Origin of the sequence: Corynebacterium rouxii, assembly GCF_902702935.1 — a bacterium.
Lineage (GTDB): Bacteria > Actinomycetota > Actinomycetes > Mycobacteriales > Mycobacteriaceae > Corynebacterium > Corynebacterium rouxii.
The window spans coordinates 225,768-687,140 of record NZ_LR738855.1 but is presented as its reverse complement, the minus strand read 5'-3'; the positions used below and the strand labels follow the sequence as shown (position 1 = coordinate 687,140).

The window sequence follows — 461,373 nt, the reverse complement described above, 5'->3', positions numbered from 1 at the left end:
ATGGACAGTTTCTGTATCAAACTCGGATTGAACGCTTGCGGTTTCAGAGTCTGTTGTTGGGCTTTGTTCTTTTGATTCTGCGATTCCTTGTAAAAAGCGAGAAGGCTCGGCAGCAGTATCCGATTCTGGGGATTCCACTGCGGTGATCACTACGCGATGAGTTCCTCGAGTACGAGCTACATGGAAGAGTCGTTTTTCTTCTTTTAGTTTTTCTGCGGAGCGAGAAATGTAGGTATTGGGCTCGATCCCAGAGTCTATTAGGTCGATGAGGTCTTCTTGACCAAATAAGGTGCCAGTTTCCTGCAGCGATGGCCACGTTCCTTCTTGAACACCTGCGACGATGACTGTGTGCCACTGCTGCCCGAGCGATCCGTGTGCGGTGACGATTCGCACCGCTTCGGCAGTAGCAAGGCGTCGATCACGAACACCGGTAGGAAGTTCTTGTTCTGCAATATGACGAACAAAGGAGGTGATAGAGGCGGTTGGTCGACGTTCAACCCAGTCACCAGCTGCATCGAATAACGCCATGACGGCGTCAAGATCGCGATCTGCTTGAGCACCCCGCACGCCACCACGCAGACTGACAGTCTGTAAATGCGAGGACAGTGCAGAAGCATCCCAAATTTCCCAGAGGATTTCTTCCACGCTGCCAGGTTGCGCACCGCGTACTAAAACGGCCCGAATTTTATCCACCACTGCAAGTTCTCGATCAGTGAGAACTGCCTCTACCTGCTCTCGCAGCTGGGTTTGTTCTTCCGACTCTTTGGGATCAATCAGCTTACGCATGATCTCGATTGCACGGCGATTCCCACCGGCATGCATTTCTGCTTTCCTGAGCCCTCGAAACAGACGGCGCAACGTCACTGTGTCTGCACCGCCTATTGGGCCTAACGCCAATTCTTCGAGCTCTTGGGCAGACAACTCTTGATAAATCGCTCGCACGGCAAGCATAAGTGCGGAAACGATACGCTGCTCGCTCAAGATGATGTCAGAGGGATCTTCTTGTACCGGTACACCAGCGGAAAGCAATGCTCGCCGAAGCGATGGAATATCTGCTGTTGAACGAACAATAACGGCCATGTCGTTCCAGCGAATTCCTTCTAGCAAATGTGACCGGCGCAGGAGGTCTGCTACAAATTCCGACTGATCGCCTGCACTTCCGAGGACTTTGGCTTCAACCGTCGGCTGCCGGAAACTGGAATATAAGGTCAGCTCTTGGTCAACGGGGGTTCGCAACAGGAACTCAGGGGTGGCACCACGGAAATGGAACACCGACTGTTGTGGGTCTCCTGCAATAACGGTGAAATCCGCATAACGCATGAGAGCTTGCAGAAATTGTGCCGATTGAGGGTCAAGGTGTTGTGCGTCATCGATGATGATGGTGCGCCATCCCATATCAGGAATATCGAAGCGCATCAGCTTGCTGACCAGCTCGGAAGCGTTCAAACTATGCGTCCCACCCAAACGCATAACCTGCTGGTATTCGCGCATGAAGCTTCCCGCAGAGGTCCACATAGGGCGACCATAGCGAGCACCTAATTCTTCGAGATCTTCCGGTTCTAGTCCACGTTCCCCGCTGCGGAGAAGAAAATCACGGACTTCGCGTGCGAACCCAATAAGTCCGAGGGCTGGGCGTGCTTCTGCCGGCCATATCGCGGCTAATGAGGGGTTATCCACATGACCTTGGAGAAGCTCTCGGATTACTGCGTCTTGCTCGGCACCTGTAATCAGGCGCAGCTGATCGTCGCTAAGCGATCGCAATAATGCAAAAGCTAAGGAGTGCACCGAACGCACTAAAGATGCAGGTGACGTGTAGGAACCATCAGCAATACGGTGTGCGATTCCAGCCCTTAAGCGTGCTGCGGATTCTCTAGATGCTGCCACCACAATGATGGATTCGGGTGATACACCGCGGCGGATGCGCTCTGCAACGGTATCCATAAGCAAGGTACTCACGCCCGCGCCTGCGGCACCAGTCACCCGCCAGGTGCCACGTTGTTCTTGGAATAGCTGATTATTCCATTCTCGGATGGGTTCGGTGTGCTCGTTATAAACGATTTCTACCCGCGGACGCTGCGCGTAGACAAAGCTTTGTTGCAGCGGCGGAATACCTGTGACGAGGTCTTCGCTTACAACGTCTGGTGATTCAGTCAGTGATTCCTGCGGAGTAGAAAACGCATCCATGCTTCATAGTGTGACAGACGCACGTGACATTATGGTCTGAGACACCCACTCTAAATTCGTACCTGTGTTCGAAGTTGATTCTGGATGCAACGCATGAACGGCTATGCGATAAACCAAAGCTCGCAATAATAGCTGGTCACGGTGCTGAATATGCGAAAAGCGATCGATAATGCCCTCGTCTACCGCACCAGCCAAGAGGGCGTCGACAATGCATACTGCCGCTGTGTACCCATAGGGGCGAGCTACCCCCACTAGGTCAGTAACCACCGGCATTTGATTGCCGGAATAAATTGTGGTGGCAAACATATCAGCGTGCGTCACTTGGACCGGGGCGTCAATATCACGAAGCAAAAGAACAATCTTTGGCAATAGTCTCTGGGCTGTCAGCTGAGCAGGGTTAAGAAACACCGCCTCCGCATCCGGTGTAACTCCTAGCGCCACTGTTGGTTCAGGAGCCCACGCACTATGGTCTGCCAACGAAAACAGATCGTGACTATCCGGCTCCGAAAAGGAATCAGGAACATCAATGGCGGCAAGGGCGGTGTCGAGACGCAGGGCAGCAACAACAGTTTCATCTACCCGACGCGCAAGTGTACCTTCCTCGAAGGAATTTGCACGCCAACCTGCGTTGATGTAGCGCCCGTCAGTAGATTTCAGCGGACGTACAACTCGTAGACCTTGGGGCTGGAGTTTGTCGCGCACTCGCGCTGACCAAGCAGAGCGATCGGGATGGATTACTTGGCTAAATGCCACGTTGCCTACGCGCCAGCCGTAGTCCCAGGCGACACCGAGTTGGCGGGGAGTCGTATTGGGGGCATGGAAGGCATCGCGAACATGTTGTGGCAGCTGCTGCAGTTCCATTGGTTGCTCTTTCTAGGAGGGGTTAGGCGAATGGATACGGCCATGGGTTGGCCGAGCACACGGCTCCATCGTCGTTATAGATCTCATTCGCGTCGATGGCAAACAGCTCTGAGTTAGACAATGAGAGGGTTTGTTGCATCATGATGGGCGCGAGCTCACCGTTTTTACCGCATGGTTCATGGTTGGCAAAGCCGATTCCATGCCCTACCTCATGGTTGATCAGGTACTGACGGTAGGCGCCGAGATCACCTTGGAAAGGTTTTGCACCACGCACCCATCGGGATTCGTTAATCACGACGCGGTTGCCTATTCCATAGAAGCAACTCGTTTCCATTGCGATATTATTTCCACAGAGGCCGTGAGTAGTGTCAACGGAGGACAACTGGATACGAAGATCTGGGTCTTTTACTGCCTTAGCATCCACATGTTCGAAGCCAAAGCGCTTATCGTGTGTCCAGCTTTTTGGATTAGTCAAGGTGGCGTCGACCATTGCAGCGAAGGCATCGTCACCGCCATAGGCGGCGGTGTTAATGCCGTTTTCTACCTCGATGACGTAGGTAAATACTTTGTCACGGTCTTTGCCAGCATGGGCTCCCGCGTTTCCTACTGTGCGGTAGGTACCTTCACCCTTTTGGGTAAATTCCGGCCCTGATGGCAATTCTGTAATAGCGATATCGGGACGGTTTTGCTTTGCAGGATCTGGCCCTTTTTCCTGCACTGATGTTGCGGTGGCGGTAGGAGCTCCACCGACAGTTGCTATAGTCGTGGTTTCCGCTGGGGCGCGGAAGACGTCGATGAGCACCCACACGGTGATAACCGCGAGTACGGGAATGGCGTAGGCACGCCAACCGTAGTCTCGGGCAAATCTTACGAAGAAGCTTTCAGCGTGTGGGTCGGTCACAATTATGCTCCCGCGAATCCGACGGTGCGAGGAGCAGTGGAGCCTACCTCAACGTAGGCGATACGAGCATTGCGCACTAGGTAACGGTTGCCATGGTCGTCGACAAGATCAAGGACGCCCTCGGCATCTCGCAGGGCATTGTGGATACGATCGACGATCTCGTTATGGTCTTCGCGGCTGGAAACCACGAGCTCACGAGGCGAGTCTGAAAAACCGATCTTAATGTCCATATATTTTAGTCTCCTCTTGTTTCGGCCTAACGTGAGTTATAGAGCCTCGGTTAAAGTACAGATCTCACAACATCATAGTCTGCTCGTTGATTCCACCCCAGCTCCTCTTCAAAGCTAGACACATCTCCACGGAATTCCCTAGCTACCCACAGCTACCCACCTGTTCATGTTATTGAACTTCCATGACGTTGTGATGCGTGGCTACTCCCCACAGATTCGACCCCCGAGCGAGACGATATCTAGATAAACCCGTTAGTATCAGTGGTGTGTCTGAAGCATCTGTACAACCGACCTTCGTAGAGTTGGGCGTCGCCCGAGAAATTACCGACGCCTTGGCATCCGTAGGCGTGAAGAGAACTTTTGCCATTCAGGAGCTCACGCTACCTATTGCTTTGGATGGCCGTGATCTGATCGGCCAAGCACGAACCGGCATGGGTAAAACCTACGGATTTGGCGTTCCTCTTATCGATCGCGTTTTTGATGCAGCAGACGTTGCAGAACTCGACGGAACCCCACGCGCACTCGTCATTGTTCCTACCCGCGAGCTCGCCCACCAAGTAGGCGACGACCTCAAGCTGCTTTCTCGCAATATCCCTATCACAGTGGCCACAATTTACGGTGGACGGCCCTACGAGGAACAAATTGCGCAGTTAGAGTCCGGTGTCGATGTAGTGGTGGGCACCCCAGGCCGCCTCATCGATCTCTATCAACGTGGCAACCTTGCGCTCGATCACGTGGCCGTCTTGGTCCTTGACGAGGCCGACGAGATGCTCGATCTGGGATTCTTCCCAGATATTGAGAAGTTACTTGCCGCATTGACGCATCCCCATCAAACAATGCTCTTCTCAGCAACGATGCCAGGTGCCGTGGTCACGCTGGCTCGCACCTTTATGCACCAGCCTGTGCATATCCGCGCTGAAGATACTGGGGCAGCACAAACTCACACATCGACCACACAGGTAATTTTCCAAGCCCATCGTATGGATAAGTCAGCGGTCACAGCACGCATTCTACAGGCAGAGGGTCGTGGAAAAACTATTATCTTCGCCCGCACCAAGCGAACAGCCGCTGAACTAGCAGACGACTTAGCGCAACGAGGATTCCGTGTCGCCGGCGTTCACGGCGATCTGAGCCAATCAGCCAGAGAAGCTTCCCTCGACGCTTTCCGCACCGGCAAAGCCCACATTTTGGTAGCAACAGACGTGGCGGCCCGTGGCCTTGACATTGACGACGTCACCCATGTGATCAACTACCAAACCCCCGATGATCCGATGACCTATGTACACCGCATTGGACGCACTGGACGCGCAGGACACACCGGAACAGCCGTCACACTTGTAGGCTACGATGAGCTACCTAAATGGCAGCTCATTAACGACGAACTCCAACTCGGTCAACCTGAACCGCCACAGTGGTTTTCCACCTCGCCCGAGTTATTCCAAGCCCTCAATATTCCCGATACCGCCACCGATTCCGTAGGGCGCTCCCGCACAGCGATCGGATCCCGCAAGTTTGATAAGAGCCGTTCACCACGCTTACAACGCCGCCCCAGCAGCAAATCTGGAAAGCGCTCATGAAACCATCCGACCAGGGAACTCCTCGTCGTAAGCGCCGTAAGCCAGGCGCACTACAAAGAAGTCGGCGCGACTATATTGCCACAGCAATCGTTTCGGTGTTGTGCGCGGGCGCAGTGGCCACCGTATGGGCAACTGCACCTGCGAGGCATTCACATCTCACACCGGCAGCATCGCAATCAGATTCTGCACAGGATTCCTACGTCGCACCCCGAGCACTTACTGCATTACCCGCCGAAGCAACTCCTTTAAAAACGCTTCCAGCCGATCCTTGGTCGCCGCGGCCCATCATTGCCAAAGGCCTAGTCATTTCCTATAAAGACATGACCGTAACCGCAATCGACCCTGATGATGGCAGCACAGTGTGGAGTTATTCCCGCGACGTACCGCTGTGCTCGCTAGCTCAAGCATGGGGTGACGTGGTGATGACGTATAAGACGGGCCGCGGCTGTGGCGATGTGGTCGCAGTATCTGCCAGCTCAGGACAGTATTCGGCGACGAGAAGTGCGTCGGCAAGCGAAAATGTCTCCCCTATTATGTCCAATGATCGTGTCGGTATTGTCTCCGACCAGCGCGTGGAACTGTGGCGCTCTGATTTAGTACGCACCGTGGAATACGGTGACGTCCCCATTAAGCAGGAGGCCCACCAACAACCGCACGAAGACTGCAGCATTACTTCTGCACTGACTCGAAAAGATCTGTTGGCCGTTGTGGATTCCTGCGAAGGGTCATCGTGGTTACGCCTGCAAAAGACAACACCGGAAGATTCTCGACAACCAGAAATTACTCAAGATATTGATCTCGGTGACACCACCGCCCACGTTATTGCGGTGGGACAAACAAACGCTGCGGTAGCCGTAGACTCCCCCACGCCTGCGATTATTAGCTTCGACGCGCATGGGCATGAAGTCGCGCGTCATGAGATCCCCCAAGCCCCAGAGATCACGAATACTGCGCCGCTCGTTGCCGATTTAACACATTACATCACGTGGTATCACAATCACACGCTATATTTAATGCGCCCCGACACCCTCGCTGTAGAGCGTGAGCTTCCCGACGCTATCGGCACCGGAGTTAGCCTCGGAGCTCACGTAGCTTATCCCACAGCCGAAGGATGGACCGAGATCGAACCTATGTCTGGACAGGTAATCCGTACTGTCCCAGTCGATCGCGGCGGCTATGCCGGCTTTGTGTCAATGGGCATTGCGGAACCCCACATCGTGGAAAAACGTGGGGACCAAGTTGTTATTTTCCGCTAGTAGTTGCGCGCTGCCCAATCGAGGGAACGGGGACTGAACAAGTACACAAGGGTTGCGATCGCCGAGGCACAGGTGGCCACAGCGAGAAGCAGAGCGTGCCCGCTGATCATGTAAAAACCGATGGGTAGCAATAAAATTTCAAGCATGATGACGGGACCACGACCCCAGCGCTTTCCACGCATCATCATGATTGCGCCTGCAATGACAGTTCCAAACACGATGATAAAAAATATCGCTGTACCTATTCCCACCGAGGTGACTGCAGTATCGGTTTCGTACACAATAGATTCCTCTGGCGCGCCAGTAATACTTCGTAGCACAAGGAATAGCGCAAATCCGAGGCCGATAACGGACTGCACGATAGCGATGATCCCAGCGTTTCGGATTGTCGTTGGCGGAAGCGCGCCTAGGGGGGCGTAATCATTGGGTTGGTTTTGTTCGCTGCTCACCCTGAAGAGTGTAGTGCAGTGACTATCCAACTGGGGTTCACACAACCCAATTGCACGCAACTTTTTACCACGTTATTGCCATTTTAGTGCCAGCGTAACGGCGTTTCGACGCCCCCTCGTGCCCGCACCCCTAATACACACCTAATCAAATTTATTAATTTTCACTAAGAAATAGCAGCCCCTTACAGGACTGACAAAATTTCCCATTTGGGGGTTACCGAATCTGCGATTTGACCCCACAATCACGACCATCCCACCGATATACCCAAAGATAAAAACTAAAACTACTGGAAGCGGCGTTTTGATTCTTAGACAGCCATAGCAAACCCACCCCAACATACCTTCTGAGGCCGACAGCAATATACTCCCAAAATGTGATACTTAACACTTTTTAAGCGTTAACCCTTCCCAAGCGCGAGCGGACATGCCATTATTTCCAAGTACCTCAGGCAGGAACAAGTGTTACCTGCCCAGCTTTGAGGCACACAAAGAACCCCCACCGCACTCACTCAGCATGCATGACGTGAGTCCTTGCGTGATTCTGCCACCTTCCCCAGCCAACAACTGTCGGAATGTGAGTTTCGTGTGCCCTCGAACTGTTCTGTTAAACGTGTAGTGATTTTAGGAGACCACAATGGATTGGCGCCATGAAGCCGTTTGTCGCGATGAAGATCCCGAGCTCTTCTTCCCTGTCGGCAACTCTGGCCCAGCGTTGGCACAGGTCGCTGCAGCAAAAGTAGTATGCAACCGCTGTCCAGTTACCTCCCAGTGCCTCGCATGGGCATTGGAAACCGGTCAGGATGCCGGCGTGTGGGGCGGCATGAGCGAAGATGAGCGCCGCGCGCTCAAGCGTCGTAAGAACCGCGGCCGTGGTCGCGCACGCGCTACCGCATAGCTGTTACCTCCCCCCTGTGGGGTTTCCCCACCGATTTTCCGAGTCACCTCCTCACCTACTAAGGTGGTGTTTCGATATTGACATTTTCTGCAACCTATAAGGAGCACCACCATGAGCAAGCGTGGACGTAAGCGCAAGGACCGTCGTAAGAACAAGGCTAACCACGGTAAGCGCCCTAACTCTTAAGTCACTAAGAGCGCAACAAAGCTCGCGATTCGAGGTCCTCTTCCCCGATAATGGGAAAAGACGGACTTCACATCGCGAGCTTTTTCATTCTCGTATCTGTTGCCATTGGGGGCGTACGCTAAGCCCCGTACACGTCTTGACGATGATCTGGCGTGTATCTTCTTCGTTCAACAGCTGTTCAGATTAGAACCGTCCACCGACGGATTGTTTTGTCAGGCTGCCACGAATTCATTACTGGTATTTGATCTGAGTAATAGAGATCGAATACGTGATCTTTTCCCGCAGGGTAGCCGGTGCGGTGCCACAGCAGCAGCGTTTCAGCAAACCGCGTAGTTCGGTTTCTGCTTCTACGATCTCAGCGCAGTGCGGACACTGGGCTAAGTGTGCCTGCAGGCGAGCACAATCGACTGGAGAAAGTTCCCTGTCGAGTAAGGCATACATGTACTCGCGTAATTCGGAACAAGAACATCCCTCGTGGCTCATGCTTTGTTCTTCCTTCCTGCAGCATCAGTGGTGTGATCTGCGTGTTTATCCTCAACCGCAATTCCGTGTTCTTGCGCCACGTCTTTCAACGCCTCGCGCAATTGTTTTCTTCCACGATGGAGCCGACTCATCACGGTTCCCAGCGGGGTGCCCATGATCTCTGCGATCTCTTTGTATGCCAAACCCTCAACGTCTGCGTAGTAAACCACCATGCGGTAGTCCTCACTGAGATCGTTCATGGCTTGGGCAATGCGCTGGTTAGGAAGATTTTTCAGGGCTTCCACTTCAGCGGATTCCAATCCGACTGATTCATGGGAGGACGTGGCCAGCAGCTGATGATCGGTCACATCTTCAGCGGATTGCTGCGTAGGCTGGCGCTTCTTTTTCCGATACGAGTTGATATACGTATTGGTCATAATGCGGTACAGCCATGCTTTGAGGTTAGTTCCTTCACTAAAGCTGTTGAAGGCTTGATATGCCTTAACGTAGGTTTCTTGGACTAGGTCCTCAGCGTCTGCTGGGTTACGCGTCATCCGGAGTGCGCCACCATAAAGTTGATCGAGCAACGGTAGTGCGTCACGCTCGAAACGTGCGTCAAGGTCGCTTGTTTTCGTAGCCACTGGTCTCCTTAGATATTGTTAAAACCATTCTAGTAGGAGGCATAAATGAGCAAGAAAAAGCCGTCCGGTGCTACACCTGCACTCGCTGTGTTGGAAGCTGCAGGTATCAAGCATTCGGTGTCTACTTTTGAAGGTGGCACAGACCATTTTGGTGACGCAGCAGCTGCAGCACTCGACGTAGATTCGGATAGGATTTTTAAAACACTGGTCATCGATTTAACCGCGGGTAAAGGTCCCAAGCGTCAACTTGCGGTCGCTTGTATTCCGGTGACCTCGAAGCTGAGTTTGAAAAAGGCGGCGGCTGCGTTGGGCGCGTCGAAAGCCACGATGGCTGATCAGCATGATGCGGCTAAATCGTCGGGCTATATTCCTGGTGGTATTTCTCCCATTGGTCAGAAACACCCGTTGCCCACTGTGGTGGATGAGACGGCCATTTTGTTTGACACGATTTTTGTTTCCGGCGGCAAGCGCGGTCTTGATGTGGAGCTTAGTGGCGAGGACCTTATCGGTGTGGTTAACGGAAGTTTCGCGGATTTACAGGCTGAATAGGTCCGTGGGGGCGTCGATAAGCTCTGGGTAATCGTTGCGGATATTTCCCACGTTGGGGTCAGCTGGGCTCGTGCGAAAGGCGGATGCATTGCCGGGAGCAAGAAGTCCGCTGGCCTCGTCGGTGCTGCCACGCAGCCACACGGCGAGCTCGTCGTTGTTTAAAAACCTCGGCATGCGGTGATGTAGCCAGTCCAAAGGTGCAACGGAATCTGTGGTGACCATCGTCGTTGAAAGCATGCCCGCACCGCTATCCCATAGGCCGGCAACCCACGTGGGTGTGCCGGTCGTAATCCAATATGGTTTCTTGTTGTGCCATTCGTAGTAGCCGTCCATGGGGATCGCGCACCGTTGGGTACGAAATGCCTGACGAAAGCTCGGTTTTGTGGTCACTGTTTCTGCGCGCGCGTTAAACAGTGGTGGTGACGTAACCTCGCGCTTCCATGCAGGAATCAGCCCCCAACGCGCTGGCTCGATCACGGCCTCCGTCGGGGTTGTTCCCACCCGAAGAATCGGAATGATCGTGGTAGGGGCGATGTTATAGCGCGCCGGTGGCATGCCTTTCGGCGCGTGAATGCTGTGAAAAATCCGCAGCGCTGGGTGTCCCAATAGCGACTCGTCGGTGGTAAACAAAACAAAGCGTCCGCACATGCCTTTATTATGGAGGAATGGCACAATTGTGGGAAGCACCAACCCCAACCAATGCGGTACATGCAACCGTACGGGTTCCGGGGTCTAAGTCGATGACCAACCGCGCGCTTATCTTGTCCGCGATCGCTCATCGCCCAGCGCAGATCAACGGGGCGCTACGCTCACGCGACACCGACTTAATGATCCGTGCGCTCACCGCCCTAGGTGCTAGCGTGCGTTTCGACGACCCCAATCACGGCGCGGCATCCACATCACTGTACGTCACCCCCGCGCCTTTCCACAGCGCTACCATCGACTGTGGCCTCGCCGGAACAGTCATGCGTTTTGTTCCGCCCATAGCCGCGCTAGCTCATGGCAGCGTGTTCTTTGACGGCGATGTTCAAGCGCGTACCCGCCCCATGGGAGAAATCCTCGATGCTCTCCGCGCACTGGGCGTAACGGTTACCGGCACCCAGCTCCCCTTCCATGTAGAAGCCTCCGGGCAACCCGCGGGCGGTGTCGTAGACATCGATGCTTCTGGTTCCTCCCAGTTTGTCTCTGGGCTTCTGCTTGCCGGCGCACGCTATCGCACCGGACTGACTGTACGACATGTCGGCGGCAAGTTGCCAAGCCTGCCTCACATCGAAATGACAGTCGACATGCTGCGCCTTGCTGGTGTACAGGTGGATGATTCCGTAGAAAACGAATGGCGAGTAGAACCAGGTGACGTAGAAGCTCGAACCTGGAACATCGAACCGGATCTCTCCAACGCAACGCCATTTCTTGCAGCTGCAGCCGTGACCGGTGGAACCGTCACTATTCCGGATTGGCCGCAGCGCACGACCCAAGCCGGCGATGTAATACGCGATATTTTAAGCCGTATGGGATGCACAGTAGAGATGATCTCACGAGGCTCGAGCTTTGACCTGCGGGTAAGCGGTCCGGCGCGCGGTCAGCTGAAGGGAATTTCTCTCGACATGTCGGACATCGGTGAGCTCACCCCCACTGTTGCAGCTTTGGCTGCTCTTGCCACCACACCATCGAAGCTGGTGGGCATTGCTCATCTGCGTGGGCATGAGACCGATCGTCTTGCAGCGCTGACCCAAGAAATCACAGGTCTTGGTGGCTCATGCACTGAGCTTGCCGACGGCCTCCACATCACGCCCAGCACGCTTCATGGCGGAACATGGCATTCCTATGCGGATCACCGAATGGCAACTGCTGGTGCCATCATCGGCCTTGTTGTTGGTGGTGTCCAGGTTGACAACATTGATACAACCTCGAAGACTCTGCCGGGGTTTGCAGATATGTGGCACACGATGGTGCGAGGTTAGGTCGATGGCACGGAGAAACTCTAGCCGCCATTGGGATGAATCCGACGTACGTGTGCGCCCCGGTAAAGGCTCACGTCCCCGCACGAAAGATCGCCCAAAGCATGACAACGCTGAATTCGGCATGGTTGTAACCAAAGACCGCGGACGCTGGGGAGTTGTCCTTGACGGTCAGGACACCCCCGTGGTGTGTATGCGCGCCCGCGAAATGGGACGCACACCCGTGGAAGTCGGCGACCGAGTAGGAATTGTTGGTGATACCTCAGGACGGCCAGGCACTCTAGCACGCATTGTGAAACTCGCTGAGCGCAGCAGCGTGTTACGGCGTACTGCAGACGACACCGACCCTTACGAGCGCATTGTTGTTGCCAACGCACAGCAACTGCTCATCGTCTGCGCCGTTGCCGATCCCGCACCGCGCGCAGGCTTTGTCGAACGCGCCTTGATAGCGGCATTCGTGGGCAATCTCCAGCCGGTGATCTGTCTGACCAAATCCGATCTGGCTGACCCCACCGAGTTCGCGTCCGAGTTTGCAGCTCTCAATGTTCCCGTTGTGGTGTGCGGTGTAGAAGACCCGCTGGAGCCGCTTCAAAAATTCACCCACGGTGCTATTTCGGCGACCATTGGGCATTCTGGGGTAGGAAAATCGACATTGGTGAACCGCCTGGTGCCGTCGGCGGCACGTGAAACCGGTGAGGTATCCGGCGTGGGCAAAGGTCGCCACACCTCGACGCAGGCGGTCGCATTGCAGTTGCCGGAAGGCGGCTGGATCATCGACACCCCAGGTATCAGGTCCTTTGGCCTCGCCCATGTTGATGCCGACACCGTGATCGGTGTATTTGAAGACCTCCACGAGGCAGTCGAACAATGCCCTCGCGGTTGTACTCACATGGGTCCTCCCGCCGACCCAGAATGTATCTTGGACACTTTCGACGCAGACTCCCCCACTGGTCGCCGCGTTGTCGCGGTGCGCAAGTTGCTCGGTGCATTGCGCACCAACGTGGATTGGGAATAGATCAGCGCTGCTGATTGCCCCGCGGCCTGCGCCCGGTGTAGATCAAGATGGCATCTTTGATACTCGGGCGCAGGCGTTTGAGTAGTTTAAGACCCGTGCGTAGGCCGCTACCGTTGCAGCCTCCTGCCAGCTGGTTTTCAATCTCAGGGTTCTGCGAAAATGCTCGGTTCGAACGCACCTCGGGAGCATTATCTGGGCTCGCCACTAAATACTTATTGGGAAGAGTGAGCTTGAGCAGTGTTTTTTGCACCTTGAACAGCTGCGCTGGGAAAGAATCGACGTTGTACGGCAGATCGTATTCATCGCACAGCGCGCGCACTTTCTCGCCTACTTCTGCCAGACGGTTCGATGGCATATCTGGGAACAGATGATGCTCAATTTGGTAATTCAAATTGCCCGACATGATGGTGAGTAGCTTGCCGCCATAGAAGTTTGCAGACCCCAGCATTTGGCGTAGATACCACTGATTGTGGTCCTCGTTTTTAAACTGTTCTTTGGTAAACGTCTCTGCCTCATCAGGAAAATGTCCGCAGAAGATTACAGAGTACGCCCACACAGAACGCACAAGGTTCGCGACCGCATTTGCCTTCACTGCCTGCGGAAAGGCTTTTCCGGCAAGCGCCGGATAGAAAACGTAGTCGCGAGCGAGCTGACGACCTGCTTTGTTTGTGGTCTCCCAGAATTTGTCTTTTGTGTCATTCCAATCAGCGCGTTTAGTCAGATAGCGCCCAAGTTCCACGTCGTAGTACCCCACCGCCCACTGGAACATGGCTGCCAATACGGTATTCACCACTGGTTGGAAAGCATGTAGTGCTGTCCATTTTCTGTCGCGGGTGACGCGCAAGATTCCGTATCCCACATCGTTATCCATTCCCAGCACATTGGTGTAGGTGTGATGAACAAAGTTATGGGAGTGCATCCATTGTGATGATGGGCAGACAATGTCCCACTCCCATGTGGTGGAGTGAATTTCGGGATCATTCATCCAATCCCATTGTCCATGAAGCACGTTATGCCCGATTTCGAGGTTTTCTAGGATTTTCGCAGTGCTGAGCAACCCTGTTCCGAGCCACCAACACTTTTTATTTCCCGCAAACAACAGCGCGAATCGACCAGCTGCCTCAAGGCTACGTTGAGTACGAATCAAGCGCTTGATGTAGGTCACATCCCGAGCACCTAGTGACTGCGTTACCTCTGCTTTGATCTGATCTAGGCGACGACCGATTTCTTCGATGTCTGCGTCGCTTAAGTGTGCATACGCTTTAATGTTGTCGATTGCCATGAGAGTGTTCCGTCCTATGCTTCGATGGTGATGTCGCCTGCTGCTACGCACACGCAGGTACGAATACGTGACCCCGGTTCATGAGTCTCGCCAGTGACAAGGTTGGTTGCGTGGCCGTTAGTCAGCGGACGCACGCAGGTGTGACACAACCCCATACGGCAACCGAAAGGAAGCTGTACTCCCGCCTGCTCTCCTGCTTCGAGCACCGTGGTGGCGCCGTCGACAAGCACACTGGCACGCTGCCCAAAGCTCACCGTGCCGCCCTGTGCTGTCGTGGCCTTCCGATCGAGCAGAAACCGCTCAGTCGTGAGATCCACGTGATTCGCGCTCGCCCATGACTCGTAAGCATCAAGCATGGCGGAAGGACCGCAGGCGAACACGGTGCGGCTCGTAATATCAGGAACTATCGACGCCACGGTCTCCGGTGTCACCCGCCACTGTGAGGAAGTCTCTTGTACCACCACACGCAGCTGCGGGTGTTGCGTTGCCATCCGCGCTAGCGCCTCAAGAAACAGCCCATGGGCGCGATCGCGTATCGAATACACCAACACCACATCAGTTTCAGCAAACTGCTTGCGCTCAGCCATCGTGCGCAACATGGAGATAATCGGAGTGATGCCCGTTCCAGCGGCAATCAAGGCAAGTTTTGGCGGCAACGGAGTGGGGAGATGAAAATTGCCAGCGGGTGCCGACAACCGCACCGTTGTTCCTGGAGTAGCGTGGCCTACTAAGTGATTTGAGAGTTTGCCGTGTTCTACCGCGCGCACTGTGATCGATAACAATGAGTCAGAGGTTGTCGGTGTGCAGGTCAGTGAATAGCTGCGCCAAATATAACGACCATCTACTTCCACGCCGATTCCGATAAATTGACCAGGCTCAAACTCAGTGGGCACACCCCAGCCTGGCACGATGTCAAGATGGACAACGTCTGCTTCTCGACGAACAGTTGCGATAGTTCCACGAAGTTCGCGGGTTGACCAGCGTGGGTTAATCAGCACCGAGTAATCATCTGGCAGAAGTGGGGTGGTAAATCTGCCGAGGATTTTTCGCACTTTTGAGAGACGATCTTTCGACGTCCGTGCCATGACATTCTTCCCTTCCCAAACGTAACCTACGGTTAAGTAACCGAAGTGAGTATGCATGTTACGTCAGCGTAGGTTTTCCCGTCAAACATTTGGAGAGAAAAGTATCTGTCCTAAGAAAGACCACCCCCTACCCCTCATGCTGAACATGTCCCCCGGAAGTTGGACTGGTTTTATCCTATGTGGTGAAGGATTCAAGGATCTGGTTCCGATAGCACATCGGAGTCAGACCCTTGAGTCGCTTCTGCATGCGTTCATGGTTGTACCAGTAGATATCATCATCGATTGCTTTGTAGAACTCCTACAGGCTGCTAAAAGATTCACCGTGGCACATCTCAATCTTTAAGTACCCGAAGAAGTTTTCCCATCACCGCATTGCCATAGCAGTTGCCTTTCTTTGACATTGACTGCACTCCACCGATGCTTGCGATGAGCCCACATCAGCTGAAATGCTGGTACTGGATCCCTTGACCTGTATGCACAAATAGTCCTTGCCCTGGTGATTGCTGCGCAATGGCGTCACGCAGAGACTGTGACGTCAAGACTGTAGTGGGTAAGGGAGATAACGCTGTACAACAGGATTGACCGGGCAAAGACCTGCCACAACCAACAGATCACCCAATCGATGAGTTGACTTAGCAGATGACAATGACCTCGGCTTTTAACCTCGTCGTTGGTTCCTCAAGTCCCGCATTTTTTTAAAATACGCGTTTTCCGCCCGCAATTTCTCTACCTCGCGGCGCAATGAACTGCGCCCTGTTCCCCGGATAACAATCTCAATTTTAACTACACCGATCGTTGACCTTAGCTATTAATCCGAAAGCAAACTTAGAACCACAATAATCAATAGTTGAAGTCAACGTAATTCTCATCTCTAAACCAATCAGTTCCCCCTGAGGATAAAATGAAGATTAGACGTCTCATTCTAACTACCTGTGCAGCCCCTCTCTTCCCTTTCCCTCGTTGCTACGCCATCTGCTACAGCCGATGAATTTCACGTTCACTGGGTGTCCTGATGAACTCTATGTTGGGGCCAACTGTGAACTAGACACAGTGGGCGGTACAAAAGCTCCAGTCAAAATCGAAGCAATCTCGGCAGATGGTTTCAGCATTCGCTCATTAGAAGGACATCCTGAGGGAGCGGATCACCTGATCAACTTTAAGTTCACGACTTACAGCTACAACGGGGCAACGAATATCCGCCTTCGAGTACAGGCTTCCGGTCCAGTATCCAACGCGTCATATTTGGGTCCATTGAATTCGGAAACTGTTGCTCGATATTCGTGGTCAAAGTTTTCACAAAATCTACAGAAACGAATCAACAATTCGCCGACAACCTACATCACCAGTGACAAATTCACTCCTTTGATTCGGTCTTTCCGCTCCATATCGCCTGAGGATACGATTATCCCTTCGAATGATCCGGGAATGGAAGAAATAGAAGTTGTTAATCCAACAACCGTAGATACTTCCAAGATTACGAACGAGGTTCCTTTGTTCCCAGTCGACACAGAAGACGCCAAACTGGAGCAAACCCTTGGAGAAACGAATCCGGCTACCGCGACAGAAACTTCAGACTTGGCAACAGAAACACCGGCTGGTGATAAGACAAAAAGCGATGTAGCTGTTTCGGAGTCCGCAAAAAGCTCTACCCAAGAGCCAATCAATCCTAGTTAATGGGTTTGCAAGACATATTGAGACTTCTAGAATTTTACTGGTTAGAGTCCAAACTCTCTGTTGAAGAAGGGAAAACATGCTCTATATAGTTCCGGGGGATACTAGCTGGGATAATTTTTTATTTGATTCTTTCAGCAGTGAGCTGGTTCGTTAATAAAGTATGGCCAAAAAATCGACAGCTGCGAGCACATAGTCGTCTTGCCATTCATTGTCTAGCCGCTATCACGTTTACTATTTTCCTTGTTGTTTCCGGTGGCGGTGGAAATTGGGCCACCCACTTACAAATCAGCGGTTTCCTATTGTCCGGATGCATGTTGAGCTTCGGAACATCAACCCGAGACACCCCCTCCTCAACAAGAAGAAAACGGGCAAATGCCCAGCAGATAGATGGGAACAAAGCTCTACTTTCAGCTATAAGCGATAATGCGCTGAAGTTAGGGCTAGCGTAGCTTAAGAGTTAATTCTCTATGCTAGAAGTGAAGTACCCCAGATTTTCCCATCTACTCAAACGGAACAAAACCTGGGGCACTTCAAAACCTGCTGGTCAACCCCTGTGGAGAACTAACCCCGTGAGGGTAAATATGCGCAACCTGAACAGGGAAAACACAAAAACGCACCCCTGCCACAATCGTGACAAGAGTGCGCCTTAAAAAAGATGATCTACAGCAGATCCACCAAAGCCGACAACTCTGATGGGTCGTACCACGCCAAGAAATTATCCAAAGCATCACCTACCGCCAACTCGGCATCCTCATCGCCCAAATCAGCGGCATCGATAACCTCAATAGCCTTAGCCGTGGCAGCTTCCGAGCCTTCTACATCCACGTGAATCGCTGCAACAGAATCGAAGCCCACAACCGCAGGATCCAACACCACAACAGACTCGCCGAGATCCGGCCGAAGAGTAATCACCTCATCAGGAACATCCACCGACACCACCACACGGCGATACGGGAATGCTTCTTGGTCACCAATCGCCAGCAAACGAATCGATGCCAAAGCCGCATCCTCAAACGCAGACTCCGCGATTTCCTCCTCATCACCTGCAGTATAAAAATCCCGCAGCGCAGGCGTTACCGCAAAGCCATACCCCGAACGCGCAACAATACTGCCCTGCGCATCCAGCTCTTGCAGAATGGAAAAAGTAGCCGGAAGATAAACCCGCATGTCGAACTCCTCTAGAACTCGCCGTCAAGGCCGAACAGGCCCGCGATCTCTACAACCGCACGGTCAAACTGCTGATAAAACACACCAACAAGACCGCTTTCCACAGCGCCACGCACATTCAAAATGGAATCATCCACCATCACGCAATCACGCATAGGCAAATCAATCGCATCCGCAGCCGCTTGGAACGCAGCCTCCGAAGGCTTCTCCGCGCCAATCTCACCGCTCAAAATCACCGCATCCACAATGCCCTGTGTTTGCAACACGCGAATAGGATCAGCCGCTGGGCCACCAGGATCGTTCGACAACACCGCAGTGCCAATGCCATGTGCACGAGCAGCAGCCAAGAGGTTACGCCAGCGACGCTGGTCCTCATCCGGTCCATCGAGGACACCTACATAATCGACGATCAAGCCACGCACGGCCTATCCCCACCTCCGTATATAAAAGGTATAGAATTTACGAACATTCTCCGCTATTGTGTCACACAAGTCGGTCCGAACGCGCGCCCACGCGTCACACATGCCCAAATTTGTCTGCCTTGAGTACAAACAATCCCGCTCAAGGAGCCACTACATCATCATGCTAACCCCAATCCCAGGGATGTGCTATCTCAAATCCTTTCGGAAGGAATCGTCGATTCCTTCCGAACCCCCTCGTCGCCTACCCACAAAAATCAAGCGCGACGCATTCACGCTTTCTGCGACAGCACTCAATGCCGCATTTGGGCGTCGTCACGCATCAACGCTTGCCGACGCCCTCTACTCCGAGCAAATCCGGCGCCTAGTATCCGCCAGAAGACGCGGCAAAGCGCCAGTAGCACCCACCCCATTAATCGTCGAAAGCCTGCATTTTCATCAGCGCAACCAGCTCATCGATGCAGTAGGATCAAGTACCTTCCAAGGACGCCACATTGGATTTCTCGCACAATTCGAACCTCGTGATCCTACCAGCGCGCATCCACAGGTGATTCGAATGCGCAGCCTGCGCCTTATCGAGCCACCACCTAATAGACCTTCACCATAAAACCAGCGACGCCGCCTCCCTGAAAGAACAGGAGGCGGCGTTTGTTATGTGCTGAAAGAAATTAGGCTTCTACGATGCCCTCTTCAGTTTCCGCTAGCTGCTCATTTGCAGCTGCAAACTGCTTGCGCAGCAAGAATAGCTGGCGAACGGTTTCTTCCTTTACAGCGTCCTTCATGGCGTTGAACATGTCGCCGCCTTCCTTCTGGTACTCAACCAGTGGGTCGCGCTGAGCCATGGCACGTAGGCCAATACCTTCCTTGAGGTAATCCATCTCATAGAGGTGCTCGCGCCACTTGGTGTCGATAACCGGCAGGATGACCATGCGCTCAATGTTGCGCATCTGTGCCTCGCCACCGATAGCGGTGACGTTTTCCTCCAGCTCCGCGTACTGCTTGTGTGCGTCTTCCAGCACAGCTTTACGCAGATCGGAGGCAGAAAGCTCACCTGGCTCACCGTAAGCATCGCCGTCAATAAGCTCTTGTGCGCTAAAGGATGGACCATAGAGAGACTCGAGAGCGTTCCAGAGGGTTTCTAGGTCCCAGTCCTCAACGTAGCCGGTCGCGGTCGCAGCATCGACATAGGCACCGATAGTGTCATCGATCATCTTTTGGATGTCAGCCGCGATGTCAGCCGATTCAAGAATCTCACGACGCTCGGTGTAAATGACCTTGCGCTGCTCGTTCATCACTTCGTCGTACTTCAAGACGTTCTTACGCATCTCAAAGTTCTGGTTCTCCACAGAAGTCTGAGCGGACTTGATGGAGTTGGTCACCATCTTGGCCTCGATAGGCACATCGTCTGGGACGTTGAGACGGTTCATCATGTTTTCCATGGTCTGGCCAACAAAACGAACCATGAGGTCATCGCGCATGGACAGGTAGAAACGGGTGGTGCCTGGATCGCCCTGACGACCAGCACGACCACGCAACTGGTTATCAATACGACGCGACTCGTGACGCTCGGTACCCAAAACATAAAGGCCGCCTGCTTCACGAACCTTTTCGGCTTTCTTCGCACCATCTTCTTTAACGTGTGCGAGCTCGGCATCCCATGCTGCCTCGTACTCTTCAGGAGTATCAACAGGGTTGAGACCGCGCTCACGCAGGTTGGTATCAGCAATGATGTCGGCGTTACCACCAAGCACGATGTCGGTACCACGACCGGCCATGTTTGTTGCCACGGTAACTGCACCAGGCAGACCCGCCTTGGCCACAATCTGGGCTTCCTGCTCGTGGAACTTAGCGTTGAGCACACTGTGCTTGATTCCACGGCGCTGCAGCAGCTGGGAGAGATACTCGGAGCGCTCAACAGACGTGGTACCAACCAGAACTGGTTGTCCCTTTGCTACGCGTTCAGAGATGTCGTCCACCACGGCAGCGAACTTGGCCTCTTGGGTCTTGTACACCAAGTCAGTCATGTCTTCACGCTGGTTCGGACGGTTGGTAGGAATCGGGATAACGTCAAGTTTGTAGATCTGGTGCAGCTCGGATGCTTCCGTTTCTGCGGTACCCGTCATACCCGACAACTTGTCGTACAAACGGAAGTAGTTCTGCAACGTGATGGTTGCCAGAGTCTGGTTCTCGTTTTTGATCTCGACGTTTTCTTTCGCCTCGATCGCCTGGTGCATGCCCTCGTTGTAGCGGCGGCCATCAAGAACACGACCTGTGAAGTCATCAACGATCAGAACTTCACCGTTGCGCACGATGTAGTCCTTGTCACGGTTGAACAGTTCCTTAGCCTTGATAGCATTGTTAAGGTAGCTCACCAGCTGGGAGTGCTCAGGTGCATAAAGGTTATCAATACCGAGCTGGTCTTCAACGAACGCTACGCCCTCTTCACGCACACCTACGGTGCGCTTGCGGTTATCCACTTCATAATGAATATCGCGGGTCATACGAGGAACGATCTGAGCGAACACACTGTACCACTGCGATGATCCGTCCACTGGGCCGGAGATAATCAGTGGCGTACGCGCCTCGTCGATAAGAATGGAGTCAACCTCATCCACGATCGCATAGTGGTGGCCACGCTGAACGAGCTCATCAAGGGAGCGCACCATGTTGTCACGCAGGTAATCAAAGCCCAACTCGTTGTTGGTGCCATAAGTGATGTCGGCGTTGTAGGCTTCACGACGCTCCGCAGGCTGCATATTAGCCAAGATCACGCCAACCTTCAGGCCTAGCCAGCGGTGCACACGGCCCATCCACTCAGCGTCACGCTTAGCCAAGTAATCGTTCACGGTAACAACATGAACACCCTTGCCCTCGAGAGCATTGAGGTATGCGGGAAGCACACAGGTCAAGGTCTTACCCTCACCAGTACGCATCTCGGCAACGTTGCCAAAGTGCAACGCAGCACCACCCATAATCTGCACTGGGTAGTGCTTCTGACCCAGCACGCGCCACGACGCCTCACGGGCGACCGCAAATGCCTCAAGCAAGAGATCATCTACTGATTCACCTTGCGTAATGCGCTCTTGGAATTCATGGGTCTTAGCCTTGAGCTCCTCGTCAGTAAGATCGGTGTAATCCGCCTCGAGTGCGATCACATCATCAGCGATCTTCTTCAGGCGCTTGACGGCCCGTCCTTCGCCAACGCGAAGCATCTTGGAAAGTCCAAACACGTGTACTGAATCCTTTGAAAATAGTTTCGTCTTAACGTAGACATTCTAGGTCATTGCTACCTTATACCAAGAACCCAGATCACCGAGTGCCGGAGATCTGGGTTCTCAATTTAGCCTAGGCTAACACAATCACGCTATCCACAATAGCGCTATCGTGTGCTGACCTTGGGATAATGCCTATCCTTCTTTAGCTAGAGAAATCAAGCCGTAGTCAAATGCGCGGCGGCGGTAAACCACCGATGGCTGGCCAGTTTCTTCATTAACAAAGAGGTAGAAATCGTGTCCCACGAGTTCCATCTCAGAAAGCGCATCATCCACGCTCATGGGAGTAGATGGGTGCTCCTTGGTACGAACGATCTGGCCTGGAATGACATCTTCCACCTTGTCGGCATAAGGATCGTGATCGTACTTGTTTTCCTCGCGAGCAACTTCAGCTTCCTTAACAAGCTCAGCTGCAGCCTCGCCGGTACCCAGAGGCGCACGGTGGCCGGACAAGGAGATAGAACGACGAGCCTTAACCTTACGCAGCGAACGCTCCATACGAGCCAGCGCAGTCTCAAGAGCAGCGTAGAAGCTGTCTTCCTTAGCCTCGGCGCGGGCGATGTGACCCTTACCTGTAGCGGTGATCTGAATACGATCAGATTGCTCAGAGCGACGAGGGTTTGGCTCATGCTGCAACTCAACATGGAAGAAGTTCAGCGTTGGGTCGAGACGGGAAATCTTTGCAAGCTTGGCGTTCACCCGCTCTGCGAAGTGCTCAGGCACTTCTACGTTACGTCCGGTGATGGTCACCTTGACATCTGGGCTCAAGGTCTCGTTGCTTCCAGCAGGCGTGGTCATGATCACGTACCTTCCTGAGTCGGCCGCCACGGTTCTTAGTAAGTCGGATACTTACCTTCCGCTATCTGGCGGGGTTCAACTTCTACCGCCAACACTACATCTGGTCATAACCTTTTCGCTACCGGTTTCACCAACTTAAGAGCTAGCCCACCCCAAAGCACCCCTTACTTTCACTCCGGCACTGGTCAGCACCGCTACCGACTCTGCTATCGTTGCCCCCGTTGTCACCACATCGTCCACTAAAAGCACCGGGCGAGAGGGACGCAATACAAGTTCCACCTTGCCCATAACGTTGCGACGACGGGCCGCCACGTCCAAACCAACAGAATCACGCATTGATTCTTTCTCCCATAATGCCTGTTCAGAGCGATATCCTGTTTGTTTGCACACTGCATACACTGGATCTCCGCCACGTTTGCGCGCCGATGATCGCTTTGTGGGAGCAGGAACCAAAATCGCATCATGATCTAGATCACCAGCCGCTATGAGATATTCCACAGTCGCTGCCACACTGGCTGAAATGAAGGGAATCAAGTCGCGGCGACCACGCTCTTTAAGATGAATGATCGATCGGCGTCGCGACTGACCGAACGCCCCCATGGACCACACAGGCACATGAGGATCAGTGGTAGTGGAAATACGTTGCGGGGGTGCCAGCCATTGCTGTTGGCACCGTGGGCACCACCGCATACCAGCTCGTCCACATCCCCCACACGAACGTGGTAATAACAATTCCATCATGTTTTCCCCCCCCCCTTGATGTTGTTACCGAGGCACGACCAATACTGAACGACTACCTTCTAGGCCTTGGACTTCACGCCAATACGTAGTCGAGGTGTCAGAGTTGGGCAGTTCCAACGCTGCGCGCGCATCCGAGATATACAACGTGGACTGTGAGGCAGCCACGTTCACCACAGGCGCAACAATGTTACCCGCAGAGAGCTTAGAGCCCAAGGATCCGTCTTGGGCAACGATCCAGACTGGCGCATCGGGCTTAGAGGTTCCGATTATTAAGGACCCATTAGGTTGCCACGCAAGTGACTGGGCCACATTCGCCAACGACGGAATAATTTCTTGCACATTAACGAGTTTTCGCTGCCCAGGGTTGGGTCGCGCCACAGTAGCGGTGTACACGCTTCCGTCGACAATAAATGCGGCCCGGACACCACTTCGAGAAAGCTGCAATGCGGAAATATTTTTACCTAAAGGACCTAGATCCGATGTATCGACAACGGTTTCTACGATGCCCTCGTTTTCCGACGACCGCGATAGGCGCACAACTTGATCAGAGTCCTTGACCACCCACAAAGATGAAGAAGAGGGCTCGAAACTGGGCGCAGTCAGCCTGCGTGCTTTCAGCACATCGACGAATTGTCCGCCGATGGGGCCGAGCATAAGCGTCGATATTTTTGCATCGCCTTCGCCAGCGGTACGCACAGCAGCTGCAGTGCCCGTTTTTGCTGACACCGCCATCGATTCGATGTTGTGGGTGCTGCCCAACGTACCCGTGGTAGGAGTTGCTAGCCCTTGATTAAGTTTTTTCACACCACTGGAGTTAAAGGCGTATAGGCCGCTATCGGCAGACTGCTGAGGCAGCGGATTGTACTCGGCGAAGTCGTCGACAGTAAGCTCTTCGGAGCCATCAATCGGAGACTTCATCGTAGCCCCATCGAACTTGAAACGATATGGACCTGGCACTTCGGCTAGGGCGAGAGTCCACACGCTTTGAGCCGTTAGCCGCTTGAGGCTGTCTTCATCCAACGAAGATAGCCCAGTGAACTGATAGTAGTCATCGTGATAGCCCGCATAGGCAGCACCCGAAGGCACCTCGTTGACAACACCAGGAGCGAGGCTTTTCGCCGGTCCCGCGAGGATGAGGGACAACAACGCACTTTCATGATTATCGTTATGCCCCATCTTTTCTTGAAAGATCCAACGACGATCCGCCACCAAAGTGGTGCCGGAGGTGTCAAAGAAATACACCTGCTTTTCGCGGTAATGGTTCCACAGCTCATTTCGCTGCACCACAATTTGGTCCGGCAAGGTAGAAATTCGCCATTGGCCATCTACCTTTTCCAATCCAATTGTTGTGGAATAACGCTCATTACGTGGGCGATATTCGCCGCCCTCACCGATAGAACCAACAATGAGGCCGCGGACGTCGTAACGCCTATTTTTCGTGCTGCTATCAGCCGCCGAACTAATCTCGATACCATCGAGTACGAGCGTTTCCGGCGCTGGATTCCAGCTTTGTGACGCTCGATTCGTCAAATAGCGACGTGCCAACGAGTAGCGTTGCTGAGGATTGTTATTAGCCTCGTAAAAATCACGAAGCAGCAAATCAGGCTCTTGGTCTGCTACCGGCCCTTGAGGTTCCTCCGACGCAGACGCCTCGAAGCTTCGTAACGCCTGAGGTTCCGAGTTCGACGGCAACGACGTACATGCAGCCGTGGTTGCGGCACAACCAACAGCGATCAGTGCTGTGAGATACCGCGAGACATGATTACGCATCGGTGTCCTCCAACGCGGGCTTTGGAGCAGCTAGCTCGATAGGGGCTTCGGTAAAAGATTGTTTAGGCACACGAGGAACGGTCAACAGGAACATGGTCCCAACCCCTGGGCGGCCCGCAGCGCTGAGCTGGCCACCGTGCAAAATGGCGTCTTCTCGTGAAATCGCAAGGCCCAAACCGGTACCTCCGGAGTGGCGGACACGCGAAGGATCCGCTCGCCAGAAGCGGTTGAACACGAGGTCCTCTTGACCTGGTTTCAGTCCAACTCCGTGGTCAATAACCGCGACAGACACAGCCTCGTCATTTTCACGACACAACATCGTGACTGGTTTGCCCTCAGAATGGTCAATTGCATTGGCCAAAAGGTTACGTAGAATTCGCTCGATGCGACGGGAATCGCCCTTGATTTCTACAGGATTTTCAGGAACATCAATGACGATGTCTACGCCGAGTTCTTGGGCAAGATGGTCTACTTGCTGATGCGCCGAAGAAATACAAATTCGGATATCGAGGGTCGTTTCGGCAAGATCAGCCACGCCAGCATCGTGGCGTGAGATCTCCAGTAGATCCGCCAACAACGCCTCGAAGCGGTCAAGTTCACGCACCATTAACTCCGAGGCTCGTCGAGTACCAGGAGAAAGGTCATCGGCTTCGTCCACAATGAGATCAGCAGCCATGCGCACCGTCGTCAACGGTGTACGCAACTCATGTGAGACATCCGAAGTGAACTGTTTTTGCAGGTTGCCATATTCTTCTAACTGATGAATCTGCCGCGACAAAGACTCAGCCATCGAGTTAAAGCTCATCGCTAGTCGTGCCATCTCATCTTCACCCGTGACCACCATGCGTTCGCGCAGATGACCCGAACTGAAACGCTCAGCAATACGCGAGGCCGAACGTACAGGGGTAATCACCTGCTGTGTTAGCAACCATGTGATTCCCACGAGGAGCACAACAAGAACTACCGCTGCACCGGAAAAGAGGCCACGCAGCAGCGCAAGAGTTGCCTCATCCGATTCCATCGACAACACCAAATACACCTGGGTGTTGGGGATATCAGAAGCCGTAGGACTGCCAATGATGAGGGCTTTGTATGTGCTGCCATCAACACGGTCAATAGTGGCAAATTGATACGAGACTTGCCCTTGGTCAACAAAGCTGCGCAATCGTTCAGGAATGCGGTAGCCATCAGGAGAAGTGACAGTGGAGCCATCTGGGTTAGACACCACAAGAACAGGCTCATAGGCGGCAGTATCGTCCGCGCTTGTTGCTCTATTGGTCAACACAGCACGCGCAGAGTTTAGTCGAACCTGCACGCTGCTCGATGATCCTGTTGATTCAATCTGTTGCTCGACTGAGGCACGGGCTCGATCGATTTCGGAACTGGCAACATCAAGTTTGGTGTTTACCAATCGCTGGGTAACAAAACTGACCAAAACAAATGCCAGCACCATCATCACCACGAGTGAGGCAGCAAAAATGGAGCCTAGAACCTTAAATTGCAACGAGGTACGCCATAGTTCTGCAATACGATGACGTACCCGAGAAACACCTCGATAAATAGCGAGCTACTCCTGCCCTGTCTTATACCCCACTCCGCGCACTGTTAACACGATGTGCGGGTTTTCTGGGTCTTTCTCAATCTTTGAGCGCAGTCGCTGCACATGAACATTCACCAGTCTCGTATCTGACGCATTACGGTAGCCCCAAACTTTTTGCAGGAGTTCCTCACGTGTGAACACCTGTCCTGGTTTGCTAGCAAGCTCCAGCAGCAAATCAAACTCTAAAGGAGTGAGCTGAATTTCCTCATCTCCTCGAGTGACTTCGTGCCCTAGGACGTCGATCGTAAGATCCCCGATCTCAATGGTTTCGGATGGAGAGTCCTCTGTACGACGCAAACGTGCACGCAATCGAGCAATGAGTTCTTTCGGCTTAAACGGCTTGTTGATGTAGTCATCTGCACCCGATTCCAAACCAAGGACTACGTCCACGGTGTCAGTTTTTGCCGTGAGCATAACAATAGGAACTGCAGATTCCTGCCGGATTACTCTACAAATGTCGATGCCATTCATACCCGGCAACATCAAATCGAGTAGGACTAGATCAGGCGATTCTGCCCTAAAAGCATCAACTGCTACTGCCCCATCAGTGACCGCGACCGGCTCAAATCCCTCGGCCTCCAGTACGATGGTCAGCATCTCTGAAATCGCAGGATCATCGTCGACAACCAAAATTTTCGGTGCCATACCGTCCGCGGTCCTTTCCATGTAAGCGGCTCGCATGCGAGCCCAATAGGTGTCTTAGCACCTCATCGTAGTCCCAGTTATGCACTGAGCGCTTGAATAATTCGTTGTGCCACCATTTCTGGTGACTCATCTGGGTGTACTACCAGCCACGGAGACATCCACTTTTGCTGCGCCAACGACTCATACGCTTGGAAGGTTCGTTCCTGCAGACCAGCGTCTTCCTCATAGCGATCTAACTTGCGGGATGAGTCGGCAGCCTCACGGCGTTGCGCCCGCTGCGCGGCTAATTCCGGAGAGGTATGCAGCAAAATATGAATATCGGGTACCGGTAGGCCCAACTCCTCAAATTCGAGTTCTTGAACCCATTGCACCATGGCTTCATTTCGGGTTCGCGCAGCGGAATAAGCAGCGTTAGAAGCCACGTAGCGATCCAACAACACAACTTTCGACGTCCCCACATAGCGCCCCAGCACCGCCTTCGCGTCGTAGCGGTCCAACGCAAATAGCGTAGCCATCGCGTAGGCAGAATCTGTCAGATCCCCCATCGAGCCGTATAAGGCGCGCTGGGCAAGCTTGGCATGAATGGACTGCTCGTAGCGTGGGAAACCGATCACATCGGCATCGAAACGCTCCTTGATGGCGCTAACCAAGGTGTTCTTGCCAGCGCCATCAATACCCTCAATCGCGATGATCATTAGTAGCGGTAATGCTCCGGCTTGTAAGGGCCAGCAACATCAACTCCGATGTATTCGGCTTGTTCCTTTGTCAGCTCCGTAATCGTGCCACCCAATGCCTCGACATGGATACGAGCGACCTTTTCGTCCAAGATCTTTGGCAGGCGGTATACCTCGTTGACGTATCGGCCATCATTTTGGAAAAGCTCAATCTGCGCGATGGTTTGGTCAGCAAAGGAGGTAGACATAACAAAGCTAGGGTGACCAGTTGCATTGCCCAAATTCAGAAGGCGGCCTTCCGACAGCACTACAATGGACTTGCCATTAGGCAACGTGAACTCGTCAACCTGTGGTTTGATGGTCACACGAGAAACATCATCGCGGTGCAGCAACGAAGCCATGTCGATCTCATTGTCAAAGTGACCAATGTTGCCCAACACTGCGTGATCTTTCATGGCAAGCATCTGCTCAAAGGAGATAATGCCCATGTTGCCCGTCGCAGTAATCACAATGTCGGCATCACCGATGGCTTGATCAACATGAACCACGGGGAAACCATCCATCAAAGCCTGCAAAGCATTGATCGGATCAGCTTCGGTGACCTTTACACGTGCACCCTGACCGGCCATGGCTTCTGCACAGCCCTTGCCCACATCACCATAACCGCAGATCAATACGTTCTTTCCGCCCATCAGCATATCGGTGGCGCGGTTGATTCCGTCGATAAGCGAATGGCGAGTGCCGTACTTGTTGTCAAACTTGGACTTGGTCACTGCATCGTTGACGTTCATTGCAGGGAAGGGCAAGACGCCTTCTTCTGCGAAATGGTAGAGGCGGTGAACACCCGTGGTGGTTTCTTCCGTCACGCCCTTGACGGACTCGGCAATGGCGGTCCATTTGCCCGGCTGCTCTGCCAAGGTCTTGCGCAACATGCCAAGGAATGCCTGGTACTCATCCGAGTCGCCTTCTTCGACTGGAGGAACCACACCGGCTTCCTCGAACTGCTTTCCGCGAATCACGGCCATGGTGGCATCGCCGCCATCGTCCAAGATCATGTTAGGAAGCTCATCGCCCCAGCTAAAGATCTTATCCACGCAGTCCCAGTACTCTTCGAGCGTCTCACCTTTCCACGCAAACACCGGAACACCTTGGGGGTCTTCAGGAGTGCCATGCGGACCAACGACGACAGCTGCGGCAGCCTCGTCCTGAGTAGAGAAAATATTGCAGGAAGCCCAACGCACCTGAGCGCCCAAGGCAACAAGAGTCTCGATGAGCACTGCGGTCTGAACCGTCATATGGATCGAACCGGTGATTCGAGCGCCCGCCAATGGCTGCTCTTGCTTGTATTCCTCACGCAACTGCATAAGGCCAGGCATTTCATACTCGGCTAGACGAATCTGGTGGCGGCCGGCCTCAGCCAAGCTGAGGTCTTTCACGTTGTAATCAAAAGCAGCCATCGTGGCTATTCTCTCCTTGGGGAAATTGCGTCAAAAAGGGAGTGCAGAAACAAATCGAACCCAGCTTACAGGTAGCACGTGACACGCAAGCTGGGAAAAGAAAATTAGCTCAGTGCCTCGGTGAATGCCTCGAGATCATGCCCGGTTTCCACCGTGTCGAGCAGTGAAGCTGCAACCTCATAGAGCTCCTCGTCACCCTCGCCGATATTGGCGCGGATGAAGGAGTGCTCGTTGACTGCGTCGGCATCAGTAAATGGTGCACCAGCCCAGATAGCAACAATGGTGGCTGCAGCGAGTCCGTTTTGGCGCTCGTCTTCCGAAACTTTTCCCTCACCAGCGGCAAGAACACATGCGTCACGGATAGCCTCGACGACTTCTTCCGTGTCCAAATCATTGAGTTCGTCGAGAAAATCAGCGTTGACTTCTTCCAACAAAATCTCGGTTTCCCATGCAGACATGGTGTAGATACCTTTCCAATAGTCTCAGACGTATTCGCCGTTCCATGCTCAACGCATAATCTGCGGCTTCAGACCAGACGAACACGATGAAAATTGCAATATTTTCCTATGGGGACAAGTTATACCCATAAAGATTAATGCGCGTTCAACACATACCCAACTGTGCAGTGCTTGCTATTGCCGCTTGCTATTGCCGTCGACGAAAGCATATGCGCTCTTCCTCATGAAAAATTTTTATGATAGCGTGATTTTTGTTATCAAAATGTGACGCAGTAGTCACTGTGACGCATCCGAGTATCCACGACGTCTACCTAGCAGCCATGCGCCCCTGCTGACTCGCGTGAGGAGAACCAGTGACCATGACCGACACCCGACGCTTTGCCATTTTCATCGCCTCGGGAGTCTCCGCCGCAGTTTTTATTGGCGTCGCAGTGTGGAAATTCGGAAGCACCGACAACCTGGCCAGCAAAAATGAATCCACTGCAGGTCCTGCTGTCGTAGCAACCACATCGGCCTCTGGCACTCCAGTTACTCATAACACCAGCACCGACCAACCGATCCCTTCGGCAACAGCCACACCAGACGTCTCCAGCCAAGACTCCCTGTCCCACCGTGCAATGGCGCAACCTGGCTCAGCCACCGGTATGGACTCCCAGTGGTGGGAAGAAGATATTGCAAAGCGGTTGCGCAACAATGAGTTGCCACACACGGCAAAAACGCGACGCCTTCCTACTTACGACGCCGACCAGCCAGCAACAACGACACGCACAACAGCACAAGCCACACCAGAAAACGCTACGCCGACTGCTTCTGCGACACCGTCAATGCCTCGCAGCGAAGAACCAGTGCCTACCCCAGATCACAACGCTGAAACATCGGCACCAAACAGCACCCCACAGGCCCCGCCATCTCAACCCCAACTCTTGGATCAACTTCCCCACATTGAGCTACCAAAGGTGCTTCCTGCGCCTCCCGCAGCCCCTGCCCCACCAGTTACTCCTACACCACAGGCTGATACCCCGACTTCTATCGTGGAAGAATCAACTGTTCCACTAATACCGCAGCTTCATTTGTCCAGCGAAACCTCTCGTGAAAATCGCAGCACAAAAGAAACCCCACAAACCGCAGGTCCGCGCGAGCAGAATGCAGAACCTAGCCCCGCCCCATCTGCGGATGCGCGCCCCGCGGCTCCCACTGTGCAGTAATAGCGCAGATCAGAGTCTGCTAGAGCTATACGGAAGCGACGAAAAGCTCACCTGATCCTGTAACTTCAACTGCTGGGTCGTCAGCAGAAATCCACAGCGCTTGGGTGGGTGTAAGCACGACATCATTAATAGTCAGCTCACCGGAGGTGCACACCGCGATCATCGGGCCATCATGTTCGAGACGGGCATCATGCTCTGTCTCAGAATCGATGCGCAAACGTTGAAGCGCAAACTCATTAATAGGAACCTCGTAACGGCCATCCACAGACCGCACAATGGGATCCTCGAGAGACTCAAAACGAAGCACTCGAACCAACTCGGGAACATCAACATACTTAGGGGTAAGGCCACCACGCAGCACGTTATCCGAGTTGGCCATGATCTCTACGCCCAAACCTTTAACATAAGCATGCAGGTTGCCAGCGCTTAGGTAAATGGCTTCTCCCGGTTGGAGCACCACATAGTTGAGCAATAAAGCCCCTAGAACTCCGATGTCATTGGGGTAGCGATCATTAAGCTGGGCAACATTACGAGCCGCTACTTGGATCCACTCAGGACTCGTGGTGCTCAGCCCGTCGATAGCCGCGATGATGGCGGCAATAAGCTGCTGGCGACTTGCTACGGGGATCGTTATCCATGTGGTAAACAGCGCACGAAGGTTCTCGCCTTCATGTTCTGGGAAAGAATCGAGCATCCCTACGTAGCGATTAAGCTCCTCACACTGCAATGCTTGGAAAAGCTCCCGAGTTTTATCCAATGGCCGGAAACCCGCCAGTGCATGGAACTCAGTAAGTGCTACCAAAAGTTCTGGCTTATGGTTGTCATCCTTGTAGTTTCGGTTGCTAGCACTAAGCGCAATACCGAGATCATTTTCGCGGCTAAATCCTTCTTCTGCCTGCTGCTTTGATGGGTGAGCCTGCAAAGATAGCGGTTGATCAGCGGCGAGAAGTTTAAGAAGGAATGGAAGTCGGTTACCGTGCTCGGTAACCACACGGTGCCCTAGTTGCGCCGGAGGGTCTTGCTCAATGACGTCAGCAAGAGTCCGCTCGCCATCAATCACAGATGGACCACCTGGATGAGCCCCGTACCAGAGTTCTGCGATGGGCCGAGAATCGGCTGCATCTCCCCGAAGCTGTTGAATTAGCGTTCGAGAGCCCCAAGCATAGGCTTGAGTTGCTGGTGCTAGTAGCTGCATCGTAGTTGTTCCTCCACAACAAGTATCCCCCGAGAAGTTTTATGCATCTGTGGCACCAAAAAATGCCGTCGCTGCATAACCTCGAGCCAACATCCTGACGACGGCATCTCGCTCATGCGTGGCGTCCTCCGATACTTGGCTTCGTGCCCACGTCTCCGCGCTTAACCACAACACAGTGTGCAGTGGTAACTCGGTGTTCGATGATGGTGGGGTATCAAACTCGGGATCATAAAAAATATTTTGTTCTTTAGGTTCTAAACGTGGCAGAGCCACTTCTAGTTCCTGTGCTTCCATGCTTGCCGACGCCCTTCCGAACGCCGTCCACAAAGCGGACATGGTATCAGCCAGCGACACAGCGACTAAACCTCGACCGCTATGAATCACACGGCCTGACAAAAGTGCCAGTTGACGGGCAGGATTTACTAATTGATCCCGCTCCGGTGAGCATTCTTGCAGCTCACGGTCTGCATGATCGGCGCTAATGTGCAACTCAGCGCCGACGTCTCCCGCTGCTCGCACAGTGTGATCAAGACAACGTAAAACCGCAGTGACGACCGCAAATACGCGGGCAGGGCTTGGCCCTTGCGCAAGCGGCAATGCCGGTACCACTATCGCAGCTACGTCCTCGGCATCAGCAGCTATGTGCCCATGAGGCGCACAGGCCACCACCACATGGCAGCCACGACGTGCCGCAGTCACAATACTATGCGAAAGACCATCGTGATCTGCACGTTCACTGATTGCCACCACAATGTCTAAGGATCCGGCAAAGCGCGGCAGTTGATCACTAATGTGCACGGGGCACCCCGTAGGTTCTGCAACTGCAAGCGTTAATCGAGCCGCAGCCCTACCCCAGTGCTCAGGACATAAAATAATGACGCTTCGCGGCTGCAACGTACACAGTTGTTGAGTTTGTTCGGATTCGCACCACTGCGCTACAGCTCGTATCTGTGCGCCTTCATGCGCAATGTCATAGAAAGCAACGGCTAGTGGGTCATATGACCCACTAGCCGTTGGTGTAGTCCACGAAGAAGTATGCATCAGTTGCCATTATAGGCTTCGCAACTGAGATGCCTCTTCTTCCAAAAATTATGCGCGAATAATAGCAAGAATCTCATCGACCAGCGCTGCTACTTCTTGGTCGGTTTCAGCCTCAACATTGAGTCGCAGCAACGGTTCGGTGTTCGAAGCACGAACGTTAAACCATGCCTTGGTTCCCTTGAGCTCAACAGTGACACCGTCGAGACGATCAACACTTTCAATGCGATCGGCAAAGGCATCTAGGACTGCTTGGGTACGCTCTGCCTGAGCCTCTGCACTTGCCAAACGAGAATTGATCTCACCTGATGCTTGGTAGCGGTTGTACTGACGCATCAGTTCCGATAGTGGCTTATCTTGGCTACCGAGAGCTGCCAAGACGTGCATAGCAGCAAGGATTCCCGAGTCAGCGTTGAAGAACTCCGAGAAGTAGTAGTGAGCGGAGTGCTCCCCACCAAATACGGCTGAGTGTTCTGCCATTTGGGCCTTGATAAAGGAGTGGCCTACGCGGGTACGTACAGCGGTACCACCGTTTTCTGCGATGATTTCTGGTACAGCCTTCGAGGTAATCAGGTTGTGGATTACTGTTGCGCCTGGGTGCTGCGCCAAATAGCGCTCAGCGACGATTGCGCAGATAGCCGAAGGGCTGACCGGCTGGCCAAGTTCATCAACAACAAAGCAGCGATCGGCATCGCCATCAAAGGCCAATCCGATATCAGCACCTACCTCGGGGGTAAACTTTTGCAGATCGACCAAGTTCTTCGGGTCTAATGGGTTGGCTTCATGGTTAGGGAACGTGCCGTCGAGTTCAAAGTAAAGAGGTTTAATTTCAAGCGGCAAACCAGCGAAAACCTCAGGAACGGTGTGTCCGCCCATACCATTGGCGGCGTCAACAGCAACAACCAGCGGACGAATGTTAGACAGATCGACCAAGTTGCGCAGGAATGCTGCGTAATCAGCCAAGGTGTCGCGGTGCGAGATCTCACCTTGTGGACCATCAAAAGCAGGGATGCCGTCGACAAGCATGTCGATGATCTGGGCCAAACCGGTTTCTTGCCCCACAGGACGCGCACCGCTGCGACACATCTTGATGCCGTTGTACTCGGCAGGGTTGTGGCTCGCCGTGAACATCGCGCCAGGGCAATCAAGTTCGCCCGAGGCGCAATACAACTGGTCGGTAGAAGTAAGTCCCAATTGGATGACATTAACGCCCTGAGACACCACACCGCGCGCGAAGGCGTCGGCAAGCTCTGGTGAAGATGGCCGCATGTCATGACCGATGGCAACCTTGGCTGCACCTTCACCGCGCATCAACGCACCAAACGCTGCGCCAACCTCCGCAATGAAGTTGCTGTCGATGTCTACGCCGACGACACCGCGGACGTCGTATGCCTTAATCACCTTCGTTACCGATTCACGGGTACGCATGAAAGAAAATCCCACCTTTCAGGGATGCACAAAAGTATTCACAGGGATTCTACCCCTAAGACGGATACGAGCCCGCCCACAGTCCGGCTTTATGCCCTAATCGTTATCGTTATCGTCATCGTCTTCAGGTTCGGGCACAACGCTCAGATGCGCACGCCGCCCACGCTGACGCTTGACACGATTAATGGGGTGGTTACCGCCAATGTTCTCTGGAACAGGGGTATCTACGCGAATAGGATCAACCAAACCAGAAGCGTGTGTTCCAGCTTCTCGCACAGCTTCTGCCAAGGCGGTGAGATCCGACTCATCATCAAATGTGAGGTCCTCATGAACCAACTCCCAACCCAGTGGTGCTGTGGTTCGCGCTGCATGCACCTCACACAGATCCCAACTATGAGGATCATCATTAGGCGACAAGGGACCAACCACCGCCGTTGATCGCGCATAGGCGTATGTCAGCGTAGCCACCGCGGGCTTACCGCAACCGGGACGAGAACAACGACGGATATGATTCACGGTGATTAAGTCTAGACTGCAACTTGAGGTTTAGGTAGTAACGGGCACATCGGCGCGCTACCACCATCGTGAACCACCAACCCTTTATCCTGATCACATGACTCAGCGGCTACATAGGGATCGACATGATCGCGGAGTACGCGGCCCGCTTTTCTCCAGCGCACTGCCACGTTACCGCTCCAGACGACAGCGTTTCGACGCCACCGTCCTTGAGGCATACGCACCCCTGCAACAACGCTACGCCGCACAATTAACACGCCTCGATATTGCTGTCGATACCGTGCCACGCATGCGTCTTGGCTTTGATCCTGCGCTTATGCCCGATGAAGTCGTAGCCGATGGCCCCGTCCCCTTAGGGCGCGTTATCCCAGCAGGCGTGGATTCTTCAGGCCACCCCACCCGTGCTCGCCTCGTGCTCTTCCGTATGGCTATCGAGCAGCGGGTGGTCAGTGCACAAGAACGCCGCGAGCTCGTCACCACCGTTTTAACCGCTCTAGTAGCTAATTACCTTAATATCTCGCCAGTAGACATTGACCCGAATTTTCAGTGGTAGACATTAGCAAAACCCCTCTGCCACGCATTTCATAGCAGAGGGGTTTGATGCTGCATGCCCTAAAAGCTAAGCGCTACCCAATCTCACGCTTTAGTCGACGACGCTCACGCTCGGAAAGGCCTCCCCAAATACCGAAGCGTTCATCGTGCTCCAGTGCGTATTCAAGGCATTCATCCCTTACCGCACAGGCTTGGCAGATACGTTTTGCCTCTCGAGTCGATCCGCCCTTTTCAGGAAAGAATGCCTCTGGGTCAGTTTGCGCACAAAGCGCTTGTTCTTGCCATTCCTGCTCAACCGCACCAAAGATTTCATCAATGGATAGGTCAAGCGCTGCGCGAGTCCGAGGCGCGGCGTTACTGGCCATATCTTCCACGCCACACTCCTCTCCTCGTATTGTTCAGTATTGACAGGCTCCCATAACCCCGATGCGTAGGGTGGGAGCAATTCCGCCCACACAAGGCGAATTACATAACTGGAATTCAACACGCCAACACAAGATAACGTCAACCTGAACGTGTAATTCCGATCGGAAAAATCTCATTTCCGCAGGTTGTTAACCCCATTAGTCACACCAGTAACATTGCCACCACCATAGGGGTATACGGTGGGGGTACTACATATAGTGGTGGCCCTAAAAATACTCCGCTAGTCCGATCTTTTTCGGCGTGTCGCATAAATGTGTTTGAAAATAAACGTGCTAGCACTCAGCAATTGCTAAGCAATCACCCCCAGCCAACCTCCATAAAATGCGAAAACTCCCACCACAGCAGGGATATCTTCCCTGCTGTGGTGGGAGCCTATGCGCTAGGTACTACTGCAACTTAGGCATCCGAGCTAAAGCGAATACCAGCAGTTGGAATCACGACTCCTGGCCACACACGCATGCCGTCGCGAAGCTCACAGCGTGCACCGATTTCCGCGCCTTCACCAATCACACAACCCGTAATACGGGCATTGGCACCGATACGAGCACCATGACCAATAATCGAATCTTCAATCACAGCACCGGGCTCGATGGTCACCCCATCAAACACAACAGTGTCATCCAAACGGCAGCCCGCACCAACTTCAGTGCCGCGACCAATCACAGTACCGCCCAAAAGCAACGCACCATCGCTAACACCAGCGGATTCGTCGACAAGGCACTCCCCTGTCTTTCCTTCTAGCAACGGCGACGGCGCAATACCACGAACCAAATCTGACGAACCACGTACGAAATCAGAAGGAGTACCCATGTCACGCCAATATGCATTGTCTACATAGCCAAACACGCGGCGTCCCTCCTCCAACAAACGAGGGAAAGTCTCGCGCTCCACAGACACCACTCGATCTGCGGGGATCTCCCCGATCAGCTCACGACGGAACACATAGCAACCAGCATTAATCTGGTCCGTTGGTGGATCCTCGGTCTTTTCCAAGAAAGCAGAAACTCGTCCCTCAGCATCAGTGGGCACACAACCAAACGCACGAGGATCTGGAACCCGTACCAAATGCATAGTCAGATCAGCATTTTTGGCATGGTGAGCATCAAGGATGGCACCAAGATCAGTGCCGCCAAGAACGTCGCCGTTAAACACCATGACGGTGTCAGCGCGAAGCTTGTCATACACATTCCGAATGCCACCACCGGTGCCCAATGGCTTATCCTCCACCACGTACTCAATCTCCAAGCCGAGATCAGCACCATCACCGAAATAGTCCTCAAACACCTCCGCCTTAAACGACGTACCAAGCACCACATGCGTGATACCGGCAGCCTTGATACGCGCAAGCAAGTGCGAAAGGAACGGCACCCCTGCCGTAGGCAACATGGGCTTTGGGGTCGACACAGTCAGCGGACGCAACCTAGTGCCCTTACCTCCAACGAGGATCACAGCATCTGTGTCACTGCGCAGTGTTGTTTCAGTCATTAGTTTCAAGTGCCTTTACTTATCGGTGTAGAGGGGGTTATCCCACATCGCATAAACACAACAATTGCTTTGCCAAGACATTGTGCTTTAGCCGAGGGCCCTTACTTCAAGGTAAATAGTGTAACAATCCTAGAAAAGTAAGTTAATTATTGAACTCACTTGAACTTCGCAGCCGCCACCACAACTACCGCGCGAAGCTTCAAACCTACTCGCAGCAGCATACGTAACGGCAGGTAGCGAATACCCGGATGGCGATCTGCTTGGAAACGATACGCCGAATCGTGATGCGCAGGAAGCATCTTTTCTGGATGTTTGCCAGCAGCATGCCCAACAGCATGCGTAATCACCGCATCGGGGCAAAAGACGTTATCAAAACCCGCACGACCAAAACGATCGCCAAGATCTACGTCCTCCATGTACATGAAGTAGCGCTCATCAAAGCCACCGATCTGCTCGAAAGCATCCCAGCGCACCAGCAAACACGATCCTGACAACCAGCCGGCTGTGCGCTCGGTAGTCATGTCTCGGTTATCACGATATGCCCGCGACCACGGATTAGAAGGCCACACCGAGCTAAACAACGCATGTCCCACGCCATTTTTGATGGTGGGAACTTGACGTGCTGATGGATACGCCGATCCATCAGATTGACGAATATACGGCCCAATATCCGCTGCTTGCGGGTGACGAGAAGCACACTGCACCATCGCGTCAATAGAACCTGGTTCAAAGACCACATCGGGGTTCGACAACACGAAAAATTCTGCGTTGATCTTTCCCGATTCCCTCAGCGGCGCAAGCTTGCGCACGGCTGCATTAATCGCCGAACCGTATCCAATATTTCCGCCCGTAGGGAAAAATTCCACTGAAGAATCTGCCTGCGCAGCTGCCTCTGGTACGCCATCTACTGAGCCGTTATCTGCTAGCACAACATAAGTGGGCTGTGCAGTCGCCTCTTTCACAGAGGACAAAAACGCGCCCAAGTGTTTGCCAGGCGAATATGTCACAGTAATGATTGCCAAAGCTGGTTCAGTGGAATTACTCACGGCAATCAGCCTAGCGGTGTACACCCACCAGATAGGGAATGCCACGCGGTGTAAACCCATCACGGTGTGGCTGGGAGACGAGGATCAAGAAAAGTTACTGATTTAAAGCTATCTCCCCTAAACTTTGAGCAGATCGTGAACTTGATATTCTTCGGAGCACCCCACAATGTCAGATAATTTTCGCCGTAACCGTGCGATCCAGGCACCACCACCAGCAGGCCCAACCACGGCACAGGCAGGACCAAAGTCTGTCAAAGTGCTGCTGTCCTTATTATCTGCCTTAGTGCTGATTGTCTCGGCAGCTGGTTATTTCACCGTTGGACGAATCGGCAACACGGTCGCTTCTGCCGGCAACCTCGTACTCGGCGGTGATAAAGGTATGAAGGATGCTGCCGACGGTGCCACCGACATCCTGCTCGTTGGTTCCGACTCTCGTACCGACGCCCAGGGCAACCCACTTACTCCCGAAGAAATTCAGCTATTGCACGCCGGTGATGAGGAAAACGACAACACCGACACCCTCATGGTTATTCGCGTGCCTAACGACGGCTCCTCTGCCACCGCAATCTCAATTCCTCGTGATACCTATGTGCATGATGAAAACGAGGGCAACCTCAAGATCAATGGTGTCTACCGCGCCTACAAAAACCGCAAAGCTTCCGAGCTAGTCAATAGTGGGGAAAGCGATCAAAAGCATGTAGAAGAACAAGCAAAGGAAGCTGGACGCAAGGCTCTAATCTCTAGCATCTCCGATCTCACTGGTGTCACCGTTGACCATTACGCAGAAGTAGGCCTCCTCGGATTCGTCCTGCTCACCAACGCCGTTGGTGGCGTTGATGTATGCCTCAACAACGACGTTTACGATGAGTTTTCTGGTGCAGACTTCAAAGCCGGCCAACAAACCCTACGCGACGGTCAAGCTCTCGCATTTGTTCGCCAACGCCACGGTCTACCACGCGGCGACCTTGATCGTATTGTTCGCCAGCAAGCATTTATGGCATCGCTTGTTGCCAAAGTTCTTTCTTCGGGCACACTGACCAACCCATCCAAGCTCTCCGATCTAGGTGAGGCAGTATCTCGCTCCGTGGTGATCGATAAAAACTGGGACGTAATGAGTTTTGCCAACCAACTCCAAAATTTGGCCGGTGGCAACGTCAAATTCAACACCATCCCTGTGACCTCCATTGATGGCGTAGGCGATTACGGCGAATCCGTGGTCACCGTGGATAAAAACCAAGTCCACCAGTTCTTCGACCGCCTCCTCAACGGTAACAACGGCGAAGAGACTCCAACCTCGGATAGCGAAGCACCGGCAGAAAACCCACATACGTCCACCACTATCGACGTGCTCAATGCCACCAGCACCACAGGACTTGCTTCACAAGTTGCAGGCCATCTCTCCGCAAAGCACTACACCATCGGCAACACCGGCAATGCTTTAGAGGGCATGTACCACGAAAGCCAAATCGTCGCCGCCGACCCAGAAAGCGAAGCAGTCAAAGCTATCGCAGCTGAACTTGGCGGACTGCCGATCACAAAGCGCAGCGACCTCGATCCTGATTCCATCGTCGTGGTTATCGCCTCCGATTACTCTGGCCCAACCGGCGATGGTGCAGAATCATCTGAGTCTTCTACCAGCACTACCGTTGGCAAGCCTGGCAGCGACGAAGGCGAAGCAATTGTCTCCCCTGAAATCGACGCCGGTGGGCAAGGACCTCGCTGCGTGAACTAGCATGAGCAGGCATGGAGCTACTCGCAAACATCCTTGCCACTGAACCCGCCGCCCCACGTGTCACCGTGTATAACGAAGACACTGGGGCGCGTCTTGATTTCTCCGGAATCACCCTCGATAATTGGGCAGCAAAAGTAGCCAACATGCTGCGCGAAGAATCCGGACTCGACGCCGGCGCCACCATCTGCATCGACCTGCCACCAAGTTGGCAATCAATCGCCATCGCACTTGGGGCACTTGCCGCAGGGATCACCCCACACTTTGGCGCCGCTAGCGACCATCCAGAATCCGAAGCACTATTTGTCACACCAGATCACGCCGTCAGTGGAGACGTCGATACGTATCTTGTCACCGACGACCCCTTCGGCCGCGGCGTAGAAGAATGCGGCGCAATACTGCCCGACGGAGCCATCGACTTCGCCCCCACCGTGCGTTTCTACGGCGACCAATTCTTCGAACCCACCCCACGCATTGAAGACTTCGCCGCCACCAATCCACTCCAGCCCAACACCCGACTCATCAGCCGCGGCTGGATAGACCTCGACGGTTTCACCCACGCAGTTATCAACCCCCTCGCTGCCAGCGGCTCCGCAGTCATCGTCGCAGGCAGCCCCACCCCCGAGCGTATCGACGCCATCTGCGCCGCCGAAAAAGTCAGCGCACGAAACCTCTAACGTGGCTCCCGTGGGGCAAGCTGAACCTGCTGCACCAACACATACTGCCCCACCTGCACCTCAGGCACATACATTGCCGAACAGGTCCGCTGCTCACCAGCCATATCCACCACCGCCATCGGCAGCGGGCCTTCCAAAACCTCAACCACACGGCAAACACGGATTAGCCGTCCTAATCGAATTCTCCACGCTCAGTTCTATTCCCCTATCTGAATCTTGCCGCAACGGCTACTCCATCGTCGACGTAGTTGGGGCAGCGCAGTACCGTAAGCCCTGCGTTCTCGTTACCCAATCTCTGTGGCATCGACACGTACAGTGAGATAGACACGAATGTCCAAATAATGTACTTGATGACAGCGTGAATCAGGCGAATAATTAGGATTCCCCACCGACACCCTGAGTAAGGCATCATGATCCAGAACTAGCTAGTGTGGTTGGCAAGCCCATAGGAAGTCACCGCAGTAACCATTGTGCAAGTACAGTATGCAAAATGACCGATATAGTACAACTGCTGGAGTGGGTTGTGTGCCCAAAATAGCGAGCCGTGACATTTAATAAACGCGTAGCACTGGGTGATGCCCAGCAGGTTTTAAAGTCCTTCTTGCTATTCAGTGGTTAGCAGACTCGTCAGCACATTTGTCAGTCTTTGGATGTAAATGCCAAAACTATGCGGGATCAACCACATGCAGTCCAAAGAAAAACGACCGTAACATTGCAGCAAATTAAGCATCTAGACGACTTTGACGATGAGCGCAATCGTTTGAGTCATCGGAGATTTGATGAAGCACGTAGATGAGTTCCACGATCCCGAAGCCACCAAAACGCTTCTCAATCGAGGTGAAAGGACACAGCCTAGCTTGGCAAGATTCCGCTTATGGAGATCTGCGGTGGCCACACGCTCGTTTCTCGACGCCGTCAAAGTAGCCAAGAACAACCTCACCAAAATCGATGGCTTTATCGGCCCAGACCACGTGGCAACCATTATCGGAACATGCATGGTCTCTCCGGAAGGCGTCTGCGCAGCTTATTACAACTTCGGACGTATCAACCGCGACGAGGCGGCGACGCTACGCTAGGAGGCGTCGCCACGCAATGCGCAACAGTGAGTGCGGCAAAGCGAAGCACTCGCGAACAAAATTATTGACTCGAAATGGCGGCTTAGTCACCGCCGAGCTCACGCGAATGGGCACCCCAAGATGGCGCGCCCACGCAAGGGTACGCAGCTTATGAAAATCACTGGTAACCACCAACCACTCTTGGGTATCCGGCAACAAGGCGTGAGCATTTTCTATGTTTTCATTGGTGCTTGTCGCCTCCGGTTCCACGATCAGGCGCCGATAATCCACCCCGTGGCGAATCAACCAATCGTCCATCACATAGGCCTCCCCCTTGCCAGAAACAACAATAGGCCCCGTGGTGTGCCGAGATAGCTCAAGCGCATGCTCGAGTCGCCAGCGTAACACGTGACCTGGTTGGGCTCCCCTGACTTTGGAGCCCAAGACAAGAATCGTCGATTCCTTCCGGAACAAAAACTTACTCGCCCATCAATTTCTTCTTGAGGTTGGCATCTTTCTGCTCAACTTCTTGGCGCATGTTTTCTTGGTAATCAGCCATCTTGGTTACCAGTTCTGGGTCGCCGGCACCGAGGATGCGTGCTGCTAGTAGGCCGGCATTTTTAGCGCCTCCGATGGAGACGGTCGCTACAGGAACTCCGCCTGGCATTTGGACGATGGAGAGCAGAGAATCCATGCCGTCAAGTTCTTTGAGGGCGCGTGGGATTCCGATGACGGGTAGTGGCGTGGCTGCTGCCACCATGCCGGGGAGGTGTGCGGCACCGCCAGCGCAGGCAATGATGCATTTCAGGCCACGTTCGTGAGCGGTTTTTGCGTATGCCAGCATTTTCTCTGGAGTGCGGTGTGCAGAAACTACGCCTACTTCGAAGGGGATGCCGAATTCAGCGAGTACCTCGGCGGCTGGTTCGACGGTGGGCCAGTCGGAGTCGGAGCCCATGATAAGGCCTACGAGTGGTGTCATTATTGTTCCTTCCATTCGGCGTGAACGAGGTAGTGGGCGGCGTTTTCAGCAGCAGCTTTGAGGTCTTCTACATCTGCGCCGGCCATGTTGACGTGACCGATTTTGCGACCTGGGCGGTGGTCTTTACCGTACATGTGGATTTTCGCTTCTGGGTAGCGCTTCCACACGTCAATCATGCGCTGTGGCATGGGGGTTTCGGGGTCTTCGGCAGCACCGAGAACGTTTGCCATAACGGTGTAGTTTTGCAGCGGTGCGGTCGATCCTAGCGGTAGGTCGAGCACAGCACGGATGTGCTGTTCGAATTGGTCGGTCACGCAGCCATTTTGAGTCCAGTGCCCTGTGTTGTGGGGGCGCATGGCTAGCTCGTTGACAAAGATGCCGTCGGGGGTTTCAAACAGTTCAACGGCGAGGTTGCCGGTCACGCCGAGTTCAGTGGCAAGGGTGATGGCAACGTTTTCTGCTTGTTCTTTCAGCTCTGGAGAAAGATCAGGAGCAGGTGCGATAGCGAACCAGCAGATGCCATCTTTTTGGATGGATTCTACGACTGGCCAGCCTTTGACTTCACCGGAGGGGGTACGAGCGACCATGGCGGAAAGCTCACGAACAAGGGTCACTTTGTGCTCGCCCATTAGCGGGGTTCCGGCTGCTAGTAGTTCGGAGACAAGCTCGATCAGTTCCTCGAGGGTACCGGGGAACCATACGCCTTTGCCGTCGTAGCCGCCGCGGCGGGCTTTCAAACAGACGGCACCGTCAACGGTGTTCCAGAATGCGGTGGCGTCTTCGACGCTGTCGATGGCTACGAATGCGGGAACCGGTGCACCGAGTTCTGCAAGCCGCTGACGCATCAAAAGTTTGTCTTGTGCATTGACCAATGCAGCTGGCCGCGGTTGGACGTTGATTCCTTCTGCGATCAGTGCTTCTAGGTGCTGGTTGGGCACGTGTTCGTGATCGAAGGTGACTGCGTGTGTACCTTCGGTGACGCGGCGCAGATCGTCGAGGTTGGTGTAGTCCCCCAGCACAACGTCGGCTGCTACCTGCGCTGCGGAGACATTAGGAGTTCCTGCGAGAATACGCACCGATTGCCCTAACTCGATAGCTGCGGTGTGCATCATTCGTGCCAATTGACCGTCGCCGATCACGCACAGAATTGGCATGTCTGTCGCGTGGGCTGCTGGATTACCGTTGCTGTGAGTCACGGGTAACAACTATAGCGTGTACCCCTGTACCACCCCATGCCGGTTATAACCAGATACAGAGGCTACCGCCAGACGATATGTTGCTCTATTTCATTGACTACATATTTAGCCTTAGCAACATTGGGCAGAAGAATGGGGCGGGAATAACCAGCCACGGCCAAGGATATATTTTTCCTTTTGCGCCCGATATGGCGCACGGCGTGAAACGGAATCGATTCTTTCGCCCCCATAAGACCTGGCGCTCGCAGGATGATTCGCTGGTTAGTGACGATTATGCGTTCCTTGCGGGCACGCACGACCGGCAGCGCAAAGCGCCAGCAGCTCAAGGCAGCCCACAGCAACACAACACCATTGCGCATGGTGGGGTCATTGTTGGGGTCTAGTGCCGACTTATCAAGGAAGCCGATCCCCATCCAACACAGTCCAGTAATAAGGAGCAATTCACATACGGGAAGCATCAAACGTGTCAGCGGTGCGGTGATGTCGACTCGGACTTCTTCCCCAGGTTGTAATCGGATTCCCGCCACTTATTTGTCCTGAAGTCGTAGATGGGTCACGTCACCGACCATAAATTCATGTAGTTCACCGCTAGCATCGCGCACGCAGATGAGGCCTTCATCGGTGACAGACTCAGCCACTCCAAGCAGTTCCTTATCTTCCGACAACACGACGCGCACATCCGCGCCTATCGACGTACACACGCGTCGATAGGCCCCCATCAGCGAGGGATCGCCCGCAATCCATTGGTTCAGGCGCTTATACAAGGCGTTGAGCACATCCACGGCCAGCTGGTTGCGTTCATAGGTAATGCCCTCAAGATCAAGGCTGGTGGCGTGGTTGACAGGGAGTTCTTCTTTGGTCAGCGCGGTATTAAGCCCTAAACCGATCACGACGGCAGGGTGATCACCAAGGCTTACAGCTTCTGCCAAAATGCCGCAGAGCTTGCGGCCGTCGCATAGCAGGTCGTTGGGCCATTTGAGGCCGATACGAGGATCAGAGCCGAGGACGTCAACAAGCGCGAGTCCTGTGGCAAGTGGCATGGTTCCTAGCCGCGAAACCGATTCTTTGCGGGGTCGGATAAGAACGGAAAGGGTGAGCTGTGCGCCCGCAGGTGATTCATATTTGCGCCCCATACGCCCGCGGCCTTGTGACTGGTGTTCGGTAAGAAATGCTGTCCATTCCGGTGCCCCAGCATGTGCCGCCGCCACGAGATCCGTGTTTGTCGATCCCGTTGCCATCGTGTGCTCGAGACGGTTGTAGGGTCCGTTTTCAACGAGCTGTTCGCGAAGCCAAGCAATGTCCAAGGGGGCGCGGGAATCAGAAGACACGGGGGAAGTCATTCCTTAGATAATAGTCGTTGCCGCAAAAAGGTGGGCATGCCGGCTACCGGCGATCTTTATGGAGAATTTTTTAGTTTTTCAACACGCCGAACGTTTTTGTATTGAAAACTAACCATCGAGGCGCTATTCTCTCCAAACATGACCATTTCCTCATCTTTTATCGACGTGGACGCTTTACACCGCCCAAGCACCACCGCAGGCAAGATCGCCGACTTCAAGGCACGGCGCGCTGAAGCCAACACACCGATGGGCGAAACGGCACTCAACAAAGTGCACAGACAAGGCCGAATGACAGCACGCGAACGCCTCGACTACCTCCTCGACGAAGGCTCCTTCATCGAAACCGACCAGCTCGCCCGGCACCGCACCCACGACTTCGGCCTCTACGGCAAGCGCCCCGTCACCGACGGCATCGTCACCGGCTGGGGCACCATCGACGGCCGCGAAGTATGCATCTTTTCCCAAGACGGCACCGTATTCGGCGGCGCCCTCGGTGAGGTCTACGGCGAAAAAATGATCAAAATCATGGAACTCGCCGTCACCACCGGCCGCCCCCTCATCGGCCTCTACGAAGGCGCCGGCGCCCGCATCCAAGACGGTGCGGTCTCTCTCGACATGATCGCCCGCACCTTCTACCACAACATCAACGCCTCCGGAGTTGTCCCACAGATCTCTGTCATCATGGGTGCTTGCGCGGGAGGAAACGCCTATTCCCCAGCGCTTACCGACTTCGTAGTCATGGTGGATCAAACCTCCAAAATGTTTGTCACTGGTCCAGACGTGATCAAAACCGTCACCGGCGAAATGATTACCCAAGAAGAACTTGGCGGTGCCTCCACACACATGGTTGCCGCCGGCAATAGCCACTACACCGCATCCAGCGACAAAGACGCACTCGAATTCGTTCAAGAACTCGTAAGCTTCCTACCCTCCAATAACCGCAGTATGCCACCACGCGAGGACTACGACCACGAAGACGGCAGCATCGACGACAACCTCACCCCCGATGATCTACGCCTCGACCACATCATCCCCGACTCCCCCGCGAGCCCCTACGACGTACGCGACATCATCGAATCCCTCACCGACGACGGCGACTACCTAGAGATTCAAGCCGACCGCGCCGAAAACGTCGTCATTGCATTCGGTCGCATTGAGGGCGAATCCACCGGTTTTGTGGCTAACCAGCCCACACAGCTGGCAGGCTGCCTCGACATCGACGCCTCCGAAAAAGCAGCGCGCTTTATCCGCACCTGCGACGCATTTAACATCCCCATTGTCATGCTTGTCGACGTCCCAGGCTTCCTGCCAGGCGCCGGACAAGAACACAACGGTATCCTGCGCCGCGGCGCCAAACTCCTCTATGCCTATGGCGAAGCAACAGTGCCAAAAATTACCGTTACCATGCGCAAAGCCTACGGCGGTGCCTACTGCGTCATGGGTTCCAAGGGACTCGGTGCCGATGTCAACCTCGCGTGGCCAACCGCCCAAATCGCCGTCATGGGCGCCGCCGGTGCCGTAGGATTCCTCCACCGCAAAGAACTGGCCAAGGCAGTAGAAAACGACGAAGACGTTTTCGCACTCACCCAAGCGTTTGAGAAAGAATACGAAAACCACATGCTCAACCCCTACATGGCCGCAGAACGCGGGCTTATCGACGCAGTCATCCTCCCCAGCGAAACCCGCGGACATATCTCCCGCAACCTTCGACTACTGCGTAACAAGCACGTGCAACGCCCCGCCCGCAAGCACGGCAACATCCCACTGTAAGCAGCTTAAATACACTTAAGTCGGAATTGCATTAATGCAATTCCGACTTAAGTGTATTAGTTTGAAACTAGCTTAAAGACTTAACGATTAAAGAACTTCATAATCATTGGAATAAAGCGCGCAGCCAAGCCAGCCAAACCAAGTGCTCCTAGGACTGCCGCGATGATACTGAAAATCTTAGAATCACCGGGGTTTTCATCATTCATCTGCTGATCATTCTGCTCAGAATTCGTCGCTTTGCGCTCTTCGGCTTTACTGGAAAGCTTATCTAGTTTTTCTTGAGCTTCTTGGATCGAAGACTTGGTTTCCTCGATCATCTTTGAATATTCTGCAATCTGGGATTGTTGAGCTTCTAGAGCCTTTTTTCAGCAATAACCGCAGATTTAATCGCATAAGCTTCCGTCAATTTTCCATGCAATTCTTCGAAGCTCTTTTCAGCTTCCAGAACTTTTTCGTTAGCAGCTTTAAGAGATGTTGTGCGGTTCCGAGTAACACGACGAGCCTCTTGTTTAGCTTTCTCAGTATGAACCTGATTCAAAGTGCCCAAGAAAGACTGCATCGAGTTCCGTGCAGCCAAAAAATTAGCCTCTGATTCGCTTAGTTTAGCTTGAACTGCTGCAAGATCTCCCTTACCAGCCTCAGCCGCCGCCAATAACTGTTTAGTCTCTTCCAACTTCCTGTTAAGGTCAGACAGTTTGCTCTGAGCTGCTTTTATTTCAGAGTCTTCTTTTTGCACAACAGCACCAACCATAGGAACAGCTTCTTCAGCAACAGCGACACCTGTAGCAGTCAGTGCTAGAGCAGTGGTTGCAGAAACAACCGCGAGCTTAATGGACTTTATCATCGAATCTCTCTTTCGGCATGAGGGAACAGAGGGAAGGTTCACAAATCTGCATACAAGCTGAAACTTTTCTATGAACATCCCTCAGTTAACTTGCGGAAAATTTAGCATAGTCAGATCCTTATTAGATTCATAACCAAGGCGAGAGATTCAATCCCACCCTTGCAAAAGAAAACCAATCTCACCGGCAATTACTACTTAAACGCTACTTCTAGAAACATTTTTAAAGTGATTGAAATAACACATAATTCACAAAATATCGATCTAATTCGCATCACTTTTGCAGCAAAAACAAAGCGCTCCAGCTTCACTTCGAATAGTCAAGCGCCTAGAGGTTGTGAAGAATCACATCAAATTCGCGCCACCCCCGAATAGAAAGTTTTTCACTGTGACCTAGACAAAATTGTCAAACAGTTCACAAGTTTTTGCCCCAGCCCCTACACTATTGTGTCATGACTGCCGCAACGATTAACAACGCAGGGGCCCAAACCCCCGACCTGACAACGACCGCAGGCAAGCTTGCGGATCTTCGTGCACGTATCGCAGAAACCCAAGCTCCTATGGGTCCTGCATCCATCGAAAAAGTTCACGCAAAGGGTAAAAAGACCGCCCGTGAGCGCATTGAGTACCTTCTTGATGAAGGCTCCTTTGTAGAGGTTGACGCTCTCGCCCGTCATCGCTCTAAGAACTTTGGCCTTGACGCCAAGCGCCCCGTTACCGATGGCGTGGTCACTGGCTACGGAACTATCGACGGTCGCAAGGTCTGCGTTTTCTCCCAAGATGGCGCTGTTTTCGGTGGCGCGCTTGGCGAGGTCTACGGCGAGAAAATCGTTAAGATCATGGATCTTGCCATTAAGACCGGCGTTCCACTGATCGGTATTAATGAGGGTGCAGGCGCGCGTATTCAAGAAGGTGTTGTATCCCTTGGCCTTTACTCCAAGATCTTCTACCGCAACACCCTCGCTTCCGGCGTTATCCCACAGATCTCACTCATCATGGGCGCTTGTGCAGGCGGCCACGTATACTCCCCTGCTCTCACCGACTTCATCATCATGGTGGACAAGACCTCCAAGATGTTCATCACCGGACCAGACGTGATCAAAACGGTCACCGGTGAGGAAGTCACACAAGAGGAGCTCGGTGGCGCACACACCCACATGGCAACCTCTGGTACCTCTCACTACACCGCATCCGACGATGCTGACGCCCTCGACTGGGTACGTGACCTTGTAGGCTTCCTGCCTTCTAACAACCGCGCAGAAGCTCCTCGAGAGCCTGCCGAGATCATGGTGGGCTCCATTAAGGAGAACATCACCGATTCCGATCTCGAGCTGGACACCATCATCCCTGATTCACCTAACCAGCCATACGACATGAAGGACGTGATTACTCGCGTTCTTGATGATGGCGATTTCTTCGAGATCCAGGAAAATTACGCAGGCAATATCATTGTCGGCTTCGGCCGCGTCGAAGGCCGCAGCGTTGGTATTGTTGCTAACCAGCCAACCGAGTTCGCCGGCTGCCTCGACATCAAGGCCGCTGAGAAGGCTGCTCGCTTTATCCGAACCTGCGATGCGTTCAATGTTCCGATCATCGAATTCGTTGACGTACCTGGCTTCCTACCAGGCACCAGCCAAGAATACGACGGAATCATTCGCCGTGGCGCCAAGCTCCTTTACGCATACTCCGAGGCAACCGTCGGCAAGATCACTGTGATTACCCGCAAGTCCTACGGTGGCGCTTACTGCGTGATGGGCTCAAAGGACATGGGTGCCGACCTCGTATTGGCATGGCCAACCGCACAGATCGCTGTCATGGGTGCCGCTGGTGCCGTGGGATTCATCTACCGCAAGGAAATCAAGGCCGCTGCCGCCGAGGGCAAGGACATGCTCGCTGTGGCTAAGGAATACGAGCGCGAGTACGAAGAAACTTTGGTCAACCCTTACATGGCAGCTGAGCGTGGCTATGTCGACGCCGTTATTCCACCAAGTGAAACCCGTGGTCAGATCATTGAAGGCCTACGCCTCTTGGACCGCAAGGTTGTTAACGTTCCTGCAAAGAAGCACGGCAACATTCCGCTGTAAACCACCACAGGTACGTCTCCTACCGCACCCCTCGCAGTCTAGGTGCGGTAGAATGCCTCGCATCCATCTTCCACATAGTCTGAAATAGGTTTGACATGTCTGACTCCGTATCTGACGCACAAGCACAGTCCACGCCAGAGGGCGCACAGCAAAAACCTCTCCTGCGCGTTGTTAAAGGCAATCCTGACCCAACGCAAGTAGCTACGTTGACGGCTCTTTTTGCATCTATGGCAGACAATGCCGCACAGCAAACCAAGCAAGAGCGCGAGCGCAACCTGTGGGGAAATGTGGAGGAGCGCCTTCAGCGCCCCACTACCTACAATCCCACTGCGTTTAGGAACGTGAGTTTCTTCTAAAGCTGTCAAACGGTTTGCGTCGTTAGAAAGCTAAGGGGTCTGGCCCATTCCCTCACCTTGGAGAGGGGCCAGACCCCTTTTGCATTTCATAAATCACAGTTACGAACCATTCTTTATGCAAATTCTTTAGCAAATTACAGTTAGGAACATTAGTTAATTTCCTACTGAACAAAATAAAAATAATACCTTTTAACGTTCGAGAAAATAATCATACCCGCAGGTAGATATACATCCTTAAAGGAAGTACATTTGCTAGTTTTGTCATGATATCTATTTCATTTTGACCACATAATTATGGCGCCCGTCACTTAAGGTTTCTCAATCTTGACTTAAAAACAGCCACCTCAGTAGATTCAAAATTAATAACAAGTACGCAAACGTTTGCAGAAAAGCAGGTACGCATGAGTGGTATCTCTCAACCAACAGTTGAGAACGAGGAGAAAACACCTACATGGCGCAGACGGCGACAGAGCATCACGTTGAAAGACATTGCCGCGGACACCGGCCTGTCGATCAGCACAGTGTCACGCGCACTAGCCCGTAATCCAGTAATCCCCGAATCCACCCGCAGCATCGTCGAGGAAGCAGCCAGCAGGCTCAACTATCGCCCGAATGCTCAAGCAAAGGCACTTCGTAGCCAAAAGTCCAACACCATCGGCATTGTTTTGCCGAATATCCGTAATCCTTACTTCAACCAGTTAGCTTATGCGATTCAAGAAGCCGCAAGCCTTAAAGGCTATTGCTGCATGATGGCTAATTCGGCTGAGTCCCCAGAGCTAATCAATAGTGCACTGGACATCCTCAATAGCCAGCAAGTTGACGGCATCGTGGTAGTCCCCCACATTCAGTCTGCTCATCGCATCACTGCTATCGCTGAACAAGGTACCCCTATTGTCACCGCTGACCGAACCGTTACACACAGCGCGGTTCCATCTGTCACCTCCGATCCGCTACCAGCAATGAAAGAGGCATTGCGAACGCTGAGTCAGAACCCGGGGGCGTCGATAGGCTACCTTGCCGGACCACAGGATACGTCGACAGGCAGGGAACGCCTCGAAGCGATCACGTCGATCAAGAGCGAATTGGGGATTCCTTCCCCCGACGTTTATTTTGGCAGTTATTCTAGCGAGGCCGGTTTTGCTGGCACACATGAGCTCCTCGATCGCGGGGTTAATAGCATTTTGACCGGCGATATGATGATGACGGTCGGCGCGATTCAGGCGATCTACGCCCGTGGACTTCGCATCGGTAAGGATGTGGCGTTGATTGGCTACGACTACACCCCAGCGTTCCTCCTTCAAAAACAACCCATCACCACCATCGATCAACAAGTCAATGACATGGGACAACGCGCATTCGACATGCTTTATTCGCATATGAATAACGGCGAACGAGCAACGTCATGCGTCATTCCGACTACACTTGCGCTGCGGGCGTCCCATTCGTTGGCGGTGTAGCACTTCTCACCCCCACAGCAGAAATCCAGCCACCGACCATATTTTCCTTAATAATGGTGAATAAGTACTTCCCAAGGACTCCCTACGCCCTTGACTTAGACGGTGGCTGCCATGCTGCTGTGGAAAGGAGAGACTGAAAAAGTATGTCCTCATCTATGACTGTTGTTGGTTCGATCAACGCTGACGTCAGCATCCAAGTAGCACGACATCCCAGCCCAGGTGAAACCGTCCTAGGCCACGACTCCAGCATCAGCCCAGGCGGCAAAGGCGCAAACCAAGCCGTTGCCGCTGCGCTCCAAGGCGCATCAGTTTCTTTCGTAGGGGCAGTAGGAAACGACACCTACGCCGACCACGCCCTGAAAATCCTGCGATCTTCCGGCGTGAACTTAGACGCAGTCGAAGCAATCGACGACAACACCGGCGTTGCTTACATTCAGGTCTCCGACGATGGCGAAAACAGTATCATCGTCATTCCCGGCGCGAACGCGCATGTCACTGCTGATTACGTGGAGCACCATCGTAAACCCATTGAAGACGCCGACATCGTGCTCTTGCAGGGTGAGATTCCCGCGGATGGTTTTAGCGCCGCAGTGCAGGCAGCTCGCGGCACTGTGGTAGTCAATCTTGCGCCTGTGATTGATGTTGATCATGACTGTCTCCTGTGTGCGGATCCGTTGATGGCTAATGAGCATGAGGCCGCATTGATTCTTGAGCAGCTCGGCGCTCCTGTAACCAGTGAAGATCCCCGCGTTCTGATCGAGGCACTACGTTCGCAAGGGTTTGCCTCCGTGGTGTTGACCCTTGGCGGACATGGCGCGCTGGTCGCCGATGCTTCTGGTGTTACACCGATTGCCACGCCATATGTCACAGCAGTAGACACCACGGGTGCTGGTGACGCATTCGCAGGGGCTTTCGTGGCACGTCGTTTGCAAGGAGACTCGCTTATCGACGCCGCCACGTTCGCAGCCCGTGTCGGAGCTTTCTCCGTTCAAGGTCGTGGGGCGCAAACCTCTTATCCTTCTGAGTCCGATACGCTGCCCGCGGTGTAGCGCCTACTATAGGTGGGCATGAATATTGTGCTCGCCTCGTCCTCTCCATCTCGGTTATCAATTCTGCGCAGCGCTGGTGTCGAACCACTCGTGCGCCCCGCAGATGTTGATGAAGACGCTCTGTTGGATTCCCTTGTAGGCCGTAGCCCTGCTGATAAAGTTGCCGCCTTGGCGCAGGCCAAGGCCGAGGCTATTGCTGGCGCTTACCCCGATGATGTGGTCATTGGAGGTGATTCCATGCTGCTACTCGATGGGGCGCTTCAAGGAAAACCGCACACCATAGATAAGACTATTGAACGGTGGAAACAACAGCGTGGCAAAACCGCTGAACTCATTACCGGCCACTGCGTGATCACCCCGCGTGGTCGGCATGTAGAAACCTCCACAACGACTGTCACGTTTGCCCATGCCGACGATGCCGATATTGAAGCCTATGCGCGTACCGGCGAGCCCTTGCAGTGTGCGGGTGCTTTTACGCTAGAGGCCATCGGTGGTTGGTTTATCGACTCCATTACCGGCGATCCATCCAGCGTCATCGGGTTGTCGCTGCCGGTGGTACGTCGTGCGTTATATGCGGCAGGTTACAACGTCAGCGAATTCTGGAACAATAACTGATATGACAGCTTTTAACGATATGCTCGCTCCCCCACCCGTTCAGCTTCCGCAAGACCCAGCTCTTGACAGCATGGATCTCGAAGCAGTCACTGCTACGACCGCCCTTGAGCACCCCGAAAGCCCGTCCGTGTGGGCACAACTTGCGCACAAAGCCCTTGCAACAGCGCACAGTGATGAGCAACGTGCCATTGCCTACGCCTATGCACGAACCGCATACCACCGCAGCCTTGATCGCCTCCGTGCCAACGGTTGGAAAGGTTGGGGCCCAGTGCCATTTGCACACGCGCCAAACCAAGGCGTGCTGCGCGCTATTGCCGCGCTTGCCTTAGCCTCACAAAAAATTGGCGACACCACCGAATACGAGCGATGCCGCCAGATGCTTCTCGACGCCGACCAAAGCTGCGTCGATACGCTGCTTCCACCAGCCTAAAGCTGAGAGACTACCGGTTCCATCTTCTCCCACAACAGTGGGACAAGACTCAACGCGTAGGCATCGGAAATGTGGTTGCCATCGCGATAAACATAGACATTGCCGATCACACCGGGGCAAAAACCATTCGGGCAGAACCAGTCGGCGGTGTCAATAGAGATCATTGTCTTGGACTTCAAGAAACGTGCCGCGGGATCCACAGGAGAGTAGATTTCCTCCCGCGGTTTACCGCATTCCGTTATGCTGCCACCGCTCGCAATACACTGCGATAGTGGCCACGCTTGGCCATCTTTGTCCAAGAACCACGGATTATCCCGCAGACCAATAAACGGAATCTTTTCTTTTTCTAGAACCGCCCACAGTGTGCGATAGCTTTCTGGAACCTCGTCCAAACCGCGCAGCTTCTCCAGCAACGGACGCGTGGAATTAGAAATCACCAGATCAGGCTTATCCTTACGGACCTTCTCCAGCATGACCTTGTTAAAAGTCGCACAGTCATCGCTGAATACGCCGTCTTCTTCCGTGGCAAACGCAGGACACCCCTGACGCACAATCGGAATAATTTTCAGACCATGATCACGACCGATCTGATCCAATGCAGCCATCCACTGCTCCGCATGGGAACCACCGATCACATAGGCAACCTTCTTGGCATTCTTGTCGCCATAAACACAATATTCCTCGCCGAAGTTGTCGTTCGCGATCTTCGTGGGGTCGTCGTCAAGCTCCGACATGCAGCCGTCCGTCCACGCTGGCGACAAACTATTGGCCAAAACATAAGGATCCGGCGCAAACTTCACCTGCGGCACACGCCCACCAACCAATGCCATCGCACCCGGATACAGCACCGGATCCAGCTGAGTCTTCGACAGCGCTTGTACTTCCTTTTGCCATACGGAAGGAATCCACAATGCTGTCCCACACAGCGCAAGAACCACTACGCCGGCGAGCGCTCGCGTAGCCCCCGTCGCCTTACGCAACGTCGCTGCCGCACTACGCACTCGACGCGCTTGGCGCTCGGGGCGTTTGGCATGCTGTTTGAAAGGTTCCTCGATGAACTTGTGTGTCAGGTGCGCCAAAACGACCGAAACCGCAATCACCGAAAGACCAAGTCCAGTACCTGGACGATCAAGCCCAAGATAAATCGTGGACATAATCAACAACGGCCAGTGCCACAGGTACAACGGGTACGCGATCGAACCAAGCCACAGCATGAAACGGCTCTTCATCCAGCCAGCGCCGTGGCCTTGCCCAAGGATGACCAAAGCGGCGCCGCCCAGTGGATACAAAGCGCCAGGACCTGGGAATACTTGGGCGCCGTCGAAAAGCAGACCAGTGGTCAAAACCATGGCCAAGCCTAGGTATGTGTACACCACTCCCATCGCTCGACTCACGCGAATTTTGTCGGAGTAGAGCACCAACACAGCACCAAGAGTAAGCTCCCACACACGCGACCACGTGGAATAGTAATTCAGTGGCTGATCCACTGGATGCAGATACACCGCGTAGCTAAACGACGCCACCGTCACCGCAATCAGCGGAATACCGGCTAAATGACGCACCCGCTCAGCTTCATGGCCGCGTCGACGCCGCAGCTTCAACACCACAGATACGAACAGGGCGAACGCAATCGCCGCCAGATAAAACTGTCCCTGTACAGACATCGACCACAGATGCTGTAACGGACTTACCACGCTGGAGGCTGCACCATAGGCAGAGCCCTGCGCACTTAACTCCCAGTTTTGGTAATACCCCACGCTAGCCAGCACCTGATCCGCAACATTTGTGGTGCGAAGCTCGGGGATCGCTGACTCAATAATCAGCACCGTAGACATCAGCACCACCATGAGTGCTGGAAGGAGTCGACGAATCATTCGCCACAACGGCCACCACGGGTTCAAGCTGGCATTCGGTTTAGCGGCATAACGCAGCTGCGAACCAAGGAAAAAATAGCCCGACAGCAAGAGGAAAACATCCACGCCACCCGACACACGGCCCACAAACACGTGGAAGATGACCACGAATGCAATAGCAATACCGCGTAGACCATCAAGGTCATAGCGGTATTTAGTAGTCGAAGGCCTAGAAGATTGTTGAGTTTTAGGTTGCGGCACCGGAAATCTCGCGTCTTAGAATTGATCGTTGTGTAGAAATAACCTCAATATTTTAACCAATGTACATCGTGGGATACGAAAGACACGTTACGCGGGAGGCGTCGAAAAGCACGAAAGCGGCGCACCACCCTTTGTCTCCCCATCGAGAGAATAAGGGCGTACGCCGCATACGCTTTGATGTAAAGAAAACGTCTATGCGTGCTTCTTTTCCACGCGCTCGACAGCTTCCTGAGCAACGAGCTCTTGGATACCCATGTCCAGCTCAGAGGTGAAACCAACGCATGAGCAGTTGATCTCGCCGAGAACGTAGGTGTCCTTGCCGTTCTCGCCATCAGCGAGCATGAAGTCTGCGGTCCAGATCAACGGGATGTTGTCGCCACCAAGCTTTTCAGCGATCACAGGGCGAGCAGCTGCGAACATGTCGACGAGCTCCTGCCATGCCTCTGGCTTGTCGTAGGTGTACTTTGCGCCGGAGAACAAGGTTGCCGAGAAGTTGTCGCCACCAGCGGCTGGCTTCTTGTGCACCACGAAGACGGGGTGTGGGCCAACCATTAAGATGCGGATTTCGCCCTCGACAATGCGAGGCATGAAGCGCATATCAACGAGCATGCCGTTGTCGCCGACGATGTACTGGTCGCAGAAGTCCATGAACTCACCGAGCTCACGGATCTCGGTGTGGTTATCAACTGCCTCGGTGCAGCGCAGCTTGGTATCCAGTGGCAACGCAGTACCTGGTGCTACCGACGCAGCAAGCTCCTTGTCTTCAAGCTGCACACGCCAGATGCCCGAGCCCGTGGAGCCACGGTTTTGCTTAAGAACGCGCTCACCATAAGAAAGCGAGGTTGGGAAGGTGTTGTGGAAGGTCTCCACATCGTAGTAAGCAGCGGTATCGGAAGGAACCAAATCAGTGTCATTGAGCTTAACCAAGGCGTCCTTTGCGCCATAAGCCATCATCTCAACTGGGGTAGACATACCCACAAGGCCAGCCTCAGACAGCTTGGTCAGCAGATCAAAGTAGCCCTTCTCGCCGCCAGGAATGTTGCCTGGGTTAACACGAGAAATGTAGCCGTCGAAGTTCTGAGAAACATACTCGAACAGGCCTTCGCTCCACTCAGGACGGTAGAACACAACCTCAGCATGCCAGCCCTTTTCCTTGATGGCATCAACGATAGGAAGCGTGTCTTTACGGTGACCGTTGAACTGCTTATCGTTTCCGCCTTCGACCTCGAAGACAACAATGCTCTTGTGCAATTTATGAACCTTTCGGGGTGTTATGTGGGAATCTTCTTTCTGCAAAGAACAACCGCCTTCACATATAAGAAATCAGCCACAAAATAGGACGCGAATAAACCGCGATACAACATCCGAGGAGCTTGGCAGTGCGGCCACGATAGACATACCGGCTTTTACTGAGTGAGCGCCTCAAAGTTGATGCTATTAAATATCTCACTCCTAGGGGATAGAACACACTAAGGAGTAATCAACAACACACAAACTACAAGCTCACCCTTATATCTAGGGTATGAGTGCAGACATGGGTAACGTCGATAAGCACTGACCACTTTGCGCCAATATTTCCCTGTTCAGCGATACTTTTACCGAGCCATCTACACAGCTCAGCTCACGTGCGGTAGGCTGTGCGCGGCCGCAATTACATAAAGAAAGAATAATGGCAGCTGTAAGACTGCTCACAATGTGAACTTTGTGCGGAACAATCAACTAAGCCGCCACGTTGTGACAATATTGCTTAAAGGTGGGTCAACCCCGTGGCTTTTCACGCCAGCCCACTGCCATAGTGGAATCTTTCAGCGATTGCGCGTCACCGTTTAGTCATTGAAGAAGGTAAAAATGCCAGCACCATTCGATCCACACCCACAGTTCCAGGAGTACGCACACCCCGAAAAGCTCGTCTCCGCCTCGTGGCTGAGCGCCCGCCTAGGCACTAAAGGCCTTCGCGTTGTGGAATCCGACGAGGACTCACTCCTCTACGACATCGGACACATCCCCGGTGCCGTACGCATCGACTGGGCCAAAGACCTGAACGACGCCACCATCCGTGATTACATCAGCGCCGAGGATTTCGCAGCGCTCATGGATGCTAAAGGCATCGCCCGAGACGACACCGTGGTGATCTACGGCGACAAGTCCAACTGGTGGGCAACCTTTACCCTATGGATCTTCGAGCTCTTCGGCCACGAAGATGTCCGTATCCTCAACGGTGGCCGAGACGCATGGATGGCCGAAGAACGCGACACCTCGTATGCTGTTCCGGAGTATCCCGCAACCGGCTACCCCGTTGTCACCGATACCAGCACACAAGCGCGCATTTTTGTCGACGAGCTCGTGAGCAAACTGGGCACGCAACAACTTATCGACGTCCGCAGTGAATCCGAATATGCGGGCACGACAGACAATAATTACCCCTCATCTGGGGTGTTACGTAGCGGCCATATCCCAACCGCAGTGAACATTCCATGGAATAAATCAGTACACCCGAACAGCCGGTTCCGCTCCTTTGCCGAACTCAGCGAGATCTACGGCGGACTCGACAAAAACGCCGAAACCGTCACCTACTGCCAAGTAGGTGACCGCGCAGCACACACATGGTTCGTCCTAAAATACCTGCTTGGGCACGACATTACCCGCACCTACGACGGATCTTGGGCCGAATGGGGCAACATGATTCGCATGCCTATCGCGAAAGGCGAAGAGCCCGGCGTGGCACCCTAGAAAAATAATAGTTTTGACTATAAAATAAATTCCTCGGGAGCAATTCTTCCGAGGAATTTGCCGTTCAATGGCTACCTAATGTGGAAGAATATGTGATGCCTACCGCATTAAGTGCACTATGTAGACCGTCTTATTTTTAATGTCGGGCACTCAAACGACTGACAATGGTGTAGCAACCTATAGCGAAATGTCATGCCACGCCCCTAGAATTGCTACACCAGCCCAAAAATTTTCATCAGAACCAGGAGAGCTTCAGTGTCTGTGGAACAGAAGAAGATCACTAAGGTGCTCATCGCAAACCGCGGTGAGATCGCCGTCCGCGTTATCCGTGCAGCCCGCGATGCCGGTATCGCCAGCGTCGCCGTGTACGCAGAGCCCGATGCAGACGCTCCTTTCGTCTCCATGGCTGACGAGGCATTTGCACTAGGTGGCCAAACCTCCGCCGAATCCTACCTTGTCTTTGACAAGATCCTCGACGCGGCCAAGAAATCCGGCGCCGACGCCATCCATCCAGGCTATGGCTTCCTCTCCGAAAACGGCGACTTCGCCGAAGCAGTTATCAATGCAGGCCTGATCTGGATCGGCCCATCTCCACAGTCCATCCGCGACCTCGGCGACAAAGTCACGGCACGCCACATCGCGCTTAAAGCCGAAGCCCCCATGGCACCTGGCACCAAAGAGCCAGTCAAAGACGCTTCCGAGGTCGTCGCCTTCGCAGAAGAGCACGGACTTCCCATCGCTATTAAGGCAGCCTTCGGCGGCGGCGGACGCGGCATGAAAGTCGCCTACACCATGGATGAAGTGGCCGACTTATACGAATCCGCAACCCGCGAGGCCGTGGCAGCCTTCGGTCGCGGTGAGTGCTTCGTTGAGCGTTACCTCGACAAAGCACGCCACGTCGAGTGCCAGGTGATCGCAGATATGCACGGCAACGTTGTTGTCGCCGGCACCCGTGACTGCTCACTCCAGCGCCGATTCCAAAAGCTCGTCGAAGAAGCACCAGCACCATTCCTTACCGACGACCAGCGCGCCCGCCTTCACGAGTCCGCTAAAGCCATCTGTAAAGAAGCTGGTTACTACGGTGCCGGCACCGTCGAGTACCTCGTCGGCTCCGACGGACTGATCTCCTTCCTTGAGGTCAACACCCGCCTCCAGGTGGAACACCCCGTCACTGAGGTCACCACCGGCCTCGACTTGGTACGCGAACAATTCCGCATCGCAGAGGGCAAAGAACTCCACATCAAGCAAGACCCAACCCCTCGTGGACACGCCTTCGAATTCCGTATCAACGGCGAAGACGCAGGCTCCAACTTCATGCCAGCACCAGGCAAGGTCACCAAGTACATTGAGCCTTCCGGCCCAGGTGTGCGCATGGACTCCGGTATCGTCGAAGGCTCCGTAATCGGCGGCCAATTCGACTCCATGCTCGCCAAGCTCATCGTCTTCGGAGAAACCCGTGACGAAGCACTCCAGCGCGCATCCCGCGCTCTTAATGAGTACGTCGTCGAAGGCATGCCTACTGTCTTGCCATTCCACCGCCACATCGTGGAAAACCCAGCCTTCATCGGCGACGGCGAAAAATTCGAGGTCTACACCAAGTGGATCGAAGAAGAGTGGGATAACCCGATCGAGCCATACGTCGACCCAACAGATGTGGATGATGAAGAAGCAGCACTGCCATCCCAAAAAGTTGTCGTGGAAATCGACGGCCGCCGCGTAGAAATCGCACTACCAGGCGACCTCGCACTCGGCGGCGGCGCAGGTGCACCAAAGAAGAAAGCCAAGAAGCGCCGCGCAGGTGGCTCCAAGGCTGCCATCTCTGGCGACGCTGTCGCAGCACCAATGCAGGGCACCGTCATCAAGATCAACGCCGAAGAAGGTGCTGAAGTAGCTGAAGGCGACACCGTCGTCGTCCTCGAAGCAATGAAGATGGAAAACCCAGTCAAGGCACACAAGTCCGGCGTTGTCACCGGTTTAGCCATCGCCGCTGGCGAAGGCGTAACCAAGGGCCAAGTTCTCCTCGAGATCAAAGACGCCTAAGCGCCCTTAAGAAGACTCAGGCTCGTCACCTCGCTGACTTACACTGCCTTACTGCGCTGAAATTACGAGCCTGACGTCACCCCACGTGGGCCTTCCCGCAGGTACTCAAGCAGTACCATGGGAAGGCCCACTTTTGTCTTACTTTCACGCTGTCACCCCAAAACTTCTGAACAGTGTTCGAGAAAAGCTTTACACTATGTGACATGGAACCAACCGAAATCAACGGCGGCCGCTTCTACGCACGCCCACTCCACAACGACGAAAGAATTGACGACTCCCCCGCTCTCCAGCTTGTCAACGCCCACCTCACCGTCGACGAAGCTCGCACCGCTTGGGACCACGACACCATCTACACGTGGGCAGTCTGCGAACAAACAAACGTCGATATGATCGCACTCGCCGCACTTCACATCACCGACACAGCCACTGTTCTCGACATCGCCCCCGTCGGTGATCCTAACCGCAAACTCCCCAACGATCCCGTTCTCACCCCCAAAACAGTTGGTGACGCAGTCACTGAAATCCGCGGCCCCATCACCCGCTGGTGCACCGCACACGGAATCAACATCAGTAACTAATACAATAAGGCGCTATGACCAATAGCCCCACCGACGCTCAAGTAACAGCAGCACGGAATTTTCTCCACGCCCTAGAAGCCGACGATCCCCGAAATGCCGTTGTTGTATCGGAAGGAATCGACGATTCTTTCCAACACACACTTTCCAGTATCGATGCGATGGTGAATATGCGTGATCCTCGCGCGGCTTCTCAAGCACTCCAAAAGGCCCAATCAGCTTTCCTCAAAGCCACCACGCCTGCGGCTACAGTCGTAGTAGGAGACATCACAGAGTTACCATTTTCGGCAATGGTGGCGCCGGCTGCTCAAACGTTGATTGGGCCGACGTCGCCGTCGATAAGCGATCTGTCCGCACGGGTGCACCAGCGTGCGGGATTTGAACTACGCCGAGAATGCGCACGCCTTCTCGCCGACGCACATGGCCAAGTAGACATCTCATCTACGCATGTCACTAGCGGGTTTTTACTCCCCGCACACTGGATCATTCATGCCGTGACACCACAGCTCAATTTTGCAGAGCGCGAAGCCAGCATCGAACTACTACGACAATGCTTCCGTAATGTGTTTGCGCTCGTTCGAGAAAAAGGTTGGAAGGAATTGTCGATTCCTTCCAACCTCACAGGGCCGTTAGGGTTCCCTACTGGGATGGAAGCACAGGTCCTTGGAGAAGAACTCGCTACTGCTAAGGCAGCAGGTTTATCGGCACATATCGTCATTGTCTGTGATTCTGAGGATGAAGCGGCAGCGTATCGACGTGTGTTCACACCTGAGGCATAACCTATAGCGACAAATAGCCGGTTCGAGAATGCCCAACTAGGAAAGTATTCCCTGTCAGGAGTCTCGAACCGGCTGTTATGCGTATGCCGATCGGTGGTTACGGTCTACTTGATCACGAGGAGCAAGTCTCCACCTTCGACCTTGGTGGCCTGCGTCAAGACGATACGGTCGACGGTTCCATCTGTGGTGGCAGAGATCGTTGCCTCCATCTTCATTGCCTCAATGACAGCAACTGGGTCACCGGCTTTGACGGTTGCGCCTTCCTCGATAGTCACCGTGACAACGCCTGCGAATGGCGCTGCAACGTGTCCAGCGTTGGAAGGATCAGCCTTTTCCACCGAGGCGGTCACAGACTCTACGTTGCGATCACGCACGAGGATGGGGCGAATCTGGCCGTTGACGTTGCACACAACGTTACGCATGCCCTTTTCGTCGGGCTCGCCGACGGCGTCGAGACGCACCAACATTGGGACGCTGCTGTCTGCGGTACGAATAACCGTTTCTTTGCCTTCTTTGAGGCCATAGAGGAATTCTGCGTCACCAAGTTTGGTGGTATCGCCAAACTGACGACGGTGCTCTGCAAATTCGGCTGCAGGCTTCGGGAAGAGCAAGCGATCCAGCGTTGGGCGAACGGTCGCACGATCTGCGAGCAGAGCTTCATCTTCTGCTGACAGCGGTGCCAATGTGTCCTTTGATTCCTTACGTCCTGCCAATGCCTTAGCACGCAGTTCTTCTGGCCAGCCGCCTGGAGGGGTGCCGAGCTCGCCACGGAGGAAGGCAATGACGGAGTCAGGAATATCGTACTTTTGGGGATCTGCTGCAAAGTCCGCTGGGTTAACTCCTGCGCCAACTAGGTAGAGTGCAAGATCGCCAACGACCTTTGAGGACGGGGTGACCTTGGTGGGGCGTCCCAGCATCTCATTAACGGCTGCGTAGTAGTCCTCGATGAGCTCGAAGCGATCTGCCAAGCCGAGTGCAGTTGCCTGTGCGCGCAGATTGGACAGCTGGCCGCCTGGAATTTCGTGCTGGTAGACGCGGCCGGTTGGCCCTGGAGTTCCGGATTCGAAGGGTGCGTAGAGTTTGCGCACTGCTTCCCAGTACGGTTCCATCGATCCGACTGCGTCCAGAGAGAGACCCGTATCGCGGTAGGTGTTAGCGAATGCTGCCACAATTGCAGACAACGATGGCTGCGACGTTGTGCCCGACAGCGGCGCGGAGGCACCATCGACGGCATCTGCACCAGCGGCTGCTGCCGCCCAATACGTAGCCAGCTGGCCACCAGCAGTGTCGTGGGTGTGAACATGAACCGGCAGGTCGAAGTTGCGTCGTAGTTCGGTGACCAGCTTGGTTGCTGCGGCTGGCTTCATCAGTCCAGCCATGTCTTTAATTGCTAGAACATGTGCACCGGACTTGACGATTTCCTCGGCAAGCTTGAGGTAGTAATCCAGTGTGTAGAGCTTCTCACCTGGGTTGGTCAGATCACCGGAGTAAGCCATTGCGACTTCGGCAATCGTGGAGTTGGTTTCGAGCACTGCGTCGATTGCTGGACGCATCTGGGAGACGTCGTTAAGCGCGTCGAAGATGCGGAAGATATCAACACCAGAGCGTGCGGCTTCGTCGACAAAAGCCTTGCATACGGAATCTGGGTACGGTGTGTAGCCGACTGTGTTGCGGCCTCGTAGCAGCATCTGAATGTTGACGTTTGGCATGGCCTCGCGCAGGTGGTCGAGACGCTCCCATGGGTCCTCATGGAGGAAGCGCATAGCAACGTCGTAGGTAGCGCCACCCCATGCTTCTACGGAGAGCAGCTCTGGGGTGAGCTTTGCGACGTGCCGTGCCGCGTCGATCAGCGTGTTGGAGCGTACGCGGGTTGCGAGAAGCGACTGGTGTGCATCACGGAAGGTGGTATCCGTGACCGCGAGCGCATCCTGCTTACGCAGTGCGCGTGCAAACTCCTCTGGGCCGAGCTGGAGCAGGCGGTCACGGGAACCCCGTGGTAGCTCGCCTTTGACCTCTGCTGGGAGCTTTTCTACTGGGTTAATCACGGCTGGGCGCAGACCATGTGGCTTGTTCACAGTCACATCAGCTAGGTAGTTCAAAATGCGGCCCGGCTCGTCGTCTGCGGGTGGTGCCTGCAGCAGCCATGGGTGATCTGCAATGAAACCAGTGGCGATGCGCTTGTGCTGGAAGTCTTCTTCGCGTAGCAAAGCACGCAGGAATCCGATGTTGGTAGCAACACCTGAGACAACGAATTCTGCGAGTGCACGCTGAGCGCGAGCGACTGCGGTAGCGAAATCGGCACCACGGCAGGTCATCTTGACCAGCATGGAGTCGAAGTTCGGGGTGATCTCACCACCGAGCATGGCAGCACCGTCGAGGCGAACACCTGCGCCACCTGGAGAACGGTAAGCGGTAATCGTTCCGGTGTCAGGACGGAAACCGTTGTTGGGGTCTTCAGTGGTAATACGGCACTGCAGGGCAGCACCTTCGGTGTGGATGTTTTCTTGGCGCAAACCGAGATCTTCGAGTGTCGCACCAGAGGCGATCATGATCTGGGACTTCACCAAGTCCACCTGGGTGACCTCTTCAGTCACAGTGTGCTCGACCTGGATACGAGGGTTCATCTCGATGAAGACGTGGTTGCCTTCCTCATCGACTAGGAACTCCACGGTGCCCGCGCCTTGGTAACCGATGTGGCGTGCAAACGCGACTGCGTCTGCACAAATCTTTTCGCGTAGTCCTGGCGCCAAGTGCTGCGCTGGGGCAATCTCTACAACCTTTTGGTGGCGACGCTGCAGCGAGCAGTCACGCTCGTACAGGTGGATGATGTTGCCAGCGGAGTCACCAAGGATCTGGACCTCAATATGCTGAGGGTTGATCACTGCACGCTCGGCGTAGACTCGGCCGTCTCCGAATGCTGCAGCCGCCTCACGGGAGGCTTCTGCTGCCAGCTTTTCTAGGTTTTCGGGGGCGTCGACAAAACGCATGCCGCGGCCACCACCACCGGCAACAGCTTTGACGAATAGCGGATAGGTCTGCCCCTTGGTCAGCTCTACGAGCTTCTTTGGATCATCTGTTGCTTCCGTTTCAGTCAGCGTGGGCAAACCTGCCTCGCGTGCGGCAGTGACAGCAGCTGCTTTATCACCGGTAAGCTCCAGCACTGCCGGAGGTGGACCGATAAAGGTTAAACCGTTTTCAGCGCACTCACGAGCAAGCTGGGCGTTTTCAGAAAGGAAGCCGTAGCCTGGGTAAATTGCGTCGGCACCTGTTTGCTTAGCAGCACGGATGATTTCGTCGATATCGAGGTACGCTTTGACCGCAGATCCGCCCTCACCAATGAGGACTGCTTCGGAGGCAAACGATCGGTGGAATGAATTACGGTCTTCGTTCGGGTAGACAGCTACCGTGGCAGCACCGGTTTCAAAGGCTGCACGAAAAGCTCGCACGGCGATCTCGCCACGGTTGGCAACGAGGATCTTTGACAATGGATTTACCGTAGAGGTTCCACGTTCAGATGATTGTTGAGACACTGTTAGTTTGTCCTTGTTTTGAAAAAGAAAGTCAGCGCTTTTGTGTAGCAAAGCACTAGACCATGTACCTTGATTCGCACGACGGCGAAATCTGTGATCGCAGTTACTTTTACAGGCTTCGAGCTTACCCGTCGTTTTACCCCTACGAAACCTCCGCTGCCACATTAATTGACAACGGTTGCCTAATTTCGAGGTGAGAATAGAAATATCCATGGTCACGGTGCCCGATCGCACTTGCGAAGCCCCCCCCCCCCCCCCAACCTTGCACGGACTACCCCCCCCCCCCCACAGCATTACATGACAAAGAAAAAAAAACAACCACAGTTCAGCGCATTCCTTGTTGCCATCCCCCCTATGCAGATTCCCCCCGCTACATAAAAAGAGAACAATTACCACTGTGAAAAATGCAACACCCCCGCTATAGCTACCTAAAACATGAGGTCAAGACATTTAAAGTCATAAAATGACTCCGAGGCGTTCTGCAGCAAACAGAAAACGCCTCGGCTACACCCCTATTTGATTACCCCTACAGTTTTATTGCAGGTCATCATGCTGCACTAGTTGACGCGCAGCCTCAGTAATCGAACCCGATAGTGATGGATAAACGGCAAAGCTCTCCGCCAGATCAGACACGGTGAGTTGGTTTGTCACAGCGACAGCAATCGGCAGAATCAGTTCTGAGGCAGTAGGAGCAACAACCACGCCACCAATCACGATGCCGGAGTTCTTACGGCAGAACATCTTGACAAAACCGTGGCGCAACGAACGCATCTTGGCACGCGGGTTGGTCTGCAGCGGCAACATCACTGTACGTGCGATTACCTCACCAGACTCAATTTGCTTCTGGGTAACACCCACAGCGGCAATTTCTGGACGGGTAAATACTGCGGTAGCTACAGTCTTCATGCGAATCGGCTTTACGCCCTCACCAAGAGCGTGATACATAGCAATTCGACCCTGCATAGCTGCCACTGACGCCAGCGGGAACAGATCAGTACAGTCACCACCTGCATACACGCCTGCAACGTTGGTACGCGAGACGCGGTCTACGCAAATGTGGCCTGAACGTGTTGTCTCAATGCCAACTTTTTCTAGACCAAGATCTTTGGTGTTGGGCACAGAACCGACAGTCATCAAGGCGTGAGAACCGAAGATCTCTCGACCATCGGAAGTTTTCACGCATACGCCGCCATCCTCGGTACGGATAACAGAATCAACGCGAGCATGCTTTTCCAAGGCCACGCCACGTTCTGCTAGCACGGTTTCTAGGACGTCGGCAGCATCGGCGTCGTCGTGAGGCAAAATGCGGTCCCGCGAGGCGACCATCGTCACTTTCACACCAAGCTCTGCGAACGCTGAAACAAACTCAGCACCAGTCACACCCGAACCAACCACAATGAGGTGCTCTGGCAATTCGGTGAGCCCGTAGATCTGACGCCACGTGAGGATTCGCTCGCCGTCTGGCTGCGCGTCAGGAAGGATACGTGGGGTTGCACCAGTAGCAATCAAAACGAGGTCGCACTCGATAGTTTCTGTAGTGCCATCAGCACGGTCGACCTTGATGTAGTGCACGGTTTGCTTGGGGTTGTAATCATCAAAGGAACCGCGGCCGTCGATAATACGCACGCCGTGGGCATCCATCGACGCCCGAATATCGGAGGATTGTTCATAAGCAAGTGCCTGAACGCGGTTGTTGAGGGCGTCGATAAGCAGGTGTGCTTCGCCGATCCCCTTGTTCAGTCCCATGTCGTCGGCGCGGCGCAAGTCAGTCTTAATGTTTGCGCCGGCGATGAACGACTTGGATGGCACGCAGTCGTTGATAACTGCTGCGCCGCCTAGACCACGGTCCTCAATAATGGTGATTTCGGCGCCATATTTTGCGCCAGCCAACGCTGCTTCATAGCCTGCGGGGCCGCCGCCGATAATCACGATTCGAGTCACTGTTCCTCCAGTATGGGTGTGCCGGTTAGATGAGTCCAACGCCCAAGTGTATCGGAGACATCCCACAGCGCGAATCGCGCACTTTACCCCCACGGGGATCGCGTGCGATTAATCCTCAATAAACATCGCGTTGTGGGAGTTGTAGCGATCGGCTACCGCACCGAAGAGACGCACTCCTACTTCAAGGCAACGCTCGTCTGCATACATATCGGCTTGGTGCAGGTCACCGGGGGTTCCCTCCCCATTCCAGCAGCCTAGGCGGGCCATTGAACCTGGAACATGCTCGAGATACCACGAGAAGTCTTCACCGCCTGAAGACTGCGGCGCCTCCACTACGGTGCTGGGGTTAATCGTGCGAGCCGCGTCAGCGATGACAGCGGTAGCAACATCGTCATTAAGCACCGGCGGTACCCCTTTATGGTGGATCAGCTCGTAAGTACATCCTGTAGGAGCAAGCACCTGAGGAACGAGTTCTGCAAGCAGACCTTCCATCATTCGCCACACCCCAATGTCCGCGGTCCGGATTGTCCCCTTCACGGATCCTTCTTCCGTGATGGCGTTGGGAGCATAGCCTGCATTGATCATGCCAAAGACCAACACGGTGCCTGTGCGTGGATCTACCCGGCGCGATAACAGTCCTGGCAGGTCAACGACCAGTTTAGAAAGCGCATAGACAACGTCGGCAGTAAGGTGCGGACGAGAGGTATGGCCACCGGGTCCAAATACTTTGATCTCAATGACATCGGAGGCGCTGGTGATTGCGCCGGCGCGAACACCTACTTTGCCGACGGTGAGCTTGGGCTCGGCATGAATGGCGAAGATGTTGGAGACTCCGCGCAGTGCACCGAATTCGATGACCTCTGGGGCGCCGCCTTCCATGACTTCTTCGGCAGGTTGGAAGATCACGCGCACGCCAATGGCGAGATCCGCAGAAGCGAGCGCGCAGGCGGTTGCGAGTGCAACGGTGATATGAACGTCGTGGCCGCAGGCGTGCATAACGCCGTAGTTTTCTGAGATCACATCGTGGTCATCGTTTTCGGTGATGGGCAGGGCATCGATGTCACCGCGGAATGCGATTTTTTGCGGGGTGTCGGGCCCGATGTCCACCATGAGCCCAGTGTTGGGGAACCGTTGCGGGTTAAGCCCGTAGCGACGCAGCGTGGCCTCGATAAAGTCGGTGGTAGCAAATTCCATGTGGGAGAGCTCTGGGTGTCGGTGAAAGTGCCGTCGCCACTCGATCATCTCGTCACGGTGTTGTCCTACCCATTGCGTGACATGCTCTGCAACCGATTGCGCCACGATACTTCCCTGCCTTTCACCTTTTCTGCATGCAATCTTTCATCCTAACCACAGCAAGAAGAAAGGAAAGTATAGCCCCTCATTCACAGGAAAGTATCTAGTTGAGGGGGTCGTCGTCGCGTTTATCGACGTCCCCTCTGTCTTCGGTGTTTTCGGTGTCTTCTGTATCTTCTCCGCCCTTTGTCGTATCAGCGTCGTTGTTATCGGATGCACCGGGCATGACTGCGATACCAAAGTCTGGGTCGTCAGCATGGTCGTCATCCCAGTCTTCGTCATCGAACAGTGGTGACTGCTCATCCCAGTAGCGGTAGCGATACTGAATGGAGAACTTTTGGGTGTCTTGGCTGCTGGTAGGCCATGCAATGTCGATGGGCAGCTCGTGTCCCGTGTCTTGGCAAATGTCAGTGACGTAATCCCCTACTGCCGGCATGAGCGCGGCCGGCGGAACGTGAAGTGCGCGCGCTAGCCGATAGATTGTCGACATCGTGGGATCGGAGCTTTTGGTTGCGCTATTTTCGTTGCGTTCGAGGTTAGAGATTTGGTTGCGACTTAAGTTGGCGATTTCTGCAAGTCCGTCTTGGGTAAGACCACGCAGTCGCCGAAGTTTATGCAGCCGCACCCCAAAGGCGTGGCCATAACTGGGCCACTGCGTCCAACCTTCATTCATGCGCTCAAATGTGCCCAATACAGTGGACAACGTCCGCCCAATATATTGGGCAAAGCACTGTAAATAAATAAAATCTTATGATATTGGACGGTGGTCGCGCATAATAAAAATCCCCCATGCCAGCCGCGGGCCATGCGCAATCACATGGCTACGACAAGCAGGGGAAACGACTATGAGACGCTACGAAGCAGTTTTAGAGGTCGATGTTTCGTGGCCCGTAGAGACGATCACCAGCATCACCTAGGCCAGGCACAATGTAGGCGTCGTCGTTAAGCTCGGGGTCAATGGTGGCCGTGACCAAACGGCAAGGCAGACCCGACTCAGCCAAGGCATCAACACCCTCCTGAGCTGACACCATACAAATAGCGGTGATATCGGTAGCGCCACGATCCGCCAGCAGCTTAATGGCGTGCAGCAAAGAACCACCCGTAGCTAGCATCGGATCCACGCAGAACACGGTGCGACCACTGAGATCGTCAGGCAACGCTTCAAGATAAGGAACAGGCTGATGCGTAGCCTCATCACGCGCCATGCCAATAAAGCCCACCTGGGCATCAGGGATCATCGACAACGCTGGATCTACCATGCCTAAACCGGCACGAATAATCGGCACGATAATGGGAGGATCCTGCAAACGAGTCCCCTGCGTATCAGCAACAGGAGTGCTGACTGGGAACTGCTCAATTGCGAGATCACGAGACGCCTCATACACGAGCATGGCGCCGAGATCTGCAAGCGCAGCACGGAATCCCGCATTGTTAGTGCGCTTATCGCGCATGATGGTAAGGCGTGAAGCTGCCAGGGGGTGGTCGACGATCCGAATTTCCATACCAGCCATCGTAGCGCCGGAATGCGTGGGAACCAGAACCCACACTCATTACGTCTAAACATATATGGACTCTCACATCACCATCGACGTACCTCTCATGCACCAATGGCTGCGCACGCTTATCGACGAAGCCACGCACCCGCCCAGCGAACACCACGACATCGCCTCGGATTGCGCCGGAATTGGCGACTTTCTCAGCGCCTATAACCGCTGCGTTACATCCTTGATCACGCGTGCAACCGAGCACTGCCACCAAGCAGAAGAACTAGCCACCACCGCTCACCATCTGCTCCAGCACGCCGAAGACATCGATGCCGATACTGCCCGACGAGAGGACACCCTGTGATTAACCTCCCCGGTGTGGTTTCCATGTTGGCCACACTCGCACCCCCACAGCTCAACCTTGCTATCCCCGATACCCCATCGTTTCCCACCGTCGACCTCATCACGCACGCCTTTGGCACCACCACACCGCTTACCCACGCAGCACAAACCCTAGCCGCCGACGCACACCGTGCACGCGGCGTCATCCCCCAAGCACTCCACGAAATAGATAACCTCCGCGCAGAACTCGGGCACATGGCCACCGACTTTCTTAACGAGGCAGCACGGATATTCCCTAAACTTTTTAGTCCCATGCCGGGATCCGCCCTCGCAGCCCATGCCGAGCTTGCAGCCCTACCCAGCAAATACATCGATCTAGCATTCGCACGTCTCGACCTAGCCAATAAAAACCTCACCCACGCCACCATGACACTGCTCTCGGTAGCAGATGGGGGCGTCGATACGCGAGGCGAACTCCCGCCACCGCCAGCCCCACCCGCTTCTCACCTCGGACAACGCGCCGTCGACGCCGCCATGAGCGCCCTCGGCACCCCCTACCTTTGGGGCGGAACAACACTCGCCGGATTTGACTGCTCCGGATTTACCCAATGGGCATGGCGACAAGCAGGCGTTGAGCTGCCCCGACTCGCCGAACAACAAAACGTCGGCACGCCTATCGCCCGTGAACAACTCCAACCAGGCGATCTGCTCGTCTGGGACGGCCACGTCGCCATGTACGCCGGCAACGGCAACATCATCGAAGCAGGAGACCCCGTCGCTCTTAACCCCATCAGAACCACCAACATGGGAATGCCGTTTAAAGGTTACTTCCGACCCACCGCGTAGACCCGCTAAGATACATAGCCATGGCTAACAAAGGAATCGTACCCGTCAAAATCTCACTGACCGAGGGCGACTTTTACACTCTCTGGGCACCACAATGGCGCGAACATGGCGCCGAGTGGCAGGCGTTTCTCGGCAGCGGGGACGACCTTTACGTATTCGAATCCCCCGCAGCAGTCCTCGCCTACATCGAATCCGGCGCGCGCCACGACCTCAGCGACCACCCCAAGTGGGGTGCCTTCATGGCCGGCGCCGACGATCGCGTCGTGCCCACCGATCGCCAAGAATACGACCTCATCGGCATCCCTGCGCTACTCGCAGAACGTCCGAGTCACACCAACGTCTCTGCAGTAGCACGCTGCTTCGCCATCGCACGCAGCCTCGGCGATGTGACCGCCACCATCCCAGTACAAAGCTTCTTCTCCTCACACTCCATCCTCATGAACACTGAGCGTGGTGGCGACCACTTCACCGGCGACTCCGGCCTCAGCGAATGGACCGGTATCGGACGCATCGTCTTGACAAGCTGGAATAACGTCATCGACGCTCTCGACAGTGTGATCACCGTCCACACTGACGGAAACGCCGAGGCCATTAGCGCCGCAGCCGCGCGTATCGACGCCGCCACCGCCGAAGCAGAGCAGCGCCGCATCGCCGAAGAAGAAAAGAAAAAAGCCGACGCCGAAAAAGTCGACCCCTACGACGCCACCCCATGGGCAGCTGCCGGCATAGACCCCATCAAGATCTCCATCGACGGCCGCACCCTCTATACCTTGCGCACCTACGTGGAAGCACAACCGGTGTTCCTTGGAAAGTACGGAGAAATCTTCACCTTCAACTCCGGAAAGTCCCTCATGCGCTGGCTCGTCGAACATGACGACCACGACCTCGCACGCGTATCCACATGGGAAGACCTCATGGTCCCCGTCAACGCCGGCGAACTCGATATCACCGTCCACCCCGACAATGTCTACTCATTCAATGGCCTCACCCGAGACATCAACACCAGCATCGAAGCCGTAGACACCGCTCAAATGGCCCGCGCCTACGAACTCCTCGCCGACGCAGCCGACTGGGCAGCCGACGACTCCCTCAACTCCTACTTCCTTACCAACCCCCGCATGCAAGACTATATCTCCTACATGATCGGATCCACCCGAGTCTCCGGCTACACCCCCACCCCACCATTTACCGAGCACTCCGAGAGCTGGGCCGAAATGGAGAAAATGCTGACCAAACGATTCAGCAAATTCTAAGCACTCCGCTGGACTTATAGCCGCGATAACCGCGGCTGGACTAATCCCCATGAGTCGGTGCCTGCTTTTTCTCAGGCCAACTCATGGGGAAATTTCTATGAAAGGAAAGCCCATCCCAGTCGCTTACAGGTCGCTTACAGGTCTAGATCATCGAATTCAATACCCATCGCATCTAGAAACTGCGGATCCACACCTTCTAAACCTGCAACCTCACCATGACGGTGATCGGTATGCACATGATCTGCATGCTCACGCTCAGAGCTTTGCTCAGTCGCGCTTTCTGTAGCATCTCCTGTGAAATCATCAGCAAAATCCTCACCAAGCTGCTCAAAAACAGGGAAAACCAACTCTTCCCACAACTGCACCCGCAGCGGCTGCGGCAACAACGACACTGCCACGGCATCTTGAGTCAACTCGAATAGATCCTCGATCTGTAATTCCAAGTACTCCGTCAATTCCAAAAGACGATCTGTGGAAAGAATCGACGATGCTGTCCGGTACCCCAACTTAGACATCAACGGCAACGGATGATCCGCGAGCTCTGCCACTTCACCATTTTCAAGATCAGCAAATGGCTCCACAAGTACTGGATAATCACGATCGCGAACCCATGACGAAAGCTTTCCTGGGACAATATCGTCATCTTCGAAACGAAAATCCTCAAACAAACCAATGCCGTGAACTATGCGACTAGCACCCACACGAACCTGATCGGCGACGCTGCCATCGAGCTCAAAAGGAACAAGGTTCTCTCTCAAAACAGCGGCTACCTCAGTGGATTGCGTCGAAAAGCCCACGACGACAGGTGTCTGCGAACGGTCTGTGTACTGGGAAGAATCGTCGATTCTTTCCACCACTCCCACGGTAAAAGGAGCTTGTTCGGCGACAGAAATCGCACGATCAATATCCTCATGCGGCACCGTGCACTCAAAATATGCCACGTGGTCATCCGCCAGTTGCTGCACCCGCGACTGCATATAAGCAGCGTCACCAGACTCGCCGAGAATCACTTTCGGTAGTGCGTGAATCAACTCATGCGAAATTACTTTAAATTCTGAACGGAAAATAGGGGTGTCATACATGAACTACACCTTAAGCCACGGCACCATCATAAGTATGAAACGTGTGCCAAAAACCCTCATCACGCTGACCGCCTTCACTGCAACATTCACCCCTACCGTCCTTAGCGTATCCATGGCACCAGCATCAGCTGATCCCGCGCCGCGTTCCTCCGCACCCAACACTGACAAATGCGACAACGCCACTACTCCACCATCGGCTGAAACAACCTCAGAAAAACTCCAACCAGGCCGTACTTCAATCGCACCTCTTCCTACTGTCGACAACGAATTTGGTAGCTGTGGGATCACAAAAGCAACCGGCTTCGAGGTACCCACCAATACCGCATCTGCGTGGATGGTCTTCGATCTCGACACCGGTGATGTCATCGCTACCAAAGATCCCCACGGACGATACCGACCAGCATCCGTCATCAAAGCCCTCATCGCACTCGTCGCAATCGACGAACTCGATCTTTCGAAAAAAGTAACCGTTACCAACGACGACGTTAACCAAGAAGGTTCCGCCGTCGGATTTGTGGAAGGAATCGACTATTCCGTCCAACAACTACTCGACGGACTACTCCTCGGCAGCGGAAACGATGCCGCCAGTGCACTCGCACGCGCCCTCGGCGGCGAAGACACCACCATCAAAAAGATCAATGATCTTGCGCAAGAATTGGGAACCGTCGACACGCACGCCGCCTCGTACACGGGCCTCGATGCCCAAGGCATGTCCACTTCTGTGCGCGACCTTGCTGTGATCTATCAAGCAGCATGGCAAAACCCCGTCTTCGCAGACACCGTGAAAAAGGAATACTCAGAACTTCCCGCCGATAAAACCGGCACAACGTTCCAAGTCTGGAATGACAACGGCATCCTCATGAACACCGAACACGGCATCGGCGGTAAAACCGGTTTTACTGACGACGCCCACCACACCTTCGTCGGCGCGAAAAACATCAACGGTCGCCGCATCGCCGCCGTCATCCTCGACACCACCATCGACCTCGGACGTCCATGGGAACAAGCCAACAAGCTTATCGACGCTGGCTACAAAGTCGCCGAAAACCAAGCAGTAGGGTCGATTCTTCGGAAGGAATCGACGATTCCTTCCGAAGAATCGCAACCAAAAGAACTCTCACGCCCGTCGTTTACTAATCCTTCTGATAACCGCGATACGACCCCTCGCTTTGTGATTCTGGGTGCGTTGGCAGCGCTGGTGGTGCTTGGGGCACTAGCGTGGATGTTCGGTAAACGTGAAGATCGTGTGGAAGGTTAAAACAGAAACCCCCTAGGTACGGAGCCGATGTGCGTCATCGTCTGCGTACCTAGGGGGTTGTTTTTATTTTGGTTGAATCAGGCGAATTCTAGGGGTCGTTGGGAGTTACTTGCGCTTCCAAAGTGACAGCAAGGCAGTCGCAGCTGCAGCACCGGCGAGGCCGATTCCAATGCCTTTGCCTTTATCGCCGCCGGTGCGGATTTCTTCGCGAACGCGGATGACGGCTGGTGCTGGCGGCTCGAGTTTGGCAATGGCGAGGGATTCCGCGGTGGTTGCAGCCCAAGCGCAGCAGTACATAAGGATGCGCCAGATGAAGTAGAGCAAAACCATGAGTCCAATGATGGGGCCGAAGGTAGCTCCTGCGGGGTTGCTTAATGCGTTGGAGAAGAATTGCGATGCGAGCTGCTTGAAGATCTCGAAGAGCACAGCACCGATGCCTGCGGCTTCCAACGCTGATTTGGCGGGGACTTCGCCACGGGGAAGGTATTTGATAAGCCAGAGGAATACGCAGAAGTTGGCGATGAGTCCCACAACCAAGGAGATGACGAATGTGAGAAGGAAGATACCGGGGACGTCGGCAAGCTCGATAGCGTCGATAAGCTGCGTAGTCAGGCCGGAGGAGCCGATAGCAGTGATGCCCAGCGCGATGCCCATGGCCACAAGCAGGCCGAGAAACCCTAGGAAATCTTGGAATTTTGTTTTCGCAAAGTTATCGCCAGTGACTGGGTAGCGCCACATTTTCGACGCCCCGTAGCGCAGGTGCGACATCCAGCTTAGACCGGACCACAAGGCGGTAAGGCCACCGATGCCGAACATGGCACCGCGTTGACTGATGGCGGTATCGAGGATTTCTTTGAGAGTGTCGGCGATGGAAGCGTCGACAGAATCGGTGATTCTTTCCTGTAATTGCTGCAGTGTTTCTGGCTGGCGAGCAAGGATAGTTGCTGCCGCGGCCATCACCAGCATGAGGATTGGGAACATCGACAACACAGAAAAATAAGTAATGCCCGCGGAGTACTGGTTACCGCCTTCTTGGCTGTACCGCTCATTCATACGCATGAGATGGTCAAACCACCCCCACTTAAGACGCAGCTTGTCGACGATCCCGGGGTCGTCGGCGGTTGATCGTTCAATGCCGAACTCGTCTGTCTTGTTGCGATTTTGGCGGGTGGACATGGCGCGAATGCTCTCACGTTGGTGTGCGGCACGCGATGATGCGGGCACAACGGTGTTCGCTGAGATTTTTCCTGAGCCTCGAGACGCCATAAGAATTTCTGCCTTTTTAAATCATTGTGAGCTGGGGACTTCATCCAGACTATAGGCAGAAACAGCAATCCGGCTGCCTCATAGTGGCGAAGCAGCCGGATCGTTGCAAAGTTGTAATTGTCAGCGTTTTAGCGCTTTGGCGGTAAAAAACCGATGTGTTCGTAGGCGTCTGCAAGCGTGCGCGATGCAATCTCGCGAGCTTTTTCGGCGCCAAGAGCCAACACTTTTTCCAGCTCAGCGCGGTCAGACATGTACATGTCGTACTGAGCTTTCAAAGGTGTAACGAAGGCCTCGAGGGCGTCGGCGGTGTCGACCTTCAAGGCGCCGTAACCCTGGCCTTGGTAGGCGTCGACAAGCGAGTCGATGCTCTTGCCCGTCAGTGCTGACTGAATGACCAGCAGGTTGGACACACCAGGCTTGTTTTCCTTATCAAAGCGGATCTCGCCGTCGTTGTCGGTCACAGCAGAGCGAATGCGCTTCGCAGATATCTTGGGGTCGTCGAGAAGATTGATCAAGCCCTTGGGGTTCGAGCCCGACTTGCTCATCTTGGAGGTGGGATCTTGAAGATCATAAATCTTGGCAGCACCCTCAGGAATAATGCCATCTGGCACCACGAAGGTCTTCTTGAAACGAGAGTTAAAACGCTCAGCAAGCGTACGAGTGAGCTCCAAGTGCTGGCGTTGGTCCTCGCCCACCGGCACAAACTGTGGACGGTAAAGCAGAATATCCGCAGCCATCAACATGGGATAGGTGAACAGACCTGCGGAGGTACGATCCGCACCTCGCTTGGCGGACTTGTCCTTGAACTGTGTCATGCGGCTCGCTTCACCGAAACCAGTCAAGCACGTAAGAACCCAACCAAGCTCAGCGTGCTCCGGAACGTGAGACTGCACAAAGAGGGTGCTCTTGTGAGGATCAATACCCAAGGCTAAAAGCTGTGCAGCACCAGCGATGGTACGTTCTCGCAGTTCACGGGGAACTTGATCAACCGTGATGGCGTGCAGATCAGGGATGAAGTAAAACGCCTCGTAGTTGTCCTGAAGGTCGATCCACTGCTTCAGAGCACCCAAATAGTTTCCTAGGTGATACGAGTCGGCTGTTGGTTGAATTCCCGACAGCACACGTTGCTTCTTCTGCGTATTTTCTTGCACGGTTGCAGTCATGAAGAACATCCTACAGCGCAGCCGCAACACACGAGCAATACGACCCCACCTGTTGATGCAATACAAAACCGTCTTTCTGTACAGATCCGCTGTGGGTTTCCACAAATGGATCGTAAGGAAGACGGTCGACAGTGTGCGCTGGACTGATGCCTCTGGCTCACCGTGGAAGAATTCTTTGAGCAGAATTCCTACTGTATACGAGGGCGTGGAGCCACAATAGCGATGAGGCCACCAATGGTCGTTGCACCGCCTATGCCCATAAGGATGCCGCCAAGCATACCTGCAACGTCATTGTTACCGGTTAAGAAATAACCGCCTAGGACGGCAACGATACCGACAACAAGGGCGATGATTCCAGAAATTCGCATGATGTAACTGCTCCTGATTCTATTGTCAACGTCGACGCACTGACAGTACTACCGCAACCAAAATTAATCGAAACGAGGTGTCTGACCTTAGCCCCCATCCGCGTCTACAGCCTGTGAACCAGTCTGTGCGATAAGGCGCCACGCCAGGTCCGAGTTTAGGAATACACCACCGTCAAAGGTGAATGATCCGACCACCTCAAATCATATGCTGCTGCTTTATCGACCCAGCACCGGGTCGCGCGCTTCAGCATCGCAGAAGTTGCTGCTTGATAATCGATACGCCAACCCGCATTCGTATCAAACGCCTGACCACGGTAGGTCCACCAAGTATAGGCAGCATCCTCGGGTGCTAATCGACGCGCCACATCAAACCATTTCGGATCTTCAGCCGGCGTGCGACGCTGCTCCGAGGTGTATTCCACCGCCCCTGCCCATTCGCCAGCATCGGATACCTGGCTTTCAGAATCAGGGAAAACACCAAATACCGAATCCATAAAGGCGCGTTCATCTGGAAGGAAGCCAGACTTCTTTCGGTTCGTTTTCCAATTCTTCAGATCTTGCATGCGGTGACAAATGTTCCAATCACCACCGACTACCATGTGCGGATTATCCTGCGCCGCTTGCTCAAGAAACGGACCGAACACATCAAGGAAACGGTATTTCTCGTCTTGCTTATCAGTATCGGCAGAGCCAGAAGGCAAGTAGAGCGACGCTACCACCACGTCATGAACTGCATCAGGATCAGACAGTGTTGCTTGGATGTACCGGCCAGAATCGACGAATCCTTCCAACCCCACCTGAACATCACGCAGTGGCTGGCGACTTAAAATACCCACCCCGGCGCGGCCTTTGGCAGCAGCAGGAGCGCCAACATAGTGCCATCCGGCATCGAGGGCAGGTGCCAAAGCAGTAAGAGAATCTTTTTCCGAAGCACGAATCTCTTGCAGCAAGACGACATCGGAACCGGACTGTTCTAGCCAAGGAAGCATGCCGCGGTTGGCGTCGCTACGCTGCTTGACGGCAGCACGAATTCCATTGACGTTAACTGTTGTAATTTGCATGCTGGTCATCCTAGCTGTGCTGTTTGCGTTCTTGTTTACTGCGCGTGATATGCGCTGGAATCCAAATGATGATGGCGGCACAACCTAAAGCAGCACCAGCAAGAGCAGGAGCAGAATAGCTATATCCTGCGCTGATAACCACACCGCCAAGCAGTGCGCCACAAGCATTCGCGATGTTAAGCGCCGAGTGGTTGAGTGCGGCAGCTAGGGTCTGCGCACGACCTGCAACATCCATGAGCCTGATCTGAAGAGATGGAATGAGCATCGAGCCGGAAAGACCCACAAGAGCAAAGTTGATGATGGCGATCCACGCATAGGCACTGGTGAAGTAGAAACTCACCAAGGTGAGCACAATGCAGATAAGGGCAGTAAGAATTCCGTATTCCACACTCCAGTCGGAAAGGCGTCCGCCGATAAAATTGCCCGCAATCATGCCAAGTCCGTACGCCATCAGCACGATCCACATGAGCGCCTCAGGCACACCCGCGCGCTGCGTCATTGTCCAAGAAATATAGGTATACACGGCAAACATTCCGCCGAAGCCCACCGAACCGATCAGCAGTGATGCCCAGACTTGGCCATTCTTTAACGCACCGAGTTCTGTGAGTGGGCTCGTGGGTTTCATCTTGGACATGTGCGGCATGAGGGTCCACAACAATGCCAAGGTAATAGCACCGATGATGGTGACCACCACGTACGCGGCTTTCCACGTGGTAGCAAATCCCAAAGCTTGAACAGCGGGTACACCGACCACAGTTGCCACGGGCAATCCCATGCCGACAAAAGCGAGGGCGCGGCCACGTTGTCCTTCAGGGGCCATCGACGCCACTGCAAGGCCCGCTACGGAGAAAAACGCACCGTGCGGCAAGCCAGCTAAAAAGCGTGCAGCCATCAGCACAGGATAAGAAGTGGTAAAGACTGTCAACGCGTTGCCGATTGTAAAGGCAATCATCAACAAAATCAGTAGACGTCGGCGCGGAATCATTCCGGTAAAAGCGGTGATGACGGGCGCACCGACGACCACGCCCATCGCATAGGCGGTAATCACGTGACCGGCAGTAGACTCCGCCACATTGAAGTCTTCGGCAATGAGGCTAAGCAAGCCCATGGAGACGAATTCGGTAACACCGATACCAAATCCGCCGAGCGCCAACGCCAACATGGCGATGAGTCGGTGACGATGAGTGATCTCTGTTTGACGAGGTACAGGTTTTCTTTGATTGAGGTGGTTGACAAGCACGACGAGATACCTTAACAGCGTTTGCATGTTTCCCTGATTAGCGTCCCCCATACCCCACGTTGTAGCGCGCAACAACACCCGTGAAACAGGACGCTTGTACTGTTTTTACCCCCGCTGCCCCATACTCAAAGCCCAGCTAAGGGCGTTTTTTGCAGCTGAAGACTGAAAAAGTGCTGGGTAACAGGTATTCTTGTCGGTTGTACTACGAGCCCAATGAATACCTGATGAACGAGGAGACTCATGGCGAAAATCATTTACACCCGCACCGACGAAGCACCGTTGCTTGCTACGTACTCCCTGAAGCCCGTCGTCGAAGCCTTCGCTTCCACCGCCGGCATCGAGGTTGAAACTCGCGATATTTCCCTCGCGGGCCGTATTCTTGCTCAGTTCCCTGATTACCTCAGCGAGGATCAGAAGGTCGACGACGCACTTGCAGAGCTCGGCGAGCTGGCCAAGACCCCAGAAGCAAACATCATTAAGCTTCCTAATATTTCGGCATCCGTGCCACAGCTCAAAGCAGCCATTGCAGAACTCAAAGCACAGGGCTTCGCACTTCCGGAGTACCCAGACTCCCCAGCCACCGATGAGGAAAAAGACATCCGTGCGCGTTACGATGCCGTCAAGGGCTCTGCCGTCAACCCAGTACTTCGTGAGGGCAACTCCGACCGCCGCGCCCCCATCGCTGTGAAGAACTTTGCCAAGAAGAACCCTCACAAGATGGGTGTTTGGTCCGCTGACTCCAAGACCAACGTAGCCACCATGGACGCAAACGACTTCCGCCACAACGAGAAGTCCGTCATCATGCCTGCTGCAGACACCCTCACCATCAAGCACATCGCCACCGACGGCACCGAAACCATCCTCAAAGATGGCCTTAAGGTTCTCGAAGGCGAAGTCATCGACGGCACCTTCCTGTCCGCCAAGGCTCTCGACGCCTTCCTCGCCGAGCAGGTACAGCGCGCCAAGGATGAGAACGTTTTGTTCTCCGCCCACCTTAAAGCAACCATGATGAAGGTATCCGACCCCATCATCTTCGGACACGTTGTCCGCGCCTACTTTGCCGACGTCTTTGCCGCCTACGGTGACCAACTCAACGCAGCTGGCCTCAACGGCGAAAATGGCCTTGCCGCAATCTACAGCGGACTCGACTCCCTCGACAATGGTGCCGAGATCAAGGCAGCTTTCGACGCCGCCCTCGAAGCAGGTGCCGACGTTGCCATGGTCAACTCCGACAAGGGAATCACCAACCTCCATGTCCCATCCGATGTGATCATCGACGCCTCCATGCCAGCCATGATCCGCACCGCAGGCCACATGTGGAACAAGGACGATCAGGAACAAGATACCCTCGCAGTCATCCCAGACTCCTCCTACGCAGGCGTCTACCAAGTCGTCATCGAAGACTGCAAGAAGAACGGCGCATTCGATCCCACCACCATGGGCACCGTGCCCAACGTCGGACTCATGGCACAAAAAGCCGAAGAGTACGGCTCCCACGATAAGACCTTCAAGATTGCAGCAGACGGTAAGGTAGCCGTCGTCAATGCCACAGGCGAAACCCTTATCGAGCACGACGTAGAAGCAGGCGACATCTGGCGTGCATGCCAGGCCAAGGATGCCCCAATCCAAGACTGGGTCAAGCTCGCCGTCACCCGCTCCCGCCTCTCCGGCATGCCAGCAGTATTCTGGCTCGATCCAGAGCGCGCCCACGACCGCAACCTGATCACCTTGGTAAAGAAGTACCTCGCTGATCACGACACCGAGGGCCTCGACATCCAAATCATGAGCCCTACCGAGGCAACTCAGTTCTCCATCGATCGCATCCGCCGCGGCGAAGACACCATCTCCGTTACCGGCAACGTGTTGCGTGACTACAACACCGACCTGTTCCCAATCCTCGAGCTCGGCACTTCCGCCAAGATGCTCTCCGTCGTGCCACTAATGGCAGGCGGCGGACTCTTCGAAACTGGCGCCGGCGGATCCGCACCAAAGCACGTCCAGCAGCTCGTTGAAGAAAACCACCTGCGCTGGGACTCCCTCGGCGAATTCCTCGCCCTAGCAGAATCCCTGCGTCACTTCGCCAACACCGAAGGCAACACCAAGGCAGGCATCCTTGCCGACGCCCTCGATCGCGCGACCGAAACCCTCCTCAACGAGGGCTACTCGCCATCACGCAAGGTTGGCGAAATCGACAACCGAGGCTCCCACTTCTTCCTCACCCTCAACTGGGCCAAGGAACTAGCAGCCCAAACCGACGACACCGCGCTAGCCGAAACCTTCGCGCCTGTCGCCGCACAGCTCGAGGAAAACAAAGACACCATCGCAGCAGCGCTTATCGACCTCCAAGGCACACCAGTAGACCTCGGCGGCTACTACCAGCCTGACGACGCCAAGACCGCAGCAGTCATGCGCCCCGTCGCAGAATTCAACGACATCATCGATGCACTGAAGTAAACTCGCGCTCTTTTATAGCTAGAAAATGGGAAGGAATCGTCGATTCCTTCCCATTTTCTATGCCCTTCCCCCATGTTTTCTCTGCGATCACCGCAACCAACTACCCCCAAATGCACACCACTTTGTCTACATTTTTATTCACTATCTGAAATGGGCTTTTTAGAATTTTATAGACCGAGCGGTTTCTTTTTCTCTGGCGTCACCCTAGCGTTGCTTGCAACGAAAACATCTTAGGGAAGGAATCGACGATTCATGCCAACAAAATACGATAATTCCAACGCCAGCGAATGGGGTTTCGAGACTCGCTCCATCCACGCAGGGCAGGGCGTCGATAGTGATACTGGTGCCCGCAACTTACCGATTTACCTGACATCATCGTATGTTTTTAACGATGCTGAACACGCAGCGAACCGCTTCAATCTTTCCGACGCAGGTCCGGTCTACTCACGCCTGACCAACCCAACAGTTGCGGCTGTCGAAGAACGCCTAGCTAACCTCGAAGGTGGCGTACACGCCGTACTTTTCGCTTCCGGAATGGCCGCCGAAACCGCCGCCATCCTCAACATCGCACGCGCGGGTTCCCACATCGTGTCCAGCCCCCGCATTTACGGCGGTACCGAAACACTTTTCGCTGTCACCTTGGCACGCTTGGATATTGAAACAACATTCGTAGAAAATCCTGACGATCCAGCCTCATGGGAGGCTGCAATTCAAGACAACACAGTCGCACTCTACGGTGAAACCTTCGCTAATCCACAAGCAGACGTGCTTGATATTCCCGCAGTCGCAGAGGTTGCCCACAAACATCAAGTACCACTGGTCGTCGACAACACCCTCGCTACCGCAGCCCTTGTACGCCCACTCGAACTCGGCGCGGACGTCGTCGTGGCGTCCCTTACCAAGTTCTACACTGGAAATGGTTCCGGACTCGGCGGAGTGCTTGTCGACGGAGGAAACTTCGATTGGACTGTCACACGCAACGGCGAACCTATCTTCCCCGACTTTGTCACCCCAGACCCCGCCTATCACGGTCTCAAGTATTCCGATCTTGGTGCCCCAGCCTTCGGACTTAAGGCGCGCGTCGGACTTCTGCGCGACACCGGCGCAGCCCCGTCACCACTCAATGCATGGATCACCGCCCAGGGACTCGATACACTTTCTTTACGAGTACAGCGCCACAACGAAAACGCATTAGCCGTAGCAAAATTCCTCGCAAACCACGACAAAGTTGCGAAAGTGAACTACGCAGGTCTTCCTGACTCCCCCTGGTATCCAGTCAAAGAAAAACTCGGATTCGACTACACCGGGTCCGTACTTTCCTTTGACGTTAAAGGTGGAAAAGACGAAGCATGGCGCTTTATCGACGCGCTCAAATTACACTCGAACCTCGCCAACGTCGGAGACGTACGTTCCCTCGTAGTCCACCCAGCGACCACCACACACTCGCAATCGGAAGAATCGACACTTCTTGCCGCAGGAATTAATCAAGCAACGATCCGACTATCCGTCGGAATCGAATCCATCGACGACATCATCGCCGATCTCACTGCAGGTCTCGACGCCATTTAAGCCGAGATCTGAGCATACAAAAGGGGGCTGCTGTTACTAATGACAGCAGCCCCCTTTACGTTCTCAAAAGGAGAATTACCGGAAGGAATCGCCGATTCCTTCCTTTAAAAACGAATCCAACCAGCTTTTTGAGTTACTTGGAACAAGATGCCCAACAAAGCTGCAATACCAGAAATACCCAAAATGGTGCTCCAGAGCGTCGTCAAGTTAAAACCGGAAGTAGAACTTGTCGGTGCAGTCGAAGTGGACTCCCCAACCGTGCGGCCCGCTGACTGGCGTTGAGCAGCCTTCTGGTTAGCAAGCTCTACATTCTTCTTGTACTCAGCTTTGAGTTTTTCCGCTTCGTCTTTGCAGACTTTCTTGAGCTTGAGATCAACTTTTACGTCGTCGAGGTCAGAGTTGTAGTCACCGTCATATTGCCCCATAAAGATGACATCGACACCATCAATCACATTACCTTTAGTCTTAGACTGCGGAACATAGCGCATACTGGTTCCACTGAGGGTTGCAGCGTCCCCATTAAGGGACCAACCCGTTGTTATCCCTTGACCAAAAGTGTCACGTCCAGAGCGCTTGTTAGCTTCCGTACGATCAGACTCCTTGTACTCAGTCATATTTTTGCCTGGAACGTAGTATCCGACGTAACTTACGCCTGCTTTCACAGCACCGTCTTTGGTCATCACGTAAGGATTATGCAATTGCGAATAAAGGGAACCGTGATGCCCTTCAAAAACAATACTTGAATCCTTAGTATTAATTTCAGCCTCTACAATTTTATTGCCTTTGATCTCGAGGTTCGATGCCTTCGGATCAACGGGAACCTCAAAGTAGAAGTCTTTCCCCCTCTTTTCTCCGACTTCTTTAACATCTCCGGCGACTTTCCAATTACCGTTAGCCAGCTTGTTATTAAGAATGTAATGACGATAGGACTGTTTCACACCCCACTTCAGCGTGCCACTTTCAATAACCTGCACCATCTCACACTGGGATGTAGCTGCTGGTTCTGCGGCGACAGATTGAGGAACAAGAAAACCTGTCATTGCCACAGCAGTAGCAACGGGGAGGGCGAAACGCTTCAACATAGAGGGATATTCCTTCCTAAAGGTAAATAAAGGCAAGGCGTACCTTACAAAGGTTTGCCTTAACTTTCAATTGCGTTAGGGAAATAACCCCACGTCATACCCCCAAAAATCTTCGACAAAAATAAAAGTGTCGTTTCTGAAAACAGAAACGACACATCACCATGAAATAGAGGAAAACGTCGACAAGCGAAGCACTAGACCAACGACTGCAATGACAGTTCTACAAAATCATCTTGATTTTGAGTAGTTCTACCTCGTAAAGGCTGGACGGAATTGACGATTCCTTCCGAAACATCAACATGAATAGGCCAACCATAAACAGACGAAAGGGTTTCATCAGTGTAAACGTCAGCAACTGAACCATCTGCAACAATGCGCCCGTCAGCAAGACACACAATGTGATCACAATACGCAGCGGCTGCGTTGAGATCATGAAGCACCACAATCACCGCGATACCGGTACGTCGGGCTATCGACTGCATCAAACCGAGAACTTGCTCCTGGTGACTGATATCCAAAGCGGCCGTTGGCTCATCGAGCATAACCACCGGAGTTTGCTGCGCGAGTACCCGAGAAAGCGCAACGCGGGCCCGCTCACCACCAGAAAGCGTAACAATATCGCGACCGGCAAGATGTGCGGCATCCGTGGCAGATAACGCGGCGTCGATAAGCCTGTCATCGAACTCTTGGCGATCCGTACCTTCCCACGGACGACGTCCCATCGCGACAACGTCCCTCACCAAGAACTGAAACGATACGCTCACATCCTGCAACATGACTGAACGTACCCGAGCCAGTTCACACGCAGAACTATCCACGGGATCAAAACCACAAATATCAATCGTTCCCGACTGACGATCCAAATCGCCACTCAATGCAGCCAACAACGTGGACTTACCAGCACCATTCGGACCAATAAGACCTGTAACTTCACCTGCATAGGCATCAAAATTGATATCGCACAGTAGGCGCTTCTGCCCTACAGAGACCGATAGATCACGGACACGGACCAACGACTCAGGCTGCACGTTGCTTTGATCATCAGCACTCAATGGACAGAGCCTTTCTTCAACATTCGACGTAACAAAACAAAAAATGTTGGGCCCCCAACAAGTGCCGTAAAGATACCAATCGGCAAATCTGCGAACGGAATCATCGTGCGCGCAGCAACATCCGCGCACGCGATCAATACCGCACCCGCCAACGCTGATGCTGGAAGGAGTAGACGATTCTCTGGGCCAGAAATACTCCGTAGTAAGTGCGGAACAATCAAACCAACAAAACCAATCAATCCAGCAAACGACACAGCTGCCGCAGTCAAAATCGTCGACGCTGCAATAGCAATGATTCGTAAACGCCCAACATTAATACCGGTATGACCAGCTGCTCGTTCTCCAAGAGCTAAAACATCGAGTTGTTTACCAATCTGGGAGGACATGACGATTCCTACCAGCGCAATAGGTGCTACTACCCACACATGTTTCCACTGTGCACCATTAAGCGAACCCATCTGCCAAAAAACAATCTCCTCACGATTCGACGTAGGTGCGAGATACACGAGGAAAGAAATCAATGCATTACACACAGCATTAATGGCAATACCAGTCAAAATCAAATTGACGATCGCGACCTTACCTTGATGCCGAGCCAGCTGATAAATAATGACCGTCACAACAACCGCACTCAAAAATGCTGCTGCAGGAACAGTAAAAGTACCCAAAATTCCCACATTGAATACAATCACAGCAGCTGCACCCACACCTGCTCCAGAAGTAACCCCGATAATCGACGGCTCCGCAAGTGGATTCGCAAAAACGGCTTGCATGAGAGTGCCAGCCACACCAAGGCATGCGCCAACCAACAAACCCAACACAATCCGAGGAAGACGGATCTCCCAAATAACGTTATGCATCAAGCTGCTTGAATCAGGCTGAGCAAGAATCGTCAATAAGTCGCGAAGCGGAACATAGTACTGGCCCAACGCCAACGACGTAACAACTGATGCCATCACCAACGCCACTAAGACAACAAACAACATCACTCGACGACGCGCCCGAAGAACGAACACGTCGTCGCTACGCTTGCTATACCTGTGGATCATACAAAGCCTGTGCCGTGCGAAGAAGCGTCTGACCAGTCATCGGGCCGAACGCCAAAGACTGCCCATCAGGGATCGTAATGACTCGACGATTCTTTCCAGCAATCGTCTGCGCCACACCTGGTCGCGCCAATAAACCATCAATTCCACCAGTCGATTCCAAACCAGCTGTCATCATGATGATCGCCTCAGGATTAATCTTTGCCAAAGCCTCAGCGTTTGCAGGTTCAGCATAAGAGAGTTTGTACTCAGCGCCCATGTCCTTCGCACCAACGCCCTCAATCAAATCCTTCGCACCTGTGCCCTCACCCATGATGAAGAACACACCGCCGTTTCCACGCGCATACAAAAATGCCACGCGCATTGGATCAGAAGGAGCGATCGCGGCAATCGCCTCACGAGCCGCAGAAATCTCATGAACGCTACGTTCGGCAAGAATCGACGCTTCTTCGCTAAGTCCGACTACGCCACCCAACGTCTTGATATCTTCCGAAACAGAGTCAATCGTACGAGTTGGCTCCATCACCACAGTAGTAACGCCAGCATTGCGAATCTGATCAATTGCATCACGCGGACCAATCGAATGATCAACGATCAGCAATGACGGATGCAAGCTCAACACAGCTTCAACATTGATGTTATGGCCACCCTCGGTTACAACAGGAACATCTTTAAGCACGTTCTCTGTCGATGACACAGTCCTGCCAACAATTTTGTCAGCGAGCCCCAAGCCTTCCAAAGTCTTCGTATACGTGCCATAAATATCCAAGGCAATAATGCGAGAAACATCCGTAACCTCAACATCAAAACCATCAGCATCCGTGAGATGTACAGGCAACGAAGGGCTCACGGATTCCGAAACAGGCTGCACATCATCAAAATCACGCACATCAGATACACCTGTAAAAGTACGCGGATCCTTGACGTCACCAGCCTTGGGCAATGACTCTCGGAGATCCTTCGTCGAATCATATGTGCCCTGAACACCACAACTCACCAATGCGCACGCACACACTACGGCCATACAAGCACGAAGCAAAGATTTCATCTCATATCTCCTACACCGGATTATTAACAACTAGGCGCCCCATACTTCCGCCAGCCACAACAAACGCAGCGATCACGAGCAGAACATACATATTGGGATCAATACCGGAATCATCCGTTGCTGCGGAACGGATCTTGAAATTCTTAGCGCCATTCTCATAGCCCGCAGAAGTACCCCCTTCAGATTTTCCGGAAGGAATCGTCGATTCCTTCCCACCTGAAGCAGGAACAGCGGTTGCATGTGCTCCAGCAGAACAATCTGCTGCTCCACCAAGCTGGGCATCAAAAGTGATCGGGTCAAGTTCAGAACCAGCATCATAGAAGCCGGCGAATGCGCCAGCACCATCCGGATGCAATGTCATTGTGGCTTTACCGCTAACAGCGGTTTCAGAAGCATTCAAAGAACTAAAAGTAAGATTGCCGATAGCTACTCGACCATAATCTGACTTCTTGCCTTCCATATCAGACGAACGAACCTGGGCGAACAAAGTTCCGGTAGCACCGTTGAAAACAACTTCTGGATTGGAAATATTGAGGTCCAAGATGCCGTGATGACCACTAAAACGCATCGTTCCGCCAAATTTTACCGATCCAGATTTTGCTTGGGGGTTCACTGCTCCCGAAACACCAGCAAAGGTGAACTCTCCGTTGGAATAACCAACACCATCAAGGTTCCATTGTCCCTTTGCTATAGAACCCGTGATGTAAGACTGAAACGATTTTTTCAAGCCCCACGCTGCATGAGCTTGAGTAACACCTCGAGATGATGCATCGCATTTAGGGGAAGAATTGGCGATTCCTTCCGAAGAGCCTCGTATCGGGCCAGCGCTTCGCTGCGTTTGAGGAGACGTTCGAGGTGCATCTGAAATGTTGGAGCTCGCCGTCGCCGACTCTGGTGACTTTGCATGAGCATTGTCGGTAGGTTTTGTTCCTCGACGATTAAATTCATCGAGCTCATCAAGAAACTCGCCAGTGTTATCCATGAAGATAGTGATGGCGTTCATGGTGTCATTGGTTTCGGAAAGAATTGCCATGGCTTCTTTATTAAAACCTGTGAAGTTTCCGCTAATGGATTGGACACTACGTTTTTTGTTTCCGTTGCGACCGCTGCCATCAGAGTTGGATCCAATGGGCGATGGGCAGCTTCCGTCGAGAGCAACGATGCCACTAGTTGGATCAAGCGGAGAAGCAGCGTCATACGCGATAAAGAGCTTGGATCCTTCAGGGCTCAGCGTTGTACTGCCGCTTAAGTCGATGGCACCCGATGCTGGATCCGCGGGAGTATTGAGCTTGATAGTGGCAAGAACGACGTCGTCTCCTGTGATTTTTGGCCCGCGATCCTTGGTATTGGACATGTCGGAATCGTAGGAAACATAGTCGACAAGAATATCTGCTGTTGAGCCGTGGGTTACGACCTTCCAGTCAGAAAAAGTCATATCGAGAAGATAGACCCCAGACCCGTGATCATGGCCTTTGAAGTTGATAAGCCCAGGAAAAGGGATGGTAGCACTATTGCCGTCGATACGTGCTTTTCCAGGAGTGAAATTGAAAGCTCCGTCGTTACCCGTTTTGTCCCCGCTAAAGCCGATACCTTGTGTTGCCCACTGGCCACCCGTTTTACCAGCAGCACCTTTGAGAATGTAATGGCGATAACTTTGACGAATTCCCCAGTTAAAAGAGCATTGATTACTATCAGCCGCTTGCGCCGGGGCGGTACTAATAGCAAGCGGTGCCAGCGTTAACACGGCAGCAGCCATTAGCCCTAGAGATCTTTTTTCAATTGTCACGGTACGGGGACTCCTCATTTCTTTCTGGCCGCCGAATAGAGGGGAGGCTCGGTTTGTCGAAGGGCTCTATGCATAAGCCCACTAGGTGAGATTCGGCGCACCGTCTGAAAACACAGACGACATTGCAAGTTTTCTACACCCAAAAACATGTATAGGCTACACTTACCTAACTTTCTAGTCCAGCTCCCCATCAAACTCTTGAAAGAAGCAATGAACCCTCAATCAACCTCCGCTTTTCAGAGCCTCTACCCCGATATCAACCCCGCCCACAGCCTCCCCCTCACAACTTGGGAACGTATCTCCATGGCACTTGCCGTCGGAATCCTTTCCTTTGGAGTCACCTTTGGCGATCTCATCATTGCAGGAGCAGGACTTGGACTGGTTCTTTTCGCAATCATCGCGCCTTCACAAAAAACGTCACGAAAAATCCGCACTGAAGCAAAAAATCGATTCCCCAACGAACCATGGGCAGAAACACATCACAATGCCAACGCCACCATCATCGCAATGGCACTATGTTGGCTGGTCATCATAGGAATCAACCTAGCCACTTTATGGTGGGCGCCACCGTCGCAAACAACATATCTTGCAGCAGGCGTGTCGATTCTTTCCGCCATCATTGTTTGGTTTCTTCCCGGCGCACACCCGCTATGGAATCGCCGTCGTATTGCTTCACACAAACAACAGCCCACCGGTAGACGTCGACAAGCCTCCAAACGATCAAGCCACCCTCAAACGGCGGAATTTAGCCAACAACAATAGACTAGACAGAGCTGTCCATGTAGCATGAACTCGATTATCCACTGCCACGAGAGGTCGGAGTCATGCTCACCACCACAGGGACACTCACGCACCAAAAAATCGGAGACTTTCACACCGAAGCCGGAGCGACGCTTCACGACGCCACCATCGCCTACCAAGCATGGGGCCACTACACCGGCAACAATCTCATCGTTCTCGAACATGCTTTGACCGGCGACTCTAACGCTATTTCATGGTGGGACGGACTGATTGGCCCTGGCAAAGCACTCGATACCAACCGCTACTGCATCCTATGCACCAACGTGCTCGGAGGATGCAAAGGTTCCACTGGACCGAGCAGTCCGCATCCCGACGGAAAACCATGGGGATCCAGGTTTCCAGCCCTTTCCATCCGTGACCTCGTCAATGCCGAAAAACAACTTTTCGACCACCTCGGCATCAATAAAATTCACGCAATCATCGGCGGATCCATGGGAGGCGCACGCACCCTCGAATGGGCTGCACTCCACCCGCACATGATGACGACTGGATTCGTCATAGCAGTCTCAGCACGCGCAAGCGCTTGGCAAATCGGTATTCAATCTGCACAAATCAGTGCCATAGAACTCGACCCCAACTGGAACGGCGGCGATTATTACAGTGGTCGCGCACCATGGGAAGGAATCGCCGCTGCTCGCCGGATCGCACACCTCACCTACCGCGGCGAACTAGAAATAGACGAACGCTTCGGCACTTCTGCACAACACGATGAAAATCCGCTCGGCCCCTACCGAGATCCACATCAGCGTTTTGCGGTAACAAGCTACCTTCAACATCAAGGCATCAAACTCGCCCAACGATTCGATGCAGGTAGTTACGTCGCACTCACCGAAGCGCTCAATCGTCATGACATCGGGCGCGGGCGAGGCGGCCTCAACAAAGCACTCGGAGCAATCACAGTTCCCATCATGATCGCTGGCGTTGATACCGACATTCTTTACCCCTATCACCAGCAAGAACACCTATCCCGAAATCTAGGAAATCTACTTGCTATGGCAAAAATCAGCTCGCCGGTGGGCCACGATGCTTTCCTCACAGAATTCCGACAAATGGATCGAATCCTAAGACATTTCATGGAACTTTCGGAAGGAATCGACGATTCCTTCCGAACCAAACTAGAGCGCTGAGTCGATCACAGATCTAGATAAACTGCAACCACCACGATCCCATCTGTGGATAACGTATGTAACCAACCCGTAAATCTTGGAGAGATATGGCAGTTGGAAGCGTCGAAAGACCTGAAAAGCATAGTTATCCACAACCTCGCATCGCTGGCAGTGCATGCTGTGAAGACTGACGTAATCTCGGAGTATTCATCAACATTGGGGGAATTTTTATGAATACTACGGCTTGTTTTGCTCATACCGATATGAACGATCCATTTTCACGACACCTGATTCGGCTCAACCAGGCTGAAGTGGATTTTTGGCTTTCCGTGGAGCCTGATAAGTTCCGAGATTTTCACACACAAATTGACGAGATAGCTGCTCGAATGAGTTTGTCACGGCGCGAAGTAAAGGAAAACCTTCGCGTCGGTGAAATGCTACGACGCTTCCCAAGGCTGCGCGCGTGCGTCGAAAAGCACCACCATATTACGATGACGCGGCTAAGAGCCATCGAACGACAAGTCATGGCTATTGAGCCGAAATATATTGCACGTGTCGACGCCCACCTGACCGATTATTTCACCCCCAAGGTAGAAAACCAAGTGATTCCGCAAGTCGCAACCCTCAGCAAACAACTTCGCGATTACATCACAACAATTGATCCCTCGGCAGCCAAAAAGCCACAAGATCAGCAAAAAAGAAGCGCTACTTTTAAACGGAACCTCAATGGACACACGCGGTTAAGCATTCATATCACCGATGCCGAAGCTGTCGAAATCCGCACTTTAATGAAAAAGCAGCACGAAGACGAACCCGTTGACGCTTTTATGAAGCTCATCCGTTCAAAAGCTCGCACAAAAGTCGTGCTCAATACCTTCAAAACCGGAACCGGCCACCTGTATATGGTCGGCGCCGGCACAATCCCAGAAGAAAGCATCACCATTGATTCGCAAAGAACCATCGATCTTAACGACCACACGCACAGCTACACACCCACTGAAGAGATTCGAGCCGCCGTCATGCTTCTCGACCGTCACTGCCGATATCCAGGGTGCACCGTCGATGCCCTCGAATGCGATCTGGACCACGTAATAAATCATGACGAAGGCGGCGAAACCTCCATCGCAAATCTCGCCTGTTTATGTCGCTTCCACCACAACATCAAAACCGAACAACGCATTCACTACAGCCTCGACGCCAACCGAATCGCAACATTTCATTTCCGCAACGGAGCAACAAAAACCACTCAACCTGGAGGAATAAAAGTTAAACACAGGTTCAGCCAAACATGGCAACGCCACGAACAACAACGCATCCGCACCAGACGAAACCAATCTGCTTAAACCACGCGTTTCGACGCATTCCGCCTTGTGGTTTTCCCACTTTTCGTAGACAAATTTTCACAATAGCCAAGACAAAACGCTGCAAAGAACTAGAACTTCACAGCGCTCAGTTAACTATGCGGTTTCCCTACCCCGTCACGATCCCAAAGAATCGATCGAATAGGACAAAAACACCATCATTCCGCCTACTACAAGGCTGAAAACAACGTCGAAAATTACGGATCGAACCGCCAATACACCAAGAATTTTCGAATCACATACAACACGAAGGACAACCAAAAACAACAGCGCCACGCCCAATGCAAATGTCGCGCGTCTCCAGTGCTCTGTAAAAGCGAAAATCCCAGAAGAAACAACAATTCCTACAAACGCCGCCACTGCGATGTACTGGAGGTAGGAAGGAATCGGCGATTCCTTCCTACCCACATCATGTGGATTGTCAAAAGGCGAAAGCCTAGGCACGCTCAGCACGCTCTACTACGTTACGAATCAAGAAAGCACGAGTCAGCGGTCCGACTCCACCAGGATTTGGAGAAACAGCACCTGCAACATCCCAGACATCAGGATGAACGTCGCCAAGCAATTTGCCGTCAACACGCGATACTCCCACATCAAGAATCGCAGTACCCGGTTTGACCATATCGGCCGTTAACATGTGTGCTTTACCCGCAGCAGCAACAATGACATCAGCTTCACGAGTTTCCGAAGCAAGATCACGAGTTCCCGTATGACACAGCGTAACGGTAGAATTCTCACTTCTCCGCGTCAACATCAAACCAATAGGACGCCCAACAGTTACACCACGTCCAATTACGACTACCTTTTTACCATCTAGCTCAACTCCGAAACGACGCAACAGATGAATTGCACCATTAGGGGTACATGGCAACGGAGCAGGCTCATTCAAAACCAATTTACCCAAATTCACTGGATGCAGACCATCGGCGTCCTTCGCAGGATCGATGCGCTCTAGCACGGCGTTCTCATCCAAGTGCTTTGGCAATGGAAGCTGCACAATGTAACCAGTGCACTCAGGATCAGCATTCAGTTCATCAATAACAGCCAACAGCTCTTCTTGAGTCACGTCAGCGGGAAGATCCTTACGAATCGACTTCACACCAACAATTTCACAATCCTTGTGCTTCATACGCACATAGGCATGGCTGGCAGGGTCATCGCCGACAAGAACAGTCGCAAGACCTGGCACAATTCCCTTCTCTCGGAGAGAATTGACACGTCCTTTAAGATCTTCAAAAATTTCGTCGCGGTACAAGTTTCCGTCAAGTTTGATAGCACTCACGGCCTTGATTATTGCATGTGTTGAGGAAAGAATCGACGACTCCTTCCTATAACCGCAGGTCCATTGTTAAAAATACGCAAAATACTTTTGGTAATTTAATGAATTGTCAATGTTCCTCAGCCCACACGCCTAATCCTGAACGCATAAATAAATGAAACAGGGAAACTATCGCCAGCCATGACGAAAATTGCCCTGTTTAAAAACGACTATTTTCTACAAACCTAAGAATCTATTTTGCGAGCGTTTATAGCCCACAAACTACTTTCTGCGAGTGGGACGTCTTTGTCGCCTACCTTCACAATATTCATGCCTGGGTAAACAGGTTCACCAATAATGACACGAACACCCGGCAGCACTCCGTGCTCTGCTAAGTATCGCAACAGGTTAGCGTCTCGATCATGAATTCGCTCGATTATGACTTCTTCCCCAACCGCAAACTCGCCAAGCTGATGAATCGGGACAGAATCGACGATTCCTTCCTCAGATGGGATTGGATCTCCGTGTGGGTCACGAGATGGGTTACCAAGGTGATCGTCGATACGCTTGAGAAGTTTGTCCGTCATCGCGTGCTCAAGAATTTCAGCTTCCTCGTGGACTTCATCCCATCCAAAACCTAATGTCTCAAAAAGAAACATTTCGACAAGACGGTGACGACGCACCATCTGTTTCGCTAAAGCTTCACCTTGTTCAGTGAGCATAATACCCCCGTAGCGCTCGTGGTCTAGCAAACCACGAGCCACGAGTTTTTTAACAGCTTCAGATGCGGTGGGAGTTTTTTGAGACATTCGGGACGCTAACTCGCCGAGGGAGACGGGCTTGCCAGTAGCCTCGTGCATATCCCACACGTTTTTCAAGTAGTCCTGGGACTTTTCAGGCAGCTCAGAGACATGCATAGACAGTAGAATACACCGGCGGCGATGGCGATCGTGCCTCCAACAGACAGTTTGAAGTAAACCGCGATAAATAAGCCCGCGAGGCTGATCACAACACCAGCAACTGGTGCCGCCACTATTAACTGCCGCGGTGACGCTACGACAGTTTTTAATCCAGCAGCCGGCGCTGCAATTAATGCAATAGACAAAATGGTACCAATTGCAGGAATAACACACACTACTGTCGCCACTATCATCCCGAGAATCAGTGCTTCAGCACGATGCTGCTTTCCACCTGCCGAGACGAATCCAGGTTCGTCAAAGCAATACAGAATTAAAGATGAGTGGAAAGAATTGACGATTCCTACCACTACGACAAGAACTACAGCCGAAACAAGCACGTCGATAAGGCGTACGCTCAGTACGGATCCAGCAAGAAATCCTTCGATACGAATGGGAAGCGGCGCAAACCACTTGTTCAAAAAGTAACCAAGTGCGAATCCCACAGTAAGAACGACACCAGCAGACGCTTGGGCGGTTTGTGTTGAAAGGCGAGTAAGACGGCGCATAAGCCATGACATGCCAATGCACATCAATAAGGCTCCAAGGAATAGCCCATTCCTTCCAGCAATGACCACACCGAGAATGGCACCTGGGAACGTTGCATGTGTGATGGATTCGGTGAAGAAAACTCGTCCTTTGAGGACAGCAAAAACTCCGACAATGCCGCAAAGAGCACCAACAATAATCAGTTCAATGGTAGGAAGAAGCAGAATCACGGTCATGCTGACCTCCCTACAAACCCACGCACGCGATAGATAGCGAGAGCGATACCATACATGGCGACCACGCTGAGGGCTACAGATGCTTGAGGAGAAATACGCGGTGATAATCCTGAGAGCCAGACACCGAGGTAGCCTCCTGCGATTCCGAAGAGCATGGCGAGAGGCACCATGGTACGCACACGGGTTGCAATTAGGCGCGCTGCAGCACCTGGAATACACAGGTAGCCAATAACGAGAAGAGTTCCGATTGCAGTCGATGACGCCACTACAACTGCAGCGATCGCAACATTAACAGCAAGGTCAATAGCTAGGAGGTTGACGCCTGTGGCATGGGCGCCTTCCCTATCGAATGCGACAAATATATGGGTTCGCCATGTCCATAGCATCACGACAACGGCGAGTACGCAGACGATCAGGGCTTGGATAAGCCGCTCATCAGTAACTTCTAGCAATCGACCAAACATCAATGCTTCTAGTTGGCCAGACATATCTCCTTTTTTGAGAGATAGGACGATTCCTGCCGAAAAAAACGAAGTTAGTACGACAGCAGTTCCAGCCTCAGAATGTCGCGAAGCAAAAGTTAATGCGATGGCGACAAGCACTGCGACGGCCGAGGCAGCAGGAATAATCATGTCGATTCCACCGAACACTGCTCCTGCCACGATCCCCGGAAACACTGAGTGGACGACAGCTTCTGCGTTGAATTCCAATGATCGCAGGTTCACTACGACACCAACCAGACCAGAAACAAAACCGAGCACAGTTAACAGGATTATTGGTCGTAAAAGATATGGTGCGATTCCTGTGAGTTCAGAAATCTCAGCGAGCATGCTGTCCCCCGTACGCTTGAGCAATCACATCGGGCTGCAAAACGTCGTCTATATGGCCAAATGCCACTTGACGTCCCGCAAGCAAAAGTACTTTGTCGCAAGTTTCTTCAGCTAATACGAGATCATGGGTTGACACGACGATTGCTACGCCTTCCTTTTTGATCTCGGAGAGAATAGCCAGCAGTGCCTTCCGATTCGGGTCATCAAGCCCATTGAAAGGTTCGTCGAGAAGCATCAACATGGGCTGGGCCACTAAAGCACGTGCGATCAATACACGCTGACGCTGCCCTCCTGAAAGTTGTCCAAAACGATAATCGGCACGATCTGCTAGCCCGACACGCTGCAAAGCAGCTATGGTACGTGGATCTTTAGCAGGGTTAGGCTGCAAAAATGATGGCCACCACCAGTGGTTTTTCCTAGAACCCTGTAGCCCCATCGCCACGACGTCACGAGCTGTGACTGGGAATGTTGGGTCCAAGTCCGCAGTCTGCGGAACATAGCCGATTGTTCCTGGTGCCAGATGGAGGCGGAAGGAATCGACGATTCCTACCAATCCTTTCAGCACGGTGGATTTTCCGGCGCCGTTGGGACCAATCAGTGCTAGGGCTTCGCCTTTATGGAGAGAACCGTCGATTCCTTCCAATACAGTGACGCGATTAGTACCTCGACCGTAAGAAAAGCTGGCTGCGTCGAAACGCACGACCGGCGCGCTGTCAGTAGCGGCACCGGTCGTGCGTTCGAAGTTCTTGCCAGCAGCTGAGCTGTCTGTATGCATAGTTGAGAATGAACTTTGTGTTGAGATGTGTGAGTCGGCTATTTACTGAATATGTTTACCGATTGTAGTTAGTGTGCGATGGATGCTGGTTTTTCGGCAATTTTTCCACCCCAGCCGTCGATAAGCGTTTCAACGTTGTGAACAATCGACTGCGTATAGGTCACATCTGGGCCGAGAGAATCTCCGTAGAGTTCGCCACCGAGCTTCACTCCGGCTGCTTTTGCTACTGCTTCGATGGATCGAGGGTTATTGGAGTTTTCAGCGAACAGCGCCTTAGCTTTGGAATCGCGCACCTGCTGTGCAGCCTTGGCGATGTGGTCGGCGGTGGCGTCTTGTTGTTCGTTGAAGTCGCTGAGTGCGGCGCCGATGAACTTAACGTTGTAGTCACGAGAGAAGTAACCGAAGGCGTCGTGAGAGGTGAACAGAATTCGTTCAGATTCCGGGACCGATTTCAAAGATTGGGTCGTCCATGTGTCGAGGTCTTCAAGCTGGCTAATGTAGCTATCAACGTGCTTCTTGTAGTCATCAGCGTGGGCAGAGTCGGCAGCTTCGAGAGCTTTGCCGATATTTGCGACCTGGATTTTCGCATTCTTAGGGCTGGTCCAGATGTGCGGATCGTTATTGAATTCTGGTTCCTCGCCGTCTTCTGGGGCGAATGGCCATGGGGCAATATTGACGCCCTCAGAAGTATCAACGGTTGTGCCTTTGAATCCAGAGGAAGCCACAGCATCGTCAAGGAAGTGTTCTAGGTCGACACCGTTTTTCAGCAAAATATCAGCTTTGGATAGCGCATCCATTTGCTCGCGAGTCATCTCGTGATCGTGGGCGGAGGCGTTGGGTGCGAGCAGGCATGTGAGGTTGACGTCAGCGTCGATTTGTTTGACGTAATCGCAGATTTGGGTCGTGGTGGCGATGACTCCAAGTTTGGAGTCGTCGGCCTTCGTGCTTGTCGACGCCCCCTGACCGCCCGAACAACCAGCGAGGAGGGAGGAGATAACGATTCCTCCCACAACACCACCAACGATTTTACGCATGATTCTTCTCCTGTTTGACAAACTTAATTACCAAGGACGGTAACATCTTTGTTCAGAAGTAGCAAGATCAGTTATTCAATGTATTGAATTTGCGATCCCCCATGAGGGTGAACAGCTTCGATGCATCATCGCGATCCAAGTCTCTAGCGCTCATAGCTACCGGACCATGCACCAAATCCAAACGCACTGTACGCAACCGTGTCCACCGCTGAATCGGCCCTTCGACACACGTCATCTCTTGGACATGACTGCGCTGCACCAACGCAGCCCTGCGTGACACCACACCCCACCGAACGACCACAATATCTCCCAGCAATTCCACGACCTGGGAGGAGACGTCGATAGGCGACACCCACCGCGCACGCCGCGGACTTGAAAATGCCACGTCCTTTGGCGACTCAGGGTCAACCGTGACCCCTTTTAGCATCGCCACCAATGCCATCGCCTGCGTTTTGGACCCCACCGGCAACAACACCGAGGTCCCCGCCTTTTTGTCGTCTACTCCATAACCGACAACCGTCACCGTCACTTTCCACCAGCCGCACAAACGCCACAACACCGGCTGTGACATACGCACTGCATGGATACGTCGCAACGGAATCGACTGCTTACGGCGATCCGCCAAACCATACTCCACATGAATTGTTGGCTCCGAATCACCACCAGCGCTGCCTTCGCCAGCCAGATCCCCGCCAAACGGCTGACCTAATCGCAGTGTAAACCGCCAACCTGTATCAATAACATTCCATGCCGAAGGCCCAACACCCACCAACATTGGAATCGCCACCGCTGCCCCACCTGGTACGAACCACAAACCAATAAAAACGGCCATCCACACGCCATGAGTCAGCGCCGTTGCCAACAAAATGCGCTGTGCCGGAACAACCAAATCATTTTTCGTGGTTTCTATCTCCCCCTCTATAAGGAATCGTCGAATCTTTCCAGCACGATCCTTGGAAACGTATCCAATAGTCAGTACTGAATCATTACCGCCTGCTGTCTCGATACGCACCTCAGCAACGCGAAAAATCCGGGCTAAGACTGACTCCACAATGTCAACTGCTTGAATGCGGTCACGACGCGCGCTACGCACCGACCGATTGATCACACCTTTTGCAACGATGACTTCGGTGTCAGAAATGCTGTATCCAATACTGCGCCACCACACGCCCGAAATTGCCCAGACAACTAGGAAAGAAACGACGATTCCTCCCAACACCCACCAAAGATATTTCTGGTGCTGCATTACAGTTATCACTTCGTCTTTATCCACGTTGAGGGCAATGACGACAAAGAGTGCAAAAATGCTGTGCCAAAATTGCAGCAAGGGAGTCAGTCTATGAACACGCTGCATAGAGGAGACGTCGATACGCTGCCCGTGCAACGAGGTTTGCTCGATCTCGCTCATAACCCGCTAAGCCTCTCGCGCGCTTTATCGGTTAGTCGCTGACGCAACGCATACGCTTCCGCGACCGGAAGGCCCGCAATACTGGCATCGCTTGTCGACGATGCCGTGTGGATCTCTACTTCCGCAAGACCACAACGCCTCGCAATAGGCCCTTCTTGAACATCCACAAACTGCAAACGCCCATAAGGAACCACGGTGAGAGTTCGCCACAATTTGCCCTTCATGATCAGCAATTCGTCGGGATCCTCACGCCACCCTATCCTGCGCACCTGCGCTGGAATCAACCATGCAGCCCACACCAAAATCGCCATCCACACCCCCGTGACAATCCACATCCATGACCACAACAAAACGGCGGACGCAGCGCTTCCGAGTATTAACACAACAAGAAAAGGCACCACTACCCAATATCGAGCTTTCACCAGCTCCGGCGACACCGCATTCATCGTACTATCCATAAGCATCATATTTTCACAACAAAATCTCCTAGCGGAAGTCTCGTGACCCAGCACTCATCATCTCCGCAAACGGCAACTCCTCCACGCGATCAGCCGTCACCGACGCCACCCCATCCGCATTGTGCACCACCCCACGAACCAGAACTGCTCGAGCTACTTTGACCGCACGATTCCGCTTCCACAGCCCCACCGAGACGACCGCATTAGCCAAACTTGTCTCATCTTCTAACCCCAAAATGTGACCCCCGCAGCCGTCTGCGGACGCTGCCGGTGTGTGACTACTCCCGCGAGAAAGATCCGACGAGCATTCTCGCAGTTCATCAATTTCGATGCCGGTATCACGCCACGAAGTTCTAACTGACGACGCAACAACGCCACTGGATTATCACTGCCCACACCCGTTGCAGCAATGTCTGCCACGATCTTCTCCGCTTCTGCAGATCCCAAACCTTTGACCATGTTCAGCCCGAGCCGAATAGCCCCGTTTTCTACGGTGGCCTCAACATCCGATTTGTTGATATTTACGGAAAGAATCGACAATTCTTTCCTACGCGCATCGGCAAGTAACGATTGCGGCAAGTAAAAGCCCATCGGTTGTGCGCGCAGCAACCCTACGTAGAACTCGGCAGAGTGATGATATTTGAACCATGCGGAGTAATACACGCGTGCCGCGAAGGATTGTGAATGCGATTCGGGAAAACCATAAGCGGCCAAAGCCGACGATTTTGTTCCATAAGATGTCGGCAATATCGTCCGTAATGTTGTTTCTTCGCAGACCCGCAAAGAATCGCCGTTTCATTCTGTTCATCGTGTCAACGGATCGTCGAGACCCCATGGCACGGCGCAGTTCGTCAGCTTCGCCACTGCTAAAACCTGCAGCATCGATAGCTATGTGCATAAGTTGTTCTTGAAAAAGCGGCACTCCAAGAGTTTTGCGCACGCTGCGTTCGAGAATCGGATGCTCGTAGGTGACCGCTTCGAGACCATTTCGCCGGCGAATGTTAGGGGTGAACGGATCCGCCTTGGATAGGGCCTGGGCGAACAAGGGCTACTTCGACAACAAGATCGAAGAACTCACGGGGACGAAGTCGCGGCAAGGTCGAATTCCCAGAGGTTAATGGTTGTTCCGGTGGTTTCCGCAACAAGGTCGATCATGTGATGGAGTGCTTCGGGCATGCCGAGTCCGAGTAGATCAAATTTGACGAGTCCTGCACTCGCGCAGCTTTCTTTGTCCCATTGGACGACACTACGACCGTGTTTTCTAGCCCACTCCGTGGGAACAACATCTGCGATGGGTCGGTCGCAGATCACTATTCCTCCTGCGTGGATGTCTAGGTGTCGAGGTTGCCTTTTGAGTTGTTCTGCAAGGAATCGCACTGCGCTGGGAGCTTCGTCAGGGTTAGTGGACCAGGCGTCGGCGCTGGTGCTGAGGTAGCCGAGGGCGCGGACGGCGTCGCAACGCCCCGACTCGATGTCACTATCTGGGGCCTTCGCGATCGCGGGAAAGAAATCGTTCGAAGAGCAAACCGGTGCTAATCGGTTCAATGTTGGTGATGCCAAGGACAAAACAGACAACAGAGTTGGCAGCAGAGCCCCTACCTTGGCACAAAATGTTGTTTATGTAACAGAAGCCTACGATGTCATCAACGATGAGAAAGTAACCAGGAAATCCCAGCTCTTTAATAACGGCTAACTCGTGGTCAATTTGAGCCCGCGCCCGGTTTTTAACATCTGCACTTCGCCCCCGATAGCGTGCGTCGAAACGCGCATTACCCAGCCCAGTAAGGTGAGCCATCTCATCTAGGACAGGCCACCGCGGCAGGTTCGGCGCCACCAAGCCGAGCACAAAAGCACAGTCACGGGCCACCTCAACAGAAGCGTCAAGCAGCTGCTTATCGACGCTTCCCGCCAACTCGTCACCGCCTCGCATCCATGTGCTTCCCATTGGGTGCAAACAAGGTGCAGCTTGTTGCAATGATTCCTGCTCGCTAAGGCTTGTTTCGCTCCAGCGACGCGCGCGGATGCTCGATCGACTGCGCTCAGGCCGCATAGTCACACAGTATTCCAAAACCACGGTGTTGGGATCGAATATTTCTAGCTGTGTTTCATCAGTGCACCAAGAATAGTTGAGAAGGAATCGGCAATTCTTTCCCATACCTTCAACAATGTCAGCCAGTGGCGGGTAGATAGTGACGTCTTCACTTCCCCGCATACGCGCCTGGATTATAAGGTGGAACAAGCTGGTATAGCCTTCCACTCCGCGAGCTAGAACAGTCAGAATTTGTCTAGGGCAAGTGTTAGTTCTGCTCCAAATACCGTTGGCAAACCACTATTGGCCGCAGCTTCAGCAAATTCCATGGCTCCGTAGAAACCATCACGGTCAATCAGCGCCAGTGCACTCATCCCTTGCTGGCATGCCGCAGCAACCATGTCTTGTGATGAATTAGCGCCGTGGAGGAAATGGTAATACCTCGCGGCATGAAGTTCCACAAAAGGCTGCGATGAATAATATCGAATCTTTTCACTACCACCCTCCCCTCCCCATAAGGTTTGGGAGAGAATCGACGATTCTTCCCGATAAAATACCTTCTAGTTTTGGCCAAGCTAGAGTTTTTCCATTGACACTAGACAGCCATTTCCCCCTCCCAGCACTACAACATTCACACACATGTTCTCCTATTGGTGAATAAAAAAGTAGACAAAGCTGTACATTTCTTCCGAACTGGGCTACGCTCGCTAATCACACACAGACGCCGCCTCCACTTAGCGTCGCATGCAGGGCATACGCAGCATGTCACACGCGATGAGGCGTCGTAAGGCATGAAATTTTTACATAAACCTCATAACAGAAAGACAAATCATGAAACTCCGCCGCAGCGTCGCTTTAATCTCCGCCTCTCTTATCGCAGCAACTGGACTTGTTGCTTGCTCCAACTCCTCCGATAGCTCCGACCAAGCAACCGTTAAGATCGGTACCACCGACGGCTCCAAAAAGTCATGGAAGGTATTCGAGGACAAAGCCAAGGAAGCCGGCATCAAGCTCGACATTAAAAACTTCTCCGATTACTCCACCCCTAACGACGCCCTCGCGCAAGACCAACTCGACGTTAACCTCTTCCAGCACCTTAAATTCCTCGCCGAATACAACGTCGGAAAGAATGCTGACCTCACCCCAGTAGGCGCTACCGAGATCGTTCCACTCGCACTGTTCTGGAAAGACCACACCTCTCTTGACGGCATCGAGGGCAAATCCGTAGCCATCCCTAACGACCCCTCCAACCAAGGCCGCGCTATCAACGTCCTCGTCCAAGCCAAGCTCATCACCCTGAAAAAAGAAGGCCTAATCACCCCAGCACCTAGCGACGTTGACGAGGCAAAATCTAAGGTCAAGCTCACTCCCGTTGATGCAGCTCAGACCACCACCGCCTACGGCGAAGGCACCCCAGCCATCATCAACAACTCCTTCCTCGACCGTGCCGGCATCGACCCTAAACTCTCCATATTCCAAGATGACCCCAACTCTGCCGAAGCAGAGCCATACATCAACGCCTTCGTAACCAAAGCCGAAGACAAAGACGACGCCAACATCGCAAAACTCGTTGAAATCTGGCACTCCAAGGAAGTTCAAGACGCTGTAGCCGAAGACTCCAAGGGAACCTCCGTTCCAGTCCAGCGCACCGCCGAAGAGCTCAAAAAGATCCTCGATCGCCTCGAAGCAGACCAAAAGAAGTAACCCTTTACATCACATCAAGCCCCGTAACCTCCGTGCGAGGTTCGCGGGGCTCAGTCCCTTAAATAAGGACACTAGGAAGCCAACCCTCACCAGACTAGACCGAGCTGTACATAATGCGGCTTTCTGCGATAGGCTGCCTGTGCGTTAACAAAAATAGAAAAGAGTTTTCACATGAACTTCACTAAACTCCGGACAGCATTGTCGATTCTTTCCGTAGCCGTTGTCGCATCAACCGGCTTGGTCGCTTGCTCGGGTGGTTCTTCTGATGCGGACACCATCAAGATTGGTACGACAGATTCCACAAAGAAGGCGTGGGACGTGTGGAAGGACAAGGCAAAGGAACAGGGTATCGACTTAGAAGTTGTTGACTTCTCTGATTTCTCCACACCGAACCAAGCACTGTCGCAAAACCGACTCGATGTGAACTTGTTCCAACATTTGAAATTCCTTGCGGAATATAACGTGAAGTCCAAGTCCGATTTGGTCCCCGTGGGATCGACAGAGATCATTCCATTGGCATTGTTTTGGAAGGGTCATGATTCTCTCGATGGCATTGAGGGCCAATCGGTGGCAATCCCTAACGATCCCACGAACCAAGCTCGTGCCATTAATGTTCTAGTGGCTAACAAACTGATCACGCTGAAGAAGCCAGGACTGAGCACCCCTACTCCGGCGGACGTCGATACGGCGAAGTCGAAGGTGACGCTGACACCTGTGGAGGCAGCGTCGTCACCTGCGGCTTATGGTGAGGGCAAGCCCGCAATTATTAACAACACGTTCTTGGAGCGGTCCGGCATTGACGCAAAGACTGCGATTGTTCAGGACGATCCGGCTTCTACGGAGGCCGAGCCTTACATTAACGTTATGGTAACCACCAAGGAGAACAAAGATAATCCTCAGTGGGCTCAGCTCATTGAGTTGTGGCATACCGATGAGGTGCAAAAAGCTCTCGCAGAGGATTCTAAAGGCACCTCTGTGGAAGTAAAGCGTAGCCCCGAAGAGCTTCAGGCCATCCTGGATCGCCTCGAGGCTGAGGTGAAGTAGACCCCCTTAACACGAGACGGAAGCAATTACTACACACATGAACGGAACCCGTATCGAGTTCGAAGGCATCACCAAGGTCTTCGACTCCGGTAAAAAGAACATCACGGCTCTCGACGGCGTGACCCTAACGGTGGAGCCAGGTGAGATTCTCGGCGTGATCGGTTACTCCGGCGCCGGCAAGTCCACCTTGGTGCGTATGATCAATGGCCTTGACACTCCCACCTCCGGCAAGCTGCTTCTCGACGGCACCGACATCGTCGGAATGTCCGAGAAGAAACTGCGCGACATTCGCGCCCACATTGGCATGATTTTCCAGCAGTTCAACCTGTTTACCTCTCGCACCGCTGCCGGAAATATTGAGTATCCGCTCAAGCTGGCGGGCGTCGATAAGGCTGAGCGCAAGCGACGTGTCGACGAGCTCCTCGCGTTCGTGGGTCTTAGCGACCGCGCTGGCAACTACCCCGAAGAACTTTCCGGTGGACAAAAGCAGCGCGTCGGCATCGCACGCGCGCTGGCCAACAACCCGGCACTTCTGCTTGCCGACGAAGCCACCTCCGCGCTTGACCCCGAAACCACACATGAGGTTCTCGAGCTTCTACGCAAGGTCAACCGCGAACTCGGTATCACCATCGTCGTGATCACCCACGAAATGGACGTTATTCGTTCCATTGCCGACAAAGTCGCTGTCATGGAAGCCGGCAAAGTTGTGGAATACGGCAGCGTTTATGAGGTGTTCTCGCACCCACAGACCAACGTCGCTAAGCGCTTCGTATCCACCTCCTTGCGCAACACCCCCGATGCCATCGAGTCCGAGGACCTCCTCGCGCACGAAGGCCGCCTCTTTACCATCACTTTGTCGGAGAATTCTGGATTCTTCACCGCTGCAGCCAAAGCAAAAGACGCAGGTGCCAGCATCGGCATCGTCCACGGCGGTATCACCACCTTGCAGAAGCATTCCTTCGGCAAGGTGACCGTACGTCTCAATGGCGAAAAGTCTGTCATTGACGACTTCTACGCCTACCTCACCACCACCACCGACATCCAGGAGATCCAGCGATGACCACACACATCCTCGCCGCCGACTGGTCCCGACTTGGCGACACCTTCACCGAAGCAATCCTGGACACCCTCATCATGGTTTCCGTCACTCTCGTAGTCGGCGGACTCCTCGGCCTCGGCCTCGGCGTGCTCCTCTACACCACTCGCACAGGCGGCATCCTGCGCAACCGGTTCGTCTACACCGTCATCAACATCTTGGTGAACTTCGTGCGCCCCATCCCGTTCATCATCATGATCACCGCATTCGGGCCACTCACTCTGCGCGTCGTAGGAACCACCATCGGACGCGAAGCAGCAATGTTTATCATGTCCATTGCCGCTACCTTCGCCGTCGCTCGTATCGTGGAACAAAACCTCGTCAGCATCGACCCTGGTGTTATCGAAGCAGCCCGTGCCATGGGAGCCAGCCCATGGAAGATCATCACCTCTGTGATCATCCCCGAAGCCCTCGGCCCACTCGTCCTTGGCTACACCTTCATCTTCATCGCCATCGTCGACATGTCTGCAATGGCCGGATACATCGGCGGAGGCGGACTTGGAGACTTCGCCATCGTCTACGGCTACCGCGCCTACGACTGGCAGGTCACCTACGTTGCTACCTTCGTCATCATCCTCATCGTCCAGATTGCCCAACTCTTCGGTAACTGGCTATCCAAGAAGATCATGCGTCGATAAGCACAGCACTAGTCGGCGAAGGCGTTCCCGTGAGCACAGCTACGGGGGCGCCTTTACGTCTCTTCACAGCAACACCCGCCACAGGGCTACCCTTGGGGCATGCCATATGCCTACATCATGGAACTCGCGAAGCACTGGATCATCGCGCACGGATTCGCGCTGGCCATCCTCGTGATCATAGGTTTTCTGATTCCCCGCGTCGGCCGCCGCATCATCAACGGCATGAGCCACGCCATCGACGAAGACACCGAAGCGTCCAAAGGACGCAAAGCCATCATCGGCGCCATCGTCTACATCGCAGAAGCAATCGCCTACGCAGCACTCATCATCACAGCCATGCACAACCTCGGCATTAACCTCGCTGCTGCTGCAATCCCCGCCACCGTCGTATCCGCCGCCGTTGGCTTCGGTTCCCAAAAAATCATCGGCGACCTTCTCGGTGGATTCTTCATCATCACCGAAAAGCAATACGGCGTCGGCGACTGGGTCAAATTCTTCGGCTCCGCAGCCACCGTCGAAGGCGACGTGGTCAACATGACCCTCCGCGCCACAACAATCCGCACCATCAACGGCGACGAAATCACCGTCCCCAACGGCGAAGCCCGCATGTGTGTCAACTCCTCAGCCCGCTGGGCTCGCGCAGTCATCTCCATCCCTGTGCCCATCACCGCCGGCAGCTCCATGGCCGAAATCAAAACGCGCACACTCGCCGCCACACAACGTGCAATCGACGACCCAGAACTCTCACCCCACATCCGCAGCGACATCACATTCCAAGCCGCCACCGACGTCATCCCGCCCACAGCCATGGGACTACCGTGGACCGCCACCATGCGCCTGCTTATCGACGTCGCCCCAGGCAAGCAATGGCTCATCGAACGAGGCGTCCGCGCCGCAGTCATCGACGAATGGTGGAAAGACTACGGCGAAAAAGCCAGCTCCGTTGTGGTGTTGTCGGAAGGAATCGACGATTCCTTCCGACAATCCTCCATCGATGCAGATACTCCCCCTGTGTTAGACGCAGAAACACACTCCGCTCATCCACCTGCCGCCCCTGATCCAGAAACCACACGCGCGCTTTCTCATGCAGCCGAAACTATCGACTTACCTCGTACAGAAGTCATGCGGGAAATCCAAGAACAAAGCGAAGAGGCGACACCGCCCCGACGTTCTCATGGGGTGCTGTCCTTCGGCGGCCGTGTGCGACCGTCGACAAGCATCTTGATCATCTGCCTGCTCGGTTTTCTAGCACTCGGATCTATGACCTTATCCGGTGGCGAAAACAACAAAGCTGGATGGTTGGCGCCCACGCAAACGCCAATCCCTCCTGTGCCTGTGACTCCGATGAGGACGGAATCGTCGATTCCTTCCGAAAGTATGGAGCCTTCCACGCCTTCTAGCTCCACTGAAAGCACCATGCCTACGCCTAGTAGCAGCCCAAGCTCGACTTCTTCAGAAATAACACGAGAAACACCAACTACTACCGACGAACCCTCTGTGGAATCGAGTTCGTCACCATCTGCTTCCGAAAGTACTACTGCACCTTAACCATCAGCAGTGTTGTCTAGACTCAGTTTTCCTCAACGCGATCGGCAACCCATGCGGTACCTGTTTTAGGAGGTTTGTGGCAGGAATCGACGATTCCTGCCACAACTTCTTCACGGAGGAACACCATCCACGTCCTTGCCGTATGAGAATCGACGACGTGAACTTGCGCTTCTTCTATGGACTCGACGCGCAACTGTCCTAATGTGACGGTTTCGCCTTCCTGCGCAAGCTGCTGGGCGACAGCAACCTCCGCTATCTGACCTTTCATTGGCCAAATTCCGCGTCCTCGATTGCCTGGAAGGAAAAGCTGACCGCGTTGGGCATGCCGATACAGGTCAAATGCAGCAGGTTTGTTCAGTTGTCCCCACGTATATCCCCACGGCATGAGGACCATTGATGGCGCAAACCGATGTCCCTTGGTATGGCTGCACTCCCAGACTGGAGAATCTGGAAACTCCTCTGTCAAAGCTTGCGCCATAGGTCGACCTTTAATCGCACAACAAGCATCACGTTTGGCGTGGGTACATACCAAAATGATGGGCTGTGGCTCTTGCTCCGCACCGAATTGTCGATTCTTTCCAGGCCCACTGATATCTAATTTCAACAGGTCATTTACATCATCGACCATGAGTTTTTCTGCAACGCCTGCACTGCCAAACACTAGATAGACAGTTTTCTTAGGACGTTCGATACGTCCTTCCCGCCCGTGCCGACGAATAAGGTAAAAGCCACAGCCCATTGCTTTAAGCGCTGCGCTCGTATCTTTATCAAATGTCCCACCGTCTAAGATGTCGTGACTCCACGGCCCATGGTGCTCAAACAAAATGTAGGTATCTCCTAATTTGGCAGTTCCTGGTAGTGGACTTACGCGAACATCGGAACACAGTTGAGTCATGCCTCCTAGAGTACCTCCCCGAAGCACATATCATTTTGGCAACGATTTGCCGAAGTCTCTCTTCTGGCTTCCCCCTTATAGGTCATAACAGGTTACGGTAGAGGTATGCATAAAAATCCCATGGCCGGTTTTGCTGCCACACTCGGCCGCGACGTTGAGGCTTCGACGAATGACTGTGCACCGGTGCTCACACCCGCTTATCGACGCCGCACCTTGCTAACCGCACGAGCTCTCGTTGCGGTAGGAACAGCATGCCTCATGGGATTAGCTGGCTGTTCCAACGGATCGGATGCCCCCGACACTGTGCAGGGAACTGCGGAGAAAGCTTCTTTAGCGTCATCGTCTACTTCTTCCAATGCGGGTCTGACACCACTCGGGGATGCCAGCATCGAATCCAAGACTCAGCGTCCTGATATGTCGGAAGGAATCGTCACTTCTGTCCGTGTTGGGCACCATGAAACATTTGATCGTGTCGTTTTTGATTTTGAGGGCACCGGCGCACCGGGGTGGTTTGTGGATTACACCGATTCCCCAGCCCAGCAAGGTAGCGGTTTTCCTATCGAGATAAAAGGCGATGCTGTTTTGATGGTGAATATTGATGGTATTGCGCTGCCTTTCGAACTAGGCAAACCAGATCCCCAGATTGGTGTTGTGCCAGGGGTGGGCAACATTACTGAGGTAAAAGCAGCAGGAACCTTCGAAGGTCGCTCCCAGTTTGTAGTCGGCTTGGATCGCAAGCACCCTTATTCTGTGCAGATGCTTCGCGAGCCTACCCGTGTAGTCATCGACATTCGCAGTCAGTCTTAGCCACTAGTCGTAGCTTCCTTCCGCTAACCATCGGCCGTGTTCTTCTTCCCATACCACGACCCATGCTTGCACTGCAGCGTCTTTTTCTGCAACGATTTGTCATCACGCACGCATTCCGGAGTATTCGTCTCGCCACCAAGCGTCATCTACAGGCCATGGTCCAGCCCAGCTCACCACTGCGTATGTATCGCGGCCATAGTGGAATCTTTCAGGCTCATGGCTTAGTTGCATCGTCGCGGCGATCGTTACAGCGTTTCCCTGAGCATCTGTAATTTTTACGTCTTCTGTGTCGACTATTGCTGGTAGTGGCGCAGGTAGCGCAGCACTCCAGACTCGTTCTTCAGCGTATCGACGTTCCCCCACAGGCACCCAGCCCACACAATCGGTGCTTCCCCTGCCGCCTTTTTGAAAAGGTGTCACAAAAAATTCTGGCCCCGCGAGTGCCTGCACACGAGTAATCATTCGTTGTTCCGATTCTTCATCGCTCTTGTTGGTTCCCCATAGCTGCGGCTGTGATGGTCGCATACATTCATAAGGTCGCAATGTCAGTTGAACGATTCCGACAGAATCATCGATTCCTTCCGGAACAGATGTCAGCCATGCTTCTAGTTGCCAGCGGACGCGATCGCTGATTGCTTGGTCGCTTAGATCATCGCGGGTGATTGCTCACGCTGTAGTCGATCTCTGGCGTGGGTGTACTCATAGTGCGCTGTGTCTGTGCTGTGGCGATATTCGGGCGATATCTCCGAGAGTAGTAAGGCCACATGTTTAAAGATGAGCCACGGTGTCAGGGTCACAGCCTAAAGTCTCTTCAACTCTTAGTAATTCAGTGGGCTGGGAATCAAGGTAGCAGGCAGATCCACCTAAGGGAACGACGGCGTTATGACGTGCTGCAATGATCGCTGTCGGAATATCATCAGCAACCCCAACGAAGCTTTCCATGCCGCTTTTTGAGGTGACGTCCATAATTTTTCTGCTGCTTTTCCTCGTTGCCATGGAAGGCCGCCGCACCTTGGACGTCAATAAGCACAATGCCTGGGCGAGCGATCTCGGCATTCGCAGCAACCTGATCGATGTCACGAACAATGCTCAAATACTCGGATATCACGCTCAGGACTGTAGGGCACGATCATAGCGTTCTCGTCGAGGACAAGGGCATGTTTTACAAGCATGTCCCTTCGTATTCCAGCTTTTCGAGCACGCGCATTACACACTATTACCCGCCGCTGGTCTGCAATCACCACTGCACGATGGTCTTGCACAATACCGTCACTATATGCGGCTTGAACCGGCCAATCTGGAAACCATAAAGCAGCGTACGCATGAGTTTCTTTAGAGCACTTTCATCGTTGTTTTCTCAGCGGCAGAAGCTATGTTCTTGCCGACCATGACTTTCGAAGTTCGATAAAAACCCTTAGCCATGCCAGTTACGGTGATTTCGACAGCCTTAATGCGTCCCCGTCCCTTTCCCAATCCTGTGGTATCCCACCACCGCAGAAGCTAAACGCGCTGCAGGTGAAACAACATGATCTCCCATCATGATCACGCAGCCAGCATCTGATCGTAAAGAATTACGAAATCGTTGAGTTTGGAGCGGCGTGTATGTCCTAGGAGTAGGCCCTGCACGTGTGATCACAAGATCGCATCCGTGCGCAAGGGCTGCAACAACACGTAATGAGGTGCGTTCCTGCTCTGGAACAGCAAAAATCCGCTCATAGCAAGCTTCGTATCCCAGCACACCCGCATAGTTAAGATCTGGCCAGCTTACAACCCCTACCCTCCCACCAGAAACGCTCACTTGTTCGATAAATAAAATGGCAAGTAATGGGACGATAGTAGACTCTATAATCATCCCCCGAGGCAACCCACCCCACAGCAACACACGAGACAGTAAATCAGATAACGGAATAACGTTTTTATCTGCAGCTTTACAATTAGAATCTAAAGAAAAATCCCCGCTTTTAGATATGGATTGCATACGTGAACGAAGTAAAGAAATCCGCCTATCAACAGTCGTGAAGGCAAAATCCCCCCCACCCCAAAAGGTCGAACACTAGTTTGAACCATGTGGTTATAATAGAACCTGTGCGAACACCCCGTCAAGCCTTACATAGCAAAGGAACTGCTAATCTTGCCCATTATGAATGGCCTATCAAGCTCAATTTCCGCAACCACATTGTCCACTCCCATCCCCACCCCACCAACAGTGCGTTTTATCAGCTCAGCTCTCATTGCTGCAGCAGTTGCAGTCTTGACCACTAGCCTTGCACGCGAGATACAAGTAATCGCGCTTCTCATCAGCACAGGTGCCGCTTTTCTAGTTCTCTTTTCCCACCCTTACCGCAAAGAGATCCGCACATTCCTCGAAAAACGCAACATGCACTACACCCCCAAGTTTGCGCAAGTAGTTCCCCTATTCTTCGTATGGCTAGCGCTCATGCTCGCCCCCTTATTAGCGCCAGCCCTCTTCTGGATTACCGCCATCACATTCTTGATTACTTTCGGATGGATGTGGCTAATATTCCCGCATGTCGACGGCACCAGAGCACTGGCGTTCGTCGACACGCCACCACGTACGTAACCTTCGCAGTTTTACTTCAGGAAGTCCTGACCAGCAACGGTTTTAGGAAGCTGCAGCACAGGCTGTACATCCGACGGCGGAACAAGACCAAATTTTTCAATGCTCTTACGCACGTGTCCTCGATCCCCTCGGCGCCGTTACGCCCACCGGCAGCCTGAACTGAGCCAACATACCTAATCTTGTCTGCAGCGCCTACCGACAACACCATCGAAATAATGTTGGCGTCATTGACAAACAGATTGTCTGTCTGAGCATAAATCACCTCCTTACTGCAGTTGGTAACCGTCACACCACTACCAGTTGCACTTTGTTGAGGCTCATCCGATTGGCCACAACTAGTAAGCACTACAGAGGCGCTTAATGCCGGAATAAGCAGAGGGAAAAGTTTAGTTTTCACGCGGAAACACTCTTTGGGGGATCGCAACACGAAGGAAGCGTCGATAAGCATGCGTCTGCCATCAAGACTTACGCCTGCGCCCCGCCTGCTTAGAACGCGAAACAAACGGAAACAACCTTATAACTAGTTCGGTCTTCGGACTCTCATGCTAGGCGCAGAATCGCCGTATCACATTCCCAGAAGATCCCCTCTTCCAGTGGCTTACTAACCCCAAGGCGCCTGCTTCGCACACTTACCGCTGTGCGTTAATTCTGAATTTTCACCAGATTCCCATGCAACTATTCAACGTCACACCTCATCATTGTTTAGCGCATTTAAGTATAAACACCACGGTAGCAAACTAACGAAAACCAGCCCCAACTGTGAGCCACAATGCCTCACGCGCTAATCCAGATCGTGCGATTGCGCCCACCGCGACAATGCATGTCGATTCGACTGCTGTGTCTTACGCAAAATATTCGACGCATGCGTTTCGACAGTCTTCACCGAAATGAACAACTCCGCCGCAATCTCTTTGTAGGTATAGCCACGCGCCAACAACTTCAAAACCTCCAGCTCTCGACGCGTCAACGCATCCACGATAGGATCCGCAACCGGTTTACCTTCCTCAACAGCGCGATCAGATTCCGGAGCATTAACCACACCAGCACCAACCGGATCGGGGCGTGCGAAGGCATCCAAAACAAATCCAGCGAGTCGTGGCGAAAAGACTGCATCGCCATCATGGACTCGTCGAATAGCATCGACCAGTTCTGCACCCGAGATCGTCTTAGTCACGTAACCACGAGCACCAGCACGGATAACCGAGATCACGTCTTCGGCGGCATCCGAAACGCTTAGCGCAAGGAATCGACGATTCCTTCCGACACCTTGCTGCGAAAGGATGCTGCGCACAACAGCTACGCCGCCTCCGTCGGGCATGTGGACGTCGAGAAGCACCACGTCTGGATCTGTGGCGTTGATGCCGGCAATGGCGTCGGCGACAGTTCCCGCCTCGCCAACGATGTCGACAGCATCGCTAATTTCTGCTTTCACACCAGCTCGGAACACGCTGTGGTCATCGACGAGGAATACTTTCATGCCTTCTATTGTCCATCAAAAGGCATGCGAATCACGACTTCCGTGCCGTTATTGGAGGTGATTCCTACTTCACCGCCGCAACGCTGCACTCTACCGATGATGGAATCACGCACACCGTGACGATCGTCGCCGATGGCATCCATATCAAATCCGGGCCCGCGATCACGCACGTAGATCTCTACGTTGTCAAAACATTCAGCATAAACGTCGATAGTGGGAACACCCGCGTGCTTAGCGGCGTTGACCATAGCTTCGCGAGCAGCTAAAACTGCGGCTTGGGTGTTCTGGTCAATGATGCGGTCTTCTCCCACAGTGACAGGATGTACTGTTACGCCAAACATGTCTTCCACTTCTCCGCATGCGCGCTCAATCGCAGCAAAAAGAGTCACATTGTCGCGGGGAGCAAAGAGCCACTGACGTAGTTCTCGTTCTTGGAAACGCGCCAGTTTTTGCACTTCAGCTTCAGTGGAACGTTTTTGAATCAACGCCAGTGTTTGTAGGACAGAATCGTGAATTCTTGCCGCAATCTCCGCGCGTTCATCCGCTGCAGCACGCTGTCGACTTTCCTCTGTGTAGCGACGCCACATCTGCAAGCCAAACGGTACAGCTAACGCCGAAACGCCTAAAAGAGTAAGCGCAACAGCAAGCAGTGCTACCCCGAAGCCGCTATCGCCTCCCCACGCCACGGTGGCTAGGACAATGCCGGTAAAAACAAAAACTATTCCCACAGCAATAATGGCAATCGAATATTTCGAATTAAAGCGGTCGTATGCAATCCACGACAGGACTATGCCGACGGCGCAAATCGCGAGTGACAGCAGCAATGGCGTGGAAATTCCTAGGAAAGAATTGGCGATTCCTCCCGTCAACACAGCCCCTGCTAGCGCGGCGAGGATCAAGAACCAGTTGGTCAGCTTGGCTGGTGCGCTCTGATCTATGTATGTTTTTGCACTGGTACTGGGGGTGCTGTCAGCATTAGGAGATTCTAGGCGCGTGGGGATAAAAAGCCACACGGCGACGTAAAAAAAGATGCCTATTCCATTGACAAATGACAACAGTGCAAGAACCCATCGCACTGTTACAACTTTGACACCTAAATAGCTGGCTAGTCCTGCGGCAACACCGGCGACTATGCCGTGGGAGCGGTCGCGATAATAGCGGGGAAAGGCTGGCTGCATGTGGCTTATTCTTGCACGCGCTGTGGCCATAGGCACATAGGGGATGTCCCTGAATGTTTAAGGTTTTTGTTTTTAAGGGTGAAGTTCAGGGCTATCCCTGATGTGGGGAGGACGCGGTGGTCGGCACAATGGGAGTTATGGAAACAACGTGGAAAAACATATGGGACACTCGCCCAGTCCGTCTGCCTAGCGCCCAAGGTGGCAATGCCAAGATTGCGGGTGTGTGTGAGGGAATCGGTGTGCGATATCAGATTGATCCCACTTTGATTCGTATCCTTTTTGTTCTCCTGCTGTTTTCTGGCTGGGGACTGGCACTGTACTTAGTAGCGTGGCTAACCATGCCGAAGTATTCGATGCGCTATTCGCCGTGGGAATTGGTTGTACAGAATGCGTCTTCAACAAGAACAGTAGACGCACCTGGACAGCAATTTTTGTCGGATGCGGAAAAACAACAGAAGCAGACTGGTTGGGTGCTGATAGCATTTCTTCTTTTCATCGCGTTTACTACGTCGTGGGGAGAGGCATTTCGGTTCTCTGGTATTGCTGCAATAGCTATGTTCGTCGCCAGTTGGTATTTGTTGCACCAGCGCACTCCCGTACCCCCGGTGGGTTTGTTGTTCCCCACGGGTAAGGAGCCCGGCTCTCAGGCTGAAGGTTTCTCCACCACAGATCCGTTCACCACAACAGATTCATTCACAGAAACCGATCCCCCTGCACCAACGGTAGATTTAAGCGGATATTCCCCAGTGCCCGGGCATACTGCACCGGTCAGTGGTGAACAACCGCCCGCATGGGATCCGCTAGGGGCAGCTCCGTTTGCTTGGGATTTGCCAGATCCTACTGAGCAGCCGCAGCCTAAGCGGAAGCGTCGTACGCCGTGGGTGATCGGCTTGGTGGCGTTGTTATCTGCTGCCGCCATTGGTTGTGCGTCTATTGTGTTTGCGTTCATAGGCGTAGTCCCTTGGGTGACCTCGAAGTCGGTGAGCAGCGTTGAAGTACGTCCTACTACTAGCACGGAGCTTGCTGATGAGTACAACACCGATGTGGGTGATATTTCGTTAGATTTGCGCGATCTTCACAAGCTTGACCACGATCGTGAGGTCATTGTCGAATCAAATATCGGCGACATTGATGTTCGCTTGTCTGACGACATCCGCACCATCGTTACCTGCAAGAACAAGGTTGGCAGTTCTTCCTGCCCGTCGGATACCGTCAATGATCAAGCCGATGGCAGCACGCTTCGCCTTGTCGTGATCAACGACATCGGGGATATCAGGGTTTCTTAAATCACTCCGTGTGGCTACGCATCGAGCTGGGCACGAATCTCCTCGCAAAGATTGCCCAGCTCATACCAGTCTTCTTCATCAATGCCTTGGGAGAAAAGATAATCTTCGGGCGCAAGTGCATAGTGTTTTAACGCCATGGTGATGGGGAGCAGTTCGTCGGTGGCGGCGTCGATACGCATAAAACGATCCTCAGGGCCCCCAATCCGTGCGATGCTAAACCGCCCTACTTTCTTCGATTCCAGCACTAGCACCGCTAAGTCGATCACAAACTGAAACGCCGAGTCGAAGTGCCACCCAGCTCCATCGAGCTGGGCCTCTGTGTAATTACCACTGAGCTGCGCGAGCTGAAAGTCCTGGAAAATCTCTGAGGTAGGAAGGACTTCACGATTCTTTCCAGCAAGATACTGCGCCAGACGCTGACTATCGGCGCTATCGCCAAAGTACTTCCCCCAGTACTGATCGATAATCATCGCGAAACCTCCATGCATCACTCTTAACTACTGCTCAGCACACTACTACGTGACCCCGCTGCGCAAGTACACGCAACAGTGCATAGGCTCACACCCCCGCTACCCCCTACACTGATAAGAGTGACTTCCCCCGACCCCACCACCATCCCCACCATCCTGCGGCTTGTCGAAGACATCTGGCAAGGCCAACCGAACCTCAGCCTCGTCGCAATCCTTGACATCCTGCGCAATCATGGCCTTGATTGGGACAGCACCCCCGCCGACACCCTCGCGATCCTTCGCTCCTACCTCGACGATTACCCCACCGCGCTTAGCGAAGACACCTTGGCAAGCGGCCGCACCTACCGCATCCGCACCACATCCCCTACCGCGGAATTCATCATCTGTGGGCATCGTATAGCAGCCCTCGGCAACGCCCCCACCACGTGGAAATTCGAGCAAATCACCCGCGCAGAAATCCACCAACCACTACGTATCGACGCCCACCGCTACGGCGTCATCACGCACATCGACAACCTCGGAGATCTCACCCCCGCCACCGCCACGCGTCTCCTCGTCACGCTTGCGCCTACGCTTCACGACGCCCCCACGCTCGTACTGAGCAATGCCAGCACACGGAAAATCACCGCCTACACGACTAAGAATCGCCGGAAAGAATCGACGATTCTTTCCGGAAAACTCATCAACTATGCGATCGGCGGGCGTTGTGTTGTGGCATCGCCGTCAGGAGAGATTGTGGATTTAGGCGAGGTGGTGTCGGTAGTGCCGGTGGGTTAGGAAGCACGAAACCCCCACATTATGCAGTAGGAATTACTGCATGCGTGGGGGCTTCGTGTTGAAACTGTGTGGGGGTTACTCCCACTCAATGGTTCCTGGTGGCTTGGAGGTGCAGTCGAGGACGACACGGTTGACGTCTGGAACCTCGTTGGTGATACGAGTGGAGATTTTTTCGAGCACGTCGTATGGCAGTCGGGTCCAGTCTGCGGTCATGGCGTCTTCGGAGGAGACGGGGCGCAAGACGATGGGGTGTCCGTAGGTGCGGCCGTCGCCTTGGACGCCGACGGAGCGGACGTCGGCAAGCAAAACTACTGGGCACTGCCAGATTTCGCTGTCGAGGCCGGCTGCGGTCAGCTCGGTGCGGGCGATGAGGTCAGCTGCACGTAGTGTTTCGAGGCGCTCTTCGGTGACTTCGCCGATGATGCGGATGCCAAGGCCAGGTCCTGGGAAGGGCTGACGGTTGACGATTTCTTCAGGCAAACCGAGTTCACGGCCCACTGCGCGGACTTCGTCTTTGAACAGTAGGCGTAGTGGTTCGACGAGTTGGAATTCTACGTCGTCAGGCAGACCGCCTACGTTGTGGTGGCTCTTGATGTTTGCGGTACCGGAGCCGCCGCCGGATTCGACAACGTCTGGGTAGAGGGTGCCTTGGACGAGGAAGTCCACGGTGGAGCCTTCGGGGGCGTCGTCGAGAACGCCGGCGACTGCGCGTTCGAAGGAGCGGATGAATTCCGCGCCGATGGCTTTGCGCTTGGCTTCTGGTTCGGTGACACCTGCGAGCTTGTTGAGGAATGCTTCGCGCTCATCAACGGTGACGAGTTTTGCGCCGGTTGCGGCGACGAAGTCAGTTTGGACCTGTTCGCGTTCGCCTGCACGCAGCAAGCCATGGTCGACGAATACGCAGGTAAGGCGGTCGCCGATGGCGCGCTGGACGAGTGCTGCAGCGACTGCGGAGTCAACGCCGCCAGAAAGTCCGCAGATAGCGCGGCCTTCTGGTCCGACTTGTGCGCGGACTGCGTCGATAAGCTCTTCGGCGATGTTGGCCGCGGTCCAGTTTTGTTCAAGACCGGCGATCTCGGTGAGGAAGCGCACCATGACTTCTTGGCCGTGTGGCGAGTGCAGAACCTCTGGGTGGTATTGCACGCCTGCCATGCGCTTTTCGGCGCATTCGAAGGCTGCCACAGGTGCACCTTCGGAGTGGGCGGTGACAACGAATCCCTCTGGTGCGACGGAGACAGCGTCCCCGTGACTCATCCACACTTTGTGGGTTGCTTCGAGGCCAGCGTGGAGAATGCCGCCGTCGACGGTCATTTCGGTGCGGCCGTATTCACGGTTGCCGGTGTTGGCCACAGTGCCACCCAAGGCGTGGGTCATGGCTTGGAACCCGTAGCAGATACCGAAGACAGGGATGCCGAGTTCGAGCACCTGTGGGTCAAGCGATGGCGCGCCGTCGGCGTAGACCGATGATGGGCCACCGGACAGGATCAACGCCGCTGGGTTCTTGGCCTTGATCTCTTCAACGGTGGCGGTATGCGGGACGACCTCGGAGTAGATGTTGGCTTCGCGCACGCGCCGAGCGATCAGCTGGGCGTACTGCGCGCCAAAGTCTACAACCAAGACTGGATTGTGTTTTTGGGAAGTTTGCTGCGTCACGGCCAAAATCTTACCTGACGTGCCCGCATAATCCCTCACTGTCTGTCATTTTCCTGCATAGCGACGCCCCCAGCACCCCGTCTACCCAACATGACCGGTAATTGTAATCGGCGAGTAGAACTCGCTGGCATCGCGGATTCCTACTTCTAGAAACACCAGTGGCGTGGTGTCGGGGAAGTTGTTTTAGCTGCGTGTTTCCGCTTCTTTGCGTTCGTAGTCTGCGGGAGACGTCGATGATGCGGCGTGCGCAATTCGAAGGCTCTATGCGCCCGCGGCAGGGCCGATATGGCAATGATGGCGACGATGAAACAGGCAGAAACGCGAATTCCTTCCGGACGTTCGATCATGTTGGCCAACGGTTGTGTAGATAAAAATTAGGGTAATGACGAAAATCCGGCGGTTACCGCCATGGTTGCTGCCTGCGTCGTTGGGTGCGCAGGGCGCCTATCGACCATAACGTGACCGCGCAGGCACCGGAAGTTAACAGAAACGAGGGCACCGGTGGCATAGGCACCGGTTTGATGATCGACATTGGCTTTGAAGATACCCGTGACGATGAGGACTACGGCGAGGAAGACACCGACGAGAGGGCGAGATCGGGCGACCCAGCTGGGTGCCATTCCTGAACTGTTTCCCATTAGTTGGACTGAGAAATTAGACATCAACTAATGGGGAGCAGTTCATTACTGTGTGTCATACCGTAGTGCGTCCTACCTATATAACACGCACATTGGTGCGGACTGTCCAGGCACCTAGTTGGACTCCAACAAAGCGGGGGTAATGCGTGCAACAACCACATCGCCCCTGCTTTGTGCCCTGTTTGACGGGCTGTTCACACCGACTGTGTCACGATCTACCCCTCAATCACGTAGCTGATCGGATTTTGCGAGGTTGTCTGCTTTGAGACCAGGATACGTTTTCACACCTGCAACCATGCCTGTCCCAACCCATGGCAACAAGTGGGGATGGGGGTCTGTGTCGAAAGTGCCATTAATTTTTCTCAAGGCTGTCTATACGTGAAAATATACTTGTAGAGGGTGGTTCTACCGATCCCCAAACGGCGAGCAACCTTAGCTTTTCACACACCCCTTATGCACTCCCCTAGCTTTAGCACGGGCAATACCTTCCGCCTGACGCTTACGAATCAACGAACGCCCAAACTCCGCGATACTCCCCCCCCAACATCAGTCGAGCTACCAGATCACTAGTAGCTGTATAGGTTTGGTTTTCTTTGAGGAACTCAACGACAACACCACGCTCGGTCAACTCAGTAACAATATTGCTGAGATCAATGTTTAAAGTATGCCATGTCAGTATCGGCGGCGGCTAAAATGTGTCTATAGCACCCAATCTCTTAGCTTAGAAAACATCGCGAACTACTATAAGGTCGGTAGCATAATCGCAAAGAAGCAATGTGGTAGTTTGCACTACTACATTCATCTATGATGCCTATTTGGTAACAGCATGGAATTACTAAACAGACTCCTCTGGGGGGGAATAAAAAAACTGCGAATCTATCAACCCTGATGAGCAGTTTTATTCGAATTAAATTGCATGGAGACAGCGTTATAGCAGAATATACTCTTACAGAACTCTGCAGTTTCTTTAGTATTAATGGTACAGAATGCCTGCGATTACAATTCAAAGCTTGGTATGATTCGGAAGCTTTTATATGGGATCCAGAAAATAAAGTCCACCTTGAACAGAACCCTTTCAAAAAGTATTTTTACTTCTCAAATTCTCGAATGTTGCTCTCCTCAACCTCTTTCTGAGCCGATCAATGGAGTGATCGAGTGGGGGATGAAAAAAGGAATGCTTAAAGAACGCCCTATGGCAATCGTCTTTTGCATCGATCAGATTCTTTCGTAGATTCCCAGCAATTCTATGAACGAAAACGCAAAGAAGACAAAAGATACAACGCCGCAGTCGTCGTACTTGCACACCGATGCCTCAACGTCCTCTTTACCATGATGCACAATGGCAAGGGCAAGATCTACCGAAACATCTCCACAGTCCAGGATGACGCAGCGGCCTAGCACCAACACACCCCCACCCCAAGCCGATTAAGCACGAATCCTAATAGCCCTTCAACATGCCCGAAAACAACATCGCCGTAGTGAAGTAGAAGCCCCTCACATCCTCAACACCGTTTTAGCGGTCTTCTTCATTTTCCTGTAAAGCACGTAGGTTGAGGGCGCGCTGGCGATGCCGGTGGATGATCTGTTTTGCGGATGTGGTCGCGTTGGCAGACATAGTGAAGATCACACACCAACACGAGTCTAGGAGTGGACTGTTTAACGGTAGGCAGCGTAAAAGAAAAAGAAACGTAAGTGATAGGAGTTATTTTTCCGAAGATCACCTTTGGTTTTCCGTCTTATTGCGCAATATGCTGTGGTGCTTGTACCTGTCCTACTCACTACTGCTTTCCACTTGCAGCCCCGTATCCGACAGCGCAAGTGATTAATCCAATGAAGCCGCATCCGATCGCTATTTCTTGCGGTAGTGACAGTATCAACAAAACACAGCTAGTTATGTAAGCAAGAGTTGCAATGAAGAACCACCACACTGCGGCTGTAGATCTATATCTGACCAAAGGGTGATTTGTTCTGGAACTATAAGCAGCTGGTATAGCAGTAGCGCAAAGAATAGCCGCGCAAATCATCACGGAGAGCGGAAACCAAATATTACCCAAAATTCCTCAACTTAATAACAGTAGCAAGGACGGCACCTGCGAACTTTAGGCGCATCACCTGACTGGTAAGCGCACCCAATACAGGGCCTCCAGCGCAGCCGAAGATAGCATTCAAAACCCAATCAGGTGGCGGAACTTTCGAATTAGCTTGATGCACCATTGTTTGCAACGCTGAAGGACCAAGACTTGACAACGCACCCTTAGCGCACCACGCGACTCCAGCAAGGGCAAGTGCTGCGACTACGGGCAATGCTCGAGGCTGCGGTCCAACGACAGTAACATTCGGGTCGGTGGTGTTCAGAGCGAAAACAACGCTAGGGTCAATGGTGCCGTTATCGATGAGCTCTTCTACAGCAGCCACTGCCACATATGGCACAGCTACTGGCTCATCGTTGTACAATTCGGAACAGTCATGAGAGTTAGTGACTGCGTAGCTTGTTTCCTGCCCTAGTGAGATTGGGAAATCTGGAAATGCCTGTGTTTTCGGGGCTGACATCATAGACATTGGAAGAGCTAGTGCCAGACTGAAAGCAATAGATGCTGTGCGCACCCCGAAACTCATAGCAATTACTCCTGTCGTTGTCTATGAACTTTGCATATCCTTGTCGGTGTGGGCACTTGGTTTCTGGAGTTCAACACCCACGAAGGGTGCTTTGCGTCATATCGTATCGTGACTAAACTTTCTTATCAGCGGTTTTTAAACTTTTCTAAATTAAGAGCTGATTTGGCGTTGTCGGTCCCCGTTTGCGATTTCTACTTTATCGGGTAAGCCCATGATTGTCGGGGGTTGTTTTACGTAGCGGTGGACGGTTCCTACCAAGTATCCAGTTTGTTCTGAAGCGGAGGCGCCGGCGAACCAAAGGATAGCGACAGTAACGATGTCGTAAATGGTGCCGAGGCTGCTTCCTATATATAGGTGTGCGATGAGGACAAGGCACGTCCGTCGGCAGGGCCGTCCGCATGGAGAGATTCGCCCAGAATAAGTAGTGTGACCACGATGGAAGAGCTGATCAACAGTGTGCTCATGATCGCTGCGACAACGACGAGCATGCGTTGGTCGCGGTGGATTTGGCCGCGGAGGCCATCTGAGCCGCCATCGCTTTGGCGATGTGGGTAAGCCCTACTGCGATGACGATGATGTTGAGCAGCAGATATGCGATTACCAGCAGGATGGATACTCCGATTGCTTCAGAAAATCCTCGATAAAAGACGACCGCGAGGGCAGTAAACAAAGCGATGGTGAGAGGTAGTACCCGCGGGGATTCGGTCGAGAGCGTGATGTGTGCAGAAGCGTCGGCAACCGAGCGCGTCATGGTGATAATGAAGTCGGTGACGGCGAAGCCAAGGAGCACCAAGACGATGAGTTTTCCACTCCGAGCATCGTGACCGCAACGAGAATAAGCGTTGCGACGGGTGCCAGCATACCGGCGGCGACCACCACGATGCCTGGTTGGTATCCCAGTGTGGAGAAGTAATCTACTCCAGTCAGGCACATAACTTTCCACCAAGAGTGGCGCTGCCGTGTGGCAGTGGCCCGAGCACGTGTACGGATCATGTCACGTTGTTCTACTCCTTGTTTGACCGCGATGGAAGCGACCTAGAGGCGGCGCGGACTCCGTGTTTGATTTTTTGTCCGTTCCGCCGATAATGTCGATGTGTTTGCAGAGGGTGTGCAGACATTACACAACGTCAGAAGTGTTTTCATACCTAAATCCCTCCTTCTTTTGTGAGAGCCGACACGTCCCCCACTTCCCACCATAATCATCTAGTGATTTAGATCACTCATTAAGTTGTAGTTCCCCTCATGATCCAACGCACAGCCACCGCCACCGGCATCTTATTCATCATCGCCTCCTGCTGCTCACTCCAAATGGGAGCAGCATTCGCCATCCAACTCTTCCCCATCGCCGGACCATGGGCCACCACCTTCGCACGACTGTTTATCTCCGGCGCCATCCTCCTCGCCATCACGCGGCCGTCGATACGCGACTTCGACCGCAGCCAATGGTCAGCCATCATCGTTTTCGGACTCACCATCGGCGCAATGAACACCACCTTCTACGCCGCACTCTCCCGAATCCCACTGGGCACCGCCGTGACCATCGAATTCATCGGCCCGCTTGCCCTTTCAGCAGCGCTTTCAAAAAGCGCGCGCGACCTACTATGGGTCCTCATCGCAGTCGCAGGCATCAGCCTATTCGGCTGGGAAAGCCTCTTTGGCACCAGCAACCTAGACCCCATCGGAGTTGCCTTCGTCCTCATCGCCGGATTCTTCTGGGCCATGTACATCCTTGCCAGCGCTAAAGTCGGCAGACTCATCCCCGGCAGCGGCGGACTCGCCCTCGGCATGCTCATCGGCAGCCTCATCCCGCTGCCCCTCAGTGCCATCAACCTTCCCCTCTTTTTCACAAGCTTCCACCTCACCGCGCTTGCCATCGGCACCGCGATCCTCGCATCCCTTATCCCCTACTCCTTCGAAATGGCTGCGTTACGACGCCTCCCCTCCGCCGTATTCGGAATCCTCTGTTCCCTCGAACCCGTCTTCGCAGCATTCTTCGGCTGGCTGCTACTACACCAACCGATCAGCACCATCAGCGTGATCGCCATGATGCTCGTCATTACCGCCAGCGTGGGCACCACGATTAATGCCAACCGGAAAAACACACCAAAAGTTTCTGTCACACTCAACGAGACGACCTAGCATAAACTAAGGCGCATGTTTCACGATGTGACACTCACGCGCAACTCAGTGACACTAAGACCGGAAAGAATCGACGATTCTTTCCGTCTCCACTCGCTTATCGACCCCGCGATGTGGGCGGGAATGGCAGCGCCTTTCCCCACCACGGTCGAAGAATTCCAGCAGCTCCAACGCTCCACCTTTGACGCAGACGATGTGATGAATTTTGCCGTCGAGTACCACGGCGACGTCGTTGGCCGCACATCGTTTTATGGGATTATCCCAGGTCTGCGCACCGACGTCGGCAGCACCTTTTATGCCCGCGATATGCAAGGAACCCACGTCAACGCCACTGCTAAACTCCTGTTGATGGACTACGCCTTCAACACTTTGAATGTCGAAAGAGTCGCGCTTCGATGTGATAGCAGAAACACCCGATCGCATCATGCAATCCTCAAGCTCGGGGCCACGTTTGAGGGAAGGATGCGTCGATTCCGTCCGGCATCAGATGGCACGATCGCCGACGTGGACTATTTCAGTGTGATTCGCGAGGAATGGCCGCAGGTGCAGCAGCAACTAGAACAGCGCGTCGATACGCTAATGTCGCGTACGCACAACGAGTAACTTCAGCACGGCAACAATAAGAACCACCAAGCTTAGCCCTGCGGTCATTCCAAGGATCAAGAACACTAAGCCAACAGTCCATAGGCCGGTCACATCGGAAGGCATTGCCATTCCGGACCAGCCGCCGGCGTAACCAGCGATCGCACCCCACATCGCTGGAACAGCACGCATAAGTATCGACGCCCACCGCCACGTGCACCACACTACCCACGCGACCATCAGTGCACCCGATATTGCTACCTGCACCGGCGAATACTGCGAAGAATTTCCCCAGCTCATTGTGAGGATCCAGTTCACAAGTCCGACAACAATGCCCCATGCCATGTCACTTGCTAACTGCCGGCGAGCATTACGAGGAACACGCCCCATGGCCCACAAGTACCCAGGCAGTACTAACACCACGATCACCGTCATTGCTGCCACTATCATGACCATCAATCTAATACATCAGTACTAGCCACGTTCTTATTTCGAACAATAAGGAAAAGCGCAGGCACAATAAGTACTGCGTTGCCCACAGCCATCACTGCAGCCATGACCACGACGCCCCAATGGTCAGCAACAAAACCGAACAGGAATGCACCAGCAGGAATAAGAACACGATCAGTTTGAGAAATCCCTGCAAAAAGGCCCTTGTGTTCATCAGGCGCCAGCAGCAACGTTGCTGTGCGATTCGAGGTGCGATACAACTGCCCAACGAATCCCAAAAGACACACACAGACAACACCTAAAGCGACCATCTTCGGTAGCACCGCAATCGCAGCCCCTACCGCCAACACACTGGGTGGAATAGCCAGTACCTTCTTCATCAGCACCGCCCCGATGACTGCACCCACGTCACCAGCAGCAGAAAGAATGGCAATGCTCCGCTGCGCATCATCAGCAAACAACGTATGTGCGATCACCGGCATCATCGCAGTATAGGGAAAGACACACAGCATGGGACCGGCAGCGATCACAAGCTGTGCACCCAACCGCGGATAATCGCGTACCACACGCGCGGCAGTACGCCACAGGGTTGCAGCTGACGAGGACGGCGCCATCGCCGACATCAACCCACCCGAACCACTCATCGCAGCAACCACCACCCACACCGCGCGTATCGACGCCTCCTCGCCCTGCGCATACATCACGCACGCCATCAGCAGCGTCATCACAGCCCCCACCGACAACACCGCAGCCAACAACCGTGTCGGCTCCACACGATCTGCACGGGCACCCAACCACGGACCCGCCACGGCAAGCGGAACCAGCCGCGCCAATGTCACGGCACCGACCATCGTCGACGAACCCGTCACATGAAAAACCCACCAATTTAACGCCACCAGCTCAGCAGCAGCAGAAATACGAGACACCAGCGCTTGGCCCACCACGAACCGAATCGCTGAACCCATCCTCACAGCTCCTTCCTTATCCTCCCCCGATCTATACGCCTAGGCCCACGCAGGATTAGCCGCCAACGGATTACGCTCCTCTACATAAATATCCGCAATATCTCGCCCACCCAAGGTCACTTGGCCGCTTTCTGCACGCAGCTGCCTGCCAAGCACCTGCAGCAGGGTCGACTTTCCGCTACCGTTTGGCCCGATCAGCGCAGTAATCTTGCCCGCTGGAACGTCGAGCGAAACATCTCGAACAATCAATTCTGCCCCGTACCTTGCAGACATCGACGTACAGCCCAAGGACTGTTGCGGCATTGTTGCTGTGGAATTACGGTCCATGTTTTATTTCCTCTTCACACTTGTCACGCGATGAACTAAGTAAATAAAGTACGGCGCACCAACGATCCCGATGAGCGCGCCTACTGGGATTTCTGTTGGCGCGAATGTCCATCGGCCGACCGCATCGGTAGCAACCACTAGCGCAGCACCCGCCACCGCAGCCACAGGAATTTGGCGCGACAAGGCCTGCCCTACCAGTAACTTCGCGGCATGCGGAATAATTAATCCGACGAATCCGAGCACGCCTGCCGCAGCCACGGCAGCAGCACCACTATCGCGCCCAGCAGGGAGCCCACAAACGCAATCGGGGTGGGCGCAAGCGGCGACAGTTGACCAAAGCCAAGCAACGCCACTACAGTAGCGAGCTCACCACCGGCCGTGATCCCCAACGTATCGGGGGCCGCAAGCGGGTTGCGTAACGACGTCTGCAGCAAACTGCCTGATACCGCCATGCCCAACAAGCATGCCAACACCAAGCAAGCAGTGCTCACAACAAGAGCGATAACAAATGTCTTTTTCTGCGCCATCACTTCCCCTGTCTCTTCGTTCCCGACCCCAGCGAACGAATACCCCACAGCAATAGCGGGACACCTGCAATACCTGTCAAGATTCCCACGGGCGTTTCCGCAGGAGCCCATAATGCTTGCCCGACAGTATCGGCGACTAACAGTGTGGTGGCGCCAACGGCAGCAGCGACTACAAGGCTACGTCGATGCGCTCGCCCCGCGATACGTTGTGCCGCTACCGCAGCCAGCAAACCCAAAAAACCAATAGGGCCGGCGGCAACTACACATGTCGCGCTTAGCACCACCGAGGCCACAATTGCCAAGGTTCGCACCCGCGCAGGGTGGGCGCCAATAGCGCGGCTCACAGCATCCCCGGTTCCGAGAGAATCGAAAGCTCTTCCCCCTGCAACAAGGACCGGAACCAACACCGCGAAAGCACCCAATGCCGGCCACAAATCCCCTATCCGTACTCCTGCGAGACGGCCATTAAGCCATGCCAAGATGGTGGTGAGCTGGGCTTCATCGAGAACCAAAAGAGGGCAGTCAAGGCGCTAAATACTGCCGATACTGCGATGCTGAGCAACACCATCTTTTGCACCGCATGCGCGCCACTGAGTTCTGGTCCGGCACCGCGCACACTCAACGAGATAGTAAAACCTGCAGCTAGTGCACCGCCGATCAACGCCCCTGGCAATAGATAGGCGCCGGTAGCAGAACCAGTAATAAAACTGGATGCTACTGCACCAAATGCGGCGCCTGCGTTGACACCGGTGATATGCGGGTCAGCTAGGGGGTTAGAGGTAGCAGTTCTTAGTAGCACGCCGCCAACACCTAGACATGCTCCAACGATGAGAGCGGCGAGAAGACGGTCGCGGGCAAGACTAAGCAATTCTGGGAATAGCTGAGGGGCATCGGCTGGTGCCGATACCCCCAGACATGCGCCACCATACGATGGCCGCAACAACTATCCCGCAGGCAAGCAGGCTTGCCAATACAGCACGGGATTTCATAAATCTACAGTTAACAAATAGTCAGTGTTAGGAGTTGATGATCTGATCGAGCATGGCTTCTGCAGCCAGTGGGCCACGCGAACGTGACCACGTATCTTGCTCAACATCGACGATGTTAGACACGACATCTGCTTAAGGGCTAGAACGGAATCCCTCGATGTCGTTATAGAGGTACATAACGTCAAGCTTCATCTCTGGCAGTTTGTCGCCGGTGAGCTCTGCAACGTCGGTCTTCGACTCGATTGCTGATTTCTCACCGTCGTAGCCGTAGTCACAGCCGGCAGCGGTGAGCAAAGATCCCGCAAAGGAATCTTTCACCCAGGTGTAGAGGGTGTTCTTGGAGCAACCAATCAGCGCAGTGCGGGTACCTGGCTCTACTTTGTTTTTCACCTGGGCAACCTTGGACTCGATGCGGGTACGGACTTCCTTGGCTTTGTCTTCTGCACCTACCTTGGTGGCAATGTCATCCATCGCGTCAAGAACCTCGGTGTAGGAGGTATCACCGTAGGCATGGGCGGGAGCGATCTCTTTGAGCTGATCCATGATCGCTGCTTGGCGAGTAGGGCTTGCCAGAATCAGGTCAGGCTCTAGAGACTGGATAACTTCCAAGTTTGGCTGCTTTGCCTGGCCAACCGACGTCACACCCTCCAGCTTGCCTTTTAGTGTCTGAGGCTCCTTGGTCTTGCCGATCTCCACAATGCCTACTGGAGTAATACCCAATGCATGAAGGATTTCCTCGTAGCGCCAGTCCAAGGCCACGACGCGGATACTCGATGGATCTTTTTTCGCCTCGGCAGCCGTCTCCCCTGACTTATCAGAGGAACATCCAGCAAGAGTAAGCGTGACGACGAGAACCAGCGCAAGCGCCGCGAACAAAGCCGAGGCTTTCGAGCGCGCAACAGAGATTAGCGACAGTTAAAACTGAACTGTCAGATCCACTTTTTGGAAGCTCTTCAAGTCCGTGTAACCACATTTAGCCATTGCACGCTTGAGACCACCAACAAAGTTCTCCTCACCAAATACGTTCGTCGATGGGCCGTGCAGCAGCACTTCCAAGCTCACCTGCTTGGTCTTCGGCATAACACCTGCAGTACCCACCACGCCACGAGGGAATCGAGGGTGTGCTGCAGCAGAAGGCCAGTACAATCCCTTGCCGCCGGCTTCAGCAGCACGAGCCAGTGGCTCACCCAAGATCACAGCGTCGGCACCACATGCGATGGCTTTGACTGCGTCACCCGAAGTGAAAATCTGGCCATCAGCGATCACGTGCACGTAACGGCCACCGGTTTCATCCAAGTAATCCCGGCGCGCCGCAGCAACATCGGCGATGATTGTTGCGAGAGAATCGTCGATTCCTAGCGTACAATCATTGGTATTTTGCCCACCACCGGCGATAATGCCTACGGCACCGGCACGCATGAGATGCAGTGCGGTGGTGTAGTCGTTGACGCCGCCGGCAATAACTGGCACATCGATGGAGCCGATAAATTCTTTGAGGTTGAGTGGTTCACCGTTGGTTTCCACATGTTCTGCGGAGATGATGGTGCCCTGCACGATCAGGAGCTCAGCACCTGCTTTGATGAGAATGGGAGCAAGTTCGTGGCAGTGCTGTGGCGAGACACGTACTGCCACGGTTGCGCCCGATGCGCGAACTTGTGCAATGCGCTCGACGAGGAGATCGGTGTCGAGTGCAGCAGCATGGAGTTCTTGGAGCTTTTTGGTGGCACGGTTGCATGATCCGAAGTCAAGGTCGTCGTCGCCGTAGGCGGTGATGACTTCTTCGATTGCAGCATCAAGGTCAGCGTGACGCCCCCAGAGGCCTTCCGCGTTGATCACGCCGAGTCCACCCTGCTTGTCCATCTCGATCACGAAGTCTGGAGTTGCCAGAGCATCGGTGGGGTGTGACATGAACGGGATGTCGAAGGTGTAGGCATCGATGTGCCAGGTGGTGTCTACGTCCTTGGACGAGCGGGTGCGTCGTGACGGCACGATAGCAACGCTGTCAAGGTGGTAGGTACGGCGGGCCTCGCGACCCATTCCGATTTCGACGTAATCACGCATGAAAGAAGACCTTTCAGATTTTCCGGTTTAGTGGTAGTTAGGTGCTTCGACGGTCTGCTGAATGTGGTGAGGATGTGATTCCTTCAGGCCGGCAGAGGTGATTTGGACGAAGCGCGCGTTCCACAGATCATTAATCGTAGCCGAACCGGTGTATCCCATGGCGGCGCGCAGGCCACCGACGAGTTGGTGGGTGATGGCGTCGATGGAACCGCGGAATGGTACGCGGCCTTCGATTCCTTCTGGAACCAGCTTGTCTTCGCTCTTAACGTCTGCTTGGAAGTAGCGATCCTTGGAGTAGGAACGCTTCTCACCGGAAAGCCCGCGGCCTTGCATAGCACCCATGGATCCCATGCCACGGTAGCGCTTGTACTGCTTGCCACCGACAACCACGATGTCGCCTGGGGCCTCGGCAGTACCGGCGAGCATCGAGCCGAGCATGACGGTGGATGCACCGGCGGCGAGAGCCTTGGCGATGTCACCGGAGAACTGCATGCCGCCATCGGCGATGATAGGTACACCTGCTGCGTGTGCGGGGACGGAGGCTTCCATGATGGCGGTGATCTGCGGTGCGCCGACACCTGCTACGACACGGGTGGTGCAGATGGAGCCTGGGCCGATACCGACCTTGATGGCGTCGGCACCTGCTTCGATCATGGCTTTAGCTGCGGAGCGGGTAGCGAGGTTACCACCGATCACGTCGACGCGGTCCCCCCATTCCTTCTTCACACGAGACACCATGTCCAGCACGCCCTTGGAGTGTGCGTGTGCGGAGTCGACGACGAGAACGTCCACGCCGGCGTCGACAAGCGATCCGGCACGAGTCCACGATTCCTCGCCTACGCCGATGCCCGCGCCCACGAGTAGGCGGCCGGTAGCGTCCTTGGAGGCGTTGGGGTACTGCTCGGTCTTGACGAAGTCTTTCACCGTGATCAGGCCGACGAGTTTGCCTTGCTTATCAACGATAGGTAGCTTCTCCACCTTGTTGGTGCTGAGCAAAATGAGTGCCTGTTCTTTGGTCACGCCTTCTTCGGCGACGACTAGCGGCATAGGAGTCATGACCTCGGAAACCTTACGGTCGAAGTCCTGCTCGAAGCGCATGTCACGGTTGGTGCAGATACCGAGTAGTTTTCCTTCGGAGTCCACAACTGGAAGACCAGAGATGCGGAAGCGTGCACACAATGCGTCCACTTCTGCGATGCTCATGTCTGGGCTACAGGTTACTGGGTCAGTGACCATGCCCGACTCAGAGCGCTTGACCGTCTCAACGTGAGCAGCCTGCTCCTCAATGGAGAGGTTACGGTGCAAGATACCCATGCCACCTTCGCGGGCCATGGCGATGGCCATGCGGGATTCGGTCACGGTGTCCATAGCTGCGGAAACAACAGGAATGTTCAAAGAGATGTTTCGGGTCAGCTGAGTGGAGGTGGACACCTCGCTTGGGATTACCTCAGAAGCGTCCGGAAGTAGAAGTACGTCATCGAAAGTCAATCCCACGAGGGCTACCTTGTTGGGGTCGTCGCCACCAGTGGAAACGCGCTGCTGCGTCATGCATTTACTCCTGAGAAAATACGTTTTGGGCTGCCTTAAGTTATCGCGTGTACACGATGTTCCTAGATTAGCCCCTATACGCATAATTGGAGAATAAGTTATAACCACTTAGACGACGGTTGCCCCATACGCTTGCGGGGCAATAGGGTGGGATAGGTGAACTTTGATTGGCAAATGCCCCGCGATCCTTTCGCCGACGATCCCAATGATCCGGCGTCGTTTATCGAAGACGACGAACAAGCCCCTCCCCTCACCGAGGCTGAACGTCAGCACATCAGAGAAGACCTCGAACTGGTCAAGCGTTTTAAAGAAGCCCTTGAACCTCGCGGCATTAATGGAATCTTCTTCCTGTGCGAAGACTGTAACGAAGACCATTACTACGACTGGGACATCATGGCCGCTAACATGCGCGCAACGCTCGCAGGCGAACTCGCACCGGTCCACGAGCCCAGCGTAAACCCCAACCCGCATGCTTATGTTCCGTGGGATTATTGCCTAGGTTACCTCGATGGCCTAGAGGCCCCTCGTATGCGCTTCTTCTAAAGACTGCGCCACCGTACAACAAAAGAGCTGGCAGGAAAAGAAATAGTCTTCCTGCCAGCTCTTTTGTTACCTACTGCAGTGGTTCCAGTGAATCAAGGTCGCCGCCGAATAGCGATGCTAGCGGCGCTGGGGAAACGGGTGCATCCGTTGTAGGTTGTGGCGTTGGTTCGGTAGAACTCTTCGATGCCCCCGTCGATGGGGTTTCCGACGGCGGTGCCACAGTGGTGGTCACGGTGCTGGTAACCGTTTTGGTTACCGTTGGCGATGGTGCCGCCGATGACTCAGGAGCTACTGGTGCTTGTGGCGCTGGCGCCAAGGTTGCTTCTGCATCCTTGATTTTCTTCGCAGCCTGCGATTGTTCTGGTTCCGCTAACTTTTGCAACAAATCATGTGCTTGCTCCAACGCTAACCGAGCACCTTGGCCATCACCACGATCAGTAAGCTGCTGAGCTTGCTCCAGTTTGGAGGCAAGTTCTACAACTGTGGCCTTAGAAGTAGCCGAATTACCAAACATTTTCTGGCTAATCGGATACAGCGAGGAGCCTTCATCCGCGTTATAGATCAGCGATCCGCTACCAGCGATCAGCAAGGTAGCCGCTGCCGCACCAACAAGGCCATGAGCGAAGGAGTTGCCCCAACGACGACGCGGCAACGTAATAACAGTTGCTTCTTCCGGTTCATCTACTACGACGCTATCGTCCACGACGGGGAATGTGTTCGTGGGGGCATCATCAAAGTCGTTCGAGATGCTTGTTACTCCCGTTTCAATCCCTAGGGAAGCAAGCGTTGGGGCTGCAGGAATGTCAGAATTGATACGCTCGCGCTCGGCGAGGAAAAGCTGGGCCAAGTGGTCTTCGCCATGCGAAGGATCGATCCCCCGAGAAAGCTGGGTAAGAAAAGCATCGTCGTTCCACAGCTCATCAATCGGCTGAGAGGCGCGCCCATCGGCGCCATCCCAACGGTGTTTGGTCATGCCCCAGTCTCCTGCTCTATAGCCTTACGCAACGTTGCCAGCGCACGATGCTGCGCGACCCGCACCGCGCCCGGCGTACTTCCTACAATCTCGGCTGTTTCCTCAGCCGATAACCCTACAAAGACCCTCAAGGTGAGGATTTCGCGTGGCTTATCACCTAGTAGATCGAGAAGTTGCTGCACTCTGTTACTTCCCGCCGCTAGCAGGGCAAACGACTCCGGAGTGTCGTTATCGATCTCCGTTTCTGGCACCTCGTCTGTAGGGTTGGAAAGGTCACGAGAATACAGGCGGTGTGCGTCAGCTACTTTGTTTGAGGCAATGCCATACACGAATGCCATGAAGGGTTTGCCCTGATCCACAAACTTGGCAATAGACGTAGCTACAGCAAGACAAATTTCTTGGGCTACATCTTCTGGAGTGGGATGACGCCCGCCACTCAGACGGGTGCGCGCATAGCGAAGCACCTGCGGATACACTATAGAGATGATGCGCTGAAGGGCGATTTTATCGCCCGCTGCAGCAGCAGGAACTAGTCGTTCTAGCTCCCTCACCTCTTCGTTCACTGGTCTTCGCGCCTTTCTTTTTGGAGGAACTTATATGCACTCTTGGTCGAAGCCTATCGAGCACATAACCATTTTAAAAATCTACTGGATAAGTGTTGGTTTTCCTTAAAAACACCACATGCCGGTGGGAGAAGACGCTACTTAAGCGTTTCTCACGCACCGGCATGTAAGTGCATACCCCTTGCTACTCCACCGTTTTTAGTGGTGGTGATGGTGGTGATGCCCAGCCTCAGGAGCTGGCGCAGCTGGCTTTTCTACTACCGATGCCTCGGTGGTAAGAACCATGCGTGCTACGGAGGTGGCGTTCACCACTGCCGAGTGTGTGACCTTCACAGGATCAATAATGCCCTGTTCGATCAAGTTCCCGTATTCCAAGGTGGCAGCGTTAAAGCCTTCACCGTTAGAAAGTTCGGATACCTTGGACACGACTACAGCACCGTCGAGACCTGCGTTATCTGCAATCCAGTACGCAGGCTTTGCCAAGGCGTTAGCCAAAGCGATCACGCCGATTTTTGCGTCACCCTCAAACTCCTGGGCGTACTCGTGCAGTTCCTTGGAAATCTGCACCAGTGCGGAACCGCCACCGGCAATAACGCCTTCTTGTGCGGCGGCACGAGCAGCGTTGATGGCGTCTTCGACGCGCAGCTTACGCTCGGAAACCTCGGTCTCTGTTGCAGCGCCCACCTTGATCACGGCAACACCGCCGGAGAGCTTAGCTAGGCGCTCCTCGGCTTTTTCGCGATCCCATGCGGAATCGGTGTTTTCAATCTCACGGCGGATCTGTGCACGGCGGTTTTCCACTGCCTCAGCGGTACCGAGACCATCGACGATGATTGTCTCGTCCTTGGTCACGGTCACGCGGCGAGCGGTACCGAATACCTCTGCACCGGCCTCGTTGAGGTTAACGCCAACCTCTGGGTCGATGACGGTAGCACCAGTAACCACAGCGAGGTCGTCCATGAACGCTTTACGACGCTCACCAAAGTACGGAGCCTTCACAGCAACCGCACGCAAGGTCTTACGGATCGAGTTGACGACGAGCGTCTGCAGCGGCTCACCTTCGACATCTTCAGCGATGATCAAGATTGGTTTATTTGCCTCGAGTGCCTTTTCCAACACAGGGAGGAAGTCCGGCAGAGAGGAAATCTTGTTGCGAACCAGCAAAATAGCTGGCTGCTCGAGCACTGCGTGCTGGGTATCAGTGTCAGTGATGAAGTATGGGGACAAGAAGCCCTTGTCAAAAGAGACACCCTCAGTAACGTCGAGGTATGACTCGATGGACTGTGACTCCTCCACGGTGACCACACCGTCTTTACCCACTTTTTCCATCGCTGCTGCCACCATGTCGCCGACCTCTGGGTCGCGCGAAGAAACAGTAGCAACGTTAGCGATGTCTGCAGCCGAAGAAACATCGGTTGCACGTTCGCGCAGCTTGCCCACCACAAACTCGGAACCGGCGGCGATACCGCGGTTGAGCTCGATGGGGTTAGCACCTGCAGCAACGTTGCGCAGCCCCTCGGTCACAACAGCCTGAGCGAGCAGGGTTGCGGTGGTGGTGCCGTCGCCAGCGATGTCGTTGGTCTTGACGGCAACGGACTTCACCAGCTGCGCGCCAAGGTTTTCAAAAGGATCGCTGAGATCGATCTCGCGCGCAATGGTCACACCGTCGTTAGTCACGGTTGGGCTACCAAAGGCTTTTTGCAACACAACGTTGCGGCCGCGAGGCCCCAAGGTCACCTTGACTGCGTTGGCCAGTGCGTCGACACCCTTGAGAATGCCTTCGCGTGCTTCTTGATTAAATGCAATCAGCTTTGCCATACGGGGGCTGCCTTACTTCTCGATGATGGCGAGAACGTCGCGAGCGTTGAGCAGCAAGTACTCTTCGCCGTTGTACTTCAACTCGGTTCCGCCGTACTTGGAGAACACAACGGTGTCGCCCTCCTTGATGTCCATAGGAACGCGATCATCGCCATCGAAGCGGCCTGGGCCTGCAGCGACGACGACACCTTCCTGTGGCTTCTCCTTAGCGGAATCTGGAATCACCAAACCAGAAGCGGTGGTGGTCTCAGCTTCGCTGATCTGGACGAGGACACGGTCCTCCAAAGGCTTGATATTGACGTTAGCCACGATGTACCTCCGTTACATGAAGTTTCTCTTTGTGCCGGTTGTGGGAAATCCAGCACAGCCGTCGTCGCGGGTGAACAACTGTGTGAGTTACAACCTACTGGCACTCTACCCCTGAGAGTGCCAGCTCTCAACACCGTACGCCTACAGCGAATGCACCAACGGAATTTCCACTTCCAAAGAAGTATCCGTTCCCACCGACAAGCCCGAAGGTTGCGCACCCTCATGAATCAGCTGCGATGCCACCGCCGCAATCATCACGCCATTATCCGTGCACAACTTAAAGCTCGGCACCCGCAACTCAATGCCCGCGCTCTGACACCGCGCCGCTGCCAACTCACGCAACCGCGAATTCGCCGCCACACCGCCGCCAAGCAACAACACCGAAGCACCCGTATCTTTACAGGCCATAATGGCTTTCGACGTCAGCACATCCACCACAGCCTCCTGGAACGACGCACACACATCCTCCACAGAGATCACACGCCCCTCACGCTCCGCAGACTCCACGTAGCGTGCCACCGACGTTTTCACACCCGAAAACGAAAAATCATAGCGGTGCTCACCACGCAGGTCGTCGGCACGCGAAAGGCCACGCGGGAAACGAATCGCCTTACGATTACCGCGAGCAGCAAGCTTATCCACAACCGGCCCGCCTGGATAGCCCAACCCAAGCAGCCGTGCCACCTTGTCATAAGCCTCGCCGGCGGCGTCGTCAAGCGTCGAACCCAGCTCCCGCATCGGCTTACCTACCGCCTGAACCTCAAGAATCTGCGTATGCCCACCCGACACCAATAACGCAATCGAATGCGGCAACTCCTCCCCCTCCAAATTCGCCACTGCCACATGGCCACCCAAATGATTCACACCATAAAACGGAACCCCCCACGCAGCCGCATACGCCTTAGCAGCCGACGCCCCCACCAACAACGCACCAGCCAACCCAGGGCCCACCGTCGCAGCCACCGCATCAGGACGCTCCACCCCCGCCTGCGCCAATGCCTCCTTCATCACCGGAATCATCGACTCCAAATGAGCACGCGACGCAATCTCCGGAACCACACCACCAAAACGCGCATGCTGCTCCATCGACGACGCCACCGCATCCCCCACAATCGTCATCGTGCCGTCATCGGCCAAATCAATAATCCCCACACCCGTCTCATCACACGACGACTCAATACCGAGAACAATCATTTACGCATCCTCACCTTCACTCAACTCAACCCCATAACCAGCAGGACGAACCATCACAAAAGCATCCGCACCCGACGGCTGATAATAATTCTTCCGCACACCCTGGTGCTCAAAACCCAACGACTCATACAACGCAATCGCCGGCGCATTCGTCGTACGAACCTCCAAAAAAATCGGGCCACCAGCAGTATCTGCAATATGGACAAAATTATCCATTACCAACCGGCCGAACCCACGACGCTGCCACCGCGGATCCACACCAACCGTATGGACCTCAAACTCCGGATCCTCCGCCGGCCCCAACATCGCAAGCCCGCCATAGGCCACAACCTCACCATCAACGTTCACACCCACATAAAACGTATGAGGCTGCGCCATCTCCGCAACAAAATCCGCCTCAGACCACGGATTCTCCTCCGAAAACAACACCTGCTCCAGCTCCGCACACCGCGCCGCATCCTCACGACGCAACAACCGCAACTCCACAGCCACCTACAACTCCACATCCGGAATCGCGGGCGACTTAGGCTTCGCCGCAGGCTCCTTCGCATCCGGACGTCGCAAATACAACGGCTCCAACGGACCAGGTTCCACATCAAAATCAGCCACCGCAACCAAGCACTCCGGCAATGGCCGCAAATCCACTGTCTTAATCCCCGCAGCCGACTCCGGCAACGACGCCTCCAGCTTCTTCGGCACCGAAATCACCGATGTTCCGGAAAGAATCGACAATTCCTTCGGAGAAATCACATCAGGGCCAGCCACGCGCACCCCATCGCGGTAAGCAGTCCAGTACACCTCTTTGCGACGCGCATCCGTGGCCACTAGAACCGATCCGGTCAGCTGCATCGCAATGGCATCATGCGTGGACACGCCATGCACGGGGACGCCAAGCGCATGGCCCATCGCAGCGGCAGTCACCATTCCCACACGAAGACCCGTGAATGGCCCTGGTCCACAGCCGACAACGATGGCCTCAATATCCGAGAACTCGAGTCCCGATTCCGCCAGCAATTCCACAACAGTCGGCGTGAGCAACTCATTGTGTTGGCGGGAGTCTTCGTAGATTTTTTGGGCTAGTACGGAAGGAATCGTCGATTCCTTCCGTACTAAACCGACAATAAGGTCTGGGGTGGAGGTATCTATAGCAAGAACAAGCACGCCTAGTAAGCGTAGTCGCTTGTGCTAGGCGTGCTTGGTGCGCGGTGCCGGTTTGACGCTAAAAGTTTTATGAGGCGATGGCCCAGCCACCGTTTTCCTGCTTGATAAATGGCACGAGTTGGCGAGTGTCAAAACCGCCTTGAACAGGGGAGGAGCACACGTCTACTTCCGCACGATCGAATTGTTCGAAGGTAAAGCCGCCTTCTTTGTCAGCCATCACGATGTAGTTGACGTCGTCAGGCACTTTGGTGCCTTTGAGATGAAGTTGTCCTGGGTCGACACCGTAGTTGTCCTGAATGGATTTTTCGTCTTCGCCTGGGCAGATCATGGCTGCGGCAACCCAGTCGTGGCCGTAGACGTCGGCAAGCGAGAGTGCGGTAATGCGCAGGCCGTTGTTACTCATGCGGGAGAGCACGGTTTCGAGTTTGCCTTCGGTGTTTGTTGTTCCCACCGCTGCGTGCGCGGAGGCAATCATTGCGCCCACGGCAGCGATAAAGACGATCAATAGCGCGGCGAGCAGGCCTTTGGCTGTTTTGTTCATGGGTTTTCCTCCGTTTGTGTGAATTCCTCTGGGGATTCAGTGAGCTTTAAGCACAGTACTACGCACGAACAGAAAATCCCAGCTTCCCCCGCGATGGTTGGTGCGAGACAAGCTGGGATCTTGCGTAAAAAGGAGCGCTTATTCCGATCAGGCGATCAGCGCTAGAAGTAGCATCTGGCTGGCGATGATCTTGCCGATCATGGCCGTGGGGTACACCGTGGCGTACCCACGTGTGGCCAGCTCAGTGCCGGTTTGCCCATTGAGGTAGGAGATGATGGCGGGGTTGGCGGTACATCCTGCTGCCACGCCCATTGCTTCATCCCACTTCAGTTTGAATAGCGGCATGCAGACCAAAGCACACACGAGTGCAGAGGAGATCGTCACGATGAAGCCGCCGGCGATGACGGTGAGCGAGGCAGGGTCGGTGAGCGCTTGGCGGAAGCCCACACCTGCAGACGTTCCCACGCCGGCAAGAAAGATGGCGAGGCCGAAGGTGCTGATCGTACGGCTGGCGTGATAAGGCATCTGCCAGTGGATCGGGCCGGTACGATTGAGTGCGCCGAGGATCAGGCCTGCGACAATGGGGCCGCCTCCGAAGCCCAAAGACAAGGTGTTGCCGCCAGGCAGCGGGATCGGGATAACACCAATAGCTAGACCGATGACAAGGCCGAAGGCGAATGGCATGAGGTCAACGTCGGCAAGCGAACGCTCAGAGTCACCGAGGAAGCGACGCACTTCGCTCATGCGGTTAGCGGGGGCGATGACGCGCACGCGGTCAGAGTAGTGGAGAACATCGTCGGGCTCGGGCACAACGTCGGCGTCGCCACGGCGCAGGCGCGAAATAATGAAGCCAGAACGAACCGTGTCGAGGTCCGAAATCTTGCGACCAACGACAGCTTTCGACGACACCGTGAAACGTGAGTACACCAAATCGGTATTTTCAATCGGCACATCCTGCTGCTTACCTACCTTGGCGATAGCACGCTCAAGCGCATCAGGGGTGCCATGAATCACCAGCACCATGCCCTCGTGCAGACGATCAGTCGGCGCAGCAAGAGAGTGGAAAGTCTTGGAGTGCACCACGCGAGTAGCAATGATTTCCTCACCAGCAAGCGTTGGCAACTGAGCGATCGTACCGTTGATCCCTGGGCCGATGCGCACACCAGTCCACTCCAGCGGATCCGACACCAAGCCTTCTTCGGCAGCGTCGGCGGCATGGTTGACCTTCATCAACTTCGCACCAATGGCTGCAACAAGAATCGATCCGATCACAGCACCTGGGTATGCCAGCGAGTACCCCACGACTGGTTCTGATGCGACAGACTCGTCGATTCCTTCCAGCATTTCGACCATGGCGGCCATACCTGGGGTCGATGAGAGTGCACCGGCGAACATGCCAGCGCCGATGATTTCGTCGAGGCCAAATAGCTTGATGATGCCGTATGCAACGGCCATCATGAGCATGAGCAGGCCGATCATGAACAGGGTGAGTTTCCAGCCGCGGTGGCGGAATTCGGCGAAGAATTCGGAGCCTGCGGATAGACCAATGGCGTACACGAACATGGCAAGACCTAGTTGGTAAACCAGTGGTGGCAGCTGGAGGGCTGGGTCCACTGTGGATAGCGCGAGGGCTACGAAGAGGACGGCGGCGGCGCCGAGTGAGATTCCGAAGAATCGAATCTTGCCGATAAGCAGACCGACGGCCAGAATGAGCGCGAGCGTCAGCAGGGGCTGAGCTGCGAGAAATTCGAGGATATGAATTGGAGTTCTCCTGTGAGACGAACGATGAGGAAACGTCCGGCCCCTGTTGCATTGAGGGACACGTATCGGCACATGATTGTGCTTAGAAAGTGCAGGAAAATCAATTCTTTCGGCTGCCCCGCCGAGGCGTTTCGACGCCCCTGTCACAGGCGATACCGGCAGTTCACGGCATGAATGTTGACATGTTTTCAGTAAACTGTCGGAAACTGCCGGCTGGATGATTTCACGTCGGTGGGATGTTACCGACGTAGATCTCTTTTAGGGTTCAATAACCTTCCACGTCACAATTCTGGCCTCTGAATCGGGGTCGTCGATATGCGCTGTGGTCCGGTCAAAGGTGATGAGCAGGTAACTATCCGTGATCTGCTCGACGAGTCCCCCACCCCATTCGGCGACCACAACGGCATCTTCTAGCTCAGTTTCTAGGTCAAGAGAATCGAGCGCACCGATGGGATCGGTGGCACCGGCGGCATCGTCGATAAGCCGGTAGGCGTCGACGTGAACCAGTGCCGGCCCGCCGTTAAGCGACTTGTGTTCGCGGGCGATCACGAAAGTCGGTGAGGTAACGCGGCCTTTTACGTTGAGCCCGCGAGCTAGGCCTTGGGTGAAGGTAGTTTTCCCTGCGCCGAGGGGGCCGTCGAGAATAATCACGTCACCTGCTTCGAGGTGACTGCCAAGGTCTTCGGCGAAAGCTTGGGTGTCTGCGGCGGTTTCGAGTCGTATGTTTCCGCTACGAGCAAAGGTGGTATCCATTGGGTATCAGCTTTCAGTAGGGTGCGTGGGCGCGACGGCGTCAAGATCACTATAGGTTCTATGGCTTCGTTCGGCCGGACGGCACAAGATTTCATAGTTGATGGTTCCGGTAGCGGCGGCCAGCTCCGTAGCGGTCATCGCTTGGGTTTCACGTGGGCCAAAAATGATCGCCTCGTCGCCAGGGGCAACGCCGAGGGAATTATCGCCAAGGAATACCACGATCTGATCCATGCACACGCGCCCTACTTGTGGGTAACGCTTGCCAGCGATTGTTACTTCTAGATGTCCTTGGACGTTGCGGGGCAACCCGTCCGCATAGCCCACCGGCACCACGCAGAGGTAGCCATCCGAGGGGGCATGCCATGTCATGTTGTAGCTGGTTCCTTGGCCTGCCGCGATGGGTTTGACCACTGTTACTGAACCAATCCATGTCATGGCTTCTCGCAATCCGTGGTCGAGTCCTGCTATCGGCTCGTGACCATAGAGGGCAAGCCCAGGCCGGACCATATCAAAGTGCAGGTCTGGGCGGGTCAGTGTTGCTGGCGATGCTGCGAGATGATTAACAGGAAGTTCAAGGCCTACCTGTCTACCTGTGGCAATCGCCCTGCGGAATACTTCAGCTTGGTGGTCTGTGTAGTCCGATTCCAAGTCGTCTGCGCATGCCAAGTGGCTAAATACGCCCGTGACGTTGATCTGGGGGCACTCGTGCAGAAGCTCAAAGGCTTCTGTCCAGTTTGCTTCGTCGATTCCAGACCGGTGGAGTTCCGTGTCGATTTTCACGGTCACCCGTACTTGGGTATCTGCCGGACGACGTGTGGCCTCTGCGATCAGCGCACGAACGTGATCCATGCTGACGGCAGCTAAGTCGATGTCACGGTCAATGGCGGCGGAAAAGTCCTGCTCGGGTGACCAGATCCAGCACAGGATCGGGAGGGTGATACCCGCGTCTCGTAGCTGATGTGCTTCCGCAAGCGTTGCGACACCAAATTGGTCGGCACCGTTACGCGCCATCACAGTAGCAACTTCTGGGGCACCGTGATTGTAGCCGTCAGCTTTTACAACACACATGAGCTGAGCGGGAGCAACCATGTCTTTTAAACGTCGCGTGTTCGCAGCAATGGCGTCGCACGAGATGCGAGTTTCGAGCAGGTTCATAACGTCCTATCATGCCACTGCTGTCTTTTCATGCTGCAGCGGCTCCCCCTTTTCTTTCCGGTTTTCCTCACAACGACACCGGCCACATGGCAAAAATTCGCTAACTATCACAGCCCCAAGCCTTATTCTTCGGCCACTTAGCCCCGTAGTTTCCACTATCCTTGACTATCGTGGCTGAAAATCTGACTAAACACTTGTCCAATCTTTCTAAGCGCGGTCCACACCGCGTGCTCGTCGGCGATCTTGACTACGTGGGATTACCGGGAAAAATTTATACCCCTGCAGAGGGCAATGGCCTTCCGGCTGTCGTGTTCGCTCACGACTGGATGCAGGACATTTCCCGCTACCACGCAACGCTTCGCCACTTAGCATCGTGGGGAATCGTCGTGGCAGCACCGAACACGGAAAAGGGCATTTTGCCAAATCACCGTGGCTTTGCCGCCGACATTGAGACTTCTTTGCAGGTGTTGACCGGTGTGAAGCTTGGCGCTGGCAATATCTCTGTCGCTCCAGGTCGTTTAGGCATTGTGGGACATGGCATGGGTGCTGGCGCTGCGGTGTTGGCTGCAGCAGATCGTCCCCAGATCGCGGCTGTTGCTGCTATTTATCCTTCTCAGGTGTCGCCTTCTGCGGACATTGCTGCCCGCAATGTTGAAGCTGCAGGCTTAGTGTTAGGCACGGAAGAAAACGCGATGTTTGATTTCGGTAACGCAGCAAAGCTGGCGCTCGAATGGAAGGGCTCTGTTGCATACCGTGAAATCGACCGTGCGTCACACCAGACGCTCACGGAAAACACTTTGTTCAAGCGTGTCACCGGCTTGGGTGGCACGAATACTGCAGCCCGTGAGCGTATTCGCGGCGTAGTTACTGGTTTCCTTTTGCACCAGCTTGCCGACCAGAAGAAATACTCCGGTTTTTCCGAGGCCGACGCTACCGGCAAGAAGGTGCACTCTTATTGGGGCGAGGAGCTGCAAGAACGCGCAAGTTTGACTGGTGATTCCAAGCTCACGCTGTTCAAGAGCTAACTGCTACGTCGCTTTAGGTCAGACTTTCCGTAGGACTCCCCGTACTTTTCCACGAGTGCTCCGCGGGCGTATCGACGCCCCTATCTCTGCCGCAACGGATGCCCGTGCGGGGAGTTCGCGTTTCTTCTTTGCGGCTTCGTGTGCTTTCTTCTGTGCATCGGCAAGCTCTTGTTCAAACTCAGCCATCCGCTTTGCCGTTGTTTGTCTAAAAGATTCCACGAATTCCGCATAGGAGTTGATCTGCTGCTGCGCTTTGTCACTGGAATAGGCCATTACCATAACCCCGCTTTCTTCACATTGATATGCGATGACAGCGGTGCAGGAGCAGGTGACTTAGGCGCTGGAGGCGGTGGAACCGGTGCAGCGGCTGGAATCATCCCTGGAATCTGCTTAGGCGGCGGCGGTGGCTCCGGAACATTGTCGATTACCGGTGGCGGCGGCGCAGGAGCAGGTGGTGGAGGTGCATCGGGGGTTGGCGGTGGTGGCACGCACTCGAATGCGCCCATAGATTCTGTTATGCAGTGAATAAGTGCCCCTATCCCAAGAACTGCGATACCTAGCCCTACTGCACCGATAACACCTGATGCTATACATGTCTGTTCACACGACTTTGTTTCTGGCTCGCAATCGGCCACCTCTCCTTCTGATTCTTCCTCCTCAAGGCAGGTTTCAGTCACGCTCGTGGTGGTGTCCACACTGATAGTTTTTTCGCTAACCTTCTCGCAGGTTTTCTCGACGGTTTCAGCCGTAGTCTCGGTAGCAACTTCTGTGGTGACTTCTTCGGTGGTGCTACTAAGGCCTCCGACTGCAGGTGCTGATGCAGGAGCCCCGCCAGAAGCGCCACCGGTACAGGCTGGTGGCGGTGATGAGTCTTGGACGCTGCACTTTTCCTCGGTGCGGTGAGTGAGCGTCGAAAAGCACTGTTCGATGGCCTTGTCCCGGCTTTCGCATGTTTGTTTAATCGTGTTACCTGCGGAATCAATGGCTCGCGCACCAGCGCTAACGCATTCCGCAAAGGCCTCTGGGTTTTCCTTTTTGTCAATGCCCGCCAAGGTTGCTACTAGCTGCCCGATCATCACAGTCAACTGACTAATCACCGTGGCGATGTTGGTGGTAGCTTCTTGGTCCACGCAATCGATCGCATCGGATGCCTGATGAGATTGCACCTGAATGTTATCGGCATCGTCACTGCCCCTAAGCCAACGCTGCGCAAGTGAAAACAAACCACTAGAGATAAACGACGTGGCGATCTGGGCCAAAATCTTGATGAGCGAGCCCCAAAACTTGTCAGTCACAAAAGATGTGCTGCTACCGCCCACCATGGCCTGTGCCGTGTTACGCAGGGCATCCGTGTGCAACCCCTTCGTCGTTCCTGCCGCCTTTGCTAGCGTTTCTTGGGTAATTGCGGGTCCGGAATACAATCCGGCTGAGGCAGCCTGAAGATCCGATACTGCCCGCCCATATCCTGCAACATCGGGCGTCATTCCACGGCCCCCAGTCGCGCTGCAAACTCGGTATCAGTATTGGCAAGATCATAGACCCGCTGGCGAGCATCTTCTAGCCCCAGCTTGATCAGCTCTAGACGCTGAGCGTTGCGCTGGTGAAGCAATTGAAACAGCGAATTGATCGACTCTCCATAGGCAACAAACCCCTCCCCTGCTGATGCTGACTCATAGTGCGGTGTTTCGCGAATATGCGCTTGGTATTGCTGTTCTGCTTCTTCAATCATCGACGCCAGCATGTCTAGCGCACGACCAGAATCAATAGTGATTCCGTGCATGAGAAAACCCCCTTGTTATACGGTCACATCACATTGTGCCTTCACAATGTTTGGACGTAATCAAGGAGGTCTACGGTTCCATACTCCCCTATTAGGGGGAGATATTAAATCTTAGCCACCACCGACGCTAGATCTGCAGCGATCCCACGAGCCGTCTCTTTACTTGGAGCCTCAACCATCACGCGGAACAATTCTTCGGTACCGGATGGACGCAGCAGTACACGACCGCCCTCCCCCAGCTCATCACTAGCGCGTTCCATCGCTGCAACGACATCAGGATGCGTTTGGATGATGGATTTATCCGAAACCGGAACATTGATCAGTACCTGAGGCAACACAGTCATCGCAGAGGCCAGTACCTTCAACGACAAACCAGTTTCTGCCATGCGCGACATGAGAGACAGACCTGTCAACGTGCCGTCACCGGTCGTACCGTGGTCTGGCAGCACAATGTGACCAGATTGCTCACCACCGAGGCTAAAGCCACCAGCGTTGAGTTCTTCAAGAACATAGCGGTCACCCACTTTTGTAGTGCGCAATTCAATGCCGGCTTCTTTCATAGCCAACCGCAGGCCAAGGTTGCTCATCACAGTAGCTACCAGCGTGGACTTGTGCAGCTCACCGTTTTCTTTCATAGCAAGGGCCAAGATCGCCATGATTTGGTCGCCATCAACCACGTTGCCTTCAGCATCTACCGCCAGGCAGCGATCCGCGTCGCCATCATGAGCAAGTCCCAGATCAGCACCATGCTCGAGCACGGCGACTTGTACCTGGTCGATATGCGTTGAGCCGCAAGAATCGTTGATGTTGTACGCATTGGGGTGGTTGTGGATTGGAATAACCTTGGCGCCGGCGGCAGCATAGGCCAGCGGGGCAACCTCACTAGCTGCACCATTAGCACAGTCCACCACTACGGTAATGCCCTCGAGGCTGCGCGGTACCGCACCTTTGAGGTGCTTGAGATACGTTTCTTGGGCATCGACGGCCTCTTCGATTACACGGCCAATGCCATGTCCGGTGGGGCCACCGTCTGGAATGGTTTCCATGACCTTCTCGATCTCATCCTCGACCGAGTCGGGTAGCTTGTGACCGCCTTTAGAAAAGAATTTGATCCCGTTGTCTGGCATGGGGTTGTGGCTCGCAGAGATCACCACGCCCATATCAGCACCATAGAAATCTGTCAGGTAAGCCACTGCAGGTGTGGGCAGCACGCCAACGCGTAAAACGTCTACGCCACGGCTTGCCATGCCTGCGGACAGTGCGGCGGCCAGCATTTCGCCGGATACGCGGGGGTCGCGGCCCACTACGGCAACCGGACGACGACTCGTGCTCCTGTTATCTTTGGTCAACACTTCCGCTGCTGCCGCACCTAATTTCAGAGCGAGCAACGCGGTCAATTTCCGGTTGGCCAAACCACGAACACCATCAGTACCAAAAAGTCGAGTCATGCCTTCCATTATGCATGTCCGAAGTTCTAAACCTTATACTCCCCGCGCAGGCATGCTTATCGACGCTTCCCAGCACTGTCTTGGATCATCTCCTGTACGTTCTTGCATGGCGAAAGCCGCCCCACCAGCATTGTGGTGAAGCGGCTTGCCTGTACATAAAGCGATAAATTAACGCTTGGAGTACTGAGGTGCACGACGTGCCTTGTGCAGACCTGCCTTCTTGCGCTCGACTGCACGAGCGTCTCGGGTCAGGAAGCCAGCCTTCTTCAGGGCTGCGCGATCTGCTGGGTTGTACACGTTGAGTGCACGAGCGATAGCGAGGCGGAATGCGCCGGCCTGACCGGTTGGGCCACCACCGGTCAGCGTTGCCTGAATATCGAACTGACCATCGCGGTCGATCAGGGCGAGAGGAGCCTTGATGAGCTGCTGGTGCAGCTTGTTAGGGAAGTACTCCTCAAGAGTACGGCCGTTGCAGGTGAACTGGCCGGAGCCTTCAACCATGCGAACACGCACAATAGCGCGCTTACGGCGACCAACGGTCTGGATTGGACCTTCGTGCAGAACTGGAGCTGCGGTCTCAACCTCAGCCTCAGATGCAACGACGTCACCAATGGTGTTGGTGAACTCTTCGGTAGCTGCAGCTGCAGCAGCGATGTCAGCTGCGTCTGCTTCGAAGTTCTCGGTTACGTTCTGATCACTCACTGGGCCACCTGCTTGAACTCGTAGGTCTCTGGCTTCTGAGCAGCGTATGGGTGCTCAGAACCTGCGAACACGTGCAGCTTCTTCACAGAAGCGCGGGAAAGACGGTTGTGTGGCATCATGCCACGAATCGACTCCTCAACCACGCGCTCTGGGTGAACCTCAAGGGAACGACCCAAGGTCATGGTCTTCAGACCACCTGGGTAGCCAGAGTGGCGGTAGCGCATCTCACGCTCGCGCTTGTTGGAGGAAACGTGAACCTTGTCAGCATTGATCACGATAACGTGATCGCCGCAGTCAACGTTCGGTGCAAACTGAGGCTTGCCCTTGCCGCGCAACAAGTCAGCTGCGTGGGTAGCAAGACGACCCAGAACCACGTCAGTGGCGTCGATGACGTACCACTTGCGGGTGATGTCACCGCTCTTTGGGTGGTAAGTAGACACTGATGACTCCTTTTAAGTCTGTCTAGAACTGCCAGCCAGGCGATACCCGAAGAAGATGCATGAACGGCGGCCGGTGGTGACCCGATCATGTCTGACTGCTTTTCAAAGAAAGCCTTCAAGCACACAGACCGCCAACTTTACGGCACTACCCTGCATTTTCACAAGTAGTTGTGCAAAAATCTTTTAAAAATTTTTCAAAAAAAATGCCCGCACCGTTAAGCCCAATATAACGATGCGGGCAATGAGCATCGGCGCAATCAATTCATTGCGCGATTCCCCCCACTATGGGTGTCTACAACCTGTGCCCCGTCGATACGCAAGTGCCCACCGCATTTTCTCGTGTCGGTGTGTCTGCCTTATATATTCTGTCGGTTCCGTGAATACTTCGACGAGGTTGCCTGGTTGTCTACGCACAAAATGCGTGAAGTTAGCTCCACGAAGCAGCGGCCATACGGTTCACCTCACTCATGCGATCATTGCCTTGACGAACAGTGTTGGAAATCGTAGACAAGATGGTGTTGAGTTCCGCAGCGGAGCTGTCCCACTGTTGTTGTGCCTCGTTATAGGCTTGCGCTGATTCGCCTTCCCATGCTGCTGCCATGGGGCGGATGTGTGCTTTGAGATCTTCTAGCAGGGAGTTGATACGACCGGACGTGGATTGGATGTCCGATGCGGCTGCTTCGATTTCACCAAAGCCGTATTTAATCTTTTCCATTGATGTTCTCCTTGAAGTGGATGTAATGAGTGTTCGATCGGCTATTTACAGCGCGAGCCCTTGGCCGCCTACTGCAGAGAATGCGGATTGGTTATCTGCTTCAACGTTTTCAAACGAGGTGGCGTTGCCACGAATGTTGTCCGAGATGGACTGCAGGGCATCTTGAAGCCCCTTGGCGGAGGCATCCCACCGCTGCATCAGGTTGTCAAAACTTACTTGTGCGGTACCTTCCCAAGACGCGCGAACTCCGTCCACGATGGAGCGCAGTCGAGATAGTTCCGCGCTTACTTCCTGGTTTGTGTCGTCAACGCGGTGAGCGGTATTGCGCATGACGTCTGCTTCGGTCTTAAAACCTTGAGACATGTGTCCCTCCCTAAAATGTGTGTCCGATCGTGATGCCGCATGCAGCTGTAGCGCCAGCGGCATCGTCGGATCCCCCAACGATTGAAGTGACAAAACCTTTTGGCCCCGTCACTAAGTTTTGACGTAATGACGACCCTCGGTGGTTCCGTGTTTTCCAAAACTTTTTCTCATCACTGTGCTACTACCCCCATTTCTCCCCCTGATCACTGCTTAATATTCACTGTTTCAGCGGCCTTCCGGCACGCTGCTTTATGCGCGACTTTTTGCGCAGCCTTACTATGACACCCCACGGAAAACAGGTGCTTATTTTCTACCCACGCCCACCATGCGATCGTAGAACCATCGTCTGGGGTTTCCTGATACGCCAGCACCGGAACATTTTTAGCCAATCGGTCTTCACGTAGAGAGAGCACAGGATCAAGGTCAATAGTGTTGCGTATTTCTTGATGAATCAACGGTGGGTCTGCGGCATCAATAGGTTCAGCTGAAAGCAAAATTCTAAGCTCGGGGTCTGGCCCTGTAGCTACCACGGTACTGGGATCGTTTGGTTTTAACGCCAGTACGTATCCCCGTGGCAATGTCACACGGATTCGTTCGTGTTCAGCGATCATGTCACCTGCAAGATGGATAGGCGCAGAGGTCGTCGCCGATGCTACTGCCTGTTCAGACGCCTTCGAATCTCCTATCGCAACCTTGGTATCATCGCTGTTCAAAGCCGCATCTGTTGACCACCATGCCACTGCCCCCACTATGCAGATCACCAACGCCATCGCAATATAGAGCGGCTCAATGCGCCTCGATATTTTCTGATGTCGTCCCCGGCGCGTTTGTTCTTGTGCGTTTAATGCTCGGCGTAAGGCACTAATGGGTTCGGTGATGTCCTCGGTGTGGTCAGCGGTGTTGTTTTCTTTTTTGTGTTGTTCTTTCCTGCGGCGAATGCGAACGCCGTGATCACTAAGTGGTTGTTCCAGAAGTTCGATGATGCTTGGTTGTGCGTCGATTTCAATGACACAGTTGGGCCACGATGGGTTCAGTAGTTCTCGTATCTGATCGACGACTGCATCTGTTGCCCAGCCTTCAGTAATACCGTGTCCTGGGAGGTCATAGCGATAAACTGTTGTGGGACCTTCGTAGATTGTGGCGGTATCTAAAACTGTCAGCGTGAGGTCTGTTGGTGTTCGTTGGTACGGCACGTTATTTCCCCCTTTTTTCCCCTGTTGCCCTCTAGTTTGATGAGTACAGCTGCTTTTATGCTTTAGCTGGTTATTTCTGGGATGTTTTGCGCAATATGGCATTGTCCTTGGTTGCTGCCACGTATCACGGCGATGGCGCGTCCTGGTATGAGGCGTTGTGGCCGGATTCCGAATAGTGGTCCATCGTCACGTTCGCCGTCCATGACGAGCACTATGGGTGATTGGTCTTTAATTGCCGAGTAAAACGACTGGTAGAGTGCCCGCTGGCTGCCACCAATTTTTCGAGCGGCAACGATATGTAGACCTATGTCTCTTGAGTGCGGGATGAGTTCGACTAATCGGTGCCATAGTGGCTCTGGGACTAAGTCTGCATCGTCGATGACAAGAAAGATGTCTGGGCCAGTCCACCATGAGCGTTGTTTGAGTTGTTCGGGTGTGATTTCAGGTCCTGGGAGTCGGCTTTCAAGAGTGATCACGGTGCTTGCCAAGGTTTGTTCGGTAGCGGTGGTACTCGCGGAGTATGCGGCAAGCATGGTGGGGTCGATGGTTCCTAAGTGTGCTCGTCTATGGTCAATGACCACGCATCGAGCTACTTCGGGGCCACGTTCGCAGATACCGGCCAAAATAGTTGCCACGGTTGTGCTTTTGCCGCAGCCTTGTGATCCAAAAATAAGCAGGTGGTTACTAGTTTTTGTATCCCATGTAAAGGTTGATAAATCGCGTCCGTGAATTCCTAGTCGTATTCCGGTTGTGTATTCTTTTTCGCTTAACGACGCTAATTCGTGTAATTCCACAGCGGTCGGCAGGAGTTTAAGCTGCGGTACCTGTGGTTGGTTGCTGCATAGTTGCGCCACATGTGCGATGTCTTGGTTGCTGCTGCGTGCCAGCATCATGTGTTCTTTGGTTGGTGTCAATCCAACACCTGGGCGTGTGGGTAGTTTGCTTTGGGCTTTTCTATCGATGAGGGAATCGAGGGCCTCACCGAGTTTAAGTTCAAGGCGTTGGGTGATGAGGTCCCTGATCGCTGGCCGCAGGGTAGTCCACCGTGGAGTAGTGATGATCAGATGGATGTTGGCTGCTAATCCATCTGCAGCAATACGATTAAAAGATTCCACTAGGTGTTCGTGTTCTTGTGCAACAATGTGCCAGCCATCGATGATGAAAAACGTGTGGCGTTGCTCGGGATGATCGATGAGGTGCAAGATGTCATCCACCATGCGCCCAAGTTTTTCGGATTCGTGACGCGATGCAATCCCTGCTACGTGTGGCAATGCTTGAAGTTGCGCTAGGCCTTGCCCTGAGAGATCAGCTATATAGAACCTCACGGTATCGGTGTGGTTTCCCGCAGCGAGTGCAGTAACGATCGTGCGCAATGCTGCTGTTTTTCCTGTTTGAGGTCCACCGCATATGGCTGCATGCCCATTATGTCCTTCAAAGCTCATCGCTAATGGGTCTTGGCGTTGCCGGTATGGGCGATCAATTAAGCCGACATGTGCAGTTAACTGTCTCGGCTTTGCCGCTGGTACTTCAGATATTTCGAGTGTGTTGGGAAGCGGTGGAAGCCAGATTTTATGGGCGTTGAGTCCAAGTTCTGTTGCTCGCTGTTGGGCGGCGGTAACCACTGCGTCGACAAGCGTGGGTGACGGCATCGAGGGTGCATCGTTGGTGATAGATTCTGTGTCGCTGTGTTCGTCTTCCCACCCGTTCCAAGGTCGCACTGTAGCGCTCCCAGTGGCGCTGATGCCGCGGGCTTGTTTCATGGGTCCAGAAACATATGACGCGCGAAACTTCACAATCGTATCGGCTCCAGTTTTGATAAATCCGGTACCTGGCTGATTAGGGATTTCGTAGGCATCGGGAATTCCTAACACCTGCCGAGATTCTGCCGCAGAAAATGTTTTCAAACCGATCCGGTAACTTAAGTGCGAATCGAGGCCGCGCAATCGGCCTTCTTCTAATCGCTGGCTAGCAAGCAACAAGTGAATATGCAGTGATCGCCCTAGGCGGCCCACGGCAACAAAAAGATCCGCAAAATCTGGATGCTGACCTAGCAACTCGGAAAACTCGTCAAGGACGATAAATAGCGCAGGAATCGGGTCGTGCCCTATCTGCCCCTGCGAACTAGCCTGATTAAACTCCCCCACGTTGATAAAATTACCGGCTTGTCGCAGCAACTCTTGGCGCCTATTCATCTCTCCTGAAATCGCATCATGCATGCGTTCCACCAACACTGCCTCGTCTTCGAGGTTAGTAATCACCGCCGATGTATGAGGAAGTGCATCAAGACCCAAAAACGTGGCCCCACCTTTGAAATCCACTAACACGAAATTCACACTTTGTGGGCTATGCGTTGCTGCCATCGCCACCACAAGTGTCCTGAGTAGCTCAGATTTTCCGCTACCTGTCGCTCCTACACATAGCCCATGTGGCCCCACACCACCGTGGGCGGATTCCTTGATGTCAAGCATCATCGCAGTACCAGCATCGGTTAGCCCTAATGGAACTGTTAGTCGCTGCGCGCCGCGTTCCTCCCAACGCACAGAGACAGTATCTGGGGTAGGAATTCCCAGTCCCAACAAGAATCTCAAGTCTGAGGTGGTAGCCACTTGGTGCTGCGGCCGAATTTTCCCAGTAAGACTTCGGGCAAAATGCTCCGCAGCCACCTGACTCAACGTATCTGACTTGCCGAGTATTTCCCGCCCCGACTCCGTTACTGCTACAAGATTAGTACCAGCATCTAGTTGAAAACCAGACTCCCGCATGATGATCATAAAGTCGCTGCGCTGGGGCGCATCCGAATCAGGTTCGCCCAGAATAATCACTGTGGTAGCGCTGGACTGGAGAATCTGCGTGATCAACTCATCATGTTGCTCAGGATGCGCCACGGTGAAATCCACTATGAGCACTTCGAATCGCGCCGACTGTGGATCTTTGGTGTGTGGTAGCCACTTCCACCATCCAGGCTGATCCGCACCAGTAGTGGCAACTGTAATCCCCACGCATTCAGGGCCGTGGTGAAAGCATAACTGGGCGATAATTGCTCGCACTAAGTCGTGTGCACGATCCCCTGTCACCATCACAAAGGCAAACGCTTGCAACTGCACACTGATTGGCACATCGTGCACAGTTCGCACCGCGCGAATCGTGGATCTCAAACTCACGGCACATACCGGATCAAGGTCCTCAGGTGCTCCAGGATTTTTCATTTCAATAGGTGTGCATAGCAAGGTGGGGCCCACGCCAATACGCACTTCTAATGCGTCGGAGTCTTGTGATTGGCGTTCCCATAACCGGAGGGTTTCTACCCATTGCACGAGATGATGCGGTGGCGGGTTGCGATAGCACTGATGTTGTCGCTGCTGCTCCCCATATTGCAACGCAGTATCGCGTAAGGCGATCAAATGTCGCAGGTAGACTCGACGCATTTCGTTGACGTCTTCCCCCTGTGTTGGCGACATCATCATCAAAAGCGACATTCCCATCATCAGCGGGAAAACCAACATCATGGGGTTAGGGGATCCACCAGAGATCACCATAAGTCCAACCATGGCGATGACCACGGTAATCATGATGACTGGCATCAGTATTCGCAACAACGACACCGGCTCCGGTTTGATCGCATCGGGAACTTTTTCTGGTGTCAGTGACCCCTGTGGTAGCGGTGGCGCCGGCTCGCGTTCCGCCAAGCTAATTGGTGGTATTTCCTGCCATGACGATGTCGCTGTTGTACTCAACGTATTCCCCCTTGTGCCCCGTGTTCGTCTCCCCCAATTCCCCCTTGAGGCTAGACATGTTCTGAATTATAGGTCATGATAGGTCTAGATCGGTAGGGGGTACCGACATTTGAGGGGGTAAATGTGCAATCCATGCTTCACGACGTCCGACTGCGGTTCCAGATAGACGCATCCAATGGCGGTCACGATTCGCTGGCTGAGGTAGATATTTCTGTTCCATCGCAGTCGACATTTTCCGAGATCGTCCCCGAAGTTTTGGGCTTAGCCCAACAAGTTTCCGAACAGCCACTCACTGATCCGGAAGCTCCTGTGTGGCAGGTGATCAGCCCAGCTGGCTTACCTTACGACATGTACGCGCCAGTACATACACTTCAGTTGTCGCACGGCAGTAGTATGATTATCCGTCCTCATAGACCGCAGGCAGCCCCTGTAATTCGTGATTCCGCAGAGGCACTTGCACATTGTGGTCGCAGCAACGCTGCAGCCCGTGGCACCACCGAATGTGCTGCAATGGCTGGTGCGCTAGTAATCGTGTTGCTGGGGCTTCGGCTCCCCGTGGAATCAGTGCCGTTATCAGCGCGCTGTGGTGCTATCACAGCACTACTTAGTATCGCTTTTGTGATCACCACGCGCCCTTTGCTCTTGATTCCTTGGTTGCTGGCCACGTGGTCCAGCGTGTTCTTCTTTTTGCTCGGCGATTCCTTCATCGCTGTATCGCACGCTACTTCGGTGAGCATTGTTCATACGGTGCTAGCAGCGGGAACAGTTGCTCTTGTTGCATTAGCGGGAATCATGGTAGCCGCGCGGGTAGCACTCTGGCCGTTAGCTCATTGGTTAAGCGGCATTGTTACCGTCGTGGTGTGTTTTTTCGCGAGTGCCCCTGCTGGGTGGCTGCATCGCGATCGCGAGTTTGATGTGCACGGTTGGTTTAATGGAGCCGCTTCTGGTGTCATTCTTTGTGCGGTAGCGGTCATTGTTGCTGGCCCGTCGCTTGCTTTACGCGTTTCTGCTATGCCTATCCCGAGGTTGCCTAATACCGGCCAAGATCTCACGGTCAGCGACAAGGTCGAATCCCCTTCGGACATGACGTTTAAGGCGCAAAAAGCCAGTGCGATTTTTCAAGGAATGTATGTAGGTTCTGCTCTCTCATTAGCTTTTGCGATGGCGTATCTTGCGGTCAGTCCCTCTGTTTCTGGTTATTGCGTAGCACTGTGCTCATTTGCCGCGGTTGTGTGTGTTTTCCATGCTCATCGTTGCCCTGATGCTTATAGCACGTGGGCATTGTGGGCGGTTGGAATGATCGGAATGATCGCCGCTACCAATGGGGCGCTTGATGTGTTTGCGTGGCCGTGGATCGTGGCGAGTGTCCTAGCTGCAGGCAGCACGATTAGCGCTCCGGTTTGGGCACATAAGTTAAGCAGTGTTGCGCCAACTACTACCCAATGGCTTCATCGTGTGGAATCGTTGGCAGTTGCTGCGATTGTTCCGCTAGCTACACATCTCATGGGTATTTTCTCATTGATTCGCGGGTTGGGTTAGGGCGATAGTCGGATGAAGACCATAGGAATTATTGCAATTGGCTTCGCTGCAGCGTGGTGTTGTGCGTTACCTGAATCAGTCAGCGCACAACAACGCTGTGCCATCAGCGCACCACTATCGGGCGAACAGCAACCCGTATCAGATCAATGGCAGGTTCTTTCTGAACTGCATCGTATTGCTACTGGTCGTGGGGTCACTGTTGCGGTTATCGACACAGGCATCTCACCACATCCACGTCTACCAAGGCTTATCGACGGCGGTAGCTATCTAAGTGGCAGTTATACCCCCACGGGAGGTCTGCACGATTGTGATGCTCATGGCACAGTCGTAGCCAGTGTTATTGCTAGTCAGCCTGGCCCCGACCCAGTCTTAGGTGTTGCTCCGGAATCCCAACTCATTTCCATTCAGCAAACCAGCAATACTGTAGCTTCAGGCACTGTGGCTTCTTTGGCTCATGCGATACATACCGCCATCGATCAGCATGCTCAGATCATTAATATTTCCGTTGTCTCCTGTGTTGCTAGCGATCATGTAGTTGATGATGCTGTACTCGTTGAGGCCCTCCGGCGCGCAGAAGAATCGGGCACTGTGGTGGTATCTGCAGCGGGCAATGCCACCGGTAGCACAGATGATTGCGTTCATGGTGCTCGTGTTTTTCCGGCACACTACCCCACTGTGTTAACGGTCGGTGCCTTAAAGGATCCATATCATTTCGCGGATTACTCTATGCCCTCGCCATTCCCATTAGTCAGTGCGTTAGGTTATGTTCCCGCTGCTCTAGCTCACGACCATCCTGGTATCGCCGGAGGCACTCTCAACCACCGCAGCGTGTATCCCTTCCAAGGAACCAGTTTTGCAGCCCCCTATGTTTCAGGTGTTGCTGCATTGATAAAGCAGCGTTTTCCCGCTGAAAGCCCAGAGCACATTCGGCAAAGAATTTTGATGAGCTCAGATCCCACTGTAGGAAAAATCAATCCAGTCCATGCACTCACGATGGAATTTCCTGCGCCTCGCACGCATCACCAGGTAAAGATCAAGCCGTTGCACCGTCAAAAATTCATCCGTGAGCATGCTGTTGAAGTGATTTTTTGGGGACTCGTCGTTGTGATTCTTACTGAGGTCATCCAGCATAAACGTGCTAAGAAAAAACGGGAGTAAAGATGGGATCCAAGATCCCTAGCATGCCGCATTTCCACATTACGATGGCAATGCCACCACCGACGATCCAACAGGCGGCAATAGTTGCAGCGATGAGGCTGCAGCGCACACGAGTCGACTGCACGTGATACCAGCTGAAAAATCTGTCATAGAGCCGCACTCCCCAAGCAAGAAGGTTGCTGGCCCAATGCAGCTCTAGTGACAAAATAGCGATACCAATAAAAACCGTAAGCCAGCCAGGCCCTGGGAGCGGGATGGTGATAATGCCAACGACAACAACGATCCAACCTAAAGCAAGAACAAGAGGCCGAACAATAAAGCCGTATCGGGTGTGTTTAAGGTTCTCGTGGTGTCGATTCAGCCGTTCGAGATGGTCTGCTACAGAATCACGCATGGAACTCATGGTTGCTGCTAAGTTCCTTTCCGCGTTAGGTGCCAATCACATATACATGCAGTGGCTGGTTTGATAACAATTGGATAACCAATTGGTCCTCCCTACTTATACACCACGCTAGTACAGTGGCGCGAGCGCTGCCTCAGCTGTCAATGCGCTGCCTTCCGGAAGCAATCCCACAACTTCCCACGGTACTCGGTAGAATTCCTTAAACCCTAGAATATGGGCATTTTCTTGTGCCATCAGTGTATGGCGTTGCCCATGCTCAGAAACAACATGCCATCCGCTACCGGTATCCACTGCTTGAGACATGCCTGTGCCTGCATAATGCGTAGCCGGCGAATCGCCAGAAAGCTCTACCGCAAGGTTCTCTGTGTCTTTATCCCGTTGAAAAACTTTGCGATCCCACCGAGGTTGAGCCTCGTGATCGTCTTGCCATACAAATCCAATGCACAAAGGTGGAAGTGTTGCCTCCTCAAAAATGTATTTCCGCTCGGGAAGCCGCAGCGGCTCCTGTAAATCGGGTAGGTCGTTGATCACCGCTGCTGGTACGTGGCTAGCGCGCCATCCGAGATCATTGAGGATGGCTAAATGCAGGTCAGAAAGCTCTACTACGTGGGCATTGATGTTGAGCCATGAACTTTTACCGTTGTGCAGAATCTCTGATTCTGGGGCCGGAAGCGCAATGGGTGGCCCTTCTGGTATCAGCGATAATACTTCCGCAGGTGGCCGCCACCGCACTGTTGATTCTGTCATCCCAATGCGTCTGCGGATACTACGTCCTTCTGGCGAATCCGTTGGCGGCAGCAGGTAGCGTGTCGAATCCACAATGAGGTATTCCACAAACGGTGTTGCCGCGACAAGTGCAGTATTGTCCGCTACTGCAGGGAAATCCCGCTGGGTTGGATCATGTACTTGCGCTACTTCCACAGTGTCGTCCCAGTGACACACATGCCATGCGGGTTGCTCTTGGGATTTCTCTGGGACAATCCGTGGCGCATCGGGAATGCCGATAGGCACCCCAATGTGTTCACGGGCCAGTACAGAATCGGATGCTTTTACCGGTTGGGCGGGCTCGCCGGCAACCAGTCGTGCGGAGGCAAGATTTGCTACGGGGTGAATCTGCTGGTCTACGCGTACAAAAAGGTCGCCACTGTCGCTGCGCATGATCGGTGCTTCACCAGGGTCGGCGGCGGGACTAAATACAGCTAGTGCACCTGATCCCACGCCTAACAACACCGCAGCACTCAGCCCAAAAAGCAGGCCTCTGCGTAGTTTTGCAATAGGATCGTGCAGCATGCGAACGTCGCCAAGCAAAAGGCCCAGTTCGGCGCGTCGTTGGAGAAATTTGTGCCCTGAAACTTGCGCTTTGCTTGCTGGACTAATACTACGTGCTGGGCGTTGATTATTTGTCACTGCGGACTACGTCTCCTTATTCAACACATTCTGATTTGCTCGGTCGCGCTGCGATGAGCAAGGAGATAGCCGATGTGTGAACTTCCCCCCATGTGTTTAGACGTAATCAACACCTAGGAAGGTTCCCAGATAACGCAATTTTTATGGGGAAGGCAATTCGTCGTGGGTCCGATAGGCACGTGCTTGCTCAGCACGCGCACCTAATTGATCGTCGCTGGGGTAATCCACGCCGACAAGGCTGAGGCCGCAGGCTGCCGCAACGGGGATAGATGACGAACGTTTTGTTTCTCCGAGGAGCCCTTCGGTAAAACCATCAGGTCGTTTGCCCTCCCCCACCACGAGGCAAGCTCCTACGAGGGAGCGCACCATGGACCAACAGAAGGCGTCGGCGGTGACGTGGGCTTCGTATAGTTGGGGTTCTTGTGGGGTGGATACGTCATGCCAGCTGAATTCTTGCAGGTCCCGGATGGTGCTAGCGCCCTCGCGATACTTGCAAAACGCTGCGAAGTCATGCATGCCGATCAATGCGTCGGCGGCGGCCTGCATTGCAGAAATATCGACGCTGCGTGGCCAGTGGGCGGTGTCGCGTGCGCGGGTCGGCAGTGCCCCTCTTGGGTGGGTGCTCACGCGGTAGATGTAATGCCGGCGTAGTGCTGAGAATCGGGCGTCGAATTCTGCTGGCACGAAGCTCAGGTTATGGATTCGGACGTCTTCTGGTAGAAGTCGCGCTAATCGACGCACCAACCGGTTGGGGTCGCCTGCAATACTGCGGGTTTCTAGGGCTGCTGGGTCGACGTCGAAGTGTGCTACTTGTCCGGTGGCGTGTACTCCTGCGTCGGTGCGTCCTGCGACGGTGAGGTCGATGGGTCGTTGGAGGACGAGCTTAAGGGTGTCTTCTATTATTTTTTGTACGGTGCGTAGATCTGAGTCACCTTGTCGCGCCCAGCCGTGGAAGTCGGTGCCGTCGTAGGCGAGGTCGAGGCGGATGCGTACCGTGCCGTTAGTCATAGCGTTTAATGCTAGCAGCAACGAAAAACCGCACCACGTGTCCCTCGCGTGCGGGGGATTTGTGTGGTGCGGTTTGTAGGCTATGGGGCGCATTTGGTGCGCTCCATAAGAGAATTTACTTCTCTTCCGCCTCGTCAGCAGCTGGTGCTTCTGCTTCTACAGCTTCTGCAGGCTCTTCAGCCTTCTTGGAAGCAGCAGCGCGTGCGGCACGGGTAGCTTCTGCGGAGACAGTCTCCTCGAGAACGAGGGAGATCTGGCTCATTGGAGCGTTGTCGCCCTTGCGGTTCTCCAGCTTGATGATGCGGGTGTAGCCACCCTCACGGTTTTCAAACTTTGGAGCCAGCTCGTTGAAGAGCTTTGCGACGATCTCTTTGTTGGTGATGAACTTAGCAACGTTGCGACGATCTGCAACGGAGCCGCCCTTAGCCTTGGTGATCAGCTTTTCTACGTATGGGCGCAGAAGCTTTGCCTTGGCGTCGGTGGTCTTGATTGCCTCGTGCTCGATCAGCTGAGAAGCGAGGTTAGCCAGAATCTTCTTCTGGTGGCTCGCGGAACCGCCGAGACGGGCGCCCTTCTTAGGGGTAGGCATGGTGTACTCCTCGTATACAGGTTTATTGAGCGCTAGACCAGCAATTGTGAGGGTGCCACTGTGCTGGTCTTAGTGGCTTTTTACTCGGTTTCTTCAGGATCCGTGTCGATGTAGTCGCCGGTTGCAGCGTCATAGCCATCGAGCTGAGTTGGATCGAAGTCCTCTGGAGCATCCTTGAGGGTCAAACCCAAGCCAGCGAGCTTGATCTTTACTTCGTTGATCGACTTCTGACCGAAGTTACGAATATCCAGCAGATCGGATTCGGTGCACTCTGCGAGCTCACCGACCGTGTGGATTTCTTGGCGTTTCAGGCAGTTGTAGGAACGAACAGAGAAGTTCAGATCCTCGATTGGCATGCCATAAGCAGCGATGTACTCGGTCTCCTGTGGAGAAGGTCCGATCTCGATGCCTTCGGCTGCGGTGTTCAGCTCGCGTGCGAGGCCGAACAGCTCAACAAGGGTCTTGCCTGCAGACGCGAGTGCGTCACGTGGAGTCATAGAGTTCTTGGTCTCCACGTCGATGATCAGCTTGTCAAAGTCGGTGCGCTGCTCAACACGAGTAGCTTCAACCTTGTAGCTGACCTTCAATACTGGGGAGTAAATCTGGTCGACTGGGATACGGCCGATTTCAGCTGGGCCGGAGTAAAGAGTTGCTGGAACGTAGCCACGGCCACGCTCAACAATCATCTCGATGTCCAGACGACCCTGCTCATTAAGGGTTGCGAGGTGCAGATCCGGGTTGTGGATCTCCACGCCTGCTGGTGGCTCAATGTCGCCAGCAGTAACAACGCCAGAGCCTTCCTTGCGCAGATACATAACAACTGGCTCATCGGAGTCAGAAGAAAGCACAAGGCCCTTGATGTTCAAGATGATGTCGGAGACATCTTCCTTCACACCGTTGATGGTGGTGAACTCGTGGAGCACACCATCAATCTTGATGCTGGTCACTGCTGCGCCTGGGATGGACGAAAGCAGGGTACGACGCAGCGAATTACCTAGGGTGTAGCCGAAGCCAGGCTCAAGTGGCTCGATAACGAAGCGTGAGCGAGCGGAATCGACGTATTCCTCGGTAAGGGTTGGGCGCTGAGAAATGAGCATGAAGAACTCTCCTGTAAGTGACGACCACTATTTGACGTCTGTAGGCGGAAAGGATGGATAGAGGGTGAAGAATTGTAAAAATTACTTCGAGTAAAGCTCGACGATGAGCTGCTCTTGCAGCGGAACGTCGATCTGAGCGCGCTCGGGCAGCTGGTGCACGAGGATGCGCAGGGTGGACGGAACGACCTGCAACCATGCAGGTACAACAGCGTCAAGCAGGTTCTCCTGAGCCTCTTCGAACCAGATCATCTTCTGCGACTTCTCGCGAACGTCGATGATGTCGTACTGGGAGACGCGGTAGGAAGGAACGTTGATCTTCTTACCGTTCACGGTGAAGTGACCGTGGGAAACAAGCTGACGAGCCTGACGACGGGTACGTGCAAGACCTGCACGGTACACTACGTTGTCCAGACGGGACTCGAGCAGGATGACAAGGTTGTCACCGGTCTTACCTGGCAGACGGTTAGCCTCTGCGTAGTAACGACGGAACTGCTTCTCGAGAACACCGTAGGTGAAACGAGCCTTCTGCTTCTCCTGGAGCTGCAAGAGGTACTCAGATTCCTTGATGCGTGCACGACCAGCCTGTCCTGGAGGGTATGGGCGACGCTCGAATGCCATGTCTCCGCCGACGAGGTCGACGCGGAGGCGGCGGGACTTACGGGTTGCTGGGCCGGTATAACGAGCCATAGTAAGTTACCTTTCCTTTCCTATTAAACGCGACGACGCTTTGGTGGGCGGCAGCCGTTGAATGGCTGAGGAGTGACATCGGAGATCGAGGTGACCTCGAGGCCAGCAGCCTGGAGGGAACGAATAGCGGTCTCACGTCCAGAGCCTGGGCCCTTAACGAATACGTCGACCTTCTTCATACCGTGATCCATTGCCTTGCGAGCAGCGTTCTCAGCAGCAAGCTGTGCAGCGAATGGGGTGGACTTACGGGAACCCTTGAAGCCAACGTGACCGGAGGATGCCCATGCGATAACAGCACCGGAAGGATCCGTGATGGAAACGATGGTGTTGTTGAAGGTGGACTTGATGTAAGCGTGGCCCTGAGCCACGTTCTTCTTAACTACACGACGACCAGAGCGACGTGCAGTGCTGCGAGTCTTTGGAGGCATGAATTACTTCTTCTTTCCGGCGATCGTCTTCTTAGGACCCTTACGCGTACGAGCGTTGGTCTTGGTGCGCTGGCCACGGACTGGCAGACCACGACGGTGGCGCAGGCCCTGGTAGCAGCCGATTTCAATCTTGCGACGGATATCGGCCTGAACCTGACGGCGGAGGTCACCCTCTACCTTCCAGGTTGCTTCGATAACGTCACGAAGAGCAGAAACCTGCTCGTCGTTGAGGTTGTCGGTGCGCAGATCTGGGGAGATGCCGGTCTCCTCGAGCAGCTGAGCGGCACGGGCTGGGCCGATGCCGTAAATGTAAGTGAGTGCAACCTCCATGCGCTTATTGCGCGGAAGGTCAACTCCAGCGAGACGTGCCATAAGGGCAGTACCTTTCCGGTTGTTACGGTGGTTTTCTCCATGCTCGTCCTCATCACTTGCCACTTTGCCCGGTCGGAGCCGGACGATGGGGCACACAAATGAGGCTTCAGCCACCGCAGCCAAAGGTGTGGGTGACGCAGAAACGTCAGTGAAGCATGGAGGCTTCTGAATTGTGTAAGTACGACTTACTTGTAGCGGTAAACGATGCGACCGCGGGTGAGGTCGTATGGAGACAGCTCAACAACTACGCGATCCTCAGGAAGGATGCGAATGTAGTGCTGACGCATCTTGCCACTGATGTGAGCAAGTACTTTGTGTCCGTTATCGAGTTCGACTCGGAACATTGCATTCGGCAAAGGCTCGATAATACGACCCTCGACCTCGATTGCGCCTTCCTTAGCCATATCCTCCACATTCCTGACACCGTCAGGCACCTCACAGACATGCGAGTTACCATTAGTGTCGCTTCGTTCGCTACTTTTACTGAGCCCCGTAAGAACACAAGGTTTCAGTAGGTGCACGTGCCATTTGGCAATACACCAAACGAAAACACTACCGCGTAGATCTAGATATTTCAAGCGTTTCTTAAAAAATTTGCAAAGTCTCTTACACCCCCAGCGAAGACAAACACAAAAATCCCCGCTTCCCTACCTCAATCCTTTCGGAATATTACGAGGTAGCGAGCAGGGAGAAAGCAATATGAGAATCTAGTAAACGTACACCATATCGCCATATTGCAGAGTGTTAAAGAACGTCACCGCATCGTTATGCCACAGGTGAATACATCCGTGCGACATCACATTCGGGCTATCTTGGTGGAACGCAATACCGTTGTTGGTGAAGTACACCGAGTATGGCATTGGGGCATTGTTAAATTCACGCGAGATTTCGTCCTTGACCTTGCGGTTCACATGGAACACACCCGGAGGCGTTTCCCAACCTGGACGACCCGAAGAAATCGGGACTGCACCATAAACTACACGACCATCTTGCTGAAGCCACGCACGCTGATGAGCGAGATCGACGCATGCACGTGCTGCTGGCGGGCACGATCCACGATCAAATGCAGGAGCAGCTGGCGCAGGTGGAGGCGGTGGCGCAACAAAGGTGCGCTCTTGGATTAGCCCTGGGAAAAGCAGATTAACGGTAGCGTCGATACCGTTTTTAATTGGCGCTGCCACCTCAATGGGGAGCGCATCAGCCTGCGCGATAAGCGCATTGCGCAGGTTCCATGCACCATCACGAGTCTGCTGCCCAATTGTTTGCAGCTGATCATTAATGGAGCTGATAACGGAGGAACCAGAGCTTAACGGCACTGCAGAAGCAGTGGCCGGCTGTGCGGTAAGCAACGCGGTCGAGGTGGCCGTTGCTCCGATAACCGCAGTAACACGACGGCGCGTTGCCGACGGCTTTGCGTGACGAGGCTTATAGGACATAAGAGTAACTATAGTCACGCTCATTAAAATATGAGAAAACTTACCACCGTCGGCATGTCGCATATCACTCGTGACAGATGAAGTGGGGTAAACCAGTAACAAACGGCTTACTCCACTTGATCAATATTTGCCTACCTCATTCCAGGAATGTTAAAAGGCAAACGGAATGTTTGAAATATAGTCGCAATGATCGCTACCAGTGGAATGATCCCCGCAAGCACTTTCAAGATTCTCATCAAGCCCATAGCTGGCTTTTCTTCATCTTGCTTTTGCCCAGAAAGTGCACCGTTTGCATCCGTAGCAGCGCGACGAGCTGCATCAGCAGCACCCTTCGCTGCACTTGATAGATCAACGCTTTCTTCTGCTTCTGGATTCTCCTTCACAGTAAGGATGCTTCCTTCAAGTTTCTCCAGTTTTTCACGCAATGCCTGAACTTCTGCGGCTGCAGATTCAGCCTTAGCCTTTTGCTCTTCCGCAATCGATTCAGCTTTTTGTAGTTTAGTCAGAGCGTCGGATGCCGCCTTTTCAGCCACAGTAGCCTTCTCTTTTGCTTCCGTGACGGCGTTCTCTAGTTTAAATACCTCGTCAGTTAGATCCTCAACTTCACCCGCAAGATCCCCAACGGCTTCCTCAGATTCCTTTACCTGAGTCTTGAGCTCGTCATTTTCTTTACGAGCAGCAGCCAAGTCTTCCGTTAACTTTTCAACCTTCTCCGCAGCTTCTTGAGCTTCTTTAGTTGCAGCAGCAGCCTTTTCTTGGGCCTCGACGATTTCCTTATCAATATCGCCGGTCAAACCCAATGCCTCATTGCTGAGGCAATCTGCACCTAGCCATGCCATATTGAACTTGGCAAATTTTAGGTTCATTCCTTCAGTTTTGGTGCCCGATTCATAAACCATGCCTATGTTGCCGTCAGACATGACTGTCATACTCGAATACTGGAAACGGTCCTTTTCAAGTTGACGCCCAAAGGACCACGTCTTTCCGTCGTCGCAAGAACCCATTACCCAGCCGTTTTCACGACCATCAACACCAAAATCACTACCGTTACGTCGATTGATCGGCGCCGAGAAAAGCAATACTTTCGACGCTGCACTCCCTTTAACCGCATTGGGATATGCCTTAATTAAACCGACGTTAATTCCGGCGTTGTACATATTAGGATGATCAGGTGGCGCAATCAGGTGGTCGACTGGATCAGACCATGTTTTCCCTTGATCTTCAGAATATGATGACCATCTCATTCCGCCTTTAAATTCTTTAGAATTCATCATCAATCGACCATCAGAAAGCTCGATGATTTTGTTCTCATCACCGCTAACATATCCGACACCAGCAACTCCTTCACCGATTTCCCACGTATCGCCCCCGTCATCCGAGTAAATTGCTAGGTTTACAAATTTTGCCGAGTCACTTGGATCGATATCGACAGCGATCGGCACTATAAGCCGGCCAGGATGCAGTCCAAATTTTAGTTGCACACCAGAACCTGATGTTACAAATCGTCCCCTACCCGTGTATGTATTACCACCAACAACAACCTTGTCTGTTAAGTTGCTGATTAGCTTCATATTCTTCCATGTACGACCGTTATCTTCCGACTCGATAACAACAGTATCTTGTACATTTCGATTGGTAATTGGCCCCTCAACGTTACCGCTGTGATATCCCGAGACTGCTTGCGCTACGCGCTTATCATATCCGCGTACAAAAAAGGCAAAGATTTTTCCCGAGGACCTATCAACAACCAATGCTGGATCTGTATATGACAAACCACGGCTATCTTTAGTTCCTTGAGCAATAAAACCATAGTTTTCAAAAGATTTACCATCGTTAACTGATCGATAAAGCGCAATATCAGTCTGCTTTATGGCTGCTGAAGAATTACCAGGATCATACGGCGCATCTCGGCACCATGTTTTACTTTTTTCATCCGGCCCATATCGATCGTCAAATGCAAGAAGAAGGCTACCGTCTTTAGCCGTAATAAGAGCAGGGATTCGATAGCATCGTTGCCCATTCTCATCTGGTGGACGAATAACTTTCCCCTCCTCAAAAACCTCTTTCTCATTCACCGCCGGCAATTGCAGATCCCCTGCGGCACCACGCGCCACAGGCTTTGGCGGCGCTGCGTCAAAAAGTCCAGTTTCAGCGCTCGGCAATGTCGCAGGTGCTTCTCCTTCTTGCTCTGCGGTAGCAGGCACAATAGTTTCTGTCTCTTCCGCATTCACTGGCGCAACGAGGGATGTAAACGAAAGTGTTAATGCAGCACTGAGGCCGAGGATCGCACGGCTGTAGGTTCGGTTTGAGGAATACACAGGCCAACCTTTCAGAGAGGAGCAGCTTTCACCATCTGACGTCAGACGTCTGACGTCCTATAGTTAGAGTTTGCTCATGAGGGATTTGAGGGGAGATCGGAGCACGTCCCGAAATTCACATATCAATGGGTCGTGCGCCATTGAGTTTTAGCGTAGCGAGATTCCTGTCGGAGGTCACAAAATGAACAAAATTGTGTTCCACAACATTATATATCGGTAAAAATTAGAGCTTAATGAAAATAAACACCCCCCACCCTCACCCCCATACCGAAAAGAAAATGGTGATTGATTGTGTATAACCACAACCAACCACCGCTTAGTTATCTGAAAGTTCGATTACTTTCGCGGAGTCAAAATCCTAGGACCATCGTTGGTTGCCGCAACCGTGTGCTCCCAGTGCGAGGACCAAGAGTTATCGTCGGTGACAACGGTCCATTCGTCGGCGAGCACGATGGAATCTACGGATCCGAGGGTCAGCATAGGCTCGATAGCCAGCACCGATCCTTCTTGGATCATCGGGCCGCGGCCACCTTTACCTTCGTTAGCAAGGTAGGGCTCTTCGTGCATTTCGTGGCCGATTCCGTGGCCACCGTAGCCGTCGACAATGCCGAGGTGCACGTTGAATTTCTTTTCCGCTGCGCGGGTGGCCATCTCGAGGGCGTGGGAGACGTCGGTAAGCCTATTACCAGGGACCATTGCCTTCATACCTTCATAGAGAACCCACTCGGTGGCCTCGTTAAGTGCACGTACGTCGTCGGCAATGGTGCCAATGCCGAATGTCCATGCGGAGTCGCCAACCCAACCGTCCAAGGTCGCACCACAGTCGATGGAGACGAGGTCGCCTTCCTTGAGGATGGTTTCCTTGTTGGGGATACCATGCACGATAACGTCGTTAACCGAGGCACAGATAGAACCTGGGAATCCGCCATAGCCTTTAAAAGTTGGGATGGCGCCGCGGTCGCGAATGGTCTGCTCGGCGATAGCGTCGAGCTCAAGGGTGCTTACTCCAACGCCGGCCGCGGCACGCACTGCTTGGAGTGCCTCGCCGACAATTTCACCTGCCGCCTGCATAGCGTCAAGCTCGCCTGGTGTTTTTGCTGGGATTACTTTTCGCTTAGACCTAAAGCCCATTGCTGTGTTTTCTTTCTGTTGTGTCCATGAAAAATCCGAGGATCGTTCCCCTGTGTGGTGTCACGGAAAACGCCTCGGATTTCAACGATATGTGGAGCTATATAAGAGCTAAATTACTTGCCCAGTGCTCCGAGGGTACGAGCGTTGATGTCCTCAATGCTGCCCTCTGCCTTGATGCTGATGATGTCGTCACCATAGTGGCGGATAAGTGGTGCGGTTTCGTCGCGGTAAACCTGCAAACGAGTGCGGATTGTCTCCTCGTTGTCGTCTGCGCGGCCGCGAGCAAGCATGCGCTCAACCACTACATCTTCAGCGACTTCGTAGTTAATCACGCCGTTGAGCTCAACGCCGAATTCCTTGAGCATTTCTTCAAGAATTTCAGCCTGCTCGACGGTACGTGGGAAGCCGTCAAGAAGGAATCCAACCTCTGCATCGTCTTCTTGGAGGCGAGCCTTCACCATGCGCGCGGTGACGTCGGTAGGCACGAGCTTGCCGGCATCAATATAAGATTTTGCTTCCTTACCCAGCGGGGTACCCTCGCCAATGTTGGCGCGGAACAGGTCACCGGTAGAGATGTGCGGAATGCGCAGCTTTTCGGAGAGGATAGCCGCTTGGGTGCCTTTGCCAGCACCGGGAGGTCCAAGAAGTACGAGTCGCATTATTTAAGAAGTCCTTCGTAGTTGCTTTGCAGTAGCTGGCTTTCGATCTGCTTGACGGTTGTCAAAGCCACGGAAACCATAATCAAAATTGCAGTACCGCCGAATGGTGTTGATCCAGCAGAGCTTGCCCCAACACCCAAGTCGAGGGCGATGTTAGGCAAAACAGCGATGATGCCAAGATACAGCGCACCGACGAACAGGAGTCGGTTCATCACATATCCAAGATACTCCGCCGTAGGACGACCTGGGCGGATTCCGGGGATGAAACCACCGTACTTCTTCATGTTGTCCGCTTGCTCATTGGGGTCATATTGCACGGAAACGTAGAAGTAAGAGAAGAAGATGATGAGTGCAAAGTACAACACGATGTACTGCCATGAGGATGGCGTTTGCAGGTACTGAATAACGTTGCGCTGCCACCAGTTATCGGAAATCTCGTGGGAGCCGGAGTTGATAATCTGCGTGATCAGCACTGGCATGTAGATCAAGGAGGATGCGAAGATCACGGGGATAACGCCAGCCTGGTTGACCTTAAGAGGAAGGTAGGTGGAGGAGCCACCGTACTGACGACGTCCCACCATGCGCTTTGCGTACTGCACTGGAATACGGCGCTGCCCCTGCTCGACGAAGACCACGCCCACAACCAAAACGATTACAGCAACAAGAACGACAGCAAACACAACGCCGCCGGAAGAGTTCAAGATGTTGGCACCATCAGAAGGAATGCGGGTTGCAATGCCCGCGAAGATCAGTAGGGACATGCCGTTACCGATACCGCGCTCAGTGATGATCTCGCCGAGCCACATCACCAAGATAGCGCCGGCAGACATGACCAACACCAGCATGACCAAGGTCCACAGGTTGCGGTCTTCCTTTAGCACCGAGACACCACTACCCAACAGCTGCTCACGGTCAGCAAGAGCAACGATGCCCGAGGACTGTAGTAGCGCGAGACCCAAGGTGAGGTAGCGCGTGTACTGATCCATCTTTGCTTGGCCGGATTGTCCCTCTTTTTTGAGTTCCTCAAACTTAGGGATCACAACCGTCAACAGCTGGACGATGATCGACGCCGTAATGTACGGCATCACACCGATAGCAAAGATCGACAGCTGCAGCAGGGCTCCGCCCGAAAACAGGTTAATGAGTGAGTAGACGCTCGAAGAGTCGGAGGTCAGCTCACGAAGCCGACCGCTAATCGACGCGTAATCAACACCCGGAGACGGGATCTGCGCACCGATTCGGTACAAGATGATCAACGCGATGGTGATCAGAATCTTCTTACGAAGATCCGCATCTCGGAATGCCTGAAAAATCGCAGACACTTAGCCTCCTGGTTCTCCTACCACCCCCAAAGCGATAGGAGATGTGTGTAAACGTATGCCCTAAGCCTTAGGAAATGTGAAGCCACATTCGACATTTCGCCCACTGACGCGAAGAAAAATCGCGAAAAGCCAAGCATAGGAACGCCGTAACGCAACCACCCACCCGCTAAAACCGTGGCTGGATATATTTGACCGGTCTACCCTACCACCGCATTACCACAGTTCACTAGTTACCCCACCCACAACTTTTAGGCAGCCCTAACCAAGTTATCTGATAAAAGTCTAAAAAGAATTGCATAATGGATGAGATATAGATCTCTCGCGGGGTTAGTTCCGTAAAATCTCACGTTTATCGCGTACTATGTCACTGACGCAAATATCCAGAGCAACGGCTCATTTTCCTAGCCGCTGTTCTCGTAGCGCGCACTTTATTTCTTCTACTCGGATCGTTCGGCACGTACCTGCCGATAAAGAATGGAGTTGCCACTCATGGCTTCAGTAACCTTTGATGCCGCAACGCGTATCTACCCCGGCGCTACTACCCCATCGGTAGACAAATTCACCCTTGACATCGCAGACGGCGAATTCTTGGTTCTCGTCGGACCTTCTGGCTGCGGTAAGTCCACCACCCTGCGTATGCTCGCTGGCCTAGAAGAGGTCAACGATGGTCGCATTTTGATTGGTGAGCGCGACGTTACCGATATGCCGCCTCGCGACCGCGACATCGCTATGGTCTTCCAGAACTACGCTCTCTACCCACACATGACCGTGCGCGAAAACATGGGCTTTGCGCTCAAGATCGATAAGCGCCCTAAGGAAGAGATCGACCGTCGTGTGGAAGAAGCCGCACGCACCTTGGATCTCACCGCGTTCCTTGATCGCAAGCCAAAGGCACTCTCCGGCGGTCAGCGTCAGCGTGTTGCCATGGGCCGCGCAATCGTGCGTAAACCAGAGGTCTTCCTGATGGACGAGCCTCTATCCAACTTGGACGCAAAGCTGCGTGTCCAAACCCGTACCCAGATCGCAGCTCTGCAGCGCAAGCTCGGCGTGACCACCTTGTACGTCACCCACGACCAGACCGAAGCACTGACCATGGGCGATCGCATTGCCGTACTCAACTTTGGCAAGCTGCAGCAGGTCGGCACCCCACGCGAGCTCTACGATCGCCCAGCAAACGAGTTCGTCGCTGGCTTCATCGGCTCCCCAGCCATGAACCTGGGCACCTTCACCGTCGAAGGCGACCATGCAGTCTTGGGCAACGCTCGCGTGCCACTCAGCGCAGCCACCATCGACGCCATCACCCCAGCAGATAACGGCCAGATCGTGATTGGCTTCCGCCCAGAGGCACTCGAGATTGTCCCAGAAGGAACCCCGAACACCATTCCGGTGAAGCTCCACCTCGTCGAAGAGCTCGGCTCCGATGCCTTTATGTACGGCAAGCTCGTTGGTGGCGGCGGACTCGGCTCCGGCACGGACGCTAACCCAGATGACGTCTCCACCGACCAGATCATCATCCGTACCGCACCTCACGCTGCTCCTCCAATTGGTTCGATTGTTCACGTCCGCATCCGCGAGGGCGCGCAACACAACTTCTCCAAGGCAACCGGCGACCGCCTGCCTGAGTAGTAGCTCACTTCCCGCATAAATAGGCGGTGTCTCAGCACTGCCCTAGCCCAGACTGCTAGGGTGTCTGGACACCGCCTCTTTCCTTATCTCTCTTTACCATCCTTGGAGGTTTTGGTGTTTACTCCGCAACCGTCGATGCAGATCACCAACGGAACCATTGCCCCGGCTCTCTTACAGCTGCCGTGGAGCATTCCGCTTGAAGACTGGCCCGATGACGTACTCGCCAGCCTGCCACGCGGTATCTCGCGCCACACTGTGCGCTTTGTCAACGTTGATGGCCACGTTTTTGCTATCAAAGAAATCGGGCAAAAAGCCGCCTATCACGAGTACAAAATGCTGCGCGACCTCAATCGCCTCGGCGCCCCCTCTGTTCAGCCTCTTGCCGTGATCACTGGGCGTGTCGACGCCACCGGCCAGCCGCTCACCCCCGCACTAGTCACCGAGCATTTAAGTTTCTCCCTGCCTTACCGCGCTGTATTTTCTCAAACCAGTGTGTCTCGTTCCATGCGCCCCGAAACAGCCACCCGCATGATCGATTCCATCGCGCTGCTGCTCGTACGCTTGCACCTCCTCAGCTTCTTCTGGGGTGACGTGAGCCTATCCAACACCTTGTTCCGTCGTGACGCCGACGCCTTTTCCGGTTACCTTGTCGACGCCGAAACCGGCGATTTACAGCCACAACTAAGCGAGCAACGCCGGCTTTACGACGTAGAAATCGCCCGCGTCAACATCATCGGCGAACTTATGGACCTCCAAGCGGGCGAACTACTCCCTAGCGATGTCGACGCCATCGAGGTGGGCAATCGCATCGCCGAAAAATACGAGCTGTTATGGGAAGAGCTCACTGGCGAGCAAACTATTAATGCTTCCGAAGCATGGCGCGTACAACAACGCATCGAACGCCTCAACGACCTCGGCTTTGACGTCAGCGAGCTCAAGCTCAAGCCTGCTCAAGTAGAAGGCACCGAAATGCTGCAGCTGCGTCCCCGCGTTGTCGATGCCGGACACCACCACCGCGCCCTCATGCGCATGACTGGGCTGGATGTTCAAGAACGCCAAGCTCGACGAATCATCAACGCGATTGAGACCTACCGCGCGGTTAATCACAAAGAGCATATACCACTTAACCAGGTCGCGCACGAGTGGCTTACCAACGTTTTTGAGCCCACTCTCGCAGCAATACCTGCAGAATTCGCTTCTAGGCTGCAACCGGCACAATTGTTCCATGAGATTGTGGAACACCAGTGGTATCTCTCAGAGGAATGCGGGCACGAGGTTCCCCTCCACGAGGCCACACAATCCTATATTCATACAATTTTGCCCAACCGCCCCGACGAAAAACACGTGTTGGACAATAACGTCAGCTAAATTACCGCGCTCAACACTGCCGCTATCGCCAACAACACGGGGTATGCCACTGCAAACCCCGCAGGCGGTAGCGGATCAAGCGTTTCGGTGAGGGGACGTCGATAATGCAGCACTACCACGCCAAGCGCAGGCGTGATAAACATGGCTGCTCCCACGCCACCAGCACTAAACATCATGCGGTTTTCCGAACCCCACAGTGCATAAAACACCAATGTAAAAGCTAAGTACCCAAAACCTAGCGGGACCACACCCAACCTCAGTCCAAGGCCAAAAGCAAAGATCCAGATCAACGCCGCAAAAACAACAGCCACTGCCAGCGGTATGCGAAGCTGCGATTGCGGAAGCCGTTGAAGAGCCTGGATAACAATCCACGCCACGAGCAACGCCCATGCCGGATTTTGAGACTCTGCTGTCCACAGCGTTTGGTGGGTCAGGTAATCATGAGGCACCTCGCTCAGCGCGGCGATAGCCACAAGCCCCCAACCAACAAAGGGAACTTCGCGCTTTATCAGCACGACTAAAAGCCAGCAGACAATAGGTGCGGCGGCCCACGATACGGTTTCTAACAGCATGCCTACTGTGAGCTTCCCCAAGCTGGCATCCAGATAGCCATCATGTGTAGGTTGCACAACAACATTGCCCAGCATCCCTAGTGCCAGCAGCACCAATGCAATGACTGCAAGCCCTGTCAGGCTTAAGCCTTTTCCTTTTGTTTCCACCTAATCACACCTTTTACGCGCAACAACGCCGTACCCGAGGACTTCTAGACAGAAGCCAAGTACGGCGTTGATGAAGCTAGTTTTATCCCTTGACAGAACCTGCCATGGATTCTTGGTAGTACCGCTGCATCACGATAAACAGAATTGTAATCGGAATAGAGACGCAGACAGCACCTGCGGCGAATCGAGCAAACCAGTCGTAGATGTATTCCTTCTCTAGCATCTTCCACAGACCAAGAGAGACGGTGTAGTTCTCTTGGGTGCGGGCGATGGCTTTCGCAAGGACGAAGTCGAGCCATGGGGTCAGGAAGGCCACGATGGATTGGTACACGATCATGGGCTTGGAGATCGGAAGAATGATCTTGGTAAATACCTGCCACCTCGTGCAACCGTCGAGAAGCGCTGCTTCGTCGAGGGAAATTGGGATGGTGTCCATGAAGCCCTTCATTACGTAGAAGCCCATGCCAGCACCAGCCGAGTACACGATGATCAACGCAAGGTTGGTGGTCCAGCCTTGGGTAAGACCCACGGCCTTCAGAATGAAGTAGATAGCAACAACGGCCATGATGCCTGGGAACATACCCAAGACGAGGGCGATGTTCATGTACACCTTGCGGAAGCGGAAGCGCAGACGACTCAAGGAGTACGAGACGAACAATACAAAGACCACGCTGATAACACAGGTAAAGCATGCAATGATCAAGGTGTTCATGAACATCTTGGGGAAGTTCAGCACCGAATGATCGCTGAAGAGCTTGATGTAGTTATCAAAGCCGTATTCCTTAGGGAAGAACGTCGAGGTGTAAGGAGCGCTGTTTTTATTAAAGCTCTCAGCTACTACCCAGATGATCGGGATCACCCACAGGATTGCAAGAATGGATAGGAAGAGGTGGACAGCAATATCTGTCAGACGACGAATGCGTCGCTGGCTACCTTTGAGTGCAACTTTGTGTGTGCTCATCACTGGAATCCTTCTTCGTTACGGTACGAACCGCTTCGGCGGTACGTGATCAAGGCGACGACAGACAAGACAATGAAGGTGAGGATACCGATCACTGCACCGACGTTGTAGTCACCGCGGTCAACGGTGAGTTTGTACAGCCATGTAATCAAAAGGTCTGTCTTACCTGCGGAAGCACCGATTGGCGATGGGTCGCCACGCGAGAGAAGATAGATCACGTTGAAGTTGTTCACGTTAGCGGTGAACGTTGTGATGAGGTATGGGGTCATCACGAAGAACATGTACGGCAGGGTCACGTTGCGGTAGGTCTGCCACCACGTTGCGCCGTCGAGACGTGCTGCCTCGTAGAGCTCACCTGGGATGTTCTGCAAAATACCGGTGACCTGCATGATGGTGTAAGGAATACCGATCCACAGGTTGATCACGATAACCGTGACACGGGCCCATGTCGCATCGGTGAAGAATGGCAGGCTTTGGTCGATCCAGCCAGCGTCAAGCAGCATGCGGTTGATAATGCCTTCAGGCTGCAGCATGGATCGCAGAACCAAGAGGGTAACGAACTGCGGCACAGCAACAGACAGCGAGAAAATCGCGCGCCAAAATGCCTTGCCATAAGTGGTTTTGCGCTCGATGAGCATAGCCAAGAACATACCGATGAAGTAGTTCAGGAAGGTGGCAAAGAACGCCCACGTCAGTGTCCAGATCAGAACACTCATGAAAAGGCGGAGGTTCACTTCACCGCTAGTGTTAGCAAATACCTTGCCAAAGTTTTCTAAGCCAACCCAATCGAATTTTTGAACGTGACCGGAGTCGTAGCTGGTAAATGCCATGCTGATCATAAAGATAAGCGGCAAGATGGTGAAGACGATGATTCCAGCAGTAGGAAGCGTCATCAGCAAGATGGGGGCATCGTCATCGGTCAGGGCATGCAGATCCTCTTTCAGGCTGCGTGCACTGCCACGCTGTTCGACAAAAGTCTGAGCTTTGTATGCGCTACGCATAGCAAGCGTGGCAAGCCACAGAACAACGATGAGTAAGAAAACAACGGCGACACCGTTGAGGAGCAAGACGATGGAAGGCTCACTCTTCTGGTAGACCCAGAAGCCATCAACCTTGACTCGTGTTGACTCTCCGGTACCCAAACCGGGGAGTTCTTTTAGGGCTTTGACACCCTTGGTTGCAAAGAAAACGATAGCAGCGATCTCAATGAGAAGAAACGCAGCACCTTTAACAAACTGCTTACGCAGTAGGTTGCCTAAACCGAAAACCAGCAGCGATGCTTTGGTGATGCCGTCGCCGTTATTCCATGCCTTTGACAGGGAGTAAGGGCTGGGAGCGTCTTCGCGTTTTTGGGTTTTCTTTGTTTTCAGTTTTAAACCACCGTGTTGGCCCGCAACTTTCATGAGCCCGCACTTCCTTCCTGTGGCTATATATGCCGTGAGCCCAGTACGAGGACTGGGCTCACGATCTAGGTGGTTAGTACAACGGAATGTTGTACGTTGCTGGAACTAATCCAGTGTTACTTCAGAGTGGATGCCCAAGCTTCAGTCTTCTGAGCTGCGTTCTCAGGAGTAACTTCCTTGTGAGCAAGGCCGTTACCGAAGTTCTTTGCTGGCTCCCAGAAGTCGAACATTTCCCTCAGAGTTGGCTGCAGGATGGAAGCGTTGGAAACAGTTGCGAACAATGCACCTGCGACTGGGTCAGCGGTGACGGTTGCGTCGGTTGCCAGGTTCTTGTCAGCTGGGATGACGCCGCTCTTTTCAAAGTGGGACTTTTGAGACTGGGAAGAAGCAAGGAATGTTGCGAACTCAGAAGCGATCTTTGGGTTCTTGGTGTTCGGGTTGTAGCCGATTGCCTTGGAGCCGGAGAATGCCTTCATCTGTACGTCTTTGCCATCAAGTTTGAAGGTTGGCAGAGATGCCACAGCGTAGTTGTCGCCGAGGGCTTCCTTGACGTTGTTTGCGTCCCAAGAACCGGAGAAGACAACGTCGACGGAGCCGTTCTTCATGCCGCCGATGCCGGAGCCATCAACATCGTTGACGAAGTTAGGGTTACGGACAACGTTTGCGAGGTACTTAGTTACGTCGCCAGCCTTAGCGCCCAAGTCGATGCCCGCGTCTGCCTTGAGGCCATCGTCGCCGAAGAACTTAGCGCCTGCACCAGCGTAGAAAGCTGGGAAGTACCAGGAGTTAGAAATTGGGAAGGAGACCTTTGCCTTCTCCAACATGGTGTCGAAGGACTTGACGTCGTCAACGCTGAGTTTGGACTTGTTGTAGTACATGAACCAGGTGTTTGGCTCGATTGGCAGACCGTATGCCTTGCCATCTTGGCCGGTCACGCTGGCAGCCATGGTGCCTTCTGCTTGTTCCTTGAGCTGCTTCATGCCGTCATCGGAGAGCTCGCCGACAGCACCTGCATCAAGGAGGGTACCGAGCTGGTCGTTAGCGTAGACGTAAACGTCTGCTGCTGCGCTTGGGTCTTGGTTAACAGTCTTACCTGCATCACCTGCAGAAACAACGGAGTTCTTCCAGGTGATCTTGTAGTCAGGATGAGCCTTTTCGAATTCCTTCTGAACTGACTGGAGCCATCCGTCAGCGCCGTCCTGATCTTCCTGAGGGCCCCAAACGGTCAAGGTTGCCTCGTTGGAAGCGCCAGAATCGGAAGCTTTATTGCTGGAGCCGGACTCGCTGGAGCAGCCTGTGAGGATCAGAGTAGATGCAGCAACTACGCTGAGAATTTTCTTGGTGTGGACCATATCCACGACACCGCCTTTACAGTTAGAAAAAGACTTATGGTTTACCCAAAAGCCCCTAGCCCAATCCGTTGACCAGCGCGGATACGTTTCAAGCTAGGTGGTAATCACCATTCAAGCCGTAAGCTTAATATTGTGTGACCAAGCCCGACAAATTTTTATCAGGTCACCTAAGTCACACACTATAGTGGAATTTCATTTCCGATACCTGAAAATGGCCGTTTCAGCGCCGCGAGCACACCCGAACTGCGACGATAAGGCACTACTAAGCCCCCGACTCTCGTTCGATATTAACAGAGCCTTAACGAGAAATGAGCCAATTCACAGATGTTTTTATCCCCACACCACTACCCCCGCCCCTACTGGTAATAACCTCATCGCTTCGACACTTATATCGATACCCCACACCGCAAGAAGCATTAGCCAAACGTTCCATCAATGCTCAGTACGATGGAGCGCATGACGTCGAAACGCCTTCCACTTCTCACCACTTTAAGCTCGGGTACGTTTTATCAGATTTACCCTCCTAGCTTTGCCGATTCCAACGAAGACGGCATCGGAGATTTCCGCGGAATCATCTCACGACTGGACTATCTCAGCGACCTCGGCATCACTGGAATCTGGCTCAACGCATGCTTTGATTCGCCTTTTAAAGACGGCGGCTACGATGTGCGCGACTACACAAAGGTGGCCCCGAGGTACGGCTCCCATGAAGATTTAGTCGAGCTTTTCAATCAAGCCCACACCCGCGGAATTGCAGTGATCCTAGATCTCGTTCCCGGCCACACCAGCGAGCAGCATCCGTGGTTTCAACAAAGTGCTGCTAGTGAATACACAGATTTTGACGACCGCTATATTTGGACTTCGCACGCATTTGAGGGTGGTGCGGGGCTAGCTTTTATCGGCGGTGAACACCCCCGCAACGGCGCGTACATTATTAATTTCTTCAAGTCTCAACCTGCGCTCAATTACGGTTTCGCAGAAATGACCCAGCCATGGCACCAACCAGTAGATGCTCCTGGCCCACGGGCAAATCAAGACGCGATGGTAGAGATTATGAAGTACTGGTTGTCGCAGGGTGCAGATGGTTTCCGCGTGGATATGGCGGATTCGCTTGTGAAAAACGATGGCACCACTAAGCGAGCCACAATTGGCATCTGGCAGTCCATGTTGAGCCGAGTTCGTGCTGAGTTTCCTGATGCCATCTTCGTGTCGGAATGGGGTACGCCTTCTCAAGCGTTTGAGGCAGGCTTTGATGCTGACTTTTATCTCGACTGGCGTGGCAACGGCTACAACGTGTTGGCACGCAACACTGATACCCCGCTAGAGCGGCGCGATGATTTAAGTTTTTTCAATTCATGTTCCGCTACGGGAGCCCAAGAGTTTCTCGACATGTATTTGCCGCAATGGGAGCACACCCATGAGGCAGGACTGTTTAGTTTTATCAGTGGCAACCATGACTGCCCACGCCTTGCACCACGCCTGAATGAGCACGAGCGCGCGTTGTTCTTCTTGTTCCAGCTCACGATGCCTGGTCTTCCTTTTATTTATTATGGTGACGAGATCGGTCTTAATTATGCGGATATCCCTACGAAGGAGGGCGGCTATGCGCGCACGGGTTCGCGCACCCCAATGTGCTGGGATTCTCAGTTACCTAACGGCGGATTTTCGCTTGGCGACGCTCCCCTGTATCTCCCGATGACTGCCGGTAGTGAGGGCGTAGTGCAACAGCAGGCACGTGCCGATTCGTTGTTCCATCACGTGCAAAAGCTCATCCAGTTGCGTTCTGATCTGCCCGCTTTGAATGGCTATGCTGACCTAAAGTTTGATCTTTCTTTCTTGAAGGAGCACCCCAAGGTCATGGTGTATCGCCGCACCCATCATGGCGACAGTGTGCTCGTTGCGCTCAATGCAGGCAATAAGCCAGTACGCATTGAGCTTCAGCAGCCCCAGCCACATGAGCTTTTCCGTTGTCGTGATGTGACATATCCCGATCCCTCAGATCGCAGCTGCGTTGAGCTTGGTCCTACTTCTGGCGTTATCTTGTCCGTGTAACAATGTTGTCCATGGATACTAGAGACCCCCATGCTTGGTGGCGTGACACCGCCATTTACCAGATTTACCCCAAGTCCTTCGCTTCGTCGGGTGGACCTATGGGAACGCTTCGGGGAATTACCTCTCGGTTGGATTATGTGCGTGACCTCGGCGTAGACGCCATCTGGCTGTCACCATTTTATACTTCCCCGCAGCGTGATGGCGGTTATGATGTTGCTGATTATTTCAGCGTTGATCCGTTGTTCGGGTCCAACGCTGATGCGGAGGAGCTTATCTCTGAGGCTCATGAACGTGGCCTGCGGGTGATTTTCGATCTCGTTCCTAATCACACTTCTGATCAGCACGTGTGGTTCCGTGAGGCTTTAAAAGCAGGTCCTGGTTCTCCTGAGCGCAACCATTATTGGTTCCGCGAGGGCAAGGGATCTGATGGTTGTGAGCCACCCAACGATTGGCTTTCTATTTTTGGTGGTAGTGCGTGGACGCAGGTCTGTACTCGTGAGGACGCACCCGGTTCCCCATGGGAGAACGATCCTTCTTGGTACCTGCATTTATTTGATTCTTCGCAGCCGGATCTTAACTGGTCAAACCACGAGGTGGTCGAGTTCTTTGACAGTATTCTTCGTTTCTGGCTTGACCGTGGCGTCGACGGTTTCCGTGTAGATGTAGCCCATGGTCTTGCCAAGGACCCAGATCTACCCGACTGGCAGTTCCACTGGACGATGGTCGATGGCGGGCATGACAGTCCCGAGGATGTTCCCCCTCCCCCAATGTGGAATCGTGAAGAGGTCCATCAGATCTACCGGCATTGGCGCACGGTTCTGGATGAATACCCAGGCAATCGCGCTTTGGTTGCTGAGGCGTGGGTTGATGCCGCCACAGATATTGCGCATTATGTTCAGCCAGATGAGATGAACCAAGCATTTAATTTCGATTTCCTCATCTGCCCGTGGCGTTCTGAGGATCTTGGACGTGTGATTCATACGTCCTTGGAGGCCCTTGCCTCTACGGGCTCGCCGGCGACGTGGGTGATGTCGAACCACGACGTTGTTCGCGCGTCGTCACGCCTAGGCCTAAGTACGCCAGGCGCGCGCCCCAACGGTATTCGTGCTACGGATGAGCAACCCGACGCTGAACTCGGTGCGCGCCGCGCCCGCGCTGCGCATATGCTGATGTATTCGTTGCCAGGTTCGGTGTACATCTATCAGGGCGAGGAACTTAATCTACCGGAGCACACCACGCTTAACGACGCCCTGCGCCAAGACCCCACGTATTTCCGCACCGAGCACCGTGAAGCCGGCCGCGATGGCTGCCGAATCCCCCTGCCGTGGACGCTACAACGCCCTGGTCTTGGGTTTTCTCCTACTGGGCAGACGTGGCTGCCGCAGCCCGAAGGCTGGGAGCAGTTTGCAGTGTCGGTTCAGGATGCGGATCCCCATTCCGATCTCCTGCTTTTTAGACGGATGCTACAGGCTCGAAAATCCTTGAATTTTGGTCGCGGTCACCTATCTCCTGTTTGGTTGGATCAAGATTGTTTGGCTTACGTTAATGCTTACGATGGCCGTAGTGACGTCATGGTAATCGTCGCTTTTGATGAGGATGTCACCGTCCCCGAGGGCTGGCATATCGTGTTGTCCACCGAGGAATGTCACGATGTTGTTGCAGCTAACAGCGCTGCTTGGCTGCTACACAAAGGAGATTCATGGCACGTATAACTTCGCTCACGGCTGTCGATTCGTTCTTTTGCGAGGACGCTCAGTGGCAACATGGTACGCGTCAACGCACGGTGCTAAACGATGAGCAACTCAGCGTGCTTATCCATGCCACCCCTTACACCGTGGTTGATCGCGTCCGAGGACACGATGTGGAACTTATCCACGGCATGCTGCGGCAACAAGGAGTGATTGGCTCGGTACAGCAAGTATCTCAGGCATGTTATTGTGCGGGGTCGGTAGCGGGAGTTAATCCTTATAACCGGATGGACATTGACATCATCCCTGCCGAGGATTCCCCAGATCCCGTAAAAATATCAACGCTTCGATGCACGCCGGAGCAGATCCAATCGGCATTTCTTAGGTTGCTTAAGCTGGCTGATCTTAGGCGAAAAACTAGTGCAACGCATGCTGCTGGAATTTTTGGTTCTGACGGTGACGAGATTGTTGTCCGCGAGTGCTTAACGGCTCATCAAGCCGGCTGGAAAGTTCTGGGTGCGGCAATGATGTCCGAAGACCCTAGTAACGCCGTCATTTTTGCCACCACAGGGCTTATCGACGCCACCGTGGTCGATATTGCTCGCCTTTGTGGTTGTAGCACTGTGGTTTCGTCGGCGCCTGCGGTTACTTCCGCTATTGCCGACGCTCACCGTGCAGGCATCACGCTCATTGGAGCACTGGGTGATGCTACGTTCAAGCTCTACGCAGGAGTTGTAGATCTGTAATTAGTCGCGGTAGTTTTCGCTGCCGCGATTCAACCATGCATACACGCCGCCGATGCATAGTCCTCCGCCAACGAGGTTGCCAAAGAAGTCGATACCCCAGTTGTGCAGGATGTAACCGGCGGTGAAGTACTCGCTGTGTACCTCTGAGCCGAAGCCTACGAGCGTAACAAGGCCGAAGTTGGCCACTACGTGCTCGAGGCCGAGGCCTACGAACATGCCGATGACGAACATCAGCCAGATAAGTTTTCCGGCGATGTCTTTAATCAGCGCGCAACCCACGATGGCCATGTTGACCACAAAGTTGGCCAGCATCGCTTCTGCGAAAAGCCCCATGGAGTGCTTTTCCAGCTTGTGGTCAAGCGTGACAGAAACGAATGATTCTGGGGTCAATCCGCTGTAGGCTGCAGATTGGCCGAGCAGATAGCCAATGATTACGGCACCGACCAGGTTGCCGATGACGCAGACGATGAGTACGAGGGCTGCTTTATGCCAGGGGATCTTTTTGCCGACTACACCATAGGACATGTACATCATGTTGCTGGTCACGAGCTCTGCGTTGAGGATCACGATGGAGGCGAGTCCTACGAAGAAGAACATTGCGAAGGTGACCGAGCCGAGTCCTGGTGCGAGGTTTTCTACTTTTTGACCAACGTGCGCGGAAAATGCGGTTCCGAGGGTGAGATAAACACCGGCGAGGATACAGCGGGTGAAGTATCGGAGGAAATTTGTCTTAAGTAGGGCTTCTTTTTTAGCCACGGACCCAAAGATTTTGTCATTCAGGGTCGGATTGTGCGTTGCCACTAGGGTGTTTACCTCTCATAGCGATAGCGGGGTTAAACCAACCATTCGATAATAAAGGTCGCAGGTTACATTTCTTTAATTCTGTTACCCCGAACACATAAATGGCACCGTATATAGGCAAAAAGAAAGCCGGTAGCTACTCATAATGAGTAACTACCAGCTCGGCGAAGCTTTAGATTAAGCCTCGGTCACGGAGCCGCCAGCGGCTTCGATCTTCTCAACTGCAGACTTGGAGAACTTGGTTGCAGTGACGTTCAGCTTGACGCTGATCTCGCCGTTGCCAAGAACCTTGACAGGCTGCTTAGGGCGAACGAGGCCCTTAGCAACGATGTCAGCTACAGCAATGTCGCCACCCTGTGGGAAAGCCTTCTCGAGGTCGGAAACGTTGACGACCTGGTAGTAGACCTTTGCAGGGTTCTTGAAGCCCTTGAGCTTTGGCAGACGCATGTGCAGCGGCATTTGGCCACCCTCGAAAGCAGCGGAAACCTGCTTGCGAGCCTTGGTGCCCTTGGTACCGCGACCTGCGGTCTTACCCTTGGAAGCCTCACCGCGGCCAACGCGGGTCTTTGGCTTGTTTGCACCCTTTGCTGGGCGCAGGTCGTGGAGCTTAATTGGTTCGCTCATTATTACTCCCCTGCCACTTCTTCAACAGACACCATGTGGCGGACCACATTGACCATGCCGCGAACGACTGGGGTGTCCTGGTGTACTACGGAGTGGTTGATGTGCTTGAGACCAAGAGCAGCAATGTTCTTACGCTGCTTTGGGTTAGCGCCAACCAAACCCTTGTGCTGGGTAATCTTCAGGGCCATGGTTTAAGCCTCCTGTCCTGCGCGAGCGCGCAGCATACGAGCTGGAGCAACTTCCTCCAAGGTCTTGCCACGACGTGCGGCAACCTCTTCTGGGCGGTTGAGCTGCTTCAGGCCAGCAACGGTGGCGTGAACCACGTTGATGGCGTTGTCGGAGCCAAGAGACTTGCACAAAATGTCCTGAACGCCTGCGCATTCGAGAACTGGACGTGCAGCACCACCAGCGATAACACCGGTACCAGGAGCAGCTGGGCGCATCATAACGATGCCCGCTGCTGCCTCGCCCTGAACTGGGTGGGTAATGGTGCCAGCAACCATAGGAACGCGGAAGAAGTTCTTGCGAGCTTCCTCTGCACCCTTTTGAATTGCAGCTGGAACTTCCTTGGCCTTGCCGTAACCAACACCGACCATGCCCTTGCCGTCGCCAACGATCACGAGAGCAGTGAAGCTGAAGCGACGACCACCCTTCACGACCTTGGACACACGGTTGATGGTCACGACGCGCTCGATGTACTGAGAGCGCTCGTCCTGCTGCTGGTTGCGACGATCATCGCGGCGACCGCCGCGGCGGTCGTTCTTCTTCTGGTTGTCGTCGGCGGAGCGTCCGCCGTCACGCCGTTCACGTCCCGGCATTACGCAATCCTTCCGTTGAGGTTCATGGAGATAGCAGTCATTAGAACTTCAGACCACCTTCGCGAGCTGCATCAGCCAAAGCTGCAATACGGCCGTGGTACTTGTAGCCACCGCGGTCGAAAACGATAGCGGTGATGCCAGCAGCCTGTGCGCGCTCGGCGATCAGCTGACCGACCTTTGCACCCTTAGCCTTCTTGTCACCCTCAAGTGCGCGTACTTCTGCTTCCAAGGTAGAAGCAGCAGCCAGGGTACGACCAGCGATGTCGTCGATAACCTGAACGTGCATGTGGCGAGAAGAGCGGTGCACGACGAGACGTGGGGTCTCGGCGGTGCCACGCAGGTTCTTGCGGATACGGTCGTGACGGCGTGCGCGAGCGATACGACGGCGGGTGGAGATATCCTTGCCCACTGGAAGACGCTTTGCGCTGTTATTTTCGGTGTTACTCATGCTTACTTACCCGTCTTTCCGACCTTGCGACGGATCTGCTCGCCTTCGTAGCGAATACCCTTGCCCTTGTAAGGATCATCCTTACGTAGACGACGGATAATGGCGGCGATCTGTCCGACCTTCTGCTTGTCGATGCCGGAGACAGACAACTTGGTGTTGCCGTCAACGGCGAACGTGATGCCTTCTGGTGCCTCGATCAGCACTGGGTGGGAGTAACCAAGAGAGAACTCAAGGTCCTTGCCCTTCAGAGCAACACGGTAACCAACGCCGAAGATCTCCATCTTGATGGTGTAACCCTCGGTAACGCCAACAACCATGTTGTTAACGAGCGAGCGGGAAAGACCATGCAAAGAACGGTTCTTGCGGTGATCGTCCGGACGAACGACGCTAATCTGGCCATCTTCAATAGAAGCGACGATTGGCTCTGGGATGGTGAGATCCAAGGTGCCCTTAGGACCCTTGACCTCAACATGCTGGCCGTCGATCTTTACGTCAACGCCGGATGGAATTGCGATAGGTGCCTTACCTACACGTGACATGTTTCGTCTCCTCCCTTACCAGACGTAGGCGAGAACTTCTCCGCCTACACCCTTCTCGGTAGCCTGACGATCGGTCAGCAGACCCTGGGACGTGGAGATGATGGCCACGCCCAAGCCGCCGAGGACCTGTGGCAGGTTGGTGGACTTTGCATACACACGCAGACCTGGCTTGGAAACGCGACGAACGCCCTCGATGGAACGCTGACGGTTTGGGCCGTACTTCAGGTCGAGGGTCAAGGTCTTGCCGACCTTTGCATCCTCAACCTTGTAGTCAGCAATGTAGCCTTCAGACTTCAGAATCTCGGCAATGTTTGCCTTGAGCTTAGAAGAAGGCATCGACACTGCATCGTGGTGCGCATTGTTTGCATTGCGCACGCGCGACAGCATGTCGGCGATTGGATCAGTCATGGTCATAGAAGTGACCTAGCGCCTTTCTCGTTGCGGTTCCTACCCACCTTTAACGGCGTGAACCGCGCTCTTGAGGGCCACTAGCGCTCCCCTAACTCAGTAGCTGGGGTGCTCGCTGCCTGTTATTCACACGGTCGCATAAGGCGGGAGGCCTACAACAAAGTAGGTTTGGAAATTTACTTAGTGGCTTTGTAGCTGTTTTATACAAAACCAGAAGTTACAGTACACACAATGAAGGAAAGCAACAAACCATCGGGCAATAACAACCTAAAACAATTCAGCCCATGGCAAACGGGGGTAAGAGACAACATTTAGACAAAAGTCAAATCTTTACCTCTACCACCACTTTTAGACAGACATAAAAGGTGACCGATGCCTTGTAGCACCCCTGTAAAAAACACAATCTAGAAAGGTATGCCTTACCTTGCTAGTTTGTGTTTGTCATATTTTCCCTCTACAACAAGGCTTTATATGCTTTATATGCCCCGCCCTCGCCCCCTCATGGCGTGTACCCTCGCGCTCGCAGTAATCTCCGGCGCTAGCACCATCTCAGTTGCCATCCCGCAAACAGTAGCCATAGCGTCGGAACCAACAATCGATGCAATGGTCGAAGGCTACTATCACACCCCAGCGAGCGATGGAAACAAATATTCGAATTCAATTGCCACCTTTGCATATATATCAAAAAAGCGGCACATGTACCATAGTGCAGCAAGAGACCAGCATTATGACAATTTTTATACCTCGCGAGATAAGGCCATAGCCCTCACGGAGATACACCATCGTTCCGAACGTGCGTGTTTTATTGGGAAAGCACGCGTTGTGCTGTCACTTTTACAGTCAGAAGGCAATAAACTTGCACGTGCTATAGACATCAGCCAAGTCGGCATCGACTTAAAAACGTCCAAACAAGCCCTTCCTTTACTCACGGAAAGCATCGCCTCTCATACAGTTCTTCACTCCAATGAAACAGACCCCCAAAAGAAGAAGGCGATTGAAAAGCGCATCAAACTCTCGGAGGAAGGAAAATCTGCGTTAACGGATATCATTAATGATTTGGAGTCAAATAACGACACCTACGAATACGATGCCTTTTCTGTGATTAACTGGGGAGTTTCCTCAGAGATTCTCCACAAAAATCATCATGTGCACGTAATGCCAGTCAACGTCCCTGAACTGGAAATATTTTCCACATCCGTTGACAGTAAGACCGACAAGATTGAAGTGGAAAAATCAGCACGCAAGAATCGACTTGCTATGGCTGCCACACTCCCAATGCCCGAGCCTGTCAATACAGCAAACGCTCAATCCACCGGCTGGAAATATGCTATTACCTTCTTTAAATATTTCGGGATAATAGCAGGATTAATTTCATTAATCGTAAGTTTTCTTCCTCGATAAAATTGAGGCATTAGTAACCTGCCAACTAGTTTTCCCCTCACCATTTTTCAGAACTAGTCGTAATGGTTCACTTGCAGCAATACATTTTTATCCCCCTTTTTAATATATGGAAGTGGAAATAATTTATGCATCCAAAGTTTCAAGGCTCGCGTTTTATCTATCTTTTAGCCACAACAACTATCGCTTCATTCATTTCGGTGGCAACCACGACAGCAGTTGCTGAAGAACTACAGAAACCGATGGTTGTCGCCACGTCAGGCAAAATGAACTGGGGAATTCGCGAAAGCTTCAATAATTACACTGGCGGCGCCAGTAAGGTTGAAGACGGCGCGCAGCGTATCTCTACGAATAATTTTGAGTTTAATCTAGAAAAAGCTACATACGATGCTGCCAAGGAACGCACTGAAGCACAATTTCGTGGAAAAATTGTTTACCTAAAGTACTGTGACGACAGTAAAAATTTTACTAATTGTAAACTAGATTTAACAATTAAAGACCCAAAGATTGTTATCAGCAACGAAGATAGCTATATCGATGCCGAAGTGGCCTCAAAGCAATACCCGACAGGAAATTGGTACAAGCCAGAACAGCGTGTAAAAATCGCTAATCTTTATCCTGGAAGCGCTACTATCAAAAGCGAGGATAACCGCACTGAATGGACGAACATAGTATCAGCTTTGGCGAATCCAGGAGGTGTACAAATGTTCTCCGAGTTTTATGGAGAAAACGAAGGTTTAGCACCGCTTTCATTCTCTTACGATGGTTTTGGAGAAAAGCCCTCTCTTCTGAAAGGCGGCTACATCCAATCCGGAAAAGAATGGAAATCGCCTCAAGGTTACACTGACGGCTATCACAAACTCGTTGATCTCGGTGACGCAATTCTAGTGGCAGTCGGAAAAAAAGGACTCTATCTTCTAGACAATAATCTAGAACAACTACAAGAAGTAGCTGTTCCGAAGTTAGGACAAGTTAAGGTCGGGACTTATGATCCCGATTCTCGGATCTACTACTACGTAGAAAGCACGAATCAAAAAGACCTTATAGCAGTTCCTGTTTCGACAACCAAAATCGGCACACCCTATAAAGTGGCTTCAGCTACTGACCCCATCCAAAACATAGCCTATCATCCAAAAACTAAAAAGTTAGTGGCTATTACAGAATCTAGCAGTAGCAGCTACGTACCTGTAAAAGATCGCAAAGCGAAGCTAGGAATTTTAACTCATAACTCATTCCAGTATAAAGATCTTCCTCCAGCACAGGAACTCTTCCCTGAAGAGCTAAAAGAGAGTATGACCGGAACTACCACCCCATACGCTATGCTGTACGAGTTCTACAATGACGTCCCCGAGTTTATTCCAATGGAAGACGGTACATTCATATTAAACTCGAGTTCAGATTTACATTCTGAATTGGGTGGTACCAAACAAACCATAAAAAATACGATTTTATCCATCAAAGCTGAAGCCGCTGGAACCACTGAAGACCCCGTCGTCAAAGTCATGCAAGGTTCGCGTTCTAACGACCCTAAACTGGCTAACGCAGTCAACATACATTCAGATGGATCTTTAGTTGTCCGTTTTGATCAGAACCCACACAAAGACTACGCCTTTGGTCAGGTTCTGCGTTATCAGGATCGCGAACTCAGTGATATATCAGGCATTATAGGAACCGATAAAACTGGTTTTTCCGGTTGGTCAAATGTTGCTTTCGATCCGTCAGGGAAAATCGTGGTTGAAAGCGGAGAAGAAGGAAAGCTCTCTTGGTACGACCCCGAGAAAAAAGATTGGCTTAAAGAACGGGAGCTTCGCCTGCCGCGGGGTCGGCAAACAGAAGAATTAGCTCACGGAACCTTTATCGCGCGAAAAGATGGCACACTGATTGTCCCCAACTACGATAAGACTGATGAGTCCAACGAAGTCTATTCACTCATCAAACTTGTAGATTCTAGTAGACCACCAGCTGTTGTAAAAACTGGGAACGAGATCAATGCCGAGAATATTGAAAAAAATAAACACGGATTATTTGGATCTTGGTCATCAACAATAGCCACGCTAGCCGGTGTCGTTGGTGCAATAATTTCCGTACTTGGAATCGGAAGTTTGCTTGTCAACTTCTTTAACATCCGTATCCCAGGTATTCGTTAATCAATAACGTATAAAGGAGCGCTCCCCTCACCCAAGAGGAGCGCTCCTTTACCTATGTGCTTAAAAACGTTGCCAGTCAGGCTTATTCTCTAAGGCATAGCGATAATACTGGGTGTGCTCAAGTTTTGCGGACGCCGCCTCATCAACGATCACGGTGGCATGCTCGTGGAGCTGCAAAACAGATGCTGGGCATACGGCAGCTACTGGGCCTTCGACCATGGCTTTGACAGCATCTGCTTTGTTCTCGCCAAAGCAGAGCATGAGCAGGTGTCGTGCTTCGCGGATGGTGCCGATTCCTTGGGTCATCACATGGTGTGGAACTTGTGATTCGTCGCCATTAAAAAAACGGGAGTTGTCACGAACCGTGTCTGGGTGCAGCGTCTTGATGCGCGTGCGGCTTGCCATAGACGAGGTGGGCTCGTTAAAGGCAATGTGACCATCGGTTCCAATGCCCAGAATTTGCACGTCAACGCCACCTTTGTCTGCGATCAGACGATCGTATTCCTGTGCAGCTTTTCCTGGGTGCTCTGCGGTGCCGTCAGGATTGAACACCTTCTCATCTGGGATGTCGATATGTGAAGTAAATTCCCGTCGGATGGTGCTGTAGTAGCTTTGCTCGTGTTCGCGAGGCAGGCCAACATATTCGTCGAGAGTAAATGCTTGGCATTCGGCGAACGACAAGCCTTCCTCATTGTGTCGCCGAATGAGCTCTTGGTAGGTGCCAAGTGGAGTAGATCCGGTGGCAAGGCCAAGGGTTTTACCTTCGCGTGCGTATTCTTCCAAGATGTCGGCTGCAATGCGGGCGGCGTCTTCCTTGGTGGGGGTGATTACGATCTCCATGGTTTTCTCTTTCGTTTTAAGGGGCTTGTGGCCTTAGATTTCCTCGCCCTTGATCAGCACGTGGTCGACGTGGAAGTCGCCACTGCATAGAACTAGGTCGGCGCGTTTTCCTACTTCGATGGCTCCGCGGTCGTGTAGTCCGAGGATTCGGGTGCCTTCGGTTGCGGCTTTGACCACGTCTTCTATGGGGAATCCTGCTGCAACGTGTCGGCGCACTTGGTCGATCACACGGGAGGTACCACCTGCGATGGCGCCTTCGCTGCCGTCGGTAGTAGTCAAGCGTGCGACGGAGTCTTTGACTGTGACGGCAAGGGCTCCAAGAACGTAGTCACCGTCTTCTTTTCCGGCTGCGCCCATCGCGTCGGAGACAAAGCTCACGCGATCCGCACCTACGGAGTCGATGACCATGCGTACGGTGTGGTCATCAAGGTGGATACCATCGGCGACGAGCTCGACGTGAGCGTTACCGCGGGCGGCGGCGTCGATAAGCGCTGCTGCAGCTCCTGGTGCGCGGTGGTGGATGGCCGGCATGGCGTTGAACAGGTGCGTTGCGGTCACTGTTGCGCCTGCGGCCACTGCGTAGGTCAGGGCTTTTTCGGTGACGGAGAAGTCGGCGTCGGTGTGCCCGAGGGAGACGATGATGTTGTTTTCAGCACACAGGTCGATGAGTTCTGTGGCGTGCGCGGTTTCGGGGGCGAAGGTCATGGATTTGAGCCAGCCACGTGCCGCGCTGATCATTTTCTTGAATAGCTCGGGGTCGCCTGGGATGATCGCTTCGGGATCTTGGGCACCGCAGCGGCAGGGGTTAACAAAGGGGCCTTCGGCGTGGATTCCGTCAATTTCGCCGGCGTCGGCAAGATCCGCTAGGAGGGATAGTTGCGGCAGGAGGGTGTCCTCGGGCATAGATACTGTCGACGCCAGCAGCGTGGTCGATCCGTGCGCGCGGTGGTGGCGTGCGGCGATTACACATCCGTCGTAGTCGGAGTTGGGGAAGGACTCCCCTGCTCCACCGTGGTTGTGAATGTCGGCAAGGCCAGGCAGCACGAGAGGTGCATTGTCTACTTCCGGTGCTGGTGTGATCGCTGCGATCATTCCGTTAGAGTCGATGTCTATCCGATGGTGCGGTAGAACGCCGGCTGGAGTGACCAGATCACCGATGATCTGTTTCATTCCTTGATACTCCTCAGGTTGTGATGTGTGGGGGTGCTAGTTTCCGCGGGCTGCGTTAGCAAACTGGGTGGTAACCCATGCGGTGTCGGTGATAGCGGTGCCGACGATGACGGCGTCGATACCTGCAGAAAATCCCTGCTTGACGTGCTCTGGGCTGTGGAAGCGGCCTTCACCGATGAGGAAGATCTCATCGCCTAGGAGCTCACGGATTTCCTTGATCAGTTTGATGTCGGGACCGTGAGTTTTTTCACGATTTTCGGTGTAACCAGCCAACGTGGTGGAGATGATGTCAGCGCCATCGCGGTGTGCTTGAACTGCTTCTTCAGCAGTGGCGATGTCGGCCATGGCGAGTTTTCCTTCCGCATGAACTGCATCGACTTGTTCTTTGAAGGTCGACCCGTCTTGGCGTGGGCGCAGGGTAGCGTCGATAGCGACAACGTCTGCGCCTGCTTGTGCCACTGCTACTGCGGAGGCAATGGTTGGAGTGATGTACACTCCGGTGTCGCCTTCTTTGGTCAGACCGATCACTGGCACTGACACTGCTTCGCGCACAGCGGCGATGTCGTCGAGTCCGCCGTAGCCGCCACAGCGAATAGCAGTGGATCCACCGTATTCCGCGGCTTTTGCGAGGAAGGCGATGGTGCGGGTGTCGCGCAGTGGGTGCCCCGTTGGTGCTTGTGCTGACACGATCAAGCTGCCACCTACTTGGGAAATAAAGGCATTGCGGTCCATGATTTTTCTCCTTCAATAGTTATTGAGCGTTATGCGATGGCACTGTGACCTAGGTATGCGGCGCCCACGATCGGTGCGTCGGTGCCAAGTTGCGCTTGGCGAATAGGGATCTCGCCTAGTGGTGGGATGGCGTGAGCAGCAAATCCGCGGGCAAATGGTTCGATGATGGCAGTGCCGATGTTGCCTACTCCACCGCCTATCACGATGGCGTCTACGTCGATGGCGCTTGTGAATCCCGCGATGGTTTCGCCTGCTGCTTCCAGTGTGGAAGTGATGTACTCGTGGGCGGTGGCGTCACCTGCATGGTAGAGCTCCATGATGGATCGTAGGTCGCGACCTGCGTGTTCTGGGTAGAGCTCACCGAATCGTCGTGCCAGTCCTGGGCCTGCGGCGAAGTTTTCTAGAAGATCCGCGCGGCCGTCAGGAAGCCTGCCGATTAGTGCTCGTAGTTCGCCCGCGGTGTGGTGTGGGGAGGCTACTAGTTGCCCGTCTCGGACGATCGCACCGCCAACTCCGGTACCAAGGCTGACAAAGAGTACGTTGTTGTAGTCGCGCCCTGCACCGTAGATGGATTCGCCGAGTCCCATGACGCGGACGTCGTTATGCACGGCGACGGGAAGCGAAAACTCTTCCGTAATAGTTTCGGCGATGCGTGTGCCTGCCCAGCCTTGCATGGTGGGCCCTGAGGAGACGACTACGCCGGTGGTTTCGTCGATCACACCCGGCGCGCCAATGCCGATACTGGTTACTTCGGGGGTGATGATGTGGGCGATGGCGTAGCGAACCTGGTTGATGACGTCGTGATCGGGTGTGGGGACGATGTGTCGGTTGATCACGGTAGTGGGATCGGTGGTGTCGACGATTCCGACTGCGATTTTGGTGCCGCCGATGTCGACACCGAGTGCGTGCGTCATAGGTGGGGGGTGCCTTTCTGGGATTCAGCTGCGTGCTCTGTTTGTTCGACGTATTGGCGTTTCTTCTCTAGGATGCTGAGCAGTGGCTGGTAGTGCTCGTCGATGGTTTCTAGCAGCCTGTCGACGTCTCCCGCACGCAGCGCTTCTACCATGTGTGCGTGTGCTTGGACAGTGTTGGAGATGTCTTCGGGGTCGCGTAGTCCCAACCGTGGCACAACGCGGGTGTGAATTTCCCACAGTGCCATGGAAAATTCCTGCATGAGCGGGTTGGAGAGATGGTTGTTGAGCAGTTGGTGGAAGAGGAAGTCTTGGTGTTCAAAGGATTCGCCGCGCTCGAATTGGATTTTCATTTCTTCCACGATTTGGTCGAGCTTGGGGGTTTCACGTCCTTTGTAATAGGCGGCGAGTTCTTTAGCGTTGTTGCGGTCGAGGGCGATGCGCATACCTACTACATGTTGGAGGTTTTCGATCGCGGATTTTTCGTTGAGCGTCAGCCTGAGGACCATGCCGTTGACGAGTGGAGCCATGGACATTTTTCCAACGTAGGTTCCGTGCCCATGGCGAATTTCTACAACATCAAGGGACGCCAAGGTTCTCATGGCTTCTCGTACTGAGGAGCGGGATACACCTAGGTGTTCACAGATGGCGGCCTCTGAGGGGAGTACGTCTCCTGGGGTAAGGCCGTTTTCACGTATGTAGTTTTCAATGGCTAAGACGGTGGGGTTTTTGCCGAAGCTGCTCCCTAAATGGTCCTTCACGGTGACTCCTTGGTTCCGTACAGGGGTACTTTGTTGCTGACTTTGAGGAGAGATAAATCACTGGTTTTTGGGGGGTTGCGATGTTTACCCCTAGTAATCGGTGAGAATCACTTTCACAAGTACTGTGTCGCAGACCGTTGGCCTCCCGTTTCACCATGTCACTGCTCTGCCTGGACATGCCTAACCACAATGGAATGGGGGTTGAGAATGCTCGATCCGTGGCTTTCAGGTGTGATGTTAACACATTTTCACCCCTGACATCAGACGTCTGATGTAGGATGCTTTGTAGATCGACCGTCGATGCTAATTCCTCACTTGGGAAAGGAAACTCCTATGAGCATGGATTCACAGCGCCGCTACTCTCGCCGCGATTTCTTCAAGATCTCCGGCGCAGTCGGACTCGCAGCAGGCTTCGCCGCCACCCTCTCGGCGTGTGCCCCCGATAACAGCGGTTCTTCCGCATCCGGCAGCCAAGCAGCAGCCGGCTCCGCCAATAACGATGGCACCATTAACGCAGCAATCTCTTATGAATTGGGCACCAATGGCTATGACCCAATGTCCACCACTGCCGCACTGACGGTTGCTGCCAACTGGCACACTCTCGAAGGCCTGACCGAAATTGACCCAGCAACCGGCGAGACTTACGCAGCTTTGGCTAAGGAAATGCCAAAGGCTAACGGCACTGAGGTTGAGGTCACGCTTCGCGACGGCGCCAAGTTCCACGATGGCAGCGCAGTCACCGCCGATGACGTTGTCTTTTCCTTCGAGCGCGTTTTGGACAAGGCCAACAAGAGCCTGTACGCCTCCTTCATTCCGTTCATCACCAGCGTAGAGAAGAAGGACGACAAGACCGTCATCTTCAAGCTCTCCACCGAGACGGGCGTTTTTGCTAGCCGCCTTGCAGTTGTCAAGATCGTTCCTAAGGCAGCCGTCGAAAAGGATGCTGACGCATTCTCCGCTAACCCAATCGGTTCCGGCCCTTACAAGATGACCGACAACGGCGGTACCTCTAAGACCGTGAAGTTCGAGCGTTTCGAGGATTACAACGGCCCTAAGCCAGCTCGCGCAAAGAACATGGTTTGGCAGATCATCCCAGATGCTTCCACCCGTACCAATGCCTTGCAGTCCAAGTCCGTCCAGGCAATCGACTCGGTTCCTTACCTCTCCATCGACCAGCTCAAGGGCACCCACACTGTGGAATCCGTCCAGGGCTTCGGCTTGTTGTTCGCGATGTTCAACAACGACAAGTCCAACCCATTTAGCGACTTGAAGAACCGCCAAGCATTCCTCTATGGCATCGACATAGACAAGGTCATCAAGACCGCTCTGCTCGGCCAGGCAACCGCACCTACCTCCTTCCTCCACAAGGAGCACCCTCAGTACCACGAGGCCAAGGTTGTCTACTCGCACGATGCAGAAAAGGCAAAGGCTTTGTTCAAGGAGACTGGCCTTACCAAGCTGCGCATGCTGTGCACCGACCACGACTGGGTTAAGAAGTGCACCCCCTTGATTCAGGAATCCCTCACCGCTTTGGGCATTCAGGTCGACTTCACCGAGAAGAAGTCCTCGGATGTTTACAACACCATCGACGGCAAGCCGGAGGCTTACGACGTTGTGATCGCACCTGGCGACCCATCCGTATTCGGCACCGACCCTGACCTGCTCATGCGCTGGTGGTACTCCGGAGACACTTGGACCGATACTCGTATGCACTGGAAGGGCACCGAAGCTTACACCAAGCTTCAAGAGGTCCTCGACGCAGGTCTTACAACTACCAGCGAGTCCGAGCAGAAGAGCAAGTGGCACGAGGCTCTCGACATCATCTCCGAGAACGTTCCTCTCTACCCGCTGTTCCACCGCAAGGCACCGACCGCATGGGATGCAAGCACGTTGGTTGACTTTAAGCCGATCTCCCTGACCGGCCTGAGCTTCTCGGGTGTTGGCACCACTCAGTAGCACACAATCTTCCCCCTGGCTCCCAATCTTTTCCACACATCGCCTAGATAGGGCACTAGGGGGAACCCGCCACCTCTCACCTCTTTGCCGGTGGCATAAATAGCACGGCCACCGGCAAACATTTTTCGTCCAGCAAGCGCTGAATAAGATATCCCAACCCCCTCAATTGGTTGCACGCAATGTACGTGGTTCAGCGACCTTAGCTGCAGATAACAGTTCCGATAGTCAGGATTACGCACATGTCTAACCTCCTTCGTCTGATTGGTAGGCGCCTCGTCGCGTTGCCGATCATGATTCTCGGTGTGACGTTCCTCGTATTCTTCATCATGTCCTTCAGCCCCGCCGACCCAGCCCGTTTGGCCCTCGGTGAAACAGCATCGCTTGAAGCTCTCGAAGAGTACCGGGAATCCCACGGCCTCAACGATCCCCTCCTTGTCCGTTATTTCCACTTCCTCGGCGACATGTTGCACGGCGACTTGGGCACCACCACCGGTAACACCCCCGTCACCGACGTTGTAGCCCGCGCATTCCCTATCACCTTGCAGCTGACCATGTGGGGCCTGCTCATCGCAGTTGTGTTCGCTCTCATCTTCGGCGTTATCGCAGCCTTGTACCGTGATCGCTGGCCTGACCAGGTCATCCGTGTCGTTTCTATCGCAGCGCTTGCAACTCCTTCCTTCTGGTTGGCTATCTTGCTCATCCAGTGGTTGGGCACCATCCCCGGCGCGTGGGGCCTATTCCCTGCCCTTGTCACCGGCTGGACCAAGATGACGGAAAACCCCCAGATCTACTTCAACAACATCTTCCTTCCGGCATTCGCCCTCGGCGTTCCGGTTGCCGGCTCGTTGACTCGTGTTGTGCGTACAGCCATGGTGGAAGAGCTCGATAAGGACTATGTCCGTACCGCAATTGGTTCGGGTATCCCGAAGTCAGAAGTTATTTCTCGAAATGTTTTGCGCAATGCTTTGATTACCCCCATTACGGTTCTCGGCCTCCGCGTCGGCTACCTCATGGGTGGCGCCGTGATCATCGAAATCATCTTCAACATCCAGGCTATGGGTCAGCTGATCCTCGACGGTGTGACGCGTAACGACGTCTTCCTCGTCCAGGGCGTAACACTTACCGTGGCCGTGGCCTTCATCATCATTAACATCATCGTTGACATGCTGTACGTGCTCGTCAACCCACGCATCAGGAGCATCTAATGCGACGCAACCTGACAGAAAACCTCGAAACCAAAGCAGGCCACCGTTTTACCGGTCTTAAGTCCCTGCCTGTAGCCTCTAAGATCGCTTTGATCTTCCTCGCTCTCATCGCTGCAATAGCTATCTTTGCGCCATTGATCTCCAGCTATGACCCTCTCGCATCTTCTACCCCAGTTCAGCCGCCAAGTGGTGAGCACTGGTTCGGTACTGACGCCATCGGTCGTGACATTTTTGCTCGCGTCGCCTTCGGCGCCCGTTCCTCCCTCGTCATCGGCTTGTGCGCTACCGCAGCAGCTCTCGCAGCTGCCGCTGTTCTCGGTTCCGTTGCTGCTACTGGCGGCAAGGTTGTCTCCGAAGTTTTGATGCGCATTTTGGACATCATTATGTCCTTCCCAGGCATCGCTTTGGCAGCCGTGTTCGTCGCAGTGTTCGGCACCTCGCTTCCTGTGCTGGTGTTTGCCATCGGCTTCCTGTACGTCCCACAGTTGTCTCGTGTGGTTCGCGCTAATATCTTGAGCGAGTTTGGCGAGGACTACGTTGCTGCCGCCAAGGTGATGGGCGCTCGTATCCCTCACATCCTCCTCAAGCACGTTGCACGCAATACAATTGCTCCTATCGCCGTGTTCGCTACCGTGCTGGTTGCAGACGCTATCGTCTTCGAAGCTTCCTTGTCCTTCATTAACGCTGGTGTGAAGCCACCAGAGCCTTCATGGGGCAACATCTTGGCCGACGGCAAGCAGCTTCTGCTCTCCGGTGCATGGTGGCCTACGTTCTTCCCAGGTTTGATGATTCTGCTGACAGTGCTCGCTTTGAACATTCTGTCCGAGGGCCTGACCGATGCCATGGCTTCGCCTCGTATCAAGCGCACCGCAGCTGTTTCCGACAATGATCCTACGATCGACAAGCGCAACACCTTGGGTCATACCACTGAGGAAGAAGCCGCCAAGGCTTTGAACACTTCGCTGGCTAAGCTGCGTGATGCGGAAATGTCGGAGGATCGTCGCCTAAACTACACCCGCGGCGAAGAACCTCTGATCGTGGTCAAGGACCTCAGCATCGCGTTCCCGAACGCTCACGGCGATGTCAAGATCGTGGACAAAGTCAACTTCACCGTCGCACCAGGCGAAACCATGGGTCTAGTTGGCGAGTCCGGTTGTGGTAAGTCCTTGATCGCTATGACCATCATGGGTCTGTTGCCTCCAACCGCTGTTATCACCGGTGAGATCCTCTACGGCGGCAAGAACCTGTTGGAAATGTCCGCTGACGAGCGCAACGCACTGCGCGGCCACGACATGGCCATGATCTACCAGGATGCACTCAGTTCCTTGAACCCCTCGATGCTGATTAGCACCCAGCTCAACCAGCTGATTCGCCGTGGCGGCAAACGCACCGCAGAAGAGCTCATGGAGCTTGTGGGCTTGGATCCAGTTCGTACCCTGAAGTCTTACCCTCACGAGCTTTCCGGTGGCCAACGCCAGCGCGTACTCATCGCTATGGCGTTGACCCGCAATCCTCGCTTGCTCATTGCCGACGAGCCCACCACGGCTCTCGACGTCACCGTGCAACACCAAGTGGTGGATCTGCTCAACGAGCTGCGCGAAAAGCTCGGCTTCTCTATGATCTTCGTCAGCCACGACCTTGCGCTGGTTGCTAAGCTCGCGCACAAGATCACCGTCATGTACGCAGGTCAGGTTGTCGAGCAGGGCCACACCCGCGAGCTACTTGCCGATCCACACCACGAATACACCCGCGGCCTCCTCGGCGCTGTGCTGTCCATCGAATCCGGCGCATCTCGCCTCTACCAGGTGCCTGGTACGGTTCCAAGCCCTCGTGAGTTTGTTGCTGGCGACCGCTTCGCACCGCGTTCTAGCCACCCACAGCTTGGCCTCAACCAGAAGCCAGTCATGCGTGCTATCGACGGAACGTCCACCCACCGCTGGGCTGCTACCGATGAGCTCCTAGCAGCGATGCAGAGCAAAGGAGAATAGTCATCATGTCGAACCATGTGAAACAGTCTCGAGAACGTCTCACCGGACGCAGCTCCGATGTCCCCCTAATTGAGCTCAAAGACGTCAACGTTATTCACAAGACTCGTACCGGCAAACTGTTTCGCCCCGATACGGTTCACGCCAACAAGAACGTGAACTTCCACGTCGATCGTGGCGAGGTCGTGGGCATTGTGGGCGAATCCGGCTGCGGTAAGTCCACGTTGGCCCGCGTGATGGTTGGTCTGCAAAAGCCAACCAGCGGCGAAGTATTCTTCAATGGAACCAAGATGACCGGCAGCGGCCATCAGCGCAAGGAGCTCGGCCGTGCGATCTCCGTGGTGTTCCAAGACCCAGCTACCGCTTTGAACCCTCGTATGACGGTGAAGGAACAGCTCCTTGATCCGCTGCGCGTGCACAAGATCGGCACCGAGGCAGAACGCCTTACCCGCGTGCAGGTGTTGTTAAGCCTCGTTGGTTTGCCACAATCGGCGCTCGACGTGCTGCCTCGTCAGATTTCTGGTGGTCAGCGCCAGCGTGTTGCTATTGCTCGTGCGTTAGCGCTCGAACCTGATCTCATCATCGCCGACGAGCCCACCTCCGCATTGGATGTCTCCGTTCGCGCTCAGGTGCTCAACCTGCTCTCTGACCTGCGCACTGAGCTGGGCCTCGGCTTGGTTTTCATCTCCCACGACATCAACACTGTTCGTTACATCTCAGACCGCATGTGCGTTATGTATAAAGGTGAGATTTTGGAAGAGCAACCTACTGAGCAGCTCTTTGCCGCCCCTAAGACGGATTACACTCGCACGTTGCTCGCAGCTACCCCGTCATTCCTCTAAAACTTACGCTTTTTTGAAAGGATTTTTCCTATCATGTCTTCCATCGTTAAGGGAATCATCCCACCAGTACTCACCCCCATGAAGTCCGATCGCAGCATCGATTTCGAAGCTCTCGAGCGCCTCGTTGAGCACCTCATCGCCGGTGGCGTTGACGGCCTGTTCGCTCTGGGTTCTTCCGGCGAGGTTGCCTTCTTGTCTGACGAAGACCGCGCAACTGTCATCCGCGAAATTGTCCGTATCGCAGCTGGTCGTGTGCCTGTCTACGCGGGCGTGATCGATATGCAGGTCAACCGCATGCTAGGCCACATCAAGGCTGCCGAGGAGGCCGGTGTAGACGCTATCGTAGCCACCGCCCCCTTCTACGCTATCTGTGGACCTGCAGAGGTCGAGTCTCACTTCCGCGCAGTTGCCGCAGTAACGTCGCTTCCTGTTATCGCTTACGATATCCCCGTGTGCGTACACACTAAGCTCTCCCCTGAGCTGCTGGTCAAGTTGGGTTCCGAGGGTGTTCTGGCAGGCGTTAAGGATTCCTCTGGCGACGACGTCTCCTTCCGCCGCCTTGTCATGCTGAACAAGAAGGCAGGTTCCCCACTAACCCTGCTCACCGGCCACGAGGCAGTAGTCGACGGCGCATTCATCGCAGGTGCCGACGGCTGTGTCCCAGGTCTTGGCAACGTCGATCCCGCCGGCTACGTCCGCATGTGGAAGGCTGCAGAGGCCGGCGACTGGGCTACCGTCCAGAAGGAACAAGATCGCCTCGCTGCCCTGTTCGAGATCGTCTTCCAGCCTATCGGCAAGGTTGGCCCAGCAGCAGGTGTCGGGTCCTTCAAGACCGCCCTCGAGCTCATGGGTATCTTCTCCTCGAACCTGATGTCCATGCCATTGGCACCTATCGACGACGCCCCGTCCCGCGATGCAATCGCTGAAATCTTAAAGGCCACCGAGGTCCTCTAAAAATCCTTTTTCCCTCCCTACTTGTCACTTTCACGATAAGCAAGGGAGGGTTTTGGTTATCCACTATATGAAGTGCCCTAGGTTTTGTTCCTAAGCATTTTGGAATAAGGGTCTTGAGTCTGTTGATACTGTGGTTGCAAGCCGTTGTGTCGCCGGAATCCATGCAGATAAAACCTTTGTTATGACTCTTCTAGGACCACAGGGGCGGGTGCCGAGATGGGATTGCGGTGCTTGATCCACTTATTTCTCATATCATGAACCTCAACAACACCATCATTGTTGTTCTCATTCCGGCCCCGACCCTGATTATGTTCAAGCACAAGTTTTTGCCGATGCGATGAAAACCCAGGTTCCTATTTGGAATGAACAGCTTATGTCAGATGGGTCTACCCAGTGGGTCGGTGTGTAATGTCCTTAGCGAATAATCCACGTTATTCACGGCAGGTTTCGCTCACACGTTAAAAAATGCCCATGTGTTATGCATCGGAGCTGGTGGTTTAGGTTCACCGGTTGCACTTTATCTCGCAGCAGCGGGAGTTGGCCACATTACGATTATTGATGCCGCCATAGTAGATATTTCTAATTTGCAAAGGCAAATCGTTCATTCAAGTAATTGCATTGGGCAACCAAAGGTGGAATCAGCTGCTCAGCGCTTGAAGGATCTCAATCCTGAATGCGAAGTCACAACGATCAACGATCGTTTTTCTTGGCCTGATTCCTTGGAGATTACTTGCGGAGTGGATGTGCTTATCGTATGAAGATGTGTTCCCCTATCCTCCACTTCCTGGAGACGTGCCTAATTGCGCTGAGTCAGGAGTTGTCGGATCTGCTATGGCATTAGAAGCCATTAAGGTGATTACAGGTGTAGGCACTCCCCCTTTTTTGGATCTATCGGGTATTGTGATAGCTTCAGTGGCCAATGGGAGTACATTCCTGTTTCTGCGGGTCAGAGCACTAAAAGAATAGTGGCTTCCGAGCCGCCTCGCCATATAGAATCCGCTCGGCGCGGGCATGCATTCCGCTTTCCCGCGCCGGCGTTAAAGACCTTGTGAGCCTATCAGGTGGCTACAACCAATGGAGTGCCTAAAACAGCGTCTTCGGTTCAGTCTTCGTTGCTAATGCGCAGGCCAGTAGGATTCGTGACTGCCCGGCGCGCAGGATGTCTGCACCAATCACGCCTTTGGCGGCAAGTGTTGCGCCACCGCCGGCACCGCCGTAGGTGCCTTCAACGCGGCCGGCGTCGACACGCGTGGACATCACTACGGGGATTTTCTTGTCCAAGGCGTCGGAGATAGCGAGGGCGATGTCACCGCCTACGTTGCCGGCACCCATGCCTTCGATGACGAGGGCTTTGGCGCCGCTGGCGAGGGAGGCGTCGACAAGCGCGCGAGGTGCGCCTGGGTAGGCGGCGATGATGTCAACGCGCTGGTGTTCTAGGGGTTTGTAGGCTAATGCTGCAGGACGGGTGAGTTCGTTGTCGGCGTTGCTATCAAATCCGTCCACGCTATTGGCGTTGGATTTGTAGGCGCCACGGGCACGAAGTGTCTTTTCACCGAAGGCAATAAACACGCCTTTGCCGCGGTTTTCGGGGGCGGTAGCGGTGCGAACTGCCAACAAGAGGTTGGCGGGGCCGTCGGTTTTGGGGTCATCGAAAGGCAGCATGGAGCCGGTGAATACGACGGGCACGTCGGAGTCGAGGAAGGTGTCAACGGCGATGGCGGATTCTTCCATGGAGTCGGTGCCGTGGGTGACAATCACACCGGTCACGCCATCTTCTTTGACAGCTTTGAGTACTTCGGTGATGATCATGTCGGTGTCTTTGAGTGTCATTGCCGAGGAGTCGAGCTGGGATACCTGACGAACATCGATACTGAGTTTGTCTTTGTCAAAGGTGTCGTAGACCCCTGCGACCAGATCTTCTCCGGAGACAGTGGGCACCAATGCCCCATCCACGTTGGTGCATGCGATGGTGCCGCCGGTTCCGAGAACGATGAGGTGGCCGGTGGCGTCGTTACGCACACCTGCGCTGCCGGCTTTGTTGCTGCATGCCTGCACCGCACCAGCCACGGAGGCGAGAGCGCATGCGCCGAGGAAACTTCTGCGTGAAATCATAAAGAATACTCCTTGGATATGGGATATGGGAAAGCTGCCGACCACCTCGGTTGAGGTAATCGGCAGCCAGGGTTTTATCAGCTACACGGCATAAGTCGTGGCATCAAGACTTTAGCGAGACCACCAAGAGACGTCTCACGGTACTTGGAGTCCATGTCCTTGCCGGTCTGGTACATCGTCTGGATAACTTGGTCCAGCGATACCGTTGGGGTAGATCCTCGCTGCAGCGACATATTTGCCGCATTAACTGAGGTCACCGCCGCAATCGCATTGCGCTCAATGCAGGGCACCTGCACTTGGCCGCAGACCGGATCACATGTAAGACCAAGATTGTGCTCCATTGCGATCTCTGCTGCTGCGAAAGCTTGGGCAGGGGTTGCACCCATGAGCTGGGCGATACCAGCCGCTGCCATAGAGCAGGCCACACCGACCTCGCCTTGACAACCGACCTCAGCACCGGATATGGAGGCGTTCTTCTTGTACAACGCACCCACCACGCCGCAGGTCAGCAGGTAGTCGATGACGTCTTGCTCGCTCACAGGCTTGACCAAACTGTCCCAGTAAGACAGCACTGCGGGAAGAACACCACACGCACCGTTTGTGGGCGAGGTGACTACGCGACCACCGGAGGCGTTTTCCTCGTTTACGGCCATGGCGAACATGTTAAGCCAGCTCATCATGCGTAGTGGTTCGTTTTCGCTGGTGGCCTCGAGGCGTTCACGAAGAGCCTTGGCACGGCGTGGTACTCGCAAATCGCCTGGCAGGATTCCTTCTGCTGAAGAGCCGCGCTCAATGCCGCTTTGCATGACTTTCCATACCTTAGCCAGGTGTTCGCGCACGGCTTCTTCGCCGTTGGCGGCGACCTCGTTACGCCATGCGAACTCTGGGATGCTCATGCCTTCGCGGTCGCAGTGTGCGAGCACTTCTTCGGCGGTGTTGTAGGGGAACGGCACAACAGCGGTGTCTTCGACAGGTTGGCCAAAGTGCTCTTTGTCGACGATAAATCCGCCGCCGATGGAGAAATATGCCTTGGTCAACAACACCTCATCGCCTTCGAAGGCGGTGATGGTCATGCCGTTTTCGTGCAGTTGTAGGCAGGTGTTGTGGAAGACGATGCCTTCGGTTCGACTGAAGTCCACCGTCTTCTTCCCGCCTGCTAGTGCAAGGCGCTGCAAGGAAGCGACGATTTCAAGAAACCCTGGCATAGCGTCGATGTCGACGGTTTCTGGCTCAAATCCAGCCAAGCCCATGATGATGGCTTTGTCGGTAGCATGGCCGATGCCGGTCAGCGACAGCGAGCCGTAGACGTCGGCACGCACGCGGGTGACTCGATCAAGCAGGTCGCGCTCTTCAAGCGTATCGACGAACGCCTTGCCAGCCTTCATAGGGCCAAGAGTGTGAGAACTCGATGGGCCGATACCAATCTTGAACATATCAAAGCAGCTGATGAACATAATGTATGCTCCTTAACCCGAACTCTAGAAAGCCTGGACGATGCTGTAAACGATGGTGCACAGTGCCAACAGGCCCATGCCGAAGACTAAGTAGTTCGAAATACGACCACGGTACTTAGCCAATGCTGGAACCTTATGGATGGCGTACATAGGCATCAGGAAGAGCAGGATGGCGATGGTAGGACCACACATCGTCTCGATCATTCCGAGGATGGATGGGTTCAGCCATGCCACCAGCCAAGAAGAGATCAGCATGAAGGCAAGGGTGCCCAGCACCAGCGCACGGCTTTGAGTATCAACAGTCTTGCCCTTAGAAGCAGCGCCCGAGGCAATCAAACCTTGGAAACCTTCAGCAGCACCGAGGTAGTGGCCAAGGAAGGACTTTGCCACGGCGATCATGGCGATGATAGGAGCAGCCCACTGGATCACAGGGCTATCAAAGTGGTTAGCCAAGTAGGACAAGATGGTGATGTTTTGCTCTTTAGCTGCAGCGAGATCCGCTGGCGACAAGCTCAATGCGCAAGAGAACACGAAGAACATAACCACAACAACCATCAAAATCTGGGCGACGGTAAGGATGCGGCCGGTCTTGTAATCAGCCCACTGACCGTACTCGGCACGCTTTTCCTGAGCGAAGGAGGAAATAATTGGCGAGTGGTTGAAGGAGAACACCATCACTGGAACAAGCAGCAACAGGGTAACCCAGATGCTGTGACCGGAAGCCTCAGCAGACGTACGCAGATCAAAGGTCTGGAACAGTGCGGTATTCCACTTGGGAATCAAGTAAATCGAAAGCACAACCAAAATGGCGATGAAGGGGAATACCAGGACCGACATAGCCTTGACGATCACGCTGCGGCCGAGGCTGACCACGAAGATGAGTCCGCCGACCAAAATGAGCGACATCAGCCAACGTGGCAGTGGGGTGATTCCCAGCTGGTGCTCCAAGAAGGAGTTCACGGTGTTGGTGATGGTCACCGAGTAGACCAACAAGATCGGGTAAACCGACAAGAAGTACAGCACGGTGATAAAAGCGCCGGCCTTGTTGCCAAAGTGCTCATCGACGACGTCTGTTAGGTCTGCGTCTTCCTTGGATGCAGACAGGATGAAGCGAGTAAGACCTCGGTGTGCCCAGTGTGCCATCGGGTATGCCACGACGGCCATGACGATCATGGGGATGATTCCGCCGATACCGGCGTTGATGGGGAGGAACAATACACCCGCACCGATGGCTGTGCCGAAGAGGCTCAAGCTCCATACGGTGTCGGATTTACGCCAAGAAGGCGCGCTAGATGAGGCAGGTGATTCTGATGGTGCTACACCATCGCGGACCCCAGCAGATGCTGAGTGGGAAACAATCTGAGACACGATAGTTCTTCCGTTCTCTCTCGAAGCACAAACCAACGACCTTGAGTAGAAAACGGCAGTTCATCCCACCATTTCCAACATAAACCCACATTGCAAGCAATTTTTCACCCCCGCTAAAGCGGTGAAGAATGTATATAAATATCACTTTCAAATGAGCAGTGATACTCATTACAAACCGAGTTTCAATGTCCTTGGCATTACACAAAGGAGCGTAACCGATTTCTCATGTTGCGGGAAAGTTGGAAGCCCTAGTTTGTAGTGTAATTAGAATCACTTTGCCTTTTATGAATCGTTTTGAATCACATTTAATAACAAACAATCCCTATAACCACTGGTCATATGGCATTTATTTTCTTCGATCACATTTATTCAATACATTCAAATTCATAATAATAGTTTCTATAGCGCCATTGAAGTTGTAGATTTAGGTCACCAATTCCGACTATCAATTAATAGACAGTTTTAATAACTAGTTAAATTCAACCTCCTATTTGATTGAAATATCAATGCAATTTACATGCAAAATACGCAAGTTTTGCATGTAAATTGATACCCCCTAGCCTATGTACCTCCATTGGGTACCCCCGTACGTATAGCGTTCCCGCCCCAGAAAACGACTTAGATACAAGAAAACCCCCTTCCGAAAAAGGGGGTTTTCAAGTTACAGCTACAAACTAATTAGGCGTCAGCCTTCTTGAATGGGAAGCCGAGCTCGCGAAGCAGTGCGCGGCCTTCCTCGTTGTTGGTAGCGGTAGTAACGACGGTGATGTCCATACCGCGTGGGCGGTCGATCTTGTCAACGTCGATTTCGTAGAACATGGTCTGCTCGGAGAGGCCGAAGGTATAGTTGCCGTGGCCATCGAACTGCTGATCGGACAGGCCGCGGAAGTCACGAATACGTGGCAGTGCGACGGTCAGCAGACGGTCCAAGAACTCCCACATGCGGTCGCCACGAAGGGTAACGCGAGCGCCGATTGGCATGCCCTCACGGAGCTTGAAGTTAGCGATGGACTTCTTGGCACGGCGAAGCTCTGGCTTCTGACCGGTGATCAAGGTGAGGTCCTCGAGTGCGCCGTTGATCAGCTTGGAGTCACGAGCAGCGTCGCCGACACCCATGTTGACAACAACCTTGACAACACCAGGGATCTGCATGACGTTCTCGTAGGAGAACTCATCGTTGAGCTTGGTGCGGATCTCTTCGCGGTAGCGGGTCTTCAGACGTGGAGTGTAGTTCTCGCTCATGATTAGATGTCCTTCCCGTTACGACGCGAGATACGGACCTTCTTGCCGTTCTCATCGAAGCGGTAGCCAACGCGGGTTGGGTTACCGTCGGAATCCAAAACCATGACGTTAGAAACGTGGATTGGAGCTTCCTGGGTCACGATTCCGCCAGACTCAGCGCCGCGCTCTGGAGCAGAGTTAGCAACGTGCTTCTTGATGCGGTTAACGCCCTCAACCAAGATCTTCTCGGTCTTTGGGAAAGCCTTGATGACCTTACCCTTAGCGCCCTTGTCTGGTCCGGAGATCACGAGAACCATATCGCCCTTGTGGATCTTCATAACTAGATCACCTCCGGTGCGAGAGAAACGATCTTCATGAACTTCTTGTCACGAAGCTCACGAGCAACTGGGCCGAAGATACGGGTGCCACGTGGCTCGTTGTCGTTCTTGATCAAAACAGCAGCGTTTTCATCGAACTTGATGTAGGAGCCGTCTGGACGACGGGTTTCCTTCTTAGCGCGGACGATAACAGCCTTAACGACTTCGCCAGCTTTAACGTTGCCACCTGGGGTAGCTTCCTTGACGGTAGCGACGATAACGTCGCCAATGCCAGCAAAGCGTCGGGTAGAGCCACCGAGAACGCGGATGCACAGAATCTCTCGTGCACCGGTGTTATCGGCAACCCGCAGACGCGATTCCTGCTGAATCACTATGGGTCTCCTGACCTGGATTGAATGTGTGGCAGATTTCCGAACTGACACACGCGGTCTATGTACATGAGGCCAGCACTCTTCAACGAACAAATGTCGAGGGGTCTCGATCGCTGTGTCCGGAAACTAACACACTAACAATCGACCAATGCAGGCAACCTGAACATTTAACCACAACCCCACCCCACTTCTCAACTATTCATAGCGAAGCGCCTCAATGGGGTTGAGCTTGGCGGCTTTGCCCGCGGGGTAAGAACCAAAGAAGAGACCAATAGCTAAGGAGAACACCAAAGAAATCACGATGCCGCTAATCGGTGGGAAAACAAATTCTCCCATCAATTTAGCACCGAGCATTCCCAATGCTCCGCCAAATATCACGCCCAGCAGACCACCCATCAGGCACACGATCATGGCCTCAACGACAAACTGCACGCGGATGTCACGGCGCGTTGCACCCAGCGCTTTGCGCACACCGATTTCGCGGGTGCGCTCCGTCACGGTGATCAGCATGATGTTCATAACACCGATACCGCCAACCAGCAACGAGATTCCACCGATTGCCGCAATAGCCGCGCTAATCGACGTCAAGATCTTGTTCACCGATGCCAAATCCTGCTTCTGATCTGTCACCTTGGCTTTGTAATCTGTATTTTCTTGATAGCGCTCATCAAAAAATTCCTGTAATCGCTTTTTCACCTGAGCGTCATGTTCATCCCGTTCTGATTGCGAACCTCCTGTGGGGGTTGCAAGGCGAATGCTAATTCCAGGAAACGCGCCCGATATTTCTGCGACCTTTTCTTCTGAGGGATACGGAACCAAAACCTCGAGCTGGTCATCGGTAAGACTCAACAGGCCCTTTTTCTCTTCGGGCTTCTTTGTCACTCCCACGATCTGAAAATCTGCAGTACCAAAGTCGGTTTCTACCGTCACGCTGTTGCCCAGCGCTGCAGCAGGATCGCCACCGTAGAAAGAACTTGCAAGCTTTTCAGGAACAACAGCCACCGGACGGTCACCGTCAATGTCCTCATCGGTGATTTCTCTTCCCCACCCGATTTTCACGTCTTTAATACGCTGGAAATCAACATTGATTCCTCGGACAAGGCCTTTCAGCTCTTTACTGGCATCGAGGTCTGTAGTCGTGGTTGCCGGTGTTCCGTCATATCCACCGACTTGGATCTCGGAGATATCTGGTCCAAATTGTGAGCGAAGGTCCTCGATCATTTCAGGCGTAATCAAAGCGTCGGGTTCGGTCACGGGAGGGCCAAAGTAAAAGCCTTCTGGTTCGGGTTCGCCTTCGGGGGTTCGCTCACGAACATCAACGTTGTAGTCGTTGATACCAATGCCTTCCAAACCGCTTGTGGTTTGGGTTTTCAGCGCGTGCCCCAGAGTCAAGATGGAAATAACGGAGGCGATGCCGATGATCACGCCCAGCAGCGTTAGCGCTGATCGCATCTTGTTGGTGCGTAGGCTTCCGAGGGCTAAAGAAATTGATTCAAAAATGCTCATCGTTGCCCCGTCATATGTAACTGGAAGAAGCCTTCATCAACGAACATACCGTCACGCATGGTGGCTACCCGCGTGGTTTCAGCAGCTAGCTCGGGGTTGTGAGTGATAAACACAATCGTTTTCCCATGCTCTTGATTAAGCGTATGAAACAGATCCATCACTACCCTGCCGGTAGCAGTATCAAGGGCACCCGTGGGCTCGTCGGCAAGCAAAAGGTGCGGGTCGTTGGCCAGCGCGCGCGCGATGGCTACGCGTTGTTTCTGACCACCGGAGAGCTCATTAGGCTGGTGGTGCATGCGATCGGCCATACCGACGAGCTCCAACAGTTCTTCTGCCCGCTCTTGCCGTTCTTTACGATTCACACCGGCGTACATCATGGGCAGCTCGACGTTTTTCAGGGCGTCGATACGCCCGATGAGGTTGAAGTTCTGAAACACAAACCCAATGCTCTTACTGCGGTAGCGCGAAAGCTCGTCATCGTTACTCTCTAGAACATTCACGCCGTTAAATAGGTAGCTGCCGGCGGTTGGGCGGTCGAGAAGCCCCACGATATTCATCAACGTGGACTTACCCGAGCCAGACGTACCCACCACGGAAACAAACTCGCCCTCCGTGACGTCGAAATCGCAGCCATGCAGCACCTGCAATTCACCGGGTTGCCCGATGTTAAAGCGCTTAACAATCCCGCGCATCTTGATCAGTTGCTCTGACATTGCACTGACCTCCGCACTAGCGCTTGTCGACGGACACCGAAGCACCCTCATAATTCTTATACAGGTCAGGAGCCTTAATCACGAGGTCTTGAGCCTTGAGATCCTTCGATTCCACAGTGGTCTCAAAGTCATTGCCCTTACCAAGAGTCACTGCCACCTTCTTAAGAACCTTCGAGCCTTCGTCAGAACCGTCGATGGCAAGCACATAAGAAGTGCCTCCTTCTTCAAACACGGCTTCCTTCGGAACAGCTAGTCCAGGCTTTGACTTAATGGTTACAATCTTGGCTTTGCCGGAGCCACCCAATAGCAGGCCTTCGCGGTCACCAGATACCGTGATCTCGATCGGGAACTGGGCCTTCTTGGTTTTTTGCTCCGGTGCCCCAGCGTTAGATTCTGCAACGGTCGATACCGCACTCACGCGGCCTTTGAACTGTTTAGTTCCGGTAGCCGGAGTGGTAAAGGAAACCTCGTTGCCTACCTTGATTTTCGCAACGTCCGCCTCCGACACCGTGCCACGCACCAGCATGTCTGTATCGTCTGCGATGGTCAGCAACGCACCTTCTACAGGCTTGCCTACTTGACCAGTCACAGACGTCACCACGCCACGAATCGGAGCTCGTACCGATGCCTCACCGATAGAAAGCTCCAACTTACGGTTCGACACTGCTGCAACCGCGTTACCCGCATCCGCTGCCCGAATCGCCTGATCCACGGCCTGGCTTTGAGTAGCCAACTGGTTGTTCGCCTGCAAACGTGCAGTTTCGAGGCCGCGGGCGGCATCGTTACGCGCAGCGAAAGCCTTCGCCACAGCACGCTGCTGCGTTGCCAACGACTGATCCACCTTGACCAAGGCGTCTTCATAGTTCTTTTGCTCACGGTTCAACGCATCCCACGCCTGACGAGCGCGATTCACACTATCGACGGCTGCAATCCCCTGCTCAATAGCCTGGGTATTTAACCCTGGGGCCTGCTGTGCCTGCAGCTTCTGGGCTGTAGCAGTAGCGTTCTCCGATGCACCGTTCAGTGCAGTGCCTAAGGCACCGAAACTAGCGCGAACAGCATCGAGCGATGCGGTTTCTACACCATCACGCGCAGAATTCAGCGCAGTAGCCTGCGTCTTCAGTGCGTCATCAATACCTGCATCACGGTTATGCAGGGAATCCTCAAAAAGCTTCTTTGCCTCTGCGTAGTCATGATCTGCAGCATGCAATGCATTCTCAGCTCCATTGACCTCGCCATTGAGACCTTGATCCAACGCATCCCATGCCTGTTGGTACTGCAATTGGGCCTGTTCCACAGCCGCCATCAACTGCGCATAATTCTGGGCCTGCTGCGCATAGTTAGCGTTCAGCTCACCGCGCTCGTTATCCGTATTAATCTGAGCCAACACCTGGCCTGTCTCGATACGGTCGCCCACTTTTACGTTCAAGGCCTCCACTGGACCCGTCAGCTTGGACGCCAACACCACGTCACGCTTGGGGCCAAGCGTGCCAGAAAGGTTAATCGACTGTGAAACTTCCTTCTTTTCCACCACTACGTAGTCGCTAGCTCCAACCACCGGATCGCTAGATCCTGCTGTGAGAAAGTAAGTAGCTCCGCCGCCGAGTGCCACCAGCGCCGCTATGGATGCGGGGATAACAATTTTTTTAACCACGTGTGCGTCTTGTCCTTTTATTTAAAAAGCGAGGTGAGGGCATCAATTCAGTTCCAAAAAGTATAACACTGTTCATCAAGACGAACGTGGTGGCATAGCAAAACCCCAGACTCACCATAATGGCAGGTCTGGGGTTCTTGTCTGTCTCAGTGACAGTGGGGCAGCAAATTACTTTGCCTTCTCCACGATCTCAACGAGACGGAAGTGCTTGTCCTTAGACAGTGGGCGGGTCTCTTCGATGCGAACGAGGTCACCGATGCCGGCGATTTCCTTCTCATCGTGAGCCTTGACCTTCGAGTTGGTACGAATGGTCTTGCCGTACTTTGCGTGGGACTTGCGGTCCTCGAGCTCGACGACGATGGTCTTCTGCATCTTGTCAGAAACCACGTAGCCGGTGCGGACCTTGCGTGCGCCCTTTTCCTTGTTGTTCACGTTTGCCTCACTCATGTTTAAGCCTCAGCTCCCGGAACCTCGGACAGGCCCAGCTCACGCTCGCGAATAACCGTGTAGATGCGGGCGATGTCGCGCTTGACCGTGCGAAGGCGGCGGTTGTTGGTCAGCTGACCGGTTGCGGCCTGGAATCGCAGGTTGAACAGCTCTTCCTTAGCCTCGGTCAGACGGGTCTTAAGCTCCTCGGCGTTCAGCTCGCGAAGCTCGTGTGCGGGGGTACCGTTAGCCATTAGAACTGGTCCTCCTTCTTAACGATACGAACCTTGCAAGGGAGCTTCTGGCCTGCACGACGCAGCGCTTCAAGAGCAACTTCCTCGTTAGGGAAGCTCATCTCGAAGAGGATGCGACCTGGCTTGACGTTGGCAACCCACTTCTCAACTGGACCCTTACCGGAACCCATACGAACGCCGAGTGGCTTCTGGGTCAACGGACGGTCCGGGAAGATGTTGATCCACACTTTGCCACCACGCTTGACGTGGCGGTTAATGGCAATACGTGCAGATTCGATCTGACGGTTGGTGATGTAGGCAGGCTCGAGAGCCTGGATGCCATAGTCACCGAAAGTGATGCGGTTACCGCCCTTAGAAACGCCGCTACGGTGAGGGCGGTGCTGACGACGGTACTTTACGCGCTTAGGGATAAGCATTTCTTAGCCCTCCTGCTTCTGCTCAGAGCGCTGACGACGCTGACCGCCACGACGTGGACGTCCGTTGCGGTCGCCGCGGCCGCGACGCTCTGCTGGTGCGTTGATCTCGCTCTCACGACGACCACCGACAACATCACCCTTGTAGATCCACACCTTAACGCCAATGCGGCCGAAGGTGGTGTGAGCCTCGTAGGTGCCGTAGTCGATCTCGGCGCGGAGGGTGTGAAGTGGAACGCGACCCTCGTGGTAGCGCTCGGTGCGGGACATCTCGGCACCGCCAAGACGACCGGAGCACACAACCTTGATGCCCTTGACCTGTGGCTGACGCATAGCGCCCTGGATTGCCTTGCGCATTGCACGGCGGAATGCCACACGGTTGGTCAGCTGCTCGGCGATGGACTGTGCCACCAGCTGAGCGTTTGCATCAATGTTCTTGACCTCGAGGATGTTGAGGGCGACCTGCTTGCCGGTGAGCTTCTCCAGCTCGGTGCGGAGGCGGTCAGCCTCAGAGCCGCGGCGGCCGATCACGATGCCCGGGCGGGCGGTGTGAATGTCGACGCGAACGCGCTCACGGGTGCGCTCGATGACAACATCGGCGATACCTGCACGGTCGAGGGTCTTTACCAAGTACTCACGAACACGGATGTCTTCAGCGAGGTACTCAGCGTAGTTCTTGTCGGCGTACCAGTGGGACTTCCAGTCGGAAGTGATGCCCAGACGTAGGCCGTGAGGATGGATTTTCTGGCCCACTACTTGGCCCCTTCCTTCTGGCTCTCAACCACGATGGTGATGTGGCTGGTGCGCTTGCGGATCTGGAAAGCACGACCCTGAGCGCGTGGACTGAAACGACGCATGGTTGGGCCCTCGTCGGCGAATGCCTCGGAGACAACCAGGGAGCGGCGATCCAAGCCGAAGTTGTTCTCAGCGTTAGCTGCAGCAGAAGCTACAACCTTTGCTACTGGCTCGGAAGCTGCCTGTGGGGCGTACTTCAGAATTGCGAGTGCTTCCTCAACGGACTTGCCGCGGACCAAATCGATCACGCGACGTGCCTTCATTGGGGAGACACGGACGAAGCGCGCGGTTGCGCGTGCGGAGGTGATTGCTTCACTCATCGCTTATCGACGTCCCTTCTTGTCGTCCTTGATGTGACCCTTGAAGGTCTTGGTTGGAGCAAACTCACCAAGCTTGTGGCCGACCATGGAGTCGTCCACGAACACTGGAACGTGCTTGCGACCGTCGTGAACGGCGAAGGTGTGTCCAATGAAGTCTGGGAGAATGGTGGAACGGCGGGACCAGGTCTTGATGACCTGCTTGGTGCCCTTTTCGTTCTGAGCGTCGACCTTGTTGAGGAGGTGCTCATCGACGAACGGGCCCTTCTTTAGGCTGCGTGGCATCTAAGTTTTCCTCCTCTTAGCGCTTCTTGCTCTTGTTCGTGCGGCGGCGCTGCACGATCATATTGTTGCTGTAACGGTTAGGGTTACGGGTGCGGCCTTCCTTCTTGCCCCATGGGGAAACAGGATGACGACCACCAGAGGTCTTACCTTCACCACCACCGTGTGGGTGGTCGACCGGGTTCATAACGACACCACGGACGGTTGGGCGAACGCCCTTCCAGCGCATACGGCCAGCCTTGCCCCAGCGGATGTTGATCTGGTCAGCGTTGCCGACCTCACCAACGGTTGCGCGGCAGCGGATGTCGACGCGGCGGATTTCGGAGGAAGGCATACGCAGAACTGCGTACTTGCCAGCCTTACCGAGCAACTGGATGGAAGCACCAGCGGAACGAGCCAGCTTTGCACCTGCACCTGGCTTGAGCTCTACGCAGTGGATGGTGGTACCGGCTGGGATGTTACGCAGTGGGAGGTTGTTGCCAACCTTGATGTCTGCGTTAGCACCGGACTCGATCATCTGACCCTGCTGGAGGCCCTTAGGAGCAATGATGTAGCGCTTCTCGCCGTCCACGTAGTGGAGCAGCGCGATGTTAGCGGTACGGTTTGGGTCGTACTCGATGTGAGCGACCTTAGCTGGGATGCCGTCCTTGTCGTTACGACGGAAGTCGATCAGACGGTACTGGCGCTTGTGTCCACCACCCTTGTGGCGAACGGTGATGTGGCCGTGTACGTTACGGCCACCCTTCTTAGGAAGGGGGCGTACCAAAGACTTTTCCGGAGTCGAGCGAGTGATCTCCTCGAACATGGAAACGGAGCTCTGGCGGCGACCCGGGGTTGTCGGCTTGTACTTACGAATAGCCATAATGTGTCCTTACCTCGACCCTTACGCGGCGTTTCCGCCGAAGATGTCGATAGCGTCGCTGCCCTCTCGAAGCGTCACGTAGGCGCGCTTGGTTGCCTTACGAACGCCGTAACCGGTGCGGGAGCGCTTGCGCTTACCTGCACGGTTAGCGGTGTTAACGGAGTCAACCTTAACGCCGAAGATCTGCTCGATGGCGATCTTGATCTCGGTCTTGTTAGCAGTTGGAGCAACGAAGAACGCGTAGGTGTTCTGCTCCATCAGGCCATAAGACTTCTCAGAGACAACCGGGGCGAGAATGATGTCACGGGGGTCTGCGATCTTAGCCATTACTTCTCCTCCTGAGCCGCACCGGAAGCGCGGTTAATGAAGGTGTTCAGAGCCTCGACGGAGAACACAACGTCGTCCGAGTACAGGACGTCGTAGGTGTTCAGCTGGTCGGCGAACAGGATGTGAACGCCTGGCAGGTTACGAGCACTCTTCTGTGCGGTTACGTCCTCACGGCCGACAACGAGAAGAACGTTGCGACGATCCGTGATGCGCTCGATGAAGGAGCGTGCGGACTTGGTGGATGGAGTCTGACCAGCAACCAACTCGGAGATGACGTGGATACGCTCGTGACGTGCACGGTCGGTGAGAGCACCGAACAAAGCGGCCTTGATCATCTTCTTAGGGGTGCGCTGGCTGTAATCGCGTGGCTTAGGGCCGTGCGAAATGCCACCACCGGTGAAGTGAGGAGCGCGGATCGAGCCCTGACGTGCGCGACCGGTGCCCTTCTGACGGAACGGCTTGCGTCCGCCACCAGAAACCTCAGCACGGGTCTTAGCCGAGTGGGTTCCCTGACGTTTTGCAGCGAGCTGTGCGTTGACGACCTGGTGGAGGAGTGCCACAGATGCTTCGCGATCGAAGATCTCTGCTGGCAGCTCGACCTGACCATCGGTCTTGCCCTCAGCGGTGAGGACGTCCAACTTCAGATTGGTCATGCGTGTGCACCGCCCTTCACTGCGGTCTTAACGGTTACGATGCCACCGCGAACGCCTGGGATAGCGCCCTTGATCAGGATGAGGTTAGCATCTGCGTCGATCTTTTGAACCTTGAGGTTCTGGGTGGTGACGCGGTCACTACCCATGCGGCCTGCCATACGGGTGCCCTTGAAGACACGACCTGGGGTAGCGCAGGCACCGATGCCACCGACGCGGCGGTGTGCAGCCTGGTTACCGTGGGCAGCGCCCTGGCCAGCGAAGCCGTGGCGCTTCATAGCGCCGGCGTAGCCCTTACCCTTGGTGGTGCCGGTGACGTCAACGAAGTTGATACCTTCGAAGATCTCAACGGTCACGTCCTGGCCGAGCTCGTAGCCGGAGACATCGTCCATACGAATCTCTGCTACGTGACGGCGGGGGGTAACGCCCGCTTTCTTAAAGTGACCCGCTGCTGGCTTGTTAGCCTTGCGTGGGTCGATTTCGCCGTATGCGATCTGGATAGCGTTGTAGCCATCGGTCTCTACGGTGCGAATCTGGGTTACGACACATGGACCAGCTTCAACGACGGTAACCGGGATAACACGGTTGTCCTCGTCGAAGATCTGAGTCATGCCGAGCTTGGTGCCCAGAATGCCCTTGATCTCAGTTTCACTCATTAGTTATTCTCCGCTGCCAAAAATTTCGTCGATCACTGAATATTCACGTCGACGCTGGCCGGAAGGTCGATGCGCATAAGTGCGTCAACCGTCTTCGGCGTCGGGTCGAGGATGTCGATCAGGCGCTTGTGCGTGCGCATCTCGAAGTGCTCGCGAGAATCCTTGTACTTATGGGGAGAACGAATAACGGCGTATACGTTCTTTTCGGTGGGCAACGGCACTGGACCAACAACACGAGCGCCGGTACGGGTGACCGTCTCGACAATCTTCTTTGCAGAAGCGTCGATCGCCTCGTGATCGTAGGCCTTCAGCCGAATGCGGATCTTTTGTCCCGCCACGCTTATCCTCTTCCTCGCTTGTCCCACATCCTTGGATTGGTGGGAATCGCTTCAATATTTCTCTATAACGTTGTCCGGATCTTCGGGGACCTGGGCGCAACGCCAGTTCTTAACTTGACTGTCGTATCGACTTGGTGGAGTTCATAGGACGAAGGCACATAACAAACGCCGTAAACATCCTGACGGGGTACAAGACCCGTAATGTCAAGCCGGAAGGGACTTTATCTCACGATAAGCGTGACCCTTACGTATACTGCCGCTGTTTATTTGCCATGCCCCTTCAAACTCCGGCCCTCAAGGTTGAACAGGCTTAACGCCTTGGCCTTAAGGATCCTTAACGTGTGGTCCATTTCTGAACCCACACCATGAAGGTGTCATGGTTGCTGCGCCAGCCCGCTCAACGGCGGCCTGTCAAAGCAACTTGATTATTAAAACACGTATAAAACGACTTTGCAACACCATTGCTAAGATTTTTAAAAATTTCCGCAGGTAGTTGGTCCACACCGAAAACTATGGGTAGATATACTCCACGCCCGCAACATTCTTAAGCAATCCCGGATCCATCGGGACACCTTCTCTAATAACCGATAGATCTCCCGTCGGTTCGAGAATCATGCACTGAACTTGACTCAAACTTGCAAGTCCTGCTCTACGCACTGCCAGCCGAACGTCGCTATAGGATAAACGCGTTTTCCGCAGCTGCTCGGCGATGATTTCGCCGTGTGCCATTACTACTTGCGAGCGACCGTTAAGGGTGTGCTGGAATCGCGAAAATCTCCGGATTTGCCCAAAGGTAGCTTCCAGCAACATGAGGGTTGAAAGCCCAATAAGCCCAGCAGCAAGGGTTGGTGGATGCCCGATGGTGACACGCCCTGCTACTGCCCCAAACATAACAAGAACGACGGCGTCAAAGGCAGTCATTTTCGCGAGCACTCGGGTGCCAAAAATTTTAACGAGCACTAAAAAGCCAATATATGTTCCCACTGCGGAAAGCACTACGACCGGGATGCGCCAGGGATCGATTGTTAGTTGTTCGAGCATCACGTCGCGGAAGTGGGGATTTAGCATACGTTCGATGATACGAGAAAAGCCACCTCCCCTTGTGGGGAAGCGGCAATTCTATGCGCCTAGGCGCAGAAGATCATTACTTGATGATCTTGGTAACGCGACCAGCGCCGACGGTGCGGGAGCCCTCGCGGATAGCGAAGCGCAGGCCCTCGTCCATAGCGACAGGCTGGATCAGGGTGACGGACATGTCGACGTTGTCGCCAGGCATGACCATCTCGGTGCCCTCAGGAAGCTTCACAACACCGGTAACGTCGGTGGTGCGGAAGTAGAACTGTGGGCGGTAGTTGTCGAAGAATGGGGTGTGGCGGCCACCCTCGTCCTTGGACAGAACGTAGACAGAGCCCTCGAACTCGGTGTGAGGGGTGTAAGCGCCTGGCTTAACAACAACCTGGCCACGCTCAACGTCTTCGCGCTTAACGCCACGGAGAAGCAGACCACAGTTGTCGCCAGCCTCGGTGTAGTCGAGAAGCTTACGGAACATCTCGATACCGGTAACGGTGGTGGTGGTAGCCTTCTCGCGGATACCGATGATCTCGACGTCCTCGTTGACCTTCAGGGAGCCACGCTCAACACGGCCGGTAACAACGGTACCGCGGCCGGTGATGGTGAAGATGTCCTCGATAGGCATGAGGAATGGCTTGTCGGTCTCACGCTCTGGGTCTGGGATGGAATCATCGCAAGCCTGCATGAGGTCGATGATGGACTGGGTCCACTTCTCGTCGCCCTCAAGAGCCTTCAGTGCGGAGATGTGGATGATTGGAGCCTCTTCGTCGTAATCCTGCTCAGCGAGCAGTTCACGGATCTCCATCTCGACGAGCTCGATGATTTCCTCATCGTCAACCATGTCGCACTTGTTCAGAGCAACGAGGATGTAAGGAACGCCGACCTGGCGAGCGAGCAGAACGTGCTCACGGGTCTGAGGCATTGGGCCGTCGGTGGCAGCAACAACGAGGATTGCGCCGTCCATCTGAGCAGCACCGGTGATCATGTTCTTGATGTAGTCAGCGTGACCTGGAGCGTCAACGTGTGCGTAGTGGCGCTTCTCGGTCTGGTACTCCACGTGGGAGATGTTGATGGTAATACCACGCTCTTTCTCTTCCGGTGCCTTATCGATGGCATCGAAAGCGAAAGCTTCGTTCAGCTCTGGGTAAGCGTCTGCCAAAACCTTGGTGATAGCAGCGGTGGTGGTGGTCTTACCGTGGTCAACGTGACCGATGGTGCCGATGTTGACGTGCGGCTTGGTACGCTCGAACTTAGCCTTTGCCACTGTGTGTCCTCCTGGACTTCGTGGTGGCTACGATTTCGCAGCCACGAGTTGACAGTGCTGTACATTTCTGACTGCTAATTCGGCAGTCTGGCAGTACAGCTATTTACATTGTGCCAGTTACATGATCCTAGGGTCACAACGGGGTATTTATCAAACCACCGAAGAAACCAGATGGGATCGTACAGGGTAACGGCCGGCTCAGCATTCCCTTTGAAGTAGAGGAAGTGCTCAGCAAGCCGCTACCCCCGCCTACGCTCCCCCTATGCCCTGTAACTGACTAGAAATCGTGCATAGGGAGAAAACTGCGAGAGGCTTAGATTAAGCAGTGCCGTTGCGCTCTGCCACGATCTCAGCTGCCACGTTGGTAGGAACCTCAGCGTAGGAGTCGAAGATCATGGTGTAGTTTGCACGACCCTGGGTGCGGGAACGCAGGTCACCCACGTAGCCGAACATCTCGGACAGTGGAACCTTAGCCTTAACAACCTTTGCGCCTGCACGGTCATCCATAGCGGAGACCTGGCCACGGCGGGAGTTGATGTCGCCGATAACGTCGCCCATGTACTCCTCAGGGGTGATAACCTCAACGGCCATCAGTGGCTCGAGAAGAACTGGCTTTGCCTTTGCAACAGCTTCCTTCAACGCCTGGGAACCAGCGAGCTTGAAGGCCATTTCAGAGGAGTCAACCTCGTGGTAAGCGCCATCGATCAGGGTTGCCTTGATGTTCACCAATGGGAAGCCTGCGAGGTAACCATACTGCATAGCATCCTGGATACCAGCGTCGACGGATGGGATGTACTCCTTTGGCACGCGACCACCGGTGACGGCGTTCTCAAACTTGTAGGTTGCGGACTCGCCCTCTTCCAAGGTCTCAGCTTCTGGAGCGTAAGGCTCGATGCCGATGATGACCTTAGCGAACTGACCGGAACCACCGGTCTGCTTCTTGTGGGTGTATTCGAGCTTCTCAACAGGCTTACGGATGGTCTCACGGTATGCAACCTGTGGGTTACCAACGTTTGCCTCAACCTTGAATTCGCGCTTCATGCGGTCAACAAGAACGTCGAGGTGGAGCTCGCCCATGCCGCCGATAACGGTCTGGCCGGACTCTTCGTCGAGTTCAACGGTGAAGGTTGGATCCTCTTCAGAAAGCTTCTGAATAGCGGTACCGAGCTTCTCCTGGTCAGACTTGGTCTTTGGCTCGATGGAAACCTTGATCACTGGGTCCGGGAAGTCCATGGACTCGAGGATGATCTGGTCGTTCTTATCGCAGAGGGTGTCACCGGTGGTGGTGTCCTTCAGGCCGATGAACGCGTAGATGTTACCAGCGCGTGCTTCGTCAACAGGGTTCTCCTTGTTGGCGTGCATCTGGAAGAGCTTACCGATGCGCTCGTTCTTACCCTTGGTGGAGTTAGCAACCTGAGCACCTGGTTCAACGATGCCGGAGTAAACGCGGACGAAGGTCAGCTTACCGAAGAATGGGTGAGCTGCGATCTTGAAGGCAAGAGCGGAGAAAGGCTCATCAACGGATGGCTTACGAACCAAGTCAACGGTCTCGTCGCCGACCTTGTGGCCGTGAACCTCTCCGATGTCCAGTGGGGTTGGCAGGTAGTCGATGACAGCATCGAGCAGTGGCTGAACGCCCTTGTTGCGGTAAGCGGTACCACAGAGAACTGGGTAGACCTCGGAGTTAACGGTCAGCTTACGGATGCCAGCCTTGAGCTCTTCGATGGTGAGCTCTTCGCCGCCGAAGTACTTCTCCATGAGAGCTTCGTCGGACTCAGCAACGGTCTCAACGAGCTTCTCGCGGTACTCAGCAGCCTTGTCAGCCAAGTCAGCTGGGATCTCTTCGATAACTGGCTCTGCACCGGTCTCGACCTTGCCGCGCCAGGTGATGGCCTTCATCTCGAGAAGGTCAACAACGCCGTCGAAGTCATCTTCAGCGCCGATTGGCAGCTGCATGACCAATGGCTTTGCGCCGAGGCGGTCGATGATGGTCTGAACGGTGAAGTAGAAGTCTGCGCCGAGCTTGTCCATCTTGTTCACGAAGCAGATACGTGGAACGTCGTACTTAGCAGCCTGACGCCACACCTGCTCGGACTGAGGCTCAACGCCCTCTTTACCGTCGAACACTGCGACTGCACCGTCGAGAACGCGAAGGGAGCGCTCAACCTCAACGGTGAAGTCAACGTGGCCTGGGGTATCGATGATGTTGACCTGGTTGCCGTTCCAGAAACAGGTAACAGCAGCGGAGGTAATGGTGATACCGCGTTCCTTCTCCTGCTCCATCCAGTCGGTGGTGGAGGCACCGTCGTGGGTCTCGCCGACCTTACGGTTGATACCGGTGTAGAAGAGGATACGCTCGGTGGTGGTGGTCTTACCGGCGTCAATGTGGGCCATGATGCCGATGTTGCGGACCTTGTTCAGATCCTTAAGCACTTCTTGTGCCACAGTTGTCCCTAACTTATGTAGCCGGAGTGAGCAAACTTTGTTTCCTCACTCACTGCATGGATAGTTCCTGTTCAATTCTGCCAAATCCGAGGAAATTTCTCAGCATTGATGGCAAAAATCGAGGTGTGCTTCTGCCATATAACCCCGTAGCGTTATATGGCAAAGGCCCAACTACCTGCAACAATAATGGTAACTTCGCGCACAAGCAGCGAAGCCGTGCCAGGAAGGTTGGGCCGGAATGCGCATGTGGATTACCAGCGGTAGTGAGCAAACGCGCGGTTTGCTTCAGCCATCTTGTGGGTATCCTCGCGACGCTTGACGGATGCACCAAGGCCGTTAGCTGCATCGAGAATCTCGTTAGCGAGGCGCTCGATCATGGTGTTCTCACGACGCTGGCGGGTAAAGGTAACCAACCAACGAAGAGCGAGGGTGTTAGCACGTGCTGGACGAACCTCAACTGGAACCTGGTAGGTTGCGCCACCGACGCGGCGGGAACGAACCTCGAGGTCTGGCTTGATGTTGCCGAGGGCCTTCTCCAAGGTCAGGACTGGATCGGTGCCGGTCTTTTCCTTGCACTTGTCAAGAGCACCGTAGACGATACGCTCAGCGGTGGACTTCTTGCCGTCCAAGAGAACCTTGTTTACCAGCTGGGTAACAACCTCAGAGCCGTAAACTGGGTCTTTAACGATCGGACGCTTTGGAGCTGCATTCTTACGCATTGATTACTTCTCCTTCTTTGCGCCGTAGCGGGAACGAGCCTGCTTACGATCCTTAACACCCTGGGTATCCAGTGCGCCACGGATGATCTTGTAACGAACACCTGGGAGGTCCTTAACACGACCGCCACGAACGAGCACCATGGAGTGCTCCTGGAGGTTGTGGCCCTCACCTGGGATGTAAGCGGAAACCTCGATGCCGGAGGTAAGGCGCACACGGGCAACCTTACGCAGTGCAGAGTTAGGCTTCTTAGGGGTAGTGGTGTACACACGGGTGCACACGCCACGACGCTGCGGGGAACCCTTCAGGGCTGCGGTTGCAACCTTGGCAGTCTTATCGTGGCGGCCCTTGCGGACCAGCTGCTGAATAGTGGGCATAACCGTCTTTCTATTTCGGTAACTTTTCCAAAGCTCCACCGAGGTAGTGCTTTAAAAAATTTTCGCTTTTGTTCATGCCTAGTAGTACACAAAAGAGTCCGGACAAACCAAAAAAGGGGCTCTTTCCGGGGCCGCTTCCGTGCATTTCCTTAACGCTTCTCGATAATCACCAATCGGCAAGAATCTACTAGGCAAAACGTAAGGCTCCCACGCATCAAACATGTGGGACTGTTGGCCACCCTACCAACTAAGGCAGCCCAAGTCAACTTAAAAAATTACTCCGAAATAATCACAACGCCTTGACCAGCAGCTCGCGCGCTGCGGTAAAGATCAGTTAGCGTCTCAACCGCTTCACCCGATAGGCCAGCCAGAGAATCCAACATCTCCTCGACGCGTTCCGACGGCACCAATCCAGCCATAGGGTCGCCCACGATAACCTCGCAGCCACGAACCGCAAAACCACGGAATCCAGCGGCGCGTAGCTGCTCCTCCACATCTACCCAGGCTGACCCAATAGTCACAGGATCACCAAGAGTGCCGCTAAAAAGCTGCTCTAAAAGCTCGTCGTCTTTGATGCGAAGTTCGTCGAGAATGCTGTCATCTACAGCAATGAAAAGTGGATGAGCCATGGGTTCTTTTTTACACGCCGATCAATATCACTGCCACAATATGTGGGTGATTTTTCCAGCACATTCCCATACAAACACCACTACATATTGATTTAGTGAGATGTTGCACAACTATATCTTGTAGTTTTCGTACACCTCAAGCCTTAAGTTGTTCCATATGAGTGATTCCCAAATTAATAGTCGAACAACTATCGACGAGTACCTTTCTCGCGCCGATTGGCGCGTCAATGCCAACGCCAATCAGGACTATTCCTTGGGCGGAATGATCCTCAACGCCGCTGGAAAAATCACTGCAAACTACTGGCTTGACCAAGTGTTTAGCCCAGCTGCAAGCGCCGCGCACCGCGAGGGTTCCATCCACATCCACGACCTCGATATGCTCTCCGGATACTGTGCTGGCTGGTCCCTGCGCCAACTTCTCGAAGAAGGCTTCGGCGGCGTGCCCGGCACGATCTCATCTCGCCCACCGAAGCATTTCTCGTCGGCATGCGGCCAGATTGTTAATTTCTTGGGAACCCTCCAAAACGAATGGGCAGGCGCACAGGCATTCAGCTCCTTTGATACCTATATGGCGCCATTTGTACGTCTAGATAACCTCTCCTATGACGAGATCGTCCAGGACATGCAGGAGTTCATTTTCAATCTGAACGTTCCATCGCGCTGGGGTACGCAAACTCCATTTACCAACCTGACCTTTGACTGGACCTGCCCAGCCGATCTCAAGGACTCGGTGCCGTTTATCGGCGAAGAACCTGTGGACTTCACTTACGGCGAGCTCCAAGAGGAAATGGACCTGATCAACCGCGCATTCATTGAGGTGCTGTCGGCAGGCGATGCCGATGGCCGGCCGTTTACGTTCCCCATCCCCACATATAACATCACCAAAGACTTTGATTGGGATTCCCCCAATACCGAGGCCTTGTTCACCATGACTGCGAAGTACGGTCTTCCCTACTTCCAGAATTTCATCAACTCCGATCTAGACCCCGGCATGATCCGTTCGATGTGTTGCCGTTTGCAGCTTGATCTTCGCGAGTTGCTCAAACGCGGCAATGGTTTGTTCGGTTCGGCAGAATTGACTGGTTCCATCGGCGTGGTCACACTCAACTGCGCACGTTTGGGCTATCTCTATGCCGGTGATGAACAAGCCCTGCTGAGCGCAGTAGATGAGCTCATCGAGTTGGGAATCGATACTCTAGAGCGCCGCCGGGATTTCGTCGCAACGCATATGAAGCAAGGCCTCTACCCTTATAGCGCGCGTTGGCTGCCTAGCTTGGACAACCACTTCTCCACCATTGGTGTGAACGGCTGCAATGAGATGATCAGGAATTTCACTCACGACGCCTACGATCTCACCGATCCTCAAGGGCATGCCCAGGTCGCGCGACTTCTCGACCACATCAATGCTCGCCTCGTGCAGGCACAGGAGCGCACCGGCCACTTGTTTAACCTTGAGGCAACCCCGGCCGAAGGCACGACCTACCGATTGGCTAAAGAAGATCTCAAGCGTTACCCCGATATGTTGCATGCGGGAACACCGGAGGAGCCCTACTACACCAACTCTTCGCAGCTGCCGGTTTCGCACACCCCGGATCCTTTCGAGGCCCTCGCTTTGCAGGAGGACTTGCAGTCGAAGTACACCGGTGGCACTGTGTTGCACCTTTATATGGGCGCTGCAATGAGCGATGGCAAGGCTTGTGCGGCTCTTGTGCGTCGCGCTTTGACCAACTTCCATCTGCCGTACATCACGATCACCCCAACGTTTTCTATTTGCCCAGATCATGGATATATTTCCGGCGAGCACCCCGAATGCCCACAGTGTGGTGCTACGACGGAGATGTGGACGCGCGTGATGGGCTATTTCCGCCCGGTACAAAGTTTTAATACCGGAAAGAAGGGCGAGTTCCATGAGCGCACCTACTTTGCCGAAGCCCTCATCTGATCTGCCCATCGCCGGGATTATTCCGTTTTCTGCAACTGATTGGCCTGGCAAGCTAACGATCACCGCGTTTACACAGGGATGCCCGTTGCGCTGCGTGTATTGCCATAATGCCCAGCTACAGGAGTTCGCACCCGGCGCGGTGGGCGTGGATGATCTGGTGGATTTGGCGCGGCGTCGCATAGGACTTATCGACGCCGTGGTGATCTCCGGCGGTGAGCCTACCGCGGTACCGGGTCTTGCCGAGGCTATCTGTAGGATCCACGATCTGGGGTTGCCGGTAGGGCTGCATACGTGTGGTTATGCGCCGAAGCGCTTGGCTACTTTGGTGGCGCAACCGGAGTCGCGTCCCGATTGGATTGGCTTGGATATTAAGGCGTTGCCACGGCATATGCACGAGATCACGGGGTGTTCGCCGCGGGTCGCGCAGTCGTGTTGGGAGAGTTTGGCGATCATTGACGCCGTGGGTATCGAGGTTCAGACTCGGACCACGTTGTGGCCAGGTAGTGTGATTGAGCAGAATCTGCAGGAGTTGGAGGTCATGGTGGCTGCTCAGGGCCATGAGTTGGTGGTACAGCAGGCCCGTTTTTAGATATCGCCGAAGCTGATACTGCCTACGCCGATGGCTACGGTGATGGCGACGATCAGTGTCAGCGGAACGAATCGGGTGACAAAGCCGCGCCCCCATGCGCCTTGTTGCATGGCGATGAGTTTGACGTCGACCATGGGACCGACCACGAGAAATACTAGTTGTGCGGTGGCGGGCATTATCGTCAGTGATGCAGCTACGAAGGCGTCTGCTTCTGAGCACAGGGATACTACGATGGCCAAGGTTGCCATGATGAGACAGGCAATGAGTGGTCGGGTACCTACGGCGGTGATCACGTCTACGGGGATAAGTACTTTCATCACAGCCGCTAGCATTGCGCCGATGACGAGGAATCCGCCTGCGTTGAGCAGATCGTGCATGCAGGATTCTCGGAATCGATCCCAGGTGTTGCCGTGTCCGTGGCAGTGGGTGTGTTCGGAGTCTAAGGCGATGTCGAGTCGGGCGCTGATCCATACCCAGCCGACGATGATGGCCACGATCAGGCTGGCACATAGGCGTGCGATCATCATGCGGAGGTCACCACCGAATGCGACAGCGGTGGAGACCAGAACCACAGGGTTGATTGCGGGGCTTGCTAGTAAAAATGCTAGTGCGGCCGCAGGGGGTACTCCCCTATGGACGAGTGATTGCGTGACGGGTACGGAGGCGCACTCGCATGCAGGGAGAAGGAATCCGGAGGCGGCGGCGATGGGAACGGCGGCTTTTTCGTTGCGCGGGAGGCGTCGAAAAGCGGCCTGGGGCACAAATACTTCGATGATGGCTGAAATGGCTACGCCGAGCACCAGAAACGGTACCGCTTGCAGCACGATCGACGTGCTGATCTGCGACCATGCTTCCGCCTGCCCCTTGAGCTGAATAATCGGCCCCAGGACTAACGCGGCTATAATTCCAGCCCACCCGATCACGACTTTTTTCATAGGTATGGCTCCGTGGGGGTATCGATCGCCTCTAGGTTGTCTACCTCGATCGCGGGGAATTGCGGGTTATGCGCGGACGAGACTCGCACAACGCCACGTACGCGATACCACTGGTCGCTACGCACGCTTGCCGACGTCTCCAATGTTGCGGTGTAAGCTATCGCATCGGCGGCACAACAGTAGATCTTGTAACGGCTTAACCGCCACGTACCATCCGCTGCAGCCGAGGCAAACCCTTCCACCTCAACCACTGTGCCGTCAAAAGTAGCGGAGTCACTGCGCAGAAATCTTGTGGTGAGCTCCTCCATCGTCATCGGGTTGGTCTGATCTTTGGCAAGCTTGGGCAATGCGAGATCGTCAAGGTTATTTCCCACCACACGGGTCACCCCACTGCTATTAAGCGTGGCTGCCCCCAAAGCCGCTGGCGCAAACACAGCAACGACGCACACCGGAACCAAAAGGAACCACGATGTGCGCCGAGAAGAAAAACTATTGGGCCGTACTGCGCTCCACAGCGCGAGGGCAACCAACACGAGGCCGGTTGCCAAACTGACGGGGCGAAAACCTGGTTGAAGATAATTATTGATCCGCCCCGTAAGCGCTAGGTACGTCATGACGATTCCTAGCGCGCCCACTATAAAGACGTGTGTTTGCGCAGTCTGCTTCACCCAGCGGATTGTACCTTAACGGACATCGCGAACACGGTTGACCGCAAAAACAGACACCGTAGCAACAACCACCCAGCCCGCAATCACAACAACGTTGAACCAATCCGGTTGAATCTGGCTGAGCTCAAAACCGCGCTCAATTCCGGATTCCATCGTCCCAGCAATCGCGTCAGCCAACTGGCTGCTGCGAGGACGAGGGCTCAGCAGCCACAAGAATGTTGCTGCCTCAACCTTGGATGCTGCCAAGGGAATGAGTTGATCGATCACCAGCATCCACGCCAGTGGAAGCGTCACCGCCGCAACCTTGCTACGTGTGAGCATGCCGACAGCGAAAGCAAAGCTACCAAAAATAATGGCATGGAATAACACTATGAACAGTTCCGTGGTTTCCCCGCCGCTAAAACTGCTGTCGGGGAACACCTGCGCAACGATGACCGCTAGGGCGATACCAATGGCAAAAGTAATAGCCAAGAAAACCACGTACACCACCGATTTTGCGGCAATCCAGGTGCTCCGAGAATTCTGGGTGAGATAAACATGCGCGTGCATGTGATCGCCTAATTCACCTGCGACACTGGCACCAGCAAAAGCAATCGAAATTGCTACTGCGATGCCCCAGCCCACCAGCAACGAACTCCAATCAACACCCGAAGATGTATCAGATAGGCCCACCAGCAGCACCATGGGGCCATAGAGGGCACCGGTGATCAAGATGAAATACACCGCCGTACTGCGCAGGCTCATCAGTTTGGTCCACTCGGATTTTAAAGCGTTAAAAAACATGGGTATGAGTTCTTTCCTAATTAGTTGCCGGCGTTGGAGGTTCGGTATTCTTGGACGCTTTGCGTTGCTGCAAGGAACCGCTGCTCTAGGTTTTCTTGGTGGGTTTCTAGTCGGGTTACCGCGATACCATATTCGAGAGCAAGCGCTGCCACTTGGGCGCGCACCGCGGGATCGTCGTCAGCATGCTCCAACGCAATGACCACCTGAGTGTCCTGCGCTGCGGCGGCAAGACCACGGTTTTTCAGGGCGTCGCATAGCTGTGCTGCCTGTGGGGATTCCACGAGCACCGTCGTGCCATCAGCTAAAAACTCGCTCATTGTGTACTCGCCGATCATCTTGCCTTTGCCGATCACCACGAGTCGGTCCGCGGTCTGCTGCATTTCGGACAACAGGTGGGAGGACACCAGCACGCTGCGGCCTTGGCTTGCTAAATCGCGGATGGTGTTGCGCATCCAGCTCACGCCTTCTGGGTCCAGACCATTGACCGGTTCGTCCAAGATCAGGTGCTGCGGGTTACCCAACAATGCCACTGCGACACCGATGCGTTGCTTCATGCCGAGGGAATAATCGCCTACTTTTTGGTGCGCTGCTTCCCGCATGCCGACGTAGTCGAGGCATTCCTCCACGCGGGCGTCGCTAATCCCTGCGCCACGGGCAATAACGCGCAAGTGGCTGCGTCCGGATCGGGCTGGGGTAAACCAGCCGGCGTCGAGAATCGCTCCGGCAACACTGGGTTTATTGCTTAAGCGCGCGAACTCATCGTTGTAGGACTTGGACTTGAAGGTCACGCGACCTTCCGTGGGGGTATCCAATCCCAACATGCAGCGCATAGTGGTGGATTTTCCGGAGCCGTTGGGGCCGAGAAAGCCGGTGACTTGTCCGTCTGGCACATGAAAGTTCAGGCCAGCGATGGCGGTTTTCTTACCGTAAGTTTTTCCGAGGTCTTGGACTGTGATCATGATGTCTATCATCGCGACCACAGGAGGCGAAAACATCAGACCACAGTCGGAACCTCGGAATATCAGCCCTGGGTATGAGTCAGCAGTTGATTGGGTGCTACCAATCCCCTACTAAAAGCAAACAACACCGCATGGACTCGGTCGCGGGAACCAGTTTTGGACAACACTTTGCTCACGTGGGTTTTTACCGTGGGCAAAGAGATGAACAGTTCTTCGGCGATCTCGGTATTGGACTTGCCCAATGCGATAAGCAGCAGAATTTCCTGTTCACGCGGGGTAAGTGGATCAATCAGCCCTGCGTTAACATCGCCGCCTGGGGATGCCACCAGTTCGGTTTGTGGTGCGTGCCCGCGCATGCTCTTAAACAGTACGGCGGTAGCGGCTGGGCTAATCACAGCGCTTTGCTCGCCGACGGTACGAACCGCCGTGATGAGGTCTTCGGGGGCGGTGTCTTTTAGAAGGAATCCTGAGGCACCGTGTTCTACGGCTCCGACCACATAGTTTTCGCTGTCAAAGGTAGTCAACACAATAATGCGGGTATCGGTGTTGGCTGCCACGATCCGTTTGGTGGCTTCGAGGCCATCCATCACCGGCATTTGCACATCCATCAAAATCACGTCTACCGGCGTATTTTCGGCATTTTCTAGCGCTTCTTTCCCGTCGTTGGCTTCCCACGCCACGGTGATATCGCTTTGCGAATCCAACACCATGCGAAACCCAGCCCGCACCAGATGCTGGTCATCTGCCAGTCCTACAGTGATCACCGTTTTAGCCTTTCACCGGAATTTCCGCTTCAACATACCATCCCCCAATGTAGCTTATCGACGCTCCCCACCGCGCCCGACCGCCATGGATCAACGCACGCTCCCGCACACCAACCAGCCCCTTTCCAGTGGACTGCGTATCCACCAGCGCCTCCCCAGCTTCATTGTCTACTTTGATGCGCACCACGCTCGGGTCACTCCAGTCTATTACTACCCACGCACGCGTTGTACCCGCGTGTTTGAGCACATTAGTCAGGCACTCCTGCACAATACGAAATACGCTCAGGCTTCGCGATTCATCCAACGCCTGTGGCTCCCCCACCACCTCATAGTGAATATCTAGCCCCGCAAGCTCAGCCTCGCGGATAAGCGTGCCCACGCTTTCGATACCAGGAGCTGCAGTCACGTCACGAGCATCCGTTTCCCGCAACACGCTCAACAGACCACGCATCTGGGAAAGCGCTTCTCTACCCACCGAAGAGATCGTTTCCAACGCATTAAGTGCTTGTTGCGGATTATCCCTACCTGCAAACCGACCACCATCTGCCTGTGCAATAACAACCGTGAGCGAATGAGCAACAATGTCATGCATCTCGCGCGCAATGCGGTTGCGTTCAGATACCGCTGCCAGCTCCGCACGCGCACGCAAATCCCGCAGCTCATCAGCTTTCCGCTTAGTGGATAACCCCAGTTGCCAAAACAGCGCGATAGACACCACCACCAGCGTGGCCACTACCGCGACAAACGACCATGCTTGGGGCTCTTGGATAATCTCTTTGATTCCAACAGCACTCCCCGTTTCCAATACGTTGAAAAACAGAAGGGGAAACAGCAGATTAAAGGCAATCGAACCAAAGCTACCCACGAACAAGGCGATGAGCCAACGAGAACGATGCCTCATGATATGCGCAGAAATAAACCACGCCTCATAACAAACAACCACATATCCCGCTAAAAAGCTGTACGTAAGCGAAAGACTTATAAACACCAATCCGACGGTTACCGTGGTCACGCCACCAACCGGCTTCCAGCGTTGGAGCAACAGCCCCACGTAGGTCAACGCGATTCCCACACATGAGCAGGTATACAACACAATCTGCCATGGCCGTGAGATATCAAAATTGCTTACGAGACCAGTACTGCTAATAAAGCTCAACGATACGAAGGCTACGATCGTCTGGATAACAAGCTGTATCCAAAAACTGGGGGTCAGAGAGCGAAAAGTTGCCACACGCTCATGCTAGTCGCAGCGAGGCTCGCCTGCGTTAGTGCCCCAACGCCATACACGTTCCAATGGGCCTTGCGGAAATAAAAGCTCGCGCCGAAAAAGAACGCGAAGAAGCGGCACGACTGGCTGCTGCAGCACAGGCAAGCACTCATGACCTGGCTGTTGCAATGAGAAACGCTGGAATGACCGTGCGAGATATGGGGACAGTCCTCGGAGTGTCTTACCAGCGCGCCCAAAAGCTTGCAGCATCCTAAAAGAGGACATCACACTAAAAGCGAAAGTCGCCCAGCACGCGCATGATAGACACGCGTACTGGACGATTTTCATCGGCCGAGCGTCGCGTGCGCGCCTTTAGCATTTATTTTCTGAAGCATTCAAGTTTACCCTTCCAAGGACTTTTCTGCGATACTTTCTCTAGGCGATAGCCCGGGCTTACTCGTCCACGTCCATTTTTGTCCTACCTGGTCTTGGAAAGAAAGTTCCTCAATAGCGTGCTTTTTAGAATTAAGAAGCGGTTGGAAATCTCGCAAGTTATCCACAAGTTGCGGGAACCCTAACTCCGGTGGGCCATTTGGCGTGAACGTGCTTTCAAGAAAGTATGTTCCGGGCGGCAACGTCGTGACTTTATGTTTTGACGTTGTGGAGTTACAAGTGAATTTCACGCATATGTCGTGGAAAACTGAGGAGTCACTGCCAGTATTGGAAAGAACGACTCCCCAATTAGACTGCTTATTATCGTTATTAGTCACCCACCAAGCTTGTAAGTTGCTTGCGATGCGACGTTGATCCCGAATTTTTTCGCGTTCTTCTATAGCTCGAGCATGTGCTTCTGCCTGTTCTGCGGTCTCACGTGCCAATTGATTAGATTCTCGGATATTGTTAGCAGATTCAGTTGCGGTCCTCTCGGCTAACTGATTTGCTTGGTTTGCAATCTTCAGGGCTTGGCACGAAGCAAGAGCTGCAAGTACAGAACCTACGGCAGCAATCATTTGGATAATTAGATTAAATATTTCCATCTTTTATTCCCTCAACAACCCGCACCGTCTCCATTGCCACCCTCGTCACACGACCAATCAGCTCCACGATGTAGCGCGGATTCCCCACCTCATCAGCCCAATCATTCGGGTCATTCACAATCCCCGAAGCCTTGTCCTTCTTCACCTGATACCGGTCAATAATCCATGCCAAGGCTGATCTTGACCCCAGCATGTATTCATCCGCCTCAGCCGGAATCCCCGAAATCGTCACGTCCTTGTTGTAAATCAACTTCGTCACATCATTGACGCTCTTGGCCGTCTCCGGATCCTTCCGCTTCGCCCACCGCATCTTCAGCACGCGCCAGGTCTCACGATCCTCCGGATCCGCCGACGCCTTCACCTCAACATCCAACGGCCACGGCTCCACGTCCTCATAGCCGACATGCAGCGCCATCAACTCGGCACCCGCCGCAGCGAACTTGTCGAACTCCGCCCGTGTCCCCGGCGTCTCAATATGTGGCAACATCTTCTTCAAATCCGCCGCATACGTCTCCCGATACACCGGATCATGCAGCTTGCCGTACACAAAATGGAAAATGTCATCGCCGGAAATATCCGCGCCCAGCGCCTTCCGATACAGCGCCTTAATCTCCTCAGTGACATTGTCCACGCGCATATAGCCATCGACGACTTCACCAATCTCACCGTAGGCACTCGCCTCAGCCGATTGCTTTACGACGCTGCCTTCTGCAAATAACCCACCGTCAACAGCTTCGACTGGTTGCCAGGTAAAGCGTGGGAAGAATTGACCAGAACCGGATCCACTCAGACATAAATCCGGTAGCAAGTTGGTCACCTGGATATTGAACTCACGTGCAGCGCTACTTGCGGCTGGAATATAGTATCCAATGTTCTCATGCTTCGGTGTCGGAAACATCGACGGCAGTTGGTAAGTGCGATGGTTGAACTGCGCGTCGAAGTAGACATGCTGCTTCGCAAACGGTCTATACAAACTCGTTTTGTAAAAGCCTGCTCCTTCAAGCTGACTGCGCCGACCAAGCTCCGCAATTAAGCTGGACGACCACTTAATGCGGGATGAATCTGCGAATTCTGAATTATTCTTAAGAAATTCATTTGCTTGCTGTCCAGGCCGAATAGTTGCAACGGCACCTTGATACGCGTCCGACATAGATTCAACTTGACCTACGAGGTTCGTTCGGGAGTACGAATATACCCAGGCGTCACGGTTAGTTTGTAAACCCGCCGAGAACGTCTCGAAGAACTTCGTCGAATTACCCTTCTTCTCGCCAATCACCGGCCATGTCTCGAAGTCGGCCGAGCGCTGGTTCAACCAGTCTCCCCACTGGTTCGGAACAATCTCCTGCCACTCAAGAGTTTCGAGACTGTTCTTGTTGACAATATTGAGCTTCTCTTCAGCAGAGAGGTAGTCACCAATATCTCGGTAATGCAGGTCAAAACCTGTCTTCCCGGGGTCCTTCACTCCAATAGTGATAGCAACAGTCGATCGGCTACCAGATCCGAAAACCTTGCCGCCTTCTTTACGCGACTGCTCGCCAGCAGTACGCTGATTCCCTCGCAGGTTAAACACATACAGATCGGTGAAGTCCTCCTGCATGGACAAGCGCACTCCATCACCGGTATTGCCATCCAGCCAACCACCATTGGACACGAACGCCACCACGCCTTGATCCCCAATGCGGTCTGTCGCCCAGCGGAAGGCTCGCAGGTAGGAATCGTACAGTGAGTTCTTATTCGTCGCAGTCGACTTCGCTGCATAGGTTTCCGCGATACGCGCATCCAGCGACGGATACTTCAAATTGGCGTTCAAGTCATTTGCACTGGTCTGCCCCGCAGAATACGGCGGATTTCCAATCACCACATTGATCGGTGCCTTCATCTGGCGGTCAATCGTCGCGTTGTTGTCTTTGAACATGAACAAGTCCGCAACATCGCCTTCCTCATGAATCTGGAAGGTATCCGCCAAGGCAATATTCGAGAAAGGCACATACTCCGGCGCAGGCTTGCCATCACGCAACGCAGCCTCAGCCATCAGCGCGTTAAATGTGGTTTCGATATTCACGGCCGAGACGTAATACGCCAAGAGCGTAATCTCCGTTGCGAAGAGCTCGTTTGCATACTTTCGCGCCAAATCCTCCGGCTTAATCAGGCCAGACTGCAGTAATCGGACGGTAAAGGTGGAAGTGCCGGCGAAAGGATCGAGAATGCACACGCCCTCATCTGAGAGTCCACGGCCAAAGTGCTTCTTGGACACGTCGTCGGCGGCGCGAAGGATGAAGTCTACAATCTCAACTGGCGTGTAGACGATCCCCAAAGCCTCTGACTGCTTCTTAAAAGCCTTGCGGAAGAAGCGCTCGTAGAGCTCCTTGATCACCTGCTGCTTACCAGAAGCAGAAGTCACCTCAGAGGCACGGACGCGCACCGACTCATAGAACTTGTTCAGCGACTCGGTCTCCGACTCCAACTTCGCGTCAGACAGTGCATCCACCATGCGCTGCATTACCTGGGCGACAGGGTTGTGCTCGGCGAAGTCGTAGGCATCAAAGAGCGCAGAGAATACCGGCGCGGTAATCAAATGCTGGCTAAGCATACTGATGGTCTCCGACTCCGTGATGGAGTCATTGAGATTGCCACGCAGACCAGTAACAAATGCCTCGAACTCGGCGCGGAGTGTGTCATCGGCGCCGTCGACAAGCGCTTCAATGCGAGTGATCTGTGCCTGCGCGATGTCAGCGACATCGTCGGCCCAATCCTCCCAATAGGTACGAGTGCCGACCTTATCCACCAGCTTGACAAACATCGCCTCCTGCCACTGTTCCAAGGAGAACAGGGCAATCTGCTGGCTCAGCTCATGCGGGTCAGCGTACGGCTCAGCCCGACCGCCATCGACAGCGTCCAGCTTCTTCTTAGGATCCGAGGTGTGATCTACCTCGATTGGAAGCTGTTCGAGATTCCCCTCATTGAGCGCGATGGAGTTGACCTGCGCGTTGAAGCGATCGTCGTGGGCGCGTAGCGCGTTCAAAATCTGCCAGACAACCTTAAACCGGGTGTTGTCATTGAGTGCTTGGGACGGCGAGACATTTGGTGGCACCGCGACCGGCAGGATGATGTAGCCGTAGTCCTTGCCCTCGGACTTGCGCATCACGCGACCGACAGACTGCACCACATCGACCATTGAGTTGCGCGGATTGAAGAAAATCACCGAATCCAACGCCGGCACGTCCACGCCCTCGGAGAGGCACCGAGCGTTGGTGAGAATACGGGTCTCATCCTCGTCCACTGGGGACTCAATCCAGGACAGTCGCGTATTGCGCTCCATCGCATTCATGCCACCATCGACATGCTGGACAGCTACGCTGAGGTCAATGTTGTGCAGGGATACGTCGTTAAGCGCTGCCTTCTCCTTCAGCGACTGCTGGTAATTCGAAATCAACAGCGGATAGGATTCCGCAATCTGCTTGGAAGTTTTGATATCGCGGGCGAAGGCAACCGTCCGGCGCATCGGTTCGGCATCCTGGTCGAAGCCGCCTTTCTTTCCTTGCAACGCTCCCGAGCGCTTAGCCAGGCCATTCCAGGCACCAATCATGGCTGAGGCCAGTGTGAGGTTGATTTCTTGCCCCGCGCCACGAGCCATTGCTTCCGCTGCGACGGACTCATCAACCGTCATAATAAGCACCTTGTAGTCCGTGAGCAGGCCTTTCTCCACCGCCTCCCCGAAGCCGAGACGGTGGAATTCCGGGCCGTAGATAGCCTCATCGTCCATAGATGCCAGCTCGGCAGAATGCTCGGCAGCTTTACCTTTGACAGCTTCGTCGAAAAGCCGTGGCGTCGCGGTCATGTACAGGCGCTTGGCGGCCTTGATGTAGTTGGCGTCGTGGATTTTCGTGAAGTTCGATGCTTCCTCGCCGGCCAGCGTTACGCCCGTGGTGCGATGGGCTTCATCACAGATGACAAGGTCGAACTCCTCCAACCCATGCGCTTGCGCTTCATGAACGGCCGGCAACGACTGATAAGTGGAAAATACTACGTTCAAACCCTTCGCCCGCTTGCCGACGCTAAAGCGTTCGGCAATATCGGCACCGTTCGTCGAGATAGGTACCTCAAGGTCGTACGAGGAAATATCCTCTGCTTTCTTAGAAACCTTCGAGTCAGAGCAGACTGCAAAACTACGCAAATCAACGCCTGCCTGCGCCGTCCATTCCTTTAATGTCTGAGAAAGCAACGAGATTGATGGTACGAGGAATAGGATTCGGGCTTTTCCGCCATTATTTTCTGCAACTTTTTCCGCCAGGCGAAGCGAAGTAAACGTTTTGCCCGTGCCACAGGCCATAATTAGCTTGCCACGGTCGTGCGTCGCGAAGCCCTGCAAAGTCTTTTCAATTGCGGTGTGCTGATGAGGTCGAGGCTTGAAAATCTCGCGACGGGACAGGTTAATTTGGATTTCGGAACCGGGGAAGACGACATCCCAATTGATTGGAGACTCCGCAATCGAGGCCATACCGATGCGGTTAGTAGCAATGAGCTGATTAGCCAGTGCCTCTTCCGCATGGGAGGACCAAAGGTCAGTTGTGGAAATAATCAGACGGTTTTTGAAGTGTTCAGGGCCCTTCTCAGTTTGGAAGGCACGGCCTGAGGCCTCGAAGAATGAATCTAAGTTCGACTTTTCGATACGCGTAGTCGGCTTGTAGAACTTGCACTGAATCGCGGTCCAGGAATCGTCCTCGATACGGTGCGCTACGAGGTCAATGCCGGTATCGACTTTGCCACCGTTGTATCGCCAGTCCGACCAACGAACAACCTCGTCGAACTCGTTTCTGAGGGTGGGATCCGTGCGGAAATAATTCACCATCAACTTCTCAAACGCGATGCCATACTTTGCCTTCGGCTGATTCTCGCGCAGCTGATCCAAAACCTCAGAGAACTTAGACATAGGTAGTATTTTGCCTGAACTATGTTCAGAGACGTGCGAGGCGTGCGGTTAAGGGGGTATCTCCGCACTATTTAACGCCGACTCAGGTAGGTGCACTGCTCCCCATTAGTTGGGCTGAGAAATCAGACACCGACTAATGGGGAGCAGTTCACAACGATCCATCGGAAGTAGAACATCGGCAACAAACACGGCACACACAAAACCTTTCCTAGTGCGCACATACGTAAATGCCAGCCACCCACAGTTTGATCGGGCCTCAGGACTTTGACTTCACACTCGACCACGTCTGGGCACAAATCGGACACGTGAGGCTTTTTCAGGTTGTGGTAGGTGATCTGCCTTTGCCTTGCCAAAAGCACCGGTCAGGTGCATCAACCAAGCAGTGTATTTACAACCGATAGCAGTTCCGTCACAGTAGAGACCATGCCACATTTTCCCCACACCGTAGACACCGCAATGATCCCGATGAACAGCACTCATGTGTTTAATCAGCACAGCATCACAAAGGCGACAAGCACGTAACCCACAAGCCCGGTTATTCTACAACGTCGTACAGATGAACAAGGCAGAGAAAATACTTCGGTACTTATCGATAAACCGGATCATTTCTTAACGTTGTAGGCTTGGTTCAGATGCGAAAAAACTAAGGCAGCCTTTAACAGCTCGTTAGTGTCGCGTAGCTTTTGATTTTCACGACGGTAGCCTCGCGTTCTCGGCGGCCACATCTTCAGACACAGATTCTGGGATGTTTCCCGCACAGCGGGCAGGTTTAAGTCCATTGACGGGCCGTGTGCTATAAAGCTCCCAGTTTTAAAGCTACTGCCTGACATGTGGCTTGCATTGACATGTTTTCCGCCAGAATGCGATCCTCAACAAGGCGGGAGACTCGGTCCTTCGCATCCTGGTCAAATTTTCTTGGCATGTTCGAAGATTTTCACATCTACTCAAACGGAACAAAACCTGGGGCACTTCACTCGGTGAGTACTACCAAACGACCGGCACGCCCCCTGGACGCTAGTTTGGTCGAAGAATTGATGCATTGCAGTCTGCGACTGTTTATGAAGATTCCGTCGTCGAAGAAGATCAGATGGCAAGCACTCTATGGTGACGGCACCATCACCACATTAGATCCTGACTATTGTGTCGCCGAGGGTTGGTTCTGCTTGGACTCCGGAACTCAGCTTGTGCGCATCAACGACGGAGGTTGGCGACACGCAGAATCATCAAAATTCCGGCTACTCTGGTGCTCCCCCAATGACCATATACGTGACCTAACCCCCCCCAGTATCGAAGACTGCAACAAGTTCGACGCAACGCAAACCGGAGCCACAACATACACAAAAGCTTTTGATGCGTGTCGCGATCGCATAACCAAGTATGTGAATCCCTGAACTGGTGCCAGGCTGGCGATGCTTTCAGGATACGTCGCACCGTCCAGTCGGAGACATTCATTAGCGCTGCAATATCCGCCTGCGTGTACTCTCCCGAGACATACATCTGCCGCACATGTTGCTGCTGCCGTGCCGACAACTTCGGCTGCTTGCCCCCCGCAACTTGCCTTTCTTCTTCGCAATCGCCAGCGCCTCGATGAACCACACCATTGGACGAGGTAGCCTTCATTCAGCGCGGTGCAGCCACTCCCGATTAAGCTTATTTGGTTGGCCTCATCTGCCCACCTACTACTCGGGGAACTTCAGAAAAACCACTTCCTATTAACGATAGTTTCCCGATATCCTAAGAATACGACTCTCCTTTCCTGCTCCGGCCACAGGAAAGTCGCCGTCGTTTTACAACGCTTCGCCTTTGACTAACAAACTGCAATGATTCACGCTGCCGAAATCAACTGAAATAGGAAGGCCGCATGATGCACCGAGGTAAAATAACAATTTTAATAGCTGCTCTGGCGGCTTCTACAATTAGCTCCGCTCCCTCAGCTAATGCCCAAGTCTAGGAAGTACCTTCTGAGACCGACTCCATCACAATTCCATACGTTCTTTCAGATACTCCACCATCAGAACCTGCAGCTGTTCCTTCTGAAAGCCAAATCTCTGCCGAGCCACTCGCAGCAAGCTACGGCCCCTGTGCTCTAACCATTGATAACGTGCACAGTCGTGAATCTTCAAACTGGGGCGCTGTCGAATTTAAGGCTCGAACAGAGTGCAGCCAGCCAGTCACCAGCATCCACCACCAACCGTCTTGTCCAGAAAAACGTCACGCTTCAATGCAACGGTGACGTCAGCACAAAGTTCGCTGGAGTTACTCTAGGAACCATCGTCTACAACGGAAAGACCTATTACGCACGAAACTACTCAAAGGTCGCAACCCTAAATTGCAAGGTGTAGGTATGTCAGGACAAACGATTACCGTTTACGTGGTCTACCCACGCTACCCAGACAGCACTGAGCCGCTCGGCGCATTTGTGGATTCGGAAGAAAAAGCACGAGAGATTGACCAATGGCTCCGTGGCCTGTCTGGAGACATGATGGGCACGTGGGAAGAATTTGAAGTCAAGGTAACCAGCCCTACTCAAATCCTTTTTGGTGTCTTTACAGGAACTCCTTCTCTAAGGATCGATGACCCTGATTTCCGGGACCCTATATGCTACGGGGTCTTCGTTAAACGGTCAGAAGCAGAAATCGCAGCCCACCCGGAAACCCGGTGGGAAAAGGATAATTGTCCGGCAAAGTTCGTCCTCCCATTCCGACTGGGATGGAAAAACAAGCTATATTTCCCCGACGGAGCCTCATGGCCACCGGACGCCGGGGGTTAGCTATGCTACTTGGGTCAGTGTAACTGAATTAAGCGCTTCGAAATCATCGGAGGGCTAGAAGGTTGCACCAAGAATGCCGCCTGCGCGTGTTGTAGCGCATACACCACCGGAAGATTTCCTGCCGGCAGCTGATTGGGCTTTCAAAGAGCTTCCTATCACGCAGTACTTCACGCTTTAAAGGATTCTGCTAGGGCGTTATCAGCACTCGTTCCCACTGCTGCCATAGATTAGCGCACACCAAGCTTAGCGCAGTGGCCCCCTCAACGCCTGTGAGGTGTACACACTGCCATGATCAGAATGGAAAAAATTGCCCCCCCCTTTTAAGGCTTCCTCGGACCTTTCTGGCATAAGACAAAGCCCCGATAACCAGCGATACCCGCATATGATCCGCGAGTGCATGACCGACAAGCTCGCGGGAGCAGACGTCGATGGCCGTGGCAAGATACATGTTCTTGCCCACCCCTACACGGCAGGTAGGTGATGTCGCCTACATAGACGTGGTTTGGCCTGTCAGCGGTAAATTCTGCGGCCTACTAGATCTGGCATGACACGGTGGCCAGTCGTGCGCCTAGTGGTGATGCATCGGCGCTGCTTGGTAAAGCCTTTTCAGCCCCATGGATTTCATGATGCGTGCGACCTTCTTGTGATTGATCGGACCAAAGCTCGTATCGGTTTTAAGGCTTGCAGCGATGCGTTTAGCACCATAAATCCCGTGCTCATCATCAAAAGTGGTCTTGATTTTTGCACCAATAGCAGCATCGGAATACATTTTTAACCTGCGATTTTCACAGGTTTGCACCCATTTATAAAACGAGGAGCGATTGAGCTTTAACACGTGGCACATCCGCTTGATCGAGTATTCGGTTCGGTGGTCATAGACAAACTGGAAGCGGATTACCAGTGTGTCTTTTTAAGCAAAATATTTTGCGGCCTTGCGTAGGATATCGCGTTTTTCGCGCAACTTTGCGTTTTCTTTTGTCTCACTGGCGGGTCCGTTCGGAATCATTCGTTGCGTGGGCTTTATCATGCACGGCTTTATTGCGTGCACGCTTTTTCGGTGTCGTGCTTTTTGGCCCAAGAATGCAGCGAGTCACGGTTGATATCGAGCTCTGCTGATGCTGCGTTTATCAAGAGGTCGTCATTGTTCTCATAGAGAGCTACAGCATCGCGTTTGCACTGTTCGGAGTACCTGGACATGATGGTAGATTACCTTTCTTCCCAGCCCGATTGGGCTGGATATCAGGTGTCCACCAAAAAAGGGATCAGGTCCTTGTTTCTTCAGCGCACCCAGATCGGCTGGTTGAGGGCTTGTTACAGCGATGCTTCCGCGTGTCTGGAATCTGAGAACGCCGATTTGAGGTGCCTCAGGTTGTGTTTCGTCTGACTTTTATTCTGCAATAGGTGTTGACGACCAGGAACGAAGGGGGCCGTCATGGAGCCCTTGGAAAAACTGGTATTTTTCCAGCGAGGTACGTGCTGGGGGATCGAAGTCGGGAGCCGCTGTCAACTCATTAGTGTGTGGGTCGACAACGCGTGCTGGTGTTAGACGGGTCAAATAGCCGTCTGTCCCATAGAAAGCGTCATCATATGGGGACACACCCAGCGGAGCGAGGATGGCTTCTATCTGTTTCTCCCCAAACTGAGACCACATAATCTGCGCGTGTTCTTTTGTAAACGATTCTTGTGGAAACTCAGTGACCTTTGGAAGGGAGTCAAAATCAAAACCGTAATCCTTAAAAGGTTCACTTTGATCCTCGAGGTACGACATGGAACGATGCAGCGTACCATCAGCTTTTAACTGTTTGTGGCTGCTAAAAGATCTGTAGAAGTAGCAATCAAATCGGCCTAAAGGGTCATCGGGCAATTTGGAGGGAAGCGCGCACATTATAAACTTTATTTCTCCGTAGCTTGCGCGATGGAAAAAGGCTACATCGTCGGTATCTACCCACGGCGTATGCTTAATTTCGATGTAGTAAGGAACTTGTGACTCAATTTTTTTCTTACGCGCCAGACAGTAAGCGAATTCATCAATCAGCGGCATCTTTGATGCTTTGGTAAAGCAGCAGGGGCTAAAAACCGCAGTCCATTCTGACTCAGTGGGGACGAATACAAACTGTGTAATGTGATTTTGTGGTTTAAGTAACTCTGCAAGCTGGTTCCTGCCGGCAGATACCTTGTCCGCATGAACTGCACATTCAATTGTATAGTTTTGAAGGTAAAAATAGGGCCTCATATATGGACTGTCCACTCCTGATGCCCACTGTTGAAATTCTTCAACAACGGTCGATAGTGGAAACCGAAGAAGCGCCACAGCATGGGATACCGGTGCGATGGAATTGGGATAGAAATACTTCGTCATTGTCTTTAGTTCCCTTCGTGTTCGCGGTCCCAGGTGTGCTCGCGACGTTCAAATAAAGCGCATGGTCCGTACTTTTTAGGCAAAGGGTATCCACTATTGATGAGTGTTGCACGCCCAGTGAGGAACTGCCTGTTGAAGGGATCGAGTCTAAAAAGCTGTGCGCACTCGAAGAGATCATCGGTAGTAAACCGCTTGCGGAGTGGACCTTTTTTGGTTTTGAGTCTTTCTAGTCCGGGGAAGGAAAACTCTTCGCCGTCAGGCCAATCGGTAAAAGCCTGGAACCGCGTTTCTCCCTCTCCGATTCCTACAATAAAAGTATTGTTTCCTCGGATTTCAGCGACTGGGGCGCGTTTGCCGATAGCAGCATCCATATCGTAGGTGTCGACGATAAGGCACTTGCTGCCTGAGCGGTGGTTCCATCCTGTGACGATTTTGCGTTCATCTGGCTCATCCACGATACGTAGCTGTGTCATGCCGGGAACAAAGGGAATAGAACCGTTATACCTAACAGTCGCGAAAAAGTCGTGATAGTTGCTCGAATCATCGCTGATAAACCACACCCAATCGGGATTTGTGGTTTCCAAGACTGCTGCCCAACGACGAGGAAACTGCGGATCGTGCACCCCAAGGCGAAGCGCATGGGGAAGATCATCGACGGTGGTATCAATGTTCACATACTGCTGCGACCAATAACTATTAGCTGTGTCTAAAGGCGTGTGGAAAACACGTGACTGTGCGGCAGCCTCAACCGCATAATCAAAAGGCAACTTCAAAAATAACTGATCATAAGAATAAGGGGCTAGCAGATAGTCAATATCTCGCCGCAGGTACACACTCATCTTTAGATCCCTTTCCTGAGCGAAGCGACATAGTTGTCTACTCCGTCTCGATTGGCTTTGATGACTTTCCAAAGTTCAGAGGACTCTTCAAGCTTGTCTAAGGTAAGCAGCCAAATAACCGCATCCGGATTTGCGTCCAACTGCTGTTGTGCATGATACAGCGCCCTAGACGCAGGTGGTCGGTCATTAAACCCCGAGTTCCGATCCAAACTAGTCAATTCAACGCCTGCCCATGACAGGCGAAGCGTTTTCCCAGCTGCATTTCGTCCAGCCGATCGTAAACTGACAACATGGGGGTTAGCGGTATTAATTGTTAAGTCACCAGTGGCGGCACCTGCCGAGGTTGCAACTGGGGTAACTTGAATCTCCACGACTGTTGACAGGTTATTGTCGACATCAATGCTTTGTAGCTTTCCAGGCTCAATGACTCGCTGCCAATACACCTGCCCATCGGGTAGCTTAAACGCGACTGAAACTGGGACTTTCAAACGATTGACGATTCCATAAGAGCCTGTAATGTTGACCGCCACCCATCCGGTCGGTTTGGTCAGAAAAAAGCAGGCCTTGGAGTTTTCTAACCCAGAAGAGTCAACACGCACATATTCAACTCCAGTGGCACAGTCTTTTTGAACAATTCCACCGTCACCTGCGGTGATATCGACAGAAGTTTCTGCTACCGCAGGGGAAATCGAAACACCAGCGGCAATAACACTAGCTAGTACGCCTGCGGAGAATCGACGAAAAATAGAAGACACGGGTAACTCCTTGACTTATAGATGCTGTTTAAAAGATGGCTACTTCGACAACGGAATGTAGGTTGTCGAAGACGAGTCGATCGTCGAGCGCAGATTTCCGGCAAACTTACCCCACACCTGCGAACCGACATGATCGGAGCTAAATGGACCTTGAACCTTTGAGGTCTGTGTCGAACCAAAGGATTCGACTACGAGACGAACCCATGTTTTGTCAGAGCCGGTGTATGCAGACTTCACAGCATCACTATCGAAGACAACGCCAGTCTCCTTTGCTGCAGGGGATGTTACTTCATCGAATCGGATGTTTAGTGTTCTGCCGCCGCCTTCAGGGTGATCGCTAGCGGTAACAAGTGAGAACCCTTCATCAGAAATTCGGTCAACGGTCACCTTGCTTGTGGCTCCGCCGACACCAGTGAAGGTGCATACAGCACCTTCGGTGATTTCATCTGGGCATCCTGACAATGGGAAATACTTATCCATGTTTTGGATGACTTCACGGTAGACGCCTGCTGCATGCCACCGCTTGAAGTCTGTGGTGTTAAACAGTGGATAGATCTGTCGGTAGCTCGAAATATTCTTGTTATCGAAGGCGGCTAGTGCTTTTCCTGTGGGTTCGAAATACTGGATTGAACCACCCTGGAAGTCTTGCTTTACTCCCCCACCAGCTGAATATTGCTCACCAGTTGGGAACTTCAAACTGCTGCGTTCCCAGCCTAGGCTTCCCCAGAACTTACGGATAGGTCCGGAGATGATATGGGTTCCACTTGCCGAAGACCAGTAGATAGACCCGCCTTGGAAGTGGTTGTAACGACCTGTCTTTTCTAAGGTAAGCAATTCGTCCGTCGTTGGGTACCCGAGGTCTCCAGTTTCCCATCCCTGCTGCCCCCATTTGTCTCGGATTCCTCCCCAGACTTGGTGGGCATCGGTGTCAGGAGACCAATAAATAGAACCACCTTGAAAATGGTTGAACCGGCCAACACCATCTGGAGTCTTGAGCTCATCGGTAATCGGATAACCCAATGCAGCGCCCTCCCAACCAAGGTCGCCCCACTTGTTGCGGATTCGTCCACCGACCTGATGGGCGATACCATTATCGACCCCGGCATGCCAGTAGATAGACGCATCTTTAGCAAAGACCTGGAAACGCCCGTTGTTCTTAGCGATGCGTTCGTCAGTCGTTGCATCACCAAACGTGTCCCATCCACCCAAGCGGTGATATGCCTCTTCAATGCGCCCACCAATCCAATGACCATGAAACACCAGCGCCAGCAAAAGCAACACTTGCACATGCTGCAATAGTTGCAGTCAACTTCTTAGCGAATTTCATCCGTAGTTCTTCCCGCCGCCGCTTTTAAGAACAGCTGAAAACCAGATAATTAGCAGCCGGAGTTAGAGTATCGATACGGTTGTACGCAGTCCATAGATATGTGTTTAGAAACTTTCTCTAACCCTAAATAATTTGCTAAAACGCCAGATGGGCACATGCGCAGACTTGATTCTCGAATCTCGCGAAAGGCGGTCAGAATAACCTATATGAGGGGTATATAACTCTAAACTAAACATTTACACTGCACATTCAGGCTGGGCAGTGTACACATTACATGTCAACGATGCACTTAGGTGGGTGAAGCGGTGGCTGACATTTGAAGTGCCCCGAGTTTTGTTCCTAGGCTTATGCCTTGATGTCCATTATTCCTTGACCGGGGTGGTGTTCCCAAAACTCGGCTTCTACTTCAGCTAGGATGCGATAGCCCAGACTCTGGTGGAGCCGTAACTCGTTCCACCAATTCACCCACTCGAACGTCGCGATTTCCACGTCGACGACATCGACCCACGTTCGCCTATGAATCAGCTCATTCTTGTAAGGGGCCGTTGACATTCTCAGCCAAGCGCTCGTTGTAGACAATGCTCACATACTAGGAACCGTGGTCGGAATGGTGAATCAAGCCCGTTATTTCCTTAGCACACACAATCACCTAGTTGGGCGCCTGCAGTAGCAAGGCTTGAAGTGCGCATCGAATCCGACAACGCCCATCCGACGATCCTCCGGGAGAATACATCGGTCACGAACGCGCTGTACACAAAGCCTTTCCTAGTGCGCACGTAGGTAATATCAGCCACCCACAACCGATGAGAGCCAGAAGCCCTAATTAGTGCCCCACCTTTGCCCTTGCCGGACAGTCCAGCACTGCGCATCAGCCGGACTGTTTGCTCGCGGCCAATGTCAATGCCCTGGCGTTGCAGCACGCGCCACATCTTCTCAATAAGGGTAGCGTCACGAAGACTGCGAGCACTCAGGCCACGGGCTTTGGATTGGCGGTATCCACGCAAGCTGAGAAAACCGCCTTCACGGTGGGTGTTTAACGTCTGGCAGATGAACTCGACTGAGAAACGATTCCGATGCTCATCAATGAATCGGATCATTTCTTAACGTTTGGGGCCTGGTTCGGATGCGAAAAAAGCCGAGGCGGCTTTCAGTAACTCATTGGTGCCCCGCAGCTCTTGATTTTCTCGGCATGTTCGAAGATTTTCCCATCTACCCAAACGGAACAAAACCTGGGGCACTTCAAAGGGGCTAAAACTCACTGCGGTGAGAATGCAACCGGACAGCACAGTCATGTACCACAACAGTTGCTTGTTTTGGCTTCTTAGAAGACCTAGTAGGACTAGGGCGAAGGAAACATCAAGTATCCACCCCGCTGGGTTGTGAATTGCACTATCGCTATGAAAATTGCTGGAGGATACTAAACCACAGCATATTTTTCTGCTTATTCACAACTGTCCAACTTATAAAAGAAGCGCCGCCTAGAAAACTAGGCGGCGCTTCTACAACAGACCGAAATTGCGGGTTCGGCCGGTTTTAGAGGTCGTAAGCCTCATCCAGTGGGACCGAAGCTCCGGTGAACTCACCGTAGCCATCGTCACCGTAGATCGAATCACCATACGTTGGGATCGAGTATGCGGCATTACGTGCAGCCTCGGTTGGCTTCACGGAGATATTGCGGTAACGGGAGATGCCGGTACCAGCTGGGATCAGCTTACCGATGATCACGTTCTCCTTCAGGCCGATCAGCTTGTCGGAACGCTTGTTAATAGCAGCGTCGGTAAGCACACGAGTGGTCTCCTGGAACGATGCGGCGGATAGCCACGACTCGGTTGCCAAGGAAGCCTTGGTGATACCCATGATCTCGGAGCGGAGCTCTGCTGGCTGGCCACCATTTGCCAATGCCTCAGCGTTTGCAGCCTTAGCCTCGGACAGATCCACCAAGGTACCTGGGAGGAACTCGGTGGAACCGGACTCGATGACGGTTCCGCGACGCAGCATCTGTCGGATGATGATTTCGATGTGCTTGTCGTGGATAGCCACACCCTGGGCACGGTAGACGTCCTGCACCTCGTCGACAAGGTGCTGCTCAACACCACGGCGACCCAAAACCTCGAGTACGTCATGTGGATCGGCAGGGCCGCGCAGCAGGCGGTCGCCAATCTCAACATGGTCGCCCTCGGCCAAGGTGCGCTCAATCATGGCACCTGGGTTGGATTCCATTGGAACGCGGACAGTTGCCAAGCCCTGACGCTTCGACAGCTTCTCGTAGACCACAACGTCAGATCCATCGTCTGGGTTGATGGTCAGGGTGTAGAAGTTGCCTTCGTCGTCAAGGTGGACGGTACCTGCGACAGAAGCGATCGGTGCACGGTTCTTAGGAACACGAGCCTCGAAGAGCTCCTGAACACGAGGCAGACCACCGGTAATGTCGCCACCGACACCACCCTGGTGGAACGTACGCATTGTCAGCTGGGTACCAGGCTCACCAATCGACTGTGCAGCCACAATACCGACTGCTTCTCCGATGTCGACCAGCTTGCCGGTTGCCATGGACTTGCCGTAGCACTTTGCACACACACCGGTTGGGGTCTGGCAGGTCAAGACCGAGCGGACCTTGACTTCCTTAACACCAGCGGCGATGAGCTCGTCGATAAGCTGATCGGTCAGGTTCTCACCTGGCTCGACCATGACGTTGCCCTCGGCGTCCTTGACTGCGGTAGCAGCCACACGGCCAGCGACGGAGGTTTCGATCAGGCTGTGTCCGGTGTAACCGGTCACGTTGCCCTCAGCATCCTTGACCTCAACGGCTACAGGAACACGAATGCCCTGCTTGGTGCCGCAGTCGTCTTCGCGGACGATAACGTCCTGTGCCACGTCGACGAGACGACGGGTGAGGTAACCGGAGTCTGCGGTACGCAGAGCGGTATCGGCCAGCCCCTTACGGGAACCGTGGGAGTTGTTGAAGTACTCGAGAACCGACAGGCCTTCACGGAAGGAGGTCTTAATCGGGCGGGTGATGTAGTCACCCTTCGAGTTCACAACCATGCCCTTCATGCCAGCAAGCGTCCAGATCTGACGCATGTTACCGGCAGCACCCGACTTCACGATCATCGGAATTGGGTTGTCGTCTGGGTAGAGCTTCTCGACGGCGTTACCGACCTCGTCGGTAGCGTCCTTCCACAGCTCAACGAGGCGGTCGTAACGCTCGCGCTCGGTCAGAGCACCCTGCTCCCAGTACTTGCGCTCAATCTTGCGTGCCTCAGCCTCGTAGCGGTCGAGGATTTCTTCCTTGTTAGGAAGAACGAGCACGTCAGACATGGTGATGGTCACGCCGGAACGGGTTGCCCAGTAGAAACCGGCATCCTTCATCTTGTCCATCGTCTGAGCGACAGTAATCATTGGGTAGGTTGCTGCGAGGTCGTTAATCACGTCACCGAGCATGATCTTGCCGGTGCCGCCGCCCTTACGAACCATCACACCTTCAAGGTATGGGTAGTTCCAAGGAAGCAGTTCGTTGAACATGATGCGACCCAAGGTGGTGTCTGCCAACCAAACATCGCCCTTGTTCCAGCCCTCTGGGAACTGCTCGGCCTCGATATCTGCCGGTGGGCGCAGGTGAGAAATACGCACCTTGATCTTAGCTTGCAGGCCAAGAACGCCGCGGTCACGAGCCATGATGGCCTCAGCATAAGACGAGTACACGCCCTGTGCTGGTCCCTCTTCGGTTGCTGGAACGTATGCGCCCTGGCCACCGATCTCGTTTTCACCTTTGTCCATGGTCAGGTAGTACAGGCCAGTCACCATGTCCAGACGTGGCATGGCAAGTGGCTTACCCGATGCAGGGGAAAGGATGTTGTTCGAGGCCAGCATGAGGATGCGAGCTTCTGCCTGAGCCTCAGCGGACAGTGGCAGGTGCACTGCCATCTGGTCACCGTCGAAGTCGGCGTTGAAGGCTTCACATGCCAATGGGTGCAGCTGAATTGCTTTACCCTCGACAAGCTTTGGCTCGAATGCCTGAATACCTAGGCGGTGCAGGGTAGGTGCACGGTTGAGCATCACTGGGTGCTCGGAAATTGCCTCTTCGAGGACGTCCCACACCTCTGGACGCTGGCGTTCCACCATGCGCTTTGCCGACTTGATGTTCTGCGCGTAGTCGTTTTCCACAAGGCGCTTCATCACGAACGGCTTGAACAGCTCGAGAGCCATCAGCTTAGGCAGACCACACTCGTGGAGCTTGAGCTGAGGACCAACGATAATAACGGAACGACCCGAGTAGTCGACACGCTTACCCAGCAAGTTCTGACGGAAGCGGCCCTGCTTGCCCTTGAGCAAGTCAGACAGGGACTTCAGCGGACGGTTACCAGGACCGGTGACTGGGCGACCGCGACGGCCGTTGTCAAACAACGCGTCCACGGACTCCTGCAACATGCGTTTCTCGTTGTTCACGATGATCTCAGGAGCACCGAGTTCAATCATACGCTTGAGGCGGTTGTTGCGGTTGATCACACGACGGTAGAGGTCGTTGAGGTCGGAGGTTGCAAAGCGACCACCGTCGAGCTGCACCATGGGGCGAAGCTCCGGTGGGATCACAGGGATGCAATCCAAAACCATGCCAGCTGGATCGTTACCTGAACGCTGGAAGGCTGCAACAACCTTCAGGCGCTTCAGGGCACGCATCTTCTTCTGGCCCTTGCCGTTGTTGATGATCTCGCGAAGTTCCTCAGCCTCGGAATCGAGATCGAAGTTGCGGATCAGGGTCTGGATAGCCTCTGCACCCATGCCGCCGGTGAAGTAATCCTCGTAGCGGTCCACAAGCTCTTCGTAGATGGTCTCATCGATGATCATCTGCTTAGGAGCAAGTTTGATGAAGGTCTGCCAGATCTCCTCAAGGCGGTCGATCTCACGCTCCGCACGCTCGCGGATGTGCTGCATTTCCTTCTCAGCAGCCTTCTTGACCTTGTTGCGAGCGTCAGCCTTAGCACCAGCTGCCTCGAGTTCTGCAAGGTCTTCTTCCAGCTTGGCGGCACGCTCGGCGATTTCGGACTCCATGTCCGCCTCGACGTCCTTCTTCTCCAGGAGCATTTCTGCTTCCAAAGTGGTCTGGTCAGCGTGGCGAGCTTCATCATCAACGCTGGTGATGATGTTAGCTGCAAAGTAGATGATGCGCTCTAGGTCCTTTGGAGCCAAGTCCAACAGGTAGCCCAAGCGGGATGGCACACCCTTGAAGTACCAGATGTGAGTCACTGGTGCGGCCAGCTCGATGTGGCCCATGCGCTCACGGCGAACCTTGGACTTGGTCACCTCAACGCCACAGCGCTCACAGATGATGCCCTTGTAACGGACACGCTTGTACTTACCGCAGGCACACTCCCAGTCACGGGTTGGACCGAAGATGCGCTCACAGAAAAGGCCGTCCTTTTCTGGCTTCAGGGTGCGGTAGTTAATGGTCTCCGGCTTCTTAACCTCGCCCTTGGACCAACGGCGGATGTCGTCGGCAGTGGCCAGGCCGATTCGAAGCTCGTCGAAGAAGTTGACGTCGATCACGTAACTCCCTTTCGTTTAGTGCTGATTCTGTAGTTTCTTGCCTGGCGTTAGGCGATGTCTGCGTCGGAGCGCTCGTCACGCGACAGGTTGATGCCCAAGGAGACACCGGCCTGATCGAACTCGTCGTCATCCGATCCAGACAACTCCATCGGGGTGCCGTCTGCGGAGAGAACCTCCACGTTCAAGCACAGCGACTGGAGCTCTTTCAGGAGCACCTTGAAGGACTCTGGGATACCAGGATCCGGAATGTTTTCGCCCTTCACAATGGCCTCGTACACCTTGACGCGGCCAACCACGTCGTCAGACTTGATGGTCAGGAGTTCCTGCAGGGTGTAGGCAGCACCATATGCCTGCATTGCCCACACCTCCATCTCGCCGAAGCGCTGACCACCGAACTGTGCCTTACCACCCAGCGGCTGCTGGGTAATCATGGAGTAAGGACCGGTGGAACGTGCGTGGATCTTCTCATCAACCAAGTGGTGCAGCTTCAGGATGTACATGTAGCCGACAGACACTGGGTATGGGAATGGTTCGCCGGAGCGACCGTCGAACAGCGTAGCCTTGCCGTTTTCGTCGACCATGACATCGCCGTCGCGGTTTGGACGGGAGTTGCCCAACAGACCTGCGATTTCCTCGTTGGTAGCACCGTCGAACACTGGGGTTGCGGTCAGCGAACCAGCTGGGACGTCGTACAGATCCTCTGGGAGGGTCTTGAGCAGTTCAGCGTTTGCTGGGTCTTCGGTGTCGATCTTCCAACCGGCAGCAGCCAACCAGCCCAAGTGAACCTCGAGCACCTGGCCGATGTTCATACGACGGGGCACACCGTGGGTGTTTAGGATGATGTCCACTGGGGTGCCGTCTGGCATGAATGGCATATCTTCCTGAGGCAGGATCTTGCCCACGACACCCTTGTTGCCGTGGCGACCAGCGAGCTTGTCACCGTCCTGGATCTTGCGCTTTTGGGCAACGTAGACACGAATCATCTCGTTGACACCCGGTGCGAGATCGTCGTCGTCGTCACGCGAGAAGCGACGAACGCCGATGACCTTACCGGTTTCACCGTGAGGCACCTTCATGGAGGTGTCGCGAACTTCGCGTGCCTTCTCGCCGAAGATGGCGCGAAGCAAACGCTCTTCAGGGGTCAGCTCGGTCTCGCCCTTCGGGGTGACCTTACCGACGAGGATGTCGCCGTCGCGGACGTCTGCACCGATGCGGACGATACCGCGCTCGTCGAGGTCCTTGAGCACGTCCTCGGAGACGTTCGGGATTTCGCGGGTGATTTCCTCAGGTCCCAGCTTGGTGTCACGAGCGTCGATCTCGTGCTCCTCGATGTGGATCGAGGTGAGGATGTCCTCTTCGACCACGCGCTGGTTCAGGATAATAGCGTCCTCGTAGTTGTGGCCTTCCCATGGCATGAAGGCCACGAGGAGGTTGCGTCCAAGGGACATTTCGCCGTTGTGCGTACCTGGGCCGTCGGCGAGAACCTGACCGGCCTCGACACGATCGCCGATGTTTACCAGTGGCGTCTGGTTGTAGCAGGTGCCCTGGTTAGTGCGCTCGAACTTGCGCAGGATGTAGGTTTCGCGGGTTCCGTCGTCAGCCATCACGGTGATGATGTCTGCGGAGACGTTTTCTACCACGCCACCCTTCTTGTTGATGATCAAGTCACCAGCATCGTAGGCAGCAGCGCGTTCCATACCGGTACCAACGAATGGCGCTTCGGAACGGACGAGTGGCACAGCTTGACGCTGCATGTTCGCACCCATCAAGGCACGGTTAGCGTCGTCGTGCTCGAGGAATGGAATCATGGCGGTTGCCACGGAGACCATCTGACGTGGGGAAACGTCGAGGTAGTCAACGGATTCCGGTGCGACGACCTGGATGTCGCCGTTCTTCACGCGCACGGTTACGCTGTCTGCGGTGATCTTACCGTTAGCGTCATGCTCGACGTTTGCCTGAGCAACAACGAAGCGGTCTTCCTCGTCTGCGGTGAGGTAGTCGATCTGGTCGGTCAAAACGCCGTTTTCTACCTTGCGGTATGGCGTCTCAATGAAGCCGAAAGCGTTCACGCGAGCGTAGGACGCAAGCGAACCAATCAGACCAATGTTTGGACCTTCAGGGGTCTCAATTGGGCACATACGGCCGTAGTGAGAAGCGTGAACGTCTCGGACCTCAATGCCGGCGCGCTCACGCGACAGGCCACCTGGGCCCAATGCGGAGAGACGACGCTTGTGGGTCAGACCGGACAGGGAGTTGTTCTGATCCATGAACTGCGACAGCTGCGAGGTTCCGAAGAACTCGCGGATGGCGGCAGAAACAGGGCGAACGTTAATCAGCGAGGTAGGCGTGATCGACTCAGCATCCTGAGTAGTCATGCGCTCGCGAACAACGCGCTCCATGCGGGACAGACCCACACGGACCTGGTTCTGGATCAGCTCACCGACGGTGCGCAGACGACGGTTACCGAAGTGGTCGATGTCATCGGTTTCCACTGGGATGACTTCACCGGTTGGCGACGTCATGGTGGTTTCACCTACGTGCAGGCGTACCAAGTACTCCAAGGTGGTAGCGATGTCTTCTTCGGTGAGGGTCATGAGGCCCTCGTTGTCGCCGCCCAAGCCCAGCTTGCGGTTGACCTTGTAGCGGCCCACCTTTGCTAGGTCGTAGCGCTTTGCGCGGAAGAAGGAGTTGTCCAGCAGGGACTGCGCCAAGTCGCGGGTAGGCTGCTCGCCTGGACGCTGCTTGCGGTAGATTTCTAGCAAAGCCTCGTCGGTGTTGGATACACCGTCGGACTCGAGTGTGGACATCATGATCTCGGAGAAGCCGAAGCGCTCAGTGATCTGCTCGGTGGTCCAACCAAGGGCCTTGAGCAAGACGGTCACTGGCTGACGACGCTTGCGGTCGATACGCACACCAACGGTGTCGCGCTTATCCACGTCGAACTCGAGCCATGCGCCACGAGAAGGGATCACCTTCACGGAGTGCAGTGGACGCTCGGTGGACTTATCGATCGTCTGATCAAAGTACACGCCAGGAGAACGAACCAGCTGAGAAACAACAACACGCTCGGTGCCGTTCACGATGAACGTGCCCTTGTCCGTCATCATCGGGAAGTCGCCGATGAACACGGTCTGCGATTTGATCTCTTGGGTTTCGTTGTTGATGAACTCTGCGGTCACATACAGTGGCGCGGAGTAGTTGATGTCTTTGTCTTTGCACTCATCAATGGTGTTCTTCATGTCCTCGAAGCGAGGCTCAGAAAGAGACAGAGACATGTTTCCGGAATAATCCTGGATAGGAGATAGCTCCTCCAGGATGTCTTCGAGTCCGCTTGTTACGCGGACTGAGTCGCCCAGCTCTTCTTGCTGGCGGGCGCGCCACTCAGGCGTACCAATCAACCATGCAAAGGAGTTGAGCTGAATATCGAGAAGCCCCGGAACCTCGATTGGTTCCGTAATCTTTGCGAACGACTTGCGTTCGGGGGCCCCAGGGATGTTGGCCTTGGTCTGGCGGGAGACTGCCAAGATGGGTCCTTCCAGCACCTCACGCGGCGGTGGCCCCGCAATATTGACCACCATTTCCGCTGGTAATTGAGCATTCGGTCTGCAGAGGAGCTCTCATACCCAGATAGCACGGAATGACCTTGTCAAATTGGTTTTTTACACCGGACTGATCAAGGTCGACATGCTAACTGGATTTAGGCTCCAGCGCAACGACCTAGCCTATACCATAACCGCCCTAATGTAAAGCAACTGAGCGTCGGCGGAACGCACCCAGCAGACCTACGGCGCTCAGCAATACTCCAGCGACGAGCGCTACACGGTAGAGCACTCGCGCCACGGAACCATCAGACACAGCGGACGCCTGCTCAAAGAGCGCCGCTTTGTCGTCCTCGCTCATACGCCCATGGAATATCAACGCATCTTCACGACGCGTGCCATCGGCATCACCGAAATAATCCTCGATATTTTCTTCCACGTCAACCACGAGCCCCGAAATTTGGTCGACATACCACTGGCGATTTCCGGAATGATACAGGTAGAGCGTGTTTTCACCTTTTTGCGTCGTGTTAAAAACCGATGCGTATTTCTCGGCAACATTGGTCGGTTTTATGTCTTGACTATAACGATAAATTGTTCGACCACCCCGATCGATTTCCTCAGAAAAGACGGCAGGAATCGCGCTTCTGAGAGTGGGATCGAATACCTCATAGGTAGTCTGCTGGGCATCGCTAGGAAACTTCAACCATGGTCCCGCAACCGAAACTTTTTCGGTAGGACTTCCCAATTGGGAGCTCACAGTCGCAGGCACCAGGGCTTCGCCACTAAGACGATTAAGGGGATAAGTCCATACGGAAGCTTGAATAAGCCGATCGACGTCTTCTTGTCTGCTCTCCCGCGAGTCGCTCACCCCGATGCGCACTGTTGCAGTATCCGCATCGGTGGGCGGCAAGATATCCATGTGCAGCTGCCGGACAACACCAGCATCGAGTACTCGGCCCCCATTAATCAGCCTCGTACGAGCGTGATCATCTTTGAGCGTGAAGGTGGTCTGCGATAGGTCAAGAGGCAACCGTGCATCAGTGTTGACCCATCGCGGGCCAAGGATTCCCACGACTCCAAGAGCAACACCAACGCCGAGAAGTAGCACGGACAGGATTCGAGTCGTGGGAAGCATAGACTCAGATCTTACCTTGCTACTTCTTCATATTTTTGGCTTGGCTAAAGAACACGATGCCACCAAGCATGGCCATGGCACCTAGTCCAAGAAGAAAACCAGACCACCAACCACGTTTGCGGATTGCCTCCGCGGCGGTACGTACATCCTGCTCTTCCGCCTTTTTTACATGCGTTGTACTCTCCCGCTCCGACTTTGGCGCAGGTTTACGTTCTGGCTTCTTTTCTTCTTTAGTCTTTTCCTTGGGTTTTTTCTCTTTAACCTTCTTTTCTTTCGGTTTGTGCTGTGGTTTAGGTTGCGATTGCGGCTTGTCCGGTGACATCGCAGGTGCTACGACGGGAGCTGGTTCTACAACTTCCGGTTCTTCCGTCTCAACAACACTAGGAGACGTGGACGCCTTTTCCATTTCCTTGGTCAGCTCCCCCAGGCTCTGCTGGACGTCGGCAAGCCCGCGTTTGATTCCCGCGTAGTTTGGGCGCGCAGGCGCATCACCGACGTAGAATTTCCACACCGTAGAGCGATTGTTCAAGATGATTTCTGCGGTATAAAGGCCTGACTTTTCAAATTCGACCCCTTGGGCGTAATCCCCAGGCACAGCCATGTCTACTGGCTTGTCAAATTTCATAATGCCAGGACCACTCATTTTTCCAAGGCGTACGTGAGTATCTTCTTTTGAAGTCTCAAATACGATGCGTGACATTTTATCGCGCATCAAGTCCTCAGGCTCCCCAGCCATTGGCAGCAGCCAATGTTGATCTTTTGTTTTGGCAGCGTCGGGGACAACAATCACAAACTCTTCAGAGGCATGCTCGATGAGCTCGGTGTCCGTTTCTTGGACAATCCCGTCTTTATCGCTGAGCGTGACCACTCCGCCCCGGATGACGGCGAGGGGATGCTGATCCCCTGTGTGCTCGGCCCAAGTGGTGACCACGGTGACGTCGTCAAGCTTGGCTGGATCAGCCCATACTTGAGGAGTAATCCCAAACGCCAGCACCGCGGTAAAAGCGATAAGTTTTTTCACGTGCTTATTCCCCAAATTGTGCCGCACGTACCAACCAGACCATTCCGGCACCGAATACCATCAGGCCAAGGCCGAGAACGATGAAGGAAAGGGTCATAAAGTTTGGGCCGGTATCGGGAAGCTGCTTCTTAGCTGCAGGTGCTGCTTTCTTCGCAGAGGTAGCCGGAGTGTTTTTTGCCTTGGAGGCAGGAGCTGCAGCGCCTTCACACTCAGCGACCTCGCTTGGGCCGCCGTCACCTACCTGCCACACGTACTTTCCGACGTTGGAAGAAGCGCCGTTACCGGTTGCCTGCACGCACATCGTGTAGGTTCCTGGTTCAGTAAACACCCAGTTGGTGTGCACGTGCGATGGTGGGTCTTGGTGGATCGATGAGCCGCTGGTTACCTCGTAGCTGCCGTCGGCAAGCAGGCTTTCGGTGCCTCCGAAGGATCCGGTTTTAAACATGTAGACATCACCTGGGCCTGCAACCTTTTTAAAGTTGATGTCGATGGCGCTAAAGCCTGCTTCCCGCACGCCTTGGGTGTCCCAGCCTGGCCAAATGAGGTTGGAGTCTTGGGACATGGGCAGCAGGTAGCCCTCTTTGCCAATCTCGGCGACTTTTGCCACGTCAGCGTTTTTGGCTGCTTCTTTGACGACGAGCAAAACATCCGCTGGATCATGGGTCACGTGTTGCCCTGTCACATCCTCTTTCAACGAAAGGCTCAGGTCAGAGCCATTAGCGGTGACGTTAAACGCATCGATATGGCCGGTTTCCAAAACCAACGATTGTGCGTAAGCGGCGGGGCTTAGTACTGCGATTCCTACTGTGGCTAGAGCGGCAGCTCCTAGTCGGCGAGCGTATTTCTTCATTTTTTCCTTCATCATTGTTGTTGCCGCTAACATTTCCCTTTTCTGGCGAAAAGCCCTTGACGCGGTGAGAATAGCCACGCCCCAAGGAAAATGAAAAAGATAACCAATACGATAGTGGCACCGGTCGGATAATCCAAAGCCCAAGAAAAATAGACTCCCAAGACTGAACCGACCGCACCCACAAGCGCAGACAGCCACATCATGGTATTCAACTTGTCTGTGAGCATACGTGCCGTAGCCGCAGGTGTAATCAGCAGTGCCAGCACGAGGATGTTACCGATGGTGCGAATTGAAATGACCACGGCGGCAGTCACGGCAAGGTAGAGAACAAGGTCGAGAATCAGCACCGGCATACCCATGGTGCGCGCGGTTTCACGGTCCAAGGACACCGCGACCAGCTGTGGAGTCAAAGCGATAAGCACCAGCACAATAATGCTGCCGACGATCGCCGCCACCACAACATCTGAATCCGGAACGCCGGTGATGGAACCAAACAAGAAGCTAGTCAAGGATGCCGTATACCCCTCGACCCGCGAAATAATAATCAGCCCCAAGGCAAATGCCGCAGCAAAGAAGATACCGATAATTGAGTCTTCCTTCAGCCTTCTTCGCTGGCTAAACGCCGCGATAAGGATAGCGACGATCACGCCAGCAACCGCACCACCGGCAAGCACCGAAATCTGCAATGCGAATGCCACCGCAAGGCCCGGGAACACTGCGTGGGATACAGCGTCACCGATAAAGGCCATGCCGCGAAGCACAACGTGTGTACCGACTACGCCGCACACGATGGATGACAACACCGCGACCAGCAACGCTTTAGGCAAGAAGGCCAGCGCGGGGTTGCCCAGATCTTGGAAGAATTCAATGGGTGTGAGCACCTTAGTTTGCCTTTCCTATGCCTAACGACGCCAACAGCGGTGATCCATCCTCCACACGGAAGGTGGTCTTCCATGGTTGTGCCTCCAACATCTGCGACGGCGCACCCGTTGCCACCACTTCCCCATTGAATAACAGGACTCGGTGGCACGCGGCCATCGCCTCTGGCAGGTTGTGTGTGGACATCATGATGGCGTTTCCTGCTTGGGCGAGTTCCTCGAAAAGATCGAGGAGCAACTCCGTACTGGGGTTGTCGAGCCCTGTGAAGGGTTCGTCGAAAAGCAGCAATTGAGGTTTGGTGGCAAGGGCCCTAGCGACAAGGACGCGTTGACGCTGGCCACCGGATAATTCTCCGATGGGGCGATCCGCCAAATGCGTCAAACGTACCTGCTCGAGGGCGGCGTCGACAGCCGCAAAGTCGGCCACTTTAGGGCGGCGCAACCACCCAATCATGCCAGCGCGGCCGTTGAGCACGGTGTGGTAAACGTCGATGGGATAGTCCCACGCAAACTCGTGACGCTGCGGCACGTACCCAATGCGGCCATCGACGTGGATGCTTCCCTGGCTGGGGATCAACCCGAGAATGGCGCGCATGAGGGTTGTCTTTCCGGCACCGTTGGGCCCGAGCAACCCTAAAAACTCACCCGCTTCTACGTCGAAGGTGATTCCTTTGACCACTTCGCGGCCGCTTAGCGACACGCGGAGGTCACTACATTGCAAAACTTTAGCCATTGTCCACATTCTTTGCCTCAGCGCGACGACGCGCCGACTGCCGGCTCATCACGACCGCAGCGCCTGCAATCACGACGATCACACCGATAACACCACCTGCGATAAGGCCAATGTTTGCGCTATCCTTCGCCTGCTCTCCACCGCTTTCCGACGCAGTCATCTCCCCATCAAATGTGGCCTTTTGAGCTTCGGCCACACTGGCATCACCGACGGCAAACCGCAGCACTCGGGTGGTTTCTACCTCGGTACCATCGGTGCGTGGCAGCTTCAACCGCACGGCAACCTGATGCACGCCTGGCTCAGTAAACACCCAGTTCGCGTGGGTATGCGTGTTCAGTTCCACCCACATTGGCTGTGCGCCTTTTTCATCGGCGTCCCAGATCACCTGCGGTTTTTGCACGCCACCTGCTTGCAGGAACAAGCTAAAGTGGCCAGGGCCTTGATAGCCTGCCAACTCAAGGGTCACACCGCGATCAGTCACTTTTTGAATGCTGGGCGCTTGGGAGTTCCAGCCGATCCATGGCACGCCCGAGATTTGCGACTGTGGCACCACGTAGACTTTGTCACCGGCTTTCGCCCCCGTGAACTCAAAGGTGCTGTCTTCTGGCAAGGTTTGCAGTGCCGCGTCGGATACTTTAAACACCATATCGTCGAGGTGCCGCCACACTGGATGTGCTTCCGTGTCATCGCGAGCCAAGAGGTCAAATTCGCCGTCGACTTCGATGGCTCCGATGTCGATGTGACCGTGGTCGATAACCACTTTCTCCCCTGCCGGTGCGATGCTTTCCGTCTCGGAAACTTGCTGCTGCAAGGCGGGATCCTGTTGTGCATATGCTGGCTGCGCAAACATTAAGGTTGCTGCACAAACAGCGGCGGCGATACGTTTCATTTATTTTCCTTCCGATTGTCCGAGACACCGCGCAAGGGAGTGCGCGTTGTACTTCATAAAGTCAAGATATGTGGGCACCTCATCGTCGAGGGAATCGCCGTAGATGCGACACACTTGAATGCCGAGCTTGTCTGCCGTGACGGTGAGGTGGTTAGCGCGAAGTGCAAGCTGCGGCTCGATAAACACCGCTGGCACATGCAGGTTTTCCAAAGTGCGCGTCAACGCAATAATATCGCGTGGCGACGGCTCCACCGACGGGTTGGGGCTGACAAACCCAGCAATACTGAGCCCGTAGGCATCTCCGAGATAGGAGTAGCCGTCGTGAGTAGTGACCAAGTGCCGATTCTTCTTGGGGATGGTGTCTAGGGTGCTGCGCACCTCTTTGTTCACGCGATCGATCTCAGCAATATAGGCCGCGGCATTGGCACTATAGGTTTGGGCACCTGCGGGATCTACCTCACCGAGTTTGTCGCGGATTGCCTCCACCATGGCACGAGCGTTTGCCATGTTGTGCCACACATGCGGGTCGACCTCACCGTGCACGTGCTTACCGAGCACCGCTTGGGGCAACAGATACACCTCATCACCTGGGCGTCCCATGAAACGGTACTGCGCGGGAATTTGCTGCAAGGTGCTGTTAGGAACGCTGATCGTGGTGGTTGCGGGATCGTAGTCGTAAGCAATATTGGTGCCGTCTGGGCTATCACCGCGCAGCATAATGTTTTTGTGCGCCAGATCTACGGCAATATCGACGTGTCCCCCATCGAGCACATCATTGGGAGCATCCACACCTACGGCGACATTGATGGTATTCCGTGCGACCAGTTCCCCTTTTACCTTTGCAGCGAAGGTGAGGTGGTACATTCCCGGCTTGCTAAACGACCATGACACGTGAGTGTGGGCGTCGGCAGGCAAAAAGTAGTTGTCACCTTCCTCATCAAACACAAGCTCTGGGACACCAAAGGTAGAGGTAATGTAGGCCGTTGCTTTGGAATCCTCGGGGCCGTCGATCTTCTCGGTAACGATCTCAACTTCTGAGTCGGCCTTGCCAACGATACGCATGCCCAGCCACACCGTATCAAGGGCGATGTTTTCCACGAGAGGCTTGAGTTTTCCACCATAGGAGGTTACTTGCTCCGCCAGTGGAACCATCGGAGCGTTATCTGGAAGCGCTTCTTCGATGGTGGTGTATAGGCTGTGCGGCTCTAGCAGCAGCCCGTTAGTAAAAGCTATATCAGCATTGGCGATGTCACGTACCGCGCGTAGCCGCGGCTCATATGTATGAGGATCAACCCCTGGTGGCATAAGTGCTGTCACCTCGGCCCGATCCCCTGCGACGTGACGGACGAGATCAGCAACAATTGGGGTGGTTGCTACCACCTCAGTGCGATGATGTTGCTCCGCAGGCGCAGCACAGCCGCTCACCGTTGCTATCGCAAGTACCGCTAGTAGTGAGCGCACCCTGACCACGAAACCTGCCTCCAATATGCATGAAATCAACTCTAAACATATTAGTGCACATCACAATCATTTTCAGTATCGGGGGGTACGAAAAAACTCCCGCCCACAGAGTGGAACGGGAGCTTAATCAAGAGATTACTTAAGGGTAACCTTTGCGCCAGCCTCTTCGAGCTTAGCCTTTGCAGCCTCAGCGTCGTCCTTGTTAGCACCCTCGAGGATAGCCTTAGGAGCACCCTCAACGAGCTCCTTAGCTTCCTTCAGGCCCAAGCCGGAAACGAGCTCGCGGACAGCCTTAATAACGCCGATCTTCTTAGCACCTGCGTCCTCGAGAACAACGTCGAACTCGGTCTTCTCTTCTTCAGCAGCAGCTGGAGCAGCGCCTGCAGCAGCAACAGCAACTGGAGCAGCAGCGGTAACCTCGAAGACCTCTTCGAATTCCTTAACGAACTCGGAGAGCTCGATCAGGGTCATTTCCTTGAAAGCCTCAATGAGCTCGTCCTTGGTGAGCTTAGCCATAATGGTATTCCTTTCGGTAAAAATTTAGTGAAGTTGTGGAGCTTTACGCTTCCTTCTTCTCCTGGAGTGCAGCGCCGAGGCGTGCAACCTGAGAAGCTGGAGCGTTGAACAGGCCAGCGGCCTTTGCCAAGTTGCCCTTCATGGCGCCGGCAAGCTTTGCGAGAGTGGTCTCGCGGTTGTCAAGCTCGGCAATAGCATCGACCTGAGCTGCGCTCAGAGCGTTGCCATCCATGTAGCCACCCTTGATAACGAATGCCTTGTTTTCAGAAGCGAACTTCTTCATAGCCTTAGCGGCATCAACAGCCTCACCCTTAATGAAGGCAACAGCGGTTGGGCCGGTGAGGATATCATCAAGGCCCTCGATGCCAGCTTCCTTTGCAGCAAGCTTGATCAGGGTGTTCTTGGCGACGGAGTACTGGACATCAGAACCCAGAGCACGACGCAGCTCAGTGATCTGAGCAACGGTCAGGCCACGGTATTCCGTGACGAATACAGAGTCAATGTCTGCAAAGCGGTTCTTCAGCTCTGCGAGGGACTCGGTGTTCTTTGGATTTGCCATTACTTCGCCTCCTTCCTCATGTATATCTTTTGTTGTCTGATCCGCCGAGACTTCAATGAAAGCAATCAGCCAACAAAAAAGCCCCGTGCAAGAGCACGAGGCGCACATAATCCGAAAGGATTGTGAACTCTTCAGTGTCTCCTGCGTGGGCCGTTCCGCGGGGGAATCCTTCGAGCCTTAACGGCTGACCGACGGTCTTCGGTGAAACTTGAAATCATTCAAACTTCAATGTGGAACCCTATCATCAATTCCACAACAGTGCAAATCATAGAAAAATCCCCCCGAACTTTGCAGCTCAGGGGGAAATCTTTAAGCCTGGGTGTAGTTCTTCTGGACAGAAGGATCCACTGGAACACCAGGGCCAGAGGTGGAAGCAAGGGTAACCTTCTTCACATAGACGCCCTTAGCGGAAGAAGGCTTGATGCGGTTGATCTCGTCGAGGAGAGCACCGTAGTTCTCAGCCAGCTTCTCAGCATCGAAAGATGCCTTACCAATGATTGCGTGCAGGTTGGCAGCCTTGTCAACGCGGAAGGAGATCTTACCGCCCTTAACCTCGGCGATAGCCTTAGCAACGTCGTTGGTAACGGTACCGGTCTTAGGGTTAGGCATGAGACCACGTGGGCCCAGGACGCGAGCAACGCGGCCGACCTTAGCCATCTGGTCTGGGGTAGCGATAGCAACGTCGAACTCGATGGTGCCAGCGGTGATCTGCTCGATCAGCTCAGTGGTGCCAACGATGTCTGCGCCTGCAGCCTGTGCCTCGGTAGCCTTCTCGCCCTCTGCGAAAACAGCAACGCGAACGGTCTTACCGGTGCCGTTTGGCAGGGAGACGGTGCCACGGACCAGCTGGTCAGCCTTGCGTGGGTCAACGCCCAAGCGGATAGCGACATCGATGGTTGCGTCGTAGTTCTTGGAGGAGGTCTCCTTGACTAGCTCAGCAGCCTTGAGTGGGGTGTACAAACGACCCTTGTCGATTTTTTCAGCAGCGGCCTTGAAAGCCTTTGAGTTCTTGCTCATTGTTAATCCTTAAAAGTAGTGGATGTGTGGTGTACGGGCCGGAGCGGGCCCTGCCACAAAGGGGGAGATTACTTAACCTCGATACCCATGGAACGTGCGGTACCAGCGATGATGCGCGCAGCGTTCTCGATGTCGTTAGCGTTGAGGTCTTCCATCTTGGTCTGTGCGATTTCCTTGACCTGATCCATGGTCACGGAGCCAACCTTTTGGGTGTGAGGAACACCGGAGCCCTTCTGCAGACCAGCAGCCTTGAGCAGCAGCTTAGCAGCAGGTGGAGTCTTCAACTTGAAGTCGAAGGAGCGGTCTTCGTACACGGTGATCTCAACTGGGACCACGTTGCCGCGCTGGTTCTCAGTCGCAGCGTTGTAAGCCTTGCAGAACTCCATGATGTTCACGCCGTGAGCACCAAGAGCTGGGCCGACTGGAGGAGCAGGGTTTGCCTGTCCAGCCTGAATCTGCAGCTTGATAAGGCCGGTGACCTTCTTCTTCGGAGCCATCGAATTACCTCTTCCTTGTTAACAGCCCTATAAGCGATGGAGCTTATGTGACTGTCCGGATGCCGAGCCCCTAAACGTAACTCGGCCACCGGGAAATGTATGAATACGCGTGAAAAACACGCGAGCAACAACACTACAGGATGTTAGCTGATCTTCTCAACCTGATCGAAGGCCAGTTCAACTGGGGTTTCACGGCCGAAGATCGATACCAGTGCCTGAATCTTTGCGTTCTCGTGGTCGATGCCCGAAATGGTGGCGGAAACAGAGGCAAAAGCACCGGACAAAATGGTGACGGCCTCGCCAACCTCAAAGTCCACGGCAGTCTTTGGCTTGGTGGAATCGGTAGGCATTGCGACGACCTTCTCGCCCTCAGCGTTAACAGCCTCGGACTCGGTAGCCTCCTGAGGCATGAGGAACTTAGCGACGTCACGGTGCTTCACTGGGGTGGCGTTGCCCTCGTTACCCACGAAGCTGGTGACACCCGGAGTATCGCGAACAACGGACCATGAGCGGTCGTTAATGTCCATACGAACCAAGACGTAGCCTGGCAGCAGCTTGCGCTTGACCAGTTTGCGCTTGCCGTCGCGAAGCTCGATTGCCTGCTCGATAGGAACAACCACGTCGAAGATGGAGTCTTCAACCTCGAGGGTCTGGGCACGCATATCAAGGTTGGTCTTTACCTTGTTCTCGTATCCCGAGTAGCACTGAATGATGTACCAAGCACCTGGAAGCTTCTTCAGCTCACGGGTGTATTTGCGCAGACGCGCCTTGTACTCAGCGTCTTCATTCTTCTCACCGCCGGTGAGATCTGCCTCTTGAGCAGTTTCTTCCACGACCTCGAGTTCGCCGTCAGCGGTGATCTCTTCAGCCTCAGCGGAAATGGTGTTTTGTACGGCCTCATCAAAGGCTTCTGCAAAGCTGTTTTCTTCGCTCATCCGTCATTCTCCTCGTTTTCCAGAAGTCTACCCAATAAATTATCCCGCCGATCCGAGGATCTGCGGGATATAAAACCTTTTTTAGTAGCTTACCTACTTAGTAAGCACCTTCTCAACTCCGAGGCCGGCTAAAAAGTCAATACCGGAAACTAAAGCAGTGACCAAGATAAGGAAAGCAAACACGATCAACGTGTAGCTCATCATCTGCTGCGCGGTGGGCCAAATAACCTTCTTCATCTCTGAAGCTACTTCAGGGACGAAAGAAACAACCTTGTTCCCCTTACGCTCGTCGTCGCCACCCGTTGGGGCGACTTTCTTCGCCTCGTAGGAAGCGGTGGACGTAGTGCTAACACCAGCAAGCTGGCGCTTACCCGTTGGGCGTGGCTGTTGATCGCTCACAGCTCTCCTTGATGTTGAAAATTGGTATGACGTAGAAACTATATCAGAATAGCGATTAAGCAAAAAGCGCTGAACACGTAAGTGCTCAGCGCTTTCATTTTGCAGGGGCGACAGGACTTGAACCTGCAACCTACGGTTTTGGAGACCGTTGCTCTACCAATTGAACTACGCCCCTAGGCGCCTCTTTCATCTCTGAAAGATAGTAGCGATGGAGAGAATTGAACTCTCGACACAACGATTATGAGTCGTTTGCTCTACCACTGAGCTACACCGCCCCACTCCCTTATCCGGTAAACCCCGGATAAAAGAACAGAGCCCCCTGACAGAATCGAACTGTCGACCTTTTCCTTACCATGGAAACGCTCTGCCGACTGAGCTAAGGGGGCACAGCCTCTTTAGAATGTGTCAGCTTTTCTGACCCGCTCCGTTGAAGCCTCCAAAAGATTAACCCGAATCATTGTTTAAACACAAATCCCCAGTTCAAAACATGTTTTTGAACGTTTTTTCATGACCTTAATGCGTTTAAGAGCACGACCCCTAGAATCCGCCAGAGAAACGAAAAGCCCCGCCACTTGAAAAGTGACGGGGCTTGCACTGTGCCAGGTAGAAGATTCGAACTTCTGTAGGCAATGCCGACGGATTTACAGTCCGCTCCCTTTGGCCGCTCGGGCAACCTGGCGTGCTTGATAGAATTTAGCACAGCACCCTAGACAAACAGCAAATCCGCAGGTTATCCAACTCGTTTCACGGTGTAACGTGCAAGACTACGAAGGGCATCCGTGGTGGAGTTCTGAGGCAACAGGGCCAGCTGACGTTCCGCTTCTTCGAGATAGCGGTGGACGTCGGCAAGCGCGCGTTCGCGACCTGTGGAACGGGCAAGGAGGTCGAGAGTGTGCGCGACGGTGACGTCGTCGGTAAGCGGTCCGGTGAGGATGGTACGTAGTTCTTCTCCGACTGCGGTGTCTTCGCTCAGCGCATAGAGCACTGGGAGGGTGAACACGCCCTCGCGAAGATCGGTGCCAGGGGTTTTACCGGAATCGGTGGTGTCGGAGAAGATGTCGATGATGTCGTCGACGATTTGGAACACCATGCCGATGGCGCGGCCATAAGCGCGTAGCGCCTCTACATGCTCGGCTGGGGCTCCCGCATGCATGGAGCCAAGGAATCCAGCGGAAGCGATCAGCACGCCGGTTTTCTCGTTGATCACGTTGAGGTAGTGCTCGATAGGATCGCCGTCGCGGGCACCGATGGTTTCACGCATCTGTCCGGTGACCAATTCGGCGAACGTCTCCGAGAAGTGCGCCACGGTTTCTACCCCAAGGTCGGCCATGAGACGTGCCACGTGCGCAAGGAGGATGTCGCCGGCCAAGATGGCAACGGAGTTGTTCCACCTGAAGTTGGCGCTATCAACGCCACGGCGTTTGTCAGCCTCATCCATCACGTCGTCGTGATACAACGTGGCGAGGTGGGTCATTTCCACCACCACTGCAGCTTTGATAACGTTCTCGCTCATTGGCTGCGAGCCATATTGTGATGCCAGCAGCGCAAACATCGGGCGGAATCGTTTCCCGCCTGCCTCCGCTAGGTGCATGACCTTTTCTACGAGAAAATCTTCTCCTTTGGAAAGTTCTTCCCGTAAGAGATCCTCGACGCGGATCATTCCGGCCGCAATCTCCTCATTGAGGTTTTGCTCGCCGAGATCAACTCGCGTACCGTTGCCCATTCCTCAACTACCTTTGTCTCGTGTTCAGCTAACTCCCTAACCGTAGTCGAAATACTCGTACTTCTACACATACATGCCACAATGGGGCGCGTGAGTAATTCCCCTTTTTCGGTTGATGTTCTGGTGGTGGGCGGTGGCCCAGCTGGCTCGGCGGCAGCTATCCATGCAGCTAAGGCAGGTTATTCGGTACTGCTTATCGACGCGCAACCCTTCCCCCGCGACAAAACCTGTGGGGATGGCTTAACTCCTCGCGCGGTGCATCAGTTGGAGGCCCTGGGGATCGATGTAACGTCTCGTTATCGCTCTTTTGGCCTGAAACTGCATGGTTTTGGCGGTTCGGTCACCGTCCCATGGCCGGAATCACACTTTGGACAGATCAGTTCGGCAATGCCTCGCATGGAATTCGACACCATGTTGTGGGAGTTAGCAGCCCAACACGCCACGACCTGGACGGCTACCGCTTCTCAGGTGGAGATCGATTCCACCATTCGCACGGTAACCATGTCAGATGGGCGCGTCGTTAAGCCGCGAAGCGTGATTGTCGCCGATGGCGTGCGTTCCACGTTTGGAAAGCTACTGGGACGCACATGGCACCGCGGCGAGGTGTATGGCATCGCGGCACGCTCCTACTGCACCACGCCTCGTAGCACTGAGCCATGGATGCATTCGCACCTCGAGCTTCGCGACGACTCCACCACCCTGCCCGGCTACGGATGGATCTTCCCGCTTGGCGACGGCACCGCCAACGTGGGTTGCGGCGCACTGTCCACCGACAAGCGCCCAGCGAAAATCAACACCAAGAAACTGTTACGCCAGTACGCAAACCAGCAGACCGACTGGGAGTTTGGCACCCCCCAACGGGTGGCTTCAGCTTTGTTACCCATGGGCGGCGCAGTCAGCACCATCGCAGGGCCTAACTGGATGCTCATCGGCGATGCCGCCGCTTGTGTGAACCCCCTCAACGGCGAGGGAATCGACTACGGTCTAGAAACCGCAGCCCTAGCCGTAGCACACCTTGATACCCCCTTGGAGTGGCCACACATTTTGCGCGAAACCTATGGTGAGGCATTCCTCTTGGCACGCACCGCAGCACGCCTACTTACCTACCCCCAGTTCCTCCCACTCACCGGACCTATCGCACTACGTACTCCCTTGATGGCTTCTGCGGCACGCCTGATGGGCAATCTGGTCACCGAGGAAGACAAAGACATCGTCGCCCGCGCGTGGCGAGCAGCCGGCTGGGGTGTGACAAAAATCCGTGGCGGGTCCCCATTGTGGGACTAAGCTCGACGGCATGAACAAGCTAGTAGTAATAGGCCTCGGCCATGTGGGTTCATATGTACTGAGCTACGCCATGGCATCGGGGTTGTACGCAGAAATTGCCACGATCGACACAAAACCAGGAGTAGCGCTCGGCGAGGCTGTTGACCTAGCCCAAGCCACTGGCGTCCCGGGAACCACAAACACCTACTGCCATGAAGGCACCTACGCAGACTGCGCCGATGCCAACGTTATTATCTGCGCAGCCGGTGAATCGATCGTCCCAGATCCTGATGATCCCACCCGTATGCCCGACCGTTCCGAACTAGCACAGATCAGCGGCGCGGTGATCCGCGATGTGATGACAAATATCACCGCACACGTGGGCGAGAACCCACCGGTACTCATTTTGATTACCAATCCGCTAGACGCCATGGTTCACATTGCAGCTACCGAGTTCGGCTACCCCAAGGTCTTTGGCACCGGCACCATGTTGGATTCTGCCCGCCTGCGCTACATCATCGGCACTGAGCTGGGCATTGATCCTAAGTCCGTCACCGGCTACATGATGGGCGAACACGGCTCGACCTCCGTGCCGATTCTCTCCCAGGTCAACGTCCAAGGCCTGCGCTGGGAGGAGCTAGAAGCTTGGCATGGCAAGCCACTGCCTACTGCCCCAGAAATGCAAGAAAAAGTTGTTCGCGCGGCTTACGACGTCCTCCTTTCTAAGGGATGGACCAATGCCGGTGTTGCCCGCTCCGCTAACGAGCTAGCCAAATGCGTGCTGCTCAACGAGCGCGCCGTACACCCCATCTGCACCCCACTCCACGGCGAGTACGGCCTCGAGGATGTTTCACTCTCTATCCCGACCGAGATCACCCACGAGGGCGCTGGACGCAAAATGCTGCCCCAGCTCAACGAATGGGAGCTAGAGCAGCTACACAAGTCCGCAGAATTTATCCGCGAGACTGTTAGGAAGGCTTAACAGCCGAATGCAGGGCCACGATGCCGAGGCTGAGGTTTTGCCAGCCGGCATCGTGCCAGCCGTTTTCATTGATGGCCGCTGCGAGTTCTTCTCGTTCCGGCCAGGCGCGGATCGATTCCGCCAAATACTCATAAGCCTCTGGGTTAGTACCTACGACCTTGGCAATTAATGGCAGAAGTTTGGTCAAGTACTCCTTGTAGATCGTTTTAAAACCAGGCAGGTTCGGGGTGGAGAACTCTGCGATGGTAATGCGACCACCCGGCTTGGTTACCCGTGCCATCTCACGAAGTGCCATGCGGAAATCGTGGACGTTACGCAAACCATAAGAGATGGTCACAGCGTCAAAGGAGTTGTCGGCGAAAGGCAGCTTCATGCCATCACCAACAACTTTGGGGACATTGCGCTCCTTACCGGCTGCCAGCATGCCTTGGGAAAAATCGCACGCTACCACCCACGCACCAGAGCGTGTGAGTTCCACGGTAGACACCGCTGTACCTGCTGCGAGGTCGAGCACACGCTCTCCGGCTTTGAGTTGGAGACGCTCGCGGGTCTTTTCCCGCCATTTTTTATCGCGCCCAAAGCTCAACACCGTATTGGTGATGTCGTAGTTTTTGCCCACGCCGTCGAACATTTTTGCAACGTCGAGGGGCTTCTTATCCAATGATGCCTTTGCCACGGTTGTCCAGTGTAACAACATCGCGATAATGGGCGAAGAGCTGGCTGCAGACAGTCTCCCATGTCACCACTGTTGATCGAGGATCAAAGTCATGCGTGAGCACGTAGTCAACAGCCTTCTCGATGCCCTCGGTAATGAACACACCGTTGGTTGGTGTAATCAGATCAATCGGCCCACCGGAGCGCGGTGCCACAACCGGCACGCCGCTAGCATGTGCTTCTTGGATAGTTTGGCCGAATGTTTCGTGATCCCCAGTGTGAACGAAGACGTCGAAACGCGCGTATTCACGGGCCAGTGCCTCTCCCTGCAGCTGCCCCAAAAACCGTGCATTCGGCAATTGACGCTCTAGTTGCTCGCGCAGAATGCCGTCGCCCACGATGACCACCTCAAGGTCGTCGCGGTGGTTAAGCGCTGCTAGGCGGTGCACCGACTTTTCAGGCGCGAGCCGGCCCACGTAGCCCACCACTTTTTTGGGGTTATTTTTTGGACGCGGATGAAAAAGCTCAGTGTCAACACCTCTACTCCAGAGCTTCACATTGGCGATTCCGTGGTTTTCCAGTTGCTCTTTCGCCGGTGTAGACGGCGCCAATGTCAAGGCCGCACGGTTATGGAACGCCCTCATCCACGACCAATGCGCGTTTTTTAACCATGTAAGGTGATAATGCTGCTGGTAGGCAGCCACATCGGTTTGATAGACGGCCACACAAGGCACCGCCATTTTCTGAGCAATAAACACCGCCCGCGCGGCAAAAGCATAGGGCGACGCTAAGTGAATCACGTCAGGATCAAACGCCCGAAGCTGCTTTTCGACGCCCACCGGCAGGCCGATAGGCAAGGTACGAATCACATTGACGCATATGCGCGGCGCAATGACCAGTACCTCATGCCCATGTGCTTTGGCGTATTCCTCGATCCGCAGCACGGAGTTAGTCACCCCATTGATATTGGGAAGATACGACTCCGTGACGATGGCAACTTTCACAGCCGACCCACGATCCACCACAAACCAGCAAAGATGAGACTTGCGACCACCCAAATACTCAATGCTGGAATGATCGCCAGTGTCCAGGCGCGGCCCTCCACCTTGACCAGATCAGGATTATCCTTGCTGTAGTTCACCCACACGCGTTGTCCGTGCCCAAGCCCGGTGGGATACATCAATCCCCCCTTGGGAGAGTGATACATATTGTCCTCGTCTTGATACTCAACCGTGGTACGGAAAGTGCCCACATCCAGCACCTTTGCTAACACCCTGCCTGAATTGCGCGCAATGTTATAGTCATTGATCGCAGGGCCAATAACCATGCTGACGCACCCCAAGACGGCTGCCGCATACAAAGCTAGGACAAGTTGATGGAGGCGGCGTTTCACAGCGTGAGGGCCTTATCAATATCGCGACGCGTCGAACGCGTAGTCACAGCCTCAATGATATTGAAGCCCGCACTGTCAGTAGTATCGATCAGCGCTTCAATCAACTCCGGCAGCGTTTCCGCACGCAGGTAGTTCACCCCATAGGCCTCCGCAATTGCCTCAATGCGCACACCATGTGGGGTTCCAAAAGCCTGTTCAAAGCTAGGACGAAACTCTGGCGCCCCAATCTCAAGTGTTTCAAAAATACCGCAGCCGTCATCATTTGCCACCACGATGGTCAGGTTCTCTGGATATGCCCCCAACAAGCCACCCACATCATGCAAGAATGTCACATCGCCCATCAAAGCCACGGTGCGGTCCGCCCGAATTGCCGTCAAATCACGACGCTGCACGTCCAAGGCCACGCCGACTGCCTGCGACACGGTGCCGTCGATACCCGCAGCCCCACGAGCTGCATAGATATCCACACCACCTAGGGGCATTCCGACCAAGGATGCGTCACGGACCGGATTAGATGCACCCAAAAACAGTGTGTCGCCCGCAGCCATCGTATCTGCCACTGCCGCTGCAACATGCAGGCCGGTAAAGCCATGCCCCTCAAGCACTTCCTTCACGCGATCAGCGCATAGCGTTGAGGCATCCTCACAGATCTGCAACCAATGCTTATCCAGCTCCCCCGCCACCTTCACGCGACTGCCGACTGCTTGCGGCGTGCCAGTGATCGTATCGGTCTTAGTCAGCACCGTTACCGGAACATCAGCCAACAATGCCAGCACTGCACGATGCAGCGTAGGGTGCCCCACCACCACAATATGTTCGGGTTTAATTTCCTTGTGCGCAAAGATTTGTGCCGCCAGCGGATGCACCGGATGATACGGCGCAGGTGCCGAAGGTTCCGCAATGGTAGGAACGTCCTCCAAACCCGGAACCTCCCACGCCTCATCGCCAGCTACCACGAGAATTCTTTGATTTAGATTGAGCGCAACTTCACCGTGGTCAACCTCAATCACCTCACGAACGCGCTCCACTGGATCACCTGCTTCAGGCAAGGTATCCACGAGAGGCACATCCAACGCAACGTTGATATGAATTACATTGCGCGCAAAGGAAATGGAGTCAAGATCGGCAACATCGACCACATGATCCGTGTCCACCACATTAAAAATGCCACGCTGCTCAATCGTCTGATTTGCCCCCGTGCCATGCAGACGCTCTGGGCGATCAGCGGACACCATAATCAACGGAGTATGAGAATGTGCCGCCTCAATCATGGCAGGAGCACAGTTAGCCACAGCAGTGCCGGAGGTAGTCACCACAGCAACATGCCGCTTGCTAGAACGTGCAAGCCCGAGAGCCAAAAACGCCGCCGAGCGTTCGTCGATACGCGTGTGCACACGAATATCATCGCGAGCAATCAGTTCCAAAGACAGTGGAGAATTGCGCGACCCAGGACAAATAACAACGTCAGTGACGTGGCGGGCAAGGGTCGCAGCAACTGCGCGGGCAAGCTCAGGGGATGAAGTCATGCAGACATTCTAACGCGCCACGGACCCGCTCCAACCACCAATCCCGGCGCGGGCCAGTGACCTCGAATTCCGCCAAGCGCGCTGGATCTGGGGCCAACATCGTCGCCGCCATCTTGCCGTCCACAATCTCTCGCGGCTCGGTCACATCCTCGACAAAAAGCCGCTGCGTAGCAAGCCCCGCCGGGTTGGAATCAATAGCCGCCGCGACAGCTATACCGGCATTCATTCCGACGCCAGTATCTAGGGCGCTCGCCACAGTAAGGTTCAAACCGCGCTGCTGATAAAACTTGGCAATATCCATAATATTGCGCGGCCCCCCCAACGGCGCAGCCTTTACCACCGCAACGTCCGCAGCCTGAAGCCGCGCCACCTCGTAGGGATCACTCACCCTCCGGATCGACTCATCCGCAGCGATCGGCACCGAAATTCGCCGCCGCAGTTCCGCTAACTCCGCGATACTCGCACATGGCTGCTCCATGTACTCCAGTTCCCCCAAGCGTTTCGACGCCGCCACGGCCTCATCTACCGTCCACCCGCGATTCGCGTCCACACGAATCCGTGCTTCCGGCAGCACCTCCCGCACCATAGCAACGCGTGCGGCGTCGTCTCCCTCCGCAACCTTCACCTTGACCGTGGTGCACCCTGGGTAACGGGCAAGAATATCCGGCACCTGATCTGGTGAAACAGCTGGAACAGTAGCATTGACCTCCACGCTATCGCGGACCATCGGCGGTGGCCCCTGAAACGCCATCTCCAAGCCGCACCGCAACCACTGCGCTGCTTCCTGCACACCGTATTCCACAAACGGCGAGAACTCCCCCCACCCTTTGGGGCCGTCGAAAAGCACTGCCTCGCGGACTGTTATGCCACGAAACTTCACCCGCATGGGGAGAGCAACCACATGAGCACGTTCGAGAATTTCGTCCATAGGGGCGACTATAGTCACCCTTATGAATCCAGAACTTTGGAAGCCAGTCGAAGGCTTTGAAAACCTCACCGACATCACCTACCACCGCCACCGCGAAGAAGGCATCGTCCGCATTGCCTTCGACCGCCCCGAAGTACGCAACGCATTCCGCCCGCACACCGTCGACGAACTTTACCGTGCGCTCGATCACGCCCGCCAAACCTCCGACGTTGGTACCGTGCTTCTTACTGGCAACGGCCCCTCCCCTAAAGACGGTGGCTGGGCATTTTGCTCCGGCGGCGACCAACGCATCCGCGGGCGTGCAGGCTACCAGTACGAGGGCGACCCCGCACAAGCCGGCCGCCTCCATATCCTTGAAGTACAACGCCTGATTCGCACCATGCCCAAGGTAGTCATCGCAGTAGTCAACGGCTGGGCCGCAGGTGGCGGTCATTCTCTTCACGTAGTCTGCGATATGACCATCGCGTCCCGCGAACACGCCAAATTCAAGCAAACTGACGCCGATGTCGGATCCTTCGACGCCGGATATGGCTCCGCGTACCTAGCCAAGATGGTGGGCCAGAAATTCGCCCGCGAAATTTTCTTCCTCGGCCGCACCTACGATGCCGAAACCATGCAACGGATGGGTGCCGTCAACATCGTCGTCGACCACGCTGACCTTGAAGATGAAGCCATTCAAGTCGGCCGCGAAATCAACGGCAAGTCACCTACCGCACAACGCATGTTGAAATTTGCCTTCAACCTCACCGACGACGGACTCATGGGCCAGCAAGTCTTCGCAGGTGAAGCCACCCGACTGGCATACATGACCGACGAAGCAGTAGAAGGCCGCGACTCCTTCCTAGAAAAACGCGACCCCGATTGGTCACGGTTCCCTTACTACTTCTAAAATTTTCAGCATGATCCTCGAACCCCTCATCGTGCCCGCATACCCCAATGAGATCCTCGATGAGCTCGAGGCCGCGATCGCTGGCGAATGCTGCTACCTGCCGGTACCACCCAACGACCAGCTGCTTCGCCGCACCCTGAAAGCCGGACAACCCATCGACAACGACATCGCCCTCGTCGTGGCCACCTCCGGCTCCACCGGTACCCCCAAAGGCGCACTTCTTACCGCCGCCAACCTTGTTTCCTCCGCCGACGCTACCCACCAGTACCTAGGCGGAGAAGCACAATGGCTACTCGCCATGCCTGGCTATCACATTGCTGGAATCCAAGTACTTATTCGATCATTAATTGCTGGGTACGACCCCCTTATTCTCGACGTTTCCCACGGGTTCAACATTTCCGAATTCGCACGCATCGCCAACACGTTGGAGGACACGACTTACACTTCGTTGACGCCCATGCAATTACTCAAGGCCATGGACACCCTCGAAGGTATTGAAGCGTTACGACGTTTCGCGGCGATCCTTGTGGGAGGAGCACCCTTGCGTGCCGACGACCTCCGCGCCGCGAAAGAACTCGGAATCAACGTCGTGACAACATACGGCTCCTCCGAAACCTCCGGCGGCTGTGTATATAACGGTCGCCCCATCCCTGGTGCAAAAGTACGCGTAGTGGGCGAACGCATCCACCTTGGTGGCCCCATGGTCGCGCGTGGCTACCGCAACGGCGAAGAATTCGGAGATTGGTTTATCACCTCCGACACCGGCACAATTACCGACGGCGTGCTCACAGTTACTGGACGAGTGGATACGATCATTGACTCTGGCGGACTGAAAATCCATCCCGAAATTCTCGAACAGCAAATCCTGAGTGTCCGCGGTGTTTCTGGGGTATGTGTTGTAGGCGTGCCAGATCGACGCTTGGGACAGGCCATCGTGGCTGCATACGAAGGAGCTGCACACCCAACCGAGATCATCACAGCTCTTGACGATCTCCCCCGTTGGCAGCTGCCAAAAGACATCCGCCGCGTGGATCAGCTACCACTCATTGGCCCTGGAAAAGTGAACCGCCAAGCAGTACTTAAGATGTTCGATACCTCAGCTTCGCATCGCGGCGCTTAGTTCGCGCTTCTGCCCGCTGCATAAAACTCTGCCCAAACATCACCCCCTCTGCAGCTGTTGTCACCTCTGTACCATCAGCCATGATCCAGTCCACGGCGACTCCATTCTCGGAGACGCAGTCCACAACTTTAGAAGTTTTGAGGTTATGGTGGTGCCGGCATAAGCACTGGGCGTTATGGGGAGTGGTTCTTCCTCCTACGTCATACTCCTCGATATGGTCTATATCGCAGTGCGAAGCAGGAACCATACAGCCTGGGAACCGGCAATGCCCATCGCGTGCTTGGATGTAATCACGCATGGTTGCCGGAAACGCATAGGCACTAGTCGATGCTTCTTCCGCTTTATCAATATCGTGGTATTTCTTGTCAAGCCCCGCCACAATGGAATCGGGCACGCGAGCACCACTAAGGGCCGATGTTGTGCTCGACAAGCACCCGCACGACGTTGCGCACGTACAAGGCCAGGTCTGCGGGGTGGCCTCCGGCTTCTCCTGGCTGGTCTATATCTACGACGAGGACTGCGGCGTATTGCTTGCTCGTGAGCTTGGCGTACTCGCATTTGCCAAGGGCCTCGGAGTCGGTGCGGTACATGCGCGGTGAGACCTCGCCGGCTTTGTTGCGGCGGTAGGCCTTTTTAAAGTCGCGGGTGATTGAACCGTGGAGGACGTCGAGGCCTAAATGTGCGAGAAGAAAATCGCGGTCTGTCGTGCTCGCGGGCGTATCGTCGAGTCCCGCGCTGTCGCGGTCGACACGGGGGTGTGTCTCAATGTGTGCAGAATCTACACGATTGGGTAAACTCACAGTCATGCTTTCTCCCAGTGGCGACTGGGTGATAAGCGAAAGTCACTGGGGTGCTGCCCGGTGGATTTCTTCGTTTTTCGGTCTTCTTGACAGTAAATCACACCACGGTAATTCACCCCTGGTGACACACTTAATGCGCGTTTTCGCCCTGCGCTGATTTCCCCTCACGGCTGCGCATTTTTACCCCCCTCTAAGTTCCTTCGGCTCAACCTGCGCATAAGTCGACACACGCCTGCGCAGATTTACCGATATGGCATGTGCTTGCTTGTCCTCATGCGCTAACTAAGTGCTTGTGTTGGGGTGTCTGGGTGCCGTCCAAGTTCTCCACGGATTTTTACTAACGCGGTCATTTCGCTTGTTAGGCGTCCGACTTTGTTGTCCAGGATGTCGACCTCGGCTTGCTCGTTTCCGGAGAGTCTGCGGTAGTCGCCGGAATCATCGAGGACAATAGCGGCACGTTCAATGCCGGCGGCTTCTAGTTGTTCCATGTAGCGGTCAATCTCGGAGACTGGCTTGGCATGGTTGCGGATGACTCGCCAGAAGTCTTTCTCCGGGTCTAGCGCATATCCCGATTGTTCAGTAGCCGCGTCCACGAGGACGATGATCTCGTCCGCGATCGCGCCGATGCCATACGCCACCGCGTAATTTGCCTAGCGGGATGGTGATTTCGTGGAGGATAGCCTCCCACAGCTCGGTGTACTTCGTCATGACTGGGTCCTTTCATCAGGAGATAGTGAGGTTCGAGTCTTTCGATTCTTTATATCTGCCGGGGACAACATGGCTGTTGCCGGTGGGAACGAGCATTCGGAGGCTAGTGAAGCACTCCGCTGATCGCTGCGGCGAGTGCACACACGCCGGTGAAAAGCCCGACAGCTGCGATGGCGAACCCTATGGCTCGAGCAGTCTGCCGTGCTTCGGGGCGTAGTCCTCGGAGTAGTAGCCATCCGGGCCGAGATTTTCGTCCGGGTCTTCGCCGACGGTGGACTCATAGTAGGCCACAGATTCACCGTGCATCTTCGCGATGGTCAGCACGTCCCGCAGCCTCCTTTCGCCCTTGGCACGCCCCGCACGGAGTGCGGAAGCACGTTTACTGCAAATGTACCAAAGAAAATCAGGCGTAGGCCTGAAAGGCCTACGCCTGACGGGCAAAAAGGCCACATTGGCGCAGAAATAGGTGCTTGTGCCAAACAGTCAATCACGCAAGCGATTGACGAATTAAGCGGATGGGCAAGTGACAACGGCGAGCACTAAGCCACGGATAAACGTGCTTATCCGTATTGCTTTACACCTTGTCGTAGAGATAGCAAGAAACGTTGATGAGCCTTTACTCACGGTTATAGCCGATAGCGCCGACACGTAGCTGCAAGCTGGCCAATAGATGTTCGAGGGAAAGTGCACAGCCATGTGAGAGGGTCATTCTATGAGAAGAAAACATCCGTCGCCCGCACTTCGTCCATCGCTTCGCACCAGCTCCGTGATTTTCGGGGTGGTGGTCATTTCAATTATCGTCGCCAGCCTGTTTGGCTGGGTGGCGGCAGAGCTCCTAACTATTTACGCCTTCTGTCTGCTTACTGTAGCAGTGAGCGTTGGTGTCGCCATAGCAGCCGCCATGCCGTGGGAGGTACCAGTGAAAAAAATCGCGCTGGATTGATACCGGGATTTTCCTCGGCCTCATCCTGGGGGCGCTGGCCCTTTTCTCGCTTGCTGACCACTTCTAACGGCTCGCTAGTCGTCAACGAGGTACCTGTATAGGGTCGTGCGTCCTATTCCGAAACGTCGCGCGACTTCCGCTTTGGGGATCCCCTCCCCTACCCAGGTGCGCGCTTGTATCACTTGCTCATCGGTAAGCGTCTTTGCGCGTCCTTTGTAGACTCCGCGTGCTTTGGCTTTCGCAATGCCTTCGGCTTGCCGCTCTCGAATAATCGCGCGCTCAAACTCTGCCACACTGCCAAGCAGTCCGAGCATAAGCTTGGCAATCGGCGTTGAATCCAACGAGTAGGTCTGCCCCTCTTTAAGGAACTTCACGGACACGCCGCGCTCGGTAAGTTCATCGACCAGGCGGTGCAGATCGACTAGCGAGCGCGCAAGGCGATCCATGCTGACCACAATGAGCTGATCGCCGGCACGAAGATAATTCAACGCTCCGTCTAGTCCGGGCCGCTGGGTGGAGGAACCGCTGACGGTATCAGTGAAAATCCGAAAGACTTTCTCCTCTTTCAACGCAGCGGTCTGCCGCTCGAGGTTTTGGTCTTTGGAGCTGACGCGCGCGTAACCAATTTTCTGCCCCGCAATCGCCTCAGGTTGTTCCGGGATGTCTAGGGGTAGCGAGGTTCTGTTTCATTGCACATGAAACCACCCTATCGAAGCGTGGGTTAGTTCCAGTGGATGTAATTCAAAATATGCCCCAGTAGGGTGTACTCGAATATTTTAATCCGGTCGCGGCTTTTTTCTTTTCCTGATCCGTGAGCCCAGCATTGCTCGTCAACGTGTCCTCAATCCAAGATAGGCGCGAAATAATGTCGGTGTGCCACATAGGACGATTTTGCCCATCACGACAGGACGGGTGGAATCAGCCGACGGTATGCACGGCATAGAGCATAGTGTCTTTGTAGATAGGGCCTCCTGAATCTCCCCCGCAGGATCGCGACAGGGTCGCTGAAGTCTCTTTAAAGAGATCCGTGTAGGTAACGTTCCCAAAGTTGAGGGAGGCTACCCGCTCGGAAATCACTGTTAGTACTGAAGGCGTATAATCATGAGTCTGCCCATGCCCAGTAAGTTCCGCTTGATCACCGATCTTTAGAGATTCATTGGCAAGAGTGAAAGGCTCTGCGCTGATTCCTTCCCCAACCTTAACGAGGGCAACGTCATCAGCTGAAGACTTGATATAGATAGCCGCGATTCCCGCAACATCTCCGTCTGATTATTGAAGGAAGCCATCCATAAACGGGCTGCTAGATACGCAATGGTGCGCGGTCAACCAAAAAATGTTCCCTATATAGCTGGCAGTACAGTCTCGACGGACGCGTTTGTCGTTTAAATCATCCCAGCTTGGGATAACAGACCATAAGGTTGCAATGCGGTTGTCGGTGATTGCGACAGTGCTGCTGGCTTGTAGCGTGACGAGATCATTGTCTGTTGCGTGGGCTACTGCGGTGGCGGCAAGCATAATACTTGCACTGCAAGTCAGCGGGATGAGAGTGTTTGCTATGGTCCTTGTGCGCACGAGCGATAGTTAACTTCGGTTTAAAAAGCATTGGCGTATGTCCTGCGAAATCCTTGAACAGTATGTAGCCTATCGGCTTAGAAGACTTCTCTTTTCAAACTCTCTTAAGGACTTCAATGAAAGCTCTTTCGCGCAAATTGCTCGCGTTTGCCTCGGCAAGCTTATTGATGAGTGCTATACCTGGCACCGCGGTAGCTCAGTCATCATTTTCCGGTTCCTCTATTCGCGATAGTGCTCAAACAACGCTGGAAGAATCCATACCGTTTGATTCTGCCGACAACCCAGATTCCACTACTGACACCAGTGATGTCTCACTACAGTCGATTGATGGTCCGTTTGCAGAATGGGGAATCGCAACCCCTCCGGGGGCAGAAGACTATCAGGTAAATCAAGCTACAAATGAGGAGCTTGACTCCCAGGGGCTCGACGAATGGCACCCAACTCTTAATCCAAACAAAGAGGTTATTCCGGGGCAGATGCGTTCCGATCGGGAAGAAGTCCCCGCCGGTGTCGATAAAGCGGAAGCCGATAAGGCAGAAATTCGTGAAGCACAGCTGACAGATCCTGATACTCCCACGTTGAATGCGCCGCCAGGCTGTGGCGTCTACTGGCCAACAAGTTTTGAAGTATGCGGCTTGATCAAAGAAAAATACGACAGCATCGGTGGACCTACCAGTTTTCTTCTTCTACCCAAATCCAACGAATTAACCAATCCCGATGGGGTGGGAAAACGTTCCGAATTCGTCAACGGATATATCTACTGGCACCCGAAGACTGGGGCACATACCGTTAGCCTTCCAGTATCGAAGGTCTGGGCCCGCCATGGTTGGGAGAAAGGATTCCTAGGTTATCCCACTACCAGTGATATCCCTCAGGGCAATGCATGGTACAAGCAAGACTTCCAAGGTGGCCACGTCTACACTCATAATGCATTACCGGCGAGCCAAGCCAGTATTCAAGGTGCCATCTACGACAAATGGCAATCCATGGGCGCCCAAAACAGTGAACTCGGCTACCCGATTAGCGACGAACTCACCACCCCAGACGGCGTCGGACGCTACAACGTTTTCGAACACGGCACGATCTACTGGACCCCCAAAACAGGCGCGCATTTTGTTAGTGGATTAACTCAGTACGTATGGGCTGATTCGGGATACGAAAAGGGGAAATACGGATATCCAGTGGGTGACAGCTATATGAATGCTATAGGGGAGACCGTTCAGGATTTTGAAAAAGGCCAGATGAACCTTACACAGATTCTTAAAGACGCTAGTGACGGTGTTGTAGATGGAAAGCCTGTAAACAGTCTATTGTTGAATTTTCTGAGCACACAGCTGAAGCAGGATTTTGCTGCATATGTCGAGAATATGGTTTCGCTACAGTCGGGCTCGGATAACGGTGGGGTAACTATTCCTGCTCGGTATAACTACGACCCGAGTCAAGGAAGTTTGCGCGATTATTGTACTAAGTCACCAGATTTTTATTACTACCCTGAAGGGATATCAGCAGATTTCAGAGGTGCTTGCGCCCGACACGATATCTGTTACTTTGATGTAGAAAATTCTGGAGGAGCATCATCTGGATTTGCGAACTGTAATCGACAGTTTAGAGATAATCTTCGAACAGTATGTAGAAATGTCTACTCTAATGAATACTGGCGTCGGAATGATTGCGTCTTTACCGCAAATTCATACTATGAAGCTGTAGTGGTAGTGCACCCTTCGCATTGGGCAGGGCATATAGGAGGCTAGTCATGAAGAACCTACTCTTTTATCCCCTATTGGGCGGGGTCTGCGTCACTCTTACCGCATGCGGAAATGCCGTTTATACTGACGTCTCCGGTCAGGTTGGGCTCTCACTTAGTGAATCCGGTGGCATAGTTATAGAAGTAGAATCGTGCGGCGTTGAACTGGACGGCGTAGATTTATCTGGCCCAAACATAGATGGTGAGAATCATCAGTATGCGAGTTTCAAAGCTCAGAAACCTGTGTCTGGTTACTTTGAGGTTGATATTTCCAATCCAGGATCTAACTGGAAAGGAGATACCCGAATTGAAATGCCAAAGAAAGCTGATGAGCTTCTGATTGCGAATGCGTCTTCGTCGCATGAGGACGTCCAGCCGTATCCAGTAGATGCGAAACTATCGGAAATACGCGCGCTCAAGCCCGGAGAAATTATTACGGGTTCTTCGGAGAGCTCTGTAGAAGAAACCTCAAGAAAGGTCGTGACACAGGAAGAATTTTCTCGTTGCGACTGACCTTTCACGAAGCGGATCTAGTTAGTTTGAACTAGGTCGTGTCTCTTATTTGGGTTTAAGCCAGTCAAACACAGCAAATAGGACCATGCCGCCCCGATCGTTGATGGCGTGCTTTTCAAATCGGGTAGCAAGGCCCCTCCACTGCTTGGAACGGGAGAAGAATCGCTCGACGACGTTGCGATCTTTGTACCGATTCGCATCAAGCTTGGGAGGGTGCCCACCTTTGGCGCTTTTGCGTTTGCGGTTATTAACCTGGCCTTTCGCTCGGGGCAGACAAATTTAATACCTCGGCTGCGGCAATGGCCCCGGTTAGCCGCTGACGAATACGCTCGATCCGCAATCACTACGTCAGGGCGCACACGCGGCCGACCGGCACCTGACAGCTTAGGAACGCGCAGCTCTTCGAGGACGTCAGGCAAGACCACACCGTCGTGGCGTTGCCTACAGCGTGACCTGCAGGTTCATCGCACAGCGGCGAGGAATTCTTGCTATTTGTACCATAGACTACGGAGCTTAAGCGCCGTTCAGACGAGGTCAATGCAGAAAGCCGCCGAAACCTCGGCGACTTTCTCGTGTCAGACAATCGCTATCCGTGACTGCGAACGCCAGGACGTGACAATGACACAGGGCAAGGAAGTCGCTTGTACGACTTCCTTGCCCGAACTAAACCCGTGAACTAGCACCACGTACAGCGACTAATAGGGGTAAATAGACATCGGAATCGTATATGCATCTTTTGCAGTACCGCCGCGCATAAGCTGGCTAAGCTTTGCTATATGCGTGCCGTCCTCATCCGGAGCTGGACTTTCAAACGAAAATGAATGCACGAGAAGCTCTTCGGCACCGTCGAGCGACTGAGTCACAATACGCAAATTCTCTCCATCGCTCGTTGCAGATACCGGACGACGGTCTGCACCAATAAGAGGTTCAGTTTCTCTAATTTCCTGACGCACAAGATCGACTTCCAGGAGCGTTCTTCGACCCGAAAAGTACAACACACTTCCTTCTTCGTAGCGAGAAGACCTATTTACACCTGGTTCCGGTAGATCCTTGAGTTTTCCTTCATGTTTCAGGGTTTGTTTCTTGCTTAAACCATCAACTGAAAAACATCCGCACTACCAAATTCGTCAGGAAATGAAATATAGGAGTTTTCTTTCCCGCACCCAAGAACAGAGAGAAATTCTGAAGCGACTATTCCAGTAGGCCCGTCGAGACGAGACTCAGACAGTAATCCGTCAACTCCCATACGCACAAGCGTTAATCCGCTGCCATCATCTTCATCGCGTTCTATCCAGACAGCTGTTTTATCAGTACAAGCCTTCAACACGACCGGTCTCATATCACGAGTTACCACATTTGTAGTGTCCTCAGTAGCAAGTACTGAAGTGCTGCCAGTAGATATAGCCGTTAACGAATTCGGAGCGCTTTCCCACTCCATCTGGATTGGTCAGTTCGTTAGATTTGGGCAAGCTAAGAAAACTCTTAGGACCGCCGATGCTGTCGTACTTTTCTTTAATTAGTCCGCACATTTCGAATCTGGTTGGCCAGTACACACCGCAACCTGCGGCGTGCATTCAACGTTGGTGTATCTGGATCCGCAAGTTGCGCTTCCCGAACCTCTGCCTTATCAGCTTCTACCTTGTCCACACCAGCGGGGATCTCTTCCCGGTCAGAGCGCATCGTGCCAGGTATAATTTCCTTATTCGGGTTCGCGGTTGGATGCCACTCGTCTAATCCTTGTGGATTGAGATCTTCCTCAGCGACCTGATTAGCCTCATAGCCTTCAGCACCCGGAGGAGTTGGAATACCCCATTCAGCGAATGGGCCATCTACTGCTTGTGAGGGAGCTGCTTCACTTGCGATCGAGTTATCGAGGCTCGCGGCAGAATTAGGAGTTTCAGATGGTTCAATTACCGACTGAAAATCATCAGAAGTGGATGTGCCAGAAAAGGACGATTGGTCTACCGCAACACCAGGCGCGGTGCTAAACAGGATGCTTGCCGAAACGACAGCAAGCATTTTACGTGAGAACACTTTCATGACAGTCACTTGAAGTGAGAGTTAAAGAGAGGTCTTCTATTAAATCACCCTATAGACTGATGAAAGACCGTGCCGGTTAAGTGAGAAATTCTCATCTCTCAAGCCATGAGGTAACCATGAAAATAGCTAAAACCAGTCTTATAATCCTCACCTGCGCATTTACCGCACTGGGTTCTTCTCCTGCTGTAGCCCAAGAATCCAATGGCGATTTCGCTTCTCTACAAGCAAGTAGCACAGTACCGGTAAACGATAACCGGATTGCTGCTTTATGGTCAGCAATCCCAAGCCTGGACAATCCACAAGAACCCCGCATTCGACGCGACTGCACCGCAAGCTATCTAGGAAATAATTTCTGGCTCACAGCACATCACTGCGTATCTAACGCACCGTTTATGGACGGTTTTCTCCGTCAATCAGATGGCGAAGTAGCAGGTATCGCTGCTATCTACACCAAATCATCAAACGATGATGTTGTCCTAATCAAAGTAGGCGAAGGAATCCACGCAGATACCTTCACTTTCGCTAATGAGCCGTTAACCATTGGAGATCAAGCCGTACTTACCGGGTACGCGCAACCCCATGATTATGCCTCTTCAGCGTTGACAGTCATTTCCGAAAAAGTTAACTCCCTGAATTTCGGGAACGTCACATACACCGACCTTTTCAAAGGAATATCCTCAACTACTTCACGTTCCTGTGGCGGAGACTCAGGAGCCCCCATCTACAAAGACAACATCCTCTACGCGGTGCACACCGCCGGCGGATTCAACCCAGAATGCAATGATGGCCAAGATCGTCCCATGTGGCACACCAACATTGTCTCAAGGATCCCCTGGATTAAAGAAACGATGCAAAGCAATTCGAGTTTCACAGACCAGGAAAAAGCCAAATCAAACACGGGCCTAAAACACGCAGCTACCGTTTTCCCAGATGTGAGCAACCCGAAAAATCCGCACAATGATTCCTCCCCAGAAAAGAGCTCATTTAGTCTCTCTTCTCTATCAAGCACACAGCAGTAGCAAATTATTAGCGACCAGAGAACCAGATCCCCTATCTTCTCCAAGGATTTCTTCAAGTGAGGTTTTATATAACTGCCTAGCGGCAGGGGAACCGTATATTGCTTACGGCATGTTCCACTTTTAATTAAATAAGGCCAGCTTCCCGTAAAGCTTTCAAATGCCGATTCGCCTGTTGCCGGGTGATGCCTAGTTCCTGACCTACAGTTCGCCCTGACGGAAGTTTTCCTGTCTGGGTCAAAATATCCATTGCTGTAGCTAACACGCGACCTCGGGTACCTTTTCCACGACTCTGGCGAAGGGCGTTTGCAGCCTGGAATTTCTTACGCTCTGTTTGTGCATATTCCCCGTGTGGGTCTGTTTTCCAGCGTTGCGAGGCTTTCTGTCCGCCTCTGCGCCCCATGGTGGCTAAGGCTTTCCGCTCGCTGCTGGTTGCCTTTCCAAGAGCGCTCGAACCAATGGCGGCCGTGCTCTTGGATTGTGTCACGTAGCCGCGGACTCGTCGTGCCATAGTCTGGCGGTCGCGCATCGGGGGGGGAAGCTCTGCAGGGCGGCCTGCGCCGCCGTGGGTCTGTGCGACGTTGTAGGCATGTTCGTAGGCGTCGATGATGGCCGCGTCTGTGAGTCGTTGGCCGGCAGTGCGAAGCCTGTGGCCAGTCTTAAGAGCATGGCGAAACGCGGTCTCGTCGCGGGCGGCCGTGCCCTCGGTAATCCAGAGCACACGCACACCGTCGATGAGCTCCGGGTCGTACTGGTCGAGTCCAGCAGAGACTTCCGCGTCCACGTCTTGGGCCAGGGCTTTAAACGCTTGTGCCTCTTCGCGGCGGGTTTTCACCGCGTTAATGAGTTCTCGCCCAGACTTAAACTGTTGGCGTGGTGCAGCCTCGTACTGGTCTGTCCCGGCCAAGTCCCTCACCTTCCGTATCAAGTCACCTAGACGCATCACGCGATTGTGCTGCCTATACCAACGATAAGCTGACGGAGATTTCCCTGTATAGAACGGATTGCGGCTAAACCCGTGAGCAAAATGGGGATCGTGGCCGAGCAGCTCGCCTAGGGCGTACGTGGTCGCAGCTAGGAGCTTCATCTGCGAAGACTTACCCGAAGCGTCTGCGTAGACGGGGTCAATGAGCCAGATGAACTGCCCTTTTCCGCTTATGGGGTTCACGCCCACCCAGGCTGGGTATAAACCGTGTCACTCATTTTGGGCTGGAACAGCTTAACGCGAACGCCACCACCAGTTGCCAAAATGACCAATGCAGCCTCATCGTCACAAGAATGCACGCGCTTTGTCTCCGCGAGACTTTCACGAATCACCTCAGCAGAGGCATCCGAAAGCACAATATCCAGACCAGTTTTGCCCGTGCCTGCGTCATAAAACATGGCATGCACTTCTTTTTCTTCTACTACGTGAGCCTGCTCCAAATCGACAAGGAGCTGGCGAATCACATTGACGATCCTTCTCGGACCAGGCAAATGTTGCCGATCACGAGTAGGAGTCAGCATCTTGACCAATACAGCGTCAATATCTGGCCAGTGCTCCTTGCGCACCCCTCCTAATGCCTGAGCAATTGCCATCAGGCGCGGCATATCAAGATGCCACAACTGAAGAAACAATGCATGCAGCCCTTTGAGCTCTAGCAGTGTCGAGATTGCGTCGATACGCCGGAGTACAAAGTGCTCCGTTTTATCAATGCGCGCACCCAACGCTGAGCAATAAGCAGTGACATCATCGTCTGGATGAGGTTGCACACGAAGCCATCTTTGATATTCGAACTGATTGAGCAATATTTCTTCACAGGCAAACTCGTCCCCCATATCGCAACATCGATAAAAAGCCATATTTCCCCCTTAAAATCAATATATAAAGGTACCATAGCACCCTCCCCCAACATTTAGTCCCACTTGCACGTTCGAACTATTGTTCGTTATGATCTAACTATAAATTAACCACACAAGAAACGCAATGGAAGAATAGACAACATGTCTCAAGCAACCTTTGCCGATTGGAAAGAAGGCGCTCGCCCACACACTTGGGCAAACGCCTTCGCGCCCGTCATCGTAGGAACCGGCGCCGCCGGGACCGGAATCGTATGGTGGAAAGCCTTACTCGCACTCATCGTGGCCTGGGCCCTGATCATAGGAGTCAACTACGCCAACGATTACTCCGACGGCATCCGCGGCACAGATGATGACCGCACCGGCCCGCTCCGCCTCACCGGATCGGGGCTCGCTGAGCCGGCAGCCGTGAAACGCGCAGCATTTATCGCATTCGGCGTCGCTGGAATCGCAGGCATTACCTTATCCCTCACCAGTGCCTGGTGGCTCATCGCCATCGGCCTCCTATGCGTGGCTGGAGCTTGGTTCTACACTGGCGGAAAAAATCCGTATGGCTACCGAGGCCTCGGCGAAGTTGCCGTATTCATCTTCTTCGGACTCGTCGCCGTTATGGGCACACAATTCACCCAGCTTGGGCACGTCACATACGCCGGTTTCGCCTGCTCCGTCGCAATCGGAGCTATGTCTGCCGGCGTCAACCTCGTCAACAATCTGCGAGATATCCCCACAGATAAAGAATCAGGAAAGATCACCCTCGCGGTTCGCCTCGGAGACCCTGCAACCCGAATTCTGTACTACATGCTCATCACCTTGCCTTTCCTAGCCTCCCTGTCATTTTTCTCTTGGGGATCGCTAGGATTACTTGCACTCCCCCTAGCCGTCAAAGCTGCACAACCCGTAAAAAATGGTGCCACAGGAAAGGATCTCATCCCCGTCCTAGGCACCACCGGAAAAGCCATGCTGGCATGGTCACTACTGACCACTATCGGTTTGACAGTTCTCGCCTAACCCAATCCTTTTCCGCCTTGCGCTGCTCACTCCATAACGCCACAGCCTGAGTAGCGCGAACACGAACACCCTTGAAGAGGAAAACAGACAGCGGCATAGCAACAATCAACGCCAACGTAGCCGAAATCAACAACGGCACGGGCGCCTGAATAGCCACCGCTATTAATTGGATAACCGCGGTAAGCACAACAAAGAGAATAAACCGCGCAAGACCATAAACAACGACAGCCTTTCGCGCCTCAGACTTCACGGTAGGGTCTATGACAGGCTTTTTTATATCATCCACCCACAAGACCCTACCGGAAAAGGAAACCATGGGCCGACTCATTATTCTCCTTGTTCTTATCGCAGCAATCGTGTTGCTCTGGAAAGCTTTCGGGCCTAAAACATGGAAATCTCCCGAACCACCACAAATTAAGGGACCTGATGATGATGAGGATTTCCTGTGGAAGCTCGAACTTGAACAATACAAGAAGAGAAAACGGGATGAAGAGCAAGAATAGCCGTTTTGCTTAGCCTAACCTTGCCTATATAGTTCATGTATGCAATCCGTTAAGGCGGCCGCCCTTTTTAAGGTGCTCTCAGATCCCACGCGCCTCCAACTGCTCTACTTGGTAGCAGAAAATCCCGAACGACTCTGCTGTGTCGACCTCTCAGAGGCGCTTGCCGTCTCGGCACCCACGGTCACGCACCACATGAAAAAACTCGCCGATGCCAACCTCGTCACCCGCCACAAACGTGGCAAATGGGCATACTACGAGATTGTCACCGACGAGTTTGCTCGCGTTCACGAACTCATCAGAACTCTTTAATTCAGACCAGCATAAGAGTGCAGACCAGACACCACAATGTTGATAAAGAACAGATTAAACACCATAACCACTAGCGCTACGATGTTGATCCACGCGGCCTTGGTGTCACGCCATCCAGCAGTCGCACGCGCATGCAGATAAGCCGCATACAAAATCCAGGTGATAAACGCGACGGTTTCCTTAGGGTCCCAACCCCAGAAACGCCCCCACGCGCTCTCCGCCCAAATAGCGCCCAAAACGATGCCTAAACCAAACATCGGCACGGTCACGATGGCAGTGCGATAAGCAATTGCATCCAACGTTTTAGCAGAAGGCAACGGCGATGTTAAAGCCGCGAGACGCTTATTCTTGCTCATACGCAACAGATACAGCAGAGACGCCACCCCAGAAAACAAACCAATCGACGCACCAATGGAAACCGTCGATACGTGAATTGGGAACCAGAACGACTGCAAAGCAGGAACCACTGGAGCGGAATCTGCATACAGCTTGGTGCCACCATAAAACAGTAAGGCCAACACTGGGGTAAGCACCCATGGCCACATAACCCGAAGCTCATGGCGCTGCAAGAAACCAGCAGCCACAGCAACAGCAAACGCACTGATCACCAAAATGTACTCATAGAGATTTCCAAAGGGGAAGCGGCTCGCCGACAAACCACGCAACACCACGGAAGCAATGTGGACGAAAACACCAAGCCACACAATCAGCTGCGTCATACCAGCGAACTTATCCGCTGATGCAGTGGAGGGCTCTAGGCCTTCACGCTGCTGATCGACGATTCCCTTAACCTTCATGTAGTACACGATGGATAGCACCAACGCGATGAAGTAAATAACGAAGCTCGATGCGAAAGCCATATCTGATAGCTGCGCAAGATTCGAGTTGACGTTCATAGCACCTCTTATCTCCCTAGTTCCGGATCACAATACTCTGGATCCGGCAATCCGAGAATTTTACGGTGAATTCGGTCATATTCTTCACCCCAACCCGCACGGTCAGTACGCGCCAAGCCACCCGTTTCAATTTGGGTAACCGATGGGCTTACTGGGCGCAAACGCACCCAGATACGACGTCGCTTGATCACCAAGGAACCAGCAAGCGAGCCCAAAGTGATGATTGCGAACAAAAGCGTCCATATCTGTGTGGGATCATGGCTGATCTGATAATTCGCAAATTCCTCAGCACCCTCAAATGTCACGACAGTGCCATCATCAAGCGTGACCGACTCCCCCTTTGTGAGGTTAACCCTCTCCAGTCGCTGCAACTGGCCAGAATGCACAAGTGACGTATCCAACTTGAAAAGGTTCTGGCCCTTACCGGTATCGAGACCATTGTCGCCACGGTAGACGTCGATAGCAACGGCAGGATCCGTCATCGCAGGGAATCGCGACGTCAACAACTCGTGGTTCTTGCCCTCCCACGAAGCAGTCGGCGCGAAAAGGCCCTGAATAGCGAGCTGGTGCTGGCGACGATCATAAACCGAGTCATACATGCCAGCAGGCGGATCAAAACGCATCACGCCATCAGACAAGAAGAACGTCGGATCCGTCGGCTGCCACTGCACCGTCTGCGTGCGCGTTTCGCCATTAGGCCACTTAATGCTAAACGTCGGCGCATAGCCATGGCCCTGCAAATACACACGGTCACCAGCAATACGCAGCGGATGGTTCACACGCAGCGAATAGTCATCCCACGTGGAAACATCATCGAAAATCCGATCACCCTGCGCATACGACACGTTCGAGCTAAACATCTTAGCTTGACCATTCGGCAAATAATCAGCCGTAAAATCATGTGCCACAAAACAAAACGGATTCAGCCCAGTGCCGTCGAAAACCGGCCCGGCGCGGAAGGAATCATAGTTAGCGGTAGCTGTGTTGCAGAACTCAGTGCTCTTTTCGTCGCCGGTAACAATGATGACCTGTCCCTCATAGGAGAACATCTTGCCCACAGCGATCGCAGCCAACATTCCCACCAAGCCGAGGTGGAAGGTCAGGTTGAAAAACTCGCGCAAGTAGCCGCGCTCAGCAGAAAAAGAAACTGCACCAGCGCGGTCCTGGTCGGCGGAATACTCCGCTACGTGCCAGCCTTTGAAGTGGCTGCGGATGTCGATTTCATCGATAGGCTTATCGACGCTCCCCACCCCGTGCATTGGCAAACGATCCAAGTTCTTAGGTGCTCGGACCGGCTGCGCCTTCATGGCTTTGTAGTGATCCCACGACCGCGGGATAATACAGCCGATAAGCGAGAGAAACAGCAGACCGAAAATTGCGTTGAACCACGTGGAGCTGAAAACGTCGAAAAGCTGAAGCTTGTCGTAGATCTCAGCGATCTTGCCATTGTTTTGAATGTACTCAATAACTTTTGACTCATTGAGCGACCGCTGGGGCAACAATGCACCCGGGATCGCAGCAACCGCCAAAATGAATAACAGGGCAAGGGCCGTACGCATACTGGTCAGCCAATGCCAAGCCTTTTTTAAATAACGCACCATGATTCCTTTAGATCAACGTGGCACCGTATTCGACGGTCCATTGACGTACCCAGTTAATAAAATGAGCCCACTGTCCAGACACCAACGCCAGTCCCACCAGCACCAACGCGCAACCGCCGATGATCTGGATTGTGCGGGAATACTTGCGCAACCCCACCATCACGCGCGCAGAACCCAACGCAACGATCAGGAAGGGAACGCCTAAGCCCACGCAATAACCAATAATGAGCAGCACACCCCGCAACGCGGTCATGCCCTCTGTACCTGCGGAAACAGAGATAATTGCGGCGAGCGTAGGCCCCAAACACGGGGTCCAGCCCAACGCGAAAACTCCACCGAGAAGTGGGGCACCAAGGATCGTCGACCACCGACGAGGCGCAAAACGGCGTTCCTCCTGCAGCATCGGAACCGCACCCATAAACACAAGACCCATCACAATAGTGACCACACCACCAATACGCATCAGCGTGTCAGCGTTGAGAGTCAATGCACTAATGGCACCAAAAACAGTGGCGGTACCCAAGGTGAATACCACTGTGAACCCGAGGATGAACAGCAACGCGGCACCCACAACACGCCACCGACGAGTGCGCACTCGAGGGCCGGTCTCGCTGAGCTCGACTTCTGCGCCTACTACGCCCGCAAGATAGGACATGTAGCCGGGGACTAGCGGGATGACGCAGGGGCTGGCAAAGGAAACGAATCCCGCCAATGCAGCGGCCAAAATACCTAAAAGGAGAGGACCAGAGGAAGCGACATCTGCGACGCTTTCCCCTAGTCCACTAGCGAGAATAGTCATGAGAGAGAATCAATAACCTTGATCAGATCCTGGGCAGTTACTTCACGGAGAAACACTGCCGCCGGGCGGTGCTGTTTATCCAAAACGATAGTAGTAGGCACTACAGAAGCAGGCACGCCACCGAGCTGAGCTGCTGTTTTAAACGGTGGATCGTAGATGCTGGGGTAGGTGATGCCGTTGTCTTTGACAAAGTCCTGAGCAATGTTCTTGCTGTAATCGCGCACGTTGATGCCCATAACAGTGCCCTTGTCTCCCAGATACTCGTGTACTTCTTGGAGATCATCCGACTCGCTACGGCACGGAGCACACCACTGACCCCACGCGTTGAGCACCACGATCTTGTCCTTGTAATCGGCCAAGGATACGGAATCGGTAGAAAGGCCCTCGCCACGGATCTCACTCACAGGGGCACGATCGCCCTCGTCATAAAAGATTTCCGTCTTGCCACCAGGCGAATGGAACTGGAACGTTCCGCCCACAGCCACCGCGTCTTGGCCCGCCGAACCACACGCAGAAAGCAGCATGGCAGAAGCGAGAACGCACACGAGTTTTTTCATCTAAATCTCCTGCGCTGGTTCGGTATAGATGTAGTCGACAACATCGCGGCCGCGGAACACCAACGAACTAACACTCGCCAGATCACACTGACGAACTGCTGGGTTATGAGCCAAGGACTTGCCCTGTACGTGGCGCTGAACGCACACGATCGGCAACTGGTGGCTCACAATGATCGCCTCGTGGCCTTCGGCCTCCTCGCGGATGTCCCAAATCGCATCCATCATGCGCTCCGCAATGTCCTCATAGTGCTCGCCCCAGCTCGGCAGCAACGGGTTGACCATGAGCGGCCAGCGTACTGGGTTCCACAATTGAGAGCGCACACCTTTGACATGCAGGCCCTCGAATTGGTTGCCGGCCTCCAACAGGCGGTCGTCGATACGCACATCGAGGTCCAAAGTTTCCGCGAATGGCTGCGCGGTTTCTCGGGCACGCTCCAAAGGAGACGAGTACAACGCCACCACGTCATGGCCAGCGAATGACGCCGCCGTGCGCGCCGCCATGCTGCGGCCACGAGAGGACAAGTGATAATCAGGAATCCGTCCATACAAAATACGCTCAGGATTATGGACCTCTCCGTGGCGGACGAGGTGAACAATAGTTGTTGTCATTTTGCCTTTCCTGCGGCTTGAGCTGCGGGGCGAAGCGCCTTTTCGATCTTCTCAAAATCATCGTCGGTCAACGCCGCAGAGACAAACCACGTCTCAAAAACACTAGGTGAAGCATAAATTCCGTTATCCAACAACGCATGGAAGAACGCAGGGAAACGGAACGTATCCGCAGCCTTCATGTCATCAAAGTTGTGGCCCTCGCCCTCAGCGAAACGAACCGACAACATCGTGGCAGCACGCTGGATATGGTGCGCAACACCCTCACGATCCAAAGCCTCATGCAACAACCCAGCCAAGCGGTCCGCATGAGCACGCACCGTGTCATACACCTCAGGGGTGGCAAGCTCCAACGACTTCATACCAGCTGCCATCGCCACTGGGTTACCCGACAACGTACCCGCCTGGTACACCGGACCCTCAGGGGCAAGGTAGCGCATAATGTCCGCACGGCCACCAAAAGCAGCAGCCGGAAGACCACCCGAAATCACCTTGCCAAACGTGGTGAGGTCACCGGCAACGCCATCAACGCCATACCATCCGTTATAAGAGGTACGGAAGCCCGTCATTACCTCGTCCAAGATCAACAGCGCGCCATGCTCATGTGCTACCTCTTTGAGCTTGGCATTGAAGTTATCCTGCGGTGCCACCGTACCCATGTTTCCGGCAGCGGCCTCGGCAATCACACAAGCGATCTGATCAGGGTGCGCCTCAAAAGCAGCGCGCACTGCCTCAATGTCGTTATAAGGAACCACGATGGTATCGGCAGCCGACGCACCAGTCACACCAGGGGAGTCTGGCAGCGCGAACGTGGCAACGCCCGAACCCGCAGAAGCCAACAACGCATCCACATGGCCGTGGTAGCAGCCATCAAATTTGATGATCTTCGGACGGCCAGTAAAACCACGAGCCAACCGCACCGCCGACATCGTCGCCTCCGTACCGGAATTGACCATGCGCACTTCCTCCACAGAAGTACGGTCCACGATCATCTCAGCGATCTTGACCTCAGCCTCCGTCGGAGCACCGAAAGACAAACCGTTCATTGCGGCTTTCTGCACAGCCTCGACGATCTCCGGATGCGCATTGCCCAACAACATGGGGCCCCACGAACAGACCAAATCGACGTACTCGTTGCCGTCTACGTCGTAAAGCTTGGAGCCCTTCGCCGACTGAATGAAGCGGGCGTGGCCGCCCACCGAGCCGAAAGCGCGCACAGGGGAATTCACACCACCGGGAGTAAACTGCCGAGCGCGCGCGAAAAGTTCCTGAGATCGTTGCGTAGAAGTCATGCCGACCATTCTACTGTCTATCATGGGGCTACATGAAGATCACATTTATTGAAACCGGACGCATGGGCACCGAACTGGCCCTCCATTTACTCGACCACGACCTCACCGTCTGAAATAGAACCCCCGACGCCGGCACCCTAGGTCCACACGGGATGAAGATTTCTCAGTGATCTTCCAGTAGCTTTGCTACCTTAGTTGCGGAATCAATCACCGCAGGAACACCAACGCCATCGGCCCATGCACCGGTGGCATAAACGCCCTCCGGCAATGCCTCCTTAATAGCCGCCACAAGATCGCTATGCCCTGGGCCATACACCGGCAAGCCACCAAACCAGCGCTGCACATAGATTTCCGACAGCCCAGCAGCACGGCCATCAAAACCAGTGATGGTCTGAAGATCATCCAAGGCGGTATCCACCAGCAGGTCTTCGTCGGCACGCGCAATGGCATCGTTACCAAACCGGCCAAACGATGCACGCACCAACGCGCCACCACGCTGACCCAAATGCGGCCACTTCTTAGAAGAAAATGTAAACGCCTTCGCAGTGACCTCCGCATCCGTAGCAACCAAAATGCCCGAATTATCCGGCAGCCCCTCCGCAGAATCGAACTTCATGCCCACCACCGCAGAGCTCGCCAACTTGATGTTCTTCAACAACGCCGAAGCCTCCGGAGCCACAGACTTCAACAACATCGCCGCCGTCGGAGCCGGAACCGCCACAATCACCTTGTCAAAGGTTCCCTCAGCACCCGTCAGCGTGAATCCGTCTTTCCACTGAATGCCAGTAATAAAAGCATCAATGTGGATCTTCGCACCCGACTTCTCCGCCAGCGCCTCATACAGTTCCGCGTAACCACCAGGGAAAGCCGCAAACACACTCGGCTTATAACCCCGAGCCTTATTACGCTTCTCACGATCAGCCATAATCGACTGCACCGCAGCAGTAATCGTGACCGGCTTACCCTCTTCCTTCAGCCGATCCAACGCACGCGCCAACTGCGGAACCGTATCGCGCAATGAAAGATCATCAGAAGTAGAGGAATACACGCCACCCTGCAACGCAGACACCACGTGATCAACAAGGTCATCGCCAAAACGCTCACGCAAGACCTCCCCCAGAGTCACCTCCTGAGGCCAGTCCATGGAATCAGATTCGGCGTCGATACGCGCGGCAGTCTCCGCACTCACCAACTTCTCCAAACCCTTCGACGACCCCGGAATCCCCATCACCGTATTCATCGGCATCGGATGCAACTCACCATTGACATACAACAACGATGGCAACCCCGAAGGCGACACAACCTCAAGACCCAACTCCTTGAAAAAGGCCGTTGTGTCCTCACGAAACGCCAAATACGCCTCCGCGCCCATATCCGTAGGACCAGACTGAAAAGCAACCGTATGCAGCTTTCCACCAATACGGTCAGTGGCCTCGAAAACCGAAACATCATGGTCACGAAGACGATACGCCGCAGTCAAACCCGCAAGACCCGCACCAATGATCGCAATACGCACGTTGAAAGTCCTTCTCTAGAAAGTATGGATGATCTCGACAGCACGAGTAATCGCATCAGGATCAGTATTCGGCAAAACGCCATGTCCAAGATTAAAAATATGGCCAGTCGCATGACCCGCCGCAATCGCACGATCCGCCTCGGCACAAATACGAGCGATCTCACGACGCATAACATCCTCACCAGCAAACAAAATAGCCGGATCCAAATTACCCTGCAGCACCTTAGGCGACACCATCCGCTGCGCAGCCACATCAAGCGGCACCCGCCAATCGACGCCCACCACTTCACTGCCAGCCTCACTCATCGCCGTGAGCAGCTCCCCCGTGCCCACGCCAAAGTGAATCCGAGGAACATCGCCAACCTGCGCAAGGATCTCCGTAGAATACGGCAGCACAAACTCACGGTAATCCCGCTCAGTCAAGAAGCCAGCCCACGAATCAAACAACTGCATAGCCTGCACACCGGCATCAATCTGCGTACGTAAGAACTGCACAATAGTAGGAACCAAACGCTGCATCAGCAGATGCCACGACTCAGGGTCCTGGTGCATCAGCGACTTCGTCTTTTCGTGATTCTTACTCGGCCCACCTTCAACCAAGTAGCTCGCCAGCGTAAAAGGCGCACCGGCAAAACCAATCAGCGTCTGCGCGTCGTTCAGCTCCTCGCGAATGATGCCAATACCTTCGGCTACCTCCTGAACGTCGTGGTCCAGAATGGGCAAGTTCTCAATATCTTGGCGAGTAAGCAACGGATGATCCATGACCGGGCCACGGCCAGGGACGATCTCTACACGAACACCTGCAGCTTTAAGCGGCACCACAATGTCAGAGAACAAAATCGCAGCATCCACATCGTGGCGTCGCACCGGCTGCAACGTGATTTCCGCCAGCATGTCGGGGCGGAAGCAACTGTCCAACATGCTGACCCCCTCACGAATCTCACGGTACTCGGGCAAGGAACGTCCAGCCTGGCGCATGAACCAAACGGGGCGGCGGTGCGGAGTCACACCCGCCGCGGCGTCAAGAATAGGATTGGGCATGCTCCCCATCATGCCCAACTTTTGGATGATATAAAAGCAAGGCGTACCTACTTTAGATGGATGCTTTAGTATCTAACCCATGGATCAAAAACGACCCCGCATGATGGCCCCCGACGTGGCCCGCGGCCTCGCGCTCCTTGGTATCGCCATGGCGAACATCCCCTCAGCGTGGATGGGCGTAGGCATTTTCGGACCAGTAAACTCCACACTCGATAAAATCGCCGTGCTGTTCTCCGCGATGTTCGTCCATAACCGTGGGCTACCCATGTTCTCCACGCTGCTCGGATTCGGCGTCGGTTTGATTACCATCAGCATGATCCGCAAACACTTCAGTTTGTCCCAAGCCCGCGGTGCGCTGATCAAACGCTACCTGTTTCTCACCATGTTCGGCGTGATCCACTGCCTCCTGCTCTTCTTTGGCGACATCATGACTTTCTACGGCCTTGCTGCCGTCCTCATCGCCACCATGCTGCCGCTCAAAGACACAACCATTCGACTGATCGCCTACATTCTGTTCGGTCTTACGGGTATCTTCGCAGCCCTCCTGCTGGCATTCCCCACCGCAGCACAAATCTTAACCAGCGATGCAGGCATGGCATCCGAGACAGCCCTGCAATACTACGGCACAAACGCAGCTGTACTTATTTCAGGCCTCGTCATGTTCCCGCTCCAAGCAATGCTCTATCTGCCTATCATGCTCATCGGCTACAGCTGGGCTAGGCGCGGCGTGCTAGCAGACGTCCACCAACACCGCACCGAGCTCTACATTTGGTCCGGTATCGCAATCGCCATCATTATCGGAATCGGCATTCCATGGGGTCTTACCCAAGCGGATACCTTCACAGTCCTCAACTTCTCTATCGGACAGCTCTCTGGTCCAGGCGTTTTGGCCATCTGCGCGCTGAGCGTCGACAAGATCAAACCATCATGGCTGACCCCCTTTGCGGCCCTGGGTAAGCGTTCTATGAGTGGTTACCTCATGCAGTCAATCCTGTGCTACCCACTATTCTTAGGCTTCACATTGGGAATTAGGGCATCGGCGGCCGGCATTCTTACCTACGCCTTCGGTATATGGCTGGTCACGCTGCTGCTGGCCTGCCTACTAGAAAAGAAAAACCTGCGAGGTCCATTCGAATGGCTCCACCGCAGGCTGTCATACGGACCAACGCTTCAGCTTACAAATTCCTCGTCCACGTAGAACGCACCTCAATCACGATAGTCGCACCCAACATAAACAGGCTTGCGATCATCGGGTGCAACACCCCAGAAATAGCGGCAACAATCGCCGCCACGTTATATACCCACGCAAAACCCAAGTTTGAGCGAATACGACGATTGAGTCGGCGCGCAAAGGTGAACAAGCGTGGGATAGGCGCAACATCATTTTTGAGCATGATGACATTAGCAACGGGGTGCTCAATAGCCGCCGAACTCTTCGACATCGCGTCAATCAAAATACCCACATTGGCTACGCGGAAACAATCATTAATCGAGTCGTCGCCCACCACCGCAATCGTGGCGCCGTGGTTACGCACAGAACGAACGGTCTGCGGCTTTTGACCAGGCTGAATGCCAGCCAACACGTGAGAAACACCCACGCTATCGCCGTATCGACGCGCCACCGGATAGGTATCACGGCTCAGCATCATCGTCTCGATGCCTTGGGCTTCCAGATCATCCACCGCGTCCACGGCATCATCTTTAACCGCATTAAACAAGGTAATCACACCGCGATCCTTGTTCTTCCAGCGCACCACCAACGGAGAACTGCCCGACTCTGCCGCAGCAGCAAGACGCCCATCGAGTGCCGATAGGCTTCGGGGACGCCACAGCACTGCTTCCACGGAACGCGTCTCATCACCAACAGGAAGTTCCACAAAGCCGCGGAAACTACCTTCCTCATCGATTTCCGAATGCGTGACATCAATCCAGCCGGGGATTGAATCATCCGTCGACGCATCGCGCGCTTCACGAGCCGCACGCACCAGCGCCCGCGATACGGGATGGTCGCTTTCCATAGCCAACGCACCTGCCACACGCAGCACCAAGTCAGGATTTTCGCCGCGATCAGCCGTAACCTTTTCCACCGCCATGCCAGACTTGGACAGTGCACCCACACGGTTGAAAATTACTGTGTCAACCGTATCGATCACACGAAGCGTCTCACCACTTTGGATCAGCACCCCCTGACGGGCAGCGTCTTCAATAGACTTACGCATAGCAAGCGACGCGGAGGTAGCAAGTGCCACAGGAGACACACAACCTAGCACCGCCAGCGCAGTAGCAAACGCCTGATTGAGGTTATTAGTAATCAACGCCCACAGCGCGAAATCCGTTGCCGCAATAACAAAAGAAACAGGCACAAGCATCGATGCCGCCCTCGTTGCCACCGCATCCGCATGGTTTTGGTGCACACTTGCTTGCGACACCCACCGCGTAATGCCCGCAAACCACGTGCGGTGACCCGTTTGCAACACACGGATCTTCAACGGATTAGAACCATTGAGGCAACCGGCATAAACGTGATCGTTCACCTTGACTTTTAACCGGCCGATTCCCAAAGCAGTGCCATCGATAGCTGAGGCGCCACCGACAACATAGCCATCAGCAGGGATTAACGCATACGGCGCAATGAGGATGTCGTCACCCACATTGAGCTTTTGGATCGCAACTTCTTCCTTGCGAACCTCACCCGTCTTACGATTCTTACCCACCACCATCACCGTCGACGATGGATTCGGTCGGTATCGCTTCAAATCTTCCAACAGGTCCGAACGCGCACGACGCACCAAGATCCGGCCAGCCAACAAGATCACGGTCATGCCGCAAGCAACATCGAAAAACAGCGCACCAGAAACAAACTTCGTGGGGTCAATCGCAATCCACTTCGGCTGCGCACGATAAGTAGGATCGCCCACCGAAGAAAACAGCATCATCACAATAGACCAGCCCCACGCCATTAAAATAGCAACAGAAGACGCACTATCAAGAGCCGACATGCCCCGGCGCGCACCACCGATCGTTGCCCGGTGGAACGGCCATGCACCATAAAGCACCACAGGAAGCGAAAGGGCTGCCAGCGCCCACTGCCAGTAGTCAAACTGTAGTTCGCGCGAAAAACTTACCGCCAACACTGGAATCGTGCAGGCGATAGAGATAAACAGGCGCGCTTTGGTCATCAGCGAACGCGCAGTAAACAACACCTCTGTGGTTTCTACCACCCGTGTTGTTTCTTCGCGCTTGTGCAGAAATCCTTCGCGGCGGGCAATTTCAAAGCGGCGAGATTCTTCGTCGACACGCGAGCCAAAGCGTCGAGCGCGAGCACGACGATACCGGCCCTCCTCCACGTCCGTCCATGCCAATCGACGACGCAACGAGGAATCCGTCAACGTAGCTCTCACACCATGCTGCTGAAACGCCTCCACGATGAGCGTGGGATCCAAGGTGCGGCTGGCACTAACCCACGCCATCGCCGACGGGTAAACAATCTTGGCGTCCACACCGCCGATGTGCTCGATCGCCTCTTCCAGCTCCGATACCGAAGAGGCACTGCCTAGGCCCTCCAGTTCGAAGGCGAAAGAGGTACGGCCTTCCTTCGACTGAACCGCAGCGAAAGTTTCGGTATCAATGCCCGCTTTTTGCGCAGCGGTTTTGGCCTCCTGGATGGCGTCGTCAAGCGGCGAATCAGTCACGGACCACACCCCACTCCAGCGATTCCTTCTTCTGCGCAAAAATCAAACCAATGATCGCCGCCACGCCACAGGCGATAGATAAACAACCATCGGCCAAGAACCAGCCCTGCGGAATGGACAACGATGTAGGAACGATCGCAAACACCGTGATCACGCTGATCCCCAAGTAGAGGGACACAAACGTCATCGTCTTACGACACAGCTGCGCAAACCGCCCACCCTGGCGAAACGCAGCCACAAACCACGCAAACAATCCAAGGAACCCAAGCAAAAACAGCACCGACATAACAACGCCTACCGACGCCGCCACCTCTGGCACCGCCTGCCCATTCATCCGCTTTTCCAATTCCGCCATCAACTGACCACGGTTAAAAAATGCAATAACGCCACCAATAATCTGATGTACCGCGTTAATCGCCAACGCTGTCCACCACGATGCGGCGGCCCAACGCACGGCCTCGGGTTGAGTTGTCACTCGACGTGCTCCCTTAAAGTTTTCGTGCTGCTTCTACAGCAAAGTATGTCAGGATTTGATCCGCACCGGCACGTTTAATAGAAATCAACGACTCCATCATCACCCGGTCCAGATCCAACCAGCCGTTCGCAGCAGCCGCATGCAACATCGCATACTCACCAGAAACCTGGTAAGCCGCCACCGGAACCGACGAGGTAGACGCTACCTCGGCAAGGACATCTAAGTACGGCATAGCAGGCTTGACCATCACAAAGTCTGCGCCTTCCTCGATGTCTAGATCGACTTCGAGGATCGACTCACGGAAATTAGCGGGATCCTGCTGGTAGGCACGGCGATCGCCTTGTAAAGAGGAGCCCACTGCGTCACGGAAAGGACCATAAAATGCCGACGCATACTTAGCGGAATACGCCATAATGGCAACATCGTGGAAACCTGCGGCGTCAAGAGCCTCGCGGATAGCTAAAATCTGGCCATCCATCATGCCCGATGGGCTCACAATATGGGCGCCGGCCTCGGCCTGAGCGACCGCCATCTTCTGATACAACTCAACCGTTGGATCGTTATCCACGATGGTGGCGCCAAAGCGATCCGTGGTCACAATGCCGCAATGCCCATGATCGGTGAACTCGTCAAGGCAAGTATCCGCCATGATGAGCACCTGATCGCCGAACTCCTTACGAAGAGCGCGCACGCCACGGTTCAAAATGCCCTCGGGATCCCATGCTTGTGAACCAGTGGCATCTTTATCGGAATCCAGTGGTACGCCGAAAAGGTCCACACAGCGAATACCCACCGAGATCGCCTCACGGACAGCCTCTATAAGGGATTCCATGGTGTGCTGGTACACACCTGGCATCGACTCAATCTCCCGAGGCTCATCAATGCCGTCGGCAATAAACATCGGCAAAATAAGATCAGCCGGACGCAGCGTGGTTTCCGCAACGAATTCACGCATCACCGGAGTCGAACGCAACCGACGAGGACGACGAATAAGATCTAGATTCATACAGCACCTTCCTTAGATTTGCGACGGGCCCGACGCTTCTTACGCGGCGGCGGCAACTCACCCGCAGCACGTAGACCCTCCACGTGCTGCGCGAGCGCATCCACAAGGGCAGGAACGTTGGCCACCTCGGGGATGACGTCGACACGCAGCCCTTGCTTCTCTGCTTCCGCGGCGGTCATCGGCCCAATACACGCAATGATCGTGCGCGCATGCGGCTTACCCGCAATACCCACCAAATTGCGCACCGTCGACGCAGAGGTAAAACACACCGCATCAAAATCGCCAGACTTAATCATGTCGCGGACTTCCGCACTCGGTGGCGCGGCACGCACCGTACGATACGCCACCACATCATCAACTTCCCAGCCAAGGTTGATCAAACCATCAACTAGCACGTCAGTGGCAATATCAGCCCGCGGCAACAACACCCGGCCTACCGGGTCCAAGCCCTCCACATAATTAGGGAAAACCGACACCATACCTGCAGCATTATGCTCTTTACGTGGCGGAATCAGCTCAGGAGTAATGCCAAACTCACGAATCGCCGCCGCAGTCTTAGCCCCCACCGCAGCGATATGCACCCCCGCGAACGCGCGAGAATCCAAACCAAACGACACGATCTTCTCACGCACCGCTTTAACAGCATTCACGCTGGTAAACACCACCCACTGGTAGCGTCCCTCCACAATGCCCTTAATCGCACGCTCCAACTGCGCCGGATTACGCGGCGGCTCCACAGAAATAGTGGGAACCTCTTGGGCAATAGCACCATAAGCGGCGATTCGGCTGCTCATCGGACCAGCTTGGTCCTTCGCACGAGGAACCAACACCCGCCAGCCAAACAACGCGCGGCTTTCCCACCACGAGAACGTGCTGCGATCCGATACACCCACTGTGACCACAAGGGTGCCGTCTAGCTCCTGTTTGACCAGCGACTTCATAGTTTTAAGCGTCACGTCAAAGCTACGCTGCAAACGCGTCGTGCCATTCATCGTCACCGTCACCGGAGTGCTCGCCGGCAGTTTGCGATCCTTCAGCTCCGTAGCGATAGTCAGCAAGTCGTCTTTACTCGCCTGCAAAATCAACGGCAACGGAGCGGTTGCCAACTGATCCCAGTTAGTATCCTCACTCACCGTGGTCTTGGTATAAGAATCACCCAACGTGATTCCCGCGAAAGCAGGAACCGCAGCCGGCAACGACATACCTGGCACAATCTGGAAATCCGCACCCACCTGGGTAACAGCCGTAATCTCATCTAACGCGCGGGAGTCCGCCAACGGATTACCCTGCACTAGGCGGATCACATCGCCGTCGTCTAGCAAAGGCAACAGCACCGCCATCACTTCATCGACGCTCGCCTCAGCGGACACCTCAGTGATCTCCGCGGCGGTGGGGGCGTCGGGACGCGGAGGCTTACGACGCTTCGCAGCCGCACACATGCGCTCATACTCGGCCTCAGCTGCATCAAGCTTGGCCTGCGGCACCTCAAGATGCTCAGCAATAACTGCACGGATACCTACGCCAACAGTGGAATCCACCACCGCATTGGCTGTGGAGCCCAGCACCTCGCGGGCTCGAACCGTCAAAAGATCTGGGTTGCCGGGACCGGCGCCGACGAAGATGACACGTCCTCGCGTTGAGTGCTCGGGCTTCATGATTAATCGCATTTCTAGGCATGCTGCCGATAGAAGGAAACTAAAACCATAACCATAATTGAAGTTACGGAATTATCCCAAGATGGTCGCAGCACCATCAGCAATAAGCGCACGCGTGAGCTCCTCAGCCAACGCAACGCTATCAGCTACTGGACCAGACAACTCACGACGAATCACCTTCGACCCATCCAAAGCAATCACCGCTGCAGTCAGTGTGAGTGTGCCGTCGACAAGCGTTGCATGCGCAGCCACCGGAGCCGTACAACCCGCCTCGAGGCGATTAAGAACCACGCGCTCGGCGACAGCACACGCCTGTGCATGCTCGTCACAAATAGAATCGATAGCCTCACGGGCATAAGCGTCATCTGCCCGACACTCCACCGCCAACGCACCCTGAGCCGGAGCCGGCAAGAAATCCTGCGGATCGAAGACCTGCGTAGCCTCATCCCCACGCCCCACGCGGGTAAGACCTGCATAAGCCAACACCACAGCGTCGAGTTCACCGCTTGTTACCTTGCCCATGCGGGTATCAATGTTGCCACGCAATGGCACACACTCAACATCAGGGCGTAGCGCCTTGATCTGCGAAATACGACGCGGAGCACCCGTACCAATCAACGCGCCAGCAGGAAGATCTGCCAAGGTCAAGCCATCACGGGCGATCAAACAATCACGGAAATCGGCACGCTTGGGCACCACCAAATGAAACCGTGGATCCAACTCGGTAGGAAGATCCTTAAACGAATGCACCGCAATATCGCAGCCACCCGTGTACAGCTCCTCGCGCAGGGCTTGAGTAAATACGCCAACGCCGATGCGCTCCACAGGGGCCATGTTCACATCGCCATGGGTGGTCACAATCACCAGTTCCGCCTCATAAGGGAGCAGGTCATCGCGAACATGACCCGACTGCGTGGTGGCCAGCAGGCTTCCTCGGGTGCCGATCTTCAACGTCATCGCTTGTTAATCCTTTCCGGCAGTTCATCCACATTCACAGCAACAGGTGTCGCCTCAACTGCTAACCCAAAGAGCTCTTGGATAGCCGTGTCATACGACACCGTGCCTGATTGCGCCGCCAATTCTTTGACTCGAACCGTCGGCTGATGCAGCAGCTTATCCACCACGCGGCGAACAGTGCGCTGCACCTCTGAGAAGTCGTCTTCATCCATACTTGGCACGCGGGTAGACAACCGCGCCAATTCCGAGTCGATCAGACTAGAAGCGTGGCGTCGCAACGCCGCAACCGCGGGTGCAACATCCCGAATCCGCTGCGCAGACGTGTAGGCCTCTAGTTCTTCGGCCACAATGCGCTGCGCCGCGTGATCCTTCGCCTCCCCAGAAGCAGCCACATCGCGAAGCTTTTCAATGTTGACCAAGCGCACACCAGGAACCTCGACGACATCGTCGCAAATATCACGGGGCAAGGAAAGATCGATCATCATAAGATCGCCATGATCTGCGGGAATATTCGCAGCCTCAATCGTGAAGGTATTTGCTCCTGTGGCAGACACCACCACGTCGACGTCGCACAGCACGTCCATGCGGCGCTCAAACTCAATAGCGGTAGCCGCAACCCCCGCCTCCACGGCATGATCCGCAAGGCGCTGAGCACGCTCGAACGTGCGGTTAGCAACCGTGATGTGCTCAATGCCAAGTCGGCCCAAATGCGTAGCCGCCAACGACGCCATCGCACCAGCGCCAAGAACCAGCGCACGACGGCCCGAAAAATTACTCGCAGACATCTGCGCCAAAGCCTCATCGCAGGCAAACGACACCATCGACGCGCCAGCGTCATCAATATCTGTTTCCGTGTGCACGCGCTTACCCGTATGCAACGACGCCTGCACCAAACCGTGCAGTGCAGGACCAACGGTGCCCGCCTCAGTCGCGCTGTGGTAGGCGGTACGAACCTGGCCGATGATCTGCTGCTCCCCGACCACCATGGAATCCAAACCAGAAGTGACTTCCATCATGTGCTCAGCTGCCGCATCCGCGTAGCGCACATACAGGTAGCCGCGTAGCTCCTCCATGTCCACGCCACTCATGTTATGGAGTACTTCCACCACATCGTTCACACCAGTGTGAAAGCTCGACGTCATGGCATAGACTTCAAGCCGATTACAGGTGGATACGATCATCGCCTCGGCCAGAGATGGGCGCGCCACCAAGTCGGAAACGGTGTTTGTCCGCACCCCATCGTCCATGCTGAGCTTTTCTAGAAGTGCAACGGGTGCCGACCTATGCGACATACCCACCACTAGAACACTCACGCGCTCACCTTTCCGCTCGCTTACCTCACCACAATATCAACCATAAGAATGATTGACCATTAAACACTCTGGCCTACAGTGACCAAAGGCACAACAAAGCCTTGGCTAACTACCGCTATTGAGCCAGCTCCGCAGCCAATTCCTCATTATCCACTTCCCAACAAGAAAATTCCTCATCGTCGATCACCACCACCGGCACCCGATCACCAAACTCCGAGGCCAGCGCAGAATCCGAATCCACATCGACGATCACAAGCTCCACACCAGCAGCAGCCACCACCGGGCGTATCTGAGCCGCTACCCGCGCACACGAACCGCACGTACTGCGCACCATCAACTCAACCTTGTGCATATCCACCTCTTCACAGTTATCACCACTACGATGGTGAGAAGAATACCCCCTAGAAAGGCGTGAACGGCACTGTGAGTCAGTCCATCCCAGAACCCCACTGGCACCAGACCCCCCAAGAATTCTTGGCCAGCTGGTCCACTTCACGTGGCAACCTACGCCGATTCTTCGAGGAACACGCCCTTCCGCCTATCGACGCCCGCACGCAGCGCGAAGCCGGCGAAGCCGCCGCCGAACTCGCCGCCAGCGAGCTCTTTGGCATCAAGCTCGACGAATACACCTCCGGCCTCGATTCGGTATCCGGCTCCTTTGAGGCAGCCGGCGCTCAGCACGTCACAACAGCCAACCCAGAAATCCCCCAAGACATTGGAGCAGCCGCGTTCTTTGACATCGACAACACGTTGATCCAGGGATCGTCACTCGTTGTTTTTGCCATGGGGTTGGCTAAGAAAAAGTACTTTAAGCTCAGCGAAATCCTGCCAGTGGCGTGGAAACAGATCAAGTTTCGGGTCACAGGCAACGAAAACGCTAACGACGTCGCCGAAGGCCGCCAGCAAGCCCTCGAGTTTATTAAAGGTCGCCGCGTAGATGAGCTCGTTGCCCTGTGCGAGGAGATCGTTGATAACAACATGAGCGAAAAACTCTGGCCCGGCACCAAACAACTCGCCGATCAACACATTGCCGACGGCCAACAAGTATGGCTCGTCAGTGCCACCCCCGTGCAGCTAGCCCAAGCTTTGGCCAAGCGACTCGGATTTACCGGCGCACTCGGCACCGTCGCCGAGGTAAAAGACGGCGTGTTTACCGGCCGCCTCGTCGGCGACATCCTGCACGGGCCCGGCAAACTCCACGCCGTGGCCGCGCTCGCAACCATCGAACGCCTAGATCTAAGCCGCTGCACCGCCTACTCGGATTCCATCAACGACGTCCCCATGCTGTCGATGGTAGGAACCGCTGTGGCCATTAACCCCGATCGCCCCCTAGCAAAAGTGGCCAAGCAACACGGCTGGGCAGTACGCGACTACCGCAGCCTGCGCAAGGCTATTCGCACGTTCGGTATCCCCGCCCTCGTCACCGCCGCCTTTAGTTTTGGTGGGTGGAAGGCGTGGAGAAGGTAGGAGACTTCTTCAACTCCGACTCAATCACCTTAATAAATTCCTCCGTAGGCTGGGCACCAGAAATATACTGCGTGCCCACCACAAATGCCGGAGTACCGCTCACACCCAATCCGTGGGCGTAATCAGCAGCCTTGGCCAAAACCTCGTCGTAGGTGGAATCTTGTGCCTCACGGGAAAAACGAGCCATGTCTTTCACGCCAGCCTTGCGCGCAAAGTCCTCAAAATTCTTCAAAGAGTTATTCGGGTGGCCATTTACGTTACGCGAAGCCTCAAACAGGGACTTGCGGAATTCATCAAACTTGCCTTGCGCGGCAGCGGCACGCCCAGCCTTCGCCGCAGCCAACGCGTGCTCGCCGTTGATTGGAAGATCATTCCATTCGATACGCACCAAGCCCTTGGACACGTACTCTTCGATCAGCGTTGGCTCGGTCTGGTTAGACCAGCGGGCACAGAAGGGGCACTCAAAGTCAGAGAACTCCGTAATCACCAGTGGCGCATCCACAGCACCCACAGCAAAGGGATCCTTCGCGTTACGACGATGCACATTGAGAATGTCATCGGCAGACTTAAGCTCTTTAGCAGGGCCAAAGATAGTCGCATCAAAGGAACCGTCGGCAAGCGGCGTGGGGCCATCGAGGCCCTTCGTGCCAGGTGTTGCATTAGCCGCCGTTTTTTCGGCCTGGGTACCTGCCGACTTATTGCCGAGCATATACGCACCTCCCGCCACCACAATCAAAACAACAATGGCGAGAATCGCAATAAGGCTGCGACGCGCTGACTTCTGCATGAAGTACATCCTTTCCTAAACGCTCTTCGCAGAATACAAAACCGCCCAAGGAAATAACATTCCTTGGGCGGAAAAGAGCCAAGAGGCTTACTTACCGAGCTTTCTACGCTGAACACGGGTGCGGCGCAGCAGCTTGCGGTGCTTCTTCTTGGACATGCGCTTACGGCGCTTCTTGATGACAGAACCCATAACGGTTTCCCTCGCTTCATAGATTGGTGTACGTACTTCCCTGTCAGAAGCCCCACGGTCTTTCGCGCGGCCGAAGTGCACATCCGCCCGCAGGTTGGGGCTCGATTCTGACACGAATGCTACCAAGCATACCGAGCGCCCCACTACTGGCCAAAATCAACACCTTAACCCACGTTGTAGTAGGAGGAATCGAGGTACTCATTCACAGCTTTCTCGTGCACACGGAAACTACGTCCCACACGAACTGCTGGCAGTTCACCGGAGTGAACCAAGCGGTACACGGTCATTTTAGAAACGCGCATGATCTCCGCAACCTCAGCAACTGTGAGGAATGAGCCATTATCTTCTCTAGCCATATTTACCTAACCCTTCAGCAAGTCGCGCGCTGCAGGCTTCCCCTCCCGCAGAACGATCACGCACGTGCTCGAATCAGCTTAGCGTGAATCATGTGACAGGTGCGACCCAACGAGACACTCTGGATAAAGTTAATCAACTCTAATCACATGCGTCCCGCCGACATCATCTAAAAACCACAGGCCACAGGGGTTTGCTGGAAAACAACACAATGCAACCTTCAAGTAGAGGTTAAAGAAAGAGGGGTACATGCCCCCTAACCCAAAGAACTGTTGCGTGTCGCCGCAGCAGTCGCTGCACGATAGACCGCCGCACGCAAACCACTTTCTTCAAACTCGCGAATAGCAGCGATCGTAGTACCGCCAGGCGAGCTCACATTCGCACGCAATACCGCCGGCTCCTCGCCCGTTTGCTCCAGCATCGTGGCAGCACCGGCAAAGGAAGAAACAGCCAAGTTTTTCGCCTTATCGCGGGGCAGGCCAAGGAACACACCGGCGTCGATAAGCGCCTCGACCATCAAAAAGAGATACGCAGGAGAAGAACCCGACAACGCCACCACGGCATCCATACTCGATTCCTCGATTATCTCCACGCTTCCCACAGCCTCCAACAGCTGCGTTAACGACGCCACCGTGTCCGCATCGGCATAGCGGCCAGGGGCCACCACAGACATGCCTTTACCCACCAACATAGGAGTATTAGGCATCACACGGATAACAGGGGAACCTGCGGCAAGGCTCTCCTCGATCATGGCATTAGTCACGCCAGCGGCCATCGAGACAATAGTGGTACTGGTGTTGTTATCTACAACGTCGGCGATTTCTTCCACAACCGAAATGACCTGCTGCGGCTTCACGCACAAAAACACCATGTCTACGTCGTCAACAGCGGCAACATTCTCTAGGAAGGTCAATACGCCATAGCGTTCCTTGAGCTCCTGAGCACGCTCAGCGTTGCGATTAGTCACATGAATATCTTTTGGACTCATGCCACTAGCCACTAGGCCCGAAATCAGGGCCTCACCGATCTTGCCGCCACCAATTACTGCGATTGAAGTCATGGCGAACACTCTGCCACGAAGCACTCACAGGGGGCAACCAGTTTAGGAAACCAGCATTGGCACAAAAGTAACCGCTACGCCGGCACAACCAGCCCACACCATGCTGCGACGATCACTTTCCGTGCGCAGAACATGAGCAACTGTGATCATGGCAGCAATAACCGCCAACGCCAACAGTCCGACAACCTTGCGGGAGTAGTTGGCCCACAGGTAGCCAAAGCCAAGGAAGATTCCCACGCCAACGATGATGCCAACCAAAGCAAGACCTACAACACTGGCAACGGAAACCGGTTCCTCTTCTTCCCAGTATTCTTCCTCGTCGTCGGCTTCTTCCTCAACGATTTCTTCGGGTTCCTCTTCCAACTCAACAGCCGGAATTTCCGCCTGTACAGCAGGGAAGCTATCGGTGGTCAACCGCACCGGGTCGCCCTCATCAACCACGCTGAGCACGATGGTCTCCTCGGTGCTTGGCGTATCAATGGGCTCATTGGAGTGCTTCGGCTCAGCTGGCTTTGCCTTAACCTTGGGGATATTCCCCGTCAGCTCAGCGACTGAAACACCGCCTTCCTCAAGGTTACGGCGGCGACGACGTGGAGTTTCGGAGGTTGCGTCAGCTTTGCCGGAACGTGCCAGCAGTTCCGCAACGGTGAGTTGTTTCTCGCTCATGTCTCCTACTCATCTCCTTTTGAGGTTTCTTCTGGCACAATACCCTGTTCCGTGCGTCGAAGTATGACTCCCTCGCGCAAAGCCCACGGACAAATCTGTAACCGCTCAATGTTAAGCGCACGCATAGCCGCCTCGGCAACCAACGCGCCGGCAACAATCTGATGCGAACGATCTGAGCTTACCCCCTCCAACTCCGCACGATCCGCAGCGGTCATACGAGAAATAAATGCAATCAGCTGCCTCAGCCCCGGCGCGGTCAGATCACGCGTAACAAAAGGTCCTGCCGACGACGGCGCCGATCCCGTCAATCGAGCGAGTGTACGAAATGTTTTCGAGGTTCCCACCGCGAGGCGCGCGGGGCCATAAGTGTTGACTTGCTGGGCGACGTCGACAAGCTCGGCGTCGATAAAATCGCGTAGGACGTTGATTTTCTTCCGCGCCGGCGGATCGGTATCAAACCATTGATGGGTCAACCGAGCGGCTCCCAAGTCGAGGGAAAACGCAGTATCGGGCTCTTCATCCATACCGGTCGAAATTTCTAATGAGCCACCGCCGATGTCCAAGTTGGTGATCCGGCCGGCAGACCAGCCATACCAACGACGCACCGCAAGGAAGGTCAGACGAGCCTCATCCTTGCCGGAGAGGACCTCGAGGCGCACCCCCGTCTCGCGTTCCACTTGGGCGAGAACAGCTTCCGAATTGGTTGCCGATCGCACTGCGGAGGTGGCAAAAGACATCAGTTCATCGCAGCCCAAACGCTGCGCCAGTTCTGCGGCCTCCCCGACCGCCGACACCAGCTTGCGTACCCCCGTTTCGGTGATAGCCCCCGAGGCGTCAAGGTACTCCACCAGCTTCAAAGTGGTCTTCCAATCGCTCATCGGGGCGGGGCGACCACCTTGAGTCGCGTTCACCGCCACAAGATGAACCGTGTTACTACCAACGTCCAATACACCTAATCTCACGTCACTTAGGTTAGACGGTATAGCCTAAACACGTGAAGTATCTCGGTTTTCCTGCCATGTCCCCCGCTGCCGCATCTATTCGCCGCAACGACGAGCTTCCCCCCGATTTCCCACGTCAATGGTATGAATTTACTAACCCGGAGGACCCTCTCCACCAGTTTTCCATCGATTTAACGTGGGTGGAGTCCTCCTACCGGTGCGCGTTTGGCACTTCGGCGTGCCACGGGATTGATGCCGAGCAGCCGACCGTGGGGTGTTGTGTGCATGGGGCGTTTCTTTCCGATGAGGAAGACCGCGATCAGCTTTATGCCGCCGTGGAAAAAATGCCGGCACGCTATTGGGAGCTACGCCCTGCAGGGGTCGACGCCTACCTCGCCGACCCCGATCCCACGCAGATTGAGCCGTGGTTGGTGTGGGACGAACTCGATGACGAGGAGGGAAACCCCGAACCGGCGCTGAAGACCACGCTTGTCGACGGCGCCTGCATCTTTGCCAACCGCAAAAACCCAGGGTGCGCGATCCACCAATGGGCTCTTGACGCAGGCGAGGATCTCACCGTGGTCAAACCTGAGGTGTGTTGGCAACTGCCGCTTCGTCGCCTAGAAGCCTACGAGGAACGCGCCGATGGCGTAGAGATCCTGCGCACCACCATCACCGAATATGATCGCCGCGGTTGGGGTAATGGTGGCGAGGACTTTGATTGGTATTGCACCACCGACCCCCACTGCCACACGTCTGATAAGCCCATGTGGATCACCCATGAGGTGGAGCTGCGGGCACTAATGGGAGATGCCTCCTACGAAGTTCTCGCACAACACTGCGCGGCGCGCCAAAAAGCGGGCATCCCGCTAGCGCCGCATCCAGCTAGTCTTCGTACTTGTAGCCCAGACCGCGCACAGTAATGACGTGGTGTGGCGCTGAGGGCTCTGGTTCGATCTTGGATCGTAGGCGTTTAATGTGCACATCCAAGGTTTTGGTGTCGCCTACGTAGTCGGCACCCCAGACACGGTCGATGAGCTGGCCGCGGGTGAGCACGCGCCCCGAGTTGCGCATGAGGTATTCCAACAGGTCGAATTCTTTTAGCGGCATGGAGATCTCCTCACCGTCGACGGTGACGGTGTGGCGTTCCACGTCCATATGGATTCGGCCACTGCCAAGAATCTCATCCGATTCTTCTACCGTTTCCCCGCCACGACGCAGCACGGCACGGATTCGGGCGATCAGTTCGCGGGAAGAATACGGTTTAGTCACGTAGTCGTCGGCACCGAGTTCTAGGCCAACAACTTTGTCGATCTCCGAATCCCGTGCCGTCACCATGATCACTGGCACGGAGGAAACTGCCCGCAGGCGCTTGCACACATCCGTACCCGGCATGCCAGGAAGCATGAGGTCGAGCAGCACAATATCAATGGCGTTGCGTTCAAACTCCACCAAGGCGCTGGGGCCATCACCGGCGATTACTACGTCAAAGCCTTCCTTGCGCAACAAGAACGCGAGGGGATCGGCTAGCGATTCTTCGTCTTCAACCAACAAGATAGAGGTCATCAGTTCTTATCCTTTCGGCGACCCGTGTCAGTTTCATGATAGATCGGAAGCTCGATCGTAAACGTCGAACCGGTCCCAGGACGCGACCACAACGTGACATCACCGCCGTGATTGGCTGCCACATGTTTGACGATCGCAAGCCCCAACCCAGTGCCGCCTGTAGAACGCGACCGTGCTTTATCTACGCGGAAGAAGCGCTCAAACACTCGATTTTGATTCTCCACAGAGATACCAATGCCGTTATCGATTACTCGAATAAGAACACGGCCATCCCGCGAAATTTTCGTCGCCACCGAAATGGGCATTCCCTGTGGCGAATAATTAATAGCGTTGCTAATCAAGTTAGACACCGCCGTGACCAGCAGCGTCATATCCCCCATCACCATCGCATTGCATGGCTTGCCACGGTTGAGCTCAATGCCCGCGGTATCGGCAGCCAACACATTACGTGCCAGTGCCTCGTCGATCACGCGATCCACACTCACCGGCTCCAGATCTGGCAATGCCTCAGCACCTTGGAGCTTAGACAATGAGATGAGCTCGTTAATCATATCGGCGAGGCGATGAGCTTCTTTGTACAGGCGGTTACCAAAGTATTCCACCTGCTCTTGATCATCAGAGGCCTCAGTGATAGCCTCCGCCAACAACGCCATGCCACCCACAGGGGTTTTCAGCTCATGGGACACGTTAGCTACAAAGTCACGGCGTGCCGCTTCCATGCGCTGGTTTTCCGACTCATCCGTGCTGTAAATGACCACATAGCGGTCGTCGACAAGCGTGAGCGGTTTGACCACCGCACGCACCGAGGTGATGCGATTACGCCGCTCGTCGATCACCAGCTCAATCGCATGAGTCTCTTGATCTTTATATGCCTCTTGCGCAAGCTCCCAAATATCCGGATTAAGCGTGCGCTCATGCACAATTCCCATCTCATGGGAACGCACATTAGACAATAAAACTGCCCCCGTTGCGTCGATCACTGCCATGCCCGTAGGCGAGCCCTGCACCGTCAAATGCAGCATCTGGCTCACAGTGGTGACCTTATTGTCCCCCTTTTTCGCCGTGCGATAACTACGGCCGCGCACCCATTTCAACGCAGGTAGGGCGAGGCCCGAAAGGACCACGCCCAACACAAATGCGATAACGACGTACACGTGCCTCGCTACTACTTAGCGCCCTGAGCAGCAACTGCGGCAGCACCGGCAGCAGCAGCCTCTGGGTCAAGATAGGTGCCACCTGGGTTGAGCACCGTGCCAGCCTCGTCGAGCTCGTAGACCAGCGGAATACCGGTTGGAATGTTGAGCTCAGCGATGTCTTCATCAGAGATGTTGTCAAGGTGCTTGACCAATGCGCGCAGGGAGTTACCGTGCGCAGCGATCAAAACAGTCTCGCCGTTCTTCACACGCGGCAGGATCTCTTCCTTGAAGTAAGGAACGAAACGCTCAACAACGTCCTTCAAACACTCTGTGCGAGGAACCACGTCAAGGTTGGCGTAACGAGGATCGTTTGCCTGGGAGAACTCGCTGGAATCCTCAAGCTCTGGTGGTGGGGTGCCATAAGAACGACGCCATGCCATGAACTGGTCGTCGCCGTACTTTTCCTTGGTCTCAGCCTTGTTCAGGCCCTGCAGTGCACCGTAGTGGCGCTCGTTGAGGCGCCAATCGCGAACAACTGGGATCCAGTGGCGATCAGCGGCGTTCAGAGCAATGTTGGCGGTGCGGATAGCACGGCGCAGCAAAGAGGTGTACACCACGCTTGGCAGGACACCCTGAGCCTTGAGCAGCTCGCCGCCGCGCTTAGCCTCTGCCTCGCCCTTTTCGGTGAGGTTGACGTCCACCCAGCCGGTGAACTGGTTGGAAGCGTTCCATTCGCTTTGTCCGTGACGAAGAAGAATCAGTTTTCCAGTAGTCATACTTGCCAAGTTTGCCACGAATCGAAGCAGCGCGAGAAAAATGTGGGATTATTTACACTTATGCCCGATCGGAACCTGTGGCGTAGCGGTCATGACACTGCGCAACATCCAACATCGCCGCATCCCCATACACCGACTCCAGCTTCTCCGCAGCCGCAGCCCACGTAAAGTTCGCCGCATGTTCCACCGCAGCCACACCCATCTGCTGACGCGTGGGGTCGTCGTCAAGCAATTGCTCCAACGCGTCCGCCCACGTTATTGGATTGTGGCCGTCGACAAGCACGCCCGTCTCCCCATCGACCACCGCAATAGGCAAGCCGCCAACACGAGCAGCCACCACCGGAGTACCACTAGCCTGCGCCTCCATCGCAACCAGACCAAACGACTCGTTATAGGATGGCACCGCCACCACATCAGCCGCCTGGTACACACTCACCAGCTCCTCCGGCGGACGCGGATCCAAAAACCGCACCCGATGCGCAATACCCAAACTGCGTGTCAACTCAATGTAGTACTCCACCGTGGCAGCGGCACCTGACGGCCCACCGCACATAATCACACGCATATCGCGATCCGGATCGCGCTCCAACATCTCCGCCACCGCACGTAACAACACCTCAGGTCCTTTAAACTTTTGCAACCTTCCCACAAAAGCCACCACTTTGGTATGCAGCGGAATACCCAAGAACCGCCGAGACTGCTCCGTATTGCGCTGCGTACCAGGAGTAAATAGCTCCACATTGGCACCCGGCGCGATCACAGCCACCGAATCAGGGTTGGCGTCATAGTGGCGCACGAGGTCGTTGGTTTCCTCGGGGGTGTTCACCACGAGGATGTCGGCGTTATCTACAAGCTGTTGCTCACAAATACGCCTGGCTTCTGACTCCTCAGTATCCCCTGCGCTGCGGTGCGCATTTTTTACCGCCGCAAGGGTGTGCGCGGTGTGCACCAGCGGGATATTCCACAGGTCGCGCAGCAGCCAGCCGACTTGGCCGGAAAGCCAGTAGTGGGAATGGATGACGTCGTAACGCATGTGGTGACACTTGGCGAATTGCACCACGCCACCCGCAAAGGCTGCGAGCTGGGTGGGCAGTTCTTCTTTGCTTAGGCCCTCGTAGGGGCCGGCCACAATGTTGATCACGCGCAGCCCCGACTCCACCTCTACAATGTCGCCTTGGCTGGGGCGAGTGGCACGGGTGTAAATGTCAACGTCCACGCCGCGACGTGCGAGTTCGCGGGCGATGGAAATGATGTAGACGTTCATTCCACCTGCGTCTCCGCTGCCTGGTTGCTGGAGGGGCGAAGTGTGCATAGAGATCATGGCAATGCGCATAGTCATCATTCTAGGCGCCGTTATTACCAAACCAAGCGAAACATGAGTATATGCTCGTATTTACGTTTATTTGCAAGGAACGAAGGGAACTCATGTCGGCATACGAGACAAAAAAGTGGCTTCACTATTACCCCGATTGGACGCCGCATAGCCTAGATTATGGCGACACGACGCTTCTCGACGTCTACTCGAACAACCTCGCCCTAAATAAGGACAAACCGGCCACCTACTTCTTTGGCCGCCAAACCTCCTACGGTGACCTCGACAAACAGGTACGCACCGCAGCCGCCGGTCTGCGGGCACTAGGCGTACGCAGCGGCGACCGCGTGGCCATCGCTCTTCCCAACTGCCCACAGCACATCGTGGCCTACTGGGCGGTACTCATGCTCGGAGCCACCGTGGTCGAGCACAATCCGCTCTACACCGCACACGAGCTGGAAGCCCCCTTCCAAGACCATGGCGCACGCGTGGCTATCGTGTGGGACAAAGCCGCCGATACCCTGGAGAAACTCCGCCGCAGCACACCACTAGAAACCATCGTGTCGGTCAACATGATGACCGCCATGCCAGCCGTACAACAGGCACTACTGCGCCTTCCTATCCCGATGATTCGGAAGAAGCGCGACGCACTGACCGCATCCGCGCCCAACACCATCCCATGGGAAATCCTGGTGGGATCCGCACTAGGCGGCAATGGCGACGACGTCGTCCCCTGCCCCGAGGTGACCAAAAAGTCCATCGCCCTGATCCTCTACACCTCCGGCACCACCGGTACACCCAAAGGTGCGCAGCTGTCACACGGCAACCTCTTTGCCAACATCATGCAGGGTAAAGCATGGGTCAAAGGCATTGGCGACCAAGACGAACGCCTTCTCGCTGCTCTGCCTATGTTCCACGCCTATGGCGTGACCATCGTGCTCAACCTAGCGTTCTACGTAGGCGGCGAACTGGTCCTGCTCCCAGCGCCGCAAATTCCGTTGATCATGAAGATCATGAAGAAGCACACCCCTACGTGGGTGCCTGGCGTTCCCACGCTCTATCAAAAGATTGTGGAAGCCGCAGAGCGCGACGGAATCTCTATCTCCGGTGTGCGCAACTCATTTTCTGGTGCGTCGAGCCTGCCCGTGGAAACCGTCGCCCGTTGGGAAGCACTCACCGGCGGTTTACTCGTCGAAGGCTACGGCTTGACCGAAACCTCCCCCATCATTGTGGGCAACCCTATGACCACCGATCGCCGCCCAGGCTATGTCGGCGTACCGTTCCCCGACACCGAAATCCGCATTGCCAACCCAGACAACTTGGACGAAACCCTGCCTGACGGGCAAGAAGGCGAAGTGCTGGTGCGGGGGCCGCAGGTGTTCAGCGGTTACCTGAACAATCCCGAGGCGACGGCAAAGAGCTTCCACGGACAGTGGTATCGCACTGGCGACGTGGGAATCATGGAGGAAGACGGCTTTATCCGCCTCGTGGCCCGCATCAAGGAAGTCATCATCACCGGCGGTTTTAACGTCTATCCCGCCGAGGTGGAAGAAGTTTTGCGCAATCACCCAGACATTACAGACGCTACCGTCGTTGGCCTTCCGCGTGGCGACGGCTCCGAGTCCGTGGTTGCGGCCATCACGCTTGCCGCTGGCGCTGCCCTCGATCCCGAGGGATTGAAAGCATACTGTCGCGAAAATCTCACCCGCTACAAAGTGCCACGCACCTTCTACCACTTCGAGGAATTGCCGAAAGACCAGTTGGGCAAGGTACGACGCAAAGATGTGCAGGAAGCATTAGCAGCGAAGAAATAACGCTACAATATCGACATCAAAACTATTTTCATCCCAAAAACGAAAGGCCGAACATGGGTGCATTCGACGACAAAGCATGGTTGCAGCACTATGGCGACTGGACACCAGCATCCCTCGACTACGGCGACACCACGCTGGTAGACATCTACGACAACAACCTTGCCGTTAACGCCGACAAACCCGCGACCTACTTCTTCGGACGCACCCAAACCTATGCAGAACTCGACGCCCAAGTGCGTGCAGCCGCAGCAGGCCTTAAAGCCTTTGGCATCCGCCCAGGCGACCGCGTCGCCATCGTGTTGCCCAACTGCCCACAACACATTGCCGCGTTCTACGCCGTCCAAATGCTCGGCGCTACCGTCGTAGAGCACAACCCGCTCTACACCGCACACGAGCTCGAAGCCCTGTTCAAAGACCATGGCGCGCGCGTCGCCATCGCATGGGATAAGGCAGCCTCCACCCTAGAAAAACTGCGCGACACCACCTCGCTCGAGACGATCATCTCCGTCAACATGACAGAGGCCATGCCGCGCATCCAGCAACTAGCGCTGCGCATTCCGATCCCACCTATCGCCGCAAAACGCGAACAACTCACCGCGTTTGCAGACAACACCGTCCCATGGTCCACGTTGATCGGCAATGCCATCGGTGGCAACGGTAAACGCACCAAATTCCCCCAGGTCACCAAAGACGACATCGCCCTGATCCTGTACACCTCCGGCACCACCGGAACGCCGAAGGGCGCGTTGCTCTCCCACGGCAACTTGGTGTCCAACTGCATCATGGGCAAGGCATGGGTGCCAGGACTGGGCGACCAACCCGAGCGTTTCCTCGCAGCTCTTCCCATGTTCCACGCCTACGGCCTGACCATGGTGGGTACCCTAGGTGTCTTCGTCGGCGCAGAAATGGTCCTGCTACCAGCACCGCAGATCCCACTGATCATGAAGATTATGAAAAACCACACCCCCACGTGGCTGCCAGGTGTGCCCACCCTCTACGAAAAGATCGTGGCAGAAGCCACCGCCAAGGGCGTGGAAATCAAGGGCATCCGCAACTCCTTCTCCGGTGCTTCCACCCTGCCAGTGCGCACCGTCGAAGACTGGGAAAACCTCACCGGCGGCCTGCTGGTGGAAGGCTACGGCCTGACCGAAACCTCCCCAGTTCTGTGTGGTAACCCCATGAATGGCAACCGCCGCCCCGGCTACATCGGCGTGCCCTTCTCCGACACCGAAATCCGCATTGCCAACCCAGACAACCTCGACGAGACAATGCCCGACGGCGAAGCCGGCGAAGTTCTCGCCCGCGGACCTCAGGTTTTCCAAGGCTACCTCAATAAACCAGAGGCAACGGCAGCCGCCTTCCACGGCGACTGGTTCCGCACCGGCGATATGGGTGTCATGGAAGAGGACGGATTTATCCGCCTAGTAAGCCGTATCAAGGAAATCATCATCACCGGCGGATTTAACGTCTACCCCGCCGAGGTCGAAGAAGCCCTGATCACCCACCCAGACGTTGACGACGCAGCCGTAGTCGGCCGCCCACGCAAAGACGGCTCCGAGGACGTGGTAGCCTGCATCGTGCTCAAAGACGGTGCAGCCCTCGACCCAGAAGGCCTCAAAGCCCACTGCCGCGAGCTGCTCACCCGCTACAAAGTGCCACGCACCTTCTACCACTTTGAAGCACTCAACAAAGACCAACTCGGTAAGGTCCGCCGCCGCGAAGTGCAGCAGATCCTCCTCGAACGCCTCGGAGAAAAGTAAGCATGGAAACAGCCAGCATTACAGAATGGATTTTCGTCCAAGAAGTACCCATCCCAGAAGACGTTGCCAGCCTCATGGTGCCAGGCGAAGATGCCGTCGTTGCGTTTAAAACCTTCCGCGACAGCGCCATCTTTACCACCAAACGCCTCATCGTTCGCGACTCCCAAGGCCTACGCGGCAAGAAGGTAGAGGTCTACTCCTTGCCTTATTCCTCAGTGAATATGTGGTCAACAGAAAATGCCGGCACCTTTGATTTCAACGCCGAAGTGGAATTGTGGACGCGTGCCGGCAAAATCAAAATCAAGATCGGTCGAGACATCGACGTACGACGCCTCGACATGCTTCTTGCTCAGTGCATCTTGGGCTAAATAGACACCCCAACCCATACCGGTTCGGGCTCAAGTAGCACCCCGAAGGCATCCATCACGCCGCCACGGACCTCGCGCGCAAGTGCGACGAGATCATCCGTGGTGGCGTTTCCTCTATTGGTCAGTGCCAGCGTGTGTTTAGTAGACAAGCTCACCCGCCCGCCAGGACCTTGGTGGCCTTTGGCAAATCCGGCGCGGTCAATCAACCATGCAGCAGAGAGTTTGACCATGCCCTCGCCCGCAGCAAAGCATGGCATCGACTCGTCACCAACAACGCTACGCACGTGATCTCCGACCGATTCTGGGACGATGGGGTTGGTAAAGAAGGAACCGGCCGACCATGTGTCGTGATCCGCCTCGTTGTACACCATGCCCTTGCCAGCACGCAGGCCTAGTACAACTTCGCGCACCTGCGCTGCAGGATGTGGTCCCTCATGACCTAGCACCCGAGCAAGCTCCCCAAAGCGCAGCGGCGCAGACATGCCATCCGTATGCAGCTGTAGCGTAATGCCCAGTACCACGCCACGGCCGGTGAATTTGAGGTTGGAATAGCGATACGCCAGATCTAAGTCGGCTGCAGGAACTTCCATAACCTCCCCTGTTGCACGTTCCAATAGAGTTACACTGACCAACACATCGGAGATCTCTGCACCGTAGGCACCGACGTTTTGCACAGGGGTAGCTCCCGCCGAGCCAGGGATTCCGGAGAGGCACTCGATGCCGCCGAGGCCAGCATCAACGCACAGTCGCACTACGTCGTCCCATATGGCACCTGCTTCGGCTACTACGCGTCCGGTGTCGAGATTCACAGAAATATCGTCACAGTCGAGGATCACAGCAACGAGGGGGATTTCGCCGTCAGCGATCACGAGGTTGGAGCCACCGCCTACGATGAGTAGTGGGATCTGGTGGGCGTCGAGAAGCCGAACAACCTCAACCACAGACTGCTGTGACCTGCAGCGAACCGCCGCCATGGGGGTTCCGCCGAGGTGGAGGGTGGTCAATTCGGCGAAGGTGGCCGCCACAAAAGTGGCGCCGTCGATCGCCTCGATCTGAGGGCGGATTCCGTCGAAAATGTGGTTCAGTGATTTTTCCAGCACCTTATTAAAGGTAGTCTGTACGCATGACAACGCGAAGTGAAAACATCGTAACTATCAATCAGCCAGTGGAAAAAGTGCACGCAGCCTTGACCAATCCGGCATATTGGGACTTCATTGTGAAAAACCTCAGCCCAGAACCAGGCGAGGTACACGAGTTCACCGAAGCTAACGGTGGCGCTGTTGCAACCCTTTTCGAGGTGCTTCCTCAAGAGCTACTTCCTGAGGCTATCCGCGCCATGATCAGCCAGGCACTCAAAGTCAAGCGCGTAGTAACCGTCGGTGGCCTTAACGGTACCAGCGCACCACTGAGCTACACCGCAGACGTAAAGGGCACCCCTGTGGACTTCAAGGGTGAAATCGCTATGAACGGCCTAGGCAACACCACCACGCTGTCCTACGCCAACGAGATCACCGTCAACATCCCGCTGATGGGTGCTGCTATCGAGCCTAAGGTCGGCCAGGCATTGGGCGATTTGTTCCAGAACGAGGGCGATCTGACCTCGAAGTGGATCTCCGAGAACCTTTAATTTCGCGGAGTTTTCATGGCTGATCATGCCCATAATTTGCGCGCCACTTTTGGGCATGGTCGCCCCATTGGGGTGATTACTCGGGGGACCACTGGGTTTAATCGCCTCCGGCGTTGTGACCGCTGGATGGCTCATCATCCGCTTATCCAGCAGACGCTGCGCCGCACCGGCAATCCCATCGCCCTTGACGTGGGGTACGGGGCAAGTTTTACCACCACGGTCGAGTGGGCTCGGTGGTTGCGCACCATGCGTGACGACGTCCGCGTCACCGGTTTAGAAATAGACCCAGAACGAGTTCTGCCGCCGCGCGATGGCGTGACCTTTGAACTTGGGGGATTTGAATTAGCGGGTTACCAGCCCACCTTAGTGCGCGCCTTTAACGTGTTGCGCCAATATGACGTGGACCAAGTCGCGGATGCTTGGGAGATGGTGACTTCGCGCCTACAGCCTGGCGGATTTTTTGTTGAAGGTACCTGTGATGAGTTGGGCCGGCGGTCAACGTGGGTGTTGTTAAATCACGCTGGGCCACAGTCGTTGACGCTGTGTTGGGATCCTTTTGATGTAGAGCGCCCCTCCGATATTGCGGAGCGGTTGCCTAAGATCTTGATCCACCGCAATGTTGCGGGCGAAAAAATTCATGATTTATTGCTTCGTACCGACGAAGCGTGGGATCGCTGCGCCCCGTGGGCGTCGTATGGCCCTCGAGTTCGGTGGCGGGCGGCCCGCGCGATGCTTATGGATATGGGAATTCCGATGAGCATTATTCGCCGTCCGGTGCGCGATAATCAGCTCACGGTGCCATGGTCGATCGTCGATCCAACTACTTAGACAGCCAAACCTAATTTAGACAGTACGCCCGTTTTATTGCTTTTCACTTCGACGAATGTCACACCATAAAGCAATCTAATTCACATATTTCCCCTTCTACCTGCATTTTTTATTTATTAAGATCTGAAGATGTCCGCGTGTATTGCGAGCAAAATTCTTTACTCCTATTTCGAGCAATTTTCATATGAGATAACTCACCCTTCCCCGCTTATGTGGCCTAGCCCCCTCCTTACTACAGTGGAGGGTGTTCGTGGCGAGCCAGTAACGATGGGTCTGCCACCAAGTGAACCGCAGGTGGCCGATACCGAGGCCGCTGATGCAGATGACTCGATAAGGAAGGGCTCATATAATATGACCACCGCCCAACAAGAGAGCACCCACTCAGCATGGGAAGGTTTCGTCGAAGGACCTTGGAAAGAGGGAATCGACGTCCGCGACTTCATCCAACGCAACTACACCCCTTACGAGGACGACGCTAGCTTCCTCGCTGGCCCAACCGAAAAGACCCTTCGCGTCTGGGATCACCTCGAGAAGAACTACCTCTCCATCGAGCGTAAGAAGCGCGTTTTTGATGTAGACACCGACACCCCAGCCGACATTGACGCTTTCCCAGCGGGTTACATTTCCGAAGACGACGACGTGATCGTTGGTCTGCAGACCGACGTCCCACTCAAGCGCGCCATGATGCCTTTCGGCGGCTGGCGCATGGTGGAAACCGCCATCAAGGAAGCCGGCAAAGAGCCAAACGAAGATGTAAAGAACATCTTCACCAAGTACCGCAAGACCCACAACGAGGCCGTGTTTGATATCTACACCCCTCGTATCCGTGCTGCACGTTCCTCCCACATCATCACCGGTCTTCCAGATGCTTACGGCCGTGGCCGCATCATCGGCGACTACCGTCGTGTAGCCCTCTACGGTGTGGACTACCTCATCGCCGAGAAGAAGCAGGCTAAAGACTCCGTCGCAGCCGAGAACTTCTCCGAGCACTGGGCACGTTTCCGCGAGGAGCACTCCGAGCAGATCAAGGCCCTGCAGAAGCTTAAGACCATGGCTTCCTTCTACGGCTTCGACATCTCAAACCCAGCCACCACGGCAAAGGAAGCAGTTCAGTGGACCTACTTTGCATACTTGGCTTCCGTGAAGTCCCAAGACGGCGCTGCAATGTCCATCGGCCGCCTGTCCGCATTCCTCGACATCTACTTCGAGCGCGATCTTGCCGCTGGCATCATCACCGAGGATGAGGCTCAGGAAATCATCGACGCCCTCGTGATCAAGCTACGTATCGTCCGCTTCCTGCGCACCATCGACTACGATCAGATCTTCTCCGGTGACCCATACTGGGCAACCTGGTCCGACGCTGGCTTCTCTGACGACGGCCGCACCATGGTCACCAAGACCTCCTTCCGTCTGCTGCAGACCCTGCGTAACCTCGGCCCCGCACCAGAGCCAAACATCACCATTTTCTGGGATCCAGCACTTCCAGAAGGCTACAAAGACTTCTGCGCTGCCATCTCCATCGAAACCTCCTCGATTCAGTACGAATCCGACGAGCAGATCCGTAACCAGTGGGGCGACGACGCCGCTATTGCCTGCTGTGTGTCCCCCATGGCCGTGGGCAAGCAGATGCAGTTCTTCGGTGCCCGCGTGAACTCCGCTAAGTCCCTGCTCTACGCCATCAACGGTGGCCGCGACGAGGTTTCCGGTAAGCAGATCACCGAGCCTGGCCTGTTCGAGCCCATCAAGGGCGACGGCCCACTGGACTTCGACGAGGTCTGGGATAAGTACGAGCACATGCTCGACTGGGTTGTTGGCACCTACGTGGAAGCACTCAACATCATCCACTTCTGCCATGACCGCTACGCCTACGAGGCAGTCGAGATGGCACTGCACGACTCCGAGATCATCCGCACCATGGGCTGTGGCATCGCAGGTCTGGCTATCGTTGCAGACTCCCTCTCGGCTATCAAGTACGCCAAGGTCACCCCAGTGCGCGATGAAACCGGCTTGGTTGTGGACTACAAGACGGAAGGCGACTTCCCTCGCTACGGTAACGACGACGACCGCGCCGACGACATCGCCGCAACCATCGTCCACACCGTGATGTCCAAGATCAAGGAAATCCCAATGTACCGCGACGCAATCCCAACGCAGTCGGTGCTCACGATTACCTCGAACGTGGTCTACGGCAAGGCAACCGGTGCGTTCCCATCCGGCCACAAGGCAGGTACCCCATTTAGCCCAGGTGCTAACCCAGAAAACGGTGCAGACACCCACGGCATGGTGGCCTCGATGCTGTCCGTCGGTAAGCTGGATTACCAGGATGCCCTCGACGGCATTTCCCTGACCAATACCATCACCCCATCCGGTCTGGGCCGTACCTCGGACGAGCAGGTTAAGAACTTGGTCGGCATCCTCGATGCTGGCTTCATCATGGACGAAGAGTAATCCACTTTTCCTCCCCATCTATTGATCATCACAGAATTCGGAGAACACAATGTCTTCTAAGACCTTTGAAGAGCGCATGACCGAGATGAAGGCAAAGCGCGACGAGAACAACGCCAACGCTGGCCTTTACCACGCAAACATCAACGTCCTCGACCAGAAGACCCTCGAGGATGCCATGGAGAACCCTGACAAGTACCCGAACCTCACCGTTCGTGTTTCCGGCTACGCCGTCAACTTTGTCAAGCTCACCCGTGAGCAGCAGCTGGACGTTCTTTCCCGTACGTTCCACCACTCTGCGTAAGATGTAACGCCACCACCTGCCTGTACACGGGCAGGTGGTATATTTTTGCCCTAATGAAGCGAAAGGAATCCCTCTGATATGGCTGATGGTATTAACTCCACAGTGACGGTTGAACGCTCTGACGGGCCGCGCCACCGCGGAACCGCAGCCGGCATCGGAGGCCTCGACCTCAATCTGGAAGACGTCACCCACAAGGAGCTCATCGAGGCCCGCCGCACTGGCGACGTCGGCTTGGTGCACTCGTGGGAACTTGTCACCGCTGTCGACGGCCCAGGCACCCGCATGACCATGTTCATGTCCGGCTGCCCACTGCGGTGCCTTTACTGCCACAACCCCGACACCATGGGGATGAAGGAAGGCACAGTAGAGCGCGTCGAGTCGATCGTGAAGAAGATCAAACGCTACCGCAACGTGTTTAAAGCATCCGGCGGCGGATTGACCATCTCCGGCGGCGAGCCACTGTTCCAGATCGCCTTCACGCGCCGCGTGCTCAAAGAGGTACACGATGCCGGAATCCACACCACTATCGACACCTCAGGGTATCTCGGAGCTCGACTCACGGACGAGGACCTCGAAAATATCGACCTCGTGCTTCTCGACGTCAAGTCCGGCGACGAGGAAACCTACCACCGTGTTTCCGGCGGCCGCGAACTTCAACCCACCATCGACTTTGGCAATCGCCTCAATGCAATTGGCAAGCCCGTGTGGATCCGCTTCGTGCTGGTACCTGGAGTGTCTGACGCACCAGAAAACATCAACAACGTGGCAGACATCGTCGCCCAGTGGAAAGACAACGTCGAACGCGTCGAGGTGCTGCCTTTCCACAACATGGGTGCCGATAAGTGGCACGAACTCGGCTTGGATTACGAGCTCGAGGACACAAAACCACCAACACCGGAATCCGTGGAGTTTGCCAAGGAGACTTTCCGCTCCCGCGGTTTAACCGTGTACTAGCTACAATGGCCGACGTGACTACAACAAAAGGTTCTCGTGTCGGAAAAGTTTCACTCATCGTCGCCCTGATCGTCGTCATCCTGCTCGCCGTAGCAGAATTCAGCCTCAGGGCGATGGTGTCTCAACAGCTCAAGGAGTCGACATCGCCGGAGGCGTCGATAAGCTTCGGTGCCTCGCCGCTGCTCGTGGGCATCGCCACGAAGAACCTGCCGAGCGTGACCATTGATACCCCAGAGATGGGCGAATCCCCACGCTCGCACATCACGATGAAAAACCTTGATATTCACAACAGCGATGCCCCTATCGCCGAGCAACTCGAACTAGAAACCACGCTTAGCGACGCATATCTGCTGGCCACCATGCAAAAAGGCCTCGCAGAAAACACGGCCCCTAAACCCGCCGCAGGTGAACTCGACCTTGGGTCGCTGCTACAGTCGATCGTGAAAGTGACCGCTGTGACCACTCAACCAGCAGAAAAAACCGTCACCATCGAGTTCACCGACGGTGCCGCATCGCTACAGCTCAAGCCGGTAGTAGACAACGGCAGCCTTGGTTTTGAGGCCGTCAATGCTAACCTCCTCGGATTTGATCTCCCCCAGTCGGTATCCGATGCGCTTACCCAGCAGCTCAGCAAGCAAGCAGGCGACAGCCTCCACAACATGACGATCAGCAACGTTGATGTTGTCGACGGTGGCATGAACCTCACGCTCAACGGCAACAACGTCAACCTCGCCGAGCTAGAAAACTAGCGCACCAACAAACCCGCATTGGCCTCATCCCACACATAGGTGGGCAAGGCTAACTGCGGGGTTTCTTTTTTCACTACCACCGCGTCAAAACCAGCTGCTTGCGCATGTTCGGCAGTACGCGCAATAACATCAGCGGCAAACAGATCCGTATCGAGGACCAACGCCAGCGAGGCAGGATGCGGCACCGCCTCGCGGGTAGTAACCAGCTCCGTAATCAACGCCGTGCTGGTGGCAGCGACAACCGTTGCGGGGTCAGGAACCACTAGCACCATGCTGGCACCACATTGCACCGCTAGGCGCGCCTCAGAGGCCTTGATCAGGCTGTGGTGCTGACCAGTGGGATACCCCGCCCACGACACCACGGGCCCTGGCACCTGGCCAAGGGCAGTTAACAATGTTGGCGGAACGCATACGCCGTCACCCCCTGCGGCGAGTTCACGCGCCTTATCGACGCTCGCCTCGGGGCCACTGACTATAGGAATCACAGCGATCTACCAGCCGTAGTTACCGTTGAGGATGTTCGTGATCTGTGGGCGCACATCAAACCAGTACAGGCCAATAATGACGATGCCGATCCACGATAAAAATGGGAAGCTGGAAAATAGTGCCAAGGCAGAACCGCCAAGCAATGCCACCCAAACCCACTTGTTTTGCCGATCTGCGGCTTCAAAAGCATCTGCGCGTGTCGCCGCGACAAGTACTGCTCCTACTACCCCACAGACGGCAATAAGCCAATACAAAATTTCGAAGATTCCGAAGCTGATCATCCTGCGCCTTATTTATAGTCCAAACAACAGATAGGACACAGTGTAAATGGCAAGGCCCGCTAATGCACCTACGACCGTGCCATTAAGGCGAATGTACTGCAGGTCCTTGCCCACCATCAGCTCAATCTTGTCACTGGCCTCGTCAGCGTCCCAGCGCTCGATTGTCTCGCCAATAATCGACGTGATCTGATCCGCGTAGTTCTCCGCCAAAAATTCTGCGGCACCAGTAATACGGCGATCCAATTGGGTGCGGATCTGCTCATCGTTATGAATCCGCTCGCCCCAGGCCATCGCATATTCTGCGATCTTGGTACGAATAATCGACTCCGGATCCGCCACCGCAGCAAGAATTGCAGCGGATGTGGATGCCCAGATAGATGCCGCAGCATTGCGCACCGGAGCCGAACCCATGATGTCGTGTTTGATCTCTTCAACCTTCTGAATCATCACCGGATCTTCTTGCAGATCCACCGCGAATTTCTCAAGGAAACGCCGGATCGCATGACGAGCCTCATGGTTTTTATCGCGATCCACAGCAGCCGTCCACTGCGCGAGCTCGCGGTAGACACGCTCGCCTACGATGTCGTTAATAAAACGTGGTGCCCACGACGGAGCCCGCTCATCCAAAATTCGGATAATCAGCGCCTCGCTTGTCGTGGCCTTCTTATGCATCCATCCGGCCAGCTGATCCACAATCGGATCGGTGAGGCCTTCGTCGATAAGCTGCTGCAACGTCTTACCGACGTGTGGGCCCCACTCCGGCTGCGCCAACTTATCCAGCAAGGCCGCATTGATCACAGTCTCAGCATCCTCGGGGTTCAACGCGCGAACCACCTTGGCAACAAAAGTTCCGGCCTCTTGGGACACCCGATCGGCATTTTCTGGTTGCACCAGCCAATCCGCCACCACCGTTGGCACCTGAGCCTGACGAACCTTCTGCGTAATCAACGTGGGATTAAGGAAATTCTCGCTCACAAAGGAGCTGAGGCTCTCGCCTACCTGATCCTTTTTGTTGCGAACCAGTGCTGTGTGCGGAATCTTGAGCCCCAGTGGGTACCGGAATAACGCTGTAACAGCGAACCAGTCGGCAAGGCCACCGACCATGCCGGCCTCCGCAGCAGCCCGCACAAACCCCACCCATACGGGTGTGGGGTCGGTGTGCGCTGTGTACCACTGACAGCTCAAAAAGATCACCGCGGCGACAAGCAGCAACCCCGTCGCAAATGCCTTGTGGTTTCGCAGTGTTCGACGGCGATCTAGCTCTGCACTATGTGTACCCATGCCGACCATTATCCCATGCTAGATCAGCGCCAGCCCCATAACGATGTAGCGGATACCAATAATCACCGCAATTACAGTGATAAGGACCCACGCAATCTTGTTCCAGTTACTCATGTTTTTCCACCCTACAGATGCAAAAACGGCGGAGCCACCACTTGTGTGATGACTCCACCGATTACGCGGAGGTGCCTGACGTGATTAGTTCACGCGACCAGTTTCTGCACGGTACTGACGGTAAGCAGCGCGACCCATGTGGATCAGACCAAAACCACCGATCAGCAGTACTGCTGCGATGACTCCGCCGATCAAAGCGTAGGTGGACCAAGCCTCCTGGCTTCCCACGGTGCTGGATGCCAAACCGAAGATCAACGTACCCAAGCCTGCCAATGCGGCGAGGATTGCACCCATACCTACCCAGGTGCTCGTACGCTGGAGGGAGGAGTGCGGTGCCCACAGGCTCGATGGATCATAACCGTCGATGTAGTGCATACGACCCTCGAAGACCGGGTAGTTACCCGACTCTTGCGTCGCATCTAGGGAATGGGACATTGTGCTTACCTTTCTTTGTACCCGTGTAGAAGAACGTCTGTTTACTAGAGTATTATCTTACGGTAATCAGTGGTAATTAGTCGTCCTTGCCACGGAAGAACGCACGAGCACGTTCCTTGTTGATTGCAGCAACTGCGGACAGTGGGATACCTGCAGGGCAAACATCCGCGCACTCACCGTAGAGGGAGCAGTGTCCGAAGTTTGTCTCCAACTCGTCGACCATCTTGCGTGCGCGCTTGCCACGCTCTTCCTTGCCCAAAGGCATCAGGGAGAGGTGGATCAGCTTTGCACCGGTGAACAAGTGAGCTGCGCCGTTAGGGCAGGCAGCCACACAAGCACCACAGCCTATGCAGGCTGCGTGGTCGAGAGCCAACTCGGCAGACTCGTGGTTCTGGTGCAGGGTGTCTGCATCAGGAGCGGTGCCGGCGTTGATGGAAACGAAGCCGCCCTTTTCCAAGACGCGATCCAATGCGGAGCGGTCTACCAAGAGGTCCTTAACCACTGGGTAAGCTGCGGAGCGCAGTGGCTCGATCTTCAGAGTGGATCCGTCAGCTACGTGGTCGAGGCGCTGCTGGCAAGAAGGCTTGTTCTTGTCCAGGCCGTGTGGGCGACCGTTGACCAAAAGGCCACAGGTGCCACAGATGCCTTCGCGGCAGTCAGAGGCGAATACGAAAGGCTCTTTGCCTTCCTCGATCAGGCCAGTGTTGACGTGGTCGAGAAGCTCGAGGACAGACATTTGAGGAACGGCGTCGTTGACGTCGATGGACTCGAAGTGACCTTCGCTGTTCGGACCGGCCTGACGCCAGATTTCAAGATGGAGTTTCATTACTTGTAATTCCTTGTCATCAGCGGGATCGCTTCGAATGTGAGTGGTTCAGCGTGGCGAATGAACTCGCCCTCGACTGCACCTGGCTCCCATGCGGAAACGAAGCACCAGTTGTCGTCGTCACGCTCTGCCTCGCCTTCTGCGGAGAGGTGATCATCACGGAAGTGGGCACCACAGGACTCGTCGCGGTCAAGTGCGTCGACGCACATGAGCTCGCCCAAGTCGATGTAGTCAGCAACGCGGGATGCGTACTCGAGAACCTGGTTCATCTCATCGGCAGCGCCGGTGATACGCAGGTTTGCCCAGAATTCCTTGCGCAGAGCGCGGATCTTCTGAATACCGGTCTTGAGGTCCTCAACGTTGCGGGCAACGCCACAAGAGAAGTAGAGGATCTCGCCCAGCTGGCGGTGGAAGAACTCAGGGCCGTGAGGATCATTGCCCTTGATGTTCATCAGCTTGTCAATGCGTGCCTTTGCGCGGTTAACAGCTTCCTGTGCCTCTGCAGAATCCTCAGCCAAACGTGCCTCACCGAGGTGGTTTGCCAAGTAGTTAGGGATAGTGAACGGCAGGGTGAACCAGCCGTCAACAGAAGCGGACAGGAGGGAGTTTGCGCCCAGACGGTTAGCACCGTGGTAGGTCCACGAGCACTCACCTGCTGCGAACAGACCGTCAATGGAGGTCATCTCATTGAAGTCGGTCCACAGGCCACCCATGGTGAAGTGGCAGGTAGGAGCAATACGCATTGGTGCCTTGTATGGGTTCTCACCAATGGCCTCTTCGTACATCTGAAAGAGGTTGGAGTAACGCTCACGGATGGTGTCTTCGCCGAGGCGGTTGATGGCATCGCGGAAGTCTAGGTAAGCAGAGTTGTGCAGAGGTCCAACGCCGAGGCCCTTGTTGATCTGCTGAGAGATTGCACGAGATGCAACGTCGCGAGGAACCAAGTTACCGAATGCTGGGTAACGACGCTCCAAGAAGTAGTCGCGCTCTTCCTCAGGGATGGTGTTCGGGTCGCGGTCGTCCTTTGGCTTCAGCGGTGACCAGATGCGGCCGTCGTTACGCAAAGACTCGGACATCAAGATGGTCTTGGACTGCCACTCGGAGTTGACAGGAAGACCGGTTGGGTGGAACTGGATGAACGATGGCGATGCGAGGTATGCACCGTGATCGTATGCACGCATCATTGCGGAAGCGTTGGAGTTCTTAGCCAAGGTGGACATGTGGAACACGTTTCCGTAGCCACCGGTTGCCAAGATCACTGCGTGTCCGGTGTGAGCGGTAAGCTCGCCGGTGATGAGGTTACGCATAACCACACCTTCACAGCGCTTCTTGCCATCCTTCTCGGTGAGAACCAAGTCAGCCAGGTCATTGTGGGTGAAGATCTCCACGGTGCCTAGGCCGATCTGACGCTGCAGAGCAGCAGCACCAGCCAGCTGAAGCTGCTGACCTGTTTGACCACGGGTGTAGTAGGTGCGGGAAACCTGCACGCCACCGAAGGAACGGGTTGCCAAGGTTCCGCCGTATTCGCGAGCGAATGGTGCACCGATGGCGTTCATGTGGTCGATCACGCGGACGGACTCGTATGCCAAGCGCCAGCAGTCGGACTCACGGCAGCGGTAGTCGCCGCCCTTAACGGTGTCTTTGACGTGGCGGTATGCGCCGTCGTTGTCCACCTTCTTGCCGCGAGCAGCGTTGACGCCACCCTGTGCAGCGATGGAGTGTGCACGACGTGGTGCGTCGTGGTAGGTGAACACCTTGACGTCGTAGCCGAGCTCGCCGAGAGCAGCCGCAGCGCCGCCACCGGACAGACCGGTGCCGACCACGAGGACGCGGAACTTACGACGGTTCAAAGGCGACACAAGGTTCATGTGGTCCTTTTGATACTCCCACATGTCCTTGGTGGGAACACCCTTAGGCTCATGAGACTCGAGGATGCTACCGAGTTTCACACCATCAACGATGGATGCCGGTTGGGTGAAGTCGGTGCTAACAGTGGTGTCAGAGTTAATGCTCATTGTTATTTACCTTCTCCCCTAGCCGACCAAGCCGAGTGCGATGGACAGCGGAATAGCGATGTTGCCGATCATGACAATTGCTGGGACGAGGTATGCCAAGAACAGCATGACCGCACGCCAGCGCTTGCCAGTAATACCAAGGTCGCTGGTAGCAAGCCAGATACCATGCGACAAGTGCATGAACAAGGTCACCATGGCAATCACGTAGAAGATGGTGACTGGCCAGCGGCTAAAGCCTGCGACCATGTTCGCATAGATAGCACCGTGCTCGAAAGCATCAGAAGCTGCTGGTGCAGCACCGATGGTGAGATCCAAGATGTGGAAGATGATGAACGCCAGCAGCACGATGCCGGTGACCAGCATGGTGCGGGTAGTGAAGGAGTTCATGCCACCCATCAGATTGGTGCGACGGAACTTGCCGCGAGACTGACGGGAGCGCGCGGTCAATGCGAATGCGCCGTAGATGTGGATCACGATGCAAGCGAGTAGGACCAAGCGGAAGATCCACAGGAATACACCGTGTGGAAGCAGTGGGTAGAGCAGATTGCGCAGCCACTCGCCGTAAATGTCGATTGGATGCGTGCCGTCTTCGTAGAACGGCAGGAAGATCTTCAGGTTTCCAACCATGTGGAATACGACGAAGAAGGCAAAGATTAGGCCAGTGACGGCCATGCCGAGCTTCAGCGCCCAGGTTGGGAACTGTGGCCGCTCACGCAGCGGCTTTTCAGTGATTTTGCCGTGAGCGATTGCGTCACGGTCGATGTTATTTACAGTCATGGCACCTCCAGTGTCGCTATAACTTTACGACCCGACCTTGCCTATAAACCACTTACAAACACCCATTGTGAATTAGGTCACCTATCCAAAAAGGCTAATCTACCTGCAGTTTAGGGTACCCTGACCTAAAAGCGGCGCCGAGAGTGACCAAAAATTGCCACATCTACCGGCACTTTTTCAAAAGCGTGAGATGACAGAGAACGATCATCCAACTTTTTAGTGATTTTGTACACCATCCCCTCTCTCCACCCTTTCGGTGTCATACGAATGGGTGATCTTTAGACAAGCCTCTTAGTGTGATTTAGAGAAAAAGCACAAGGCCAGCGACATATTTGCCCTTTCCCCTATTTTCCCAGCAGCGCAACAGAAGTGACAGTTGTGTACTGCACACCACAGTCAATTTTTGAATGATCATCCATCATGGCGCAGCTCACGTAGTGTAGAAACCCATGGGTATGACTTATGTGGGTTCACGCCTGCGCCAGCTACGCAAAGAACGCGACCTCACCCAAGCCGCGCTCGCCGAGCTCCTCGGGATCTCAGCCAGCTACATCAACCAGATCGAACACGACGTCCGACCGCTTACCCCACAAGTGCTGCGGAAAATAACAGCCTCATTTGGAGTAGACGCCACCTTCTTTTCGCGCGACGATTCCTCACGCCTCATCGCCGAGCTACAGGATGTCATGTTCGACAAAGAAGTTTGCCCACAGCCTATCGACGTCACCGAGCTGTCCACCCTCGTAGACCACCACCCCGAAGCTGCTCGCGCCATGGTGGAGATGCATCGTCGCTATCGACGCCTCCGCGACAACCTTGATGCGGTTACCGACAAACGCCGTCTCAGCGGATTAGATACTCCCAATCCACTTGCGATGTTGTCCATGCCTCACGATGAGGTGCGCGACTTCTTCTACTCTCACCACAATTACCTCGACGAACTAGATCGGATCGCCGAACGCATTGCCACAGAGCTAGGCATTACTACTTTTAATATTCGAGCCAACGAAGCAGCACTGACTCAACGCCTGCAAGAAGACCATGATGTAGAGATCATCCCCGGCGTTGACCTCGGCGCCACGTTGCATAAGTTTGACAATGTTTCTCGCCAACTTACGCTGTCTACTCGTCTTATTGCTGGCCAGCGCGCTTTTAGACTTGCAGCAGAGCTGGGGTATCTCGAAGCTGGCGAGCAGATGTATGCACTTGTTTCCGACGGTCACTTCCAATCAGAGGAGGCGCGTCGATTAGCGCTTCGCGGCATCGCCTCCTACTTTGCTGCGGCGGTGATGTTGCCTTATGGCATGTTCCATTCACAGGCGGAAAAAAGCGGTTACGACATCGAATATCTCTGCCAAGTCTTTGGACTGGGATATGAGACGGTCTGCCATCGGCTTTCAACCTTGCAACGCCCTCAGCTCAAAGGCATTCCGTTTACGTTTGTCCGCGTGGATCGTGCCGGAAATATCTCCAAGCGGCAATCGGCCACTGGTTTTCATTTCACGCATTCTGGAGGCACGTGCCCTTTGTGGAACGTATATGAGGCTTTCAGCAGCCCAGGCACGATCATGAGACAGCTTTCTGAGATGCCCGACGGACGCAGTTACTTATGGATTGCGCGCACGGTGCGTCACCATCAGGGGCGGTTTAGCGAGCCGGGCAAGATTTTTTCTATTGGGCTTGGCTGCGAGGCCCGCCACGCTCATCGCACCGTTTATACTGCTGGGCTGGATTTCGACGGCTTTAGCAATGCGGTCCCTATCGGCGCTGGCTGCCGTGTGTGTTCTCGCACGAATTGCCCGCAGCGAGCTTTTCCCGCGGTAAATACATTGCTCAGCATTGATCCTCATGCTTCCCAAGTCGCGCCTTATTGATCATTTGGATCATCAGCTGCTTTAGCTCTGGGTCTTCTCGAACCGATTGAACTAATTGGCAGTCGTTTGGCCCCAAGGTTCCAGGTTGGCATGCGGTGCAGGGCACTTAGGGGTAGGCCCCATGATACGCCGACGCTCCCCGCTGCCAGGTACGGCAACGAAGAGCATCCTCGTGGTTTTTTAGAGGTTGATCATGTGACCCATGATTCCTTCTGCGGCTTCCTTCATTGCCTCAGACAGGGTTGGGTGCGTATGAACGTTGCGTCCAATTTCCTCACAGGTGAGGTCGAAACGCTGTGCCAAGGTGAGTTCTGGCAGCAGTTCGGAGACGTTTGCACCAACCATGTGCGCGCCGACGATCTCGCCAAATTCTGCGTCTGCAACGATCTTGACAAAGCCTGCAGTTTCAGCGAGGCCGGCTGCCTTACCGTTGGCAGAGAATGGGAAGGTAGCGGTCTTGATCTCGCGGCCTTCGAACTTTGCCTTCGCCTGTTCTTCGGTGTAGCCGAAGGATGCAACCTGTGGGTTACAGAAGGTAGCGCGTGGCATCATCATGTAGTCGCCCAGCTCTTGGGTTTCAGCACCGGCGATAACCTCGGCGGCAACAACACCCTGCGCTTCTGCAACGTGTGCCAGCTGCAGTTTCGCGGTGACGTCGCCAATTGCGTAAATGTGGTCGACATTGGTGCGCATGAAGTCGTCGATTTCGATAGCGCCGCGCTCAGTGAGCTTCACTCCGGTGTTTTCGAGGCCGTAGCCTTCAACACGTGGCGCGAAACCGATGGACACCATGCAGCGCTCGACGGTGAGGCTGTCTTTTTTGGATCCGTCCTTGGACTCCACCTCGACGGTGACATTGTCGCCGTTATCGGTGATGGCGGTGGTCTTGTAACCGGTCAGCAGTTTAACGCCGAGCTTCTTGTACTGCTTTGCGATCTCCTTGGATACGTCTGCATCCTCGTTTGGCAGCACGCGATCCATGAATTCCACGATGGTGATGTCTACGCCGTAGTTAGCTAGAACGTAAGCAAACTCCATACCGATAGCGCCGGCGCCCACGATCACCATAGACTTTGGTGCTTCTTCCTTGAGAATTTGCTCTTCGAAGGAAACGATATTACCGCCGATGGTTACACCTGGCAGAGAACGCACGACGGAACCGGTGGCGATAATGCAGTCATCGAAGGTAACTACCTTGCCGGCGTCGTTACCCTCGGTGATCTCGATGGTCTTGGCGTCTTTAAAGGAGCCGAGACCGTCGATTTCGGTGATCTTGTTCTTCTTCATCAAGTAGTGGACACCCTTGACGATTCCGGAAGATACCTGGCGGGAGCGCTTATGAGCAGCACCGAAGTCAAAGGACACGTCGCCACTAATGCCGAAGGTCTTTGCCTCATGGTTAAAGATGTGTGCTACCTCAGCGTTTTTCAGAAGCGCCTTGGAAGGGATACAACCGACGTTGAGACAGACACCTCCCCAGTACTGCTTTTCAACGACTGCAACCTTCTTGCCAAGCTGGGCTGCGCGGATGGCGGCGACATAGCCACCAGGGCCTGCACCGAGTACTACTACGTCATAATGTTCAGTCACAGTTTCCTAGGATACGTGCATCACATCAAATTGTCGTGCCCTCTGAGCAAATTAAACAAAAAGATGATCTATCAGAAGAATCCCAAGAAGTGGGAAACAAAGCTCAGTCCGGAAGAGCCAGAGTGGCTAAGAGCACCGAAAATGCTGGAGATTGCGAGGATAATCTGATCCATGGGAAGGGGACTCCTTATTTAACTTAGGTAAGTACGTTCCACTGCGATGTTACACAAGTAAACCATAGTTCACTCCTGTGACTTTAGGCTAACTGAGCACCTCGCCACAGAGCGAGGGCACATGCGTCGCTTCTTCTATCTTCTTTTCTACCAAGCTGTTAACATTTTCTTCTTAGAAAGCGATGACTCTACTAAGTGCTCGTCGCACAGCTCGCCCCTTTAATCGCACAGGAAGTCTTTAGAAGTTTCAATGAAGTTCCGTCGTTCTCTCGCGGCGCTTTCCATTGCTGCTACATCCGTAGCCGGCGCAATGGTAGCCCCCGCACAAGCAGCTAACCTCAACCCAGACACTGTTCGTGGTCAGGTTGCTCCTGCCACTGTCCATGAAGGTGCAACCCCAGGCCTGAATCCTGCATGGCGCGAGAAGGCTACAGGCGACCGCGTCGTGGAAATGTGGGCTCACTCCCCTTCCATGAACCGCGATGTGCCATTGGTTGTTTTGAAGGCAGCTAACCCAGGCCGCCCTACCATCTACCTGCTCAACGGTGGCGATGGTGGCGAGGGCAGCGCTAACTGGGTCATGCAGACCAAGGCGTTGGACTTCTACCGCGATAAAGACGTCAACGTTGTTATCCCTATGGCCGGTAAGTTCTCCTACTACACCGACTGGGTATCTGATGCACCTTCCTTGGGCGGCAAACAGAACTGGGAAACCTTCTTGACCAAGGAGCTTCCAGGACCAATCGAAGGCCACCTTAAGGCTTCTAATAAACGCGCGATCGCCGGCTTGTCTATGTCCGCTACCAGCGCTTTGCTTCTGGCTGAGCACGCACAGGGCTTCTACGACGCTACCGGTTCCTTCTCCGGTTGTGCTGCAACCTCTAGCCCGCTGACCTACCACTTCCTTCGCCTGACCTTGGAGCGCGGTGGCGCAACCCCTGAGCAGATGTGGGGGCCACAGGGCGGCGAAGTCAACCGCAAGAATGATGCTCTGATCAACGCTGAGAACCTGCGCGGCACTGAGGTATATGTGTCCAACAACTCTGGCACCGTCGGCAAGTACGATCTTCCTTCCAGCCCTCGCTTGGCCGGTAAAGACCCTGCCACCATTTTTGTTACTAACTTGATCACTTCCACCGAGGGCGGCATCATCGAGGCTGGCACCAACATGTGCACCCATGACCTCAAGGTCAAGCTGGATTCCCTGAACATTCCAGCTACATTCAACTTCCGCAACACTGGCACCCATTCGTGGGGCTACTGGGAAGAGGAAATGGTTGCATCGTGGGAGCTGTTCAACATGGCTTTTAACAAGTAAATCTCTTCGCTTTACTTCCTCGCTGATACGCTTTAAGTGCGTTATCAGCGAGGCTTTTTATTACTCTGAGGAAAGGACACGCCGGCGATGCACCACCCCCCTGTTGAGGAGCTAGAGCTGATCGATTCCCCCGCCGCTCTTGAGTGGGCGCGCGCGTGGTCGCAGGCTACGCAAGAGAAGTGGAGCAACGATGAACTCCAACGTAGTATTCATGAGGCGCTGGATACGGACGCGCGTATTCCTTATGTGACGCGCCGGGGCGAATATCTGTATAACTTTTGGCGGGATCGCGACCACCCCCGTGGGGTGTGGCGACGTACTACGTTAGAGAGTTTTGCGGGCGATTCCCCGCAATGGCAGGTGCTTATCGACGTCGACCGCCTTGCTGCTTCCGAGGAAGAAAGCTGGGTGTGGAAGGGCGCGCATGTGCGTCCACATCATTTTGATCGCGCGCTGATCCGATTAAGCCGCGGTGGTGCCGATGCGGTGGAGATTCGCGAGTTCGACTTAGCTACTGGCAGTTTTGTTGAAGACCAAGCGTTTGCGGTTCCGGAGGCCAAGACCCAGGTGTGCTGGGTAGATCGCGATACTGTGCTGGTGGGGACGGACATGGGTGCCGGCAGTTTGACGGAGTCTGGGTATCCGGCTCGGGTTCATGTGTGGCGGCGTGGCACAGAACTTGCGGATGCTGAGGAGTTTTTCTGCGGCCTTACCTCGGATTTAGCGGTGTCTGCGTGGGCGGAGACAGCCCCTGGTTTTGAGCGGTTGTTTGTGCGTCGGGCGCTGGACTTTTATCGGTCGCGGACGTTTATTCAGCGTGATGGCCATCTGCAGATCATTGAGGTGCCGGAGGATTGCACGGTGGTGGTCCATCGTGAGTGGATGTATGTGCTGCCACGTGAGGAGTACGCCAGCATTCCTTCCGGTGGTGTGGGCGCTATCTTGTTTGAGGATTTCCTTGCAGGTCGTAGGGATTTCTGCGCTGTATTTACGCCTACTGCGCAGTCGAGTGTGCAGGATCTGACGTTGACGGCTTCCTATGTGGTGCTCACGATTTTGGAGGATGTGACCAGCCGGATTGAGGTTGTTGATCGCGGGGCTCCGGGGTCGGCGTCGCGACGCATCAACGTAGGCGATATGGTCACCGCGCGCGTGGTGGCGGCGGATTCGGAATCTGATGAGCTGTGGCTGGGGGCATCGTCGTTTACGCAACCGGATACGTTATACCGCGTTGAACTTGGCCGACACACCATCCCAGAGGTGGTCAAGCAGGCACCAGCGTTGTTTGATGCCTGTCGTCTGGAGACGAGGCAGCATTGGGCAACGTCGGCAGATGGCACCAAGATTCCGTATTTTATCGTGGGCGATTTCTCTCAAGGGCCACGTCCAACGTTGGTGGGCGGTTATGGCGGCTTTGAGGTTTCACTGGTGCCGGGGTATTCGTCGATACGCGGGCGGGCGTGGCTGAGCAAGGGAAACTATTTTGTACAACCTAATTTGCGCGGTGGTGGCGAGTTCGGTCCGCGCTGGCATGAAAGCGTGATTCGGCGTCATCGCGTCAAGATTTACGAGGACCATCAGGCGGTGCTGGCGGATCTGCGGCAGCGCGGGTATGCCTCGCAGATTGCGGTGCGCGGCGGTTCCAATGGTGGTTTGCTCACGTCGGTGGCGTTAACGCGCTATCCGGAGGCGATCGACGCTGCGGTCATTCAAGTGCCGCTGACCGACATGCTGCGGTACCACACGTGGTCGGCGGGTGCGTCGTGGATGGCGGAGTATGGGGATCCAGATGATCCGGCAGAACGGGCGGTGTTGGAAAGTTATTCACCCTTGCATCATGTGGCAGCTCGTGCGCAGGTAACGTACCCACCGGCGTTGGTGACTACGTCGACACGCGATGATCGTGTCCACCCCGCTCACGCACGGTTGTTTGCGCGTGCTTTGAAGGTTGCTGGGCAGGCTGTGGATTATTGGGAGAATTCGGAGGGTGGCCATGCGGGCGCTGCGGATAATGCGCAGGTGGCGGCGTCGGAAGCCATGATTTATACGTGGCTGCTTGACGCATTGGGCGGCGCGCGATGAGCCGGCTTCGTTCCACACCTATTCCTGGTACGCGGGACTCCTACACCCAGGTGGATTTCAACTTGGGGTTTCACGTGCGGCATTACGACGTCTCCTTGGACTATGTTGTTGCGCCGAACCGGTTAAAAGCCGCAGTCACGCTCTCGATGGACAATTATCAACCGTTGCGGGGGCTTACGCTGGATCTTTCGGACGCGTTGACGGTGAAGTCGGTGACCGCCCAGGGGACGTCGGCGGTGGTTGTGGAGGTGCAGAAGTTCCGGCACAGCAACCATAAACTGCGCATTTCTTTTACCGAGGAGATTCCGGTGGATCAGGAGTTTAAGATCACCGTGGTCTACTCGGGCAATCCGCGCCCGATTCGGAGTACGTGGGGGTTAATCGGTTGGGAGGAGCTGAGCAACGGTTCCTTGGTGGCCAGCCAGCCTAATGGTGCGCGTTCGTGGTTACCGTGTGATGACACTCCCGATGAAAAGGCGCTGTACACCATGAGTATTACGTGCGATTCGCCGTACACGGTGGTGGCCAATGGCGAGTTATTGGGCACCACGCGGCATGGTTCGCGCACGCAGTGGCGTTATCGCACACAGCATCCGATGGCGAGCTACTTGGCAACGGTGCAGGTTGGCCAGTATGAGCGCTATGAGCTTGGTGCGGCGGGTGAGGTTCCCGTGATCGCGTATGCGCCGCCGGCGTTAGCTGCTAGGGTACGCCATGATTTTGCGGATCAGGCGGCGATGCTGGAGCTGTTTTCTCAGTTGTTTGGCCCCTACCCTTTTGAGCAGTATTCGGTGGTTGTGACCGAGGACGATCTAGAGATTCCGTTGGAGGCTCAAGGGTTGTCTATTTTTGGCGCGAATCACGCCGGGGGTGCTAAGCAGTGGGAGCGGCTGGTGGCCCATGAGCTAGCACATCAGTGGTTTGGTAATTCTTTGGGTCTTGCGCAGTGGGATGACATTTGGCTCAATGAGGGCTTTGCGTGTTACGCGGAGTGGTTGTGGTTTGAGCATTCGGCGGGGATTCCGGCGGCGGTGACTGCGGCGCAGCATTATGAACGGTTGGCGCAGCTTCCTGCAGATATTGTGGTGGCAGCCCCAGGGGCACGCGATATGTTTGATGATCGCGTGTATAAGCGTGGTGCGTTGACGCTGCATGCGCTTCGCACGTTGCTTGGCAGCGCAGCCTTCTTCCGCGCCATTGCACGTTATGTTGCGGCGGGTCGACATTCCGTTGTGGAGCCGGTGGATTTACGCCGCGAGTTGCTCAAGGAAGTGGATTCTTCAGCGCAGCTCGATGCGTTGTGGCATGCGTGGTTGTATGAGACTGCGTTGCCAGAATGGCCACGGTAACATCGATGGCTGTGAAACGTATGCTGGTCACCGGCGGCGCCGGTTTTATTGGTTCGAATTTTGTCAGGCGTGTCCTTGCTACCCGCCCAGAGTATCGGGTCACGGTACTGGATAAGCTGACATATGCTGGCAACGCTGCAAATCTGGATGGCTGTGATGCCACTTTGGTTGTGGGCGATATTTGTGATGCACAGTTGGTGGATCGCTTGGTGGCTGATTCGGATGTGGTGGTGCACTTTGCTGCGGAGTCGCATAACGATAATTCTTTGGTGGATCCGTCGCCGTTTGTGCAGACCAATGTGGTGGGTACGTTTACGTTGTTGGAGGCTGCGCGACGCCACAATGTGCGGTTCCATCATGTGTCCACGGATGAGGTTTTTGGTGATCTTGAGTTAGATGATCCGAACCGGTTTACTGAGCACACTGCGTATAATCCGTCGTCACCATATTCGGCGACAAAGGCTGGGTCGGATCATCTGGTACACGCATGGGTTCGTTCATTTGGATTGCGTGCAACGATTTCTAATTGTTCTAATAATTATGGCCCTTACCAGCACATTGAGAAGTTTATTCCACGCCAGATCACCAACATTTTAAGTGGGCTCATGCCTAAGTTGTACGGTACGGGCGAGCAGGTGCGCGACTGGATCCATGTGGATGACCACAATGATGCCGTGATCCGGATTCTAGAAAGTGGCCGTATCGGGCAAACCTACATCATTGGCGCAGACAACGATCATGTGAACAACAAAACCGTGATCACACTGATCTGTGAGCTCATGGGTGCGGACGGTTTTGAGCACGTTGCAGACCGTCCTGGCCACGACATGCGCTATGCCATGGATTCCTCCACTTTGCGCGCAGAGCTTGGCTGGCAGCCGCGTTTTACTGATACCGACACCGGCATGCGCGAGGGACTGCTACAAACTATCGAGTGGTATCGCACGCATCGCGATTGGTGGGAGCCCCAAAAGGCCGCGGTAGAACAGCGTTATCTAGCCCAAGGGCATTAAAGTTGTGCGCAAATAGCGTTTGATTGAAGGGATAGATTATGCAGGTTCGCCCCACTGCCATTGCCGGTGTTGTTATTGTCGACCTCGATGTCAATGGTGATAACCGTGGATGGTTCAAGGAGAACTGGCAGCGGGAAAAGATGGTGGCGGCGGGCTTGCCGGATTTCCAGCCGGTGCAAAACAACATCTCTTTTAACACTGAGCGGGGCGTGACACGTGGCTTGCACGCCGAGCCGTGGGATAAGTTCGTGTCGGTGGCTCATGGCGAAGTGTTTGGAGCGTGGTGCGACATGCGGGAAGGCTCCGACACCTTCGGCGAGGTAGTCACCTGCACCATCACCCCTCATACTGCGGTGTTTGTGCCACGTGGAGTGGCCAATGGTTTTCAGGCACTGGTGGATAACACGAGTTACACCTACTTGGTCAATGATCATTGGTCGCCGGACGCTACGTATACGGCGGTGAATTTGGACATGATCGATTGGCCGCTTCCCCCCACGGAGATTTCGGATAAGGATCGTTGCCACCCCCAGCTTGCCGACGCCACCCCGATGCCGGCACGTCGCATCCTGATCACGGGGGCGCATGGCCAGTTGGGGCGCGCACTGGCAGCATTGTTGCCGGATGCCGAGTTGTGTTCACATGCGGATTTCGATGTGGTTAACCCACCACAGCGCCCGTGGCGCCAGTATGAGGCGATTATTAACTGTGCGGCCTATAACAATGTGGATGCGGCAGAAGATGATCGTGCCCGCGCGTGGGAGGTCAATGCTATGGCCCCGGCGCGACTGGCGCAGATTGCTACGGAGAATAATCTGACGTTGGTGCATGTGTCGACGGATTTCATTTTCGACGGCGCCACATCTGTGCATGAGGAGACGGAAGCGCCGTCGCCGTTGTCGGTGTATGGGGCTTCGAAAGCGGCGGGTGATATTGCGGCTGCTGTGGCACCGAAGCACTATGTGGTGCGCACCTCGTGGGTATTTGGCCAGGGGGGCAACTTTGTGGAGACCATGCGTTCGTTGGCGCAGCGCGGTATTCGCCCCAATGTGATTAGCGACCAGCGTGGTAGACCTACCCATGCTGCGGATTTGGCGGCGGGTATTGTGCATTTGCTGCGCAGCGACGCAGATTATGGTGTGTACAATCTTTCTAATTCTGGCGATGTGGTTGGCCGCGATGACCTTGCCCGCGCAGTGTTTGAGCATTGTGGGATATCCGGTGTGGCGGTTACGTCTGTTACCACAACCGAGTACGAGGCCCAGACAGGTCCATTGGCCAAGCGCCCCGCGGAGTCGACATTCAACTTGGACAAGATTGTGGCCACGGGTTTTCAACCGCGTCCATGGCGGGATGCTGTGCGTGACTACTTAGACACCAAGTAGGCTTAGGAGCCATGAAGGGCATCATTCTCGCCGGCGGTTCTGGCACTCGTTTGCACCCCATTACGTTGGGGATTTCTAAGCAGCTTATGCCGATCTACGACAAGCCGATGATCTACTACCCGCTGACCACACTGATCCAAGCGGGTATTCGCGAGATCTTGATCATCACCACCCCTGAGGACCAAGCGGCGTTTCAACGCCTGCTTGGCGACGGCTCCGCCTGGGGCATCGAGCTTTCTTACGCAGTACAGCCCTCCCCCGACGGTCTAGCGCAGGCGTTTATCATCGGACGCGATTTTATCGGCGATGATAGCGTTGCCCTCGCCCTAGGCGACAACATCTTTGACGGTCCCGCCCTTGGTCAAGCACTCAAAGGTTGCGCTTCGCCTCATGGTGGAACAGTGTTCGCCTACGAAGTATCCGACCCCAGCCGCTACGGCGTGGTTACCTTTGATGCCATAGGCACTGCATTATCCATTGAAGAAAAACCCCAGCACCCACGCTCCAACTACGCGGTGGTGGGACTGTACTTCTACGACAACGATGTCGTCAGCATCGCAGAGACAATCACCCCTAGCGAACGCGGCGAACTAGAAATCACCGCCATTAATGATGCCTACCTGCAACAAGGCCGCCTCCACGTACACAAACTCGAACGTGGCGACGTATGGCTCGACACCGGAACCATCGACTCCATGAGCGAAGCCGCAGCCTACGTAGAAGTACTACAAAAACGCACCGGCGTTATCATCGGATCCCCAGAAGTAGCCGCATGGAAAGCCGGACTCATCACCGATACCCAACTAGAAGCACTCGCACAGCCACTCAAAAAATCCGGCTACGGGGACTATCTCATACGCACAATAAGATCCGCAATGCCCTGATGACCTCGCTCATTCACATGAGCAGGCAGATGCGTAGGCGCACCCGCAACATCCACCACGCTGGAAATGTAGCGCTGCTCATCCGGCGCACACATGGAATGATTCGCAGTCGCGGAGCGGACGTCGATAAGCTCACTGCCCGTAGCCGCAGCCACCTCGCGCTGAATCGATAAGGCTTGATCCTCCCAAGTGGCGACCACCGCCGCAGCAATCGGCCACGCAGGCTGACCAGGCAACCGCACCAAACAGAGTTGACCCTGATGGGTGATCTTCGGATAGCCCACGATCTGAATACGGGCGTTCGGAGCATGCGCACGGATCCGGCCGATCACCTCATTCATAGTGGCAATCACCTGCGCTGCGGGGTGCCCACTCCAGGTATCGTTAAACCCTTGGGTGATCCAGACGCGCCGGGTGTTAGGGTCGAGGGCTCCGGTGGCGATGGCGGTGTCGATCTGGGCGATAAATGAGGTTTTAAAAAATGGCCCGCCCATGTGAACTTGGGCACCTGCGCAGGAGAAGTTGCGGGACTCTAGGCTTAGGCGTTTCGCTGCGATTTCGGCGTAGCTGGTAGGTGAATGTGGGCAATGTGGTTGGCCACTGAGACGACCTGCGATTACTTCTGATACCAACGGGTCAGCCACCATAGAGTCACCAAAAATGACGACATTATTGCGGGTGATACCTGCATGTGCCGGCGATACTGCAAGGATTGCGAGGATTGTAATACAGAGGACGGTCAGTGATCGCATGGGAAAGTTTTCTACTTAAAAGTTGTTGTCAAAGATAGGTATGTTACCAAACGAAACGTAACGCCAAGATTACTTCCGCATATAAACCGCTATGTCATACAAATTATTGTTATAGGAGTTTTCCTTACATGCCCCAGATTGCGCCACTGTTGACAACACTGACATCGATGGCACGCCACATGCCTACGATCGCCGCATCAGGGCTCCTCAGCACCGAGGGCAACCCCCTCGCAGCGCTAAGTACTCCAATCACCATGGCACGATATCGCTTCACCACCGCACGTGAAGTAGAACAAGCAGCCCGCGTGTGCCCCAACCGCATCGCACTTATCGACGACGACGGCAGCCTCACCTACCAAGAACTACGCGACAACTCCCGCGCCTTGGCCCGCTACTTTTACCAGCTCAACAGCGAAGACCTCCGCATCGGCGTGATGGCCCGCAACGGCCGCGGCAGCATCTACCCGCTCACCGCCAAAGGCTACGCAGGCGCCTCCATCTACCTGCTCAACATCGGATCCTCCCGCGATCAACTCGACGGCTGCATCCGCCGCGACGGTATCAACCTGCTCGTCATCGACGAAGAATTCCTACCGCGTCTCCCCGAAAACATCCAGATCCCTGTGATCGTGGCCCACCGCGAAGCCGAACCGCACCCCCGCGCTGCGGAATGCCTCGACCTTGAGGAGATCGTCGCAACGCACACCCGCGGAAACCTACCCGTTTTCCCTCAACACGGTGCCATCGTGCTCATGTCCTCTGGCACCACCGGCATCCCCAAGGGCGTAATGCGCAACGAGCCTAAAGCCCCCACAATCCTGGGTCCGTGCTCAGCGAGATTCCGTTCCGCACCAACATGAACGTTCAGCTCACCGCATCGGTGTTCCACACCTGGGGTTGGGGAATCTTGAACCTGAGCTTCGCCATGCGCTGCACCGTGATCACCCGCCGAATCTTCGACCCCGAGCGCACGCTTCGCGACGTCGAACGCTTCAAAATCCATGCGATGATCTCCTCCCCGATCTTCCTCAAGCGCTTCTTCGAAGTCGAAGGCCAAGAAAACATCGACTGCTCCAGCCTCGAATTCATCTTCTCCTCCGGCCACGCCCTATCCCCATGGCTCGTCGAAGCAGTCCATGATCGCTTTGGCAAAATCCTGTGTAACCTCTACGGCAGCACCGAGATCTCCGCAGCGGCCATCGCCAACATGGAAGAAGTAGCCAAAAACCCCACCGTTGCCGGCAAGATCTGCGAAGGCACCACCGTCCGCATTCTCGACGACAACGACCAGCCTGTTCCTGCCGGAACCGTCGGCCGTATCTTCTGCTACAACAACACCACCCTTAACGGCTACACCGACCCCCGCATCCCCATTAAGCGCGTCGGCGAACTCGTCCAGATCGGCGACCGCGGCTACCTCGATGAACGCGGCCTGCTGTACGTGCTCGGCCGTGCAGACGACATGATCATCGTCGGCGGCGAAAACGTCTTCCCACGGTCCGTAGAAGAAGTCCTCGAGCCCATGCCAGGTATCCAAGACCTCTACGCCAGCGGTGTGGACGACGACGAAACCTTCGCTCGAATCGCCGTGTGGATCGTCAAAAGCCCCACTGCCGCGGGTAGGGCCCTGACCGAAGACGCTGTCCGTGACTGGGTACGCACCAAGCTTGCCGACCATTCCATCCCCCGCGATGTGCACTTCATCGACGAGCTCCCCCGCAATGCCACCGGCAAAGTAATGCCGCGCATGCTGCCAGGGATTTCCCCCCGCGATTACTAGCCTCCAGTTGCTCATGCAAGCCCCCACAACTAGCACGAGCGCGGTCTTTGATTCAGAAAGGAACAAGGTCGAGGCATAAATAAAGTTCTTGATCGCTACACTTCTGACACAGTCATTGCCGTAGAATCCAGGGTTCGCAGCTCACACGGCACAGACAACTTCGACTAGTTAGAAGTCAAGATATTCGAAGCATTCCTTAACGCAGAGGAACCACATTCAAGCCGGCATGAAGCGCTTGCCGCCACGAAGGAAGAGCACGAGTGATATTGCCTTTGAGTTTCACACCATTGCACAAACCAATATCTTTTAGAACTGGCAAGTTCGTCAAAATCGAACAGAGCCTACACGCTCGAGACTAATTAGACCTTACGCAGAAATGGAGCTACATCTACGCAAGGCTCCATGTCCGCGTATTTGAGCAGCATCTTGTAGGTCAGATCCTGAACATAGTCGAGTTCATACCCGTCGTCAGTGAGCTACAATTCCAAGAATTCTTTTAAGCGAGATATCTAAGTAACCATATTCCAGCAACGGTTTTAAAAGGCTTAAGGGACAAAGGGGGATGCGGACGAAATCTTGGAGGATTTCCCGTATGACTAATGTGCGATACACGGATGCCCAGCGGCTTAAGGCATTAGAGGTATTCGATAGAACACAATCTGCTACCAAGACCGTTCGTGAGTTGGGCTACCCAGGCCGTTGGACACTCCATCGATGGATCAAAAAGCGTGATGAACCTCCAGCTGCCCCCATTCGGCATACGACTTAAAGCGCTACCCACTTAGCGCAAAACTTAAAAGCCGTTGAGCTTTTCACCGCCGGTATGTCTCCTGACACCATCGCATCTGAGCTTTCGCTGAACTCGAAAATGAGCATCTCATGCTTGGGCCCAACGATTCCGCGAAGAAGGAAAGTGGGGCTTGATGAGCACAACTGAACGCAAACAGTCTGTAGGCATTGTCACGCGTAAAGCTTTTGAGAAATCGCTTCCAGATAATGCGGCTGAACTCAAGAAGCTGGCAGCACGCCTATCAGCGAAAAAAGGCCGTGTGAGAAAAAGAACTAGAAGAATTAAAAAGACGATCCCCATCGACCCAGCCAACCTTAGTAACAAGTTCAAAGCCATTGTGGTCGATGCGTTACGGTCTTGTTTTCCAACTTCGTTGTTGCTCGACATTGTTGGTCTTTCTTCATCCAGCTTCTACTACCAGCTCAAAGCCCTAAATAGCCCGTCAAAATATGCAGAACTGACAGAGGTGATAACCGAAATCGTCGAGTATTCTGGATTCAGCTGAAGAAACTGGGTATCAAGGTCAGTGAGAAAGTCGTGTGTTGAATCATCTCTGCCGAAGGATTCACGGTGCGCTATGTGAAGAAAAGGTGTTGCTATTCGTCCTATCGTGGTGAGATTTCGGATGCCCCACCGAATCTGGTGAAACGAAATTTTCATGCCGACCCACCAGGGTTACTGTGGTTGACAGATATTTCCGAGTTTCCTGCTGATGACGGGAAAATATACTTCTCGGCGTTAGTGGACTGTTTCGATGGAAAGATTGTCGGGGCTACAACGAGCCGACACCCTCATCAGCAGCTTGCCGACGACTGTTTGAAGCAGGCGTTTGACAATAATGCACCGACTGACCCCGCAAAATTAGTAATTCATTCCGATCGTGGTTGCCATTATCGGGGCAACAGTTGGATTCAAGCATCACAGGACATCGGCTTTACGCGTTCGATGTCGAAGAAGAGATGTTCACCCGACAATTCAGCGTGCGAGGGATTGTTCGGCAGAATGAAAAATGAGATGTTCTATGGGTGTAAGTGGCCCCATTGTGATGAATGAGAGCGAGCACTTCATGAATATGTTGGCTTCTATAACGAAGATAGAATCAAGCTTGAGTTCGATGGATTAAGCATCAATCAACGCAGGCGTGAACTGTTACTCTGAATATTCCTAAAAAATGTCCGCATCCCCAAATGTCCCTTAAGCCATTATGTCCAACAGTCTAAACCGAGCCGGCAACAAAAAATTAAAGAACGCTCTATGGCAATCGTCTTTTGCATCGATCAGATTCCACGAACGTTCACGGCAATTCTACGAACGAAAGCGAAAAGAAGGCAAGAGACATAACGCCGCAGTCGTCGCAGCAGCATAAAGCCCCAGATACAAAAGCCGACTGGGTAAACTCTAGTCGGCCCCTCAGCGTGCCGCTAATCAGACAGAGTCAGCACCGCGGACGCCCCTGAAAACTCCACCCACGGACTTGACTAACTAGATAGGAACACATTACTCACCTTTGGTGCTATGATCCGAATGGAAAAAGTCAGTCGTATTAGTGAATCACCGTTCCGCCGCGCGAGAACGCAGGGCACCAACAAGCGTGTGGTTCCACAAGATTGCAAGGATGTGTAATGCGAAAAATTGTTGCTCTTGCTGCAGCAAGCTTGCTGGGTATTGCGGGTACCAGCGGTGTTCTTGGTGCGGCAACAGCCACCGCACTGACAAATGGCACGCCCGTCTCCCCTGAGGACGATACCGCTGCCGAAGGCGTGGTTCAAGTGGCTAGTTGTACTGGCACCGTGGTTGCTTCTCAGTGGGTGCTGACCGCCCAGCATTGCGTCGAGGTGCCCAATTTGCAGCGGCGGGTCTATGTTGGCACCACCCGCGAGCAGCAACATCGGGAAGAAAATACGTTCACCTCGGATTACGCAGTGTGGGCACCGCACGGCGATGTGGCGTTGGTGCATGTCACCGATGCGCTGCCGCAGCGTCTGATCCGCGAGGTTCGCCGCGCACCGGTGAGCTTTGGTGAGCAGGGACGCGTGTACGGCTGGGGTGCTGGCACCGGCGAGACGCTGCAGTATGCCCGCGCTGCGGTTGGCAAAACTTCTTCCGGGCTTCGGCCGCAGGGCAACCAGCATGGTGCATTCGTCGTGCAGTATTTGGACGAGGCTAAAGCCGGGCGTGGCGATTCCGGCGGACCGCTTTTTGTCGACGGTGAGGTTGCCGGGGTGACCTCGTTTAAGGCTTCTCAAGGTGGTGGGCGTTTCTCGCTGTTTGCTTCGCTGCATGGGCTAGGCGATTGGATTGCGCAGACCACCGCCGCCCCAGCGCAGCCGAGCACTGACGACGCTCCAGCTGAGACTGCCCCCGACTGCCCCACGCCACAATGGCCCCGTCGCCAAGCCCGAGAACCCGAATTCCAAGAATCAACAGTCCAGCAACCATGTGGGCCGCTAGCCACGCCAGGCCGTAGCGGTGCTGGTGGCGGTGGCTCCAGCCTGGGTCTGTCGTCTTCTTAGCAAGTCTGCATCCACGGTTCCCTAGGCAATCTTTGAGCAAATCCCTGTTTAACACCCCTGTACGTTCGGCGCCGCAGAAACCTGCCGGATCGTGATGTTAATCCTGCCTTGTTCCAGCCCGCAGCCGTCGGGAAGCGTGGCATCATTCACGCGCACCACCCCGTGATAAGCAAAACGCTTCGGCCCACCGAAAACCACCAAGTCGCCGGAGCACAGAGTCACATCGTCCCAGGGTTGGGTGCGTGATTCGGTGTGTCCCATCCGAAACAGTGCTTCGTCGCCAATCGATACTGAAATGACCGGCGCCCGCGATTCCTCAAATTCATCGACGTGCATGCCCATCCCAGAACCCGGCGGATAGTAGTTGACCAGCACCATCTCTGGCACGAAGGTCTCTACCCACGGGGCTAGTTCTTCGGCAACCTCCGCTGCTGTGGGCTGTGTCGACGGGTGGCAACCCACAGCGGGCAGCAACTGCTCAGCGGTCGGCTCCCCGGCGACGAACGCGCCCCCGATATGTTTATTCTTTCGGCATGAGCAGCACCACGTTCGACCCCAACCGTCCTTTCAACGAGCTTCCACCTCTGCCCCCTGCCCAAGTCGTCGAAACCGTTCCAGTGCTCAAAGCGATTATTGCTGCAAAAGAAAAGCTTGCTGAGCTACGCACCGCTTGCCAGCTTATTCCCAATCCGGAGATTCTTACTTCCACGATTCCGTTGCGCGAAGCACGCGCGTCTACAGAAATCGAAAACATCGTAACCACAAACGATGAGCTTTTCCGCGCTGCCTGGAACGTTGACGCAGAGCCGACCCCGGCAACTAAAGAAGCTCTGCGCTATAACGCCGCCTTGCATGCGGGCTTAGAATCGATCGGTCAACGGCCACTATCTGCCAAGACCACGCAAATAGTCTGCGGAACTTTGCAAAGCGATGAACCGCACATTGCGCCGTTTCGCTCTTACCCTGGAACATTCATCAGTAACCCGCATACGCAACAGCGCATCTACACTCCACCTGAAGGGCGAGAAGTGATTGAGCAGCACTTATCGCGTTGGGAGCGCTATATCTATAGCGAGCATGACGTTGATTCTTTGGTAAAGATGGCTCTGCTGCATTATCAGTTCGAAGCCATCCACCCGTTTACCGACGGTAACGGACGCACAGGGCGTATCCTCAATGTGCTGTATCTGCTGCAAAAAGCCCTGCTTCCGTTCCCTGTGCTTTATTTATCCGGCTATATCGTGGAGAACAAGGCGCAATATTATCGTTGCTTGAACCGAGTGACAACGGAATCTGCCTGGGAAGATTGGCTTTTGTTTATGATCCGCGGCGTGGAGGTTGCAGCCACCGACGCCGCTACTATGATCGCGGACTTACGTCAGGTACAAGATGAGATCACGGCTGCTATCCGCGATGCGGGCATTATTAGTCCGGCTAAAGAAATGTCTGAAATCACGATGGTGCGCCCGTACCTACGCATTCAGGATGTGGAAGACAGCGGACTAGTGAAAAGACAAACGGCTGCAACGTGGCTTAATCATCTGGTTGATATTGGGGTGTTGAGTGAAACTAAGCGAGGCCGTCAGCGCATTTTCATTAACGATGCCGCATTGCGCGTACTCACGCGGGAGTAAGGTCCACGACGACTTTAAGTCTGTCTATGCTTGCCGAGACCAACGCCCTGGTGCCGGTTTTCTAGAGTCGGCTGCAGAACCGGCGCGAATTTCGGGCTGTGGTTCGGGATGCTCACACCTTCTGGCGCCCCACCCAGTAGCCAGAAGCAGTACGGTGTGCCGAAGGCGTCGGCAAGCACGGAGAAATCTTCCGAGGTCGTCAGTGGTTCGATGCGGTGCACATTCTTCTCGCCGGCGGGTTCTAGGGGTGGTTGCAACGGTTGATGGTTTTAGGCAAGCAGCTTGAGGATCCGCTCGCTGGGTTTATCGTATTCTAACGTCTTGCGTGGTCGATCGTTTAACTCTTCTGCGACTGCGTCAAGATAGTCTTCTGGGTACTGGGATAGATCGGTAGCTTTTGGGAAGTACTGTCGTAGTAAACCATTGGTGTTCTCGTTTGTGCCTCGTTGCCAAGGAGAATGAGGATCGCAGAAGAAAACATCCATATCTAAGGAGTAGAGATTTTCTTGTGCAGCGCCATTTCAGACCCCTGATCCCAGGTAAGGGAGTTACGTAGTAGTTTTGGAAGTCCTTGCATCTTTTTCACGATCGCTTCTTGAACGCTGCCGGCATCATGGTGATTAGGAAGATGTAGCAAAATTGTGAACCGGGTTGTACGCTCTACCAACGTGCCAATCGCGGACTTATTGCCGGCACCGCATATCAAATCCCCTTCCCAGTGTCCTGGAATGATCCGTTCATCGACCTGTGCTGGGCGGCAAGCAATCATTGCCATGGGGTCTTTAAAACGGGGTGTGCGCTGCTGGGGTTGTTTATGCGGTTTACGCCTGCTACGCCCTGTACGCAGCATCTTTTTAACCTCTAGCTTTAACTGTCCACGGGCATGAACATACATCGCTTGGTAAATGGTTTCTACACACATATTCATTGCCGGGTTATCAGGATAGTTTTTCTTCAGCCACCCGCTAATTTGCTCCGGGCTCCAGTGTTTCTTTAACCCGTCCTCCACCAGTTGAAACAATAGCGCACTGCGGTTAATCTTGGCTGGCTTAGGTCTTTTCCTGGCTTGTATTACTTGCTGGTCAGCGTGATATGGCTAATAGTCCCCTGTTATTGGGCTACGATGTTTATTTACCTCGCGGCTGATTGTTGACGGTGCCCTGCCTAACTCTCCGGCAATCGCGCGAATACTTTTACCTGCATGAAGCCTATCAGCGATAATGATTCGTTCTTGCAGGCCTAGATAGTACGGTCCAGCATTTTCAGGGATCTCCATTTTTGCACAGTACTAGGCAACGCTAGCCTTTTCGTTACGCCCGCTCGAGCGAGTACGTCCATTACGCCATACTTTCCCGGTACGTTTGGAAACGCCCACTACTTTGGCTGCTTGCGTAAAATTCAGTCCCTGACGCAAAAGCTCTACATAATGCTCACGCCGAGCAGCACACATTTTTGAACGGGGCGGGTAAACAACACCCGCATACTCATACAGCACCGTTGAAACATCCTTTCAATCTCGGTGTTGCAACCACCACTAGAACCCAAGCCTCCAGTTACAATTCCATCCTCGACGGCATCGATGCTGAGATCGAAAAACCGCAGAGCAAAAGCCGCCGATCCATTAGAAGAGAACTACATCTAGGAGATCAAATGAATCCTGTGGAAGCAGCACTTGAATCACTCTCCAACAAAATGGGGATCACAATGATCGAGCGGCGGGCTAATGAATGAATTGCGCCTGCGATAGCTGCTGAGCTTGGTGTTCCCCCACAAATGTTGAGTATGCGGATGGATCTTTATACACGAGGGCGAATTACGGCTCAATCGTGTTTGCTTACTGAACCAGAGACAAGGACAGAAGTCATGAACAGCAACAATATTTCTATGGAACAGCACCACTCCCGAAAAGAAGTGCCTCTTTATTTGCAGGTACCTGGGGAAATTGCAGATACTGGGACAAGGCCTTTCCCAGCACACGCAAGTGACGGCAATATTTACTGATGCAAACGATTTATTAATGACCATGGGCAAGAATCAACGATCAATGAGGTCGTTGCTAGTGAGATTGGCAAACACATCGGTGCGCGTGTTCGTCAATGGGCAGTAATCCATGTTCCAGAAACGTTTGTTGGATACCGTGTCGGAGATGCTACTCGCAGGTATTCTCTAGATGGCACGCCATTGTTCGGTTCCCTTAATCTCGAAGGTGCGGTTCTTGAGACTGATCCGGCTGCTATTCATCATGTTCTCGATGACAGCAATCACAATGAGATTCCTAAGCTCATCGCACTGTGGGCGCTGTGCAATGTTCAGGAGGATCTTCAGTTTCTCTACGATACTAATAATGATTACGAGATCTGGTCTATCGATCATGGCTTTTGGTTCGATTCGCTTCCGTTCCCTTGGCAGCTAAGCCCTGTGGAGCAAATAGCTGGTCGTATTCAGGTTCCACGACTTACAGCGCGTATACCAGCAGAATCTTGGAACAAGGCTATTGCGGCAATCAGTAAACTGGATAGTTCTCTTATGAGTAGAAAAGAAAATGACCCCTACCTGCATATATACCTATATTGTTCGCTGTCTGTTCGCTTTAAGCATTGAACACCCCTGAGCCTCTTTTCTTGTCAGCTCCTTCGGCGAAATTGCGCACTTAGTCGACCGTCTCTTCTGCTACACAGAAGACAAGCTTTTCGGCGCACCAAAACAAGTAAATACCGACCCACAAATATCCAGCAATGCAAAACCCCAACCCACATATACTGTGGACTGGGGCTTAATCGCACAACCGGAGGACTCCAAACCCCCAGCCTCAGTTTGCTATAGATAATCAGCAACAAATAATACAACCGCCCCAGCAATAATGAGTCCTAATCCAAACGCTGGTAAATCAATCATATGTGCCAGATCAAGAACATGCACTACAGAACCAACTGCAATGATCCCAATCGCTGATTCACTCTCCTTATTTTTCGTTTTTCCAAGACGACGCGCCAGCACTACCGCTACAACAATAAAAACCACTGCATCAAATGCAAAAAACCCGTGGCAAAAGATAGTGTAGACAGAAGAAAAAACACAAGGATAACGCAGACTACCGGCACCAGCCTGGAATTCCTCATCGAGAGTGAATCAATCTTTTTCATTTTGAATTATGCACACTTTTCTTGCGGAGCACGCTTCCAGCCAATGTTTATAAATTGGCTTAAATCGTAACAGGTTTGATCAGAAAGAATTGCATGTCTAGAGGCTATTTTATTCCAAGCAACCACATCGTACTCAACGGTAACTCCATTACTGGTGTTACGATATGTTTCTATAGTATATCCAGGAAATTCTTGTTCAGCTTCTTTTAAAAATCCTTCATTCAGTAATTGATCACGCCGTTCATTAGGTTCACGAGACAATTCCAACGACGACACCTGCCGTTGATCAACAGTCCCATTCGTCACCACCTCATTAGGCACTTATTCAGAAGTTACAGCATGAGCCATTCCAGATGCCCCTGCCAAGACTAAAAATGATGCAGCGCCAGCAATAAACTTCCGCATGACACATCACCCCTTCCACTAAATGAAATTCACGATCATCACGACGATTTAAACATAACATCTTTTTGAACAATGTTTAACAAATTTTCTTAAAAGTAATTTTCATGTCACCCAATTTTCCTATGGAGAACTGGACCAAACCAAATGTAAAAAACTTTTACAACAGCAAGGTCAGGATCGTTCTATCAATCACTACAACCTAAATATGATCCTCGCGGTTGGGTACCAAGTCCGAGGCGTGCGCGGGACGCAATTCCGCAAATGGGCTACAGAAGTCCTTAGCGAATACCTCACCAAAGGTTTCGCGCTAGATGATCAGCGTCCGAAGAATGATGGAGTAGATACGCACTTTGACAAGTTGTTTGAGCGGATCCGTGAGATCACGGATTTCCGAGCGTCAATTCTTCCGCAAAATCTGCGACGTCATTGCTGCTACCAGTGCCGACTATGAAGAAATCAAATCCTATAAAGAGGTCAAAAATTTCTTCGCAGGAATCCAAAACCGGCTTCACTTCGCAACCCATGGAAATACCGCTGCGGAACTTATCTGTCTGCGTGCAGACCACACAAAGCCGAACGCGGGCTTAACCAACTGGACTGGTGAACAGCCGCACAAGGGCGATATGAGTATAGCCAAGAACTTCCTCAACTACGCCGAAGATCAAGCAGAGAGGAAAAAGACTCTCCTGTTAGATGACTGGATGAAGAAGACAGACGCATGGCTTGTCTTTAATGAGCGCCATGTCCTCCATGGTTTTGGGAAGCGAAGCCATAAGCAGGCAATCGCAAAGGCGCAGGCAGAGTGGGATGCTTACCAGCTACGCTTCGATGCAGAGGTAAACACGATGGATATGAAAGCAGTTGAAGCAGAAGTCAAAGCACTCAATCGAGGTGACCACTCGATTGACTAGCCAACACAACAACACCACAATGTATATCCTCATCTCAACCTAGCGGGGTTGGTCGGAATTTCCGATAACTAAGAAACTCCCTTTCACACTCAACTTGGCAGAAGATGTGAAAGGGAGCTGAGCAGGGATTGAACTATTCGGAAATTCTAAACAGTTTATCCCCGACAAGGAAGAAGTCCACCCCATGGCATTCGTGCGCGACCTCTGGACAAAACCCAACCCCAACGCAACATCGAGAACCAAAAGAATACGCTCTGCTCGATGGGGAAAAGGCAAACGCTGGCAAGCTGTCTGGGTAAAAAAACGGCAAACACGTCACCACCTCATGCCACGCCAAAGACGAAGCTGAACTTCACATCGCACGCGCATCCGTTGGCCAAGCCGATGGCACCTAGATTACTAAAGACAAACTCGATGTCACACTCCAAGACATGTGGGATGTATGGATCGCGTCAAAACAAGGACGCACAGAAAGCACCAAAGCTGGTTACATTGCTGCGTGGAAACACATCCAACCCGTCTTCGGAAACACCGCATGTTGGAAAATTGAATGAGCAAAAATAGCAGCCTGGATCCCTACCGTCACCACCACCAAAAGCAGCAAGCATAACCAACCCCGTGTGATCGGCTCCGGCTCGCAACGCAAAATCGGAATCGTCATCAAAGCACTCCTCGACCAAGCCGAAGAACTCGACATCATTAACAAAAACAAAATCCGTTGCACCGATATCCCCCGCCAAGGAAAAGCAGAACGCCGCTACCTCACCATCCGAGGAATCGACCGCCTTTTAGCAGCTGCAATACCCATGAACGAAGTAGCACTCATGCGCAACGTTTTGTTATTCACCGGTCTTCGCCCAAGGGAAGCAAAAGGATTGAAAGTCAAAGACCTCGACCCCATGCGCGGTAGGCTGTCCATCCGTCGTGACGTCGACGATCTCGGAAACCCCGATGAAACCGGCCATGTGTGGACATCCACAAAATGGCGCAGGCAGTGGGCAACCATCTGCACTCATGCACACATATCAGGCCTGACAACCTACGAGCTACGACACACAGCAGCATCATTGGCGATTGCAGCCGGTGCTGACGTGAAAACCGTTCAACTTATGCTTGGACACGCAAGTGCTGCCACGACCCTTGACACCTACGCACACTTGTGGGAAACCGGACTAGATTGCGTGAGCGTAGGCGTGTTGAGTGTGAGTTACAGGTTATTTAGTTTTTAGATGATTGTTTTGCATGCGATGATGGTGGCGATTATTCCCATTAGGGTGAGGATGGAACACATCATGATTAGATCGTTCCAATAGCAAACCTTATATAGAGATAGGTGTTGTTCAATGCAGTTTTGAAGCGTTTGTCTGGGCTCCATTCTGCAGGAAAGTTATTGCCGCTTAGGAATTGGAAGTACGCGATTCTTGGGTGCCACCGGGTCAGTGACGTATAAAACGCGGGTGATTGGAATTTGCTATCTATGTCTTTTCGGCTTGGAGTGGCACTGGGGTGTTCGGGTTTTTCAATTGCCCTTTTGTGGCGGGGTCGATATCTTTATTTTCTTCAGCGGCTTTTGCTGGGGGCTTGTCGAAATTGCTTTCTTCCGCTGAATCCTGGGGTTTTACATCTGGCACGTTGTATCTGGGTTCTTTTTGAGGCGTTCTGCGCGTTTTTTACTGCTGGTTGTGAAACTCCGAAGTGGATTGCGGTAGCAAATTCGCCTTTTTATCTAGAATTTTTGAGTATTCGACGTCTTTTCCCAGGTGTTCGCGTTCGACTAGATGGCCTATTTCGTGGGCGAGTGTGAAGCGTTGTCGAACTTCTGGCTCATTTGAGTTGATGTATATTTTTGGGTTTTGTTCATCTTCTTTGACAACGACTCCGGAAATGGTGGGATCGAGGGGCGGAATTCGACTGAGGGTCCAAGGGTTGCAGCTAGCTGTACTAGTCCGGAGACTCCTGAGTTTCCGATTGGGAGTGATCTGAGAATTTCAACTGCGCGCATTCGTGTATCTTCATATAGCAGCATCTCGATCACTCCTCTCTGTCTGTCAATATGATAACCCGTTCATGCATGAATTAAATAGATGTTTTGGGATTGTTCCTCCATGGTTCTTATGTCATTTTTTGCAAAATCTGTTCGCTATTTGTTCGCTTTCTGTTCGCTACGGGACGCAATCACCTGCGACAACATGCAACATGCAGCAGTTGTGAAGCAAAAGGAAACCCCAGCTAGAAAGCATTATCTAGCTGGGGTTTTATTGAGCCGCCTGCGAGAATCGAACTCGCGACCTTTTCATTACGAGTGAAGCGCTCTACCGACTGAGCTAAGGCGGCACGGATAAAACGTATGGGTGCGTTATCCGGCGACAACTATACCGTATGGGTTGCCAAAATATGAAAACCGCAGAGCATGAGTGGGGTGCTACGCCGGTTAGGTGGCTCCGCAGGCAATTCGGATGCGGCCGAGCATAGCGTCGAAGGCAGCTTCGGGGCGCACGTTGTTCGGGATTTGTTCGCGGCAGATGGTGATGGCGTCGAGGCAGGCAACGAGTCCGGCTAGGGGGACGCGTTGGGCGAGTTCGGCGGATAGGCCGCTGAGGTCGGGGTGGATGAGTCCAACTGTGGCATGGGTGTGGGTCATGATGGCGTCGCGGTAGATTCCGGAGAGGTCGACGAGTGCCATGTCGAGGTGGTCACGGACGAAGCGGGTTTTGCGTTTCTTTTGTAGTGCTTCAAGGTCGCGGATGGCGGAGTCTGCTCCACGAAGGGCTTTGTGTACTCCTTTGCCGCGGGATCCCATGCCGAGGGCGTTGCGGAGTTTGTCGATTTCTTCTTCGTTTTCTTCTTTGAGCTGGGCTTCTGCTTGCTTTGTTATTTGTTTCACTAGGCTGCCGCCGGCACGGAAGGCTTGGTCGCCGTGGAAGACGAGTTCTGCAATGTTGAGCACAGCAGAGCGTCGCATTTGGGCATCTTTGTTGGTGGCTAGCCAGCGTGCACGCCCGATGTGTCCACCGGTGGTTGCTGCGGCTAGGCGTGCGGCGGATTCGGGGATGGCTCCGTCGCGGGTGAGTACTGCTACGGCTTCGTCGATGGAGGGTTGGGGGACGTAGAGGTGGCGGCTACGGGAGCGGAGTGTGGGGATGATGTCGGTGGGGTCGGTGGAGGGCGCGCAGAGGATGATCACGGTGTGCGCTGGGGGTTCTTCGACGGTTTTGAGCAGGGCGTTGGCGGATTCGGGGGTGAGGCGGTCGGCGTTGTCGAGGATGACTACTCGCCATTGTCCAACGGTGGGGCGTTTTGCGGCGGGTTCGACGACGTCGTCACGCATCATTTCGACGGGGATGGAAAGTTCGCGTGGGACGATGTGGAGGACGTCGCCGTGGGCGTCGTGAAGCACGGCGTGGCATTGTTCGCAGCGCCCACAACCGACCACGGTGGGGTCTGTGCATTCGAGGGCGGCGGCGAATGCGACAGCTGCAACAGAACGCCCTGACCCGGGTGGGCCGGTAAATAGCCATGCGTGTGTCATGGCGCTGCCAATGTCATGGTTGCGTGCGGCGCGCGCGGCAGTACGCAAGATGGGGGCGACGTGTTCGCTCACACCCATCTGCGCAAAGATGTCCGACCCAGTTATTTCCGTGCTCATTACTTCAATAGAGTATCGCTTGTAGTAGCCGACCGTTAAAGTAGTGGGCATGACCAAACTATGGCGCGCCTTCAAGTGGCTGTTTAAGACTTCGTGGCCGTTATACGCAACCACGGTATTGGGCTCCAACGTGTTGGGCGCCGTGGGGGTCATGTTGTTCCTGAAGTACTTGGTACCGCTGCCAGAGTTCGACCAGTTCACCGATGAGGCCAGCTATCTGCCTGAGCTAGGCATCGGCTATTTGATCCTAGCGGTCATTTTTGGTGGCGTGGTCACCTTTTTGCTGTTCCGTCCGGTATTGGACTGGCAGCGCCATCCGGAAACGCATGATCCAAATATGGTTCGCAATTTGGTGATGCGTATCCCGATCTACCAAGCGGCGTTATGCAGCGTGGTGTGGGCGCTGGGCATTGTGGTGTTGGCGATTGCCGCTGGGCAGACTTCGCCACGCTTGGCGTTGGCCATTGCGGTGGCTTCGACGCTCAGTGGTGCTGTAATCGTGGTGCTCACCTACTTGGAGGCGCAGCGGTTGGTGCGGCCGGTGGCGGCAACGGCGCTGGCTCGTCGTTTTGAGGATTCCACGTTGGAGCCGCCGATTACGTCGCGTCTGCGGCTCACATGGGCGTTGACCAGCGCGGTTCCGATCATTGGCATTTTATTGATGGTGATGGGCCACCACGTGGGCATGTTTACCGATAACGTCAGCGACATTATGCCTGCGGTGATCGCGTTGGCTATGGCCGCGCTGATCACTGGTTTTTTGGGTACTACCCTTTCGATCATGAGCGTGGTGGATCCGATTTTGGAGCTGCAGGGGGCGATCAATCGGGTGCGCCGCGGGGACTCGGGTGTCCAAGTGGACATTTACGACGGCTCCGAGATCGGTGTACTTCAGGCCGGCTTCAATGAGATGATGCGTGGTTTGAAGGAGCGCCAGCGTGTGCGCGATATTTTCGGCCGCTATGTGGGTGTAGAGGTTGCCCGTCGTGCTTTGGAGGAGCGCCCGCAGTTAGGCGGCGAGGATCGTGAGGTTGCCGTTGTGTTCGTTGACGTGATCGGTTCGACCACGTTCGCCGTCAACCATGACCCAGAAGAGGTTGTGGAAGAGCTCAATCGCTTCTTCGAGCATGTGGTGGAGGTTGTGCACCGCAACAAGGGCATTATTAACAAGTTCCAAGGCGATGCTGCACTGGCTGTTTTTGGTGCACCAGTCACGCTTTCCGACGCCACCGGCCACGCCCTCACCGCCGCCCGCGAGCTGCGTCAGGAGCTCATGGGCTTGCGTCTTGAGGCTGGTATTGGTGTTGCCTCTGGTCACGTGGTGGCTGGCCACATCGGTGGTCATGATCGCTTCGAGTACACGGTGATCGGTGACGCTGTGAACACTGCGGCACGCTTGACGGAGATCGCGAAGAACACCCCTGGTCGCGTGCTCACCAACTCTGCTACGTTGCAGCGCGCCAACGAGGCGGAGCAGGCTCGGTGGACGATGATGAAGTCCGTGGAGCTGCGCGGTCGTTCCCTGATGACGCAGATCGCGCGGCCTATTCGCCCAACGTTAGCGGATCGCTCCTAATCAGTTAGCAGATTAGTTAGCGAAGGTGCCGCGTGATGTGGCCCAGCATGGTCACGCGTGTTGCCACATCGGCTTCTGCGGGGGCTTGGATCTTGGCACCGTGGTACTTTTGTGCACCGCCTGCAGCACTGAGGCATTCTGTGATGCGGCCATCGTCCATGAGTGATGCTGGTTCGTCCATGTGGTGTGGCAGATGCAGGTCGGCCCATGCGGCACCGAAGGTGTTTTCCTTGTCGCCGGCACCGGAGAACATCACGCCTTCGAATACACCCTCGGCGACGAGCGCTTGGATGTGCTGTGCTGGCAGTTGGGGGTCGTAGGCTTCCATTGCGGAGCGCCCCCAGTTCACGGTGATGCCGATGCCGGTTTCTTTGGCGATGGCGATTTCTTGCTCGATGTTGAGGAAGCGCTTTTCCCCGGTCACGGCCTCGTTGTAGCGGTCGCAGTGCTCGATGATCAGGTGGGGATCATCATCGTCCATGCCCTCAAGTAGTTCGGTAAGGGAGCGGAGAAACTGGTCGCGGTTGGCGGTCACGCTTGGTGCGGAATGGATGTGGATTCCTGCGATTACGCGGTGGCCGGCTGCGTCGTCAAGCGCGCGAGCGCTGTCGATGATGGCACGGGTGAAGGCGGTGGCGGCGTTGCGTCCGTCTTCATCTGGGGAGGCGAGGCCGAAGGTGCCGCCGTCCCAGACGCGCATCATGGTGCCGGGGATCGCGGTGATGATGGAGTCGGTAAATCGTCCTGCGAGTTGGCCTGCGAGCCACGTGGGGTCGTCGTGAATGCTGTCGCGGAATGGAAGTTCGAGGCCGGTGGCTCCGAGATCGGCGTGGAGGCGATCGTAGAAGGCTTCTTGGTCGGCGCGCGTGGCGGGTAGTGCTGCGTAGGCACCGATGACCAGTGGTGTGGTGTTCATGGTTTTCCCCTTGCAAAAGTGCGGTGGCATCGTAACAATTATGAGCGTACTCCAGACATCAGACGTCTGACCCCAAAGAGTGACCAACCCCCTTTGAAAGTAACCCCATGACCACCACAACCGGCGCACTCACCATCACCTTCGCCACCACCTGCGACGGTCCACTCGCCCACATCCCCCACCACCTCGACCTCAACATCGTCCACGGACGCATCCAAGGCACCACCGCCCACCGCCGCATCGACGCCGAAGACCCCGACGGGCTTGACGACGGCCTCCCGCACCACCTATGTCTCAGCGTGGATACCACCGGCACCCACCTCTTTATCGACGGCTACGAGGCCTTTTCCACCACCCAAACCGAATGGTTCGACACCAGCGAACTCACCCTCAACCCCCACAACACCCTCACCATCATCGATCACCAGGTCCTCGACCACGCCCCCACCCCGCGCCAAGCACGCAACCTTGCACCGGCCGCTGAACCCCTCGTCTGGTTCGCCGGCAGCCACCTCAGCACCCACGACACCCAGCGCATATCGCACCTCACCCACGGCTCGCTGCGACTTCTTATGAAAACCCGCGGCACCGGCCAAGGCGGTGTCGCATTCCAAGCACACACGGCTGCCGGCGACCTCACCCTCGAAATCATCGACGGCACCCTCATATTCAGCGTGCGGTGCCACGGCGAAGACTACGTGCGTGTTGCCGCGCCGGGGCGCTGGGACGACGGCCAGATTTACGACGTCGTGATCGTATGCGGGCGCGGCGCCACCAACATCTACGTCGACGGCCAGCAACTCATCCACAGCCCAGGGGCCGCATTCTTCAACGACCTACCAGGCGAGCTCACCGTTCACATTGGTACCGCCGCCACCGGCGTTCGCCTCTTCGGCGAGGTGCAATCGGGCATGATCTACCCCCATGTGCTCAACCACCACCAAGTCCAACGCCTCGCCACCGTCGAGCCGATAGCCACCCAAGCACTATTCGACTGCCTCCTCGATGGGGCACAAAGCTACCGCATCCCCTCGCTGCTAGCCACCGACTCCGGTGTCATCATCGCCGGAGCCGACAAGCGCGTTCGCATTGCTAACGACGCCCCCAACGACATCGACTTCGTACTCCGCCGCAGCGTGGATGGCGGCCACACATGGCAACCGCTACGCACCATCCTGCAGCTCCCCGACACCGCCTGCGTCACCGACTCCGTGCTACTCCAAGACCACACCACGGGCCGCATCTTCGCCTTCCTCGACCAATTCCCCGCAGGAATCGGCCAACCCAACGCCGCCCTCGGCACCGGATTCGACGCAGAGGGCAACCGCATTGGCCACCATGCCAACGGCAGTACCTGCACCATGCCACGTGAGGTGGACCAGCTGGAGGCATCGTTTTTCGGCGACCCCCACACCACACCCGCAGGCGCCGTTTTTCAACACCCCAGCTGCCACTTATGGATGCTCACCAGCGACGACGACGGCCAGACATGGAGTATCCCACGCGATCTCACCCCAGATGTCAAAGAAGAATGGATGCGTTTTTGTGGCACCTCGCCAGGAAACGGCATCCAGCTACAACGCGGTACCCATGCGGGTCGGCTCCTCATCCCGATGTATTACACCAAAGGCGACCAGTTCTTCGCCGCCGCACTCTACAGCGACGACCACGGCGACACCTGGCATCGCGGCGAATCCCCCGAACTCGAGATGTACGAGTCCACACTGGTAGAAGCAAGCGACGGCAGCGTACTGCTATGGGCTCGCAACCAGCACCCCTCCGGTGCGGTGGCTCATGCGCGTAGCACCGACGGTGGTCATTCGTGGTCGCAGGTCACGTTCAACCCGAACGTTCCAGAGATCTTCTCCCAACCCAACGCGCTGCGTGTGACCAACCCCGATGCCATAGTGTTTGCCAACGCCTCCCAATTGTTGCCATTCCGCGGGCGCGGAATGATCCGCATGTCCACTGACGACGGCGCCTCGTGGCAGCACAATCGCGTGTTCAATCCTCGACACTACGTGTATCAATGCATGGCGCAGCTTCCCGACGGTTCCCTCGGGCTGTTATGGGAACGCGAAATGCACGGACTGTTTTTCAGTATTATTCCTATGACGTGGATCCTGCAGGGCTATGCGCATTAAAAAAGGTCACAATTTTCTTTTCGCATATTACACACATACGCTAATACAGTTCATTGCTTTTCCTCATTCTGAGAGAGGACCCTCGTCGTGTCTCAACCCGACATTCACAAACCTAAGGTGAGCTCGCCTGTTCGCGAACTCACCTTGCGCGCCATCATCATCGGTGGCCTGATCACACTGGTCTTCACCGCAGCAAACGTGTATCTGGGCCTCAAAGTAGGCATCACCTTTGCCACGTCTATCCCTGCTGCTGTGATCTCCATGGCAATCCTGCGTAAATTCGCCGGTCACACGATCCAAGAAAACAACATCGTGCAGACCATCGCTTCTGCCGCAGGAACGCTGTCCGCGATTATCTTCGTCCTGCCGGGTCTCATCATGGTCGGCTGGTGGACCGGCTTCCCATACTGGACCACCGCATTCGTCTGTGCCCTCGGTGGCATCCTCGGCGTGATGTATTCCATCCCGCTGCGTCGCGCTCTTGTCACCGGCTCCGACCTGCCTTACCCAGAAGGTGTTGCCGCAGCTGAGGTGCTCAAGGTGGGCGACGACGCCTCCCAGGTCACCGACCACGAAGAAAACAAGCGCGGCCTCGCCGTGATCATTGTGGGTGCTCTTACCTCTGCCGGCTACTCCCTCCTAGCTGCCATGAAGGCTGTCACCGCGGAAATCATCGGCACCTTCAAGCTGGGTGCTGGTGGCACAATCTTCGGTTCCAGCCTGTCACTGGCACTGATCGGTGTGGGCCACCTCGTTGGCCCTACCGTTGCAATCTCCATGATCGTTGGCCTGATTATTTCCTACGGCGTGCTGCTTCCTTACTTCTCTGCAGGTGGCATCGCAGCCGGCGGCGAACTCGCTGAAGTTGTAAGCACTACCTTCGTCCAAGAGGTTCGTTTCGTAGGCGCTGGCACCATGGCAGTTGCCGCTATCTGGACCTTGATCAAGATCATTGCCCCGATTGCAAAAGGCATCAAGGATTCTCTCGCATCCTCGCGTGCTCGTGCCGCAGGTAACGACGTTGACATCACCGAACGCGACATCCCCTTCACCGTCGTGTTGGGCACGATCTTGGCTTCCATGCTGCCTATCGGCGCACTACTCTACCTGTTCGTTCACGCCACAGAGATCTCTCACCACACCAGCACACTGATCATCTTGAGCATCGTGTTCGTCCTCGCCATCGGCCTGATCATCGCCGCAGTGTGCGGCTACATGGCCGGTTTGATTGGTGCATCCAACTCGCCAATTTCGGGCGTGGGCATCATCGTGGTGCTGGCTTCCGCACTGCTGATCAAGTTCGTCACCGGCAACGAGTCCCAGACCAACGCCCCAGCACTAGTGGCCTACACCTTGTTCACCTCCGCTGTGGTCTTCGGCATTGCCACCATTTCTAACGACAACCTCCAGGACCTCAAGACTGGTCAGTTGGTTTCCGCAACCCCTTGGAAACAGCAGGTTGCTTTGATCATCGGTGTGCTGTTCGGTTCCATCATCATCCCTCCTGTGCTGCAGCTCATGCTGACCGGCTTCGGCTTTGTCGGCGCCCCAGGCGCTGGCGAAAACGCACTAGCTGCCCCACAGGCCGCACTGCTGTCCTCTGTTGCCAACGGCATCTTTGGTAACTCCCTCGACTGGAGCCGTATCGGCTTGGGCGCCATCATCGGTGTCTGCGTGATCATCTTGGATGAGGTCCTGCGCCGCACCAAGGGCTGGTCACTGCCACCACTGTCCGTGGGCATGGGCATCTACCTGCCAATCGCACTGACGCTGATCATCCCAATCGGCGCATTCATCGGCCTATCCTACGACAAATGGGCAGCACGTCAGGCTAACCCAGAGGCCTCCAAGCGCATGGGTATCCTGCTTGCTACCGGTGCCATTGTTGGTGAGTCCCTCTTCGGTGTCCTTAACGCCGCTATTGTTGGCGGATCCGGCAAGGACGAACCACTAGCACTGTTCGATTTCGGTGCTGCCACCCAGTGGATCGGCCTCGTTGTCTTCGCGGTCATGGTCACTGTTTTGTACAAGTGGCTGCGCACGAAGTCCACTGAATCTGCCTAAACATCGCAGCTAACACAAGGGAGATCCGCCTCGTTGATTTGAGGCGGATCTCCTTTTTTGTGTTTCACTCCCTACCGCGAAGCCGCGTCTAGCGCGTCTTTGATTTCTTGTTCAGTAGCAAGATGTCCTGGGCCCATATCAAAGATAGAGGTGGGCTTTACACCTTGGGGAATGTATGGCCTGCCGTAGGCGGGTTGGCCATTATCAAAGCGCCAGCCCTGCGCTAGCGGACCGGCGTCGATTGTTCCGTAGCCGATAGCGTTGAGGAATTCCCTAACTTCCGCCTTGGCACTGTCGTCGTCGCCGGCGATCACCAGCGAGGTGCGAACGTCGGCATGCTCCGGGCCCGCAAGCTCGCCCAAGTGGCGGAAATTAATGTTGTTAAATGCCTTCACTACCTTCGCCTCTGGCACCCGATCCTGCAGAATCTGCGAGGTTGTGATTTCCCTACTGTCGAGCTGCTCAATGAATCCATCGCGTTGCTCGTAGTAGTTGCTTGTCTCAATGACAACCTTGCCACGCAGCGGCTCGGTAGGAATCTCATGGAGCGAGTTCAGTGGAATGGTCACCACCACAATATCCCCAGCTTGGGCCGCTTCTTCTACGGTGGCGGCCCGCGCATTCGGCCCCAGTGCTTGAGTCAGCGGCAACAGCGTGCGGGGTTCACGCGAATTACTCATCACTACGCTGTATCCCGCGTCTATTGCTAGACGGGCAACTGTAGCACCGATCAAACCAGATCCGATGAAACCGATTGTCTTCATAGCAGTCCTCCTTAGTTGAATGCGTATTGAGTAGGTGGTCCACACTAGTATCCGGCGAGCCATCTGGCACCTCCTCTGTCGCTTCTTCGAATTCAAGACTTCGAAAATCCAAGGTCGCCAAAACCCGCCGCACCGCTCGTCCTTGGGTTTTTGTGTTCTTGAGTTCGAGGTCGTGGGATCGTAGCCCAAAAATCCCACCCTGCTTCTACTGAAAACATTTGAATGTAAACCGCAGTTGCTACTCTAAGAAGATCTCTATAAAACGACGGTGCGAGGATACTCATGCGGGAACAAGAACGGGCTCAGCTGCATAAAACTATTTGGCAGATTGCTAACGACCTGCGAGGCAGCGTGGACGGGTGGGACTTTAAAACATATGTATTAGGCATTATGTTTTATCGTTTTATTTCGGAGAATTTGACAGAATATATTAACGCACCTGAGCAGGATTCTGGGAATACTGATTTTGATTATGCCCAGATAGACGATGCTACTGCTGAGTCCATCAGGGAAGTAATTGTGCAGGAAAAAGGATATTTCATCCTTCCTTCTCAGTTGTTTCAGAATGTTTGCGCCCGCGCCCAAGAGAATTTCGATGATCTTAATGAGACTCTCGAGGCCGTGTTTCATCACATTGAAGGCTCAGCTGTTGGCTCTGAGAGTGAAAGTGACCTCAAGGGGCTTTTCGACGATCTCAATGTTAATAGCACGAAACTCGGCAACACAGTGCTGGAGCGCAACAAGAAATTAGCTAAGCTCCTCGATGCGATCGGCGCTATGCCTCTTGGCCGGTTTGAGGATAATTCCATTGATTTATTCGGTGATGCCTACGAGTATTTGATGGGTATGTATGCCTCACAGGCTGGTAAATCTGGCGGCGAGTATTACACCCCGCAAGAGGTATCTGAGCTTCTCACTCGGATCACGGTTGTGGGCAAGACCAGTGTGAATAAGGTATACGATCCTGCAGTTGGTTCTGGTTCTTTATTGTTAAAGTTTCGGAAGGTGTTGGGTGAAAACGGCGTGCGTCAAGGATATTTTGGCCAAGAGATCAACCTGACCACTTATAACTTGGCTCGCATTAACATGTTTTTGCACAATGTGAATTTTGAAAAGTTCGATATTGCTTTGGGTAATACGTTAACGGAGCCTGCTCATTGGAATGATGAGCCATTTGAGGCGATTGTATCTAACCCGCCGTATTCCATTAAGTGGGAAGGCGACTCAAATCCGCTGCTTATTAATGATCCCCGTTATGCCCCAGCTGGTGTTTTAGCGCCTAAGTCCAAGGCTGATTTGGCGTTTACTATGCATATTCTTTCTTGGCTTGACACCAATGGCACTGCGGCGATTGTTGAGTTTCCTGGTGTGCTTTACCGTGGTGGCGCGGAGAAGAAAATTCGTAAGTATTTGGTGGATAACAACTTTGTGGATACTGTGATCCAGTTGCCTCCGGATCTTTTCTTTGGCACCACTATTGCTACTTGCATCATTGTGTTGAAGAAGTCGAAGAAGGATAATTCGGTTCTTTTCATTGATGCTTCTGCTGAGTTTGAGCGCAGTGGCAATAAGAATCGACTGGCTGAGCAGCATCAGAAGAAGGTTCTGGATGCGTTCACTGCCCGTGAGGATGTGGAGTATTTCGCGCGGCTAGTATCTGCCGAAGAGATTGCGGAGAATGATTACAACATTGCGGTGTCTTCTTATGTTGAGCCGGAGGACACTCGTGAGGTTGTGGATATTGTCGAGTTGAATAAGCAGATTGCGGGCATTGTGGAGCGTCAGAGTCAGTTGCGCTCGGCAATTGAGGAGATTGTTGCGGATTTAGAGGGGGAACGTATCGATGCCTGATATGGGGGGCACACCTGCGGGCGAGTTGGTGATGTTTAGAACTGACGACGGTTCTACGCGTATCCAAGTTCGGCTTATCGACGAAACCGTCTGGCTGACCCAAGCGCAGATGGTGGAGTTGTTTCAGTCTTCGAAGCAGAACATTTCTGACCATATACTCAATGTGTTTAAAGAGGGCGAATTAGAACGCTCTGAGGCAACTGTCCGGAAATTCCGGACAGTTCAACGTGAAGGCTCACGCGAGGTTTCACGCGAACGCGAACACTATAACCTCGATGTGATTATTTCGGTGGGCTACCGAGTGAAATCTCTTCGCGGCACGCAGTTTCGACAGTGGGCATTGGGAGTACTGCGCGAGTATCTGATCAAAGGTTTCGCCATGGACGATGTGCGTCTCAAAGAAGCGGGCGGCGGCACTTACTGGCGAGAGTTGCTGGAGCGTATCCGTGATATTCGCTCCAGTGAGAAAGTGATCCACCGGCAAGTATTGGATCTATATGCCACCAGTGAGGATTATGACCCCAGATCCCCTATAAGCAAGACATTTTTTGCCACCGTGCAGAACAAACTGCACTTTGGCGCGCATGGGCACACTGCTGCTGAAGTTGTTTATGAGCGAGTAGATGCCACAAAACCAAACATGGGGCTAACCAATTGGAAAGGCGAACGAATCACCAAAGCTGAGGCAGAGATTGCTAAAAACTACCTCGCTGAGGACGAACTCAAACGCCTCAATACCTTAGTTTCTGCGTACTTTGATGCAGCTGAATTCCGCGCTCAAATGCATCAACCTACCTACATGTCTGATTGGATGGATCATCTCACCACAATGATTACCGCCATGGGAGGACAGCCTCTCACCGGCGCAGGTTCTGTGTCTCACCAACAAGCGGTAAACAAAGTCGACGAGGAATACCAGAAGTTCCGCGCACTCCAAGACCAAAAACTAAGTCCCGTAGAACGGGATTACTTAAAAGAAATCACCGCAGTACAAAAGCAGATTCAGCAAGCACCGAAGGACCCCAAATGAACAAAATCGAAAAACTCATCGCGGAACTCTGCCCGAACGGGGTAAATTATCTGCCGCTCGAAGACTTTCTCACAATTAGAAATGGCAAAGACCATAAGCACCTGGAAGATGGGAAAATTCCTGTCTACGGCAGCGGAGGAATCATGCGCCATGCAAATCAGGCAGCTGCTTCGGGCCCGTCAGTTCTCATTCCACGAAAGGGCTCCCTAGGCAATCTATTCTACGTTGAAGAACCTTTTTGGGTAGTAGACACTATTTTCAGAACAGAGATTAATGAAGATATAGCGCTGCCTAAATTTGTGTTTTACGAACTTCAAACTCTTGGCTTGGGCGAAATGAATCAAGCCGGTGGAGTGCCAAGTCAAACTCAAAGCAAGCTAAAAAAACTGAGGATTCCTATCCCACCTCTACCCATACAACAAGAAATCGTCAATATCCTAGACAAATTTCAAGCGCTGGAAGCGGAGCTGGAAGCGGAGCTGGAAGCCCGCAAGAAGCAATACGAGTTTTATCGTGATCAGCTACTGACGTTCGCCGAGAGAGAGAGAGAGAGTTCGGTGGTCACCGTTAGGGAAAGTCTTCATGCTACGGGCAGGCAAAGCAATTCGAAGAAGTGAAATTTCGCCATCCCGCACCTCCGTTTACCATTTTCCTGCATTCGGAGGAAATGGAATTCGCGGATTTGTTAAAGAGTCCTCGAATCCAGGAAAAACCGTGCTAATTGGTAGACAAGGAGCCCTTTGCGGAAATGTAAATTGGGCTTCTGAGGAATTCTATGCGACAGAACACGCAATCGTTGCCACTCCATCTGATGAAGTAAATGTACGCTGGGCATTTCACATGCTTAAGAAAATGGATTTGCATCAATTCGCTACGAAATCTGCCCAACCAGGTTTATCTGTAAATCGGCTGAATTCCGTCCCAATCCCCATCCCACCCCTCGAGGAGCAGCAGCGCATCGTTAACATCCTGGATAAGTTCGATGCGCTCGTTAATGATCTCACATCCGGTCTACCTGCAGAGATCGAGGCACGTCGGAAACAGTACGAATACTATCGGGATCAATTACTGACGTTTAAGGAGTTGTCAGCGTGAACCAAGAGGGCGTCGAAAAGCGGCGTGTGACCACATACGATCCTATTGCTATCAGCGACCACGGCACTGTTGTCACCGAATATGTCGCAGAAGGTCCTACTGCTGAGGACTATCAAAGCGAAGCGCAACTCGAGAACGAGCTCATTCGACTTCTGCAAAGCCAAGCCTACGAGTATCTGACCATCCACAATGAGCAGGATCTTGTTGCTAACCTCCGCACCCAGTTAGAAGCCCTCAACAACATCACCTTCAGTGATGCCGAATGGCGGCGCTTCTATCAAACGTGTATCACCAGCAAAAACGACACCCTAGCGGACAAAACTCGTCGTATTCATGAAGACCACATTCAGGTTCTTACCCGCGACGACGGCACAAGCAAAAATATCCGTCTACTGGATAAAAACAACGTTCATAACAACCACCTACAAGTAATCAATCAATACGAGGTAGCAAAAGGCGAAGGCGGCGCTAAACAAGCTAACCGCTACGACGTCACTATCTTGGTCAACGGCCTACCCATGGTGCACATCGAGCTCAAACGCCGCGGTGTGGACATCCGCGAAGCCTTCAACCAGATCAACCGCTACCAACGTGAATCGTTCTGGTCTGGTAGCGGACTCTTCCACTACGTTCAGCTTTTCATCATCAGTAACGGCACACTCACCAAGTACTATTCCAACACCACTCGCCAACTGCACATCAAAGAAACTAATGGTGAGGCCCGTCCAGCACGCGGTGCTAAAAGCTTCGAATTCACCTCATGGTGGGCAGACGCAAACAACCAACCTATCCGCGACCTCATCGCCTTTGCTAAGACATTCTTGTCTAAACGCTCACTGCTCAACATTCTTACCAAATACTGCGTATTCACCGTTGACAGCACCCTGATGGTCATGCGCCCCTATCAGATAGTTGCAGCCGAAAAAATCCTGCAACGCATCGAAATTTCCACCAACTACCCTAAACGATTAGGAACTACGGAAGCCGGAGGATACATCTGGCACACCACCGGATCAGGAAAAACGCTCACGTCTTTCAAAACCGCGCAACTTGCCGCCGGCATGGACGAGGTCGCCAAAGTGCTCTTCGTTGTTGACCGCAAGGACTTGGATTACCAAACCATGCGCGAATACGACCGCTTTCAAAAAGGCGCAGCGAACTCCAACACTTCCACCAATGTGCTCAAACGCCAGCTCAGCGACTCCAAATCCACCATCATCATCACCACGATTCAAAAGCTGTCCAACTTTATTGCTGGAAACAAACAGCACAAGGTGTACAACGAACGCATCGTGATCATTTTCGATGAGTGCCACCGCTCGCAATTCGGAGAAATGCACACCGCCATTACCAAAGCCTTTAAAAAGTACAACCTCTTCGGTTTTACTGGCACACCTATCTTCGCAGGGAATTCCAGCAGCAACAGCAAACAACTCACGGCTACAACCGAGCAAGTATTCGGCGAAAAACTTCACACCTACACCATCGTGGATGCCATCACAGATAAAAACGTGCTGCCATTTCGAATCGACTACGTCAATACCCTTGGTATCGGCGATGTGAATGATAAACAAGTTACCGGTATCGACACCGAAGAAGCACTCATGGATGACAACCGAATGGAATCCATTGCGTGCTACACTTTAGAGCACTTTAACCAAAAAACACGCCGAGATAATAGCTACCAGCACTCCATAATTCTCAACATCCCCGAGATCGCTGCTGCTCGTCATCGTGGCAGCATAAAAGAGAACACAGCTCACGCTCGAACTCGTGGCTTTAATGCCATTTTTGCGGCCTCTTCCATCGAAGCGGCTTGGAAATACTATGGGCTGTTTAAAAAAGTCCAAGAAAAACTCACACCAGCTCAGCGACTTAAGATTGCCATGATTTACTCATTCGCCCCGAATGAGCAGACGAATGACGATGGAATCCTAGGCGAAGAAGGCTTTGAAACAAACGCACTTCCCATGGATGCTCGTAGCCATCTTGAAGAAGCCATCGCCGACTACAACGCCTACTTTGGCACTAGCTACGATACGTCCTCGGATAAATTCCAGAACTACTACAAAGACCTCTCATTAAGAATGAAGAACCGAGAAGTCGATATAGTCATCGTTGTCAATATGTTCCTCACAGGCTTTGATGCCACCACGCTCAACACTCTCTTTGTTGATAAAAACCTCAAATCACATGGATTGATCCAAGCGTATTCCCGCACCAATCGCATCCTGAACTCGGTAAAGACCTACGGCAACATTGTGTGCTTCCGCAATTTGGAGGAAGCCACCAACGACGCCATTGCACTATTTGGAAACAAAGATGCCCGCGGAGTAGTCCTGCTCAAACCCTATGCTGAATACTTAAGCACGTACTCCCATGATGTTACCGAGCTGCTAGATCACTACCCACTAGACCAACCAATTATTGGCGAAACCGCCCAAAAGCGTTTCATTAAACTATTCGGAAAGATTCTTCGAATACAAAACATTCTTACGTCCTTCGACCAGTTTTCTGATGATGCGTTACTCACGCAACGCCAAGAACAGGACTATCGCAGTATCTACCTAGACCTTTACGCCGATTTCAAACAAACCCGAAACAGTGACAAAGAAAAAATTAACAACGATCTAGTCTTCGAAATTGAACTGATTAAACAGGTCGAAATCAATGTGGACTATATCTTGTTGCTAGTGCGAAAATATCAAGAATCCCATGGCAATGGCGACGACAAGGAAATTCGCACAGAAATCGCACGAGCCGTTGATTCAAGCCCGTCGCTCCGCAACAAACGCGACCTCATCGAGCAGTTCGTTGCCACCATCAACGCAGACAGCGATGTCGAGGAAGAATGGCAACGTTTTATCCGTTCCGCTATGGATACCGAGCTCAACGCCATCATCGCCCAAGAAAAACTGAAGCCGGCGCCAACCCATGAATTCATGGAGGAAGCATTCCGCAATGGAACGCTCAACGGAACTGGCACCGCAATCACGACTATTTTCCCACCCGTGTCTCGATTCAACCCCCTTGGCGACGGATACGTGGAGAAAAAAGCACGTGTACTGATCACGCTAGGAGACTTTTTCAACCGCTTCCGAGGCCTTATTCAAACCACTCCGCTTTGATCCCCCGCCCCTGAATTTCGCCTCCTCGAGCTCAAGACTTCGAAAACCCATGGTCGCCCAAAACCCGCCGCACCGCTCGTCCTTGGGTTTTTGTGTTCTTGAGTTCGAGGTCGCGGGATCGTGGACCCAAAAATCCCACCCCGATTACTAGCACCGAATCCCACTAGAGCACAATGGGTTCCCATGAATCGATTGACTGCAGCTTGTGGCTTAGCGTTTGTCCTTATCCTCGGCGTGGCGGTGAGTGGTTTTACTTACGACGCCCACATCACCGCAGCTTTCAACGCTCACAAGGAAGGTGCGGTGGGCTCGGTGGTGGGGTTCCTCTATGCGGGGCTCCAGCCGCGTTTTTCATTGTTCACCACTATGTTTATTGCAGCGTTGGTTGCCGCAGTGCGTCGTAACGCGTGGCTGGGTGTGTGCTATGCGTTGACGGTGGCACTGACTTGGGTGCCGGTGGTTGTGATGAAGGTGCTGTTCCATCGCCCGCGGCCGGATCATGCGTTGCTGCGTTTCCCGCCGGAGGCCACGCCTGCTGATTGGTCGTATCCCAGTGGGCATACGGCGTTTGTGACTGCTTCGGTGATCACGTTGTATCTTATTGCGAAAACGGCACAACACCAGCTGTGGCGTAGTGTTGCCGCTGCTGGTGTTGTCCTTGGGATCGTTGCCGTTGCAGCCGTGGTGATGACCCAGGGCGTGCATTACCCCACTGATGTTCTGGGTTCAGTGGTGTGGGCGGGGTGTGTTACTCCACTGTTGTGGGGTGTGTTTAGCCGCCGAATGCTCGTTATTTCTTCTTGCGAGCACCCGCTTTGACCACGCGCTTGGTGGTCTTCTTCGAGGCCTTTTTCGTCGCTTTCTTCGATGAGCCACCGTCGGCAGCTTCTTTGGCGCGGCGCTCGGAGAGGAGCTCATTGGCGCGTGCTTCGGTGAGCTGCGTGGGGTCGTCGCCACGGCGTAGCGACGCATTGGTGGTGCCGTCGGTGACGTAGGGGCCGAAGCGGCCGTCGCGAACCGACATGGGCTTGCCGGAGACGTCGTTGTCGCCGAGTTGTTTGATCACCGACTGTGAGGTTGTTCCACGACCGCGGCGCTTTGGCTCCGCGTAGATGCGGCGTGCCTCGTCGAGGGTGATGCTAAAGATCTGGTCCTCGCTCGCAAGGGAACGCGAGTCGCTGCCCTTCTTCAGGTATGGGCCGTAGCGACCATTCTGGGCGGTGATCACTCCGTTGTCGCTGGGGTCAACGCCAACTTCGCGTGGCAGGGACAGCAGCTGGAGTGCTTCTTCAAGGGTGACGGAGGATGGCTCCATTGTCTTGAACAACGAGGCGGTACCTGGTTTAAGGGTTTCCTCGATGATCTGCGCAATGCGTTTTTCTTTTTGCGCCGCTGCAGTCTTGGTGCCCCAGTTCTTTGCGCGCTTGCCCTCGGCTGCACGCTGGAGATCTTCTGCCTCGCGTTCGGCGGCGACGATCTCTTCGGCCTTGGCTTCTACTTCGGTGCGTTCGTCGTCGTTGACTAGCTCGGTGACGTAGGGACCAAAGCGGCCTTCCTTAGCCACGATCATACGGTTGTTCTTCGGGTTGCGTCCAAGCTCACGGCCGGACTGTGGGGTGGCAAAGAGCTTTTCCGCCAGTTCGAGGGTGAGCTCATCTGGGGTGGTGGAATCCGAGAGGTTAGCGCGCTGATATTCCGGCTCGCCGTCTTCACTGACGCCGACCTGGCGTTCGAGGTAAGGGCCGTAGCGGCCAACACGTACGTTGACGTCGCGACCTTCTTGGTCTTTAAACAGTGGCAGCGAGTTAACGAGGCGTGCGTCGATTTGTTCGAGGTTATCGCCGACGAGTGCCTTCAGACCACCGTGGCGGGCAATTGACTCTGCTTTGGCGTCGGAGGCTTCAGCGTCGCCGAAGTAGAAGCCGGTGAGCCAGTGGGCACCGTTTTCGTGGCCGGCTGCGATTTCATCGAGTTCATCTTCCATGGAGGAGGTGAAGTCGTAGTCGACGAGGGCTGCAAAGCTCTTTTCCAGCAGGCCGATCACGGCGAATGCTACCCAGCTAGGTACGAGGGCGTTGCCTCGGGAGTACACATAGCCGCGGTCTTGGATGGTCTTGATGATCGACGCATACGTTGAGGGGCGGCCAATGCCGAGATCTTCCATCTTCTTAACCAAGCTTGCTTCGGTGTAGCGCGCTGGCGGGTTGGTGGAGTGCCCGTCGGCTTCAAGGTTCTTGGTTTCTACGCCGTCGCCTTCAGCCAGGCGCGGCAGATGGCGCTCGGCGTTGTCGGCGACGTTGCGGCCGTCGGCAAGCGTGCTGACTTCCACGTAGGCACGCAAGAAACCTGGGAAGGTGATGGTGCGGCCCGTTGCGGAGAATTCGGCGTTGTTACCAGTGATGGTCACCTTCATGGAGGTGCCCTTCGCGTCGGCCATCTGGGAGGCCACGGTGCGCTGCCAGATCAGCTCGTAGAGCTTGAACTCCTCCGCGTCCAGCTGGCCGTGGAGATCGCCTGGGGTGGCGAATCGCTCACCTGCAGGACGGATCGCCTCGTGTGCTTCTTGGGAGTTTTTCACCTTGCGGTCGTAACGCCGTGGCGCGTCTGCCACATAGTCGGCACCGTACAGGGAAATTGCCTGTTCACGGGCGGCTTTGAGGCCTTGTTCCGACAAGGTGGTGGAGTCGGTACGCATGTAGGTGATGTGACCGTTTTCGTATAGGCGCTGCGCGATACGCATGGTGCGTTCGGAGGTGTAGTGCAGCTTGCGGCCGGCCTCTTGCTGCAGGGTTGAGGTCATAAATGGCGCGTAGGGGCGGCGCGTATAAGGCTTTTCTTCTACCTTGGTCACGCTCATCGCAACACCGGTTAGCTCCTCGACGAGGGCCTCAGCGCGCTGCTTGTCGACGACCACCGCGTCGCCTTTGAGCTCGCCACGGTCGTTGAAGTCACGGCCGGTAGCCACACGCTTGCCGTCCAAAGCCGTCAAACGGCCCGTAAAGGAGGTTGGGTTGCTATCTTGTGCAGGCTTGCCGGTATCGAACTCCGCCTCCACGTCCCAGTAATCAGCGGAGATAAACGCCATGCGCTCACGCTCGCGCTCCACGATCACGCGAGTGGCCACCGACTGCACGCGCCCGGCGGACAGGCGCGGCATGACCTTCTTCCACAGCACTGGGGAAACTTCGTAGCCGTAGAGACGGTCGAGGATACGACGCGTTTCTTGGGCATCGACGAGGTTCTCGTCTAGCTCGCGGGTGTTTTCCGCAGCTGCAAGAATCGCAGGCTTTGTGATCTCGTTAAACACCATGCGCTTGACCGGCACCTTTGGCTTGAGCACTTCAAGCAGGTGCCAGGCGATGGCCTCACCCTCGCGGTCGGGGTCTGTGGCTAGGAAGAGCTCGTCGACAAGTTTGAGCTTGGCTTTAAGATCGGCCACCTTCTTCTTTTTATCTGGGCTGACCACGTACAACGGCTCGAAGCCCTTATCTGTGTTCACGCCCAAACGTGCCCATGGCTCCTTTTTATACTTAGCGGGAACGTCCGCGGCACCCCGCGGAAGGTCACGGATATGACCGACCGATGCCTCGACGATGTAATCATCGCCAAGATACGGTGCGATCTTCTTGGCCTTCGTCGCAGACTCGACGATGACCAGACGCTTGTTCCCAGTCTTAGCAGCCATAAAAGAAGAAACCCTCAATTCACTAAAAAACGCATAAGGCAGTTGGCTCCTTATAGTACGGGTCTACTACGCACATTTGTCCAACTCGGGTACTCAAGTGGGGTGGTTCGAGACGAAAAACTCACCACCGCCACCAATCCCCCTTGAGGTTAAGAAGCCACGTCAACCGCTTGTCGACGCCCCACGCTGTCCGTGGCCAAGGCTGCCACCACCCCTAACGCCACCAGACACAACATCGGACCAATAGCCATCCACGGTGCACGCTCTAGGTAGTGCGTAGATTCTTCTAAGATCACTCCCCAGTCGGGGCTACCAACGCTTGCTCCCACACCAAGGTAACCCAGCGCAGCCAAGGAGATAGCGTTGTGAGCGATCCGCCCCACCGCATGACGAACCACAGCGAGGGTGGTCCATGGCAGCACGTGGTGCCGAAGCAAATGCCACCGGCTTGCGCCCATTGTTGCAGCGTAGCGATAGTGGCCACTAGCGCGGGCTTCTTGAACAACCGCCGCACAGTGGGAGGCCAGCGGGATCCACCCCACCATCAGCACGGCGATCGCGGCAGTGGTGGTGGAAGGCCCTAGGGCACCGGCGAGGATAAGGCCAAGGAGGACCGCTGGGAAGGCGTTGAGAACGTCGCCAATGTGGAGCACCCAGCTGCCTAAATGCCCTGCAATCAGCCCGATAACTGCACAGAGGGCAGTTACGAGGACGGCCACGCCGATGGAGTAGCTAAAGCCGTCGGCAAGGCGCGCCCAGATGTCACGACCCAGCTGGTCGGCACCCAAGGGATGAGCTGCCGAATAACTAGCAAAGCGATCATCGGCATTGATCGCCGCGCTGCGGATCATGCCTGCTGCAACGGCAATCAGCGGAATCGCCGCGACAATAAGGCTGACGCGGTCAAACACAACGCTGGTAGCAGTTGTGCCGGTACTCAGCGATACGCCCGCCACATCGCCTTCGAGGCGGCGCAGAATGACTCGGCGCAGCGTGGTGGACACAACGCCGCTGAGCGCACCCACCACCAAAACCACAAACACCGCCGCCTGGAGCACCGGGAGATCCGAGTTCAGGGCGGAATCGACAACAGTGCGCCCAAAACCTGGGATGTTAAAGGTCACTTCTACTGCTGCGGTACTAGCCAATGTGCCAGCAAAAAAGAGCGTGAGCAGCGGGATCGTGGGCACAAAACTACGCCATAACAGAGCACGGGTGATCCGGTTGTGCGCAACACCATTAATGCGCCATGCCTCAACCCACGGTTCTTGGGACGCAGAATCCGCAGAGATCAACAACACCCTGCCATACACACCACCTGCGCATACTCCCAGCGCAAGAGACGGTAACACCATGTGCGCGGGAGATGACCAACCGCCAACCGGCAAAATGCGCAGCGTCAGCGCACACAACCACAGCAGGATCACAGCCACCACAAAGTCCGGCAGCGCAGCAAGGGCTGCTAAAAGTTGTGGAGCTGCTACTCCCCCACGCCGTCCTCGGGCAGCACCCGCAATGCGCGGTGCCACAATGAGCACCGCCACGATCAGACACAGCACAGTGGAGACAAAGGTCAGCGTAGCGGTGATCCCCAAACCGTGCGTGGCTTGGGACCACGCACCTTGCGCTGGATTGACCCAAGAGGTGCCAAAGTCACCGCGAGCGACTCCAGAAAACCAGCGGGACACCGATTCCCACGGAGTGCGTGGGAGATCAAATTGCTCGCGGATCGCGTTGAGAAGTTCAGGAGTCGCCTCGCGCTCGCGCTCACGTGCTCGAAGAACAGCAAAAGCGGGTTCACGGCCGGTAAACCACGGCAACAATGCGGTGGCTACCAAGGCGAGCACGTAGGTTGCCACCGCAATGGCAACCGTGGCGAGGGTGCGAGGCGATCTCATGGTCATTTACTTCTTAGCGGTCTTCTTAGTCTTTTCGGTGATCAGGGAACGTTCCATCGGGTCGACAGCAAGGCCTTCCACGTCTTTGGACACCACGAGCAGCTGCTCATGTGCGAGTGGCACCACAGAGCCGGTTGCTACAACGTCTGCGCCGATTGTTGCAGCATCTTTCAGACGTATATCAAGGTTCTTCTCGCTCTTAGCTGCAGCGATCTTCTTGTCGATCTCTGGGTCGCACAGGCGCGACAAGTTGTAGCTGCCCTCACAGGTGAAGTCGGTGTCGAGGAAGGCAACGGGGTCACCGGCGCCGATCATGTAGCTGCGGGAACCGATCACAGCGTCGAAGGAGCCGTCGAGAAGCCGGTTTTCTAGGGGTGCATAATCGGCGATCGTGATGTCCACGTTAAAGCCCAAAGCACGCAGCTGGTCAGCAATCAGGTTAGCGGTTTCGGGTAGCTCAGCACGAGAATCCCAGGTGGCAAGGCGAACGGTCTTACCCTTGCCAATGCCGGCATCCGCAGGTGCGCCGGCAAGCGGCTTTGCCTTCTGAGCCCACTGAGCATCAAGGTTAAACAGCGAGCCCTCGGCCTTGTTGGCCTTGCCCTCATAGATCTTGTCCACGATCGCATCTGTCTTGATAGCACCAGCAACTGCGGTACGCAGCTTGGCATCCGCAAATACGCCCTTTTCGGCATTGAGGTGTAGCAACACTGCGCGCGGCAGGTGAACGTCGGTGACCTGGGCGTCGGAAAGCTCTGGCAACGCAACCACTGGCACGCCCTTGATCACGTCGAAGTCTCCTGCGCGGAATGCGTTGGCGCGAGCCGCACCATCTTCGATGAAGGACACCTTCAACGCGCTGGTTTCTGGGGTGCCGTTCCAGTAGTCGGCAAATGCCTCGGCGCTAACGGAACCATCGGATTCCTTCTTTACCAGCTTGAAGGGGCCGGTGCCGTGGTTGAACGGATCGGGGTTTTCGCCAGCGTAGGCATCCTTGGACAAGATGGCAGCACCTGGGTCGGTGAAGCGCTGCACAAGGATCGGGTCGGCTTCTGAGGCAGTGATGGTGACCTCGGACTCGCCGGTAGCCTCGACCTTCAGGTCGTCCTTACCCAGCCCCTTCGGGCGAGTTGCGGCAGAAAGCGCATGATCGAGGGCGTTTTTCACAACCTCGCCGGTGAGTTTGGAGCCGTCGTGGAAGGTCACGTCCTTACGTAGGGTCAGCACCGCGGTGTGGTCGTCTTTCATCTCCCACTTCTCGGCGAGAACAGGATTGAGTTTGCCGTTCTCATCCAGGGTGACAAGGGTTTCCACGGCTCCCATGCGTAGGTTAAGCACGGCGTCGTCGGAGTACGGCGAGAAGTCCGCAACTGGATTGAACTGTAGTGCCACGCGCAGGGCTTCGTCGTTGCTTTGCCCAGCGTCGGTGAAGCAGCCGCTCAAGGTGGTAGCAACGGCGAGGGTTGCTACTGCGAGGCCGAGTTTTTTCTTCATTGTGTGATGTCTACTTTCTGTTTTTCTTTCAGTTGTGCCAGTCCCACTGCGGAGACAGCGAGTACTGCAACCATGATGAGCCACGGGATGGCGGCCATCGGTTGTGTGGTTTCGGCATGGTCGAGGGTCGCACCCACGGCTAGAGAGCCAAGGAGCACCGCCAGCCCACCGAAGCTGTTGAGGAATCCGTAATAGGACCCAAGATTGTTGTTTTCTGCAAGATCGCCGACGAGGTCGCGTGCGATCGGCACGGCGATCATGATGCCGGTATGCAGCAAGACCATCATGACGGCTGCCGGTATGTAGGCACCCCATCCCTCCAGCTCAAGGCATGTCGACGCCCCCGCCACCACCGCAAAACTCACCGCCATGAGGCCGAACCCACCCCCAAGGGCCACCGTCGCTGCTTGGCGTTCCGCCCAGCGCGTCACATGAGATTGCAAGGCGATCACCAACACCGCCGAGACGGCAAAGAACCACCCCAGCGCCTCGTCGGAACCGGTAGCTCTGCGCAGCTCCACCGGTAGCGCCAAGTATTGCTGGTTGTAGGCCAGCAGGTAGGTGGAATACAGCAGGGCAAAGACGACGAACTTTTTGTTACGAATCACCTCACCCCATACCGCCACCATGCTGGGGGTTTGCGTGCGTTGTGGCTGTACCGCGGCGGACCATCTGCGTTGGAGTGCGAGATGCATGATAAAAATTCCGCCAAAGATAGCTGCGCCGGCGATAGAAACGGTGGCAAATCCGAGGGGAATAAGCACCGCGCCAATCACGGGGCCGGTGAGTGTTCCCATGCGGGAGTAAGCCTCGTCGAGGGCAAAAAGACGTGCGCGAGTAATCACGCCAAGTTTTTCTAGGCGGTGGCCTTCGGTGGCAAAGATGGATTCCACGGCCGGTGAGAACAGCGCGGCGGCAAAACCGATCAGAACCACGCCGAGGGTCATTATGGTCACGGTGTGAGCTAGTCCGACGGTGAGAAACCCGACCACGCGAATGGCGACGCCGATCAGCAGGATGGGGCCAGCGCCAAATTTGTCTGCTAGTCCGCCACCGAAGAAGAACAGTCCCTGTTGGCTAAAGGTGCGGATCCCTAGCACTAGTCCCACTATGGCGCCCGAGGCACCTAGGTTTTCGGATAGTTGCACGGCTAGGAATGGCACAACGAGGTAAAACCCAATGTTAAACAGCATTTGGGTGACCAGCAGGAAGGTAATGTGGACGGGCAGTTTGGCACGGGTCACTGGGTGAGTTCCTTTGCTGCCATCAAAAATGCGGCCACTTCGGGGTCAGTGGTGTCTACGTTGTCGGCTGGACCGTGGTAGCGCACGGTGCCGTCCATCATGATGAGAAGGTCATCGCAGGTGGCACGCAGTGCGGTGACGTTGTGCGAGACAAAAATTACTGTCGACGACGACCCCAGCAGCAGATCCTGCAAGAGGCGTGCGGTGTCGTGGTCGAGAGCTGAGAATGCCTCGTCTGCGACCACCAGTTCCGGTTCTCCCAGCAGCGCCCGCGCGATAGCCACTCGCTGCCGCTGCCCACCAGAAAGCTGCCGAGGTGTGCGCTGCGCGATTTCTGGTTCTAGCCCCAGCGCGGCGAGCATGGCAGGAATACTTTCTTGCAAACGCTGCAGCTCACGGACCTTATCGGCGTGGCCGCGCAGCCGGATTACTTGGGGTTCGATGATACATTCGGCGACGGTCATACGCGGGCACAGTGATGAGCCTGGATCTTGCGGAATGTAGCCGACTACGTTGGCGTGGATATCTACCAACCCAGAATCTGGGGTGAGCATGCCCGTAATCAGGGAGATCAGTGTGGTTTTGCCAGCACCGGAGGGACCAATCACGCCGAGTTTGTCACCAGTGTGAACGCTAAAAGTCAGGTTTGTCACGCGTCCTGCCACGCTGGCACCGTGAAACTCGACGAGTGCGGATGTGCTCATAGTTGGGTCACCTTCCCGTCGGCAACATGGAAGCGTCGGCTGCCTAGGCGACGCGCCACCCCCATCGAGTGTGTTGAGATCGCCACGGCGCCACCTGTGGCACTCTGAAAAGCTCGTAGTGCGTCAACCACCGCCAGCGTTGCCACAGGATCCAGTGCGGAGGTGGGTTCGTCGGCAAGCAAAAGCTTAGGGTTAGAGGCAATCGCCCCTGCAATAGCCACTCGCTGCCGCTGCCCACCAGAAAGCTCCAGCGGATAACGACGCGCCAATTCAGAGGTGATTCCGCAATCCGCTAACGCCTGGCGAGCCGCGTGTGGATCCTCTGCCATCAACCGCACCTGTTTTTCACAGCGCATCAACGGGTTAAGAGATCCCAAGGAATCCTGCATAATCAACGCTGCTCGCTGCGCACGCTGAATGCTTCCCCGCACGGTAATGCCCGCTGTATGCACACCACATAACGCACGTAGCAGCATGGTTTTTCCAGAGCCGTTACGGCCGGTGATTGCAATGGTGTCGCCACGAAAGATGTCGAGCTCGTCGACGTGGACAAGACGGACGCCACCAGTTGTTTCGATGGTTACGTCCCGCATACTCACTATCGGGGCTTCCATGGTGTTCTCCTAGGGGCGCTCTTTTCTATTGAATATGATTCGTTTTTCAACAGACAGTGAGAGATAAGCTTAGCGCACACAATGACTTTTCCTCTAGACATGACAAAAGGCCCTAACATCCCATCAATGTTGGACGTTAAGACCTCTTGTAGCTAGCGTGAACGAGCTAATTAGATAGCGTGAACCTGCTGTGCCTGAGGACCCTTGGCACCCTCGCCGACCTCGAACTCAACCTTCTGGTTCTCTTCGAGGGTACGGAAGCCGTTGCCCTGGATCTCGGAGTAGTGGACGAAGACGTCAGCGGAGCCGTCCTCCGGAGCGATGAAGCCGAAACCTTTTTCAGCGTTGAACCACTTCACAGTTCCCTGTGCCATAACAAAAACCTAACTTCTAGAACTATCGGTGAATACCGAATTGCAGTGGGAGCCGTTCATCCTCACACTTCGGAAACACGACGAGGCTTCTTAATAGCAAAAAGACCCGCAGATCACCTTCGTAAAAATGCCTCTTAGCGCTGGGGGTTCGCCCCGTTGCCAAGATCGGCGACCAGACCCAAGTGTGTCACGTTTTTCCAAACAAAAACAGGGATTTTTTTCAACTGGTAGATTGTTGCAGGTCAGCATGGACGAGGCAAAGGTCACACATGAGCAGTAATAGCCCCTTTATGGGGTACCAATTGGGCGAAGAACTCGCCGAATCCGTGGCACAGCGTTACCCCAATTCCACATGCACGCACATCGAAAACATCCCGCCGCGTAGCGCCCGCTACCTGCCATGGCCTGCATGGACAGCACCTGAGCTACAACAGGAGTTGGAACGTCGCGGCATCGCGCAGCTGTATTCCCACCAAGCCCAAGCAGCCGATCTAGCGTGGACCGGCACCAATGTTGTGGTTGCCACTGGTACATCGTCGGGAAAATCATTGAGCTACCTGCTGCCGATCCTGTCGGCCATGAGCCAAGACCCCCAAGCATGCGCGCTGTATCTCACCCCCACCAAGGCGTTGGGCTCCGATCAGCTTGCCCACGTGATGTCGCTTGTGCGAAACGTGGATACCCTCGCAGGGATTCACCCTGCGCCTTACGACGGCGACACTCCCACCGATGCCCGCGCCGGCATCCGCGAACAATCCCGTTTCGTATTTTCCAACCCCGACATGCTGCACACAGGCATTTTGCCAAACCATCAGCGATGGGCCAGATTCTTTCGACACCTTCGATTCATCGTGATCGACGAGTGCCACTCCTACCGTGGCGTTTTCGGCGCTGCCGTAGCACTGGTCATCCGCAGACTCCTGCGCCTCGCCGCGCGCTACGGCAGCACTCCCACAGTCATGCTAGCGTCGGCCACCAGCAACGATCCCGCAGCCCATGCCAGTACGTTGATCGGCCAGCCCGTCGTGGCTGTCACCGAGGACGGTGCCCCCACGGGGGCGCGCACTGTCATGCTGTGGGAGCCGGGGTTTGTCGATGGTGCAGAGGGCGAAAACGGCGCTCCGATTCGTCGTGCCGCATCCACGGAGTCGGCGGGCATCATGGCCACGCTCATCGCTGCAGGTGCGCGCACGTTGACCTTCGTGCGCTCGCGCAGGCAGGCTGAGGTGGTGGCACTGCGCTGCGCCGAAGAGCTCGCCTACCATGGCCGACACGACTTTGCTTCGCGAGTCGCAGCGTATCGCGCAGGCTACCTCGCCGAGGATCGTAGGGCTCTTGAACGCAAGCTTGACGACGGCGCCCTGCTGGGCGTGGCCAGCACCAATGCTCTAGAGCTTGGCATTGACGTTGGTGGCCTCGACGCCGTGGTGACCGCCGGCTACCCAGGCACCGTTGCCAGTTTTTGGCAGCAGGCAGGTCGCGCCGGCAGACGTGGCCAAGGCTCGCTGGTCACCTTGGTTGCCCGCGATGACCCCATGGACACCTATCTTGTTCACCACCCCGAAGCTTTGTTGGGTCGACCGATGGAAAAGATCGTGTTCGACCCCCACAACCCACACATTTTAAGTGGTCACCTGTATTGTGCTGCGGCAGAATCCCCGCTCACAGAAGCCGAGATCGACGCATTAAACGCACGTGAGGTAGCCCAGCAGTTAGCTCACGACGGCTACCTGCGCCACCGTCCCACCGGGTGGTTTGCAGTAGAACAACCAGGCCAGCCCCCTGCCCATTCCTTGGTTAGCCTGCGCGGCAGCGGTCACCATGTTGCCATCGTGGACCGTAGCGATGGCCGCCTCCTTGGCACCATTGACAGTGCACGTGCGGCCTCCCAAGTCCATCCCGGCGCGGTATATCTACACCAAGGCGAGACTTTTGTTATCGAAGAGCTTGATGACCAAGTGGCGTTGGCGGTTCCGGATCAGCCGGATTATCAGACGTTTGCGCGTTCCACCACTGATATTCGCATCGTGGGTGAGGTGGTTAAGGTGTGTAATCCAGCTCCTGGCCTGTGGGTATCCAACCTGGTGGTGGAGGTCACCGACCGCGTGGTGGGTTACACCATGAAGGCGTCTGATGGGTCTGTGCTGGCAATGGTGCCGCTGCAGATGCCGCCGCAAACATTGGTTACTCGTGCGGTGGCGTACACCATCGATCCGCTTGTGTTGGATTCCTTGGGCATTACCGACGTTCCTGGTGCGCTGCACGCCGCCGAACATGCGGCGATCGGTTTGTTGCCGCTTATTGCCACCTGTGACCGATGGGATATTGGTGGGGTGTCAACCGCGGAGCATCCCGATACTGGCCTGCCCACGGTGTTCGTGTACGACGGTCACCCAGGGGGTGCAGGGTTTGCCGACTGCGGGTACGAGCGCTTCTCCGAGTGGATTGCCACCACGTTTGAGGCCATCCGTTCCTGCCAGTGCGAGTCGGGGTGCCCATCGTGCGTGCAATCACCCAAGTGTGGCAATGGCAATGATCCGTTGAGCAAGGAGGGTGCCATTGCACTACTGGGGGCTATGTGCACGATGTTGGGTGTTACTCCCTGATAGGCCCAGCTCGTGCGGTTGCGCGTTGCTCCCGCACGGACGTGGTGAGTTCCACGTCCTCGCCATCGATTGTGCACTCGGCTAGTTCTGCGTGATGAGCTGCAGCTACGACTCGCGCTTGCGCACATGCGTCGTGGCCTTGGGCATGCGACCATGCTGCGGCCACGGCTGTCATGTCTGCTGCTAGCTGGGCTTGGTGCGTGTCTACTGTGCGGGTTGCAAGCGCAACGATTGCAAAGAACATTGCGCTCAGAAACAGTGCTGCGCCTGCACCCACGACGGTAGCGTTGCCATGGTCGTTGTCTAGCAGGTTCATGGCATCATCTCTTTGGGAAAACTCGCCTCGGCGCTACGTATTCCCAGCGGGGAGCCCACATGGGCGTACACGGTGACCATGTCGCCGGTGGTATCGACGTCTATGTGGCCTCGCGAGGGTATGTATGGTACTCCGATGGCATGGGCGCGGGCAGCGGCGTTTGCTTGGTCGATAGCAGAGATCTGGGCTGCTATCGTGACGATGCCTGTACTCATGAGGGCGGTGAGAACAATAACGCTAGCCCCTGCGATGGCGGCTTCTAGGGTGCTCATTTACCCGGCGCGTTGTTGAGTGCATTGGTGATAATACCTTCCAGCGCATCGGCAACTGCCCCACTGGAAGCGACGAGGTATAGTGCGCCGGCAAGGGCGGTAGCCGCCACTGCCCCTAATGCGTATTCGATGGTAGTCATACCACTATCGTCGCTGGTGAGAAGGCGAAAACGGGTCACAATGGTGGTCAACATGATGGGGTTCCTTTCGGTGTTTTTTAGAGGATGTCCATGCCTAGGCTGATCGCTACTGGGGCGAGACCTAGGAGGAAGAATGCGGGCAGAAAGCACAGCGTGAGTGGTAGGGCGATAAGCACTCCAGTGCGTTCCGCTTGGGCGGTGTAGGTGTCGAGTGCATGGTCGCGCAGGGATCGAGCAATTCGTTCACAGCCGGCAGCGATCGATGCTCCCGACGCATCTGCTGCTCGCATGACCGCGACGACTGCTACGAGCCCCTCGGTGTTTGCTAATGGTGTACATGCCCGCGACACGGGCACTCCTAAGAAAGCCATGGCTGCTACCTGTCGCCATGGTTCTGCGTCTGCCGCAGAGCTTGTGGTTGCTGCCACTGCCGCGCATGCTTGGGCAAGGGATAATCCTGCTCGCGATGTGGCAACGAAGATGTCGAGTTGTTCTGCGGCAGCGTGATAATCACAACGGGTGCGTAGTCGCTGGTTGTAGGCCATAAGTGCCGATAGCCACGATGGCAGTGCCAGCTTGGTGTCGGTGCTCATCCGCGGTGGCGGGGTGGTGAGGAAAATTGCTGCTGCGAGGATGAATGCGCTAAGCGATAGCATTATCCCACCGCCTTGATTAAGGCTTGCGACCAGAGCAGCCCTGCACATTGCAGTGCCGTTCCGACGATGAGCAGGGTTTGGCCTATGCCGTTGTTGAGTAAGAATTCTAGGACGGGTGCGCCTAGGCCGATGCCCATTCCTAGCCCAAAAAGTGGCAGGAGGCTCAGCAAAATTGCGGTTGCTTGCGCTCCTTGAAGTGCTGCTTTGGTGCGATCTCGGTGCCGCAGGCGGTCATCAATTTCATTGTGGAGCTGTTCTACAAGGGGCACCACGCTAATACCGTGGGTTTCTGATAGCTTCCATACCCTAGCGACCCGCTGGAGACCCGCAATGCTGTGAGAGTAGTCGGCTAGAACGTCGGCGGCTGATCCGCCAGCGCGTGCACGTCGAGCAGCAGCAGCACACGCGGCAGCAAGAGGTGCATGCGCTGTGGGTTCTTGGGCTACCCGTGCTAGCGCATCCCAGGTGCTGAGCCCGCAGCGTAGATCACCGGCGATGATACCGAGTGCGCTGCTGAGCGCTTCTTGGGTGGTTCGCAGTGCGCGATTGGCACGGATTCCTATTACGGTTCGTGTTGCCGTTGCCGCGATCAGGACTGCTGCGATCAGAACCGGCTCCCAGATCACCAACATGATAGGAAGCAACACGAGAGCCGCAAGACCCACTATTTTATTGCGCACAATTGGTTTCCAGTGCACGCTAGGAACACCACAGGCCAACGCACATAACACTAAAGACACACTCATGCTTCCTCCCAGATCACGTGCGGAGTTACGGGAGTTCCGGCAAGTTCCCCGATTTGATGCAGCCGCCGCCCCTGCGGTGTCGACCGCATAACGATCACCACAGGGCGTGCCGCGGCAAGCTGCGAATGCAGTGCGTTTCTATCCAATCCACCCACGGCAGCTAGGGCTTCCAAACGTGCGGGAACCTCCCGTAAGGAGTTGGCATGCAAAGTACCTGCGCAACCATCATGGCCAGTATTCAGCGCCGCCAGCAGGTCTACCACTTCTGCGCCGCGAATCTCGCCAACAACAATGCGGTCTGGACGCATGCGCAGCGCTTGACGCAGCAGGTCAGTCATAGTGATGTGACCACGGCCTTCGGTGTTACTAGACCTCGAGATCAGCTTGACCACGTGGGGATGCACCGGCTGCAACTCCGGGGTGTCTTCGATACAGATAATGCGTTGGTCGTGGGCCACGGTGGCCAGTAATGCGCTGAGCAATGTGGTTTTCCCGCTGCCGGTTCCACCCACGATCAGCAACGGGCGTCGTTCGCGCACGAGATTTTCTAGAATCTGCGCCACCTCCGCTGTAAAAGTATTATGCGACATAAGATCCGCCATACTCACATCCGCTTGACGCAGCACGCGAATAGAAATCAGTGGCCCCGATTCTGATGGTGGCGAAAGAACGGCGTGGACGCGAAGACTACTGCCGTCGTCACGCGTAATACGACCATCGGAGTAACATTGCGCACTATCTAAACGATTCCCAGACGCCACAAGTAGGCGCGTTGCCAGTCGCATGACTTCCCCCTCATCATCAAAACATGGTGCCGCTTGTTCCAAGCCACGGCCGCGATCAAACCACACCCCGTGTGTACCGTTGACCACGATGTCGGTCACCCCTGGAATCGCTAACACATGCTCCAGCGGGCCAACACCAACGGAATCGTGGCGGATCTGCCGCAAGATCTCGAGGACCTCCACATCACCGATCACACCGCCTGCATAACGCCTCACCACCTGCGCCAACGAGGTTCCCGCTGCCGCATCGGGATGCTCCGCCACGTAGCGTTGTACTTCTTCTGCAATACGTTGCCGCTGGTCACCCATCGATGTGGCTCCTAAGTTCTGCGAGGGGGCGTCGTAACGCCCGCGGTATTGTGGCCATTCCGCCAAGTTCCACCTCGCGCGGCAGCCCCTTGATGGTCGGGATCGTCACAACGATGTCTGCGCCGGTAACGCGGGTTACTTCGTCGCGGTCCACGCTCGACCAGGCTCGCTCTCGCAGCACGCCTACCACGTCTACTTTGCGACGTCGCAACCACGGCACCAATTGCGCCGCAGCGGCCACGGAACGGATTTCAGCCGGCACGAGCAACACCACAAGATCTGCCAGATCGACACACGATTCGAGCAGCACATGGTGGCGCTGCACGTCGATAATGATGGGGCATGTTCCGCGAACGCTTTCCACAACGCCGCGCAACTGTTGCTCCGCTACTCGCGTCACGCTATCGCGCGTAGCGGCTAGGATTCGGATATTGGGCTCCACACAGGGCAATGAGGCTAGCAATTCCGAGGCAGGGACTTTCTCGCCACTATCGGGCACGTCATCCCAGCGAATACCCGGATCGTCTTCTTTACCCAGCAACAGATCAATGCCACCAGAAAAATGCTCGGTATCAATCAGCAGAGCCTCACGGTAATCGACTGCCAGAGCCGCACACAGTGTCGACGTCCCCGCACCTCCCGCCGCCCCAATCACGGCAATCACTGGATATTTCCCAGCACGCGGCGCAACATCCCGCCTGCCTAATGCTTTTAAAAGTTCTGGGGATTGAGCCGGCACGATAACAGCCAACTCCGCGCCGCTTTTCATGGCCTTCTCATAGTCGATAGGGCCAGGTTCTGCTTCGAGGTACATAACGCGCGTATCTGCCGGCAGGCTAGTCATGTGCGGCGCGGTGGTGGCGTCGACAAGCACCGCTGCCACGCGGTGAGCATAGCGACTAATCTCGCGTGGATCCGTGGTGTCTATGCATTCGCGTCCGGTAGCGGCCACGATGTGGAGCGCTTCTGGGTGAATGGTGGGGTTGGCTACTGCAACGAGGACAGGTGCGCTGGGGTGTGGTGTGTTCATGCCTCGCAGTGTGCCGGCTTCTCACACCAGCGCGCAGAACGCCTCAGGTAAGCCTGTGAATAACCCACCGCCAACAGGTGATTTGGATCACAAAATAGGCATTCCTGTGGATAACTTCCACCCATCGATCAATACAGTCAGAAGGCGCCGGGTATTTTGGGGAAATAACACCCATAAAACAATTAAGGGCGGTTCGCGCTCGGGGGGGGTGTGCGCGAACCGCCACCCGGCCACAGGGGGGCGGACCGGGGCAGGCCACACTGTATATCGGGGCCTTGCACACATATTATGACATAGACCAGCAAAATGAGCAATCCTCGATTTTTCACTTCCTCACGGGTGGCCCCAAGCCACCCCCGCACAGCCTGTGAGCGCACGCAACGAAACCCCACCTACCGCCCTGACACAACAGCGCATACACTGGTGGCCACAAACACTGGACGCAGCAACCCCAAGGAGGCCCTGACCTTTATGAATGCACCCAAGCTGGATACCCACCAGCCCCGCATCGCGGCCTTCTTCGATCTTGATAAAACCATCATTGCCACGTCCTCCGCGTTGGCCTACGGGCGGGAGTTCATGCACTCGGGGCTCATTACCCCCGCCGAGGCCCTCCAGATGTCCATGGCCAAAGCAACCTACATGTTTTCTGGCTACTCCAGCGAACAAATGGATCACACCAAAAACCAGCTCGCCCATCTCATCACCGGCTGGAACGAAGAACAAGTACGCGAGATCGCCAGCGACACTCTCCACAGCGTTGTCGCCCCCGCCATCTATGCCGAAGCTCGCGACCTCATCCACATGCATCAAGAAGCCGGTCACGACGTAGTAATCATCTCTGCGTCTGCCCGGATCCTCGTAGAGGCAATCGCCGCAGAGCTAGGTGTCGATCAAGTAGTTGCAACAGAACTGACCGTTGTAGATGGCAAATTCACCGGCGAAGTCCCGTTCTATTGCAAAGGGGCTGCGAAAGCACAAGCAATCCTTGATCTCACCGACAAGCGCGGCTATCAACTGGACCACAGCTTCGCCTACTCCGATTCCATCACCGACCTCCCCATGCTTGAGGCAGTGGGCAACCCACGAGCCGTCAATCCTGATCGTGCCCTCAAAAAAGTTGCCATTGATCGCGATTGGGAAATCCATACGTTTAAAAATCCGGTAGCCCTTTTTAACAAACCCACTAAACGTGATCTCCAAATATCCACCGGCGTAGCAGCTGGCGTAGCAGCCGTGGTTGGCTCTGTGATGTGGTGGAATAAACGCAACTCCAGCGCCCCACAGGCTTAAAATCCCTACACGGCCGCAGCGATAGATTCTGCCTCAGCCGCACCCGCTATCCAGGCACGCAGATGTAAAGCGACAAAGTCTGCGGCTGCATCGGCACTGTCAGCCCAGTGGTCAGCGCACCTTTGATAATCGTCGTGGTGCCTACGCAGGTAGGGCTCGGGAACGCAGAGCCCACGCGGATCAAAACCCAGACCATAGGCAAGAACTCGGGAAGCCACCCGAGCGACAATCGCAGAGCGCGGCCCAAAGGGGGCATGGGCAAGGATTTCACCGTGGACCACGGCTGGGCCAAGCCCCGCATGCGGCCGCGCTGCAATAAATCCCGCTAAAGATTGCAATGCAACACTTCCCTGTTCTGGCCTTCCGGTGCCACCGCTGAGGACGTCGATACGCGCGAGCAACTGTAACGGCGCGCGCACGAATGTGGTGGCGCTTCGCTCGATAAGGTCGGGGGCTAGCACGCTGTAGGCGCTGATATGGTGTTGCTCACTGATCTGTGGCGTTAACTGAGCGCTGCTACGCGCTCCTCTGAGCACACCTTCAGCACTGGTGAGGTCGCTTCGACGCAAACTTACTGGTCGACGGTGTACAGCAGCGATTGCCGACTCGGCTTCGGTAAGCAGGGTGCGGATGTCTTCTCGGTCGAGCAAACCATTCATAGCTGCCCATGATCCTCGCTAAGACTACAAAACGGCAACAATTAGCCCACAAAATTCACCCTCGGCGCAAATTCGTGGCAACATTGGGGATAACTGTTTTAAATCAATGATCTGGAGGGACCGACCCGTGAGCAACGACAAGGGCTTTTTCACCGAGGGCAATGACGCGTTCGAGGCGAAGGTCAACGCAATTCCGCTGACCGATGTAGATGCCACCAACAAGGGATCCATCGGATCCTTGGTTAGCGATGCCACCGCGCAAATGTCCTCCTTGTTCCGCGCGGAGGTCGAGCTCGCTAAGACCGAGCTTGCCGTTGAGGCTAAAAAGGGTGTGATCGGCGGCGGCATGTTCGGCGTTGCCGGCACCATCGCTTTGTACAGCTCTTTCTTCTTTTTCTTCTTCCTCGCCGAGCTACTCAACTCGTGGATGGAACGCTGGGCTGCTTTCTTGATCGTGTTCCTGTTCATGTTGGTTCTCGCCGGCGTGCTTGCGCTGGTTGGTTTTAAGAAGGTCAAGAAGATCAGCAAGCCAAAGGAGACGATCAACTCCGTTAACGAGCTGAAAAAGCTTGTCCCAGGTAAGGCTCAGGCAAAGCTCGAGGCAAGCAACCGCGGCCTCTACAGCTAGTGCACAGTTAAAGCCCCACGCTCATTGATCTAACAACGCCTCCGTTTTCGGGGCGTTGTTATGTTATTTAGAAGGAGCCACCCCGATATGGCGGCGTTTTTTAAGCGCAGCAACCACTCCCCCGAGGTTCCACCAGCGCCGATCTCGCCACACGTTGTGGAACTCGACGGGCCATTTAGCCATATCATGCTCCATACCCGTGGCGTGCGCCTGCATGCGGCAACTGCTGGCGACCCCGCCAACCCCCTGATCGTGTTACTCCACGATTCTTTCGGCGGCTGGTTTGATTTCAAAGAATGCCTCGCCCCCCTTGCGGCGGCGGGTTTTCATGTTGCCGCCATTGATTTCCGTGGCTACGGCCTCTCCGACAAGCCGCCTACGGGCTACGATCACTACCTCGCAACCGGCGACATCGCCGGCTCGATCCGTACTTTGGGCCACGAGTCCGCGCATGTGATCGCCTGCGGTTCCGGTGCCGCGATTGCGTGGCTGCTTGCGGCGAACTACCCGCGCCACGTTGCCTCGTTGACCACCATGGGAGCGATTCACCCCCTTGATATCCGCCGCGCCATCATCGACAGACCGTGGCTTTTTACCTATCCGGTCAGCATGACCACAATGTTTCGACTCCCCCGAGTCCTCAGTAAGCGCCTGTGGCGGCTGAAGGATACGTGGGTTGAGCGCGACCTACGGCGGTGGACGTCGTTAAGCTTCCAAACAAGCCCCGAATTCGCAGACACACTAGCGCTACGCCGCCTCGCCATGTCCATTGACTCCACCTTCCCCGCGGTGGCCAAAACCTCGCGTTATGTGGTCAATGTGCCGCCGCTGAAGTGGGCATCGCAGCGCGTCACAGCCCCTACACGGGTGCTTGTCGACGCCTCCCCCTACGCCCGCTACCTCGCACGACGTGCAGCATCACGCTGCACTGGGGACTTTGACACGTTCAGTATCCCCAGCACGCGAATGCGTCCGCATCTAGAAGACCCAGCAGCTTTTGTTGCCCAGGTGCTCAAATTTCTTTAGTTCACCACGCACTGCTGCGTGGTCACGGAGGTGTGCAGCGCACTGGTATCGCCCACCATATTGAGCACTTCTTTGGCGGTGAGGGCATAGCCAATATCTGTGGCGTCGACGGAAGCGCCGAAAACCACACCGATGACATTGCCTTCGGTATCCACCATCGGGCCACCGGAGTTGCCTTGGCGGATGCTGCCGCGTGCGGTATAGGATTCGCGCTCCACGCGGCCGTTGGCGTAGATGTCGGGGCCTGCGATGATAATGCGGTCGCTGATACGCGCCGGTGCTGCCTCAAAGGGGCCGGATTCTGGGAAGCCCATCACGATAGCGTCTGCGCCTGTTTCTGCAGGTTCGGGCGCCCACTGTAGTGCGGGCAGGTTGAGCCCCTCTGCTTCGAGCACAGCTATGTCGAGCTGTGGGTTGTAATAAACCACGGTGGCATCGACCATGCCCACCACGGTGTCGAGGCTGACGCGCTCGGTTCCGGCTACCACGTGAGCGTTGGTCATCACGTGGGTGGCATCAACAACAAATCCAGATCCCATCAGGCGTCGGCTGCATTCTTCTGATTCGCCCAGCACGTGGATCACCGAGGGCCGCAGGCGTTCTACCAGCGCGGTGTCCGACACCTTGATAGCGGGTGCTTCCACTTGGCTGGAGTGCTGCTTTTCCATAAACGGCGACACCAGTGGCGGCAGGCCGCTCTCGTTGAGCATTGCCGAGATTTTCGACGGCAGAGCAGACAACTGCGAAGGTGCACCGTGGTCGACGAACCCTAAGATCTCAGAGTTTTTAATCCCCTGCGATAGGCCACCGCTTAGCCCTGTGGCCAGCGGAATTGATACCAGCCATGCCACCAACAGCGTAGCTAGGGCCTGGAACACGGACCCAATGGCGGAATCTATCCACATGGATTTCTTCCACAAGAAATGATCCCGAAGTTGGGCGCCTAAAATTCCACCGACGAGGTTGCCCACGCCAACAAGCAAAATCATAGTGCCTAGGGCCAGCAAGAACCGCAGGGCAACATGCTCGGTCAGCCCCATCACAAAGGGCGCTGTTGCCGCGCCACAGATAAGCCCTGCTACAACGCCAAGGGTTGAAAGCACTGAGGATACCGCGCCTTGCCGCCAGCCGGTAAAAATTGCGATCACTAACGCGATCACGATGGCAGCGTCGACTGTCATTCCGGGTGTCACTGTCGTGTCGTGCCTTCCTGCATTACGTCAAACGCTCGTTGTTCCGGGAACGAGCAAGGGTGTCGTATAGATCGTAGTGCTTGTGCGACTCCCACGGCTGTTCCCATCCCGCTTGGTAGAGCATTGCGTCTAAGAGTCCACCGGTAAAACCCCAAATAATAAAGTCGTTGATCCGAAACGCCGGTCCAGACCAACGGTCAAATTCCACTGTGAGTCGGTTTCTGGGATCAACCAATTCCGCGATGGGGATTGCGGCAACCGAGTCGGCTTCGTTGGGACTTACCACCCCAACGCGACTCGGCGTGTGCCAATAGCCCAGCACGGGGTGCACTGGGTATCCGGTAGCGCGGATATGCAGCATGGGAAAAGTGACCAGAGGTGTCACGCTCATGCGGTCCACACCGGTTTCCTCCCACGCTTCCCGCAACGCACAATCGACCACATTGCGGTCGACGGGGTCCATCCGGCCACCGGGGAACGCAATTTGGCCAGAGTGCGATCGCATCGTCGGTGAGCGATGCGTGAGAAGCACGGTGGCGTCGTCAGGCAAGGTGTGTGCGAGGGGATCTCCTGCGAGCAGCATGAGTACAGCTGCTTGTTTGGTGGTTTCGGTGCGTTGCGGCGGGGCAAGAACGCGGCGTAGTCGATCGCAGATAACACCGTTGGTAACGTCGTTTACGAGGGGCGCCAGCCATCGTGGCGCGTATTCGGGCCGCAGGTCCGTGTTGCGCCCTGGGACATCTGGCTGCGGAAAATCTAGGGTCATGCCGCTTGAACCTTGCTCATCACTGCGGCTTCTAAGTCTTCGTAGGAGTTGAATGCGCGCGGGATGAAGGAGTTGAGGGAGCCGTCGGCGTTGAGGACAACGGTGATGGGAACGACGTTTGGCAGGCCCAAGGCCCCAGCAAATGCATTGTGGTTGTCTTGCAGGGAGGGCATATTAACGCCGAGGTCGTTGAGCAGCGCAGCGCCGTTGGCAGCTTTGGTGTCGGCATGCACGCCGATCACGCGCAGTTCGGGATGCTGGTGCGCCAAGGTATCAAAGAGTGGCAGTTCAGCACGGCACGGTTCGCACCACCAAGCCCACACATTGACCACGGTTATGCTTGGATCCACTGTCGACGCACCAGAGTACCCGCCAAGGCAATCGAGCTGCACTCCTGCGACTAGGGTCACATCGCAGTCGGGGCGCGTTGCTATCTGTTGAGCGTCCGCGATAACGCTTTCAGTAGCGGGGTCGTCATGCTTTCCCACTATCAGGCTGATCAGCACGGCAAAGACGGCCACAAATACGCCAGCAGAAATCAACATCGTTTTACGCATTCTTAATACCTGCCATCTGAAGTAGGTGTTCGCGATTGTCACCGGTGACTAAAGATTCTGCACGCAGCAGATCTGTGGGTCCTACCTCCCCGTAGCTGGGGCAGCGCGGCGCAAGGAAGCACGCCCCACATGCAGCGGTACGAGAGTGGCATACGCGACGTCCATGGAAGATGATCCGGTGCGAAAACATGGTCCATTCTTTTTTCTCGATCAGATCGGCTATCTCACGTTCCACTTTGACGGGGTCTGTTTGGGTAGTCAGGCCGAGTCGTCGCACAAGGCGCCCAAAATGCGTATCGACGGTCAACCCAGGGATATCAAAGGCGTTACCGCGCACTACATGGGCGGTTTTTCGCCCCACCCCTGGCAAGCTGACGAGGCTTTCTAGGTCACGGGGGATCTCGCCGCCAAAGTCTGTGACTAGTTTTTGTCCGATGCCGATCAAATGCGCTGCTTTTGCTTTATAAAAACCGGTGGGGCGGATTATTTCTTGTAGCTCGACTTCGTTGGCACTCGCATAGGCTTCTGCGGTGGGATACTTGGCAAATAATGCTGGGGTGACTTGGTTGACGCGTACGTCGGTACATTGGGCGCTGAGCACCGTGGCGACGGTGAGTTCAAGTGGGTTATTAAAGTCCAGCTCACAGTGGGCGTCGGGATATGCTTTGGCCAGTTCCCGATTGATAGCGCGTGCGCGACGCTTGACCGCCAGTGCGGTGGGCTGCTGGGCAAGGTCAGGTCTACTCATGCCCTCTACCTTAACGTGAGTTGGTAGTGCGCTAGGCTATGCCTATGATTTTTGCGCTCGTTGTTGTGGTCCCGCTTGTGTTGGGAGCTTTTTATTGTGGGTGGATCGTTTGAAAAAGGCGATCATGTCGCCGCAGGAGCCAGCTCCTCAGAAGTAGCCCGATTGGGCACCGCCTCACGTGCAGATGTGTTGGCCATCGCATTGTGCGGAAAAAGCAATATAGGACACATCATAGAAACGGCACGTTCGGGGGTAACTATGGCCACGCAAAAACTATGCACATCAAACTTTCGCATAGTTCATAGCTTTTGATTTACCCCCGCAATCCCCCCACTTCACACCGGGTGTGATAATTCAACTTGGGAGGTGCAAAAGTGACTCAACACATAGTATGGTGATCTAGGAAACAACCGAATGAGTCACAACCCACAAATCTCTCCGTTTCTACCCAAAGGGTTGAGACTCAGCTAGGCGCCGCGTTAGCTACCAGACTGGAGAGGCTGCTAGGCGGCTTATCAGAGGAGTATTGACGTGGAAGGTGTACAGGATATCCTGTCCCGCGCTGGCATTTTTCAAGGCGTAGATCCCATTGCCGTAAACAATCTGATCGAGGAGCTGGAAAGCGTCCGCTTCCCACGCGGTGCAACGATCTTCGAAGAAGGCGAGCCTGGTGACCGCCTCTACATCATCACCTCCGGCAAGGTTAAGCTGGCCCGTCACTCCATGGACGGCCGCGAGAACCTGCTCACCGTGATGGGCCCCTCCGACATGTTCGGCGAGCTCTCCATCTTCGACCCAGGCCCACGCACCTCCTCCGCCGTTTGTGTGACCGAAGTTCACGCAGCAACCATGAACTCCGAGATGCTGCGCCAGTGGATCGCTGAGCACCCAGAGATCTCCGAGCAGCTGCTGCGCGTGTTGGCTCGTCGCCTGCGCCGCACCAACAACTCCCTCGCAGACCTCATCTTCACCGACGTTCCCGGTCGCGTGGCCAAGACCCTCCTGCAGCTGGCTAACCGCTTTGGCACCCAAGAAGGCGGTGCCCTGCGAGTGAACCACGACCTCACCCAAGAAGAGATCGCCCAGCTAGTTGGCGCTAGCCGCGAAACCGTCAACAAGGCTCTGGCTACCTTCGCACACCGCAACTGGATTCGCCTTGAGGGCAAGTCCGTGCTGATTGTAGACACCGAGCACCTAGCAAAGCGCGCTCGCTAAGCCACAAAACAGCAAAAACAAAGGCAGGGGCATTGCCCCTGCCTTTCGTGTTGTGCGATTTTATTGCTGTTGTTCAAGGTAGCGCAGCGCTACTCGGGTGGACTGCTCAGCGGCACCGCGCAACACGGGGTCCACGTCGTCATAGACTGCGTCGATAAGCTCTTTGATAGGCACATCTGCGCCGCGCTGCGCAATCGCTTCCTTGATCTGCTCAAGGCGCTGCATACGTCGCTCGATATACCAGTGCGCAAAGCTTGCCACATCGTCACCATCGGGGCCATGCCCAGGCAGCAGCGGAATGCCCTTGCCGCGTTCCTCGAGCAACGCCAAGGTATTGAGGTACTGGCCAAGGTCACCATCGGTTTCGGAGATCATGGTGGTGTGGCGACCAGCGATCGTGTCACCAGTAATAATCCCCTCAAGGTTGGATTCGTGCGGAACACCACTCCACACAAAGAAACACACCGAGTCACTGGTATGCCCTGGGGTAAAGACGACTTCTAGCTGCGGGGTTACCCCGTCGATAGCAATGATCTCACCGTCGCGCAGCACATCGCCACCATGGCAATACGGCGCCTGCTGCGCTCGAACAGCAGCTCCCGTGAGTTGTCGGAAGCGCTCAGCACCATCAGCGTGGTCGTGATGACGGTGCGTCAAAAGAATAAGCCCCACGGTTTCGGCTTTACCGTGAAGGACATTGAGGTGCCCTTCATCAGCAGGCCCGGGATCGATGACAATGCTACACCGATCCCCCTCGGCTCGAACGACCCACGAGTTGGTGCCTTCAAGCGAGCTATAACCAGGATTTGGGCAAAGGACAACTCCTGCGGACGGGGTGACCGGCCGCAGCTGACTGTAAGCAGGATGCTCCATAACTTTTAGCATAGCTACTCCAGCCGGCACACACGACCGAAACCCCCACCAAATCGAAGGTTAGTTGGTTACCTCGACGATAATTTCCAGTTCAACTGGGGCATCAAGCGGCAGTTCCGCAACACCGACGGCGCTACGGGCATGCGCGCCGGCCTCGCCAAAGATCTCACCAATGAGGTTGGATGCGCCGTTCACAACTGCTGGCTGGCCGCCAAAATCAGTAGCGGAGGCGACAAAGCCGGTGACTTTGATCACGCGCGTGACGTTATCGATGCCGACGAGTGCATCAACGGCAGCAAGCGCATTGAGTGCCGCGGTGCGCGCATAGGATTCCGCCTGCTCAGCGGTAACGGTCGCGCCCACTTTACCGGTTGCTGGCAGCTGGCCATCAATAAAGGGCAGCTGGCCGGATGTCCACACTTGGTTTCCCACCTTGACGGCAGGAACGTATGCCGCGACGGGAGCGGCAACGGAAGGCAGCGTGATGTTAAGCTCTGCGAGTTTTTCGCTTATCGACGCCCCCATGTTATTCCACCGGGCGCTTCATGTAGGCGACAACGTTTTCAGGGTTCGGGCCTGGTACAACGCTGACGAGCTCCCAGCCGTCTTCGCCCCAAGTATCCAGAATCTGTTTGGTTGCGTGCGTCAACAGTGGCACGGTCGAGTATTCCCATTTAGTCATGCATGCTACTGTACCGAAATCTTGTGAGCGCACATACGCCCTACATGCCGAGAAGTTCGCCACCTTGAGCGAAGAACTGCTCCCAGCTGTCCACGTGTGGATTCTTGCGCAAAATGGCACGACGCTGACGTTCGGTCAGGCCACCCCACACACCGAACTCGACCTTATTATCTAGAGCATCCGCGCGGCACTGAATCATCACAGGACACTGGCAGCAAATAGCTGCTGCGCGACGCTGCGCTGCGCCACGCACAAAGAGGGCGTCAGGATCGCCATCGCGACAGCTTGCTTGCATTACCCAGTCGTTTCGATTTCCGTTCCCATACTCTCCCTGTTGAGCATCTTGAAAGGGGTTTTTCTTACCTGTGCTCATCAACGAAGCCGTCATGATGAACTCCTCCTGACATTAATTAGGAACCGACTGAGAGCCATATCAGCATGGCTTTCTACATCGCCTTGCGATGTGCACAATAACTACAGCTGTTAGTGTATTCACAGTAAACCTTCTAAGTCGAATGAGTCACACTTTGAGGGGAGTTTTCCGCTTCCCCCCACGGGCAGTCCTTAGCTAGGGTAAGGGGGTGTCAATGTGGAATTCCCTGAAAGATATCGTCCTAGCAACGGTTGCCGGCGGCGTAGTGTGCGCACTCGCGCTTACCCCTGTGGCAGCCATTGCGGGCGTGGCCGTCGACCGTACAAACGACACAATGCAGTCCAACCTCCAAGACCTCACGGACGGTTCTGCACCTGGCGTTTCTACGATTTTAGACAACCGCAACAACCCCATCGCATGGGTGTATAAGCAGCGCAGGTTCGACGTCCCCTCCGAAGCCATCCCACAATCCATGAAAGACGCCATCGTCTCCATCGAGGATCGCCGCTTCTACGAGCACAAAGGTGTGGACATCCAGGGCAACCTCCGCGCCATTGTGACCAATATCTTCGCCGGTGGTGTGGCGCAGGGTGCCTCCACCATCGACCAGCAGTACGTGAAGAACTTCCTTCTCTTGGTCAAATCCGATAACCCCGAGGAGCAGGCAGCCGCAACGGAGACGTCGATTCCCCGCAAGCTGCGCGAAATGCGCATGGCGAGCACCATTGATTCCACATTAAGCAAAGACGACATCCTCACCCGCTACCTCAACCTCGTCCACCTCGGCAACGGTGCCTTCGGCGTCGAGGCCGCAGCCCGAACCTACTTTGGCAAAGGTGCACCAGAGCTCAGCCTTGCACAGTCGGCCATGTTCGCAGGCATTGTGCAGTCCTCGTCCTACTTGGATCCCTACACCAACCCCGACGCGGTGATGGATCGACGCAACGTAGTGCTCGATACTATGGCGACCAACGGCTACGCCACCCCCGAGGATGTCGCAGCAGCCAAAGCTGAACCCCTCGGCGTACTCGAGCAACCCCAGGGGCTCCCCAATGGCTGTATCACTGCTGGCGACAACGGATTCTTCTGCGACTACGTGCTGAAATACCTGAGCGAAAAAGGCTTGAGCACCGACCAGCTCACACAAGGGTCCTACACCATCAAGACCACGTTGGACCCCGATGTACAGCAGGCCGCGCACGCCGCCGCAGCAGGTCAGGTCAATTCGCACACCTTCGGTGTTGCCAATGTGATGAACATCGTCGAACCTGGAAAAGACAGTCGTAAGATCCTCGCGATGACGTCGTCACGCGACTACGGCCTCGACCTCGACGCCGGCCAAACCGTCCTTCCGCAACCCACCTCCCTAGTAGGCAACGGTGCTGGCTCAGTGTTCAAGATCTTTACCGCCGCGGTCGCCCTCCAGCAGGGCTACGGTCTGGACACCCAACTCCAAGTTCCACCACGCTACGAGGCCAAAGGCATGGGCGACGGCGGTGCCGAGGGCTGCGGCGCCGGCACCTACTGTGTAGAAAACTCCGGCAGCTACGCACCACAAATGTCGCTACGCGACGCCCTCGCGTTCTCCCCGAACACACCATTCGTCCAAATGATTGAGAAAGTCGGCGTTAAAGACGTAGTAGACACTTCCGTCAAACTCGGACTACGCAGCTACGCCAACCCCGGCACCTTCAACGAAGACAACTCGATCGCCGACTACGTCAAAGAGCACAACCTCGGCTCCTATACCCTTGGCCCCACCGCCGTCAATCCCCTCGAGCTGTCCAACGTCGCAGCCTCCCTCGCCTCCGATGGCATGTGGTGCGAACCAAGCCCCATCGCCACCGTAACCGACGCCAAAGGCAACGAGGTATTCCTCGACCGTCCTGCCTGCGAACAAGCCGTTGACCCAGAAATCGCCAAAGCACTCAGCGCAGGGCTAAGCCAAGACACCATCAAAGGAACCGGCGCACAAGCTGCCAAATCACTAGGATTTAGCGCCCCCACAGCGGCAAAAACCGGCACCACCGAATCGCACTCCTCTGCTGCCTTCCTTGGATTTAACTCCAACTTCGCTGCAGCGTCCTACATCTACAACGACGGCACCACCGTCACCCCACTGTGCACCTCCCCTGTCGTACAGTGCGGCGACGGCACCCTCTTCGGTGGCGACGAGCCCGCACGCACATGGTTCGCCGCAGCACAAAACTCCGGCCTCGCTGCCAGCGGAAACCTGCCAAGCTACGACCCCAAGTTCAACCGAGGTGTCTCGGGATCCTTCGGCACCGCCTATGTCGGACGCGAAGGCGAATCAGTGCGCAAAGAACTCAGCGCCAAAGGCTATAAAGTCACCATGACCTCCGCCCCAGGAGACGGCATCCCCAAAGGCTCCGTGGTCAACGTGATCGCCCCCGTCCCCCTCAAACCAGGCGGCACGATCGAACTTTTCATTTCCGACGGCACCCGCCCGCGTATCACGACCCCATCAACAACTCGACGCCCCAACCCCACCGAGGAGATCGTCCCAGGAACCGGGGTGAGCCAGAACGACCTTGACGATCTAGCTCACCAGCTCCAACAGCTCCTGCCTAGTTTCTAACAGATTAGGCAAGCGCCGCACGAACAGCCGTGGATAGGCGCTTGCCATCAGCACGACCTGCAGCCTGCGCAGTGGCCAGCTTCATGACCTGGCCCATCTGCTTCATGGAAACATCCTCACCGAGCTCTGCCTTTACCTGAGCAACGGCCTCGGCAACCAGCGCCGCCAATTCGTCGTCGTCAAGCTGCTGTGGCTGGTACTCAGCCAAAATGTTCGCCTCATTCGTCTCAGCGTCCGCCAACTCCAAACGCCCAGCCTCCGCATACACCTCCGCAGACTCACGACGCTTCTTAATCTCGCGAGCAATAACCTTGAGCACATCCTCATCAGTCAGCTCATGCTTAGAACCAGACGTCTCCTCCGTCTGAATCGCAGCCAACAACATACGCAACGTACCCGTGCGTTCCTTCTCACGAGCCTTCATAGCCGTGGTCAGATCCGCCCTAATTTTGTTTTTCAATTCGCTCATGGTTGCCCAGCCTACTCGGAAGGTAGAGTGATATGGGTGCGACTTTTAAAAACACTGCTAGGACTCACCGCAGCTACCGCCGCCGCCGGAGCAGCAACGTTTGCGTGGGGCTACCGCGAATGCTCCAACTTTGAGCTCAAAACCATCGACCTGCCCATCTTGGAACCAGGAATTCTGCGCGGCAACCCCCACTTCGACATCCTGCATATCTCCGACCTGCACATGGTGCCCAACCAAACAGCCAAGCAACGCTGGATCGCACAACTCGACAAGCTCAACCCCGACCTAGTAGTCAACACCGGCGACAACCTTAGCGACGCCAAAGCCGTCCCCGCCGTCATGCAAGCACTCTCACCACTGCTCAAACGGCCAGGAGTGTTCGTCTTTGGCACCAACGACTACTTTGCACCCCGCATGGTCAACCCATTCGTCTACCTCCTCGGTAAAAAACGCACCCCAAGCCGCGTAGAACTCCCATGGAAAGGCATGCGCGCAGCGTTCATCGAACACGGCTGGCGCGACGCTAACCAACAGCGCCACGAATTCAAAGTGGACTTCCTACGCCTAGCCATCACGGGTGTCGACGACCCCCACCACGACCTCGACGACTACGACGACATCGCAGGCGCCCCCAACCCCGATGCAGATCTCAGCATCGCGCTCACCCACTCCCCTGAGCCACGCGTATTAAAGAAGTTTGAGCAAGACGGATACATGCTCTCACTATCTGGCCACACCCACGGCGGCCAGATCTGCCTACCTGGTTCACGAGCCCTCGTCACCAACTGCGGTATCGACCGCCCGCGTGTCCAAGGACTCCACCGCTTTGGTTCCATGTGGATGCACGTTTCCAATGGGCTGGGGACCTCCAAGTTTGCGCCAGTGCGGATTTTCTGCAAGCCATCAGCCACCCTAATCCGTGTGACAGAAAGAACTCTATAACCCCTGTTCACTAGGGTTTTTGAACTTGCTACGTCAAAGGACTACAGTTGGTCAAAGACACGCCAAGTGCCCTCGGGATATGGCGCAGCTTGGTAGCGCGCCTCGTTCGGGACGAGGAGGTCGCAGGTTCAAATCCTGTTATCCCGACTCGCTAAATTAACCGGTGTTCTCAGCTGAGAGCACCGGTTAATTTTGTCTTTCTATGCCCCCACCGCCCCGCCTCCTCGAACTCAAGAACGCAAAAACCGCAGGAGGCGATTTTCTCGCCAAAATGCCGCGCTTGGGTTTTTGTGTTCTTGAGTTCGAGGTCGCGAATTTGTGGTGGCAAAAACACCAGTCTGCCATTAGCGTGTAGGTATGAACGTCTGGGGGGACAAAATTCGGATTGTCGATACGCTGCGTATGTCGCATACCGAGTACGCACACTGGATCAAGAATCAACAACATAAACACTTCAATATTCATGCTGAATTTTGGGCAGATTTGGAGGAATGGGAAGCACTCAATCCGTGGACTCGTGATTGGGCACGAATTCTGGCCGTCGGCAAGCGAGCGCGTACTGGCGTGATTTGTGGCCGGTCTGCAGTCCGCCTGTGGAGACTAGAAATTCTAGGTTATGAAGAACCCGTGGTCGTGGGGCTACCGGACGCAAAAACTGCTCCACGAAACACAAAGAGATGGATTCATTATCGCTCTGCGCGAATCCCGTCGAACAAAATCACGGAACATAAGGGGATTCGCTTCACCACAATGGAACGCTCTGTAGGAGATCTCTGCCGATGGGGAACTTTCGCAGAGGGACTTGTCGCTGTGGAATCCTATTTGCGTCAAGAAGATGCCCAGCCATTTTTGTTGGAACAGGAACTGGAAGAGTTTGGACGAATTCCAGGGGTACGTAAATTCCGACGGGTGCTGCACGTGGCTGATTTCAAGTCTGAAAGTGTCGCCGAGTCATGGGCAAAGGCGCAACTCATCGAAGCAAATATCGCGTTCGAGCAGCAGGTGCAGATCAATAATCGACGCGTTGACTTTCTCATCGGAAGGGTGGTCGTGGAGACATCAAGTTCCTCGATGATGAACCGAGAGCAGTGCTCAAAGAGCGAAAACGCGACCGTGAGCTTCAAAATGCCGGCTATGTGGTGGCGCATTTTGACTGGGAGGCACTGAACTCGGGGACTTTCATTCCCGCGCTTCTCCGCCTCCTCGAATCCACGAACGCGAAAACCCAAGGAGGCTGATCTCACCCACAACAGCTCTTCCTTGGGTTTTCGCGTTCTTGAAGTCAAGGTCGCGAAAAGTTACAACGTTACTCCGCCGATGGCAGCGTTTGCTCCTCTTTTTTGCGCAGGATCATCACGCCGGCTGCCGCGCACACTGCACACGCTGCGGTCACGCCCACGCCGAGTGTTGTGGTCGTGGTATCGCCAGCGTTACCGATGGAGCTGAGCGCCAAGGTGGGATAGTGCAGCGGCATGAAGTTGACCAGTGCTTTTGCGGCGCTGCTCAAGGCGGAGTTGGCGGCGGTGTTCCATACGAAACCAACGACTGCGACTTGGGTAATGGTCACAAGGGCGCTGAGGCCACGGCCGGTGCGCTCCCCGAAGATTCTGGCCAAAAGGGTGCCGAGCAGTGCTGCTCCGGCAACGGCGAGGGCGCTAACACCGGCGGCGGCAGCGGCCACTCCTGCGGTGATTTCGGTTCCTAGTAGGTAGACCAGTCCGCCGCCGAGAAGTGTGAGGGTGATAAAGGCGATGGTTCCCCAGATGCGGTCGCGAAGGTAGGCGGTGGCTGCGAGCATGAGTCCTGCTGCGATCAGGAATGCGTACAGGGGTGCAAGCGTGCGGGTGACGCCTTGTTCTTGCGCTTCGGGGGTGCCGGCTTTGGTGATGGGGAGTGCGCGTTGGATGTTGCCTACGCGGGTTTGGTTTTCTTTGGCCATGGCGTCGATTTTTTTGGCGCCGTTGTCTAGGTCGCGGACACCGGTCAGTGCTTGGTCTACGCCGCCGGAGAGGTCGTTCAGTCCTGCTGAGAGGTCTTTTGAGCCTTTGGTGGCGGAGTAGATTCCGTCGTGAAAGCCGTAGCCAGGTACGGCTAGTTGGTTGGCGAGTTCGCGGGAGCCGTCGCGAAGCTTGTTCATTTGGCTGGTGATGTTGTCGTCGACTTTGAAGGTTTCTACTTGGCGTTTGAAGTTTTCGAGGTCGGGTTTGACGTCGGCGAGTTTGGGGTCGCTCATGGCGAGGTTGATGGCGGTGAGTAGTTGTCCGCGGATGATTTCGACGTTTTGGAATTGTCCGACTGCTTGGTCGATTCCGTTGGCGATTTCGGTGGCGCCGTTGCCCATTTGTCCGGTGGCTGCTTGGAGTTTGACCATGCCGTCGGCGAGTTGGGCTGCGCCGTTTTGGGCGGCTTTGGTGCCGTCGGCGAGTTGGGCTGCGCCGGTGTTCAGGGCGGTGGTGCCGTCGACAAGCTGGGTGGTGCCGTTTTTGAGGAGGCTGGCTTGGGATCCTGCTTCGCCGGCTGCGCGTCGAATGCCTACGAGTGAGGGGTCCTCTTGGACTGCGGGGGCTCCTTGTTGGGTTTCTTGTGCTGCGGACCAAGTGGCCGCGGGGTCTACGTCTTGTGTTGTGGCGTAGACGGTGCCGGCAATGAGCGGCACGAAAAAGAGGGCTCCTGCGAGGACTCGTCGGACAATTTTTCGGCTCATAGTTGTCCAACTTAATTAATAGGAATAGGTCTGTTGTTTTTGACTCACCGAAAGCCTGTTAAAGTTTTTCGACCATTAAGTTCACGCTCAACACTGGTAACGTTGGCAACGTTGACTATCTTTAGTCAGAACTGTATGTTTCCCCGAATCCTTGGGTGTGAGTAATCTGTGACCCTGATAATTGTTCTCGCGCTGGCGGCCTGTGCGGTTGCGCTTGCGCCTGTTACAGTTCGGATTTGCGACCGAAAGGCGGGGTGGCCTCTGGCGGCCTTGTTTGTGGTCGCCGCCGTTCTGCTATGTAAAGAGCTGCCTGGCATTATTGCTGGAACCCCTTTGACGTTGGAATATACGTGGGTTCCGGATTTTGTGGGCGATGGCGTTGATGTGTCGTTCGCATTGCGTGCCGACGCCCTCAGCTCGCTTTTTGCACTGTTGGCTCTGGGCATCGGCTCTGTCGTTTTTGCCTATTCCGCTTCTTATCTACATAACAATGCGGGCAATACGAGCTTTTATACGATTATGACGGCGTTTATGGCGTCGATCCTGTTGCTCGTTTTTGCTAATGATGCTGTGCTGTTGTTTATCGCGTGGGAGCTGGTGTCTCTTGCGTCGTTTATGTTGATCGCGCGTTCGGGCGGCAAGGGTGGCGAGCTGGGTTCGCAGCGCACGCTGATCTTGACGTTCATCGGTGGCCTGACCTTGCTGGTTGCTATGGCGATTGCGTCGAATCAGGCGGGCAGCACCAATATTGATGCAATTATCCATGCTGGTTTCTGGATGGAAAAGCCTGCGTTGACCGGTGTGGTTGCTGTGTTGGTAGCGGTGTCTGCGTTTACTAAGTCGGCGCAGTTCCCGTTCCATTTCTGGCTTCCGGAGGCTATGGCTGCTGCTACCCCAGTGTCTGCGTTCTTGCATGCGGCTGCTGTGGTGAAGGCTGGCATTTATGTGCTGTTGCGTTTCAGTGCGGTGTTTAGCGATGTGGCGGTGTGGAACTGGTTGCTCATTGTGGTGGGTATGTTCACGGCTGTGATGGCGTCGTTCTTTGCTATCCAGAAGACAGATATGAAAAAGCTCACGGCGTATTCGACGGTGTCGCATTTGGGTTGGATTGTGGCCACTATTGGTGTGGGTACTCCGTTCGCGTTGGCGGCTGCTGTGGTGCATACGTTGGCGCATGCGTTGTTTAAGTCGTCGTTGTTTATGCTGGTTGGCGTGGTGGATCATCAGGCTGGCACGCGTGATTTGACTCGTTTGGGCTCGTCGTGGCGCCAGCTGCCGTTTACGTTTGGTGCGATGACGATTGCTGCGGCTTCTATGGCTGCAGTTCCACCGTTGTTCGGTTTTGTGTCGAAGGAGGGCATGCTGGAGGCGTTCTTGCATGCTCCGATCGGCAACGCTGGCGTTGTGGTGCTGATGGTCGCGGCGGGTGTGGGCGCGTTGTTTACTTTTACGTATTCGGTGCGTTTGGTGGTCGATGGCTTTATCGACGGTTCCCGTGAGATGTCGGATTGCAAGGAGGCTCCGGTGTCGTTGTGGCTGCCGGCTGCGCTTCCTGGTGTGTTGTCTATTCCGGCTGCGCTGTTTGTGAGCCGGTTGGATGCTCCGGTTTCTGCTGCGGTAAGTGAGGTTGCGGAGGATCCGCATACTCATTTGGCGGTCTGGCATGGGGTGACCATTCCGTTTGTTATCTCGATGTTGGTGCTGGTCTTTGGTGTGCTTGGTGTGGTCAAGCGCCAGTGGATCTGGGCTTCGTTGGCTGATCGCAAGCTTGCGCCTCGTAGTGGTAATGAGTTGTTGAACTTGTCGGTTCGTGGCATTGCTGTGTTTGGCCGTTGTGTGGGTTCGATGGCTGATTCGCTGAGCCCGACGCGTCACTTGGCGTACATGTTTATGTTGCTGGTGGTGCTGGGCGGCACTGTGACGGTTGAGGGTCTTGTTTCTGGCGGTATTGATGGGGTGCCGTTGGCACCGCGTATCGACGGAGCCGATCGCTGGGCTGATGCATTGCCGCTGGCGATTGTTGTGTTGGCTTCGGCGTTGTTGTTGCGTACGAAACGTCGTTTGACTGCGGTGATCATGATTGGTGTGGTCGGCGTTGGTGTGACGGTTCAGATGTTGATGTTGGGCTCGCCTGATGTTGCGTTGACGCAGTTCATGGTGGAGGCGTTGACGGTGGTCATCATGATGATGGTGATTCGCCAGCAGCCGGATAATTTCCATCCTGGTAAGGGACGTCGTAAGGCTTTTGCCGCGGTGATGGCTGTGGCTGTCGGCGTGGTGACGTTCTTGATGTGCTGGTTCGTGTTGGGTCGCCGTGAGCGCCCTGAGTTGGCGATCTGGTACTTGAACAATGGCCCTGACATTACTGGTGGCGATAACGTTGTGAACACCATTTTGGTGGAGTTCCGTGCCTTCGATACGATGGGCGAACTGTCGGTGCTGGGTATGGCCGCTGTGGTGATCGCTGCGGTAGTGACGTCGATGCCACGTTATCCGTTTGCGCATGGCACTCACCCAGCTCCGTTTGGTTTGTCGCATGTGAACTCGATTCCGTTGCGCCAGCTGCTGCGTGTACTCATCCCGATTTTGGGTATTTTGAGCTTTGCTATTTTCATGCGTGGTCACAATGCTCCTGGTGGCGGCTTTATCGCGGCGCTGGTGGCCGGTGGCGCTCTAATGCTCAGCTACCTATCCCACGCCCGTGACCAGCATATTTTCACTTTTAAGACGCCTATTTATCTGACGTCGATTGGTATTATTTTGGCGCTGGTGTCTGGTTTCTTGGGTCTTACCCACGGTTCGTTCCTCTACGCTTTGCATGGCCATTGGGCTGGCGAGCACTGGACCACGGCGATGATCTTCGACCTCGGAGTGTATCTAGCGGTGCTGGGCATGTTGTCGATGGCGATTAATGCGTTAGGCAGCTATTTGCGCCCTGGTATGGATTATGAGCGCTTGAACTTTACTCGCGACGAGTCCCCGCTGGTCTCCCCTGCCAAGGTGGAGGCTCAGGCTGACGACGATCTCGATTGGCCTGAAACTAAATCCTCAGCACAAGCCGCGCAGCCGAAGGAGGCCTAAACCATGATTCTTTCTCTTTCTATTGCCGTCCTTGCCGCCGCCGGCACCTACATGGTGTTGCAGCGCGGTATGTTGCGCATCGTGATTGGTATGACACTGATTAGCCATGCCGTGAACTTGATCATTTTGAACACTGGTGTTCCTAAGTGGCGTGGCGAGGCATTCCCTTCCCTTACCGATATCAGCGAATCTTCGGACCCAGTGCCGCAGGCATTCGTGCTGACGGCCATCGTGATCGCTATGGCAACGACCACGTATATGCTCACGCTTTCGGGCTTGGGGCGTTCCGACGATACCCTCGCAGAGGAAGTCGCCGACGAAACCTCACCGCTACAGACTCTCGGCCGCTCGACGACGAATGCCGAGGCTGTGGAGGATCTGGAGCATGCTGCTAAGCGGGCTGCAACCCGCCAGGAGGAGACGCACTAATGGATTATGTACTTCCACTTTTTGTGGGCCTCCCACTGCTCACAGTAGCGCTCACCGTGATGGCTCCGTGGCGCGTTGTACGTGACAGCTTCGCCGTTGTGGTGCCGGTACTAACAGGTCTTGCAGGTGCGTGGTTGTTTGCTTACACCGCGACACATGGCACCATTGCGCACTCGATTGGTTTGTACGTCGGTGGTGTGGCTATCCCGTTTGTTGCTGACCAATTCAGTGCCATCATGATCGTGACTACTTCGATCGTGGCATTTGCTTCCAACTGGTTCGCGGTGGCTGTGGGCGAGACTCGTGCTCGCTTCTATGCTCCGCTGTCGCTGATGCTGCTGACCGGTGTGATGGGCGCTTTGCTCACCGCTGATTTATTTAACTTCTTTGTGTTCATTGAGGTCATGCTGTTGCCTTCTTATGGCTTAATGGCTATGACGGGCACGTGGGCACGTTTGTCGGCTGGACGGACGTTCGTGCTGGTCAACTTGGCTACGTCGACAATTCTGGTCATGGCGGTGTCGGTGCTGTATGGCACTGTGGGTGCTGTCAACATTGCGGCGCTTGCGGGGGCAGCTCGCGGCAATGGTCCGGTGTCTGTGGTGATGGGCATTGTGGTCATCGCGCTGATCGTCAAAGCCGGTGTGTTCCCTGTTCACACGTGGTTGCCACGTTCGTACCCGGCGACGTCAGCAAGCGTGATGGGGCTGTTCTCTGGCCTGCACACCAAGGTGGCCGTGTACATGCTGTTCCGCATCTACGTGGTGATTTTCGACCTCGAGCAGCGCTGGATCTGGCTGATCACCGTGATCTGCATTTTGTCTATGATGGTGGGCGCTTTTGCTGGTTTGGCTGAAAACTCGATGCGTCGCGTTCTGGCCTACCAGATGGTCAATGGCATGCCGTTCATCTTGGTCATGCTGGCGTTTACCTCCGGCAACGAACAGGCTGCCTTGGCTGCCGGCATCTTCTACGCCCTGCACCACATGATTACTGTTGGTTCGTTGATCTTGAGTGTCGGCGCTATCGAAGAAACCTACGGCACTGACCTCCTCTCCAAACTCACCGGCATTGCCCGGCGCGACCCCTGGGTTGCTGCTGTGTTCGTGGTCGGCGCGTTCTCCGTGGTTGGTTTCCCACCATTTTCTGGTCTCTGGGGCAAAGTGTTCATCGTGGTCGGCGTGGCTCATCAGGCTACGTGGCAGGCCTGGTTGGTAATCGCCGTGATTGTGATTGCGAGCTTTGGTGCGTTCTTGTCCATGCTGCGGTTGTGGCGTGAGGTGTTCTGGGGCGCAGTGATGAACCGTGAGCGTGTCCCGGAGTCGATGCGGGTGCCGTGGCATCGCTTGGCTCCTGCGGCGGTGCTAGCGGTTACGTCGTTAGCTATGTTCGTGTTCGCGGGTCCTTTGGTGGGCGCTACGCGTGCGGCTGCTGACGGTTTGCTGAATGTTCCGGCTTACACCCAGGCGGTCTTGGGGGATAACCCTATTGGCCTTGCCACTGATCTTCAGGGAGGCAAATAATTATGCATGCTCCATTATATGTTTTGTGGCTGATTGGCCAGATCTTCGTGGCCACTGGTGTGCTGATTAAAGACATGCTCCATGGTTACAAGAGCATGGAGCCGTGTGTGGTGTATTACCCGCTGCGGGTGACCAAGGAGTGGCAGATCACGGCGCTGGCGGCGTCGATCACGATTACGCCTGGCACGATGTCGATTGGTTTGCGTGAAGACGGCACCTTGTTGGTACATGCGGTGTATGGCCATAATCCTGCGGATGTGTTGGCGGATATCGCCACGATGGAGGAGCATTTGGCACCTTCGGTCAAGGACATTCCTCATAAGGTGGCCAATGTTCGCATTGAGCACCCTGCGCATCTTGCTATTCGGAAGGAGCAGTAATGCTTGAGATTTCGATTTACATCGGCTTGGCGCTTACTGCTGCGTCACTGCTGTCGGCTATTGTGCTGATGCTCAAGACCAAAGATGAGCTCACTCGCGCTGTCATTTCCGATATGTGTTTTTATGGCATGATCGCGTTCTACTTGATTTGGTCGCTGCGTAACCCCACCTCCATTGCGTACGAGGTTGTGCTGCTGGCTGGTCTTGTGGGCGGCGCATTGCCGACGATGTCTGTTGCGCGCATTATCTCGAAAGGACGCCGCTAATGTTGTACGACTCCATTGCCTCTGTCTTGATCATCATCGCAGGACTGTTGTTCGTGGTCAGCGCTACTGCCCTGTGGCATGCTCCTGATGCGTTGACGAGAGCGAATCTGCTCGGACCTGCGACGAGTGTAGCGCTTCCTCTAATCGTGATTGCTACTTTGGTGCACGATATTGGTGCTGGCAGCTTTGAGATCAACCACTTGGTGCGTGCGATCGTAGCGATCGTAGCGTTGTGGGTGGTGCTGGCGGTTGCCAGCTTTGTGATGGGCCGTGCGCTGCATGAGGTTTCTCAGGAGCCGTAGGTAGCGGTCCAGCAACCGCCCGTCGTGAGCAATTTTTGTACCCTAAGCCTGCAAAACCGCAGGAGGCTTTTCTCAAGATCTGTCTTAAGGTACAAAAATTGCTCATTTCCTTTAACCAAAACATTTCGGGTGGGCCACGGTAGGGTTATCTAATATGTTTGCTGCTCTGGTTCTCACAGCGTGTGGGTCGGCGTGCGCTGCGTCGTTGGTTACGGCTGTGGTGATACGCCGGCATGTTCGTGGTCAGGGGGCAGCGATAACGGATGAGCAGATTTTGGCTCATGAGATCCGCACTCCGTTGTCGCTGATTAAAGGGGCGGCAGAGTTGTTGGGCCAAGAGGCTGATCCGCAAAAGTGTGAGAGGCTTGTGGCTACTATTGGGGCAAATTCAACGCGTGCGATTGAGGTTGCGGAATCGTTTTTGTTGCAGGCGAAGCTTAATAGCGGCTCGGTGAAGTTGCAGGTGTCGCAGTGCGATGTGCGGGGGCTGGTGCGTAGTACTGCGCAGGAGCTGCGGGCCATGAGCGAGGTACCGATTGTGGTGGATGATCCTGGTGATCCGTTGATGATTGATGGAGATGCGCAGTTGTTGCGGCATGCGTTGTGGAATGTGCTGAATAATGCTGCGCGTTATGCGGGCTCGGATAGCGACATTGTTGTGGGGGTTGAGGAGAGCGCTACTGGGGTGATTGTGACGGTGGCGGATTATGGCCCGGGGATGACGTCGCGTCAGCGTCGGGATATGTTTGTACCCTTTGCCCAGTTCAGCCAGGCTCAGAGCACAACTGCTGTTCCTTCTGGTGCGGGGTTGGGGATGGCGATCACACAGAAGATTGTGCAGTTGCATCGGGGTTCGGTGTTGGTGGATTCTATTGCGGATCATGGCACGTCGGTGTTGATTACTCTTCCTAGGACTTACTATGCATAGGCTTCGTGTTCTTGTTGTTGATGATGAGCCGCAGATGGTTCAGATTATTTCTTATGCCTTGGAGTTGGAGGGCTGGGAGGTGCTGTCGGCTTCCTCAGCGCAGCGGGGGTGGCAGTTACTCAACGAGTATCGGTGTGATTTGGTGATTTTGGATGTGATGCTTCCTGACGCTTCGGGGTATGCGTTGTGCGAGCGGATTCGTGCTGCTGGACATGTTGCTGCGACTCCGGTGATTATGTTGACTGCGCTTGGTGATACGGATAATCGGGTGGAGGGGCTTGAGGCGGGCGCGGATGATTATGTGGCTAAGCCGTTTTCGCCGAAGGAGTTGGTGTTGCGGGCGCAGGCGGTGGTGCGTCGTAGTGGTGGGGTTGTGCAGCCGGAGTTGCGGGAGATTGTTGTGGGTGAGGTGTCGGTGAATCCGGCGACGCATGCGGTGGTGATTGGTGGCCGTAGGGTGGATACGACTGCTACGGAGGGGAAGCTGTTGCAGGCGTTGGTTTCACACCCGAATGAGGTGGTTAGTGTGAAGCGTTTGTTGAATGAGGTGTGGGATACGACGGCGACTCAGGGTGGCCGAAATATGGTGAAGTCGACGGCGTATCGCTTGCGCAAGAAGTTAGAAAATGCGGGGTTACCTGCTGATTCTATCCTTGCGGTGCGGGGTCAGGGGTACGTCTTTCAGTACGAGTGATTCCCCTCAACTGCGGTCGGTAACAGCACTGTTACCAACTGTTACCTCTATGGTCACTATAGTTACCGAGCAGAGAGCACAATCGCAATTAGTTGATAAAAGTGATTGCGCACAAAGGAGTGCCTCGTATGTTTGCTTGGTTGCAAGCCCCCGGCCCTGCTGCCCCGCTGTCGGCGGAGCAGGTGGATCGCACCTACCCACGGATGCGCCTGCAGGTGTTCATGGGTATTTTCTTGGGCTATGCGGGTTTTTATTTGATTCGTAATAATATTTCGGCGATTGCCCCGCTGCTTATTGACGAAAACGGTGCGATTGATAAGCCGGCAATCGGCATCATCGGTAACGCTGTGTTGGTCAGCTATGGCCTGTCTAAGTTCTTCAGTGCCATGGTGTCGGATCGTTCTAATGCTCGCTATTTCTTGCCGCTGGGATTGGCCCTGTCGGCGCTGATGAACCTGGTGGTTGCGTTTGTGCCGTGGGTTTCGGCCAGCGTGGGCGTGTTCGCTACGGTGATGTTCCTTAATGGTTGGTTCCAGGGCATGGGTTACCCTCCTTGTGGCCGTATTGTGGTGCAGTGGTTCTCTACTAGTGAACGCGGTTGGAAGGGTTCACTGTGGAACACTTCTCACAACTTGGGTGCTTTTGGTTTGCCGGTGTTAGTCGGTATTGGTTTGAGTATGACGGGTCAGAACTGGCGTGCTGCTTATTGGCTTCCTGCGTTAGTTGCATTGATTGTTGCTTTGGTTGCGTTTTTGCTTATTCGCGATAATCCTCAGTCTGTCGGTTTGCCGCCTATCGACGACTACCGCAACGATCCCGCGAAGGTTGCGGAGGATACGGGCGAAAAGATTTCGACGAAGGATTTGGTATTCAAGCATATTTTGCACAGCCGCATCATTATGTTGTTGGCCATTGCGAATGTTTTTGTTTATGCCTTGCGTTATGGTGTTTTACACTGGATTACCACGTACTTGTCTGAGCAGCACCATATGAGCATCGGTAGCGGTCTGGTTGGTTTCGCCGCTTTCGAGTTGGCTGGCTTTATTGGTACGGTTCTGTGCGGCTGGCTGTCCGACAATGTGTTTAAGGGCAATCGTTCTGCTGCTATTTCGTTGTTCACCTTGGGCGCTGGTTTGTCTATCGCCGCATACTGGTTGGCTCCTGTGGGTACACCGTTCTGGTTGATGGTTATCTTCGTTGCCTTTATTGGTGGCTTTATCTATGGCCCTGTTGGCTTGATCGGTTTGCAGGCTTTGGATCTTTCGCCTCGTAATGTGGCTGGTACCGCTGCTGGTTTCACGGGCTTGTTCGGTTACCTGCTGGGTGCAACCTTGGCTTCGACTGGTGTGGGCTTCTTGGTTAAGTTCGCTGGTTGGAATGTCACGTTCATTGTGTTCTTGGTCTTTACGGTTTTGATTCTGGTTATTTTCCAGGTGATCTGGCGTGAGGAGAAGAAGTTGATGCAGGAGCGTGCTTTGAAGCTTGAGCAGGGTGTTTAGTTCCTGACTAGGAGAAGCGCTGGGGAGGAATTCCTCAGCGCTTTTGTTATCGTTGAGCGTGGACGCGAAGGAGAACCATAGTGTTATCAAAATGGTTACGGTTGCTTGCTGTCTGCGCTGTGGCGATGGTGTCGGTGGCTACGGTGTATCGGACGTTGTTTCCAGCTCGAACTGCTGTGACTATCATGTGTTCGAATGATGTGACGGTGTGTGAGCAGTGGAAGCGTGATATTGCTCGTGAGTTGGGGCTAAATGTTCGTTATGTGAGTTTGCCTACACAGGAGGCGTTGAGGCGGCTGCGTACGGGCTCACATGAGTTTGATGTGTGGGTTGGGGGGCCTTCGGAGAATTATCGACTGGCTGCACGATTGGGGTTGTTGCAGGCGGTGGATTTGTCGGCGGCGGGTGCAATTCCGGGGCCGTTTAAGGATCCGCAGAATCGGTGGTTTGGGGTGTATGCGTCGGTATTGAGTGTGTGTAGTGATCGTGATGCATTGGCAAAGTTGGGGGTGCCGGTTCCGCGTACGTGGTCGGATCTGATGCGTCCTGAGTTGCGGGGTTGGGTGTCGGCTCCGTCGCCGGTGTCGTCTGGTACGGGGTACGCGATGTTGTTGAGTATGCAGGCGGCGGGGTTGTCGCAGGATGAGATTGCGGCGATTGTAGGGAATGTGGATCGTTTTACACGTTCAGGTAATGCGCCGAGTGATGTGGTGGCACATGGCGAGGCTGCGGTGGCGATTTCCTATGAGCCGTATTGCCAGAATAAGACGACGCGTTCTGGTCGTGATGTGGAGATTTCTTATCCTGCGGAGGGTACATCGTTTGAGATTGCTTCTGGCGGTGTGGTGGCGCAGGGTCATAATAAGTCGGCGGCGTATGAGGTGATGAATTGGCTATTGTCGCCGTCGGGGCAGACGTCGGCGCGGCGGGTGGGGTTGCCACAGATCCCCACAAGCGATTTGGTTGTGGGCAATATTTCTACACGTTTGAAGGATTCGCACGGCATTGTTGCGGTGGATCCGGCGATTGCCGATTCTGAGCGCGATCGGTGGATGAGTTGGTTTTCGGAGCAACGGGCATGAGAACTGGGTTGTGGATTTTTTCAGTGGTGGCGATCGCCGCGGTGGCGGTGGGCATTCCTTATGCCATGTTGTTAAAAGCGGCAGGGTCGGGCACTACGTCGGTCGCACCGATCATCCTCAGCAGCGCCATTGCATTGTGTGCAACTTTTTTGGCGGTAGGCATTGGCACGGTGGGCGCGTTGGCAGCAGCGCAGTTTTCTCGTACTGCGGTGTTGCTTCTCGACGTCATCCTGTTGTTCCAGCTCACCATTCCGCATTTTGTTATCGGCGCTGGTTGGAAAACAATCATGGGCCGCACGGGCATTCACCTGTGCTCGCAGTGTAATTTTTCGGGCCTTGGGCCATTGTTGTTCACGTTCACGGTGGCGTTTACCCCGTTGGCGTATTTTGTGCAGCGTACGGCGTTGCGCTCGGTGCCACCTGACGAGGTGGATGCGGCTCGGGTGGCGGGTCTTCACGGATGGGCGCTGTTTCGCGCGGTGTATCAGCCGCGGTTGGTGTTGTTTGCCCCTGCGCTTGCTGTGTTTATTTTTAGTGCGGCGTTGTCGGATCCGGTAACGCCGAATGTGATGGCTCCGCGGGCGTCGTTAGCGGCAACACGGGTGTGGTTCCAAGGCGATCAGGCGGGGACTGCGCTGGCGCTTACGTTGCCGGTGGCTGGTGCGGTGGTCGTTGCGGGGCTGGTGTATGCACGGCTGTTGCGCAGTAATCCGGCATTGGTGGAGTTGTTTCATTTTGCTGGCGATTCTTCCGGCCAGCCACATCGTGCGGTGGGTACGCAGGTGCGTGCCCCGCAGGCGGTGTTGTGCCTCTTGGGTGCAGTTGCGGGATTATTTGTGCTGGTGGCGGCCTATCGTGGGTTTGTACATGGTTCTGAGACGCCAATGGGTAATGCGGTGGTCAATACGGTGGGGTTGGCGTTTTTGATGTTGTTGTGTTCGTTGTTGTTGTCGGCGGTTGCGTTGGGGGCGCGGCGTTCGTGTGGCCTGCGGTGGGGGTGGATGGGTCGTCGTAGTATCGATGCGGTGTTTGCATTGTTGGCGTTGTCGCCGGGGGCCGCGATTGGTTGTGGTTTGCAGATTGCGTCGAATCATCCGGGGGTGCATGGGCCGTGGGCGTCGTTAAGTTTGGTGTTGTTGGCATGTCTGCCGAGCTCGCTGGCTATGACGTATTTTTTGATGGTTTATATCGGTCCACTGATGTCGCGTTCGGAGTATATGGTGTCGTTGTTGCAGGGTGTTGGCCCGTTGCGGGCGGTGGCGTCGATTGTGTTGCCGCGTTCGACGAATGTGGTGATTTTGGGCTTTTTGATGGTGTTTTCTAATGCGTCGGTACTAGCGGTGCCGTTGTTGTGGGTGAGTTCGCCGGATACCCCCCTTCTGATGTTGCGGCTTTTCACACTTCTCGACGCAGCCAATTACCCGGCGGCGCTGTACATCAGCATGACTGTATCTCTTTTTATCGTGTCCCTTGCTGGGGCAATCGTTGTGAGTATTAATGGCGTGGGCTTGGCTGCCTTCGCTAGGAAACAGGTGGCACCATGGCGTTAATACATATTCAGGGTCTTAGTGTGACCAGTCGTGGGGCGCGCCTTTTGGACGATGTCTCTTTGGAGGCGGATCCTGGCGAACTCATTGTAGTTCTTGGGCGTTCTGGGGCCGGTAAGTCGACGTTGTTGCGGGCGTTGGCTGGTTTGATCCCTGCACAAGGTGTTGTGGAGGTCGATGGCGAGTCGTTGGCGGGCCGTCCGCCACATCAGCGCCCGATTGCGATGATGATGGATCAGCCGTCGTTGTTTCCGCATATGACGGTGGAGGATAATATCCGGTTTGCGGGGGATGCTGGTGCGCATGTGGCCATGTTGAGCCTTGGCATTGATCATTTGGCGTTGCGATATCCGCATCAGTTGTCGACTGGTCAGCAGCAGAAAGTTGCTCTTGCTCGCGCGTTGATTAAGCAGCCAACCTTGATGTTTTTCGATGAGCCGCTGGCCCATGTGGATACGTATTCTTCTGAGCAGTTAAAGAGCCAGATTTTACGGACGCATCGCCGGCTGGGGTGCACCACGTTTTATGTCACCCATGACATTAACGAGGCGTTTTCTATTGCCGATCGGATTATTTTTCTTTCCCATGGGCGGATTGTTCAGGATGCTTCGCCTCAGGATATGCGGGAGCAGCCTGCGTGTTTGGATATTGCGCGCCACCTTGGGGCTTCGATTTTTGTGCCCACGACCGGCACTGTTGTCCACTCCCCTTTCGGCACCGCTACTGCTACGGTGACCGCTTTGGACACGCGCATGGAGGTCGAGGCGCACCCAGATCTACGTTCTGGCGACGCGATGGTGATGGTGGGCTATCCCACGAGCGCCACGGCCACCCCGACTGGCCAGCAGGCCCGCCATTTGATGGGTGCTACGGGGCAGGTGATCCGCAACATTTATATGGGGGATCATCACGAGGTGGCTATCGAGACGACTCGGGGTCGCATTGTGTTGCATTGTTCGCCTGACGACGAGCTTGCCTTCGCCGCGCTTGGCGACGAAGTCCTCATCCACTGCGACCCCGAGAAAATGTGGGTGCTGCCTGCTACTTCTTAGCGGCGAATGCCTCACGGATTTTCGCACCGAGGTTTTCGTCTACTTGGGTCCAGTACCAGTAGACGCGCTCCTCGGTTTCTGGGGATACCCCTGCCATGGCATTGGTCACGTTGTCCACGAAACGTTCCTTGGCTGCGTCGTCAAAGACATCGCGGTAGAGGATTCCGGCTTGCATGAAGTCGTCATCGTCCGCGTGCTTGACATAGGCTGCGCGAGTCAGGTCGGTGCCGTGTGGATCTGGGTTGACGTAGAGATCCTGCGCTTGGCCGTAGGTCACACCGGAGGACGAGGTTTGGCCGTCGTCGAGGTAGCCGGCACCCTTGCCAAAGCGGTTCGGTGTGTACACCGGCGCGTCAGCTGGGTTGAAGTAGTAGGCCATGGCGCCTTCGTGCTGGTAGGTGTTCACCGATACCATTGGCTGGTTGATGGGCAGCTGCTGGTAGTTCGGGCCAATGCGGTGGCGTTGTGCGTCTGCGTAGGCGAAGGCACGGGCCATGAGCATGCGGTCTGGGGAGAGTCCAACGCCTGGGACGAGGTTGGCTGGGTCGAGGGCCAGCTGCTCGATCTGGGCGAAGAAGTTCTGTGGGTTGCGGTTGAGCACGAAGTAGCCGACGTCGATAAGCGGGTAGTCCTTCTGGGACCAAGTCTTGGTCAGGTCGAAGGGGTTCCAGCGGTAGGTTTCGGCCTCGTCGAATGGCATGATCTGAACTTTGACATCCCAAATGGGGAAGTCACCGCGCTCGATGGCGTTGTAGAGGTCTTCGCGCTGGTAGTCGGCGTTCTTGCCGGCCATTTCTTGGGCCTCTGCATCGGTGAAGGTTTCCCAGCCTTGGCGGGTCTTAAAGTGGTACTTCACCCACACTGGTTGGCCGTCTTCGTTGATCCACTGGTAGGTGTGGGAGCCGAATCCGTCTTGGTGGCGGCTGGTCTTTGGCGTGCCGCGGTCGCCCATGAGGTAGGTGACTTGGTGCGCGGATTCTGGGGTGCGGGTCCAGAAGTCCCATTGCATGTCAGCATCGCGCAGGCCGCTGGAACCGAGGCGCTTCTGGGAGTGGATGAAGTCGGGGAACTTCATGGCGTCGCGTAGGAAGAAGGTTGGGGTGTTGTTTCCTACGATGTCATAGTTGCCGTCTTGGGTGTAAAAGCGCAGTGCGAAGCCATGGACGTCGCGCCAGGTGTCTGGGGAGCCTTTTTCGCCAGCGACGGTGGAAAAGCGCACGGCCATGGGGGTGACGGTGCCTTTTTGGAAGAGCTTGGCCTTGGTGTACTGGGATACGTCTTCGGTGATGTGGAGTTCGCCGAATGCGCCGTGGCCTTTGGCGTGTGGATTGCGCTCTGGGACGCGCTCGCGGTTAAAGTGTGCGAGTTTTTCGATCAGGTGCAGGTCATTGAGTACGTTGGCGCCTTGTGGGCCTGCAGTAATGGAGATGTTTTCACTGGCGACGGGCTGTCCGCCGGCGCGGGTGGTGTGAGGAGCTGCTTCGGTGCGCTCGCCCTTGTTCAGGATTGGATCGACTGGGTTGGTCACGATGTCCCTCCTTAAGGGTTTCCTATCAAATGTGAGTCGATTAATAGCTTACATTAAAAAGCAAACCCTAGCAATAAATTTTTTTTGTTAGGTATTACCTACAACTAAAGGTGGAGTGCTAGAGTTCATGAACATGAAACCCTCCGAGCGTGATGATGATTACGTCACAGCACTAGCCCTCAAGGCTGGCCGTGGCGATCGCGCTGCTTTGACTGCCTTCATACGCGCCACTCAAACCGACGTATGGAGGCTGTTAGCCCACCTCGGAGGCACCGACATCGCCGACGATCTCACCCAAGAGACTTACCTACGCGTCATGAGCGCACTCCCCCGCTTTGCGGCCCGCTCCTCCGCGCGCACATGGCTACTCTCCCTCGCCCGACGCGTGTGGGTAGACAACATCCGCCACGACATGGCCCGCCCCCGCAAATCCGCCGCCGAAGTGGAACAATGCGATGGAACCACATCTAGCCTGTGGGCGGAGTGGGTCGATGCCCGTATGCTTATCGACGCCCTCCCCGCGGAACGTCGAGAAGCCCTGATCCTCACCCAAGTTTTGGGCTTCTCCTACGAGGAGGCCGCCAAGATTGCCGACGTTCGCATCGGCACGATTCGTTCCCGCGTGGCCCGCGCCCGTGCTGATATCGTCGCAGCTGCAGCTACGGAAACCAGCACCCACGAAACAGCGAGCTAAACCCCGTCAGACCAAAAGCTCAGCAATCTGGATGGCGTTAAGCGCAGCGCCCTTGCGTAGGTTATCGCCAGAGACAACAAAAACGAGCCCTTTGTTGTCGTCTACGGTCTGGTCTTGGCGGATACGACCCACAAGGGAGTCGTCTACACCTGCAGCGGCGAGTGGGGTTGGAACATCCACAACGTCGACACCGGCAGCATTTCTAAGCACTTCGCGCGCTTGGTCTGGGGTGATAGAGTTGTTGAATTCAGCGTGCACAACCATGGTGTGGCCGGTAAAGACAGGTACGCGTACGCAAGTGCCGGCGACCTTCAGACCTGGCAGGCCAAGGATCTTGCGAGACTCATTACGCAGTTTCTGCTCTTCATCGGTTTCCTCAGTACCGTCTTCCACAAGGTTGCCAGCAAATGGCAGAGCATTGAAAGCGATTGGTGCTACGTAGGGTCCGAGATCTTCCGATGCAAGCAGAGAGCCGTCGTGGACGAGCTCTACAGCACGGTCACCGATCTCAGAGACCTGCTTGATCAGAGTTTCTACACCGGCGAGCCCAGAACCGGATACCGCCTGGTAGGAAGCGACGTGCAGTTTGGTCACGCAGGCGACATCGTGAAGCGCCTTGACTACCGGCATGATTGCCATCGTGGTGCAGTTTGGGTTGGCGATGATGCCCTTGAGCACGTTGTTCTTTGCGTCTGGGTTAACCTCAGAAACGATGAGTGGAACTTCGTCGTCCTTGCGCCACGCGGAAGAGTTGTCCACTACGGTTGCGCCCGCTGCCACGAACAGTGGTGCGTACTGCTTGGAGGTGCTACCACCTGCAGAGAACAGCGCGATGTCGATACCCGCGAGGCTTTCTTCGGTTTGCAGAGCTAGGTCTTCAACCTCTATTTCTTGACCCTTGTAGGGCAGGGTAGTTCCGGCGGAACGCGCAGAGGCGAAAAATCGGATGGTGTCTAGCGGAAAGTCACGCTCTTCCAAAATCGAACGCATTACGCGGCCGACTTGGCCGGTAGCCCCGACAACTGCAACAGTGGTCATGGTCAAAGTTCCCTTTCTTTCGCTCCGAAGGGTATTGCATTTCATTGTGCGACACCCCTACTGAATACAGTAGCCTACACACAAAAACGCACACTATAAACTCTTCTATAACGTAAAAGAAGATCCAGCCAGCACCACGATACCCGTTGCATTTAGCTCCCTCATCCCATACAACATGCCGTCTAGACATTTGTAAATACCAAAGGAGGCGAAAGGTTTCCCCTTCGCCTCCTTATGAATAGGATGGCCGCTTATTTATAAGCTAAACAATCCTATGAGTTGTTACCGCGCCTGCGGAGGAATGCTCCCAACAGCACAAGGAGTGCAGCGATAACAATAAACATCCATACGTTAGCGCCAGTGCGCGCCAGAACCTTCTTTTCCTTCTGCGGCTTCTTTTCAGGAGCCTTGGGGGAAGGCTGTTGTTCCGACGGCTTCTGCGGTGCTGGCTGCGGTGCCGGAGTTGGGTGCGGGAACAACGGCAGCAACGGAATGATTACAAGTGGAATCAGCGGAATGAACCAAGGGAAATCAGGCTTGGAGTAAGCATTGGTTACACCTACTTCATAGGCCTTAACCGAGCTCTGAATGGTGATCTGACCATCCTCTGCAATCCGATGCGTCCACGTGGTTCCAGGGATACTTGCATCCCGTTCAGTAATGGTGCACTTGGTACCTGCAGGGAAAGATTCAGGAATCTCGGTTGCACCCTCACCAGTGATGTTCACAGAACCTTCAATAGCCTCGTTATTAAGGACGCAGCTGTAATCGAAGGTAAAGGTCTTGTCTTTTGCCTTATCCTTTGCCGGACCTTCAAGCTTCTTCACAATCTTGACCTTGCTTTCTGCGTACCTGTAGGTATTCGTCGCAGAAACAATCACGTCTTGTTTATCTTTGTCGATCGTGAATTCCTGGTTTTCCCAGCTTGTAATGAGCCTTGCGTCTTCCGCCTCGGCTTCCAGCTCTTTCACTGAACACTTGGTGCCCACTGGGAATGCGCGGTCAATTCCTACACGACCCTTGCCGTTGGTAACCCGGACGATCGCATTGCCTTCAGCCTCGCCGCACTGCCACGTAAACGTAAATTCCTTCGGCGTGACGATGCCTTCAGACGCATCCACGATCTTTTCAATTGCAAAGGTCCCCTTGTGCTGACGGTAGTTGTTCTTTGCAAGAATACTTACCGACGGCTCACCTTCAGCAGGAATCGTGAACTCTGCGGTCTCTCCTACTGACTTTTCGTTGACGCTTAAGTCAACGGTCCAGTCAGTGTCTTTAGCAGGGGCCTCAACTTCCGTGACCTTACAGGTAGAGGCTGCTGGAATGTTGTCGATTGCCTTCGGGGTTCCCTCAGTGACCTCTGCAGTGCCATTGATGACAGCGCCGGTTGGTGCGGTGCAGGTGTAGTTGAACGTGTAAGGACGCTTCTGCAATTCTTCCAGGTTGATTGCGTCACCGGTCACGTTCTTGGATAGTGTGAAGCCACCATGCTGTTGCTTATAGGTGTTGGTGGCAGTAAAGGCTAGGGTTTTATCCTTTTCGATCGTGAAGTCGTTCGGATCAAGATTTGTACCTTCGATCTTCCCAGTCCACGTAAAGCCGTTTGGCACCTTGGCATCCGACTCCTCGACGGAGCACTTTGCGCCAGCGGCAATGCCTTCAACCTTCTTTGTTTCACCGTTTTTGAGCTTAAACTCGCCGTTGTCAGCTCCACAGGTGTACTTAAAGCCAAATTCTTGATCTTTGAGCAGAGGCATTGCCTCAGCCGATGCCTCGATCTTCTTCTGGACGGAGAAGCTACCAAGATCCTTGGTATAAGAGTTGGTTGCAGCGAACTCTACCGGGGAGCCTTGCTCACCATCAGCTTTGATAGTGACATTGCCCTTGGGCTGTGCAGAAGTCAGTGAATAACCAGAAACCTTTGCACTCTCAAGGTCTTCCTCTATCGCACAGGTTGTCCCCTCAGGATATTCCCCCGATTGCCAGGGCTTGCTAGCAGTTACTTCTGCTGATTGCGGCTCTGTGCCGGCATCACCATCTGGTGCCTTACAGGTGTAATTGAACTTGAAGACTTTATCTTTCTGGCCAGCATCAAGGCCATTAACCGTCTTCTTGATAACAAACTTGCCCTTCTTAGCCTCTGGCTTATTGGGGTAGGTGTTTGTGACCTTGACATTTAGGGTGGTGGAGCTGTTCTTGTTGAACTTTACCGTTACGCCATTTTGGGTTGGGACAGTATAGGCAGGTTTGCCTGTGCCTTCGTCTATCACTTCAAATTTGACCCCAACACCCTCAGCGACGTTCTTTTCTGTAATAGAGCATGTAGAAGAAGACTTTTGGGTAAAAGTATTTGAAGTCTCACCTGCAGCAACGGAAATATTCTGCGTTGTGTCACCACATTTATACTCGAAATCAAATTTGTTTCCCTGTACAGGTGCAGTTTCCCCGACTACTTCCTTTTGAATCTTGATCTTGCCTTGGAAACCTTGGCCCACGCCACCAGCGTCGCCGCGGTCTACCTGAGCCTCTACATCCTTAATGCCATCAGGAGCATTGTCGACGGTCGCCTTATTCGTAATGTATCGAGCGTTGTCATCGGTTACAACAGATTCGATCTCAACAGCCAACGACTGTCCACGTGTCAAATAGCGACCATACTCATCAGGAACCATCCGGACAGTTATGCCACCGTTTGATTCCTCACACGTCCACCTCTTGGGATCAATAGGAGTGTCATTGATGGCCGTATGGGGATAAGGAGTGCGGTCATTAACTTTCACGTCAGTGCATCGAATTAAGAGCTGTGGATTTCCAATGTCCTTGATCACGACGGGACTATAAACATCGTTAGAGGCTGTACCTACAAAGACTCCCCATCGAACGTTATCTTCCACAGAATCATAAACGCCGGTCTTCGATGTTGTTTGTTCAAGTCCACCGATGCCTTCTTCAGGTGTCTTCCCGTTGAGATTCCCACCTCCTTGGCATCCTGAGAAGTACAGGGGGTAGGAGGTGTTCGCGGTAGTTTTTGTCCTGTCCCACTGGACGCTGAAAAACGCAGTACCCGAAATATCGCCATGAGTTTTCGCATAATCAGTAAGGGTGAAAGTCCATGTCTTGGTGCCTCCATCCCACGCACCTTTAGCAACTTCCTGACCATCAGAAGAATACAGACTTAAATCTTTTCGCCCTAGACGCACAAGCTCATCCGGCACCTTTAAAGTGAACTGATCGCCGGGGTTAGCGTCAGAGTCTACTTTCCAATTGAACTGTACATCTGCACCTTCCCCGTAATTTCCGACGAAGATTCCATTTTGAATCGTGGAATTAGGCTTCCATTGAAGATCACTAACTGTGCCCTTACACTCTGCCGCACCAGCAGAAGGAACACGAGGGGAAACCACTAGCCCCACGCAAACAACGACCACCATCATTAGGGCGATCAGCCTGCGTATTGGGAAGCGTTCATAAAAACGCGAATCGACCATCTTCACTCTCTCTTAATTTTTACAAGGCACCTGAGGCTTCCCAATCAAAATGAGCGTCACATGACTAAGTCAAAACCTCGAGGGCCATGCCGCATAATCGTTTCGATATGCAACACTGGATTTGACGATTGGGCACCATGACCTCACGGCCATTAAAAATTAAGAATAGCAGAAATACTAGTTAAGTTTTATTCACTTTTTAGAGATTCTTGCATGAATTTTCACATCTACCTTTACCTCACTTTAAGGTGAGACCCATGCAAAATTACACAATCACATCAAAAGACCTCTTGCCCACTATTGGCGAGAGGTCTTTTATCACACGGTTTTCTTAAAAATCCTCGCTTACCGACCAGTACCGGCGTAGACAACTGCTTCGGTTTCGCCACCGAGCTCAAATTTCTCGTGGATGGCACGAGCTGCCACATCGACGTCCGATTCGCGGATCAGTACTGAGATGCGGATTTCGGAGGTGGAGATCAGTTCGATGTTCACACCAGCGTCACGTAGTGCTTCGCAGAACTCTGCGGTGACCCCTGGATGAGATTTCATGCCGGCACCGACAAGGGAAACCTTGCCGATCTGGTCGTCGTAAAGCACGTTCTGCCAGTCATTCTTTGTCTGCAGGTTGCGGAGCAGTTCCATGGCGTGGGGGCCGTCGGCACGCGGACAGGTGAAGGTGATGTCGGTGCGGTTATCTTCGAGGGAGGAGATATTTTGCAGCACCGTATCGATGTTGATTTCGGCGTCGGCAAGTGCACGGAACACTGCAGATGCACTGCCTGGGGAATCTGGGATACCCAGAACCGTAATCTTAGCCTCAGAGTTGTCGGTCGCTACACCAGTTAGTACTGCTTCTTCCACAGGGATATCCTCCATCGAACCGGCGACCAATGTGCCGGGATCATTGCTATAAGACGAACGAACGCGCAGTGGCACGCCAAACGCGCGGGCGTACTCGACACTGCGCAATACCAAAATCTTGGAACCGCTTGCGGCAAGCTCCAGCATTTCCTCGAAACACAGCTTTTCCAGTTTCTGCGCGTTAGAAACAATGCGGGGGTCCGCCGTGTACACACCATCTACGTCCGAGTAGATCTCGCACACATCAGCATTAAGCGCCGCCGCCAACGCTACTGCGGTGGTATCGGAACCGCCACGACCTAGCGTGGTCACGTCCTTTGATTCGCGGTTCACACCTTGGAATCCGGCGACAAGACAGATCTTGCCCTCGTCCAAGGCTTCACGTACACGCCCGGGAGTAACGTCGACGATGCGCGCGTTTCCGTGGCGTTCTGTGGTGATCACACCAGCTTGTGAACCTGTAAACGACTGCGCTTTCGCTCCAAAGGATTCAATAGCCATGGCCACCAACGCATTCGAGATACGTTCGCCAGCCGTCAACAACATATCCATCTCGCGTGCTGGCGGAACTGGATTCACCTGCGCTGCAAGGTCGAGCAGCTCATCGGTGGTATCCCCCATGGCAGAGCACACGACGACTACGTCGTGCCCCTGCTTCTTAGTGGCCACGATCCGTTCAGCGACACGTCGGATTCGTTCTGCGCTTTCTAGCGAAGAACCTCCATATTTCTGTACTACAAGTGCCACGGGGCTACGCTCTTCCCGGAACGCCACAACACTGCGTTAACCAGCATGTGCGCCCCTCGTTCAAGATCATGAAATTACGAATTTCTATACTACAGTCTATTTTGATCACTGCATATAATTCCGCACGATATTTACAGTATTCGGGGGTGAATAGTGCAGAGGGAGCGTCGTAAAGCAATGATGCTGCGTAAACCGTATAGGCTAAATCCCGATGTACAGCAATTTCCTCGCCATGGCGTTCGCCCTCGCCTCGGCCCTCACCATCGCATGGGGCACCGTGGTCCGGCACCGTATAGCCGAGGAAACCGACGGCTCTCCCCTTCTCGAAGCGGTCACCCATTTCCGCTGGTGGGTTGGCAGCCTCACTGCCCTGCTCGGCTACGCGCTCCAGGTGGTGGCTCTCGGGTTTGGCGCTCTTTTGATAGTTCAACCGATCCTTGTGCTGTCGCTTATGTTTACGCTTCCGCTGTCCGCGCGTTACGACGGCCGCCTCCCCAGCCGCGACGAGATGGGCTGGGCGGGCGCGCTCACCGTGGCCGTCGCCGTCCTCGTTGTTCTGGGCAAACCGGCCGCTGGTGACCCCCAGCCCCCTATGGATCGTTGGCTTCTCGCCCTTGGGATCGGCGCTGTTATCCTGCTGGCGCTGTGGTTTATTTCCGGCCGCCTCGCCCTTAATACTCGTGCCCTAGTCCTAGGGTCTATCACTGGCGGGGTGTATGGCTACGTGGCTGTTCTTTCCAAGGCCACGGTGGACATCATGACTCATGGCGGTATCGCCACTCTTGTGTTTTCTTGGCAGGGCTATTCCCTGTTGTTTGGCGCGATTCTGGGCACTGTGATTCAGCAGTACGCGTTTAATGCTGGACCGCTCAAGAATTCCCTGCCGGCGATGACCATTGTGGAGCCGATTGTGGCTTTTGCTCTGGGCTATGCCGTGTTGGGTGAGCAGTTCCAAGTGTATGACTTGAATTGGGTGTTTATGGCAGCTGCGTTAATCACCATGGTGGTGTCTACTTTTGCGTTGTCGTGGCGCGGTGTTGGGAGCTAATTTAGATCGCCCAGGGGAACACCACGATCATGTACGCCGAGATGGCAAGTCCTCCTAGCGACCATAGAATTACCGCAGGCCAAGTGCGGATAAACGGCAGGGCGAGCAGGACCATGGGCAGCAGGAGCCGCGGGCGGGAGTGCATGATTCCGCCGCTGAGCAGCACGTTGAGCGCGATGAATAGCGAGAAGAGCCACGGGGCGAGCGGGAGGCGCTGATAAGCCACGATGAGCGCAATGACTGCGATGATCATGCTGACGGAGCTGAGTACGTAGCCGAGGCGGATGGGCTCGTGGAGGCTGTGGATGATCCAGTTGATGGTGCTGATTCCGCCGTCGAAGCCCGAGCCCCACCCTTTTTCTTGGATGCCGAAGTAGCCGCCGGCGTCGCGGGTGACCCAGGAGGCCCAGGCGAGGTAGCTGGCGGTGGGCAGGGCCGCGATTGCGGCGAGCGGTAAGTGGCGTTTGGAGGCCAGCAGCAAGACGATGGCGAAGGTGGCTACGAGGTCGATTCCGGTGAGGCGTACGAGCCCTGCGAGGGCGATGAGAAAGGTCGTACGCCGCCAGCGTTCTTGCATCATGGCGACGATTGCCCAGAGGCTTAGCGCCATGAAGGGGGCTTCGGTGTAGACCATGGTGAAGGTGCCGGACATGGGCGCGAAAAGCACCACAAGCGTTGCGACGATACGTCCACTCGGCGTGGTGAATCCCATAAGTTCGGCGAGCCGCATGACCGCTAGGGCGAGGGCAACCGTGGCGATCGTGACAATGACCAGCCCCGATGCTTCCAGCGGCAGATGGGTAATCGCGCTGAGCACGCGCATGGTGATGGGCAGCCCTGGGAAGAATGCGACGCTGGTTTCGGGGTTGGCGAGGTAGCCGTCGCGGGCGATGGTGAGATATTGGTCGGCGTCCCATTTCAACGCGGCGGTGGTGACGGCGTTGGGGATTCCGGCGGTTGCTCCTGCTATGGCAAAAGCCCCGAGCCGCAACACGGTGGTTGCGGCTACGAGGGCTAGTGCTGTGAGTACCTTGTTCATACTTGTCACTAATGTAGCAAGGCTGAACGCGGAGGTTGTTTCTCGCCTACATTCCGAGGTGGGTGCGCAGTGCGGTGGCGATAGCGTCGAGACGTTGGGTGGCTTCGGCGCGTGGGATGGTGCCACCGGTGACGGGCATGACCACTTCGAGGTAGCACTTGAGTTTTGGCTCGGTGCCGGATGGGCGGCAGATGATGCGGTCGTTGTGGTCGGTGATGAACATCATGCCGTCGGTTGCGCCCCATGGCAAGGTTGGGTCGTTGAGGTCGGTGACCTCGGTGACGGTTGCGCCTGCGAGTTCGGTTGGCGGTTGTGTGCGTAGGGTGCTCATGGCGCGGGCGATGATGGAGAGGTCGTCGACGCGGAAGGTCAGCGGCGCGGTCTGGTAGAGGCCGTGCTCGCGGGCCAGGTCGTCGAGGGCATCATCCAAGGTACGGCCTTCGGCTTTGAGGGCACTGACGAGGCTTGCTACGACTACGGAGGCGGAAACGCCGTCTTTGTCGGCAACTGCTTCGGGATCGCAGCAGAATCCGATGGCTTCCTCATAACCGAATACGAGTTCAGGGGTGCGCGCGATCCATTTGAATCCGGTGAGCGTGGTGGCGTGAGTACGCCCTGCGGCTTCGGCGATCTTGGAGAGCAGGCGGCCAGAGACGATGGAGTTGGCCATGGAGCCTGGCTTTGCGACGCCCGCACGGTATGCACCTAGTACGGCACCTGTCTCGTCACCGCTGAGTTGGCGCCAGCCACCTTCGGCGTTCGCGTCTGGGGTGGCGACAGCACAGCGATCCGCGTCGGGGTCGTAGGCGATGATGACATCGGCTCCGATGGCGTTGGCGTGTGCCTTGGCTAGGTCGAGTGCGCCTTTTTCCTCTGGGTTCGGGAAGGACACCGTGGGGAAATCTGGGTCTGGCTCGGCTTGTTCTGGAACGAGGGAGACGTTGAATCCAGCAGCGGTGAGCACCTTTTCGCCTAGGGCTGCACCGACGCCGTGCATGGCGGTCAGTGCAATGAGGATGTCGCTCTTCTTGTCCGCGAGGGTCAGCGCGCGGGTGAGGTAGTCCTCGCGTGGATCAACATGCTCGATGTTGTCGGTGGTGCGTGGGATCTCGTCTGCATAAGGTGCTGCTGCGATTGCTTCGGAGATTTCCTTGTCTGCTGGGCTGATCAGCTGCACGCCTTCGGCTGGACCTTGGGCAATGCGTCCGCCGAGATATACCTTGTAGCCGTTGTCGGCTGGTGGGTTGTGCGAGGCGGTGACCATGATGCCGGCATCGGCACCGAACTTCTTCACACTGAAGGCGGTCAGCGGAGTGGGGTTTTTGGCTGGTAGCAGCAGGGCGCGTCCGCCGGCTGCGGAGACGACCTCTGCCGCTGCTTGGTGGAACTCAAGGGATCCATGGCGGGCGTCGCAACCAATCACGATCGTTGGGGTGGCATCTGCGCCAAGCTGGGTTTTTACCCAGTTAACTAGGCCGTAGGTGGTGCGCAGGATAACCGCCAGGCTGAGCTGGGATTCACCTGCGCCCACTCGTGCTCGCAGGCCGGCGGTGCCAAAAGTCAGCGGTCCGTTGAATGCCTGCTGGAGGGATTCTTCGTCGTGAGTTTTAAGCCAGCCCTCGATGGTTTCTTTGGTGCGAGGGTCAGGATCGTGGTCCGCCCACTCGCGGGCTGTGTGCTCTAGCTCTGCGTAGCTCATGATTGCTCTACTCTCCTAGTTCTTCAAGGATGGCTGCGGAGGCAGACAGACCCAAGCGGGTAGCGCCAGCTTCGATCATGGCAAGTGCGTCCTTAGCGGTGCGGATACCACCGGAGGCTTTGATTCCGAGGCGGCCACCAACGGTTGCGTGCATAATTTCCACGGCGTGGACGCTTGCGCCACCTGCTGGGTGGAAGCCGGTGGAGGTCTTAACAAAGTCAGCACCAGCGTTTTCGGAGGCCTTGCATGCTGCGACGATTTCGTTGTCAGTCAATGCTGCGGTTTCGAGGATGACCTTGAGGATTCCTGGCGCTGGGACAGCGTCGCGAACAGCCTTGATTTCGGCCTCAAGCTCGTCAAACTTGCCTTCCTTGGCGAGGGCGATGTTGATCACCATGTCGACTTCTTCTGCACCATCAGCAACGGCGCGGGCAGCTTCAGCAGCCTTGATCTCGGGCTTTACGGCACCGGATGGGAAGCCGACGACGGTTGCTACGTGGAGGTTTTCTGGAACCTCAACTGGTAGTGCGGATGGGGATACGCACACCGAGTAGGTGCCGAGGCGGGCGGCGTCGGCAATGAGTGCCTTGAAGTCGTCGGTGGTTGCCTCTGGCTTGAGCAGGGTGTGGTCGATCATCTGGGCTACGTCGTTGCGGGTAGTCATTATGGTGAATCTCCTTGAAAAGTGGGTGGATGTTTTAGTGGTTTGCTACGGAATCGATACCTGCGGCCTTCTCGCGGCTAAAGAGCGCGCGGTCAGCAATGAAGTACATCATGGCACCGACGACGGCGATCGCGGCAAGAATCCAGATCACGGCGTTGGTTCCGATGCTGAGGTTCATCAGCTTGAAGGTGTAGGCGATACCGAGTGGGATACCAATGTTGATGGTCAGATTGTAGAAGCCAATGGCCACACCGGATTTCTCCGGCAGGATGTTGGCGAGCGCAGTGTTCACTAGCGGCGCGTAGAGCAGCGCGAATCCGGACGCGAACAAGATGATCGATGCGATAGCCACGGCAACGTGCACCTGGATGGCGAGCGCGCCAACCACGAGCGCCACGATGATCATGCCCAGTGCGGTGAAGATCGTGCGTCGCGACGTCATCAGCTTGCCGATTTTTCCGGAGAAGATACCGATCAAAACTGCACAGATATAACCTGGGATCATCAGATAGGATGCCTGAGCTTGGTCTAGTCCGTGGAATTCTTTAGCTGCGAATGGCAGCAGCACGATGTAGCCGAGCTGGGTGGAGTAAATGATCAGCACGAGCAAAATTGCCCATACGTAGCGACCATTTTTAAAGAACTCTGGGTTGACCACTGGGTTCTTGGCATTACGTACGTACCAGACGAAGACCACAACGCTGACCAGCATGAATGCCAACCAGAACAGTTTGAAGGCCTGCATGTACTGGATAACAGAGGTGGCAAAGATAGCGATCAGGAACAGGCCAACAACATCGAGGTGCGACGAGGAGGCTTCTTCTTCTGGAACGGTCTTGAGAATGAACGGCACAGCTGCGATCAAGATCAAGGGAACCAAGAACATGACGCGCCAACCAATGTAGGTGGAAATAGCACCAGAGGTCAGTGCGCCCACCAGCAAGCCGGACTGGAATGCGGCGGTAGAAAAGCCGAGGTAGGTCTTTTGGTCTTCCGCGGCAAGGTGCTTGGTCACGTAGATCACGTACAGCGTTTCCGCTGCGGCAAGGCCACCGGTCTGAATGAGGCGACCTGCAAGAACAAGTGGCCACGAACCAGAGAACACGAATCCGATGACGGATCCTACGATCACCAGGCTGATACCGATAAGCATAAGCTTGCGGATCGAGATGGCGTCGGCGAGTGCGGCATACACCACAGCGCCAATACCGATGATCACACCGGCAAGCGATGCCTGCAGCGAGGCGGTGTTGGGGTCAATGCCCAAACCTTCTGCCATTGGACCGGTCATGGTCTTGAAACCATTGTCCACAATCAAACAGAAAACGAAGCTGAACAGCAGGACCGGCACTGCCGCTTTCGGATTAGTGGGCTTTAAGGTTGCGTTGTGTGTTGTCATGCGCGTGCCAATGGTAGTGCGAGTTCCATCATGTCAGTGAAGGCGCTTTCGCGCTCTTCGGCCGTGGTGCGCGCGCCGGTGAACAGGTTGTCAGACACGGTAAATACGCCCAGAGCATTTGCACCGGCGTATGCAGCGATGGAGTACAGTGCTGCCGATTCCATCTCCACACCAAGTACACCCATGCGAGCCCAACGCTCATTCACGGTGCTATCAGCATTGTAGAAAACGTCGGAGGACAAAATGTTGCCGACATGAACCTTCTTACCCTTGCGGTCAGCCTCATCCATGAATGCCTTGAGCAGGGTCCACGATGCGGTTGGCGCGTAAGTGCCAGGCAGGTTGTACTGCTCGAGGAAGTTGGAGTCGGTAGAAGCAGATGCTGCAACGATGATCTCATAGAGGTCAATATCTTTCTGCATGGCGCCAATGGAGCCCACGCGAATGACATTGCGAGCATCGAAGAAGTTGATGAGCTCGTAGGAGTAAATGCCAATAGAAGGCATACCCATACCGGAACCCATCACAGAAACTGGGGTTCCTTGGTAGGTGCCGGTGAAGCCGAGCATGTTGCGCACCGAGTTGAACTGCACAACGTCTTCTAGGTAGGTGTCTGCGATAAACTTTGCACGCAGTGGGTCGCCAGGCAACAGAACGGTTTCTGCAATGTCGACGCCCTTGGGATTGATGTGTGGGGTTGACTTTTCAGCCATGACGTACATCTCCTCGCTCGTGAATTATCTGATACTTCGAGGCTAGGCTCGATCAGTTACAAATGTCAATGTTCACTTTTACATTTGTTCTATGGTCTATATCATAGTCCCCTGGGCGGTTACTAAATTTAGGCATGCGGAATCCACGCGCGAGCAACCGCCGCGCACACATTCCCCATTCCCTACGCCGCTTTTTTGATTTTCTTTTCTCTGCGTTGCCTAAACGTTTGCCCCGCTAGCACCCCCTCTGGTGTGGTAACCACCGTACGATCACCGATCTGCCACGACACCACACCATAAGCATCAATCTCACAATCCACCCGACGAGACGTCTTCATATTATGATGATGTCGGCATAAACACTGGGCGTTAACAGCACCAGTAACACCACCATGACCATATTCTTCAACATGGTCAATATCGCACCACTGCGCTAACACCCCACAACCAGGAAAACGACACACCCCATCACGACCTTGAATAAACCTACGCATCGCTTCCGTAAACCGGTAACCGGCCACCACAGCAGTATCAACATCACCAAGCACACGAATAACAGCATGCTCAGGCACCGTCGGCAAGGCCGTTCCTTGTGGAGTGTAGGTAATTCCAGTACCAGTGTCGTAGACGTTGATCACCACACTGGTTTTATCCTCTAACAGTAGTTGTAAGGCTGTGGAGTCATCACAATCGTGGGTCTTTTTAATGCTACGCAGGGTGGTCTCGAGTAGTTCTGCGACACCGGCGTGGATGAGAGCATCGATACCTGCCAGTCCGTGTCCAGCATCGTAGACGTAGAGGTATTGTTCTGGTTTTCGGGTGTTGTCGAGGTGATAACCAAGAGCTGTGATGGTTTTGCGTAAAAATCGAATAATAGCCCTGGTGCTAGGGATGGTTTGTGCGGGTTGCGTGGGTGTAAGCCAGCGCGTGAGATGGGCATCGATCGCATCAAAGTAAGTGGTTGGTAGTGCGGAGATGATTCTGGTGATGGCGATCAGTCGGGTGTCGTCGAGGTGCCAGAGTTGTTGGTAGAGGGTGTGTAGTTGTGGGAGTTGGGTGAGGTAGTAGATGGCGTCGAGGTGGTCGCAGACGTAGCGTTGGGTTTTGCCGATGCGGGTGGCGATGTCTGCAGTGTAGGTGTCGACGTCGTCGTTGTCATCGGGTTGGAGGCTGTGCCAGCGGTGGTAGTCGAATTGGGTGTGGAGTCGTTGTGCACGACATAGTGGGTCGTTCATGTCGCAGTGACTGTAGAACGGTTGTGTGTTGGTTGTATCCCCTGTGATGTTCATGATGTGGCCCCCTGGTTGTTCATGTTGGTTGCAAGTGTATCGCAGAATCACAACAACCGAAAGAGCATTCGAACAAAAAGGGGTAACAGAAGGGGCTAGCGCACATCACTGCACTGTGGCTACACTCAAAATCAGCCAATTAGACACAGGGGGAATGAAAATGGCACGAATATTCGACTACATAAACAGCGCCGTATTACCACTACACTATCTCTACTACGCGCTGCGCCGTAGCATGATCGATCACCACATGGGTCGCCACTCCCGTACGCAGGGCAGCCTCGATCGCGGGCGCTTTCTCCAAGCCGCCCGCGACCAGCACTCGCACGGGACGCTTCTTCAAATCTGTCAGCGATATTCCCACCGTACGAGCATCAATATCAGGATCCGCAACCTCACCTTGAGTATCATAAAAACGCGAACACACATCACCTACCGCATGTTCCATCAAGCGAGCTTGCTCACCAGGCGACAGATATCCCAGATTAAGCAGCAAGCTCTCCGGCTTTACCGCTCCGACCGTAAACACGGCAACATCGCAATGCGCCCCCAAATCCAGCATGGATGCAATATGGCGATCTTTTACCACCAATTCTTTAGCCTCTTTACTGTCAAGAATGACAGGCAGCGGCAACATCATCATTTCCGCATTCAGAGCTCGCGAAAATCGCGTCAGTGTAACCATGTCATTGGTGTTGCGCGCGGTATGCGAGTGCCCTCCTTTAAGCTGCACCACCTTAACGTCCACCAATGGCAAGGTGCGCAAATGCTCAGAAACCGCCAACATTGTGTCACCCCACGACACGCCCACCGTCATGCCATCTTTGACAACCTCTTCCAGCAACGCAGCACCAGCATTGCCCAGCTCGCCAGTCAACCCCCTCCCCATTGCAGGAGATTGCACCACGCGTACATCGACAAGCCCATAGCGAGCACAAAGCTTTTCGACATACCCACCAGCAACCTCGCGAGGGTCATTCAGGGAGATAGTGACAAACCCCTTGTCGCGAGCATGCGACAGCAGCTTAGATACCGTGGGGCGAGAAATCCCCAGCTCTTTAGCTACTTGCGCCTGCCCCAAACCTGTCACGTAATAAAGTTTGGCAGCATCAAGAGCAAGACAATCGCGGGCGTCAATCATATGTATATTTTTACCCCACCCCACCCCCTAATCACGACACATCTCATAATATATTCCACATAGTGAGATTTCTAGCGCATGAGACGGGATTCATGTATGCTACTTCACATGAATCCCGCGAACCTTCTCCTTCTTCGCCGCGGCGGGTCACAGGCTTAACGTCCCTTGCACACAGCTGGCTCCCCGTCGCGGAGTTCTGGTGTAGCCGGCTGTAACAAGAACCCACTCGAAAGAAACTACCAATGACCTCCCCAGATACATTCATCTCCGCCCCTGCCGCTATCGTCACCCCACGCGGCGATAAAGCACCAGGCCAAGCCCCATGGAACACCCAGCGCAATTCCTCCATGGCAGTAAATCGATACCAACCATTTCACGTCGAAGTAGAAAACATCGATCTCCCCGACCGCACTTGGCCACAAAAGCGCATCACCAAGGCGCCACAGTGGTGTGCAGTGGACCTGCGCGACGGTAACCAGGCACTTATAGATCCAATGAGCCCTGAGCGTAAACGCCGCATGTTCAATCTGCTGGTCAACATGGGCTACAAGGAAATCGAAGTCGGCTTTCCTTCCGCTTCTCAAACCGACTTCGACTTTGTTCGCGAAATCATTGAGAACAATATGATTCCGGACGATGTCACCATCCAAGTCCTCGTACAAGCTCGCGAACACCTGATCCGTCGTACCTTCGAAGCCTGCGAAGGCGCAAAAAACGTGATCGTACACTTCTACAACTCCACATCGATCCTGCAGCGCAACGTAGTATTCCGTAAAGACAAAACAGCAATTAAAAAGTTAGCTACCGATGCTGCCGAACTGATCAAGTCGATCGCAGTGGACTACCCAGATACCAACTGGCGCTGGGAATACTCCCCCGAGTCCTACACCGGAACCGAGCTGGCATACGCCAAGGAAGTTGTCGATGCCGTCGTCGAGGTCATGGACCCAACCCCAGACAACCCCATCATCATCAACTTGCCGTCAACAGTTGAGATGATCACCCCAAACGTTTATGCCGATGGCATTGAATGGATGCACCGCAACCTCAACCGACGTGACAGCATCATCTTGTCCCTGCACCCCCACAACGATCGTGGTACTGGTGTCGCTGCAGCAGAGCTGGGCTACCTCGCAGGTGCAGACCGAATCGAGGGCTGCCTGTTCGGCAACGGCGAACGCACCGGCAACGTCTGCTTGGTCACCCTTGGCCTGAACATGTTCACCCAAGGCGTGGACCCACAAATTGATTTCTCGGATATCAACCAAATTCGTCGTACCGTTGAATACTGTAACCAGCTGCGCGTCCCGGAACGCCACCCTTACGGTGGCGACCTGGTATTCACAGCCTTCTCTGGCTCCCACCAAGATGCCGTTAACAAGGGCTTGGATGCCATGGCTTCACGTGTGCGCCCCGGCGCGACGCACACCGAAGTCTCGTGGGACGAGCTGCGTGGCGAGACATGGGAGGTTCCATACCTGCCTATCGACCCGAAGGATGTGGGCCGCAACTACGAGGCTGTGATCCGCGTGAACTCGCAGTCCGGCAAGGGTGGAGTTGCTTACATCATGAAGACCGACCATGGCTTGGCGCTGCCTCGCCCCATGCAGGTCGAGTTCTCTTCGATCGTGCAGGAAGTTACCGATGCCAAAGGTGGCGAGGTTAATTCCAAGAGCATGTGGGACATTTTCGCCCACGAGTATTTGGATAGCACCAGCCCCGTTGAGCAAGTCTCCATGAGCGTTGACGCTGCGGAAACTGAAAACGATGAGGCGCGTATTCACGCTCGCCTGATTGTTAATGGTTCTGAGACGACGATCGAAGGCCACGGTAACGGACCAATCGCCGCATACGCCAACGCGCTGGAGTCCTTGGGCATTGACGTTGAGGTGCAGGAATATGAGCAGCATGCTCGTACCGCAGGTGACGATGCTGAAGCCGCCGCCTACATTTTGGCAGAGGTTAACGGCAAGAAGTTCTGGGGCGTGGGTATCGCAGGTTCCATCACCTACGCTTCCCTGAAGGCGATTACTTCTGCAGTCAACCGTGCGCTGAGTTAAATAACTACTTACACTTGGCCTCCATGGAAGCCATCAGGGAAGCCGACATGAAAGCAGGCATAAAGACAAGTATGAACGAGACGATCCGCACCCAGCTTAACCACCGCACTATCCGTGAGTTCACCACCGAACCCGTATCGGAGGAGATCATGGATCAGCTCTTTGCGGTGGCGGGGCGGACTGCTACCTCGTTGGGCATGCAAAGTACCAGCATTATCCGTGTCACTGATCCTCAGCTACGCACACGCCTAGCAGAGATCGGTGCCCAGGAATATGTCGGCCGCGCCCCCGTCTACCTGCTGTTTATTGTCGATTGCCACCGCAACGCAGGTATCCTCCAAGAGTTGGGCGCAGATCCTGCCGGTGCTGCTACCGCCCGCAACTTTGTCCAAGGGTTCACCGACGCCTGCCTCACCGCACAAAACGTGTGCATCGCTGCGGAATCACTGGGGCTAGGCGTGAACTTCCTCGGCAACGTCCACAACGACGCCGCAGCTGTGATCGAGCTCCTGCAGCTACCTGAGCTCACTTTCCCAGTTGTTGGCATGACACTGGGCTGGCCTAATCAAGAACCGCAGCTTAAACCACGTATGGCTACCCCATTGCGCACAATGGAAAATGGCTATCATGCGCCCAGATCGTGGCTAGAAGTACTCAGCGACTACGACCAAGAGATGACCACCTACTACGATCTTCGCGATGCCAACCGGCGCGTAGATAGCTTCACCCGTCAGGTGCTCGCGAAAAATCCTATTGCAGGAGCCGAATCCGATAAACGCAATCACACCTTTGCGATCGCCCGCGATCAAGGGTTTAACCTCTAGGATTTGAATGTTTCTCTGCCCGCAAGACCGCCAGCTAGACTGTTCCCCATGACTAATAAGGACCAACAAGAGCGCGATAAGGCGCGGGCACAGCGCGCCGCCGAGCAGGCAGCGGCTCGAAAAGCAGAGAGCGAAAAGGCTCCTTATGTGGCATTATCGGTGCAAGCCTCTGGTATTCACCCATCGACGAGCCGTCTAATCACCATTGATGCCGTTACATTCACAGAGCAAGGCGAGGAAGTCGATCACTTCTTCGCAGTGCTCAACCCAGAATCTAACCCTGGGCCATTCCATCTGCATGGCCTCTCCTCTGAGCAGATCAAAGAGGGCAAACGCTACTCGCAGATCCTTAAGGCTCTTGACCGACTCATCGATGGCCGCACCCTGCTAGTACACAACGCAGAGCTGGTGTGGGGATTCATTGTTTCTGAGTCGAAACGTGCAATGAGCAATGCTGCCCGTGCTAACCGTAGCCGCAATCGGCAACGTAATCGGCGCAGGCAACGGGTGGGCCACATCCCCAAGCCGGTCACGATTGTGGATACGCTCGCCACCGCACGCCGCCTGGGACTAACGTTTGCCGACATCCGCATTAGGAACGTCGCAACGCAACTGGGCCTAGAAGCCCCTGATGCCCGTGCGAGTGTGGCGCGCGCGCAGGCAGACACCACACAGCTCACGCGGGAAGACACGCTTTTGGTGGCGCGGATGTTCTTTGTGGAACACGCCCAGGGAGTGGTCGCGTCGACAAGCCCTGAGGATCTGCGCGCAGACCGCTTTGGCCTGCAACGATCCAACATTCGCGTGGATGCCATGGAGGTACCGCGCGTGTGGGAAAACCCCGGCATCTACACCAAGGAGCGCGGACTGGTGCAGGGCATGGAAGTTGTGGTGGCGCCTGAGATCACCATGAATCCGGACCGGATTATTCAGGCGATCGTGCGCACAGAGCTGGCATACAACGAGAAAATTACCCGCGCCTCCAGTTTAGTTGTGTGCAATAAAAGTGAAGACCTCACTGGCAAGGCAATGCACGGCGACCGCAAAGGAATTCCACTGATGACGGACGAGGAATTTCTGCGCGCAGTTGAACACGTCAAGCCGGGCAAGCCAGCAGAGACCTAAGTGGACTAGACTTAGTCGCCATGAGTTTTAATTTGCGCACTCGCCTTGCAATCGGCGCGGCCGCTGTGGCCACTACGGCTTCGCGGGCGACCGGCCGTGGCTCCGGCGGCATGATTGGTGGTCTGATTGCAGAAAAAATCGACCCGAACATCATGCAGTCGTTGGCTAAAACACGTCCGACCGCGCTCGTAACAGGCACGAACGGCAAGTCCACTACTACGCGCATGCTGGCCAGCGCGGTCCGCACCCAGCACACGGTGGCCACCAACGAAGGTGGCGACAACATGGATGCCGGCATTATCTCCGCCCTCATGGCGGGACAATCGGCGAGCCACGTGGTCCTTGAGGTCGATGAGCTGCATGTTCCTTCGGCTGCCGACCGCCTCCACCCAGAGTGTCTGATCCTGCTCAACCTCACCCGCGACCAGCTCGACCGCGTCGGCGAGATCAACAAGATCGAACGTGCCCTGCGCGACTGCGTGACCGCACACCCCGACATGACCGTGATCGCCAACTGCGACGACGTGCTAGTCACCTCCGTGGCTTACGACGCCCCCAACGTGGTCTGGGTATCGGCTGGTGCCGGGTGGACCGGCGACTCCGTGTCCTGCCCACGCACCGGCAGCCATATCGTCCGCCAAGACGACCACTGGTACGCCACCAAACCACTCCCAAACGGCGAAACCTTCCAACGCCCCACCCCCGCATGGACCATCACCCCTGATGGCATTCTCGCCCCAGGGCATACCGAACCCGTGCCGCTGTCCCTAGCACTGCCGGGCAACGCCAACCGCGGCAACGCCACCCAAGCGATCGCCGCAGCCGTGACCTGCTTCGATGTGCCGTTAGATGATGCTGTACGCGCCGTCGAAACGGTGGACGATGTGGCAGGCCGCTACTCCACCATCACCCTCGGCGAGCACCACATTCACCTGCTGTTGGCTAAGAACCCTGCCGGTTGGCAAGAGGCGCTGTCAATGGTGGATCGCACCGCCGAGGGCCTCGTGATCGCCGTCAACGGCCAGGTTGCCGACGGCGAGGATCTCTCCTGGCTTTGGGACGTCAAGTTCGAAGAGCTCGAAGAGCTTTCCGTCAAGGCTGCCGGCGAGCGCGGCACGGATCTCTCCGTGCGTCTGACTTACGCTTCCGTGGACCATGAGCTGGTGCGTGACCCCCTCGCCGCCATCAAGGCCTGCCCAGCTGGCCGCGTCGAAGTCTTGGCCAACTACACCGCATTCCGCGATCTCAAGCGCGCCATCACCGCCGCAACCAAGGAGGCTTAACATGAGCGAATTAACCATCGGTTTAATCCTGCCGGACGTGTTGGGCACCTACGGCGACGACGGCAACGCCCTCGTCCTGCGCCAGCGCGCCCGCCTGCGTGGCATCTCCGCGGAGATTCATACGGTTCGCCTCGGCGAAGCCGTCCCAGAAGGCCTCGATTTGTACTGCCTCGGCGGCGGCGAAGACACCGCCCAGATCTTGGCGGCAGAACACCTCAACAACGACCAAGGTCTGCGCCGCGCCGCTGATCTCGGCCGCCCAATTTTGGGTATTTGCGCAGGTCTACAGGTGTTGGGGCGGTCCTTCCGTGCCTCTGGAAAGATCGTCGAGGGCGTAGGGCTTATCGACGCCACCACTGCCTCCCTAGCCAAGCGCACCATCGGGGAACTTCAGTCCACCCCCACCGCAGCAGGTTTTACTGCGGAACTCACCGAACCCCTGACGGGTTTTGAAAACCACATGGGTGCGACCATCTTGGGCCCCGACGCCCAACCGTTGGGCACTGTCACCCGAGGTGTGGGCAACACTGATCTGCACGGCATTACTACCGCCTCAGTGTCTGATGAGCAGGTGTCTTATGAGGGCGCTGTGCAGGGCAACGTGGTGTGCACCTATATGCATGGCCCAGCGCTGGCCCGCAACCCGCAGCTTGCGGATCTCTTGCTAGCCAAAGCGATGGGCGTTGCTCTTGCTGATCTGGCCCCCTTGGATCTGCCGGTCGTCGACCAGCTGCGCAAGGAGCGCCTAGCGTAGGTTTTCCTACAGCGTCAGCCTGCCACTCAGGGCGCGCGACAATGTGAGTTCATCAACGAACTCAAGGTCGCCGCCTAGTGGCATGCCGGAGGCAAGACGTGACACAACAAGGTCTGGGAAGTCGCGCAGCAGCCGCGCCAGGTAGGAGGCTGTAGCTTCGCCTTCGGTGTTGGGGTCGGTAGCGAGGATGACTTCGCACACTTCTGGGGAGGCGTCGTAAAGCGGTGCCTCGGGGGTGGAGTCGGCGAGTTCGCGATCCGGCAACACGCCGCCGATACGCTGCAACAACTGCGAAATGTTGAGCTCACGGGGGCCAATGTTAGCGAGGGGATCAAGCGAGCCGCCGAGCACATGGTAGCGACCTGTGTACTCGCCGGTCCGTTCAATAACCTGAATATCTTTGGGTTCTTCCACCACACAGATGGTGCTGCGATCGCGTGAAGAGTCCGCACAGATGCGACAGACTTCCTCGCGGGAGATGTTGCAGCAAATGCGGCAGAAAGTAACACCGTCACGAATAGCGCCCAGCGCATCCTGCAGACGCGTAATGTCTGCGGGTTCCACATGCAACAGGTGGAAGGCAATGCGCTGAGCCGACTTCGGCCCCACACCAGGGAGCCGAGAAAATTCGTCGATCAGGTCTTGGAGAGGTCCTTCGAACAACTCTTAGAACATCCCACCAAGGCCGTCGAAGCCCTGAGACAGTGGGCCCATCTTCTGCTCTGCAAGGTTTCCGAGCTTCTCGTGTGCCTCTGCGAATGCGCCAACGAGCAGGTCCTGGAGGGTTTCTACGTCGTCAGCGTCAACAACCTTAGGGTCGATGGTGACGGAAGAAACCATGCCGTTGCCCTGCATGTCGATGCTCACAAGGCCGTTGCCAGCGGTACCGGTGACGGTGGTAGCAAGGATCTCACGCTGAGCTTCCTGCAGCTTAGCCTGCATCTGTTGTGCCTGTGCAAGGATCTGGGACATATCCGGCTGAGTCATTCAACTGCCTTTCGCATTGTTTTTTTAGTATCCGCCACACCTGCTGTGCGACGGCGGTCATTCGAATAGTGTACCTAAAGCTGTCGAGCACCTAGCTCTTCGGAGAGAATGTCCACGGCAACGGTCATGGCATCGCGATGGTCACGATTACCCACGCCCTGTGCCGCTTCCCTAACCATCTCCTCTTCCTCATCATGGTCCACTACATAGTTAGACGTAGCCTGAGGGGCCTGAGGTTCCGGCATCCCCTCATCTGCGGGGTATCCGTAAGGGTCCGGCGGCACATCCGGCTCTTCCGGCTCGGGGGGCAGCGGCACACCATCGGAGAACGACGGCCGCTTGGCGCGCTCTTCCATCTTGCGCATGCCACGCTCAGCAGCCTGCTGCCAGCGGGGTTTCGGAGCTTCTTGCACAGGTTGCGGCGCAGCTGGAGGTTGTGGTGCCGTCACCTTGGCAGGACTAAATCGCTCAACCGGCGGTGGTGACGGAGGCGTAGATGGTTGCCCACCACCGAGCGGCGCAGGTGCACCCCAGACGTTGTTGCTGGCAGGAGCCGGTTCCGGCTCGGGCTTGGGCTCCGGCTCGGGCTTGGGTTCCGGGTTCCACACCTTTTTGTTTTCTGGTTCGCTAAAACCAGCAGCTTTGGGGTCCGTACCCACTACGCACTCAATGGTCACATCGAGGTCAGTTTCCTGCTTAATCGCAGTGACGATGGAGCCTGCATGCTGCGGGTCGTTGATCCGATGCGCCAGTGCACCGGTGTTGTGACCGATCACAAGGGTGGAGCCATCGCGCAAACCCAGCAAAGTGGCTTGGCTGAGCAAAATACCAGCCACAGAATTGGCTTTGAAGATCACATCGCTGATCGTTGCCCACTTCTCTTGAATAGTGGCAAAACCATCACGAGGCTCCGGTTTTGGTTCCGGCTCGGGAGCAGGGACGGGTACAGGTGCGGCCACCTCGGCGTTCTTGCGTGCGGCGGCTTCCCTAGCCAAGCGGACGGAACGGCGCTCGTATTTAGCGGGGATCTCAGTAGGCGCTGGTCCCGGCGCGGCAGCAGGTGCAGTGGCAGTTGCGGCGGGCTGTGCGCTGGGCAGGAGCATCTTTGCGCAGAGGATTTCGAGGAGTAGGCGCGGCGATGTCGCTCCTTTGAGGCCGCGGAGGCCGTCGTTGACCAGTGCTGCTAGTCGGGCGGCTTCGCCTGCGGGTAGGTGTGCGGCTTGGTCGCGGAGGATGTCGCCGCGGTCGGTGGGGGCGTCGACAAGCCCGAGGGTGAGGGCGTCGGGGACCGATTGAAGAACCATGAGGTCGCGGAAGCGGTCGAGGAGGTCGGTGGCGAAGCGGCGGGGGTCGAGGCCAGCTTCGATGGCATCATCGACAACTTGGAACAGGGCGGCGTTGTCGTTGCCGGTGAGGGCGTCGATGAGGGTGTCAATGAGGGTGTCATCGGTGGCCCCGAGCAGCATGCGGGCGAGGTTGTAGTCGAGGCCGTCGGGACCTGCGCCGGCGATGAGCTGGTCAAGGATGGAGAGGGTGTCGCGCGGGGAGCCGCCGCCGGCACGGATCACGAGTGGGTAGACGGAGTCTTCCACCGCGACGTGTTCGCTGGCTACGGTGCGTTCCAGCAGGCCACGCATGGATTGCGGGGTCAGTAGGCGGAAGGGGTAGTGGTGGGTACGCGAGCGGATTGTGGGAAGGATTTTTTCCGGCTCGGTGGTGGCAAAGATAAAGATGAGGTGCGCCGGTGGCTCTTCGACGATTTTGAGTAGGGCGTTGGCGCCGTCGCGAGTAATCATGTGCGCTTCGTCGATAATGAAGATGCGGTAGCGCGATTCGGCGGGAGCGTACATGGCGCGGTCGCGGAGCTCGCGCATGTCGTCTACGCTGCGGTTACTTGCCGCGTCGAGCTCGGTAACGTCGAGGTTGCCAGGCCCGTTGGGGGCAAGCGAAATACACGAGTTGCATTTGCCACAAGGAGTGGAGGTGGGGCCTTCGACGCAGTTCAGGGAGCGCGCCATAATGCGTGCCGACGACGTCTTTCCGCAGCCACGTGGACCCGAGAAAAGGTAGGCGTGGTTGATTCGGCCACTGTCCAATGCCACCGATAGTGGTTGAGTTACCTGTTCTTGCCCCACGACCTCTGCGAACGACGCTGGTCGATACTTCCGATATAAAGCCACGTACCCTAGCCTACCGACTCCAATCCAGTAGATCGATTCCCGCTCGCGCAATCTCCGACTGGAGTTCCGGAATGCCATAGGTGACCGCGTAATCGAATTCCTCTTGGGTGAGCATCACCAGCTGGAGCATCACCGTCAGCCGATCCGGTTCATCACATTGGGGCACTTCCCCACCCCACACATAAGGAACCACAAAAAGACCATGCCGCACGGTGATGTCGGTGTCATCGAAGGGTTCGATCCCCACGGCAGGGACTAACTGGCCAGGTTGTGCGGGCAGCGAGCCGGAGGCGTCGTAAAGCAAGATGCCAAGCGCACGCAACAACTCCACGAACTTGTCAGTGCCCACCCCCGCGTGTGCAACCGTGAATATCTCACTGCGCACGTCGCGGCCACCCGCCTCCAAGCCGGTGTCCACGCGCGCAAAGTCGAGAGTGGTGGCGAGCATATCGTCGCCGAGATCAACCGTGCCTACTCGAAAACTCTCCGCGGGTGCAGAATGAATCGTGAGCTCACCAGGGAATACGCCATCGAGCCACACGGCCGTCTCGTCAAAATTCATGCACTACACCTCAAGGGCTGCCATGAGAACACAGGTAGCAAAACCATCCATGGCCACCTCAAGCTCTGCCACAGGTGGCAACGACGGCGCCAAGCGGATGTTCTCATTGTTAGGGTCGTTGTGCAGCGGGAAGGAAGAACCAGCACCAGTCAACGCAATACCAGCTTCCTTGGCCAGCTCCACCACGCGCGACGCCGTACCAGGAACCACGTCCACAGAAATGAAGTAGCCACCAGTAGGAGTGGTCCACTTAGCCACACCGTACTCACTGAGACGTGAGTCGAGAATCTCGAGCACACGCTCAAACTTCGGAGCCAACGACGCCGCATGCTTGAGCATATGCGCCTTAAGACCCGCCACATCACCAAAGAACTGAGCATGCGCCAGCTGGTTGAGCTTGTTCGGGCCGATACCGCGCACATTAGCGTGGCTGGCATACCACTCAATGTTCTCCTTGGAGGAAGCAAAGAAGGACACACCAGAGCCAGCGTGGGTGATCTTGGAAGTGGAGCTCATGAACCAGAAGCGGTTCGGGTTGCCCGCCGCCTGCGCAAATTCAATAACATTGTGCACAATTGGGAATTCGTTAGTAAGCGTGTGCAACGCATAAGCGTTATCCCAAACAATGCGGAAATCAGGAGCAGCGGTAGACATCTCCGCAAGCTCGCGGCACGTCTGCTCAGAGAACGTCACACCCGTAGGGTTCCCAAACACCGGCACCGTCCACATGCCTTTCACCTGCGGATCCTTCACCAACTCACGGACCACATCCATATCCGGCCCCTGATCCGTCATCGGAACATTGATCATCTCGAAGCCAAAGTGCTCCGTGATAGTGAAATGACGATCATAACCAGGCACAGGGCACAGCCACTTCACCTTCTCCTCCGCCGACCACGGGCGTGGCGAATCATTATTGCCCCACGTGTACGACCAAGAAATCAGATCAAACATGATGTTCAGGCTGGAACCATCCTGCGCCACCACCAGATCAGCAGGCAGACCCAACGCCTCAGCCCACAACTCACGAATATCCGCAATACCCAGCAGGCCACCATAGTTACGGCAATCCACGCCATCTTTCGTGCGGAAGTTCTCACCTGGCAAGGACAGCAGATCATTGGACAAATCCAGCTGCTCCGCGGAAGGCTTACCGCGGGTGAGATCCAAGGACAGATTCTTAGCCTTCAACTCCGCATACTTCGCGGTGACTTCCTCACGCACCTGCGCGAGACGAGCTGCATCATAATCCTTCAAAGACATAAGCATCCTTACGGTCCGTGGTCCCGTGGGCACCGCTTAACGACGCCCACCTCATACCCCAACGACTTTAGACAAGGCATCGCTCAATGAGTACCCCCAAACCACCTGACACCCCCAAAAATATCAAGGGGACTCCGCACACCCGCTAGAGCCCACTGACCCTTGCTGCATTCCTGCCCTGGGGGAGTTCATGGGATACGCGCCATGCGAAGTCCTGACCCCTAGCCTAACGGAACCCCCACCGTGGAGCAATTCCACCAACCACACTCCGCATCTTCCTGCGGATTTGCTTGATCCACTGAAGCGTGTGTATTGTTTGCGAAGTAACACGGCATGCCCGTGCATACGCTGGAGGATTCGACTAGCGGCCTATGTCACACGCCTGGAACGCGTGCGGGTTTCACGACCCTCGTGGGTTCAAATCCCACATCCTCCGCAAGCAGCAACCGGTGTTCTCTACTGAGAACGCCGGTTGTTTTTGTTTTCTGGGGTTTGGGTGCGCTGCGGTTGCTCGGTTTTCTGCGCGCACTTTCCGCACATGTTTTTCGCCTCCTCGAACTCACGAACACAAAAACCGCAGGACAGGATTTGAGCGAGATTTTCGCGCGCTTGGTTTTTCGTGTTCTTGAGTTCGAGGAGGCGGATGCAGGCGGGCAAGTCCGGACCGATCCCACACCACAGCACCCCCACCCCACATATACTTTAGAAATGACTAATTTTAGTGTGGTGGATGAGCAGCTGCGGCGGTGTCGGAGGTGATTGAGGGTTTGGTGAATAATCTAATGTATGTGTATGCATGCATATTCCACACTCATATGAGACTTATACCTCCTTATGGAATGCAAAAATCCACGGTTGTTGCGAGAGCCTATCGGGATCGAATTGTTCGAGCATGCCAGGCAGAGTGTGGGCGCTTAGCCCCAAAGACTCAGCCACGCGCGGCAGAATGTCGGGCGTCTCGCGCATGGTCACGGCACCGTCGCGTTTAGCCAGACGCTGCCCCGCCGTGTTGAGTACCAGCGGCACATGCACATAGGTCGGAGCTGGCACGCCGAGGAGATGGGCTAGGTAGGCCTGGCGCGGCGCGGAGGTGAGCAGGTCGCTGCCGCGAACCACTTGGTCGATACCATCGGCGGCATCGTCGACAACGACAGCAAGATTGTAGGCCCAGTCCGGTTGTTGGCCGCCGCGCCGCAGGATCATGTCGTCTACGTCGCCCAGCACGTCCCCCGCGTAGTAGTCGCGGACGTGCCACGTGGGGACGTCGGCACGCAAGCGCAGCGCTGGGACCCTCCCCTGCCTGGCCAATGCTTGACGACGCTCCTCCCGCTGCTCTTCAGTTAAGTTTCGGCACGTGCCGGGGTACTGCCCTGGGATGGTGTGCGGCGCACGGGAGGCCTCTTGAATGTCCTTGCGGGAGCAGTAGCACTCATAGTGCGGAAGGCTGCGCAACGCCTGCTCATAGCGGTCAAAGTTGTTGTGCTGGTAAGTGGGTTCGGCATCCCAATCCATCCCCAGCGCGCGGAGGTCCTCCAGCTGGCGGGCGGCGGATTCCATGGAAGAACGCTGCGTGTCCACATCCTCTACACGGATAAGGAAGCGACGGCCAGTGTGGCGAGCAAACAGCCACGCCAGCACGGCGGTGCGCACGTTGCCAAAGTGAAGATCCCCGCTTGGACTTGGCGCATAGCGCCCTGCTCCCTGAAAAGAACCCATAGCTTGCGTGTTAAACCCCGTAGATCATTCCTCCGGAGCGCCCAGCTGCTGCTGGGCCTCCTTTGCTTGCGTAGTAGCGGCCGAGGAATTCATCACGGTAGGCCTCAAAGTCGCCGTTATCGATGGCGCTGCGAATGTTGTCTACCAGCTGGATCATAAAGGCCACATTGTGCATTGTGCACAATGTTCCACCGAGAAATTCCTTGGCCTTGAACAAGTGGTGGATGTAGGCGCGGGAGTACTCGGCGATGGGGCCGCCGAATTCCTCGTCTACTTGGCGGAAGTCGCGCTTGAAGCGGGCTGCGGTGAGGTTCACGCGTCCGTCGAGGGTGTACACACCGCCGCGGCGGCCGAGACGGGTGGGGGCAACGCAGTCGAAGGTATCGGCACCTGCCTCGATGGCGGTGAAGAGGTCGTCTGGCTCGCTGATTCCTAGCAGGTGGCGTGGTTTGTGCTGCGGGATTTCGTCGCAAACCCAACCCACGATGGTTCCTAGGTTTTCCTTTTCTAATGCGCCACCGATGCCGAAGCCACCGAAGCCGCGTCGTCCGTTATCTTCTGCCTCTTTGTCTAGGTCAAGCAGGCCACGAACTGCTTGACGACGCAGGTCCTCGTACTGGGCACCTTGGACAACACCCCACAGAGACTGCAGTGGTTTTCCTTCGCGTTCACGAGTGAGGCGGTCGTGTTCGATGAGGCAGCGGCGTGCCCAGCGGTGAGTGCGTTCGACGGAGCTTTCTTGGTACTGGCGGGTGTCTACTAGCGTGGTCAGTTCATCGAAAGCAAAGATGATATCAGCACCTAGCTGGTGTTGGATCTGCATGCTGACTTCTGGGGTGAAGCGGTGGCGGGAGCCGTCGATAACGCTACGGAAGTCCACGCCATCTTCGTCGACCTGCGCATAGCGGTCTTTTTTGGGTGCGCGAATGTCGCCCTCTACGAGCCCCGCGGTGTCCATGGCGAGTACCTTTTTAAAGCCAACGCCAAGGCTCATTACCTGAAATCCGCCGGAATCGGTGTAGGTGGGGCCGTTCCAGTTCTCAAACGCAGACACGCCGCCGGCCTCGTCGACAATGTCGGGGCCTGGTTGCAGGTAGAGGTGATAAGCGTTGGAGAGGATCGCCTGCGCGCCGGTGTCACGAATTTGCTGTGGGGTGAGGGTTTTCACCGTTGCCTTAGTGGCCACAGGGATGAACGCCGGGGTGTTGATGTCTCCATGAGGGGTGTGGATTACACCAGTACGGCCGTGGCGGCCCGGCGCGTCGTCCAGCTCGGTACGAAGCTCAAAAGTCATGTCAGTCATAGGGTGAAATTCTAGCTTGTTGCACGTAGGCAAGCATTTTCAGGGCGTCCACAGTGCAGAATGGATGCAAAAAACCACACCAAATCACTCGAACTATGGCCTAGGAGCAAATTTGGTGTGGAGTTTTAATGCGCAAGGATGTTACTTAGCGCGGCGTGCGATGCCAGCGCTGAGCAAACCGCCAACCAACAGTGCGCAGATGATCGTCATGATAAACAAGCTGGAGTTGGTACGGGCGTTTTGAGCGTTGTTCTGAATGTCAGCTTGAGTTACATCAGCAGCTAGGGTAGTCCCACTACTCTTGGTCTCTGTACCGCCTTGGTTCACCTCGAAAGCGCGAGTTTGAGGAGCATTTGTTTCCTGCTTCTCAGCGTCTCCAGATACCGTGTTATCTACAGCAGCCGCACGGACCACCGTAGAAGCAGCATTACCGTGTGCCACTGCGTGAGGAATAACAGCCTGCTGCTGCGCTACCACGCTCGAATTAACTGGGGTAGCCGCCTGGAACGTCAGTGATGACATCGAAGGTACAAAAGGTAGGGAAGAAATAAACTGTGCCAGCGGAACAAACAGAATTGGAGCAAAGCTTGACATCGAACCGAAGCCATTGAAAGCAGAGGAACTTGAACCCTCGACACCAGCCCAGAGGCGGTTGATGAAGCTGTTGCTGGAGGTACCATCGTTGCCAACAGTACTGCCGCTACCCGTTGATACATTGCCCGTCTCAACCGGCTTGCCACTCTTCAAAGCCTCAAGCAGACGCTGACGCGCTCCTTCGAAGCTAGCCTTCTTTACATCGAAGTCCTTCTCAGCACCATCAAGAGTACCAGTAGCTTGGTCCTTATCGTCGGTGATCTTCTTCAGAAGATCTTCCTTCTCCTTAAGGTGGCGCTTGATAAGGCTGATGTATTCCTCAGGAGAGATGGTTGCGTTCAGGGTCAGGTTGGCATTGTCAATGTCATCCTTTGCCTTCTCGGCGATCTTCTCAAATTCCTTCCAAGCTTCCTCGGCAGCCTCGTAAGCAGCCTTCTTCTCCTCTACCTCTTTCTGGGCAGCAGCAATGTCATTCTGCTTGCCGGTCTTCTTAGCTTCAGCCAACTTGTGTTCTGCAGCCTTGAAAGCATCTTGAGCAGCACCTACTTTACGCTGCTCCTCTGGGCGAACGAACATCTGCAAGGTGAAGGAACGGATAGCAAGCACACGGGTGATCTTTGCTGCCTTCTTCTCACCGTCTTCTTGCGCAATAGCTTCTTCCATGCGCTTGAGCAGTGCTTTATTTTCCTCGTGAGCAACAAGTGCATCAGCGTACTTAGCCAGAGCTTCTTCTGCAGGGTTTTCTGCATCCGTCACGCTGGTCTGAGCACCCTTGAAAGCACTGTGTGCAGAGAGCATCTGAGAGTATAGTTCCTTCAAAGCTGGGTCATGCTCGATCATGCCCTTTTGCTCAGGGGTTAGACCTGGAAGATCGTCGACAGCAAAGCGTGCAGAACGCAGCGCAGCCTTCAGCTCAGACTGGAACTGCTTCTCCACCTCCATAAGCTTCTTGCCCTGCTCATGCAGGTTAGAATTAACTGTCTTGAACTTGGCGCGAGAATCAACGGCTTCCTTACGCAGCTTGTCGTAACCGACCTTCTCACGGGCAATGAAGGCATCAAGGAGCTGGCTGTACGCCTTGATTGCTTCCAAGCGATCCGCGTGCTCCTTGTCCACACCATTTTCAATGTCGGCAATGATGCGGTTCACTTCAAGGCGGTGCTCCTTATAAATACGGTACTTAGCGTGAGAATCCAAGTGCTTCTGCAGGGCTTCCTCAGCAGGAGTATGCACAGGCGCAAGCTCAGCAAACTTAGCATTAAGAGCTTTGAACAGCTCATGACGCTCATCATCAAGCTTCTTCAAGTTCTCGCGCTTGCTCATGAACTCAGCAGCGTCTTTGTCCAGTTCTTTCAAAACCGGCATAGCAAAGACATTGTCATTCCGCTCTTCAGCAGCGTTCTCCAAAACATCTTGATACAGCTTGTTAGCTTGCTTAAAGGTGTGTACTTGGAGCTTGAAGTTATCGCGTCCGTGGTTGAACGCCTTGGTTTCCTTGTTCACAACCTCGTCAAGCTTAAGAAGCTCATCGTGGTTCTTGGTGATCTTCTGGATCAGATCATTCACATGCTGGTAATAATACTGGTTACCAGTCAGGTTTGCCCAGTAGATGCTGCGGTTCAGATCGCGCAAATCTTTGATCTGCCCCTTGCGCTTATCAAAGAAATCTTTGTCAGCATCCAGCACAGGGATTTGCAAGCGAGCCATACGCTCTTGGCGTTTGACCAACTTCTCATGAGCCTCAAGACGGTTCTTGTGCAATTGACCAACAACACGGTCGTTTTCAATGAATTCGTCTTCGAGGACGCTGCGCTCTTCCACCACAGGAATGACTGGGAGACGCTGAGCTGCTTTTTCGTGCTCTGGGTAACGAGCAACGATTGGCTTTTCCTCTACCTTCGGCAGACCGTTTGGAACTTCTGGACGCGTTGGAGGCAGTGGTGGTGCTGGAGGTGGAGTCACACTGTTACCGGTAGCACCCGGTAGTGGTGGCGGAGGTGGAATAGATGCAGACTCTGGAGCACCTGGCAGCGGAGGCGCTGGGGGAACAGAGTTCTCAGTTGGCTGCGCCACACTTGGCAGTGGCGGTGGAGCTGGAATATCAGAAGCCGATGTTTCAGATCTAGGCCCTTTAGGTGCCGGCAGCGGCGGAGCCGGGGGAGCAGGCGGCGCACCGTTAGTACCTGCAAGCGGAAGCGGGTCAGTACCTGTAAGTCCGCTTGGCGCTGAAGCTGACTCAGTGGCGCCCTCAGAGGCAGAAGCCCCAGCAGCCACAGTCAGAGCAGTCGTCTCAGCAGCGGGAGCCTCAGCAGCTCCACTAGTAGTGGCATCAGTAGTGTGGGGCTCAGCTTCTTCTGCAGCAACCACGTTGGTTGGCAAGACGGAGGCTGCGGCGACTAGGGAGATGACGGCTGTGGGTAGTTTTCTCATCATGTTCCTTTCTCTGCTCGGTGTCGATCTCTACTAGGGCATTCCAGAATTCTTTAGGAGGGAAAAACCCTGTGAATTGCACAGGTTTTCAGTTTCCTAGACTTGAATTCGAAATTCATCGAAAAGAAACATACAACAACACTTATCTAAAATTAAAAATCAGATAAACAGACAGCTCGCCCTCGTTCCCTATAGAGTGCTCCAGAACACACAAAAAGTGCATAATGCATGCATATAACGCCTATTTACTTGATGATAATTTCTTAATATTAAATAAACGGCGAACATTACACCTAGGCCCACAATGGACACAAACCAAAATCGGAAACTTTCAAACACCGTGCAAGCTTTTTCAATAAGACTCCGCCCGTCCCCCTTTAAAAAAATTACGCAACGGAGAAAATTCCACCCAAGACCCAATCCATCAAGGGAGGTTAATACCCGTTTTTGCCATAGCCCTACACTGTGGGTGCAAAATTCTTACCGACTACACATTCGGGGGTAAGAGTTGCAAATTGCATGGCCCCTTATTGCCAGCAGCTTTCATTAAGCCAATTGCGATGTCGATCGTTTTTCTAGAGACGTGCCCTCCACATCGAGACGAGGCAGGATTTTATCCAGCCAATGTGGTATGTACCACGTTTGCCTACCAAGAAGGAACATTGCTGCCGGAACGAACGCCATGCGGATGAAAAAGGCGTCGAAAAGCACCCCGGCACCCAGGGCAAAACCGAAGATTTTAATAAACGGAATCGGCTGACCAATGAAGGCCACGAACACCGCAATCATGATCAGCGCAGCAGCTGTGACCACACGGACACTAGAGGCGAAGCCCTCCACTATCGATTCTTCGATGGCGTTGTAGCGGCTGGTGGCGTCGATACGCCCACGCACGAAACGCTCCCGCATCGCCGACACCAAGAACACCTGATAGTCCATAGCAAGACCAAAGCACACGCCGATAAGAAAGATCGGCATAAACGCAATGATCGGGGTGGGAGTATCCACAAGCCCCCACAGGCCCTCTTGCCAAAACAGCACAGTCACACCAAACGCCGCGCCCACAGAGAGCAAAAAGCCCACACCCGCGACCACCGGCACCCAAATACTGCGGAACACGATCATCAGCAACAGCACCGCAAGGCCCACCACAATGCCAAGATACAGCGGCATCACGCCCGCCAGACGGTTGGTCACATCCTGCTGCACAGGGATCAGGCCCGTAATACCGGAGCGGATGCCGGTCGCGTTATTCACCTCGTCCTGTTTGATCAGGAGGGCGTCGATAAGCTGTTTGGTCACATCATCTTCTGGCGACGACTCCGGCGTGAGCAACAACTGCGCCGCCAGACCGTCCTGCGACAGACCCACGATCTGCACATGTTTTACATCCGGAGTAACCGAATACTTCTGGATAATGTACTGATACGCCGCGTTCGCCGCCGCTTGCTTGCGCTCCCCCGACGCCGGATTCTGCGCGCGAATCAGCGGCTCCAAAATCGCCGCATTCTCATCCACCGAATGCGCATCCGCCACCACCAAAAACGGCGAATTAATACCAGGGCCAAAACCCTCCGCCATGATCTCAGCCTGTTTGCGCTGCGTAGAGCTATAATTCGCCTGCGTATCGGAGGGCAGAGACAAGTGCAGCTGCAACGCGGGCAACGTCAACGCACCCAGCGTTACGACGCTCACCGCGATCACCGCACCCGGCGCGCGGTGCACCAACTCCACCCACTTGCGCCCCAACGTGCGGGCTGGCGACGTCCGCTGCTTCCGACGCAACCGCACCGCAAAGGCCTTATCCCCTAACGCCCCCAACAGCGCCGGCACCATCGTCAGCGCGATCAGCACCGCAATGAACACCGTGAACGCCGCAGCAAGACCCATGTAGGTGAGGAACGGAATATTAGCCACCGCCAAGGCCACCAGGGCAATGATCACCGTAAGACCTGCGAACACGACCGCCGACCCCGCAGTGCCTACCGCCATGCCGGCGGCTTGCTCCTTGTCCATGTGCAGGAGCTCGCGGCGGTAGCGGAACATGATAAACAGTGAGTAGTCGATACCCACCGCAAGGCCCAGCATCACCGCCAGCACCGGGGTGACGTTATTCAGGGATACCCACGCGGTAGCCAGCGTGATCGACAGCGAACCAATGCCCACGCCGATCACAGCAATGAGCAGTGGAAGACCAGCGGCCACCAAGGAACCAAAAGTAAAGATCAAAATGATCGCTGCGATGGCCACACCGATGATCTCTGAAGTTTCTTCAATCACGATCGGATCACCAAAACCAGCACCACCGGCCTCGACGGTAAGACCCTTCTCGCGGCCTAAGTTCATGGCATCGGTGATCGCCTGGCGTTGCGCATCGCTGACGTCCGCAGGCATAGGCACATCAATGTCAAAAGTGGTGTAACCGATCGTCTCATCGGGGGTAATCAGGGCTAAGTTGGCTGCGTCGGCACGCGCGTTTTCCTCCGGCACACCACGCTGTGTCATCAAATCCACAACACCCTGCTGCAACTTCGGACTCAAATCCACCGGATTGCCAAAACGCTGCGTATTAGTTAGACCCTCAAGATTATCTTGGATCGCCTGCACCACACTATCCACGGCAGCCTTGTTCTCCGGCTCGGCCAGCGTGTGCCCCTCAGGTGCCTTAAACACCACATTCACACCCGTACTCTTCAACGGATTGCGCTGCTCAGGGAAGTTTTCCAGATAAATCTCCGTCGCCGTCTTCGCAGGAGTGTTATTGATAGTAAACAGATCATTAAACCCTGCCTGGAACGCAGCAGCTGCACCACCCACAGCCGCAAGCACAACAAGCCACGTGACAATCACAAACCACTTGGCCCGAAATGACCACGCGCCAACACGGTATAAAAAGGCGGCCACGACGATGATCTCCTTAAACCACAAGGGAACGAGAAATAGTCTTCCAGTGTAGACCGTGATTAGGATTTAACGCCGTACACCAAATTTCTGTCAGCCTATTGACTTATGAGGAGCATCCCATGGCCGCACACCAGAGTATGAACACCAAGTGGACCATCACACTCTTCGGCACAGCAGTAGGCGCCGGCATCCTCTTCCTGCCCATCTCCGCAGGAAGCTTCGGATTCATCCCACTCCTCGTGGCCACCATCCTCATCGGCCCCATGACCTACCTAGCGCACCGCGCCTTCTCCTGGATGATGAGCCACTCCCCACTCATCGGTGAAGACGTCCTCGCCGTACTCACCGACTTCTTCGGCCGCCGCGCCGGCATCCTCCTCGCCGCCATCTACTGGTTCACCATCTTCCCTGTCGTGCTCATCTACGGCGTATCCATCACCAACACCGTAGACAGCTTCATAGTCAACCAACTCGACGGCCCCAACATCAGCCGCTGGATCCTCGCCCCCGCCTGCGTCGGCCTTATGACACTCGCCCTCGCATTCGGCAACAAAATCATGCTCACCATCGCCCAATTCGTGGTCTACCCCCTCATCCTGGCGCTAGCCGCAGTCTCCATCTACCTCATCCCCCAATGGGACGTCGCATCTTTCCTCACAAGCGGCGACCACAACATCTGGGGCATCATCGGCGCCATCATCCTCATCCTCCCCGTCCTCGTCTTCGCCTTCAGCTACGTCGCAGCACTCTCCCAATTCTGCCTCAGCATGCAAAAACACTACGGCGAAACAACCGACAAACACACCGAAAAAGTCATCCGCAACACCACCATCCTGCTCACCGCCTTCACCATGTTCTTCGTCTGGTCCTCCGCACTCGCCATGGGAGCCGACGGCATGAAAGCAGCACACGAACACAACCTCCCCGTCCTCTCCTACTTTGCCAACGTCACCGGCACCCCATTCATGGCCTACATGGCCCCCATCGTGGTCATCTGCGCCGTCGCCTCCTCCTACTTCGGCCACGCACTCGGCACCATCGAAGGCACCCAATACCTCTTCAACCTCGCAGCACCCACCACTACCCAACGACTCAACCCCCGCACCCTCGACCTGTGGACCTACCTCTTCATCTTCATCACCACCTCCCTCGTCGGCGTATTCAACCCCTCCATCCTCAACATGATCACCCTAGTCGGAGGCATCTTCTTCACCTTTATCACCTATCTCCTCCCCATGATCGTGGTTCACAAAG

The 461,373-nt window shown here is 54.7% G+C and carries 435 protein-coding genes, 7 tRNA genes, 1 other RNA gene and 20 pseudogenes (2 of these 463 running past the window's edge); 150 read left to right on the top strand and 313 right to left on the bottom strand.

The genetic code is table 11. From position 1 onward, the window contains the following. The 4 genes in view from CIP100161_RS03580 to CIP100161_RS03565 are tightly spaced (at most 22 nt apart) and all read right to left on the bottom strand, a layout consistent with a single transcriptional unit that may run on beyond the window. Window positions 1-2,184, bottom strand: partial view of an ATP-dependent DNA helicase gene (locus CIP100161_RS03580; RefSeq protein WP_155871968.1) — the 5' portion only. It extends 999 nt beyond the left edge of the window; 2,184 of the gene's 3,183 nt are visible here — the first part of the coding sequence; its start codon is at window positions 2,182-2,184; the stop codon falls past the left edge of the window. 3 nt (window positions 2,185-2,187) lie between these two features. Continuing rightward, entirely contained in the window at window positions 2,188-3,045 is an 858-nt protein-coding gene (locus tag CIP100161_RS03575; protein WP_155871967.1) for a TIGR02569 family protein, read from the bottom strand. 22 nt (window positions 3,046-3,067) lie between these two features. After that, complete coding sequence (locus tag CIP100161_RS03570; protein ID WP_155871966.1) at window positions 3,068-3,946, bottom strand: DUF3152 domain-containing protein; 879 nt, start codon at window positions 3,944-3,946, stop codon at window positions 3,068-3,070. 2 nt (window positions 3,947-3,948) lie between these two features. Beyond that, on the bottom strand, window positions 3,949-4,176 hold the full coding sequence (locus tag CIP100161_RS03565; protein WP_004567139.1) for a DUF3107 domain-containing protein: 228 nt from the start codon (window positions 4,174-4,176) through the stop codon (window positions 3,949-3,951). A gap of 266 nt (window positions 4,177-4,442) precedes the next feature. Between CIP100161_RS03565 and CIP100161_RS03560 the strand changes: the two genes are divergently transcribed. Together CIP100161_RS03560 and CIP100161_RS03555 are read left to right on the top strand one after the other, a co-directional pair. Next, the gene (locus tag CIP100161_RS03560) at window positions 4,443-5,753 is read left to right on the top strand and encodes a DEAD/DEAH box helicase (RefSeq protein WP_155871965.1); all 1,311 of its coding nucleotides are present in this window, start codon (window positions 4,443-4,445) and stop codon (window positions 5,751-5,753) included. Beyond that, window positions 5,750-7,009 (top strand): Rv3212 family protein, encoded by a 1,260-nt coding sequence (locus CIP100161_RS03555; RefSeq protein WP_155871964.1) that lies wholly within the window; start codon window positions 5,750-5,752, stop codon window positions 7,007-7,009. Before CIP100161_RS03560 ends, CIP100161_RS03555 begins: the two co-directional genes overlap by 4 nt. On the opposite strand, the gene CIP100161_RS03550 is transcribed toward CIP100161_RS03555, so the two are convergent. Continuing rightward, window positions 7,006-7,458, bottom strand: coding sequence for a hypothetical protein (locus CIP100161_RS03550; RefSeq protein ID WP_155871963.1), 453 nt, complete (start codon window positions 7,456-7,458; stop codon window positions 7,006-7,008). The genes CIP100161_RS03555 and CIP100161_RS03550 overlap by 4 nt on opposite strands. A gap of 634 nt (window positions 7,459-8,092) precedes the next feature. Between CIP100161_RS03550 and CIP100161_RS03545 the strand changes: the two genes are divergently transcribed. Beyond that, on the top strand, window positions 8,093-8,353 hold the full coding sequence (locus CIP100161_RS03545) for a WhiB family transcriptional regulator (protein WP_004567132.1): 261 nt from the start codon (window positions 8,093-8,095) through the stop codon (window positions 8,351-8,353). Between the two features lie 111 nt (window positions 8,354-8,464). Continuing rightward, on the top strand, window positions 8,465-8,539 hold the full coding sequence (locus tag CIP100161_RS12520; protein WP_014300525.1) for a 50S ribosomal protein bL37: 75 nt from the start codon (window positions 8,465-8,467) through the stop codon (window positions 8,537-8,539). A gap of 231 nt (window positions 8,540-8,770) precedes the next feature. Here CIP100161_RS12520 and rsrA read toward each other — a convergent pair whose 3' ends face one another. Continuing rightward, window positions 8,771-9,022 carry a mycothiol system anti-sigma-R factor gene (gene rsrA, locus CIP100161_RS03540; protein ID WP_004567129.1) on the bottom strand — a complete coding sequence of 84 codons (252 nt, stop codon included), beginning with the start codon at window positions 9,020-9,022 and terminating at the stop codon, window positions 8,771-8,773. Next, window positions 9,019-9,642, bottom strand: a complete 624-nt coding sequence (locus tag CIP100161_RS03535; RefSeq protein ID WP_155871962.1) for a sigma-70 family RNA polymerase sigma factor — start codon at window positions 9,640-9,642, stop codon at window positions 9,019-9,021. The genes rsrA and CIP100161_RS03535 overlap by 4 nt, the downstream gene beginning before the upstream one ends. A 45-nt stretch (window positions 9,643-9,687) precedes the next feature. Here CIP100161_RS03535 and ybaK point away from each other — a divergent pair, with 45 nt between their 5' ends. Beyond that, window positions 9,688-10,191 carry a Cys-tRNA(Pro) deacylase gene (ybaK, locus tag CIP100161_RS03530; RefSeq protein ID WP_155871961.1) on the top strand — a complete coding sequence of 168 codons (504 nt, stop codon included), beginning with the start codon at window positions 9,688-9,690 and terminating at the stop codon, window positions 10,189-10,191. Here the strand turns inward: ybaK and CIP100161_RS03525 are convergent. Continuing rightward, window positions 10,177-10,863 (bottom strand): SOS response-associated peptidase, encoded by a 687-nt coding sequence (locus CIP100161_RS03525; protein WP_155874515.1) that lies wholly within the window; start codon window positions 10,861-10,863, stop codon window positions 10,177-10,179. The two genes, ybaK and CIP100161_RS03525, sit on opposite strands and share 15 nt — an antisense overlap. Here CIP100161_RS03525 and aroA point away from each other — a divergent pair. After that, the gene (aroA, locus tag CIP100161_RS03520; protein ID WP_155871960.1) at window positions 10,857-12,152 is read left to right on the top strand and encodes a 3-phosphoshikimate 1-carboxyvinyltransferase; all 1,296 of its coding nucleotides are present in this window, start codon (window positions 10,857-10,859) and stop codon (window positions 12,150-12,152) included. The two genes, CIP100161_RS03525 and aroA, sit on opposite strands and share 7 nt — an antisense overlap. Before the next feature lie 4 nt (window positions 12,153-12,156). Further along, window positions 12,157-13,164, top strand: coding sequence for a ribosome small subunit-dependent GTPase A (gene rsgA, locus CIP100161_RS03515; RefSeq protein WP_155871959.1), 1,008 nt, complete (start codon window positions 12,157-12,159; stop codon window positions 13,162-13,164). 1 nt (window position 13,165) lies between these two features. Here rsgA and CIP100161_RS03510 read toward each other — a convergent pair whose 3' ends face one another. From CIP100161_RS03510 to CIP100161_RS03500, 3 genes and pseudogenes are all read right to left on the bottom strand, one after another. After that, window positions 13,166-14,446 carry a fatty acid desaturase family protein gene (locus CIP100161_RS03510; protein ID WP_155871957.1) on the bottom strand — a complete coding sequence of 427 codons (1,281 nt, stop codon included), beginning with the start codon at window positions 14,444-14,446 and terminating at the stop codon, window positions 13,166-13,168. Window positions 14,447-14,460: 14 nt separating this feature from the next. After that, complete coding sequence (locus CIP100161_RS03505; RefSeq protein ID WP_155871955.1) at window positions 14,461-15,531, bottom strand: ferredoxin reductase; 1,071 nt, start codon at window positions 15,529-15,531, stop codon at window positions 14,461-14,463. 175 nt (window positions 15,532-15,706) lie between these two features. After that, window positions 15,707-16,134 (bottom strand): annotated as a pseudogene (locus CIP100161_RS03500) (transposase); the annotation flags it as partial. 447 nt (window positions 16,135-16,581) lie between these two features. Here CIP100161_RS03500 and CIP100161_RS03495 point away from each other — a divergent pair. Beyond that, the gene (locus tag CIP100161_RS03495; protein ID WP_232053077.1) at window positions 16,582-17,205 is read left to right on the top strand and encodes a hypothetical protein; all 624 of its coding nucleotides are present in this window, start codon (window positions 16,582-16,584) and stop codon (window positions 17,203-17,205) included. Between the two features lie 660 nt (window positions 17,206-17,865). Here the strand turns inward: CIP100161_RS03495 and CIP100161_RS03485 are convergent. Beyond that, window positions 17,866-18,372 carry a DUF6912 family protein gene (locus CIP100161_RS03485; RefSeq protein WP_010934490.1) on the bottom strand — a complete coding sequence of 169 codons (507 nt, stop codon included), beginning with the start codon at window positions 18,370-18,372 and terminating at the stop codon, window positions 17,866-17,868. 11 nt (window positions 18,373-18,383) lie between these two features. Beyond that, the gene (locus CIP100161_RS03480) at window positions 18,384-18,794 is read right to left on the bottom strand and encodes an HAD-IA family hydrolase (protein WP_155871951.1); all 411 of its coding nucleotides are present in this window, start codon (window positions 18,792-18,794) and stop codon (window positions 18,384-18,386) included. 160 nt (window positions 18,795-18,954) lie between these two features. Between CIP100161_RS03480 and CIP100161_RS03475 the strand changes: the two genes are divergently transcribed. After that, window positions 18,955-19,398: a hypothetical protein gene (locus CIP100161_RS03475; protein ID WP_155871949.1), complete on the top strand. Its 444-nt coding sequence runs from the start codon at window positions 18,955-18,957 to the stop codon at window positions 19,396-19,398. Between the two features lie 61 nt (window positions 19,399-19,459). Here CIP100161_RS03475 and secA read toward each other — a convergent pair whose 3' ends face one another. From secA to CIP100161_RS03430, 9 genes are all read right to left on the bottom strand, one after another. Next, window positions 19,460-22,021, bottom strand: a complete 2,562-nt coding sequence (secA, locus tag CIP100161_RS03470; protein WP_155871947.1) for a preprotein translocase subunit SecA — start codon at window positions 22,019-22,021, stop codon at window positions 19,460-19,462. A 177-nt stretch (window positions 22,022-22,198) separates the two neighbouring features. Beyond that, the gene (gene hpf, locus CIP100161_RS03465; protein ID WP_155871945.1) at window positions 22,199-22,861 is read right to left on the bottom strand and encodes a ribosome hibernation-promoting factor, HPF/YfiA family; all 663 of its coding nucleotides are present in this window, start codon (window positions 22,859-22,861) and stop codon (window positions 22,199-22,201) included. 135 nt (window positions 22,862-22,996) lie between these two features. Continuing rightward, window positions 22,997-23,599 carry a ComF family protein gene (locus CIP100161_RS03460; protein ID WP_155874514.1) on the bottom strand — a complete coding sequence of 201 codons (603 nt, stop codon included), beginning with the start codon at window positions 23,597-23,599 and terminating at the stop codon, window positions 22,997-22,999. 27 nt (window positions 23,600-23,626) lie between these two features. Next, a complete protein-coding gene (gene lpqB / locus CIP100161_RS03455; protein ID WP_155871943.1) occupies window positions 23,627-25,372 on the bottom strand; it encodes an MtrAB system accessory lipoprotein LpqB in 1,746 nt (581 codons plus the stop codon). Continuing rightward, window positions 25,365-26,876 carry an MtrAB system histidine kinase MtrB gene (mtrB, locus tag CIP100161_RS03450; RefSeq protein WP_155871941.1) on the bottom strand — a complete coding sequence of 504 codons (1,512 nt, stop codon included), beginning with the start codon at window positions 26,874-26,876 and terminating at the stop codon, window positions 25,365-25,367. Before mtrB ends, lpqB begins: the two co-directional genes overlap by 8 nt. A 63-nt stretch (window positions 26,877-26,939) precedes the next feature. Further along, a complete protein-coding gene (mtrA, locus tag CIP100161_RS03445) occupies window positions 26,940-27,617 on the bottom strand; it encodes an MtrAB system response regulator MtrA (protein ID WP_155871939.1) in 678 nt (225 codons plus the stop codon). A 77-nt stretch (window positions 27,618-27,694) separates the two neighbouring features. Beyond that, window positions 27,695-28,312 carry a dTMP kinase gene (locus CIP100161_RS03440; RefSeq protein ID WP_155871937.1) on the bottom strand — a complete coding sequence of 206 codons (618 nt, stop codon included), beginning with the start codon at window positions 28,310-28,312 and terminating at the stop codon, window positions 27,695-27,697. Beyond that, window positions 28,312-29,748, bottom strand: a complete 1,437-nt coding sequence (gene ahcY, locus CIP100161_RS03435; protein WP_155871934.1) for an adenosylhomocysteinase — start codon at window positions 29,746-29,748, stop codon at window positions 28,312-28,314. Before ahcY ends, CIP100161_RS03440 begins: the two co-directional genes overlap by 1 nt. 104 nt (window positions 29,749-29,852) lie before the next feature. Continuing rightward, window positions 29,853-30,206: a DUF4259 domain-containing protein gene (locus CIP100161_RS03430; RefSeq protein ID WP_155871932.1), complete on the bottom strand. Its 354-nt coding sequence runs from the start codon at window positions 30,204-30,206 to the stop codon at window positions 29,853-29,855. Window positions 30,207-30,823: 617 nt separating this feature from the next. On the opposite strand from CIP100161_RS03430, the gene CIP100161_RS03420 reads away from it, so the two are divergent. Next, window positions 30,824-31,411, top strand: a complete 588-nt coding sequence (locus tag CIP100161_RS03420) for a hypothetical protein (RefSeq protein WP_155871930.1) — start codon at window positions 30,824-30,826, stop codon at window positions 31,409-31,411. A 25-nt stretch (window positions 31,412-31,436) separates the two neighbouring features. On the opposite strand, the gene manA is transcribed toward CIP100161_RS03420, so the two are convergent. The 4 genes from manA to CIP100161_RS03400 form a co-directional block, all read right to left on the bottom strand. Beyond that, the gene (gene manA, locus CIP100161_RS03415; RefSeq protein ID WP_155871928.1) at window positions 31,437-32,606 is read right to left on the bottom strand and encodes a mannose-6-phosphate isomerase, class I; all 1,170 of its coding nucleotides are present in this window, start codon (window positions 32,604-32,606) and stop codon (window positions 31,437-31,439) included. A gap of 39 nt (window positions 32,607-32,645) precedes the next feature. Continuing rightward, a complete protein-coding gene (locus tag CIP100161_RS03410) occupies window positions 32,646-33,647 on the bottom strand; it encodes a hypothetical protein (protein ID WP_155871926.1) in 1,002 nt (333 codons plus the stop codon). Window positions 33,648-33,695: 48 nt separating this feature from the next. Continuing rightward, on the bottom strand, window positions 33,696-35,072 hold the full coding sequence (locus tag CIP100161_RS03405; RefSeq protein WP_155871924.1) for a phosphomannomutase/phosphoglucomutase: 1,377 nt from the start codon (window positions 35,070-35,072) through the stop codon (window positions 33,696-33,698). A gap of 96 nt (window positions 35,073-35,168) precedes the next feature. After that, on the bottom strand, window positions 35,169-35,588 hold the full coding sequence (locus tag CIP100161_RS03400; protein ID WP_155871922.1) for a DUF3499 domain-containing protein: 420 nt from the start codon (window positions 35,586-35,588) through the stop codon (window positions 35,169-35,171). A gap of 97 nt (window positions 35,589-35,685) precedes the next feature. Here CIP100161_RS03400 and CIP100161_RS03395 point away from each other — a divergent pair, with 97 nt between their 5' ends. Next, window positions 35,686-36,141: a metallopeptidase family protein gene (locus tag CIP100161_RS03395; protein ID WP_155871920.1), complete on the top strand. Its 456-nt coding sequence runs from the start codon at window positions 35,686-35,688 to the stop codon at window positions 36,139-36,141. Between the two features lie 73 nt (window positions 36,142-36,214). Here CIP100161_RS03395 and CIP100161_RS03390 read toward each other — a convergent pair whose 3' ends face one another. The 3 genes from CIP100161_RS03390 to CIP100161_RS03380 all read right to left on the bottom strand — a co-directional run bounded on the left by CIP100161_RS03390 (window position 36,215) and on the right by CIP100161_RS03380 (window position 39,142). Beyond that, window positions 36,215-36,514, bottom strand: a complete 300-nt coding sequence (locus CIP100161_RS03390) for a WhiB family transcriptional regulator (protein WP_155871918.1) — start codon at window positions 36,512-36,514, stop codon at window positions 36,215-36,217. Window positions 36,515-36,962: 448 nt separating this feature from the next. After that, entirely contained in the window at window positions 36,963-38,051 is a 1,089-nt protein-coding gene (gene manB / locus CIP100161_RS03385; RefSeq protein WP_155871916.1) for a mannose-1-phosphate guanylyltransferase, read from the bottom strand. 155 nt (window positions 38,052-38,206) lie between these two features. Then, complete coding sequence (locus CIP100161_RS03380) at window positions 38,207-39,142, bottom strand: glycosyltransferase family 2 protein (protein ID WP_155871914.1); 936 nt, start codon at window positions 39,140-39,142, stop codon at window positions 38,207-38,209. 121 nt (window positions 39,143-39,263) lie between these two features. On the opposite strand from CIP100161_RS03380, the gene CIP100161_RS03375 reads away from it, so the two are divergent. Beyond that, entirely contained in the window at window positions 39,264-40,829 is a 1,566-nt protein-coding gene (locus CIP100161_RS03375; RefSeq protein ID WP_155871911.1) for an LCP family protein, read from the top strand. A gap of 11 nt (window positions 40,830-40,840) precedes the next feature. Then, window positions 40,841-41,503, top strand: coding sequence for a TIGR03089 family protein (locus CIP100161_RS03370; protein ID WP_155871909.1), 663 nt, complete (start codon window positions 40,841-40,843; stop codon window positions 41,501-41,503). Here the strand turns inward: CIP100161_RS03370 and CIP100161_RS03365 are convergent. Next, window positions 41,500-41,652 (bottom strand): HypC/HybG/HupF family hydrogenase formation chaperone, encoded by a 153-nt coding sequence (locus CIP100161_RS03365; RefSeq protein ID WP_232053074.1) that lies wholly within the window; start codon window positions 41,650-41,652, stop codon window positions 41,500-41,502. The two genes, CIP100161_RS03370 and CIP100161_RS03365, sit on opposite strands and share 4 nt — an antisense overlap. Before the next feature lie 738 nt (window positions 41,653-42,390). Between CIP100161_RS03365 and CIP100161_RS03360 the strand changes: the two genes are divergently transcribed. Further along, window positions 42,391-42,579, top strand: coding sequence for a hypothetical protein (locus tag CIP100161_RS03360; RefSeq protein WP_155871907.1), 189 nt, complete (start codon window positions 42,391-42,393; stop codon window positions 42,577-42,579). On the opposite strand, the gene CIP100161_RS03355 is transcribed toward CIP100161_RS03360, so the two are convergent. From CIP100161_RS03355 to CIP100161_RS03335, 5 genes are read right to left on the bottom strand one after another with little or no spacing between them, the layout of a single operon-like run. Continuing rightward, entirely contained in the window at window positions 42,571-43,032 is a 462-nt protein-coding gene (locus CIP100161_RS03355) for a YdcF family protein (protein WP_014303043.1), read from the bottom strand. The genes CIP100161_RS03360 and CIP100161_RS03355 overlap by 9 nt on opposite strands. A 4-nt stretch (window positions 43,033-43,036) precedes the next feature. Next, entirely contained in the window at window positions 43,037-43,537 is a 501-nt protein-coding gene (gene purE, locus CIP100161_RS03350) for a 5-(carboxyamino)imidazole ribonucleotide mutase (RefSeq protein WP_155871905.1), read from the bottom strand. Beyond that, entirely contained in the window at window positions 43,537-44,742 is a 1,206-nt protein-coding gene (locus CIP100161_RS03345; protein WP_155871903.1) for a 5-(carboxyamino)imidazole ribonucleotide synthase, read from the bottom strand. The genes purE and CIP100161_RS03345 overlap by 1 nt, the downstream gene beginning before the upstream one ends. Before the next feature lie 53 nt (window positions 44,743-44,795). Then, complete coding sequence (locus CIP100161_RS03340; protein ID WP_155871901.1) at window positions 44,796-45,260, bottom strand: hypothetical protein; 465 nt, start codon at window positions 45,258-45,260, stop codon at window positions 44,796-44,798. Further along, entirely contained in the window at window positions 45,261-46,061 is an 801-nt protein-coding gene (locus CIP100161_RS03335) for a biotin--[acetyl-CoA-carboxylase] ligase (RefSeq protein WP_155874512.1), read from the bottom strand. Between the two features lie 150 nt (window positions 46,062-46,211). On the opposite strand from CIP100161_RS03335, the gene CIP100161_RS03330 reads away from it, so the two are divergent. Further along, window positions 46,212-47,843 carry an acyl-CoA carboxylase subunit beta gene (locus tag CIP100161_RS03330; RefSeq protein WP_155871899.1) on the top strand — a complete coding sequence of 544 codons (1,632 nt, stop codon included), beginning with the start codon at window positions 46,212-46,214 and terminating at the stop codon, window positions 47,841-47,843. Between the two features lie 80 nt (window positions 47,844-47,923). Here CIP100161_RS03330 and CIP100161_RS03325 read toward each other — a convergent pair whose 3' ends face one another. Together CIP100161_RS03325 and CIP100161_RS03320 are read right to left on the bottom strand one after the other, a co-directional pair. Continuing rightward, on the bottom strand, window positions 47,924-48,160 hold the full coding sequence (locus tag CIP100161_RS03325; RefSeq protein WP_155871897.1) for a hypothetical protein: 237 nt from the start codon (window positions 48,158-48,160) through the stop codon (window positions 47,924-47,926). A gap of 35 nt (window positions 48,161-48,195) precedes the next feature. Then, entirely contained in the window at window positions 48,196-48,687 is a 492-nt protein-coding gene (locus tag CIP100161_RS03320) for a hypothetical protein (RefSeq protein ID WP_155871895.1), read from the bottom strand. 449 nt (window positions 48,688-49,136) lie between these two features. Here CIP100161_RS03320 and CIP100161_RS03315 point away from each other — a divergent pair, with 449 nt between their 5' ends. From CIP100161_RS03315 to CIP100161_RS03290, 6 genes are all read left to right on the top strand, one after another. After that, window positions 49,137-50,768: an acyl-CoA carboxylase subunit beta gene (locus tag CIP100161_RS03315; protein ID WP_155871893.1), complete on the top strand. Its 1,632-nt coding sequence runs from the start codon at window positions 49,137-49,139 to the stop codon at window positions 50,766-50,768. 95 nt (window positions 50,769-50,863) lie between these two features. After that, a complete protein-coding gene (locus CIP100161_RS03310) occupies window positions 50,864-51,124 on the top strand; it encodes an acyl-CoA carboxylase subunit epsilon (RefSeq protein ID WP_155871891.1) in 261 nt (86 codons plus the stop codon). A 401-nt stretch (window positions 51,125-51,525) separates the two neighbouring features. After that, window positions 51,526-52,581: a LacI family DNA-binding transcriptional regulator gene (locus tag CIP100161_RS03305; protein WP_155871889.1), complete on the top strand. Its 1,056-nt coding sequence runs from the start codon at window positions 51,526-51,528 to the stop codon at window positions 52,579-52,581. Window positions 52,582-52,724: 143 nt separating this feature from the next. After that, on the top strand, window positions 52,725-53,630 hold the full coding sequence (locus tag CIP100161_RS03300) for a ribokinase (protein ID WP_155871887.1): 906 nt from the start codon (window positions 52,725-52,727) through the stop codon (window positions 53,628-53,630). Window positions 53,631-53,648: 18 nt separating this feature from the next. Continuing rightward, entirely contained in the window at window positions 53,649-54,245 is a 597-nt protein-coding gene (locus tag CIP100161_RS03295) for a Maf family protein (RefSeq protein ID WP_155871885.1), read from the top strand. A gap of 1 nt (window position 54,246) precedes the next feature. Further along, window positions 54,247-54,675 (top strand): DUF3151 domain-containing protein, encoded by a 429-nt coding sequence (locus CIP100161_RS03290; protein ID WP_155871883.1) that lies wholly within the window; start codon window positions 54,247-54,249, stop codon window positions 54,673-54,675. Here the strand turns inward: CIP100161_RS03290 and CIP100161_RS03285 are convergent. Both CIP100161_RS03285 and CIP100161_RS03280 read right to left on the bottom strand, forming a co-directional pair. Beyond that, window positions 54,672-56,789 (bottom strand): acyltransferase family protein, encoded by a 2,118-nt coding sequence (locus CIP100161_RS03285; RefSeq protein WP_155871881.1) that lies wholly within the window; start codon window positions 56,787-56,789, stop codon window positions 54,672-54,674. The genes CIP100161_RS03290 and CIP100161_RS03285 overlap by 4 nt on opposite strands. A 192-nt stretch (window positions 56,790-56,981) precedes the next feature. Next, window positions 56,982-58,040 (bottom strand): Cj0069 family protein, encoded by a 1,059-nt coding sequence (locus CIP100161_RS03280; RefSeq protein WP_155871878.1) that lies wholly within the window; start codon window positions 58,038-58,040, stop codon window positions 56,982-56,984. Window positions 58,041-58,637: 597 nt separating this feature from the next. Here CIP100161_RS03280 and CIP100161_RS03275 point away from each other — a divergent pair. The 4 genes from CIP100161_RS03275 to CIP100161_RS03260 all read left to right on the top strand — a co-directional run bounded on the left by CIP100161_RS03275 (window position 58,638) and on the right by CIP100161_RS03260 (window position 62,913). Continuing rightward, window positions 58,638-59,519, top strand: coding sequence for a sulfurtransferase (locus CIP100161_RS03275; RefSeq protein WP_155871876.1), 882 nt, complete (start codon window positions 58,638-58,640; stop codon window positions 59,517-59,519). Between the two features lie 255 nt (window positions 59,520-59,774). Continuing rightward, window positions 59,775-61,559, top strand: coding sequence for an acetyl/propionyl/methylcrotonyl-CoA carboxylase subunit alpha (locus tag CIP100161_RS03270; protein ID WP_155871874.1), 1,785 nt, complete (start codon window positions 59,775-59,777; stop codon window positions 61,557-61,559). Between the two features lie 203 nt (window positions 61,560-61,762). Next, the gene (locus CIP100161_RS03265; protein WP_155871872.1) at window positions 61,763-62,137 is read left to right on the top strand and encodes a hypothetical protein; all 375 of its coding nucleotides are present in this window, start codon (window positions 61,763-61,765) and stop codon (window positions 62,135-62,137) included. Window positions 62,138-62,151: 14 nt separating this feature from the next. Beyond that, a complete protein-coding gene (locus tag CIP100161_RS03260; RefSeq protein ID WP_155871870.1) occupies window positions 62,152-62,913 on the top strand; it encodes a macro domain-containing protein in 762 nt (253 codons plus the stop codon). Window positions 62,914-63,017: 104 nt separating this feature from the next. Here the strand turns inward: CIP100161_RS03260 and CIP100161_RS03255 are convergent, their stop codons facing one another. The 5 genes from CIP100161_RS03255 to upp form a co-directional block, all read right to left on the bottom strand. After that, window positions 63,018-66,443 carry a pyruvate carboxylase gene (locus tag CIP100161_RS03255; RefSeq protein ID WP_155871868.1) on the bottom strand — a complete coding sequence of 1,142 codons (3,426 nt, stop codon included), beginning with the start codon at window positions 66,441-66,443 and terminating at the stop codon, window positions 63,018-63,020. A 534-nt stretch (window positions 66,444-66,977) separates the two neighbouring features. Beyond that, complete coding sequence (locus CIP100161_RS03250) at window positions 66,978-68,384, bottom strand: NAD(P)H-quinone dehydrogenase (RefSeq protein WP_155871866.1); 1,407 nt, start codon at window positions 68,382-68,384, stop codon at window positions 66,978-66,980. 108 nt (window positions 68,385-68,492) lie between these two features. Next, window positions 68,493-69,683, bottom strand: a complete 1,191-nt coding sequence (locus CIP100161_RS03245) for an amidohydrolase (protein ID WP_155871864.1) — start codon at window positions 69,681-69,683, stop codon at window positions 68,493-68,495. A gap of 97 nt (window positions 69,684-69,780) precedes the next feature. Beyond that, a complete protein-coding gene (locus CIP100161_RS03240; protein WP_155871862.1) occupies window positions 69,781-70,350 on the bottom strand; it encodes a helix-turn-helix domain-containing protein in 570 nt (189 codons plus the stop codon). A 193-nt stretch (window positions 70,351-70,543) separates the two neighbouring features. Further along, complete coding sequence (gene upp / locus CIP100161_RS03235; RefSeq protein WP_004567014.1) at window positions 70,544-71,179, bottom strand: uracil phosphoribosyltransferase; 636 nt, start codon at window positions 71,177-71,179, stop codon at window positions 70,544-70,546. A gap of 64 nt (window positions 71,180-71,243) precedes the next feature. On the opposite strand from upp, the gene CIP100161_RS03230 reads away from it, so the two are divergent. Genes CIP100161_RS03230 through CIP100161_RS03220 form a run of 3 tightly spaced genes read left to right on the top strand, consistent with a single transcriptional unit; the run spans window position 71,244 to window position 73,602 of the window. Then, window positions 71,244-71,525 carry a hypothetical protein gene (locus CIP100161_RS03230; protein WP_155871860.1) on the top strand — a complete coding sequence of 94 codons (282 nt, stop codon included), beginning with the start codon at window positions 71,244-71,246 and terminating at the stop codon, window positions 71,523-71,525. Continuing rightward, a complete protein-coding gene (locus CIP100161_RS03225; RefSeq protein ID WP_155871858.1) occupies window positions 71,522-72,349 on the top strand; it encodes a C40 family peptidase in 828 nt (275 codons plus the stop codon). Before CIP100161_RS03230 ends, CIP100161_RS03225 begins: the two co-directional genes overlap by 4 nt. Before the next feature lie 20 nt (window positions 72,350-72,369). Then, window positions 72,370-73,602, top strand: coding sequence for a hypothetical protein (locus CIP100161_RS03220; protein ID WP_155871856.1), 1,233 nt, complete (start codon window positions 72,370-72,372; stop codon window positions 73,600-73,602). A 134-nt stretch (window positions 73,603-73,736) separates the two neighbouring features. Here CIP100161_RS03220 and CIP100161_RS03215 read toward each other — a convergent pair whose 3' ends face one another. Continuing rightward, window positions 73,737-74,684 carry a hypothetical protein gene (locus CIP100161_RS03215; protein ID WP_155871838.1) on the bottom strand — a complete coding sequence of 316 codons (948 nt, stop codon included), beginning with the start codon at window positions 74,682-74,684 and terminating at the stop codon, window positions 73,737-73,739. Here CIP100161_RS03215 and CIP100161_RS03210 point away from each other — a divergent pair. Beyond that, window positions 74,683-75,942 (top strand): D-alanyl-D-alanine carboxypeptidase family protein, encoded by a 1,260-nt coding sequence (locus CIP100161_RS03210; protein WP_155871836.1) that lies wholly within the window; start codon window positions 74,683-74,685, stop codon window positions 75,940-75,942. The two genes, CIP100161_RS03215 and CIP100161_RS03210, sit on opposite strands and share 2 nt — an antisense overlap. A gap of 105 nt (window positions 75,943-76,047) precedes the next feature. Here CIP100161_RS03210 and CIP100161_RS03205 read toward each other — a convergent pair whose 3' ends face one another. From CIP100161_RS03205 to CIP100161_RS03185, 5 genes are all read right to left on the bottom strand, one after another. Then, a complete protein-coding gene (locus CIP100161_RS03205) occupies window positions 76,048-77,208 on the bottom strand; it encodes a YhjD/YihY/BrkB family envelope integrity protein (RefSeq protein ID WP_155871834.1) in 1,161 nt (386 codons plus the stop codon). A 128-nt stretch (window positions 77,209-77,336) separates the two neighbouring features. Beyond that, window positions 77,337-78,380: a tryptophan--tRNA ligase gene (trpS, locus tag CIP100161_RS03200; RefSeq protein WP_155871832.1), complete on the bottom strand. Its 1,044-nt coding sequence runs from the start codon at window positions 78,378-78,380 to the stop codon at window positions 77,337-77,339. Window positions 78,381-78,559: 179 nt separating this feature from the next. Beyond that, complete coding sequence (locus CIP100161_RS03195) at window positions 78,560-78,739, bottom strand: hypothetical protein (protein WP_155871830.1); 180 nt, start codon at window positions 78,737-78,739, stop codon at window positions 78,560-78,562. 155 nt (window positions 78,740-78,894) lie between these two features. Next, a complete protein-coding gene (locus CIP100161_RS03190) occupies window positions 78,895-79,800 on the bottom strand; it encodes an exodeoxyribonuclease III (protein WP_155871828.1) in 906 nt (301 codons plus the stop codon). A gap of 10 nt (window positions 79,801-79,810) precedes the next feature. Continuing rightward, window positions 79,811-81,067, bottom strand: coding sequence for an MFS transporter (locus CIP100161_RS03185; RefSeq protein ID WP_155871826.1), 1,257 nt, complete (start codon window positions 81,065-81,067; stop codon window positions 79,811-79,813). 213 nt (window positions 81,068-81,280) lie between these two features. Here CIP100161_RS03185 and CIP100161_RS03180 point away from each other — a divergent pair, with 213 nt between their 5' ends. Together CIP100161_RS03180 and CIP100161_RS03175 are read left to right on the top strand one after the other, a co-directional pair. Further along, entirely contained in the window at window positions 81,281-83,494 is a 2,214-nt protein-coding gene (locus CIP100161_RS03180; protein WP_155871824.1) for an NADP-dependent isocitrate dehydrogenase, read from the top strand. Window positions 83,495-83,746: 252 nt separating this feature from the next. Next, window positions 83,747-85,063 carry an O-acetylhomoserine/O-acetylserine sulfhydrylase gene (locus CIP100161_RS03175; protein WP_155871822.1) on the top strand — a complete coding sequence of 439 codons (1,317 nt, stop codon included), beginning with the start codon at window positions 83,747-83,749 and terminating at the stop codon, window positions 85,061-85,063. A gap of 104 nt (window positions 85,064-85,167) precedes the next feature. Here CIP100161_RS03175 and CIP100161_RS03170 read toward each other — a convergent pair whose 3' ends face one another. The 5 genes from CIP100161_RS03170 to CIP100161_RS03150 form a co-directional block, all read right to left on the bottom strand. Beyond that, window positions 85,168-86,145, bottom strand: a complete 978-nt coding sequence (locus tag CIP100161_RS03170) for an HtaA domain-containing protein (protein WP_155871820.1) — start codon at window positions 86,143-86,145, stop codon at window positions 85,168-85,170. A gap of 194 nt (window positions 86,146-86,339) precedes the next feature. Beyond that, window positions 86,340-87,173 carry a heme ABC transporter ATP-binding protein gene (locus CIP100161_RS03165; RefSeq protein ID WP_155874511.1) on the bottom strand — a complete coding sequence of 278 codons (834 nt, stop codon included), beginning with the start codon at window positions 87,171-87,173 and terminating at the stop codon, window positions 86,340-86,342. A 20-nt stretch (window positions 87,174-87,193) separates the two neighbouring features. Then, on the bottom strand, window positions 87,194-88,246 hold the full coding sequence (locus tag CIP100161_RS03160) for a FecCD family ABC transporter permease (RefSeq protein WP_155871818.1): 1,053 nt from the start codon (window positions 88,244-88,246) through the stop codon (window positions 87,194-87,196). Further along, the gene (locus CIP100161_RS03155) at window positions 88,230-89,291 is read right to left on the bottom strand and encodes a heme/hemin ABC transporter substrate-binding protein (protein ID WP_155871816.1); all 1,062 of its coding nucleotides are present in this window, start codon (window positions 89,289-89,291) and stop codon (window positions 88,230-88,232) included. The genes CIP100161_RS03160 and CIP100161_RS03155 overlap by 17 nt, the downstream gene beginning before the upstream one ends. 10 nt (window positions 89,292-89,301) lie before the next feature. Further along, window positions 89,302-91,095: an HtaA domain-containing protein gene (locus tag CIP100161_RS03150; protein WP_408609461.1), complete on the bottom strand. Its 1,794-nt coding sequence runs from the start codon at window positions 91,093-91,095 to the stop codon at window positions 89,302-89,304. Between the two features lie 192 nt (window positions 91,096-91,287). On the opposite strand from CIP100161_RS03150, the gene CIP100161_RS03145 reads away from it, so the two are divergent. The 3 genes from CIP100161_RS03145 (at window position 91,288) to CIP100161_RS03135 (ending at window position 94,327) form a co-directional block, all read left to right on the top strand. Then, window positions 91,288-91,839: a hemin receptor gene (locus CIP100161_RS03145; RefSeq protein ID WP_155871813.1), complete on the top strand. Its 552-nt coding sequence runs from the start codon at window positions 91,288-91,290 to the stop codon at window positions 91,837-91,839. 62 nt (window positions 91,840-91,901) lie between these two features. Continuing rightward, a complete protein-coding gene (gene metX, locus CIP100161_RS03140; RefSeq protein WP_155871811.1) occupies window positions 91,902-93,005 on the top strand; it encodes a homoserine O-acetyltransferase MetX in 1,104 nt (367 codons plus the stop codon). Window positions 93,006-93,214: 209 nt separating this feature from the next. Then, entirely contained in the window at window positions 93,215-94,327 is a 1,113-nt protein-coding gene (locus CIP100161_RS03135) for an HNH endonuclease signature motif containing protein (RefSeq protein WP_155871809.1), read from the top strand. Between the two features lie 135 nt (window positions 94,328-94,462). Here the strand turns inward: CIP100161_RS03135 and CIP100161_RS03130 are convergent, their stop codons facing one another. The 10 genes and pseudogenes from CIP100161_RS03130 to CIP100161_RS12340 all read right to left on the bottom strand — a co-directional run bounded on the left by CIP100161_RS03130 (window position 94,463) and on the right by CIP100161_RS12340 (window position 104,457). Beyond that, window positions 94,463-94,789, bottom strand: a complete 327-nt coding sequence (locus tag CIP100161_RS03130) for a DUF3017 domain-containing protein (protein WP_155871807.1) — start codon at window positions 94,787-94,789, stop codon at window positions 94,463-94,465. After that, a complete protein-coding gene (locus CIP100161_RS03125) occupies window positions 94,782-95,627 on the bottom strand; it encodes a bifunctional methylenetetrahydrofolate dehydrogenase/methenyltetrahydrofolate cyclohydrolase (RefSeq protein ID WP_155871806.1) in 846 nt (281 codons plus the stop codon). Before CIP100161_RS03125 ends, CIP100161_RS03130 begins: the two co-directional genes overlap by 8 nt. Window positions 95,628-95,848: 221 nt before the next feature. Beyond that, entirely contained in the window at window positions 95,849-96,463 is a 615-nt protein-coding gene (locus CIP100161_RS03120) for a metal-dependent transcriptional regulator (protein WP_232053186.1), read from the bottom strand. Window positions 96,464-96,477: 14 nt separating this feature from the next. Beyond that, complete coding sequence (locus CIP100161_RS03115) at window positions 96,478-97,284, bottom strand: metal ABC transporter permease (RefSeq protein ID WP_155871802.1); 807 nt, start codon at window positions 97,282-97,284, stop codon at window positions 96,478-96,480. Next, window positions 97,281-98,114 carry a metal ABC transporter permease gene (locus CIP100161_RS03110; RefSeq protein WP_155871800.1) on the bottom strand — a complete coding sequence of 278 codons (834 nt, stop codon included), beginning with the start codon at window positions 98,112-98,114 and terminating at the stop codon, window positions 97,281-97,283. The genes CIP100161_RS03115 and CIP100161_RS03110 overlap by 4 nt, the downstream gene beginning before the upstream one ends. After that, entirely contained in the window at window positions 98,104-98,889 is a 786-nt protein-coding gene (locus tag CIP100161_RS03105; RefSeq protein WP_155871798.1) for a metal ABC transporter ATP-binding protein, read from the bottom strand. The genes CIP100161_RS03110 and CIP100161_RS03105 overlap by 11 nt, the downstream gene beginning before the upstream one ends. A gap of 68 nt (window positions 98,890-98,957) precedes the next feature. Beyond that, window positions 98,958-99,923: a metal ABC transporter substrate-binding protein gene (locus CIP100161_RS03100; RefSeq protein ID WP_155871796.1), complete on the bottom strand. Its 966-nt coding sequence runs from the start codon at window positions 99,921-99,923 to the stop codon at window positions 98,958-98,960. 67 nt (window positions 99,924-99,990) lie between these two features. Further along, complete coding sequence (locus CIP100161_RS03095) at window positions 99,991-101,331, bottom strand: PH domain-containing protein (protein WP_155871794.1); 1,341 nt, start codon at window positions 101,329-101,331, stop codon at window positions 99,991-99,993. Next, window positions 101,328-101,777, bottom strand: coding sequence for a PH domain-containing protein (locus tag CIP100161_RS03090; protein ID WP_155874510.1), 450 nt, complete (start codon window positions 101,775-101,777; stop codon window positions 101,328-101,330). The genes CIP100161_RS03095 and CIP100161_RS03090 overlap by 4 nt, the downstream gene beginning before the upstream one ends. A gap of 40 nt (window positions 101,778-101,817) precedes the next feature. Next, window positions 101,818-104,457: pseudogene (locus CIP100161_RS12340) on the bottom strand (PHP domain-containing protein). A gap of 192 nt (window positions 104,458-104,649) precedes the next feature. Here CIP100161_RS12340 and CIP100161_RS03080 point away from each other — a divergent pair. The 5 genes from CIP100161_RS03080 (at window position 104,650) to CIP100161_RS03060 (ending at window position 109,848) form a co-directional block, all read left to right on the top strand. Next, entirely contained in the window at window positions 104,650-105,522 is an 873-nt protein-coding gene (locus tag CIP100161_RS03080) for a MetQ/NlpA family ABC transporter substrate-binding protein (protein ID WP_155871792.1), read from the top strand. Between the two features lie 171 nt (window positions 105,523-105,693). Next, window positions 105,694-106,566 (top strand): MetQ/NlpA family ABC transporter substrate-binding protein, encoded by an 873-nt coding sequence (locus CIP100161_RS03075; protein ID WP_155871790.1) that lies wholly within the window; start codon window positions 105,694-105,696, stop codon window positions 106,564-106,566. 37 nt (window positions 106,567-106,603) lie between these two features. Continuing rightward, window positions 106,604-107,626, top strand: a complete 1,023-nt coding sequence (locus CIP100161_RS03070; RefSeq protein ID WP_155871788.1) for a methionine ABC transporter ATP-binding protein — start codon at window positions 106,604-106,606, stop codon at window positions 107,624-107,626. Next, a complete protein-coding gene (locus CIP100161_RS03065) occupies window positions 107,623-108,300 on the top strand; it encodes a methionine ABC transporter permease (protein WP_004566952.1) in 678 nt (225 codons plus the stop codon). Before CIP100161_RS03070 ends, CIP100161_RS03065 begins: the two co-directional genes overlap by 4 nt. Window positions 108,301-108,399: 99 nt before the next feature. Next, complete coding sequence (locus CIP100161_RS03060) at window positions 108,400-109,848, top strand: mechanosensitive ion channel family protein (RefSeq protein WP_155871786.1); 1,449 nt, start codon at window positions 108,400-108,402, stop codon at window positions 109,846-109,848. A gap of 22 nt (window positions 109,849-109,870) precedes the next feature. Here CIP100161_RS03060 and CIP100161_RS03055 read toward each other — a convergent pair whose 3' ends face one another. Continuing rightward, window positions 109,871-110,743 (bottom strand): sucrase ferredoxin, encoded by an 873-nt coding sequence (locus CIP100161_RS03055; protein ID WP_155871784.1) that lies wholly within the window; start codon window positions 110,741-110,743, stop codon window positions 109,871-109,873. Window positions 110,744-110,848: 105 nt separating this feature from the next. On the opposite strand from CIP100161_RS03055, the gene CIP100161_RS03050 reads away from it, so the two are divergent. After that, window positions 110,849-111,550, top strand: coding sequence for an AMIN-like domain-containing (lipo)protein (locus CIP100161_RS03050; RefSeq protein ID WP_155871782.1), 702 nt, complete (start codon window positions 110,849-110,851; stop codon window positions 111,548-111,550). A gap of 102 nt (window positions 111,551-111,652) precedes the next feature. On the opposite strand, the gene CIP100161_RS12645 is transcribed toward CIP100161_RS03050, so the two are convergent. The 4 genes from CIP100161_RS12645 to CIP100161_RS03040 form a co-directional block, all read right to left on the bottom strand. Further along, window positions 111,653-112,075 carry a hypothetical protein gene (locus CIP100161_RS12645; protein ID WP_456298354.1) on the bottom strand — a complete coding sequence of 141 codons (423 nt, stop codon included), beginning with the start codon at window positions 112,073-112,075 and terminating at the stop codon, window positions 111,653-111,655. Between the two features lie 391 nt (window positions 112,076-112,466). Then, a complete protein-coding gene (locus tag CIP100161_RS12640; RefSeq protein ID WP_456298353.1) occupies window positions 112,467-112,658 on the bottom strand; it encodes a hypothetical protein in 192 nt (63 codons plus the stop codon). Further along, entirely contained in the window at window positions 112,627-112,764 is a 138-nt protein-coding gene (locus CIP100161_RS12635) for a hypothetical protein (protein WP_455550406.1), read from the bottom strand. The genes CIP100161_RS12640 and CIP100161_RS12635 overlap by 32 nt, the downstream gene beginning before the upstream one ends. 233 nt (window positions 112,765-112,997) lie before the next feature. Continuing rightward, complete coding sequence (locus CIP100161_RS03040; RefSeq protein WP_232053071.1) at window positions 112,998-113,528, bottom strand: hypothetical protein; 531 nt, start codon at window positions 113,526-113,528, stop codon at window positions 112,998-113,000. A 162-nt stretch (window positions 113,529-113,690) separates the two neighbouring features. Here CIP100161_RS03040 and CIP100161_RS03035 point away from each other — a divergent pair, with 162 nt between their 5' ends. Continuing rightward, a complete protein-coding gene (locus tag CIP100161_RS03035) occupies window positions 113,691-114,131 on the top strand; it encodes a hypothetical protein (protein WP_155871780.1) in 441 nt (146 codons plus the stop codon). Between the two features lie 16 nt (window positions 114,132-114,147). Here the strand turns inward: CIP100161_RS03035 and CIP100161_RS12055 are convergent, their stop codons facing one another. The 3 genes from CIP100161_RS12055 to CIP100161_RS03020 all read right to left on the bottom strand — a co-directional run bounded on the left by CIP100161_RS12055 (window position 114,148) and on the right by CIP100161_RS03020 (window position 116,822). Further along, on the bottom strand, window positions 114,148-114,528 hold the full coding sequence (locus tag CIP100161_RS12055; RefSeq protein WP_232053070.1) for a hypothetical protein: 381 nt from the start codon (window positions 114,526-114,528) through the stop codon (window positions 114,148-114,150). A 384-nt stretch (window positions 114,529-114,912) separates the two neighbouring features. Continuing rightward, window positions 114,913-115,608: a response regulator gene (locus tag CIP100161_RS03025; RefSeq protein WP_155871779.1), complete on the bottom strand. Its 696-nt coding sequence runs from the start codon at window positions 115,606-115,608 to the stop codon at window positions 114,913-114,915. A gap of 5 nt (window positions 115,609-115,613) precedes the next feature. Continuing rightward, complete coding sequence (locus CIP100161_RS03020; RefSeq protein ID WP_155871777.1) at window positions 115,614-116,822, bottom strand: ATP-binding protein; 1,209 nt, start codon at window positions 116,820-116,822, stop codon at window positions 115,614-115,616. A gap of 92 nt (window positions 116,823-116,914) precedes the next feature. Between CIP100161_RS03020 and CIP100161_RS03015 the strand changes: the two genes are divergently transcribed. Then, window positions 116,915-118,072, top strand: a complete 1,158-nt coding sequence (locus CIP100161_RS03015) for a PspC domain-containing protein (RefSeq protein WP_155874509.1) — start codon at window positions 116,915-116,917, stop codon at window positions 118,070-118,072. 14 nt (window positions 118,073-118,086) lie between these two features. Here the strand turns inward: CIP100161_RS03015 and CIP100161_RS03010 are convergent, their stop codons facing one another. Continuing rightward, a complete protein-coding gene (locus CIP100161_RS03010; protein ID WP_155871775.1) occupies window positions 118,087-118,542 on the bottom strand; it encodes an imm68 putative immunity domain-containing protein in 456 nt (151 codons plus the stop codon). 120 nt (window positions 118,543-118,662) lie between these two features. Here CIP100161_RS03010 and CIP100161_RS03005 point away from each other — a divergent pair, with 120 nt between their 5' ends. After that, window positions 118,663-119,319 (top strand): hypothetical protein, encoded by a 657-nt coding sequence (locus CIP100161_RS03005; protein ID WP_232053066.1) that lies wholly within the window; start codon window positions 118,663-118,665, stop codon window positions 119,317-119,319. 75 nt (window positions 119,320-119,394) lie between these two features. Here CIP100161_RS03005 and guaA read toward each other — a convergent pair whose 3' ends face one another. From guaA to CIP100161_RS02990, 3 genes are all read right to left on the bottom strand, one after another. Beyond that, the gene (gene guaA, locus CIP100161_RS03000) at window positions 119,395-120,972 is read right to left on the bottom strand and encodes a glutamine-hydrolyzing GMP synthase (RefSeq protein WP_155871771.1); all 1,578 of its coding nucleotides are present in this window, start codon (window positions 120,970-120,972) and stop codon (window positions 119,395-119,397) included. A gap of 374 nt (window positions 120,973-121,346) precedes the next feature. Further along, window positions 121,347-121,592, bottom strand: a complete 246-nt coding sequence (locus tag CIP100161_RS02995; protein WP_155871769.1) for a hypothetical protein — start codon at window positions 121,590-121,592, stop codon at window positions 121,347-121,349. Between the two features lie 380 nt (window positions 121,593-121,972). Further along, window positions 121,973-122,029 (bottom strand): hypothetical protein, encoded by a 57-nt coding sequence (locus CIP100161_RS02990; protein ID WP_232053183.1) that lies wholly within the window; start codon window positions 122,027-122,029, stop codon window positions 121,973-121,975. Between the two features lie 759 nt (window positions 122,030-122,788). Between CIP100161_RS02990 and CIP100161_RS12515 the strand changes: the two are divergent. Next, window positions 122,789-123,008, top strand: a pseudogene (locus CIP100161_RS12515) (IS110 family transposase); the annotation flags it as partial. Window positions 123,009-123,656: 648 nt separating this feature from the next. Here the strand turns inward: CIP100161_RS12515 and CIP100161_RS02980 are convergent. Both CIP100161_RS02980 and CIP100161_RS12510 read right to left on the bottom strand, forming a co-directional pair. Beyond that, window positions 123,657-124,226: a hypothetical protein gene (locus CIP100161_RS02980; protein ID WP_155871767.1), complete on the bottom strand. Its 570-nt coding sequence runs from the start codon at window positions 124,224-124,226 to the stop codon at window positions 123,657-123,659. A gap of 565 nt (window positions 124,227-124,791) precedes the next feature. Further along, a pseudogene (locus CIP100161_RS12510) lies at window positions 124,792-125,159 on the bottom strand (amino acid transporter); the annotation flags it as partial. 309 nt (window positions 125,160-125,468) lie between these two features. On the opposite strand from CIP100161_RS12510, the gene CIP100161_RS02960 reads away from it, so the two are divergent. Together CIP100161_RS02960 and CIP100161_RS02955 are read left to right on the top strand one after the other, a co-directional pair. Further along, a complete protein-coding gene (locus CIP100161_RS02960) occupies window positions 125,469-126,365 on the top strand; it encodes an EamA family transporter (RefSeq protein ID WP_155871765.1) in 897 nt (298 codons plus the stop codon). A 15-nt stretch (window positions 126,366-126,380) separates the two neighbouring features. Further along, entirely contained in the window at window positions 126,381-126,968 is a 588-nt protein-coding gene (locus tag CIP100161_RS02955; protein WP_155871763.1) for a GNAT family N-acetyltransferase, read from the top strand. Here the strand turns inward: CIP100161_RS02955 and CIP100161_RS02950 are convergent. The 8 genes and pseudogenes from CIP100161_RS02950 to guaB all read right to left on the bottom strand — a co-directional run bounded on the left by CIP100161_RS02950 (window position 126,942) and on the right by guaB (window position 133,814). Next, window positions 126,942-127,403, bottom strand: coding sequence for a hypothetical protein (locus CIP100161_RS02950; protein WP_155871761.1), 462 nt, complete (start codon window positions 127,401-127,403; stop codon window positions 126,942-126,944). The genes CIP100161_RS02955 and CIP100161_RS02950 overlap by 27 nt on opposite strands. Next, window positions 127,403-128,362: an MFS transporter gene (locus tag CIP100161_RS02945; RefSeq protein WP_155871759.1), complete on the bottom strand. Its 960-nt coding sequence runs from the start codon at window positions 128,360-128,362 to the stop codon at window positions 127,403-127,405. The genes CIP100161_RS02950 and CIP100161_RS02945 overlap by 1 nt, the downstream gene beginning before the upstream one ends. Window positions 128,363-128,437: 75 nt before the next feature. After that, window positions 128,438-128,689: pseudogene (locus tag CIP100161_RS02940) on the bottom strand (ATP-binding cassette domain-containing protein); the annotation flags it as partial. A 3-nt stretch (window positions 128,690-128,692) separates the two neighbouring features. Next, window positions 128,693-129,216, bottom strand: a pseudogene (locus CIP100161_RS02935) (iron chelate uptake ABC transporter family permease subunit). Then, a pseudogene (locus CIP100161_RS02930) lies at window positions 129,216-130,205 on the bottom strand (FecCD family ABC transporter permease). The pseudogenes CIP100161_RS02935 and CIP100161_RS02930 overlap by 1 nt, the downstream one beginning before the upstream one ends. Window positions 130,206-130,232: 27 nt before the next feature. Continuing rightward, window positions 130,233-131,111: pseudogene (locus CIP100161_RS02925) on the bottom strand (ABC transporter substrate-binding protein). Window positions 131,112-131,120: 9 nt separating this feature from the next. Next, complete coding sequence (locus CIP100161_RS02920) at window positions 131,121-132,266, bottom strand: GuaB3 family IMP dehydrogenase-related protein (protein ID WP_155871757.1); 1,146 nt, start codon at window positions 132,264-132,266, stop codon at window positions 131,121-131,123. 27 nt (window positions 132,267-132,293) lie between these two features. Beyond that, a complete protein-coding gene (gene guaB / locus CIP100161_RS02915; RefSeq protein WP_155871756.1) occupies window positions 132,294-133,814 on the bottom strand; it encodes an IMP dehydrogenase in 1,521 nt (506 codons plus the stop codon). A gap of 156 nt (window positions 133,815-133,970) precedes the next feature. On the opposite strand from guaB, the gene CIP100161_RS02910 reads away from it, so the two are divergent. Continuing rightward, window positions 133,971-134,357 carry a DUF5319 domain-containing protein gene (locus CIP100161_RS02910; protein ID WP_155871754.1) on the top strand — a complete coding sequence of 129 codons (387 nt, stop codon included), beginning with the start codon at window positions 133,971-133,973 and terminating at the stop codon, window positions 134,355-134,357. 70 nt (window positions 134,358-134,427) lie between these two features. On the opposite strand, the gene CIP100161_RS02905 is transcribed toward CIP100161_RS02910, so the two are convergent. The 11 genes from CIP100161_RS02905 to alr form a co-directional block, all read right to left on the bottom strand. Continuing rightward, window positions 134,428-135,330, bottom strand: coding sequence for a hypothetical protein (locus CIP100161_RS02905; protein ID WP_155871752.1), 903 nt, complete (start codon window positions 135,328-135,330; stop codon window positions 134,428-134,430). After that, window positions 135,327-135,881 carry a sigma-70 family RNA polymerase sigma factor gene (locus tag CIP100161_RS02900; protein WP_155874508.1) on the bottom strand — a complete coding sequence of 185 codons (555 nt, stop codon included), beginning with the start codon at window positions 135,879-135,881 and terminating at the stop codon, window positions 135,327-135,329. The genes CIP100161_RS02905 and CIP100161_RS02900 overlap by 4 nt, the downstream gene beginning before the upstream one ends. A gap of 210 nt (window positions 135,882-136,091) precedes the next feature. After that, window positions 136,092-137,711 (bottom strand): chaperonin GroEL, encoded by a 1,620-nt coding sequence (gene groL / locus CIP100161_RS02895; RefSeq protein ID WP_155871750.1) that lies wholly within the window; start codon window positions 137,709-137,711, stop codon window positions 136,092-136,094. A gap of 12 nt (window positions 137,712-137,723) precedes the next feature. Further along, window positions 137,724-138,020 carry a co-chaperone GroES gene (groES, locus tag CIP100161_RS02890; protein ID WP_004566891.1) on the bottom strand — a complete coding sequence of 99 codons (297 nt, stop codon included), beginning with the start codon at window positions 138,018-138,020 and terminating at the stop codon, window positions 137,724-137,726. A 141-nt stretch (window positions 138,021-138,161) separates the two neighbouring features. After that, window positions 138,162-139,214 carry a tRNA (adenosine(37)-N6)-threonylcarbamoyltransferase complex transferase subunit TsaD gene (tsaD, locus tag CIP100161_RS02885; protein WP_121551884.1) on the bottom strand — a complete coding sequence of 351 codons (1,053 nt, stop codon included), beginning with the start codon at window positions 139,212-139,214 and terminating at the stop codon, window positions 138,162-138,164. Next, complete coding sequence (gene rimI, locus CIP100161_RS02880; protein WP_155871748.1) at window positions 139,215-139,706, bottom strand: ribosomal protein S18-alanine N-acetyltransferase; 492 nt, start codon at window positions 139,704-139,706, stop codon at window positions 139,215-139,217. Then, window positions 139,707-140,375, bottom strand: a complete 669-nt coding sequence (gene tsaB / locus CIP100161_RS02875) for a tRNA (adenosine(37)-N6)-threonylcarbamoyltransferase complex dimerization subunit type 1 TsaB (protein WP_155871746.1) — start codon at window positions 140,373-140,375, stop codon at window positions 139,707-139,709. It abuts the gene before it with no gap. 67 nt (window positions 140,376-140,442) lie between these two features. Further along, window positions 140,443-140,916, bottom strand: a complete 474-nt coding sequence (locus CIP100161_RS02870) for an ACT domain-containing protein (protein WP_155871744.1) — start codon at window positions 140,914-140,916, stop codon at window positions 140,443-140,445. Between the two features lie 147 nt (window positions 140,917-141,063). Next, a complete protein-coding gene (locus CIP100161_RS02865; RefSeq protein WP_166443183.1) occupies window positions 141,064-142,671 on the bottom strand; it encodes an aspartate:alanine exchanger family transporter in 1,608 nt (535 codons plus the stop codon). A gap of 264 nt (window positions 142,672-142,935) precedes the next feature. After that, entirely contained in the window at window positions 142,936-143,430 is a 495-nt protein-coding gene (gene tsaE, locus CIP100161_RS02860; protein ID WP_155871740.1) for a tRNA (adenosine(37)-N6)-threonylcarbamoyltransferase complex ATPase subunit type 1 TsaE, read from the bottom strand. Between the two features lie 6 nt (window positions 143,431-143,436). Continuing rightward, window positions 143,437-144,585 carry an alanine racemase gene (alr, locus tag CIP100161_RS02855; protein WP_155871738.1) on the bottom strand — a complete coding sequence of 383 codons (1,149 nt, stop codon included), beginning with the start codon at window positions 144,583-144,585 and terminating at the stop codon, window positions 143,437-143,439. A gap of 170 nt (window positions 144,586-144,755) precedes the next feature. Here alr and CIP100161_RS02850 point away from each other — a divergent pair, with 170 nt between their 5' ends. Then, window positions 144,756-145,610: a dienelactone hydrolase family protein gene (locus CIP100161_RS02850; RefSeq protein ID WP_155871736.1), complete on the top strand. Its 855-nt coding sequence runs from the start codon at window positions 144,756-144,758 to the stop codon at window positions 145,608-145,610. A gap of 18 nt (window positions 145,611-145,628) precedes the next feature. On the opposite strand, the gene CIP100161_RS02845 is transcribed toward CIP100161_RS02850, so the two are convergent. From CIP100161_RS02845 to eccCa, 10 genes are all read right to left on the bottom strand, one after another. Beyond that, on the bottom strand, window positions 145,629-145,883 hold the full coding sequence (locus CIP100161_RS02845) for a hypothetical protein (protein WP_014302964.1): 255 nt from the start codon (window positions 145,881-145,883) through the stop codon (window positions 145,629-145,631). After that, window positions 145,883-147,094 (bottom strand): hypothetical protein, encoded by a 1,212-nt coding sequence (locus CIP100161_RS02840; RefSeq protein WP_155871734.1) that lies wholly within the window; start codon window positions 147,092-147,094, stop codon window positions 145,883-145,885. Before CIP100161_RS02840 ends, CIP100161_RS02845 begins: the two co-directional genes overlap by 1 nt. Beyond that, entirely contained in the window at window positions 147,091-147,390 is a 300-nt protein-coding gene (locus CIP100161_RS02835; protein WP_155871732.1) for a hypothetical protein, read from the bottom strand. The genes CIP100161_RS02840 and CIP100161_RS02835 overlap by 4 nt, the downstream gene beginning before the upstream one ends. A gap of 104 nt (window positions 147,391-147,494) precedes the next feature. Continuing rightward, window positions 147,495-148,838, bottom strand: a complete 1,344-nt coding sequence (glmM, locus tag CIP100161_RS02830) for a phosphoglucosamine mutase (protein WP_155871730.1) — start codon at window positions 148,836-148,838, stop codon at window positions 147,495-147,497. A 168-nt stretch (window positions 148,839-149,006) separates the two neighbouring features. After that, complete coding sequence (gene rpsI, locus CIP100161_RS02825) at window positions 149,007-149,540, bottom strand: 30S ribosomal protein S9 (protein ID WP_082258301.1); 534 nt, start codon at window positions 149,538-149,540, stop codon at window positions 149,007-149,009. Continuing rightward, window positions 149,537-149,980: a 50S ribosomal protein L13 gene (rplM, locus tag CIP100161_RS02820; protein ID WP_004566874.1), complete on the bottom strand. Its 444-nt coding sequence runs from the start codon at window positions 149,978-149,980 to the stop codon at window positions 149,537-149,539. Before rplM ends, rpsI begins: the two co-directional genes overlap by 4 nt. A 427-nt stretch (window positions 149,981-150,407) precedes the next feature. Further along, a complete protein-coding gene (locus CIP100161_RS02815) occupies window positions 150,408-150,695 on the bottom strand; it encodes a WXG100 family type VII secretion target (protein ID WP_004566873.1) in 288 nt (95 codons plus the stop codon). 45 nt (window positions 150,696-150,740) lie between these two features. Continuing rightward, window positions 150,741-151,058 carry a WXG100 family type VII secretion target gene (locus CIP100161_RS02810; RefSeq protein WP_010934381.1) on the bottom strand — a complete coding sequence of 106 codons (318 nt, stop codon included), beginning with the start codon at window positions 151,056-151,058 and terminating at the stop codon, window positions 150,741-150,743. Window positions 151,059-151,261: 203 nt separating this feature from the next. Then, on the bottom strand, window positions 151,262-152,251 hold the full coding sequence (locus tag CIP100161_RS02805; RefSeq protein ID WP_155871728.1) for a type VII secretion-associated protein: 990 nt from the start codon (window positions 152,249-152,251) through the stop codon (window positions 151,262-151,264). 62 nt (window positions 152,252-152,313) lie between these two features. Further along, window positions 152,314-155,799 carry a type VII secretion protein EccCa gene (eccCa, locus tag CIP100161_RS02800; RefSeq protein ID WP_155874507.1) on the bottom strand — a complete coding sequence of 1,162 codons (3,486 nt, stop codon included), beginning with the start codon at window positions 155,797-155,799 and terminating at the stop codon, window positions 152,314-152,316. 309 nt (window positions 155,800-156,108) lie between these two features. Here eccCa and eccD point away from each other — a divergent pair, with 309 nt between their 5' ends. Together eccD and CIP100161_RS02785 are read left to right on the top strand one after the other, a co-directional pair. Further along, window positions 156,109-157,524 carry a type VII secretion integral membrane protein EccD gene (gene eccD, locus CIP100161_RS02790; RefSeq protein ID WP_155871724.1) on the top strand — a complete coding sequence of 472 codons (1,416 nt, stop codon included), beginning with the start codon at window positions 156,109-156,111 and terminating at the stop codon, window positions 157,522-157,524. Window positions 157,525-157,536: 12 nt separating this feature from the next. Continuing rightward, window positions 157,537-158,682, top strand: a complete 1,146-nt coding sequence (locus CIP100161_RS02785) for a S8 family serine peptidase (RefSeq protein WP_155871721.1) — start codon at window positions 157,537-157,539, stop codon at window positions 158,680-158,682. Here the strand turns inward: CIP100161_RS02785 and CIP100161_RS02780 are convergent. The 14 genes from CIP100161_RS02780 to secY all read right to left on the bottom strand — a co-directional run bounded on the left by CIP100161_RS02780 (window position 158,663) and on the right by secY (window position 171,539). After that, complete coding sequence (locus tag CIP100161_RS02780; protein ID WP_155871719.1) at window positions 158,663-159,085, bottom strand: TIGR02611 family protein; 423 nt, start codon at window positions 159,083-159,085, stop codon at window positions 158,663-158,665. The genes CIP100161_RS02785 and CIP100161_RS02780 overlap by 20 nt on opposite strands. Before the next feature lie 108 nt (window positions 159,086-159,193). After that, on the bottom strand, window positions 159,194-160,492 hold the full coding sequence (eccB, locus tag CIP100161_RS02775) for a type VII secretion protein EccB (protein ID WP_155871717.1): 1,299 nt from the start codon (window positions 160,490-160,492) through the stop codon (window positions 159,194-159,196). Between the two features lie 141 nt (window positions 160,493-160,633). Further along, window positions 160,634-161,500 (bottom strand): tRNA pseudouridine(38-40) synthase TruA, encoded by an 867-nt coding sequence (truA, locus tag CIP100161_RS02770; RefSeq protein ID WP_155871715.1) that lies wholly within the window; start codon window positions 161,498-161,500, stop codon window positions 160,634-160,636. Between the two features lie 115 nt (window positions 161,501-161,615). Further along, entirely contained in the window at window positions 161,616-162,089 is a 474-nt protein-coding gene (rplQ, locus tag CIP100161_RS02765; RefSeq protein WP_004566860.1) for a 50S ribosomal protein L17, read from the bottom strand. Window positions 162,090-162,169: 80 nt separating this feature from the next. After that, window positions 162,170-163,186 carry a DNA-directed RNA polymerase subunit alpha gene (locus CIP100161_RS02760; RefSeq protein ID WP_155871713.1) on the bottom strand — a complete coding sequence of 339 codons (1,017 nt, stop codon included), beginning with the start codon at window positions 163,184-163,186 and terminating at the stop codon, window positions 162,170-162,172. A gap of 81 nt (window positions 163,187-163,267) precedes the next feature. Further along, on the bottom strand, window positions 163,268-163,873 hold the full coding sequence (gene rpsD, locus CIP100161_RS02755; RefSeq protein ID WP_004566857.1) for a 30S ribosomal protein S4: 606 nt from the start codon (window positions 163,871-163,873) through the stop codon (window positions 163,268-163,270). Between the two features lie 23 nt (window positions 163,874-163,896). Then, on the bottom strand, window positions 163,897-164,301 hold the full coding sequence (gene rpsK / locus CIP100161_RS02750; RefSeq protein WP_004566855.1) for a 30S ribosomal protein S11: 405 nt from the start codon (window positions 164,299-164,301) through the stop codon (window positions 163,897-163,899). A gap of 3 nt (window positions 164,302-164,304) precedes the next feature. After that, the gene (gene rpsM / locus CIP100161_RS02745; protein WP_155871711.1) at window positions 164,305-164,673 is read right to left on the bottom strand and encodes a 30S ribosomal protein S13; all 369 of its coding nucleotides are present in this window, start codon (window positions 164,671-164,673) and stop codon (window positions 164,305-164,307) included. Between the two features lie 185 nt (window positions 164,674-164,858). After that, window positions 164,859-165,077 carry a translation initiation factor IF-1 gene (gene infA, locus CIP100161_RS02740; RefSeq protein ID WP_004566852.1) on the bottom strand — a complete coding sequence of 73 codons (219 nt, stop codon included), beginning with the start codon at window positions 165,075-165,077 and terminating at the stop codon, window positions 164,859-164,861. A gap of 303 nt (window positions 165,078-165,380) precedes the next feature. After that, window positions 165,381-166,109 carry a L,D-transpeptidase gene (locus CIP100161_RS02735; protein WP_155871709.1) on the bottom strand — a complete coding sequence of 243 codons (729 nt, stop codon included), beginning with the start codon at window positions 166,107-166,109 and terminating at the stop codon, window positions 165,381-165,383. Window positions 166,110-166,240: 131 nt separating this feature from the next. Continuing rightward, the gene (gene nanH, locus CIP100161_RS02730) at window positions 166,241-168,427 is read right to left on the bottom strand and encodes an exo-alpha-sialidase NanH (RefSeq protein ID WP_155871707.1); all 2,187 of its coding nucleotides are present in this window, start codon (window positions 168,425-168,427) and stop codon (window positions 166,241-166,243) included. Between the two features lie 336 nt (window positions 168,428-168,763). Then, a complete protein-coding gene (map, locus tag CIP100161_RS02725; RefSeq protein ID WP_155871705.1) occupies window positions 168,764-169,558 on the bottom strand; it encodes a type I methionyl aminopeptidase in 795 nt (264 codons plus the stop codon). Between the two features lie 113 nt (window positions 169,559-169,671). After that, a complete protein-coding gene (locus CIP100161_RS02720) occupies window positions 169,672-170,217 on the bottom strand; it encodes an adenylate kinase (RefSeq protein WP_155871703.1) in 546 nt (181 codons plus the stop codon). After that, entirely contained in the window at window positions 170,217-171,539 is a 1,323-nt protein-coding gene (secY, locus tag CIP100161_RS02715; RefSeq protein ID WP_155871701.1) for a preprotein translocase subunit SecY, read from the bottom strand. The genes CIP100161_RS02720 and secY overlap by 1 nt, the downstream gene beginning before the upstream one ends. Before the next feature lie 489 nt (window positions 171,540-172,028). Here secY and CIP100161_RS02710 point away from each other — a divergent pair, with 489 nt between their 5' ends. Together CIP100161_RS02710 and CIP100161_RS02705 are read left to right on the top strand one after the other, a co-directional pair. Continuing rightward, window positions 172,029-173,165, top strand: a complete 1,137-nt coding sequence (locus CIP100161_RS02710) for an ABC transporter ATP-binding protein (RefSeq protein ID WP_155871699.1) — start codon at window positions 172,029-172,031, stop codon at window positions 173,163-173,165. A 114-nt stretch (window positions 173,166-173,279) separates the two neighbouring features. Further along, the gene (locus CIP100161_RS02705) at window positions 173,280-174,533 is read left to right on the top strand and encodes a DUF4032 domain-containing protein (RefSeq protein WP_155871697.1); all 1,254 of its coding nucleotides are present in this window, start codon (window positions 173,280-173,282) and stop codon (window positions 174,531-174,533) included. On the opposite strand, the gene CIP100161_RS02700 is transcribed toward CIP100161_RS02705, so the two are convergent. The 4 genes from CIP100161_RS02700 to CIP100161_RS02685 form a co-directional block, all read right to left on the bottom strand. Beyond that, a complete protein-coding gene (locus tag CIP100161_RS02700) occupies window positions 174,530-175,252 on the bottom strand; it encodes an ABC transporter (protein ID WP_155871695.1) in 723 nt (240 codons plus the stop codon). The two genes, CIP100161_RS02705 and CIP100161_RS02700, sit on opposite strands and share 4 nt — an antisense overlap. 82 nt (window positions 175,253-175,334) lie before the next feature. Then, window positions 175,335-176,213: a sugar ABC transporter permease gene (locus CIP100161_RS02695; protein WP_155871693.1), complete on the bottom strand. Its 879-nt coding sequence runs from the start codon at window positions 176,211-176,213 to the stop codon at window positions 175,335-175,337. After that, window positions 176,213-177,616: a carbohydrate ABC transporter permease gene (locus CIP100161_RS02690; protein WP_155871691.1), complete on the bottom strand. Its 1,404-nt coding sequence runs from the start codon at window positions 177,614-177,616 to the stop codon at window positions 176,213-176,215. Before CIP100161_RS02690 ends, CIP100161_RS02695 begins: the two co-directional genes overlap by 1 nt. Before the next feature lie 116 nt (window positions 177,617-177,732). Then, the gene (locus tag CIP100161_RS02685; RefSeq protein WP_155874506.1) at window positions 177,733-178,968 is read right to left on the bottom strand and encodes an extracellular solute-binding protein; all 1,236 of its coding nucleotides are present in this window, start codon (window positions 178,966-178,968) and stop codon (window positions 177,733-177,735) included. A gap of 435 nt (window positions 178,969-179,403) precedes the next feature. On the opposite strand from CIP100161_RS02685, the gene CIP100161_RS02680 reads away from it, so the two are divergent. From CIP100161_RS02680 to CIP100161_RS02670, 3 genes are read left to right on the top strand one after another with little or no spacing between them, the layout of a single operon-like run. Continuing rightward, window positions 179,404-181,020, top strand: a complete 1,617-nt coding sequence (locus tag CIP100161_RS02680; protein ID WP_232053064.1) for an alpha-amylase family glycosyl hydrolase — start codon at window positions 179,404-179,406, stop codon at window positions 181,018-181,020. 2 nt (window positions 181,021-181,022) lie between these two features. Beyond that, window positions 181,023-182,732 carry a glycoside hydrolase family 13 protein gene (locus CIP100161_RS02675; protein ID WP_155871689.1) on the top strand — a complete coding sequence of 570 codons (1,710 nt, stop codon included), beginning with the start codon at window positions 181,023-181,025 and terminating at the stop codon, window positions 182,730-182,732. Further along, window positions 182,720-183,454, top strand: a complete 735-nt coding sequence (locus tag CIP100161_RS02670; protein ID WP_155871687.1) for a formate dehydrogenase accessory sulfurtransferase FdhD — start codon at window positions 182,720-182,722, stop codon at window positions 183,452-183,454. The genes CIP100161_RS02675 and CIP100161_RS02670 overlap by 13 nt, the downstream gene beginning before the upstream one ends. Here CIP100161_RS02670 and CIP100161_RS02665 read toward each other — a convergent pair whose 3' ends face one another. The 7 genes from CIP100161_RS02665 to rpsH form a co-directional block, all read right to left on the bottom strand. Continuing rightward, window positions 183,455-184,255, bottom strand: coding sequence for a formate/nitrite transporter family protein (locus CIP100161_RS02665; RefSeq protein ID WP_155871685.1), 801 nt, complete (start codon window positions 184,253-184,255; stop codon window positions 183,455-183,457). A 177-nt stretch (window positions 184,256-184,432) separates the two neighbouring features. Continuing rightward, window positions 184,433-184,879 carry a 50S ribosomal protein L15 gene (gene rplO, locus CIP100161_RS02660; RefSeq protein ID WP_004566828.1) on the bottom strand — a complete coding sequence of 149 codons (447 nt, stop codon included), beginning with the start codon at window positions 184,877-184,879 and terminating at the stop codon, window positions 184,433-184,435. 2 nt (window positions 184,880-184,881) lie between these two features. Continuing rightward, complete coding sequence (gene rpmD, locus CIP100161_RS02655; protein WP_155871683.1) at window positions 184,882-185,067, bottom strand: 50S ribosomal protein L30; 186 nt, start codon at window positions 185,065-185,067, stop codon at window positions 184,882-184,884. A gap of 3 nt (window positions 185,068-185,070) precedes the next feature. After that, window positions 185,071-185,697, bottom strand: coding sequence for a 30S ribosomal protein S5 (gene rpsE / locus CIP100161_RS02650; RefSeq protein WP_004566825.1), 627 nt, complete (start codon window positions 185,695-185,697; stop codon window positions 185,071-185,073). 40 nt (window positions 185,698-185,737) lie between these two features. Continuing rightward, window positions 185,738-186,145, bottom strand: a complete 408-nt coding sequence (gene rplR, locus CIP100161_RS02645; RefSeq protein ID WP_155871681.1) for a 50S ribosomal protein L18 — start codon at window positions 186,143-186,145, stop codon at window positions 185,738-185,740. Window positions 186,146-186,147: 2 nt separating this feature from the next. Further along, window positions 186,148-186,684: a 50S ribosomal protein L6 gene (gene rplF, locus CIP100161_RS02640; protein ID WP_155871679.1), complete on the bottom strand. Its 537-nt coding sequence runs from the start codon at window positions 186,682-186,684 to the stop codon at window positions 186,148-186,150. A 15-nt stretch (window positions 186,685-186,699) separates the two neighbouring features. Then, the gene (gene rpsH / locus CIP100161_RS02635; RefSeq protein ID WP_014301438.1) at window positions 186,700-187,098 is read right to left on the bottom strand and encodes a 30S ribosomal protein S8; all 399 of its coding nucleotides are present in this window, start codon (window positions 187,096-187,098) and stop codon (window positions 186,700-186,702) included. Between the two features lie 597 nt (window positions 187,099-187,695). On the opposite strand from rpsH, the gene CIP100161_RS02630 reads away from it, so the two are divergent. Then, the gene (locus CIP100161_RS02630; protein WP_232053063.1) at window positions 187,696-188,493 is read left to right on the top strand and encodes a hypothetical protein; all 798 of its coding nucleotides are present in this window, start codon (window positions 187,696-187,698) and stop codon (window positions 188,491-188,493) included. 125 nt (window positions 188,494-188,618) lie between these two features. Beyond that, on the top strand, window positions 188,619-190,637 hold the full coding sequence (locus CIP100161_RS02625) for an HtaA domain-containing protein (protein WP_155871677.1): 2,019 nt from the start codon (window positions 188,619-188,621) through the stop codon (window positions 190,635-190,637). Between the two features lie 60 nt (window positions 190,638-190,697). Here CIP100161_RS02625 and nagB read toward each other — a convergent pair whose 3' ends face one another. Genes nagB through CIP100161_RS02600 form a run of 5 tightly spaced genes read right to left on the bottom strand, consistent with a single transcriptional unit; the run spans window position 190,698 to window position 195,051 of the window. Next, complete coding sequence (gene nagB / locus CIP100161_RS02620) at window positions 190,698-191,477, bottom strand: glucosamine-6-phosphate deaminase (RefSeq protein WP_155871675.1); 780 nt, start codon at window positions 191,475-191,477, stop codon at window positions 190,698-190,700. Window positions 191,478-191,510: 33 nt separating this feature from the next. Continuing rightward, window positions 191,511-192,647 carry an N-acetylglucosamine-6-phosphate deacetylase gene (locus CIP100161_RS02615; protein WP_155871673.1) on the bottom strand — a complete coding sequence of 379 codons (1,137 nt, stop codon included), beginning with the start codon at window positions 192,645-192,647 and terminating at the stop codon, window positions 191,511-191,513. 36 nt (window positions 192,648-192,683) lie between these two features. Next, a complete protein-coding gene (locus CIP100161_RS02610) occupies window positions 192,684-193,379 on the bottom strand; it encodes an N-acetylmannosamine-6-phosphate 2-epimerase (RefSeq protein ID WP_155871671.1) in 696 nt (231 codons plus the stop codon). A 29-nt stretch (window positions 193,380-193,408) separates the two neighbouring features. After that, a complete protein-coding gene (locus CIP100161_RS02605) occupies window positions 193,409-194,293 on the bottom strand; it encodes an ROK family protein (RefSeq protein ID WP_155871669.1) in 885 nt (294 codons plus the stop codon). Beyond that, on the bottom strand, window positions 194,290-195,051 hold the full coding sequence (locus tag CIP100161_RS02600; protein WP_155871668.1) for a FadR/GntR family transcriptional regulator: 762 nt from the start codon (window positions 195,049-195,051) through the stop codon (window positions 194,290-194,292). The genes CIP100161_RS02605 and CIP100161_RS02600 overlap by 4 nt, the downstream gene beginning before the upstream one ends. 333 nt (window positions 195,052-195,384) lie before the next feature. Between CIP100161_RS02600 and CIP100161_RS02595 the strand changes: the two genes are divergently transcribed. From CIP100161_RS02595 to CIP100161_RS12630, 6 genes and pseudogenes are all read left to right on the top strand, one after another. Then, a complete protein-coding gene (locus tag CIP100161_RS02595) occupies window positions 195,385-197,007 on the top strand; it encodes an ABC transporter substrate-binding protein (protein WP_155871666.1) in 1,623 nt (540 codons plus the stop codon). A 239-nt stretch (window positions 197,008-197,246) separates the two neighbouring features. Then, a complete protein-coding gene (locus tag CIP100161_RS02590; RefSeq protein WP_155871664.1) occupies window positions 197,247-198,212 on the top strand; it encodes an ABC transporter permease in 966 nt (321 codons plus the stop codon). Further along, complete coding sequence (locus CIP100161_RS02585) at window positions 198,212-200,200, top strand: dipeptide/oligopeptide/nickel ABC transporter permease/ATP-binding protein (protein WP_155871662.1); 1,989 nt, start codon at window positions 198,212-198,214, stop codon at window positions 200,198-200,200. Before CIP100161_RS02590 ends, CIP100161_RS02585 begins: the two co-directional genes overlap by 1 nt. A gap of 5 nt (window positions 200,201-200,205) precedes the next feature. Then, on the top strand, window positions 200,206-201,039 hold the full coding sequence (locus tag CIP100161_RS02580) for an ABC transporter ATP-binding protein (RefSeq protein ID WP_155871660.1): 834 nt from the start codon (window positions 200,206-200,208) through the stop codon (window positions 201,037-201,039). A 33-nt stretch (window positions 201,040-201,072) separates the two neighbouring features. Next, window positions 201,073-201,993 carry a dihydrodipicolinate synthase family protein gene (locus CIP100161_RS02575; RefSeq protein WP_155871658.1) on the top strand — a complete coding sequence of 307 codons (921 nt, stop codon included), beginning with the start codon at window positions 201,073-201,075 and terminating at the stop codon, window positions 201,991-201,993. A gap of 408 nt (window positions 201,994-202,401) precedes the next feature. After that, window positions 202,402-202,985, top strand: a pseudogene (locus CIP100161_RS12630) (ThiF family adenylyltransferase); the annotation flags it as partial. Between the two features lie 91 nt (window positions 202,986-203,076). Here the strand turns inward: CIP100161_RS12630 and CIP100161_RS02560 are convergent. From CIP100161_RS02560 to CIP100161_RS02435, 26 genes are all read right to left on the bottom strand, one after another. Continuing rightward, complete coding sequence (locus CIP100161_RS02560) at window positions 203,077-204,105, bottom strand: asparaginase (RefSeq protein ID WP_155871656.1); 1,029 nt, start codon at window positions 204,103-204,105, stop codon at window positions 203,077-203,079. Between the two features lie 77 nt (window positions 204,106-204,182). Beyond that, window positions 204,183-205,559 (bottom strand): L-serine ammonia-lyase, encoded by a 1,377-nt coding sequence (locus CIP100161_RS02555; protein ID WP_155871654.1) that lies wholly within the window; start codon window positions 205,557-205,559, stop codon window positions 204,183-204,185. A 24-nt stretch (window positions 205,560-205,583) separates the two neighbouring features. Continuing rightward, window positions 205,584-206,927, bottom strand: a complete 1,344-nt coding sequence (locus tag CIP100161_RS02550) for an aromatic amino acid transport family protein (protein ID WP_155871652.1) — start codon at window positions 206,925-206,927, stop codon at window positions 205,584-205,586. A 678-nt stretch (window positions 206,928-207,605) separates the two neighbouring features. Continuing rightward, window positions 207,606-208,169: a 50S ribosomal protein L5 gene (gene rplE / locus CIP100161_RS02545; protein ID WP_004566766.1), complete on the bottom strand. Its 564-nt coding sequence runs from the start codon at window positions 208,167-208,169 to the stop codon at window positions 207,606-207,608. Window positions 208,170-208,171: 2 nt separating this feature from the next. Then, window positions 208,172-208,486: a 50S ribosomal protein L24 gene (rplX, locus tag CIP100161_RS02540; protein WP_155871650.1), complete on the bottom strand. Its 315-nt coding sequence runs from the start codon at window positions 208,484-208,486 to the stop codon at window positions 208,172-208,174. Between the two features lie 2 nt (window positions 208,487-208,488). Then, the gene (rplN, locus tag CIP100161_RS02535) at window positions 208,489-208,857 is read right to left on the bottom strand and encodes a 50S ribosomal protein L14 (RefSeq protein ID WP_004566763.1); all 369 of its coding nucleotides are present in this window, start codon (window positions 208,855-208,857) and stop codon (window positions 208,489-208,491) included. A gap of 195 nt (window positions 208,858-209,052) precedes the next feature. Further along, window positions 209,053-210,363 (bottom strand): ABC transporter permease, encoded by a 1,311-nt coding sequence (locus tag CIP100161_RS02530; RefSeq protein WP_155871648.1) that lies wholly within the window; start codon window positions 210,361-210,363, stop codon window positions 209,053-209,055. Beyond that, entirely contained in the window at window positions 210,360-211,076 is a 717-nt protein-coding gene (locus tag CIP100161_RS02525; protein WP_155871646.1) for an ABC transporter ATP-binding protein, read from the bottom strand. The genes CIP100161_RS02530 and CIP100161_RS02525 overlap by 4 nt, the downstream gene beginning before the upstream one ends. A gap of 16 nt (window positions 211,077-211,092) precedes the next feature. Beyond that, window positions 211,093-212,730, bottom strand: a complete 1,638-nt coding sequence (locus CIP100161_RS02520; protein ID WP_155871644.1) for an HlyD family efflux transporter periplasmic adaptor subunit — start codon at window positions 212,728-212,730, stop codon at window positions 211,093-211,095. 168 nt (window positions 212,731-212,898) lie between these two features. Further along, window positions 212,899-213,177, bottom strand: a complete 279-nt coding sequence (rpsQ, locus tag CIP100161_RS02515) for a 30S ribosomal protein S17 (protein ID WP_088267199.1) — start codon at window positions 213,175-213,177, stop codon at window positions 212,899-212,901. Between the two features lie 2 nt (window positions 213,178-213,179). Continuing rightward, a complete protein-coding gene (gene rpmC / locus CIP100161_RS02510; protein ID WP_004566751.1) occupies window positions 213,180-213,410 on the bottom strand; it encodes a 50S ribosomal protein L29 in 231 nt (76 codons plus the stop codon). Beyond that, on the bottom strand, window positions 213,410-213,826 hold the full coding sequence (gene rplP, locus CIP100161_RS02505) for a 50S ribosomal protein L16 (protein ID WP_004566732.1): 417 nt from the start codon (window positions 213,824-213,826) through the stop codon (window positions 213,410-213,412). Before rplP ends, rpmC begins: the two co-directional genes overlap by 1 nt. A gap of 3 nt (window positions 213,827-213,829) precedes the next feature. Beyond that, entirely contained in the window at window positions 213,830-214,576 is a 747-nt protein-coding gene (rpsC, locus tag CIP100161_RS02500) for a 30S ribosomal protein S3 (RefSeq protein WP_014302912.1), read from the bottom strand. Further along, window positions 214,576-214,938, bottom strand: coding sequence for a 50S ribosomal protein L22 (gene rplV, locus CIP100161_RS02495; RefSeq protein WP_004566729.1), 363 nt, complete (start codon window positions 214,936-214,938; stop codon window positions 214,576-214,578). The genes rpsC and rplV overlap by 1 nt, the downstream gene beginning before the upstream one ends. A 3-nt stretch (window positions 214,939-214,941) precedes the next feature. Next, window positions 214,942-215,220: a 30S ribosomal protein S19 gene (gene rpsS / locus CIP100161_RS02490; RefSeq protein ID WP_004566728.1), complete on the bottom strand. Its 279-nt coding sequence runs from the start codon at window positions 215,218-215,220 to the stop codon at window positions 214,942-214,944. Between the two features lie 16 nt (window positions 215,221-215,236). After that, on the bottom strand, window positions 215,237-216,079 hold the full coding sequence (rplB, locus tag CIP100161_RS02485) for a 50S ribosomal protein L2 (RefSeq protein ID WP_155871642.1): 843 nt from the start codon (window positions 216,077-216,079) through the stop codon (window positions 215,237-215,239). A gap of 21 nt (window positions 216,080-216,100) precedes the next feature. After that, window positions 216,101-216,406, bottom strand: a complete 306-nt coding sequence (gene rplW, locus CIP100161_RS02480) for a 50S ribosomal protein L23 (RefSeq protein ID WP_004566725.1) — start codon at window positions 216,404-216,406, stop codon at window positions 216,101-216,103. Further along, window positions 216,406-217,059, bottom strand: coding sequence for a 50S ribosomal protein L4 (rplD, locus tag CIP100161_RS02475; RefSeq protein WP_010934329.1), 654 nt, complete (start codon window positions 217,057-217,059; stop codon window positions 216,406-216,408). Before rplD ends, rplW begins: the two co-directional genes overlap by 1 nt. Beyond that, window positions 217,056-217,712 carry a 50S ribosomal protein L3 gene (gene rplC, locus CIP100161_RS02470; protein ID WP_004566722.1) on the bottom strand — a complete coding sequence of 219 codons (657 nt, stop codon included), beginning with the start codon at window positions 217,710-217,712 and terminating at the stop codon, window positions 217,056-217,058. Before rplC ends, rplD begins: the two co-directional genes overlap by 4 nt. 32 nt (window positions 217,713-217,744) lie before the next feature. Beyond that, window positions 217,745-218,050, bottom strand: a complete 306-nt coding sequence (rpsJ, locus tag CIP100161_RS02465) for a 30S ribosomal protein S10 (protein WP_003848085.1) — start codon at window positions 218,048-218,050, stop codon at window positions 217,745-217,747. A gap of 510 nt (window positions 218,051-218,560) precedes the next feature. Continuing rightward, complete coding sequence (locus tag CIP100161_RS02460; RefSeq protein ID WP_155871640.1) at window positions 218,561-219,118, bottom strand: DUF421 domain-containing protein; 558 nt, start codon at window positions 219,116-219,118, stop codon at window positions 218,561-218,563. 76 nt (window positions 219,119-219,194) lie between these two features. Next, window positions 219,195-220,385 carry an elongation factor Tu gene (gene tuf, locus CIP100161_RS02455; protein ID WP_004566712.1) on the bottom strand — a complete coding sequence of 397 codons (1,191 nt, stop codon included), beginning with the start codon at window positions 220,383-220,385 and terminating at the stop codon, window positions 219,195-219,197. A gap of 318 nt (window positions 220,386-220,703) precedes the next feature. Continuing rightward, window positions 220,704-222,830 (bottom strand): elongation factor G, encoded by a 2,127-nt coding sequence (fusA, locus tag CIP100161_RS02450; protein ID WP_004566710.1) that lies wholly within the window; start codon window positions 222,828-222,830, stop codon window positions 220,704-220,706. Window positions 222,831-223,081: 251 nt separating this feature from the next. Next, entirely contained in the window at window positions 223,082-223,549 is a 468-nt protein-coding gene (rpsG, locus tag CIP100161_RS02445; protein ID WP_004566708.1) for a 30S ribosomal protein S7, read from the bottom strand. A 3-nt stretch (window positions 223,550-223,552) separates the two neighbouring features. Beyond that, window positions 223,553-223,924 (bottom strand): 30S ribosomal protein S12, encoded by a 372-nt coding sequence (gene rpsL, locus CIP100161_RS02440; protein WP_004566706.1) that lies wholly within the window; start codon window positions 223,922-223,924, stop codon window positions 223,553-223,555. Between the two features lie 275 nt (window positions 223,925-224,199). Then, entirely contained in the window at window positions 224,200-224,553 is a 354-nt protein-coding gene (locus CIP100161_RS02435) for a hypothetical protein (RefSeq protein ID WP_155871639.1), read from the bottom strand. A 157-nt stretch (window positions 224,554-224,710) separates the two neighbouring features. On the opposite strand from CIP100161_RS02435, the gene CIP100161_RS02430 reads away from it, so the two are divergent. Then, entirely contained in the window at window positions 224,711-226,495 is a 1,785-nt protein-coding gene (locus tag CIP100161_RS02430) for a ribonucleoside triphosphate reductase (RefSeq protein ID WP_155871637.1), read from the top strand. Next, entirely contained in the window at window positions 226,461-227,084 is a 624-nt protein-coding gene (locus CIP100161_RS02425; RefSeq protein WP_155871635.1) for an anaerobic ribonucleoside-triphosphate reductase activating protein, read from the top strand. Before CIP100161_RS02430 ends, CIP100161_RS02425 begins: the two co-directional genes overlap by 35 nt. Here the strand turns inward: CIP100161_RS02425 and CIP100161_RS02420 are convergent. Genes CIP100161_RS02420 through CIP100161_RS02395 form a run of 6 tightly spaced genes read right to left on the bottom strand, consistent with a single transcriptional unit; the run spans window position 227,081 to window position 232,424 of the window. Further along, window positions 227,081-228,019: a permease gene (locus tag CIP100161_RS02420; RefSeq protein WP_155871633.1), complete on the bottom strand. Its 939-nt coding sequence runs from the start codon at window positions 228,017-228,019 to the stop codon at window positions 227,081-227,083. The genes CIP100161_RS02425 and CIP100161_RS02420 overlap by 4 nt on opposite strands. Beyond that, window positions 228,016-228,687 carry a TIGR03943 family putative permease subunit gene (locus CIP100161_RS02415; RefSeq protein ID WP_155871631.1) on the bottom strand — a complete coding sequence of 224 codons (672 nt, stop codon included), beginning with the start codon at window positions 228,685-228,687 and terminating at the stop codon, window positions 228,016-228,018. Before CIP100161_RS02415 ends, CIP100161_RS02420 begins: the two co-directional genes overlap by 4 nt. A 15-nt stretch (window positions 228,688-228,702) precedes the next feature. Continuing rightward, window positions 228,703-229,470, bottom strand: a complete 768-nt coding sequence (locus CIP100161_RS02410; protein WP_155871629.1) for an ABC transporter permease — start codon at window positions 229,468-229,470, stop codon at window positions 228,703-228,705. A gap of 20 nt (window positions 229,471-229,490) precedes the next feature. Next, window positions 229,491-230,465: an ABC transporter ATP-binding protein gene (locus CIP100161_RS02405; RefSeq protein ID WP_155871627.1), complete on the bottom strand. Its 975-nt coding sequence runs from the start codon at window positions 230,463-230,465 to the stop codon at window positions 229,491-229,493. A 26-nt stretch (window positions 230,466-230,491) separates the two neighbouring features. Beyond that, window positions 230,492-231,193 carry a response regulator gene (locus CIP100161_RS02400; RefSeq protein WP_155871625.1) on the bottom strand — a complete coding sequence of 234 codons (702 nt, stop codon included), beginning with the start codon at window positions 231,191-231,193 and terminating at the stop codon, window positions 230,492-230,494. A gap of 4 nt (window positions 231,194-231,197) precedes the next feature. Further along, window positions 231,198-232,424: a sensor histidine kinase gene (locus tag CIP100161_RS02395; RefSeq protein ID WP_155871623.1), complete on the bottom strand. Its 1,227-nt coding sequence runs from the start codon at window positions 232,422-232,424 to the stop codon at window positions 231,198-231,200. A 62-nt stretch (window positions 232,425-232,486) separates the two neighbouring features. Between CIP100161_RS02395 and CIP100161_RS02390 the strand changes: the two genes are divergently transcribed. Then, the gene (locus tag CIP100161_RS02390) at window positions 232,487-232,675 is read left to right on the top strand and encodes a hypothetical protein (protein WP_232053061.1); all 189 of its coding nucleotides are present in this window, start codon (window positions 232,487-232,489) and stop codon (window positions 232,673-232,675) included. 126 nt (window positions 232,676-232,801) lie between these two features. Here CIP100161_RS02390 and CIP100161_RS02385 read toward each other — a convergent pair whose 3' ends face one another. The 3 genes from CIP100161_RS02385 to CIP100161_RS02370 all read right to left on the bottom strand — a co-directional run bounded on the left by CIP100161_RS02385 (window position 232,802) and on the right by CIP100161_RS02370 (window position 239,864). Further along, window positions 232,802-233,437: a hypothetical protein gene (locus tag CIP100161_RS02385; RefSeq protein ID WP_155871621.1), complete on the bottom strand. Its 636-nt coding sequence runs from the start codon at window positions 233,435-233,437 to the stop codon at window positions 232,802-232,804. Beyond that, window positions 233,424-238,367 carry a DEAD/DEAH box helicase gene (locus tag CIP100161_RS02380; RefSeq protein ID WP_155871619.1) on the bottom strand — a complete coding sequence of 1,648 codons (4,944 nt, stop codon included), beginning with the start codon at window positions 238,365-238,367 and terminating at the stop codon, window positions 233,424-233,426. The genes CIP100161_RS02385 and CIP100161_RS02380 overlap by 14 nt, the downstream gene beginning before the upstream one ends. 1,191 nt (window positions 238,368-239,558) lie before the next feature. Next, on the bottom strand, window positions 239,559-239,864 hold the full coding sequence (locus CIP100161_RS02370; RefSeq protein WP_232053181.1) for a hypothetical protein: 306 nt from the start codon (window positions 239,862-239,864) through the stop codon (window positions 239,559-239,561). A 614-nt stretch (window positions 239,865-240,478) separates the two neighbouring features. Between CIP100161_RS02370 and CIP100161_RS12040 the strand changes: the two genes are divergently transcribed. After that, window positions 240,479-240,709 (top strand): hypothetical protein, encoded by a 231-nt coding sequence (locus CIP100161_RS12040; protein WP_232053060.1) that lies wholly within the window; start codon window positions 240,479-240,481, stop codon window positions 240,707-240,709. A 2-nt stretch (window positions 240,710-240,711) separates the two neighbouring features. Continuing rightward, a complete protein-coding gene (locus tag CIP100161_RS02360; RefSeq protein WP_155871617.1) occupies window positions 240,712-241,137 on the top strand; it encodes a hypothetical protein in 426 nt (141 codons plus the stop codon). 43 nt (window positions 241,138-241,180) lie between these two features. Here the strand turns inward: CIP100161_RS02360 and CIP100161_RS02355 are convergent. The 27 genes and pseudogenes from CIP100161_RS02355 to CIP100161_RS02225 form a co-directional block, all read right to left on the bottom strand. Beyond that, a pseudogene (locus CIP100161_RS02355) lies at window positions 241,181-242,334 on the bottom strand (IS3 family transposase). A gap of 190 nt (window positions 242,335-242,524) precedes the next feature. After that, window positions 242,525-243,496: a hypothetical protein gene (locus tag CIP100161_RS12035; protein WP_232053058.1), complete on the bottom strand. Its 972-nt coding sequence runs from the start codon at window positions 243,494-243,496 to the stop codon at window positions 242,525-242,527. A 5-nt stretch (window positions 243,497-243,501) separates the two neighbouring features. Beyond that, window positions 243,502-244,335 (bottom strand): hypothetical protein, encoded by an 834-nt coding sequence (locus tag CIP100161_RS02345; protein ID WP_155871615.1) that lies wholly within the window; start codon window positions 244,333-244,335, stop codon window positions 243,502-243,504. A 2-nt stretch (window positions 244,336-244,337) separates the two neighbouring features. After that, window positions 244,338-245,090: a hypothetical protein gene (locus CIP100161_RS02340; protein WP_232053056.1), complete on the bottom strand. Its 753-nt coding sequence runs from the start codon at window positions 245,088-245,090 to the stop codon at window positions 244,338-244,340. 39 nt (window positions 245,091-245,129) lie between these two features. After that, window positions 245,130-246,377: an LGFP repeat-containing protein gene (locus CIP100161_RS02335; RefSeq protein ID WP_232053180.1), complete on the bottom strand. Its 1,248-nt coding sequence runs from the start codon at window positions 246,375-246,377 to the stop codon at window positions 245,130-245,132. A gap of 385 nt (window positions 246,378-246,762) precedes the next feature. Then, complete coding sequence (locus CIP100161_RS02330; RefSeq protein WP_232053054.1) at window positions 246,763-246,996, bottom strand: integrase core domain-containing protein; 234 nt, start codon at window positions 246,994-246,996, stop codon at window positions 246,763-246,765. A 53-nt stretch (window positions 246,997-247,049) separates the two neighbouring features. Beyond that, a complete protein-coding gene (locus tag CIP100161_RS02325; protein WP_155871612.1) occupies window positions 247,050-247,514 on the bottom strand; it encodes a DDE-type integrase/transposase/recombinase in 465 nt (154 codons plus the stop codon). A 436-nt stretch (window positions 247,515-247,950) separates the two neighbouring features. Next, a complete protein-coding gene (locus tag CIP100161_RS02320; protein WP_155871610.1) occupies window positions 247,951-251,961 on the bottom strand; it encodes a DNA-directed RNA polymerase subunit beta' in 4,011 nt (1,336 codons plus the stop codon). 47 nt (window positions 251,962-252,008) lie between these two features. Further along, the gene (rpoB, locus tag CIP100161_RS02315) at window positions 252,009-255,503 is read right to left on the bottom strand and encodes a DNA-directed RNA polymerase subunit beta (RefSeq protein ID WP_174775784.1); all 3,495 of its coding nucleotides are present in this window, start codon (window positions 255,501-255,503) and stop codon (window positions 252,009-252,011) included. Window positions 255,504-255,699: 196 nt separating this feature from the next. After that, entirely contained in the window at window positions 255,700-256,638 is a 939-nt protein-coding gene (locus CIP100161_RS02310; RefSeq protein ID WP_155871606.1) for a DUF3068 domain-containing protein, read from the bottom strand. 19 nt (window positions 256,639-256,657) lie between these two features. Then, entirely contained in the window at window positions 256,658-257,659 is a 1,002-nt protein-coding gene (locus CIP100161_RS02305; protein WP_155871604.1) for a hypothetical protein, read from the bottom strand. 4 nt (window positions 257,660-257,663) lie between these two features. Then, window positions 257,664-258,509 (bottom strand): choice-of-anchor M domain-containing protein, encoded by an 846-nt coding sequence (locus CIP100161_RS02300; RefSeq protein ID WP_155871602.1) that lies wholly within the window; start codon window positions 258,507-258,509, stop codon window positions 257,664-257,666. A gap of 26 nt (window positions 258,510-258,535) precedes the next feature. Continuing rightward, window positions 258,536-259,390: an anchored repeat-type ABC transporter permease subunit gene (locus tag CIP100161_RS02295; protein ID WP_155871601.1), complete on the bottom strand. Its 855-nt coding sequence runs from the start codon at window positions 259,388-259,390 to the stop codon at window positions 258,536-258,538. Window position 259,391: 1 nt separating this feature from the next. After that, complete coding sequence (locus CIP100161_RS02290; RefSeq protein ID WP_155871599.1) at window positions 259,392-260,120, bottom strand: anchored repeat-type ABC transporter ATP-binding subunit; 729 nt, start codon at window positions 260,118-260,120, stop codon at window positions 259,392-259,394. Next, the gene (locus tag CIP100161_RS02285; protein ID WP_155871597.1) at window positions 260,113-261,009 is read right to left on the bottom strand and encodes a choice-of-anchor M domain-containing protein; all 897 of its coding nucleotides are present in this window, start codon (window positions 261,007-261,009) and stop codon (window positions 260,113-260,115) included. Before CIP100161_RS02285 ends, CIP100161_RS02290 begins: the two co-directional genes overlap by 8 nt. Then, window positions 261,010-262,479 carry an anchored repeat ABC transporter, substrate-binding protein gene (locus CIP100161_RS02280; protein WP_155871595.1) on the bottom strand — a complete coding sequence of 490 codons (1,470 nt, stop codon included), beginning with the start codon at window positions 262,477-262,479 and terminating at the stop codon, window positions 261,010-261,012. 126 nt (window positions 262,480-262,605) lie between these two features. Then, the gene (gene rplL / locus CIP100161_RS02275) at window positions 262,606-262,986 is read right to left on the bottom strand and encodes a 50S ribosomal protein L7/L12 (RefSeq protein ID WP_004566663.1); all 381 of its coding nucleotides are present in this window, start codon (window positions 262,984-262,986) and stop codon (window positions 262,606-262,608) included. A gap of 43 nt (window positions 262,987-263,029) precedes the next feature. After that, window positions 263,030-263,545 carry a 50S ribosomal protein L10 gene (gene rplJ, locus CIP100161_RS02270; protein ID WP_004566661.1) on the bottom strand — a complete coding sequence of 172 codons (516 nt, stop codon included), beginning with the start codon at window positions 263,543-263,545 and terminating at the stop codon, window positions 263,030-263,032. A 309-nt stretch (window positions 263,546-263,854) separates the two neighbouring features. After that, window positions 263,855-264,562: a 50S ribosomal protein L1 gene (gene rplA / locus CIP100161_RS02265; RefSeq protein ID WP_155871593.1), complete on the bottom strand. Its 708-nt coding sequence runs from the start codon at window positions 264,560-264,562 to the stop codon at window positions 263,855-263,857. Between the two features lie 68 nt (window positions 264,563-264,630). Then, window positions 264,631-265,059 (bottom strand): 50S ribosomal protein L11, encoded by a 429-nt coding sequence (gene rplK / locus CIP100161_RS02260; protein ID WP_004566658.1) that lies wholly within the window; start codon window positions 265,057-265,059, stop codon window positions 264,631-264,633. A 143-nt stretch (window positions 265,060-265,202) separates the two neighbouring features. Beyond that, window positions 265,203-265,994: a transcription termination/antitermination protein NusG gene (gene nusG, locus CIP100161_RS02255; RefSeq protein WP_014302895.1), complete on the bottom strand. Its 792-nt coding sequence runs from the start codon at window positions 265,992-265,994 to the stop codon at window positions 265,203-265,205. Window positions 265,995-266,087: 93 nt separating this feature from the next. Next, window positions 266,088-266,393 carry a preprotein translocase subunit SecE gene (gene secE / locus CIP100161_RS02250; protein WP_155871591.1) on the bottom strand — a complete coding sequence of 102 codons (306 nt, stop codon included), beginning with the start codon at window positions 266,391-266,393 and terminating at the stop codon, window positions 266,088-266,090. A gap of 102 nt (window positions 266,394-266,495) precedes the next feature. Then, window positions 266,496-266,568: transfer RNA gene (locus CIP100161_RS02245), tRNA-Trp, on the bottom strand. A 28-nt stretch (window positions 266,569-266,596) separates the two neighbouring features. After that, a tRNA-Met gene (locus CIP100161_RS02240) sits at window positions 266,597-266,668 on the bottom strand. Window positions 266,669-266,706: 38 nt separating this feature from the next. Beyond that, window positions 266,707-266,779 (bottom strand) — tRNA-Thr (locus CIP100161_RS02235). 211 nt (window positions 266,780-266,990) lie between these two features. Then, a tRNA-Tyr gene (locus tag CIP100161_RS02230) sits at window positions 266,991-267,072 on the bottom strand. Window positions 267,073-267,123: 51 nt separating this feature from the next. Continuing rightward, the gene (locus CIP100161_RS02225) at window positions 267,124-268,116 is read right to left on the bottom strand and encodes a polyprenyl synthetase family protein (protein ID WP_155871589.1); all 993 of its coding nucleotides are present in this window, start codon (window positions 268,114-268,116) and stop codon (window positions 267,124-267,126) included. A gap of 81 nt (window positions 268,117-268,197) precedes the next feature. On the opposite strand from CIP100161_RS02225, the gene CIP100161_RS02220 reads away from it, so the two are divergent. Next, window positions 268,198-269,400 carry a geranylgeranyl reductase family protein gene (locus CIP100161_RS02220; RefSeq protein WP_155871587.1) on the top strand — a complete coding sequence of 401 codons (1,203 nt, stop codon included), beginning with the start codon at window positions 268,198-268,200 and terminating at the stop codon, window positions 269,398-269,400. 10 nt (window positions 269,401-269,410) lie between these two features. Further along, a complete protein-coding gene (locus tag CIP100161_RS02215; protein ID WP_155871585.1) occupies window positions 269,411-270,361 on the top strand; it encodes an L-lactate dehydrogenase in 951 nt (316 codons plus the stop codon). Here the strand turns inward: CIP100161_RS02215 and CIP100161_RS02210 are convergent. The 5 genes from CIP100161_RS02210 to CIP100161_RS02190 are packed head-to-tail and all read right to left on the bottom strand — an operon-like array spanning window position 270,348 to window position 274,880. Continuing rightward, window positions 270,348-271,037, bottom strand: a complete 690-nt coding sequence (locus CIP100161_RS02210) for a demethylmenaquinone methyltransferase (protein WP_155871583.1) — start codon at window positions 271,035-271,037, stop codon at window positions 270,348-270,350. The genes CIP100161_RS02215 and CIP100161_RS02210 overlap by 14 nt on opposite strands. Further along, a complete protein-coding gene (locus CIP100161_RS02205; protein ID WP_197737878.1) occupies window positions 271,015-272,019 on the bottom strand; it encodes a glycosyltransferase family 4 protein in 1,005 nt (334 codons plus the stop codon). Before CIP100161_RS02205 ends, CIP100161_RS02210 begins: the two co-directional genes overlap by 23 nt. After that, window positions 272,016-272,408 carry a DUF3592 domain-containing protein gene (locus CIP100161_RS02200; RefSeq protein ID WP_155871581.1) on the bottom strand — a complete coding sequence of 131 codons (393 nt, stop codon included), beginning with the start codon at window positions 272,406-272,408 and terminating at the stop codon, window positions 272,016-272,018. Before CIP100161_RS02200 ends, CIP100161_RS02205 begins: the two co-directional genes overlap by 4 nt. After that, window positions 272,405-273,934 carry a 2-succinyl-5-enolpyruvyl-6-hydroxy-3-cyclohexene-1-carboxylic-acid synthase gene (gene menD, locus CIP100161_RS02195; protein WP_155871579.1) on the bottom strand — a complete coding sequence of 510 codons (1,530 nt, stop codon included), beginning with the start codon at window positions 273,932-273,934 and terminating at the stop codon, window positions 272,405-272,407. The genes CIP100161_RS02200 and menD overlap by 4 nt, the downstream gene beginning before the upstream one ends. Continuing rightward, a complete protein-coding gene (locus CIP100161_RS02190) occupies window positions 273,918-274,880 on the bottom strand; it encodes an o-succinylbenzoate synthase (RefSeq protein ID WP_155871577.1) in 963 nt (320 codons plus the stop codon). Before CIP100161_RS02190 ends, menD begins: the two co-directional genes overlap by 17 nt. Window positions 274,881-274,884: 4 nt before the next feature. Between CIP100161_RS02190 and CIP100161_RS02185 the strand changes: the two genes are divergently transcribed. Beyond that, window positions 274,885-275,751, top strand: coding sequence for a 1,4-dihydroxy-2-naphthoyl-CoA synthase (locus CIP100161_RS02185; RefSeq protein ID WP_155871575.1), 867 nt, complete (start codon window positions 274,885-274,887; stop codon window positions 275,749-275,751). A 10-nt stretch (window positions 275,752-275,761) separates the two neighbouring features. After that, window positions 275,762-276,871, top strand: coding sequence for an o-succinylbenzoate--CoA ligase (gene menE, locus CIP100161_RS02180; RefSeq protein WP_155871573.1), 1,110 nt, complete (start codon window positions 275,762-275,764; stop codon window positions 276,869-276,871). On the opposite strand, the pseudogene CIP100161_RS02175 reads toward menE, so the two are convergent. From CIP100161_RS02175 to CIP100161_RS02160, 5 genes and pseudogenes are all read right to left on the bottom strand, one after another. Beyond that, window positions 276,831-277,283 (bottom strand): annotated as a pseudogene (locus tag CIP100161_RS02175) (HNH endonuclease signature motif containing protein); the annotation flags it as partial. The gene menE and the pseudogene CIP100161_RS02175 sit on opposite strands and share 41 nt — an antisense overlap. Further along, window positions 277,276-277,461, bottom strand: coding sequence for a replication initiation protein (locus CIP100161_RS12030; protein WP_232053179.1), 186 nt, complete (start codon window positions 277,459-277,461; stop codon window positions 277,276-277,278). The gene CIP100161_RS12030 and the pseudogene CIP100161_RS02175, both read right to left, overlap by 8 nt. Before the next feature lie 488 nt (window positions 277,462-277,949). Beyond that, window positions 277,950-278,264: a hypothetical protein gene (locus tag CIP100161_RS02165; RefSeq protein ID WP_155871569.1), complete on the bottom strand. Its 315-nt coding sequence runs from the start codon at window positions 278,262-278,264 to the stop codon at window positions 277,950-277,952. Then, complete coding sequence (locus tag CIP100161_RS12335; protein WP_269472938.1) at window positions 278,248-278,379, bottom strand: hypothetical protein; 132 nt, start codon at window positions 278,377-278,379, stop codon at window positions 278,248-278,250. Before CIP100161_RS12335 ends, CIP100161_RS02165 begins: the two co-directional genes overlap by 17 nt. Before the next feature lie 180 nt (window positions 278,380-278,559). Next, window positions 278,560-278,703 carry a hypothetical protein gene (locus tag CIP100161_RS02160; protein WP_155871567.1) on the bottom strand — a complete coding sequence of 48 codons (144 nt, stop codon included), beginning with the start codon at window positions 278,701-278,703 and terminating at the stop codon, window positions 278,560-278,562. Window positions 278,704-279,091: 388 nt separating this feature from the next. On the opposite strand from CIP100161_RS02160, the gene CIP100161_RS02155 reads away from it, so the two are divergent. Next, on the top strand, window positions 279,092-279,322 hold the full coding sequence (locus CIP100161_RS02155) for a hypothetical protein (RefSeq protein WP_155871565.1): 231 nt from the start codon (window positions 279,092-279,094) through the stop codon (window positions 279,320-279,322). A gap of 74 nt (window positions 279,323-279,396) precedes the next feature. On the opposite strand, the gene CIP100161_RS02150 is transcribed toward CIP100161_RS02155, so the two are convergent. Next, window positions 279,397-279,891 carry a recombinase family protein gene (locus CIP100161_RS02150; RefSeq protein ID WP_426726846.1) on the bottom strand — a complete coding sequence of 165 codons (495 nt, stop codon included), beginning with the start codon at window positions 279,889-279,891 and terminating at the stop codon, window positions 279,397-279,399. Between the two features lie 349 nt (window positions 279,892-280,240). Then, window positions 280,241-280,555 carry a trypsin-like serine protease gene (locus tag CIP100161_RS12505; RefSeq protein WP_390884948.1) on the bottom strand — a complete coding sequence of 105 codons (315 nt, stop codon included), beginning with the start codon at window positions 280,553-280,555 and terminating at the stop codon, window positions 280,241-280,243. A 455-nt stretch (window positions 280,556-281,010) separates the two neighbouring features. Here CIP100161_RS12505 and CIP100161_RS02140 point away from each other — a divergent pair, with 455 nt between their 5' ends. Together CIP100161_RS02140 and CIP100161_RS02135 are read left to right on the top strand one after the other, a co-directional pair. Continuing rightward, window positions 281,011-282,645 carry a phospholipase A2 gene (locus CIP100161_RS02140; RefSeq protein WP_155871561.1) on the top strand — a complete coding sequence of 545 codons (1,635 nt, stop codon included), beginning with the start codon at window positions 281,011-281,013 and terminating at the stop codon, window positions 282,643-282,645. A gap of 2 nt (window positions 282,646-282,647) precedes the next feature. Beyond that, entirely contained in the window at window positions 282,648-283,151 is a 504-nt protein-coding gene (locus CIP100161_RS02135) for a hypothetical protein (protein ID WP_155871559.1), read from the top strand. 45 nt (window positions 283,152-283,196) lie between these two features. Here the strand turns inward: CIP100161_RS02135 and CIP100161_RS12500 are convergent. The 5 genes and pseudogenes from CIP100161_RS12500 to CIP100161_RS02115 form a co-directional block, all read right to left on the bottom strand. After that, a pseudogene (locus CIP100161_RS12500) lies at window positions 283,197-283,582 on the bottom strand (transposase); the annotation flags it as partial. Window positions 283,583-283,846: 264 nt separating this feature from the next. After that, window positions 283,847-284,023, bottom strand: coding sequence for a hypothetical protein (locus CIP100161_RS02125; protein WP_155871555.1), 177 nt, complete (start codon window positions 284,021-284,023; stop codon window positions 283,847-283,849). A gap of 215 nt (window positions 284,024-284,238) precedes the next feature. Beyond that, window positions 284,239-284,505, bottom strand: coding sequence for a hypothetical protein (locus CIP100161_RS02120; RefSeq protein ID WP_155871553.1), 267 nt, complete (start codon window positions 284,503-284,505; stop codon window positions 284,239-284,241). A gap of 13 nt (window positions 284,506-284,518) precedes the next feature. Further along, window positions 284,519-284,680 (bottom strand): LGFP repeat-containing protein, encoded by a 162-nt coding sequence (locus CIP100161_RS12025; protein ID WP_232053052.1) that lies wholly within the window; start codon window positions 284,678-284,680, stop codon window positions 284,519-284,521. Then, on the bottom strand, window positions 284,664-285,191 hold the full coding sequence (locus CIP100161_RS02115; protein ID WP_232053050.1) for a hypothetical protein: 528 nt from the start codon (window positions 285,189-285,191) through the stop codon (window positions 284,664-284,666). The genes CIP100161_RS12025 and CIP100161_RS02115 overlap by 17 nt, the downstream gene beginning before the upstream one ends. A gap of 116 nt (window positions 285,192-285,307) precedes the next feature. On the opposite strand from CIP100161_RS02115, the gene CIP100161_RS02110 reads away from it, so the two are divergent. Next, window positions 285,308-286,210 carry a trypsin-like serine protease gene (locus tag CIP100161_RS02110; protein ID WP_155871551.1) on the top strand — a complete coding sequence of 301 codons (903 nt, stop codon included), beginning with the start codon at window positions 285,308-285,310 and terminating at the stop codon, window positions 286,208-286,210. A 124-nt stretch (window positions 286,211-286,334) separates the two neighbouring features. Here the strand turns inward: CIP100161_RS02110 and CIP100161_RS02105 are convergent, their stop codons facing one another. Together CIP100161_RS02105 and CIP100161_RS02100 are read right to left on the bottom strand one after the other, a co-directional pair. Next, window positions 286,335-287,375, bottom strand: a complete 1,041-nt coding sequence (locus CIP100161_RS02105) for a replication initiation protein (RefSeq protein ID WP_232053049.1) — start codon at window positions 287,373-287,375, stop codon at window positions 286,335-286,337. 5 nt (window positions 287,376-287,380) lie between these two features. Beyond that, window positions 287,381-288,049, bottom strand: a pseudogene (locus tag CIP100161_RS02100) (HNH endonuclease signature motif containing protein); the annotation flags it as partial. Between the two features lie 141 nt (window positions 288,050-288,190). On the opposite strand from CIP100161_RS02100, the gene CIP100161_RS02095 reads away from it, so the two are divergent. Then, window positions 288,191-289,054: a 1,4-dihydroxy-2-naphthoate polyprenyltransferase gene (locus tag CIP100161_RS02095; protein WP_155871547.1), complete on the top strand. Its 864-nt coding sequence runs from the start codon at window positions 288,191-288,193 to the stop codon at window positions 289,052-289,054. Here the strand turns inward: CIP100161_RS02095 and CIP100161_RS02090 are convergent. Continuing rightward, window positions 289,029-289,370: a DUF4229 domain-containing protein gene (locus CIP100161_RS02090; protein WP_155871545.1), complete on the bottom strand. Its 342-nt coding sequence runs from the start codon at window positions 289,368-289,370 to the stop codon at window positions 289,029-289,031. The two genes, CIP100161_RS02095 and CIP100161_RS02090, sit on opposite strands and share 26 nt — an antisense overlap. Between CIP100161_RS02090 and CIP100161_RS02085 the strand changes: the two genes are divergently transcribed. Next, window positions 289,369-289,557: a hypothetical protein gene (locus tag CIP100161_RS02085; RefSeq protein WP_155871543.1), complete on the top strand. Its 189-nt coding sequence runs from the start codon at window positions 289,369-289,371 to the stop codon at window positions 289,555-289,557. The genes CIP100161_RS02090 and CIP100161_RS02085 overlap by 2 nt on opposite strands. A gap of 39 nt (window positions 289,558-289,596) precedes the next feature. Further along, window positions 289,597-289,866 (top strand): ArsR/SmtB family transcription factor, encoded by a 270-nt coding sequence (locus CIP100161_RS02080; protein WP_155871541.1) that lies wholly within the window; start codon window positions 289,597-289,599, stop codon window positions 289,864-289,866. On the opposite strand, the gene ccsB is transcribed toward CIP100161_RS02080, so the two are convergent. The 8 genes from ccsB to hemE form a co-directional block, all read right to left on the bottom strand. Beyond that, complete coding sequence (ccsB, locus tag CIP100161_RS02075; protein ID WP_155871539.1) at window positions 289,863-290,762, bottom strand: c-type cytochrome biogenesis protein CcsB; 900 nt, start codon at window positions 290,760-290,762, stop codon at window positions 289,863-289,865. The genes CIP100161_RS02080 and ccsB overlap by 4 nt on opposite strands. Window positions 290,763-290,770: 8 nt before the next feature. After that, window positions 290,771-292,363 carry a cytochrome c biogenesis protein ResB gene (gene resB / locus CIP100161_RS02070; RefSeq protein ID WP_155871537.1) on the bottom strand — a complete coding sequence of 531 codons (1,593 nt, stop codon included), beginning with the start codon at window positions 292,361-292,363 and terminating at the stop codon, window positions 290,771-290,773. A gap of 7 nt (window positions 292,364-292,370) precedes the next feature. Further along, a complete protein-coding gene (locus CIP100161_RS02065) occupies window positions 292,371-293,162 on the bottom strand; it encodes a cytochrome c biogenesis CcdA family protein (protein ID WP_155871535.1) in 792 nt (263 codons plus the stop codon). Beyond that, entirely contained in the window at window positions 293,159-293,719 is a 561-nt protein-coding gene (locus CIP100161_RS02060; RefSeq protein ID WP_155871533.1) for a TlpA disulfide reductase family protein, read from the bottom strand. Before CIP100161_RS02060 ends, CIP100161_RS02065 begins: the two co-directional genes overlap by 4 nt. Continuing rightward, window positions 293,720-294,328: a histidine phosphatase family protein gene (locus CIP100161_RS02055; RefSeq protein WP_155871531.1), complete on the bottom strand. Its 609-nt coding sequence runs from the start codon at window positions 294,326-294,328 to the stop codon at window positions 293,720-293,722. Next, window positions 294,325-295,617, bottom strand: a complete 1,293-nt coding sequence (gene hemL / locus CIP100161_RS02050) for a glutamate-1-semialdehyde 2,1-aminomutase (RefSeq protein ID WP_155871529.1) — start codon at window positions 295,615-295,617, stop codon at window positions 294,325-294,327. The genes CIP100161_RS02055 and hemL overlap by 4 nt, the downstream gene beginning before the upstream one ends. Window positions 295,618-295,780: 163 nt before the next feature. Continuing rightward, window positions 295,781-297,133 carry a protoporphyrinogen oxidase gene (locus CIP100161_RS02045; protein WP_155871527.1) on the bottom strand — a complete coding sequence of 451 codons (1,353 nt, stop codon included), beginning with the start codon at window positions 297,131-297,133 and terminating at the stop codon, window positions 295,781-295,783. A 15-nt stretch (window positions 297,134-297,148) separates the two neighbouring features. Beyond that, window positions 297,149-298,186, bottom strand: a complete 1,038-nt coding sequence (hemE, locus tag CIP100161_RS02040) for a uroporphyrinogen decarboxylase (RefSeq protein ID WP_155871525.1) — start codon at window positions 298,184-298,186, stop codon at window positions 297,149-297,151. Window positions 298,187-298,253: 67 nt separating this feature from the next. Here hemE and CIP100161_RS02035 point away from each other — a divergent pair, with 67 nt between their 5' ends. Beyond that, the gene (locus CIP100161_RS02035; protein ID WP_155871523.1) at window positions 298,254-299,372 is read left to right on the top strand and encodes a DUF418 domain-containing protein; all 1,119 of its coding nucleotides are present in this window, start codon (window positions 298,254-298,256) and stop codon (window positions 299,370-299,372) included. Here the strand turns inward: CIP100161_RS02035 and CIP100161_RS02030 are convergent. The 7 genes from CIP100161_RS02030 to CIP100161_RS02000 form a co-directional block, all read right to left on the bottom strand. Continuing rightward, complete coding sequence (locus tag CIP100161_RS02030; protein ID WP_155871521.1) at window positions 299,350-301,866, bottom strand: heavy metal translocating P-type ATPase; 2,517 nt, start codon at window positions 301,864-301,866, stop codon at window positions 299,350-299,352. The genes CIP100161_RS02035 and CIP100161_RS02030 overlap by 23 nt on opposite strands. Next, entirely contained in the window at window positions 301,859-302,341 is a 483-nt protein-coding gene (locus CIP100161_RS02025) for a hypothetical protein (protein ID WP_155871519.1), read from the bottom strand. The genes CIP100161_RS02030 and CIP100161_RS02025 overlap by 8 nt, the downstream gene beginning before the upstream one ends. A gap of 13 nt (window positions 302,342-302,354) precedes the next feature. Beyond that, window positions 302,355-303,347, bottom strand: coding sequence for a porphobilinogen synthase (gene hemB / locus CIP100161_RS02020; RefSeq protein ID WP_155871517.1), 993 nt, complete (start codon window positions 303,345-303,347; stop codon window positions 302,355-302,357). After that, window positions 303,344-305,014 (bottom strand): bifunctional uroporphyrinogen-III C-methyltransferase/uroporphyrinogen-III synthase, encoded by a 1,671-nt coding sequence (locus CIP100161_RS02015; RefSeq protein WP_155871515.1) that lies wholly within the window; start codon window positions 305,012-305,014, stop codon window positions 303,344-303,346. Before CIP100161_RS02015 ends, hemB begins: the two co-directional genes overlap by 4 nt. Window positions 305,015-305,074: 60 nt before the next feature. After that, window positions 305,075-305,959: a hydroxymethylbilane synthase gene (gene hemC / locus CIP100161_RS02010; RefSeq protein ID WP_155871513.1), complete on the bottom strand. Its 885-nt coding sequence runs from the start codon at window positions 305,957-305,959 to the stop codon at window positions 305,075-305,077. Then, complete coding sequence (locus tag CIP100161_RS02005; protein ID WP_155871511.1) at window positions 305,956-307,272, bottom strand: glutamyl-tRNA reductase; 1,317 nt, start codon at window positions 307,270-307,272, stop codon at window positions 305,956-305,958. Before CIP100161_RS02005 ends, hemC begins: the two co-directional genes overlap by 4 nt. Window positions 307,273-307,387: 115 nt before the next feature. Continuing rightward, window positions 307,388-307,624 (bottom strand): glutaredoxin family protein, encoded by a 237-nt coding sequence (locus tag CIP100161_RS02000; RefSeq protein WP_155871509.1) that lies wholly within the window; start codon window positions 307,622-307,624, stop codon window positions 307,388-307,390. A 71-nt stretch (window positions 307,625-307,695) separates the two neighbouring features. Here CIP100161_RS02000 and CIP100161_RS01995 point away from each other — a divergent pair, with 71 nt between their 5' ends. Next, window positions 307,696-308,739, top strand: a complete 1,044-nt coding sequence (locus tag CIP100161_RS01995; RefSeq protein ID WP_155871507.1) for an HAD-IB family hydrolase — start codon at window positions 307,696-307,698, stop codon at window positions 308,737-308,739. On the opposite strand, the gene CIP100161_RS01990 is transcribed toward CIP100161_RS01995, so the two are convergent. The 6 genes from CIP100161_RS01990 to CIP100161_RS01965 form a co-directional block, all read right to left on the bottom strand. Beyond that, the gene (locus CIP100161_RS01990) at window positions 308,705-309,535 is read right to left on the bottom strand and encodes a thioredoxin domain-containing protein (protein ID WP_155871505.1); all 831 of its coding nucleotides are present in this window, start codon (window positions 309,533-309,535) and stop codon (window positions 308,705-308,707) included. The genes CIP100161_RS01995 and CIP100161_RS01990 overlap by 35 nt on opposite strands. A 78-nt stretch (window positions 309,536-309,613) precedes the next feature. Next, window positions 309,614-309,715: a 30S ribosomal protein bS22 gene (locus CIP100161_RS01985; RefSeq protein WP_003402602.1), complete on the bottom strand. Its 102-nt coding sequence runs from the start codon at window positions 309,713-309,715 to the stop codon at window positions 309,614-309,616. Window positions 309,716-309,879: 164 nt separating this feature from the next. Then, window positions 309,880-310,071 (bottom strand): helix-turn-helix domain-containing protein, encoded by a 192-nt coding sequence (locus CIP100161_RS01980; RefSeq protein WP_004566485.1) that lies wholly within the window; start codon window positions 310,069-310,071, stop codon window positions 309,880-309,882. A 254-nt stretch (window positions 310,072-310,325) separates the two neighbouring features. Further along, on the bottom strand, window positions 310,326-311,129 hold the full coding sequence (proC, locus tag CIP100161_RS01975; protein WP_174775769.1) for a pyrroline-5-carboxylate reductase: 804 nt from the start codon (window positions 311,127-311,129) through the stop codon (window positions 310,326-310,328). A gap of 42 nt (window positions 311,130-311,171) precedes the next feature. Beyond that, a complete protein-coding gene (locus CIP100161_RS01970) occupies window positions 311,172-311,795 on the bottom strand; it encodes a hypothetical protein (protein ID WP_155871501.1) in 624 nt (207 codons plus the stop codon). 5 nt (window positions 311,796-311,800) lie between these two features. Continuing rightward, the gene (locus CIP100161_RS01965; RefSeq protein ID WP_155871499.1) at window positions 311,801-312,757 is read right to left on the bottom strand and encodes a Ppx/GppA phosphatase family protein; all 957 of its coding nucleotides are present in this window, start codon (window positions 312,755-312,757) and stop codon (window positions 311,801-311,803) included. A gap of 32 nt (window positions 312,758-312,789) precedes the next feature. On the opposite strand from CIP100161_RS01965, the gene CIP100161_RS01960 reads away from it, so the two are divergent. Then, window positions 312,790-313,659, top strand: a complete 870-nt coding sequence (locus CIP100161_RS01960) for a hypothetical protein (protein ID WP_155871497.1) — start codon at window positions 312,790-312,792, stop codon at window positions 313,657-313,659. Here the strand turns inward: CIP100161_RS01960 and CIP100161_RS01955 are convergent. Genes CIP100161_RS01955 through mshA form a run of 4 tightly spaced genes read right to left on the bottom strand, consistent with a single transcriptional unit; the run spans window position 313,622 to window position 317,547 of the window. After that, window positions 313,622-314,302, bottom strand: a complete 681-nt coding sequence (locus CIP100161_RS01955) for a response regulator transcription factor (RefSeq protein WP_155871495.1) — start codon at window positions 314,300-314,302, stop codon at window positions 313,622-313,624. The two genes, CIP100161_RS01960 and CIP100161_RS01955, sit on opposite strands and share 38 nt — an antisense overlap. Continuing rightward, window positions 314,302-315,456 carry a sensor histidine kinase gene (locus CIP100161_RS01950; RefSeq protein WP_155871493.1) on the bottom strand — a complete coding sequence of 385 codons (1,155 nt, stop codon included), beginning with the start codon at window positions 315,454-315,456 and terminating at the stop codon, window positions 314,302-314,304. The genes CIP100161_RS01955 and CIP100161_RS01950 overlap by 1 nt, the downstream gene beginning before the upstream one ends. Window positions 315,457-315,467: 11 nt before the next feature. Next, window positions 315,468-316,214, bottom strand: coding sequence for a phosphoglyceromutase (locus CIP100161_RS01945; protein WP_155871491.1), 747 nt, complete (start codon window positions 316,212-316,214; stop codon window positions 315,468-315,470). 58 nt (window positions 316,215-316,272) lie between these two features. Further along, window positions 316,273-317,547: a D-inositol-3-phosphate glycosyltransferase gene (mshA, locus tag CIP100161_RS01940; protein ID WP_174775768.1), complete on the bottom strand. Its 1,275-nt coding sequence runs from the start codon at window positions 317,545-317,547 to the stop codon at window positions 316,273-316,275. A gap of 92 nt (window positions 317,548-317,639) precedes the next feature. Between mshA and CIP100161_RS01935 the strand changes: the two genes are divergently transcribed. From CIP100161_RS01935 to CIP100161_RS01925, 3 genes are read left to right on the top strand one after another with little or no spacing between them, the layout of a single operon-like run. Further along, window positions 317,640-319,340 carry a long-chain-fatty-acid--CoA ligase gene (locus CIP100161_RS01935; protein WP_155871487.1) on the top strand — a complete coding sequence of 567 codons (1,701 nt, stop codon included), beginning with the start codon at window positions 317,640-317,642 and terminating at the stop codon, window positions 319,338-319,340. Beyond that, window positions 319,337-321,100, top strand: a complete 1,764-nt coding sequence (locus tag CIP100161_RS01930; RefSeq protein WP_269472953.1) for a long-chain-fatty-acid--CoA ligase — start codon at window positions 319,337-319,339, stop codon at window positions 321,098-321,100. The genes CIP100161_RS01935 and CIP100161_RS01930 overlap by 4 nt, the downstream gene beginning before the upstream one ends. Window positions 321,101-321,102: 2 nt before the next feature. Continuing rightward, window positions 321,103-321,468 carry a PH domain-containing protein gene (locus tag CIP100161_RS01925; RefSeq protein WP_155871483.1) on the top strand — a complete coding sequence of 122 codons (366 nt, stop codon included), beginning with the start codon at window positions 321,103-321,105 and terminating at the stop codon, window positions 321,466-321,468. Here the strand turns inward: CIP100161_RS01925 and CIP100161_RS01920 are convergent. After that, window positions 321,465-322,568 (bottom strand): UDP-N-acetylmuramate dehydrogenase, encoded by a 1,104-nt coding sequence (locus tag CIP100161_RS01920; protein ID WP_155871481.1) that lies wholly within the window; start codon window positions 322,566-322,568, stop codon window positions 321,465-321,467. The genes CIP100161_RS01925 and CIP100161_RS01920 overlap by 4 nt on opposite strands. A 23-nt stretch (window positions 322,569-322,591) precedes the next feature. On the opposite strand from CIP100161_RS01920, the gene CIP100161_RS01915 reads away from it, so the two are divergent. The 6 genes from CIP100161_RS01915 (at window position 322,592) to CIP100161_RS01890 (ending at window position 328,375) form a co-directional block, all read left to right on the top strand. Continuing rightward, a complete protein-coding gene (locus CIP100161_RS01915) occupies window positions 322,592-323,095 on the top strand; it encodes a DUF2505 domain-containing protein (RefSeq protein ID WP_155871479.1) in 504 nt (167 codons plus the stop codon). 15 nt (window positions 323,096-323,110) lie between these two features. Beyond that, on the top strand, window positions 323,111-323,923 hold the full coding sequence (locus CIP100161_RS01910) for a class I SAM-dependent methyltransferase (protein ID WP_155871477.1): 813 nt from the start codon (window positions 323,111-323,113) through the stop codon (window positions 323,921-323,923). A gap of 351 nt (window positions 323,924-324,274) precedes the next feature. Further along, window positions 324,275-326,371, top strand: coding sequence for a formate C-acetyltransferase (gene pflB, locus CIP100161_RS01905; protein ID WP_155874499.1), 2,097 nt, complete (start codon window positions 324,275-324,277; stop codon window positions 326,369-326,371). A gap of 49 nt (window positions 326,372-326,420) precedes the next feature. Continuing rightward, window positions 326,421-326,672 carry an autonomous glycyl radical cofactor GrcA2 gene (gene grcA2 / locus CIP100161_RS01900; protein ID WP_004566465.1) on the top strand — a complete coding sequence of 84 codons (252 nt, stop codon included), beginning with the start codon at window positions 326,421-326,423 and terminating at the stop codon, window positions 326,670-326,672. A 78-nt stretch (window positions 326,673-326,750) separates the two neighbouring features. Continuing rightward, window positions 326,751-327,626, top strand: a complete 876-nt coding sequence (pflA, locus tag CIP100161_RS01895) for a pyruvate formate-lyase-activating protein (protein ID WP_088245858.1) — start codon at window positions 326,751-326,753, stop codon at window positions 327,624-327,626. Between the two features lie 5 nt (window positions 327,627-327,631). Continuing rightward, a complete protein-coding gene (locus tag CIP100161_RS01890) occupies window positions 327,632-328,375 on the top strand; it encodes an LmeA family phospholipid-binding protein (protein WP_155871475.1) in 744 nt (247 codons plus the stop codon). Here CIP100161_RS01890 and CIP100161_RS01885 read toward each other — a convergent pair. From CIP100161_RS01885 to CIP100161_RS01855, 7 genes are all read right to left on the bottom strand, one after another. After that, the gene (locus CIP100161_RS01885) at window positions 328,372-328,860 is read right to left on the bottom strand and encodes a beta/alpha barrel domain-containing protein (RefSeq protein ID WP_155871473.1); all 489 of its coding nucleotides are present in this window, start codon (window positions 328,858-328,860) and stop codon (window positions 328,372-328,374) included. The genes CIP100161_RS01890 and CIP100161_RS01885 overlap by 4 nt on opposite strands. Window positions 328,861-328,866: 6 nt before the next feature. Beyond that, window positions 328,867-329,142: a DUF2516 family protein gene (locus tag CIP100161_RS01880; protein WP_155871471.1), complete on the bottom strand. Its 276-nt coding sequence runs from the start codon at window positions 329,140-329,142 to the stop codon at window positions 328,867-328,869. Window positions 329,143-329,154: 12 nt separating this feature from the next. Beyond that, on the bottom strand, window positions 329,155-330,423 hold the full coding sequence (locus CIP100161_RS01875; RefSeq protein WP_155871469.1) for a DUF445 domain-containing protein: 1,269 nt from the start codon (window positions 330,421-330,423) through the stop codon (window positions 329,155-329,157). A 198-nt stretch (window positions 330,424-330,621) separates the two neighbouring features. Beyond that, window positions 330,622-330,972 carry a hypothetical protein gene (locus CIP100161_RS01870; RefSeq protein ID WP_014309943.1) on the bottom strand — a complete coding sequence of 117 codons (351 nt, stop codon included), beginning with the start codon at window positions 330,970-330,972 and terminating at the stop codon, window positions 330,622-330,624. Between the two features lie 76 nt (window positions 330,973-331,048). Beyond that, window positions 331,049-331,798 (bottom strand): succinate dehydrogenase/fumarate reductase iron-sulfur subunit, encoded by a 750-nt coding sequence (locus tag CIP100161_RS01865; RefSeq protein WP_155871467.1) that lies wholly within the window; start codon window positions 331,796-331,798, stop codon window positions 331,049-331,051. After that, window positions 331,798-333,813: a fumarate reductase/succinate dehydrogenase flavoprotein subunit gene (locus tag CIP100161_RS01860; protein ID WP_155871465.1), complete on the bottom strand. Its 2,016-nt coding sequence runs from the start codon at window positions 333,811-333,813 to the stop codon at window positions 331,798-331,800. Before CIP100161_RS01860 ends, CIP100161_RS01865 begins: the two co-directional genes overlap by 1 nt. 18 nt (window positions 333,814-333,831) lie before the next feature. After that, complete coding sequence (locus tag CIP100161_RS01855) at window positions 333,832-334,590, bottom strand: succinate dehydrogenase cytochrome b subunit (protein ID WP_155871463.1); 759 nt, start codon at window positions 334,588-334,590, stop codon at window positions 333,832-333,834. A gap of 449 nt (window positions 334,591-335,039) precedes the next feature. Here CIP100161_RS01855 and ramB point away from each other — a divergent pair, with 449 nt between their 5' ends. After that, a complete protein-coding gene (gene ramB / locus CIP100161_RS01850) occupies window positions 335,040-336,464 on the top strand; it encodes an acetate metabolism transcriptional regulator RamB (RefSeq protein WP_155871461.1) in 1,425 nt (474 codons plus the stop codon). Here the strand turns inward: ramB and CIP100161_RS12495 are convergent. Both CIP100161_RS12495 and lpdA read right to left on the bottom strand, forming a co-directional pair. Next, entirely contained in the window at window positions 336,424-336,570 is a 147-nt protein-coding gene (locus CIP100161_RS12495; protein WP_408609459.1) for a DUF6767 domain-containing protein, read from the bottom strand. The genes ramB and CIP100161_RS12495 overlap by 41 nt on opposite strands. Before the next feature lie 74 nt (window positions 336,571-336,644). Further along, window positions 336,645-338,054, bottom strand: a complete 1,410-nt coding sequence (lpdA, locus tag CIP100161_RS01845; protein ID WP_004566447.1) for a dihydrolipoyl dehydrogenase — start codon at window positions 338,052-338,054, stop codon at window positions 336,645-336,647. 423 nt (window positions 338,055-338,477) lie between these two features. Here lpdA and CIP100161_RS01840 point away from each other — a divergent pair, with 423 nt between their 5' ends. The 6 genes from CIP100161_RS01840 to rfbA all read left to right on the top strand — a co-directional run bounded on the left by CIP100161_RS01840 (window position 338,478) and on the right by rfbA (window position 346,258). Then, the gene (locus CIP100161_RS01840) at window positions 338,478-339,545 is read left to right on the top strand and encodes an alpha/beta hydrolase (RefSeq protein WP_155871459.1); all 1,068 of its coding nucleotides are present in this window, start codon (window positions 338,478-338,480) and stop codon (window positions 339,543-339,545) included. An 87-nt stretch (window positions 339,546-339,632) separates the two neighbouring features. Next, complete coding sequence (locus tag CIP100161_RS01835; RefSeq protein ID WP_155871457.1) at window positions 339,633-341,627, top strand: prolyl oligopeptidase family serine peptidase; 1,995 nt, start codon at window positions 339,633-339,635, stop codon at window positions 341,625-341,627. Next, window positions 341,624-342,976, top strand: coding sequence for a M1 family metallopeptidase (locus CIP100161_RS01830; protein ID WP_155871455.1), 1,353 nt, complete (start codon window positions 341,624-341,626; stop codon window positions 342,974-342,976). Before CIP100161_RS01835 ends, CIP100161_RS01830 begins: the two co-directional genes overlap by 4 nt. Before the next feature lie 20 nt (window positions 342,977-342,996). Continuing rightward, window positions 342,997-343,989 (top strand): dTDP-glucose 4,6-dehydratase, encoded by a 993-nt coding sequence (gene rfbB, locus CIP100161_RS01825; RefSeq protein ID WP_166443182.1) that lies wholly within the window; start codon window positions 342,997-342,999, stop codon window positions 343,987-343,989. Between the two features lie 38 nt (window positions 343,990-344,027). Beyond that, window positions 344,028-345,374, top strand: coding sequence for a dTDP-4-dehydrorhamnose reductase (gene rfbD / locus CIP100161_RS01820; RefSeq protein ID WP_155871453.1), 1,347 nt, complete (start codon window positions 344,028-344,030; stop codon window positions 345,372-345,374). Window positions 345,375-345,385: 11 nt separating this feature from the next. Next, entirely contained in the window at window positions 345,386-346,258 is an 873-nt protein-coding gene (gene rfbA, locus CIP100161_RS01815) for a glucose-1-phosphate thymidylyltransferase RfbA (RefSeq protein ID WP_155871451.1), read from the top strand. Here the strand turns inward: rfbA and CIP100161_RS01810 are convergent. After that, window positions 346,222-347,010, bottom strand: a complete 789-nt coding sequence (locus CIP100161_RS01810) for an SGNH/GDSL hydrolase family protein (protein ID WP_155871446.1) — start codon at window positions 347,008-347,010, stop codon at window positions 346,222-346,224. The genes rfbA and CIP100161_RS01810 overlap by 37 nt on opposite strands. A 128-nt stretch (window positions 347,011-347,138) precedes the next feature. On the opposite strand from CIP100161_RS01810, the pseudogene CIP100161_RS01805 reads away from it, so the two are divergent. The 7 genes and pseudogenes from CIP100161_RS01805 (at window position 347,139) to CIP100161_RS01790 (ending at window position 352,093) form a co-directional block, all read left to right on the top strand. Continuing rightward, a pseudogene (locus CIP100161_RS01805) lies at window positions 347,139-348,790 on the top strand (acyl-CoA synthetase). Between the two features lie 592 nt (window positions 348,791-349,382). Next, entirely contained in the window at window positions 349,383-349,559 is a 177-nt protein-coding gene (locus CIP100161_RS12020) for a hypothetical protein (RefSeq protein WP_232053048.1), read from the top strand. A gap of 154 nt (window positions 349,560-349,713) precedes the next feature. Beyond that, window positions 349,714-350,085: a hypothetical protein gene (locus CIP100161_RS12015; protein ID WP_232053047.1), complete on the top strand. Its 372-nt coding sequence runs from the start codon at window positions 349,714-349,716 to the stop codon at window positions 350,083-350,085. Window positions 350,086-350,150: 65 nt separating this feature from the next. Further along, the gene (locus CIP100161_RS12010) at window positions 350,151-350,633 is read left to right on the top strand and encodes a DDE-type integrase/transposase/recombinase (protein ID WP_332068163.1); all 483 of its coding nucleotides are present in this window, start codon (window positions 350,151-350,153) and stop codon (window positions 350,631-350,633) included. A gap of 15 nt (window positions 350,634-350,648) precedes the next feature. Then, a pseudogene (locus tag CIP100161_RS12490) lies at window positions 350,649-350,738 on the top strand (hypothetical protein); the annotation flags it as partial. A 40-nt stretch (window positions 350,739-350,778) separates the two neighbouring features. Then, a pseudogene (locus CIP100161_RS01795) lies at window positions 350,779-350,943 on the top strand (IS110 family transposase); the annotation flags it as partial. Window positions 350,944-351,202: 259 nt separating this feature from the next. Then, entirely contained in the window at window positions 351,203-352,093 is an 891-nt protein-coding gene (locus CIP100161_RS01790; protein WP_155871444.1) for a S1 family peptidase, read from the top strand. A 48-nt stretch (window positions 352,094-352,141) separates the two neighbouring features. Here CIP100161_RS01790 and CIP100161_RS01785 read toward each other — a convergent pair. Continuing rightward, window positions 352,142-352,528, bottom strand: a pseudogene (locus CIP100161_RS01785) (alpha-ketoglutarate-dependent dioxygenase AlkB); the annotation flags it as partial. A gap of 98 nt (window positions 352,529-352,626) precedes the next feature. Here CIP100161_RS01785 and CIP100161_RS01780 point away from each other — a divergent pair. Then, window positions 352,627-353,727 (top strand): Fic family protein, encoded by a 1,101-nt coding sequence (locus CIP100161_RS01780; RefSeq protein WP_155871442.1) that lies wholly within the window; start codon window positions 352,627-352,629, stop codon window positions 353,725-353,727. A 269-nt stretch (window positions 353,728-353,996) separates the two neighbouring features. Here CIP100161_RS01780 and CIP100161_RS01770 read toward each other — a convergent pair. Further along, window positions 353,997-355,177: pseudogene (locus CIP100161_RS01770) on the bottom strand (IS30 family transposase). Window positions 355,178-355,908: 731 nt separating this feature from the next. Between CIP100161_RS01770 and CIP100161_RS01765 the strand changes: the two are divergent. After that, on the top strand, window positions 355,909-356,328 hold the full coding sequence (locus CIP100161_RS01765; RefSeq protein ID WP_155871438.1) for a hypothetical protein: 420 nt from the start codon (window positions 355,909-355,911) through the stop codon (window positions 356,326-356,328). 216 nt (window positions 356,329-356,544) lie between these two features. On the opposite strand, the gene CIP100161_RS01760 is transcribed toward CIP100161_RS01765, so the two are convergent. Together CIP100161_RS01760 and CIP100161_RS01755 are read right to left on the bottom strand one after the other, a co-directional pair. Continuing rightward, entirely contained in the window at window positions 356,545-356,748 is a 204-nt protein-coding gene (locus CIP100161_RS01760) for a hypothetical protein (RefSeq protein ID WP_014307895.1), read from the bottom strand. Between the two features lie 128 nt (window positions 356,749-356,876). After that, window positions 356,877-357,191: a hypothetical protein gene (locus CIP100161_RS01755; RefSeq protein ID WP_232053046.1), complete on the bottom strand. Its 315-nt coding sequence runs from the start codon at window positions 357,189-357,191 to the stop codon at window positions 356,877-356,879. Between the two features lie 289 nt (window positions 357,192-357,480). Between CIP100161_RS01755 and rhuM (CIP100161_RS12330) the strand changes: the two genes are divergently transcribed. The 3 genes from rhuM (CIP100161_RS12330) (at window position 357,481) to CIP100161_RS01735 (ending at window position 359,415) form a co-directional block, all read left to right on the top strand. Beyond that, entirely contained in the window at window positions 357,481-357,726 is a 246-nt protein-coding gene (gene rhuM / locus CIP100161_RS12330) for a RhuM family protein (protein ID WP_155871436.1), read from the top strand. Next, window positions 357,650-358,186: a RhuM family protein gene (gene rhuM, locus CIP100161_RS01745; RefSeq protein ID WP_232034541.1), complete on the top strand. Its 537-nt coding sequence runs from the start codon at window positions 357,650-357,652 to the stop codon at window positions 358,184-358,186. Before rhuM (CIP100161_RS12330) ends, rhuM (CIP100161_RS01745) begins: the two co-directional genes overlap by 77 nt. A 620-nt stretch (window positions 358,187-358,806) precedes the next feature. Next, window positions 358,807-359,415, top strand: coding sequence for a tyrosine-type recombinase/integrase (locus CIP100161_RS01735; RefSeq protein WP_155871434.1), 609 nt, complete (start codon window positions 358,807-358,809; stop codon window positions 359,413-359,415). A gap of 246 nt (window positions 359,416-359,661) precedes the next feature. Here the strand turns inward: CIP100161_RS01735 and CIP100161_RS12005 are convergent, their stop codons facing one another. The 4 genes from CIP100161_RS12005 to CIP100161_RS01715 form a co-directional block, all read right to left on the bottom strand. Then, window positions 359,662-359,817: a hypothetical protein gene (locus CIP100161_RS12005; protein WP_232053045.1), complete on the bottom strand. Its 156-nt coding sequence runs from the start codon at window positions 359,815-359,817 to the stop codon at window positions 359,662-359,664. A 39-nt stretch (window positions 359,818-359,856) separates the two neighbouring features. Then, window positions 359,857-360,024, bottom strand: a complete 168-nt coding sequence (locus tag CIP100161_RS12485) for an ImmA/IrrE family metallo-endopeptidase (protein ID WP_390884947.1) — start codon at window positions 360,022-360,024, stop codon at window positions 359,857-359,859. A gap of 423 nt (window positions 360,025-360,447) precedes the next feature. Next, window positions 360,448-360,520, bottom strand: a tRNA-Thr gene (locus tag CIP100161_RS01720). A gap of 97 nt (window positions 360,521-360,617) precedes the next feature. Then, entirely contained in the window at window positions 360,618-361,883 is a 1,266-nt protein-coding gene (locus CIP100161_RS01715) for a DNA polymerase III subunit delta' (protein ID WP_155871432.1), read from the bottom strand. On the opposite strand from CIP100161_RS01715, the gene CIP100161_RS01710 reads away from it, so the two are divergent. Beyond that, window positions 361,882-363,408 carry an adenylate/guanylate cyclase domain-containing protein gene (locus CIP100161_RS01710; protein ID WP_155871431.1) on the top strand — a complete coding sequence of 509 codons (1,527 nt, stop codon included), beginning with the start codon at window positions 361,882-361,884 and terminating at the stop codon, window positions 363,406-363,408. The two genes, CIP100161_RS01715 and CIP100161_RS01710, sit on opposite strands and share 2 nt — an antisense overlap. A gap of 16 nt (window positions 363,409-363,424) precedes the next feature. On the opposite strand, the gene CIP100161_RS01705 is transcribed toward CIP100161_RS01710, so the two are convergent. Then, the gene (locus CIP100161_RS01705; protein WP_155871429.1) at window positions 363,425-364,324 is read right to left on the bottom strand and encodes a DUF4862 family protein; all 900 of its coding nucleotides are present in this window, start codon (window positions 364,322-364,324) and stop codon (window positions 363,425-363,427) included. A 107-nt stretch (window positions 364,325-364,431) separates the two neighbouring features. On the opposite strand from CIP100161_RS01705, the gene CIP100161_RS01700 reads away from it, so the two are divergent. Both CIP100161_RS01700 and CIP100161_RS01695 read left to right on the top strand, forming a co-directional pair. Then, on the top strand, window positions 364,432-366,468 hold the full coding sequence (locus CIP100161_RS01700) for an exo-alpha-sialidase (protein ID WP_155871427.1): 2,037 nt from the start codon (window positions 364,432-364,434) through the stop codon (window positions 366,466-366,468). Between the two features lie 87 nt (window positions 366,469-366,555). Further along, window positions 366,556-368,532 carry an OPT family oligopeptide transporter gene (locus tag CIP100161_RS01695; RefSeq protein WP_155871425.1) on the top strand — a complete coding sequence of 659 codons (1,977 nt, stop codon included), beginning with the start codon at window positions 366,556-366,558 and terminating at the stop codon, window positions 368,530-368,532. 71 nt (window positions 368,533-368,603) lie between these two features. Here CIP100161_RS01695 and CIP100161_RS01690 read toward each other — a convergent pair whose 3' ends face one another. Beyond that, a complete protein-coding gene (locus CIP100161_RS01690; protein ID WP_232053043.1) occupies window positions 368,604-369,296 on the bottom strand; it encodes an NADPH-dependent F420 reductase in 693 nt (230 codons plus the stop codon). Window positions 369,297-369,578: 282 nt separating this feature from the next. Here CIP100161_RS01690 and CIP100161_RS01685 point away from each other — a divergent pair, with 282 nt between their 5' ends. The 6 genes from CIP100161_RS01685 (at window position 369,579) to CIP100161_RS01660 (ending at window position 377,219) form a co-directional block, all read left to right on the top strand. Further along, window positions 369,579-371,147, top strand: a complete 1,569-nt coding sequence (locus tag CIP100161_RS01685) for a type I restriction-modification system subunit M (protein ID WP_155871421.1) — start codon at window positions 369,579-369,581, stop codon at window positions 371,145-371,147. Continuing rightward, entirely contained in the window at window positions 371,140-372,177 is a 1,038-nt protein-coding gene (locus tag CIP100161_RS01680; RefSeq protein WP_197737877.1) for a virulence RhuM family protein, read from the top strand. The genes CIP100161_RS01685 and CIP100161_RS01680 overlap by 8 nt, the downstream gene beginning before the upstream one ends. Further along, window positions 372,174-372,794, top strand: a complete 621-nt coding sequence (locus CIP100161_RS01675; RefSeq protein WP_155871419.1) for a restriction endonuclease subunit S — start codon at window positions 372,174-372,176, stop codon at window positions 372,792-372,794. The genes CIP100161_RS01680 and CIP100161_RS01675 overlap by 4 nt, the downstream gene beginning before the upstream one ends. Beyond that, window positions 372,760-373,272, top strand: a complete 513-nt coding sequence (locus tag CIP100161_RS01670; RefSeq protein ID WP_155871417.1) for a restriction endonuclease subunit S — start codon at window positions 372,760-372,762, stop codon at window positions 373,270-373,272. The genes CIP100161_RS01675 and CIP100161_RS01670 overlap by 35 nt, the downstream gene beginning before the upstream one ends. Beyond that, on the top strand, window positions 373,269-376,400 hold the full coding sequence (locus CIP100161_RS01665; protein WP_155871415.1) for a type I restriction endonuclease subunit R: 3,132 nt from the start codon (window positions 373,269-373,271) through the stop codon (window positions 376,398-376,400). Before CIP100161_RS01670 ends, CIP100161_RS01665 begins: the two co-directional genes overlap by 4 nt. Window positions 376,401-376,583: 183 nt before the next feature. Then, window positions 376,584-377,219: a phosphatase PAP2 family protein gene (locus CIP100161_RS01660; RefSeq protein ID WP_232053042.1), complete on the top strand. Its 636-nt coding sequence runs from the start codon at window positions 376,584-376,586 to the stop codon at window positions 377,217-377,219. Here CIP100161_RS01660 and topA read toward each other — a convergent pair. The 7 genes from topA to cspE form a co-directional block, all read right to left on the bottom strand. Beyond that, window positions 377,191-380,085, bottom strand: coding sequence for a type I DNA topoisomerase (gene topA, locus CIP100161_RS01655; RefSeq protein ID WP_155871413.1), 2,895 nt, complete (start codon window positions 380,083-380,085; stop codon window positions 377,191-377,193). The two genes, CIP100161_RS01660 and topA, sit on opposite strands and share 29 nt — an antisense overlap. Window positions 380,086-380,234: 149 nt before the next feature. Then, window positions 380,235-381,989, bottom strand: coding sequence for an ABC transporter permease subunit (locus CIP100161_RS01650; RefSeq protein ID WP_155871411.1), 1,755 nt, complete (start codon window positions 381,987-381,989; stop codon window positions 380,235-380,237). Further along, a complete protein-coding gene (locus CIP100161_RS01645; protein WP_155871409.1) occupies window positions 381,990-383,477 on the bottom strand; it encodes an ABC transporter substrate-binding protein in 1,488 nt (495 codons plus the stop codon). Further along, complete coding sequence (locus CIP100161_RS01640; RefSeq protein WP_155871407.1) at window positions 383,474-384,721, bottom strand: MFS transporter; 1,248 nt, start codon at window positions 384,719-384,721, stop codon at window positions 383,474-383,476. Before CIP100161_RS01640 ends, CIP100161_RS01645 begins: the two co-directional genes overlap by 4 nt. Continuing rightward, entirely contained in the window at window positions 384,718-385,425 is a 708-nt protein-coding gene (locus tag CIP100161_RS01635) for an ATP-binding cassette domain-containing protein (RefSeq protein ID WP_155871405.1), read from the bottom strand. Before CIP100161_RS01635 ends, CIP100161_RS01640 begins: the two co-directional genes overlap by 4 nt. Continuing rightward, window positions 385,422-386,039 (bottom strand): ATP-binding cassette domain-containing protein, encoded by a 618-nt coding sequence (locus CIP100161_RS01630; protein WP_155871403.1) that lies wholly within the window; start codon window positions 386,037-386,039, stop codon window positions 385,422-385,424. Before CIP100161_RS01630 ends, CIP100161_RS01635 begins: the two co-directional genes overlap by 4 nt. A 170-nt stretch (window positions 386,040-386,209) precedes the next feature. Continuing rightward, the gene (gene cspE, locus CIP100161_RS01625; protein WP_155871401.1) at window positions 386,210-386,413 is read right to left on the bottom strand and encodes a transcription antiterminator/RNA stability regulator CspE; all 204 of its coding nucleotides are present in this window, start codon (window positions 386,411-386,413) and stop codon (window positions 386,210-386,212) included. 269 nt (window positions 386,414-386,682) lie between these two features. Between cspE and CIP100161_RS01620 the strand changes: the two genes are divergently transcribed. Continuing rightward, window positions 386,683-389,019 (top strand): DEAD/DEAH box helicase, encoded by a 2,337-nt coding sequence (locus tag CIP100161_RS01620; protein WP_155871399.1) that lies wholly within the window; start codon window positions 386,683-386,685, stop codon window positions 389,017-389,019. On the opposite strand, the gene CIP100161_RS01615 is transcribed toward CIP100161_RS01620, so the two are convergent. From CIP100161_RS01615 to ssd, 7 genes are read right to left on the bottom strand one after another with little or no spacing between them, the layout of a single operon-like run. Beyond that, window positions 389,009-389,335: an Rv3654c family TadE-like protein gene (locus tag CIP100161_RS01615; RefSeq protein ID WP_155871397.1), complete on the bottom strand. Its 327-nt coding sequence runs from the start codon at window positions 389,333-389,335 to the stop codon at window positions 389,009-389,011. The two genes, CIP100161_RS01620 and CIP100161_RS01615, sit on opposite strands and share 11 nt — an antisense overlap. After that, complete coding sequence (locus tag CIP100161_RS01610) at window positions 389,332-389,607, bottom strand: hypothetical protein (RefSeq protein WP_155871395.1); 276 nt, start codon at window positions 389,605-389,607, stop codon at window positions 389,332-389,334. The genes CIP100161_RS01615 and CIP100161_RS01610 overlap by 4 nt, the downstream gene beginning before the upstream one ends. Beyond that, the gene (locus CIP100161_RS01605; protein WP_155871393.1) at window positions 389,604-389,801 is read right to left on the bottom strand and encodes a DUF4244 domain-containing protein; all 198 of its coding nucleotides are present in this window, start codon (window positions 389,799-389,801) and stop codon (window positions 389,604-389,606) included. The genes CIP100161_RS01610 and CIP100161_RS01605 overlap by 4 nt, the downstream gene beginning before the upstream one ends. 23 nt (window positions 389,802-389,824) lie before the next feature. Next, a complete protein-coding gene (locus CIP100161_RS01600) occupies window positions 389,825-390,403 on the bottom strand; it encodes a type II secretion system F family protein (RefSeq protein ID WP_155871391.1) in 579 nt (192 codons plus the stop codon). After that, the gene (locus tag CIP100161_RS01595; RefSeq protein ID WP_155871389.1) at window positions 390,403-391,149 is read right to left on the bottom strand and encodes a type II secretion system F family protein; all 747 of its coding nucleotides are present in this window, start codon (window positions 391,147-391,149) and stop codon (window positions 390,403-390,405) included. The genes CIP100161_RS01600 and CIP100161_RS01595 overlap by 1 nt, the downstream gene beginning before the upstream one ends. Further along, window positions 391,146-392,243, bottom strand: coding sequence for a TadA family conjugal transfer-associated ATPase (locus tag CIP100161_RS01590; RefSeq protein ID WP_155871387.1), 1,098 nt, complete (start codon window positions 392,241-392,243; stop codon window positions 391,146-391,148). The genes CIP100161_RS01595 and CIP100161_RS01590 overlap by 4 nt, the downstream gene beginning before the upstream one ends. Next, window positions 392,236-393,273 (bottom strand): septum site-determining protein Ssd, encoded by a 1,038-nt coding sequence (gene ssd, locus CIP100161_RS01585; RefSeq protein WP_155871385.1) that lies wholly within the window; start codon window positions 393,271-393,273, stop codon window positions 392,236-392,238. The genes CIP100161_RS01590 and ssd overlap by 8 nt, the downstream gene beginning before the upstream one ends. A 471-nt stretch (window positions 393,274-393,744) precedes the next feature. On the opposite strand from ssd, the pseudogene CIP100161_RS01580 reads away from it, so the two are divergent. Further along, a pseudogene (locus tag CIP100161_RS01580) lies at window positions 393,745-394,634 on the top strand (HAD family hydrolase). Here the strand turns inward: CIP100161_RS01580 and CIP100161_RS01575 are convergent. Continuing rightward, window positions 394,572-395,225, bottom strand: a complete 654-nt coding sequence (locus tag CIP100161_RS01575; RefSeq protein ID WP_155871383.1) for a hypothetical protein — start codon at window positions 395,223-395,225, stop codon at window positions 394,572-394,574. The pseudogene CIP100161_RS01580 and the gene CIP100161_RS01575 sit on opposite strands and share 63 nt — an antisense overlap. A 127-nt stretch (window positions 395,226-395,352) precedes the next feature. Here CIP100161_RS01575 and CIP100161_RS01570 point away from each other — a divergent pair, with 127 nt between their 5' ends. Next, a complete protein-coding gene (locus tag CIP100161_RS01570) occupies window positions 395,353-395,853 on the top strand; it encodes a phage holin family protein (protein ID WP_155871381.1) in 501 nt (166 codons plus the stop codon). Between the two features lie 87 nt (window positions 395,854-395,940). After that, the gene (locus CIP100161_RS01565) at window positions 395,941-396,879 is read left to right on the top strand and encodes an alpha/beta fold hydrolase (RefSeq protein ID WP_155871379.1); all 939 of its coding nucleotides are present in this window, start codon (window positions 395,941-395,943) and stop codon (window positions 396,877-396,879) included. Here CIP100161_RS01565 and CIP100161_RS01560 read toward each other — a convergent pair. The 4 genes from CIP100161_RS01560 to nth are packed head-to-tail and all read right to left on the bottom strand — an operon-like array spanning window position 396,876 to window position 400,143. Next, on the bottom strand, window positions 396,876-398,060 hold the full coding sequence (locus CIP100161_RS01560; protein ID WP_155871377.1) for a MarP family serine protease: 1,185 nt from the start codon (window positions 398,058-398,060) through the stop codon (window positions 396,876-396,878). The genes CIP100161_RS01565 and CIP100161_RS01560 overlap by 4 nt on opposite strands. 34 nt (window positions 398,061-398,094) lie before the next feature. Then, on the bottom strand, window positions 398,095-398,838 hold the full coding sequence (locus CIP100161_RS01555; RefSeq protein WP_155871375.1) for an NUDIX hydrolase: 744 nt from the start codon (window positions 398,836-398,838) through the stop codon (window positions 398,095-398,097). After that, window positions 398,835-399,395, bottom strand: coding sequence for a TlpA disulfide reductase family protein (locus CIP100161_RS01550; RefSeq protein WP_155871373.1), 561 nt, complete (start codon window positions 399,393-399,395; stop codon window positions 398,835-398,837). Before CIP100161_RS01550 ends, CIP100161_RS01555 begins: the two co-directional genes overlap by 4 nt. Further along, window positions 399,388-400,143: an endonuclease III gene (gene nth / locus CIP100161_RS01545; protein WP_155871371.1), complete on the bottom strand. Its 756-nt coding sequence runs from the start codon at window positions 400,141-400,143 to the stop codon at window positions 399,388-399,390. Before nth ends, CIP100161_RS01550 begins: the two co-directional genes overlap by 8 nt. 38 nt (window positions 400,144-400,181) lie before the next feature. Between nth and CIP100161_RS12480 the strand changes: the two genes are divergently transcribed. Further along, entirely contained in the window at window positions 400,182-400,256 is a 75-nt protein-coding gene (locus CIP100161_RS12480) for a 4Fe-4S binding protein (RefSeq protein WP_390884946.1), read from the top strand. 418 nt (window positions 400,257-400,674) lie between these two features. Continuing rightward, window positions 400,675-401,358 carry a CRP-like cAMP-activated global transcriptional regulator GlxR gene (glxR, locus tag CIP100161_RS01535; protein WP_155871369.1) on the top strand — a complete coding sequence of 228 codons (684 nt, stop codon included), beginning with the start codon at window positions 400,675-400,677 and terminating at the stop codon, window positions 401,356-401,358. A 60-nt stretch (window positions 401,359-401,418) separates the two neighbouring features. Here glxR and CIP100161_RS01530 read toward each other — a convergent pair whose 3' ends face one another. The 4 genes from CIP100161_RS01530 to CIP100161_RS01515 are packed head-to-tail and all read right to left on the bottom strand — an operon-like array spanning window position 401,419 to window position 403,301. After that, window positions 401,419-402,243 carry an MBL fold metallo-hydrolase gene (locus CIP100161_RS01530; RefSeq protein ID WP_155871367.1) on the bottom strand — a complete coding sequence of 275 codons (825 nt, stop codon included), beginning with the start codon at window positions 402,241-402,243 and terminating at the stop codon, window positions 401,419-401,421. 48 nt (window positions 402,244-402,291) lie between these two features. After that, a complete protein-coding gene (locus CIP100161_RS01525) occupies window positions 402,292-402,756 on the bottom strand; it encodes a RidA family protein (protein ID WP_155871365.1) in 465 nt (154 codons plus the stop codon). Window position 402,757: 1 nt separating this feature from the next. Further along, complete coding sequence (locus CIP100161_RS01520; RefSeq protein WP_003850415.1) at window positions 402,758-402,913, bottom strand: DUF4177 domain-containing protein; 156 nt, start codon at window positions 402,911-402,913, stop codon at window positions 402,758-402,760. A gap of 40 nt (window positions 402,914-402,953) precedes the next feature. After that, on the bottom strand, window positions 402,954-403,301 hold the full coding sequence (locus CIP100161_RS01515) for a WhiB family transcriptional regulator (RefSeq protein WP_155871364.1): 348 nt from the start codon (window positions 403,299-403,301) through the stop codon (window positions 402,954-402,956). Window positions 403,302-403,500: 199 nt separating this feature from the next. Here CIP100161_RS01515 and CIP100161_RS01510 point away from each other — a divergent pair, with 199 nt between their 5' ends. Beyond that, window positions 403,501-405,885 carry a transglycosylase domain-containing protein gene (locus tag CIP100161_RS01510; protein WP_155871362.1) on the top strand — a complete coding sequence of 795 codons (2,385 nt, stop codon included), beginning with the start codon at window positions 403,501-403,503 and terminating at the stop codon, window positions 405,883-405,885. Window positions 405,886-405,889: 4 nt separating this feature from the next. On the opposite strand, the gene CIP100161_RS01505 is transcribed toward CIP100161_RS01510, so the two are convergent. Beyond that, window positions 405,890-406,354 carry a GatB/YqeY domain-containing protein gene (locus CIP100161_RS01505; protein WP_155871360.1) on the bottom strand — a complete coding sequence of 155 codons (465 nt, stop codon included), beginning with the start codon at window positions 406,352-406,354 and terminating at the stop codon, window positions 405,890-405,892. Window positions 406,355-406,390: 36 nt separating this feature from the next. Between CIP100161_RS01505 and CIP100161_RS01500 the strand changes: the two genes are divergently transcribed. From CIP100161_RS01500 to CIP100161_RS01490, 3 genes and pseudogenes are all read left to right on the top strand, one after another. Then, on the top strand, window positions 406,391-407,296 hold the full coding sequence (locus CIP100161_RS01500) for a metallophosphoesterase (protein ID WP_155871358.1): 906 nt from the start codon (window positions 406,391-406,393) through the stop codon (window positions 407,294-407,296). A gap of 73 nt (window positions 407,297-407,369) precedes the next feature. Then, window positions 407,370-407,443: transfer RNA gene (locus tag CIP100161_RS01495), tRNA-Pro, on the top strand. A gap of 210 nt (window positions 407,444-407,653) precedes the next feature. Continuing rightward, window positions 407,654-408,534, top strand: a pseudogene (locus CIP100161_RS01490) (hypothetical protein). 68 nt (window positions 408,535-408,602) lie between these two features. Here CIP100161_RS01490 and CIP100161_RS01485 read toward each other — a convergent pair. Continuing rightward, a complete protein-coding gene (locus tag CIP100161_RS01485; protein ID WP_155871356.1) occupies window positions 408,603-410,000 on the bottom strand; it encodes a hypothetical protein in 1,398 nt (465 codons plus the stop codon). A 168-nt stretch (window positions 410,001-410,168) separates the two neighbouring features. Here CIP100161_RS01485 and CIP100161_RS01480 point away from each other — a divergent pair, with 168 nt between their 5' ends. From CIP100161_RS01480 to CIP100161_RS01425, 12 genes are all read left to right on the top strand, one after another. Next, window positions 410,169-413,081 (top strand): DUF4040 family protein, encoded by a 2,913-nt coding sequence (locus tag CIP100161_RS01480; protein ID WP_155871354.1) that lies wholly within the window; start codon window positions 410,169-410,171, stop codon window positions 413,079-413,081. Window positions 413,082-413,084: 3 nt separating this feature from the next. Next, window positions 413,085-413,510, top strand: coding sequence for a cation:proton antiporter subunit C (locus CIP100161_RS01475; RefSeq protein ID WP_155871352.1), 426 nt, complete (start codon window positions 413,085-413,087; stop codon window positions 413,508-413,510). Continuing rightward, window positions 413,510-415,033 (top strand): monovalent cation/H+ antiporter subunit D family protein, encoded by a 1,524-nt coding sequence (locus tag CIP100161_RS01470; protein ID WP_155871350.1) that lies wholly within the window; start codon window positions 413,510-413,512, stop codon window positions 415,031-415,033. The genes CIP100161_RS01475 and CIP100161_RS01470 overlap by 1 nt, the downstream gene beginning before the upstream one ends. A gap of 2 nt (window positions 415,034-415,035) precedes the next feature. Beyond that, a complete protein-coding gene (locus CIP100161_RS01465; protein WP_155871348.1) occupies window positions 415,036-415,413 on the top strand; it encodes a monovalent cation/H+ antiporter subunit E in 378 nt (125 codons plus the stop codon). Continuing rightward, window positions 415,413-415,679: a hypothetical protein gene (locus CIP100161_RS01460; protein WP_003850400.1), complete on the top strand. Its 267-nt coding sequence runs from the start codon at window positions 415,413-415,415 to the stop codon at window positions 415,677-415,679. The genes CIP100161_RS01465 and CIP100161_RS01460 overlap by 1 nt, the downstream gene beginning before the upstream one ends. Continuing rightward, the gene (locus CIP100161_RS01455; RefSeq protein ID WP_003850399.1) at window positions 415,679-415,981 is read left to right on the top strand and encodes a Na+/H+ antiporter subunit G; all 303 of its coding nucleotides are present in this window, start codon (window positions 415,679-415,681) and stop codon (window positions 415,979-415,981) included. Before CIP100161_RS01460 ends, CIP100161_RS01455 begins: the two co-directional genes overlap by 1 nt. A gap of 154 nt (window positions 415,982-416,135) precedes the next feature. After that, window positions 416,136-416,909 (top strand): sensor histidine kinase, encoded by a 774-nt coding sequence (locus tag CIP100161_RS01450; RefSeq protein ID WP_155871346.1) that lies wholly within the window; start codon window positions 416,136-416,138, stop codon window positions 416,907-416,909. Continuing rightward, complete coding sequence (locus CIP100161_RS01445; protein ID WP_014317488.1) at window positions 416,902-417,603, top strand: response regulator transcription factor; 702 nt, start codon at window positions 416,902-416,904, stop codon at window positions 417,601-417,603. The genes CIP100161_RS01450 and CIP100161_RS01445 overlap by 8 nt, the downstream gene beginning before the upstream one ends. A 128-nt stretch (window positions 417,604-417,731) precedes the next feature. Further along, on the top strand, window positions 417,732-419,102 hold the full coding sequence (locus CIP100161_RS01440) for an MFS transporter (protein WP_155871344.1): 1,371 nt from the start codon (window positions 417,732-417,734) through the stop codon (window positions 419,100-419,102). Between the two features lie 80 nt (window positions 419,103-419,182). Beyond that, window positions 419,183-420,184, top strand: coding sequence for an ABC transporter substrate-binding protein (locus tag CIP100161_RS01435; protein ID WP_155871342.1), 1,002 nt, complete (start codon window positions 419,183-419,185; stop codon window positions 420,182-420,184). Further along, complete coding sequence (locus CIP100161_RS01430; protein ID WP_155871340.1) at window positions 420,181-421,734, top strand: ABC transporter permease subunit; 1,554 nt, start codon at window positions 420,181-420,183, stop codon at window positions 421,732-421,734. Before CIP100161_RS01435 ends, CIP100161_RS01430 begins: the two co-directional genes overlap by 4 nt. Continuing rightward, entirely contained in the window at window positions 421,725-422,783 is a 1,059-nt protein-coding gene (locus tag CIP100161_RS01425) for an ABC transporter ATP-binding protein (RefSeq protein WP_155871338.1), read from the top strand. Before CIP100161_RS01430 ends, CIP100161_RS01425 begins: the two co-directional genes overlap by 10 nt. On the opposite strand, the gene CIP100161_RS01420 is transcribed toward CIP100161_RS01425, so the two are convergent. Then, a complete protein-coding gene (locus CIP100161_RS01420; protein ID WP_155871336.1) occupies window positions 422,773-424,311 on the bottom strand; it encodes a catalase in 1,539 nt (512 codons plus the stop codon). The genes CIP100161_RS01425 and CIP100161_RS01420 overlap by 11 nt on opposite strands. 133 nt (window positions 424,312-424,444) lie before the next feature. Here CIP100161_RS01420 and CIP100161_RS01415 point away from each other — a divergent pair, with 133 nt between their 5' ends. Continuing rightward, window positions 424,445-425,005, top strand: coding sequence for an RNA polymerase sigma factor (locus CIP100161_RS01415; RefSeq protein ID WP_155874494.1), 561 nt, complete (start codon window positions 424,445-424,447; stop codon window positions 425,003-425,005). 6 nt (window positions 425,006-425,011) lie between these two features. On the opposite strand, the gene CIP100161_RS01410 is transcribed toward CIP100161_RS01415, so the two are convergent. The 3 genes from CIP100161_RS01410 to CIP100161_RS01400 form a co-directional block, all read right to left on the bottom strand. Continuing rightward, window positions 425,012-426,043, bottom strand: a complete 1,032-nt coding sequence (locus tag CIP100161_RS01410) for an aspartate-semialdehyde dehydrogenase (protein ID WP_155871334.1) — start codon at window positions 426,041-426,043, stop codon at window positions 425,012-425,014. A 272-nt stretch (window positions 426,044-426,315) separates the two neighbouring features. Then, the gene (locus tag CIP100161_RS01405; RefSeq protein WP_155871332.1) at window positions 426,316-429,531 is read right to left on the bottom strand and encodes a DUF5979 domain-containing protein; all 3,216 of its coding nucleotides are present in this window, start codon (window positions 429,529-429,531) and stop codon (window positions 426,316-426,318) included. Between the two features lie 345 nt (window positions 429,532-429,876). Then, entirely contained in the window at window positions 429,877-431,142 is a 1,266-nt protein-coding gene (locus CIP100161_RS01400; protein ID WP_155871330.1) for an aspartate kinase, read from the bottom strand. Between the two features lie 211 nt (window positions 431,143-431,353). Between CIP100161_RS01400 and CIP100161_RS01395 the strand changes: the two genes are divergently transcribed. Next, complete coding sequence (locus CIP100161_RS01395) at window positions 431,354-432,190, top strand: DMT family transporter (protein WP_155871328.1); 837 nt, start codon at window positions 431,354-431,356, stop codon at window positions 432,188-432,190. A gap of 1 nt (window position 432,191) precedes the next feature. Here the strand turns inward: CIP100161_RS01395 and CIP100161_RS01390 are convergent, their stop codons facing one another. The 7 genes from CIP100161_RS01390 to CIP100161_RS01360 all read right to left on the bottom strand — a co-directional run bounded on the left by CIP100161_RS01390 (window position 432,192) and on the right by CIP100161_RS01360 (window position 440,134). Further along, a complete protein-coding gene (locus CIP100161_RS01390) occupies window positions 432,192-433,229 on the bottom strand; it encodes a mannosyltransferase family protein (RefSeq protein ID WP_155871326.1) in 1,038 nt (345 codons plus the stop codon). Between the two features lie 46 nt (window positions 433,230-433,275). Continuing rightward, window positions 433,276-434,928 carry a phospho-sugar mutase gene (locus tag CIP100161_RS01385; RefSeq protein WP_155871324.1) on the bottom strand — a complete coding sequence of 551 codons (1,653 nt, stop codon included), beginning with the start codon at window positions 434,926-434,928 and terminating at the stop codon, window positions 433,276-433,278. A 7-nt stretch (window positions 434,929-434,935) separates the two neighbouring features. After that, window positions 434,936-435,592 carry a deoxyribose-phosphate aldolase gene (deoC, locus tag CIP100161_RS01380; RefSeq protein ID WP_155871322.1) on the bottom strand — a complete coding sequence of 219 codons (657 nt, stop codon included), beginning with the start codon at window positions 435,590-435,592 and terminating at the stop codon, window positions 434,936-434,938. 34 nt (window positions 435,593-435,626) lie between these two features. After that, complete coding sequence (locus tag CIP100161_RS01375) at window positions 435,627-436,991, bottom strand: MFS transporter (RefSeq protein WP_155871320.1); 1,365 nt, start codon at window positions 436,989-436,991, stop codon at window positions 435,627-435,629. Next, window positions 436,988-437,704, bottom strand: a complete 717-nt coding sequence (deoD, locus tag CIP100161_RS01370; protein ID WP_003850368.1) for a purine-nucleoside phosphorylase — start codon at window positions 437,702-437,704, stop codon at window positions 436,988-436,990. The genes CIP100161_RS01375 and deoD overlap by 4 nt, the downstream gene beginning before the upstream one ends. Before the next feature lie 182 nt (window positions 437,705-437,886). Beyond that, complete coding sequence (locus CIP100161_RS01365) at window positions 437,887-438,993, bottom strand: HNH endonuclease signature motif containing protein (RefSeq protein ID WP_155871318.1); 1,107 nt, start codon at window positions 438,991-438,993, stop codon at window positions 437,887-437,889. Between the two features lie 202 nt (window positions 438,994-439,195). After that, on the bottom strand, window positions 439,196-440,134 hold the full coding sequence (locus tag CIP100161_RS01360) for a sugar-binding transcriptional regulator (RefSeq protein WP_155871316.1): 939 nt from the start codon (window positions 440,132-440,134) through the stop codon (window positions 439,196-439,198). A 242-nt stretch (window positions 440,135-440,376) separates the two neighbouring features. On the opposite strand from CIP100161_RS01360, the gene leuA reads away from it, so the two are divergent. The 5 genes from leuA to CIP100161_RS01335 are packed head-to-tail and all read left to right on the top strand — an operon-like array spanning window position 440,377 to window position 446,180. Beyond that, window positions 440,377-442,194 (top strand): 2-isopropylmalate synthase, encoded by a 1,818-nt coding sequence (gene leuA / locus CIP100161_RS01355; RefSeq protein WP_155871314.1) that lies wholly within the window; start codon window positions 440,377-440,379, stop codon window positions 442,192-442,194. 23 nt (window positions 442,195-442,217) lie between these two features. Further along, the gene (locus CIP100161_RS01350; protein ID WP_155871312.1) at window positions 442,218-443,018 is read left to right on the top strand and encodes an NADPH-dependent oxidoreductase; all 801 of its coding nucleotides are present in this window, start codon (window positions 442,218-442,220) and stop codon (window positions 443,016-443,018) included. A gap of 3 nt (window positions 443,019-443,021) precedes the next feature. Beyond that, a complete protein-coding gene (locus CIP100161_RS01345) occupies window positions 443,022-444,143 on the top strand; it encodes a DNA polymerase III subunit epsilon (protein WP_155871310.1) in 1,122 nt (373 codons plus the stop codon). Between the two features lie 20 nt (window positions 444,144-444,163). Continuing rightward, on the top strand, window positions 444,164-445,426 hold the full coding sequence (locus CIP100161_RS01340; RefSeq protein ID WP_155871308.1) for a Mur ligase family protein: 1,263 nt from the start codon (window positions 444,164-444,166) through the stop codon (window positions 445,424-445,426). 1 nt (window position 445,427) lies between these two features. Next, entirely contained in the window at window positions 445,428-446,180 is a 753-nt protein-coding gene (locus tag CIP100161_RS01335) for a type 1 glutamine amidotransferase (protein WP_155871306.1), read from the top strand. Window positions 446,181-446,186: 6 nt separating this feature from the next. On the opposite strand, the gene recR is transcribed toward CIP100161_RS01335, so the two are convergent. The 6 genes from recR to ffs all read right to left on the bottom strand — a co-directional run bounded on the left by recR (window position 446,187) and on the right by ffs (window position 451,391). Continuing rightward, window positions 446,187-446,843: a recombination mediator RecR gene (gene recR / locus CIP100161_RS01330; protein ID WP_014319696.1), complete on the bottom strand. Its 657-nt coding sequence runs from the start codon at window positions 446,841-446,843 to the stop codon at window positions 446,187-446,189. Between the two features lie 3 nt (window positions 446,844-446,846). Then, window positions 446,847-447,167, bottom strand: coding sequence for a YbaB/EbfC family nucleoid-associated protein (locus CIP100161_RS01325; protein WP_155871305.1), 321 nt, complete (start codon window positions 447,165-447,167; stop codon window positions 446,847-446,849). Between the two features lie 74 nt (window positions 447,168-447,241). After that, complete coding sequence (locus CIP100161_RS01320; RefSeq protein ID WP_155871303.1) at window positions 447,242-449,347, bottom strand: DNA polymerase III subunit gamma and tau; 2,106 nt, start codon at window positions 449,345-449,347, stop codon at window positions 447,242-447,244. 10 nt (window positions 449,348-449,357) lie between these two features. Beyond that, entirely contained in the window at window positions 449,358-449,909 is a 552-nt protein-coding gene (locus tag CIP100161_RS01315) for a suppressor of fused domain protein (protein ID WP_155871301.1), read from the bottom strand. Window positions 449,910-449,912: 3 nt separating this feature from the next. Then, window positions 449,913-451,172 carry an aminotransferase class I/II-fold pyridoxal phosphate-dependent enzyme gene (locus CIP100161_RS01310; RefSeq protein WP_155871299.1) on the bottom strand — a complete coding sequence of 420 codons (1,260 nt, stop codon included), beginning with the start codon at window positions 451,170-451,172 and terminating at the stop codon, window positions 449,913-449,915. 122 nt (window positions 451,173-451,294) lie between these two features. After that, window positions 451,295-451,391: signal recognition particle sRNA small type (gene ffs, locus CIP100161_RS01305), an RNA gene on the bottom strand. 131 nt (window positions 451,392-451,522) lie between these two features. On the opposite strand from ffs, the gene CIP100161_RS01300 reads away from it, so the two are divergent. After that, a tRNA-Ser gene (locus CIP100161_RS01300) sits at window positions 451,523-451,608 on the top strand. Window positions 451,609-451,628: 20 nt separating this feature from the next. On the opposite strand, the gene CIP100161_RS01295 is transcribed toward CIP100161_RS01300, so the two are convergent. The 5 genes from CIP100161_RS01295 to CIP100161_RS01275 all read right to left on the bottom strand — a co-directional run bounded on the left by CIP100161_RS01295 (window position 451,629) and on the right by CIP100161_RS01275 (window position 460,119). Beyond that, complete coding sequence (locus CIP100161_RS01295; RefSeq protein ID WP_155871297.1) at window positions 451,629-451,862, bottom strand: hypothetical protein; 234 nt, start codon at window positions 451,860-451,862, stop codon at window positions 451,629-451,631. A gap of 132 nt (window positions 451,863-451,994) precedes the next feature. Then, on the bottom strand, window positions 451,995-452,888 hold the full coding sequence (gene gluQRS / locus CIP100161_RS01290; protein ID WP_155871295.1) for a tRNA glutamyl-Q(34) synthetase GluQRS: 894 nt from the start codon (window positions 452,886-452,888) through the stop codon (window positions 451,995-451,997). 10 nt (window positions 452,889-452,898) lie between these two features. Then, window positions 452,899-454,191 (bottom strand): tRNA guanosine(34) transglycosylase Tgt, encoded by a 1,293-nt coding sequence (tgt, locus tag CIP100161_RS01285; RefSeq protein WP_155871293.1) that lies wholly within the window; start codon window positions 454,189-454,191, stop codon window positions 452,899-452,901. Window positions 454,192-454,332: 141 nt separating this feature from the next. Next, entirely contained in the window at window positions 454,333-457,218 is a 2,886-nt protein-coding gene (locus CIP100161_RS01280; protein WP_155871291.1) for a hypothetical protein, read from the bottom strand. 543 nt (window positions 457,219-457,761) lie between these two features. Further along, complete coding sequence (locus tag CIP100161_RS01275; RefSeq protein ID WP_155871289.1) at window positions 457,762-460,119, bottom strand: MMPL family transporter; 2,358 nt, start codon at window positions 460,117-460,119, stop codon at window positions 457,762-457,764. 119 nt (window positions 460,120-460,238) lie between these two features. Between CIP100161_RS01275 and CIP100161_RS01270 the strand changes: the two genes are divergently transcribed. Then, window positions 460,239-461,373: the 5' portion of an amino acid permease gene (locus tag CIP100161_RS01270; protein ID WP_155871287.1), read on the top strand. 98 nt of this gene lie beyond the right edge of the window; 1,135 of the gene's 1,233 nt are visible here — the first part of the coding sequence; it begins with the start codon at window positions 460,239-460,241; its stop codon lies beyond the right edge, outside the window.

Excerpts from the sequence above, each read along its gene's own strand:
- CIP100161_RS03575 (WP_155871967.1), bottom strand. The coding sequence starts at position 3,045 with ATGGAACTGCAGCAGCTGCCACAACATGTTCGCGATGCCTTCCATGCC.
- CIP100161_RS03565 (WP_004567139.1), bottom strand. The coding sequence starts at position 4,176 with ATGGACATTAAGATCGGTTTTTCAGACTCGCCTCGTGAGCTCGTGGTT.
- CIP100161_RS03555 (WP_155871964.1), top strand. The coding sequence starts at position 5,750 with ATGAAACCATCCGACCAGGGAACTCCTCGTCGTAAGCGCCGTAAGCCA.
- CIP100161_RS03545 (WP_004567132.1), top strand. The coding sequence starts at position 8,093 with ATGGATTGGCGCCATGAAGCCGTTTGTCGCGATGAAGATCCCGAGCTC.
- rsrA (WP_004567129.1), bottom strand. The coding sequence starts at position 9,022 with ATGAGCCACGAGGGATGTTCTTGTTCCGAATTACGCGAGTACATGTAT.
- ybaK (WP_155871961.1), top strand. The coding sequence starts at position 9,688 with ATGAGCAAGAAAAAGCCGTCCGGTGCTACACCTGCACTCGCTGTGTTG.
- aroA (WP_155871960.1), top strand. The coding sequence starts at position 10,857 with ATGGCACAATTGTGGGAAGCACCAACCCCAACCAATGCGGTACATGCA.
- rsgA (WP_155871959.1), top strand. The coding sequence starts at position 12,157 with ATGGCACGGAGAAACTCTAGCCGCCATTGGGATGAATCCGACGTACGT.
- CIP100161_RS03510 (WP_155871957.1), bottom strand. The coding sequence starts at position 14,446 with ATGGCAATCGACAACATTAAAGCGTATGCACACTTAAGCGACGCAGAC.
- CIP100161_RS03505 (WP_155871955.1), bottom strand. The coding sequence starts at position 15,531 with ATGGCACGGACGTCGAAAGATCGTCTCTCAAAAGTGCGAAAAATCCTC.
- CIP100161_RS03485 (WP_010934490.1), bottom strand. The coding sequence starts at position 18,372 with ATGCGGGTTTATCTTCCGGCTACTTTTTCCATTCTGCAAGAGCTGGAT.
- CIP100161_RS03475 (WP_155871949.1), top strand. The coding sequence starts at position 18,955 with ATGCTAACCCCAATCCCAGGGATGTGCTATCTCAAATCCTTTCGGAAG.
- hpf (WP_155871945.1), bottom strand. The coding sequence starts at position 22,861 with ATGACCACGCCTGCTGGAAGCAACGAGACCTTGAGCCCAGATGTCAAG.
- CIP100161_RS03460 (WP_155874514.1), bottom strand. The coding sequence starts at position 23,599 with ATGGAATTGTTATTACCACGTTCGTGTGGGGGATGTGGACGAGCTGGT.
- lpqB (WP_155871943.1), bottom strand. The coding sequence starts at position 25,372 with ATGCGTAATCATGTCTCGCGGTATCTCACAGCACTGATCGCTGTTGGT.
- mtrA (WP_155871939.1), bottom strand. The coding sequence starts at position 27,617 with ATGGCACCGAAAATTTTGGTTGTCGACGATGATCCTGCGATTTCAGAG.
- CIP100161_RS03440 (WP_155871937.1), bottom strand. The coding sequence starts at position 28,312 with ATGATCATCGCGATTGAGGGTATTGATGGCGCTGGCAAGAACACCTTG.
- ahcY (WP_155871934.1), bottom strand. The coding sequence starts at position 29,748 with ATGGCTGCTTTTGATTACAACGTGAAAGACCTCAGCTTGGCTGAGGCC.
- CIP100161_RS03430 (WP_155871932.1), bottom strand. The coding sequence starts at position 30,206 with ATGTCTGCATGGGAAACCGAGATTTTGTTGGAAGAAGTCAACGCTGAT.
- CIP100161_RS03420 (WP_155871930.1), top strand. The coding sequence starts at position 30,824 with ATGGCGCAACCTGGCTCAGCCACCGGTATGGACTCCCAGTGGTGGGAA.
- manA (WP_155871928.1), bottom strand. The coding sequence starts at position 32,606 with ATGCAGCTACTAGCACCAGCAACTCAAGCCTATGCTTGGGGCTCTCGA.
- CIP100161_RS03410 (WP_155871926.1), bottom strand. The coding sequence starts at position 33,647 with ATGCATACTTCTTCGTGGACTACACCAACGGCTAGTGGGTCATATGAC.
- CIP100161_RS03405 (WP_155871924.1), bottom strand. The coding sequence starts at position 35,072 with ATGCGTACCCGTGAATCGGTAACGAAGGTGATTAAGGCATACGACGTC.
- CIP100161_RS03395 (WP_155871920.1), top strand. The coding sequence starts at position 35,686 with ATGACTCAGCGGCTACATAGGGATCGACATGATCGCGGAGTACGCGGC.
- manB (WP_155871916.1), bottom strand. The coding sequence starts at position 38,051 with ATGACTGAAACAACACTGCGCAGTGACACAGATGCTGTGATCCTCGTT.
- CIP100161_RS03375 (WP_155871911.1), top strand. The coding sequence starts at position 39,264 with ATGTCAGATAATTTTCGCCGTAACCGTGCGATCCAGGCACCACCACCA.
- CIP100161_RS03370 (WP_155871909.1), top strand. The coding sequence starts at position 40,841 with ATGGAGCTACTCGCAAACATCCTTGCCACTGAACCCGCCGCCCCACGT.
- purE (WP_155871905.1), bottom strand. The coding sequence starts at position 43,537 with ATGACACCACTCGTAGGCCTTATCATGGGCTCCGACTCCGACTGGCCC.
- CIP100161_RS03330 (WP_155871899.1), top strand. The coding sequence starts at position 46,212 with ATGACCATTTCCTCATCTTTTATCGACGTGGACGCTTTACACCGCCCA.
- CIP100161_RS03325 (WP_155871897.1), bottom strand. The coding sequence starts at position 48,160 with ATGATCGAGGAAACCAAGTCTTCGATCCAAGAAGCTCAAGAAAAACTA.
- CIP100161_RS03320 (WP_155871895.1), bottom strand. The coding sequence starts at position 48,687 with ATGATAAAGTCCATTAAGCTCGCGGTTGTTTCTGCAACCACTGCTCTA.
- CIP100161_RS03315 (WP_155871893.1), top strand. The coding sequence starts at position 49,137 with ATGACTGCCGCAACGATTAACAACGCAGGGGCCCAAACCCCCGACCTG.
- CIP100161_RS03310 (WP_155871891.1), top strand. The coding sequence starts at position 50,864 with ATGTCTGACTCCGTATCTGACGCACAAGCACAGTCCACGCCAGAGGGC.
- CIP100161_RS03305 (WP_155871889.1), top strand. The coding sequence starts at position 51,526 with ATGAGTGGTATCTCTCAACCAACAGTTGAGAACGAGGAGAAAACACCT.
- CIP100161_RS03300 (WP_155871887.1), top strand. The coding sequence starts at position 52,725 with ATGTCCTCATCTATGACTGTTGTTGGTTCGATCAACGCTGACGTCAGC.
- CIP100161_RS03295 (WP_155871885.1), top strand. The coding sequence starts at position 53,649 with ATGAATATTGTGCTCGCCTCGTCCTCTCCATCTCGGTTATCAATTCTG.
- CIP100161_RS03290 (WP_155871883.1), top strand. The coding sequence starts at position 54,247 with ATGACAGCTTTTAACGATATGCTCGCTCCCCCACCCGTTCAGCTTCCG.
- CIP100161_RS03275 (WP_155871876.1), top strand. The coding sequence starts at position 58,638 with ATGCCAGCACCATTCGATCCACACCCACAGTTCCAGGAGTACGCACAC.
- CIP100161_RS03265 (WP_155871872.1), top strand. The coding sequence starts at position 61,763 with ATGGAACCAACCGAAATCAACGGCGGCCGCTTCTACGCACGCCCACTC.
- CIP100161_RS03260 (WP_155871870.1), top strand. The coding sequence starts at position 62,152 with ATGACCAATAGCCCCACCGACGCTCAAGTAACAGCAGCACGGAATTTT.
- CIP100161_RS03240 (WP_155871862.1), bottom strand. The coding sequence starts at position 70,350 with ATGAATGAAGGTTGGACGCAGTGGCCCAGTTATGGCCACGCCTTTGGG.
- upp (WP_004567014.1), bottom strand. The coding sequence starts at position 71,179 with ATGGAAATTCGGATCGTCGACCACCCCCTGGCAGCTTCACGCCTTACC.
- CIP100161_RS03230 (WP_155871860.1), top strand. The coding sequence starts at position 71,244 with ATGGACTCTCACATCACCATCGACGTACCTCTCATGCACCAATGGCTG.
- CIP100161_RS03220 (WP_155871856.1), top strand. The coding sequence starts at position 72,370 with ATGGCTAACAAAGGAATCGTACCCGTCAAAATCTCACTGACCGAGGGC.
- CIP100161_RS03210 (WP_155871836.1), top strand. The coding sequence starts at position 74,683 with ATGAACTACACCTTAAGCCACGGCACCATCATAAGTATGAAACGTGTG.
- CIP100161_RS03215 (WP_155871838.1), bottom strand. The coding sequence starts at position 74,684 with ATGTATGACACCCCTATTTTCCGTTCAGAATTTAAAGTAATTTCGCAT.
- CIP100161_RS03205 (WP_155871834.1), bottom strand. The coding sequence starts at position 77,208 with ATGGCGTCTCGAGGCTCAGGAAAAATCTCAGCGAACACCGTTGTGCCC.
- trpS (WP_155871832.1), bottom strand. The coding sequence starts at position 78,380 with ATGTTCTTCATGACTGCAACCGTGCAAGAAAATACGCAGAAGAAGCAA.
- CIP100161_RS03195 (WP_155871830.1), bottom strand. The coding sequence starts at position 78,739 with ATGCGAATTTCTGGAATCATCGCCCTTGTTGTCGGTATCGTTGCCGTC.
- CIP100161_RS03190 (WP_155871828.1), bottom strand. The coding sequence starts at position 79,800 with ATGCAAATTACAACAGTTAACGTCAATGGAATTCGTGCTGCCGTCAAG.
- CIP100161_RS03185 (WP_155871826.1), bottom strand. The coding sequence starts at position 81,067 with ATGCAAACGCTGTTAAGGTATCTCGTCGTGCTTGTCAACCACCTCAAT.
- CIP100161_RS03180 (WP_155871824.1), top strand. The coding sequence starts at position 81,281 with ATGGCGAAAATCATTTACACCCGCACCGACGAAGCACCGTTGCTTGCT.
- CIP100161_RS03175 (WP_155871822.1), top strand. The coding sequence starts at position 83,747 with ATGCCAACAAAATACGATAATTCCAACGCCAGCGAATGGGGTTTCGAG.
- CIP100161_RS03170 (WP_155871820.1), bottom strand. The coding sequence starts at position 86,145 with ATGTTGAAGCGTTTCGCCCTCCCCGTTGCTACTGCTGTGGCAATGACA.
- CIP100161_RS03160 (WP_155871818.1), bottom strand. The coding sequence starts at position 88,246 with ATGATCCACAGGTATAGCAAGCGTAGCGACGACGTGTTCGTTCTTCGG.
- CIP100161_RS03155 (WP_155871816.1), bottom strand. The coding sequence starts at position 89,291 with ATGAAATCTTTGCTTCGTGCTTGTATGGCCGTAGTGTGTGCGTGCGCA.
- CIP100161_RS03150 (WP_408609461.1), bottom strand. The coding sequence starts at position 91,095 with ATGAGGAGTCCCCGTACCGTGACAATTGAAAAAAGATCTCTAGGGCTA.
- CIP100161_RS03145 (WP_155871813.1), top strand. The coding sequence starts at position 91,288 with ATGAACCCTCAATCAACCTCCGCTTTTCAGAGCCTCTACCCCGATATC.
- metX (WP_155871811.1), top strand. The coding sequence starts at position 91,902 with ATGCTCACCACCACAGGGACACTCACGCACCAAAAAATCGGAGACTTT.
- CIP100161_RS03135 (WP_155871809.1), top strand. The coding sequence starts at position 93,215 with ATGAATACTACGGCTTGTTTTGCTCATACCGATATGAACGATCCATTT.
- CIP100161_RS03120 (WP_232053186.1), bottom strand. The coding sequence starts at position 96,463 with ATGCACGAGGCTACTGGCAAGCCCGTCTCCCTCGGCGAGTTAGCGTCC.
- CIP100161_RS03115 (WP_155871802.1), bottom strand. The coding sequence starts at position 97,284 with ATGACCGTGATTCTGCTTCTTCCTACCATTGAACTGATTATTGTTGGT.
- CIP100161_RS03110 (WP_155871800.1), bottom strand. The coding sequence starts at position 98,114 with ATGCTCGCTGAGATTTCTGAACTCACAGGAATCGCACCATATCTTTTA.
- CIP100161_RS03105 (WP_155871798.1), bottom strand. The coding sequence starts at position 98,889 with ATGCATACAGACAGCTCAGCTGCTGGCAAGAACTTCGAACGCACGACC.
- CIP100161_RS03100 (WP_155871796.1), bottom strand. The coding sequence starts at position 99,923 with ATGCGTAAAATCGTTGGTGGTGTTGTGGGAGGAATCGTTATCTCCTCC.
- CIP100161_RS03095 (WP_155871794.1), bottom strand. The coding sequence starts at position 101,331 with ATGAGCGAGATCGAGCAAACCTCGTTGCACGGGCAGCGTATCGACGTC.
- CIP100161_RS03090 (WP_155874510.1), bottom strand. The coding sequence starts at position 101,777 with ATGAATGCGGTGTCGCCGGAGCTGGTGAAAGCTCGATATTGGGTAGTG.
- CIP100161_RS03080 (WP_155871792.1), top strand. The coding sequence starts at position 104,650 with ATGAAACTCCGCCGCAGCGTCGCTTTAATCTCCGCCTCTCTTATCGCA.
- CIP100161_RS03075 (WP_155871790.1), top strand. The coding sequence starts at position 105,694 with ATGAACTTCACTAAACTCCGGACAGCATTGTCGATTCTTTCCGTAGCC.
- CIP100161_RS03070 (WP_155871788.1), top strand. The coding sequence starts at position 106,604 with ATGAACGGAACCCGTATCGAGTTCGAAGGCATCACCAAGGTCTTCGAC.
- CIP100161_RS03065 (WP_004566952.1), top strand. The coding sequence starts at position 107,623 with ATGACCACACACATCCTCGCCGCCGACTGGTCCCGACTTGGCGACACC.
- CIP100161_RS03060 (WP_155871786.1), top strand. The coding sequence starts at position 108,400 with ATGCCATATGCCTACATCATGGAACTCGCGAAGCACTGGATCATCGCG.
- CIP100161_RS03055 (WP_155871784.1), bottom strand. The coding sequence starts at position 110,743 with ATGACTCAACTGTGTTCCGATGTTCGCGTAAGTCCACTACCAGGAACT.
- CIP100161_RS03050 (WP_155871782.1), top strand. The coding sequence starts at position 110,849 with ATGCATAAAAATCCCATGGCCGGTTTTGCTGCCACACTCGGCCGCGAC.
- CIP100161_RS12645 (WP_456298354.1), bottom strand. The coding sequence starts at position 112,075 with ATGCGACCATCACAGCCGCAGCTATGGGGAACCAACAAGAGCGATGAA.
- CIP100161_RS03040 (WP_232053071.1), bottom strand. The coding sequence starts at position 113,528 with ATGCAATCCATATCTAAAAGCGGGGATTTTTCTTTAGATTCTAATTGT.
- CIP100161_RS03035 (WP_155871780.1), top strand. The coding sequence starts at position 113,691 with ATGAATGGCCTATCAAGCTCAATTTCCGCAACCACATTGTCCACTCCC.
- CIP100161_RS03025 (WP_155871779.1), bottom strand. The coding sequence starts at position 115,608 with ATGAAAGTATTCCTCGTCGATGACCACAGCGTGTTCCGAGCTGGTGTG.
- CIP100161_RS03015 (WP_155874509.1), top strand. The coding sequence starts at position 116,915 with ATGGGAGTTATGGAAACAACGTGGAAAAACATATGGGACACTCGCCCA.
- CIP100161_RS03010 (WP_155871775.1), bottom strand. The coding sequence starts at position 118,542 with ATGATTATCGATCAGTACTGGGGGAAGTACTTTGGCGATAGCGCCGAT.
- CIP100161_RS02995 (WP_155871769.1), bottom strand. The coding sequence starts at position 121,592 with ATGGCACCCAGCTGGGTCGCCCGATCTCGCCCTCTCGTCGGTGTCTTC.
- CIP100161_RS02980 (WP_155871767.1), bottom strand. The coding sequence starts at position 124,226 with ATGAGTTTCGGGGTGCGCACAGCATCTATTGCTTTCAGTCTGGCACTA.
- CIP100161_RS02960 (WP_155871765.1), top strand. The coding sequence starts at position 125,469 with ATGATCCAACGCACAGCCACCGCCACCGGCATCTTATTCATCATCGCC.
- CIP100161_RS02955 (WP_155871763.1), top strand. The coding sequence starts at position 126,381 with ATGTTTCACGATGTGACACTCACGCGCAACTCAGTGACACTAAGACCG.
- CIP100161_RS02950 (WP_155871761.1), bottom strand. The coding sequence starts at position 127,403 with ATGGTCATGATAGTGGCAGCAATGACGGTGATCGTGGTGTTAGTACTG.
- CIP100161_RS02945 (WP_155871759.1), bottom strand. The coding sequence starts at position 128,362 with ATGGGTTCAGCGATTCGGTTCGTGGTGGGCCAAGCGCTGGTGTCTCGT.
- CIP100161_RS02920 (WP_155871757.1), bottom strand. The coding sequence starts at position 132,266 with ATGCGTGATTACGTCGAAATCGGAATGGGTCGCGAGGCCCGCCGTACC.
- guaB (WP_155871756.1), bottom strand. The coding sequence starts at position 133,814 with ATGACGCAGCAGCGCGTTTCCACTGGTGGCGACGACCCCAACAAGGTA.
- CIP100161_RS02905 (WP_155871752.1), bottom strand. The coding sequence starts at position 135,330 with ATGACCAAACACCGTTGGGATGGCGCCGATGGGCGCGCCTCTCAGCCG.
- groL (WP_155871750.1), bottom strand. The coding sequence starts at position 137,711 with ATGGCAAAGCTGATTGCATTTAATCAAGAAGCACGCGAAGGCATTCTC.
- tsaD (WP_121551884.1), bottom strand. The coding sequence starts at position 139,214 with ATGATTGTTCTCGGTATTGAGTCGTCGTGTGATGAGACGGGTGTGGGG.
- CIP100161_RS02870 (WP_155871744.1), bottom strand. The coding sequence starts at position 140,916 with ATGAACAAAACAGCCAAAGGCCTGCTCGCCGCGCTATTGATCGTCTTT.
- tsaE (WP_155871740.1), bottom strand. The coding sequence starts at position 143,430 with ATGGATACCACCTTTGCTCGTAGCGGAAACATACGACTCGAAACCGCC.
- alr (WP_155871738.1), bottom strand. The coding sequence starts at position 144,585 with ATGAACCTGCTCGAAACTCGCATCTCGTGCGACGCCATTGCTGCGAAC.
- CIP100161_RS02845 (WP_014302964.1), bottom strand. The coding sequence starts at position 145,883 with ATGGCCTATTCCAGTGACAAAGCGCAGCAGCAGATCAACTCCTATGCG.
- CIP100161_RS02840 (WP_155871734.1), bottom strand. The coding sequence starts at position 147,094 with ATGACGCCCGATGTTGCAGGATATGGGCGGGCAGTATCGGATCTTCAG.
- CIP100161_RS02835 (WP_155871732.1), bottom strand. The coding sequence starts at position 147,390 with ATGCACGGAATCACTATTGATTCTGGTCGTGCGCTAGACATGCTGGCG.
- glmM (WP_155871730.1), bottom strand. The coding sequence starts at position 148,838 with ATGACTCGACTTTTTGGTACTGATGGTGTTCGTGGTTTGGCCAACCGG.
- CIP100161_RS02815 (WP_004566873.1), bottom strand. The coding sequence starts at position 150,695 with ATGGAAAAGATTAAATACGGCTTTGGTGAAATCGAAGCAGCCGCATCG.
- CIP100161_RS02810 (WP_010934381.1), bottom strand. The coding sequence starts at position 151,058 with ATGTCTCAAGGTTTTAAGACCGAAGCAGACGTCATGCGCAATACCGCT.
- eccCa (WP_155874507.1), bottom strand. The coding sequence starts at position 155,799 with ATGGTTGGACTTATGGTGATCTCTGGTGGATCCCCTAACCCCATGATG.
- CIP100161_RS02785 (WP_155871721.1), top strand. The coding sequence starts at position 157,537 with ATGAAGACCATAGGAATTATTGCAATTGGCTTCGCTGCAGCGTGGTGT.
- CIP100161_RS02780 (WP_155871719.1), bottom strand. The coding sequence starts at position 159,085 with ATGAGTTCCATGCGTGATTCTGTAGCAGACCATCTCGAACGGCTGAAT.
- truA (WP_155871715.1), bottom strand. The coding sequence starts at position 161,500 with ATGACTAACGGCACGGTACGCATCCGCCTCGACCTCGCCTACGACGGC.
- rplQ (WP_004566860.1), bottom strand. The coding sequence starts at position 162,089 with ATGCCTACCCCTAAGAAGGGCGCCCGTCTCGGCGGTTCCGCGAGCCAC.
- CIP100161_RS02760 (WP_155871713.1), bottom strand. The coding sequence starts at position 163,186 with ATGCTCATTTCTCAGCGCCCAACCCTTACCGAGGAATACGTCGATTCC.
- rpsD (WP_004566857.1), bottom strand. The coding sequence starts at position 163,873 with ATGGCTCGTTATACCGGCCCAGCAACCCGTAAGTCCCGCCGCCTCCGC.
- rpsK (WP_004566855.1), bottom strand. The coding sequence starts at position 164,301 with ATGCCTCCAAAGACTCGCAGCACTGCACGTCGCTCTGGTCGTCGTGTA.
- rpsM (WP_155871711.1), bottom strand. The coding sequence starts at position 164,673 with ATGGCACGTCTCGCTGGAGTTGACCTTCCGCGCAATAAGCGCATGGAG.
- infA (WP_004566852.1), bottom strand. The coding sequence starts at position 165,077 with ATGGCTAAGGAAGGCGCAATCGAGGTCGAGGGTCGTATTATCGAGCCT.
- CIP100161_RS02735 (WP_155871709.1), bottom strand. The coding sequence starts at position 166,109 with ATGTCCTATAAGCCTCGTCACGCAAAGCCGTCGGCAACGCGCCGTCGT.
- map (WP_155871705.1), bottom strand. The coding sequence starts at position 169,558 with ATGGGCTTTAGGTCTAAGCGAAAAGTAATCCCAGCAAAAACACCAGGC.
- CIP100161_RS02720 (WP_155871703.1), bottom strand. The coding sequence starts at position 170,217 with ATGCGACTCGTACTTCTTGGACCTCCCGGTGCTGGCAAAGGCACCCAA.
- CIP100161_RS02710 (WP_155871699.1), top strand. The coding sequence starts at position 172,029 with ATGGCTTCAGTAACCTTTGATGCCGCAACGCGTATCTACCCCGGCGCT.
- CIP100161_RS02695 (WP_155871693.1), bottom strand. The coding sequence starts at position 176,213 with ATGAGCACACACAAAGTTGCACTCAAAGGTAGCCAGCGACGCATTCGT.
- CIP100161_RS02690 (WP_155871691.1), bottom strand. The coding sequence starts at position 177,616 with ATGAAAGTTGCGGGCCAACACGGTGGTTTAAAACTGAAAACAAAGAAA.
- CIP100161_RS02685 (WP_155874506.1), bottom strand. The coding sequence starts at position 178,968 with ATGGTCCACACCAAGAAAATTCTCAGCGTAGTTGCTGCATCTACTCTG.
- CIP100161_RS02680 (WP_232053064.1), top strand. The coding sequence starts at position 179,404 with ATGCTCAGTACGATGGAGCGCATGACGTCGAAACGCCTTCCACTTCTC.
- CIP100161_RS02675 (WP_155871689.1), top strand. The coding sequence starts at position 181,023 with ATGTTGTCCATGGATACTAGAGACCCCCATGCTTGGTGGCGTGACACC.
- CIP100161_RS02670 (WP_155871687.1), top strand. The coding sequence starts at position 182,720 with ATGGCACGTATAACTTCGCTCACGGCTGTCGATTCGTTCTTTTGCGAG.
- rplO (WP_004566828.1), bottom strand. The coding sequence starts at position 184,879 with ATGAGCGAACCAATTAAGCTCCACGACCTGCGCCCAGCAAAGGGTGCA.
- rpmD (WP_155871683.1), bottom strand. The coding sequence starts at position 185,067 with ATGGCCCTGAAGATTACCCAGCACAAGGGTTTGGTTGGCGCTAACCCA.
- rpsE (WP_004566825.1), bottom strand. The coding sequence starts at position 185,697 with ATGCCGGGACGTGAACGGCGTGACGGCGGACGCTCCGCCGACGACAAC.
- rplR (WP_155871681.1), bottom strand. The coding sequence starts at position 186,145 with ATGAGTAACACCGAAAATAACAGCGCAAAGCGTCTTCCAGTGGGCAAG.
- rplF (WP_155871679.1), bottom strand. The coding sequence starts at position 186,684 with ATGTCACGTGTAGGTAAGGCACCTATCGCAATTCCATCCGGCGTTGAC.
- rpsH (WP_014301438.1), bottom strand. The coding sequence starts at position 187,098 with ATGACCATGACTGATCCAATCGCCGACATGCTGTCGCGCGTGCGCAAT.
- CIP100161_RS02630 (WP_232053063.1), top strand. The coding sequence starts at position 187,696 with ATGGTCGAAGGCTACTATCACACCCCAGCGAGCGATGGAAACAAATAT.
- CIP100161_RS02625 (WP_155871677.1), top strand. The coding sequence starts at position 188,619 with ATGCATCCAAAGTTTCAAGGCTCGCGTTTTATCTATCTTTTAGCCACA.
- nagB (WP_155871675.1), bottom strand. The coding sequence starts at position 191,477 with ATGGAGATCGTAATCACCCCCACCAAGGAAGACGCCGCCCGCATTGCA.
- CIP100161_RS02615 (WP_155871673.1), bottom strand. The coding sequence starts at position 192,647 with ATGAAACAGATCATCGGTGATCTGGTCACTCCAGCCGGCGTTCTACCG.
- CIP100161_RS02610 (WP_155871671.1), bottom strand. The coding sequence starts at position 193,379 with ATGGACCGCAATGCCTTTATTTCCCAAGTAGGTGGCAGCTTGATCGTG.
- CIP100161_RS02605 (WP_155871669.1), bottom strand. The coding sequence starts at position 194,293 with ATGACGCACGCACTCGGTGTCGACATCGGCGGCACCAAAATCGCAGTC.
- CIP100161_RS02595 (WP_155871666.1), top strand. The coding sequence starts at position 195,385 with ATGAGCATGGATTCACAGCGCCGCTACTCTCGCCGCGATTTCTTCAAG.
- CIP100161_RS02590 (WP_155871664.1), top strand. The coding sequence starts at position 197,247 with ATGTCTAACCTCCTTCGTCTGATTGGTAGGCGCCTCGTCGCGTTGCCG.
- CIP100161_RS02585 (WP_155871662.1), top strand. The coding sequence starts at position 198,212 with ATGCGACGCAACCTGACAGAAAACCTCGAAACCAAAGCAGGCCACCGT.
- CIP100161_RS02580 (WP_155871660.1), top strand. The coding sequence starts at position 200,206 with ATGTCGAACCATGTGAAACAGTCTCGAGAACGTCTCACCGGACGCAGC.
- CIP100161_RS02575 (WP_155871658.1), top strand. The coding sequence starts at position 201,073 with ATGTCTTCCATCGTTAAGGGAATCATCCCACCAGTACTCACCCCCATG.
- CIP100161_RS02560 (WP_155871656.1), bottom strand. The coding sequence starts at position 204,105 with ATGATTTCACGCAGAAGTTTCCTCGGCGCATGCGCTCTCGCCTCCGTG.
- CIP100161_RS02555 (WP_155871654.1), bottom strand. The coding sequence starts at position 205,559 with ATGTTCATCAGCTGCTTTGATATGTTCAAGATTGGTATCGGCCCATCG.
- rplE (WP_004566766.1), bottom strand. The coding sequence starts at position 208,169 with ATGAGCGAGAACTACACTCCACGTCTGAAGACCCGCTACCGCGAAGAG.
- rplX (WP_155871650.1), bottom strand. The coding sequence starts at position 208,486 with ATGAAGATCCACAAGGGCGATATGGTTCTCGTGATCTCCGGACCAGAC.
- CIP100161_RS02530 (WP_155871648.1), bottom strand. The coding sequence starts at position 210,363 with ATGAGCATTTTTGAATCAATTTCTTTAGCCCTCGGAAGCCTACGCACC.
- CIP100161_RS02525 (WP_155871646.1), bottom strand. The coding sequence starts at position 211,076 with ATGTCAGAGCAACTGATCAAGATGCGCGGGATTGTTAAGCGCTTTAAC.
- rpsQ (WP_088267199.1), bottom strand. The coding sequence starts at position 213,177 with ATGAGTGAGGCAAACGTGAACAACAAGGAAAAGGGCGCACGCAAGGTC.
- rpmC (WP_004566751.1), bottom strand. The coding sequence starts at position 213,410 with ATGGCTAACGGTACCCCCGCACACGAGCTTCGCGAGCTGAACGCCGAG.
- rplP (WP_004566732.1), bottom strand. The coding sequence starts at position 213,826 with ATGCTTATCCCTAAGCGCGTAAAGTACCGTCGTCAGCACCGCCCTCAC.
- rplV (WP_004566729.1), bottom strand. The coding sequence starts at position 214,938 with ATGAGTGAAGCAATCACCTCCGCACGCGCAACCGCGCGCTTCGTCCGT.
- rpsS (WP_004566728.1), bottom strand. The coding sequence starts at position 215,220 with ATGCCACGCAGCCTAAAGAAGGGCCCGTTCGTCGATGAGCACCTCCTC.
- rplB (WP_155871642.1), bottom strand. The coding sequence starts at position 216,079 with ATGGCTATTCGTAAGTACAAGCCGACAACCCCGGGTCGCCGCCAGAGC.
- rplW (WP_004566725.1), bottom strand. The coding sequence starts at position 216,406 with ATGGCTAAGATCGCAGACCCCCGTGACATCATTCTCGCCCCGGTTGTC.
- rplD (WP_010934329.1), bottom strand. The coding sequence starts at position 217,059 with ATGACCAATCTGAAGTTGGACGTCCTCACCGCTGAGGGCAAGACCGAT.
- rplC (WP_004566722.1), bottom strand. The coding sequence starts at position 217,712 with ATGAGTGAAACTGAGATCAAGGGCATTCTGGGCACCAAGCTCGGCATG.
- CIP100161_RS02460 (WP_155871640.1), bottom strand. The coding sequence starts at position 219,118 with ATGCTAAATCCCCACTTCCGCGACGTGATGCTCGAACAACTAACAATC.
- rpsG (WP_004566708.1), bottom strand. The coding sequence starts at position 223,549 with ATGCGTAAGAATGCAGCTCCAAAGCGTCCGATCGTTAAAGACCCAGTT.
- rpsL (WP_004566706.1), bottom strand. The coding sequence starts at position 223,924 with ATGCCCACTATTCAGCAGCTGGTCCGCAAGGGCCGCCACGATAAGACT.
- CIP100161_RS02435 (WP_155871639.1), bottom strand. The coding sequence starts at position 224,553 with ATGGCTCATCCACTTTTCATTGCTGTAGATGACAGCATTCTCGACGAA.
- CIP100161_RS02430 (WP_155871637.1), top strand. The coding sequence starts at position 224,711 with ATGAGTGATTCCCAAATTAATAGTCGAACAACTATCGACGAGTACCTT.
- CIP100161_RS02425 (WP_155871635.1), top strand. The coding sequence starts at position 226,461 with ATGAGCGCACCTACTTTGCCGAAGCCCTCATCTGATCTGCCCATCGCC.
- CIP100161_RS02420 (WP_155871633.1), bottom strand. The coding sequence starts at position 228,019 with ATGAAAAAAGTCGTGATCGGGTGGGCTGGAATTATAGCCGCGTTAGTC.
- CIP100161_RS02410 (WP_155871629.1), bottom strand. The coding sequence starts at position 229,470 with ATGTTTTTTAACGCTTTAAAATCCGAGTGGACCAAACTGATGAGCCTG.
- CIP100161_RS02405 (WP_155871627.1), bottom strand. The coding sequence starts at position 230,465 with ATGTTTTCGCCTCCTGTGGTCGCGATGATAGACATCATGATCACAGTC.
- CIP100161_RS02390 (WP_232053061.1), top strand. The coding sequence starts at position 232,487 with ATGGGCCTTGCGGAAATAAAAGCTCGCGCCGAAAAAGAACGCGAAGAA.
- CIP100161_RS02385 (WP_155871621.1), bottom strand. The coding sequence starts at position 233,437 with ATGGAAATATTTAATCTAATTATCCAAATGATTGCTGCCGTAGGTTCT.
- CIP100161_RS02380 (WP_155871619.1), bottom strand. The coding sequence starts at position 238,367 with ATGTCTAAGTTCTCTGAGGTTTTGGATCAGCTGCGCGAGAATCAGCCG.
- CIP100161_RS02370 (WP_232053181.1), bottom strand. The coding sequence starts at position 239,864 with ATGTATGTCTCGGGAGAGTACACGCAGGCGGATATTGCAGCGCTAATG.
- CIP100161_RS02360 (WP_155871617.1), top strand. The coding sequence starts at position 240,712 with ATGTCAGGACAAACGATTACCGTTTACGTGGTCTACCCACGCTACCCA.
- CIP100161_RS12035 (WP_232053058.1), bottom strand. The coding sequence starts at position 243,496 with ATGACGAAGTATTTCTATCCCAATTCCATCGCACCGGTATCCCATGCT.
- CIP100161_RS02345 (WP_155871615.1), bottom strand. The coding sequence starts at position 244,335 with ATGAGTGTGTACCTGCGGCGAGATATTGACTATCTGCTAGCCCCTTAT.
- CIP100161_RS02325 (WP_155871612.1), bottom strand. The coding sequence starts at position 247,514 with ATGATCCGATTCATTGATGAGCATCGGAATCGTTTCTCAGTCGAGTTC.
- CIP100161_RS02310 (WP_155871606.1), bottom strand. The coding sequence starts at position 256,638 with ATGCTTCCCACGACTCGAATCCTGTCCGTGCTACTTCTCGGCGTTGGT.
- CIP100161_RS02300 (WP_155871602.1), bottom strand. The coding sequence starts at position 258,509 with ATGAAGAAATACGCTCGCCGACTAGGAGCTGCCGCTCTAGCCACAGTA.
- CIP100161_RS02290 (WP_155871599.1), bottom strand. The coding sequence starts at position 260,120 with ATGGCTAAAGTTTTGCAATGTAGTGACCTCCGCGTGTCGCTAAGCGGC.
- CIP100161_RS02285 (WP_155871597.1), bottom strand. The coding sequence starts at position 261,009 with ATGAAACGTATCGCCGCCGCTGTTTGTGCAGCAACCTTAATGTTTGCG.
- rplL (WP_004566663.1), bottom strand. The coding sequence starts at position 262,986 with ATGGCTAAGCTCACCAAGGACGAGCTCATTGAGGCTTTCAAGGAAATG.
- rplJ (WP_004566661.1), bottom strand. The coding sequence starts at position 263,545 with ATGGCAAATCCAAAGAACACCGAGTCCCTCGCAGAGCTGAAGAACCGC.
- rplA (WP_155871593.1), bottom strand. The coding sequence starts at position 264,562 with ATGAGCAAGAACTCAAAGGCTTTCAAGGCCGCTGCTGAAAAAATCGAC.
- rplK (WP_004566658.1), bottom strand. The coding sequence starts at position 265,059 with ATGGCTCCGAAGAAGAAGGTCACCGGCCTTATCAAGCTGCAGATTCAG.
- nusG (WP_014302895.1), bottom strand. The coding sequence starts at position 265,994 with ATGAGCGAAGAAAACAGCTTTGCAGAAGCCTTTGATGAGGCCGTACAA.
- CIP100161_RS02225 (WP_155871589.1), bottom strand. The coding sequence starts at position 268,116 with ATGGGCAACGGTACGCGAGTTGATCTCGGCGAGCAAAACCTCAATGAG.
- CIP100161_RS02220 (WP_155871587.1), top strand. The coding sequence starts at position 268,198 with ATGGGGCGCGTGAGTAATTCCCCTTTTTCGGTTGATGTTCTGGTGGTG.
- CIP100161_RS02215 (WP_155871585.1), top strand. The coding sequence starts at position 269,411 with ATGAACAAGCTAGTAGTAATAGGCCTCGGCCATGTGGGTTCATATGTA.
- menD (WP_155871579.1), bottom strand. The coding sequence starts at position 273,934 with ATGACTTCATCCCCTGAGCTTGCCCGCGCAGTTGCTGCGACCCTTGCC.
- CIP100161_RS02185 (WP_155871575.1), top strand. The coding sequence starts at position 274,885 with ATGAATCCAGAACTTTGGAAGCCAGTCGAAGGCTTTGAAAACCTCACC.
- menE (WP_155871573.1), top strand. The coding sequence starts at position 275,762 with ATGATCCTCGAACCCCTCATCGTGCCCGCATACCCCAATGAGATCCTC.
- CIP100161_RS12030 (WP_232053179.1), bottom strand. The coding sequence starts at position 277,461 with ATGTACCGCACCGACTCCGAGGCCCTTGGCAAATGCGAGTACGCCAAG.
- CIP100161_RS12335 (WP_269472938.1), bottom strand. The coding sequence starts at position 278,379 with ATGACGAAGTACACCGAGCTGTGGGAGGCTATCCTCCACGAAATCACC.
- CIP100161_RS02155 (WP_155871565.1), top strand. The coding sequence starts at position 279,092 with ATGAGAAGAAAACATCCGTCGCCCGCACTTCGTCCATCGCTTCGCACC.
- CIP100161_RS02140 (WP_155871561.1), top strand. The coding sequence starts at position 281,011 with ATGAAAGCTCTTTCGCGCAAATTGCTCGCGTTTGCCTCGGCAAGCTTA.
- CIP100161_RS02135 (WP_155871559.1), top strand. The coding sequence starts at position 282,648 with ATGAAGAACCTACTCTTTTATCCCCTATTGGGCGGGGTCTGCGTCACT.
- CIP100161_RS12025 (WP_232053052.1), bottom strand. The coding sequence starts at position 284,680 with ATGTGCGGACTAATTAAAGAAAAGTACGACAGCATCGGCGGTCCTAAG.
- CIP100161_RS02115 (WP_232053050.1), bottom strand. The coding sequence starts at position 285,191 with ATGAAAGTGTTCTCACGTAAAATGCTTGCTGTCGTTTCGGCAAGCATC.
- CIP100161_RS02110 (WP_155871551.1), top strand. The coding sequence starts at position 285,308 with ATGAAAATAGCTAAAACCAGTCTTATAATCCTCACCTGCGCATTTACC.
- CIP100161_RS02095 (WP_155871547.1), top strand. The coding sequence starts at position 288,191 with ATGTCTCAAGCAACCTTTGCCGATTGGAAAGAAGGCGCTCGCCCACAC.
- CIP100161_RS02085 (WP_155871543.1), top strand. The coding sequence starts at position 289,369 with ATGGGCCGACTCATTATTCTCCTTGTTCTTATCGCAGCAATCGTGTTG.
- CIP100161_RS02090 (WP_155871545.1), bottom strand. The coding sequence starts at position 289,370 with ATGGTTTCCTTTTCCGGTAGGGTCTTGTGGGTGGATGATATAAAAAAG.
- CIP100161_RS02080 (WP_155871541.1), top strand. The coding sequence starts at position 289,597 with ATGCAATCCGTTAAGGCGGCCGCCCTTTTTAAGGTGCTCTCAGATCCC.
- ccsB (WP_155871539.1), bottom strand. The coding sequence starts at position 290,762 with ATGAACGTCAACTCGAATCTTGCGCAGCTATCAGATATGGCTTTCGCA.
- resB (WP_155871537.1), bottom strand. The coding sequence starts at position 292,363 with ATGGTGCGTTATTTAAAAAAGGCTTGGCATTGGCTGACCAGTATGCGT.
- CIP100161_RS02065 (WP_155871535.1), bottom strand. The coding sequence starts at position 293,162 with ATGACTATTCTCGCTAGTGGACTAGGGGAAAGCGTCGCAGATGTCGCT.
- CIP100161_RS02060 (WP_155871533.1), bottom strand. The coding sequence starts at position 293,719 with ATGAAAAAACTCGTGTGCGTTCTCGCTTCTGCCATGCTGCTTTCTGCG.
- CIP100161_RS02055 (WP_155871531.1), bottom strand. The coding sequence starts at position 294,328 with ATGACAACAACTATTGTTCACCTCGTCCGCCACGGAGAGGTCCATAAT.
- hemL (WP_155871529.1), bottom strand. The coding sequence starts at position 295,617 with ATGACTTCTACGCAACGATCTCAGGAACTTTTCGCGCGCGCTCGGCAG.
- hemE (WP_155871525.1), bottom strand. The coding sequence starts at position 298,186 with ATGATGGGGAGCATGCCCAATCCTATTCTTGACGCCGCGGCGGGTGTG.
- CIP100161_RS02035 (WP_155871523.1), top strand. The coding sequence starts at position 298,254 with ATGGATCAAAAACGACCCCGCATGATGGCCCCCGACGTGGCCCGCGGC.
- hemB (WP_155871517.1), bottom strand. The coding sequence starts at position 303,347 with ATGAATCTAGATCTTATTCGTCGTCCTCGTCGGTTGCGTTCGACTCCG.
- CIP100161_RS02015 (WP_155871515.1), bottom strand. The coding sequence starts at position 305,014 with ATGCGATTAATCATGAAGCCCGAGCACTCAACGCGAGGACGTGTCATC.
- hemC (WP_155871513.1), bottom strand. The coding sequence starts at position 305,959 with ATGACGTTGAAGATCGGCACCCGAGGAAGCCTGCTGGCCACCACGCAG.
- CIP100161_RS02000 (WP_155871509.1), bottom strand. The coding sequence starts at position 307,624 with ATGCACAAGGTTGAGTTGATGGTGCGCAGTACGTGCGGTTCGTGTGCG.
- CIP100161_RS01990 (WP_155871505.1), bottom strand. The coding sequence starts at position 309,535 with ATGTACTTCATGCAGAAGTCAGCGCGTCGCAGCCTTATTGCGATTCTC.
- CIP100161_RS01985 (WP_003402602.1), bottom strand. The coding sequence starts at position 309,715 with ATGGGTTCTGTCATCAAGAAGCGCCGTAAGCGCATGTCCAAGAAGAAG.
- CIP100161_RS01980 (WP_004566485.1), bottom strand. The coding sequence starts at position 310,071 with ATGGCTAGAGAAGATAATGGCTCATTCCTCACAGTTGCTGAGGTTGCG.
- proC (WP_174775769.1), bottom strand. The coding sequence starts at position 311,129 with ATGACTTCAATCGCAGTAATTGGTGGCGGCAAGATCGGTGAGGCCCTG.
- CIP100161_RS01970 (WP_155871501.1), bottom strand. The coding sequence starts at position 311,795 with ATGAGCGAGAAACAACTCACCGTTGCGGAACTGCTGGCACGTTCCGGC.
- CIP100161_RS01955 (WP_155871495.1), bottom strand. The coding sequence starts at position 314,302 with ATGACCTCTATCTTGTTGGTTGAAGACGAAGAATCGCTAGCCGATCCC.
- CIP100161_RS01945 (WP_155871491.1), bottom strand. The coding sequence starts at position 316,214 with ATGACTACTGGAAAACTGATTCTTCTTCGTCACGGACAAAGCGAATGG.
- mshA (WP_174775768.1), bottom strand. The coding sequence starts at position 317,547 with ATGCGCATTGCCATGATCTCTATGCACACTTCGCCCCTCCAGCAACCA.
- CIP100161_RS01935 (WP_155871487.1), top strand. The coding sequence starts at position 317,640 with ATGTCGGCATACGAGACAAAAAAGTGGCTTCACTATTACCCCGATTGG.
- CIP100161_RS01925 (WP_155871483.1), top strand. The coding sequence starts at position 321,103 with ATGGAAACAGCCAGCATTACAGAATGGATTTTCGTCCAAGAAGTACCC.
- CIP100161_RS01915 (WP_155871479.1), top strand. The coding sequence starts at position 322,592 with ATGACAACGCGAAGTGAAAACATCGTAACTATCAATCAGCCAGTGGAA.
- CIP100161_RS01910 (WP_155871477.1), top strand. The coding sequence starts at position 323,111 with ATGGCTGATCATGCCCATAATTTGCGCGCCACTTTTGGGCATGGTCGC.
- pflB (WP_155874499.1), top strand. The coding sequence starts at position 324,275 with ATGACCACCGCCCAACAAGAGAGCACCCACTCAGCATGGGAAGGTTTC.
- grcA2 (WP_004566465.1), top strand. The coding sequence starts at position 326,421 with ATGTCTTCTAAGACCTTTGAAGAGCGCATGACCGAGATGAAGGCAAAG.
- pflA (WP_088245858.1), top strand. The coding sequence starts at position 326,751 with ATGGCTGATGGTATTAACTCCACAGTGACGGTTGAACGCTCTGACGGG.
- CIP100161_RS01890 (WP_155871475.1), top strand. The coding sequence starts at position 327,632 with ATGGCCGACGTGACTACAACAAAAGGTTCTCGTGTCGGAAAAGTTTCA.
- CIP100161_RS01880 (WP_155871471.1), bottom strand. The coding sequence starts at position 329,142 with ATGATCAGCTTCGGAATCTTCGAAATTTTGTATTGGCTTATTGCCGTC.
- CIP100161_RS01875 (WP_155871469.1), bottom strand. The coding sequence starts at position 330,423 with ATGGGTACACATAGTGCAGAGCTAGATCGCCGTCGAACACTGCGAAAC.
- CIP100161_RS01870 (WP_014309943.1), bottom strand. The coding sequence starts at position 330,972 with ATGTCCCATTCCCTAGATGCGACGCAAGAGTCGGGTAACTACCCGGTC.
- CIP100161_RS01865 (WP_155871467.1), bottom strand. The coding sequence starts at position 331,798 with ATGAAACTCCATCTTGAAATCTGGCGTCAGGCCGGTCCGAACAGCGAA.
- CIP100161_RS01860 (WP_155871465.1), bottom strand. The coding sequence starts at position 333,813 with ATGAGCATTAACTCTGACACCACTGTTAGCACCGACTTCACCCAACCG.
- CIP100161_RS01855 (WP_155871463.1), bottom strand. The coding sequence starts at position 334,590 with ATGACTGTAAATAACATCGACCGTGACGCAATCGCTCACGGCAAAATC.
- ramB (WP_155871461.1), top strand. The coding sequence starts at position 335,040 with ATGGGTATGACTTATGTGGGTTCACGCCTGCGCCAGCTACGCAAAGAA.
- CIP100161_RS01840 (WP_155871459.1), top strand. The coding sequence starts at position 338,478 with ATGAAGTTCCGTCGTTCTCTCGCGGCGCTTTCCATTGCTGCTACATCC.
- CIP100161_RS01835 (WP_155871457.1), top strand. The coding sequence starts at position 339,633 with ATGCACCACCCCCCTGTTGAGGAGCTAGAGCTGATCGATTCCCCCGCC.
- CIP100161_RS01830 (WP_155871455.1), top strand. The coding sequence starts at position 341,624 with ATGAGCCGGCTTCGTTCCACACCTATTCCTGGTACGCGGGACTCCTAC.
- rfbB (WP_166443182.1), top strand. The coding sequence starts at position 342,997 with ATGCTGGTCACCGGCGGCGCCGGTTTTATTGGTTCGAATTTTGTCAGG.
- rfbD (WP_155871453.1), top strand. The coding sequence starts at position 344,028 with ATGCAGGTTCGCCCCACTGCCATTGCCGGTGTTGTTATTGTCGACCTC.
- rfbA (WP_155871451.1), top strand. The coding sequence starts at position 345,386 with ATGAAGGGCATCATTCTCGCCGGCGGTTCTGGCACTCGTTTGCACCCC.
- CIP100161_RS01810 (WP_155871446.1), bottom strand. The coding sequence starts at position 347,010 with ATGCGATCACTGACCGTCCTCTGTATTACAATCCTCGCAATCCTTGCA.
- CIP100161_RS12020 (WP_232053048.1), top strand. The coding sequence starts at position 349,383 with ATGACTAATGTGCGATACACGGATGCCCAGCGGCTTAAGGCATTAGAG.
- CIP100161_RS12015 (WP_232053047.1), top strand. The coding sequence starts at position 349,714 with ATGAGCACAACTGAACGCAAACAGTCTGTAGGCATTGTCACGCGTAAA.
- CIP100161_RS01790 (WP_155871444.1), top strand. The coding sequence starts at position 351,203 with ATGCGAAAAATTGTTGCTCTTGCTGCAGCAAGCTTGCTGGGTATTGCG.
- CIP100161_RS01780 (WP_155871442.1), top strand. The coding sequence starts at position 352,627 with ATGAGCAGCACCACGTTCGACCCCAACCGTCCTTTCAACGAGCTTCCA.
- rhuM (WP_155871436.1), top strand. The coding sequence starts at position 357,481 with ATGATCCTCGCGGTTGGGTACCAAGTCCGAGGCGTGCGCGGGACGCAA.
- CIP100161_RS01710 (WP_155871431.1), top strand. The coding sequence starts at position 361,882 with ATGACCAAACTATGGCGCGCCTTCAAGTGGCTGTTTAAGACTTCGTGG.
- CIP100161_RS01715 (WP_155871432.1), bottom strand. The coding sequence starts at position 361,883 with ATGCCCACTACTTTAACGGTCGGCTACTACAAGCGATACTCTATTGAA.
- CIP100161_RS01705 (WP_155871429.1), bottom strand. The coding sequence starts at position 364,324 with ATGAACACCACACCACTGGTCATCGGTGCCTACGCAGCACTACCCGCC.
- CIP100161_RS01700 (WP_155871427.1), top strand. The coding sequence starts at position 364,432 with ATGACCACCACAACCGGCGCACTCACCATCACCTTCGCCACCACCTGC.
- CIP100161_RS01690 (WP_232053043.1), bottom strand. The coding sequence starts at position 369,296 with ATGAAGACAATCGGTTTCATCGGATCTGGTTTGATCGGTGCTACAGTT.
- CIP100161_RS01685 (WP_155871421.1), top strand. The coding sequence starts at position 369,579 with ATGCGGGAACAAGAACGGGCTCAGCTGCATAAAACTATTTGGCAGATT.
- CIP100161_RS01680 (WP_197737877.1), top strand. The coding sequence starts at position 371,140 with ATGCCTGATATGGGGGGCACACCTGCGGGCGAGTTGGTGATGTTTAGA.
- CIP100161_RS01675 (WP_155871419.1), top strand. The coding sequence starts at position 372,174 with ATGAACAAAATCGAAAAACTCATCGCGGAACTCTGCCCGAACGGGGTA.
- CIP100161_RS01670 (WP_155871417.1), top strand. The coding sequence starts at position 372,760 with ATGCTACGGGCAGGCAAAGCAATTCGAAGAAGTGAAATTTCGCCATCC.
- CIP100161_RS01660 (WP_232053042.1), top strand. The coding sequence starts at position 376,584 with ATGAATCGATTGACTGCAGCTTGTGGCTTAGCGTTTGTCCTTATCCTC.
- topA (WP_155871413.1), bottom strand. The coding sequence starts at position 380,085 with ATGGCTGCTAAGACTGGGAACAAGCGTCTGGTCATCGTCGAGTCTGCG.
- CIP100161_RS01650 (WP_155871411.1), bottom strand. The coding sequence starts at position 381,989 with ATGACCATGAGATCGCCTCGCACCCTCGCCACGGTTGCCATTGCGGTG.
- CIP100161_RS01645 (WP_155871409.1), bottom strand. The coding sequence starts at position 383,477 with ATGAAGAAAAAACTCGGCCTCGCAGTAGCAACCCTCGCCGTTGCTACC.
- CIP100161_RS01635 (WP_155871405.1), bottom strand. The coding sequence starts at position 385,425 with ATGAGCACATCCGCACTCGTCGAGTTTCACGGTGCCAGCGTGGCAGGA.
- CIP100161_RS01630 (WP_155871403.1), bottom strand. The coding sequence starts at position 386,039 with ATGGAAGCCCCGATAGTGAGTATGCGGGACGTAACCATCGAAACAACT.
- cspE (WP_155871401.1), bottom strand. The coding sequence starts at position 386,413 with ATGGCACAGGGAACTGTGAAGTGGTTCAACGCTGAAAAAGGTTTCGGC.
- CIP100161_RS01620 (WP_155871399.1), top strand. The coding sequence starts at position 386,683 with ATGAGCAGTAATAGCCCCTTTATGGGGTACCAATTGGGCGAAGAACTC.
- CIP100161_RS01615 (WP_155871397.1), bottom strand. The coding sequence starts at position 389,335 with ATGAACCTGCTAGACAACGACCATGGCAACGCTACCGTCGTGGGTGCA.
- CIP100161_RS01610 (WP_155871395.1), bottom strand. The coding sequence starts at position 389,607 with ATGAGCACCCTAGAAGCCGCCATCGCAGGGGCTAGCGTTATTGTTCTC.
- CIP100161_RS01605 (WP_155871393.1), bottom strand. The coding sequence starts at position 389,801 with ATGTTGACCACCATTGTGACCCGTTTTCGCCTTCTCACCAGCGACGAT.
- CIP100161_RS01600 (WP_155871391.1), bottom strand. The coding sequence starts at position 390,403 with ATGCTATCGCTTAGCGCATTCATCCTCGCAGCAGCAATTTTCCTCACC.
- CIP100161_RS01595 (WP_155871389.1), bottom strand. The coding sequence starts at position 391,149 with ATGAGTGTGTCTTTAGTGTTATGTGCGTTGGCCTGTGGTGTTCCTAGC.
- CIP100161_RS01590 (WP_155871387.1), bottom strand. The coding sequence starts at position 392,243 with ATGGGTGACCAGCGGCAACGTATTGCAGAAGAAGTACAACGCTACGTG.
- ssd (WP_155871385.1), bottom strand. The coding sequence starts at position 393,273 with ATGAACACACCACACCCCAGCGCACCTGTCCTCGTTGCAGTAGCCAAC.
- CIP100161_RS01575 (WP_155871383.1), bottom strand. The coding sequence starts at position 395,225 with ATGAATGGTTTGCTCGACCGAGAAGACATCCGCACCCTGCTTACCGAA.
- CIP100161_RS01565 (WP_155871379.1), top strand. The coding sequence starts at position 395,941 with ATGGCGGCGTTTTTTAAGCGCAGCAACCACTCCCCCGAGGTTCCACCA.
- CIP100161_RS01560 (WP_155871377.1), bottom strand. The coding sequence starts at position 398,060 with ATGACAGTCGACGCTGCCATCGTGATCGCGTTAGTGATCGCAATTTTT.
- CIP100161_RS01555 (WP_155871375.1), bottom strand. The coding sequence starts at position 398,838 with ATGACCCTAGATTTTCCGCAGCCAGATGTCCCAGGGCGCAACACGGAC.
- CIP100161_RS01550 (WP_155871373.1), bottom strand. The coding sequence starts at position 399,395 with ATGCGTAAAACGATGTTGATTTCTGCTGGCGTATTTGTGGCCGTCTTT.
- nth (WP_155871371.1), bottom strand. The coding sequence starts at position 400,143 with ATGAGTAGACCTGACCTTGCCCAGCAGCCCACCGCACTGGCGGTCAAG.
- CIP100161_RS01530 (WP_155871367.1), bottom strand. The coding sequence starts at position 402,243 with ATGCTAAAAGTTATGGAGCATCCTGCTTACAGTCAGCTGCGGCCGGTC.
- CIP100161_RS01525 (WP_155871365.1), bottom strand. The coding sequence starts at position 402,756 with ATGGGGGCGTCGATAAGCGAAAAACTCGCAGAGCTTAACATCACGCTG.
- CIP100161_RS01520 (WP_003850415.1), bottom strand. The coding sequence starts at position 402,913 with ATGACTAAATGGGAATACTCGACCGTGCCACTGTTGACGCACGCAACC.
- CIP100161_RS01515 (WP_155871364.1), bottom strand. The coding sequence starts at position 403,301 with ATGACGGCTTCGTTGATGAGCACAGGTAAGAAAAACCCCTTTCAAGAT.
- CIP100161_RS01510 (WP_155871362.1), top strand. The coding sequence starts at position 403,501 with ATGTGGAATTCCCTGAAAGATATCGTCCTAGCAACGGTTGCCGGCGGC.
- CIP100161_RS01505 (WP_155871360.1), bottom strand. The coding sequence starts at position 406,354 with ATGAGCGAATTGAAAAACAAAATTAGGGCGGATCTGACCACGGCTATG.
- CIP100161_RS01485 (WP_155871356.1), bottom strand. The coding sequence starts at position 410,000 with ATGAGCCGAAAAATTGTCCGACGAGTCCTCGCAGGAGCCCTCTTTTTC.
- CIP100161_RS01475 (WP_155871352.1), top strand. The coding sequence starts at position 413,085 with ATGATTCTTTCTCTTTCTATTGCCGTCCTTGCCGCCGCCGGCACCTAC.
- CIP100161_RS01470 (WP_155871350.1), top strand. The coding sequence starts at position 413,510 with ATGGATTATGTACTTCCACTTTTTGTGGGCCTCCCACTGCTCACAGTA.
- CIP100161_RS01465 (WP_155871348.1), top strand. The coding sequence starts at position 415,036 with ATGCATGCTCCATTATATGTTTTGTGGCTGATTGGCCAGATCTTCGTG.
- CIP100161_RS01460 (WP_003850400.1), top strand. The coding sequence starts at position 415,413 with ATGCTTGAGATTTCGATTTACATCGGCTTGGCGCTTACTGCTGCGTCA.
- CIP100161_RS01455 (WP_003850399.1), top strand. The coding sequence starts at position 415,679 with ATGTTGTACGACTCCATTGCCTCTGTCTTGATCATCATCGCAGGACTG.
- CIP100161_RS01450 (WP_155871346.1), top strand. The coding sequence starts at position 416,136 with ATGTTTGCTGCTCTGGTTCTCACAGCGTGTGGGTCGGCGTGCGCTGCG.
- CIP100161_RS01445 (WP_014317488.1), top strand. The coding sequence starts at position 416,902 with ATGCATAGGCTTCGTGTTCTTGTTGTTGATGATGAGCCGCAGATGGTT.
- CIP100161_RS01440 (WP_155871344.1), top strand. The coding sequence starts at position 417,732 with ATGTTTGCTTGGTTGCAAGCCCCCGGCCCTGCTGCCCCGCTGTCGGCG.
- CIP100161_RS01430 (WP_155871340.1), top strand. The coding sequence starts at position 420,181 with ATGAGAACTGGGTTGTGGATTTTTTCAGTGGTGGCGATCGCCGCGGTG.
- CIP100161_RS01425 (WP_155871338.1), top strand. The coding sequence starts at position 421,725 with ATGGCGTTAATACATATTCAGGGTCTTAGTGTGACCAGTCGTGGGGCG.
- CIP100161_RS01415 (WP_155874494.1), top strand. The coding sequence starts at position 424,445 with ATGAAACCCTCCGAGCGTGATGATGATTACGTCACAGCACTAGCCCTC.
- CIP100161_RS01410 (WP_155871334.1), bottom strand. The coding sequence starts at position 426,043 with ATGACCACTGTTGCAGTTGTCGGGGCTACCGGCCAAGTCGGCCGCGTA.
- CIP100161_RS01405 (WP_155871332.1), bottom strand. The coding sequence starts at position 429,531 with ATGGTCGATTCGCGTTTTTATGAACGCTTCCCAATACGCAGGCTGATC.
- CIP100161_RS01395 (WP_155871328.1), top strand. The coding sequence starts at position 431,354 with ATGTACAGCAATTTCCTCGCCATGGCGTTCGCCCTCGCCTCGGCCCTC.
- CIP100161_RS01390 (WP_155871326.1), bottom strand. The coding sequence starts at position 433,229 with ATGAACAAGGTACTCACAGCACTAGCCCTCGTAGCCGCAACCACCGTG.
- CIP100161_RS01385 (WP_155871324.1), bottom strand. The coding sequence starts at position 434,928 with ATGAGCTACGCAGAGCTAGAGCACACAGCCCGCGAGTGGGCGGACCAC.
- deoC (WP_155871322.1), bottom strand. The coding sequence starts at position 435,592 with ATGACTACCCGCAACGACGTAGCCCAGATGATCGACCACACCCTGCTC.
- CIP100161_RS01375 (WP_155871320.1), bottom strand. The coding sequence starts at position 436,991 with ATGACAACACACAACGCAACCTTAAAGCCCACTAATCCGAAAGCGGCA.
- deoD (WP_003850368.1), bottom strand. The coding sequence starts at position 437,704 with ATGGCTGAAAAGTCAACCCCACACATCAATCCCAAGGGCGTCGACATT.
- CIP100161_RS01365 (WP_155871318.1), bottom strand. The coding sequence starts at position 438,993 with ATGAACATCACAGGGGATACAACCAACACACAACCGTTCTACAGTCAC.
- CIP100161_RS01360 (WP_155871316.1), bottom strand. The coding sequence starts at position 440,134 with ATGATTGACGCCCGCGATTGTCTTGCTCTTGATGCTGCCAAACTTTAT.
- leuA (WP_155871314.1), top strand. The coding sequence starts at position 440,377 with ATGACCTCCCCAGATACATTCATCTCCGCCCCTGCCGCTATCGTCACC.
- CIP100161_RS01350 (WP_155871312.1), top strand. The coding sequence starts at position 442,218 with ATGGAAGCCATCAGGGAAGCCGACATGAAAGCAGGCATAAAGACAAGT.
- CIP100161_RS01340 (WP_155871308.1), top strand. The coding sequence starts at position 444,164 with ATGAGTTTTAATTTGCGCACTCGCCTTGCAATCGGCGCGGCCGCTGTG.
- CIP100161_RS01335 (WP_155871306.1), top strand. The coding sequence starts at position 445,428 with ATGAGCGAATTAACCATCGGTTTAATCCTGCCGGACGTGTTGGGCACC.
- CIP100161_RS01325 (WP_155871305.1), bottom strand. The coding sequence starts at position 447,167 with ATGACTCAGCCGGATATGTCCCAGATCCTTGCACAGGCACAACAGATG.
- CIP100161_RS01315 (WP_155871301.1), bottom strand. The coding sequence starts at position 449,909 with ATGAATTTTGACGAGACGGCCGTGTGGCTCGATGGCGTATTCCCTGGT.
- CIP100161_RS01310 (WP_155871299.1), bottom strand. The coding sequence starts at position 451,172 with ATGTCTTTGAAGGATTATGATGCAGCTCGTCTCGCGCAGGTGCGTGAG.
- gluQRS (WP_155871295.1), bottom strand. The coding sequence starts at position 452,888 with ATGGGTTCTTTTCAGGGAGCAGGGCGCTATGCGCCAAGTCCAAGCGGG.
- tgt (WP_155871293.1), bottom strand. The coding sequence starts at position 454,191 with ATGACTGACATGACTTTTGAGCTTCGTACCGAGCTGGACGACGCGCCG.
- CIP100161_RS01280 (WP_155871291.1), bottom strand. The coding sequence starts at position 457,218 with ATGATGAGAAAACTACCCACAGCCGTCATCTCCCTAGTCGCCGCAGCC.